We start from the raw sequence: 332,594 nt of genomic DNA, 5'->3' as shown, positions 1-332,594 counted from the left end.
GAGGTAAGCGGCGTACAGGTCGAAGAACCGGCGGGGCGCGGCCACCGCGAATTGCGCTCGCTGCTTTGACAGCGCCCCGTTGGCGTTGTCCTCCCGGCGGCACACCTGCACTCGCTTGCGCATCGGGTCCAGGTCGGCGTGCCGTAGGCCTAACGCCTGCCCGACCCGCAGGCCCAGGTCATAGAGCGCGGAGAGCAGCAGCCGGTCGCGGTGGGTCGACGCCGCCGCCAGCAACGTCGCGAAGTCGGCCTCGAAGTCGATCAGCTGCACGGTCTCTGCCGGCTGCTTGCCCGGCCGGGTCAACCGGGAGACCGCGCTGGGGTGGCGTTGCTCGATGTGGGCCAGGAAGCTGTGTGCCCGGCGCGGGAGCCGCGACGGGTTGCGGGTCAACACCAGATCCTGCGGTCCGCGGCCTTCGACGCGGTGGAACTCGTAGAACTCGCGCACGGCCGCGCTCACCGCTTTGACCGTTCCCGGCGCCCGGCTACCGGACCGGGTCGGCAGCGGGGGCAAACCGGCCGACAGCGCCCCCACGAAATCACACAGTGCGTCGAATACTACGGCGTCCCAGTCGATTCCGCGTGCGCCCAGCCACCGGTAGAACAAGCTCAGGTGGCGCGCATACGAGCGGACGGTGTTCTGCGACCGGCCGATCGCACGCAGCCAGTGCAGGAACTGCTCGACCTCCCCGACCGGTAGGCCTGAAGCGTCTACGACCGTCCACGACGCCCGTCCGTGGATGGTCACCGGTGCCGCCTTCACTCGGCATCCCGGGTTTCCTCGGGGCGCCGGGGCCGCACCTGGATGTCGGGCCGCAGGTCTTCCTGCGGTTGGCGGGCCGGCATCGGCGCGGCTGCGGCGGTGTCGGCAGGAAGTGCCCCGGGCAGCCACTTCATGTCGCGCTTGCGCCACGTCGCGTATTGGGCCTGCACCTTGGCCATCGGAACCTCGAAGCGGTCCCAGTCGACGCCCGGCGCGCTGACCCAGATCCGGCGGATATGGGTGTCGGTGACGATGTCGTAGTCCCAGGTCAGCTCGCAATGGGTGGGATCGCCGATCAGGCCCAGGGTCGCCGAATCCTGGGTGAAGAACGCGGTCCGCCGCGGGGTGGTCGGTTCCATCTCGTTGTGGTGGATCATCATGTGCGTCTTGCCGCGGCTGTTGATCTCGGGCCAGCGGTAGGGCTTGACGACCGTGTGTCCGGGTGGATGCATGCCGCGGGTGCTCAGCCACACATCGGTGCCCGCCGCGACGGCGGCCGCAACATATGTGCCGCGCCCGAGCCCTTGCATCACGGTTCGCAGATGTGCGGAGTGCCGGGCCGACAAGGCGTTCCAGTCATCGACGGCGGCCAGCAGCATCGCCCCCACCCCGACCGCCACCTGGTTGAGCAGCCGTCGGGCCTCCTTGCGGGAGACCGGACGGTCGGGTGTGTTGGGTTGATCCATCGGAGCTGTCACGACCCCGCCTTTCAGCCGAAAACCTTGCATAGAATCGTGCGGACCGGGGTAAAGTTTGAGGCCGGAAGACACGCCGATCGCATACGGAGCAGCCGGTCTGCAGGCGTCACGGGCTGGAGTTGCGCTATCGTCACACCAGCCACACACGCCCCACGTCCGTTAGTGGGCGTGAACTGGGAAAACGCAGATCAAACGGTGTTTCTGCGCGAATTCGCGGCGGCGGCGGGCTAGTGTCGAAAGACAGCACCGAGACGGTTGGGGAGGCGATCTGTGACGGCACCGGACCCGTACGACGACGCGGCGAACAGCGTGATGGTGCAGTTGACCCGGTTGTCGCGTGGGTGGTCGAAAAAGCGCCTGGCCGACGAGGCCGGGGTGTCGGCCTCGCACGTCAGCAGGGTCGAGGCGGGGCTGCTGCCCCTGGCAGGGAAGGCCTTGCTCGACTACGCGCAGGCCATGGAATGCCGCCCGGAAGCGCTGTGCGTGCCCTTCACCCGGTCCCCGGCCCAGGGCAGCCACTTCCGGGCCAACCTGAGTGCGGCCGAGTGGAAGCGTGACCGCGTGTGGGCGCGCGCGAATCTTGTCGCGATGCGGATCGGCCGCCTGGTGTCCCGCGCCGACATCAACCCCAAGCTTGCGCTTCCCGATCTCGACCCGGCCGACTACGCCTCCGAGCTCGGAGAGATCACCGTCGCCCAGGTTCTGCGCCGCCTGTGGCGCGTCGCCGGCCCGATCCGCTCGATGACCGAATTGCTCGAAGCCGCAGGGGTGTTCGTTGTGGTCGATGGTTTCCTCGACGACGAGATCGACGCGGTGACCCTGCGAGCAAGCGAGTATCACCCGCACCTGGTGTACGTCAACGCGGCCCGGCCGCCCGACCGCATGCGGATGACGCTGGCCCACGAACTCGGCCACCTGGTCATGGATGCGATGACGCTGGTCAGCCCCGCCGAGGCCGAGCGGCGGGCCAACAGTTTCGCCGCCGAGTTCCTCGCCCCCATCGCCGACATCGGCTTTGACTTGGACCGCGTGTCAGTGCGGGCCGTGCATGAACTCGATGAGCTGCGCCTCACCTGGGGTGTGAGCGCGTCGTCGCTGGTCGTGCGGGCCCGCGAGCGAGGTGTGCTCTCCGACTACCAGTACCGCTCGATGTTCCGGCTGCTCAACGAGACCGGCCGCATGTATGGCCCCCGCCCCGGCGTGGCCGAGGAGATGCCCCGTCTCGTCGGCGACGTACTCGGCCAACTCGCGGCCGGCGGCTACACCGCCAGTGAACTCGACGACATTACGCTGCTCACCGGCGCGCAACGCGGCGCGCTCTTCGGCGTAAGCGACAGGCCCGGCGCCCGGCACCTCACGATGGTCTAAACACCGGGCGCGATCGTGGGCTGGAATCGCACCCCGGTCCGCGACGAGCAGTGGAAAGCGCCGGTCCACTGGACCAAGCAGGGGCAAGCCCTTGAGCAGGACCACGCCGCAGGCGGCCGCCGATGCCGTGTGGTGAACGACAGTGGTGGTGCGCTCGGACGGGTCGTCCTGCGGCGCAGATACCTGCGTATCTACGCCGAACTGCGGTGGCAGACCAACAACAAAGAATGCAGCACGTACCTCTGCCAGGTATCAGGCAAGAGCCGAAGCGCAAACCTGGCGGCCGCCTGGCGGCGAGCGCACAGTCTCGGCCTGACCGCTGCCGGCCGTGACGCAAAGGCGTGATAAGTCATCGGCAAACACCACACCTTGCTGACCTCCTCGCCTGGCTGGTTACGCGATGGATGATGCCGGTGGTCAACGCGATATCGCGGAGGCGGCTACTTCGGCCACCGGATCATGGTCCCGGCCTGGCTGTGCCAGTGGTTTGGTGCGCCCGGCCCGGACACCGTTGGCGATGACGACGATTTCGGCGAGTTCGTGCACCGCGACGACCGCGGCCAGGCCGAGCACACCGGTGAGGGCGAGCGGGATGAGCACTGCGATCAATCCCAGTGAGAGGCCGACGTTTTGGAGCATGATGCGCCGGGCTCGCCGCGCGTGGGCCAGGGCCTGGGTGAGGTGGCGCAGGTCTTCACCCATGAGGGCGACGTCGGCGGTTTCGATGGCCACGTCGGTGCCCATCGCACCCATCGCGATCCCCAAATCGGCGGTGGCCAGAGCGGGGGCGTCATTGACGCCATCACCGACCATGGCCGTCGAGGAGCGTTGGCGCAGTTGACCGATCAGCGCCGCCTTGTCTTCGGGCCGCAGATCGGCATGCACCGTATCGATCCCCACCTGGCGGGCCAGGGCTTGGGCGGTCGCTTGGTTGTCGCCGGTGAGCATGGCGACCTGATAGCCGCCGCGGCGCAGGTGTTCGACGACCTGGGCGGCTTCGGGCCGCAGTTCGTCGCGCACCGCGACCGCCCCAATGACCTGACCGTTGTCTTCGACCAGCACGGCGGTGGCGCCGGCGGCCTGCATGGCCGCGACGTGTTCGGACAAGGGTCCGGGGTCGAGCCAGCCGGGGCGCCCGAGCCGTAGCCGGTGGCCGTCACGGTGGCCGAGCAGTCCGGCCCCGGTCACCGCCTCCACATCCTCAGCTGGTTGGACCGGCCCCTCGGTGGCGGCGAGAATCGCTGCAGCCAGCGGGTGTTCGCTGCGGGCCTCCAACGCCGCCGCCACATCTAACACGTGGTCGCGGCTGTTGCCGTTGGTGGTGGCGACGTCGATGACGGTGGGCTGGTTGGCGGTCAGGGTGCCGGTCTTGTCTAGCGCGACGGTGCGCACCGCGCCGAGGGCTTCCAGCGCGGCGCCGCCTTTGACGAGGACGCCGAGCTTGGAGGCGGCGCCGATCGCGGCGACGACGGTGACCGGCACCGAGATGGCCAGCGCGCACGGGGAGGCGGCCACCAGCACGACCAGGGCACGTTCAATCCACACCAGCGGATCACCCAACACGGAACCGATGGCGGCGATCAGCGCGGCCGCGACCATGATCGCCGGAACAAGCGGTTTGGCGATGCGGTCGGCCAGGCGCTGGCTGGCGCCCTTGCGGGACTGCTCAGCCTCCACGATCGCCACGATGCGGGCCAACGAGTTATCAGCAGCGCTGGAGGTGACCTCGACTTCGAGCACCCCGGTGCCGTTGATCGATCCGGCGAACACATCACTGCCGGGTCCGGCCTCCACCGGAACGGATTCGCCGGTGATGGCCGAGACATCCAGTGCGGTGCGCCCCGAGGTGATGGTGCCGTCGGTCGCGACCCGTTCGCCGGGCTTGACCAGCATCCGGTCACCGACCCGCAACTCCGCTGGCGGGATGGTGATTTCGGCGCCGTCGCGCAGGACGGTGGCCTCGTCGGGCACCAGCGCCAACAACGCGCGCAGTCCCCGGCGGGTCCGGGCCAGTGAGTATTCTTCGAGGCCCTCGCTGATGGAGAACAGGAACGCCAGCATGGCGGCTTCGCCGACCTCGCCGAGGATCACCGCGCCGATGGCAGCGATCGTCATCAGCGTGCCGACCCCGATCTTGCCTTGCGCTAACCGGCGCAGCGTCGAGGGTACGAACGTGTAGGCCCCGATCGCCAACGCCAGCGCATACAGGCCGATTTCGACCACATGGGGGCCGCCGGACCAGCCGACCGCATAGCCGGCCAGCAGCACCACCCCCGCGGCTGCGGCCGCGCGTAGTTCGGTGATCTCCCAGAGCCGTTCGGGTTCCTGCTCGCCTTCGTTGCGGTCGTCGCTGCCGCAGCCGCACGCCTCGCTCATCGCGCTACCTTCCGTTCAGTCGGGTGGCCGTAGTTGGGGCACAAGGCGACGGCGTTGCCGGTCGCCTCCAACACCGCCTCGGCCTCGCGAAACATGTCCAGCAGTTCCGGCCGGGCCAGCCGATACACCGAGGCGCGGCCCTGGGGCCGGAAATCCACCAGCCCACAGTCGCGCAGGCACGCCAGATGCGACGACACCGTCGATTGCGCCAATCCCAACTCACCGGTCAGATCCACCACCCGAGCCTCACCACCAGCTAGGCGGCGGGCGATCGCCAACCGGGTGGGATCGGACAGACTGTGAAACAACGCCACCGCCCCCGCCAACTCGTCGCGCGATGCACTCGGCGGCGCAGCACCCATACTTTTCATCGACATATCGCGATGATAGCCTACAACCTAGATTGATCGGAATTAGTCGATGACAGCGCTTGCGATTGATGAAGGCTGAGGTGGCGCGGTGAAGCTCAACACCATCGAACGGGCAGCGATGAACAACCCGATTCGGGCTGCCCATCAACACCATCGGGAAGCCGCATGGTTTCGCCGCCTCGCCGGTGGCGACCTCACCGGCCAGGACGTACTCGAGACCGGCTGCGGACGAGGTGTCGGCTCCGAAGTCATCCTCGACCGGCTCCAGGCCCGCCACGTCACCGCATTCGACCTCGACGACACCATGGTCGAGCTCGCCCGCAAACGCCTCCATCACAGGCCCGTATCCCTGTCAGTCGGCGATGTCTGCGACATCCATCAGCCGACCGCCAGCCACGACACCGTCGTTGACTTCGGCATCATCCACCACGTCCCGCACTGGCAGCTGGCCGTCGCCGAGATCGCCCGAGTGTTGCGCCCCGGTGGGCTGCTGTTGTTCGAGGAAGTTCCACGCCGCATGCTCGACACCTGGGCGTTCCGCACATTCACCGTGCACCCACGCGAAAACCGCTTCGAGTCAGACGAATTCGCCGCTGAACTGGCCCGCCACGGCCTGCACGGCACCGCCCGCATCGAACACCACCTTCGCGGGCTCCTCTTCATCGGGGCCGCCCGAAAGATCTGACCTGCCACCCCCGCGACCACGAAAGCCGACCACGATGTCCGCGATGTACGCCATCATCGCCTTGCTCCTCGTCGCGGCTTTCTGGCTGCTCGACGGCTACGTGCGAGCCCGTATTCAACGCCATCGCACCGGCGACAGCGGCATCCGCATCCCTCGCACACCCAAACAGTGGTGGGCCCGAGGAACCCTGGCCTCCGGCATGCTGCTGCCCGGCATCGCCGCCCCCATCGCCGAACTGCTGGGCCTGCAGCCAGTGCCACTGTTGGACCACGGGCCCAGCCGCGTCGCCGGCATCATGCTCGCCGCACTGGGCGTGTTCGCCGCGTTCGGCGCCCAACGCGCAATGGGATCTTCGTGGCGCACCACTGTCGACCCCACCGAACGCCCGCCACTGGTCACCACCGGCATTTTCGCGATCGTGCGCAACCCCATCTACACGTCGATCAACGTCATGGTTATCGGACTAACCTTTGCGGTTCCCAACGGTATTGCACTCGCCGGCGTCGTGATGATCATCATCGGTAGTCAACTGCAGGTCCGCCTGATCGAAGAGCCCTACCTCACCGCCACCCACGGCCAGGCCTACCGCGACTACTGTGAGGCTGTCGACCGGTTCCTGCCCGGCATCGGGCGGATCAGACGGGCGTAGTGTCACCGCCGGCCGTACCGACCAAAGGTGGAGCCACGGGGAATCGAACCCCGATTTGAGCCTTGCAAAGGCCCCGTTCTACCGTTGAACTATGGCCCCGTCATGGATATGACCGTGGCGGTATCACCGCTGGTCACACCCACTTTCATCTACCTCTCCTAGAGATAAGCTACGAACCCCTGACACCCGCCTTGCAAAGGCGGTGCTCTACCAACTGAGCTAAGGCCCCTCTGGTTTGTCAGGCACGTCGCCAGGGGTGACATCGGGCGCCACGTGCCAGACCTCGACGTCGCGGCGCGATCGAACCACCGCCGCCGCGCCGAGGGCGGCGGCCGCTGCCAGGGGCAGCGTGAACTTCACACGACGTTTTGACGGGCACATGATCGTGGGCCTAGGAGGACTCGAACCTCCGACCTCTTCGTTATCAGCGAAGCGCTCTAACCGCCTGAGCTATAGGCCCGTACTGCCAGTACGGCCGAGCGACGAGATTACCGCACGGGCCGCCTGACTCCCAAAACGTCCCAATTAATCCCGGTCGGCCAGCGTCACTTCGATCCCGCCGATCAGGTCGGTCGTCAGGTTGTAGACAAAGGCGGCGATGGTGGCCATCGCCGTCATCAGCACGATGTTGACCAGACCGATCAGCACGGCCCCGCCGAAAATCGTTCCGCTCGAGACGAGTTCGCCGCTGCTGCCGCTGGTGTTGTTCAGCAGATCGCCGACGTTGCTGTTCAGCTTCGCCCACACGCCCATGCCGCCGAGCACCAGGTAGAGGAACGCCACCGCGATCATCCACACGAAGAACAGGGCCACCGACAGCAGCAGCGATACCTTCAGCGTGCTCCACGGGTCGATGCGCCGGATCTGCATGCTGGCCCGCACCGGCCCGCGGCCACGCCGCGAGCCCACCGCGACCGCCCGCGACTCCCGCGCCTCGCCACTGGCCGGGCGCGCGGTGGACGTCGAGGGCGTCTCAGCGGGCCGTTCCGGTTTGCGTGGCGTGGCCCGCGGGATCGGACCGGAGAGATCCGGCAGTTCGCTGGCATACGCCTCGGCCGGTGAGTTTTCGCTGCGCACGGCTGGGACCTCCGCCTGTGGGCCGGGCGTCGGCGACGACGTCCCGGAGATGAAACGGTTCAGCCGAGCTTCCGAGCTGGTCTGCGTCCGCACGTCGGTGGGCGGGTCGGCCGCCGGGCGGGACCCGGTCTGCGCCCCGGCGCGGGTGGCGCCGCGCTGCCAGGGCGGCGAGTCTGCGCCCTCCGGAAGGCGGCCGGGACCGGTCGCCGCCCGGTGCGCACCGGCACGTTCGCCCAGCCCGTCCCCGTTCGGGTTGTCACCCTGACTGGGGCCGCCCGGCTCGTTCGGTGAACTCACCCCGACTCCTTACATGTCTGCTCAGGTAGCTGAGTCTATGCCGGGATCGCCACGTGCCGACCCCCCGCCCGGTCAGGCGCCCGACTCCTCGCCCTCCACCTCGGCGTCGGCGCTCTCCTCGGCGTTGCGCGCGATGGCCAGCAAGGTGTCACCCTCGCCGAGATTCATCAGCCGACCACCCTTGGTCTGCCGCCCGGCCTTGCGGACCTGCTTGGCCGTGGTCCGGATGACTCCGCCGACGGAGGTGATCGCGTAGAGCTCGCTCTCGTCGTCGACGATCAGCGCCCCGACCAGCCGGCCACGCCGCCGGTCGTACATGATCGTCAGCACGCCCTTGCCGCCACGGCCCTGCACGGGATACTCCTCGATGCCGGTGCGCTTGGCGTAGCCGCCGGCGGTGGCGACCAGCAGGTAGGTCCCCTCCCGCACCACGTTCAAAGACAGCAGCCGGTCGTCGGCGTTGAACCGCATGCCCTGCACGCCGGAGGTGGCGCGGCCCATCGGCCGCAGCGCCTCGTCGGTCGCCGAGAACCGGATGGACTGGCCGTTGGCAGACACCAGCAGCAGGTCGTCGTCGGCCGAGCACAGCACCGCACCCACCAGTTCGTCGCCATCGCGCAGGTTGACGGCCACGATGCCGCCGGAACGGTTGGAGTCGAAGTCGGTCAGCTTCGACTTCTTCACCAGTCCGTTGCGGGTGGCCAGCACCAGATACGGCGCATCCTCGTAACTCTTGATCTGGATGACCTGGGCGATGCGCTCCTCGGGCTGGAAGGCCAGCAGGTTCGCGACGTGCTGACCGCGGGCGGTACGCAAGGCCTCCGGCAGTTCGTACGCCTTGGCCCGGTAGACCCGGCCCTGGGTGGTGAAGAACAGGATCCAGTCGTGGGTGGAGCACACGAAGAAGTGCCGCACGATGTCGTCCTGCTTGAGTCCGGCGCCCTGCACGCCCTTGCCGCCGCGCTTCTGGCTGCGGTACAGGTCGGTCTTGGTGCGCTTGGCATAGCCGGTCTCGGTGATGGTGACGACGACGTCCTCGCGGGCGATCAGGTCCTCGTCGCTGACATCCCCGTCGGCCGCGATGATTCGGGTACGACGGTCGTCGCCGTGCTTCTCCACGATCTCGCCGAGTTCGTCGCGCACGATGCCGCGCTGACGTTCCGGTTTGGCGAGAATGTCTTCCAGGTCCGCGATTTCGGCTTCGATCTTGGCCAGGTCATCAACGATGCGCTGACGCTCCAGAGCCGCCAACCGCCGCAATTGCATGTCCAGGATCGCCTGGGCCTGGATCTCGTCGATGTCGAGCAACTCGATCAGGCCCTGGCGGGCGATATCGACGGTTTGCGACGCGCGGATCAACGCGATCACCTCGTCGAGCGCGTCGAGTGCCTTGACCAGACCACGCAGAATGTGGGCCCGCTCGTTGGCTTTTCGCAGCCGGTAGGTGGTGCGCCGGACGATCACGTCGAGTTGGTGCTCGACGTAGTAACGAATCATCTGGTCCAGCCGCAGGGTGCGTGGCACCCCGTCGACGATGGACAGCATGTTGGCACCGAAGCTGGTCTGCAGCTGGGTGTGCTTGTAGAGGTTGTTCAGCACCACTTTGGCCACGGCGTCGCGCTTGATCTCGACGACGATGCGCAACCCGACCCGGTCGCTGGACTGGTCTTCGATGTTGGAGATTCCGGCCAGCCGGCCGTCGCGGACCTGTTCGGCGATCGAGGTGATGAAGTTGTCGTGGTTGACCTGATACGGCAACTCGGTGATCACCAGCGAGGTGCGGCCGCGCGAATCCTCTTCCACCTCAACGACTCCGCGCATCCGGATGGACCCGCGGCCGGTCTTATAGGCATCGGAGATGCCTTGTGATCCGACGATCAGACCGGAGGTGGGGAAGTCGGGACCCTTGACCCGCTCCATCACTGCGGCGAGCGTCGCCTCTTCGTCGGCGTCGTAGTTTTCCAGACACCAGAAAACCGCCTCGGCCAGCTCGCGCAGGTTGTGCGGCGGGATGTTGGTGGCCATGCCGACGGCGATGCCGCCGGACCCGTTGGCCAGCAGGTTGGGGAACCGGCTGGGCAGAACGGTCGGCTCCTGCACCCGGCCGTCGTAGTTGGGGATGAAATCGACTGTCTCCTCGTCGATTTCGCGCAGCATCTCCATGGCCAACGGGGTGAGCCGCGCTTCGGTGTTGTGGCTCACGAATCCATTGGTCAGGAACGCGTGATCATCGGTGACCACCCGCAGGCTGTACACCGACTGCACGCCCGCCTCCGTGACGGAGGTGACTCTTGCGTAGTAGAAGCGGCCGTCGGTGAGATCGGTCGCGATGGCTCGCACGTCAGGATCGGCGATATGCGAGAGGATCTCGTTGCCACGGGTGCGCCAACGCTGGAGCCGATCGACGTTGTGTCGATTCAACCAGTCCCGGTCAGCCCACGTGCCACCCGCGTGCTGGCGAATGAACACGGCCAGGCCTGGAACATGGTCGTTGTCCCTGCCCGCACATGTAGGTATCGACTCAAGGATTGCCGCCAGCTTGCTCTGCTTGGCGCCACCGAAACCTACTTCGGTCGCGAACATCTCGGCTTGGGCGCGGTTGGTGATGACGACCTTGTACTCACCGGTCGCATGGAGGTACCTGCGCGACACGATGCCGAATTCAAGCAGCATCTGCTGCACGTCCCTTGCCAGCTGCATGCTGCGCGTCGAATAGGAGATTTCAATCGTGTTGCGTGGCAGGGCAGAGCAGGATCCATCGCCTTCGAACAACGCCTGCAGGAATGCCCGTTTGACCGCGGCGGCGGAGTGCCACAGCCACTGTGGCACGCACTTGTCGGCCGAGCGCTGCCCACAGAGCTGACCCAACCGTGATTCTTTCAGCGCCGAAACATTATGGATGTCAAGCTCATTGAGCATGGAGCCCGACGCAATCGTGCGTTGAGATAGGTACCGCTTACCGCCGACGACCGCATCGTAGGCCGCAACCACCATATTGAAGTAGTCACGGTCGACGTTGTTGAATCCCGCTCGGGATTCGGACACGAACCCTTCACTGATGAAGGCTCCCAGTAGGAGAGCTTCCATCGTGTCGTGCCACTCCGCCGGGCCGAACTCCATCGGCGGCGTGCGCTGCAAGACGACGTGGTCATCCGGGCCGATTTCCTGGATCAACTTCCACAGCAGCGTCGGAACGCCACCGACGTTAACCAGACACAGCAGCGGGTGATTGGCGGTGCCGGTTACTTCGTAGCCCTCCGCGGTGCACACCTTGTATGTCTGGTGGGAGCCCGAGTGGAACAAACGATCGACCGCGACCGGATTCCCGTGCCTATCGAGGACCTTGAGCCCGACCGGGTTGTCGGAGTTCGGTTCAGCTCCCGGGACTAGGTCCGCAATCCGAGCTGACTGCCCAAACGGCAGCCGAACCAACGCATCACCGGTGACGCAGTACCTCATCGCGGCTGGTGGGTCATTACCCGGCGAACCGAAGTTCCCCTGTCCGTCCACCAGCGGGTAGCGCAGCGACCACGGCTGCGCCATGCGCACCAGGGTGTCGTAGATCGACGCGTCGCCGTGCGGGTGGTAGTTACCCATCGTCTCGGCGACCGAACGCGCCGACTTGGCGTGGCTGCGATCCGGCCGGAAACCGCTGTCGTACATGGCATACAGCACGCGGCGGTGCACCGGCTTGAGCCCGTCGCGGACTTCCGGCAGGGCGCGGCCCACGATCACGCTCATCGCGTAGTCGATGTAGCTGCGCTGCATCTCCTGCTGAATGTCGACCGGCTCGATCCGGTCTACCCCACCGTCACCTGGAGGCAGCGTTGTGTCAGTCATAGATTCCTCGCCTGCTGGTTGAAACGCGGACCGGGGTCAAACTTCGTCAGACATCTAGGAAGCGAACGTCTTTGGCATTACGCGTGATGAAGCTGCGGCGCGCCTCGACGTCCTCACCCATCAGGATGGAGAACAGTTCGTCGGCCGCGGCGGCGTCATCGAGCGTCACCTGCCGCAGCACCCGGACCGTCGGGTCCATGGTGGTTTCCCACAGTTCCTTGGCATCCATCTCGCCCAGACCTTTGTAGCGCTGGATGCCATCTTCTTTGTTGATCTTCTTACCGGACTTCAAACCCGCTTCCAGCAGACCGTCGCGTTCCCGGTCGGAGTAGGCGAATTCGGGCTCGATGCGCTGCCACTTCAGCTTGTACAGCGGCGGTTGCGCCAGGAACACGTGGCCGTGCTCGAGCAGTGGGCGCATGAACCGGAACAACAACGTGAGCAGCAGCGTCGAAATGTGTTGTCCGTCAACGTCGGCGTCGGCCATCAGGACGATCTTGTGATAGCGCAGTTTGGTGATGTCGAACTCGTCGTGAATGCCGGTGCCCAGTGCGGTGATGATGGCCTGGACTTCGGTGTTCTTCAGCACCCGGTCGATGCGGGCCTTCTCGACGTTGATGATCTTGCCGCGCAAGGGCAGAATCGCCTGGAACATCGAGTCGCGGCCGCTCTTGGCCGAGCCGCCGGCCGAGTCACCTTCCACCACATACAGTTCGGACTTGCGGGGGTCGGTCGAGCGGCAGTCGGCGAGCTTGCCGGGCAGACCACCGAGATCGGTGGCGCTCTTGCGCCGCACCAGTTCGCGCGCCTTGCGTGCGGCAATCCGCGCCTGGGCCGACGATACCGCTTTGTTCACAACGGTTTTGGCTTCGGAGGGGTTGGCTTCGAACCAATGCGTGAGCTGCTCGTTGCACACCTTCTGCACGAACGACTTGACCTCGGTGTTGCCCAGCTTGGTCTTGGTCTGACCCTCGAACTGCGGTTCGGCGACCTTCACGGAGATCACCGCGGCCAGCCCCTCGCGGATGTCGTCACCGGTGAGGTTCGGGTCCTTCTCCTTGAGCAGCTTCTTGTCTTTGGCGTACTTGTTCACCACCGAGGTCAGAGCGCTGCGGAAGCCTTCTTCGTGCGTGCCGCCCTCGTGGGTGTTGATCGTGTTGGCGAAGGTGTGCACCGACTCGGAGTAGCCGCCGTTCCACTGCATCGCAATCTCGACCTCGTGGCCGGTGCCCTTGCCTTCGAAGTCGATCACGCTCTGCTGGATCGGGCTCTTGGTCCGGTTGATGTGCTTGACGAAGTCCACCAGGCCACCGGGGTAGTGGAACGTGCGCTGCTTGACCTTGTGCGGAGCCTTGGATTCGGCCGCCTTCTCTTCGGCGGACTTTGGTGCCTCGGCGGTGTCGCTGACGACCTCGTCGACGACCTCGTCCTGCTCTACCCGCTCGTCGGTGAGATTGATGGTCAGGCCCTTGTTCAGGAATGCCATCTCCTGCAGCCGGCGCGCCACCGTCTCGAAGTCGTATTCGGTGGTTTCGAAGATCTCCGGGTCCGCCCAGAACCGGATCGTAGTTCCGGTCTTCCTGGTCGCCTCGCCCTGCTTGAGAGTGCCGGGCACGGCGCGTTCGTAATACTGCGACCATTCGTGGCCGTCGCGTTTGATGTCGACTTCCAGGCGCGTGGACAGCGCGTTGACGACGGAGACACCCACGCCGTGCAGACCACCACTGACCGTGTAGCCACTGTTCTCGCCGCCGAATTTTCCGCCGGCGTGCAGTTGGGTCATGACCACGTCGACGGTGGGTGCGCCGGTGGCGTGCATGGCCACCGGGATGCCACGGCCGTCGTCGGCGACCTCGACACTGCCGTCGTCGAGCAACCGCACGTCCACCTTGGTGGCGTAGCCGGCCATCGCCTCGTCGACTGAGTTATCGACCACCTCCCAGATGAGGTGGTGTAAACCACGCTCCCCGGTGGAGCCGATATACATGCCCGGACGTTTGCGGACAGCCTCCAGTCCTTCCAGGACGGTGATGGCTGAAGCGCCGTATTCGTTCTGTGCCTTCTTCTTCGGGGCAGCCACGGTCGGAATGCTCTCCTTGGGGTTGCATGCGAGCGGTCTAGTCACCGCAGCGGTCGCATGGGCCTACTCTACCGTGAAGCACCGTCAGCACCGATTTTGTGGGCGCGTTTCCGCCCATCTGATTGCGCCGTGCGCTCAATTTCTTCGCTGTGGCCGCGTCCCGACGTTCCAGATAAGCGTTCGTCAATTTCTGGCGGCTCTGAGACGGCTGTGGTTTGTGTCCCGTTCACCCGGCCCAACCACCCTAGCCGTAGGTGTCGCGCGGGCCACGCCCGGCGATGTGACGGGGGCCTTTCCGCCACGACGGCGCGGTCGGCCCGGTGATTTTCAGCGAGGTCACCACACCGTTGCCGACGGCGGCGGCAATCTTGGCCAACAGTTGCGCCTGCATGAGGCGCAACTGCGTGGCCCAGGCCGTGGATTCGGCCGTGACGCTGAGCACCCCGTCGTTGAGTGCGGCCGGAGTAGCGTGCTCGGCGATCTGCGCGCCGACCACCGAAGTCCAATGACCGAACACGGTGCCCTCGGCGACCTGCGTGGTCCAGCCCTGCTGCTTGGCGAGGTCACGGGCGAGCCTGCCCAACGGCTGCGGGTCCCGCGGGTCAGGTCCCGGTCCCGACCAGCTGCGCCGGCCGCCGGCCCCGCGCCGGCGGGGCAGGGGAGCGGCACGTCCCCTCCCGGCGTCCTGGCCACGTTCGCGGGCCGCCGCGCGAGCCTCCTCCAGGGTCCGCCGCACCAGATCGAGCCCGCGCTGGTTGACCTCGTCCTGCTGGTCCTCGGTCATTCCCGCACCTCCGACACCGGCCCGGTCTCACGCTCGCGCAATTCCACGTGGACCCGCCGCGCCTCCCACCCGTCGGGAATGTCTTCCGGGACCGCGGCGGTCACCAGGACCTGCTCGGCAGATTCGGCGACCGAGGCCAGCGCGCGGCGCCGTTTGACGTCCAGTTCCGCGAATACGTCGTCCAGCAACAACACCGGGTCGCTTCCCTCGGCGCGCAGTAGTTCGTATGCCGCCAGCCGCAGCGCCACCGCGAATGACCACGATTCACCATGGCTGGCAAAGCCTTTGGCGGGCTGGTCACCCAGGCGCAGTTCCACGTCATCACGGTGTGGACCGACCAGGCAGACACCGCGCTCCAATTCCGCGGTGCGGCGAGCAGCTAAGGCACTGAGCAGAACTGCCTCCAACGACTGCGGATCGGCCGCCGCCACCGGCACCACCGCGTCCGTGCTGGCGCGGTACCCAATCGCCGCCGGACGTGATTCGGGTGCCAACAGCTGGTACGCCTTTTCCACCTCCGGCGCCAGCTGGTTCACCAGGTCGATACGGGCTGCCATCAGCGCCGCACCGTGCTCGGCCAGCCTGCTGTCCCACACCTCGAGGGTGTCCAGTGCGCCCTGGTCACCGCGGAAGCGGGCCCCCGACAGGGATTTCAGCAGCGCGGTGCGCTGCCGCAGCACCTTGTCATAGTCCGCGCGCACCCCGGCCAGCACGGGCCGGCGTACCGTCGCCAGATCATCCAGATAGCGGCGCCGCTCCGCCGGGTCGCCGCGCACCAGCGCCAGGTCCTCCGGGGCGAACAACACCGCCCGAAGCACACCGACTATCTCCCGGGTACTGCGCACCGGCGACCGGTTCAACCGGGCCTTGTTCGCCCGGCCGGCGGCGATCTCGAGGTCGACCGCACACTCGCGACCCTCGTTGACCACGATCGTCGACACCACCGCACGATCCGCGCCGGCGCGGATCAACGGTGCGTCGGTACCTACCCGGTGTGAGCCGAGCGTCGTCGAATACCAGAGCGCCTCAACAAGATTCGTCTTCCCGAAGCCGTTTCGGCCGACGAATACGGTGCGGCCGGGCTCCAGGTCGAGGTCGGCACGGGCCCACGACCGGAAATCCCGCAACGCCAAATGCCGGACGTACACGGCCCTACCGATCAGCCGGGCAGCCGCACCGGCATCAGCAGGTACACGTAATCCGTGGGCACCGCCGCGAACGGGCCGCTACCGCTGGGCACCGGGTCGTCGGCCGACGCGGGGCGCAGCAACGCGGGCTTGCCCGGCGTGGTGAATCCGAACGACACCCGCTCAGAGTGCAGCGATCCGAGTCCGTCGGTGAGATAAGTCGGGTTGAAGGCGATGGTCAACGGTTCACCCGCGTAGTCCACCGCGAGGTCTTCCTCGGCCCGCCCCACATCGTCGGCACCGGCGGACAGTCGCAGCATCCCGTCGGCGAATTCCATCCGGATCTGTGCTCCGCGGTCGGCCACCAACGCCACCAGCTTGATCGCCTCGGTCAACTCGGCCACGTTGATGGTGGCGACCGCGGTGTGTTCGGCGGGCAGCAGCTGACGGAACTTCGGAAATTCCGCGTCGAGCAACCGGGTGGTGCTGCGCTTGCCGTTCCCGGTGATACCCAGCAGCCCGTCCTTGCCTACACCCGCTCCGGCGCCCAGCGACAGCCGGACCTCCGAACCGTCGGCACCGGCCTTGGCCGCCTCGGCCAAGGTCTTGGCGGGCACCAGTACCGACGCCTCGATGTCCGGCGACAGCGCTGACCAGGTCAGCTCGCGCACCGCCAGGCGGAACCTGTCAGTTGCCGCCAAAACCACCGTCTCGCCGGAGATCTCGACCCGGATACCGGTCAGCATGGGCAGCGTGTCGTCGCGACCGGCGGCGATCGCGACCTGCCCGATCGCCTCGGCGAACAGCTCGGCGGGCAATGACCCGGTTTCGTCGGGCAGCGTGGGCAGCGTCGGGTAATCCTCGACGGCCATCGTCGGCAGCGAGAACCGGGCGCTTCCGCAGGTCAATGCGACACGGTTGCCGTCGACGTAGAAATCCACCGGCTTGTTGGGCAGCGCCCTGGTGATGTCGGACAACAGCCGCCCGGATACCAAAACGCTTCCCGGTGAGGCGATTTCGGCGGCAACCTGCACCTCGGCGGAAACTTCGTAGTCGAATCCAGAAATCGTCAGGCCGTCGTCGGTCCCGGTGAGCAACACCCCGGAGAGCACCGGGACGGTCGGCCGGGACGGGAGGTTCTTGGCTACCCACGACACCGCTTCGGCGAAGGACTCCCGGACCAAACGAAACTTCAAATCGGTGACAGCCCGTGTTGTAGCCGCGTCCATTGCGTCCCTTCACCTAACGTGACGTCCAAATCCGTGCCCAGCTCCCCCGCCGGCGTTGGGGACCCTCCGTGACGAACGCCGCTGACGAAGTGATTCGCCAGGACGGCCGCAACAGCAGTCGAACAACAACCGTAGAGCTTATGAGTCCAACTTGAAAGCTAATCATCGGCAGGGACAAGGCGCTTGCGGGGATGCTCTGCGCATCCGTCCGTACGGATGTCCCCAGGCGTGTTCTTCAAAGAAGAAATGACGAAGAGATCTCAATATCAGTATTAAGGGCTGTGCAATCTGGGGACAGGACGGCCTTGCCCCAGCTTGGGGCCGGATGGGGCTGTGGATTGCTGGGGACGGGCCTGTGTGATCCGCGGTGCACGGTTGGGGACGAATCACCGATGTGCACCAAAAGGCCGGTGCTGCACTCCAGTTTGACCGGGTTGTGCACAGGGCTACCCACACCGCGGAGCTGATGCGGGTGTGACTCGAGGTAGAGAAGTTTTTTGCAGAAAATGTGGCGAGGACCGCAATTTCAGCGCTTGGAGCGCTGCCGGATGCGGGTGGTGAGCTCTTTGACGTTGTCGAAGATCTCGCGGCGCTCGGCCATCTCGTTGCGGATCTTGCGTTCGGCGTACATCACGGTGGTGTGATCGCGGCCGAAGGCCTGCCCGATCTTGGGCAGGGAGAGGTCGGTGAGTTCCCGGCACAGATACATGGCGATCTGGCGCGACTGGGCGAGCGGGCGGGCCTTGCCCGGGCCGCGCAACTCTTCGACGGTGGTGTCGAAGTACTCGGCGGTGGCCGCCATGATGGTGGCCGCGCTGATCTGCATGCCGCTGGCGTCGGCGATCAGGTCGCGCAACACGATCTCGGCCAGCGACTTGTCGATCGCGGTCTTGTTGAGCGATGCGAATGCGGTGACCCGGATCAGCGCGCCCTCGAGTTCGCGAATGTTGCGTTCGATGCTGCTGGCGATGAGTTCCAGCACATCATCGGGCACGGCCAGGCGTTCGACTTGTGCTTTCTTGCGCAAGATGGCGATGCGCGTCTCGAGGTCCGGCGGCTGCACGTCGGTGATCAGTCCCCACTCGAAACGGGTACGCAACCGGTCTTCCAGGGTGGCAAGTTGCTTGGGCGGCCGGTCGGAGGAGATGACGATCTGCTTGTTGGCGTTGTGCAGGGTGTTGAAGGTATGGAAGAACTCTTCCTGAATACCGTCCTTGCCCTCGATGAACTGGATGTCATCGACCAGCAGCACGTCGACGTCGCGGTAGCTGCGCTTGAACGACACCTTGCGGTCGTCGCGCAGCGAGTTGATGAAGTCGTTGGTGAACTCTTCGGTGGAGACGTACTTGACGCGCATCCCGGGAAACAGCCGCTGGGCGTAATTGCCGGCGGCATGCAGCAGGTGGGTTTTGCCCAGGCCGGACTCTCCCCAGATGAACAGGGGGTTGTACGCACGGGCGGGTGCCTCGGCAATCGCGAGGGTGGCGGCGTGGGCGAACCGGTTGGAGGAACCGATGACAAAGGTGTCGAAGGTGTAGCGACGGTTGAGGCTGGTGCCTGACGCGGCCGCGGTGTCGGTGGCCGTCGGGCGCTCGGCAAAGTAGTTCGGCCAGTTGTGCCCAGGTCCCACGACGGTGTCGCCTTGGTCGTCTTCGGTGCCGGGGCGGTCGGGCCGTTCGGAATCCTCGATCGGGGCCGGCATGTCGGGAGAGGAGGGGGCCTCGTCGTCGGCGGGCGGAGGAGCGATGCGGACGCCGAGCTGGATCTGCTGTCCGAGGCGACGGCTGAGCGCGTCGGTGATCGGGGTGCGCAGGTGACGTTCGATCTCGTTCTGCACGAAGACGCTGGGCACCGAGAGCAGAGCAAACCCCTCGACGATGGTGAGCGGCCGCACGAGTTTGAGCCACGCCCTTTGCTGCGCGGTCAGCGGGGCGGCGAGAGTGGACCCGTTGCCGGCCTCACCGTTGAGCTCGGAGACGACCGCGTTCCACACCGTGGCGAATCCGGAACCGGGGTCATCGGTCAACGACGCATCTCCCTGGTCCGACGGTCGGAGTACAACGTTTCGGTAGCAACAACGCACCTGTCCACATGGTTATCCACAAATGTGGAAAGGAAGGTCAGTAGCAAGCCGCAGCCTACCGGCAACGGCTCGCGATCTTCGCGCTGTAGACAACCACGTGATTGCCCGATCAGCTAGTCGATCCGCCATCCTCGCTTCAGTGTCATTGTCAACCAAGTCCCAAGTCCGTACCGGCTTGGAAACTACCCCGCCCGAAGCTAACAGTTTTCGCTCCGGCTGCCAACAGTTCTTTGTATTCTGCTGGCGTTCTTCATGATCCTGCTATCAGCGATGATGCGCGGCACCGGTGTTTGCCGCGCACGAGGCGAGGGTCCTGGGTCTGCTGGGGCGGGCGAGGTTTGACCAGGAGAAGCCTCGTCAGTACCCTCAAACAGTCGCCCGAAAGTCGGCGATACGGCTGCGACCCGGATAAGCACCTCGGGGACCGCGCCGGCCAGCAAGCGAGAACACCTTCGCCCACGAGTTGCCGAGCATCAGCGGGCGGACTGTTATGCCATACACAGCGAGGAGAACGCGGTGGCCAAGGGCAAGAGGACGTTCCAGCCGAACAACCGGCGTCGAGCCCGCGTTCACGGATTCCGGCTGCGCATGCGCACCCGCGCAGGACGGGCGATCGTTGCCAACCGGCGCGCTAAGGGTCGCCGCTCTCTAACTGCCTGATCGCCATTCAGGTTTCCCAGCGGTGCTTTCCGCACGGAACCGCATGAGGCGGTCGGCCGAGTTTGACGCGACGGTGAAGTACGGGATGCGCACTGTGCAGCCCGATGTCATCGTGCATGTCCGACGGGCCAGCCAGCGTGAGGACGACGAGGGGCCACGAGTCGGTCTGATCATCGCCAAGCGGGTGGGGACTGCGGTCGAACGCCACCGGGTCGCCCGCCGCCTGCGGCATGTCGCGCGTCCGTTGTTGGCCGGCCTGCATCCGCGCGACCGGGTGGTGATCCGCGCGCTGCCCAGCAGCCGGCATGTGTCCTCCGCCTGGCTCGATCAACAGCTTCGCAGTGGACTGAAGCGGGCGTTCGACACGGCCGGCTCCGAGCGGTGAGTACATCGGTGGGCGCCCCCGTGCGCGCGGTCCGGGCGGGCGCCCCGGTGGTGCGGGCGCTGATCTACCTCATCCAGCTTTACCGGCACATGGTGTCGCCGCTGCGCCCGGCGACGTGTCGGTTCATTCCTACTTGCAGTCAGTACGCCGTCGAGGCACTCACCGAATATGGACTGATTCGGGGAACCTGGCTCGCGGCGGTCAGGCTCGGCAAGTGTGGTCCCTGGCATCGGGGAGGATGGGATCCAATTCCGGAGCGCTGCGAGTGCCCGGTCGACGAGGACGTCTCGCCGGAAGCGGTCGACGGCCGCCCGGCGAAGCAAGGGGAGAGTGAATCTGTTGTTTGATTTCTTCAGCTTGGACTTCATCTACTACCCGGTCTCATGGATCATGTGGCTCTGGTACAAGGCGTTCGCGTTCCTGCTGGGCCCGGATAACTTCTTCGCCTGGGCGCTGTCGGTGATGTTCTTGGTCTTCACCCTGCGCGCACTGCTGTACAAGCCGTTCGTCCGGCAGATTCGCACGACGCGGCAGATGCAGGAACTGCAACCACAGATCAAGGCCCTGCAGAAGAAGTACGGCAAAGACCGCCAGCGGATGGCCCTCGAGATGCAGAAGCTGCAACGCGAGCACGGTTTCAATCCCATCCTCGGCTGTCTGCCGATGCTGGCCCAGATCCCGGTGTTCCTGGGGCTCTACCACGTGCTGCGCTCGTTCAACCGGACCACCGGTGGTATCGGATTGCAGTCGATGTCGGTCGAGCAGAACAAGATGATCGGCAACTATGTCTTCACGGCCCTCGACGTGCAGAACTTCCTGAAGGCCAATCTGTTCGGCGCACCGATCGGCGCCTCGATGACTCAGAAGGGCGGGCTGGACGCCTTCGAGCATTTCAGCCGTCCCGCGGTGATCGCGGTCGGCGTGCCGGTGATGATCCTGGCCGGTGTCGCGACGTACTTCAACAGCCGCGCCTCGGTGGCCAGGCAGAGTCCCGAGGCCGCGGCCAACCCGCAGACCGCGATGATGAACAAGCTCGCGCTGTATGTGTTCCCACTGGGCGTTGTGGTCGGCGGCCCGTTCCTGCCGCTGGCGATCATCCTGTACTGGTTCGCCAACAACATCTGGACGTTCGGTCAGCAGCACTACGTGTTCGGGATGATCGAGAAAGAGGACGAGGCCAAGAAGCAGGAGGCGCTGGAACGGCGGGCGGCCAATGCGCCTGCGCCGGGAGTCAAACCCAAGCGCACCAAGTCCGCCGCCGCGACCACGACGGGATCGGTGGTCGACACGGAGTCGGGGGAGTCCGGCTCGACGGATGCCGACGGGCTGGAGCCGAACGGGCAAGCTGCCAAACCGCCGGCCGGGAAGAGCCCGCAGAGTCCGTCGCCCAAACCGGCCAACCGAAGTAGCGGCCCGGGCCGTACCCCGCGGCCGGGGGCACGGCCGAAGAAGCGCAAACGCTAGTAGGCGCCTGACTTGCCGGGGCTGGCCTACCGGGCCGCAACCCCAGAACACCAAGCAAGACATCGCGGCGCAACGCCGTGAACACCAACCCGTGGATGAGGGGAGAGAGAGCCATGACGGAAGCCGACACCACCGAACTCGACGCAGTGGAAGGCACGACCGACGCGGAGAACGGCGAAGCCGCGGACGAATCCGACGACCTGGAAGAGCGATTGGTCGCCGAGGGCGAGATCGCCGGTGACTATCTGGAAGAACTGTTGGACCTGCTGGACTTCGACGGGGACATCGATCTCGACGTCGAGGGCAACCGCGCAGTCGTCAGCATCGACGGAAGTGACGACCTGAACAAGTTGGTCGGTCGTGGTGGCGAAGTTCTGGATGCGCTGCAGGAGTTGACGCGTCTGGCGGTGCACCAGAAGACAGGGGTGCGCAGCCGACTGATGCTCGACATCGCCAGCTGGCGTCGTCGCCGCCGGGAGGAGTTGGCGTCGCTGGGCGACAAGGTGGCGCGGCGCGTGGCGGAGAGCGGCGAACGCGAAGCGTTGTCACCCATGACACCGTTCGAGCGCAAGATCGTGCATGACGCGGTGGCGGCCGTCCCCGGCGTTCACAGCGAGAGCGAGGGTGTCGAGCCGTCGCGCCGCGTTGTCGTGCTGCGTGACTGAGTCGTGATCAACCGTGACCTCGCCGTGACTCTGGGACTTACAGCGATGTAGTTTCCCGCGGCGCCGGCACGGCAGGGATTATGGGGTCGGGCGGGGAAGAGCGGAGGGAATGTTTCACGTGAAACATGTCGATTCGCACGACCCCGCAGAACCGCAGTCGCCGGCAGATGCCCCGGCAGAGGCCGGAGCCCCCACCGCATCCGGACCGCCGCCCGCGGCCAGAGAAGTATTCGGTCCCCGCCTTGAGATCGCCGAGCGCTACGCCGCGGTCCTGGCAACCGCCGGTGTGGAACGAGGCCTGCTGGGACCCCGTGAAGTAGACCGGCTCTGGGACCGTCATCTCCTGAACTCCGCGGTGGTCGGGGAGTTGCTGGGCCCCGGCACGCGAATTGTCGACGTGGGTAGTGGGGCAGGACTGCCCGGCATACCGTTGGCGATCGCCCGTCCCGACCTCGAGGTGGTGTTGCTCGAACCGCTGCTGCGGCGCAGCGACTTCCTGCTCGAGGTGGTGGGCGATCTCGGAATCACCGCCGAGGTCGTGCGGGGCCGCGCGGAAGAGCGGGCCGTCCGGAACATCGTGGGCGGTGCGGACGCCGTGGTGTCCCGTGCCGTGGCGGCGCTGGACAAGTTGACGAAGTGGAGTATGCCGTTGCTGAAGGAAGACGGGCTGATGATCGCGATCAAAGGGGAGCGCGCTCCCGACGAAGTGCAGGAGCACCGGCGTGTGATGGAGTCGATGGGTGCCGCAGATGTCAGGGTGGTGAGGTGTGGCGTGAACATTCTGGAACAACCGACTACCGCAGTGGTAGCGCGTCGCGGACGCCCGGTGCGGCGGCGGAACAGGTGAGCGCCATGAATACTCACGGAGTAGCGGCCACGGCGGCAGGGGCGCACAATTCCACCGTGAATGTTTCACGTGAAACATCGACCGACTTTGACACCCCGATCGGCGCCGCGGCCGAGCGCGCAGTGCGGGTGCTGCACTCCACGCACGATCCGCTGCCTCGCCCACGCCAGCGCCGCCTGTTCACCATCGCGAACCAGAAGGGCGGGGTGGGCAAGACAACCACCGCGGTTAACCTGGCGGCGGCGCTGGCGGTGCAGGGACTGAAGACGCTCGTCATCGATCTCGACCCGCAGGGCAACGCAAGCACCGCGCTAGGCATCGCCGATCGCCAGTCCGGTACTCCGTCCTCATACGAGGTACTGATCGGAGAGGTCTCGTTGCGCGAGGCGCTGCGCCGTAGCCCGCACAGCGAGCGGCTGTTTTGTCTGCCGGCCACCATCGACCTGGCGGGCGCAGAGATCGAACTCGTCAGCATGGTGGCGCGGGAGAATCGCTTGCGCAACGCACTGGCCGAGCTGGACGACTTCGACTTCGATTACGTCTTCATCGACTGCCCGCCCTCGCTGGGCCTGCTCACCATCAATGCGTTGGTAGCCGCCCCGGAGGTGCTCATCCCGATCCAGTGTGAGTACTACGCCCTCGAGGGTGTGTCGCAGCTGATGCGCAACATCGAGATGGTGAAGGCACACCTCAACCCACAGCTGGACGTCACCACCGTCATCCTCACGATGTACGACGGCCGGACGAAACTGGCCGACCAGGTTGCCGAGGAAGTACGCCGCTACTTCGGGGACAAGGTGCTGAGGACTGTGATTCCTCGCAGCGTCAAGGTCTCCGAGGCGCCGGGCTACAGCATGACGATCATCGATTACGATCCCGGTTCGCGCGGCGCGATGAGCTACCTCGACGCCAGTCGTGAACTTGCCCAACGCGATCGACCATCTGCCGGGAGGGGATGAGTGATGACCAATCCGTCACGCAGGAAGGGCGGCCTCGGCCGCGGACTGGCGTCGCTGATTCCCACCGGACCGGTCGAGGGCTCAGAAGGCGCGAACTCCGCGTTCGGGACCCGGTTGGGTTCGGCGGCAGCCGATGTCGTCATCGGTGGCCCACTGCCCGACGCTGCCGCGATGGGCGCGGTGTACCGGGAGATCGCGCCGTCGGACATCGAGCCCAACCCGCGGCAGCCCCGCCAGGTGTTCGACGACGAGGCGCTCTCGGAACTGGTCCATTCGATCCGCGAATTCGGGCTGTTGCAGCCGATCGTGGTCCGCGCGGTGCCGGGATCCCAGAGCGGCGCCCACTACCAGATCGTGATGGGGGAGCGGCGCTGGCGGGCCGCCCAGGAGGCCGGCCTGTCGACCATCCCGGCGATCGTCCGCGAGACCGGCGACGACAATCTGCTACGCGACGCGCTGCTGGAGAACATCCACCGGGTGCAGCTGAATCCGTTGGAAGAGGCGGCGGCATACCAGCAGCTGCTCGACGAGTTCGGCGTCACCCACGATGAACTGGCCGCGCGAATCGGCCGCTCGCGTCCGCTGATCACGAACATGATCCGGTTGCTCAAACTGCCGATCCCGGTGCAGCGTCGGGTAGCTGCCGGCGTCCTGTCGGCCGGCCATGCCCGCGCCCTGCTGTCGCTGGATGCGGGCCCGGAGGCGCAGGAGGAGCTGGCAAGCCGCATCGTCGCGGAAGGACTGTCGGTGCGAGCCACCGAGGAAGCGGTCACCCTGGCAAACCGCGGTGGCGGGGCGGCACCCACGCCGCCACGACGGAAGCCGATCCAGATGCCGGGTCTGCAGGACGTTGCTGAGCGACTCTCGAACGCGTTCGACACAAGGGTCACGGTGGCGCTCGGCAAACGCAAGGGCAAGATTGTGGTGGAGTTCGGGTCGGTCGACGATCTGCAGCGGATCATCGATCTGATGACCGAAAAGAAGCCGTGACAGGGCATGACCGGACATATTCTGTAATTACGTCACTGTGACACTCAGCCGGTCCGGCGCCTCGAGCCGACTGCCGTGGGCACTCCCGTTCAACGGAGATGTGGTGTGCATCAAGCGAATTCACGTTCCTGCGGGTTGCCGCAGCGGTCCCGGGTCTCGGGTCGGGTGTCAGCCGCGGCGCGAGGAGCGGACCGGGCGCGGAATGGCGATTCACACCGCGAATACTGGCCGGACATCGACCGACTCTCCTATCCTGGAAGGGTTGCCGGTGCGCGTCCGCCTCACGAGAGTCGGGCAGACCGCACTGCGGGCCGCCGCCCGCGCAGGAGTGAAGCCATGGGCTCGGGTACCGCACGGAGGCTAGGAGACTAGTGTCAGCTCGGATTACAGCGCTGCGGCTCGAAGCCTTCGAGCAGCTTCCCAAGCACGCGCGCCGATGCGTCTTCTGGGAGGTCGACCCGGGCACCCTGGGCAAGGACGAGCACCTCGCCGACCCGGAGTTCGAAAAAGAAGCATGGCTGTCCATGGTGATGCTGGAGTGGGGCTCCTGCGGCCAGGTCGCGACGGCGATACCCGACGAACGCAGCCAGGCCGATCCGCCGTGCCTGGGTTACGTTCTGTATGCCCCGCCGCGCGCCGTGCCGCGCGCCGGCCGTTTTCCCACCGCGCCCGTCTCCGCGGATGCGGTATTGCTGACGTCGATGGGCATCGAACGCGGCCAAGCCGATGACGATCTTCCACACCAGCTGATCACCCGGGTCATCGAGGAACTGGTGCGCCGCGGTGTGCGCGCTCTGGAAGCCTTCGGGCGCACCGAGGCCGCGACCGAGTTACCGGAGCCGGTGGATCCCGACATACAACCGGTGCTCGATGCTCTCGGCGACTGCTCGGTCGAGCACTGCATCATCGACGCCGACTTTCTGATCGACGCCGGCTTCGTCGTGGTCGCCCCGCACCCGTACTTTCCGCGGCTGCGCCTCGAACTGGACAAGGGGCTGGGCTGGAAGGCCGAAGTGGAGGCCGCCCTGGAGCGGCTGCTGGAGAACGCTCAGTTGCAGCAACCGGTGGGGGCGGCGTCTGCGGCGTCCGTAGGGAGCGGGACTCCCGCCGGCAAGGTGGAGAACAGCAAGGCCGCGTTGGGAACGCAGCCGGCGGAAGACTGCGAGACCAGGAACCGCTGAGCGAAACCAGAACTTTGCGAGACCAGAACTGAGCGAGACTAGGAACCGCTAAGCCTGCTGGCGCGCTCGCGCTCCACGGACAATTCGTGGGCCAGCAGTTCGGCGAAGGTGAAAGTCCCAGTGGGCCGGTCGTTTTTGCCCAACAGGTACAGCCGCTTCACGGCAGCGAGGATACCCTCGGCGATCGCGTCACGGCTCTGCGTCGAGATCAGCATTTCCCGGTCGCCCGGATTGGTGATGTAACCGACATCGACCTGCACGGTGGGCATCCTGGTCAGCCGCAGCAGATCCCACGTCCGGCCATGGACTCGGCAGTCACGTAACCCAGTGCGGGCCACCACTTCCCGCTGAATGAAGTCGGCGAGGTTGCGCCCGATGGTAGAGACCGAACCGTGCGAATTCCCGAAGTGGAACGACGCAACGCCGTTGGCCGACGGACTGGTCTGTGTTTCACACCGCAGGCTGATCATCAGGTCTGCGCCAACGGAATTGGCGGTGGCGGCGCGCTCGGCATCCGACGGACTGCGGTTGGTGGGCCGGGAGAGAAATGTTTCCATGCCGATGGCCGTCATCCGGCCTTCCAGGCGACTTGCCAAGTCCCACAACACGTCTGCTTCGCTGATCGGACCGGCCGGGCCCTGTGTGATCAGGCCGTGGTCGCTACCGCCGCGGCCCGGGTCGATGATGATCCGCTTGCCCGACAACTTGGGACCGGAGCTGCGCACCAGCTCTTCCTCGCGAATCGCGTGCGGCGAACCGCCGCTGACACGGGAGCTGAGAAAGTACAAGGACCGCAACGTTTCCGGGCCGCAGATACCGTCTGCGGACAGCCCGTACTCGCGCTGGTAGGACATCAGCGCGTTGTGCGTCTGCAAACCGAAATGCCCGTCCACCAAACCGGTGTAGAAACCGAGGTCCTGCAACCGGGCCTGCAATGTCGCGACGTCGTCGCCGTACAGCGGAGCCCCGAACTGGTGATACAGCGTGCGGGCACCCAGGCGGTAGGAGGCCTCTTTCAGCGCCCGGTAGGTCGCCTCGCCGACGATGCCGTCGACCAGCAGCCCCCGATGCTGCTGGAAAGCACGCACCGCGTGGTCGAGCTCACCGTCGAACACGTCGGCGGCGACGTGCCGACCGGTGGTCAGATCGTCGTCGGAGCCTTCCAGCATCCCCAGCGCGGCCAGCGCAGCGCGGATTTCGGTGACAGCGGCACCGCGGTCGCCACAGCGCAGCGCGTCGCCGTCTTCGCGGCGCGGACTCGGCATACCAAGGGCCCTCCGGGACTAATTGACATCGCCGCGAAAAGCGGCGCAGTTAATCGCTATTGTCGCAGATCCTCGCCGATATCGAGAAAACCCCAGGCCAATCCGGGGGTCGTTTCTGCAAGAGAAACGCACGAAACCGGGCGTCAGGACAGGTTGGGAACCGCGTCGGCGAGTTCGCGCAGCAACGCCGCCTTGCCCTTGGCGCCGACGATGCGCTTCACCGGTTCGCCGTCCTTGAACAGGATCATGGTGGGAATCGAGACGACCTGGAAATCACGCGCCGTCTCGGGGTTGGCGTCCACGTCGATCTTGGCGACGGTGAGGTCGGCCGAGCGTTCGGCGGCGATCTCTTCCAGCACCGGGGCGACCATCTTGCACGGACCGCACCAGGTGGCCCAAAAGTCCACCAGCACAGGCTTATTGCTGGACAACACGTCGCTATCGAAGGAGGCGTCGGAAACCTCGATGGTGGCGGATTTGCCGGAATCGCTCATCGTTGTGCTCCAATCAGTTCGGTGCTGTCGGCGGGTCCCGTCGCTTCGTGGTCGGCCAGCCAGCGTTCGGCGTCGATCGCCGCCGCACAGCCGCTGCCGGCGGCGGTGATCGCCTGCCGGTAGGTGCGGTCGACCAGGTCGCCCGCGGCGAACACGCCGTCCAGGGAGGTACTGGTGGTGCGTCCCTGGACCAGGACGTAGCCGTCCGGGTCCAGCTCGACCGCGTCACGGACCAGCGCCGAGCGCGGTTCGTGGCCGATCGCGACGAACACCCCGGTGACCGGCAGCGTGGTCTCCTCCCCGGTGACCGTGTCCCGCAGGCGCAGCCCGGTGACCGACGTGTCGCCGTCGACGCCGAGGACCGCCTTGTTGGTCAGGATGGTGATCTTTTCGTTGGCCTGGGCCCGGTTGAGCATGATCTTGGAGGCGCGGAACTCCTCGCGGCGGTGTACCAACGTGACGCTGCGGGCGAACCGGGTCAGGAAGGTGGCTTCCTCCATCGCGGAGTCGCCGCCGCCGATGACGGCGATGTCCTGGTCGCGGAAGAAGAAGCCGTCACAGGTGGCACACGAGCTGACGCCGCGGCCCAGTAGTTCCTGTTCACCGGGCACCTGCAGGTACCGGGCCGCCGCGCCCATGGCCAGGATGACGGCTCGGGCGCGGAACGTCTCGCCGTCGGCGGTCACCACGGACTTGACCGGCCCGTCCAGCGACACCGACTCGACGTCTTCCATGCGCAGGTCGGCGCCGAATCGCAGCGCCTGCTCGCGCATCTGGTCCATCAGTTCCGGGCCGGTGATGCCGTCGCGGAATCCGGGGTAGTTCTCCACCTCGGTCGTCGTCATCAGCGCGCCGCCGAACGAGGTCCCCTCGAAGACCAGCGGCTTGAGCTGCGCGCGGGCGGTATAGAGGGCCGCTGTGTAGCCGGCTGGGCCCGAACCGATGACGATGACGTCGTGGATGGTGTCTGAGGAAGCGGTCATGCGTGCCTTTCGGAACGAAAGCTGATCGAAGCGTGATCTGCAATCCTACGAACGCCAGCGTAGGCGTGGGTGTTCCCGCCTGCGACGCACGACACCGACCACGTCACCGATGCGCCGGCTACGCGCGCGGGATGGCGGTGGTGGCCAGCAACCCGGTGTCGGCGGCGCTGCAGTTCAGGGCCACCGCGTAGGCCAACAGGGTGTCGGGGGTGTCGCCACGCAGCACCAGCAGCACACCGGGGCGGGCGTTGACCTCGACCGGCTGGGCGCCGAGCACCGGCTCGGTGGCGGGGTAGCCCAGGCCGCCCAGACACGACGCCCGCTGCGAGGGGTTGGCGAGCCCCCCGAAATCGGGCGGGCGGCGCGTCAGGTCGCGGATTTCGGCGTCTGACAGCGGGATCACCGGGACAGGCGTGGACACGGTGATGTGATCGGCGGTGACCGGCGCGCCGGGCGTGGAATCCGGTTCGTTGAGCAGCGACACCGTTCCGATACCGATCGCCGCCAGCACCGCGCCCACCCCGGCGACGCCGGCGATGACTCGGGCCGGACGCAGCGGTGGCCGGGCGGCGTGCGCGGCGCGCGATGTCTTCAGGGATGCGGCGACGCCAGTAACGACTTCGGGGGGCGCCTCGGGAGCCGGGGATTCGCCGGCGGCGGCGACGTCGCGGCGCACCCGGTGCAGCGCCTGCAGCGTCGCTGCCGCCTGCGGATCGGTGCGGACGCGCCGCCGCACACTGGTGGCGGTCTCGTCGTCGAGCAGGCCCGCCTGCAAATCAGCCAGCAGTTCGACGGTCAGGGGCGGATCCCGGAGGGAGTCGTCGTCGGCGGCACTCATCCGCCCCAGTGTCCGGTATGGGTGGCTCGGCCGCTAATTCGCCCCGATGGCGCTGGCATCCGCGTCCAGGTAACCCAGCAGGTGGGCGAGGCGGGCCCGGCCGCGGGCGCAGCGGCTCTTGACGGTGCCCTCGGGCACGCCGAGCAGCCGTGCCGTCTCGGCGATGGAGTAGCCCTGCATGTCGACCGCGACCACCGCGGCGCGTTGCTGGACCGGCAGTTGCAGCAATGCCCGGTGCACGACGACGGCCGTCTCCACCTGCGACGTGCGGTCGGCGACCGGGTACACGTCCTGGAACGGAACCGCGGTGCGGGCCTGGGCGCGACGAAGACGGTCGAGGCAGGCGTTGAGCACGATGCGATGCAACCAGGTGCTCACCGTCGCGTCGTGCCGGAACGAGCGTGCGGTGCGGTGTGCGGACAGCATGGCGTCCTGGAACGCGTCGTCGGCGTCTTCGCGGCTCAGGCTGGACAGCCGCGCCAACCGGTAGAGCCGGCGGTGGTGGCGGCGGAACAGCTCGGCGAAGGCGCGGCGGTCGCCGGCGACGTGTGCGGCCAGTAATTCTGCGTCACTGCGCTGCCGTCCTGCTCCCCAGAATCCCACCGCCGGACGGTAACCAATCGGCGTCCGCCGGGCACTTCACCCGGATCAGGAAGCGGCCTGGATGGTGATCTCGGAGAGGTCGGCGCGGCTCTTGCCGTCGGTGGTGCCCAACGTGGAGATCCACACCAGCAGGTTCGACGTCGGCGAGGACGCGTTGACCTGGATGGTGTTGTGGCCCGGCTTGAGCGCGGTGGCCGGGGTCAGCACCGTGGTGTCTTCCAGCTTCGACGGACTCGGCGAGGAGGACGACCGGATCTCGACCTTGGTCCCGGTACTGGAGATGTCCAGCGACACCACACCGACCGTTGTCGGCTTGGGCAGCTGCAGCATCAGCCCGACCCCGTTCTTGAATCCGGGGAAGGGGACGGAGTCGGAATAGGTGTCGGTCTGCCACACCGAGCCCGGGTTGCCGTCGATGGCGTTGCCCGCGTCGCCGGGGTTGTCCGCGTCGCCGCCGGGGGAGAAGACCGTGGCCTTGGTGGGCTTGACGAAGCTTCCGGACGGGGTCGAGCTGCCGGGTGACTCGGAGGCGGCCGAGGAGCTGGGGTTGTTCAGGCCGAGCTGGTCACCCTTGAGGCCGCTGCCGACGTCACCGAAGATCTTGCTCACCACCGAGGCCAGCACCAGCAGCGCCACCAGCAGCACGGCCGCGCCCGCGCCGAGCCCGATGAGCAGGTTGCGACGGCGCCGCGAGTAGATTTCGCCGCCGCGTTCGGCCGCGCGCCGGGGCGACGCCGGGGCGGGGGGTTCGGCGATCGGACCGAGCACCTCGGTGCGGTCGGCCACCGCGGTGGCCTGCTGCAGCAGATTCAAAAGCGTTGACGCACTGCGTATTCCGCCGTCCTCCTGGACGGAGCGGACGGCGACCGCGGAGATCTGGAACGGAATGTCCCGATCGACGACGGTCGGTTCGACCGGCTGGCCGTTGGCGTCGCGGTCGGCCGGGGCCAGCCCGCTGCGCGCGCCGGATTCGGGCAGCGGCCAGCGGTTGACCAGCAGCGCGTACAGCGAGGCGCCGATGCCGCGGATGTCGTCTTGCGGGTTGGCGTCGGGCATCGTGGCCGGGTAGGCCAGCACCACGTCGCCGTCGATGCTGACCCGCACCCGGCTGGGGTGGTCGATGGACAGTGCGACACCGGCGCGGTGGGCGGCGTCGGCGGCCGCGGCCAGTGACTGCATTGCACGGATGGCCCCGACCGGAGACGGCGAGGTGTCGGCCACCTCCTGCAGCGATCCGCCGCGGATCCACTCCGAGACCACCAGGCCGCCGGAGCCGGTGTGCACGACGTCGAGGATGCGTGCGATGCCCGGCTTGTCGATCCGGCTGAGCCGCAGGGTGCGCGACAGGATCTCCTGCAGTACGTCCTCGGGCAGGGATCCTTCCGGATCGACGAAGGTCAGGGCGACCTGGCGGTCCAGCGCGGTGTCCAGGGCCTGCCAGAAGTGCAGCGGCGGGGTGCCGCCGTGGGAGATCAGCAGCCGGTAGCGGCCGTTGGCGATGCGCGCCCCCGGCACGAGGTTGAGATCGTCCTGGGGCGGCTCGGCGTCGCGTTCGCGGGGCGCGTCGAACGGAAGCGGGCCGCGGGGGTCCGCGTCGCCCCGCAGCGAGTCCCGCGAGACCGGTTCGCCGCCGCCGCGCTGGACCGGAATGTCGGGCTGGAAGTCGTCGCCCGCCATCGAACTCGGTGCGGCGTTATCCGAAGTGCGGTCGGTCACCTCCGGTCCTTTCGCTAGCCCGGCCCTGGCTACCGGAGGTCTGCGCCGGATCGGCTCCTGGACCGCATGTCCCCCCGGCAGGGACGATTTTCTTTGCTCAGGGTACGTGACGGAGCGACCCGCGGACGACACCGTTGTCGTGGCCGGGGCCCGCCGTGCGCGCCCTATTTTGCGCTGGACGGCCGCGGCGGCCGCCTGCGCCTCGGGGACACGCGCGCCGAGCATCACCCCGCCCAGGATCGGCAGCATGATCACCCCGAGCACGAACAGGCGCAGCAGCGAGCCGATGCCGCCATGCTCGGTCAATCGGTGCAACCCGAGCAGCCGGTCGGCGACGTGGGCGATCAGCCCGGCCAGCAGCGACGCCGAGATCGCGACCAGGATGGTGCGCAGAGTGCCGAGGTCGATCAGCGCTCCGCCCTTCGGGCGCAGGCTGCGGCGCAGCAGGAAATGGCCGACGACGGCGCCCGCCAGGAAGCCCAGGCCGTTGGCCGTCCCGAGGTAGCCGGCGACCAGATCCTTATTGCTGGTGACGTGCGGGGCCAGCAGCGAGCCGGCGATCTTGACCGACGTGATCACCATGATGATCACGATCGGGGTCCACGGCTGTTCGCGGGCGTAGAAGACCCGCAGTTGCAGCAGCACCAGGGCGTAGGGAATGAGGGTGAACGCCGACAGTGCGATCGCCGCACCCAGGTATCCGGCGTCGACCTGGCCGAAGTTTCCGTAGGCGAACAGCGCGCTGCCCATCGCCGGGCCGCCGACGGTCATGAACGCCACCGCCGGGATGAGCGTGATCATGGTCAGCCGGGTGGCCAGCGACAGGTCGGCCAGCACGCCGGGGATGTCGTCGGCGGCGGCGTTGCGGCTCAGCCGCGGCATGACCACGGTCAGGATCGTCACGCCGATCATGCCGAACGGCAGCATCAGCACCAGCCAGGTGTAGTTGTAGATCGCCGGTCCGGAGGCCGCGGCCGCGCTGGCGATCTGGTTGCCGATCACCAGGCCGAGCTGGCTGATCAGCACGTAGAGCACCATCGCGGCGGCCATGGTGCCGAAGCGTTTGAGCCGGTCGTCGAGTCCCCACAGGGGGCGCAGGCTGATGTGCTGGCGGCCGATGGCCACCAGCAGGACCGCGGTCTGGGCGAACACGCCCAGGGTGGTGCCGACGCCGAGCACCAGCAGCTTGGCGTTGCCCATCTCGACCGGATCGACGGACAGTTTGCCCGGGACGGCCAGGTAGACCCCGAGTGTGGCGATGGCGACGACGTTGTTGACGACGGGCGCCCAGGCCGGCGGCCCGAAGACGTTACGGGTGTTCAAGATCGCCATGAACACCGAGGACAGGCCGTAGACCAGCACCTGGGGCAGCAGCAGGTAAGCGAACGCGGTGGTGAGCGGTTCGTTGACCTCGGGGTTGCGGCCCAGCATCAGCCGCACCAGCAGCGGCGCCGCGACCACCGACAACACGGTGGCCACGATCAGCAGCGTGGTGGCCAGGGTGACCAGCCGCCGCACGAAGGCCGCCCCGCCGTCGGGGTCGTCCTGCTCGGCGCGCGCCAGCACCGGCACGAAAATGGCGGTGAACGTCGCCTCCAGTACCAGGGCGGCGACCAGGTTGGGCAGCTGGTTGGCCACCGAGAACGAGCTCGACAGCGCCGCGCCCAATATCGCGGCCAGCAGCACGATCCGGGCGAAACCGGTGAGCCTGCTGATCAGGGTGGCGAACGCCATGCCCCAGGACCGCGACACCACCGCGGCGTCGGAGAGCTCCTCCTGGCGGGGGCGCGCGGGCGCCGCCGGCCGTTGCTGCTGCGGAGTCCAGCCCGGCCGCGGCGGCAGCCCCGGCGGTGGGACGGTGCTGCGCGGCTGAGACAGCTGATGTTTGGGTGGCGGCGGCGCCGACTGCGGCGCCGGTTGCACCCCTCGGGGTGCGGGGTTCATACGCGGTGCTCTTCGTGAACCCGTTGCTCGATCGCCCGCTCACTCGGCGGCCGCGTACGTCCGGGCGCAGGGGGGTCGGGGCGGTCGAGGTCGGCGGGGTCGGGTTGGCCGCGGAAGCGGTGCCACAGGCGGCGGCCGGCCAGCGTGACCAGCACCGCCGCCGCGGTGAGGGTGATCGCGAACAGCACCTTGCCGTAGGCGTTGGAATGCACCGACAACCGCACCGGTTCGCCCAGGGTGGTGCCGTCCGGGGTGCGCAGGCCGACGTCAATGGCGACCCGCTGGGTGAAGTTGACCTCGATGGGGACCCGCAGCGGCAGGTATCCCGGCGGCAGCTCGATCTCGCCCATATCGGTCACCGTCATCCCCGGCGGGGCGTTGACCTGCAGCCGCACCCGGATCGGCACGGCCAGGCCGTTGTGCAGCGCCAGCGGCAGCGGGCTGTGCTCGGTGGCCAGCGTGTAGGAGCCGCCCGGGTTGACGATCGTCACCGACCCGAAGAAGTCGTTGACCGTGGTGCCCACCACGTCCAGGCGCTGCTGGGCCAGGCCGTTGCGGGTGTCCGGCGGCACCGACTCGCTCAGCGCCCGCAGCATGTCCTCGCGCAGCGGCGCGGTGTACTGGGGCCCGGTCAGGCCGGTGCGCTCGTCGGTCATCAGGGCCGAGGTCAGCTTGAACAGCCGGCCCACCTGGCCGCTGATCTCACCGGTGATCTCGTCGCTGAACCGGCCCCGCTCCGACGGGTAGGCGCCGGGTGGCACGGGGGGTTCGATGCGGGCGGCGGCGTCGGCGACCAGGGCGGGCAGCGGTCGCGGCACGGCCAGACCGGAGTGGATGGAGGTGGCCAAGGCGGTCAGGATGAACTGCGCGTCATCGCCCTGCAGCGACCACACCGCCGGCGGCACCAGGATCTGGGTGCGCGGGGCGGCTTCGGGGGTGAGGCTGCGCCACAGCATGGCGCCCAGCGCATCCTGGCGACGCGCGGTGGGCGAGTCGTGGTTGACCCGGATCGCCAGCGACGGGTCCAGATAGGTCGGGACGGTCGGGTTGGTGCCGGCCCCGGCCAGCGCGGCCCCGACTGCCGGGTCGAACGGCGCGGCCACCACCTGGGGCGAGAGCCGGTGCGGCGTGACGTTGGCGCTGCCGGCGTCGGCCGCGTCCTGGGCGGTCAGGTCGGCCGCGGCGACAGCGACGGTGTTGTCGTTGGCGCTGAGCAGGCTGACCGCGCGGCTGGTCAGCGGGCCGTCGGGCAGCAGGGCGGTGCCGCGTACCGAGGTGACGTCCAGGATGCGGTCGATGATCTCGCCGTTGCTGACGGTGGCGGTGGAGCTGAGGCCGGGGTCGTTGACGCGCTGCAGGGCGTCCAGGTCGGCCTGGGCGTAGGGCAGCGGCGCCACGCAGGTGCGGTGGGCCAGCGCGCGCAGCCGGTTGAGCCAGGTGGTCGCGGCGGCCTGGCCGGTGCCCGGGTGGGTGGGGGTGCCGGGCAGTTGCGCGGGACCGTCGGCGCCGTTGGACACGACGTAGCCGGCGGTCATGGCGTTGACGGTGACGATCAGGTCCGGGTCGACGGCCAGACACAGCGCGCGCCCGACGGCGCCGTCGGGGTCGACGTCGCGGCTGGTGGCAAGTTCGGCGGCGGCCAGCAGGGTGTCCAGGCGGCCGCCGTTGGCCAGGGAGTTGGCCAGGTCGTCGTCGACCAGCCGGACCGGGATGGTGCCGCCGGGAACCCCCGGTGCCAGCCGGGGCCGGTCGGCCAGCGGCCACAGCATGGTGATCCACACCGGCTTGGTGGTTTCGGGCGCGACGGCGGGGACGGCTTCGGTGCCCCGGTCGCCCTTGTCCGGCGGGACGCCCACCACCGGCAGCAGGAATCGCGCGTTGTCCAGCCGGGCGGGCGCGCCGTAGTCGGGGGTGCCGTTGACGTTGACCAGGACCGGGAAGATGCCCGGCTTGTCTACGGCCAGCGACGGCTTGGTGAGCGAGCGCAGCGGCGCGGACAGGGTGAAGCCGGCCTGCTGGCCCCGCTGCAGTTCCGGGGACACGGTGAGGAAGTCCGCGGCGGCCTCGTACTGGTCGGTGCTGCCGTCCAGCGAGGTGCGCAGGCCGGTGGTGGCCTCGACCGCCGACGCGTGTTCGAGGCGGACCATCACGTCGCGCACCGGGCGGTCGCCGATGTTGGTGACCATGCCGCTGACGGTGACGACGGGGTCGCTGGTGGTGGTGACGACATCCGGTGACACCTGGTCGATGCGGACCTGGACGAACGGCGTCGCGGTGGGCTCGCCGGCACCGGCGCGCGGGAGGGCACCGGGCGCGGTGAGCAACATCCCGAAACCGGCCAGGATGCCGATCACTACGGCGAGCCGCACCAACCTGGCCCCGCTATCGCGCGACGCCGTCACGGCCCCCGCCCGTGACCGTTCTTGCCCGGCTCCGGGTCGTTGGCGTGACGGGTGCGGGAGTGGGTCTGCGGCCGGCGTCGCGGCGCGCTCGGCGGGAGCGGCGGCAGCGCGTGCTCGCCGTCGTTCTGCAGCTTGTCGATCAGCTCGTCGGCCCGTTCGGCCAGACGGCGTTCGTCGGCGTAGGCCAGCCGGGACGGCAGTTCCCGGATCGGCACCCACGCCACCTCGGCGACCTCCAGGTCTTCGTCGCACAGCTCCCCACCCAAGAACCGCATCAGATAGTGGTGCACGGTCTTGTGCACCCGTCGTCCGTCGGTGACGAACCAGTAGTCGATGCGCCCCAGCGCGGCAAGCACGCCGCCGCGGATCCCGGTCTCCTCGGCGACCTCACGGATGGCGGTCTGCTCGGCAGTCTCACCCATCTCGATGTGGCCCTTGGGCAGCGACCAGAGCATCCTGCCACGCCGGTCGATGCGTCCGATCAGGGCCGCCACCTGTGTTTCGCGGGGGCCGTCGATCCCGTCGATGACCAGGCCGCCGGCAGAGGTTTCGTGCACGGTGCGCATCCGGTCGGGGGCCCGCCGCGGCCGGGGCCGGCGCTTGGCAGCGGCAGCCGGGGTGGGTACCGTGTCGGCGGCCGGCTGGCTTTCCGTATTGTTCTCAGCCGGACGTGCGCCGCCACGACCACGACGCCGACCGCGGCGTCGACGTGGTTTGGCTTGTTCGCCCTCCGACACCCAAGCGATATTAGCTGGCACGGGCCCGTCTTCCTGATGCACTCGCCGTCGACGGGCACCTTTGGTCACGTGAGTCGCGTGCGACACATTCGTCACAGCAGTCTCTGGATCGGGCGGCTGGGTGTTTGCCCGCCTCCACGCGACAAAGCGCGGGTGTGGCATCGGGTGTGCGGTGGCCGCGCGATATTCGCCGTAGGGCCGTGGTGGGCGCACACCGGAGTCGGCGGACGCACACTCGATGGCGCGGGGCGGTGCCCGGACGTGCGCTGAGTCACCACGGCATTCCTATTAGGCTCACCGAACGTGGCCCAACCCGTCCCGGATGCCGAACTGCTGACCGCCGCCGCGGTCGCACTGCATCAGTACGCGCCCCAGTTGCGCGAGCTCGGCGCGGCGTTCGCCGCGGCCGGCTACGAGTTGTACCTGGTGGGCGGGTCGGTGCGGGACGCCGTGCTGGGCCGGCTGAGCCCGGATCTGGACTTCACCACCAACGCCCGGCCGGAGGAGATTCAGCAGATCGCGCGGCCGTTCGCCGACGCGCTGTGGGACACCGGCATCGAGTTCGGCACGGTCGGAGTCGGTAAGGACGGACACCGGCTGGAGATCACCACGTTCCGCGCCGACACCTATGACCAGGTGTCGCGCCATCCGGAGGTGCGGTTCGGCGATCGCCTGGAAGACGACCTGGTGCGCCGCGACTTCACCGTCAATGCGATGGCCGTGCGCATCACCGCCGAGGGGCTGGGGGAGTTCCTCGACCCGCTGGGCGGGCTGGTGGCGCTGCGCGCCAAGGTGCTCGACACCCCGATGCCCCCGGAGGTGTCGTTCGGCGACGACCCGCTGCGGATGCTGCGCGCGGCACGGTTCGTCTCCCAACTCGGCTTCACGGTGACCCCGCGGGTGCTGACGGCGATCGAGCAGATGGCACCGCAGCTGGCCCGGATCAGCGTCGAGCGGGTGGCCGTCGAGCTGGACAAGATGCTGCTGGGGGCTCACCCGGTGGCCGGCATCGACCTGCTGGTGCAGACCGGGATGGGCGAGGTGGTGCTGCCCGAGATCGGCGGCATGCAGATGGCCATCGACGAACACCACCAGCACAAGGACGTCTACCAGCATTCGCTGACCGTGCTGCGCCAGGCCATCGAACTCGAGGACGAGGGTCCGGATCTGGTGCTGCGCTGGGCCGCGCTGCTGCACGACATCGGCAAGCCCGACACCCGCCGCCACGAACCCAACGGCGGGGTGAGCTTCCACCACCACGAGGTGGTCGGCGCCAAGATGGTCCGCAAGCGGATGCGGGCGCTGAAGTACTCCAAGCAGATGGTCGACGACGTGTCCCAGCTGGTGTACCTGCACCTGCGGTTTCACGGCTACGGCGAGGGCAAGTGGACCGACTCCGCGGTGCGCCGGTATGTCACCGATGCGGGGCCGCTGCTTCCGCAGTTGCACAAGCTGGTGCGGGCGGACTGCACGACGCGCAACAAGCGCCGGGCCGCGCGGCTGCGCGCGTCCTATGACCGGCTGGAGGAGCGGATCGCCGAACTGGCCGCCCAGGAGGACCTGGACCGGGTGCGCCCGGACCTGGACGGCAACGAGATCATGCGGCTACTCGACATCCCGGCCGGCCCGCAGGTGGGGGAGGCGTGGCGGTTCCTCAAGGAGCTGCGGCTGGACCGCGGGCCGCTGTCGAACGAGGAGGCGACGGCGGAGCTGCTGGCGTGGTGGAACACGCGGAAGTCCGGCCAAACGGATTAGTTGACCGAAGTCGGTCTGCTGCACCGGGGCCAGAGTCCGGATCAATGCCCTGCCGGGCTGATGTGCAGCGAACGCGCGCTTCTGTCACGATCAGGGAACCGACAGCACCGCCGTGACGTCGAAACCCGTATGGACTACTGCCTGGGCGCAGACGACGGCACCGCCGCCATCTGGACTCGCCCGCCCGATCTGGACCTCGACGGCGACGGCACGCTGGACGCGATCGGTCTGGATCTGGATGGTGACGGGCTGCGAGACGACGCGCTGGCCGATCTCGACGGCGACGGTTGGGCCGACCACGCGGTGCTCGATCTCGACAACGACGGCAACCCGGACACCTACTTCGTGGACGACGGGTCCGGGGCGTGGGCGGTCGCGGTCGACCGTGATGGGCACGTCCGGTGGTTCGGCCGAGACGGCGTGCAACACACCGGAGGTCCGCTGGTCGATTTCGACGGGCAGGGCCGGCTCGACGACCGGTTGTTCGACTCGGACGGTGACGGGGTGGCCGACCGGGTCGTCTGCGCCGGTCCCGACGGAGTCACCGGATACGTCGACACCAACGGTGACGGGCTGTGGGACCTTCGCCTGACGGATACGAATGGAGACGGCGCAGCCGACGGCGCGACCGAGTTATGAATTCATTCTCAAATACCCGCAGCTAACAGTTTCGACCATTACTTCGGCGTCCACCGTTTGACACGCCATGATTTCTCGTGTCCACTAAACAACCTGCTTAATGCCTGTGTAGCAACGGCATCGGGTGAAGTGACAGCCCGCGGAAGCTGGTCTAGTTTTACGCAGACCCCAGCTCGGGAAGCTCAATTAATTGAGGGAGACGTAAATAATGGCAAATGCCACCGTTGTCACTCCAGAACTTCTGCGCAGTACTCAGCAGCGAATTGAAACAAGGCTGCAAGAAGCTCTGACGATCGCGAACCAATATTTGAGCGGCCACGAAAACATCATCAGCGCGACCGGCTGGGCAGGCGACGCCGGCTCGACATCGCTGAACACTGCGGGCCACATTCACCACGATCTGCAGCAGATCATGACCGGCGGCCAGCGGTTGGCACACGGCCTGGGCCGGGCGGCGGTCCTGATGGAGAACCACGAAGCCGACGCCGCACACGATCTCAATGGCGTGTTCGGCGGGGGAGCCCAAGCGGTCTAGCCCACAGCGCTGTCCACACCCGAATTCGCCCCACCATTTACAAAGGAACCAACTCTCATGACAGATCAGATCGTCTACAACCATGGCGCCGTCATCGGCTTCGCCGGTGAGGTCGGTTCGCAGGCCGCGCAACTGATGGAGATCCACGCCGATGTCCTGCACATGACCCAGGCCCTCGGGGACTTCTTCCAGGGCCACGGCGCAACGGCATTCTTCGACGCCCAGCAGCAGATGTTGCGCGGCCTGGAAGACCTGATCCAGACCGTCAGCCGCCATGCCCACACCGTTCACAACGTGGACGAGATGGCGCAAGCGACCGACGCCCAGATGGGCACCTTGTTCACCTAGCCACTTCGAGTGGGCCGGCGGGGCGCATGCACAGCGTGCGCCCTTGGCCTGCATTGAGAGACAACGTGTTAACCACCACCGTCGACGGCCTCTGGGCCCTGCAAATACTCACGGGAATCGAGACTGTCGCTCCCGAGCTGAGTCTGCGGCCGCATCTGCCCAGCGTGGAGTCCAAGTGGCTGGCGTGGCAGCATCCGGTGACCGCTGAGTTGCGTGCGGCCGGAGTCGTCGATGGGACCGACTCCGTCGATCCCACCGTCGTGGAGTGGCTGACCGTACTGTCGCGCCGCGACGTCGCGTTGATCCTGCACATCCGTGCGCCCGGTGACGACGAACCGGCCCGGGTCCTGCTCGCCAGGTTCGCCCAGTGGTGGGTCGCTCTGGAGCGCTCGGCGGACGTGATTCGCATCAGCGGCGCGGGCACGGCCACCGCCGAGGGAACGGCGAACACGGTGCTCGACAGGCAGATCGAGCGGTTGTGCGGCCACCTCGCGCCGGCACCGTTACGGCCGGTCACCCTGGATGCCGGTGCGCTGCGGACCGCGGCGGCCGGCCACGAGGAACTGCGCACCTTTCTGGCCGGACAGGGTGTGGACGCTGATCAGATGCGGCTGCTGATCCTGGCCGCGGATCCGGCCCGGTCAGCACAGGCCTCGATCGTCGCGACGCAGTCGGGGGTGGAGACGGGACGGTTCCAGCGCACTCACGTCGGCCCCAGTGCGGTGACGATCATCGACACCCTCGAGGGGCGATTGGTTGCCGAGGATGTCGAATCCGGCGGGCGAACCTGGATGATCGTCGCGCCTGGGACGAGCGGCAACGTCGCCGCGGCCGTACACCGCATGATGCGGCGCCTGCCGGCAGAGCAGGACTGGCATTCGTACCGCAAAGTTGTGTAGTCGAGAGGTAGCAGCCAAGTGTTAGTGATCGCGCCGTGACGAATACGTGGAATGCAGGCCCGAACGCCGCCGAACAGACCGGGCGTTACCAGCACCAGGAATCCGTCTCCGGCACCCTGCGCATTTCCGACATGGTGGCTCCGCGGAAAGTGCCACCCGGATCGGGCTGGCGAAAGTTCCTCTACGCGTTGTCTTTTCAGACGATCAATCTCGGGGAGTCGCCGGCCGAACGGCACTACCGCGAATTGCAGACGCGGATCCGCCGCCACATCCGCAAGCAGTACGTGATCGGGGTGATCTCGGGCAAGGGCGGGGTCGGCAAGACCACGATGACCGCGTGCATCGGCGGCGTGTTCCGGGAATGCCGGCCCGACAACGTGGTCGCCATCGACGCCGCCCCGGGGTTCGGGACGCTGGCCGGCCGGATCGATGAATCCCCGCCCGGGGACTACTCGGCCGTTCTGAACGACACCGACGTCCAGGGCTACGCCGACATTCGAGAGCATTTGGGCCAGAACAGCATTGGCCTGGACGTACTGGCCGGCAACCGCGCCTCGGACCAACCACGGCCACTGGTGCCGTCGATGTTCGCCGGGGTGCTCTCGCGGTTGCGCCGCACCCACACCGTCATCGTGGTCGACACGTCGGACGACCTGGAACACCCGGTGATGAAGGCGGTGCTCGACGCGTGTGATGCCCTCGTCTTCGTCTCAGGTCTGACCGCGGACACCTCCCTGCCAGTGACACGTTCGATCGACCTGCTGCGGTCGATGGGTTATCACGAGTTGGTGTCCCGAAGCACCGTCATCCTCAACGACAGCCGCGACAAATACGACCCGGACGCACGTAAATATCTCACCGAACGCTTCCGGCAATCCGGGGCCACCGTCGAATTCATGCCGTACGACCCGTATTTGGCCAAGGGCGGCATCATCGATACTCGCCACGAATTGAGAAAGCAATCTCGTTTGCGGTTGTTCGAGATCACTGCGGGGCTCGCGGACAAGTACATTCCGGATGCCGACAGGCCACGGTAATGGCGAAGGTGTCGTTTCCCGCCCGGTGTGCGGTGGCCGTCGTCTGCGGTAAACACCTTCTTTCGCAGGTTTACCCCGCATCGGTTCCGATCGAGGTCTTCATCGACAACGCCGTCGAGCTGCTCAACGACGAACTCAAGCGTCGCGGTCTGAGCGGCCTGGACGCCGGCGCCGGATACGAATTGCACAAAGCCAACGGCGTGCGCCTGGATGTGACGAAGACCCTTGACGAACTGGGTGTCGAGGACGGCGCCACACTCGCGCTCGTTCCCGCGGTCGATGGTGAATCTTTCGAGCCGCAGTACGAATCGCTGTCCACCGGCCTGGCCCGGGTGGGCAAAAAGCTTTTCGAACCGGTCACCGTGCACACCGCGGCCTGCACCGCGTTGGCCATCACCGCAGCCGTCGCCGCAACGATATTGGGACTTGCTGTGCGGCAGCGTATTTCGTCTGACGCGCTGGCGGCCAGCGTGGTCACCGGCAGCGTCGGGCTACTGTCCGTAGCCGGGGCCGTTGCGGTGTGGAGGTGGTGGCCGCATCGCACCGACATGTTCGACGGGTTCGGGTGGCTGGCGGTGCCACTCCTCGCGGTGGCGCTGGGTGCGGGTGCGCCGGGTCATCTCGGTGCGGCCCATGTTTTCATCGCAACGCTGACGGCGGGCGTCTTGACCTGGGGGATGAGTGCAGCGACGGGACGCTACGTCAGCGCGGCAGCGACGGTGGTGACGCTGTGCGCGCTGGGCGGAACTGTCGCAGCGGTGCGGATGTGGTGGCCCGTACCCGCCCAGTGGCTGGGGATGTGCACATTGATCACCCTGCTGATTGTCCTGACCCTGGCCCCGACGATCGCGCTGTGGGTCGCGCGGATCCGGCCGCCGTACTTCGGTTCGATCACCGGGCGCGATTTGTTCCGGCGCAGCGCCGGACTGCCCACAGACGCCGTCGCACCCGTCGACGACGGTGCGGACGAGGAGGCCAATACCGATACCACCCCGCGCGGCACACAAATCGCTGCGGCGGCCAGGCGCGCCAACAACGTGCTGACGGGAATCTGCGTCGGCGCCGCGGCAGCGTTGCCCGCCGCGGTGTGGTCGTCGCTGATGCCGGGCCGCGACCGGGCGTCGGCGGCCGCGGTACTCGCCGCGCTGTTCGTGGTGATCTTCATCAGCCGCGGCAGGGCCTTCGCCGACCGACGGCAGGCCGTTGCGTTGGTGTCGGGGGCGGCCGTCGCGACCTGTGCGGGAATTGTCAAACACGTTGTGCATGAGCCGGCCTCGTCGGCCCAGGCACTCGTGGTTGCGACAGTGCTGCTGGTGGCGTTCGCCGCGGCCGGACTGCTGGCGGCCTTGCTCGTGCCGGTCACCAGGTTCACCCCGCTGGTCCGGATGGCCGCGGAGTGGGTCGAGATCGTTGCCATCATCGCCGCGCTGCCCATGGCCGCCTGGATCGGCGGGTTGTTCACGTGGGTGCGCATGCGATGAGCCGGACAGCGACGACCGGCAGGAGGCTGAGCGCCGCTGCGCTGGCCGGCATCGTGCTGGGCCTGTCGACGTGTTATCCGGTGGCACAGGCTATTCCGCCACCGACAATCGACCCGTCCCGGGTGCCCGCGGACGGTAGGCCGGCCGCGGAGCAACCGATGCGGCAGAGCAACATGTGTGCGCGGACCATCACCGTGGCCGATCCCAATGTGGGGGTCACCGCGCCCGGTTTCACCATGCTGAACATCAGCAAGGCCTGGCAGTACTCGACCGGCAACGGGGTGCCGGTCGCGATCATCGACACCGGCATCAACCCCAGCCCGCGATTGCGGGTGGTCGCCGGCGGCGACTACATCATGGGCGGCGACGGCCTGATGGACTGCGATGCCCACGGCACCATCGTGGCGTCGGTGATCGGCGCCGCGCCGCAGGGCAGCCCGATGCCCGCCCCGATGCCCGCCACGGCGGCGTTCCCGCCGCCCGCCGGACCACCTCCGGTCGAGGGCGCGCCGCCGCCACCCGGGGGGCCGCCGCCTCCTCCCGCGGCCCCGCCGCCGCCCACCCCGGTCACCGTCACCGAGACCAGACCGGCGCCACCGCCACCGCCACCCGGCGACGAACCGTCTAACGGGCCGGGGGATCCCGGCCCCGGCGGAGCCGACATACCAGAGGTACCCGCCCCACCGCCGGGGGCACCCGACGGCGTCATGGGTGTGGCCCCGCACGCGGTGATCATCTCCATCCGCCAGTCGTCGCGCGCCTACGAGCCGGCCAATCCCGGACCCGGCGACATGGAGGTCCGCAAGAAGGCGGGCTCCATCGCGACCTTGGCGAGTGCGATCGTGCACGCCGCCAACATGGGCGCCAAAGTGATCAACATCAGCGTGACATCGTGCGTACCTGCCGCTGACCCGCTGGATCAGGCGGCCATCGGCGCGGCGGTGTGGTACGCGGCGACGGTCAAGGATGCGGTCATCGTCGCCGCCGCGGGCAATGACAGCGAAGACGGCTGTGCCCAGAACCCCTCCTTCGACCCGCTGGACGCCGCCGACCCGCGGGACTGGCATCAGGTCAAGACCGTCTCGTCGCCGTCATGGTTCTCCGATTACGTGTTGTCGGTGGGCGCGGTCGACAACACCGGCGCCGTCATCAGCAAGAGCCTGGCCGGGCCCTGGGTGGCGGCGGCGGCGCCCGGCGTCGGCATCATGGGGCTGTCGCCGCAGTCCGGTGGGCCTGTCAACGCCTACCCCCCAATCCGGCCCGGCGAGAAGAACATGCCGATCTGGGGGACCAGCTTCTCCGCCGCTTATGTCAGCGGCGTCGCGGCTCTGGTGCGCGCCAAGTATCCAGGGCTGTCCGCTCACCAGATCATCAACCGCATCATCCAGACAGCACACAGTCCACCGCGCGGAGTGGACAACCAGGTCGGCTACGGGGTGGTGGACCCGGTGGCTGCCTTGACCTTCGATGTGCCTGCGGGGGAGCGGCTTCCACCCGCAGCGCACAGCCGGATCATCACTCCGGCCGCGCCGCCGCCACCACCGGATCACCGCGCCCGCACCGTTGCGGTGATCTTCGCCGGACTCGTCATGGCAGCAGTGGCAGCCGCCGCCCTGATCACCCGGGTCCGGCGGGAACGATGACACGCGACATCCGGCCGATCGTCATCGGCGGCATCTTCCTGGCCACCCTGACCGGGTGGGCGATCACCGGCTATGCCGGGGCGGCAACGGGTTTGGTCCTGGGGCTGGCGGTCACCGTCGTTCGCTGGCGGGGACAGACGGCGTGCTCGTGGTTCAGCTTGTGGTGGCGGCGCGGACGTCCCATGCGGTGGTCCGAGCCGCATACCGTGGCCAACGACCGCGCCGGCGGCGGAGTGCGTTTCCAAGATGGGACCGCGGTGGCCGCCGTCCAGTTACTGGGCAAGTCGCACACGGCGACCCTCTTCACCGGCTCGACCTCGACCCACACCGAGAATGCCTTTGACATCGGCGATCTCGTGCCGTTGCTACGGCAGACTCTGGGGCTGCGGCTGGCATCGCTCAGCGTGGTCAGCACCGGTGCCCGGCGGCGGCACACCGGCGACTACCCTCGGGTCTACGACACACTGATCGGCACGCCGCCCTATGCCGGGCAGCGCGAAACCTGGCTCGTCGTGCGCATTCCCGCGATGGCCAACGCCGAAGCGCTGCGGTCCAGGACTTCCGTGGGCACGGCAACCCTGGCCGCCGCGCAACGGATCAGCGCGGCGATGCGCCAGCGCGGAATCCGCGCCAAGGTCGCAACGGCTACCGACATCGTCGAGCTGGAACGACGGCTGGGGTCCTCCGCGCTGGAGGTGTTGAACCGCCGCTGGGGTTCGGTGCGCGGCGAGCGGGGCTGGCTGACCACGTATTGGTACCGGCCCGCCGATATCACCACCGACAATCTGGCGCACGCGTGGACGATGCGCGCTGACGGCATCACCCAGAACATCACGCTTTTCGGCGACGGCAGCATCACGGCCACGGTCACCGTCCGCACTGCGCAACCGCCGACGGCTCCACCGGGCATGTTGTTGCAGACATTGCCGGGTGAACAGGCCGCGGCACTCGCAGCCAGTCTCTGCGGCCCGTTGCCCCGGTTGCGTGGAATCCGGCGCGGACCCTTGACCGATCCGCTGGTGATCCCGATCGGCCCCTCGGGAGTTCTGCTCGGCAAAGTCGACGACGGAAACAGAATGATGTTGCCTCTCGACGACCCGGGTGAATTCAGCCGGGTGCACATCGCCGCAGAAGACGCGCTCGCCAAACGCATCGTGGTCAGGCTGGCCGGGGCGGGCGAGCGGATCACCGTGCACACACGAAACCTCAAGCGCTGGAGCACTGTTCGAACTCCCGATGTCGCCGTCACCGACCTGGCCAAGCCGATGGCCGGTACCACGGTCAGCGTGGTGGACGGCACCGTCACTCCCGCACCCCGCCCGAACACCATTGTCTCCGTGGGCGAGCCGGACACTGAACACCGCGGCTCGGCGACGGTGCTCATCACGCAGACCGGTCCCGCCACCATTTCGGTTGCGGCTGCCGGCCAGGTTCATACCGTGGAGGTCGAGCTGTTCCGGGCCGAGAATCGTTACGTATCAACTGAACCCACGCGCAGTGGCGACCTGGCAACGGCGGATTCACCATGACGAGCGGCACCATGACGACCGCCGCACGCAAGCGGTTCGACCAGGGCATGTCGCTGTTGGACCGGGACCCTGCCGGGGCGGGGGCGCGATTCCGAGAGGCAACCGAGATCGACCCGTCGATGGCCGATGCCTGGCTGGGCCGGATCGCCGCGGGTGACGAGTCGCTGACAACGGTGCGGCAGCTGTATGTGTACGGGTCGCGATTGCACCGCGAGACGAACCGGCTTGGCGTGCGATTGTCGGCGCCCGTCAAAGCGGGCCCGTACCTGTCGATTTCGGTGACCGAGGCCTCGCACGCCGGATTGGCTCTGGCCAGCGCGCTGGTCGATGCGGCCCAGTACGCCGAGGCCGACGCCCTGCTGCGTGACCCCGCCCTGCTGGACACCTGGGAGAACCACCAGTGGCAGCAGTACATCGAGGCGTACCTGATGTTCGCCACGCAGCGGTGGCCGGACGCTGTCTCCGTGGCGGCGACGGTGCTACCTCCGCAGGCCATCATCATGTCGGCGGTCACGGCGGCGACCTGCGCGTTGGCGGCGCACGCCGCTGCCCACCTGGGGCAGGCGCGGGTTGCGCTCAGCTGGACCGACCGGGTGGAGGTGCACCCGGCGGGCGCCGGGCCGCGCCGCGCCCGCAACGAGAACGCCATCACGGCAATCGATTCCGCGGACTACCCGTTGATCGCGGCTGACCTCGCTTATGTGCGTGGGATGGCGCACCGCCAGCTCGGCGACGAAGCGCAGGCGCAAGAGTGGCTGTCCCGCGCAACGATCAACGGTGCGCTGCTGGTGACCGCCAAACAGGCGCTGGCCGACTCCAGCCTGCAACTCCTGGTCACCGATGAGGAGACCATCGGCACTCGTACGGACAAATGGGATGTCAAGACTCAGCGTTCCGTGCAGCAGCGCACCGATGCCCAACACGAGGAGCGCCGCGGGCAACTGTTGCAGGAGGGTCGCGCGCTGCTCGACAATCAGGTCGGACTGGCCGAGGTCAAGCGCGCGGTCGCCGAATTGGAGGACCAGATCGAGGTCCGTGCGCTACGGCTGGCGGCGGGGCTGCCGGTGGCCAATCAGACGAATCACATGTTGTTGGTCGGTCCGCCGGGGACGGGAAAGACCACCACCGCCGAAGCACTCGGCAAGATCTATGCCGGCTTGGGTATCGTCCGGCATCCCGAGATCGTCGAAGTGAAGCGGGCCGACTTCTGCGGCGAGCACATCGGTGCGTCCGGTCCGAAAACCAATGAGCTGATTGACCGTTCGCTGGGCCGTGTGCTGTTCATGGACGAGTTCTATTCACTGGTGGAACGACACCAGGACGGGCGGCCGGACATGATCGGCATGGAGGCGGTCAACCAGTTGTTGGTCGCACTCGAGGTGCACCGGTTCGACTTCTGCTTCATCGGCGCCGGTTACGAAAAGGAAGTCGACGAATTCCTCACGGTGAACCCCGGTTTGGCCGGACGGTTCAACCGCAAGCTGCGATTCGAGTCGTACACGCCCGACGAGCTGGTGGAAATTGCCGTGCGTTACGGCGATCCGAGAGCCACGGTCATCGAGCCGAGCGCCGCCGAGGCGCTGACGGCGGCCTGTGCGACATTGCGCTCGTATCGTGCACCGGACGGCACCCACGGCGTCGACCTCATGCAGAACGGACGCTTCGCCCGCAACATCGTGGAACGTGCTGAACGACTCAGGGATTCACGGGTGGCCGCCCAGCACCGCAGTGCCAAGGGGTCGGTGACCGTCGAGGAGCTGCAGACGCTGCGCACCCAGGATGTGATCACCGCGGTGCGCGAGGCGTGCGCCGAGAAGCATGTGCCGATCGAGCTGTGACGGCCGGCTAGACCTCGACGACGACCGCCCCGCCCTGACCGCCGCCCGCGCACATCGCGGCCACACCGATGCCGCCGCCGCGGCGCATCAGCTCATAGGTCAGCGTCGTGACCATCCGCGCTCCGGACGCCGCGATCGGGTGGCCCAGGCTGCAGCCGCTGCCGAAGAAGTTCACCTTATCCTCGTCGATGCCGTACCCCCGGCACGCGGCGATCGGCACCGAGGCGAACGCCTCGTTGATCTCCCACAGCGCCACGTCGTCGACCGACAGGCCGGCGCGCTGCAGTACCTTGCCGATCACCTTCACCGCGCCCAGCCCGCAGTCGCGCGGCGCGACCCCGGCGGCGGCCCAGGCCCGGACCTTGCCCATCACGGTCAGCCCTTCGGCGGCGGCGTAGTCGGCGTCCACCAGAGCCACGGCCGCGGCGGCGTCGTTGGTGCCGCTGCTGTTGCCGGCCGTGATCGAGAAGCCCTCGATCTCCGGGTGCAGCACCTTCAGCCCGGCCAGCTTCTCGACTGTGGTGTCGCGGCGCGGGTGCTCGTCCACGGCGAACTCGGTGACCGACCCGTCGAACTGGGTGACCTTCAGCGGCAGGATCTCGTCGGCGAACTTGCCGGCGTCCTGCGCGGCGACAGCCCGCTGGTGGGAGCGGGCCGCCCAGGCGTCCATCTCCTCGCGGGTGATGCCGACCGACTGCGCGGTGTTCCACCCGACGGTGATCGACATGTCCTTGGCAGGGGCGTCCGGCGTCTCGACGTGGGTGGGCGGCATCCACCGCTCCTCGAACTTCAGCTCCGGGCCGGGGATGCGCCAGTTGGTCAGCGGCGTCATCGACAGCGACTGCACGCCCCCGGCGATCAGTACCCGCTCCATCCCCGAGCCGATCTGGGCGGCGGAGTTGCCGATCGCGGTGAGACTGCCCGCGCAGTGCCGGTTCACCGACTGGCCCGGCACGTGTTCCAGCCCGGTGGCCGTCGCCGCGTAGCGCGCCAGATCGCCGCCGCCGTAATGAGATTCGGCGAAGATGATGTCGTCGATGGCCGACGGGTCCACCCCGGAACGGCGCACCACCTCGGGCAGCACCGCGGTGATCAGCGTCTCGGGCGGGGTGTTGACCAGCGTGCCCTTGAAGGACCGGCCGATCGCCGTCCGGACCGCGCCAACGATTACGGGTGTGGCCATCTTCTAACCTCGCACTCTCTGCCGGGGGAATCAGGCCCTATCGTAGCAAGTACCGTATTTACAATAGTAACTGCAGGTGTAACGTCACCGGCGGTGCGCGAGGGCACTATCGCTGCGGCCACGGGGGACTTTGTGGCGGATACTGCGGGGGAGGGTAGTAAAGCTGGCCGCCGGGTGGCGGCGGATACCACGGCGCCGCGCCGCGCGGCGGGTGACTCCCCGGACCGCCGGGAGGCATGAATCCCGGTGAAGCGGGACGACGCACCGCAGCGCTGATCCCCAGCCCGATGCCGGCGATCGCCATGGCGGAACCGACACCGAGTACCACCCACCCGATCGTGTGATCAGAGTCGCGCTTCTCCTCGTAGGTCTTGGTCGGCTGCCTGCGCTGTCTGCAGCTGTCTCCGCTGTGCATGACCTTGTTGTCGCATTCCACAACGGTCCGAAATGCGTAGTAAGAACCGAAGGCCATCAGTCCCAGCCCGATGAGGAGGATCATCAGGGGTCCCAGGATCCTGTTACTCATGGGCACCTCTCCGCACAATCATCGAGCCCGGTCATGGTCGGCCCCTAGATACTGCGCGCGAAGTTCAGGCCTGTCCATCTTTGCCTTGCCCGCCGGTACCACGTACCCGCCGGAACCACGAATAACTCTGCGATACAAAACCTTTCGCTCCTGGCTGGCGCCGGCCGCAGATGTAGCGTCCTGAAGGCTGCCCGGCTGACCCCGCGACGTCTCTTGCGCACCCGCCCTTCGACGTCCATGCGACATAACAACCCGGCCTGAATAGCGCCGTTTACGCACCCGTTACGTCTAAACTGCTGCCAGGATTGACACGCCGCACGAACTCAATGAACGGAGTGATTCGGGGGTGCACCGGATCTTGCTGATGGCGGTGGCGCTGGCCGTCGCAACGGCACCGTTCGCGGCGCCGCCGGCACTGGCAATCACTCCGCCCCCGATCGATCCCGGGGCCCTCCCACCGGATGTGACCGGCCCCGATCAGCCCACCGAACAACGCGTCCAGTGCTCGGCACCCACCGTGCTGCCGGATTCCACCTTCCACGATCCGCCGTGGAGCAACGCCTACATCGGCGTCGCCGAAGCCCACAAGTTCGCCACCGGCGCCGGGGTGACGGTCGCGGTGATCGACACCGGCGTCAACGCCTCGCCCCGCGTTCCGGCAGAGCCCGGCGGCGACTTCGTCGACCAGGCCGGCAACGGGCTGTCCGACTGCGATGCCCACGGCACGCTGACCGCGGCGATCATCGGCGGCCGTCCCGCCCCCACCGACGGCTACGTCGGGGTGGCACCCGATGCCCGGCTGCTCTCGCTTCGCCAGACCTCAGAAGCGTTCGAACCCGTTGGCACCCAACCGAACCCGAACGATCCCAATGCCACCCCGGCCGCCGGTTCGATCCGCAGCCTGGCGCGCGCGGTGGTGCACGCCGCCAACCTCGGCGCCAACGTCATCAACATCAGCGAAGCGGCCTGCTACAAGGTGACCAAACCGATCGACGAGGCGAGCCTGGGCGCGGCCATCGATTACGCCGTCAACGTCAAGAACGCCGTGATCGTCGTCGCGGCGGGTAACACCGGTGGTGACTGCGCGCAGAATCCGCTGCCCGACGCGGCCAACCCCGGCGACCCCCGCGGCTGGAACAAGGTGCAGACCGTGGTCACGCCGGCCTGGTACGCCGGATCGGTGATCGCTGTGGGTGGCATCGGTCAAAGCGGTGTCCCGAGCACCTTCTCGATGCATGGGCCGTGGCTGGACGTGGCGGCTCCGGCGGAGAACATCGAATCACTCGGCGACGCCGGGGAACCGGTGAACGCCCTGCAGGGCAAGGAGGGACCGGTGCCCATCGCCGGCACCTCGTTCGCCGCGGCCTACGTCTCCGGCATCGCGGCGCTGGTGCGTCAGCGGTTCCCCGAACTGACCGCGCGACAGGTCATGCAGCGCATCGAGGCCACCGCGCGACACCCGGGGGGTGGAATCGACGATCTGGTAGGAAACGGAGTGGTCAACGCGCTCGCCGCGTTGACGTGGGACATCACGCCCGGCGGCGCCACCATCCCGTACAACGTCCGGCGCATGCCCCCACCAGTGATGACGCCCGCCCCCGACCGGCTGCCGATCACGGTGGTCACCCTGTCGATCGTCGGCCTGCTGGTGGCGCTCGGGTTCGGCTCGCTGGCCGCCCGGGCGCTGAGGCGCCGGCGATGACCAACCCGCTGCGGCTGAAGTTCAGCACCGGTCACACCCTGGTGCTGGCGGTGCTGGCACCGGCCGCCATCCTGCTGTTCCTGCCCACGCGCTACTGGTGGGCCGGCATCGCGCTGTCGGCGGCGGGCGCCGTCGTCGCCTTCGTCAGCTTCTTCGGACGCCGCCTCACCGGCTGGGTGGTAACGGTTTTCCGGTGGCTGCGGCGGCGCCGCAAACCACCGGACATTCCGTCTGAGCCCGTGGTGGGGGCGACGGTGAAGCCCGGCGACCACGTCGCGGTCCGCTGGCGGCGCAGCCACCTGATCGCCGTCATCGAACTCAAGCCGCGGCCGTTCACCCCGACGGTGATCGTCGAGGGGAAGGCGCACACCGACGACGCGCTGGACACCCGGCTGCTGGAACACCTGCTGGAAGTGCACTGCCCCGACCTCGAGGCCGACATCGTCTCGGCCGGCTTCCGGGTGGGCACCACCGCCGCCCCGGACGTAGTGAACCTGTACCAGCAGGTGCTCGGCGCAGATCCGGCTCCGGCCCACCGCCGCACCTGGATCATGCTGCGCGCCGATCCGGAACTGACCCGCAAATCCGCCCAGCGCCGTGACGAGGGCGTCGCCGGACTGGCCCGCTACCTGGTCGCCTCGGCCACCCGCATCGCCGACAACCTCGCCAGCCACGGCGTGGACGCGGTATGCGGGCGCAGCTTCGACGACTACGACCACGCCATCGACATCGGCTTCGAGGGCTTCGAGCGGGAGAAGTGGTCGATGATCAAGGGACGCGACTGCTACACCGCGGCCTACACCGCCCCGGGCGGTCCCGACCTGTGGTGGTCGGCGCGCGCCGACCGCACCGTCACCCGGGTGCGCATCAGGCCCGGGATGCTGCCGCAGGCCACGGTGCTGCTGACCACGATGGGCAAGCCGAAGACGCCGCGCGGGTTCACCCGGCTCTACGGCGGACAACGCCCTGCGCTCACCGGACAGAACCTCATCGCCGACCGGCACTGCCAGATCCCGATCGGCTCGGCCGGTGTGCTGATCGGCGAGACCGTGAACCGGTGCCCGGTGTACCTGCCGTTCGACGACGTCGACGCCAGCCTCAACCTGGGTGACGCGCAGACGTTCACCCAGTTCGTGGTCCGCGCGGCGGCGGCGGGTGCGCACGTGACGCTGGGCCCGCATTTCGAGGAATTCGCCCGGCTCATCGGCGCACAGATCGGCCAGGTGGCCAAGGTGACGTGGCAGAACGCGACGACGTATCTCGGCCCGCACCCCGGGGTGGACAAAGTCGTGCTGCGCCACAACATGGTCAGCACTCCGCGCCACCGGCAGTTGCCGATCCGCCGTGTCTCCCCACCGGAGGAAAGCCGTTACCAACTGGCCTTACCGAAGTAGCCGGCGTTCGCGAATTTGGTGCAGAGACCTCGAAATTTAGCGACGATAATGGTTAGAGCATTAAGGAGGACGATCCGATATGACTCAGCCGCAGACCGTCACGGTAGACCAGCAGGAAATTCTTTCGCGGGCCGATGAGGTCGAGGCGCCGATGGCGACGCCGCCCAACGACGCGCCCGCCGCGCCATGCGGTCTCACCGCTGCCAAGAACGCCGCCCAGCAGCTCGCCTTGTCCGCCGAGAACATGAGGGACTTCCTGACCGCCGGTAACCGGGAGCGGTCCCGCCTGGCGACGTCGCTGCGGAACGCGGCCAAGGCTTACGGGGACGTCGACGAAGAAGGCGGGCAGGCGCTCAACAGCGACGGCGGCGAGGTGGCCGGCGAGACCGCCGGCGGCGAGGGCGGTGACAGCGCCGCCGGTCTGCAGGACACGGCGCAGGTGTCGGGCGCCGGGGACGGCGGTTTCACCGACCTCAAAGCCGCGGCGACCAAGCTCGAGTCGGGCGATCAGGGGGCGTCGCTGGCCGCCTTCGCCGACGGCTGGAACCAGCTCAGCTTCGCCCTGCAGGGCGACATGAAGCGATTCCGCGTCTTCGAGAACTGGACCGGCGACGCGGCCACGGCGTGCGAGGCATCCCTGGATCAGCAGCGCGAGTGGGTCACCCACATGGCCAAGCTGGCGACATCGCTGGCCAAGCAGGGGCAGTACATCGCGCAGCTGCAGGTGTGGGCCCGCCGTTCGCACCCGACGTTGGCCGACATCACGAAACTTGAAGAGCTGTCTAAAGATCCGGCCTACAAGGACCAGGCCATCAAGCTCTACGCGGAGTACCAGTCGAAGTCCGAAGAGGTGCTCAACGAGTACAACACCAAGGCGCAACTGGAAGCGGTGAACCCGCCGAAGCCCCCTGCTGCCGTCAAGATCGACCCGCCCCCGCCGGCGCAGACGCCGGGCCTGATCCCCACGCAGGTGATGCAGGCGGCGGCCATGGCCGGTGGCGGCTCGGGCACCGGTATGCAGGCCCCGATGATCCCGTCCACCGGCGGCGCCGGTGCTGGCGGCGGCATGCCGTCCGGCGCGGGTGCCGATCTGGCCTCGGTCCGTGAAGCCGCCGCCAGTTTGGGCAAAGAGCCTGGCATGAAACCGATGTCGCTCGGCGGCGGGGGCGGTGGCGGCGGCATGCCCGCGATGCCGTTGGCGCCGGCGACCGGTGGAATGGAGGCCGGCGAATCGATGCGGCCCGCGGGTGCGGGTGACCTCGGGGGCGTCGGCCAGGGTGCGGCCACGGGGCGCGGCGCCGCCTCGGGCGGTGGCATGGGTATGCCGATGGGTGGCCACGGCCAGGGCGGCGGGGGCTCGAAATCCAAAGGCGCACAACAGGATGACGAAGCTCTCTACACCGAGGACAGGGCGTGGACCGAGGCCGTTATCGGTCAGCGTCGCCGGCAGGACATGAAGGAGTCGAAGTAATGGACATGGACATGGACCCGCATGTCGCGGCGGCCCTGGCCCTGGCGGCGCGATTTCAGCAGGCCCTGGAAGGCACGCTGAATCAGATGAACACCGGCAACTTCCGCGGCGAGGACGAAGCCGGAACCGTGGAGGTCAACATCAACGGCCACCAGTGGCTGACCGGGGTGCGGATCAACGAGGGCCTGATCAAGGAACTGGGCGCCGAGGCCGTCGGCGCGCGGATCAACGAGGCCCTGCAGAACGCCCAACAGGCGGCGACCCAGTACAACTCGGCTGCCGGTGAGCAGCTGACCGCGGCTCTCGAGGCGATGACCAAAGCCGCCGGCAATAACCACGGCTGAAAAGGCGCTACCCACCGCTTAATCCGCGCGCCCCGCTGCGTGTTTCGCTCGCGTATTCGTCAATTTGTGCTGCCGTGCAACGGCTTTCCGTGCGCACTTCGATCGCGAAATTGCCGCAGCTGGCAGGCATTCACCTCGGTTAGGCTTGGTAATCAGATAGTTGACCGGCAGATGCGACCCGGCTGCCGTTGGAGGAGAGTAGGCGATGGGCATTCCACGACCGACAGGCGAATATGCCGGTCAGATGCTGGAGGGCGGCTGGCCCGAGGCCGATGAGGACGCCTTCTACGACCGTGCCCAGGCCTTCAACGGAATGCTGCACAAGGTCACCGACGTCATCGACGCCGCCCGGCACCAGCAGGTCGAGGTCTTTCATGGGGGCGTCTGGTCCGGCGGCGCCGCGAGTGCGGCCAACGGCGCGCTCGGCACCAATCTCACCGAAATGAGCACACTGCAGGACTATCTGGCGACCGTCATCACCTGGCACCAGCACATCGCCAATTTGATAGCGCAGGCGAAATCCGAAATTGGCAACAATGTCGACGGCGCGCATCGGGAAATCACCATCCTGGAAAATGACACCGAGCTGGAGCCAGAAGAGCGGCAGAACGCAATCAATTCGCTGGTGCGGTCGGCCCAACAGGCCAATGCCAGTTTGATCGCCGAAGCCGCCGAACAGGTGCTGGAATCCAAGAATTGGAAACCCCCGCACAATGCGCTCCAAGACCTGCTGAACCGGGTGACGCCGCCCACTCCGGAGGTGCCGACCCTGGTGGTGCCGACGCCGGGCACGCCGACTCCCGGCGGCCCGGCTCCCACGCCGTTCCAGCCGGTGCCGGCCAACCCGTACAACCCGCTCAACCCCGGTACACCCGTCACCCCGGTGACACCCAGACCGTTCGAGCCGGTGCCGGCCAACCCGTACGACCCGCTGAACCCGAGCACGCCGGTGAACCCGGCGAACCCGACGACCCCCGTCACGCCCGTTCCGCCGCTCAACCCGTCCATACCGGTGACGCCGGTCAACCCGTCCACGCCGGTCACCCCGGTCACCCCGGTCACCCCGGTCAAGCCCAATCCCGACGACAAGCCGGCCAAGCCCGTCACCCCGGGACCTGCCCCGGCGCCCGCTCCCGCGCCATCCCCGTCGAACCCGACTCCGGGCGTCACCCCGGCGCCGGGGCCCGCCCCGGCTCCCACGCCCGGCGGACCTCCGTCGCCCGACCAGCCAATGTTGCCGACCGATCCGGGCACGCCCTCGACGCCGTCCACCCCGGGGACCGACAGCCCCCACGTCGCTCCGGCGGCGGCGGTCGACGCCCCGGCACAACCCGGGCAGGCGGCCGGGTCCGGACCGTCGCACCGCGGTGACGACTCATCGCCGGCCATGGCGCCGGCGGCGGCCACCGGTATCCCCGCCGCCGCCGGGCGCGGTTCGTCCACCGGCATGGGAATGGGCACCGCCTCCTCGGGGGCCGCTCCCTCGGCCGGTTCGGCGGCCGCTTCCGGCGCCGGCACACGTGCTGCCGGCGGGCGGGCGCCGCTGGGCGCCGCCGGCCGGGCCCCGACCGGGCCCACACCCCGCGCGGCTTCGGCCCGTACCTCGGCTCCGGCGCGGCCGGCTCCGCCCCAGCGCCACGACGACAAAGAGAAGGACAAGACGCCGCCGGCCGACGACGTGACGGCCCTGCCGTCCGTCCCGGTGTCGGCGGCCCGGGCCGCAAAGGACGCGGTCGCCGCCGCCTCGGCGCGCGGTGCCAAGAAGGACCCGCTGCGGCTGGCCCGGCGCGTCGCCGCCGCGCTCAATGCCCGCGACAGCGGTGGCGACGACGACTACGGATTCTTCTGGGTCACCGCGGTGACCACCGACGGCGAGATCGTGGTGGCCAACAGCTACGGCCTGGCCTACATCCCGGAGGGCGTCGAGCTGCCCGCCAAGGTGCACCTGGCCAGCGCCGACCGTAACGTCCCGATCGACGAAAAAGCCCGCAGCGCAACGTATCCGGCGATGGCGATTCAGGGCTGGGCGGCGTTTCACGACCTCAAGCTGCGTGCGGTGATCGGCACCGCAGAGCAGCTGGCGAACACCGACGTGGGTGCGGCCAAGGTCATCCTCGAGGAGGACGACATCCCGGAGAGTGGCAAGATGGTCGGCCGGCCGCGACTGGAGGTGGTCGACCCCTCGGCCGCGGCCCAGCTGCAGGAGACCGATGACCTGCATCTGCTGGACCTGCTGCCGCCCGCGCCGGCGGACGCCAAGACACCCGACGACGAGCGACACATGCTCTGGTTCGACCTGATGAAGCCGATGACCAGCACGGCCACCGGCCGCGAGGTGGCGCACCTGCGGGCCTTCCATGCCTACGCCGCCCACTGCCGGGACCTGGCGCTGCACCAGGCTTACGCGGCGGCGGATCCCGAGGCGCAACGTCCGGCCGTCATCGAGTTCCTGTACTGGCGCTACGTGGCCGCGCTGCTCGACAGTGCGCTGACCGAGACACCCTGACGGGCCCCGGCCGGCGATGAGATTTCCGATTCAAGAGAAGGGACGCTGCGATGGCTGAACCGCTGGCCGTTGATCCCGCCCGCCTGATCGCTGCCGCGAGCAAACTCGGCGAACTCGTCTTTCCCGCGCCGCCGGCACCCATGACCGTGCCGGGATCCGACGCGATGTCGGCCGCGATCGGCCAGACCATGCCCGGCATCGAATCGCTGGTCAGCGAGGGACTGCCCGGCGTCACCGCCTCCCTGAAGCGCACCGCGTCCAGCATGAGCACCGCGGCCGACATCTACACCCGGGCCGATCAGTCGTTGGGCCAGGCACTGGCGCAGTACGGTTTCGCCTCCGACGGCCAGTCGCTGAGCGACAGCGTGATGGGAGCCATGACCAGCCAGTCCAGCGGACTGCTCGGCGCGGGCGCCGGCGCGGGTGCGGCCGCCGCGATGGCCGGCGGTCCGGCGGCCGCGGCGCAGCAACTGATGGGTGCCGCGTCCGGCGGTGCGGTGTCGCAGGTCGGCGCGACGATCGGGGCGCAGGCCGAAGCGCTGTCCCCGCAGGTCGCCGCGACCATTCCGCAGTTGGTGCAGCTGGCGCCGATGGCGCAGCAGATGGCCCCGATGGGGCAGCAGGTCGGTCAGAGCATCCAGCAAGCGGTCTCGCAGGCGGGCCAGAGCGGCGGCAGTTCGGCTCAGCTCGCCAGTGACACCAAGCCCGCCGACGACGAGAACAAAGACGACGCCAAGGACGACGGGGCCAAGGACGGCGCGGACGCGCAATCGGCGGACGGCGCCGCAGCGGGCAAGACCACGTTGGTGAGCGCTCCGGTCGCGAGCGCGGGTGGCGGCACGCCGCCGGCCGGCTCGGTCGCGGCGCCGATCTAGAACCGCAGGTTGCGCACCATGTCGTAGACACCGGTGATCCACAGCAGCAAGGGGATGATCGAGGCGACCACTGCCCCGTCGATCAGCTCCGAGATGCGCTTCATCACCGGTGACAGCCGGCGGATCGGTGCCATGGCGCTGGCGATGGTCAGCGCGATGACGGCCAGGACGAGGTAGCCGGCCACGATGAGCCACGCCCAATTCGGGTACCACAGGCTGAGCCGGACGGTCAGACCGGTCGGGATCGCGACGGTCGCCGCCAGCAACGCCCAGGCACACCAACGGTCGACGTAAAGGCGCGACCGGAAGCCGCAGAGCACGGTCAGCAGACCCGCCACCACCAGGCTGTGCACGAAGAAGTGTCCGTGCACGACGACCGCGATCGCTCCGGTGGCCAGGATCACCGCGCCCGCCGTCACATAGCCGATCAGGAGTTGCTTGGCCAGCTTGCTGCGCTCGGTCAGCCGCGCCGCCGATGCCGGCACCGACGCGATGATGGCCTGCCAGGTCGGGGTCTCGTCGTTGGTGGCCTCGTCGGCGGTCACCGGGTCGAGCAGTTCCTCGTTGTCGACGGTCTCGCCGGGCACCGGAATCGGGGGCAGCGCGATGCGGGCGACAGCGACGGTCAGTTTGGCCGCGGTGGTGATGACGAACAGGCCCAACGCGATGGCCCCCGCCGGCACCCATTCCCGGTAGCCGTAGCCGGTGGCCACCGCAGCGCCGATCACCGCGATCATCGCGATGACGACGAACGACGCGACCTCGTGGCGTTGGCGCGGACCGCCGCGGATGGCGAGCGTCAGGAACAGCACCGCCGTCGCTGCCGCGGCAAGCTGCGCAGCCCCGAGCGACGTGGTCCCCCGCGGCAACGGCACCGCGATGGCCGCCGCGGCGGCCAGCACGGGATACGCCGCGATCAGCAGGCATTCGGAGAGTTCGGGTCGCTGGTAGAACCGCTTCGCCACGAACGAGGCGATCAGGATGCAGACCGCGACTACCGCCATGGCCACCGGCCAGTACCAGTGACGCCCGGTGATCCACCAGGCCCGCATCGCGATGGCGGTGAGGGGCAGCGCCAGCACCGGGATCGCGACGGCGATGAAGCGATCGACCGCCGACCGGTCGAATTCCGGGGATTCGTCGAGTACCGCGATCGCGTCGATGACGTCCTCGACCAGCGGCCGGTACCGCTCGGTGCGGCTCGTCGACACCAGCGTCAGCAACGATCCGTCGACCACGCCGGCCTCGTCGAGGGACTGGTCGAGCTTGAGCGGCGGCGAGCCGGGCCGAGCGAAGGTCCAGACCCCCTGCGCGTTGAAGTCGAATCCGGCCAGCACGTCGGCCGGCGTGTCCTCGAGCAGGTCGGCCAGCACGGACACGGTCTCGTCGATGTAGATGCCCATCGGCGTCGCCGCCGGAAGCACCAGGTCGGTCATCCGCTTACCGGTGAGAATCGTGACCCGTGTGGTGGCGGGCCGGGCGGGGGCAGCCCCCGTGGCGGTAGAGCCGGCAGCAACGGCAGGTGCGCTCAACGTCGTCCAGCCCTTTCAAAATCGTCGGACAAAGCCGCGGCCAACTCGAGCACCCGCCGCTGATAGACGGGGTCGAGCCGGTCGAGCTGAATCTCGGTACCCTCCGCGATGTGCTTGTCCCAGGGCAGCAGCACAACCCGGTTCGGTTGGACCAGCTGTTGGAACTGTCTCACCAACTGCTTCTCCGCGACGTTGGTTTCACCAACCGCGACGTGATTGATCACCACCGCGACCCGGCTCAGCAGGTCCTGGTAGCCGTTGTGCCGCAGCCATTCCAGGGCGCTCTCGGCTTGGCGCGCACTGTCGAGCGACACGTTGGTGACGATGACGATCGCCGACGCGGTCTCCAGCACGCCCCGCGTCACCGGGTCGAACAGACCGGGCCCGCAGTCGGCCAGCACCAGGTTGTAGAACTTTGACACCGTGTCGACCGCGAACCGCAGGTCGTCGCCGCTGAGACCACGCTGGGCGGTGGTGTACTCGGCGGTCGGCAGGATCTCCAGATTGTGCGCGTTGACGCTGGTGTGTGCCCGGACGTCGTTGTAGTGCGACAGATTTTCGTCGGCCACCAGGTCCGCAATGGACGACGGTGACGTGCGACCCGCGCGCTCGGCGAGGTTGCCGCAACCGGGATCGGCGTCGAGGACGAGGATTCGGTCGCCGCGCACCTGCGCCAGCATGGTGCCCAGGGTCACCGTCGTCGTGGTCTTGCCGACGCCGCCTTTGAGCCCGAGCATGCCGATCTGGTAGGAGCCGCGCGCCTTCCGCATGACGCGGGCACGCAGCTCTTGCTCGTACTTCTCGTCGCGGGACAAGCCGGCGTTGATCCTGGTCAGTTTGTAGAGGGCGCCGCGCCAACCCCGCTGCGGCACGCGTTTGGCGGCCTTCGGCGGCACCGGCACCGGTTGGGGTGCGGCGGCCGGTGCAGGCGGTGGCTGCTCTGGAGCCGGGGCCGGGGGTCGCACAGAGGCCGGGGCCGGCCGCGGGGCGGGGGTCGCTCGCGGCGCGGGGCCGGGCCGCGGCCCGGGGGCAGGCGGGCCGGGGGCAGGCGGGGCCGACGGTGATTCCGCCGCCGATGCCGGCCGGGGCCGCACGGGAATCGGGCCGGACGGGGCTCGTCGCCTGCCGCCCTGCGAGCGTGGTGGTTGTCCCGTCGGTGCCTGCCCGGGCGCCGGTTGGGCTGTGGGCGGCATTGGGACCCGGAAGTAGGTGCCCGCTTGGGGATCGGCTTCTCCCGAGTCCGGGTCGGGCAGATAGCGGTGGCGCCGGCGGGGGGAAGGCGGAGCCGGCTCGGACTGCGGATCGACCGGCGCGGGCGGCGGTGGTTGCGGTGGCGGTGCCGACAACCGAACCCGGCGGCCGGTGTCGGGCGGTGCGGCTTCGCGGGGCGGGGCTTCGCGGGGCGGGGGCGATCCGTTGACCGGCATCGGGCCGGAAGAACGGTCGCGCGGCAGTGGTGGGGCCGCTGCATGAGGTGCGTGCGGCGGCGCCGGCTCGGGCGGCGGCGGCTTCGGCGGCGCCGGAGGGGCTTCGGGCGGTTCTGGTGGGGCGGGTGGTGGTCCGCCGATGGGCATCGGGGGCCGGGGTGGCGCGGGTTCGGTTGGCGCCGTTGGGGGTTGCGGTGGGGCGGGTGGTGGTCCGCCGACAGGCATCGGGGGCCGGGCCTGTTCGGGTTCAGGTGGTGCGGGCGGTTCTGGTGACGCCGGCGGTGGTCCGCCGATGGGCATCGGGGGCCGGGGTGGCGCGGGTTCGGTTGGTGCCGTTGGGGGTTCGGGCGGTTGCGGTGGGGCGGGTGGTGGTCCGCCCACAGGCATCGGAGGCCGGGCCGGCTCGGGTGCCGGCTCGGGCAGCGGTTCCGGTTCGGGCTCGGCTGCGACCGGGGGCGCGACCGGCGTTGGCTCCGGGGTGAACTCGGGCAGTGCGGGCGGTGGCGGCGGCGGTGGTCCGCCGATGGGCATCGGTGGCAGTGGGGATTTGGGGCCCGCGCCAGCCGGTCCGGCTGACGCGGCCGCCGCCGCCTGCGGAGGTTCGGCCTCGACCCGTGGGGGCTCGGGTGGCGGAGGGGGCGGCGCAGGGGGCGGCGCAGGGGGCGGCGCGCCGATCGGCATCGGAGGCAGGTTGGGGGGTGGGGGAGCGTCTACCGCGGCCGCGGGCGGGGGGATCGGCGGCGACCAAGCGGCCGGAGCCCCGGTGTCGCCATTGCCGGCAGGCGGTGCGGCAAATGCCGCATTCGGGTCGAAGAAACTTTGCCCGGCGTCGTCGTCCGGCGAGTCGAAATCCTCAGCGGGCCGAAAGAGCTTGTCATAGTCGGCTGGCATGAGAACCTCTCAGAAGCTCGCCAAATGAGGGAAGCACGAGAAGGGGCGAGATCCCCCGAATGGGTTGAACTCGCCCAATCTCGTGCTTCGAGATTCTACGCGTATAGAGCGGCTTCTTATGCGAACAATCCGGTCACGCTGCCCTCGGTCGACTGCATGGCCTGGCTGGCTTCGCTGATCGTCCGGGCCAGGTTCTGCAGGGAGTTGTTGAGCTCCTGAGCGGTGCCATCCCACTTCTGCTGAACGGCCTGGTAGGACTCCGAACCGCTACCGCCCCACGCCGCGGCGAGCTTGGTCAGCGACTGCTTACCCTCGTCGAGCAGGGAGTGGATGCTGGAGACGTTTCCCTGGATGGTGCTGGCCGCGGCCTCGATGCCCGCGAAATTCCACTGCTGTTCTGTCATGTCTTTGCTCCGTTTTTCTGGTGGTCGGTGGGGGGATTTATTGTCAGAAGCCCATTTGCGAGGACAGCGCCTGCTGCTGCTCCTCGTCGGCACGCTGGTACTGAACGCCGGCCTGACGGATGTTGGTGGAAATCTCGTCGAGCTCAGCCTTCTGCTTGTTGGCGGCTTCCTGGAAGCGCACGACGGCGGCCTGGGCGGCCTGACCGGCGACACCGCGCCACTGACCCTGCAGCGAACCCGCGGTCGACTCGATCTGGTCGATCTGAGTCTTCAGATCACTCGAGATTCGCTCGAAGTTACCTGCCTCTTGCGCGAGGGCAGCGGCATCAGTCTTCATCTCTGCCATGCTGGACTACTTTCTCTCTTTCCATTCCTCGCCGTGGTTGGCAAGTCTTCCGGCCCGGTTGGCCGGGAAGTCTGTTGTGGCCGTGGGACTCTCACCATTCGTCCTCGTCGTCCCACAGGTCTTCTTCTGGTTCGTCGCGTTCCTGGGAGACCGGCGCCGGGGCCGCCAGGCCCGGTCGGGAGCTGCCACCGCCGGAGGCACCCTGGCCCATGGCGCCCGCGCCCACCGGGGCAGCGCCACCGGTCGCCGACTCGCCGGCGGCTGCCGCCGGCATCATCGCGGGGCCGACGGGCTTGTCGATCAGGCCGGTCATCAGCGGAGTGCGGGCCAATGTGCCGCCCGCACCCGGCAGCGCCTCGCCGCGCAGCAGTCCTGCGCCCACGCTCGCACCGGAACCGCCCGCCAGCGGGTGGTTGGACAGCGGGCTGGCGCCGACCAGGCCGAGTTGAGCCTCGTCCTCGCCGAGTCCGGCGCTGGGGCCACCCGAGCTGCCGCCCATCTGGCTGAACATCGAGGTCATCTGCTGCGCCGGCTGGGCGAGTTGTTGCATAGGGCCGCTGAGTTCGGCGACCTGCCCTGCCGTCGCCTGCAGCTGGCTCGACGTGAGGCTGCTCGGCATCGCCAGCATCTGGGTCGACGACATGCCCTGGCTCATCCCCGGATCGAGGATGGACGCCATCGGCTCGATCTTGTCGAACATCGTGTTGGCCAGCGTCTCGGCCTGGTAGATGTCCATCGCGACGGCGGCCTGTGTCCACATGCGGACGAAGTAGTCGATCTCGTTCATCGCGATCGGGATCGTGTTGATGCCGAAGAAGTTGGTGGCCGTGAGCACCGCGGTGGTGACGTGGTTCATCGCGATCTCGGGCAGCGACGGCGTGGTCGCCATGGCCTGGGTGTAGGCGGCGGCTTGCGCCGCGGCCTGCAGGCCCCGGGTCTTGGCCTGGGTCGAGGTCGTCTGCAGCCAGGTCACCATCGGCAGGGCGTTGGAGATCGCCTTGTCGCTGCTGCCACCGGTCCAGGCTTCGCCCAGCGAATTCAGGCGTGCGGTCAGCTCGACCGCCTGGGCGTCCAGAGCCGCCGCGAGCGCCTGCCAACCCATGGCAGCGGCCAGCATGGGAGCGGGACCAGCTCCGGCCATCAGCCGCGCGGTATTCAGCTCCGGTGGCATGGCGTGCCAAAACATGATCAACTCCCCTCTGGTTCCTGTTCGGTGTTTACTCCGGGACGGGAAACGCCGAAATTCCATTTGTTCTGTTATGCCCGATGCATTTGTCTTCCGGGCCTAAACTTCGCCGTTTATAGCCGGGATAAAGCCGGTGGCTAGCGTCCCCCTGGGGCTTGATTCCTCAGCTCCCGAACTGGCTCCCGAACTTGCGTTGAAATAATCCTAACCGGGGGTTGGGGGTGGTCCGTGCACTTATTCTGGGAGCTCGTCAGGGGGCTCGATGTACGGCGCCTGGATGACCTCCTTCCCATCGGGGGACACGAGAAATGCCTGGCCAGGGGGCCGGCGCTTTACCTTGAACTCACTGGACGGGAACTCCTGCTTCTCTCCGGAGAGGAACAGCGTCGGTGCGCCGGACCCGAAGGCGGCGCCGACGAACTTGTCCATCGTCGCCTTGTACGCCTGGCTCATCTGACAGGTGACAATGATGTGCAATCCGATATCCGCCGCGGCCGGCAATAGCGGCGCAAGTGCCGCCATTGGTGGCATGCCGCTCGCGGCGCCGACAATCATGTGCCAGTCGTCGACCAGAAGCACGACGTCAAATCCGCTCCACCACGAACGCGAGCGCAATTGTGCGGTCGTCAGATCAGGGGGCGGCAGCCGCTTTTTCAGATTGACGGCCAGCGCCTGCACGGCCTCGTCCAGGCTCTGACTGTTGCGGTTGATCGCACCGGCCTGCAGCAGGTGGCTTTGCGGGACGGCGTCCAGCAAGCCGGAGCGGTAGTCGGCCAGCATGAACCGCACCTGGTCGGGACTGTTGCGGGCGCAGATGGCGCGCGCGACGGCGTGCGCGATGGTGGTCTTGCCGGATTTGGCCGCCCCGAAGATCAGCAGGTGCGGGTTGGAGTGCATGTGGGCGTGGGCCGGCGTCAGATCCGTCTCGCGCAGCCCGATCGGGATCTCCCAGCGCGTGCGGTAGTCCGCGTCGGGGCCGGGCGGGTTCGGGTCGAGTTCGTACAGATGAATGCGCTCGGGCAGCACCCGCACCGGCGGAGCCTTCTCCGTGGTCTGAGATGCGATGTGGTTGACCCCGGCCGTGATCGCTTCCACCAGATTGTCGGTGCTGTGCACGCCGTCGAACCTTGGCACGCCGATCATCAGGTGGTGCTTCTCCATCGAGACCGCCCGGCCGGGACGGTTCGCCGGGATCTCCCGGGTGATCCGGTCGATCTGGGTTTCGTTCACGTCGCCGAGTCGGAACTCGATCTTGGTGCCCAGATAGTCCCTGATGCGTGACTTCAGTTCCGTCCATCGCGGCGTGGCGATGATGACGTGCACTCCGAAGGCCAGACCCTGGGCGGCGAGGTCCTGCACCGCGCCCTCGAGGTCACTGAACTCGCTGACGAAGCCGGGCCACCCGTCGATGATCAGGAAGACGTCGCCATAGGGATCGGCCGCCACGGGTTGGTTGGGATCGTCGCGCAGCTGGCGGTACATCGCCATCGAGCCCACCCGGTGCTCTTTGAACATCTGCTCCCGCTGCCGCATCACCGTCTGCATTTCGGCGACTACCCGCTGGACCTTGTCGGGCTCGGAGCGGTTGGCGATGCCGCCGACGTGCGGCAGGTTCTCCAGATAGATCAGGCCGCCGCCGCCGAGGTCGATGCAGTAAAACTGCACGTTGCGCGGCGAGTGGGTGGCCGCCGCCGACATGATCAGTGTCTGCAGCAGCGTCGACTTCCCGGTCTGGGGGGCACCGCCGATGGCGATGTTGCCGCCCGCTCCGGATACGTCGACGCCCCACACGTCCTGGAGGTGCCGGCGCGGCTCGTCCATGATTCCGAGCGGAAACCGCAGTGGCTGGCGCCGGTCGCGCGCGACGAGCTCGTTGAGCGGCGTCGGGTCGGATAGCGGGGGTAGCCACATCTTGTAGGCCCGCGATTCGCCGGTGCCCAGCTGGTCGAGCACCACCTCGCGCAGGGCGCGAACCTCAGTGTCGGTCATGTCGTCACGACCTCCTCACCGACGGGGGGCGTCACCGGCTCGATCACCGGAGCTGCGGTGAATTGATGAATCTTGACGGACTGCTTGACGGCCTGGGCGCTGCGCTTGCTGCCGTCGCCGTTGGTCTCGGCGCTGGCCGGCGGGATGTACGGGCCACCGATGTAGAAGGTGCTGAACTTGACCGGGTCCTCCATGCCGACCCGCAGGAACCCGACACCGCTCTCCTTGTTGGTGATGTACTGCGCCTCGGGCGTTCCGATCACCGCCTTGGACTCGTGAGAGCTGGTGGTGCGCAGCGCGATTCGATAGGTGAGGTTGGGTTCGAGCTTGTCGATGCGGGCGCCGCCGGTTTGCAGCGACTGGGTGGCCAGCAGCAGGTGCACCCGCAGCGACCGGCCCACCCGGCAGATCCGGTCGAACAGCCCGATGAAGTCCGGGTGGCTCTGCAACAACTCGGCGAACTCGTCGACCACCACGAAAAGTGTTGGTAATGGCGCCAAGTCGGCACCACGCTCGCGGTACTTCTCGTACTCGGCGACGCCGGAGAGGGCACCGGCAGCGCCGACCTGCATGCCCGCCTGGCGCAAGATGTTCTGACGCCGGTCGAGCTCTCCGGTGAGCACCTCACCCATCCGGCTGACCAGCTCGGCCTCCTCGGCCATGTTGGTGACCACGGCCGCGGTATGCGGCAGCTTCTCCATGCCCAGGAACGTCGACCCGCCCTTGAAGTCGGTGAGCAGAAGGTTGACCTGATCCGGGTGCGTCATCGCGACCAGGGACAGGATCAGCGTGCGCAGGAACTCCGACTTGCCCGACCCCGTGGTGCCGATCAGCATGCCGTGCGGCCCGGCGCCGAACTCCGCACCCTCCTTGATGTCGAGGTACATGACGTTGCCGGTCTTGAGTTCGTGGCCGAACGGGATCCGGAGCCGGTCCCGGTCGGTGTCGGTGTACATCCGCCAGCGGCTGGGGACGATCTCCTCGACGCTCTTGGCACCGACCATCTGGTGCCACTCGGTGACGACCTTCTTCTGCACCCGCTGGGTCTTGTCCAGGATCGTGCCGGTGATCGACCAGCCGGCCAGTTTGCGGGCGACGCGGGTGGCTTCCAGCGGCGTCATGCTGTCGGCGGTCGAGGTCACGAGCCGGAACTGCTGACCGGGCAGCCGGTCTTCGGCGGACCCGTCCTCGTTGGCGCGGATGCGGTAGGCCGAACCGCGGTGGTTGCCCAGGGTGATCACCGTGACGCCCGCGCGGCCGTCGGGCGGGAATCCCGCCTTGCCCCCGGTGAGGTCGACCACGACGACGTAGGGGCCGGTGGGCAGGGTGTCGGGCGCGTGCGGTCCGCGGGCGGCCAGGTCGGCCAGACCGTCCGGCCGGGTGTAGATCATCCGCACCGGTCCCGCGGCGTCGGTCTCGGTCTGATGCTGAACGTGCGGAAGCCATTTGAGCCAGGACCACTCGGGGTCGTCCGGGTCCTCGGTGAGCACCCGGATCTGCAGCAGGTCCGGCGGATGGAAGACCGCGAGATGACAGATCATCGCCGCCAGCATCCGATCGGCGTTCGGCCGGTGCCCGCCGAGCGCGATCGTCGGAAAGGTACGCAGCTGAAGCAGTTTCGGGCAGTCATGGATGAGGCCGTGGGTGCGCAGGAACTTGACCACCCACATGTGGCTGACCGGTTCCAGGTACGGCTGCGGTGCCGCGGTCGAAGCCGCCAGTTCGCCACCGACGGCGGGTTTGAGCAATCGGTCGACGGCCGGCTGATCGCCGATCCCGATGCGGGTGGCCGCGTAGAAGTCGCTGTTGGCCGGACGCGACCACTGCCGCTGCGTGCCGACGATCGACAGCAGATCGTCCGGATGCGGTGCGTGGTAACTGAAGAACGCCACCTGCGAGGTGGCCGACGATGTCACCCGCCCGCGCAACCCGGCCAGGTAGCGCAGGTACTCCTTACGGTCGGCGTTGATCTCGGGGACCTTCTTGCCGCCACCACCGGTGCCGCCGGCCATACCGCCGACCATCATCACGACCATCATCAGCGGCATCATCAGCATGTAGGGCGACAGCTGCTTGGTGCCGCCGGCGAGCATGATCGCGATCATGCCGACCATCGCACCGCCCATCACATAGGGCAGTGCTTTCTGCACGCCCGACGGCGGGATGTCGATGCCGAGGTCATCGGGTGGCGTCAGGCTGATCTCGCCCGGGGTGAGCCGAGGACCGCGCGTGATCGTCGGGGTGAACTTCTTGGTCGTCATGATCTTTCCGCCATCACTGGGGTGCCCCCGGGGTGCCGCCCGGAACTTTCCGGGGAGTCGGATCCGCGGGCAACGTCTCGTGCTCGAGCATCGCCGCCTCCTTCGAGAGCACCGGCCCGTCCACGAGCAGCCGGATGATCTCCCAGGGCGCGGTTTTCGGTGAACCCAGACCGAGGGCCTTGGCCGCCTCGGCATTCGGTACCCCGTAGCGCACGCCCTCGGGGTCGATGTAGTACATCGACTCGCCATACCGCGGATCCGGGGACTGCAGCTGCACGAACTTGCCGCCGTCGATGTAGATCGTTGCGGTGCCCTGAATCTGCTTGATTCCGTTGCTCATCTGTGTCGCCGGGATCGGAAGATGCCGCCCGGACAACACGGTGGTCTTGGGTGCCTGGTCACCGGCCGCGCGATCCCAGCTCCAGCACAGTGTGGGTTCGTCCGGCCGGGCCAGGATCTTCAACTGATCGTTCGGAAGCGGCGAGGGGTACACCCGTTCCGGTATCCGCACCACCACGCTCGGTACTACCGCCGGCGGCGCGACCAGACCGTGAGATTGGGTGGCGCGCAGCGCCGCCGCGGTGGTCGAGTTCACCATGGCGATCCCGTCGGGCAACACCACGTAATACTGCGGACCCTTCTCGGTGTGGATCTGGAACACCGAGCCGATCACCAGATCGTCGGACAAACCGAGGTTGTTGGGCGCGCCGGCGAACGGTATCGGTGGCAGCTGCCAGTTCCCTTGGCTGGGCAGTGCGTTGAACATGCCCTCGGAGATGGGCACCGGCTTGGCGGTGACGGGAATACCCATCGCCGAGGTGAGCGCGCGATCGGTGAGATCGATTGAGTGGCGGCCCTTTTCGGTGACTATCCAGTCCTGGCCCTGATAGGTCGCCAGCATCGCCTCATTCGAATCGACCGGGTCGATCGAGGAGTCGATCTGCAGCGGCATGGCGATCACCGAGGTCTGTATCGCCGGCGATGCGGTGTCGGCCCGGGAGACGGTGTCGCACAACGTCCAGACCGAGGTACTGCCACCGGACACCGGAGTCGCGTAGGGCGCACCGGGAATGCCGAGAGTCTGGCCCAGCGGCAGCTTGCTCAGCTCGGAGGACTTGACGGTCGCCGGGCTCGACGGGCTGCCCAGCACCAGCCGTGCGGATGTCAGGTTGTAGACGGGGTGCAGTTGCCCGGAGATGATGACGTAGAGCTCGTTGGTCGCGCGATCGGTCAGCAGGGTGGTGCCACCGAGTTTGCCTTGCGGCTTGAAGAACGCGAGCAGCCCCGCACCGGCCAGGATGATCACGGCGATGACCACACCCAGCCACACCGAGCGGCTGTAGAACTGCAGGGGATCGTCGAACATGCGGGTGTCGCGCCGCACGATGGCATGTTCGACTCGGCGAAGCAGGAAGCGCCAGCCGCTAACCTGAACCTTGGTGGTCAGGCGAAGCCCCATGTGTCACTCTCTCATGTTGAGGTGTGCATGGACCGCGGCGATCGCCTCGGCCATGTCCGTGCCGTTGATCTCCTGTAGACGGTCCACGTCGAGAGCCTCGATGTCGAGACCCTGAGCCAAACGCATATCGCGGCACTGCTCGGCGGCCTCCACCAATTGCCGCGCGTAGCGGCCGTTTCCGGCGATGTCGAGGGCCGGCCGGCCGCGCAGCGTCCGGTCGTGCAGCACCTTGGCGGCTTCCAGCACCTCGTCGGCGGCCTGCGGGCTCAGCGTCGAATCATTGGCAGCCGCAATGACTTTAGCGATTTCGAGGATTTCCTCGGGGCTGTAGGTGTCGAACTCGATGCGGGTGGCGAAGCGCGAACGCAGGCCCTCGTTGGTCTCCAGCAGCCGGTCGATGTCGTTGCTGTAGCCGGCGATGATCACCACCAGCCGGTCGCGGTCGTTCTCCATCCGGGCCAGCAGCGTGTCCATCGCCTCCTGGCCGAACGGGTCGGTGCGGCCGTCCCGCTCCTGCACCAGCGCGTACGCCTCGTCGATGAACAGCACTCCGCCGAGGGCCTGGTCGATGGTCTTGGCGGTCTTGACCGCCGACTGACCCTCGTACTCGGCGACGAAATCCTTCCGCGAGGTCTCGACCAGTTTCGGCTCGGAGATGACGCCGAGCCCGGCCAGGATGTTGGCCACCACGCGGGCGATTGTGGTCTTGCCGGTCCCGGGCGGCCCGGTGAAGATCATGTGCTTGCTGGGCTGGGCGACCTTCATGCCCTTGGCGGCGCGAACGCGTGCCATCAGCGTGGCCGCCCGGTAACGCTCGATCTGCGTCTTGACCCGGCTGAGCCCGATCTGGCGCTCCAGTTCGGCTTGAGCCTCCTCGAGCAACCGGTCGCGCGCGGAGTTGTCGGTCACCACGCTGCCCGGATCCCACGGGTCCGACCGGGAGGCGATCTGCTCGGCCGTCGTCGTCTTCAGCCGGTACGACGGATCCTTCAGCGCGGCAGACACTTTCGGTTCCGGGTGGGTGGTCTGCAACCACTCCAGCAGCGCGACGGCGGCATCCTCGTTGCCCTGGCTGCGCCGAGCCATCGCCAGGAACCAGGCGATCGCCCGGGCGCACGCTTCACCGGCCGGTGAGTCGTTGGCTTCGGTGAGCCGGCGTTCCGCTTCGGTGAACAGGCCGAGGTTGGCGGCGGCGACGCCGTGCGCAACGCCGGCGGCACCGGTGAGGAACTTGTCCGGCCACTTCGAGGCCCCCTTGACCTCATCGATCACGTCGGTCCAGCGCTCGGCGGCGCCGTAGATCACCGCCCGCATCCACGACACCAGATGCTCGGAGCCCGACACCGCACTCGCGTCGATCGCTTCCAGCGCGTCGGAGTAATTGCCCTGAGCCGCTTCCGATGACGCGAAGCCCATGGTCACCGCCAGGGGCGAGGTGATCGGGTAAGTGATGTCGCCGTAGATTCCGCCGATGGGAACCCGCGCGTTGAGCGTGCTCATCGATATCTGGGCGGCGCCGGAGAGTTGTCCGAAATTGCGCCGTGAATACCAGGCGCGGAAGAGTGTCACCCGGTCGGTGTCGCCACAGCGGATCCGGCCGACCCAGGCGTCGCACGCCGCTTCGTCGTAATTCGTGATCTCGGTGAACAGGTCGAGCGACCGTGCCTCGGACAACGGCAGCATGCCGACGGCACTGTCGAACAGACCGGCCAGGCGATCAGTCATTTATCACCGTTGTAGCGGGCGGTGTAGTCCACTTCGTACCGGGTGGCGAACACCTCGGCCTCCCGTGCCGCCGCCTCTTCCGGGGTGGGCAGGTGCAGCGTGCTTTCGACGAACTCGTGCAGCAGCGCACTCTGCTGGTTGTTGTCGCCGGTGATCTCGCTCATGGTCTCGACCATCAGGGTGTGCTGAGCGGCCCGCGCCTTCTGCCGGGCCAGGTCGGCGATGATGAAAATCTCCTCGGCGAGCGCAGTTTCGGACATGCTGGAAGCCTTGTCGGTCACGGTGATGTTCTGCACCCGGCCGTCCATGAGCGCGGTTACCGACACCGACCCCTGCGGGTTGGTCACGGTGAACAGCGCCAGTTCTTCGTCTTCGTCCTGCTCCGTCAGTCCGTCGAGCGCGTCGAGCCCCGTTCCGGCGTCATCCGATTGGGCCGGGGGCGCATAGTCACCCAGCGCATCAAGAGCCGACTCCTCGACGTCGGTGCCGCCGCCGGAGAAATCCAGCGCAGCGAGATCGTCGCTGTCATAGTCGTTCCCGGGCAGTTCCACTGTCGGGTCCCTTTCTCGTTTCGGAAGTCTGTCGGTCGTTTCGGAATTCTGACGCCGTCAGGCCGAGGCCTGGGCGTGATCCAGCCAGGAGCCGGCGGGCAGCAGCTCCAGCAAGGCGTCGAGAGCGCGCTGCAGATTCTGTTGCGTGCCCGGAAGGAAGCTGCCGTACAGCTCACCGCCGACCCGACGCGGCAGCGAGACCAGCCGACCGTGCTTGGAGTCCAGAACGCCTGCGGCGGCCGAGGTGTGCGTGGTGGTCCCGCCGGGATGGCGCTGGGTCGCAATGATCTCCACCCAGCCCGTCGGGTCGCTGACGATCTCGGTGTAGATGCGCGCCTGGGTGGGCGAGACCCCGTGCCGGGCGAGCTGCGCGGCCGTCGTGCATTCGGCCAATTCGCTCGCGACACCGGTGAGCGGTTCGACGCCGGCCGGTTCGGCCGAACCCAGCACGGTGGTCACCATTCCGGCCAGCCCGATCTGCGGCGCCACCAGTTGCAGCACCAGCATGTCGTCGTCGCGTGCTGCGACCACATGCGTATCGTCCTTGCGGCACACCACAAATCGCACCATCAGGCCACCGGCGTCGCCGCCCCGGTCACGGCGCCACCACCGGCATTCCAAGGTCCGGTCCGCCCGGCTGATCGTCTCGACCATCTTCGCGACCCCGGGGTGCGGTTGCCCGTTGTGGTCGAGAACGCCCTGTGCGGTGAGGTCGCGCTGAACCTGTTCCCACACGATGTCGCGCAGGTCCTCCTGCGGAATGTTGGGGCGGATCCCAAGGGCGACCGGGAAATCCACCAGGTGCAACCGGTCGGCGATCACCAGCATGCCGTCGATGGTGACCTCGACGCCTACGACGTCGTCGGCCGGGCCCGCGAAGCCCGCGCGACCGGAAGCCAGCGGACCGGACACGATCAGCCGAAGATCTTGTCGATGATGCCGCCAAGCCCCTGGTCGGAGTTGAGGTATGCAGTGGCGGCCTGGACGAGGTTGGTTGCCAGGCCGTTGCTCACTCCTTGCACACCCTTGCCGGTGTTGCTGCGGCTGGTCTCTACGTCGCGGAGCGCATTGTTGAATTTGGACGTGAACGAGCCATGGGTCATCGAGACCTTGCCGCTGATCCCGTTGACGGTATTGGTCGCGGTTCCGAACTGGCCGGCTATCTCGGTTTGCATGCCTGACAGCACCTTCAGGAATGAAGGAACGACTTCCAGAATTCCGGACATGGGGTAGACCCTCCTCTACGCTTAACTTTTTACTCGCTATGGCTTTGGCTTGCTATGGGTTTGGCCGTTTAGTGGCCGACTGTTTGCAATTACAGGACGGTGCCCTGCTGGCCCTGTTGGCCACCGGCTCCCGCCTGGACCGGTGCGCGCTCGCCATCGGAGCCGGCTGCCGCACCGTCATCGTCCTTCTGACCGCCCTGTTGGACCTGCGACGAGATCATCTGGGCCTGTTGGCCAGCCATGCTGCCCATTTGTCCTGGTCCGCCCCCGACCGCCATGAGCTGCTGCAATTGGCCCATCGTCGAGGTGATCTGGCCGACGCCGGGCAGCTGCGCGAAGTTGAGCAGGTTGCTGAAGCTCAGTGCCGGCACGCCGGCGAACCCACCCAAAAAGTCCGGCAGAGCGGCCAATTCGGTCCAGGTGGGTAGCTTGCCCAGGTTGCCGACACCGGGGAACAGATCGCCGAGACTGGGGAGTCCGGGGAACAGGTTCGGGACGCTGGGCATCCCGGGCAGCGTGGGGAAGCCGGGTATGAGGCCGCCGCCCCCGCCGAACCCGGGGATGCTGGGGAAGCCGGGAAGTCCGGGGAAGCCCGGGAGGAGGCCGCCGCCGAAGTCGGGGAACGAAGGAAGGATCCCGCCGAAGTCCGGCAGCCCGGGGATCGACGGCCACTGGAAGTCGGGGAGGCCGGGGATCGGCAGGTTGAAGTCCGGCAGGCCCGGGGTCGGGGGCCAGGTGAATTCGGGCAGGCCCGGAATGCTGGGGAAGCCGGGGATCGGGATGTCGGGCAGCTTCGGCGGCCAGATGGTGTCGATGATGCCGTCGATGATCCCGGGGATCAGGCCCGCGAGAGCCGGCAGGTTTGTGAGGATGTCGAGCAGGCGTCCGCCCAATCCGATCATGCTGGCCGCGTTCATCGCGGTCATGATCGTCAGGTACAGCAGCGCGCCGCCGGTGACGGCCATCGCGAGCGCGCAGCAGGGGATGGCGATGGCCACCGAGAGGGCATCGCCGATCAGCCACACCTTCTCCAGCTTCTTGCAGGCCTTGTAGCAGCCGTCGACCATGTTCTTCATCGCGCGCAACACGTCGCGGGTGTCCGACACGTGCTCGGCCTGGTTGGAGATCAGGTTGCCGGTCAGGTCGTCGATGTCGCCCATCAACTTCGCGCGCAGTTGCTGCGCGGCATTCTGATTCAAATAGGCGTCCGCTGCCTGGCCGATCCAGTTGGTGCCCGGAATTGCGAGGCCGATCTTGTCGGCGACACCTTTGAACAATGAGGAGCCGGCATTGAAAATGTCGCCTGGGTCGGGAATGCCTTCACCCAGCAAAAACAACTGGGCGTAGATGAAGTTGCTGGTGGTCTTGCACATCGCGCTACCCGACATTTGAGTGGTTCCTTACGTTGGCTTGTTGGTGTGCACGGTCATTTCTTTATGCACCTTCGCACCGTATGTTGAGCTTAGCAGCGCTCTGACAGGGCTCGATGCACGAATTTTCGAGTGCGCGTGGCCTTTTCGAGCGCACGGCACAGTCAACTTCACAGCGGAATTACGGGGTGGCGCGAGCCTTCCCCGGACGATCAGCCCCGGCGTGTGATTGCGCCCGGGTTCCATGTCAATTGATCTGACTTATCAGCGCTTCGATCGCTTCGGCGATTTCGGCCGGCAAGACTTCTTCGGCTTCCGCTTTGACGATCATTTCCTCGGTGACGCCGGCCGCCTGTGCAGTTTCCAGCGTGGAGAGATTGGCACGCCGGCGCGCGGCATATAACCGTTGCGCCAGCGTCGCGCCCGGGGCCGTGGCCCCCAGCGTCATCAATTTGTCGTGGTACCGCCGCACCGAGCCCATCGCCTTGATCAGTTCCGGGGTGATCCGGCTGATCCGCGTCGCCTGAACGGCGATCGCCTCGAGCTGGCGCAGGTCGGCCAGGATCGGTGCCGCCCGTTCGGTGAACTCCGGATCCTCGGGGGAGGGCAGGGCCGCGATGGCCAGACTGCAGGTGTCGACGGCGGCGGCCACGGCCTGGGCGATCAGCGACGCCGGGCCGTCGGTGGCCGAGGGAGCCTCGGTGATCGGGTCGGCGGCCGGCGCGGGAGCCGGCTGGCTGGCGACGGTGTCACCTTCGCGGATCCGGGCGATCGTGCCGGCCGGCCACTGCAGTACTTCCTCGAGCTTGGCGCGGGTCCGCTCCCGGGGCCAGCTGCGGCCCTTCTCGAAAGAGATGAGCGCGCCCGCGTTGATGATGCCGTCGGCGGCAAGGCTGCGCTGGCTGATGTCGAGTTCGCGACGGCGTGCCGCGGCGGCGGCGCCGGCCCGGATCACTCCTGGGTCGGCGTCACCGGTCTGGTCGTCCTGACGGGGCTCTTCAGGCGGATTCGTCGGCCTGACGACTTCGAACGTCAACGCCTTGCCTCCAGTGGGATCGCCGAACGGGACGTTTTTCTTGTCGCTGACGGACGGGCTCTCGCGCAGTCCGACGACGAACATACCGCTCTCGCAGTCGTCGACGCGCTCATCGGGAAAGCGCCACATTCCGTCCTTCGTCACAGCTCGCAGGTCTACCCCGGTGGCCTGCTGGTCATTGGCCGGCCACGTGGATCGCCTGCGGCGGCCCATGTCCGTGATGCTGCACCCGGGTGCGGTCGCACCGCCGCTGAATGCGGCCAGCGCAGCCGGCCCCACAGTCGATTCGGCGTTGGGCATCTGGGTGCAATCCTCGCTCGCGGTTGTCGGGGCGGGCAGCGCGGCGGGCCGTGCAGCACACCTTTCGCTGACCAACATCGTAACCGTTGCACCCTTCCATTGCTATACCTTCGCTACGTTTTCGCGCCGAGCTGCCCGGACGGGGTCTGGGCCATCAAACCGTCTTACCGCTACGGTTAACCATCGCGCCAGTGGGTGCCGCTGAGAACATTTTGTTGAAATGCTGTGAACGGAACCAGCTGATCAGCAGGCTACGCACAGCTGATTGACAGGGTATAACCCCTGGTAATCGCAGGTTCGATCAGTAAGCTCGCCTGTTCCGCTCCAAAGCCGTAGCACCGTGGCGGAAATGCTGCAGAATGAACTGTTGCACTGCGATGGTTGGTGCGCTAGCCTTCTGCAACAGAGGGGCAGAACGCGCAACGCTTTATGGAGGAATGCAAAGACATGACCGCAACAACTCTTTACGAGGTCCCGCAGTTGGGCGTGTGCACCCAAGACCCCGACCGTTGGACGACGACCCCCGACGACGAGGCCAAGACGTTGTGCCGGGCCTGCCCGCGCCGTTGGCTGTGCGCCAAAGAGGCCGTGGAATCGCCTGGCGCCGAGGGACTTTGGGCCGGTGTGGTCATCCCCGATTCCGGCCGCCCGCGCGCCTTCGCGCTGGCGCAACTGCGGTCGCTGGCCGAGCGCAACGGTTTCGCAGTGCGCGAGCGGGTGACTGCTCAGTCGGCGTGACCGCCATCCGACGACCGCATATAAGGCAGATACGGCGCGAGAAATCCGGGCGATTTCTCGCGCCGTATGCGTTGAGGGCCTACGTCTGCTCCACGGGGTCGAACCGGAACACGGCCAGCCGGCCGGCCAGGGCTTCGAACTCCGCGGCAGTGCCGTTGCGTACCAGCCCGGACCGCTTCGCGAACGCCACGCCGACGGGAACCTTGGCGGGGAACTCGCGGAGGACCGGACGGGCGTCGTCTGAGTTCAGCTCCACGATCCGGACCTGTCGACGGCGGCGTCCGCGTGCCAGCGTGCCGGTTCCGGCCGCCCGGGCGTTGGCCGCCCAGTCCGCGCCGGGATACCCGGCGACCACGTAGAGAGCGCCGCGGACGTGGAACGGCGTCATCGGGGTACTGCGCGGCTGCCCCGATCGGCGGCCCGGCACGGTCAACACCATCGCGGGCCCGGTCGGTATGCCGAGCTTCTGTACGGCCTTCATCAACGCGTTCATCGGCTTGAGATACCGGGGCGGGCGCGGATCGTTCATGGGGACTCCTCTGAGCAATGACGTGCGTGCGCAACCAAGGACGGGATGGCAGGTGGAAAAGTTACGTCCCGGCACCCGTAACTTTTCTGCTCGCGAAATCGTCGAAGTCCTATGAACCCAGCTGCTCTCGCCGAGGCCTGGCGCAGGCACCGTCCGTATCTGGTCAATCTCGGCTACCAGATCCTCGGCGACGTCGGTGAAGCCGAAGACGTTGTGCAAGAGGCATTTCTGCGGCTCTCTCGCACCGGTGTGAAGGAGGTGGACGATGTCCGGGGCTGGCTCACCGTCGTGACCAGCCGGCTGTGCCTCGACCAGATCCGTTCGGCGCGAGCCCGATACGAGCGGCCGCAGTCCGACGATTTGCTGCCCGCCGACGCGCGTCTGGTCGACCCGGCTGACCGGATCACCCTGGACGACGAAATCCGCAGCGCCCTGCTGGAAGTCCTGCGCAGGCTCAGTCCCGGCGAGCGAGTCGCTTTCGTTTTGCACGACGTCTTCGGCGTCCCCTTCGACGCCATCGCCGAGACCGTCGGCCGTCCGGCCGGCACCTGCCGGCAGCTGGCCCGGCGCGCTCGGGCGAAGTTCAAAGATGCGAGTGTGCATCGTCTTCCGGCGACGGATGTCACCCCGACCGAGCACCACGTCGTGACCGAGAAATTCATCACCGCCTGTGCCAACGGCGACATCGCCGGATTGACGGCCGTGCTGGATCCGACGGTATGGGGAGTGGGTACGGTGCTGGCCGACCCGATGCCGCCGCCGCAGGTCAATCACGGGCCCGCGGCGGTCGCCACCAATCTGCTGCGCTACCTGGGTGCCGGAGCGACCCTGGTCGGTGGTCCGGCCGGCCAACCGGTGCTGCTTGCCTTCGCCGAACGCCGGCTGTTCGCCGTGGTGGTGCTGACCGTCCGCGGCGGGCTGATCACCAAACTCGAGGCGACGGCCGACCCGGCGGCGCGCTGGGCCTGACTGGTTCAGGCGGGCGTGCGGTTGCGCGGCCCCTGCGCGCGGGACGCGAAATATCCGGTGATCGTGGCCGCCACCTGCAGGAACTTCAGCCGGGTCGCGGCAGCCATCTCCCCGGTGACGTCGATGACGCCGCCGGGTCGCAAGTGGGGATCGAACGGCACCTCGACCACCGGTTGCCCGTGGTCGACGAACTCGCGGGCCAACAGCGAGCGGGTGCGCTTGTCGGCATGGCCGTCCGAGTCATTCAGTACCACGACACTGCGTTGCAGCAGATCGCCGAGGTCGTGGTCCGACAGCCACTCGACCGTCTTGGCCGCGGCCGCGGCGCCGTCCGCCCATGGCGAGGACACCACGATCAGAGCGTCCAGATCGCGCAGCACCTCGCGCGTCACCGCGGCATCCATCGTCGACCCGCAGTCGATAACCGAGATCGCGAAATGCCGATCCAGCCGCAACGCCGCTTCCCGGTAGATCGCGGGGTCCAGGACCCGGCGCGGACCGGTCAGCGGTTCGCCGCCCAGCACGTAGAGCCCGGTTGCATTCCTGCCCACCCGCGACGTCACGTCGGCGAACGACTGCAGGTTCTTGTCGGCGGTCAGCTCCCAGAACGAACCGGTGGTGCGCGGGTCGATCCTGCTGCTGAGCCGGCCGAAGGCGGTGTCGGCGTCGATCGCGACGATGCGGTCCTGCTGGCGCAGCTCGGCCAGGATCGAGCCGACGCTGGCGGCCACCGACGTCTTGCCGACGCCGCCCTTGCCGAGCACACCCACCTTGTGGTTGCCGTGCAGGGCGGTCCGGACGGTCGCCTCGAATTGCGCGGCGTCGCGCTGCGCCGCCGAGGGGCCGGGGTTGACCAGTCCGAACGTTGCCGCACGGACCATGCGCCGCCAGCCCCGCTCGGCGGGCCGGGCCGGGGTGCGGGTGGCCGGGCCGGTCGCCGCGCCCGGCCAGGGACCCGGTGGTGGCGGACCCTCGGGACGCCGGGGTGGCGCGATCGGTGGGAAGGGCGGTAGCGGTTGCCGCGGCACGTCACGGTGCGGTGCCGGCGGCGGTGCGGGCCGCACCGGTTGCTGGGGCGGCACGGGTTTGTGCGATGGCGGAGGCGGCTTGTCTGAACTAGGAGGTGGTGGTGCCGGGCTGCCCGCGGTCGGAAGTGGTGTCGACGGCGGCTGGTCCGCAGTCGGGGGTGGTGGTGGCGGTTTGTTCGGAGTCGGAGGTTGTGCTGGCGGCGGCTTATCCGCACTCGGGGGTGGCGGCGGCGGTTTGTTCGGAGTCGGAGGTTGTGCTGGCGGCGGTTTGACCGGCGGCGGGGACGGTGGGGGAGGCTGCGACGGCTGCGGTGCCCGCTCGGCGGGAGCGGCGGGCGGTCTGGGACGCGAGACCTGCTGCTCGGACCGCATTCGGTTCCGCAGAAACTCTTGGGGCTCGTTCATGGGCTCCTCGGGTGCACAGGCTGGTCAGCCAACGCCGGATGCTGACGTCTAGTATCGGTCACCGACCGGTCCGCGCCAGCCGCGTTCCAACCGCGCAAACTCTGCCGAGAAGCCGACCCAGCACCGGCACCGTTCCGCCCGAGGGTCCCCCTGCCGATTGCGCGGACATTGCTGCCACGCCTTATCGCGCGTCATGTTGCCGGTGTGACGGGCTCCCCAGACCCGCAACACCGAGGCGCGGCCACCCCATCGGCCCTCGTAGCAAACTTTACGGCGTAGGGCGCAGACACCGGCATCACAATGCGATTCTCACCACAGTGCTGCCCCATCGCCCGTGGTCGCAGGCCAGGCCGCAATCCTGTCGATCGCTGGTAACAGCGAATTTACGGAGCTGCCAGCAGAAAGGTTAGTATTGGTAAGTTGGCATGTCAGGCGGGTTTTGTCATATCGTTTTACGACTTGTCGAAATAGGTACGGGGCTACCGTTCAACGCTGCACGGACGAATCCCTGACCTGATTATCTCCGCTTGGCGGACAGCCTGTCGATGAGACCGAGGGGGTTCAGCCCGCAACCTCCGGATGCGGTCCCTTCGATCCGGAAAGTCGATTCGCAAAGCGGCCGTGCAGAAAGTCTGCTGAAGGGTTAGGTGGGAATGACGCCCAAGCGCGTCGGGCTGTATAACCCCGCATACGAACACGATTCATGCGGTGTGGCCATGGTCGTCGACATGCACGGCCGGCGGAGCCGCGACATCGTGGACAAGGCCATCACCGCACTGCTCAACCTCGAGCACCGCGGTGCCGCCGGCGCCGAACCGCGCAGTGGTGACGGTGCCGGGATCCTGATTCAGGTCCCGGATGCCTTCCTGCGCGAGGTCGTGGAGTTCGAGCTGCCCGAAGCGGGCAGCTACGCCACCGGCATCGCCTTCCTGCCGCAGTCGGCCAAGGACGCCGCCGCGGCGTGCGCCGCGGTGGAGAAGATCGCGGAATCCGAGGGTTTACAGGTGCTCGGCTGGCGCAACGTGCCCACCGACGATTCCTCGCTCGGCGCGCTGTCGCGTGACGCCATGCCCACCTTCCGGCAGGTCTTCATGGCCGGTGCCTCCGGGATGGCGCTGGAACGCCGCGCGTACATCGTCCGCAAGCGGGCCGAGCACGAACTCGGTACCAAGGGCCCGGGCCAGGACGGTCCGGGTCGCGAGACGGTGTACTTCCCGAGCTTGTCCGGCCAGACGTTCGTCTACAAGGGGATGCTGACCACCCCGCAGCTCAAGGCCTTCTACCTGGATCTGCAGGACAGCCGGATCACCAGCGCACTGGGCATCGTGCACTCCCGGTTCTCGACGAACACTTTCCCGTCCTGGCCGCTGGCGCACCCCTTCCGGCGCGTCGCGCACAACGGTGAGATCAACACCGTCACCGGCAACGAGAACTGGATGCGCGCCCGGGAGGCGCTGATCGAGACCGACATCTTCGGGTCGCAGGACGACGTGCAGAAGTTGTTCCCGATCTGTACGCCGGGGGCATCGGACACCGCGCGGTTCGACGAGGTGGTCGAGTTGCTGCACCTGGGCGGACGCAGTCTGGCCCACGCGGTGCTGATGATGATCCCCGAGGCGTGGGAACGCCACGAGTCGATGGACCCGGCGCGCCGGGCGTTTTACCAGTACCACGCGGCATTGATGGAGCCGTGGGACGGACCTGCGTCCATCACGTTCACCGACGGCACCATCGTGGGCGCGGTGCTGGACCGCAACGGACTGCGGCCCTCCCGGATCTGGGTGACCGAAGACGGCCTGGTGGTGATGGCGTCGGAGGCCGGCGTACTCGACCTCGACCCCTCCACCGTGGTCCAGCGGATGCGGCTGCAGCCGGGCCGGATGTTCCTGGTGGACACCACCCAGGGCCGCATCGTCTCCGACGAGGAGATCAAAGCGGAGCTGGCCGCCGAGCACCCGTACCAGGAGTGGCTCGACAACGGCCTGGTTCCGCTGGAGAAGCTGCCGGCCAACAAGTACGTGCGCATGCCGCACCACCGGCTGGTCGTGCGGCAACAGACGTTCGGCTACACCTACGAAGAACTCAACCTGCTGGTGGCCCCGATGGCCCGTACCGGTGCCGAGCCGCTCGGGTCGATGGGCACCGACACCCCGATCGCGGTGCTGTCGAAGCGTCCGAGGATGCTGTTCGACTACTTCCACCAGCTGTTCGCTCAGGTGACCAACCCGCCGCTGGACGCTATCCGCGAAGAGGTGGTGACCAGCCTGCAAGGCACGACGGGTGGGGAGCGCGACCTGCTCAACCCGGACGAGACGTCCTGCCACCAGATCTCGCTGCCGTCGCCGATCCTGCGCAACTACGAGCTGGCCAAGCTGATCAACCTCAACCCCGAGGACGAGGTCAACGGGCGGCCGCATGGCTTGCGTTCCAAGGTGATTCACTGCCTGTACCCGGTTGCCGAGGGGGGCGCCGGGCTGGCCGCCGCGCTGGACGACGTGCGGGCACAGGCATCGGCGGCGATCGCCGACGGTGCCCGGCTGATCATCCTGTCCGACCGCAACTCCGACGAGACGATGGCGCCTATCCCGTCGCTGCTGGCGGTCGGGGGAGTGCACCACCACCTGGTGCGCGACCGCACCCGCACGCACGTGGGCCTGGTCGTCGAGGCAGGCGACGCCCGCGAGGTGCACCACATGGCCATGCTGGTCGGGTGCGGCGCGGCCGCGATCAACCCGTACCTGGTGTTCGAGTCGATCGAAGACATGCTCGACCGCGGCGTCATCGACGGCATCGAACGCAGTAAAGCGCTCAACAACTACGTCAAGGCCGCGGGCAAGGGCGTGCTGAAGGTGATGTCCAAGATGGGCATCTCGACGCTGGCCTCCTACACCGGCGCGCAGCTCTTCCAGGCCGTGGGCGTCTCCGAGGACGTGCTCGACGAGTACTTCACCGGATTGGCCTGTCCTACCGGCGGTATCACGCTGGATGACATCGCCGCCGACGTCGCGGCCCGGCACTCGCTGGCCTACCTGGACCGGCCGGACGAGCGGGCGCACCGCGAACTCGAGGTGGGCGGGGAGTACCAGTGGCGCCGCGAGGGCGAGTACCACCTGTTCAACCCGCAGACCGTCTTCAAGCTGCAGCACTCCACCCGCACGGGTCAGTACAAGATCTTCAAGGAGTACACCCGGCTGGTCGACGACCAGAGCGAGCGGATGGCGTCGCTGCGCGGCCTGCTCAAATTCCGTGCCGACCTGCGTCCGCCGGTGCCGATCGAAGAGGTCGAGCCGGCCAGTGAGATCGTCAAGCGTTTTTCCACGGGCGCGATGAGCTACGGCTCCATCTCGGCGGAAGCTCACGAGACGCTGGCCATCGCGATGAACCGGCTGGGCGCCCGGTCGAACAGCGGCGAGGGCGGCGAGGACGTCAAGCGTTTCGACGCCGACCCCAATGGGGACTGGCGGCGCAGCGCGATCAAGCAGGTGGCCTCCGGCCGGTTCGGGGTCACCTCGCACTACCTGACCAACTGCACCGACATCCAGATCAAGATGGCGCAGGGCGCCAAACCTGGTGAGGGCGGCCAGCTTCCGGGTCACAAGGTGTATCCGTGGGTGGCGTCGGTGCGGCACTCCACGCCCGGCGTCGGGCTCATCTCCCCGCCGCCCCACCACGACATCTACTCGATCGAGGATCTCGCGCAGCTGATCCACGACCTGAAGAACGCGAACCCGTCCGCGCGGGTGCACGTGAAGCTGGTGTCGGAGAACGGGGTGGGGACGGTTGCGGCCGGCGTTTCGAAGGCGCACGCCGACGTGGTGCTGATCTCCGGACACGACGGCGGCACCGGAGCGACGCCGCTGACGTCGATGAAGCACGCGGGCGCGCCGTGGGAGCTGGGGCTGGCGGAAACGCAGCAGACCCTGTTGCTCAACGGGTTACGCGACCGGATCGTGGTGCAGGTCGACGGCCAGCTCAAGACCGGCCGTGACGTGATGATCGCGACGCTGCTCGGCGCCGAGGAATTCGGTTTCGCCACTGCACCTCTGGTGGTCGCCGGCTGCATCATGATGCGGGTCTGCCACCTGGACACCTGCCCCGTCGGGGTGGCCACCCAGAACCCGTTGCTGCGCGAACGCTTCACCGGCAAGCCGGAATTCGTCGAGAACTTCTTCATGTTCATCGCCGAAGAAATGCGGGAGTATATGGCGCAGTTGGGCTTCCGGACCGTCAACGAGGCGGTGGGCCAGGCAGGAGCGCTGGACACCACCCTGGCCCGTGCGCACTGGAAGGCGCACCGCCTGGACCTGGCGCCGGTGCTGCACGAACCGGAGTCGGCGTTCATGAACCAGGACCTGTACTGCAGTTCGCGGCAGGACCACGGCCTGGACAAGGCGCTCGATCAGCAGTTGATCGTGATGAGCCGCGAGGCGCTGGACTCCCAAAAGCCGGTGCGGTTCTCGACCACGATCAGCAACGTCAACCGCACCGTCGGCACCATGCTCGGTCACGAGGTCACCAAAGCCTATGGCGGACAAGGGTTGCCGGACGGAACCATCGACATCACCTTCGAGGGGTCGGCGGGCAACAGCTTCGGGGCCTTCGTCCCCAAGGGCATCACCCTGCGTATCTACGGGGACGCCAACGACTACGTCGGCAAGGGCCTATCCGGCGGCCGGATCGTGGTACGGCCTGCGGACAATGCGCCGGAAGGCTATGTCGCCGAGGACAACATCATCGGCGGCAACGTGATCCTGTTCGGCGCCACCAGCGGTGAGGTGTATCTGCGTGGCGTGGTCGGCGAGCGGTTCGCGGTGCGCAACTCCGGAGCACACGCCGTCGTCGAGGGAGTCGGCGACCACGGTTGCGAGTACATGACCGGTGGCCGGGTCGTCATCCTGGGCAGTACCGGGCGCAACTTCGCCGCCGGTATGTCCGGTGGGGTGGCCTACGTCTACGACCCCGACGAACAACTGCCGAACAACCTCAACATCGAAATGGTCGACGCTGAGGCTCTGGACTCCGACGACGCGGAGTTCCTGCACGGCATCATTACGGCGCACGTCGACGCCACCGATTCTGCTGTCGGCCAACGTATTCTGGGCGACTGGCGTAACCAGCAGCGGCACTTCGTGAAGGTGATGCCGCGTGACTACAAGAAGGTGCTGCAAGCGATCGCTGATGCCGAACGCGATGGCACCGATGTCGACAAGGCGATTATGGCGGCGGCACATGGCTGATCCAACTGGCTTTCTCAAGTACACCCACCGGGAGCTGCCCCAGCGGCGGCCGGTTCCGTTGCGACTCAAGGACTGGAAAGAGGTCTACGAGGAGTTCGAGACCGAGAGCCTGCGCGAGCAGGCGACCCGCTGCATGGACTGCGGAATCCCGTTCTGCCACAACGGGTGTCCGCTGGGCAACTTGATCCCGGAGTGGAACGACCTGGTGCGCCGGGGCCGCTTCCGCGACGCGATCGAGCGGCTGCACGCGACGAACAACTTCCCCGATTTCACCGGTCGGCTGTGTCCGGCGCCGTGCGAGCCGGCGTGTGTGCTGGGCATCAACCAGGATCCGGTGACGATCAAGCAGATCGAACTCGAGATCATCGACAAGGCCTTCGACGAAGGCTGGGTGGAGCCGGTACTTCCGCACTGCGACACCGGAAAGACGGTGGCCGTGGTGGGCTCCGGACCGGCCGGATTGGCCGCCGCGCAGCAGCTCACCCGCGCCGGACACAAGGTCACCGTCTTCGAGCGCGAGGACCGGATCGGCGGACTGCTGCGGTACGGCATTCCCGAGTTCAAGATGGAGAAGCGGGTGCTGGACCGCCGGCTGGCGCAGATGTCTGCCGAAGGCACCCAGTTCCGGGCCGGCGTCAACGTCGGTGAGGACATCACCGCCGAGCAGCTGCTGGCCGATTTCGATGCCATCGTGCTCGCCGGTGGGGCCACCGCGTGGCGCGACCTGCCGATCCCGGGCCGCGACCTCGACGGCATCCACCAGGCGATGGAGTACCTGCCGTGGGGCAACCGCGTCCAGGAGGGTGACGACGTGCTGGGGCCGGACGGCGAGCCTCCAATCACCGCCAAGGGCAAGAAGGTGGTGATCATCGGCGGCGGCGACACCGGAGCGGACTGCCTGGGCACCGCGCACCGACAGGGTGCGGCCCGGATCCACCAGTTCGAGATCATGCCGCGCCCGCCGGAGACCCGCGCCGCGTCCACACCGTGGCCGACCTACCCCCTCATGTACCGGATCGCCTCGGCCCACGAGGAGGGTGGCGAGCGGGTGTTCTCGGTGAACACCGAGGAGTTCCTCGGCGAGGACGGGCATGTCACCGCGCTCAAGGTGCACGAAGTGGCGATGCAGGACGGGAAGTTCGTCAAGGTCGAAGGCACGGACTTCGAGCTGGACGCCGACCTGGTGTTGTTGGCCATGGGGTTTGTCGGTCCGGAGAAGCCCGGTCTGCTGACCGAGCTCGGGGTGAAGTTCACCGAGCGGGGCAACGTCGCGCGTGGGGATGACTACGAGACGTCGGTCCCCGGTGTGTTCGTCGCCGGCGACATGGGCCGAGGCCAGTCGCTGATCGTCTGGGCGATTGCTGAAGGCCGGTCGGCGGCCGCGGCGGTGGACCGCCATCTGATGGGTGCCAGCGCACTTCCGGCGCCGATCAAGCCCACCGCAGCGCCGTTGACGTAATCACATCAGTCACACCTGAAACATTTGATAAATGTTCGGCGTGCCGTCGAACGTTTGCCAGCGCACGGGTGTCTAATAACTGTTTGTGCGCTCCATCACATAAAGGCAAGCTCGGGCCGCCCAGGAGCCACGGTCGCGTCAATCGATCGCAGGAGTTACCACCGTGCACATGAACCCAGTTCCACGGACAAAAATGGGTCGAATCGCCTGGTCACTGGTTCGCCACCCGGTTAAGAGCCGTGAGTTTCCGGCGAAGCACGAGCGTCTGGTAACGGCCGAAGAGCTTCTGCGCTTCGCCATGTAACCCCCTGGGTCAGCTGGCGGGGGCGCGAGGCCGGTCCTGGGTGGGTTTGCTCGCGCTAGCTCAGCAAACCTGAATCCCGGATCGCCTCGGCCAGCGGCTGCAGAACGGCGGGCTCGTGTGGCGGGGCGATGTAGACGATGCCGAGGTCCAGTCCTTCGGCACCCAGTGCGGCCGCAGTTTCCAGGACTTGCCCGTAGTTGCGGTCGGGGCCCAGGCCGAGATGGGCGGACAGCGTGATTTCCTTCGGGTCCCGCCCGATGTCTTGGCAGCGCGCTGCCAGCACGTCGCGCTTGCGCGCAAACTCCTCGGGCGTCCCGCCGGCGAAATTCCAGTGCTGGGCGTACCGCGCGGTGATCGGCAGGGTCCGCTTTTCTCCGCTGCCCCCGATGGCGATCGGCGGATGCGGACGTTGCGGCCCCTTCGGCTCGTTGCGGGCGTCTTTGAGTTGGTAGTAAGTGCCGTCGAACGTGGTGGTCTCGTCGCTGAGCAATCCGATCAGCACCTGGCAGGCCTCCTCGAACCGATCGAAGCGCTCCTTGACGCTGCCGAGTTCGATGCCGTACGCGCCGGATTCCTCCTCGTTCCAGCCTGCGCCGATGCCCAGCTCGAGGCGGCCGCCCGAGATGATGTCCAGCGTGGCGGCCATGTTGGCCAGCACCGCCGGGTGGCGGTAGTGGATGCCGGTGACCAGGGTGCCCAGCCGCAGCCGTTTGGTGGCCTGGGCCAGCGCGGTCAGGGTCGTCCACCCTTCCAGGCAGGGGCCGGTGGAGTCGGAGAAGATCGGGTAGAAGTGGTCGAAAGTCCAGCCCGATTCGAATACGTCGATGTCGTCGGCGGCCTGCCAGACAGCCAACATATCGGGCCAGGTGGTGTTCTGTGGTGAGGTCTTGAATGCAAATCGCATGATCTCGACACTAGACTCGGTCAGACGATGGTTCTCGGACTCGACACCAAACTCACCCTGCTCGCAACGGGATTGATCTTTCTGCTCGCGCTGGCCCTCGGCGTATGGAAGTACCGCCAGATCATGGTCGCCGAAGATCACCGTGCCCACGTCTATGTCGACATCGCCCACCGGGCGGCGCTGTTGTATGCGTTCGCCACCTTGTTGTTCGCGCCGTTCGTCGAACTCAGTGCGTGGCCGGCGTGGGTGAATCTGACGGCGACGGGCGTGGCGGTGTTGTTCTTCGTCGGCGCGATCGTGAGTTACATCGTGCACGGCGCGCGGCGTGACACCGAGAACCAATTCGACCCGCCGGTGCGGGGGACCGGCGTCATGATGGCCCTGCTGATCGTCGGTGAAATGGGCGGTTTCGGGGTGGTATTCGCCGGGTTCATCGCCGGGCAGCTGCTCTGATGGATCCGGTTCTCGCGCTGCGCCAGATCGCGTACTACAAGGATCGCGACCGCCAGGATTCCCGGCGGGTCATGGCCTATCGCAATGCCGCCGACATCCTCGAGCGTCTGGACGAAGCCGCCCTGGAGCGGCACGGCCAGGCCAACAGCTGGCAGTCGATCCCCGGCATCGGGCCCAAGACCGCGAAGGTCATCGCGCAAGCCTGGGCCGGCCAGGAACCCGACCAGTTGGTCGAATTACGTTCGACGGCAAAGGATCTTGGTGGCGCCGAGGTTCGCACGGCGCTGCGCGGAGATCTGCACCTGCACTCCAACTGGTCCGATGGTTCGGCGCCGATCGAGGAGATGATGGCGACCGCAGCCGCCCTCGGGCATGAGTACTGCGCGCTGACCGACCACTCGCCGCGGCTGACGATCGCCAACGGGCTGTCACCGGAGCGGTTGCGCAAGCAGCTCGACGTGATCGACGAGTTGCGGGAGAAGTTCGGGCCGCTACGCATTCTCACCGGGATCGAGGTCGACATCCTCGAGGACGGCACTCTGGATCAGGAACCCGAGCTCCTCGACCGCCTGGACATCGTGGTGGCCAGCGTGCACTCGAAGCTGTCGATGGAGCCCGCGGCAATGACGCGGCGGATGGTGCGCGCCGTCTCCGACGGTCACGCCGATGTGCTGGGACACTGCACGGGCCGCCTGGTTTCCGGCGGCCGGGGTATCCGGGCGGAGTCGAAGTTCGACGCCGAGAAGGTTTTCACCGCCTGCCGCGACCACGGCACCGCGGTCGAGATCAATTCCCGTCCCGAGCGCCGGGACCCGCCGACGCGATTGCTCAATCTGGCGCGCGACATCGGTTGCGTCTTCAGCATCGACACCGACGCCCACGCGCCGGGGCAGCTGGATTTCCTCGGCTACGGCGCGCAGCGGGCGCTGGATGCGGAGGTTCCTATCGATCGCATCATCAAAACGTGGTCCGTCGACAAGCTGCTGGACTGGTCAGTCCGGTAGGTGCGGCACCTCCAGCCCCGGGTCGCGTCCGACCAGCACGGCGCGCGTCAGCGCGGATTTGCCGTAGCGCCGATGGACCTCGTCGATCGCTTGATCGACCGCCGGCGAATCCCCGCCGAACGGCAGCATCAGCTGCTGGGTACCGCTGCGGTCGATCCCGGTGACCGCGAATCCGACCAGCGTCAGGCCGCGTTCGGCGATGAGCGGCGACGCCGAGGCCACCAGCCGCCGGGCCGCGGCGAGGATGGGTGGGGTTGAGGAGGTGGCCCACGGCATCGTCTGCGACCGGGTTGCCCGGCTGAAGTCTTCGAATCGCAACCGCAACACCACCGTGCGTCCGGTGCGGCCGGCGGCGCGCATCCGCCCGGTGATCCGATCGATCAGGTTGACCACCACCGCGTCGACCTCGGCGGGTGACATGGTGGTGCCGGCGCGGCCCAGTGCGCGCTGCGCCCCCACCGAGCGGCGCCGCACACCGGTGGTCACCCGGCGGCGGTCGATGTTGCGCGACAACGCATATAGCTGGCGACCCATCGCCGGGCCGACCATGGAGGCCAGCATCGATTCACCGAGTTCGGCGACCTGGGCGACCGTGGTGATGCCGTGGGTGTGCAGCTTCTCGGCGGTCACCGCACCCACCCCCCACAACCGGCGCACCGGCAGCGGGTGCAGAAATTCCAGCTCCCGATCTGGCGGGACCAGTAGCAGACCGTCGGGCTTGGCCTCCTGGCTGGCGACCTTGGCGAGGAACTTGGTGCGGGCGATGCCGACGGTGATGGGCAGCCCGACCCGCGACCGCACATCCTGGCGCAGCCGCGCGCCGATCTCGAGCGGCGTGCCCGACACCCGGCGCAAACCGGCGACGTCGAGAAACGCCTCGTCCACCGACAGCGGCTCGACCTGCGGTGTGCAGTCGCGAAACACCTCGAAGACGGCGTCGCTGGCTTTCGAGTAGGCGCTCATCCGGGGCGGCACCACCACGGCATGCGGACACAGCCGGCGCGCCTGCGCCCCGCCCATCGCGGTGCGCACCCCGTAGGCCTTGGCCTCGTAGCTGGCCGCCAGCACGACGCCGCCGCCGACGATTACCGGGCGGCCCCGTAAACCGGGGTCGTCCCGCTGTTCGACGGAGGCATAGAACGAGTCCAGGTCCGCATGCAGAATGGACGCCTCACAGCGCACGAACATATGTTCGCATGCGGGTCCGACAGGTCAGCGCTTGTCGCCGTAGATGGCGCTGACCCAGATGTGCACCAGGGTGTCCAGCACGGTGGTCTCCGGCACCGACGGCTCCTCGGCGAGAAACGACGCCGACAACGCACGCTCGTTCATCAGGTTCAGCGCCGTAGCCAGCTCCAGCGCCGGCAGGGTCACCGGCGCGGCACCGCGCTCGCGTTCGGCCTCGATGACGGATGCGGTGTAGGCGATCCATTTCTGCATGAACACCGACCACAAGTCCCGCGCCTCGGCATTGATGGCCCGGACGCCCTGACCGCCCCGGATCACCGCGCGGTGTGCGCCGAAGGTCTCGACGAACACATTGATCCCGGTGCGCCACATGTCGTCGCGGCCGGATTCGGGACGGTCGGCAAGCGCCTGCAGTGCCGTGTCGGCCTCGTTGACCACCCGGTCCAGCAGCGTCAGCAGCACCGCTTCCTTGGACGGGAAATAGAAGTAGAAGGTGGGCCGGGAGATGCCGGCGCCCTTGGCCAGGTCGTCGACGGAGATGTCGGCCAATGGGCGATCTTCCAGCAGCCGTTCGGCGGTCGCCAGGATGGCCAGCTCGCGTTCGTCGCCGGACGGCCGCGCGCTGCGGCGGCCCCGCGGAAGCGGCGCTTTGCTCGCGCGGGAGGTGGGCACGCAGGCAGCGTACACCGTGTCGAGAGTCTCGACACCATGTCGACGCCGGTCACGGCAACCCGTCGTGGCCGTCCTCGCCCAGCACCGAGCCACCCGTGCCGCCCGGGCCGGGGGTGCCCGGAGCATTGCCGGCGCCGGAGTTGCCCCCGTTGCCGCCGTCTCCGACGACGACGGCGTTGCCCCCGTCGCCGCCGCTGCCGCCGGTGCCGGTCGCCGGATCGGATTGGCCCCCGTTGCCGCCGTTGCCGCCGCGCAATATAACCCTGCCACTCCGCTTGGAGCTGCATATTCGCAGCTCTCTGGCGGTTTTCATGCAGTCGATCGACATATCGTTGACCGACTCGACACCGCGTTGATAGCGTGGCCGACATGACTGAGCACCTTGACGCTGTCATCGTGGGCGCCGGCATTTCGGGGGTCAGCGCGGCCTGGCATCTGCAGGACCGGTGCCCGACGAAGAGCTACGCCATCCTGGAGAAGCGGGCAGACATGGGTGGCACCTGGGATCTGTTCCGCTACCCCGGGATCCGCTCCGACTCGGACATGTACACGCTGGGCTTCCGCTTTCGCCCGTGGACCGAGCGGCAGGCCATCGCCGACGGCAAGCCGATCTTGGACTACGTCAAGAGCACCGCGGCCATGTACGGCATCGACAAGCACATCCGCTTCCAGCAACGGGTGATCGCCGCCGACTGGTCCAGCGCCGAGAACCAGTGGACCCTGCAGATCGACAGCAACGGCACCCACAGCGAACTCACCTGCTCGTTCCTCTTTCTGTGCAGCGGCTACTACAACTACGAGGAGGGTTACGCTCCCACGTTCGCCGGTGCCGAGGACTTCACCGGCCCGATCATCCATCCGCAGCATTGGCCCGAGGACCTCGATTACCAGGGCAAGAACGTCATCGTGATCGGCAGCGGCGCCACGGCCGTGACTCTGGTTCCAGCACTTGCCAATTCGGGCGCCAAGCACGTCACGATGCTGCAGCGCTCGCCGACCTACATCGTGTCGCAGCCGGAGTCGGACAGCATCGCCGACAAGCTGAACCGCTACCTGCCCGAGAAGGCGGCTTACACCGCGGTCCGGTGGAAGAACGTGGTGCAGCAGGCGGCACTTTACGGTGCCTGCCAGAAGTGGCCGCGGCGGATGCGCAAGATGCTGATGGGGTTGGCGCAGCGCCAGCTGCCCGAGGGTTACGACGTGCGAAAGCATTTCGGGCCGCATTACAGCCCGTGGGACCAGCGGCTGTGCCTGGTGCCCAACGGAGACCTGTTCCGCGCGATCCGCCACGGGAAGGCCGAGGTGGTGACCGACACCATCGAACGGTTCACCCCCAACGGAATCCGGTTGAACTCCGGCACCGAGTTGCAGGCCGACATCATCGTTACCGCAACGGGTTTGAACCTGCAGCTGTTCGGTGGCGCGACCACCAGCATCGACGGCCAGCCGCTGGACCTGACCAAGACCATGGCCTACAAGGGGATGATGCTGTCGGGCATCCCGAACATGGTCTACACCATCGGTTACACCAACGCGTCGTGGACGTTGAAGGCCGACCTGGTTTCCGAATTCGCCTGTCGTCTATTGAATTACATGGATGACAACGGCTACGACACGGTGGTGGTCGACGAGCCGGCCCCCGACGTCGAGGACCGGCCGTTCATGGAGTTCACCCCCGGCTACGTGCTGCGCTCGCTCGACGAGTTGCCGAAGCAGGGTTCGCGTACCCCGTGGCGGCTGAATCAGAACTATCTGCGCGACATCCACCTGATCCGGCGCGGGAAGATCGCCGACGAAGGCTTGCGGTTCGCGAAAAAGCCTGCCCCGGTAGCCGTCTAGTCGCGGACTAATCTCCTGCAGCGACGACGACAACGCCGTCGTCGTCGCTGTAGGCCACCTCGCCCGGCACGAAAGTCACGCCGCCCAAGGTGATTTCGACGTCGCGTTCGCCTGCGCCGGTCTTGGTGCTCTTGCGCGGGTTGGTGCCCAGCGCTTTGATGCCGATGTCGATGCCCCGTAGGGCGGCGGCGTCGCGTACCGCGCCGTTGACGATCAGGCCGGCCCAGCCGTTCGAGCGGGCCAGTTCGGCGATCAGATCCCCGACCAGTGCGGTGTGCAGCGAGCCACCGCCGTCGATCACCAGAACCCCGCCGGAACTGTGCTCCGACAGGATCGATTTGAGCAGCGCGTTGTCCTGGAAGCACCGGACGGTCGATATCGGACCCGCGAATTCCGTGCGGGCGCCAAACTGGCGGAACTGCAAATCGCAGCTGCGCACGTCGGGTCCGATGTCGTCGACCAGGTCAGCCGTCGGGCGGAAAGTCTCTGCCACGATCAGCGGCGGCGCAGCTGCCGGACCAACAGCAGGGCCAGCAGGCTCAGCGTGATCGCAACCAGCCACGGGCCGGGGGATTGCAGCGGAGACGACTCGGGTGTCTCCCGCGGCAGGGGGTTGGCCGCACTCTCCACCGTCGACTTCGCTTGAGCCGCGGCATCTTTGGCGGCAGCGAGCTGACCGTTGGTTTCTGCGCGCTGCTGGAGGTCGGCGGGCGCCTCGGCGGGCTGCTCCGCCAACTTCGGTGGCTCAGCCTTCTTGGCGGGTATCTTCTTGGCCGTCGCCTTCTTCGCGGGGGCCTTCTTGGCCGGTGCTTTGGCCGCGGCGGCCTTCTTCGCCGGAGCCTTCTTGGCGGGCGCCTTCGCGGCGCTTGCCTTCTTGGCGGGGGCCTTCTTGGCCGGCGGATTCGGTTGCGGCTCGCCGTCCGGTCGATCCTGCGGGTCTGCCATGCGGCCGCTCCTTTGCAGCTTGGTCGTCGCTAAGTGGTCGTGGGACGCTCGGGTCCCATCATGCCAGCACGCGCGCGAGAACTACGGCCTGCGCCGTACGGACCAGATCGCGACGGCGGCGACCGCGGCGATGGCTCCTACCGCGAACGGCCACGTGGGCAGCTCGCCGTTGGGGTCCGCCGGTTTCGCCGAAGGGGCCGATGTGGCGGTGCTGGCCGTCGTCAGCCGCAAGGAGGCGGACCGCGCCAGCACGTGCCCGTCGGCTGACGTCATCTGACAAGTCACCGGGTAAGACTCAGCCGCCATCGGTGGCCGCGTGGCCACCGGGGCGGCGCCGGCCGTCGCGGCGGCGGTGATGGCCGCGGCGGCCCACAGCACAGCCGGACGTGCCCGGCGCCGATGCGCTGTCATCACACTCCCAGGCGGGCCAGCAGGTCGCCTTCTATCCCGTCCAGTTGGCTCGAGATGGCGGCGTGCGCTGCCCGGCGCCGCTGGGTCGGCATGTTCTCCGCGGCGGTGATGGCCGCGGACAGATCGGCGAGCCGCTCACTGATAGCCCCGACGAACTGCTTGGTTTCCGGATCCTTCGGCTTCTTCTCTTGAACCGCACGCAGCGATTGCTCGGCGCCGGCGACCCGCGCCGACAACCGGGCGCCGTGGCCGGAGAACTGGCCGATCTGCGCAAGCGGAATGCCAAGTTGATCGGCCCGGCGCTGGTCGATGTAGCCGCGGGCGGCGATGGCCGCCCGATAGATCAGCGGCGTCAGCACCGGGGCCAGCAGGCGGGACACAGTCAGCGTGCGACGGATGCGGGTGGGCGATAGCAGCTTGCCTTCGCGCGCCGCTTTGAGCTCGGTCTCGGCGACCTTCAGCGCGACCCGGTCGCTATCCTTCTGCGCCCTGAGTTGCGCGGCGAGCGCCCTGTCGGCCGCCTTTTGGGCGGACTTGATGCGGCGCCGCTCGTTCTTCGCCGACAGGCGGGCCTCCAACTTGGCGCGGGCCTTGATCGCGCGGGCTTCGGCGCGACGGGTCGCACGGCTCTTTCGCTTGCGGAACAGGCCCATTCCCGGCCGCCCTCCCGGTATCTCGTAGCTGACGCGGTGCGTGTGCGAGCGCTGGGCCAACCCTAATCCGAGCAGCGCGCGGCCAGCTCGCCAGGTCAGGTATGAACTGACCGGCCGGTATCAGGCGTCGAGTCCCTCGGCGCGGCGCAGCTCGTCGATCCGGTCCAGCACCTTCTGCTGCGCCTCCGGGGGCAGGCCGTGCGCCCGCGCTGCGATACGGCGCACGCCGTCGTCACGCACGGTCGCGTAAAACTGCAACTCCTTGTCGAGCTTCTCGTAGTAGTCATCGTCGGTGAAGTAGGCGGACTTGATCCGGAAGAAGTTGGCAAGGGCGGCCATGGTTGCTGACGACGGGTTCGTGCGATTGCCGGAACGTAGCTGCGACAGGTAGGGAGCCGACATCGTGACGCCTTCCGCCTTGAGCGCGGCGATCACCTCCGCGGAGGTATGCGGGCCTCGTCCGGGCGGATACACCGTGTCAAACAGTCGGTTCAGGCGGGCAGCGAACGTCGTGCTCATCGATATGACCTCCACCGGGGCTATAAGAGCAAGCGGTATCAATAGGTATTTGCTGATCATGGTAGCGACTGATTTTGTCGACCACCAAGTGCAAACCTGATCGTAACCGGTTGCAGCACGCAGGGCGACCGGGACCGGCACCCCCGATGAGCATCCAAACGAATGCATCTGGTGTCCACCAATTGACCGGATTTCACAGGTTATCCGCAGAATACACCGCGCGCGCCCGCGCCGTGATTCACCGCAGGAGGCGCTGAACGCCGCAGCCGCCGGCGTTCGGGAGGCCTTGGCGGGAACCTCTCGGCAACCAGCAGAAAGCCAAAAAGCGACCACCGGTCACTTTGCTGCTCGGCGCGAATGAGGCATCGTCCACCGGCTATCGGTCCATCTGCAGGCCCGTGTCGGCGGTTTGGCTGAGCAGTCCCGGCGGACCCGCGGCCGGACGGGCCGCGTCGGCTCTCTTCGGGTGACGGCCGATGTCGGGCTGCTGGTTTCCGGGGCGCGGACACCTCGCCGCGGATGCGCTGGGGAGTTTGCGCCCGGGCCGCCGTGGGCGCCGTCGCGGCGTCCGCCGACGTTACCCGGGAAGCGGCGGCAAGCAGAGGTGACTGCCCGGCGCAGGGTGACCGGTGGGGGCTACGGGGGACCGATGGTGGGGACCCGCGGCGCGCGGCTGTGCCGCGCTTGCGATCGCCACGGGTTGGATGGTGGCGACCCGCGGCGCGCGGCTGTGCCGCGCTTGCGATCGCCACGGGTTGGATGGTGGCGACCCGCGGCGCGCGGCTGTGCCGCGCTTGCGATCGCCACGGGTTGGATGGTGGCGACCCGCGGCGCGCGGCTGTGCCGCGCTTGCGATCGCCACGGGGTCGGGCCGCCGGGTGGCGAGCCGCCGCTACGCGGCGAGCAGCATCGCCAGAATTGCAGTGTCCGGGTGGCTGATCGGGTCCACGCCGACGCGGCTCACCATCGACGTGATGGTGCCGTCGGCCTCCGCTTCCACCCAGGCCGCCCGGTGCTCAAGACCCAAATAGGGCAGGCCGGGCAGCAGCACACAGCCAGAGGCGGCGCCGGTGCACTCCGGCAACGACGGCGTCGTCTCCGACGGCGGATGCAGCATCAGCAACGCAGGAGGCTGATGGTCGGCGAAATATCCTGGCTGGATGGCCGTTTCGCCGAATACGGTGCCCTCGGCGAGGACCAGGCCGACGGTTCCGGGTTCGGGCTCATCCGGAAGTTCCTCGCGCGCGCCGAACACCGTTGTGGTGGACAGCAATCCGGGCAGTGAGGCGACACGCACGGCCACCATCAACAGTTGCGCCCATTCTTTGGTGGAATCGGGCCAACGCCCGGATATCACAAACCCTTTCAGGGCACCGCGAGCATGAAAGGGGGACACCCCTATAGGCCGGCCAGACCCAGCATCCATATTGCCTCCGTGACGCCTTCATTCGAAGTAACCACGCTGGTAGCTCGAACAAATGGTAGCTCGAATGATCAAGCATGCGCGGGGTTTTGGCGCCGTGCAACTCGACACGGCAGGTCGGCGGCGGTGTTACCGATCAGCAACATGCGAAGCGGTCGTTGTGGCGCCAAAAGACAAGGGCGCCGCGCGATGTCGCGCGACGCCCCGGCCCTGAAGTCAGACGATCAGGGGAAGATCAACCCCGATGTCTTCGACGTGGCGGCCTCGTAGCGGGACTGCACGTCGGCCCAGTTGACCACGTTCCAGAACGCTTTGACGTAGTCCGCCTTGACGTTCTTGTACTGCAGGTAGAAAGCGTGCTCCCACATGTCGACCTGCAGCAGCGGGATCACCCCGAGCGGCACATTGGCCTGCTGGTCGTAGAGCTGGAAGGTCAGCAGCCGGCCACCCAGGGTGTCGTAACCGAGCACGGCCCAGCCCGAGCCCTGCAGGCCGTTGGCAGCCGCACTGAACTGCGCCTGGAACTTGTCGAACGAGCCGAACTGGTCGTCGATCGCGGCGGCCAGGTCGCCCGTGGGCTTGTCGCCGCCGTCCGGCGAGAGGTTCTTCCACCAGATGGAGTGGTTGACGTGACCGCCGAGGTGGAAGGCCAGGTTCTTCTCGTTCAAGAAGATGGCCGAGTGGTCACCCTTGGCGCGCGCCTCTTCGAGCTTGGCGACCGCGTCGTTGACGCCTTTGACGTAGGTGGCGTGGTGCTTGCTGTGGTGGATCTCGTTGATCTGACCAGAGATGTGCGGCTCTAGTGCTGCGTAGTCCCAGTCCAAGTCGGGCAGGGTGTATTCAGCCACGGCTTTCCTTCCTTCGATGAGCGGATCGTCTGACGTGTCATTCGCGGGGTCCCGCCACGCGGCAACCTGGCATCTTCAACCCTGCTCCATGACCGCGCGTGCCGCAAGGACGACCCCCGGGAACCCGCCCCGAATACCCGGTATACGCGGCGATCAAGCTGGAATCAGGACAACGCGATCAGGGCGAGCACAGCCAGCAGCGCGAGCGCGATCAGACCGGCGCGCAGTGCGGCGACTCGGTACGCCTGGTTCCAGGCAGGCGACCCCGAGTACGAGTTCGACTGTGTCGAACCCGGACCGAACGAATGTGTGGCCATTAACTGCCTTCCAACTGCACGTCCACCTCGCCGCGCCCAAAGAGTCGAGTGAGGTGAGTCACAATGAAGCCCCGCGTCCGCGATCATAACGCTTGATCCGCGGCTTGGAAAACCGGACGCCCGCGCGTCTTGTAGCAATCCTCCGTTGCGGCCCCAACCGCACGTTTGCGGTGGTGGAGTGGCGATCTCGCAGACATATCGCCGAAGCCGGTTCGCACGTTTGGCGGTCCAGGGAGCCGGGTATCCGCGCGGCATCGAAACGGCGATCTATTCGCTCGGAGCGTTGTCGAGGCTGTCGATCGACACTCGTTGTTATCGCTGTGTTATCCACAGATCCACCGAAAGCTGGCCGATAGAGGCTGTGTCCGCCACCCATCCCAATTGTGGATAAACCTGTGGAAATTGTGGATAGGTCCATTTAGCTGTGTCCTACGTCACGCCTATGCCCGGTGTGGCGCCTGTTGGGCACGTCGGTGGCTGTGCTATGGCCCCGCCGCTCCGCCGCCTGTCGCCCAGCACCTATTAGGCTGGTCCGGTGATTCAGGTGTGCTCCCAGTGCGGCACGCGGTGGAATGTGCGCGAACGACAGCGCACCTGGTGCCCACGCTGCCGGGGCGCCCTGATGGCGCCGCTGGCCGACGCGCCCCCGGGTGACCCTCGGTGGAGCGCGCAAGCCGGGCCCCAGCCCTCGCCCGCGCCGCGCACGCCGCCCCGGCTTCCGCCGGGTTTCCGCTGGATAGCGGTGCGGCCGGGGGCCGCACCACCGATACGGCGGATGCGCCGGCCGTTGGGCCCCACACCGCGTTACACGGTGATTCCCCGCTGGGGTCTGGTCGACCGCGTCAGTCCGGTTGCGCCGACGTCACCGGACGCCACGGTCAAGGCGGGGCCGAGTCCCGAAGTCGTGCGGGTGATGCTGTTCGCAACCCAGTTGGTGCTGGCCGGCGCTGCGCTGGTGTACGCGGCGCGCTATGGACTGCTGATCTATAACCGCGATTCGCTGCTGAACTCGCTGGTCGCCCTGGCGGCGGACTGGATCGGGATTGCCGCGAGCGTGGCAGCGATGGCAGTGATGCTGGGATCCTTCGTCGTGCTGGTGAAGTGGTTGATCGCCCGTCGTGCTGCGGCCTTCAGCTACCACGGGCTGCCCGAGCACCGCTCGCCCCGTCGAATGTGGGCCGGCTGCCTGCTGCCCTTCGCGAACCTGGTGATGGCGCCCGTCTACGTCATCGAACTCGCACTTGTGGAGGACCACTACGAACGGGTGCGCAAGCCGATCTACCTGTGGTGGCTCGCCTGGACCGTCAGCTACGTGGTGTCGCTGTTCGCCATCGCCACCAGCTTGTCCAGCGATGCGCAGGGCATCGCCAACAACACCGTGATGGTGGTGTTCGGTTATCTGGCCGCCGCGGTCACGGTCGCCGGAGTGGGACGCGTCTTCGAAGGATTCGAGCGCAAGCCCGTCGAACGCCCGGCGCACCGCTGGCTCGTCGTCGAAGCCGATCGGCCCGCGCCTTCAGCAGCAGCAGCCGCTCCGGTTGAGCTGGAGGGACAGGAACCGGCAGCATAGGCGTATGACGCGGGCGGATGAGGTCCTCGCCGGGCACCCTTTCGTGGTCGCCCACCGGGGGGCGTCGTCGTCCCGCCCCGAGCACACTCTGGCCGCCTATGACCTTGCGCTCAAAGAAGGCGCCGACGGTGTGGAGTGCGACGTCCGGCTGTCCCGCGACGGTCACCTGGTCTGCGTGCACGACCGCCGCCTGGACCGAACCTCGACGGGTGAGGGATTGGTCAGCACCGCGACGCTGGCCGAGTTGCGCGAACTGGAATACGGCGTGTGGCACGACAGCTGGCGACCAGATGGCGCGCACGGTGACACCGGCCTGCTGACGCTCGACGCACTCGTGGCGATGGTGCTCGACTGGCACCGTCCGGTGAAGATCTTCGTCGAGACCAAGCATCCGGTCAGGTACGGCTCACTGGTGGAAAGCAAACTGCTGGCGCTGCTGCACCGCTTCGGCATCGCCGCACCGCCGTCCGCGGACCGATCGCGTGCGGTGGTGATGTCGTTCTCCGCCGCCGCCGTGTGGCGGGTGCGCAGGGCGGCGCCGATGTTGCCCACGGTGTTACTGGGCAAGACCGGTCGATATCTCACCAGCAGCGCCGCGACGGCGGTCGGAGCCACCGCAGTGGGGCCGTCGCTGGCCGCGCTGCGCGATTACCCGCAGTTGGTGGATCGCTCCGCCGCCCAGGGCAGGTCGGTCTACTGCTGGACGGTCGATGAGTACGACGACATCGATTTCTGCCGTGAGGTGGGGGTGGCGTGGATCGCCACGAATCACCCCGGCCGCACCAAGGCGTGGCTGGAGAAGCGGAAGGCGAGCGAGAGCAGCGGTTGATCGGCGTCGTGCCCGGCTTACGGCTGGTCCTGCAAAGCCGTCGCCGGCACCGGCGCATCGGCGGCCAGCGCGTCGAACAGGTCGCGAGCGGCGTCGTGATTCCAGACCACCACTGAGCCCACGCCGGTGTCGGTGAACTCTCCGATCGGGACCGTCATCGGGGTGGTGGGGCCGTGCAGCGCCCAGCCGAGCCGGGCCAGGTCCCACGCGTGGTCATCGCGGTCGAGCGTCAGCGCGCCGGCCGCCGCGTGCGGCACCGAATACCAGCGCCAGGGGTTGAGCCACACCGTCGGGCTGGTCGCGCGGTGCAGCAGCGCCGACATGAACTCCCGTTGATGGATCATCCGGTCCAGATCCGCCCGCGGGGTGGCGCGCGTCCGGACGTAACCCAGGGCGCTGCGGCCGTCCAACTGCTGGCACCCGGCAGGCAGGTCCAGACCCGCCAATGGATCGCGTATCGGCTCGGCGGGGCACACGCTCACCCCGCCCAGTGCGTCGACCAGCACGGCGAATCCGCCGAATCCGACCTCGGCGTAGTGGTCCAGACGTAAGCCGGTGGCCTGCTCGACGGTCTGCGCCAGCAACGGCGCACCGCCTTGCGAGAAGGCGGCGTTGATCTTGTCGCGGCCGTGCCCCGGGATCGGCACGTACGAGTCGCGGGGGATCGATACCAGGGTGGTCCGCGCGTTGGACCCGAGCCCCGGCACGTGCACCACCATGATCGTGTCGGTCCGTCCCGTCCCGACGTCGCCGCCGGTGGCCAGTTGCTCCTGCTGTTCGGGGGACAGGTCCTGGCGACTGTCGGATCCGACGAGCAGCCAGTTGGTGCCGCGTCCGGGAGCAGGACGGTCCGCGTAGTTGGTCAGCACCGACTGGCGGTGCACGGCGGAGTCGAACCAGAGCATGCCGCCCAGCACGCCCGCGGTCGCCAGCAGTAGCAGGACCATCAGCGTCAAGGCCGCGGTGCGCAGCCACCGGCGTTTGCCGCGCTTCTTCCGGCGGGGTTTGGGCGGAGGCGGTGCCGGTGGCGCGGCGGCGGCGCGTCCCGGCGGCGGTGGCGGTGGCGCGGCGACTCGTCCCGCGGGCGGCGGTGGTGTGGACGCCCGTCCCGGCGGCGGCGGTGCCCCGGCTCGTCCCGCGGGTGGTGGGGGCGTTAAGGCGGCCCGTCCCGGCGCACGCGGTGGCCGCGCGTCCCGGCGGATCACCGGGGCGGGCTCCGGACCGACTGGCTGGCCCGGCGGAGTCGGGTCGGGTCTGCGCAATCGGGCCGGTGGTCGATCACCGTTCACCCGGTTAACTTACGTCGCCAAGCCCGTTATCGGCGTGCGCGCAGCCCATTGACGAACGGGCATCCCATCAGAACGCGGATGGCCTGACGCAGACCGTTCATGTCGTCGACCGGCTTGTGGAACGGCAGCCGGACGTCACGGTCACCGTCGTTGCCTTCCACGCGGAACCGCACGCCGTAGCGGTCCAGGCCCAGAGGGCTTACCTGACCACGGCGCAGCGGCGCCGGCAGCCGGGAGACCAGCCGGGCGACGACGTCGTTGTGCGCGGTGGCGAGGTGCCACAGCAACGTCGACTCGATCTCGCAGAAGGGGTCGGGCCGGGCGGCGAGCAGGTCGCGGACGGAGACCGGCTCGGCACCGGTGGCATCGGTCACCACGACGGAGTCGATCACCAGGCGGAGCAGGGTGTACCGCGGTTCATCGTCGTCCGACGCCGTCGACCTCGGTGTATCTACCTGCAGCAGCACCGGGTTCGGGTCCTCGGTGGCGATCAGGTCCAGCATCTTGGCCACCGCACCAGGTGGAATCCGGTGCAGCTGACCCCGCACCCATACCAGCGAACGCACGGGTTCGCGGACCGGAAGCGGCGCATAGTCGGTGAGTTCCAGCAACGCCTGTGTGCCGCATTGCAGGTCGGTGGCACCCGCGCGGGGAACGGCCACGGCGAAGGAGCCGTCGTGCAGCAGGTGGTGGACGGGCGCAGTCACCGGCTCCTGGCCCTCGACTGCCAGCAGGGCACCATCGGCCCGTGAACAGGCGCTGCGAATGCGTTCGGCGGTGGTGGGTGTCGGATATGCGACCGGTAGCACCGTAACCTCCTGTTTGTTAGGTAAGCCTAAGGTAACTTAGCCGGGCGGGCGGAGCAAGGCCCGGCGCGACGGACCCGCGCCGTTAGGGTTGTGTCGTGGCCCGCATCGCTTACCTCGGTCCGGAGGGGACGTTCACCGAGGCCGCTCTGCTGAAAATGGCCGCTAACGGGCTGGTTCCTGGCCATGACCCGCAGGCGCTGCAGCCGTTGCCTGTCGACAGCACGCCCGCCGCCCTGGACGCGGTGCGCGACGGCGCCGCGGACTACGCTTGCGCGCCCATCGAGAACTCGATCGACGGGTCGCTGGCGCCCACTCTGGACAGCCTGGCCATCGGTTCACCGCTGCAGATTTACGCCGAGACCACGCTGGATGTGTCGTTCAGCATCGTGGTCCGGCCCGGCCGCACCGCCGCGGACGTGCGCACGCTGGCCGCTTTCCCGGTGGCCGCGGCGCAGGTGCGGCGCTGGGTCCGCACCCATCTGCCCGCCGCCGAGCTCAAACCGGCCTACTCCAACGCCGACGCCGCGCAGCAGGTGTCCGACGGCGGGGTCGATGCCGCAGTCACCACACCGCTGGCCGGGACGCACCGCGGCCTGGAGGTGATCGCCGAGGGCGTGGTCGACGAGTCCAACGCGCGCACCCGCTTCGTGCTGATCGGACAACCCGGTCCGCCGCCGGCCCGCACCGGCGCCGATCGCACCGCGGCGGTGTTGCGGATCGAGAACGTCCCGGGGGCGTTGTTGCAGGCGCTGACCGAGTTCGCGATGCGCGGCATCGACCTCACCCGGATCGAGTCGCGTCCCACCCGTACCGGGCTGGGCACGTACATGTTCTTCGTGGATTGCGTCGGCCACATCGATGACGATGCGGTCGCTCAGGCACTCATGGCGTTGCACCGTCGTTGTGCCGATGTGCGTTATTTGGGTTCCTGGCCGACGGGTCAGGCTGCGGGGGTGCTCCCGCCGGCTTCGGAAGAGGCTTCGAGCTGGCTGGCGGGGCTGCGACATGGGGAGATACAACGATGAGCGGCCGGTTGGTGTTGGTGCGCCACGGGCAATCGTTCGGCAACGTCGAACGACGGCTGGACACCCTGCCGCCGGGAGCGGCACTGACCCCGCTGGGGCGTGATCAGGCGCGGGCGTTCGCGCGCGGCGGGCACAGTCGCCCGGCCATCCTGGCGCATTCCGTGGCTGTCCGGGCCTCGCAAACCGCGGCGGTCATTGCCACTGAACTCGACCTACCGGCTCAGGAGGTGGCCGGCATCCACGAGGTGCAGGTCGGTGACCTGGAAAACCGCAACGACGACGAGGCGGTCGCCGAGTTCCAGGCCATCTACAAGCGCTGGCATCTCGGCGAATTGGACGTGGCGCTGCCTGGCGGCGAAACCGCCAACGACGTCCTGGCGCGGTACGTGCCGGTGCTCACCGAGCTGCGCATGCGCTATCTGGACGACGAACGCTTCGACGGCGACATCGTGGTGGTCAGCCACGGCGCGGCGATCCGGCTGGCGGCGGCGGTGCTGGCGGGCGTGGACGGCACCTTTGTCCTTGACAATCCGCTGGACAACGCCGAATCGGTGGCGCTGGCTCCCATCACCGATGGGCGATGGAGTTGCGTGCGCTGGGGTGGCCTGACGCCGCCGTTCTATCCCGAACCCGGCATCGCGGACCGGTCGAAGGACGCCGGGAAAGACCCCGTGGCGTCAAGCACCGATCCCATGCGCTGATCTGATCGGTTCCGCGAACGACTCGGCGCAGGCGCAACCGACGACGTCGCAGTCGACGACGAATGCGTGAGTGAACAACTCCGGGGCGACGCAGTCCGGCTCGGTGCATTCCGGCCGGCCCGACCAGTGAATGATGACGGTGCCGTGGCAGTGATCTAAGCCTGCCCGGCAATCGCGGCAGCCTGTGCTCATATGCCGTTCATAGCACCGTGGGCCGACAGAACTTGGTTGCCGCGCCTACTCGGAGCCCGGCAATCAGGCCCAACCCAGCTCATCGAGCCTGTCGTCGTCGATGCCGAAGTGGTGGGCGATCTCGTGAATCACCGTGATCGCGACCTGCTCGACTACGTCGGTGTCGGATTCGCAGACGTCCAGCAGCGCGTCGCGATAGATGGTGATGGTGTCCGGCAGCGCTCCGGCGTAGTCGGAGTCGCGCTGGGTCAACGCCACCCCCTCGTACAGTCCGAGCAGGTCATCCTCCTCGGGATGCCGGTCAGCGACCAGCACCACGACGTTGTCCATCGCGGCGGTCAGCTCGGTCGGGATCAAGTCGAGTGCATCGGAGACCAACTCGTCGAACCGCTGCGGGTCCATCCCCACGGCCACCGGCTAATTGGGAGGCGGTTCGTTGGCCGGCGCGCCGTCGGGCGCCTGGGCCGGCGCACCTCCGTCGGCCGGCGGTGGTGCCTGGGTGGGGGAGGGTGCCTGGCTCGCCGGAGACGAGGGCGCCCGGGTGGGCGTCACCACCGGCTGCTGGTTGGGCAGATGCTGGTCACCCTGCGGGGTGGGCGGTGTCTGCTGCTGAGGCTGCGGCGCCGACGGCTGCTGAGTCGGCAGCTGCGCCGGGATCTGCGGAAGGGTCAGCCGCTCCTGAGGAATGTCCGGCGGCGGCACCGGCGCCTGACCGTTGATCAGCAGCGGCCCCTTGGCGCTGTTGAGCAGTGTGGACCAGCCCCCGTTGCCCAGGGTCGCGCCGATGCTGCACGCGACCTCGCGGCTGCCCGCCGACCAGCTGGGCAGTGAAATCGTCGGGTAGATCAACGTCAACGTCGTGGTGCGCAACTTGATGGGCGCCAGGTAGGCGTCCGTCATCTTGGTGCACGCGTCCTTGATGAAACCGTCCTGCTCGGCTTCCGGTGGCATCGCGTTGGGGAACTTCTCGGCGAGGTTGACCGTGCCGGTGACCTCCATGGCGTGCGGAGCCGAGCAGTCCACCGGCACATCGACAGGCTGGTTGGTCGCCGGGTCGATACCCAAGCAGGTGCCCGCCGGCCAGACTTTCGACTGGTCGATATCGGCGACCTTGCCCTTGAAGGCGACCTGTTCGTTGTTGGGGCCGGGCAGCTGCAGCCCGCACAGCATGCGGCGCTCGCCGTTCTGGCGCCAGGCCCGGTCGCCCGACCACAGCATGCTGACCGTGAATTTGCTGTTGGGGTCGAACTTCGGGCCCAGGTAGCGGCGAACCGCCGGATCACACTGCTCGGCGTTGATCTGCTGGATGCGGGCCGGCGAGGGGGGCGCGGCGCTGGGGCCGTACTCCGTGCCGGGGAAGGTGCGCATATCGACGGACTCGGCGACCTCAAACCGGTGGTCGTCGGCGCAGTTGACGATGCTTGCCGACTCCGGCGTGCCGTCCGGCCAGTTCAGACAGTCGCCGCTGTTGGCACGCGCGAACGCGGCGTTGCCCTTGGACCCGGTGCTGGGCACCGGGTTGCTGTCGATGAAACCGGCCAGCCGTCCGGGGCCGGTGCCCACGGTGGGCAGCGCGGTTACCAGACCGGCGATGAGCAGGCCGCCCAGCGCGGTGAGGAGCAACCCTCGTCGGGTCGAGGATGCCTGCAGCGAGCGCGGCCAGCGGGACCGCTGCGCGGGCTGCTGGGGTTCGAGGGTGTCGGCCGCCTGGGATTCCTCGACAACCGACGGCTCTGGCGCCTCGTCGGCGGCAGGGTCGGGTACCGGTTCTTTCTCGGGCGCGTCCAACATCGGCTCCATTCTGACAGGACCGGTGCAGAGGCGTGAAAATCGTTGCGCATGTGAGATCCGGCAGAGACCCGGGAAGTAGTCTTGCGGCCGTGATCGACCTCAAGCTCCTCCGGGAGGAGCCCGACGCCGTACGACGCTCGCAACTCAGCCGCGGTGAGGACCCGGCCCTGGTAGACGCCCTGTTGAGCGCCGACACCGCGCGCCGCGCGGCGATCTCGGCCGCCGACTCGCTGCGTGCCGAACAGAAGGCCGCCAGCAAGAGCGTCGGCAAGGCGTCCCCCGAGGAGCGCCCGGCGCTGTTGCAGCGCGCCAAGGACCTCGCCGAGCAGGTCAAGGCCGCCGAGGCCGATCAGACTGCGGCCGAGGCGGCGTTCACCGCCGCCCACATGGCCATCTCCAACGTCATCATCGACGGGGTCCCGGCCGGGGGAGAGGACGATTACGCCGTCGTGGAGGTGGTCGGTGAGCCGCCCCCGTTGACCGACCCGAAGGACCACCTCGAGCTCGGCGAATCGCTGGGGCTGATCGATATGCAACGCGGCGCCAAGGTGTCGGGCTCCCGGTTCTACTTTCTGACCGGACGCGGCGCGCTGCTGCAGCTCGGTCTGCTGCAACTGGCACTGCGGGTGGCCGTCGAGAACGGTTTCATCCCGATGATCCCGCCGGTGCTGGTTCGTCCGGAGGTGATGTCAGGCACCGGCTTCCTGGGCGCGCACGCCGACGAGATTTACCGGCTCGAGGCCGACGACCTCTACCTGGTGGGCACCTCGGAGGTGCCGTTGGCCGGTTACCACTCCGGGGAGATCCTGGACCTGACCAACGGGCCGCTGCGGTATGCCGGCTGGTCGTCGTGTTTCCGGCGCGAGGCCGGCAGCTACGGCAAGGACACCCGCGGCATCATCCGGGTACACCAATTCGACAAGGTGGAGGGCTTCGTCTACTGCCGGCCGGAGGAGGCCGAGGCCGAGCATCAACGGCTGCTGGGCTGGCAGCGCGAAATGCTGGCGCATATCGAAGTGCCCTACCGGGTGATCGATGTGGCGGCGGGCGACCTCGGCTCGTCGGCGGCGCGCAAGTACGACTGCGAAGCCTGGGTGCCCACCCAGGCGACCTACCGGGAGCTGACCTCGACGTCGAACTGCACCACCTTCCAGGCCCGCCGGCTGGCCACGCGCTACCGCGACGCCAACGGCAAGCCGCAGACCGCGGCCACGCTCAACGGGACGCTGGGCACCACCCGCTGGCTGGTGTCGATCCTGGAGAACCACCAGCAGCCCGACGGCAGCGTGCGCGTGCCGGCGGCGTTGGTGCCCTTCGTGGGCACCGAAATTCTCGAACCTGCCGGCTGAGCATTAGCCGACGGCAAATGTGGGCATTCTGTGTGAACATTTGCTGAAGTGGACCGGCGGCCGCGCTGCGATTCTTCCGGGCCTGTGGTGGGGGGAAGCGTCATGGGGCTGCTTGGCGTGTGGTGGAGACGCGCGGACCACTACGACCAGTTGAGTTCGCTGCTGGAAGCGCGACGAATGTGCATCTTGGCCCGGTCCATCATCTCGGTCATTGCCGGCGGGCTGGTCCTCGACGCCCTCGCAACCATCTGGACGCCGACCGGGCCGCAGACAGGGATCCAGATCGCCTGTGCCGTCGCCGCCAGCGTCGGCGCCGCGGCGGGCTCGCTGTTGTGGGCCGTGTGCTGGCCGACCCGCGTGCAGGCGATCACGTTCGCGGTGGTCTCAAACGCCAGCATCGCGTTGATCGCCCTGGCGCAGAGCGATCCCATCGTCGAAATGTTCACGTGCACGACTTTTGCGGCAATGGCGTTCTACATCGCGCTCTTCCACACCCCGCGGCTGATGGCCTACAACTTTGCGGTCGCGATTGTGGTCGCCGCCTCTGCCGGACTCCGGATTGCCGCCGTGTACCACGTCGTCGGCGCAGCGTGCGGACTGTCGCTCGTGCTGCTGCTCAACCTTGCGGTCCCCTTCGGCATTCAGGCGGTCGTCTATGTGCTTGGCGCCGATGCGATGCGTGCGGAACGCGATCAACTGACCGGGTTGCTCAACCGGCGCGCGTTCGACCGCTATGTCAAAGCCCGCATTGCGCAGGACCGCGAGCTCTCCGCACGCCTCGTCGTGACGATGATCGACCTGGACCGCTTCAAGTTCCTCAACGATCAACACGGACACAGCGCGGGCGACGCCGCGCTGGTCGCGGTTGCGCGTGCCTTGCGGGAGTGCACCGACGACACCGCGCTGCTGGCCCGGGTGGGTGGTGAGGAGTTCGTCATCGCCGACTTCTGCGACCCCGATGAGGTCCAGCGCCGGGCGCAGCGGCTGTGTGACGCCATCGCCGCGCTGCCGTTCGGCCTCACCGCCAGCGTTGGCACCGCGGGCGCCGATCGGCAGCCGGTCGCCGCACTCGACGCGCGCGCCGCATTCGATGACCGCACCTCGCTCGACGAGTTGATCTGCGCTGCCGACGCGGCGATGTACGTCGCGAAACGCCGCGGCGGGAACCAGACCTGGCACCACCAGGGCGACTACCGCAACGACGGGATCAGTGCCTAGGCGTTGACCTTGGGCACCCGGACGCTCGCGGCCCGCTCGTGCCGGTGCTGGCGCTCGATGGTGGCGAAGTAGAAGGCGAACGCGAACGCGAAACTGGTGAACAGGCTGCTCACGAAGAACAGCCAGGGCCGCTTGTATCCGCGGCGGTAGCCGTCGGTGATCGAGAACAGCGGCAGCAGAATCACATTCGCGATCGTGTAGTCCTGGCCGGCCGAGCCGGCGGCCGGGTTGGTGAACATCAGCTGGATGTACTGCGTCCAGCTGCCCGGACCCCAGAGTGGGTTGTGTACGCCCATGTGGGCGTACTCCTGCACGAAACGAATGTTGAAGTACCAGCCCAGCGCGACAGAGGCGATGCCGACGACGTAGTACGTGATTTCCAGTGGCGAGAACAGCGGACCGACGGCCGGCCGCGCATACACCTGGCGGTTGGAGGAGACGATCCAGAAGATGACGGCGATACCCAGGACGGCGTGGGCGATGAGAGACACCATGGCCGCAGTCTCACCCGGCCCGCGAAGTTTTGTCAATATTGTCATAACGTATTCCTGACCGGCTGGGGTACCTTACTGCCATGGTCAGGCCGGCTCAGACGGCGCGGAGCGAGCGCACCCGGGAGGCGCTGCGCCAGGCGGCCGTGGTGCGATTCCTGGCCCAGGGCGTGGAAGATACGTCGGCCGAGCAGATCGCGGCCGACGCCGGAGTCTCGTTGCGGACCTTCTACCGGCACTTCAGCTCCAAGCACGATCTGCTGTTCGCCGACTACACCGGCTTGAACTGGTTTCGGGCTGTGCTGGATGCCCGCCCGGTCGACGAGGCGGTCATCGACTCGGTGCAGGCGGCTGTCTTCGCGTTTCCCTATGACGTGGAGGCCGTGACCAAGATTGCGACCTTGCGCGGCGGCGAAATCGATCCCGGCCGGATCGTCCGGCACATCCGGGACGTGCAGGCCGATCTGGCCGACGCCATCCAGGCGCAGCTGCTCGGTCGTAGCTGCACCAACGGTCAGCCCGGTGACGCGCGGCTGCGCAGCACGGTGATCGCACGGTGCATCGCGGCGGCCATCTTCGGGGCGATGGAGGCCTGGATGCTGGGCGGTGACCGCTCGCTCAGCGAGCTGGCCCGGATGAGTCACGTGGCGCTGGAATCCCTGCGGACGGGCATCAGCGACTCCTGGGCCACCTGGGCGACCGCCTAAGTTTCGTCATAATTGACAAAACTTCGCCTGCGTGCCAGCCTCCCATCCAGGAGGTCGGCATGTCTGAAACTGGGAACGAGTACGACGCGATTGTCATCGGCGCGGGCCACAACGGGTTGACCGCGGCGGTGATGCTGCAGCGGGCGGGTCTGCGCACCGTCTGCCTGGACGGCAAGCTCTACGCGGGCGGCATGGCCTCCACCGTGGAGCTGTTCGACGGGTATCACTTCGAAATCGCCGGCTCGGTGCAGTTCCCGACCTCGGCGGAGGTGATCAGCGAACTCGGGCTCGACGCGCTGCCGACGGTGGACCTGGAGGTGATGTCGGTAGCACTGCGCGGGGTCGGCGACGATCCTCTCGTTCAGTACAGCGATCCGATGAAGATGTTCGCCCACCTCAACGAGGTGCACGGCGCGGATGCGGTGGCCGGGATGGGCGGTCTGCTGATGTGGGCGCAGGCGCCGACCCGGGCGCTGGGCCGCTTCGAGGCGGGCACGCTGCCCAAGACCTTCGACGAGATGTATGCCTGCGCCACCAACGAATTCGAGCGCTCCGCGATCGACGACATGCTGTTCGGCTCCGTCACCGACGTGCTGGACCGGTACTTCCCGGACCGGGAGAAGCACGGCGCGATCCGGGGGTCGATGACGGTGCTGGCCGTCAACACCCTCTACCGCGGTCCTTCCACGCCGGGCAGCGCCGCCGCCCTGGCTTTCGGGCTGGGAATTCCCGAGGGCGACTTCGTCCAGATGAAGAAGCTGCGCGGGGGGATCGGGGCGCTGACCGCGCACCTGGCGCAGGTCTTGGAGGACAACGGCGGCGAAGTGCGGTTGCGGTCCAAGGTGACCGAGATCCTGGTGGCGGACGGCCGGGTGGCCGGCGTGCGGACGGAGGCCGGGGACACGCTGAGCGCCCCGATCGTCGTCTCCTCGGTGGCGCCCGACGTCACGGTCAACGACCTGATCGACCCGTCGCTGCTGCCCGCCGAGATCCGGGAACGCTACGGGCGCATCGACCACCGCGGCAGCTACCTGCAGATGCACTTCGCACTGGACGAGGCGCCGGAGTTCGTCGCTCCCTACGAGGCGCTCAACGACCCGACCATGCAGGCGTCGATCGGCATCTTCTGCACACCGGAGGAGGTCCAGCAGCAGTGGGAGGACTGCCGCCGCGGCATCGTACCGGCGGATCCGACGCTGGTGCTGCAGATCCCTTCGGTGCACGATCCGGATCTCGCCCCGCAGGGCAAGCACGCCGCGTCAGCCTTCGCGCTGTGGTTCCCCATCGAAGGGGGCGCCGACTACGGCCAGGCCAAGGTCGAGATGGGGCAGCGGGTCATCGACAAGATCACCCGGCTGGCGCCGAATTTCGAGCGCAGCATCACCCGCCACACCACCTTCACGCCCAAGCACATGGGGGTGATGTTCGGTGCGCCCGGCGGGGACTACTGCCACGGCCTGCTGAGCTCCGATCAGATCGGGCAGAATCGACCGGGCCCGAGAGGCTATATCGGACAACCCATTCCGGTGCGGGGCCTGTATCTGGGCAGCGCCGGGTGTCACGGGGGTCCGGGCATCACGTTCACACCGGGCTACAACGCGGGCAAGGCGGCGCTCGAAGACCGCTAGCTCGTTCTGCGCCCGGCGTGCGGCCAGCCGCACCCTCGACGCCGAGCGTGCGGCCCGCCGCACAGTCGGCGAGGGAATCAGCCGCGTTGCGCGAGCAGCTCGTCGAGGCAGGCGAGGAACTCGTCGGGACGCGCCGGCGTGAAGGCCGGCTGCGACCCCGGTATGTCCAGGGTGATCAGCGTCGACTTGAGCGGGCGGTAGAGGTCCAACGGCAACCAGCGCCGCAGGTCCGGGCTGCCCCAGATGTTGAATCGAACCGTGAGCAGCCCCAGTGGCTCGGCCTTGTATCCCCGAACCTGGTCCAGGCCGATGACTTTCGCGGTGCCCGAGGGAAAGTGATAGCGGCGCAACGTGATCGCCAGCTGGTCCAGTTGCACGGCGCCGTCGTCGTAGCACAGGTCGGCCGCGGTGCTCATGTCCGCCGGCTCCGCAACTCGTGACCCCGGGTGGTCAGGCAGCGGCCGTCGTCCAATCGCCATTGCCAGCCGTGCAGGTTGCAGGTCAGCGTATTGCCCTCGACGATGCCGAATTTCGACAGGTCGGCCTTCAGGTGCGGGCAGCGCCGCTGAATCTCCCAGCCGTCCAACGTGATTGATGCCGAATCGTCGTGGCTCTCGGCGAACCAGCCGTCGGCGTAGGCGATCCGCTCATCGGTCAGGCACTTGAAGAACGTGTACAGGTATTCGTTGTAACCACCCACGCGCCAGGCCCGGAACCGGGTCGACAAGAAGATGGTGTTGACCCAGTCCGGCTCGTTGTCGCGCAGCACGGTGCGGACCAACTCCGGTGCGATCTCGAACCCGTAGCGGAACTTCTCGTCGGGAATGGCTTCGCGCACGGCGCGTTTCGGGAAGTCCAGGATCACCGTCTCGGGGCCGATCACCAGCTCCACCGGGTAACCGATGCCGTCGCAGATCTCGTTGCTCTGCAACATGATCGGCTCGAACAGCGCCCGCAACGGTTCGAGCAACGGCTCGCCGGTGGCGGGAGCCCAGCCGGCCTTCTCGGCGGCCAGCACCGGCGCCATGCGCTCGGCGTAATCGGCGATGTAGTCGGCCTTGCCGGTAGTGAAGATCGCCTCCACTTCCTCGATGGGCAGCGGGTGCTGCAGTGAGTTCAGCTGCGGGCCGGTGAAGTCGGCGACCGAGCCGGGCATCATCAGCAGCCCGCGGTCGTGGCCGTGGCGGCGCATCTGGTCCAGGAACACCATCTGGTCCGGGAAGATGTTGCCCGGATCGTCGTGGTCGTCATTGAGCGCGCGCAGTTCGGGATCCAGGAACGCCGGGGGGCCGGCCGACGGCACCACCCAGGTGGCTCCGACCTGGGCGATGTACTGCCGGGCCCGGTCCATGCCGCGCTGCCGCTTCTGGGTGGCGAACGCCTCCTTGGCGCGGGCCGGCATGTCGTAGACCATCGGGTACCAGATCGCCCCCGAGTACTGCAGCAGGTGCACGTCGATGTGCCCGAAGTCGGCGGCCAGCACGTCCAGGTCGACCGGACGCGCGTCGTTCATGTTGAACACCGTGGTCTCCCCGTCGGACACCACCAGCGCCGAGTCGCCGATCGGACCGTCCGCCGGTGCCCGCAGGGCGATGATCATGATGTCGAGGTCGCCCTTGGGGCCGGACAACTGGTGGCTCACCGAGTCCGTGGTCTCGAAGAATCGGTGGAACCCCAACTTCTCGAACTCGTGTCGCAGATCGGGCACCGGGAAATCCGGCAGCAGCACCACCGCGTCCTTGTTGACGTGAGCCGTCAGCAGCGCGGCGTCGAAATGGTCCTTGTGCAGATGAGAGACGTACAGGTAGTCGCAGTCGCCCAGGGCGTCCCAGTCCAGGCCTGAAAAAGCCGGCGAATTGTCGGGAAACGGGAACCACGAGCCGAAGTAGGCGGGGTTCACCCAGGGGTCGCACAGGATGCTGCCCGCCCGGGTCTGGATCAGAAAGCCGGCATGGCCGACGCTTGTTACCTGCACAAATACCTCTCGGGACCTCTGCTGAGACGCCCCGAGTTTAGCCTGCGTCAGAGGTCCGGGTCTTCCCACAAGCGTCGGTAGTAGTCGATGCGCAGGGGGTCGGGCTCGATGCCGTAGGCGGCGAAGAACTCCGCCTCCCAGTTCCGGCCGGGGTAGTTCCAGCGCAGCGACAGCGTTGCCACGGCCAGGTCGGCCCAGCGGTCGGCGACACCGAGTTCGCCGAAGTCGACATGACCGCAGTAGCGGCCCGCGCCGTCGATCAGCGTGTTCGGCGCGCAGGCGTCGCCGTGGCAGACCACCAGCCGATCGATCGGCGGGGGATCCGGGAGGTTCGCGCGGTGTGCAGGGTGCAGCAGCGGCAGCCGGCTGGCGACCGACCAGTCGAACGGGCACGACGCCACCGGCAGGCTGTCGTGCAGTGTGCGCAACCCCACAGCGATCGCGGCAACCGCGACAGCGGGCGTCGCCTGCCAGCGTGGGTGCACCGCGGACACACCGGGCAGTCCGCCGGTGCGCAGCCAGGCGCCGCTGTCGTCGATGCCGCAGTCGATGACGGGGGGCACCGGGATGTAGGGCGCGGCCCAGCGCAACCGCTGGGCTTCGCGTGCGAAATCGGGGGAGTGGACCCCGCCGACTTTGATGAACTCGGTGCCTGTTGCAGAGGTTTCGCCCACCCGGAAGGTGACGTCGCCGAGCTCGTTGCGCCAGACCGCGCGCAGCGGGCGCCCGGCGGCCAGCCGGCGCACCACGGCCGGCACCGGCGGTGGCGTCAGGGGGAAGGACAAAGCGCACCTCTCTGGGCGGGTCTGGCTGCGCATTTTGCCCACTTGGGGTATCCGGCAGCCCGGAGCATTAGGCTGAATTGCTGTGGAACCTGCATACGGCACCGCCATCACCCTCGCCCGAATGATCTTCCGCCTGCAGGGTCTCAAGATCACCGTCACCGGCGTGGAGAACCTGCCGACCAGTGGTGGCGCCGTGGTCGCAATCAACCACACCGGCTATCTGGACTTCACGTTGGCCGGTTTGCCGGCCTACAAGCAGGGGCTGGGCCGCAAAGTGCGGTTCATGGCCAAGCAGGAGGTGTTCGACCACAAGATCTCCGGCCCGCTGATGCGATCCTTCCGGCACATCCCGGTGGACCGGGAAAGTGGTGCTGCGTCGTACGCCGCGGCCGTCGAGAACCTTCGGGCCGGTGAGTTGGTGGGCGTGTACCCGGAGGCGACGATCAGCCGTAGCTTCGAGATCAAAGAGTTCAAGACCGGCGCTGCCCGGATGGCGATCGAAGCCGGCGTGCCGATCGTTCCGCACATCGTGTGGGGCGCACAGCGGATCTGGACGAAGGGCCACCCCAAGAAGATCTTCCGGCCCAAGGTGCCGATTCAGGTGATCGTCGGTGAACCGATCGAGCCGACGCTGTCGACCAATGAACTGACCACACTGCTGCACTCCCGGATGCAGCACCTGCTGATCCGCGCCCAGGAGCAGTACGGCCCCCACCCCGCCGGCGAGTTCTGGGTGCCGCGGCGACTGGGCGGCGGGGCCCCGTCGCTGGCCGAGGCGGCCCGTATGGATGCGGAAGAGGCGGCGGCCAAGGCGGCGCGTCGTGCCGAGCGGGCGCACCCCACTGGAGCCGCGGAGCAGTGACCGATGGCGGAGCCCATTTACCGTGCCTGCGAGATTTTGGCCCAGCTGCTGGTCGGGGCCACCGGAACGCGGATCACGTACGTGGGCGAGCAGAACATTCCCGCGCGGGGCGGTGCCGTGGTCGCCATCAACCACACCAGTTACGTCGACTTTCTGCCGGCCGGCCTGGCGATGCGCCGGCGGCACCGCCGGTTGCGGTTCATGATCAAGGCCGAGATGCAGCGGGTGAAGGTCGTGAACTTCCTGATCAGGCAGAACGGGGCGATTCCGGTGGACCGGAGCGCCGGTCACGATGCGTACGACGCGGCGGTGCAGGCGCTCCGGGACGGCGAGCTGGTCGCGGTCTATCCGGAGGCCACGATCAGCCGCAGCTTCGAGCTCAAGGACTTCAAGACGGGCGCCGCCCGGATGGCGATCGAGGCCGGCGTACCGATTGTCCCGCTCATCGTCTGGGGCGCTCAGCGCATCTGGACCAAGGGCCTGCCCAGGCAGTTGGGGCGCAAGAAGGTGCCGGTGACCGTCGCGGTGGGGCCTCCGCTGCCCGTTGCGCGCGACGTCTCACTGGCCAACAAAGAGCTTTACGAGTCGATGACTTCGCTGTTGCATCGGGTGCAGCAGGATTATCCTCATCCAGCCGGCGAGCATTGGGTGCCGCGCCGGCTTGGCGGCGGGGCGCCAACAGTGGATGAGGCCGCGCGAATGGACGCTGAGGAAACGGCGGCGAGGGGCTTACGCCGGACACCGCGTCAGTCACGGTAGGGAAAAAGGAGACCTAAGAGATGGCCGAGCCAGTCTTCCGGATGCTGGAGTATCTCGTCCCGACAGCTATGGCGCTGAATGGAAACAAGATCACGTACTACGGCCTGGAGAACATTCCTGCCCAGGGCGGCGCCATCATCGCACTGAATCACACCAGCTACGTGGACTGGATTCCCGCGTCGCTTGCCGCCAAGGAGCGCAAGCGCCGGTTGCGGTTCATGATCAAGGCCGAAATGCAGGAGGTGAAGGCGGTCAACTACGTGATCAAGCACATCCAGCTGATCCCGGTCGACCGCAGCATGGGTGCCGACGCCTACGCGGTGGCCGTACAGCGGCTACGGGAGGGCGAGCTTGTCGGGGTGCATCCGGAGGCGACGATCAGCCGGAGCTTCGAACTCCGGGAATTCAAGACCGGGGCAGCGCGGATGGCGGTCGAGGCGCAGGTGCCGATCGTTCCGATGATCGTCTGGGGTGCACACCGGATCTGGCCCAAAGATCATCCCAAGAAGCTGGTGCGCAGCAAGATTCCCATCACCGCGGCGATCGGGCCGCCCTTGTCTCCGGGAGGCGACCACGAAGCGCTCAACGCCACTCTGCGTCAGGCGATGCAGGCGATGCTGTACTGGGCGCAGGAGAACTATCCGCATCCCGAGGGCGAGCCCTGGGTGCCGCGCCGGTTGGGCGGCAGTGCGCCGACCCCGGACGAGTCCAAAGAATTCCGTATCGCCGAACTGGCCGAACGAGCCCGCAAGCGCGAGATGTACAACGATGCGGCGAAGAAGCGACAGAAGGCGGGCCCCTCTGACAAACCCGGCCGCTCCTGACCACACGTCGGCTCTGGGATCCGATGCCTGAGCCGACCGCCGAGCGAACTCCGTCGTCGAAGCAGCCTGCGCTCATCGGGTGCGACGTCGACGGCACCCTGCTCAATGAGGAAGAAAGGCTCAGCGCGCGCACGCGCGCGGCGGTTCAGGCCGCGGTAGCCGGTGGTGCTCACTTCGTGCTGGCCACCGGTCGCCCGCCACGCTGGATCAAGCCGGTTGTCGAGGCCCTCGGTTTCGCGCCGATGGCCGTCTGCGCGAACGGTGCGGTCATCTACGACCCCGAACACGACCGGGTGTTGTCGGCGCAGACGCTGTCGGTCGAGACCCTGGCGACCCTCGCGGACGTCGCACGCCGGATCATCCCGGGTGCCGGGCTGGCCGTCGAGCGCATCGGCGAGCGCGCCCACGACACCGCCACACCGCAGTTCATCAGCTCGCCCGGCTACGAGCACGCGTGGCTGAACCCGGACAACACCGAAGTGTCGTTCGACGACTTGCTGAGTGCACCGGCGATCAAGTTGCTGATCCGCAAGGCCGGCGCGGTCAGTGCGGACATGGCTGCGGCGCTGGCCGGGCACATCGGTGACGACAGCGATCTGACGTACTCGACGAACAACGGCCTGCTGGAGATCCTGCCGCGGGGAATCAGTAAGGCCAGTGGCCTGCGCGAGGTCGCCGAACCGCTGGGCATTCTCGAGTCTGAGGTGATCGCCTTCGGCGACATGCCCAACGATGTGCCGATGTTGCTGCAGGCGGGGCTGGGCGTGGCGATGGGCAATGCGCACCCCGACGCACTGGCGGCCGCCGACGAGGTCACCGCGCCCAACAGTCAGGACGGTGTGGCGCGCGTGCTGGAGCGCTGGTGGTCTTAGCCACGCAGGCGGCGACGATGTGGGAGACTGCCCGCGTGATCAGGAATGCGGGCCACGGTGAGCGGGGACCGGAGGGGACCTAGTGGATTCCGAATCAGATCCGCCTGAAGAGGGTAAGACAGAGGACGGCCCGGCCGAGGGCCGCGGGACCGAGGAGAGCAAGCCCGCGGAGACCAAGCCCGAGCCGGGCAAACCGGCCGCGGATCGTCCGCGCCGCAGTTCGCTGGGCGCGAACCGTCCGTTCAAGGACGCGCCTGACAAGCCGGACACACCCCTGCTGAAACCCCTGGGCAGCATTCAGTTCCAGGACGCCGCCACGACGAAGCCGAGGCCGCCGACGCCGGCCGAGCTGCGCGCGCGCCGCAAGCACGAAGACAAGCAGCGCGAGCTCGAAGAGGCGCGCCAGGCCGCCGAGGCCAAGCGGCAGAAGCAGAAGCGCATCCTGATGGGGTCCGCGGCGGCCGTCGGCGTGGTCGGACTGGTGGCGGGTGTCGGGTACTGGTTGCTGCGGCCGGACAACGTCACCGCGCAGTGCGTCCAGGACGACCCCAGCGGTCAGCCGGTGATCGTGCCCGACAGCTACTGCACCGGCCACACCCCGGGCATGAACGGCTTCTTCTTCTGGGGCGGACACTCCTACCGCTACTACTACGGCAGCAGCGGTTCGGTCGGGCAACGGCCGATCGGCGGATCGACCAGCATCCCCAAGGGAGCGAACGTCACCACCAAGTCAGGCACGACGATCCAGCGCGGCGGCATCGGAGGCAGTGGTGGCAAGGGCGGCGGCGGCTCGTGAAACGTGCCCGATCTCAGCCGCGGCCGAACTGGCAGTCGATCGTCGAATCACAGGGACTCGTCTACGGCACACCGGCGCGTGACGCACGTGGAGCCGACCGGCCGTACTGGGACGAGTCGGTCTATTACGAATTCGAGATGGACGAGATCCTCGCCCTGGAAGCCGACGTCGAGCTGCTGCACTCGATGTGCCTGAACGCCGTCGAGCAAGTGGTGCTGATGGAGCGCTACGCGGATTTCGGCTTGCCGGAATGGAGTTGGCCGCACGTCGCCGAGTCTTGGCGCCGCTCGGATCCGCACGTGTACGGCCGCTTCGACCTGCGGTATGACGGCCGGCGTCCCGCGGTGCTGCTGGAATACAACGCCGATACGCCCACCACGCTGCTGGAAGCCGCGATCTTGCAATGGTATTGGCTGAAGGACAAGTTCCCCGACGACGACCAGTGGAACTCGCTGCACGAGCAGTTGGTGGAGCGCTGGGGCGTGGTCCGTGATCTGTTGCCCAGCAACGAATTACACTTCGCCTGGTCCGGCGTGGAGGCCACCGGCGAGGATCAGATCACGACCACCTATATGCAGGAGACCGCAGCCGAGGCCGGTTTTCACACGGTCGGGCTGTTGATCGAGGACGTCGGCTGGGACTCCGCGCTGGAGCGCTTCGTCGACCTCGAAGAGGATCCGATCCAGGCGATCTTCAAGCTGCATCCGTGGGAATGGGTGCTCGACGATCAGTTCGGCAAGTACGTGGCGCAGACGCTGCCGCAGACCATGTGGATCGAACCGCTGTGGAAGACGCTGCTGTCCAACAAGGCGATCCTGGCGGTGCTGTGGGAGATGTATCCGGGGCACCCGAACCTGTTGCCGGCCTACCTCGACGACCCGCACGAGCTCACCGAGTACGTGCGCAAGCCCAAGCTCGGACGTGAAGGGGCGAACGTCACCGTCGTCGGCGCCGGCATGGAGACCGCCACCGGAGGCTTCTACGGCGAAGAGGGATTCGTCTATCAGTTGCTCGACCCGCTGCCCGAGTTCGACGACATGCGACCGGCTTTGGGGGCCTGGGTGGTCGGCGACACCGCCGCGGGTCTGGGCATCCGCGAGACTGCCGGACTCATCACCGACGATGGCGCGGCATTCGTTCCACACCGAATTCCACTGAGATGAACCCTTGAGATGAACGGAGTTGATCTTCGATGACGACGACGATTGTTGCGCTGCCGCATTCGGACTACTGGAGCTGGCTGGGACGGGGCGCCGGAGCCATCGTGCTCTACTCGATCCTCGGCCTGGTGCTGATGATCGTCGGCTTTTATGCCATCGACCTGACCACGCCGGGCCCGCTTCGCAAGATGGTCAACGCGGGCAAGCCGAACGCCATTCTGGTGGCCGCGGCCGGAATGGTCAGCATGGCTTTCATTGTGGTCATTGCGATTTACTCGTCGTCGGGCAACCTGCGGGAGGGGCTGCTGGCGTCGGCGGTGTTCGGTTTGGTCGGTATCGCCTCGCAGGTGGTGATGATGCGGATCGCGACCGTGGTGATCGGCATCGACATGGACACGTTGTTCCACTCCGACGAATTCAGCTACGACGCCTTGATGGTGGCCGCGGCGCAGTTCGCGCTCGGGATTGTGGTGTCGGTCGCGATTCTCTGAATCTCGGTTGCTACGCGGGCCTGATCGCCAGGGCGAGCTGCTGCGGCGTGTAGTTGACCAGCAGGGGGAGTAGTCCCGAGAACGGTGTGCCGAAGATCGTCACCGGTAGTGAAAGACCGCCCGGTGTCAGCAGAGACGGGGGCACATTGACTGTCGCGGTGGCCGGATGGGGTGGAACCAGGAGCCCGTCGGAGGGCAGGTGCAGGACGATTGCGACATTGGTGGGGAACAGATTCGGATCCACGGATCCGGTCGGCACATTGATCGTCGTGTCGATCGGGAGATTGCCGTTGAGGAAGCCGTTCAGCGCCACCGCCGGCGCATCGAAGAGTGTGCTCGTCGCTCCCAGATAGTTTCCGGCCGCGATCTGCTGCCCGAAGGTTTCGGCGCTCGTCGCGATTGCATTCAGCGTCGCGAGTGGGGCGCCGGCGGCGGCATAGGTGGCCACCAGCGGCAGCCCGAAGAAAGCTTCGAGTGTTCCGGTGCCCGCGAGAATATTGAGGTCAGCCTCCGCACTGATACTCGGAACCGTAAGCGTGTTAAGCACATTCGTGAAGTTCTGGGAAATCTGCCGGGGGAGGGACGGCGGCATCAGATTGGTGAGGTACTGCGCCTCCTGTCCCGGCAGATTCATGATGGTGAAGAAGTCACCCAGCGGGCCGAGGATGGTGGGATTCACGGTGGCGGTGAAGGTGAGATTCAGGAGATCCACGGTGGTCGTCACCGGCCCGGTCTCGACCCCGGTGACCAGCAGGCCCAGAGTGGCCCTGCCGAAGTCGGACACCGCACCGGTGAAGTTACCGGTCAACAGGGTTTGAGCGGCCACCTGGAGTCCCGATACGTAGGTCGGCAGCCCCGCGGCCAGACCGCTGAACCCGTTGATCGCCGACGTCACGAACGTCTGCGCGAAGCCGATCTGGGTGGTGATGAACTGCTGTGCGTAATACGCCGCGTTGAAGGACAGCGCCTGCTGGATGGCGGCTTCAATCGCCGCAGGAAGATTGGGCAAGTTGGCGGGGATGTTCGCGATAGCAGTAGCGATCTGCTGTGCGTAGCCCGCCTGGTTGGCCAGGAACTGCCGGAAGAAGGGGAACGGGTTCGCGGCCCAGGCGCCGCCCAGTGCTTGCAGATTGGTCGCCGTGTTGGTGACGAGTTGCCCGTACGCGCCTCCCGGAACGATCGTCGCGGCACTCGCGAGAACCGTTCCGGCATTGGCGATTTCCGCGCTCGCGTAACCCGCTGCGCTGCTGTTCAGCAGTCGTGCGAAGTCGGCATGGTACGCGGACACCTGCGCGCTGACGGCCTGAAACTCCTCGCCGAAGCCGCCGAACAGTTGCGCGACGGCGGCCGACACCTCGTCTGCGGCGGCGGTCGCGATACCGGTGGTGGGCGCCGAGGCCGCCGTCGCCACCTCCTGCAGCGACGAACCGAGCCCCGCCAGATCCTCGGCGGCAGCAGTGACCCAATCTGGCGTTGTGACCAAGTACGACATGGCCGAATCCCCTCGAATGACTTCCCCGCCGAATCGAGGGTAATCCCGGGCGCGGCCCCAGCGCCGGAGATTCGCCGAAGTCAGCGGCGAGTCAGCCGCACCGGCAACGAAACCGGTCCGCGCAGCGACGGCGTGATGCTCCACCGGACCGGCCCGGCCAGCTCCAACCCGTCCACCTCGTCCAGCAGACAATCGATGGCCGTGGCCGCTTCGAGACGGGCCAGATGAGCTCCGAGGCAGAAATGCAGGCCGTGTCCGAAGGCGAGATGCCCGGTGGTGTTGCGCCGGATGTCGAAGCGGTCCGGCTCGGCGAACTTGCCGGGATCACGGTTGGCGGCCCCGTAGAACAGCAATGCCCTTGAGCCCTTGGGAATTACCGTGTCGCCGATCTCGTAGTCGGCGGTAGCCGTCCGGGTTACCCACTGCACCGGCGAACCCCAGCGCGCCGTCTCTTCGACCGCGGCGTAGAGGCGGCTACGGTCCGCCTTCAGTTCGGCGAACAACTCGGGGTCCTCGGCGAGCCTGATGAGCAGCATCCCCAGCAGGTTCGTGGTCGTCTCGTTGCCGGCCACCAACAGCACGAGCACATACAGAAACGCCTCGCTGTCCGACAGCTCCCCGGCGGCGAGGGCGGCCTGCAGGCGGGTCAGCAGATCGTCGGCGGGTTGGGTTGCGCGCATGCGTATTTCGGCGTCAGAGAAGCTACGCAACCGCAGATAGGCCTGCATCGCCGAGCCCATCATGCGCACGATCTGCGATAGTGACCGCGGCGCGAAAATCTGCGCGAACTTCTCCGACACCGCCCGGAACGCCGGCCACTGTTGCCGTGGAATACCCAGGATGTTGGCGATCACATTGATGGGCATCGGGATGGTCAGTGCCGGAACGAGATCCACCACCTCGCCGCGCTTGAGCCCGGTGATCGCCTCGCCGGCCAGCGCGCGGATGTCGGTCGTCCACGCCTGGACGGCCCGCTTGGTGAACAGTGGTGCCACGATGTGGCGCAGCCGGGTGTGATCCGGTGGGTCGGTGAAGACCACCATGTTCGCCGCGAACGACCGCAGTGTGATGCCATCGCGCGAGGTGAACGTGGTGTTGTCGCGGATGGCGGAGTGGACGTCGTCGTACCGCCCCACCATCCAGACGCCGAGACGTTCGTTGATCACCACGGGGTGTTCCCGAATCCGTTCATAGTCGGGATAGGGGTTGGCGATGTTGCGGACGAGCGTGGGGTCGAATGTCGTGCGCGGCACCGATGCCGGTGCGGAGTTCGGATGCGGCCGGCGCAGGTCGCGGTAACCGCCGACGGCGACGGGTCGCCAGAGATCGGTGACCGAGCTCCGTGCCGCCGAGGCAAGCGCCCGGGGCGCAGGCCTGAGCAGATCAGTCGTCACTCCGATGACGCTAGGCCGGGTCGGACGTCGTGAGAATGGTCGTTCCAGACACAGATTTGATATTTTCAGACAATGGTTGGTGCTGCATCTCCTGTCTGGGAAGTGGCGCTGTCGTCTGCGACCGGCCGGCACCTGCTGGAGACCGGCCGCCGGCACGGGCTTGACCCGGCGACGTGCCTCGCCGGAACGGGGCTGACATCCGACGACTTGGCCGATCCGGCGACGGAGGTCTATGCCAGTCAAGAGCTGACCATGATCCGCAATGTGATCGGCCGGCTCGGCGACAAGCCAGGGCTCGGCATGGAAACCGGGATGCAGTACAACCTCGCCGATACCGGCATCTTCGGCTATGCGCTGATGGCCAGTCCCACGTTCGGCGACGCCATCGACGTCGCCTGTCGCTATGCCGCTCTGGCCGACACCTATCTGAGCCTGGTCGCGGAGGTGACCAGCAGCGAAGCGGTCATCGAATTCCGCGACAACACAATTCCGCACGATGTCCGGCGCTTTGTCATGGAACGCGATTTTGCGATCATGTTGCGGTTGCTGCCGTTGCTGCTGGGTGCCAACCACCCGTCCGTCACCCTGCGGATGGAGCTTGCGGATATGCAATTACCAACGCAGACAGTCGAATTGGATGGCGTGGCCGTCCATGTCGAGCACACCACGCGCAATGCGCTGATCATCCCGGCCGACCTGATCGGCCGGCCGATGCCCGCGGCCGACCCGCAGACGGCGGCGATCTGCATCCGTCAGTGCGAGGAGCTGTTGAATCGGCGACGCACCCGGCGGGGGTTCTCGGCGACCGTCCGGACCAGGCTGATCCAGGATTCGGCGGAGATCCCGTCGATGGCGACGGTCGCGAAGGAACTGTGCATCACCGAGCGCACCCTGCACCGCCGGCTGGCCGCCGAGGGCACCAGCTATCGGGCGCTGCTCGACGAGGTGCGGGCCACCTTGGCGGGCGAACTGCTGAAATCGGGACTGACCGTCGAGGAGACCGCACAGCGCCTAGGGTATTCGGAGACGGCCGCGTTCACCCGCGCCCACATCCGGTGGAACGGCCATCCGCCCAGCCGGCGCCGGTGACTTAAGCCTCTGCCCGGCTGCCGGGGCCACCGTTAACGTCAGCAACCATGGCTAACCAACGGCCGCTGCTGGGAGCGCTGATGACGGCGGGCGGCATCGTCGGCCTGTACAACTGGGTCGGACGGCCGGTGATGTACAACTGGGGCGCCACCGACGAGGAGATCAACGCCGAGCTGCCCGGCGACGAGCTGGTCCAGCCGGGGGCGGTGCGTACCACCCGCGCCATCACCGTGGCCGCGACGCCGGCGGCGATCTGGCCGTGGCTGGCCCAGATCGGGGAGGACCGCGGCGGCTTCTACAGCTACGACTGGCTGGAACGCCTGGCAGGCACCCGCATTCACAACGCCGACACCATCCACCCCGAATGGCAGCAGTTGAACGTCGGCGACATCGTCTGGCTGGCTCGCCGGTACGGCCGCAACGCGAGCCAAGTGGTCGCCGCGGTCGAACCCGGATCGCACCTGGTGTTGATGTCGCCGGCGGACTTCGAGCGGGTGCAGCGCGGCGAGAAGGCCACCGCGTCGTGGGGGTTCTACCTGCGCCCGCAGGACGGCGGGACCCGCTTGCTAGCGCGGGGTACCGGTGGCGTTGCCGGCATGGCCTTCTTCGACATTCCGCACTTCGTCATGGAACGCGGAATGCTGCGCGGCATCCGCAGGCGCGCCACGGTTCTGCGCTGACCCGGCGTCGCGCAGGCTTTTCGGTGGCACCGTAGCGGCGATCAGCGACACGGCGTCGATGGTCTGCGGCCGGTACGCCAGGGTGGGCAGCCGTTCGGACATCAGGGCCACCGGGTCGGCGACAAACTCGGCAAGGCCGGACAGGAACGCCCACTCGTGCTCGTCGCTACCGAAATACACTGTGGTGGAGAATGTTTCGTGATATCGCCGCCACGACCGGTGCAGCGTCTCGTTGCGCCACAGGGTAGGGCAGCCCGCCTGGCCGACGACGACCCGGCCGATCCGGCGGCACCGGTCCAGAAAGCCGTTGTCGTACAGTCGATTGTGCTGAGCGGGCTCCGGGCGCTCGTCGGGCAGATCCACCACCACGATGTCATAGGGTGAGGTGCATTGCTGCACGAAGTCCCAACCGTCGCGGTAGTGCATCGTGACCGGACCGAATCCCTGTTCAGCCCTGCGTAATTCGTCGATCGAGTAGCCGTAGGGCAGGTGTTCGGCGCACAGCCGCACCGCATCGCGGTCGATGTCGACGTGGTCGACGTGGGCGGCTCCCGCCGCGATCGCCATCTGGCTGGCCACGCCTTCCCCGGAGCCGATGATCAGCACCCGCTCCAAACGCCCGGCCAGCAGCAGCGCGGGCACCAGCAGCGCCTCGTGATAGACCAGCTGACTGAATGCGGTGCTCTGGCGTTCACCGTCGCTGAACAACGCCACGCCCTGATCGGTGCGAGCGATGACCAGTTCCTGGTAGTCGGTGCGCACGTCGCGGATCACCTCGGACAGCGTCCAGCTTCGGGTGAGCCCCGATGTCAGTGGCTCGACGATGGTCCGGCCGGCACTTTCCGTCGTGCCGAAAAGCGTTGGCAGCGGCTCGAATCCGTTGAATCGCACGGATGCGTAACTCGCGGTGTAGGCACCGCTGTCGCAGATCTGCACCCCGTCGCCCGGTCGCAGCGTGACCGGCAGCGGGTAGCACTGGTACAGCACGTCGTCACCGTCACACGTCGGCCCCGCCAACACCGCGTCGGCAATGGCATCACCGTCGCGCTGCGTCCGCAGTCGGTAGCGGATGTACTCGTTCTCGGTTTCGGCGAGACCGCTGTAACGGCCGACATCGAGATAGACCCAGCGCCGGCCGTCGGTTCCGGTCCGCACCGACACCACCTCGGCGGCGATGGTGCCGGCGGAGCCGACGATCGCCCGTCCCGGCTCCAGCGCCAATCGTGGTGGTTGCGAACCGAAATGCCGCCGCATTGCCGATGCGATGACCTCAGCGATCGTCGCCAGTTCGGGTGCGGTGCCGGCATACGGCAGCGGGAATCCGCCGCCGGCGTTGATCGTCGTCAGCCCCTCGACTTCATCGAATATCCCAGCAGCGCAGGCGATGCCCAGGTCCCACGCGGAAACGTCGAGTTGCTGCGAGCCCACGTGGAAGCTGACGCCCCCGGTGACCAGCCCCCGTGCCCGGGCCAGGTTGAGCAGTTCAGCGGCGTGCGCTGGGGCGCAACCGAACTTGTGACCGAACGGGGTCACCGAGGACGGAAACGGAGGGGCGATACGGCATTCCACCGTGGACCCAGGCGCGTACTCGGCCAGCACGGCGAGGTCGTGCTCGGTGTCGAAGGCGAACAGTCGGACCCCCCGGCCGTAGGCCGCCGCCACTGCCGCCGGTTTCTTGATGGTGTTGCCGAACGCCAGCCGGTCCCCGCCGATCTGCGCGGCGATGCAGGCGTCGGCCTCGCCCGCCGACGCGACGTCGAACGCCGATCCCTCGGCGGCGAGCAGTCGCAGGATGGGTTCGGCCGGGTTGGCTTTGACGGCGTAGCGAATGTCCGCGTCGGGCAATGCCGCCCGCACCGCCCGAAAGTTGTCGCGGACCCGGTCGAGATCGATCCGCAGATAGGGCGTGTCGGGCACCCCAGCAGACTAATTGGGCGGGTGCGACGGCAGCGAGAAGTGTTCGGGCGGCACGTTCGGGCCACTCGGTGGCTGGGTGGACAGCGGTGTGGTGATCCCGTCGAGAACCTGGGTCATGTTGCCGGTCAGCCGCTCGAAGTTCAGCGTCCCGTGCACGAAGTTCTGCGTGATTCGCAGCGGCTCCTGGATCTCCCCGCTGGTCGGCAACCCCAGCGGGCCGTGCTCGTAGCTCTGCGCCGCCCAGGCGTCGTAGATGGCGCCGGTGACCGGCTGCACCCCGGTGGTCGGCGACCAGTACATGGCGCCCTTGGCGAAGGTGACGAACCTCGATCCGTCCGCGCCGTCGGCCTCCGGCGAGGTGGGAGCACCCAGCGGGCTGGTCATCCCTCCCATCGCCTGCCAGTGCTCGTAGATGGCGCCGCCTTCCAGCGCCTTGATCAGTTCCTCCGGCGGGTCGTTGAAATGCGCGGCGATGTCCCTGATCTCGTCCATCAGCGCGTAGGCGGCGTTGCCGGGGCAATCGGTGTTGCCGACGTCGCGGTGGGTGAAGATCGTCGGCAACTTGGCTATCGCGCCGGCGGGATAGGTGGTGTAGGAGCTGCCCGCGGACTCCAGTTCCACGGTGGCCTTCGGGTCGACCTCGGCCATCCCCAGCCGCCAGCCCAGCAGGCGTCCGACGGTGCGGATCTGGATGGGGGTGGGCGCGACGTCGTCGAAGTTGCCGATCATCGCCACACCCCAGGTGTCGCGGTTGAAGCCGCCGGTGTGGAACGCCTCGACCGGCTTGGTGAGCCCGCCGGCGCTGCCCTCGAAGACCTGGCCGTACTTGTCGACCAGGGCGTTGTACGCGATGTCGCACCAGCCCAGGGTCTTGCTGTGGTAGGTGTAGATCGCCTTGACGATGCCGGCCGATTCCAGCGGCGAGTAGTCGTTGCTGCCGGCGGTGTGGTGGACCACCGCCGCGCGCACGCCGCGGTCGTATTCCGGGCTGCCGCAGCGCAGCGACTCGTCGGCGCCCCACTCGGCCCGGCTGATGATCTGCGGCGCCTGACCCGGCATGGTGACTCCGGTCGGCGGAGTCCAGTGTGTTTCCGCGGGCGCCTGCGGCGGCGAGATGAGGATTGCATTGATGTTCTGGGCGAACGGCTGTTCCTTGGTGGCCGGCCGGTAGCCCAGATCATCCTGGTGCGACGGCGCAGGTGGGGGCTGCGTCACCGGGGCGTCCACCGGGCGGGTGACGGCGATCTCCACGGCCGTGGTGGTGCCGACGAACACCGGGTCGGTACTGCGCGGCTCCGCCGTCGCGCCGTTGGGCGCCGAAGTCTGGTATTCGGTCTGATACCAGGGACCCCATGAGCCGTCGGGCTTCCTGGCGCGCACCCTGGCGGAGGTGCCGGCCAGGTCGCCGGTGAGCGCGACCAGGGAGAACGGTGTGTCCTGGGTCAGTTCGCGGACGGTCACGCCACCGCCGAGGCCGACCAGTGGCCGCTCGGCGAGTTGGGTGTCGCGTGCGGGGGCCGGCGGGTGGCTGCCGGCCGGCGGGCGCATGAGCACCCACGACACGATGACGACCGTCGCCAGGGCGGCGGTGAGCAACATCGTGGGTGTGCGACCGCGGGACACCAGGCGATGTTACTTGTGTGACTGCTGTTTCTTCTGGGGCGACACGGCAATTCTCGCGAGCAGACGCGAAATCGCACCGGAACGTGTGCTCCAACGGGACTTTGCGTCTGCTCGCGAGGGGGAGGTGCCCCCGCTCGCGAGGGGAGACGCGAGGGAAAGCTGTCGACGACACCGCAGAGGATTTATGGCTGGGCGGGTTGCCGGGAGCCCAGCGCCGACTCTGCGGTGCCGTCACGTGACAGGCTTAGACCGGTGGCGCCCCCGCCACCGCTGCCGCCGGCACCGCCGGGATTGCGGCTGCCGGTGCTCCCGCCGCCGGAATGGCGGGCACAGCGGGTACGCCGGGCGCGCCCGCGGTGGGCAGGACCGGTGTCAGACCGGCCACGCCGGGCAGCGCGGGTGCGGCACCCGCCGCTGCCGGAGCTCCGGCGGCACCGCCCTGCACCTGCTGCATGATTGCCGGCATGATCAGGCCCTTGAGCAGGTCGATCGCCTGGCTGGCGCCCAGCTGGTTGGCCGCCTGCATCAGGTCGCTGACCAGACCGCCGCCGCCGCCGCTGCCGCTGCCGGCCGGACTGACCGGCGACAGGCCGGTACCGCCGCCGCCGAGCCCGGAGGTGTCACCCAGGATCGGGTAGGTGCCGTCGGCGCCCGGGTCCAATCCGACCGGGGTGCTGATCGGGACCTCACCGGTTGCGGTGGCCGGGCTCAGCGCCGACGGGCTCGTCAGGCCGGGGGCCACCCCGGTCGGGCTGGTCAGGGCCGGGTTGACGCCCGCACCCGTGGCCGCCGTCGGCGGCATCAGCGAGGTGCCGGGCAACGCGCCGGGCGTAGTGGGAGTCAGGCCCGGGCTGGCCAGGCCGGGAGTGGTTCCCAGGCCGGCGGTGCCGAGGCCAGGGCTGGCCAGGCCAGGTGTGGTTCCCAGACCCGTGGTGCCCAGACCCGTGCTGGCTCCGCTGGCGCCGCCGAGTGCGGGCACCGGCGGCAGGTTGACCCCGAACTGGGACAGGCCCTGGGACAGCGCGGAGATCAGCTCGTTGGGCAGGTCGGCGACACTGGCCGCCCGCTTGAACTCGTGGTGCTCCACCGGCTTGGTGTCGGCGGTCGATTCGTAGACAAGAAAATAAGCACACGGACTTGCGACGGCCAGGGCGGCGACCGCGCTCATAGTCTTCGAGAGCTTGCGTCGGCGTCGGTTCGGCACGGAAGTCTCCTCAATCTGGATTATGTGGAGGCGGGGTCGGAGACCCACATGACCGATGGTACGAGTGAGAATCTTGTGACTAGTGTGGCGAGACCGAATCGTGAGGGGAGTGGTTCGAAGGTGTGACGTTCGCCAGACGGCACGCCGCACATGAGGCCGGAACCTGGGAAAACCGCGGGCGGGCCGACCCGCCAAGTCGGGTTTTGGCAGCAAGGTCGGATACCCTAGGCAACCGATGACTGCTCCTCTTGGTCGCTACGACCTCATCGTCGTCGGCTCCGGATTCTTCGGCCTGACGATCGCCGAGCGCGTGGCCACTCAACTCGACAAGCGGGTCCTCGTTGTCGAGCGGCGCCCGCACCTCGGCGGTAACGCCTATTCCGAACCGGAGCCGCAGACCGGGATCGAAGTCCACAAGTACGGCGCGCACCTGTTCCACACCTCCAATAAGAAGGTGTGGGACTACGTGCGGCAGTTCACCGACTTCACCGGCTACCAGCACCGGGTGTTCGCCATGCACAACGGGCAGGCCTACCAGTTCCCGATGGGGCTGGGCCTGGTGTCGCAGTTCTTCGGCCGCTACTTCAGCCCGGAGGAAGCCCGCAAGCTCATCGCCGAGCAGGCGGCGGAGATCGACACCGCCGACGCGCAGAACCTCGAAGAGAAGGCCATCTCGCTGATCGGCCGGCCGCTGTACGAGGCGTTCGTCAAGGGCTACACCGCCAAGCAGTGGCAGACCGACCCGAAAGAACTGCCGGCGGCCAACATCACCCGTCTGCCGGTGCGCTACACCTTCGACAACCGCTACTTCAGTGACACCTACGAGGGCCTGCCGGTCGACGGCTACACCGCCTGGCTGCAGAACATGGCCGCCGACGACCGCATCGAGGTGCGCCTGGACACCGATTGGTTCGACGTGCGCGACGAGCTGCGCGCGGCCAACCCGGACGCTCCCGTGGTGTACACCGGACCGCTGGACCGCTACTTCGACTATGCGGAAGGCCGGCTGGGCTGGCGCACGCTGGACTTCGAGTTGGAAGTGCTTCCGATCGGCGACTTTCAAGGCACCCCGGTGATGAATTACAACGATCCAGATGTCGCGCACACGCGTATTCATGAGTTCCGGCACTTCCATCCCGAGCGCGATTACCCGACCGATAAGACGGTGATCATGCGCGAGTACTCCCGGTTCGCCGAAGACGACGACGAGCCCTACTATCCGATCAATACCGAGGCCGACCGCGCCCTGTTGGCCGCCTACCGGGCCAGGGCGAAGTCCGAGACCGCGGCAGCGAAAGTTCTGTTCGGCGGACGCTTGGGCACCTACCAATATCTGGATATGCATATGGCTATTGCCAGCGCTTTGAGCATGTACGACAACGTCCTTGCGCCACACCTGCGCGACGGCGCACCCCTGACGGCCGAGGCCGCCTCATGACCGCCGTCAGTCTGCTGTCGCGGATCATCCTGCCGCGTCCCGGCGAGCCCCTCGACGTACGCAAGCTGTACCTGGAGGAGTCGACCACCAACGCCCGCCGGGCGCACGCGACCAGCCGCACCTCGCTGCAGATCGGCGGCGAGTCCGAGGTGTCGTTCGCGACCTACTTCAACGCGTTCCCGGCCAGCTACTGGCGGCGCTGGTCGATCTGCTCCTCGGTGGTGCTGCGCGTCGAGTTGACCGGCACCGGGCGCATCGACCTCTACCGGACCAAGGCCACCGGTGCCCGGATCTTCATCGAGGGCCGCGGATTCAGCGGCACCGACGAAAACCCGGCGGTGCTGGAGATCGAGGTCAGCCTGCAGCCGTTCGAGGACGGCGGCTGGATCTGGTTCGACATCACCACCGACACCAAGGTCGCCCTGCTGGGCGGCGGCTGGTACGCCCCCACGCCGGCTCCGGGAAGGGCCAACATCGCCGTCGGCATCCCGACCTTCAACCGCCCTGCGGACTGCGTCAACGCGCTGCGCGAACTCACCGCCGATCCGCTGGTGGACGAGGTGATCGGCGCGGTGATCGTGCCCGATCAGGGCGCCCGCAAGGTGCGTGACCACCCCGACTTCCCGGCGGCCGCCGAGCGGCTGGGCGCCCGTCTGTCCATCCATAACCAGCCCAACCTGGGCGGGTCCGGCGGCTACAGCCGGGTGATGTACGAGGCGCTGAAAAATACCGACTGCCAACAGATCCTGTTCATGGACGACGACATCCGCATCGAGCCGGACTCGATCCTGCGGGTGCTGGCGATGAGCCGGTTCGCCAAGACCCCGATGCTGGTCGGCGGGCAGATGCTCAACCTGCAGGAGCCGTCGCACCTGCACATCATGGGTGAGGTGGTGGACCGCTCGAACTTCATGTGGACCGCCGCTCCGCACGCCGAGTACGACCACGACTTCGCCGAGTACCCCCTCAACGACAACGAGGACAAGAGCAAGCTGCTACACCGGCGCATCGACGTCGACTACAACGGCTGGTGGACGTGCATGATCCCGCGCCAGGTCGCCGAGGAGCTGGGTCAGCCGCTGCCGCTGTTCATCAAGTGGGACGACGCCGACTACGGCCTGCGTGCCGCCGAGCACGGGTACCCGACCGTCACCTTGCCCGGCGCCGCCATCTGGCACATGGCCTGGAGCGACAAGGACGACGCCATCGACTGGCAGGCCTACTTCCATCTGCGCAACCGGCTGGTGGTGGCCGCGATGCACTGGGACGGCGACGTGTCCGGCCTGGTCCGCAGCCACCTCAAGGCGACGCTGAAACACCTTGCCTGCCTTGAGTATTCGACGGTCGAGATTCAGAACAGGGCCATCGACGACTTCCTGGCCGGCCCGGAGCACATCTTCTCCATCCTGGAGTCGGCGCTGCCGGAGGTGCGCCGGATGCGCGAGGCGTACCCGGACGCGGTGGTGCTCCCCGCGGCCAGCGAGCTGCCCGCGCCGCTGCACAAGAACAAGGTGATGAAGCCGCCGGTGAACCCGGTGGTGATCAGCTACCGGCTGGCCCGCGGAATCCTGCACAACCTCAAGGCCGCCGACCCGGCTCACCACCAGCGTCCGGAGTTCAACGTCCCCACCCAGGACGCGCGCTGGTTCCGGCTCTGCACGGTGGACGGCGTCACCGTCACCACCGCCGACGGCTGCGGCGTGGTCTACCGGCAGCGCGACCGGGCCAAGATGTTCTCGCTGCTGCTGGCGTCGTTGCGCAGGCAGCGCCAGCTGGCGCGCCGTTTCGACGAGATGCGCCGGGTGTACCGCGACGCGCTGCCCGTGCTGTCGAGCAAGCAGAAGTGGGAGATGGTGCTGCCCGTGAATGGCTCGGCCGACGCTGCCGGTGCGGCCCGCCATGGTTGAACCGGCTGAGCCGCCGAGCGGTGAAGTCGCCGCGATGGTGGCTGTCCAGTCGGCATTGACGCAGCGGCCGGGTGTTCTGCCGGCGACCCGTGCCATGTCGTACTTCGGTGAGCACAGCATCGGCTGGCTGCTCATCGCCCTGCTGGGGGCCGCTGTGGATCCGCGCCGGCGCCGGGACTGGGCGCTGGCCGGTGCCGGCACCTTCGCCGCACATGCCGCAGCCGTGGTGGTCAAGCGGGTCGTCCGGCGCAAACGGCCACATCATCCTGCGGTGATGGTCAACGTTGGCACCCCCAGTCAGCTCAGCTTCCCGTCGGCGCACGCCACGTCGACGACGGCCGCTGCGATCCTGCTCGGCCGGGTTACCGGCCTGCCGCTACCGGTGGTGTTGGTACCACCCATGGCGCTGTCACGAATACTGCTGGGTGTGCACTATCCCAGCGACGTCGCCGCCGGCGTTGCTCTCGGTGCCGGGGTTGCCGCAGCAGCCGTCCGGGTGGACAGCGCGGCCCGACAAAGGTGGGTGCGATGAGCGACGATCTGATGGAAGTGAGCGGTCCTCCGAAGAACCTGGTGACCGGGGTGATCAAGGCGGTCCGCCCCCGGCAGTGGGTGAAGAACGTGCTGGTCCTGGCCGCGCCGTTGGCCGCGGCCGGCAGCGGCGACCACACCCGCCCGCGCGATGCCGCCGGCCACGTCGTGCCGTACGACTGGGGCGCCATGGGCGTCAAGGTGGCGATCGCGTTCGTGGTGTTCAGCCTGGCGGCCTCGGCCATCTACCTGATCAACGACGTGCGCGACGTCGAAGCCGACCGCGAGCACCCCACCAAGCGGTTCCGGCCGATCGCCGCCGGCGTGGTGCCCCCGTGGCTGGCCTACACGCTGGCCGTGGTGCTGGGTGCCGCGTCGCTCGGGCTGTCCTGGTGGCTGACGCCCAACCTGGCGGTGGTCATGGCGGTCTACCTGGTGATGCAGCTGGGGTACTGCTACGGGCTCAAACACCAAGCCGTGATCGACATCTGCATCGTGTCCTCGGCGTACCTGATCCGTGCCATCGCCGGCGGCGCGGCCACCGGCATCCCGTTGTCCCAGTGGTTCCTGTTGACCGCGGCGTTCGGGTCGCTGTTCATGGTGGCCGGCAAGCGGTACGCCGAGCTGCAACTGTCCGAACGCACCGGCGCCCAGATCCGCAAGTCGCTGGAGAGCTACACCAGCACGTATCTGCGGTTCGTCTGGACGCTGTCAGCGACGGCGGTGGTGATGTCCTACGGCTTGTGGGCATTCGAGCGTGACCGCTATTCGGGTTCCTGGTTCGCGGTGTCGATGATTCCGTTCACTATCGCGATCCTGCGCTACGCGGTGGACGTCGACGGCGGGCTGGCCGGGGAACCCGAGGACATCGCGCTGCGCGACCGCGTGCTGCAGCTGTTGGCCCTGGCGTGGATCGCAACAGTTGGTGCTGCTGTTGCTTTCGGCTAGCGAAAGATTCAAGGCCCTCCAGGCGGCCGCCCTGGCGCGGCGTCCCGCCGTCCGGCGGGTCAAGTGGCCGGTCTTCCCGTACACCACCACGGTGCGGGTCAGTCTGTGGGTGAGCGTGGCGCTGGTTGCCGTGCTGTTCGGCTGGGGTGCCTGGCAACGCCGCTGGATCGCCGACGACGGGCTGATCGTGCTGCGCACGGTGCGAAACCTGTTGGCCGGCAACGGGCCGGTGTTCAACGCGGGCGAGCGGGTGGAGGCCAACACCTCCACCGTCTGGACCTACCTGCTTTACGTGTGCAGCTGGGTGGGCGGGCCGGTGCGGCTCGAGTACGTGGCGCTGGCCGTGGCCCTGACGCTGTCGGTGCTGGGCGTGGTGTTGTTGATGTTGGGGACGGGCCGGTTGTACGCGCCCAGCCTGCGCTCCCGCCGGGCGATCATGCTGCCGGCCGGTGCACTCGTCTACATCGCGGTACCCCCGGCGCGCGACTTCGCGACGTCAGGCCTGGAGAGCGGTCTGGTGATGGCCTATGTCGGCCTGCTGTGGTGGATGATGGTTTGCTGGGCGCAGCCGTTGCGGGTGCGCCCGGAAAGTTCGTGGTTTATCGGTGTGCTCGCCTTCGTCGCGGGTTGCAGCGTGCTGGTGCGCCCCGAACTGGCGCTGATCGGCGGCGCTGCGCTGATCATGATGATGATCGCCGCCCGCAGCTGGGGACGCCGGGGACTGATCGTGCTGTGCGGCGGATTGCTTCCGGTGGGGTATCAGATCTTCCGGATGGGCTACTACGGTCTGCTGGTCCCCGGTACCGCGCTGGCCAAGGATGCGGCCGGAGACAAGTGGTCACAGGGTTTGACCTATCTCGCGAACTTCAACGCGCCGTACTCCCTCTGGGTGCCGGTCGTGCTGCTGGTGCCGCTGGGGGTCGTGTTGATGCTGGCCCGGCGCCGGCCTTCGTTCATGCGCCCGACGCTGGCGCCCGGCTACGGGCGGGTGGCCCGCGCGGTCCAGAGTCCCACCGCCGTGGTGACGTGGATGGTGGTCAGCGGCCTGCTGCAGGCCCTGTACTGGATCCGGCAGGGCGGTGACTTCATGCACGGACGGGTGCTGCTGACTCCGCTGTTGTGTTTGCTGGCGCCAGTGGCCGTCATTCCGGTGGTGATTCCCGACGGGAAAGACTTCTCCAAGGGAGCCGGCTACTGGCTGGCCGGGGGGGTGAGCGCGCTCTGGCTGGCGGTGGCCGGGTGGTCGCTGTGGGCGGCGAATTCGCCCGGAATGGGCGACGACGCCACCCACGTCAGTTACTCCGGCATCGTCGACGAGCGCCGGTTCTACGCCCAGGCCACCGGCCGCGCGCATCCGCTCACCGCCGCGGACTACCTCGACTACCCGAGGATGGCGGCCGTGCTGGTGGCGCTCGACAACACTCCCAATGGCGCGCTGCTGCTGCCGTCGGGCAACTACACGCAGTGGGACCTGGTGCCGATGATCCCGCCCGGTAGCGCCCCGGGCATTCCTGCCGACCAGAAGCCGCAGCACACGGTCTTCTTCACCAACCTGGGCATGGTGGGCATGAACGTCGGGCTCGACGTCCGCGTGATCGACCAGATCGGGCTGGCGAACCCGCTGGCCGCCCACACCGAGCGGCTCAAGCACGGACGTATCGGCCACGACAAGAACCTGTTCCCGGACTGGGTGGTGGCGGACGGGCCGTGGGTGAAGTGGCCGCCGGGCATCCCCGGCTACCTCGATCAGCAGTGGGTCGCCGAGGCCGAGGCGGCGCTGAAGTGCCCTGCGACCCAGGCGGTGCTCAACTCGGTGCGCGCCCCGATGACCCTGCGCCGGTTCTTCTCCAATGTGCTGCACGCCTATGAATTCACGCAGTACCGCATCGACCGGGTACCGCTGTATGAACTGGTCAAGTGTGGCCTCGAGGTGCCGAAGGTGCCACCCACACCACCGCGTGAGTGACGGCGCTCTTGGAAGCGAAATCGGCAGCCGCGGGCGGCGAAGCTCAGAATTTTTTTAAGAATCGCGGCGCGGGGTGTCGGCGCTGTGGATCGAGTGTCGGCCGGAGACCGACAGCAACATCACAAGTGAGCCGTCACCAGCGTGCACCCGTCACCGGGCACATGCGGAAACGACATTTTCGACGGCCGATCGGCGGGCTGAAACAGCGCGGAAACGTCGCCGGATGGCGCCGCGGGAGGCGTCCCGGAGGAGAGCTGGAGCCTCAAGGTGTGGTTGACTACGGGTGCACTGCAGCGCCGCGTGCGTGCAGTCTGACCCAATTCGGGACACGCCCCCAAGCACAGCGATGCGTAAGGATGTGCCCAACAAGGATGAGGATGAGGAAGCAAGGATGAAGCTTGTTGACAGGTTTCGTGGCGCCGTGACGGGTATGCCGCGCCGCCTGATGGTGGGTGCCGTTGGTGCGGCGCTGCTGTCTGGGCTGGTCGGCTTCGTCGGTGGCTCCGCGACCGCGAGTGCGTTCTCGCGTCCGGGGTTGCCGGTGGAATACCTGCAGGTGCCCTCGGCGGCGATGGGCCGCAACATCAAGATCCAGTTCCAGAGTGGTGGAGCCAACTCGCCGGCGCTGTACCTGCTCGACGGCATGCGCGCCCAGGACGACTACAACGGCTGGGACATCAACACCCCGGCGTTCGAGTGGTACAACCAGTCCGGCATCTCCGTGGTCATGCCGGTCGGCGGCCAGTCCAGCTTCTACAGCGACTGGTACAACCCGGCCTGCGGTAAGGCCGGCTGCACCACCTACAAGTGGGAGACCTTCCTGACCAGCGAGCTGCCCGCCTACCTGGCCAGCAACAAGCAGGTCAAGCCGAACGGCAGCGCTGCCGTGGGTCTGTCGATGGCCGGTTCGTCCGCCCTGATCCTGGCGGCCTACCACCCCGACCAGTTCATCTACGCCGGTTCGCTCTCGGCGCTGCTGGACCCGTCGCAGGCGATGGGCCCGTCGCTGATCGGCCTGGCCATGGGTGACGCCGGCGGTTACAAGGCGTCCGACATGTGGGGTCCCAAGGAGGACCCGGCGTGGCAGCGCAACGACCCGTCGCTGCAGGTCGGCAAGCTGGTCGCCAACAACACGCGTCTGTGGATCTACTGCGGCGACGGTAAGCCGTCGGACCTCGGTGGCAACAACCTGCCCGCCAAGTTCCTCGAGGGCTTCGTGCGTACCAGCAACCTGAAGTTCCAGGAGGCCTACAACGGCGCTGGTGGCCACAACGCGGTGTTCAACTTCGACGCCAACGGCACGCACGACTGGCCGTACTGGGGTGCGCAGCTCAACGCCATGAAGGGTGACCTGCAGAGCACGCTGGGCGCGACGCCCGGCGCCGGCCCTGCCACCGCCGCTGCGGTGGGCGTGAACCAGGGCGCCGGCAACTAGTTGCCACTGCGCTGAACAACCGTCTGACGGCGGCGACCCATTCGGGTCGCCGCCGTTGGCGTTAGCTGCCCTTTATCCGGCTACCCTTTATCCCGCGGAGCGGGGTGTGGTTAGCTACCTGCGGGCTAGGTCTTGTCGTGCGCAGCGTCACACCATGGAGGGTGGACATGAGGGGTCTCTCGGTAGTGCTACGGCTGTTGTGCGTTGCCGTGCTGTCAGTGGCGTTCGGGGGCGTGTCGACGTCGCTGGGATCGGCGGGCACCGCGAAGGCGGCCGGGTTCGAGACCCTAATGGTGCCCTCGGGCGCAATGGGCCGCGACATCCCGGTGGCTTTCCTGGCGGGTGGGCCGCACGCGGTCTACCTGCTCGACGCCGCCGACGCCAACCCGGACGTCAGCAACTGGGTGACCGCGGGTAACGCGATGAACACCCTTGCCGGCAAGGGCATCTCGGTCGCTGCGCCGGCCGGTGGGGCCTTCAGCATGTACACCAACTGGGAGCAGGACGGCAGCAAGCAGTGGGACACCTTCCTGTCCAGCGAGCTGCCGGACTGGCTGGCCGCCAACAAGGGCCTGGCGCCGGGAGGGCACGGCGTGGTCGGTGCCTCCCAGGGCGGGTATGCCGCGCTGGCCCTGGCCGCCTTCCACCCCGACCGCTTCGGGTTCGCCGGTTCGCTGTCCGGCTTCCTGTACCCGTCGAACACCTTCACCAACGGCGCGATCCTGGCCGGTCTGCAGCAGTTCGGCGGAGTGGACGGCAACGGCATGTGGGGAGCCCCGCAGCTGGGCCGCTGGAAGTGGCACGACCCGTACGTGCACGCCGCGCTGCTCGCCCAGAACAACACCCGTGTCTGGGTCTGGGCTCCGACCAACCCGGGTGCCAGCAACCCCGCGGCCATGCTCGGTGCCGCCGGTGAGGCGATGGGCAACAGCAAGGCCTTCTACCAGCAGTACCGCGACGTGGGTGGGCACAACGGCCACTTCGACTTCCCGGGCGGCGGCGACAACGGCTGGGGCTCGTGGGCCGGACAACTCGGCGCCATGTCGGGCGACATCGTCGGCGCCATTCGCTAGCGTCGATCGCAAGCGCGCGTACGCGGGCGCCGCGGGTCGGCGCCATTCGCTAGCGTCGATCGCAAGCGCGCGTACGCGGGCGCCGCGGGTCGGCGCCATTCGCTAGCGTCGATCGCAAGCGCGCGTACGCGGGCGCCGCGGGTCGGCGCCATTCACTGAACCGGACCGGTTCCGCGGGCCGGTACCGTGTAGGGAGTGCAGCAGAGGGCGGTACGTCCGCATCACCACGCTGCGCGGGTGAGTAGGGCGCGAAGGTGCGTTACCTGTTAAGGCACTTGCCCAACCCATTCGCCTGGACCCGAGAGGGTCCTACCGGACTCTGTTAGCGGGAGAAGATGGCCAAGAACAGCGCGCAGCGCAAACGCCGCCGACGGCTCGCCTGGGCGGCCGCCGGCTCGATGGCCCTGGTGGTGGCCCTCGTCATCATCGGCGGGGTGATGCTGTTGCGTCAGCCCAACGTGCCACCCAGCGCGGTGCCACCGGGTGTGCTGCCCTCGGGTCCCACCACCTCCCACCCCAAGAAGCCGCGTCCGGCATCGCAGGACGCGTCCTGCCCCGACGTGCAACTGATCTCGGTGCCGGGGACCTGGGAGTCGTGGCCCACCGACGACCCGCTGAACCCCACCCAGTTCCCGAAGGCGCTGCTGCTCAATGTGACCGGGCCGATCAGCCAGCAGTTCGCTCCCGGCCGGGTGCAGACGTACACAGTCCCGTACACGGCCCAGTTCCGTAACCCGCTGAGCGCCGACGGTCAGATGTCCTATAACGACAGCCGCGCGGAAGGCACCCGGGCCACCGTCAAGGCGATGACCGACATGAACAACCGGTGCCCGCTCACCAGCTACGTGATCATCGGGTTCTCCCAGGGCGCCGTCATCGGCGGCGACGTCGCCAGTGACATCGGCAACGGCCTGGGCCCCGTCGATGAAGACCTGGTCCTCGGTGTGACGTTGATCGCCGACGGCCGGCGCCAGGAGAGCGTCGGTAACAACGTCCCGCCGACCCCGCCGGGCGTCGGTGCCGAGATCACGCTGCACGAGGTGCCGGTGCTGTCCGGGCTGGGCCTCACGATGACCGGTGCGCGTCCCGGCGGCTTCGGCGACCTGGACAACCGGACCAATGAGATCTGCGCCGAGGGCGACCTGATCTGTGCCGCACCCAAAGAGGCATTCAGTCCTGCCAACCTGCCGACCACGTTGAACACGCTGGCCGGAGGCGCCGGGCAACCCATCCACGCGATGTATGCCACCACCGATTTCTGGAACTCCAACGGCCAATCCGCGACCCAATGGACGCTGAATTGGGCCCAGGGCGTGCTGGACAAGGCGCCGCACCCCAAGCACGGCTGACCCCTCGCGGCCGGATTCGATAGGTCGGCTATCAGACACGGCCTCGGTGTGATGGTGGTGGCCGCGATCAGGCGTACCTTGTGATTTGGTCTGCCGCCCCCGGCCCCTTAACATTAAGAGAAAATTAAGAGCATGTGGTTGACCCGGCTGGGTCAAAGTTGGCTGCGACAGGCGCCGGTGCGAAGCGGTTGCTGGTCGCAGCTGGGCCGCGCGCAGATTTTTCAGTCGGCTTGGCCGGCGACCAGAGGACTACCGCCGGCGCACGCCGGCACATGGAGAACTACCGCCGGCGCAAGCCGGCACCTAGAAAGTTTGTGACAGGAGAGGGCGTCATGGCGTACCACAACCCGTTCATCGTGAACGGCAAGATCAGGTTCCCGTCCAACACCAACCTGGTTCGTCACGTTGAGAAGTGGGCGAAGGTGCGTGGGGACAAGCTGGCGTACCGCTTCCTGGACTACTCCACCGAGCGCGACGGTATCGAACGCGACATCCTGTGGTCGGAGTTCAGCGCCCGCAACCGGGCCGTGGGTGCCCGGCTGCAGCAGGTCACCCAGCCGGGTGACCGTATCGCGATCCTTTGCCCGCAGAACCTGGACTACATGGTGTCCTTCTTTGGTGCCCTGTACTCCGGCCGGATCGCGGTTCCGCTGTTCGATCCCTCCGAGCCCGGCCACGTCGGCCGTCTGCACGCGGTCCTCGACGACTGCACCCCGTCGACCATTCTGACCACCACCGAATCCGCCGAGGGTGTCCGCAAGTTCATCCGCGCCCGTTCGGCCAAGGAGCGTCCGCGCGTCATCGCCGTCGACGCCGTGCCCACCGAGGTGGCCTCCACGTGGCAGGAGCCCGACGCCGACGAGACGACCACCGCATACCTGCAGTACACCTCCGGCTCCACCCGCACCCCCACCGGTGTGCAGATCACCCACCTGAACCTGCCCACCAACGTGGTGCAGGTGCTCAACGCCCTGGAAGGTCAGGAAGGCGACCGCGGCGTGAGCTGGCTGCCGTTCTTCCATGACATGGGATTGATCACGGTGCTGCTCACGTCGGTGCTCGGCCAGAGCTTCACGTTCATGACGCCCGCCGCGTTCGTGCGTCGCCCCGGGCGCTGGATCCGCGAACTGGCGCGCAAGCCCGGCGAAACCGGCGGCACTTTCTCCGCCGCGCCGAACTTCGCCTTCGAGCACGCCGCGGTGCGCGGTCTGCCGCGCGACGACGAGCCGCCCCTGGATCTGAGCAACGTCAAGGGCATCCTCAACGGCAGCGAACCGGTGTCGCCGTCGTCGCTGCGCAAGTTCTTCAAAGCCTTCGAGCCCTACGGCCTGAAGCCCGAATCGGTCAAACCGTCCTACGGTCTGGCGGAGGCGACGCTGTTCGTCTCGACCACCCCGATGGACGAGACACCCACCGTCATCCACGTCGACCGCGACGAGCTGAACAAGCAGCACTTCGTCGAGGTGGCCGCCGACTCACCGAAGGCCGTCGCGCAGGTATCCGCGGGCAAGATCGGTGTCGACGAGTGGGCCGTCATCGTGGATCCCGAGACCGCCAGCGAGCTGCCGGACGGCCAGATCGGCGAGATCTGGCTGCACGGCAACAACCTGGGCATCGGCTACTGGGGCAAGGAAGAAGAGACCGCCAACATCTTCAAGAACATCCTCAAGTCCCGAGTCAGCGAGTCGCACGCCGTAGGCGCTCCCGACGACGGCCTCTGGGTGCGCACCGGTGACTATGGCACCTACCACAAGGGTCACCTCTACATCGCGGGCCGCATCAAGGACCTGGTCATCATCGACGGCCGTAACCACTACCCGCAGGACCTGGAGTTCACGGCTCAGGAATCCACCAAGGCGCTGCGGGTGGGCTACGTCGCCGCGTTCTCGGTGCCGGCCAACGAGTTGCCGCAGAAGGTGTACGACGACCCGCACGCCGGGCTGAAGTTCGACGCCGAAGACACCTCCGAGCAGCTGGTGATCGTCGGCGAGCGTGCCGCCGGCACCCACAAGCTCGAGTACCAGCCGATCGCCGACGACATCCGTGCGGCCATCGCCGTCGGTCACGGGGTGACCGTGCGCGACGTGCTGCTGGTGCAGGCCGGCTCGATTCCCCGAACCTCCAGTGGCAAGATCGGCCGCCGCGCCTGCCGGGCGGCCTACCTGGACGGGAGTTTGCGCAGCGGCGTCAACTCCGCGACCAGCTTCGCCACCTCTGAGTGATCGACTGAACAAGGTAGCTGATGTCTGACATAAGCCAGGAGAACTCGCCCGCACCCGAGAACCAGGCCGGTATGACGGTCCCCGAGATGCGCAAATGGTTGCGCGAATGGGTTGGCAAGGCGGTGGGCAAGTCACCGGACTCCATCGACGAGTCGGTGCCGATGGTGGAGCTGGGTCTGGCCTCGCGCGACGCGGTCGCCATGGCCGCCGACATCGAGGACCTGACCGGAGTCACGCTGTCGGTCGCGGTGGCGTTCCAGCACCCGACCATCGAGTCGCTGGCCACCCGGATCATCGAGGGCGAGCCGGAATCGGCCGACGATGACGGCGCCGATGCGGCCGACTGGACCCGCAACGGCCCGGCCGAGCGCGTCGACATCGCGATCGTCGGCCTGTCCACCCGCCTGCCCGGGGACATGAACACCCCCGACGAGACGTGGGCGGCGCTGATGGAGGGCCGCGACGCCATCACCGACCTGCCCGAGGGGCGCTGGTCGGAATTCCTGGAAGAGCCGCGGCTGGCCGAGCGGGTCGCCAAGGCCCGCACCCGCGGCGGCTACCTCAAAGACATCAAGGGCTTCGACTCCGAGTTCTTCGCGGTGGCCAAGACCGAGGCCGACAACATCGACCCCCAGCAGCGGATGGCGCTGGAGCTCACCTGGGAGGCGCTCGAGAACGCGCGCATCCCGGCATCCAGCCTGCGCGGCGAAGCCGTCGGCGTGTACGTCGGCGTCACCAACAACGACTACGGCTTCCTGGCTATCTCCGACCCGACCGTGGCGCACCCCTACGCGATCACCGGCAACTCGGGTGCGGTGATCGCCAACCGGGTCTCCTACTTCTTCGACTTCCGCGGACCGTCGGTCATGATCGACACCGCGTGCTCGAGTTCTCTGGTGGCGATGCACCAGGCCGTGCAGGCGCTGCGCAACGGTGAGGCTGACGTAGCGGTCGCGGGCGGCGTCAATGCGCTGGTCACCCCGGCGGTCACCCTCGGTTTCGACGAGATCGGCGCCGTGCTGGCACCGGACGGCCGGATCAAGTCGTTCTCCGCCGACGCCGACGGCTACACCCGCTCCGAGGGCGGCGGCATGCTGGTGCTCAAGCGGGTCGACGATGCCCGCCGCGACGGCGACCAGATCCTGGCCGTCATCGCCGGTAGCGCGGTCAACCACGACGGTCGTTCCAACGGACTGATCGCGCCGAACCAGGACGCACAGGCCGAGGTGCTGCGCCGGGCCTACAAGGACGCCGGGATCGACCCGCGCAACGTCGACTACATCGAGGCGCACGGCACTGGCACCATCCTGGGCGACCCGATCGAGGCCGAGGCGCTGGGGCGGGTCGTGGGCAAGGGCCGTCCGGCCGACCGGCCGGCGCTGCTGGGCGCGATCAAGACCAACGTCGGCCACCTGGAATCGGCGGCCGGCGCGGCGAGCATGGCCAAGGTGGTCCTGGCGCTACAGCACGACAAGCTGCCGCCGTCGATCAACTTCGCCGGCCCCAGCCCGTACATCGACTTCGACGCGATGCGGCTGAAGGTGGTCGACCAGGCCACCGACTGGCCACGCTACGGCGGCTACGCGCTGGCCGGGGTGTCAAGCTTCGGCTTCGGCGGCGCCAACGCGCACCTGGTGGTGCGCGAGGTCTTGCCGCGTGACGTGATCGAGCGTGAACCCGAGGAGCGGGCGGCCGCGCCGCAGGCCGCGGTGGTGTCCGCGGGCGGCGAGCTCACCGAAGGGGTCGGCCATTCGCTGCGCTTCGACGAGTACGGCGAGATCATCGACGACGACGCCCCAGCCGCCAGCGCCGACGACGAGTACGAGCTGCCCGGCGTCACCGACGAAGCGTTGGCGCTCAAGGAAGCGGCGCTGGAAGAGCTTGCCACACAAGAACTTCCGGCCCCGACCATCCCCTTGGTGATCTCGGCCTTCCTCACCTCGCGTAAGAAGGCGGCCGCCGCCGAACTCGCTGACTGGATGGAAAGCCCCGAGGGACAGGCGTCGTCGCTGGAGTCCATCGGCCGCTCGCTGTCGCGGCGCAACCACGGCCGCTCGCGTGCGGTGGTGCTGGCCAAAGACCACGAAGAGGCCATCAAGGGCCTGCGCGCGATCGCCGAGGGCAAGCAGCGGCCGAACGTGTTCAGCACCGACGGCCCGGTGACCAACGGCCCGGTCTGGGTGCTCGCCGGTTTCGGTGCGCAGCACCGCAAGATGGGCAAGAGCCTGTATCTGCGCAATCCCGTCTTTGCCGAGTGGATCGAGAAGGTCGACGCGCTGGTCCAGGACGAGCTGGGTTACTCGGTGCTCGAGCTGATCCTCGACGACTCGCAGGACTACGGCATCGAGACCACCCAGGTCACCATCTTCGCGATCCAGATCGCCCTCGGTGAGTTGCTCAAGCACCACGGCGCCAAGCCCGGCGCGGTGGTCGGGCAGTCCCTCGGTGAGGCGGCGTCCGCGTACTTCGCCGGTGGTTTGTCGCTGCGCGACGCCACCCGGACCATCTGCTCGCGCTCGCACCTGATGGGTGAGGGCGAGGCGATGCTGTTCGGCGAGTACATCCGGTTGATGGCACTGGTGGAGTACTCCGCCGACGAGATCAAGACGGTGTTCTCCGACTTCCCCGACCTGGAGGTGTGCGTCTACGCCGCACCCACCCAGACCGTCATCGGCGGGCCGCCCGAGCAAGTGGACGCGATCATCGCCCGGGCGGAATCCGAGGGCAAGTTCGCTCGCAAGTTCCAGACCAAGGGCGCCAGCCACACCCAGCAGATGGACCCGCTGCTCGGTGAACTGGCCGCCGAGTTGCAGGGCATCAAGGCGATGAGCCCGACCTGCGGGATCTACTCGACGGTGCACGAGGGCCGCTACATCAAGCCTGGCAGCGAGCCGATCCACGACGTCGACTACTGGAAGAAGGGGCTGCGGCACAGCGTCTACTTCACCCACGGCATCCGCAACGCCGTCGACAGTGGGCACACCACCTTCCTGGAGCTGGCGCCCAACCCGGTGGCGCTGATGCAGGTCGGTCTGACGACAGCTTCGGCGGGTCTGCATGACGCCCAGCTGATCCCGACGCTGGCCCGCAAGCAGGACGAGGTCGAGTCGATGATCTCGACCATGGCGCAGCTGTTCGTGCACGGCCACGAACTGGACGTGCGGACTCTGTTCACCCGGGCTGCCGGCCCCGAAGATTACGCGAACATTCCGCCGACCCGGTTCAAGCGCAAAGAGCACTGGCTGGACGCGCATTTCGCCGGGGATGGCTCGATCTTGATGCCGGGCTCCCACGTAGCCCTGCCCGACGGCCGCCACGTGTGGGAGTACAAGCCGCGGGAAAAGACGCCCGATCTCGCGGCGCTGGTCAAAGCCGCCGCTGCGGCGGTGCTGCCGGACGCTGTGCTGACCGCATCCGAGCAGCGCGCGGTGCCCGGCGAGGGCGCCCGGCTCGTGACGACGCTGACCCGTCACCCGGGCGGCGCGTCGGTGCAGGTGCATGCCCGCATCGACGAGTCATTCACCCTCGTCTATGACGCGCTGGTCGCTCGCGGCGGCACCGAGGCCGTATTGCCGGTGGCTGTGGGCGCCGGCACGGCGATTGCGGCGGGGGAGTCCGCCTCTCCCGCGGTGGCCGCCGTCGAAGAGGACGACGCCGAGACGCTGTCGGACAGCCTGACCAACCGCTACTTGCCGTCGGACGTCGGCCGGTGGTCTGCGGACTCCGGCGAGACCATCGCCGAGCGGCTGGGCACCATCGTGGCGGCGGCCATGGGTTACGAGCCCGAGGACCTGCCGTGGGAGGTGCCGCTGATCGAGCTGGGGCTGGACTCACTGATGGCGGTGCGGATCAAGAACCGCGTCGAGTACGACTTCGACCTGCCGCCGATCCAGCTGACCGCGGTGCGCGACGCCAACCTGTATGCCGTGGAGAAGCTGATCGAGTACGCGATCGAGCACCGCGACGAGGTCGAACAGCTGCACGAGTACCAGAAGACCCAGACCGCCGAGGAGATCGCGCGGGCGCAGGCCGAGTTGCTCAGCGGTGCGTCACCGGCGAGCCTGGGGGCGCCGGCGCCCGATCCGCAAGCGGAGCCGCAAACTCAGGCGGAGCCGCAGACGCTGGCGGAGCCGTCGGACGCAGCGCCCGCGGAGGCGGCGATGCCGCCGTCGGACGTGCCGATTCCGCCGCCGCCGACCAACCCGGCCGGCCCGGGCACCAACGGCGCCGCCGGCAACGGGGAGAAGCCGACCGCTGGTGCGCTCAGCCAGGAGGCCGTCGCCAAGGCGCTCAACTCCGACGTCCCGCCCCGCGACGCAGCCGAACGAGTCGTCTTTGCGACCTGGGCGATCGTCACCGGCAAGTCGGCGGGCGGCATCTTCAACCCGCTGCCCAAGCTGGACGACGAGAAGGCCGCCAAGATGGCCGAGCGGCTTTCCGAACGCGCCGAAGGGCCGATCACCGTCGAGGATGTGCAGAGCTCGCAGACCATCGAGGAGTTGGCCGAGAAGGTGCGCAACTACCTCGAGGCCGGTGTGATCGACGGCTTCGTGCGCACGCTGCGGCCCCGCCAGGAAGGCAGTTCACGGACACCGGTGTTCGTGTTCCACCCGGCCGGTGGCTCCACCGTGGTCTACGAGCCGCTGCTCAACCGGTTGCCGGCGGACGTGCCGATGTACGGCTTCGAACGGGTCGAGGGGACGATCGAGGAGCGCGCCGCGCAGTACGTCCCGAAGCTCATCGAGATGCAGGGCGACGGGCCCTACATCCTGGCCGGATGGTCGCTGGGCGGGGTGTTGGCCTACGCCTGCGCGATCGGATTGAAGCGGCAGGGCAAGGACGTGCGCTGGGTGGGTCTGATCGACGCGGTGCGCGCCGGTGAGGAGATCCCGCAGACCAAAGAAGAGGTCCGCAAGCGCTGGGACCGGTACGCCAAGTTCGCCGAGAAGACCTTCAATGTCACCATCCCGGCGATCCCGTACGAACAGCTCGAGGAACTCGACGACGACGGTCAGGTGCGATTCGTGCTGGATGCCGTCAGCCAGAGCGGCGTGCAGATCCCGGCCGGGATCATCGAGCACCAGCGGACGTCTTACCTGGACAACCGCGCGATCGACACCGCCGAGATCCAGCCCTTCGATGGGCATGTCACGCTCTACATGGCCGATCGCTACCATGACGACGCGATCATGTTCGAGCCGCGGTACGGCATCCGCAAGCCGGATGGCGGCTGGGGTGAGTACGTCGCCGACCTCGAGGTCGTGCCGATCGGTGGTGAGCACATCCAGGCCATCGACGAGCCGATCATCGCCAAGGTAGGCGAACACATGAGCCGCGCGCTGGACGACATCGAAGCTGAACGCGCTAGTGAGGTGGGGTAGTAAGTGACTGAAGTGGCTCCGGAGCCGGCTCCGATCGTCGTGCATTCCACCGCCGAGAAGCTGGCCGAGCTTCGTGCTCGTCTGGAGCTGGCCAAGGAGCCGGGTGGCGAGAAGGCCGCCGCCAAGCGCGAGAAGAAGGGCATCCCGAGTGCGCGGGCCCGCGTGCACGCACTGGTGGACCCCGGCACCTTCTTCGAGATCGGTGCGCTGTGCAAGACCCCGGGTGACCCGAACGCGCTGTACGGCGACGGTGTGGTCACCGGGCATGCGCTGATCGACGGCCGCCCCGTCGGCGTGTTCTCACACGACCAGACGGTCTTCCAGGGCACCGTCGGCGAGATGTTCGGCCGCAAGGTGGCCCGGCTGATGGAGTGGTGTGCGATGGTCGGCTGCCCGATCATCGGCATCCAGGACTCCGGCGGAGCCCGCATCCAGGACGCCGTCACCTCGCTGGCGTGGTACGCCGAGCTGGGTCAGCGTCACGAGGCGCTGTCGGGTGTGGTGCCGCAGATCTCGCTCATCTTCGGCAAGTGCGCCGGGGGAGCGGTGTATTCGCCGATCCAGGACGACCTGCTGGTCTCGGTGCGCGACCAGGGCTACTTCTTCGTCACCGGCCCCGACGTGATACGGGAGGTGACCGGCGAGGAGGTCACCCTCGACGAGCTCGGCGGCTCCGACGCGCAGGCCCGCTACGGCAACATCCACCAGGTGGTGAACTCCGAAGCCGAGGCGTTCCAGTATGTGCGGGAGTTCCTGTCGTTCCTGCCGTCCAACTGCTTCACGAAGCCGCCGGTGATCAATCCCGGATTGGAGCCGGAGGTCACGCCGACCGACCTGGAGCTGGACACGATCATCCCGGACTCCGACAACGCGGCCTACGACATGCACGAGATCCTGCTGCGCATCTTCGACGACGGCGACTTCCTGGAGGTCGCCGCGCAGCACGGGCCGGCGATCATCACCGGGTACGCCCGGGTCGACGGGCGTCCGGTGGGCGTGATCGCCAACCAGCCCATGCACCTGTCGGGCGCCATCGACAACGAGGCCTCTGACAAGGCGGCACGGTTCATCCGGTTCTGCGACTCGTTCCAGATCCCGCTCGTGTTCGTGGTGGACACCCCCGGGTTCCTGCCGGGCGCCGAGGAGGAGAAGCGGGGCATCATCAAGCGCGGCGGCCGGTTCCTGTACTCGGTGGTCGAGGCCGACGTGCCGAAGGTGACCATCACCATCCGCAAGTCCTACGGCGGTGCCTACGCGGTGATGGGCTCCCGGCAGCTGACTGCCGACTTCAACTTCGCCTGGCCCACCGCGCGCATCGCGGTGATCGGTGCCGAAGGGGCCGCGCAGTTGTTGATGAAGCGCTTCCCGGACCCGACCACGCCCGAGGCGCAGAAGATCAAGAAGGACTTCATCGAGGGCTACAACCTCAACATGGCGATCCCGTGGACCGCCGCCGAGCGTGGGTTCATCGACGCGGTGATCGACCCGCACCAGACGCGGCTGCTGCTGCGCAGGTCGATGCACCTGCTGCGGGACAAGCAGAACTGGTCCCGGTTGGCGCGCAAGCACGGGTTGATCCCGGTCTAGTTAGGCTGCCGAGCAGACGCAAAATCGCCCTATTTCGGCCGAAATAGGGCGATTTTGCGCCTGCTCGCGGGGTCAGCCGGTAATGAACATCAGGCGGAATTTGCCGATCTGAAGTTCGTCGCCGTTGGCCAGCACGGCGGACTCCACCGGCTCGCCGTTGACGTACGTATTGTTGAAGCTGCCGCAGTCTACGATGCTGAATGTGCCTTTCTCGCAACGTATTTCGGCATGCCGACGGCTGACCGTGATGTCGTCGAGGTAGAGGTCGCTGAGCTGATGCCGGCCGGCGGAGGTGACGGGCTTATCCAGGCGGAACTGTGCTCCGGTGTTGGGCCCGCGCGTCACGATGAGCATGCCCGAGCCCGACTGCAATGACTCGAGGTCCTTGACGGTTATCAGATCCTCAATGGCGGCAGACGCGCCGTTGAAGTCGGCGCGCCAGGAGGCGGTGATTGCCCCAGGGTGCGTGCTGCGCGGTGATGACTGAATCGTCGTGTTCATCGCCGTACCTCCATGTACGTAAACTCCGATCCATCGGACCATTTGCGCGACGTGCCGCAATAGGGACGGAAGTCCCACGTCCGGGAGTAATTCGGCAACGACCCGTCCGGGCCGGCTGTGAGTCCAAGCCGCCGACGCGTCGGGTGTTTTACGCTCGGCGGCTCAGTTAGCCGGCTCGACCAGGGTGAGCCGCGGCCCGTACACGTCGTAGGCGAACCGCACCGGGGTGCCCGCGTCGTGGGCGTGCTGCAGCACCGCCAGCCACCCAGCGAAGTTCGGGTCGCCGCGGTCCAGCAGATAGATGGCGGCGTGCCGGCCGAACACCACCCGCACCGGCGCGTCGGGCGCACCCACCATGAGTTGCTGCACGGTGTCCTGCTCGACCATCGGCGAAGAAGTGGTGCTCGGGGTGGGCCCGGACGCGTGCCCGGTCGCCCCACCCGAGCACCCGGTGATAACCAACGCGAGCGCGACGATCGCCATGCACCGCCTCACAGCCGCAGCGCACCTTCGGCCAGTTCGTCGAAGCGGTCCAGCGCTTCGTCCCCCTCGGCGTCGATGCCGCGCAACGGCCCGCGGTCGGCCAGGTAGCGCTGCGCGTACAGCCGCGCGACCAGCGCCTTGCGTTCACCACCACCCGTCTGCCGCTCCCAGGCCGCCTGTTCGGTGAGCAGCGCACCGGCGTAGACGTCGCCCATGAACTGGGCGAGCGGGAACAGCCGCGCCTCGGCCACCGCGCCGTTCAGCTTCTCCCACGCTGTCACCGCCGCGTCCAGATCCTCGATCCGTTCGGCCACCAGCGCAGTGGTCGCGTCGTCGTCGGAGACGGACACCGCGTCACGCAACCGCGTCAGCAACGCCTCGTGGGCGCGGGTCTGCACGATGCCGCGGCGCACGTCCAGGCACAGGATGTTGTCCGGACCCTCCCAGATGGTGTTCACTTGGCCGTCGCGCAAAAGCCTTGCTACCGGCCAAGTTTCGATGTAGCCGTTGCCGCCGTGAATCTCGATCGCGTCGGAGGCGGCGGTGATTCCGAGCCGGGCGACCTTGAGCTTGGTGACCGGCACCGCGATCCGCTGACGGGTGCTCCGCGGCTGCTGGTGATTGGTCGCTCCGGTGCCGTCGAACACCAGCGCCTGGGCGGCTTCGACATCGACGATCAGCTCGGCGAGCTTGCGCCGCATCAGCGGCTTGTCGATCAGTGCTGCACCGAAAGCCTGCCGCTGCCGGGCGTAACACAGCGATTCGACCAGCGCGCGACGCGCATTGGCCAGGCCGAACAGCGCGATGCCCAGGCGGGCTGCGTTGGTGAGCTCCATCATCCGGCCCAGCCCCTTGCCGTCGGACGGGCCGGACTCCGCCGACGGCTCACCCGAGAGCAGAAAAGCTTCCGCGTCGACGAATTCGACTTCCCCGGAGGCCACCGAGCGGGTGCCGAGCTTGTCTTTGAGGCGCCGCACCCGAACCCCGTTGCGGGAGCCGTCCCGACGGGTGCGCAGCACCAGGAAGTTGGCGACGCCGCGACTCGAGTCTGGGGCGCCTTCAGGTTTGGCGAGGACGACGAACGCCTCCCCGGCACAGTTGGACGCGAACCACTTGAATCCGTTCAGCAACCATGCGTCGCCGGACCGCCGCGCCGTGGCCTCCAGCGCACCCAGGTCTGAGCCGCCGGTGCGTTCGGTGAGTAATTGCGCCGTCTCGCCGGCCCATTCGCCGGAGTCGAATTTGGCCAGCACGTGATCGCGTACGTCGGCCGGTGCATACGCGGCCACCAGCGACTGGACCATGCCGCCGCCGGTCCCCAGCGCACAGCCCATCCCGATGTCGGCCTGGTTCAGCAGATAGTTCGACGCGAACATCGACAACGAGGACCGGAAGCCAGCAGCGCGGCACGCGTCGCGCAGCGAACCCTGGGCGTCGAGCACCGCACGCTTGGCCGCGGTGAACGACGGTGGCATCACCACCCGGCTGATGTCATGGCCCCACCGGTCGTAGCGCTCCAGCCGCGGCGGATTGCGGTCGGTCTCCTCGGCCCAGCGGGCCACGGGGCCGCCCATCAGATCGCCGATCCGGATCAGCTGCGGTTCGACGACCGCCATTTCGTCCGGCTCGAGGTAGTACGCCATGGTGAATTGCAGCGTGGGATCCGTGCGGTACCAATTGAGTCCGACGGCACCCGCGTAATCGTCAGTGCGGTAGCGCTGCGACTTTTCCGGCGTCGAGAATGGCAGCCGATCAACGGCCTCGAGCTCGTAATCGCTCATTCCGCGACGGTATTACAGATTCGGGCTTTCTAGACGGGAGCCACGAACTCCGAGGTGTAATACTCGCCCGGCGCCTGATTGTGCTCATTCGGCGAGGTAACCATGACCCAGACTCCGGTGGTGCCCTGCTGGATTGGAGCGGTGATGGTCACGGCCGCCTGACCGGAGGGGTCGGTGTCGACCCCGGTGAACGTGGTTCCCGGATCCCCGGGCCCGCAGGTCGCCGACGTCGGGCGCGGCACCTGGATGAGACCGACGTCGTAGTGCATGCCGGGCTGATTGGATATCACCAGGTTGATGTCCGCACTCACCGACGAACCCGACGAGCGGAACAGGACGACGCCGCGCCCCAGCGACGTGCGCGGCGCCTGTACCGCGGTCTTCACGGCGCTGCCATCGCAATTTCGCAAGGTTGAACTGATGGGCACCGGCCCCGTTGCGGCCGCCATACCCGTGCCCAGCGTCAGCGTCGCAGCGCCGAGCACCGTGAAAGTTGAAACAGCAGTCCCGAACCCGGTGATTACCCGCATTTGACCCGTCCATTCCCCTATGAATGCCGTTGCACGGGGTGGATATTGACGATCGTTTACGCAGCTAAACCTGCATTAGCGTCAATTTGCTGGGCGCGGGCGCGGGCGCGGGCGCGGTGCGGCTGTTCAGCCGGGCGTCGGAACGGCCCCAGGGCCCGGAGTGCCGCCCGTGCCCCCGGTCCCTCCCGTCGTGGTTCTGCCCCCCGTGCCCAGTTCGCCGAGACCCCCGGTGCCGCCCGGCCCTGCCGTGCCCCTGCCTCCGTTACCGCCGTTGCCGCCCGTTCCTCCGGCCACGAAGGAATCTCGGGCAGTAGGTCCGCCGAGGCCGCCGGTCCCACCGTCGCCGCCAACGCCGCCGGGCCCGTTGGTGCCCACTCCGCCGTTACCCCCGGTCCCGCCGTTGCCACCGCTGGCGCCGCTGCCGGAGTTGTAGCCGCCGTTGCCGCCATCGCCGCCGTCGCCGCCGGCTCCGCCGAGCACACCGGTACCTCCGACTCCACCGCCTCCGCCGGCTCCGCCGCTGCCGACGAAGTTGACGCCGCCGTGTCCGCCGTCCCCGCCCGCGCCGCCGCGAGCACCCCCGCTGCCGCCGTTGCCGCCGGTTCCGCCGGCTGCCCCGGGCCCGGCGGCACTGAGACCGCCGTCCCCGCCCTGCCCCCCGTCGCCGGCGGTGCCGCTGGCGATCCTCCGGACCAGGTCTCCGCCGACTCCGCCGTCGCCGCCGCGGCCGCCGCCGCTGCTGCCGTCGCCGCCCACGCCGCCGATCCCACCGGTTCCGCCGGCTCCGTCCTGCAGACCGCCGAAACCGCCGTTGCCTCCCGTTCCGCCGGCGCCACCGAAGCCACTGAGCCGTCCGCTGCCGTTCCCGGTGAGGATGCCGGCGCGCCACCTGATCCGCCGGCACCGCCGTCGCCGCCGTCGCCGGACAACGAACCGGCGGTCCCGCCGGCACCGCCGTTGCCGCCGCGGGCTCCGTAGTAGCCGTCGGAGTTGCCACCTGCGCCACCGTCACCGCCGGCGCCGCCGTTGCCGGCGATTGTGCCCGCCGCGCCGCCGGCACCACCTTGTCCGCCCACGCCGCTGACGATGTCCTGCGGGAAGGTGCCACTGTTGATGCCGCTGTTGCCGCCGACGCCGCCGTTGCCGCCCGCGCCGCCATTGCCGACGGTGCCGCCCGCGGCTCCACCGTCACCGCCGGCTCCGCCCGTGCCTCCTGCTCGTACCGTGGCGCTGCCGGCCGCGCCGTTACCGCCGTTACCGCCGGCGCCGCCGTTTCCGACCGATCCGCCGTTGCCGCCGCGACCCCCGGCCGCGCCGGCCTGCCCGGCCACTGCGCCGTTGGCGCCCGTCCCGCCGTGACCCCCGTCGCCGCCGCTGAGCGGGCTGTGTCCGGCCAGCCCGTCGCCGCCGGCCGTGGATCCCGCGCCGCCGATGCCGCCGGCGCCGCCGGCTCCCGGGTTTCCTCCGATACCGCCGGCGCCGCCGACACCGTTGTTGATCGCCCAGTTGCCCGAGGCCCCCGCACCGCCGGTACCCGGGGCTCCGCCGTCCCCACCGGAACCCCCGGCGCCCCCGGCGCCCTGAGCGCCTGCCGATCCGAACAAGCCGCTGCTGCCGCCGGCGCCACCGGTACCACCGGCGCCGCCGACGCCGCCATTACCGCCGTTGCCGCCGGCGGCTCCTGAGTAGAGCGGGTTCGTCGAGGCCGCACCGTCTTGGCCTGCCCCGCCGGCACCGCCTGACCCGCCGCTGCCGCCGGCACCTCCCATTCCGCCGTCGCCGCTCAGCAGACCACCCGCGCCACCGCTGCCACCGGCGCCACCGCCACCGCCGTTGAATCCGTTGCCGCCGGCGGTGCCGACCGAGCCGACCGCGCCGGCGCCGCCGGCACCACCCGCGCCGCCGGTGCCGATCAACCCGGCATGCCCGCCATTGCCGCCTATCCCGCCGGGCGTGCCCAGGCTGGATGCCACCCCGCCCGCACCACCCGCTCCGCCGGACCCGGACAACCACCCACCGGCACCGCCGGCGCCACCGGCCGCACCCGATCCGCCGACGCCACCGGTGCCGCCGGCACCGAACAGGCCCGCGTCGCCGCCGCGGCCGCCGATCTGCCCAGCGCCACCGGAACCGCCGGCACCTCCGTTGCCCCAGAGGATTCCGCCGGCGCCGCCCGCCTGTCCGGTGCCGGCGGCACCGTCCGCGCCGTTGCCGATCAGCGGCCGTCCCAGCACCGCATTCGCAGGCGCGTTGATGACGCCCAGCACGTTCTGCTCAATTCCCTGCAAGAGATCGTTATTCGCCGCCTCGGCGAGCCCGTAATTGGCTCCGGAGGTCAGCAAAGACTGCACGAATTGCTCGTGAAACAGGGCCGCCTGCTTGCTCAGCGCCTGAAACGACTGGCCATGACCCGAAAAAAGCGCCGCGATCGCCGCCGAGACTTCGTCGCCGGCTGCGGCGGCTACCTGACCGGTGGTTGCCGCTGCGGTGCGGTTGGCCGATCCCAGCGCGGACCCGATGGCCGAGACCCGTTCGGCCGTAGCGGCCAACTCTTGCGGCGCGGCAATGAGAAATGACACAGAAGATCCCTTCGGTTCATCGAAACCGCTGGGCGGCAGGCTATCTCGGGCGCACGAAGGTATCCGAAGAGAGCTGCGCTGCGCAGAATTTCGTCGTCGACTTGGTGGAGGATTGCCCTAGGCGAATGGCTCTTCACGCCTTGATAAGCGTGCTGGTGCCCGACCCGCCCGCAGGGCTTCGACACGATGCGCTCGATGGTGAGATTAGCAGCGGCGCGCTGCGGCATGCGGACGAATTGGAATACCGAGGGCAGATTTCTGCCCAATCGATCACGAATGTCCGTTGTCCGCAGGACGAACGCGCAATTTAGAATGCAATTCGGGAAACTATTGCCGCCCCAGACCCGGAGCAGCTGGCGCTCAACGGTTTTCCGAGAGCACCAGATAGTCGGTCAACGCATTTCCCAGTGCCACTGCGCCCAGCGCGGTGGGATGCAGCGGAACGCCACCGTCCTTGGCGACGTAGCCCTCCACGTAGCGTTCGCCGGCCGACGCGCACATGTCGTGTCCCTCGGACAGCGACCGCACATCGAAGAACTCCACGCCCTTGTCCGCGGCGAGTTGTCGCTGCCGGTCGTCGAGCTCGTCGACTTTGGCCTGCAGGTAGTTGGCGTCGTTCGGCAGCAGGGGTTGCGTAGGGAAGCAACCGCCGGGCCGGACGAAGGTTCCGTAGCCCACCAGGATGATCCGCGCCCGGGGCGCGTCGGCACGCAGCTGGTCGATCATGCTGGCCCATACCGGGACCTGCTCGTTGATCATGCGGGAAACCCTGTCGACGTTGTCGACGACGAAGCCCGCGGCGCACGGCTTGGGGTCGGTGGCTTTCACTTCGCAGGACTCTGCGTCCCCCGCCAGCCCGACGTCGTTGGCGCCGATGGTGATCGTGATCAGATCCGTAGGTGGCCCGACCATGTCGATTTGGCGCGGAATCAACCCGTGATCGGTCCGCTGTTCCCGGTTCACGACGTCGTCGGTGGTCGCTCCACTGCAGGTGACGTCGTGGAAGGCAATGGCAGCGAGGCGGCGCGCCAGCACGGCTGGGTAGTTGTTGGTCGACTTGTGGCAGCCGCGCGGCGCCGCCGGCTCGGGCACACCGGGAGCGGCGGCGAAGGAATCACCCATCGCGACGTAGTTGGACCGGGCGGCCGAGCCCGGGCCGGCCGTCGGTGCGGCGGCGCAACCGGCGGACGCAAGGCTCACCACCACGGTGATGCCAAAGCCCCTCGCCCACATGCCTTCCAGTGTTTCATCCCGCGTCACGGCCGGCCCTGGTGTAATAGCCGCAGCAGCAGGCCGCAGCAGTGAAATCCTCGAGGGAGACCAATGGCCGGCGGGATATCGCGGCGTCAGTTCGGTGCCGCCGCGGGAGCCGCGCTGACCGCCGCGGTAGCGGCGTGCGGTTCGCACGACAGTCGTGGCAGCCGGGACAGCAAACCCGCCACGCCCCCGATTCCGGCGGCCTCATCGCTCGGCTACACCGTCAACGTCGACGCCCCCGGCGGGGGGCGCGGATACGTCTTCTACGTCTCCGGTACCACGGCGGCCAATCCGGGTGGCACCGGCTCGAAGGCCGCGGTGCTGGTGATCGCCGACAAATCCGGACGGGTGGTGTGGCAGCGCGAGCTACCGGCCGGGCAGACCGCGGGCAACCTGCGCGTCCAGACCTATCAGGGCAGGCCGGTTCTCACCTGGTGGCAGGGGCTCAAGCAGGGCGGCCACGGACTCGGTCAGAGCTACATCGCCGACGAGCGGTACAACGTCATCGACACCGTCACCCCGGGCGGGGAACTGTCGTCGGACATCCACGAGTTCCGGCTCACGCCCGACGGGCACGCGCTGATCACCTCGTACCAGGAAGTCGTCACCGACCTCAGCGCCGTCGGCGGCCCGAAGGACGGCAGGATCTACAACTGCATCGCCTCGGTGGTCGACGTCGCGCGGCACCAGACGCTGTTCCAGTGGGATGCGCTGGCCCACGTGCCGGTCAGCGAGTCACCGGCAAAGTACACCGCCGGACAGGTTTTCGACCCGTACCACATGAATTCGATCGCGCTCGATCCCGCCGGCAACCTGCTGATCAGCATGCGCGCGCTGTCCACGGTGTTCAATGTGGACCCGCGCAGCGGCGCGATCAACTGGCGCCTGGGCGGTAAGCAGTCGACATTCGCCTTGGGCGAGGGGGTCGAGTTCGCCTACCAGCATGACGTCGAGATGCCCGACGAGAACACGATCACGTTGTTCGACAACCATTTCGAGGGCAATGCCGGCCAGACCAGTGGCGGGTCGGTGCCGAGCAGCCTCAAGTGGATCCGCCTGGATCGAGCCGCGCGCACGACCTCGCTGCTGCGCGCGCAGCCCCATCCCGACAAACTCAGCAGCGGTGCCATGGGCAACCTGCAGCAACTCCCCGGCGGCGGCACCTTCTCGGGCTGGGGAACGGCCGGTCGGATCGCCGAATTCGCGGCCGACGGCACGATGCTCTACGACGTCGCGCTCGCCGGCGGCACCTACCGCGCCTACCTCAACGAGTGGACCGGCAACCCCGTCGAGCCCCCCAGGATGATCTTCGCCGGCGACACCGTGCACGCAGTGTGGAACGGCGCCACGGCGGTGCGCAGCTGGCGGCTGCGGCACGGTCCGCAAAGCACCGCGATGACGGCGTTGGCCGGCGCCGACTGGGCCGGATACGACACCGCTTTACCGCTGAACGGCAGCACTGCCGGCTACTACCAACTGCAGGCCCTGGACGCCGCCGGCAAAGTCATAGGCGAGACGCCGCCACTGCCCCACACAGGCTGAATCTGGGCTTATGGTGATCCGGTGCAGGGGACCCCCTTCGGGCGCTACCGGTTGCAGAACATGATGGGCCAGGGCGGCATGGGCGAGGTCTGGCGTGCCTACGACACGGCCACCAACCGGACGGTGGCCATCAAACTCCTGCCGCCGCAGCTGGCCACCGACCAGACGTTCGTGCAGCGGTTCCGCCGCGAAGCCGAGGCGGCCGCCCAGCTCAACAATCCGCACATCATTCCGATTCACAACTACGGCGAGATCGATGGCCGGCTCTATGTGGACATGCGGCTGGTCGAGGGCCGCGACCTGGAAGAGAAACTGGCCGGCGGGCCGCTGCCCCCGCAGCGCGCGGTGCACATCATCGAGCAGGTGGCCCAGGCACTGCGAGCCGCGCACAAGGTGGGTCTGGTGCACCGCGACGTCAAGCCGTCCAACATTCTGTTGGACGAGGACGACTTCGCCTACCTGATCGACTTCGGCATCGCCCGCGGCGCCGACGACGCCGGTCTGACCGGTTCCCGGGAGATGATCGGCAGCTGGCACTACATGGCTCCGGAGCGGCTGATGGCCCAGGACGCCGACGCGCGCGCCGACGTTTACGCACTGACGTGTGTGCTGTACGAGTGTCTGACCGGCAACCGGCCCTATCCCGGCGACTCGCTGGAAAGCCAGGTGACCGCGCACCTGACGTTGCCGCCGCCCCGGCCGTCGAGCACCCGGCCCGACCTGCCGGCGGATTTCGATGCGGTGATCGCCAAGGGCATGGCCAAAGAACCCGCCGAGCGGTACCAGACCGTCACCGAATTGGCTGCTGCCCTGGGGTCGCCTGCTGACGCCGACGCCGTTGCCGGCAGCGCCGAAACGATGGCGGCGGACGCCGCCGCTGTCACCGTGCTCAGCGAGGGGGCGGGCAAACCGCCGCTTCTCGCGAGGATGAGCCCCCGGGCCCGGGTCGCGCTCGGCGCTGTCCTGGTCACCCTGGTCGCGGCCGTCGTCGTCACCACCACCGTCTTCGTGCACCGCGCCGGGACCATGTCCGGTCAGTCGTCCGGTCAGTCGTCCGTGGTGAAGCCATCCCCGCCGCCGTCGCCGGCGCCGACCGAGATCGTGCTGCCGTTCGCCGGTCTCAACGGCCCGCTCGGGATTGCGGTGGATGGCGGCGGCAACGTGTACGTCGTCGACAACGGCAATAACCGGGTGGTGAAGCTGGATGCGGCGACGCTGGAGCAGAGTGTGCTGCCGTTCACCGACCTTCGGTACGCCGTCGGGGTCGCGGTCGACAGCCGCGGCACCGTGTACGTCAGCGACTCCTACAACGAGCGGGTGACGAAGCTGGCCGCCGGCGCCGCAAGCCAGACCGTGCTGAAACTGGAGCGCAACGGCCCGCACGGGATTGCCGTCGACGGCGCCGACAATCTGTACCTGGCCGACTGGATCAAAGACCGGGTGCTCAAGGTGGTGCCGGGGACCGGCGCTCAGACCGCGTTGCCGATGACCGGCCTGGACGGGCCCGAAGGGGTGACGGTGGACGGGGCCGGCAACGTCTACGTCGCCGACCTCGGCGACGGCCAGGTGACGAAGCTGACCGTCGAGACCGGTGCGCAGAGCACGGTGCCGTTCTTCGGGCTGGTCAAGCCGTGGGGCGTGGCGGTGGACGGCGCCGGCAACGTCTACGTCAGCGATGCCGGCACCGGCCGGGTGGTGCGACTCGCCGCGACGACCGGTTCGCAGTCCGTGCTGCCGTTTCCCGGGCTCGACGGCCCGCACGGGGTGGCAGTCGACGGTGCGGGGAATCTGTATGTGGCCGAGAGCGGTAAGAATCGGGTGCTGAAGCTGCCGAAAGCGTGACTCGGCGTCGTGGGTGCGTCGAGCCTGTAAATCTGCAGGGGAAGTGCGGGTGGGGGTGTGCGTTATTGCAGGCTCGGTGGGGGTGTGGTGGTGGGTGCGTCGAGCCCGTAGATCGGCAGGGGATCTGCCCCGATTAACGGCCTGCGTATTTACAGGCTCGACGACGGCACTACGCGGACCGCATCGGCGCCGCGTTAGGGCTTGATCCGGATCTGCCCCGGCGACCACAACCCACTGCGTGTCGCCTCACCCAGGTCCAGCCGCGCCGGCGGCGCGTCGACGAGCGTGTCGAACTTGCGTAGCGAACCCCAGTCGCGGGCCCAGTCGCGCGACAGGTAGGTCGCCATGACGTGGGCGCGCAGCAGCAGGTCGGTGATGCCGAGCAGGCCGCCGTTGACCCCGTCCTCCCAGGTGTCGGTGTCCAGCTTCTTCGCGTTGTAGTCCGGGGTGATGCGGAACCGCGGGATCTCGGTGACGCCGTTGGTGTGCAGCATCGGTTGCTGGCACGGGAACGCCAGGCCCACCGCCCAGTCCAGCAGCACCGGCTGCGTCGAGCCGACATACTCCTGCAGCGACCGCAGCTCGGGCACCCGCGGCGGGGTCACCGCGATCCAATCCTCCGGCGTCAGCGACAGGTCCTCGGCCACCACCCGCACCGCGACGGCGTCGGCGGGCATCTTGTCCCGGGCGAAGCGCAGGTTGCGCCAGGCTTTGGGCTGCTCGCCATACAGGTCGTCGGGCACCATCCGCCCGGCCGGTACCAGGGCCCCCGGCCCGGGCCGGGCGTATTCCAGCACCACCGTCTGGCCGGACGTGTAGTGGTGCAGCACGCTGTTGCCGGCGATCTTGCCGGCCGCGGTGATGACGACCAGCGGGTGCCCGTCATCGGGCTTGGGCAGCTGATACCAGGCCGACGCGAGCCGGCTCTGCTGCTGCGCGCCGGTCGTGTAAGTGCCGGCCAGCGGCACGCGCGCCGGGTCGAGCTGGTAGGGCAGCGGCACCGTCGAGCCGTTGATGCCGGGTGTCTTGAGCTTGGTCGGGGCGTCCCAGTCGTAGTCGGTGCCGGGCTGGTTCGGCTTCATCACCACGGCCTCGGCCACGGTGTGCTCGGGCACGCCGTTGGGTGAGAAGCCGACGGGGTCGCTGCCGCCCAGCGGACCCAGCGGTCCGTAGTTGCCGGGCAGCGGCGTCATGAAGCCGGAATTGGTGTCCGGTTCGACGAGCACGTCGTCGGCCAGTCCGCAGCCGCCGGCGAACGCCCGCAGGTTCGACCAGCCGTTGGAGTAGGTGGGGTACTGCCGCACGATGCCGATCCCCATCGACGCGACGAACACCAGCACCATGAAGCCGGCCGCCAGCGCAATCGGCGCAGTCGTCAAAAAGCGCGCCACCCGCCCCTCGCCGCTGCCGCGCGGCGCGAAGTGCAGCCACGCCGCATACACCGCGGCGATCACGAAGAGCGCGAAAAAGACTGTGCTGACCGTGATTCCGCCGAGTTTGGGCATGGTGGAGTTGAACGGCACGCCGTAGCTGGATACGTACCACCAGCCATTAGTGGTGGCGAAACACAGCGCCACCACGAAGAACACCGCCGCCAGGAACGCCATCCGGTTGCGCGACCAGCGCAACACCGCTGGCGACACCAGCACCGTCGTCAACGCCGCCATCGCCGCACCCACCGCGGCGAATAACCCGAAGTGGTGCACCCATTTGGTGGGGGCGAACATCAGGAAGAACATGGTGCCGAAGATGACGCCCATCAGCCGCCACGCAGGACCGCGCGCCACACCGGGCACCCGCTTGCGCCGCAGCATGATGAACACCGCGGTGAACAGGCACAGCGCGGCGATCAGGAAGCCGAACCGGCGCGACAGCGAACCGTCGACGGTCGGCAGGAACAGGTAGTAGTAGCGCAGGTTCTCGGTGTACCAGGCCTGGCTGGGCCCGATCTTGCTGCGCACACGGGTGGCTTCCAGCACCGTCGACAAGGTCTGGTCGGCGAACACGACGGTCAGGATCACGGTGCCGGCGGCCAGCATCGGCGACAACAGCGGCAACGTGCCGACCATGCGGCGGCGCTTCACCAGGATCCGCAGGATCGGGCGGCCACCGGCCACCAGCGCGGCAACCGCGATCAGGCCGGTGGGCTGCACGCCGAGGGTGAATGCCGCGGTGATGATGGCCAGCGCGGCCGGCGTCAGGCGGCTGTAGCGCATCGAGCGCTCGATCAGCACATAGGTCACCAGCGATCCGAGCGCGATGATGCCTTCGGGGCGCAGGCCGTTATTGAACGGCATCCACGCGGTGAGCAGCACCATGGCCGCCGCCCAGTTGGCGGGTTTGCTGGCCGCGACCGCCGGGCCGAGTCGGGGCAGCACTTCGCGCGACAGCAGCAGCCAGCAGATCAGCCCGGCGACCAGGTCCGGCAGCCGCATCCAGATGCTGGCGTCGCTGACATGGGTCATCAGGGCCAGCAGGTTGTAGTACCAGCCGAACGGGTCTTCGGGGCTGCCGAACCAGCGGAAGTAGTTGGACATGTAGCCCGCGCGGTCGGCGACGCGCGCCATGCCCAGGATGTAGCCGTCGTCGGAGGAGTTGGCGCCCATCACGTGCCAGAGCAGGAACGCGACGATCACCACGCCGTCAAGCAGGGTGAAGGTGCGCCAGTTGGCCGGGATCCACCGCCGCATCCGGTGGCCGTCCAGCTGGTCGAGTCGCCACAGCGCAAGAAGCGCGACGATGGTGGCGACGATCGCGCCGACCATGGCGAGCAGCTTCAGCGTGGTCGGGGTGCTGGAGAACCGGGTGTCGATGGTCGCCGACAGGCTCAGCTGGGGTGGTGCGGGGCCGGTCAGGTCGGTGAACACCCCGACGATCTGTGGGCGCAGGTTCGGGTCGGGGAAGCCGCTGCGCAGCGGGGCGCCGCGCGGGTCTTTCAGCCCGATGAACTCGGCGAACGTCCCGGCGTGGGTCGAGCTGATGTCGATGCGCTCGCACTGCGGGGACCGCATCAGATCGCGCGGCACCGACAGGATCACCACGTTGCGGTCGGTGACGTCCACCCGTTGTGCGCTCACCACAACGAACAGCGCGTTGAGGTTGGCGTCCTTACCCTGCTTGGGTGCGGTGCCCAGGATGACGCCGCCGGTGGGCGGCATGTCGCGCTCGATGCTGCACGGCACCGACGCCTTGAAGTCGACCGGTGTCAGCGAGATCAGTGGCGAGGTCACGCTGTTGAGTTGGCCGTTCTGCGGCCAGTTGAGCATCGCGGTGGTCTGCACAACCGGCAGCAGCGGTGTGGCGACCGACAGCACGAAGCCGATCAGCCCGGCGATCGTTGCCACCCACCGGGTCACCTTCGTCTCGCGAGCTGGGGGTACCTCCCGCTTGCGGGGGAACGCCAAATCGCCTGAATTCGCCCGATTTTGTGCGATTTCGCGTCTGCTCGGGGGGAGGGGGCTCGCGGAAGGGCTGGCGGGACTGGTCATGGGAGGGCCCTAATCGGTCCTTGCCGGCTCCAGCCGGGCACTGTGGTCACACCTTGCTGGACGGTGGCTTCGGGGGCCTGGTCGGCGGGAACCAGCCGGTGATACTGCTCCACCGAACCCCAGTCGCGATACCAGTCGCCGCTCAGATAGGTCGAGATGGTCGACGTCCACAACAGACCCTGAGTGAACATGAACGGGCCGCCGGTCGAGGCGGACTGCCACAGGTTCGACGAGACGGCGGTCTGCTTGTGGTCGGGCAGGATGCGGTATTCCGGCAGCTCCGCAATACCGAGGTGCTCGGAGAACGGCCGCTGACACGGGAAGTTGGCCGCCGTCGCGATGTCCATCAGCACCGGGGTCTGCGACCCGATGAGGCGCTGCAGCGATTCCAGCTCCGGCACCCGCGGCGGCGTGAACGCGAACCACTGCTCGGAGCTGAGGTTCGGGTCGTAGGCGACGATGCGGGCCACATTGGCTTCCGGCGGCGCCCAGGCGAACGGGAACCGCAGGTTGCGCCAGGCCGGCTGCGGGCCCAGGTCGATCGGGAACACCTCGCCCAGCGGCAGGGTGCTGCCGTCGGGTTTGGCCACCCCCCATTGCAGCTTCAGCGACTGCCCGTACATGAAGTCGCCGTCCTCTTTGTAGGACCAGATGGCCCCGGCGGCCGAGACCACCACCAGGGGCCGGTCCGGCCGGCGCGCGGGCAGCTGATACCACGCCGAGGTGGCGCGGGCCGCCAGGTTGTTCTCCCCGTAGCTGCCCATCACCGGCGTGCGGGCGGGGTCCAGACCGAACGGCAGCGCCGCGTGCGAGCCGTTGACCCCGACCGGGCCCTTGCCGCCGGCGGTGCCGGCCGAGTCGGTGATGGCGGCGTTGGGCTTGTTCGGGGACGCGTCGGAGTTGACGACGCCGGGCTTGCTCACCACCGGGTCGGATTTCAGGTCCTCACCGACGCCCTCGGGCTTGAAGCCCACCGGATTGACCCCGCCGAGCGGGCCGTCGGGGCCGAATTCCTGCCCCGGCACGGGTTGCAGCATTCCGGCGTTGGAGTCGGGTTCGGCGAGCACGTCGTCGGCCATCGCGCAGCTGGTCGGTGACAGCCCGGATTGCACGGCGGCCAGGTTGGCCTTGGCGGTGGTGTACAGCGGATAGCGGAACACCGCGCCCTTGGCCAGCGAACCGACCTCGCCCGCCACCATGATCACCGCCACCACCAGCAGCGGAGTCGATGCCAGCACCCGGTTACGCCGGTTGTTCTTGACCTCGGTGTGTCCGGCGTAGTCCATCCGGAAGTGGTACCAGGCGGCCAGCAGGCCGGTGAGGATCGACAGCATCAGGAACATCGTCGTCACCGGGTGGCTGGCGATGACGGGCTGGATGTCGTACCACGGCACGCCGTAGTTGCCGACGTAGAACCAGCCGTTGATGCCGGACGTCGCCCAGGCCAGCACGAACAGCAGCGCGGTGACATACAGCGCCAAATTGCGCCGGCTGTGCAGGCCGATCCGTGCCACGGTGAAGGCGGTGAGACCGCCCAGCGCACCCGTCAGCCCGGCGAAGGCGCCGAACTGGATGGCCCACTTGGTAGGCGTGAACGTCAGCAAGAGCAGGCCGATCGCGGTGGTGCCGATCAGCCGCCAGGCCGGTCCGCTGGCCAGCCCCGCCACCCGGCCGCGCCGCAGCAGCACGAACAGCATCCCGAACATGCACAGCAGCAGCACCAGGACGGAGAACCGCCGCGCCATCGACCCGTCGGCGTTGCTCTCGACGGTGAGGAAGTAGTAGCGCAGGAAGTCCTGGTACCACGCGATCGTCGGGCCGACCGTGTACTTGATCCGCGCCGACTCGGCCGCCGTGGCCAGCGTCTGGCTGTGGAACACCACCACCGTGATCAGCGACAACGACGCCGCCAGGGTGATCATCGGCGCCAGCCGGCCGTCGGTGGCCCGGCGGCGGCGGATCGTCTGGGCGATGGCGCGGGCACCCGTCAACAGCGGCGCCAGCGCGATCAGCCCCTGCGGAGCCAGCGTCACGGTGAGCATCGCGACGATGATCGCGACGGCCGCCGGAGCCAGCCGTCCCAGCGCAATGGACCGCTCCACCAGGATCCAGGTGACCATGACGCCCAGCGCGATCAGCGGCTCGGGGCGCAGGCCGTTGTTGAACGGTATCCACGCGGCCACGAACACCGCCCCGGCCGTCCACACCGCCACCCGGTTCGCGCCGAGACCACCCCGCGCCGGGCCCAGCCGACGCAGCACGTAGTGGCTGATGAGCAGCCAGCAGACGATGGCGGCCAGCGTCGCGGGAAGCCGCATCCACACGCTCGCGCTGCTGACCGACGCCATCCGGGACAGCACCCCGAAGTACCAGTCGAACGGTGCGTCGGTGGTGCCGAAGTAGCGGTAGTAGTCGACGTTGTAGCCGGCCTTCGGAGCCACCCGGGCGATGGTCAGGTTGTAGCCGTCATCGGAGGAGGTGGCGCCGATGATGTGCCAGAGCAGCAGGGTTCCGATCACCACGAGGTCGGCGAGCCAGGTGGCGATGCCCGCCCTGATCTTCGGCAACCGCGGGCGCCAGCCACGCAGTGTCTCGCCCCGGCTCAGCCCGTCCAGCACCGCCAGCGCGGCGATGGCGCCGAGCACCGCGAGCGCGCCCAGCACCATCGCGAGCGTCTTGAGGGCGGTGGGCCGCAGGATGAACCGGGTGTCGACGTCGACTTTCGCGGAGAGCCCTGGCTGTGCGGGCACCTTGAGGTCGGTGAAAATCCCGCCGACCTGCGGCTTCTTCTCCGGGTCGAGCCGCCCGGCGGCGCCCGGGATACCGACGAAGTCCGCTCCCGCGCCGCCCGCGTCGGCCCAGACGTGCAGCACGCTGCATCCGCCGGCCGCGATCTTGGCGCGGGGCGCCACCGCGGCGACGGTGTCGCGGAACGCGACGACGACGGAGTCTTTGTTCGCGCGGACGAACAGACCGTGCTTGCCGGTCTGGAAGCCGTCGGAGGGGAGCGTGGAGACCACCAGACCGCCGCTGGCCGGCAGCGTCGCGATGGCCGAGCAGGGAATCGAGATGTCCAGGTCGCGCGGCGCTCCCGACACCAACGGCGCCGTGATCTGACTGATGTTGCCGTCCGGGGCGTTGCCCTGCGGCCACAGGATGGCCGCCGTGGTCTGCCGCACCGGAAGCAGCGGAACCAGCAGGCACAACAGCAGACCGGCGATGCCGGAGACGACGGCTGCTAACCGGGCGATCCGGTGGGACCGCTGATTACCGTCGGGGGACACGAGGCTCGATCGTAGGCGACGCGACTGAGTGGTCTTCGGATGCGGGGCCGGGGTTCAGCCTCCGGAGTTGCCTTTCGGGGCTGGGGCGCCGGCCGGTCCGTCGATCCGCAGGCGACGCTGCCGAAGCCGCGGATTCCGCGCACTTGCCGCCGCCGCCACACCGAAATGGTGGGGCTTTGCCAAACGGGACGCCCCCAGAGGTCACAATATTGCCGGAGAACTAGCCAGGACTCTTGATCTCCCGGAAGGCTGGCAGCGCGATGACGAACTCGGGTCTCGGGTTTGGTGTGCTCGGGCCGCTGCAACTGTCGGTGGACGGCGTACCGGTATCGGTCGGCCCCGCCAAGCAGCGGGCGGTGCTCGCGATGCTGTTGATCAATCGCAACCGGCCGGTCTCGGTCGATTCGCTGATCGACGCGGTGTGGGACGGATCCCCGGTGCCGGCGGCCCGGACCAGCATCCAATCCCACATCTCCAACCTGCGGCGGCTGTTGCGTGACGGGGGCGTTGACCCGGTCCGCGTACTGGCGAGCGCCCCGCCGGGCTACCAGTTGAATGTGGCGGACTCCGATTACGACCTGGGCCGGTTTGCCGCCGCCAAGGCCGCTGGAGTCGAGGCCGCCGCCGCCGGCCGGTTCGAGGAGGCGAGCAGTCACCTGTCCGCGGCGCTGGCCGAATGGCGCGGCCCGGTCCTCGATGACCTGCGTGACTTCGACTTCGTGGCTCCCTTCGCCACCAAATGCCTCGAAGACAAGGTCGCCGCGCACAGTGCTCGCGCCGAGGCCGAGATCGCGTGCGGGCGTGCCGATGCCGTGATCGGTGAGCTGGAGGCGCTGGCTGCCGAACATCCCTACCGCGAGCCGCTGTGGGCGCAGCTCATCACGGCCTACTACGTCACCGAGCGCCAGTCCGATGCCCTCGGCGCCTATCGGCAGTTGAAGACGGCGCTGGCCGAGGGGCTGGGTATCGATCCCGGGCCGACGGTCAGCGACCTGCACGAACGGATCCTGCGCCAGGAGCCCATCGTCACCAAACAGGCGGTCAAGAGCACCCGCAAGCGCAGCCGGATCGACACTAGGACCACGCTGTCGACGTCGGTGGCCGCGGGGTTGCGGGACCGCTTCGGACGCACCTACCAGCTCAAGGGCGCGACCACCCGTATCGGGCGGTTGAACGACAACGACATCGTGCTCGACGACAACGACGTCAGCCGCCACCACGCCGTCATCGCGGACACCGGATCAGGCTTCGTGATCACCGACCTGCGCTCGACCAACGGTGTCGAGGTACGGGGTGAACTGATCCGGGGGAGCACCACGCTGTCCCACGGCGACAGCGTCTGCATCGGCGGATGCGAGTTCGTCTTCGAGATCCGGCCTGTCTGAGATCACGGGAAGGTCCGGGGCGTGGGCAGGCGGGAATATCGTTTTGCGACGGAGGCGCTGCGCGAGGGTCGGATGACGCGGGCGTTCACCACGGTGGTCGCCGGGGCCTGCTTCGTCGCGGCCGGTCTGCTGGTGGCCGTCCAGTTTCATCCGGCCCGTCCCGTGGGCGTGGTCGCCAAGTCGGTGCACATCGTCGCGATGGTCACCGCCGTTGGTTACGGGATGCGCTGGTTGTTCGGCCGGTTCCCCGGTTACCGGCAAGCCGTGGTGTTCGTCGTGTGGGCGGACTGCGCGGCCGCGTTCGGCGCGGCGGCTCTGTCCGAAACTGACGCGCGGCTCTGCGCGACGTTGTATCTGGGCATCGTCGGCATCTTCGCCGCTTTCCTGCTGGGGGCACGAATCCTCTACGCGCACTGTGTCTTCGGTGCCCTGGTGATCGGTTCCATCACGGCCTGGGCGGTGGCCGAGCAGCATGCGGGGTTGTTCGACCTGTTCGTCTTCTACATGCCCGCCCTGGCCTGGGTGGTGGCGGTGCCGCTGGGAGGTCTGGCGCTCATCGAAGGCGGGCGGCGCGCGATCGGGAGAACCGCGCGCTCGGCGCGGTACGACCCGCTGACCGGACTGCGCAACCGGCGCGGGCTGTACGCCGCGATCGAAGTCGCCGTGCGGCGGCTCGCCCCGTCGGCGACGGTGGTCGTGGCGGTATGCGACATCGACCGCTTCAAGGCTCTCAACGATGCGCACGGCCACGTGGTCGGTGACACCGCCCTGATCGAGATGGCGAAGGAACTGCGGGCCCTGGCGCGACCGGACGAGATCACCGCCCGGATCGGGGGCGACGAACTGGTGCTCGTAGTGTTCGGCAGCGCGGGCGATGTGTCAGAAGTCGTCGACCGCCTGATGCCGTTGGCCCGAGTGGACATCGGCGCGCTCGCGCTCACCGCGAGCATCGGGGTCGCAACGCAGGTCGCCGGTGATCGCTATTTCTCGATCGACGACGTGCTGCGGCATGCCGACGCTGCGATGTACGAGGCGAAGCGGTCCGGCGGCGCGACGTGTGTCATCCACCAGCCGATGGACCGGATTTAGCTCTTGCGCAGCGGCGCCGGATCCCACAACCCGCTGCGCGTGACGGTGCCCAGTTCCAGCCGGGCGGGCGCGGCATCGGGGTAGAAGGGCGTCAGCCGCTGCAGCGCACCCCAGTCCCGGAACCAGTCGTCCTTGAGGTAGCTGGCCACTGTGGTCGCGTGTGCCAGCAGTTCGGTGATGCCCAGCGGGCCGCCGCCCAGATTGTCCATCACCGGCGAATTGGCCTCGGCGCCGAAGCGGTCGGGCAGGATGCGCCATTTGGGTGTCTCGTCGACCCCGTTCTGATGGCCGAACGGCCGCTGACACGGGAACGCCAGCCCCACCAGCCAGTCCAGGAATACCGGGTCCTTCGAGCCCACCACGTCCTGCAGCGTGCGCAGCTGCGGCACCCGTGGCGGGGTGAGGCCGATCCAGTGCTGCGGGGCCAGATCGTCGTCGTCGGCCACCAAACGGATCTGGGTCGCGGAGTCGGGGATGGCCGACAGCGGCGCGCGCAGGTTGCGCCAGGCCGGAGAAGCCCCGACGTCAGCGAATCCCATTGAACCGCTGTGCTTTCCGGCCGCGGCCTCCTCGTCCGTGGCCCACTGCACCTGAACCTCGCGGGCGTCGAACCGGCCCGCCGCCGTCACCACCAGCAGTGGTGTCTTATGCCGTTCATCTTTGGCCGGCAGCCGGTACCAGCCCGACCGCAACATCGCCGGCACCTGGATACCGGCCCGCCAGCTGCCCAGCACCGGGGTGCGGGCCGGATCGAGGTTGAACGGCAATCGCGCCCGGGAGCCGTTGATGCCCGGTGCGGCGGTGGTGCCGCCCTCGGTGCCGGCCTCGGTGCCGGTGATCACCCCGTCCTCGTTGGCGAAGTTGCGGTCACCCGGACGCTCCATCACCGGGTCGGCCGAAACGTCGGCCGGAATTCCGTTGGGAGTGAACGCTTCCGAGAGGCCCGCGCCCAGTGCGTCACCCACCGGGGCGGACACCGGCGCCAACATCCCGGCTTCGGGATCCAGTTCGACCAGGACGTCCTCGGCCAGCCCACAGGTCTTACCGGTCTTGAAACCAACCGCAGCCTGCAGGTTCGACCGTCCCACCGACCACGCCGGATACTGAAAGATCATCGCCTGGGTCAGCGACACGACCTCCATCAGAACCAGCAACCAGGTGGCAATAGCCAACGGGGACTGCAGAATTCGTGACAGGCGGGCGCCGAACCGGGTCCGGGGTGGTCCGTCGTCGTTGCTGGCGACGAAGTGCAACCACGCCGCGATCAACAGCACGATCACCGTCAGCTCGAGCAGCGCGGTGGTGAGCGACCAGCGCCACTTGGGGAACGAATTAGACCACGGCACACCGAAATTGGACACATACCACCAGCCGTTGACGCTGGCGAACGACATGGCCATCACGAACAGGACGGCGGCGGCGAACACGGTGCGGTTTCGCCGCGACCGCATCGCCGCGCCGGTCACCGCCACCGCGGCCAACGCCCCCAATGACCCCGCGAGGCCGGCGAACACGCCGAAGTGGTGGGTCCATTTCGTCGGGGTGAACATCATCGCCAGAAACGAGATGATGGTGATGCCGATGATGCGGCGGCTCGGCCCGGCCGCGGTACCCGGAATTCGCCCCTTGCGCAACGAGATTGCCACCGCGATCGCCAGTGCGAGGATCAGCGCCAGCACCGCGAACCGGCGCGCCACCGACCCGTCGGGGCTGGGCATGAACAGCCGCTCGTAACGGATGTGTTCGTCGAACCACTTCAGGCTGGGGCCGACGGCTTGCTTGAGGAAGGTGGCCTGGGCTTCGCCGGCCAACGTCTGATCCCGGAAGATCAGGATCGCGGTCACGGTGGTGGCCGCCAGGATCGGCGCTATCAGCGGCAGCAGTCCGAACTGTTTGGAGCGACGATGCAGGATGGTCCGCAACGGGCCGATCGCCACCAGCAGGGCACCGATGGACGCGATGCCCGTGGGGCCGGAGAACAGGGTCAGCGCGCCGAGGATGCACGCCGCGGCCACCGGCAGCAGCCGGCTGGTGGCCACCGCCCGCTCCACCGAGCACCAGGTGAGCAGGATGCCCAGGGCGATGATCGGCTCGGGCCGCAGGCCGTTGTTCAGGGGCAGCCAGACCGCCAGGAACATCCCGGCCGCCGTCCATGCCGCGGCCCGGCTCTTCTTGACGGAGTGACCCAGCCGGGGGATGACCTCGCGGCTGATCACCCACCAGCACGTCAGCGCCATCAGCAGGGTCGGCAGCCGCATCCAGACGCTGGCCGTGGTGACATGCGCCCACATCGCCAGCAGGTCGTAGTACCAGCCGAACGGTGCCTCGGGCGTGCCGAACCAGCGGTAGTAGTTCGCCATGTAGCCGGCGTGTTCGGACACCCGGGCCATGGTCAGGATGTAGCCGTCGTCGGAGGTGTTGGCGCCGACGAAGTGCCACCAGACCAGCACCGCGATCACCAGCGCGTCCAGCCCGCCGACCGACCACCAGCGCGACGGCAGGAAGCGGCGGTGCCGGGTGCCGTCGGCGGTGTCCAGCACGTGCAGCGCGATCAGGGAGGCCGCGGTCAGCAGCACCCCGAGGATCATCGCGGCCATCTTCAGCGTCGTCGGGCTGCTGCTGTAGCGGGTGTCGACGGTCGCGGTGAAGCTCAGGCCGGGCGGCGTCGGACCGGCCAGGTCGGTGAACACCCCGACGATCTGCGGCCGGAAGTCATAGCCGCTCTTTTCCCCGCGCAGCGGCGCGCCGGGATGCTCGGTGGTCGGGCCCTGTTTGAGGCCGACGAACTCACCGATGACGCGGTCGGCGTGGGCGGTGAAGGTCAGTCGCTGACAGTCCGGGCCCAGCACTTGACTCAGCGGCGCCGCCACCACGGGGACGTTGCGCACGATCAGCACCAGGTCGTCGTTCACGCGCTGCAGCAGCAGCCCGCGATCGACCGCTTTGGGTGCCTGTTTGGGCACCGTTGACAGCAGCACGGTCTTGCCGGCGTTCTGCGGCCCGGCCAATCCCGCGGCGGCCTGGCACGGGACGCTGACGTTCAGGTCGGTGGCCACGTAGCTGATCAGCGGCGCTTCGACGCTGCCGTAGGTGCCGTTCTGCGGCCAGTTGAGTTGGGCGGTGGTCTGGTTGACCGGCAGCAGCGGGGTCGCCAGCGCCAGCGCTGCCCCCAGCAGTCCGGCGATGACGGCAACGAGTCGAGCGATCCGGTAGTTTGCTCCCGCATCGTCCACGGAGGTAGATGGTAATTGTTCGGTCGCCATCAAGCGCTCGGCACCGGCTTGCGGATCGCCACCACGAACGGTCCGATGGTCTCGACGGCGAAACGCGGGTCGTTGAACAGGGCGGCTTTGAGGTCCACTGTGTAGCGGCGGACGTTGGGCTGATTGGGGTAGACATCCTCGGCCAGCCGCAGCGTGTAGGTGTTGCCGGCGCCGCGGCGCATGACGAAGACGGTGGGCGGCGGCCACGGCAGCTTGTCCAGCGCCCCGATGAACTCGTCGGCGTTCTTGAGCTTCGACCAGCTCTCGATCTGGGCGGCGCGCTTGTCGAATTGGGCCAGCGGATTGGCGTAGTGCGACGTCAGGCCCTGAAAGCCCCAGTAGGGGTAGAACGACAGGAAGCTGTAGTCGGCCGTCATCACCACGGTCTGATCACGCGGCCGGCCGGTGACCTTCCGGATGGCGGCGTCGACGGCCGGGTAGTACTTCTCCGAACTGGGCGGGCGCCGGTCGCCGCGCTGGCCGTCGCCGTCGGTGTCGGTGTAGGCGATCGTCAGGTCGGGGCGCAGCACGTCGGGAATGTCCTGGCTGAACGCGATCGCCGCGGTCAGCCCGAGCGCCGTGGCGACTGGCAGCGCCGCCCGGCTGCGTGCGGCCAGCGCCGTCGCGAACTCGACGAATCCGAATACCCCGGCCGCCACCAGCAGCACGCTCAGCGTCGGCTGCAGCCGGAAGGACAGCAGGGTGGTGCGCGCCAGGGTGGTCAACATCGACAGCACGGACCACGCGTAGACCGCGAGCACACCAATCGCCAGGCCGCCGGCGCGCACCGACGACCGTGCCCGCACCACCAGCCACAGCGTGCCCAGCATGCAGCCGGCGCCCAGGAGCGAGAACTGCAGCATCGGGAAGGTCAGCTCGGCGCCGTCAGCGGGCAGGTAGTGGAAAGCGCTGCCGCTGTTGCTGGTCGGTGAGCTCAACGTTCGCAGCAGGTAGGGCAGCCAGGTGGTGGACGCGATCGCCGCCGCGATCAGGCCGATGACGACCAATCGGCGCAGCGGGTCCAGCGCGGCCCGGCCGCCGCCGGAGCGCCACCGGAATACCGCCAGACCGAGTGCCATCAGCGTCACCGTGAAGGCGCTGTAGGCGACCAGCAGCGTGTACCAGGTGGCGGCGAAGCCCAGGAAGATACCGGCGCCGACGACGGCCGCCCAGCCGCCCTGGGTGCCGAGTGTGCGGCCAGCCGCACCGTCGGCTTCGAGTGTGCGGCTGGCCGCACCGTCGGCGGAAGGGTCGGCATCAGAAGACCGCCCGGCGGCGCGCAGGCCCGACCACGTCAGCACGAACATCGGCGGCAACAGCACGGTGATCATCGCCGCGTAGGGCTCCGGCGAGCTGTAGGCCAGCGTCACCGCGGCGGTCGCGATGGTCACCAGCAGGGCGTATTCGAACCGCACCATTCGCGACCACAACACCAGCGCGACCGCGACCGCGATGGTGATCGACGTGATCGCCCACGGCTTGAACATCTCCCACGCCGGCGTCCCGGTGAGCGCCGCCGCGCGGCCGCCGATCCAGAACCAGCCCGGCGGGTAGAGCGGCGGCAACCCGATGTAGGTCATGTCGTGCAGCGCCGGGCTGTCGGTGAGCCGGGTCAGGTATTCGGTGCGGAACTGCTGGTCGACGGAGATGCCGAACAGATACAGCTTGGTGGCGCCCAGCGGCATGCCCAGCGTCACCACGGTGAAGGCGGAGACGAACACCAGCCCGCCGAGCTGGGCCAGCCGCCGCAGCCGGCCTGAGCGCCACAGCCAACCGACGCCGACCAGTCCGACCAGGCACCCCACCTGTCCGACCGTGGTCAGTGCGTGCAACTGGTTCGACGACGGGAAGGCGGGCCATTGCACCCGGGAGATCGCGGCCAGCGAGACCACCGACACCACGACGGCCACCACAGCCGCCAGCGCCATCTGGCCCAGGGTGGCCAGCGCGTTGCGCATGCTCAGATGGGCAGCTTGCGGAAGACGCTCCGCGGGATGTGGCGCAACACCATCATCACGTAACGGAATGCTGTTGGCGCCCAAACCAATTCCTTACCTTTTGCCGACGCGTTCACCGCGAGGTTGGCGACGTACTCCTTGTCGACGGTCAGTGGTGCTTCCTTGACGTGGGCGCTCATCCTGGTCCGCACCTGACCTGGCCGGATCACCAGTACCCGAACCCCGTACTCCCGCAGCGCCTCTGACAGGCCCAGGTAGAAGCCGTCGAGACCGGCCTTGGTGGACCCGTAGACGAAGTTGGATCGGCGCACCCGCTCGCCGGCCACCGTGCTCATTGCGATGATCTGCCCGAACCCCTGCGCGCGCATCTTCTCGGCCAGCAGCACACCCACCGAAACCGCCGCGGTGTAGTTGATTTCGGCGATCTGCACGGCTTTGCGCTGGTTCTGCCACAGCTCCTCGGCGTCACCCAGCAACCCGAACGCGACGATCGCCACGTCGATATCACCGTTGCTGAAGCACTCGTCGATCACCTTGGGATGGGTGTCGGGTTCCAGGGCGTCGAAGTCGACCAGCTCGACCGAGCGTGCGCCGGCCGCCTTCATCTGCGCCACCGCGGCGTCGCGGCCCGGGTCTTCGGGCATGGCGGCCAACACGATTCGCGCCTTGGCGTTCTGCAGGTACCGCTCGCAGATGGCCAGCCCGATCTCGGAGGTGCCTCCGAGCAGCAGGATGGACTGGGGGTTACCCACGGCATCTAGAACCATTGGCACACCATCTACAGCAACTCCAAACGTCGGGCCATGTCCGAGACGAACACCCCGGACGGATCGACCTTGCGGCGCACGGCGATCCATTCGTCGATCCGGGGATACATGGCGTGGAAATTCTCGGCACTCACCCGGGAGTCCTTGGCGGTGTAGAGCCGGCCGCCGAACTGCAGGACCCGGCGGTCGAGTTCGCTGACGAACTCGTTGAGGCCGGCCTTGATCGGGAAGTCGACGCAGATGTTCCAGCCCGGAATGGGGAAGCTCAGCGGGGCCTGATTGCCCGGCCCGAACAGCTTGAACACGTTGAGGAACGAATAATGGCCGCTGGCCTGAATGTCGCGGATGATGCGCTTGAACTCGTCGACGGCTTCAGTGGGAACCACGAACTGGTACTGCAGAAAGCCGGCCTGGCCGTAGCCACGGTTCCATTCCCCGAACATGTCCAGCGGGTGATAGAACTGCGTCAGATTCTGGATCTTGTTCCGGTAGGTGCCGGATTTGCGGTACCACAGTTCGCCGATCGGCCCGAACGTGTACTTGTTGGCCAGCCCGTTGGGAAAGATGTCGGGGAACGTGAACAGTTGCGGCGCATCGAATTTCAGCGGATTACGGGCCAGCTTGTCGGGCAGCTGGTCGAGGGTGGCCAGCGACCCGCGGGACACCGCGGCGCGGCCCAGTTTCGGCGGCGCGCTGATCGCGTCGAACCAGGCGCTGGAGTAGGTGTAGTTGGCCTCGCTGCCGTCGCTGTGCAGGGCGATCGTTTCGTCGAGGGTGGCGGTGACGTCGCCGTCGGCGATGAAGTAGGCCGTCTCGGTGGGTGTCATCTCGATGGTGGCGCGCAGGATGATCCCGGTCAGCCCGTTGCCGCCGACGGTGGCCCAGAACAACTCGGCTTCGTCGCCGTCCGGCGTCACCCGCCGGATCTCGCCGCTGGCCAGCAGCAGGTCCATGGACCGGACGTGGTTGCCGAAGCTGCCGGCGCTGTGGTGGTTCTTGCCGTGGATGTCGCACCCGATGGCACCGCCAATGGTCACCTGGCGGGTGCCCGGCAGCACCGGCACCCACAGCCCCAGCGGCAGCGCCGCCTTCATCAGCTGGTCGAGGTTGACCCCGCCGTCGACGTCGGCGAGCTTGGTTTCGGCGTTCAGCGAGTGGATCTTGTCCAGTGCGGACATGTCGATCACCAGGCCGCCGCCGTTTTGCGCGTTGTCGCCGTAGGACCGGCCCAGCCCGCGGGCTATCACGCCCCGACCATCAGATTCGGCCGCCCGGATCACTGCCTTGGCGATCACCTCGACGTCGGGGGTGCGCAGCACCTCCGCGACCGACGGCGCCGTTCGTCCCCACCCGGTCAGCCGGGTCGGGGTCGTGGTCATTTCGCTGCTCGACATCGTCAAAGAGGGTACCGCGCCCACTGACCAGGTCAGCGGATGCGGAAGATCACGGTGCGCTGCACGATGAAATTGATAACCGTCGCGGTGCCCTGCGCGACCACGAATGCGACGGGCACGGCCCATCCCCGGTAGTGCAGCAGTTCCAGGCACAGATGGTTCAGCCCGACCTGCACCGCAAAGGTGAGCGCGTACAGCGCCATGACGCCGATGAACCGGGCGGTGCTCGGTGACGCCTGGAAGGTCCAGCGCCGGTTGATCAGGTAGGCGGTGATGGTGCCGACGATGAAGCTGGTGGCCTTGGCCAGGTCGACCTGAACACCGACGAGCTTGTACAGGATCAGGTACAGCCCGAAGTCGACGACGGCCGAGAAAGAGCCGGTGATGATGAAGCGCATCGCCTGGGTCGTCAGATGCAGATGCTGGTGCGGCTCTGCCGGCTCAGCACCTGGCTCTGGCGGGATCATCGAGTAGAAGTTTAGGTGGGCAGCTTCACCGAGAGCAGCTCGACCTGGCTGGGGCCCTGCGGCGTGGAGTATGTCACCGTGTCACCCGCCTGATGGCCGGCCAGCGCCTGCGCCAGCGGGCTGCGTGCGGTGAGCGTCTCTCCTTCATGGCCGACCGGGGTTTCCTCCACGATCGAGATCACGTACATGGTGACCACCTCACCGTCGGCGAAGCGCAGGGTGACCTCGGTGCCGCCGGGCAGCGTGTCAGAGGCTTCCGAGCTGGACGGTCCGGACTTCAGCCGCCGGTCCAGCTCGTTGATCCGTTCGGCCAGCACCGCCAGCTCGTCGGCGCGCTGGATGGCCTCCGCGGCGTCGCCGTGGTCGCCGACCATGCCGCGGTCGTTCTTTACCTCGATCTCCAGGCGGTCGTGCCGCTGCTTGAGCCGGGCCAGTTCGGCGGCGAGGTTCTCGCGCAATGCTGCCGCCGCATCCCTTGACTGGGCTTCCTCGCTCACGTCCGCCGACCTTTCACCGAACACCAGGGCGTTTCAGTGTTACACCACAACAGGCCGGCCGTCACTCTTATCTCTCATGCGTTTACCGGCGTGTATCACGCCGGGCCTGCCTCCTCGTCGTCGTATTGCGACAACCCGTTTCGCACGGCGTCGAAAATAGCCAGACCCTGCGACACCAGCCCACTGGTCACCTGGCTGATTCCTTCGGCGCCGTTGAGCACGGTCAGATTCGATCCGGCCAGCCCGCGCGCCGCCTTGTCCACGATCTCGGGGAGTTGATCGATGATCATCCGGTCCAGGGCCACCCGGTTGTGCGATGCGGCAGCCTCGGCCTGAATCTTCATCTTCTCGGCGTCGGCCACGGCGAGAATCCGGACCCGTTCGGCTTCCGCCTCGGCGGGCTTGACCACCTCGGCGACCAGTTCCTGCTGGCGCAGTTCCGCCGCCCGCTGGGCCAGTTCGGTGCGCATGGCCAGCACCTCACGCTGGGCCTCCGCTTCGGCCAGCGGCCCCGCCTGTGCCGCTTCGGCCTGCGCCTTGTCCACCTCGGCCTTGTACTGGGCCTTCACGATGGCGGTCTCCCGGGCGAACTCGGCCTGCTTGCGCTGGGACTCCTGTTCGGCCTCGGCGGCCTTCTGGTTGGCCTGAGCCTGGGCGATCTGGGCCTGCTGCTGCACGGCGGCGTTGTGCGGGGCCGACATCGCCTTGATGTAGCCCAGCCCGTCGTCGTCGATGGACTGGATCTGCAGCGCGTCGACGTTCAGGCCGATGCGCGCCATCTCCTCCTTGGAGCCGTCGAGCACCTCGGTGGCCAGCTTCTGGCGTTCCCGGATGATCTGCTCGACGGTCATCGAGCCGATGATCGAGCGCAGGTGCCCGGCGAAGATCCGCCCCGTCAGAACCGACATCTGGTCCTGTTCGGACAGGAATCGTTGCGCGGCGGCGATGATGCTCTCCGTGTCGTTGCCCACCTTGAACGCGATGACGGCCCGGACGTTGAGGGTGATGCCCTGCTGCGTGACGCACTTCTCGGCGACCTCCGCCTCGCACATCGCCAGGGTCAGGAAGGCAGCCTTGCGAAAGAACGGGATGACGAAGGCGCCGTGCCCGGTCACGACGCGAAATGGTGCATTGCCTTTGGCTTTACCGCCCGAAATCAGCATCGCCTCATCAGGCGCGGGCACCCGGTATCCGAGCATCGTTGCACTCCTTGTGTTTTCGATCTTCAGGTGAAAGTGGGGTCGTGCCAGGGCTCGACGACGACGGTTCGTGGCCCGTGCGTCTGTACGACGAGCACCTGGGTGCCCTTGGGTAGAGGTTCGTCGGAGCGGGCCAGGAACGTCTCCTTGGAGCCGCGCACCGTCAGCAGCACCTCACCGGCGCCCTCGGCGCCACGCGTCGGCACGATCAGGGTTCCGACGCAGCCGACCACAGAGGCGCTCACGGGTCGCATTCTCCACCCCGGGCTGCATGCGATTACATGTCGAGGTCGATTCCGACGACCTGCGCGGCATACGTGGCGACGTCGTAGGCCGGAGACGCCCCGGCGACCACGCTCGGCAGCGGGCCGTCCGGGCGCCCGGCGAGCTGCGGGCGGACGGTCCAGGAGCCGAATGTGATCGGGACGACCGCGATGCGGGTGCCGTTCTGGTCGGGCACATCCTGCCCGTACCGCATCAACTGCCAGCTCTGCTGATGCGGATCGGAGGCAACCGCATAGACGCGGTCGAGGTGCCAGGCCGCGGTCAACCAGTGCGCGTCCCGCGCGGGAAAGTGCAAGGTGTCACCGGGTCCCCGCGACACCTCGGGCGGGGCGGAACCGAGCGCGGCGCGCAGCTGCTCCGCCGAACCGGCCGCCGCCAGGGTCGACGGCAGGTTGGTCAGGAACGAATCGAGATCGGGTGCGGCATAGGCCGTTCCGTGGCCGGCGCAAACCAGTCCGGTTCCGACGATGAGCAGGGCGGCAATCGCCCTCACGTCCAGTCCTTTACCGGCAACGCGGTCAGCGTGAGCACCCGGCTGCCGCTCTCCTGGGCGTCGATCCGCGACACCCAGACCCGACCCTCGGTCGCCCGTGCGACGATCTTCTCGACGGTCTCGAACACCCAGGCGGCGGAGGCTTCCAGGCCGGCGCTGTCCACGATCCGCATGTCCACCAGGTCACGTTCGGCCAGCAGCTCGAACAGGTCGCGCTGTGGGTCGTTGGCGGTGATCAAGGTGGTGTGTGCGTACTGGGCCTGCAGGGCGGCACGAATGTCCGCCAAGCATTCGGCACCGAGCACCTGATCGCCGGATTCGGTTTCGGCGCAGGCGAACTCGATCTCGAAGCTGAGTGCGTAGCCGTGCAGGAAAAGGCGCTTGCCGTTGTCGGACCAGGAGCGGCGGCAGCAGTTCAGCCCGCCGAACCGCTTGCGCAGGTGGAACTGAGCCGTACGTCCCACGGGTGCGTCGTCACGGTGCATGGTCGCGGTCTGGGCGGGGCCGGCGAAGGCGATCTCAGGCATGGTTACTGATCTTCTTTCTTGTTGCGAGAGTGATGAATTCGCGCTGTTGGTTGGCGTTGTCGCGCATCGTTCCGTAGAAGGCCATGGTGGTGGTGGGCCCGGCCAGGGCGGCGCCCTCGCGGACCGGGGTGCAGGCGTAACCGCCTTCCACCAGCACGCCCAACCCGCGCGGGGCGAGCTGGTGGTGCAACCACAGGCCGATCCGGGTCGTCATCTTGTCCTGCACCTGGACGCCGATCGCGCACGCCTCGACGACTCGGGTGAGTTCAGCCTGGCTCAATCGCTGGTCGCCGCGCAGGTAGCCGATGTGCACGACGCCGTAGAACGGCAGCAGGTGCTGTTCGCAGATCGCGTGGAACGGGATCGGACGCAGCAGTACGGGCCGGTCGAGCCGCAGCTGCAGGATCCCGCTGTCGGGGCGGACGAGTGTGTGAGGCACCGCGATAGCTTCCGGGCGGGGCCTTGGAGGATTCTAAAAGGATTCTTGTGGGGTTCTTGCGGCAGAAATCGCTGCCAGCTTCCGTTACCCGTTACCGCCCGGTGTGCCGGATCCGCCCTGGGATCCGGTGCCGCCGACGGCGCCGCCCGCACCCGCAACGCTCAGAAGCACGCCGCCGGTACCCCCGCCACCACCGCTACCGGCCGTGCCGCCGGCCCCGCCGGTGCCCGCGACGCCACCGTCACCCCGGGAACCGGCAAGACCGCCGGTGCCGCCGGACGAGCCGGCATGGCCGCCGGTGCCGCCTGTCCCACCAGAACCCCCGGTCCCGCCGGCCCCGCCCGCGCCCCCGGTGCCGCCGTTGCCCGCCAGGAGACCACCCGCGGCGCCCTGGCCGCCCGTGCCGCCCGCTCCACCGGTGCCGCCGGTTCCGCCGGCCCCTCCGTCGCCCCCGTCACCCCCGTCGCCGGCGTTCTGCGTGTTGCTGGTACCCCCGACGCCGCCGTTGCCCCCCGTGCCGCCGTGGGCGCCGGTACCGCCGGCGCCACCCATCCCGCCCGCACCGCCGGCGCCGCCGTCGCCGATGAACAGGCCGCCTCGACCACCGTTGCCTCCGGCGGCGCCACTCCCGCCGGCCCCGCCGGTGGCCCCGGCGGCTCCCGTGCCGCCGTCGCCCCCGTTGCCGCCGTTGGCCTGGTTGAAGTCGAAGGACCGGGTGGTTGTCACCGCGTTGCCACCGGCTCCGCCGGCGCCGCCTGCTCCGCCAGGGGCACCGCCCGCGGCGCCACGGCCACCGTTGCCTCCGTCCGCGGTGACGCTGGTGGGCAACGTGCTGGTGTTGCTGCTGGTCGCCGACGCATTGCCGCCGGCGCCGCCGGCCCCGCCCGCGCCGCCGGACCCGGCTGCTCCGCCGGCACCACCCTGACCGCCGGTGGCGGTGATGGAGTTCTGTCCCATCGGGTCGGTGCTGACGGCCGTTGCGTTGCCACCCAGACCGCCGGTGCCGCCGGCCCACCCCGCGCCGCCTGTCCCGCCGGTGTCACCCGCGGTGCCCGTGGCGTGTGCATCGTTGTTGGTCGTCACGCTGTTGGCTGCGCCCGGCGTTCCGTTCGGCGCCGTGGCTCCCGTGGTGGCGGGATTGGCTCCGGCCGCACCGGCCGTACCGGCGCCGCCGGATCCGCCGTTGCCACCGTCGCCCCACAACCCGGCGTAACCGCCGTCTCCACCTCGCCCGGCAATGCCGCCATTGATGCCGGCTGCGGCGTTACCGCCTGCCCCGCCGTCGCCGCCGCTACCGAACAACAGGGCATTTCCGCCGGCACCGCCGGCAGCACCGAGTCCGCCCGCACCGCCGGTTCCGCCGTTGCCGATCAGGGGGGCGATGCCGCCGACGCCTCCGCCGCCACCCGTTCCGCCTACCCCACCCGCGCCGCCGCCGCCGTACAGCAGACCGCCGTTTCCGCCGTTGCCGCCGACCGCCCCTGCGCCGCCCGTGCCGCCGGCCCCGCCCTGGCCCCACAAGCCTGCCGAGCCGCCGGTCCCGCCGGGTTGACCAGCGGCCCCCCCGGCACCGGCACCGCCGTTGCCGTACAGCAGCCCGCCAGCGCCGCCGGCCTGGCCAGGTGCGGTGCCGTCGGCGCCGTTGCCGATCAGCGGGCGTCCCAAGAGGGCTTGGGTGGGGGCATTCATCACGCTGAACGCCGCCTGCGCGGCAGGTTGCAGGGGCGAGGCATTTGCGGCCTCCGCGCTGGTGTACGAAACCCCACCCCCGGCCAAGGCCTGGACGAAGTGGCGGTGAAAGCGTGAGACCTGTTCGCTGAGCGCCTGATACGCCTGGCCGTGACCGCTGAAGATCGCGGCGATGTGCTGCGAGACCTCATCGGAGGCGGCCGCCAGCACCGCCGTAGTCGGCGCCGCCGCCGCTGCGCTCGCCGAATCGACCGACGCACCGACGCCTGCCACGTCCGCTGCTGCGGTCGCTAGTGCTTCCGGGCCAACCAACATGAACGACATGGCGTGGTTCCCCTCGACGTGAGTGTGGTGAGCCGAGCCGATTGCTCCGGCTCCCACCATCGGTCACTGGGCACCGCAAGTTCTTCGGCCAGTAGGCCGGTTCGGGGGATGAAATTCCGTCCACCAATTAGAGGAGACCCGCCGCCCGTAGTGCCGGGTGGAGCGAGCCCCAAGAATCTGCAGAGCTTCCCGAGAGAACGACAACCGAGCCTTCTCCCATGCGCTCTATCGAGAATGTCCGTAGTTCCGTCGTCAAGGTGACGCTGGCCATCGCCGCCGTCGCGGTCACGCTGGGCCTGGCGACCGGCCTGGCCCACGCCGCTTCCTCGACGCCGCACACCGAGGCGCCCCGCATGTACGGCAACCCGGCCGCGGCCGCTCAGTACTGGCGCAAACAATCCGTCGACGACTGCGCCCTGATGGCCGCGGCCGACGTGATCGGGGAGTTGACTGGGCGCCAGCCGTCCGAAAGCGAGATCCTCGCGGTGGCACAGCAGATGCGCAGTCGCGTCCACCCCGGACCGATGTACCGCGCGGGGTACGGCACCGACCCCGGCGACATTCCCGCCTTGTTAGGGCAGTACGGCATCTACGGCGTGGCCACCAGCCTGGACGAGGCCGCCGCCACCGGGCTGGACTCCGGACTGGAAGCACTGGGGCGCTACCTGGCCGACGGCCACAAGGTGATTGCCGGGGTGAACGCCGAGATGATCTGGGGCCTGCCGGTTCAGACCAAGGACGGCCGCGGCAACCCGATGAGCGACCACGCCGTCGTCGTCACCGGCGTCGACCTGGTCAACGGCACCGTGCACCTCAACGACAGCGGAACCCGAGCCGACGAGGTCGTGTCACTTGACGTCTTCCAGCGCGCCTGGGCCACCGGCGGCGACGAGCTGGTGGTGACCCGCGAAACCCGCTGATAATCAGCCGAATTCGAGCAAGGTGTAGGCACCGCGGAACTCCCTGAGTGGCGGAAACTGCCACAGCGCCGGGTAGAAACGCCCGAAGAACCAGCCGCGCCCGGCGGGTATCGGCACATCGTGGACCGCGCGGATGCCGGGCACGGTGTTCGCCAGAGCTGCCAGCTGGCGCGGCGACAGGCTGAACGGCATGGGCGGCACCCGATAGTGCTTGGACGAACGCAGGCCCTTGCGTGCGACTTTCTTGACGATGGTCGGGGGCACGTCGAAGAACATCTGACCGCCGCGGAATCGCTTGGCGCACGCGGTGATCAGGCCCAGCGCCTCGTCCGGCTGCAGATACATCAGCAGCCCCTCGGCGGTGATGAACACGCCGTCGGAGTCGTCGATCTGGTCCATCCACGAGTAGTCCAGGGCTGACTGCGCGATCTCGGTGATACGTGGTGAGCGCGGCAGCAGCCGCCGCCGCAACTCGATCACCGGCGGCAGATCAATTGATACCCAACGGAATTGAGCCTCCGGCAGTGCGCTGTCCAGTCGCCAGAAGCTGGTCTGGAAACCTTCGGCAAGGGCGACGACGGTGGCGCGGGGATGCTCGGCCAGATACGCGAGGGCGCATTTGTCGACGGCCAGTGAGCGCAGCGCCATCTCCTGGCCCTTGCGGCGTCCGAACTTGTCGAAATCGAAGTCGATCGCGTCGACGAGCGTGATGGCCATCGGGTCGTCGATGATCGCGTCCGGGTGCGCGGCCTGGAAGGCCCGGCCGCTCAGAGTGAGCAGGGCCGTCTCGGAGACTCCGGTCAGCAGACTGGCATCGACGCGGTCAGGTGCAGGATGACTCATCTGCCCAATCTATCGGCGGCAGCCTAGCCGGGTGTGCCTCCAGGTTCCGGGACAGCAGGCGCGAAGGGGAGTCACCGCAGCATGTCCCTCGGCCAGATAGCCGAATCAGAGGATGAAATCTGCTCTTCCTACGGGAGCAGGCGCAGACAAGTCCGGGTCACGCCGTCAGACGCGCGACATCTCAAACCCAGTACGGCACCCGCGCCCGGTACTGCCGCATCGCGAACGCCGCCATCACCCAGCCCACGATCGTCAGCACCACCACCACAGCCCAGTGCCGCAATTCCTGGGGTGCGCCCAGCAGCGGCGCCCGCACGATGTCGAGGTAGTGCAGCAGCGGGTTGAGTTCGACGATCTTCGACCAGCGGCCCGCGCCCTGCTGTCGGAGGGTGCTGTCGTTCCAGATGATCGGCGTCATGAAGAACAGCAGCTGCACCACCGAGTTGAGCAGCGGCCCGATGTCGCGGTAGCGGGTGGCCAGGATGCCGAAACACAGCGACACCCAGATGCAGTTGAGCATGATCAGCGCCAGGGCGGGCAGCACCGACAGGTCAGCCCATGACCACGGCTTGGGGTAGATGATCGCGATGACGACGTAGATCACGATGTTGTGCGCGAACAGGATCATCTGCCGCCACACCAGCCGGTAGACGTGCACGCTCAGCGGAGTCGGCAGTTGCTTGATCAGGCCCTCGTTGTGCACGAAGACGTCGGCGCCTTCCAGGATGGCCGCGTTGATCAGGTTCCAGACGATCAGCCCGAGCGTGACGTAGGGCAGGTGCTCGGACAGGTTGAGATGGAACAGTTTGGAGTACAGCCCGCCCATCGCGACGGCCGTCGTACCGGTCGCGATCGTGATCCAGAACGGACCCAGCACCGAACGGCGGTAGCGCTGCTTGATGTCCTGCCAGCCCAGGTGCAGCCACAGTTCGTGACGCCGGAACCCGTCGGCCAGATCACGGCGGGCGCGGCCGAAGGTCTTGGACTGAGCCGCCGCGTCGATGAACGTCATGCCGAACCTCCTGGCCGCCCGAATCTTTCCTGCCGTCCCAGCCGGCGCAGCCGGACCCACTCCCGCAGCCCCTGGGGATCGCGACGGGTCACCAGGAAGAACCAGCCGAACCGGACCCACTCCTGGAAAAGCAGCTTGCGCAGTCCTGGCTGGGACAGCACATAACCGCGGTTGCGATAAGTGAAGTAACGCTTGTTGGTGTCATCCGGGTACTGGGTGTGCATGCGGCCACCGAGGATCGGCTTGAACTCCTCGGACCCGCACGGGTGCAGATACACCGTGTCCAGGCAGGTGCCGAACGGCAGGCCGGAGCGCACCAGCCTGCGGTGCATCTCCACCTCGTCGCCGCGGATGAAAAGCCGCAGATCCGGTACCCCGATCGCCTCCAGCGTCGACGCGCGGAACAGCGCGCCGTTGAACAGTGACGCGATGCCGGGCAGCAGATCCTGGCCGGTTTCGGTGCGCAGTTCGCCGGCCCGTCGGCGCCACACCAGTCCGCGGCGCAACGGGAACGCCAGTGCCTCGGGGTCGTCGATGTTGCAGACCATCGGAGACACCTCGGCAAGACTGTGCTTCTCGGCACAGGCCAGCAACGTCGCCAGCACCTCGGTGTCCGCGGCGCGCCCGTCGTCGTCGGCCAGCCAGATCCAATCCGCCCCGTGCGCCAGCGCCAGCAGCATGCCCAGCGCGAAACCGCCGGCACCGCCCAGGTTCCGCTGGGAATTGAGGTAGGTCGACGGAATCGCTTGTGCCGCAACGAGATCGCTAACACGCGCGTCGCCGGAAGCGTCGTTGTCGATGACGATGATCCGGTCCGGCGGCCGGGTCTGGGTGGACAGCATCTCCAGTGAGCGGGCGAGTTCCTCGGGCCGCCGGTGGGTCACCACGACGGCGAAGACGCGCTCACTCACGCGCGGTCTCGGCGAGCACTTCGCGCACGTGCCGTGCCGCGTCGTCACCCTCGTAGGCGCGCACCACCTCTTCGATGCCGCCGCTCTGCCGGATCACCCCGTGGTCGATCCACATGGCGGTCTTGCACAGGCGGGCCAGGAATTCGTTGGAATGGCTTGCGAACACCAGGATTCCGGAACGCTCCACCAAACTCTGCAGCCGCGACTGCGCCTTTTTCAGGAAGTCGGCGTCCACCGCGCCGATGCCCTCGTCGAGCAACAGGATCTCCGGGTCGATGCTGGTGACCACGCCCATCGCCAACCGCACCCGCATGCCCGTGGAGTAGGTGCGCAGCGGCATCGACAGGTAATCGCCCAACTCGGTAAATTCGGCGATCTCGTCGACCTTCGCCAGCATCTGCTTGCGGGTCTGTCCCAGGAACAGGCCCCGGATGATGATGTTCTCGTAGCCCGAGATCTCGGGGTCCATGCCGATACCGAGATCGAACACCGGCGCCACCCGGCCGGTCACCTTCGCCCAGCCGCGCGTGGGTTCGTAAATGCCCGAAAGCAGGCGCAGCAGAGTCGATTTGCCCGCACCGTTGTGGCCTACCAAGCCGACGCGGTCGCCCAGTTCCAGCGACATGGTGATGTCGCGCAACGCCTCGATCACCACCACGTTGGAAGCGTTGCGGCCGATCGCGCCGCCGGCCTTGCCTAGGAACGCCTTCTTCAGCGAACGCGACTTGGCGTCGAAGATCGGGAATTCGACCCACGCGTCGCGGGTTTCGATGTGTGGACCGCTCGGCACGGCTTACAGGTACTGTCCGGTGCCGTGCCCGTGCGGGCCCGGCTTGCTGATCCCCGGGGGCAGCGCGCCCTGTCGCATCTGCTCGAGTTGCGCCCGGGCCGCCATCTGCTGGGCGAACAGCGCGGTCTGAATGCCGTGGAAGAGCCCTTCCAGCCAGCCGACCAACTGCGCCTGCGCGATCCGTATCTCGGCGTCCGAGGGCGCGGAGTCCTCGTTGAACGGCAAGGTGAGTCGTTCCAGCTCCTCGCGCAGTTCCGGCGCCAAGCCGTCCTCGAGTTCGCGGATGCTGGTGGCGTGGATGTCGCGCAGCCGCGTGCGGCTGGCTTCGTCGAGCGGTGCGGCCCGGACCTCCTCGAGCAGTTGCTTGATCATGGTGCCGATCCGCATCACCTTGGCGGGCTGCTCGACCAGGTCGGTCAGCGAGCGCTCGTCGGAATCATCCGCGTCCTCATGCAACGCCATCAACCGCGGATCGACGCCGCCGATGACCTCGATGCCGTCACTGTCTTCGGCATGGTCGTCGTTGCCGTTACCCACGCAATCACCGTCCTCGTGTGTCGTCTAGGGGTGCACCGGAGTGTCGCCGTGCCATTCGTAGATCTGGGCGCCGCCGTTGTCGTAGATCATGGTCCAGTACGGCGACTTGTCCAGAAAATATAGTCCGTCGGGAACTTTGAACCCTCGGATCGTCGGGCCGCTGGCCAGGACGTAGCGGATGTTGAGGGCCTTGATCGCCTCCACCACCCGAGGATCGGAGTCGCCCTTCTTGGCGTACGCCCAGAAGATGTAGCGGTGGTAGCCGGGGCCCATCTGCACGGGATAGTCGTAGTGGGTCCACAGCGGATGCAGACCGGCCACCGCGTACATCCACGAGGTGCCGTCGACGTTGGAATTGCCGATCATCGTGTCGCGGGCACCCGGCAGTTTCGCCAGGTAAGCCATGGCTTCGAGGTCGCGTTGGTCGACGATGATCGAGTCGTACTTGTCACCGAACAGGAACCGGTGCCGGGGGAAGTAGTGCCACGCACTGGCCAGGCTGATGCCGATCAGCAGCACCGCGGTGGCCGCCGCCCAGAAGCGCGACGGCATCGGCTTTCGCGGCTGCACGAACCGCTTCACCAGGGCCACCGCCGCCGCTACCAGCGTCACCAGCGCGACGGCCGCCATCAGGTTGAACAGCGGGGTCGTGGCCGCGGCGATGCGGCGCGGGTCCTTGTAAAAGAACTCGCCGACCGCCCCGGCCACCCGGCCCAACGGACCCCACAGGGGAGTGCCCGCATCGACGTTGATCACGATGAACAGCAGCCACACGGCCAGCGGCCACCACATCTTCTTGGCCAGCATGACGAACCCGCCGACGGCGCACAGGAAGCTCAGCCCCCATTGGTAGGGGAAGTCGTTGAGATGCCGTGAGTGCATGAACACGGCGTCGAACAGGCCGTGTCGCTTGCTGAGATACGTCAGGAAGGAGTGCCCGGCGATGATGTCTTCTTGCTGCGTGACGCTCAGGAACTGCGGCAGCATGATCAGCCCGGAGGCCAGCCCGACGCCGGCCAGCACCGCGAAGTCGCGGACTCGGCCACGCACCGGGTGCCACAGTGCCTCGAAGAGCCACCAGGCGCCCACCAGGATGACCGTGATGATGCCGCCGGTGATGTGCACGGAGAAGACGCCGACGAGCCCCAGGATGGCCACTGGGATGCGGTCCCGGTGTTGCAGCGTCGACGTGATCAGGGCCATGGCCGGGATGGCGACGCCGTAGGCCGCCAGGTTGGGCATCGCCGCGGTGTCGAACTCGACGTAGGGCACCGCCGTGAACGACGCCGAGAGCGCTGCGGCGGTGGCGGCGGTGACCGCGGTGCGCCATTCGGTGGTGTGGGTGCGCAGGGCGCGCCAGGTGAGGACGGCCGCGCTGACCGGGAACAGCCAGATCGCCGCCGCCAGCGAGTTCAGCGTGTAGCCGGTGGCCGCGGCCGCACCGGTCAGCTGGCAGAACACGGCGGTCAGGGCGTGGAAGACCGAGGGGTAATAGAGCACCGCATGGGTCTCGACGTTGCGCAGCTCGCCCATGTGGGTGGACGACGCCTGGCCGACGTCGAGGATCCAGCGCACTTCGTTGGCATGCCACACCGCGTCCCACGTGCTCGGGATGGATTGCCAGTGCGGGATGCCGGTGAAGGCCGCCCAGCCGATCAGCACGACGCCCAACAGCACACCGGCCGCGACGACGATCGCCGGGCCGGGGTTGATCGCGCGTGCTTCAGCCTGTTTGTCCCGGAACCGGGCCAGCAGCAGCTGCAGCACGGTGGCCAGCACGCAGACGACGGCCAGCGCCGCCAGCGCCGTCCACCCGTTCCACGGGATGCCGAGCGCTCCGTAAGGGATGATCGCCAGCGCCACGACGCCGTACGTCAGCGCTGGTCCGGCCGCAATGGCGATCGGCCAGTTCAACTGCGCGATACGTGCGACGATGGCACCCGGTGCGATCAGCAGTACCAATGCGATCAGCGTTCCGAAGCACAAGCTCACTCGACTAGTATGGCTGCCCGGGTGAGTTGACTCGGGAGGCCGGTAACGGCTGGAACGTCTATGGCGCACCCGCTACCGACACCCATTTGTGGAATTTGCGTTAGCTCTAAGGTGGCTGGCATGGCCTACGACGTCGCCCGGGTGCGCGGACTGCACCCGTCGCTCGGTGACGGATGGGTGCACTTCGATGCGCCGACAGGCATGCTCATTCCGGATTCCGTGGCAACCACGGTGTCCACGGCGTTCCGTCGGTCCGGCGCCAGCACCGCTGGGGCGCACCCGTCGGCGCGGCGCAGCGCCGCGGTCCTGGAAGCGGCCCGCGAGGCGGTCGCCGATCTGGTCAACGCCGACCCCAGCGGTGTCGTATTGGGTGCCGATCGTGCCGTGCTGCTTGCCTCGCTCGCCGAGGCTTCGTCCGCCCGCGCCGGCCTGGGGTACGAGGTCGTCGTCAGCCGGCTGGACGACGAGGCGAACATCGCCCCGTGGCTGCGCGCCTCCCATCGCTACGGCGCCAAGGTCAAGTGGGCCGAGGTCGACATCGAGACCGGCGAGCTGCCGACCTGGCAGTGGGAAAGCCTGATCAACAAGTCCACCCGGCTGGTCGCCGTCACGTCGGCGTCCGGCACGCTGGGCGCCGTCACCGACCTGCGGGCGATGACGAAGCTCGCGCACGATGTGGGTGCCCTGGTGGTGGTCGACCATTCCGCCGCCGCGCCCTACCGGCTGATCGACATCAAAGAGACCGAAGCCGACGTGGTGGCGGTGAACGCCGTGAATTGGGGCGGGCCGCCGATCGGAGCGATGGTGTTCCGCGAGCCGGCGCTGATCAACACCTTCAGCTCGGTCTCCACCAACCCGTACGCCACCGGACCCGAGCGGCTGGAGGTGGGCGGACACCAGTTCGGTTTGCTGGCCGGCGTTGTCGCCAGCATCGAGTACCTCGCCTCGCTCGACGAGTCGGCCCGCGGCAACCGGCGGGAGCGCCTGTCGGTGTCGACGCAGTCCGCGTCGGCATACCTGAACCGGATCTACGACTACCTGATGGTGTCGCTGCGGTCACTTCCGCTGGTGATCCTGCTGGGCCGCCCGGAATCGCGGATACCGGTGATCAGCTTCGCCGTCAACGAGGTTCCCGCCGACCGGGTGGTGCAGCGGCTGGCGGACAACGGGATTCTGGCCATCGCGAACGCGAGTTCCCGAGTGCTGGACGTGCTGGGCGTCAACGACATTGGCGGCGCGGTGACCGTCGGCTTGGCGCACTATTCGACGATGGCCGAAGTCGACCAACTGGTGCGCGCGCTGGCGTCGCTGGGCTGAATTTCGACCAGCGCTACACCGTCAGCAGGATTTTCCCGAACGTCTCGCCCGACTGCAGCAGGCGGTGAGCTTCGGCCGCTTCCTGGATCGGCAGGCGCCTGCCGATGATCGGCCGCACTGGCTGGCTGGCGAACATCGGCCACACCGACGTCGTGACCGCGTCGACGATGGCGCTCTTGCTGTTGGGCCCGCTGACCGGACGGGCGCGCAGCGTGGTGCCGATGACGCGGGCGCGTTTGGCCATGAGTTTGCCGATGTTCAGTTCGGCCTTCACTCCGCCCTGCATGCCGATGATCACTAGCTGCCCGTCGGTGGCCAGGGCGTCGATGTTGCGGTCCAGATAGGCCGCACCCATGATGTCGAGGATCACGTCCGCGCCCCTTGTCTCCTGCATCAGCCGGGCGACGAAGTCCTCGTCCCGGTAGGAGATGGCGATCTCGGCCCCCAGGTCCCGGCACATGGCCAGCTTCTCCGCGGAGCCGGCGGTGGCCGCCACCCGGGCGCCCAGCGCGCGCGCCACCTGGATCGCGTGGCTGCCGATGCCGCTGGCTCCGCCGTGCAGCAGCACCACCTGGCCGGGGCCCAGGTGCGCCGTCATCACCAGGTTGGACCAGACCGTGCAGGCCACTTCCGGGACGCCCGCGGCGTCGATGACGTCCAGCGGCGCCGGTATTGGCATCACCTGTCCGGCCGGGGCGGCGACGTACTCCGCATATCCGCCACCGGCCAACAGCGCGCAAACCTCTTGTCCAACAGACCATTTCGTCACATCGGCGCCCACGTCGGCGATGGTCCCGCTGACTTCCATGCCGATGGTCTCGCTCGCCCCCGGGGGCGGCGGGTACTTGCCCGCGGCCTGCAGCACGTCGGCTCGATTGACGCCGGCGGCCGCGACCTTGATCAGTACCTCACCCGGCCCGGCGGATACGTCGGGAACGTCTTGCCAGAGCAGCCGCTCAGCGGTTTCGGCGACGATGGCGCGCATGCTGGCCACGCTACAAGCACCGCTACCCTTATCTGCGGTGGCGTGGCAGAGCGGCCTAATGCACTCGCCTTGAAAGCGAGAGACGGCTAAAACCGTCCGGGGGTTCAAATCCCTCCGCCACCGCTCACCTGATTGCGTTGACCCTGCGCAGAGGGCGAAGTATCATGAGTACCGGCCGCCTTGGGCGCAGACTCAAGCCCCAGGACTCAAAGCCTCCTCAGTGCAGCGTCGGCGCGTACCGCAGCACCGCCGCGACACCGTCGTCCGGCGCGATCCGCTCGTCGGTGCGCACCAGCGCCGCCCCGACCGCCACCGCGAACATCGGCAGCGCCTCATCGGCGCGCAGCGTCTTGGTGGGTGCGGCGCCTTGCTCAGACAGCACGTCCGCATTGGGCGCCACGGTCGTGAGCCCTTCGTCGGCGACCACCGTGGCGTCCCCGATCTCGCCGACGATCAGCGTTTCCACCGCGCCCTGGCGCAGTGCAGAGCACACGGCGTCCAGGCCCTGCGCGGCACGTCCGGACTGCCGGCCCAGCTCTGCATCGAAACGCTGTGCGGCGTAATCAATTTCGCGGAGACGTCGCTTGCTGAACCAGGCGTCGATGTGGCTCTGCACTTCGGCGGGCTCGTATCCGCTGTTTCGGGCGCCCACCTCCAGCGGCACCGCGCGGTCGCGCACCCGCTCGGCGAATGCCTTCATCAAGTCGGAGCGTGAGCGCACCTCGCCGACCACGAACACCGCGTCGGCCGTCATCGCATCCACCAACTCGGCGGCGCGATCGGCCACCGCGCGGATGTTTTTGCGGGCGGCCTCGTCCGTGCGTCGTTGAGCGTCGCCGTATCCGGCGGATTCGGCGCCCGAGGCCTTGTGCACTTGATAGCCGCCCCCGTCGACCGCCTCCGCCTCCAACACGCCGTCGACGTGGGTGGTGATGTCGGCGCCCGCGTGATCGACCTCAACCAGCAGGTAGGCGGGCGTCAGGAAGCCGTGCTCGACGATCGGGACGATGTACGGCAGCTCCGAGACCCGGACCACCGTCGTCGAGGTCGGACGCAGCAGGTGCTCGTTGACGACGACGCCGTCGGCGCCGGCGACGACGCCGCGGCCGCTCCAGCCGACGGGAGGCCGCAGGTCCAGCACCGCGTGCTCGATCTCGGCGGTCAGCGCTTCGGTGACGCCCTGTCTGTCGAGCTGCTCACGCAATGCCTGCCACTTGAGCTCGAGTTGTTGGTCGGCGTCGGGTGTGTTGTGTGTGTCTTCGAAGTACACCGATACGAATGGGCCGGGCGTGTCCAGGAGCTGACGAAAACGTTCCGATTCCATCCATAGGTGTTGCCCGCCGAACTACCCGGCAAAACGCCTTCAGCGCGACGGGATGGTCGCCGCGATTGTGTCCATCAACGCCTTGTAACGCTTGAGTTCGGGGTCCTTCCCGGGCTTTCCGCTGCTGATCAGGCCGGCGGCCATGTCACGCGCCGGGTCCGCCCAGATCGCGATGTTGGCCAGTCCGAGGTTGCCGAACGCCTGTGGTGCGTGCCGGCCGAACGGGCCGAACCGGTCGGTGCCCAGCATGTACCCGGTGCCCCAGCGGGCCGGCATCAGCCCGACCGCGACGTCGGGCCGCAGCCTGCGGCATTCCTGCACCGCGCCGTACATCCGTTCCTGGCTCATGATGCGCACCCCGTCCAGTTCGCCTCCGCGACGCCAGATTTCGGCGAACCGGGACAGCTCGTCCGCGGTGGAGATGGTGTTGGACGAGGGCACCACGGTGGAGAGGAAGGCCGGGGTGTTCGTGTACGGGATGATCTCGTGCACGGTGCCGCCGATCGCCTTGCGGAAGATCGCTGCGATGGCCGGCGGGAGCGGCTTGCCGGTCGGCTGGCTGGGCGCGACCAGCGGGATGTCCTGGGGCGCGACGCCGAAGTTGGTCCACCGGAAGCCGAGCGGGTCCAGGATTTCGGTGGCCAGGATTTCCCGGATGTCTTTGCCGGCGGCCGCGTAGACGATTTCCCGCAGGAGCGGCCCCCAGGTCAGCGCGTGATACATGTGCATGCGGCCGGGCGGGTACAGCGGCCGCAGCTTGCCGAGTTGCTCCTGCGCGTACTCGTGGTCGTCGGCGCGGCGCAAGTCAGGCTTGGGGCCGGTGGGGAACGGGACTCCCGCGCTGTGGGTGAGCACGTGCCGGATCGTCGTCCGGTCCTTGCCGTGGCTGGTGTAGCTGGGGATGTATTCGCAGACACGGTCGTCGAGCGCGAAGACGCCCTGCTCGACCAGCATGTGCACCACGGTCGCGGTAATCCCCTTAGCCGCCGAGTACACGCAGAACGGAGTGCCGGTGGTGACAGGGATCTTCTCGGCGTCAGGCTCGTCGGTGGGCGCATTGCCCCAGCCGTGGCCGATCGCCCGGTTCAGCACGACCGTCCCGTTGCGCCGGATGCAGAGCTGGATAGCGGGATGCAGTCCGGCCTGGTACCAGTGCCGTACGGCCTGCCAGATGCGTTCGACGGCGTCCCGGCCGATTTCGGAGTGGTCTTCTTCGCCGATCGCCGTCACGGCGTCCAGGTCGGCCGGCACACGAATCCGGCCATCGGGTGTAGAGGTCATTGTCGACAGCCTAACTTTGAGGGCATGGCCGGCCGCTCACGCTATGTCGAGGTGAAGCTGCTCGTCTTCGGTGCCTACTCGGTGGCGCTGGGCCTGTTCATGATCCTGGGATCAATGATCTCGACCGGGTGGCTGGCCGGTGCCCTGTGGCGCAGCGCTACTCGCCGGTGAACTGTGGCGGCCGCTTGGCGAATGTCGCCGAAATGCCTTCGGTCAGGTCCTTCGACGGCAGGAACGCGGCGTTCCAGGCGGCGACGTAGCGCAAGCTTTCCGACACCGCCGAGGTGCGCTGCTGGTCGAGTACATCCTTGATGCCGTGCACGGTCAGCGGCGGGTTGGCGGCGATCTCGGCGGCGGTGGCGTGGGCCGCCGCGAGCGTGGCCTCGGCGTCGTCGTAGACGTCGTTGACCAGACCGATCTTCTCGGCGCGGGCCGCGTCGATGTCCTTGCCGGTCAGCGCGAGTTCACGCAGGTGCCCGTCGTTGAGGATGAGCGGCAGGCGGGCGAGGCTGCCGACGTCGGCGACGATGGCCAGTTTGACCTCACGAACCGAGAACTTCGCGTCGGCGCTGGCATAGCGGATGTCGACCGCCGAGATCAGGTCGACACCGCCGCCGATGCACCACCCGTGCACCGAGGCGATCGTCGGGGTGCGGCAGTCGGCGATAGCGGTGATGGCGCCCTGCATGCGCTTGACCTCGCGATGGAAGACGGCACGCGGGCCGGCCAGCGCTTCACCGGACAGCAACGGGGTGAACGACCCGCCCATGGCCGGCACGTCCAGGCCGTAGCTGAAGTTCCGCCCGGACCCGGTGATGACGATGGCGCGCACGTCGGGATCGGCGTCCAGGGTCGCGAAGACATCCGGCATCTCCGACCAGAAGGCGGGCCCCATGGCGTTGCCCTTGCCCGGGCCGATCAGGGTCACCTGCGCAATGTGGTCCTTGATCTCGACGGTGACTGATTCGTATGTTTCGCCCATATCGAGACCGTAGCGTGGCTGGTATGCCCGACGACTTGGTGCCCGGCCCCGAATCCCCGCCTACCGACGAGCTGCGCAGCGCCGAATTGACCCTGGGCGTGCTGCAGCAGGTGCTGCATACCGTCGCCGGTTCGGACAAGTCCAAGCAGACGCCGTGCTCGGAGTACAACGTCAAGGATCTCACCGCGCACCTGATCAGATCGATCACCAGCCTGGGCGGCATGGTCGGCGCGCAGTTCACGGTGCCACAGGACACCGAGTCGGTGGAGCAGCTGGTCGTCAGCACCGCACGTCCGGCATTGGACGCCTGGCACAGGCACGGCCTGGATGGTGAGGTCGCGTTCGGGGGCGGGTCGATGCCCGCGCGGGTTGCCGTCGCCGTCTTCTCCCTCGAATTCCTGGTGCACGCCTGGGATTACGCCCGCGCCGTCGGGCATGACGTCGAGGCCCCGGACTCACTGGCGGAGTATGTGCTCGGGTTGGCGCACGCCGTGATCAGGCCGGAACAACGCGGCGCGGCCGGATTCGACGACCCGGTCGAGGTGCCCGAGGATGCGGACCCACTGACGCGGCTGATCGCTTTCACCGGCCGCAATCCCGCTTAGCCCGGCCGCCCTCTTCGCCGAGTGTGCGGCCAGCTTCACGTTCGGCGCCCAGCGTGCGGCCAGCTTCACGCTCGCGCCAAGGTGAGGTCAGATCCAGCCGCGGGCGAACCGCAGCAGGGCGTCGTTCTCCTCCGCCGCGCCGATCGTGACGCGCACGCCGTCGGTGCCGTACTGCCGGAGGACGATCAGCGCGTCGGCGGCCCGCTGCACGAAGTCCGCGGTGCGATCGCCCAGCGGCAGCCAGACGAAGTTGGCCTGGGAGACCGGCAGCTCGAAGCCGGCATCACGCAGGGCCGCGCTGACCCGCCGGCGTTCGGCGACCACCGCGTTGGTGCGTTCGAGTAGTTCATCGGCGGCCTGCAGTGACGCGATGGCGGCGGCCTGCGAGACGCTGGTCGCGGTGAACGGGACGTAGACCTTGTCCAGCGCGGTGATCACCTCGGGGTGGCCGACGGCATAGCCGATCCGCAGGCCTGCCAGGCCGTACGCCTTGGAGAACGTGCGCAGGACCACCACGTTGTCGTGGGTGCTGACCAGGCCCAGGCTGTCGGGTGCCATGCCGTCGCGGATGTACTCGACGTAGGCCTCGTCGATGACGATCAGGATGTCCGGCGGTACGGCTTCGACGAAGCGGGTCAGCGCATCGGGTTCGACGACGGTGGAGGTCGGGTTGTTCGGGTTGCAGACGAAAATCAGCCGGGTGCGATCGGTGACCGCGGCCAGCATCGCATCGAGGTCGAAGGTGTGCTCGCGCAGCGGTATGGGGACCGGGGTGGCGCCGGCGACCTGCACCTGCGGCGGGTACAGCTCGAAGCTGCGCCAGCCGAACACCACCTCGTCGCCGGCCGCCGCGGTGATCTGGACGAGTTGCTGGCACAGGCTCACCGAGCCACAGCCGATGGCGACGTGCGCGGGCGTGAACTCGCGGCCCGCGGTCGACAGGTGCTCCGCCAGCACCCCTTTGAGCTGCACACAGCCGTTGTCGGGGTAACGGTTGATCAGGTCGGTCGCGTTCTGGATGGCCGCCTTGACGCTGGGCAGCGGGCCAAACACAGTTTCGTTGCTGGCCAACTTGATGGCGCCGGGCACGGTCTTGCCGGGAACGTAAACAGGCAGCCCGGCCAGCGCGGGCCGCAGGCGGGCGGTCACTTCGACAGCATATGTCGCGGCTGTGTACGCTATGCCTCCGGCGGCTTCGGTATCCGGGGTCGGGTACCCTTTGGAAGGCCATGGAGGCGTGCCAGAGCGGCCGAATGGGGCTCACTGCTAATGAGTTGTTCCCCTCAAAGGGAACCGGAGGTTCAAATCCTCTCGCCTCCGCCACGCACCACCAGCTAGACCACAACTGAACACAGGCGCCCGTAGCTCAACGGATAGAGCATCTGACTACGGATCAGAAGGTTAGGGGTTCGAATCCCTTCGGGCGCGCTTCGTGTGAACGCCCCGGCGCTTGGCCGGGGTTTTTCGTCGGCTCGGGCCCAGACGCCTGTCCAGGCTTTTTACAGCGCCGCCGTCAGATATAACGGTCATATAACGATTCGGCAGCCAGCAGATCTCAATGCTTGGTCTACCTGCGCATTTTCAATAGCATTCTCGGCATTCCAGACGTCGAAAAGCACGAAGGATGCCGTCTTGTCGTTCTTATTTGCACAGCCCCAGTTGCTGACAGAGGCGGCGTCGAATCTGGCCAGCCTCGGCTCGACGCTCGACGCGGCCAACGCCGCAGCGGCGATCCCCACCACGAGTGTGATGGCGGCCGGGGCCGACGAGGTATCGGCGGCGATGGCCAACGTGTTCGGCGCGCACGCCCAGCAGTATCAGGCGATGGGGGCGCAGGCCGCCAAGCTGCATGACCAGTTCGTCCAGGCGATGAACGCCTCGTCGAACGCCTACGCCACCGCCGAGGGCGCGAACGCCAAGCCGCTGCAGCCCGTCACCCAGTCGACGCCCGGCGCCACCACGCCGGTGCAGTCCCTGATCGGACCCGCCGGTGGCGCCGGCCTCGGGCCGGCGTCGGCGCGGGGCGGCAGGTCCATCGGATTGCTGCCCGGCAACCGCGGCGGGGTCGCGCCGGGCCGGGGTGCCGGTGCCGGCGCGGGCACGGTCCGGCCGGTCGCGGCGGCGCCGGTGGCCGGCACCGCGCCGATGGCCGGCAGACGAAACGGCTCGGGCGGCGCCTCCGGCGCCATCACTGCCGGTCGCCCGCGCAACGGCAGGTCGTTCGGCGAGGGTGGGCCCGGCGGTAGCGGCACCGAGCGCGACCTCGGTGCACGCCGGCAGGAGACCCTCGCGCGCTAGTCCCGCGTCTCGATCATCGTCAGTGCCCGCTCGAACAGGTGCACCGTTGCGGCGTGCAGTTGATCGCCCACTTCCTTCTCGGCCTTGCCGGCGCAGGCGCGCGCCAGGGTGCCTTCGATGACGATGCCGAGCTTGAAGCAGGCCAGCACGGTGTACCAGGTGATGTGCGACAGATCGCGACTCGTGTTGGTGGCATAACGTTCCAGTAGCTCGCCGGTGCCGGCCAAGCCGTCGGTGCCGCCCAGGGCGTGGCTGAACACGCTCGACCCGTCGGACTGCCGCCAGGTGGCCAGCAGCCAGCCCAGGTCCAGCAGTGGGTCACCGATGGTGCTCATCTCCCAGTCGACGATCGCCACCACGTCCGGCCCGGTGCGGGAGAACATCACGTTGGCCGCGTGGTAGTCGCCGTGCATGATGCCGGGTGTCCACTGCGCCGGACGGTGGGTTTCCAGCCATCGGGACACGTCGTCGATGCCGGGGATGTCGGGACCGGGGTAGCCGTCGTACTCCTGGTAGGACTCCAGTTCCGAAAGCCAGCGCGGCACCTGGCGTTCCAGGAATCCGTCCGGCTTGCCGTAGTCGCCCAACCCGACGGCGACATGGTCGACGGCGCCGAGCTTGGCCAGCGCGTCGGCCATCGACAGCCCCATGCCGTAACGCACCTCGGGATTGGTGGTGTGCAACTCGGGCAGTCCTTCACCGGCGTTGAAACCCTCGATCGGCTCCATCAGGTAGAAGACCGCATCTCCGAGGACGTCGACGTCCTCGCAGGTGGCGATCAGCTGAGGGTGCGGCACGTCCGAGCCGGCCAGTGCGGCCAGCACCTTCGTCTCGCGCAGGATGACGGAATTGCTGCGAGGTCGTAGGTGCCGCGGCCCGCGGCGCAGCACGTAGGTCCGTCCGGACCGGGTGAAGCGCAGCATGACGTTCTGCGTCCCGCCGGTCACCGCGGTTACGTCCTGCAGCGGGCCCTCGCCAAGCCCCTGCCCGGACATCCACCGGGCGACGGCGTCCAGATCCACCCCGTTCATGCGGTCGCGCGCAGGGTGTAGCGGACGGTCTGTGCCCCGATCATGCCGTCGCGGAACACGAATGTGTCAACGCCGTCGTCGGCGCGCTGTTCGGCGACGATCTCGTCGAGGTCACCCGTGACGAGTGCCTTGCGGTGATGGGCGAAGACTTCTTGCGGCGTGCGTGCCATGCTGCTCCCTTGCAACCTGTAGACCCTCTGGGAAAAAGGGTAGGGGAGCGGCGTGCGGCCCCCGCGGCGGGAAGAATAGTTTGCGAAACTCACTACTTCTGGCGAGGGGACCGGCATGCCGCGCACTGACAACGACTCGTGGGAGATCACCCAAAGCGTCGGATCGACTGCGCTCGGCGTGGCCGCCGCCCGCGCCGCCGAAACCGAGAGCGAAAACCCGCTGATCCGGGACCCCTTCGCGCGGGTTTTCCTGGATGCCGTCGGCGACGGCATGTGGAGCCTCTACGCCGACCCGCGGTTGCTGGCGCAGGCATCCGAGATCGACCCGCAGGTGCAGGCGCGGGCACAGATGCTGGTCGACTTCATGGCGACGAGGACGGCGTTCTTCGACGAGTACTTCCTGTCGGCCGCGGACTCCGGGGTTCGCCAGGTGGTGATCCTGGCCGCCGGACTCGACGCCCGGGCGTGGCGGCTGCCCTGGCCAGCCGGCACTGTGGTCTACGAACTGGACCAGCCCAAGGTGCTGGAGTTCAAGACCGCCACTCTGGAACGGCACGGTGCCACCCCGACGGCGCAATTGGTCAATGTCCCGATCGACCTGCGTCAGGACTGGCCGCAGGCGTTGCAGGAAGCAGGGTTCGACCCGCAGCAACCGTCGGCCTGGTCCGCCGAGGGGTTAGTGCGCTACCTGCCCGCCCAAGCCCAGGATCTGCTCTTCGAGCGGATTGATGCACTCAGCGCACCGGGCAGCTGGTTGGCGTCCAACGTCCCCGGGGAGGGATTCATCGACCCGGATCTGGTGCAGCGCCAGCGGGAAGAGATGCAGCGCATGCGCGAGGTGGCGGCGCAAGTCACCGACGCCGACATGCCGGCCGTGGAAGACCTCTGGTACGCCGAGGAACGGACGGCGCTGCCCGAGTGGTTGCGTGATCGCGGCTGGCAGGCCTCGTCCGTCGACTTCGCCGGATTGATGGCGCGCTACGGCCGCAATGTCGCCGACGGTGCTGACGTCGCCATGCCGCCGACCCTGTTCGTTTCCGCGCAGCGGCCGAAATAGGAGTTCGCCGGGATTTACCCCCCACCTGGGGTGCCGCAGTTATCGTGCGCCCATGGTGTATCTCGCTGTGGTGCCGGACTTCATCAGTTCGGCGGTGACGGACCTGCAAGGAATCGGATCGGCGCTGTTTGCGGCAAACAATGCCGCCTCGGGGCCGACGACCGCGGTGCTGGCTGCCGGCGCGGACGAAGTCTCGGCTGCGATCGCCGGTGTGTTCGCCGCCCACGCCCGGCACTACCAGGCAATAAGCATCGACGTCGGGGAATTCCATCAGCAGTTCGTGCGCTTGCTGGGCTCGGCGTCGTCGTCGTACGCGGCCGCCGAAGCGGCCAACGCCGGGCCATTGCAGCAAGCGCTCAACCTGATCAACCAACCAACCCAGGCGCTGTTCGGCCGTCCCCTGATCGGTGATGGCGTCGACGGCACGGCGGCCACACCGAACGGCAGCCCCGGCGGGTTGTTGTACGGCAACGGCGGCGATGGCTATTCGCAGACCGCGACCGGGGTCGCGGGCGGGGCGGGTGGTCCGGCCGGGTTGATCGGCAACGGTGGTCGGGGCGGCGCCGGCGGCAGCAACGCGGCCGGCGGCGAGGGCGGCCACGGCGGGTGGCTGTTCGGCAATGGCGGCGCCGGCGGCCAGGGCGGAGCGGGTGCGGCCGGGACCGGCATCAGTGCGCCCGGCAGCGGCGGCGCCGGAGGCGCCGGCGGCGCGGCCGGGCTGCTCGGTAGTGGTGGCGCCGGCGGCGCGGGCGGACTCGGTGGCAGTTCCGGCGTCGGTATCGCCGGAGCGCAAGAAGCGGGCAGCGGGGGCAACGGAGGCGCCGGCGGGCACGGCGGGTGGTTGTACGGAAACGGCGGAACCGGCGGTCTCGGTGGCAACGCCGGCAATCCTTACCTGGACGACGGCACCACCATCACAGTTGCTGCGGCGACTGCGGGTGTCGGAGGGCAGGGGGGTGCGGGTGGCGCCGCCGGCTTGTTCGGTGCGGGCGGAGCCGGTGGTGCTGGTGGCGCCGGCGGATTCCCCGGCCCGGACAACATCTTTGTTGTTCCGGGCACGCCCGCAATTGAAATCACCAACGGGCCGATGCCCGCGACCGTCGTCTACCAAGGCGTCGCCGGAGTCGGCGGCAATGGCGGAGCCGGGGGCGGCGGCGGCTGGTTGTACGGCCATGGTGGGGCCGGTGGCGCCGGCGGTGCCGGCGGACCTGGCACCTACATTCGCACGCCAATCACCCTGCAGGGGTCCACAGGTGGGACGGGCGGCATAGGCGGTGCGGGCGGTGCGGCCGGATTGCTCGGCGCCGGCGGACCTGGCGGGTCGGGGGGAACCGGCGGGCTCAGTGGAAATGTCAGTGGCGGGCCCGGAGGTGCCGGCGGCTCAGGCGGGCGCGGCGGAACCGTCTTCGGGGAGCGCGGCGCGGACGGAACGGCCGGCGTCGCCGGGACGTGAGCGGTCTCAGTAACGCGCGCGTCAAAATTCGCGAACAACGATGAAACCGAGTCACAGGGGGGTGCGCGTTGCCGGATCTAGTGGCAGCTCCCGGGGATGCCGGCGGCGGCATGGGATGTCCGGTGGGGCGTCCGGAGGCGCAGGCAGTGGCGGCGCGGCGGGAGTGTGCGGTGGCGGGCGGAGTGGGTGGCGTCGGCGGCACCGGCGGCTTGTGCGGGATTCTCAACCTCCCCGGCCGCCTCGGTGACGAGATACGTCGCCGCGGCATCCCAGAACTGCCTTCTAGTAACGCTTTTCACGTTGTCGGACAGTGATTGCGGACTGCTTCAAAAGGCTTTGACGTAGCGCGCCTCATCGGTATCGTCACCACGACAGAACGTAAACGTCTCGAAGCGCCGGCGACAAAGGGGCGAATATGTCGTATCTGTCTGCTGCTCCGGACATTATGGCCAACGCGGCGACCGATCTCGCGGCTGTAGCGGCAACCCTCGACGCGGCGAATCTCAAGGCGGCGCTGCCGACGACCGCAATCTTTGCCGCGGGCGCCGACGAGGTGTCGGCGGCTATCGCCACGCTCTTCTCCGGGCACGCCCAGCGGTATCAGGCGCTGAGCAGTCAGGCGGCGACTTTTCACCAGAACTTCGCGCAGACATTGAGCGGAGCCGCGGGAAGCTATGCGTCCGCCGAAGCGGCCGCAGTCCAAACGTTGCAGCAGGCCCTTCTCGGCGTCATCAATGCACCCACCCAGGCTTTGCTCGGCAGACCGTTGATCGGCAACGGTGCGGACGGTACGGCAGCTAATCCCCACGGCGGCGCCGGAGGACTGCTGTATGGCAATGGCGGAAAAGGCTTTTCGCAAACCGCGGCCAACTCGGCAGGGGGTGCCGGCGGTGCGGCAGGGCTGATCGGAAACGGTGGCGCCGGCGGCGCCGGGGGAGCCAACGCGTCCGGCGGCGCGGGAGGGCACGGCGGCTGGCTGTACGGCAACGGTGGATCCGGCGGCAGCGGCGGGGGCGGAGCGGCCGGGGCCTTGAAGGCCAATGGTTTCAATGGTGGTGCCGGTGGTGCTGGTGGCGCGGCCGGGCTGTGGGGCGCCGGTGGTGCCGGTGGTTCGGGTGGAGTCGGCGGGGCCGCGGGAGGCATCAGTCCATTTCCCAGCCCGGGCTTCGGCCTTAACGGGGGTAGCGGTGGCGACGGCGGCGCCGGTGGTGCCGGAGGCTTGCTGTTTGGCAACGCCGGGGCCGGCGGACACGGCGGACTGGGTGGCGACGGAAACCTGGCCGCGTTGGGTGGTCGGGGCGGCGTCGGCGGGAACGGCGGTGCCGGCGGAGCGGCGGGACTGTTCGGTGAGGGGGGCGTCGGCGGTAACGGTGGGGCCGGGGGGCCGGTCGGCATTGCAGACGGCGGTGCCGGCGGCACCGGCGGCGCCGGAGGGCGCGGCGGCTGGGTCGCGGGCGATGGTGGAGCGGGCGGGCACGGCGGAGCCGGCGCGGATGCCGCGTTCATCACGAGCGGGCAGCCCGGTGGATTCTCCGGCGGAGTCGGCGGCGTCGGAGGTGCCGGCGGCGACGCCGGGTTGCTGGGTGACGGCGGAGCCGGCGGGACGGGCGGCACTGGCGGTCGAGCCGGTCTGTTCAGCCCCAACTTCAATGACAACCCCACCGCGCCCGGCATCGGTACGGCCGGCGCCGGTGGCGCCGGCGGTAACGGCGGTAACGGCGGATGGCTCTATGGCAGAGCCGGTACCGGCGCGGCGGGTGGTGACGGCGGAGTCGGCCGTTACGTCGACGGCGCTGGAAACGTGTTTGTGGGTTTGACGGGTGGCGCCGGGGGCTCGGGGGGCACCGGTGGTGACAGCGGATTGTTCGGTATCGGCGCAGCGGGCGGGGCGGGCGGCAACGGCGGCAACGCCGGCGACCTCGGAGCCGGTGTCGGAGGCGCCGGAGGCAACGGCGGTAGCGGTGGTCGGCTGATCGGCGATGGCGGACCCGGCGGCCAGGGTGGACTCGGCGGGCGGGCCGTCGCGAATCCGAACGGCGACTACGGGCTGGGTGCCGGGGGCGGCGCCGGCGGTGACGGCGGCGCAAGCGGGTGGCTTTACGGCAGTGGCGGCGTCGGAGGCGCCGGCGGTGCGGGTGGCTCGTCGGCTACCGAAGACGGAGGTGGCGAGAGCGGCGGCGCAGGTGGTGCCGGCGGCAATGGTGGGGCTGGTGGCCCCGCGCGGCTGATCGGCAACGGAGGCGCCGGCGGTGCGGGGGCACTCGGCGGCGCTGCGGCGCCGTCCCAGGGTGTGATCGGACCAAACGGCCAGAACGGCGCCGGGGGAACCGGCGGGCTCTTCTTCGGCGACGCCGGAGCTACCGGATAGACCGTATTCTTACGCCTCAGGTAGCTGTCGCCGACTGACCCGACCGCGGGCCCTCGACGTACGTCTTGATCGCCGCGATCGCGTCCACCGGAGTCAGATTCTGTCCCTGACCGTTCTGCCCGAGCTGCGGCCAGCCCGCGCCGTCGGGTCCGCGCAACTGATCCCAGATGTCGCGCACCTTGTTCAGCAGTTCGGTCTGTTCGTCGTCGGAAAGAGCCATCAACCATCCTTCGCTCGTTGCGATGCCGCACGCGGCGGCGAATTGTTGCGGGGTGAGCCCGTCGGCGGAGTTCATGTCACAGCGGCCGAACGGTGGCGCGCCCTGCGGAAGATTCGGGCTGTAGCCGTTGCCGTCGGTGTACTGGTGGGCGACCTGGCCGGGCAGATTCGGATTCGACCCGTATCCCGCCGCGACCACGCGCAGGCCGGCCGGGCGCACCCGCCACATGTTGTAGAAGTCATAGGCGTTGGCGTACCCGATGATTCGGGCCGCCGAGCCTGCGTAGTCAGCCAGATTCCAGTACAGCGCATTGATCCAGGCCGACCCGTCACCCGGCGGATTACCCCCGGATTCGACGTCGAGCATCAGCGCGACCCGCGGGTGCAGGCCGCCTTCGGCATCGATCATCGCGCGCACGGTGTCGGCATTGGACTGCCAATTGGGGCGGACGTAGGTATAGACGATGCCGAACGTCATTCGGCGACTGTCTATTGCGGCACGCATCCACGCATAGTTACGCGCGAAGTTGTGATCCCGATAGGTGCCGTCGCTGACGCGAATCGATAACACCTGGTACGGATATGAGTCATTAACCGGCACTTGGTATTCCGAGACATCGGCGAACAAGGTATCAGTCACCGTGCCGTTATCCCCCTCTACTGCAACCTTTTAACCGGCTGCCCATGCTACAGCTGCGGACCGTCAAGTATTGGCCGGTATCGTCGCCGGTATGGCTGATCGGCCCGCGAAGGTCGGCGACGTGCGTCGGATTGCCGCGTCGATGCCACACGTCAAGCGGCTGGAGGGGCCGAAGGGCAACCCGATCTATCAGGTGGGCGGGAAGTCGTTCGTCTTCTTCCGTACCCCGCAGCCGGATTGCACCGATCCCGACACCGGAGAGCGCTGGGCTGACGTGATCATGCTGTGGGTGGAGTCGGAGAGCGACAAGCTCGCCCTGATCCAGGACCCTGACTCGCCGTTTTTCAGCTCTTCCCATTTCGACGGGCACCCCTCGGTGCTGGTGCGCGCCAGCCGGCTGGCCGAGATCGGCCTGACCGAGTTGACAGAGCTGATTCAGGACGCGTGGCTGTCCCGCGCCTCGAATAGGCGCGCCGCTTCCTGGCTGGCGGCGCAAGGCGGCTGATAGCGGCCGAATGGGGGCTGATTCTCCCGCCATTTTCATGTTTAGGCACGAGTACAACGGGCAAAGCTCTGGGGACGCCAAATTTGTTTCGGGAACAACGGAGGTCTCTATGTATCGCGGTCGCGGGATTCTCGGGGTTATTGTCCTGGTGTGGCTGCTCATAGGGGTCCTCGCGGCCTGGCAGCGTGACTATTTCAAGGGTGAGGAAACCAGTTGTGCCTCACTGGGAACCGTCGCAGTCACGGTGATAGCGGGGCCATTGAATTACATGGGCGTAAATCCGAAAGTGAAAGATTGCCACGCCCCCCGTTTGCCGCAGCCCAGTGCAATGCACTCGGTCAGTTATGTCCCTGCTAAGTAAAGGAAAGTTGTCATGATTGTCGTCGGCGCCCTCTTGCTGATCCTCGGTTTCGTCTTCGGAGTGCATTTGTTGACAGTGCTTGGAGTGGTCCTGCTCGTTGTCGGTGCGGTCATGTGGGCCATGGGCTCCGTTGGCCGCCCCGTCGCCGGCAGGCGAAACTGGTACTGATCACGGCACACCGGGAAGATCCCGTGACCGCAACTGCGGTCACGGGATTCTTTCGTTTCACAGCTGGGGCATAGGGATGCCATAGCCTCGGCCTAGTCGGGTGCGGATACTGGAACTCGTGGCGGCTCCCCGAACTGAACGCGTGGTCATGTGCCGCGCCGACGGCCAACCGGTCACCGTGCTGGTGGTGGACGACGAACCTGTGCTGGCCGAGATGGTGTCGATGGCCCTGCGCTACGAAGGCTGGAACATCGCCACGGCGGGCGACGGCTCATCGGCCATCGCCGCCGCCCGTGCCGAACGCCCCGACGTCGTCGTCCTCGACGTAATGCTGCCCGACATGAGCGGTTTGGACGTCCTGCACCGGTTGCGTCAGGAGAATCCCGGTCTGCCGGTGCTGCTGCTGACGGCCAAGGACGCCGTGGAAGACCGTATCGCCGGATTGACCGCCGGCGGAGACGATTACGTCACCAAGCCGTTCAGCATCGAAGAGGTGGTGCTGCGGTTGCGCGCCCTGCTGCGGCGCACCGGCGTGACCACCGTGGACAGCGGAGCCCAACTCGTCGTCGGCGATCTCGTCCTCGACGAAGACAGCCACGAGGTGACCCGGGCAGGTGAACCGATTTCGTTGACGTCCACCGAGTTTGAACTCCTGCGGTTCATGATGCGCAACGCCAAGCGGGTGCTGAGCAAGGCGCAGATTCTGGACCGCGTATGGAGTTACGACTTTGGTGGCCGGTCCAACATCGTCGAGCTGTACATCTCCTACCTGCGCAAGAAGATCGACAACGGTCGCGAACCCATGATCCACACGCTGCGCGGCGCAGGGTATGTCCTCAAGCCGGCGCGCTAGGAGCCCGCGGGTCTGGTCGCTTCGGCTGCGCCTCATCGTCGGGCAGGTCGTGGTCCTCGCCCTCGTGTGTGTCGGCATCACTGCCGCAACCGAACTCGCGCTGCGCCACCACCTGCTGGCGCAGTTGGACAGTCAACTCAGCGGCACCTCCTACCGCTCGTCGCTGCTATACCCCGAACCGCCCCGCCGGCACGAACCGCGCGTCGTCAAGACCGGACCCGGCCCCAGGTTTCTGGACGCGCCGGGCCAGCCGGCCGGCATGGTCGCGGCGGTGGTCAGTGACGGCAGGACCGTCGACGCCGGGTACCTGACCAGTAGCGGTGCGCGCGACGCTCTGACGCCGGCAGCCCAGCATCAACTTGAGCAGATCGCCGGGAGCCGCTCACCGGTGACCCTGAACCTCGACGGCCTGGGCCGGTACCGGGTCGTCGCCGCCCCCAGCCGAAACCGTGCCGATGTGATCGTGACCGGCTTGTCGATGTCCAACATCGATGCCACCGAATTCCGGATGCTGGTCATTTTCGGCATCGTCACGCTGATCGCGATGGCCGCCGCGACCGCCGCCGGGGTGGTCATCATCCGGCGGGCGCTCGCGCCGTTGCGGCGGGTTTCCCAAACCGCCACCAAGGTGGCCGATCTGCCGCTGGACCGTGGTGAGGTGGAGTTGCCGGTCCGGGTGCCTGAAGCCGACGCCAACCCGTATACCGAAGTCGGGCAACTGGGTTCGGCGCTCAACCGGATGCTCGATCACATCTCCGCCGCACTGTCGACCCGGCAGGCGAGCGAGACCCGGGTCCGCCAGTTCGTCGCCGACGCCAGCCACGAGCTACGTACACCGCTGGCCGCGATCCGCGGGTATACCGAACTCGCCCAACGCATGGGTGACGACCGCGAAGCGGTGGCACATGCCATGAGCCGGGTCGCCTCGGAGACCGAGCGGATCACCCGGTTGGTCGAGGACCTGCTGCTGCTGGCCCGGCTGGACTCCGGCCGGCCGCTCGAGCGCGAAGCGGTCGACTTGTCCCGCCTGGCGGTCGATGCCGTCAGCGACGCCCACATCGCCGGACCGGATCACCAGTGGGAGCTCGATCTGCCGCCGGAACCGGTGACGGTGATCGGGGACGAGGCACGCCTGCATCAGGTGATGGCCAATCTGTTGGCCAACGCTCGCATTCACACCGCACCGGGCACCGTCGTCACCACCCGGCTGAGCACCGGGCCGACACACACGCTGCTGCAGGTCACCGACAACGGTGCCGGAATCCCGGTGGCGCAACAGTCGGAGGTGTTCGAGCGATTCGCGCGTGGCGATAGTTCACGCTCACGCAAAGGCGGCAGCACTGGATTGGGTTTGGCGATCGTCTCCGCCGTCGTCAAAGCGCATAACGGGACCATTACCGTGAACAGCCGACCCGGCTGCACGGAATTCGCGGTGCGGTTGCCGGTCAATGGTCGGCAACCGCCCGCATCGTCGCATTAAGTCAGGAGCAGGTGACGTCGATTTCGAAGGGCTTGTTCACCGGTGACATCGGGTTGGCCATGTCCACCCCGGTGGCGGTGCCGGTGATCTTGTAGGCGTTTCCGTTCTTGGTCGCCTCGGCCTTGCCCTGGCCGGTGCCGGAGGTGTACGCGAGGGTCACGCCGTTGACGTTGCCGAGGCCCACCGACTTGACCTCAGGCGGATTGGCGTCGGTCAGCACGGCGGCGATGCCGGTCGCCGACCCACCGATCGCGATGTTGACGTTGCCGGCCGCGGTGGTGCACACGGTCGTGCCTGTCACGTGCTGGTCCTGACCGTCGATGATGACCTTCGTGCCGGAGGCGCCGCCGCCTCCGCTTGAACTCGCGCTCGAGGAACCGCTACTCGTGTTCGACTTGTTGTCCGAACATCCGGAAAGACCCGCGACCAGAATGGCCGCTCCGGCCACAGCGACCGTCAGTCCACGCTTCACCTGTGCTCCTTTGCCGTTGTAGCGGTCCATCGTCATTGCGAACCGCCCCGGCAGTATGCGACTTCTCCGGACGGAATGGCTAGGGTCCAACGAAAACAATTTGCAGGCGAGTCTCACTCCGAATGGCTGCTTTGATGGAAAGGTGGTGCCGGTGGATCACAAGCCTCCTACCGCGACAATCGAGTCGGCACATGGCCGGCATGCGTTACCGTTCGATGACACAAGGGATTTCGACGACGCCGATCGTGGTTTCATCGCCGCGCTGACGCCGTGCGTCATCAAAGCCGCCGACGGTCGCGTGGTGTGGGACAACGACGTGTACTCGTTCCTCGGCGGGCCCGCACCCACGTCGGTACATCCCAGCCTCTGGCGGCAGTCGACGCTGGCCGCCAAACAGGGCCTCTACGAGGTGGTGCCGGGGATCTATCAGGTTCGGGGACTCGACCTCTCCAACATCAGTTTCATCGAAGGCGACACCGGAGTCATCGTCATCGATCCGCTGGTGTCCACGGAAGTGGCCGCGGCAGCGCTGGAGTTGTATCGCGCGCACCGGGGCGGCGACCGGCCGGTGGTGGCGGTCATCTACACCCACAGCCACGTCGACCATTTCGGGGGTGTGCTCGGAGTTGCGTCGCAGGCCGACGTGGATGCCGGGAAGGTGGCGGTGCTGGCGCCGGAGGGCTTCACCACACACGCCGTACAGGAGAACGTCTATGCCGGACCGGCGATGACGCGCCGCGCCACGTATATGTACGGCACGGTGCTGGATCGCGGGCCGTCCGGGCAGGTGGGCTGCGGGCTCGGTCAGACACCGTCGACCGGCGAGGTCGGCCTGATCGTTCCGACCATCGATATCAAGAAGACGGGGGAGACGCACACCATCGACGGTGTGCAGATCGAGTTTCAGATGGCGCCGGGCACCGAGGCTCCCGCCGAGATGCACTTCTACTTCCCGCAATTCCGGGCGTTGTGCATGGCCGAGAACGCCACGCACAACCTGCACAACCTGTTGACGCTGCGCGGGGCCCTGGTGCGCGACCCGCATGCCTGGTCGGGTTACCTGACCGAGGCGATCGACGCCTTCGCCGATCGCACCGACGTGGTATTCGCCTCACATCACTGGCCGACCTGGGGACGCGAGCACATCGTCGAGTTCCTTTCGCTGCAGCGCGACCTGTACGCCTACCTGCACGACCAGACTCTGCGGTTGCTCAACCAGGGGTACACCGGCGTGGAGATCGCCGAAATGTTCCAGATGCCACCGGCCTTGGACCAGGCCTGGCATGCCCGCGGCTACTACGGGTCGGTCAGCCACAACGTCAAGGCCGTCTACCAGCGCTACATGGGATGGTTCGACGGCAACCCGGGCCGGTTATGGCCGCACCCGCCTGAAGCGCTGGGGCCCCGTTATGTCGAGGCCCTCGGCGGCCTGGACCGGGTGGTCGAATTGGCCCGCGCCGCTTTTGATTCAGGCGATTTCCGCTGGGCGGCAACGCTTTTGGATCACGCGATGTTCACCGACGAGCATCACGCCGCGGCGCGTGAGCTGTATGCGGACACTTTGGAGCAGTTGGGCTACGGCGCCGAGAACGCGACGTGGCGCAACTTCTTCATGAGCGGGGCCACTGAACTGCGCGTGGGCAACTTCGGGACCGCGACCCAAGCGACGTCGCTGAGCCTGCTGTCCCAGCTGACGCCGGAGCAGATCTTCGACGGCTTGGCCATCCGGGTGAACGGGCCGGGCAGCTGGGATCTGGACATCGCGATCGACATCACGTTCGCCGATCTGGACGCCAATTACCGGCTGGCGCTGCGCAATGGTGTGCTGGTGCAGCGGCGGGTGCCCGCCGACCCGGCGTCCGCGACCGTTACGGTCAAGCTGGACACCAAGTTCCGGCTTCTCGGCGTGGCGATGGGTGACTTCACGTCGCCGGGGCTCGAGGTGTCGGGCGACCAGGGCGCGCTGCAATCGTTGCTGGCGGTGCTCGACAACCCCGACCCCAACTTCAACATCGTGGTCCCGTGACTGGGCCGAGCAGACGCATAATCGCCATGGAGCGGACGCTCCTGGGCGATTTTGCGTCTGCTCGCGATGGAGGGGTAACCCTCAAGCGACGTCGATGATCACCTTGCCCAGCACCTTGCGGTCGGCCACGAAGCGCAGTGCCGCAGCGGTTTCCGCCAGCGGGAACCGCGCACCGATGTAGGGCCGGATCTTTCCGTCGGCGAACAACTGCGACAGTTCGGCGAGGTCGCGGGCGCACTCGTCGGGATAGTCGCCCATAAAGGTGCGGATCTCCATGCCGCGCACGGTGATGTCCTTGAGCATCACCAGATTCAGCGGAATGGCCGGGATGGATCCGGCCGCGTAGCCGAGCGTGACGAACATGCCGCCGCGGGCCAGCCCCCGCAACGCGGGCTCCGCGTAGGAGCCGCCCACCGGGTCCAGGACGACGCGCGCGCTGTCGCCGGTCAGCTCCCGGATGCGTAGCTTCAGGTCCTCATTGTCGTAATCGACGGTGGCCTCGGCGCCGCGCTCGCGGCACAGGTCCAGTTTCTTCGGAGTGGATGCCGCCGCCAGCACCCGGGCGCCCATCGCGACTGCCAGATCTACCGCGGCCAGGCCGACTCCTCCCGCCGCCCCCAGCACCACCACCCAATCACCCGGGGCGACCTGGGCGACCGAACGCAGCGCGTGGTACGCCGTCCGGTAGGTCACCCCGAAAGCCGCGGCAGAGCCGAAATCGACGCCGTCGGGCACCGCTTCGGCCGTCGTGGCATCCAGCACCGCCAACTCGGCGAACGCTCCGAAGGTGGTGCCGAATACCCGCTGGCCCGGGTGCAACGATGCGCCGGTCCCGACGGCCACCACCTCGCCGGCGATCTCGTTGCCGGGGATGAACGGCGGCGGAATCTTGACCTGGTACTTGCCCGCGATGAACAGCACATCGGGAAAATTCACCGCCGCCGCGTGCACCCGCACCAGCACCTGACCCGGGGCGGGCACCGGGTCGGCAACCTCGGCGAGCACCAGGTCCTCCGGTGGGCCGTAGGCATTGCAGAGAATGGCGCGCATCAACGGACTCCCAGCCCGAGCAGGCAGAACTTCACCAGGTGCTCGATGTCTTCCCGGCCCGGCCGGTCGGCCGACCCGACGTACCGTCGCATCACCGCGACCGTGCCACCGTAAACCGCCTCGACGTCACGCTCGACGTCGGTGCTGCCGAGCGCGGTCACCGGCTCGACCAGCAGCTCACGCAGCGGCCGCATCATCTCCCGGTCGGCGGCCAGCCAGTTCGACACCTGCCCGGCCGCCGCGCGGCTCATGCTGATCAGATGCGGATCGGCGACCTGCGCCAGTGTGCCTTCGATCCAGCGGGCCACCCGGTCCTGCGGCCGGGTCTCCTTGGCCATCTGGTGCTGCAGATAGGACACCACGATTCCCACCCCGCGTTCCATCACCGCCAGGATGAGCTCGTCCTTGCCGGCGAAGTACCGGTAGAACGCTTTGTTCGACGACCCGGCCTCGGCGACGATGTCGCTGACGCGGGGCGGTTCGGGCGCCACCCGCTGCATCACCCGTACCGCGGCGGCCAGGATCCGTTCCACCTCCTCGGCAGCGGCACGCTGCCGGTCGTCGAGGGCACGCTCGACGGCCGCGGTCACCCGGTCGCTCACGGCGAATCAGGCAGTGCCGGAACACGATCGATCACGCCGGCGTACTTCTTGCGGGCCGCCTCACGCCGGACGTCGAGCATCTCGCTGGGCCACTCGCCTTCTTCGGCTTCGTAACCCTTCAACAGCATCCGGGCCAGGTTGACCTTGTGCGCCTCGGTCGGTCCATCGGCCAGACCGAGCGCGATGCCGCCCAGCAGCACGTTGACCAGCGGCAGCTGATCGCTGAGCCCGAGCGCGCCGTGGACCTGAATAGCCCGCAGCGCAATGGATTTCAGCACCTGGGAGGCCAGGATCTTGCAGACCCCGATCTCGGCGCGGGCCGCGCGTTCGTCGCCGTTGTCGATCAGCCAGGCGGCGTGCAGTACCGTCAGCCGGAACGGAATCAACTCGGTGTGCGAGTCGGCGATGAACTCCTGCACCAGTTGCTTGTCCGCCAGCGAACTACCCTGTGTGAAACGGCTTTTCGCCCGGCGCGACATCATCTCGATGGCCCGCTGCGCCATCCCGATGGAGCGCATGGCGTGGTGCAAACGTCCGCCGGCCAAGCGCGTCTGCAGAATCAGAAAGCCCTGGCCCGGTTCACCCAACAGCGCGTCGGGGCCGACCCGCACGTCGTTGTAGCGCACCAGCGCATGGCCCGGTTCGTGCGGGTCGGACCCGACGAGGTGGTGGTTGGCTTCGATGGTCAGGCCCGGTGTCCCCGCCGGGATCAGAAACGTGGACGCGCCGTGGTGCACCGGCACATCCGGGTCGCTGATGGCGACGACGATGAAGAACGATGCGACAGAAGCGTTGGAGGAGAAGAACTTCTGGCCGGTGATCACCCAGTCGTCACCGTCGCGCACCGCCCGGGTGGTGAAGACCCGCGGATCGGCGCCGCCCTGCGGTTCGGTCATCGAGAAGCAGGAGAAGATCTCTCCGGACAACAGGCCGGCCAGGTACCGGTCCTTCTGTTCCTGGGTGCCGAAGCGGGCCAGGATCTCCGCGTTGCCCGTGTCGGGGGCCTGCGTTCCGAAGATGATGGGCGCCCACGGGCTGCGGCCCAGGATCTCGTTGATGAGGGTCAGCTTGACCGCGCCGAAGCCCTGCCCCCCGAGTTCGGGACCCAGATGCGGTGCCCACAAACCCTGATCGCGGACCTGCTGCTTGAGTGGATCGACGATGCGGCGGCGTTCCTCATTCAGCGGCAGGAATTCACAGCCGGGAAAGAGCACTTCGAGCGGTTCCACTTCGTCGCGCACAAACGCGCGGACCCACTCGAGCTTCTTTTCGAACTCCGGCTCAGTGGAGAAGTCCCATGCCATCGAAGTGCTCCTCTCGTCAGGGAATGCCGCCGTCGGCCCGCACGATGGAGCCGGTGGTGAAACTGGACGCGTCCGACGCCAGAAACAGAGCGGCGCCGACGATTTCGGGGGGATTGCCGGCGCGTCGCAGCGACAGGTGCCCGAACATGTTGGTGTCACGCTCCTCGAGGTTCCAGGCCTTGCTGACGTCGGTCAGGAACGGCCCGGCCATGAGTGTGTTCACCCGCACCGTTGGGCCGAATGCGCGCGCGAAGCCCTCCGTCATCGCGTTGAGTCCGGCCTTGGCCGAGGCGTAGGGAATGATGTCCGGGCTCGGTCGCAGCGAGCCGGCCGAACTCACATTGATGATCGAGCCGCCTCCGGCGGCCACCATCCGTTCCCCCACCAACGCCGAAAGGCGAAATGGCCCTTTGAGATTCAGGTTGAACACCGAATCGTAGAGCTTCTCGCTGACCTCGGACAGCTTGCCGTACAGCGGCGACATGCCGGCGTTGTTGACCAGGGTGTCGACCTTGCCGAAGGCGTCGTAGGTGGCCTCCACCAGCCCGTCGAGTTGGTCCCACCGGCCGACGTGCACCTGGTACGGCATGGCGGTGCGGCCCGTCTGGGCCTCGATCTCCTTGGCCACGGCCACGCAGTTGTCCATGTTGCGGCTGGCGATCACCACGTCGGCACCGCAGCGCGCCATGCCGAAGGCCATCTCCCGGCCCAGGCCCCTGCTACCGCCAGTGATCAGCACCACCCTGTCAGTGAGGTCGAAAAGCTGGTCAGCGTAACCCATTTCAGGACCGTGCCAATTCTGCGGCGGTGGCGATGAGCTGCGGGATCATCGACCCGAATGCGTCTTTGATCTTGGGGTCCACCTTCCCGGTCCGAACGCCCGCGGCGTATGTCTTCTCCAGCACGATGCCGAGCTTCCAGTTTGCCAGCACCAGGTAGTAGTCGATGTTCTCGGTAGACAGTCCGCTGATCGACTCGTAGTGCGACAGCAATTCGCTGCGCCGCGGCATGCCGGCCATGTCGAGGTAGAACCCGCCGGCGCGCGGCTCCTCCCCGTCGTAGCCGAGCAGCGCCCACGCCAGGTCCAGCAGCGGGTCGCCGACGGTTGTCATCTCCCAGTCCACGATCGCGGCCAGCCGGGCCGGTGCCCCGTGCGCGAACATCACGTTCGCGAACTGGTAGTCGCCGTGCATGATGCCGGGCGTGTAGTGCGCGGGCCGGTTGCGCCGTAGCCACTCCGCGGCCTCGTCCAGTCCCGGCAGCTCCCGCACCTTGTACGAGTCGAGGAAGGCCAGCCAGCGGTCGACCTGTCGTTCGTGGAAGCCGTCCGGGCGGCCGAAACCTTCCAGGCCCTGGGCGCGCCAGTCCACCCGGCCCAGCTTGGCGGCGCCTTCGACGAGCTGGAACGCCAGCTCGCGACGAGCCGCGAGGTCGGTGTCGAACGGCGCCCGCCAGCCGCCGTCCATTGGACTCCAGCCGTCGATCGCGCTCATCACGTAGAACGGCATACCCAGCACCGAGCCGGTGTCGTCGGCGGCGATCAACTCCGCATGCGGCACGTCGGTGCCCGACAGGGCCCGCACCAGCCGGATCTCGCGGAGCAGGCCGTCAAGGCGCGCGGCGTCTGCGCGCGGGCCGGGCATCCGTAGCACCATCCGCTCCGGGCCGCGCTCAACCAGATACAGCGTGTTCTGCGAGCCGCCGCTGAGCTGGTTGAGGACGGTCTGTTCGCCGTGCCCCGCCGCGTCCTTGGAGTCGAGCCAGCGTCCCAGAACGCCGGCATCCAGTTCGGTCCTACTCGCAGCCACCATGCTCCGCACACCCCGCTCTCCTTATGGAGAATAGCATTCTCCAGAAGGCCGGCAAGACCCCGAACGCCCGCGTGCGAGGCTGGGCAGATGCAACTCCTTCTGGTCCGCCACGCATTGCCGCTGCGCAGCGAACACGGCGAGGGTGCCGATCCCGACCTGTCCGAGACCGGATTGCAGCAGGTGGCGCGGCTGCCTGAGGCGCTGGCCCGGTTTCCCATCTCTCGTGTCGTCAGCAGCCCGCAACGCCGCGCGATCCAGACCGCCGAGCCGCTGGCGAAGGCTCGCGACCTGAGCATCGATATCGAGGACCGGCTGGCTGAATACGACCGGGACCTGACGTCCTACATTCCGATCGAACAGATCCGAACCGAGTTCCCGCAGGAATGGGCTCGCATGGCGCAGGGGCATCTGCCGTCTGCCGTCGACGAGGACGCGTTCCGTGCCCGGGTTCGCGGCGCGATCGACGACCTGGTGGCTGCCGCCGACCCCGACGAGACCATCGCCGCGTTCAGCCACGGCGGTGTGATCAATGTGGTGCTGCACGAGATTCTGGGGACCGCGCGGTTGCTGTCGTTTCCCATCGACTACGCCTCGGTGACCCGGCTGCTGTTCTCCCGGACCGGGCAGGCGACGGTGGCGACGGTCAACGCGACGGAGCATGTGTGGGATCTGCTGCCCCGAAACCTGCGCGGGTGAGTCGACGATGCGCGGCGCGTAGCGGCGTGCGGAGGAGCGAACCGATCCAGCAGGGGTGAGTCGACGATGCGCGCCGTGTAGCGGCGTGCGGAGGAGCGAACGATTTGATCCTGAGGAGTGAATGGTAAACAAGTGCGGTGACTTCGGTGGACCGACTTGACGGCCTCGAGCTGGCGGCGTTGGACGGGTATCTGCGTTCACTGGACGTCCCGCGCACCGGCGAGCTGCGCGGTGAGTTCATCTCCGGCGGCCGCTCCAATCTGACCTTCCGCGTCTATGACGATGCGACGAGCTGGCTGGTGCGGCGTCCGCCACTGCACGGCCTGACGCCCTCGGCGCACGACATGGCCCGTGAGTTCAAGGTGGTGGCCGCGCTGCAGGACACCGCGGTGCCGGTGGCGCGTGCGATCGCCCTGTGTGAGGACGACACGGTGCTGGGTGCGCCATTCCAGATCGTCGAATTCGTCGACGGGCAGGTGGTGCGCCGGCGCTCACAGCTGGAATCGCTGGGGCGCCGCGCCATCGACGGCTGCGTGGATTCGCTGATCCGGGTGCTCGTCGACCTGCACAGCATCGACCCGGCCTCCGTCGGGCTCAGCGACTTCGGCAGGCCCGACGGCTACCTGGAACGCCAGGTACGCCGGTGGGGCTCGCAATGGGAGCTGGTGCGGTTACCAGAAGACCGCCGCGACGACGACGTCGAACGGTTGCATTCGGCGCTGCAGCAAGCCATTCCGCAGCAGAGCCGGACGTCGATCGTGCACGGCGACTACCGGATCGACAACACCATCCTCGATTCGGAGGACCCGACCATCGTGCGTGCGGTCGTCGACTGGGAGCTTTCGACTCTGGGGGATCCGATCAGCGACGCGGCCCTGATGTGCGTCTACCGGGACCCGGCACTGGACCTGATCATCGACACTCCGGCCGCTTGGACGTCTCCGCTGCTGCCGTCGGCCGATGAGCTGGCCGACCGGTATTCACTGGTGTCCGGGCAGCCGCTGGGCCAGTGGGAGTTCTACATGGCCCTGGCGTACTTCAAGCTCGCCATCATCGCCGCGGGCATCGACTTTCGTCGGCGCATGTCCGAGGAAGCCGACGGGCAGGAGGCGTCCGCCGACGCTCCCGAGGTGGTGGCGCCGCTGATCTCGCGCGGACTCGCCGAGATCGCCAGGCTCACCTAGCGGTGCGCGGCGGTCAGGTTCTTCTTGGCCGCGCGGCGCAGCTGAACGATCCGGGCCGTACCCACGGCAACGGTGATCAGCCCGCCCACGACGGCGGCCAGCAGGATCGCCACTCCCAGCGGCAGCGTCCAGTGCCAGCCGAGGAAGGTGAACGCGGTGGACGCCGTGTTCTGCGCGATGAAGACCAGCAGCAGGATCAGGATCAGGAACCCGACGATCAGCGACGACCACAGCGCACCGGCGCGGGTGAAGGCGGAGGCCTTGTCCTTGGGCAGTGGACGGGACTGCGGCGGCGGCGTCTTGCGGGACGGCGAGTGGTCGGGCCGAGGTGCATCCGGCGGAAGCGAGCCAGGAGAGGTGCTGGTCATGAGTCCATCTTTGACCCATACGGCACGGAATGAAACCAAACCACAGGAAAACTCCTCGCATGCTCGGCTGCGGCGGCATCGCGGCAACGTAGTCTCGTCAGGGTGGAAATGCTGCGGCGGGCAACACTCGCCGCGATTGTGTTGCTGCTCGGATACCCGATTGCGGCGTGCGGCAATCCCGATCCGTTCGGATCCGGCGCGGGTGGCCCCAGGTCCATCGTGGTGGGATCCGGCGACTTCCCGGAATCGCAGATCGTCGCCGAAATCTACGCGCAGGCACTGCATGCCAACGGCTTCGACGTCGGACGGAGAATGGGCATCGGCAGCCGGGAGACGTATATCCCGGCGCTCAAAGACCATTCCATCGACCTGGTTCCGGAGTACATCGGCAATCTGCTGCTCTACTTCGAGCCGGACTCAAAGGCCACCGTTCTCGACGCGGTCGAGTTGCAGCTCTATCAGCGGCTGCCCGGTGACCTCTCCATTCTCACTCCGTCGCCTGCTTCGGATACCGACACCGTCACAGTCACCGCCGCCACCGCCGCCAAGTGGAGCCTCAAGACGATCGGGGACCTCGCTGCGCATTCCGCCGAGGTGCGTTTCGCCGCGCCGTCAGCCTTCGCGACCCGTCCGTCCGGGCTGATCGGGCTCAAGCAGAAGTACGGACTCGATATCAGTTCCGGCAACTTCATGACGATCAACGACGGCGGCGGCCCGGTGACGGTGCGGGCGTTGGTGGACGGATCGGCGACCGCCGCCAACATTTTCAGTACCTCGCCGGCCGTGGTGCAGGATCACCTGGTGGCGCTGGAGGATCCTGAGCACAACTTTCTGGCCGGAAACATTGTGCCGCTGGTTAATTCGCAGAAGAAGTCGGACCGCCTCAAGGAGGTGCTCGATGCGGTCTCGGCGAAGCTGACCACCGGCGGTATCGCCAAACTCAACGCGGCGGTCTTCGGCAACGGTGGCGTCGATCCCGACGAAGCGGCCCGGAAATGGGTGCACGACAACGGTTTCGATCGGCCGATCGAGCGCTGATGTGATCACCTTCGACAACGTCAGCAAGGTTTTCGCCGGCGGCGCAACGGCGGTAGACCGGTTGAGTCTGCATGTGCCGGAAGGCAAGCTGACGGTCTTCGTCGGCTCGTCCGGCTGCGGGAAGACCACCGCGCTACGCATGATCAACCGGATGGTTGATCCCACGTCGGGCACCGTGACCGTCGACGGCAAGGACGTCTCGTCGGTCAGCCCGGTGCGACTGCGCCGCGGCATCGGCTACGTCATCCAGAGCGCGGGTTTGATGCCCCACCAACGGGTTATCGACAACGTGGCCACGGTGCCGGTGCTCTGCGGTCAGTCCCGGCGCGCGGCCCGCGCCGCTGCCTACCAGGTACTCGAACGTGTCGGGCTGAATCCGAAGCTCGCGTCGCGGTATCCCGCGCAACTTTCCGGCGGCGAACAACAGCGGGTAGGAGTGGCACGGGCACTGGCCGCCGACCCGCCGATTCTGTTGATGGACGAGGCATTCTCCGCCGTCGACCCGGTGGTCCGCCACACTTTGCAGAACGAAATTCTGCGGCTGCAAAGCGAATTGCGCAAAACCATCGTTTTCGTCACCCACGACATCGACGAGGCGCTCCGGCTCGCCGACCGCGTCGCCGTGTTCGGATCAGGTGGTGTTCTACAGCAATACGACGAGCCGGCACGGTTGCTCGCCCGGCCGGCCAACGACTTCGTCGCCAGGTTCATCGGCCTCGGGCGCGGCTACCGGTGGCTGCAACTCCTCGACGCGACCGGACTGCCGCTGCATGAGATCCAGCGGATCCCGGCTGCCGGACTGGCGAGTGCCGCACTCCCGGATGGGTGGGCGCTGGTCGTCGACGACGGCGGCGCGGCGCAAGGCTGGATCGATGCCGACGGACTGCGCCGGCACCGCGGCGGCCAACCTTTGACCGAGGCGATGACATCGGTGGGTTCGGTGTTTCACGTCGACGGCAACCTCAGCCAGGCCCTCGATGCGGCGCTGTCGTCGCCGTCGTCGGTCGGTGTCGCCGTCGACCGCGCGGAGAAGGTCGTCGGAGGCGTCCTGGCCACTGACGTGCTGGCCGCGGCCCAGGCGCGCAGACGGGTGCAGGGCTAACCCGATGAACTACCTGCTGACGCATCTGGGCACCGCGTGGGCGCTGACCGTCGTCCATCTGCGGCTGTCGCTGCTGCCTGTGTTGATCGGGCTGGCAATTGCGGTGCCGATCGGTCTGCTGGTGCAGCGCGCGCCGGTGCCGCGCCGGTTGACGACGCTGACCGCGAGCGTCGTTTTCACCATTCCGTCCCTGGCACTGTTCGTCGTGCTGCCGCTGATCATCGGAACACGGATCCTCGACGAAGTGAATGTGATCGTCGCGCTGAGTGCCTACACCACCGCCCTGATGGTCAGGGCGGTTCTCGAGGCGCTGGACGCGGTACCGGCGCAGTTGCGCGAGGCGGCCGTCGCGGTCGGCTACGGGCCGGTGGCCCGGATGCTGAAAGTTGAACTGCCGCTGTCTGTTCCGGTACTGGTGGCCGGCCTTCGGGTGGTGGTGGTGACCAACATCGCGATGGTGTCGGTCGGCTCGGTGATCGGCATCGGCGGGCTCGGCACCTGGTTCACCGCGGGATTCCAGATGAACAAGAGCGAGCAGATCGTCGCCGGCATCATCGCGATGTTCACGCTCGCGGTGGTTGTCGACACGACGATCAGCATCCTCGGCCGTCTGGCGACGCCGTGGGAGCACGGCCGCCGCCTCCGGTCCCCGATCGTCGGTGGCGCCCGATGAACTTCGTCGCACAGGCGGTGTCCTTCCTCACCACCGCGAGCAACTGGACCGGCCCGGCCGGCTTGGCCGCCCGCATCGGCGAACACCTGGAATACACGGCACTGGCCGTGGTCGCCTCGGCCGTCATCGCCCTCCCGGTGGGGTTGGTCATCGGGCACACCGGGCGCGGGCAGTTACTCGTGGTGGGCGCGGTCAACGGACTGCGCGCGTTGCCGACGCTGGGCGTGCTGCTGCTCGGGGTGCTGGTGTACGGGCTGGGACTGGGGCCCCCGATTGTGGCGCTGATGCTGCTGGGCATCCCGTCAGTGCTGGCCGGCGCGTACGCCGGCGTCGCCGGTGTCGATCGGCTGGTAGTCGACGCCGCACGCGCCATTGGCATGGCCGAACACCAGGTGCTGCTGCGGGTCGAGGTGCCCAACGCGTTGCCGTTGATCCTGGGCGGCCTGCGCAACGCGACCCTGCAGGTGGTGGCCACCGCCACAGTCGCCGCCTACGCGAGCCTCGGTGGACTGGGCCGCTACCTGATCGACGGCATCAAAGAGCGCCAGTTTCACATCGCACTCGTCGGTGCGCTGATGGTGGCCGCGTTGGCGCTGATCCTGGACGGGCTGATGGCGGTGGCGGTGTGGGCTTCGGCGCCGGGCAGCGGGCGGCTGAGCTGTAGCAATCGGTGCTGTGATGTCTCAGTTGGGGACAAACCTGCCGCCGTGGACCAACAGGTCCTACGGTAGAGGCGTGACCGCAGCCCCCTCTGAACCGACTCCTAGCGCCTGGCCGCAGATGCTGACCTGGCGTGCGCAGGACATTTCGCGCATGGAATCTGTGCGAATCCAGTTGTCAGGCAAGAGAATCAAGGCCAACGGCCGTATCGTGGCCGCGGCCACCGCAACCAATCCCGCCTTCGGGGCCTTCTACGAACTGCAGACCGACGAGAAGGGCGCGACCAAGCGGTTCGGCCTGACGGTGACGCTCGCCGAGCGGGAACGCCAGCTCGCCATCGCGCGTGACGAAGAGAACATGTGGTTGATCACCGATCATCAGGGGGAGCGACGCTCCGGGTACAACGGCGCCCTGGACGTCGACCTGGTGTTCAGTCCGTTCTTCAACGCACTGCCTATCCGGCGGCTCGGTATTCACGAGCGGGCGGACTCCGTAGTCCTGCCGATGGTCTACGTGAATGTGCCGGAGATGACCGTCGACGCGGCGACCGTCAGCTACACCAGTGAGGGCCGGCTGGATGCGATCAAACTGCGGTCGCCGGTGGCTGACACCACCGTGGTCGTGGACGCCGACGGGTTCATCGTCGACTATCCAGGGTTGGCAGAGCGGATCTGATCACCCCGCCGGCCCGGCCGGCCGCGGCTAGCTGCTGGCGCCATCCGTCGGCGCCCACGACGACGGTGACGATGTCGGAGCGCGGGAAGCTCTCGTAGCGCGTGCGCGCGGCGTGACCCTCATCGACCAGGTCGGCTACCGAGCCGTTGTGCGCCAGTGACTCGCGGGCGCGTCCGAGTAGTTCGATGATCCGGTCGGTGGCTGGCGTCAGCTGGCTGGTGTTGGCCTCACACATCGCCCGCACCAGGTCCGGCGCCGTGCCCGCCACCCGGGTCGCGTCCCGGAACGAGCCCGCGGCCAGTGCGAACGCCAGCGGAACCTCGGCGGCGGTGATCGCCAGCGCCTCGGCGAGTAGGTGCGGCAGATGCGAGATGGCGGCCGCCGCGGCGTCGTGCTCGTCGGATTTCGCGGGCACCACCACCGCCCCGCAGTCCAGGGCCAGCTCCGTCACCATCGTCCAGACGTGTGGGTCGACGTGGTCGTCCACACTGACCACCCAGGGCGCCCGGTTGAACAAGCCGCCGTGGCCGGCCGTCCAGCCCGAGTGCGCGGTGCCGGTCATCGGGTGGCCCCCGACGAAGCGCGTTAGCAGGCCGGCGGCAATAACCTCGTCGAGTACCGCCTTCTTGACGCTGGTGACATCGGTCAGGGGGCAGTCCGGGGCCAGGTCGCCGATGTGGGCCAGCATGCCGGGCAGCGCCGGCATGGGCACGGCCAGCACGATCAGGGCGTCCTTGGCGGCGGCACGGGCCAGGGTGGCGCTGAGGTCGGTGGAGGCGTCGAACCCGTCGGCCTGGGCGCCGTGCGCGCCTTCCACCGAACGGTTGTAGCCGAATACTTCACGGCCCGCCCCGGCAGCGGCCCGCATAATCGAACCGCCGATCAGACCCAGCCCCAGAATGCACACCGGTGTCTTCCCCACAGTGCAAGGTTGGCACAGGTCGACCGGCGACGGATCGCTTGGGACCGCTTCATCTGGCCACCGGCCAGGTCAGGGACTAGCGTAGGCGGCCATGGGAGCACAACGGGCTTCAGCAGCAGGCCCGTCCACGGACACCCCCGACGGCTTCGGCGTCGCGGTCGTACGCGAAGAGGGCAAGTGGCGCTGTGCGCCACTGGGCCCTAGAGCGCTGACCAGTTTGTCGGCCGCCGAGACCGAACTGCGGGAGCTGCGAAGTTCGGGCGCCGTCTTCGGCTTGTTGGACGTCGACGATGAATTCTTTGTCATCGTGCGTCCGGCGCCATCCGGGACCCGGTTGCTGCTCTCTGATGCCACCGCCGCGCTGGATTACGACATCGCCGCCGAGGTGCTGGACAGCCTGGATGCCGAGATCGATCCCGAAGATCTCGAGGAGGCCGAACCGTTCGAGGAGGGCGACCTGGGGTTGCTGTCCGATATCGGGCTGCCCGAGGCGGTGCTGGGGGTCATCCTCGACGAGACCGACCTCTATGCCGACGAGCAACTCGGCCGCATCGCTCGCGAGATGGGGTTCGCCGAGCAGCTGTCGGCGGTGATCGACCGTCTCGGTCGGTGATTCGCCGGTCGGTGATGGCTTCCGACGAGGAGCTGATCCGCGCCGCGTTGGCGGTCGCTAGGACCGCCGGACCTCGTGACGTGCCGATCGGCGCCGTCGTCGTCGGACCCGACGGGGCCTTGTTGGCTCAGGCGGTCAATGCCCGCGAAGCCGACGGCGATCCCACCGCCCACGCGGAGATCCTGGCGTTGCGGCAGGCCGCGCGCGAGCTGGGCGACGGGTGGCGGCTGGAAGGCGCGACGCTGGCGGTCACCGTCGAACCGTGCACCATGTGCGCTGGGGCGTTGGTGCTGGCCAGGGTGGCTCGGCTGGTATTCGGCGCCTGGGAGCCCAAGACCGGCGCGGTCGGCTCGCTGTGGGATGTGGTGCGCGATCGCCGGCTCAATCATCGGCCCGAAGTTCGTGGTGGGGTGCTGGCCTCGGAGTGCGCCGCGCCGCTCGAGGAGTTCTTCGCCCGGCAGCGATTGGGGTGAGCGGCGGGTGGTTCGGTAAGCTGCTCGGCGGTGGCGTGTCCGAGCGGCCTAAGGAGCACGCCTCGAAAGCGTGTGACGGCTAAAACCGTCCGAGGGTTCAAATCCCTCCGCCACCGCCATGTGATGAGTCGCGTCATCGGTTACAGATTCCCCGGCCATCGGCCGGGGTTTTTCTGTTGGTGAGGCCCGTCCCTGTGGCCGGGTCGATGGGCTGGCTGCTCAGGGTGATGGGTTTTCACCGAGCAGGGCTCGGAGCCGGTGAGGTGGCGGCCAGAAGTCCGAATTCGGCGGTGGTGCTAGGAGCTGCGGACGCGGCTCATCCGTCGTCTGCCCAGGTGTCACCAATGACCTCGTCTATCACTGTGTCGTGAACACTTACCCTTCGCTTGATCCGGGACTCGGCTGGTGTCGACGGTCGTAGCTACGTCAGCTCGACGGCTTGCTGACACGCCATCACTGTCCCCCCCATGCCGGCCACCGCGTCGACCAGTCCTCCCGAGCAGGGTGAGGTTCCTGGACCCGACGCAGCGTCTCTGCGTGCGCACCTCATATAAACGGGGCGCCCGCGAGGCTTGAGACGGAAATGTCGTATCCGCGACATTTCCGAAGTATTTGATAAAAATTACTCTCACGGGCGACAAACAAGGCTCAATGAATACGGCAAATCGCCAATCTTGGTGGCGCCGAAATCGGTCACAAAAGACCCACCCAAGACATCCGCGGCTCATCTGAGACGCTCGAAAAGATAGTGCATAACATGGCTATCTAGCAGCACAGATGAAAATCTTGTGATCTATATCGCAACTAAAAAATCATGAGTAGGGTGCGCTCTGAGTGCCATTTCTCCTGGCCTCGTCTCTTCATATTCTGGCCGCGACTAAGGGGTTGTCTGATGTCTTTCGTTTTCGCTTCTACGGATTCCCTGAGTGCGGCTGCTGGAAATCTAGCCACGATGGGTGCGGGCCTGAGGCAAGCCAACCTGGCGGCTTGGGGGGCGACGGCGGAGGTGCTGCCGGCGGCGGGTGATGAGGTGTCGGCGGCGATCGCGGAGCTCTTCGGTTCGCTTGGTCGGGAGTATCAGGTGGCGGGCGCGCGGGTGGCCGTGTTCCATGACGACTTCATCCGGATGCTGACTGCGAGCGCGGGTACATACGGGTTGGCTGAGGCGGCTAATGCGGGGCCGCTGCAGGCCGTAGAGCAGCAGATCTTGGGGGTAATCAACGCTCCTACTCAGGCGCTACTCGGTCGTCCACTGATCGGTAATGGTGTTGATGGAGCGCCGGGAACAGGGCAGGCCGGCGGTGCCGGCGGTCTCCTGTGGGGCAACGGCGGCAATGGTGGGTCCGGATCAACAGGACTCAATGGCGGAGCTGGTGGTGCTGCCGGCCTCGTCGGTACCGGCGGTGTCGGTGGCGCCGGTGGCGCCGGTGCGGTCGGCATGGCGGGCGGAGTTGGTGGCGCCGGTGGCAGCGGCGGCTGGTTGTGGGGTGCAGGCGGCGCCGGCGGTGTCGGTGGCGCCGGGGGTATCGGTGGTGGCTCGGGCGGCATCGCCGGTAACGGCGGGGCCGGTGGCGTCGGTGGTGTGGCGCGCTCGTTGTTCTTCGGGGCCGGTGGGGCCGGCGGCGCCGGCGGAGTCGGCGGCCACGGTGGGGCTGGCATGGATAGCGCAGCACCAGGCGCCGTGGGCGGTACGGGTGGCGTGGCTGGCAGTGGTGGCGCCGGCGGTGTCGGCGGTGGCAGCGGATCGCTGTTGTTCGGCGCGGGTGGCACGGGTGGGGCCGGCGGGGCTGGCGGCGCAGGTGGTGGCGGCGGTGCTGGCGGCGGTGGCGTTGGGCTTGGTATTGCCGGGGGCACTGGCGGGGACGGCGGCGCGGGAGGCGCTGCGGGGGCGGGGGGCGCAGGTGGCTCGGGTGGCCTGCTGCTGGGTAACGCCGGCGGACAGGGAGTCGGCGGGGCTGGTGGTGATGGTGGCGTGGGTGGCACCGGTGGCGTCGGTGGCGCGGGTGTGGACAACAGTGCGTTGGCCGGGGTGGCTGGTGGTGTCGGCGGAACCGGTGGTGCCGGCGGTGTCGGCGGCAGCGCCGGTGCCGGTGGCGCCGGGTCGGTGACCGGAGCGGCGGGTAAGTCGGGCTCGGGCGGCACGGGTGGCGCTGGCGGTGGCGGCGGTGCGGGCGGCTTCGGGGCGAATGCGGCCACGGCCGGAGGCACCGGCGATGCGGGTGCCGCCGGTGGCCACGGCGGTGCTGGTGGTGCCGGTGGCGCCGCGGGTGCTGGTGCTGGCGGGGTGCAGGGCGCGGGTGGTGCCGGTGGCGGCGGTGGTGTGGGTGGTCATGGCGGTGCCGGTGCCGCGGGGGTGGACAACAGCGCGCTGGCCGGTGTGGCCGGCGGGACCGGCGGGACCGGTGGTGCCGGCGGCCAGGGTGGCGATGCCGGTGCTGGTGGCGCCGGGTCGGTGACCGGTGCAGCGGGTAAGTCGGGTTCGGGTGGTACGGGTGGCGCTGGTGGTGGCGGCGGTGCGGGTGGCTTCGGGGCGAATGCGGTCACGGCCGGAGGCACCGGCGATGCGGGTGCCGCCGGTGGCCACGGCGGTGCCGGTGGTGCCGGTGGCGCCGCGGGTGCCGGTGCTGGCGGGTCTCAAGGCGCGGGTGGTGCCGGTGGCGGCGGTGGTGTGGGTGGCACCGGTGGTGTCGGTGGTGTGGGTGTGGATAACACTGCGGTGCAAGGGGCCGCTGGTGGTGTCGGCGGCACTGGTGGTGCCGGTGGTGTCGGCGGCGACGCGGGTGCTGGCGGCGCCGGGTCGACCGTGGGTGCGGCGGGTAAGTCGGGCGCCGGTGGCACCGGTGGCGCCGGTGGTGGCGGCGGTGCGGGCGGCTTCGGGGCGAATGCGGCCACGGCCGGAGGCACCGGCGATGCGGGTGCCTCCGGTGGCCACGGCGGTGCTGGTGGTGCCGGTGGCGCTGCAGGTGCTGGTGTGGGCGGGGTCCAGGGCGCGGGCGGGGCCGGCGGCGGCGGCGGTGTGGGCGGCACCGGTGGTGCCGGTGGCGTGGGTGTGGATAACAGTGCGGTGCAAGGCGCCGCCGGTGGGGTCGGCGGCACGGGTGGTGCTGGCGGCCAGGGTGGTGACGCCGGTGCTGGTGGCGCCGGCTCGGTGAGCGGTGCGGCCGGTAAGTCCGGCTCGGGCGGTGTCGGTGGTGGTGGTGGCGGCGGCGGTGCCGGCGGTTTCGGGGCGAATGCGGCCACGGCTGGAGGCACCGGTGAGGTGGGTGCTGCGGGTGGTCAGGGCGGTGCCGGTGGTGCCGGCGGCGCTGCCGGTGCCGGGACCGGCGGGGTCCAGGGCGTCGGCGGTCTCGGTGGTGATGGCGGTGTGGGCGGTAAGGGCGGGACCGGCGGGGCCGGTGTCGATAGTGCGGTGCAGGGGGCTACTGGAGGGGTCGGCGGCACCGGTGGTGCTGGTGGTGTCGGCGGTAACGCCGGGGTGGGTGGTGCCGGCTCGACGGTCGGTGCCGCGGGTAAGTCGGGCTCCGGCGGCACCGGTGGCACCGGTGGTGTCGGTGGTGGCGGTGGCTTCGGTATTGGTGGGGCCCCGGAGGGCGGGGCCGGGTTTACCGGCGGCGCCGGCGGGGCGGGTGGCACGGGTGGTGCCGGTGGGGCTGCGGGTGCCGGGACCGGCGGGGTCCAGGGCGCTGGTGGTCTCGGTGGTGATGGCGGTGTGGGCGGCAAGGGCGGCACCGGTGGGGCCGGTGTCGATAGCGCGGTGCAAGGCGCTGCGGGTGGGGTCGGCGGCACCGGCGGTGCGGGTGGGGTCGGCGGTAACGCCGGGGTCGGTGGCGCCGGCTCGAGCGTGGGTGCGGCCGGCAAGTCCGGCTCCGGTGGCACCGGTGGCACTGGCGGTGTCGGCGGGGCCGGTGGCTTCGGTATCGGTGGCGCCCCCGAAGGCGGGTCCGGGTTCACCGGTGGCGCTGGCGGGGCGGGTGGCACCGGGGGTGTGGGTGGCGCCGCCGGTGGCGGGACCGGTGGGGTGCAGGGCGCCGGCGGTGCCGGTGGTGATGGTGGTGTGGGTGGCACCGGTGGCTTCGGTGGCGCCGGGCGGGATAACAGTGGGTTGGCCGGGGTGGCCGGTGGCATCGGCGGCACCGGTGGTGCCGGCGGTGTCGGTGGTGACGCCGGTGCTGGTGGCGCCGGCTCGACCGCGGGTGCGGCGGGTAAGTCGGGTTCCGGTGGCACCGGTGGCACCGGTGGTGTCGGCGGTGCCGGTGGCTTCGGTATCGGTGGGGCCCCCGAGGGCGGGGCCGGGTTTGCTGGTGCCGCGGGCGGGGCCGGTGGCACCGGGGGTGTCGGTGGCGCTGCGGGTGCCGGGACCGGCGGGGTGCAGGGTGCTGGTGGTGTCGGTGGTGACGGTGGTGTCGGTGGCGGCGGGGGCGCCGGGGGCGCCGGGGCGGATAACAGTGCGTTCGCCGGGGTGGCCGGTGGCATCGGCGGGGCCGGTGGGGCCGGTGGCGCGGGTGGTGACGCCGGTGCTGGTGGCGCCGGCTCGGTGAGCGGTGCGGCGGGCAAGTCCGGTGACGGTGGTGCCGGCGGTGGTGGTGGTGGCGGCGGTGCCGGCGGTTTCGGGGCGAATGCGGCCACGCCCGGAGGCACCGGAGAGGTGGGTGCCGCCGGTGGCCAAGGCGGTGCCGGTGGTGCTGGTGGCGCTGCCGGTGCCGGGACCGGCGGGGTCCAGGGTGCTGGTGGTGCCGGGGGCGGCGGCGGTGTGGGCGGCACCGGTGGTGCCGGTGGCGTGGGTGTGGATAACAGTGCGGTGCACGGTGTCGCTGGTGGGGTCGGCGGCACCGGTGGTGCCGGCGGTGTCGGTGGTGACGCCGGGGCTGGTGGTGCCGGCTCGACCGTGGGTGCAGCCGGTCAGTCTGGTGATGGCGGTGTCGGTGGCGCTGGTGGTGTTGGTGGTGGCGGTGGTTTCGGGGCGGTTGGGGCCACGCCCGGGGCCACTGGTGAGGTGGGTGCCGCGGGTGGCCAGGGCGGTGCTGGTGGTGCTGGTGGCGCTGCGGGTGCCGGGACCGGCGGGGTCCAGGGTGCTGGTGGTGCCGGGGGCGGCGGTGGTGTGGGCGGTCACGGCGGTGCGGGTGCGGCCGGGCTCGATAACAGCGCCTATCAGGGTCTTTACGGCGGTCAGGGTGGTGACGGTGGTGCCGGCGGTGTCGGTGGCGCCGCCGGTGCCGGCGGCGCCGGCTCGACCGTGGGTGCAGCGGGTCAGTCTGGTGATGGCGGTGTCGGTGGCAGCGGTGGTGTCGGCGGGACGGGTGGCTTCGGCGCGGCCGGGGCGGCTGGCGGCGGCACCGGTGGTGAGGGCGCTGCGGGTGGCCAGGGCGGCTTTGGTGGTGCCGGTGGGGCTGCGGGTGCCGGGACCGGCGGGGTCCAGGGCGCTGGTGGTCTCGGTGGTGATGGCGGTGTGGGCGGCAAGGGCGGCACCGGTGGGGCCGGTGTCGATAGCGCGGTGCAAGGCGCTGCGGGTGGGGTCGGCGGCACCGGCGGTGCGGGTGGGGTCGGCGGTAACGCCGGGGTCGGTGGCGCCGGCTCGAGCGTGGGTGCGGCCGGCAAGTCCGGCTCCGGTGGCACCGGTGGCACTGGCGGTGTCGGCGGGGCCGGTGGCTTCGGTATCGGTGGCGCCCCCGAAGGCGGGTCCGGGTTCACCGGTGGCGCTGGCGGGGCGGGTGGCACCGGGGGTGTGGGTGGCGCCGCCGGTGGCGGGACCGGTGGGGTGCAGGGCGCCGGCGGTGCCGGTGGTGATGGTGGTGTGGGTGGCACCGGTGGGTTCGGTGGCGCCGGGCGGGATAACAGTGGGTTGGCCGGGGTGGCCGGTGGCATCGGCGGCACCGGTGGTGCCGGCGGTGTCGGTGGTGACGCCGGTGCTGGTGGCGCCGGCTCGACCGCGGGTGCGGCGGGTAAGTCGGGTTCCGGTGGCACCGGTGGCACCGGTGGTGTCGGCGGTGCCGGTGGCTTCGGTATCGGTGGGGCCCCCGAGGGCGGGGCCGGGTTTGCTGGTGCCGCGGGCGGGGCCGGTGGCACCGGGGGTGTCGGTGGCGCTGCGGGTGCCGGGACCGGCGGGGTGCAGGGTGCTGGTGGTGTCGGTGGTGACGGTGGTGTCGGTGGCGGCGGGGGCGCTGGGGGCGCCGGGGCGGATAACAGTGCGCTGGCCGGGGTGGCCGGTGGCATCGGCGGGGCCGGTGGGGCCGGTGGCGCGGGTGGTGACGCCGGTGCTGGTGGCGCCGGCTCGGTGAGCGGTGCGGCGGGCAAGTCCGGTGACGGTGGTACCGGCGGCACCGGTGGTTTCGGTGGTGCGGGTGGCTTCGGGGCGGCCGGGTCCGGGGCCGGAGTCATCGGTGATGCCGGTGCCGCGGGCGGGGCCGGTGGCACCGGTGGTGTCGGTGGCGCTGCCGGTGCCGGGACTGGCGGGGTCCAGGGTGCTGGTGGTGTCGGTGGTGACGGTGGTGTCGGTGGCGGCGGGGGCGCCGGGGGCGCCGGGGCGGATAACAGTGCGTTGGCCGGGGTGGCCGGTGGCATCGGCGGGGCCGGTGGTGTGGGTGGCGCGGGTGGTGACGCCGGTGCTGGTGGCGCCGGGTCGGTGACCGGTGCGGCGGGTCAGTCGGGCTCTGGTGGTGCCGGTGGCGCTGGTGGTGTTGGTGGTGGCGGTGGTTTCGGGGCGGTTGGGGCCACGCCCGGGGCCACTGGTGAGGTGGGTGCCGCGGGTGGCCAGGGCGGTGCCGGTGGTGCTGGTGGCGCTGCGGGTGCCGGGACCGGCGGGGTCCAGGGTGCTGGTGGTGCCGGGGGCGGCGGTGGTGTGGGCGGTCACGGCGGTGCGGGTGCGGCCGGGCTCGATAACAGCGCCTATCAGGGTCTTTACGGCGGTCAGGGTGGTGACGGTGGTGCCGGCGGTGTCGGTGGCGCCGCCGGTGCCGGCGGCGCCGGCTCGGTGACCGGTGCGGCCGGCAAGTCCGGTGATGGCGGTGTCGGTGGCACCGGTGGTGTCGGCGGGACGGGTGGCTTCGGCGCGGCCGGGGCGGCTGGCGGCGGCACCGGTGGTGAGGGCGCTGCGGGTGGCCAGGGCGGCTTTGGTGGTGCCGGTGGGGCTGCGGGTGCCGGGACCGGCGGGGTCCAGGGCGCTGGTGGTCTCGGTGGTGATGGCGGTGTGGGCGGCAAGGGCGGCACCGGTGGGGCCGGTGTCGATAGCGCGGTGCAAGGCGCTGCGGGTGGGGTCGGCGGCACCGGCGGTGCGGGTGGGGTCGGCGGTAACGCCGGGGTCGGTGGCGCCGGCTCGAGCGTGGGTGCGGCCGGCAAGTCCGGTTCCGGTGGCACCGGTGGCACTGGCGGTGTCGGCGGGGCCGGTGGCTTCGGTATCGGTGGGGCCCCCGAAGGCGGGTCCGGGTTCACCGGTGGCGCTGGCGGGGCGGGTGGCACCGGGGGTGTGGGTGGCGCCGCCGGTGGCGGGACCGGTGGGGTGCAGGGCGCCGGCGGTGCCGGTGGTGATGGTGGTGTGGGTGGCACCGGTGGGTTCGGTGGCGCCGGGCGGGATAACAGTGGGTTGGCCGGGGTGGCCGGTGGCATCGGCGGCACCGGTGGTGCCGGCGGTGTCGGTGGTGACGCCGGTGCTGGTGGCGCTGGCTCGACCGCGGGTGCGGCGGGTAAGTCGGGTTCCGGTGGCACCGGTGGCACCGGTGGTGTCGGCGGTGCCGGTGGCTTCGGTATCGGTGGGGCCCCCGAGGGCGGGGCCGGGTTTGCTGGTGCCGCGGGCGGGGCCGGTGGCACCGGTGGTGTCGGTGGCGCTGCGGGTGCCGGGACCGGCGGGGTCCAGGGTGCTGGTGGTGTCGGTGGTGACGGTGGTGTCGGTGGCGGCGGGGGCGCTGGGGGCGCCGGGGCGGATAACAGTGCGTTGGCCGGGGTGGCCGGTGGCATCGGCGGGGCCGGTGGGGCCGGTGGCCAGGGTGGTGACGCCGGTGCTGGTGGCGCCGGCTCGGTGAGCGGTGCGGCGGGCAAGTCCGGTGACGGTGGTACCGGCGGCACCGGTGGTTTCGGTGGTGCGGGTGGCTTCGGGGCGGCCGGGTCCGGGGCCGGAGTCATCGGTGATGCCGGTGCCGCGGGCGGGGCTGGTGGCACCGGTGGTGCTGGTGGCGCTGCCGGTGCCGGGACTGGCGGGGTCCAGGGTGCTGGTGGTGTCGGTGGTGACGGTGGTGTCGGTGGCGGCGGGGGCGCCGGGGGCGCCGGGGCGGATAACAGTGCGTTGGCCGGGGTGGCCGGTGGCATCGGCGGGGCCGGTGGTGTGGGTGGCGCGGGTGGTGACGCTGGTGCTGGTGGCGCCGGGTCGGTGACCGGTGCGGCGGGTCAGTCGGGCTCTGGTGGTGCCGGTGGCGCTGGTGGTGTTGGTGGTGGCGGTGGTTTCGGGGCGGTTGGGGCCACGCCCGGGGCCACTGGTGAGGTGGGTGCCGCGGGTGGCCAGGGCGGTGCTGGTGGTGCTGGTGGCGCTGCGGGTGCCGGGACCGGCGGGGTCCAGGGTGCTGGTGGTGCCGGGGGCGGCGGTGGTGTGGGCGGTCACGGCGGTGCGGGTGCGGCCGGGCTCGATAACAGCGCCTATCAGGGTCTTTACGGCGGTCAGGGTGGTGACGGTGGTGCCGGCGGTGTCGGTGGCGCCGCCGGTGCCGGCGGCGCCGGCTCGACCGTGGGTGCAGCGGGTCAGTCCGGTGATGGCGGTGTCGGTGGCACCGGTGGTGTCGGCGGGACGGGTGGCTTCGGCGCGGCCGGGGCGGCTGGCGGCGGCACCGGTGGTGAGGGCGCTGCGGGTGGCCAGGGCGGCTTTGGTGGTGCCGGTGGCGCTGCGGGTGCCGGGACCGGCGGGGTCCAGGGCGCTGGTGGTCTCGGTGGTGATGGCGGTGTGGGCGGCAAGGGCGGCACCGGTGGGGCCGGTGTCGATAGCGCGGTGCAAGGCGCTGCGGGTGGGGTCGGCGGCACCGGCGGTGCGGGTGGGGTCGGCGGTAACGCCGGGGTCGGTGGCGCCGGCTCGAGCGTGGGTGCGGCCGGCAAGTCCGGTGACGGTGGCACCGGTGGCACTGGCGGTGTCGGCGGGGCCGGTGGCTTCGGTATCGGTGGCGCCCCCGAAGGCGGGTCCGGGTTCACCGGTGGCGCCGGCGGGGCGGGTGGCACCGGGGGTGTGGGTGGCGCCGCCGGTGGCGGGACCGGCGGGGTCCAGGGCGCCGGCGGCGCTGGTGGTGATGGTGGTGTGGGTGGCACCGGTGGGTTCGGTGGCGCCGGGCGGGATAACAGTGGGTTGGCCGGGGTGGCCGGTGGCATCGGCGGCACCGGTGGTGCCGGCGGTGTCGGTGGTGACGCCGGTGCTGGTGGCGCCGGCTCGGTGACCGGTGCGGCGGGTAAGTCCGGTTCCGGTGGCACCGGTGGCACCGGTGGTGTCGGCGGGGCCGGTGGCTTCGGTATCGGTGGGGCCCCCGAGGGCGGGGCCGGGTTTGCTGGTGCCGCGGGCGGGGCCGGTGGCACCGGTGGTGTCGGTGGCGCCGCGGGTGCCGGGACCGGCGGGGTCCAGGGTGCTGGTGGTGTCGGTGGTGACGGTGGTGTCGGTGGCGGCGGTGGCGCCGGGGGCGCCGGGGCGGATAACAGTGCGCTGGCCGGGGTGGCCGGTGGCATCGGCGGGGCCGGTGGGGCCGGTGGCCAGGGTGGTGACGCCGGTGCTGGTGGCGCCGGCTCGGTGACCGGTGCGGCGGGTCAGTCGGGCTCTGGGGGTGTCGGTGGCGCTGGTGGTGTTGGTGGTGGCGGTGGTTTCGGGGCGAATGCGGCCACGCCCGGGGCCACTGGTGAGGTGGGTGCCGCGGGTGGCCAAGGCGGTGCCGGTGGTGCTGGTGGCGCTGCGGGTGCCGGGACCGGCGGGGTCCAGGGTGCTGGTGGTGCCGGGGGCGGCGGTGGTGTGGGCGGTCACGGCGGTGCGGGTGCGGCCGGGCTCGATAACAGCGCCTATCAGGGTCTTTACGGCGGTCAGGGTGGTGACGGTGGTGCCGGCGGTGTCGGTGGCGCCGCCGGTGCTGGTGGCGCCGGCTCGACCGTGGGGGCGGCCGGCAAGTCCGGTGATGGCGGTGTCGGTGGCACTGGTGGTGTCGGCGGGACCGGTGGCTTCGGCGCGGCCGGGGCGGCTGGCGGCGGCACCGGTGGTCAGGGCGCTGCGGGTGGCCAGGGCGGCTTTGGTGGTGCCGGTGGGGCTGCGGGTGCCGGGACCGGCGGGGTCCAGGGCGCCGGCGGTCTCGGTGGTGATGGCGGTGTGGGCGGCAAGGGCGGCACCGGTGGGGCTGGTGTCGATAGTGCGGTGCAAGGCGCCGCGGGTGGGGTCGGCGGCACCGGTGGCGCTGGTGGGGTCGGCGGTAACGCCGGGGTCGGTGGCGCCGGCTCGACCGTGGGTGCCGCCGGCAAGTCCGGTGACGGTGGCACCGGTGGCACTGGCGGTGTCGGCGGGGCCGGTGGTTTCGGTATCGGTGGGGCTCCTGAGGGCGGGTCCGGGTTTGCTGGTGGCGCTGGCGGGGCGGGTGGCACTGGTGGTGTCGGTGGCGCCGCCGGTGGCGGGACCGGCGGGGTCCAGGGCGCCGGCGGTGCCGGTGGTGACGGTGGTGTCGGTGGCACCGGCGGCACCGGTGGGGCCGGGATCGATAACAGCGCCTACCAGGGTCTTTACGGCGGTCAGGGTGGTGACGGTGGTGCCGGCGGTGTCGGTGGCGCCGCGGGTGCCGGTGGCGCCGGCTCGACCGTGGGGGCGGCCGGCAAGTCCGGTGATGGTGGTGTCGGTGGCACTGGTGGTGTCGGCGGGACGGGTGGCTACGGGTCGGCCGGGTTGGCCGGCGGCGGCACCGGCGGTGAGGGTGCTGCGGGTGGCCAGGGCGGCTTTGGTGGTGCGGGTGGCGCTGCCGGTGCCGGGACCGGCGGGGTCCAGGGCGCTGGTGGTCTCGGTGGTGATGGCGGTGTGGGCGGTAAGGGCGGCACCGGCGGGGCCGGTATCGATAGCGCGGTGCAAGGCGCCACTGGTGGGGTCGGCGGCACCGGCGGCACTGGTGGTGTCGGCGGTAACGCCGGGGGTGGTGGCGCCGGGTCGGTGACCGGTGCGGCGGGTAAGTCGGGCTCTGGTGGCGCCGGTGGCACTGGTGGTGTCGGCGGGGCCGGTGGTTTCGGTATTGGTGGGGCCCCTGAGGGCGGGTCCGGGTTTGCTGGTGGCGCCGGCGGGGCGGGTGGCACCGGTGGTGTGGGTGGCGCTGCGGGTGCCGGGACCGGCGGGGTGCAGGGCGCCGGCGGGGCCGGTGGTGACGGTGGTGTCGGTGGCACCGGCGGGTTCGGCGGCGGCGGCCGGGATAACAGTGGGTTGGCTGGGGTGGTCGGTGGGGCCGGCGGCACCGGTGGCGCCGGCGGAGTCGGCGGTGACGCCGGAGCTGGTGGCGCCGGGTCGGTGACCGGTGCGGCCGGTAAGTCCGGCTCGGGTGGCACCGGCGGCACCGGTGGTTTCGGCGGTGCGGGCGGTTTCGGGGCGGCCGGGTCCGGGGCCGGAGTCATCGGCGATGCGGGTGCCGCGGGTGGTCAGGGCGGTGCCGGTGGTGTCGGTGGCGCTGCCGGTGCTGGGACCGGCGGGGTCCAGGGCGCCGGCGGTATTGGTGGCACCGGCGGTGTGGGTGGTCACGGCGGCGCGGGTGCGGCCGGGATTGATAACAGTGCCAACCAGGGCCTCTATGGCGGTCAGGGTGGCGACGGTGGCGCCGGTGGCCAGGGCGGTGCAGCGGGTGCCGGTGGTGCCGGTTCGGTGACCGGTGCGGCCGGCAAGTCCGGTGACGGCGGCACTGGTGGCACTGGTGGTGTCGGCGGTGCGGGTGGTTTCGGGGCGGCCGGATCCGGGGCCGGAGTCATCGGCGATGCGGGTGCCGCGGGTGGCCAGGGCGGTGCTGGTGGGGCCGGTGGCAACGCCGGTGCCGGTACCGGCGGCACTAACGGCAGTGGCGGCATCGGTGGCAACGGCGGCATCGGCGGCAAGGGCGGCAACGGCGGCAGCGGAGTCGGTTCATTCGTCGCCGGTGGTAACGGCGGCGTGGGTGGCGCGGGCGGTAATGCGGGTGCAGGGGGCGCCGCGGGTAGCGGCGGCACCGGCGGCATTGCGGGCAACGCGGGTACCGGCGGCACTGGCGGCGGGGGCGGTGCTGGTGGTGCGGGCGATAACGGCGCTGGCGTGGGCGGCCAGGCCGGGTTTGCCGGTGGGTTTGGTGGTGCCGGCGGCGCTGGTGGCAGCGCCGGTGCCGGGGGTGTCAACGGCAACGGCGGCGATGGCGGGGTCGGCGGTGCGGGCGGCATGGGTGGCGTGAGCCTGACCACGGCCGGTGCTGGTGGCGCCGGCGGCAACGGTGGTGCCGGGGGCGCGGCTGGCGGCGGTGTTGGTGCGGCGGGTCTCGGCGGTGATGGCGGTAATGCCGGAACGGGCGGCAAGGGCGGCGACGGCCTCAGCGGCGGGTTCAATTCCGGTGTAGCGGGTGGCAAGGGCGGCACCGGTGGCGCAGGTGGCACCGGCGGCAACGCCGGCGGCCCTGGCGGCGTCAACGGTGACGGCGGCGCAGGTGGTGCCGGCGGGCTGGGCGGGGCTGGTGGCTCAAGCAACGGCGTGGCCGGGGTCGGTGGTGCCGGAGGTACCGGCGGCGCCGGTGGCGCTGCAGGCACGAACTTGTCGGGCGGCGCAGGTAACGGCGGTGACGGCGGCGCAGGTGGTGCCGGCGGGTTCGGCGGCGCGGGTATCGACGGCAGTGGGACGCTGGGCGCCAGTGGCGGTGCCGGTGGGAGCGGCGGCACCGGCGGGCAAGCGACCAGTGCTGCCGGCATCGCCGGTGACGGTGGGGCCGGCGGCGGCGGCGGCATCGGCGGAGCTGCCGCCAATGGCAGCAACGGCGGTTTTGGTGTCCCAGGTGGCAGCACCGGCGGCGTCGGCGGCGCCGGCGGTAACGGTGGTGCCGGAGGGGGTATCGGCGGACGTAACGGTGACGGTGGCTACGGCGGCGCAGGGGGCCGCGGTGGTGACTCCGTGCTGCCCCCAAGCGGCATCCGTCAGAATGGCGGCGACGGCGGCGCTGGCGGTGCGGCCGGGTCGGCCGGTTCCAACGGTGCCAGCGCCGCGGGCATCGACGGCCACGGCGGTACCGGCGGCGACGGCGGCAACGGAAGCACGGGCGGCGCGGGTGCCAATGGTGGAAGCCCAGGAGCTAACGGCGGCTTTGGCTCCCAAGGCGGCAACGGCGGAAAGGGTGGCGCCGGCGGCGCCGGCGTGAACGGGGTCGGCGGCGGCAATGGTGGCAAGGGCGGCGCGGGCGGCACCGGTGGTACCGGTGGTGCCGGTGCGGCGGGCAGTGATGCAATCAACCCCCAGGCTGGCGGTGCCGGTGGCACCGGCGGCTCGGGTGGTTTCGCCGGGGCAGGTGGTACCGGCACCGATGGCGGGGCCACGGGAGCAACCGGGACATACGGCAACGGCGGCGTCGGAGGGGCAGGTGGTAACGCGGGTCACCCGACGACGGCTGGCGGCCAGACCGGCGTTGTCGGCGGCCGGGGCGGCAACGGTGGCTTCGCATTCGGGAACGGAGTCGGCGGCGCCGGAGGTAAGGGCGGCACCGGCGGCAACGGCGGCAGCGGAGCGATCTTCATCAACGGCGGGACCGCTGGCGCTGGTGGAGCTGGCGGTACCGGTGGCGGAACAGAGTGGGGCGTCGGCGGTGTCGGTGGCACCGGCGGCACCGGCGGCATCGGCGGCAACGGTGACAATCTCTTCACGGTCGGTGGCCCCGGTGGAGCCGGCGGTCGAGCCGGTGATGGTGGTGCCGCCACCGCAGGGGGCACCGGAGGTGGCGGTGGTACGGGCGGAGTCGGTGGCCTGGGCGGCAACGGCAAGTTGGGCGGATCAGGCGGCGACGGCGGAAATGGCGGCAACGGCGGCACGGGAGTCATCGGTGGCTTTGGCGGCGCCGGCGGGGCCGGTGGCCCCGGTGGGAAGGGCGCGGGCGGAAGTCCTTCCGATTCCGGCAACCCCGGCCAACCAGGTCTGAATGGCTGAGGCAGTTCCCATCGACCGGCGAAAGTGAAAGGAGGCTGACGCTCTTCCCGATCCGTCAAACGCGAGAACTCCGCAAACCACCGAGGCTCATCTCAGTCCGACAGAGAAAGGAACCATCCATGAGCACTCCTCGGCGGAATGGGCAATGTGTCCAACGCGATCTGGGACGGAGATAACCCGCCACCGAAGCCGCCGCCCCCGGTCGGCCTTCGCTGCGACGCCAATCTCACCAATTGCCGAATCGGAGACCATCCGTAATTCAGCTGTGCGGAACCCCGCCACCGGCCGGGGTTTCTCACGAATGCTTATCGATGTATTCGGTCGCGTCCTTGTCGCGGTTGTCGATGCCGGTGATGGCTTCGCGTTCGGCGTAGAACCGCATCCATTGCAGAGCCAGCTCGTTCCTGAGTTCGAGCGACGCGCTCTTAATGAAGTCCGGCATTGCCTCCCGCTCTTCCTCGTCGAGGTGTTTACCGTTCTGCTCGCGGGCCTCGTGAACGGCCTCGAACCACTCGGAGCTGCCCGGCTCGAGCCGGCGTGACCGACGGACGGCATCACGAATCGCGTTGTGATCGGTAATGGCGTCCTCGGTCTCGTCCTCCGGGTCGCCTTCGGGATTGCTGGGATGGTCATGGCCACCGTGTTTGAGCAGCGCCGGGTAGAACACCGCTTCCTCTGCCTCGGCATGAACGTCGAGGCGGGCACCGAGAATGGCCCAGATTGCGGCAAGGTCGTCGTCGCTTCTCGCGTTGTCGAGCCGGAAGAACTGACGCCGAATCCAGTCGTGATCGGCGTAGATGAGGTCGATGATGTCGGCCATGGTTCAGCGCCGCCTTCTGCACACGGTGGGGACCCCTCTCGCTCGGAATTGCGACAAGGGGATTCACGCGCGCCGGGCCGCCTAAACCGCGACCCCTGATCACACCGAAATGCGCAGCATCGATACTCGCGCGAGATCGCGGCCCGGCGTCATTCCCGTCACGATTCACCAGTCGCCCCAAAGATTTTGACGCCCGCGATGATATATATGCCCGCATGGGGTGGCGCCGGTGAGACGCTTGATAACGTCTATCGCGTTGGCGGCAATAGTCGTTGCCGCCGCAATGACGCCGGTAAAAGCCAGGGCTGCAGACGAATCCGTCGCTGCGACAGTATTGACGATCAACCCCGCCTTTTTCCCGTTACCGTCGAACTGGTTGCGTGGCGAGCTTTTCGCCGCACCCAATGTGAAAGTCAAAGTCCCTTATACGAATCTGCCCAATGCTTACTTCGTCCATCAGGGCGCCGATATCCTCAATCAGCTCCTGCATTCCACGGCGGGCCGCAAGATCGTCCTCGGTCACAGCGAAGGCGCTCAGGTGGAGGACGATTGGTTGCGCCGGTACGGCCCCGGTAGTGATATCGATCCCGCAAGCGTCACGTTCATTCTCACCGGTGACCCGGAGAACAAATACGGCGGTTGCACTTTCATCTCCAACAGCGGATGCAACGCGGCGTATGGCGGCAGGGGATTCCCGGCCGACACCCGTTACACGGTGAAAGTCTTGATCCGGCAATACGATTTCTGGGCGGACTGCCCGGGTGACCTGGCGAATTCGGTGGCGCGTTTCAACAGAGTGGCCTCCAACTTCGTCGGCGGTACCGGTGAACTGCGGGGCCCGCATCTGGACTACAGCAAGCTCAGCCTGACCGACCCGGGGAACAAGTCATACGTCGAGGGCAACGCCACCTACATTCTGGGCGCACCGGCCACGTACTACCTGCCGATGGTCACCTGGCGGTTGGAATCGGCCGAGAACAAGCGAATCCACGAACTGCAGTGGCGCCCGATGGTTGAATCCGCCTACAACCGGCCGATGGGGACGCTCGATCTGCCGGGCTGATCACTCGCGTTCCCGCCCGGTGATCAGCTTGCGGATCGTCTGTACCTCGCTGTCGGCGAACGGCCGCCCGTCGGGCTGCAGGAGGTCGGCGAACCACTGTTTGGGTACCGCCGTCGCCGGATGGTCCCACGAACTCCACGGAAAATAGGTCTGGGTCTTGCCGGCGACCAGTCCCCAGTTGAGCGCACCGACGTTGTGCCGCTTGGCAATCGGCAGCACGCCTTCGACCGTGCTGCCCAGTGAGCGAGCCAGGTACTCGGTGCAGATGATCGGGCGCCCCAGCGGCTCGAGTTCGTTGATGCGGCCCTCGAATTCCCCCGGCGGGGCGTAACTGTGGAATGTGATCACGTCGGCGTTGTCGAGCTGAATGCCGGCGATGGCGCTGCGCGCACCGGGATCGCCCCAATTGCCCTGCCAGACCCCACTTGTCAGCGGCTGCACCGGATCGACCGCGCGCGCCCAGCGAAACACCTGGGGGAGCAGGGCCGCGACCCGGTCCAGCTTGTCCTTGCGCTCCACCTTGCGGTACTCGCGCGCGGGATTGTCCGGTTCGTTCCACAGGTCCCAACCCAGTACCCGGTTGTCGTTGCGGAACTGGCTCAACACACCGGTGACGTAATCCTGCATGACAGCCGCGTAGCGCGGGTCGTCGATGTGCTCGGCGCCCGGCCCCTGCACCCACCCGGAGTTGTGCACGCCCGGTGTGGGCGCGCGCTGCCGACCCACCCGCGGAAACGGATCCCAGCAGGAGTCGAACAGCACGAACAGCGGCTTGATGCCGTGCCGCGCCGCGATGCCGACGAACTGGGCCAGCCGACCCTGGAAGCCCGCCCGGTCCTGCGCCCAAAGCTGGTCATGCAGGAAGACCCGCACCGTGTTGAACCCGTGAAACCGCGCCGCTCCCAGTTCGTTGTCGATGCGCCGGGGATCGTAGGTGCCGGCCTGAAACATCTCGAGCTGGTTGATCGCGGTCGAGGTGACGTAGTTGACGCCGACCAGCCACCCCTGCGCCTGATACCAGTTGTGCGCACGGTCGGCCGGCCAGCGGCCCGCCTCGGCGGACGCCCGCGGCGTCCGGGTCAGTGCCGTGGCGGCCGCTAACGCCAGTGGCAGCTTCAGAGCGGTTCGGCGTTGCACCCAGCGACGGTAAGTTCGGAACGCAGCACACGTCCCGCGGCATACCGGGCCGCGACAATTTGAGGGTGGAAATTGTTATCCCGCCGTCACTTTCGACATCAGCGAGCTAGCGCAGTTTGCGGCCGTAGCTGTCGGTGACGCTGCCGGTGAAGATCATGATCGCGTCGACGAAGCCCCAGATTCCGACGCCGGCCAAGATGAAGATGCCGATGCCGCAGAGGACGGTGAGGACAAGGCCGGCCAAGCCGAGGCACAACTGAATGACCGCGATCTGGGTGGACTCCAGATAGAAGCGGCCGACCCCGAACGCACCGAAGAACAGCTGAAGCAGTCCGGCGGTGGTGGCGGACTTGTCCGACAGCGGCATCCCGGTGGCCGGATCCCGCCCGAACGGCGCCTGCGGATCGACGCCGTAGCCCCCATAGCCGGGATATTGGGGGACGGACGGATACTGCGGGGGCGGCGGTGGCTGGCCAGGCTGGTATGGCGGCTGGGGTGGCTGGTAGCCGTAGGGCTGCTGTCCCCAGGGCGGCTGCTGCTCGGGGTTGCCGGGGTAATTCGGTGTTCCCATCGGCTCTACCTAACCACTGACGATCAGCGGAAGCGAGATCATGCCCGCTCCGCCGGTCACCACCAGAACCCAGCGGCCGTCGACCGGCAGAGTGACTTCAATCGGAAAGATCGCGAACCCGAGCTCGGCGATGGTGGCTGCCTCGGGTAGTTCGAATTCGATGTTCAGCGGCTCGTCATCGGTCGGTGGGCGGATCTCGACGTCGACGCGCCGCTCCGGGCTGTCGGTCTCCGCCTGCGTCAGCACCACGAGCAGGAATTGGGCCAGCCGATCGGCCTCGACGGCGAATCGCAGCAGCACACCGCCCGAAACGTTGAGTTTGTTGTCCGTCGCCGAAGCAGCTTCGGCCAGAAAGGCCCCGACTATCACTGGGTGAAACTACCGCTCCCGCCCGAGATAAGCACCGCCGACGTCCGGGCCGGCTACTGCTGAGGCTGCGGGGCGCCGCCGCCGTACCCCAGCTGTGAGGCGGTGTAGCGGGCGCCATCGGTGACCGGCACGGCCTGTACCGCCGTCCCGTAGGCACAGATCTCGGTCCACACGTCACCGAGCTCCGTCGTGTCAAAGCGCATCGCGACGATGACGTTGCCGCCCTTGGCGCGCGCTTCGTTGATCAGCCGGGACATCGCTTCATTGCGGCTCTCGGCCAGGTTCTTGGTCATGCCCTGCAGCTCGCCGCCGAACATCGACTTGAAGCCGGCACCGAACTGCGCGAAGGCATTTCGGGACCGCACGGTGAGACCGAAGACTTCGCCGCAGACGCGCTGGATTTCCCAACCGGGGATGTCATTGGTAGTGACGACGAGCACCGGAGCTGCCTTTCTTGTTGAACGGGGCGACGCGATTCCCGCTGCAGGGTACCGCTCACCGCGTCTGTGTGAAGTGTTGCCCGATGTTTTCGGCCGCAGCGCGGACCAGCTCGCCGAGGCGACGGACTTCGGCGCCGGTGAGTTCGGCGAATGGTGCGACAGTGACCGACATGGCGACGAGACCGTCGGCGTCGAAGACCGGGGCCGAGATGGTGGCGATATTGTGCGTCGCGTTGCCGGTCAATTCGGAGGACAGCACATCGATGACCGTCAGGTCGGCGAATGCCCGCGCAAGTCGCGCGGTGATGGCGTCGGGTTCACTGTCAGCGCCCAGCGCCCGGAGCGCCGTATAGACGCGGACGTACTCGCGGCTGAGTCGTTCGATGACATAACCGCGTTCCCGGATCTCGTTGAGCACCGTGGACATTCGGCGTGACAACGCCGTCGAGGGCTTGCCCACGCCTTGCAGCCACGCGCGCTGCGCACCGGCGGAGCCCCAGGCGACGTAGTCGCGGCCGAACGGTGCGACCAAGGGCATGCGCAGTTGCCGATCGATCCGCATGCCCGACGGTGATTCGCCCGCGCTGTCTATCACGACCAGGCTGTTCTGCTCGCGCCGAGCCAAAAACGTTTGCGTGCAACTAGATTCGGCGAGCTTATGCAGAATCCCGTGGTAGATGCGCTCGTCGGCGGCCTCGGTCAGCGACGCGATGCCCGGGCCGCGCGAGTAGGCGCCGGCAGCGTCGCGCACCAACCAGTCGTGGCTGGCCAAGGTAGTGACGATCGCATGTCCGGTGGCGCGGCTGATCCCCAGTTCGCGGGAGATCTCGGCCAGGGAGAAACTGCGCCCGGGCTGGGATCCCACCAGTTCCATGATGGCGACCACGCGTTCTGTCGGGGGAGACGCGGGTTGACGGCGCGACGTGTCTGCATCTACCGTGATTGTCATATTTTCGAATGCTATATCGAATATTCGACAACGCAAGGGCGGGAGGTGATCGGTGGAGGCCGGCGCTGGATCGACGAACGCTGATGTCATCGACTTCGACGACCTGACGTCGCCCCGCCTGACCGACGTCCAGCGCCAGATCCTGGAATTCACCGAGAGCCGCCACGTCGAGTTCGACATCGACACGATGCTCGCCGAGGCCCGCGGCCAGGCCGGGGCGGACGACCTCGACGACACCGACGGCATCACCGACCGGCTGCGAGTGCACGTCGCGGCCATCGAGGGAGACGACGGGTTGCGTCAACTCTCCCGCTCCACGCTGCGGCAACGAGTGGTGCGGCTGCTGCGCAACCGGTTGTCGCTGACCGACCTCATCAAGCGCTACCCCGAGATCGAGTCGATCCCGATCGAGAAACCGATCATCGTCGTCGGAATGCCACGCTCGGGCACCACCCACCTGGTGAACCTCATCGCCGCCGACCCCCGCCGGCGCGCGCTGCCGTACTGGGAGAGCCAGGAGCCGATCCCGGCCGTCGGCGAGGGGCCCGACATCTTCGGCGTCGATCCGCGATACACCCGGTGCAAGCAGGAACACGACGCGCTGATGGTCAGCGCGCCCGTCGTGGCGGCCATGCACGACCGTTTCCCGGAGGCCATCGAGGAGGAGGTCGAGATCCTGGATCTGGACCTGGCCGCCTACGTCCTGGAATGGCATGCGCGAGTGCCCCATTGGCGTGACTACTACCTGACTCTGGACCAGCACCGGCATTACCGGTACCTGCGAAAAGTGCTGCAGGCACTGACGTTTCTGCGTGGTCCGCGGACCTGGGTGCTCAAGAGCCCGCAGCATTGCGAGCAACTCGGCCCGCTGATGGCGACCTTTCCTGACGCCACGGTGGCTTTCACCCACCGCGATCCCGTCGCGGTGATCCAATCGGCGATCACCATGATGGCCTACTCCGACCGGCTGCGCCGGACCAGCATCGACCCCGCCTGGCTGTTGGACTACTGGAGCGACCGCGTGCACCGCTTACTCAGTGCGTGCGTGCGCGACCGCGAGCTGGTTGCGGCCGAACGCAGCATCGACATCAGCTTCCATCAGCTCAACGGCAACGAAATGCCGTTGCTGACCGAGCTCTACCGGCGTGCCGGCGCGGAACTGACCGACAAGGTGCAGCGACACTTCCAGAAGTACCTGGACGGCAACCCGCGCGGCAAGCACGGCCGGATCCAATACGACCTGCAGCGACACTTCGGCATCTCCCCCGACGAACTGCGTCAGCGATTCGACTTCTACTTCGACAGGTTCGACGTCCGCGCCGAATGAAGGAGATCCTGTGACAACCGAACCGGTGTACCGCAGCCGCCCGGGCGCCGATGCCATGCGTCCGGCATCCGCCGACCGCGCCGAGCCGATCGCCCCCGGAATCTGGTGCTCGCCGGGCCTGTCGAACGCCTACCTGCTCACCACCGACGAGGGCCGGGTCATCGTCAACACCGGGATGGGCTTCGAGGGCCCGGTACACCGGGCCAATTTCGATGCTGTCGACGCCTCGCCGGTGCGCTACATCATCTTCACCCAGGGGCACGTCGACCACGTCGGCGGCCTGGATAGCGTCCGCGATCCTGACACCGTCGTTGTCGCACAGGCGAACTGGAAGCTGTGGCGCGACGACAACGAACGGCTCATCCCCTATCGCGCCAGCCGCAGTGCGTTCGCGTTCCAGGACACACTGGCCACCGGCATCCGGGCCATTCAACAGCGGCTGGGCACCAGGAAGCTGCCCGGGCAGAGTGTTCCCACCGTCGACCTCGACTTCGACGACACGCTCACCCTTCAGGTCGGCGGCCGCCGCCTGGAACTGATCTCGGTGCCCGGCGGCGAGACCACCGACTCGCTGGTGGTGTGGCTCCCGGAGGAACGGATCTGTCTGTGCGGGAACACTTTCGGACCCATCTTCGGACACATTCCCAACCTGGTCACCATCCGCGGCGACCGGTACCGCGACGCACTGACGGCGATCTCCTCGGTGGAACGGGTGCGTGAGCTGCGGCCCGAGTTACTGGTCACCGGCCACTTCGACCCGATCGCCGGCGCGGAGCGTATCGACGCGGAGCTGACGCGGCTGCGCGACGCCATCAGGCACATTCATGATGAAACGGTGGCCGGCATGAACGCCGGAAAGGACGTGGGCCAGCTGATGCGCGAGATCACGCTGCCCGCGGACGCCGAAGTGGGCCAGGGGTACGGCAAGGTCGCCTGGGACGTGCGGGCTATCTGGGAGAACTATTCCGGTTGGTTCCATCACCGCTCGACCACCGAGCTCTACCCGGTCGGGTTTGACGAAGTGTCGGCCGACATCGTCGAACTCGCCGGTGCCGACGCACTGGTCGACCGCGCGCGGAGTCACCTGTGCGCCGGGCGGCCGCTGCACGCGGTCCACCTCGCCGAGCTGGTCTCCCGCGATCACCCCGGTGCGCGCGAGGTGCTCAGGCAGGCGCATGAAGACCTACTGGCGGCCAGTGAAAACTTCTGGGAAACAAGCTGGCTCAAGAAACAGATAGCGAGAAACTCATGACCGCACGGGTCAGCTTCGACTTCACCGGCACCACGGCGCTCATCACCGGAGGTACCAGCGGCATCGGTCACGCGATCGCCACCCTGTTCCGGAACGCCGGAGCCGGGGTGAGCATCACCGGAACCAGGGGCAGCGCGGGCGAGTACGACGCCGACCTGTCCGGCATGACCTATCACCAATTGCAGATCACCGACCCGGACTCCGTTGACGCGCTGGCCCAGCGATTCAGCGCACTCGACGTCTTGGTGAACAACGCGGGAGCGAACTTCCCGGGAGGACTCGACGAATCCAAGCCGGACGGATTCGAAGCGTCGGTGGCGCTCAATCTGACCGGACCGTACCGGCTTACGGTCGGGCTGCGCCGCGCGTTGAAAGCATCGACGGCAACGGGTGGGGCCAGCGTGGTCAACCTGGCCTCGATGTCGGCACTGCGCGCCGTCCCATTGGTGCCCGGCTACGGTGCCGCCAAGGCCGGAATCATCTGCGTCACAAGGAACCTCGCGGTGAAGTGGGCGCCCCAGGGTATCCGGGTGAACGCGGTGGCGCCGGGCGCTGTCGACACCCCGATGACCGCACCCATGCATTCGGTCACCGAACTGGTGGAGGCCGAATTGGCGCATGTCCCCCTGCGACGCTTCGGGGCGGTCTCCGAGATCGCGCCCACGGTAGCCTTTTTGTGCACCGAACACAGCAGTTACACCACCGGTGCGGTGTTCGTCGTGGACGGCGCATCGGACTGCATCTGAGGACGGAATATGGCGCACGCACTTCGGCCTGAGGACCTCTACCACACCGCAATCGTGGTACCCGACCTCGACGCCGCGATGACGCGGTTCACCGCGCTGGCCGGTTACCGGTGGATCAAGCCCATGCGCTACACGCTGCCCTTCCGCACCGGGACCGGCACCCGCGAACTGACGTCCAACTTCACCTACTCGCTGCAGGCCCCGTACTTGGAACTGATCCAGGAGGTTCCCGGTACCCCCTGGGTGGCGGCCCCCGGCAACGCCGTTCATCATCTCGGTTATTTCTCCGACAACCTCACCGAGACCGCTAAAGCGTTGGAGGGCAATGGGTTCTCCTTCGAGATGACCGCCGATGTGCCGGGCTCGACGCTCGCGATGTTCGCCTACTACGTCGACGCCGGCGGCACGCGCATCGAGATCGTCGACCGAGCGCTGTTCCCGGACTTCGCCGCCTTCCTGCAGTCCCAGGCTCTGTGACCGGCATGATCCTGACCGTGCTGCGGTTCAATTTCGCCTCGCCGCAGGGAAATCCGCGCAGACAGAGCGAATTGCTGAACGCCGCACTGGAACTGGCCCAGTGGGGTGAGTCGCACGGGATCACCACGGTCAGCGTCGACGAACACCATGCGACCGGGCACGGCTGGAGCTGCAACCCGATCATGGCCGCGTCATTGTTCCTGGCCCGGACCACGACCATGATCGCCAGCGTGGACTGCGCGCTGGGTCCGCTCTGGAATCCGGTCCGCCTCGCCGAAGACATCGCGCTCGTCGACAACATGAGTCGCGGCAGGCTGCACACCACGGTGGGCCTGGGCTACCGCACCGTCGAATACGAGGCACTCGGTGTGGATTTCACCCGGCGCGGCAAGCTGATGGACGCCCTGGTCGAACAAATGCTGGCCCGGTGGGCCGGCACCGAAGACGGTGTCTGCACCGGAACCTGGACCAGGCCGCACCCGCCGTTGTACGTGGGCGGAGGCTCGCTCGCCACGGCGCGGCGCGCGGCCCGATTCGGGCTGCCGCTGAGCCTGGCCGATCACCTGCCCGACGTGGCGGACCACTATCGCGAACTGTGCTCCCGAGCCGGTGTCAAACCGTTCGTCATCATGCCGGGTCCGGTCAACAGGGGAATGATCTACCTGCACGAGGACCCGGACCGGGCCTGGGCCGAACTGGGCGGGCACATCCTCTGGGAGGCAGTGACATATGGCGGGTGGTCGGCCGACGAACGATCGCTGATGCACCTGCCCGGAGTTCAGACGCTCGAGGAGGTCAAAGCTTCCGGGCGCTACCGGTTCCTCACGCCGGAGCAGCTGATCGCCGAAGTGCGGGCCGTGGACTACTACGGCCCGATCGTGCTGCACCCACTGGTGGGCGGAATGCCCGTCGAGGAGGCGTGGAAGTCGGTGCAGCTACTCACCGACCGGGTGCTGCCCGCGTTGACCTGAGGTCTGGCCTAATCGCCCGGGACAAGCGAGCGCCCGAACGTCAGAGCCCGAACGCCGGACCCTGCGGCGGCGGCGTGAATTCGGTGACCAGCACCGGAAGCGAAATGGCCCCGGTGCCCCCGGTTACCACCAGAACCCACCGGCCGTCACTGGGCAAGGTCAGCTGGAGCTCGAAGAACGCGAACCCGGGGAACTCGGCCACCGAGGCTTCGGGCACCTCGAACTCCAACCGGATCGGGTCGTCGTCCGTCGGCGGGCGCATCTCGATCTTCAGCGTCCGATCGGTGTTGCCGGGCTCCGCCTGGGTCAGCACCACCAGGACGAAGCGGGCTGAGCGGTCGGGGCCGAGCGCGAATCGAGACAGCACCCCACCCGACACATTGAGTTTGTTGTCGACGACGGCGGCCGCGTCGGCCAGGAAAGCGCCCGTAAGTATCACGCCGCTGAACCTACCGCAGCGCTTCGCGCCGCCGAAATTCGTCGACGCGCGCAGTGTCGCGATGTGCGCTGGGGTTTAACGGCGCAACGCGCGATACTGAGGCCATGCCTGATCGCAACGTCCTGGGTGGCCCATTGGAACCCTGCGGCACCGATCCGGTCACCGGCTTCTATCGGGACGGGTGCTGTTCCACCGGCGATGAAGACCGCGGACTGCACACCATCTGCGCCGTCGTGACCGCCGAGTTTCTCGAGCACCAGCGATCGATCGGTAACGACCTGTCAACGCCGGTGCCGGAGTACCGATTTCCCGGGCTGTTGCCCGGCGACCGTTGGTGCGTCACGGCCCGTAACTGGCTACGGGCCCACAACGACGGCTGCGCCGCGCCGGTGGTTTTGGCCTCCACCCACGAGCGCACGCTGGACGTGGTACCGCTCGAGGTGCTGCAGGAGCACGCGGTGGACGTGCCCGACGACCTGGCTAACCTGTGATCACGGGACCTCGGTCGAATACAGCCACGCATCCCACAGCGGCCGCAGTGACTCGTCGCTGTAGTTGGCCGCCAGCCCGGTGAAGTCCTCGGTGCTCGCCGTGCCGTGCCGGTAGCGGGTCGTCCAATCCTTGAGCAGCGCAAAGAACTTGTCGTCGCCCAGCTGTCCGCGCAGCGCGTGCAGGGTCAGTGCGCCGCGCTTGTAGACCCGATCGTCGAACATGTCCCGCGGCCCGGGATCGGCGAGCAGCAGATCCTGCGGCTTCTGCCGCAACTGGCCGAGGTGATACCGGGCCAGGGCCACGGTGCTGGACCCGCCGCTGCGCTCCGACCACAGCCACTCCGCATAGGACGCGAACCCTTCATGCAGCCAGATGTCGCGCCACCGGCGCGCGGTCACCGAATTGCCGAACCACTGGTGCGCCAGCTCGTGGGCGATCAGTCTCTCGCTGCCCCGGTTGCCGGTGCAGTGATTGGCGCCGAAGATCGAAATGCCCTGTGCCTCTAGCGGAATCTCCAGGGCATCGTCGGTCACCACGACCGTGTACCCGTCGGCGAGCGGATAGGGCCCGAACAAGTCGATGAACACCGCCATCATGTCGGGCTGACGGGCGAAGTCGTGGTCGAAGTTGTCCTTGAGGCGTTCGGGCAACGCCGCGCGGATCGCGACCGGAGTCCTGGCCAGCCGAACCGACTCGTACACACCGATCTGCAGGGTGATGAGGTAGGTCGACGTCGGCTCCGGCTGTTCATAGGTCCACACGGTCTGCGACGCCCGCGCCCGCGACGACACCAGCTTGCCGTTGGCGATGGCGCGGTATCCGCTCTCGGTGCTGATCTGGATCCGGAAGGCGGCCTTGGCGCTGGGGTGGTCGTTGCAGGGGAACCAGGACGCGGCTCCGTTGGGCTGCCCGGCGACCAGGGCGCCGTCGGTCAACTCCTCGAATCCCACGTCGCCCCAAAGGGTTCGGAGCGGCTTGGGGTTGCCCCCGTAACGCACCACCACCGACATCGCGGCGCCGGTCGGCAACTTCGACTCCAGTGCGATGCGCAACTTGCCGCTGCGGCAACTGAAGCGGGCGGCGCGCTTGCCGTTGACCGAAACCCGGGACACCGACAGCGCGCTGGACAGATCGAGGGTGAATTCCCCCAACTCGGCCGAGGTCACCGCGGTGATGGTGGCAGTTCCGGACAACCGATTGATCGAGACCTTGTACTCGAGGTCGAGTTCGTAACGTGACACCGTGTAACCGAAGTTGCCGTTCTGCGGCAGGTAGGGGTCCATCGCCTGGCTTTGCGTGGTCTTCTTCGCCGGGGACTTCACGCCGCGTTGTCCTTGACGTCCGCCGCATTCTTGCGGCCCTTCTTCCGGCTCACCCACGGCCGGACCGGATTGCCCTGCCAGCGAGTCGATCCCGGCACCTCGTCGCCGCGCACCACCAGCGACGCGGGCCCGACGGAGGCCCCGGCGCCCACCCGCGCGGCGGGCAGCGCGACGCAGTGCGGTCCCAGGGTGGCGCCCGGTTCCAGCACGACGCTGTCCATTCGCATGATCCGGTCGTGGAACAGGTGGGTCTGCACCACGCACCCGCGGTTGACGGTGCTGCCTTCCCCGAGCACCACCAGATCGGCCTCGGGCAACCAGTAGGTCTCACACCACGAACCACGCCCGACCGCGGCGCCCAAGCCACGCAGCCACAGATTCATCACCGGCGTACCGCCGGCGGCACGCGCGAACCACGGCGCCGCAACGGTTTCGACGAACGTGTCGGCCAGTTCGTTGCGCCACACGAACGACGACCACAGCGGGAACTCGCTCGCCCGGATCCGGCCGACCAGCGCCCACTTCGCCGCCACCGTCACCAGGCCGGCGACCGCACCCGCGGCCAGCAGCACCACTCCACCCGCCAGCGCCGCCCAGCCGATCCCGAACGTGATCGACAGCGCCTGCAATGCGCCCAGCACCGTCACCCCGATCGCCACCGTCACCACTACCGGCAGCAGCCGGCAGATCTCCACCGCGGCCCGCATCACCTTCAAGCGCCGGGGCGGGTGAAACGTCGTCTCCTCGTCTGCTTCGGCGGGCCGTCGGCGCAGCCGCATCGGCGGACTGCCCAGCCACGAGGAGCCGCGCTTGGCCTTCGGGGGCGTCGCCGACAGCACGGCGACCAAACCGTCGTCGGGAACCCGGCGCCCCGGCTGCGTGATGCCCGAATTGCCCAGGAATGCCCGCCGGCCGACCGTGGTCTCGGCGGCGTAGATCCAGCCGCCGCCAAGCTCATAGGAGGCGACCATGGTGTCGTCGGCCAGGAATGCGCCGTCCTCGATGACGGCGAACTTGGGGGTGAGCAAGACCGTGGAGATCTCGGTGCCCCGTCCCACCCGGGTGCCCAGGATGCGCAGCCAGATCGGGGTGAACAGGCTGGCGTATACCGGGAACAGGTAGGTGCGCGCCGCGTCCATCAGCCGTTCGGTGGTCCACAGCTGCCATCCGATGCGGCTGCGCACCGGGTGATAGCCCTCGCGCAGCCCGATGGACAGCAGCCGAACGGCGACGACGGTCACCAGCGCGTACGCGACGAAGCCGGCCAGCGCCGCCAACGGTGTCCACACCAGGGCCGGCAGCACCGCCTCCGACAGGGTGCGGGTGTGCCGGACGGCGAACGCGATGATGGCCAGCCCTCCCACCAGGGCAAGCAGCGGCAACCCGGCCAGCGCCAGCGAGGTCAACCCGTAACCGGCCACCCAATAGGACTTTCGCGCCGGCCGCTCGTCTGGCCACGGGTGATTCACCCGCCCGGACTTGGCCGCCGGCGAGCCCTTCCAGTATTGGCCGTTCTTGATCTTGTCGGTGACCCCCGATCCCGGTGCCACATCGGCGTTCTTGCCGACGACCGCACCGGGCAGCAGGGTGGTGCGGGCCCCGATCGTCGCGTCGTTACCGATCGTGATGGTGCCGAGGTGGAACACGTCCCCGTCCACCCAGTGTCCGCGCAGGTCGACCTCGGGTTCGATGGCGCTGCGCTCGCCGACGGTCAGCAGGCCCGTCACCGGCGGCACCGAATGCAGGTCCACGCCCTTGCCGATCTCGGCGCCCAGGGCGCGGGCGTAGTAGACGAGCCACGGTGCGCCGGCCAGGTTTTCAGCACCACTGGCTTCGGCGAGCCGTTCGGCCAACCACACCCGCAGGTGCACCGACCCGCCCCGGGGATAGCTGCCCGGTGCGACGTTGAACAACAACAGCCGCGCGAACAGCACCGCGATGCCCATCCGGCCCAGCGGCGTCACGAACAACACGAACGCGATCGCCACCCACCACCAGCTCACCGCCACGGTCCAGGGCACCAGATGCAGAGCACGAGCAATGTTGTTCCCCAACGCCAGCCAGGTAACCCACTGCAGTCCCGCGACGGTCGCCAGCGGCACCGTCAACGCGACCTGGATCAGCTGGGTCAGGCGCGGAGTCGGCTTCACCACGCGCTCATGGACCTGCGGCGGCGGGCCGAACTCGTCGAGAAACCCGGCGAGTGAACCGAGCCGGGGATGGTCGTAGAGGTCGGCGACGGTGATCTGTGGGTATTGCTGCCGCAGGGTGGAGACCAGCTGCGCGGCGGCCAGTGACCCGCCGCCCAGGGCGAAGAAGTCGGCCTCCTGCCCGGTTACGGTGGCGCCCAGCAGATCCCGCCACATCTCGGCCAGCCGCCCCGCCGTGCCCGCCAGATCAGGCGTCTCCTCGGCGTCGGTGCTGCCCGGCGGTGGCCACGGCAACGCATCGCGATCCACCTTGCCCGACGTGCGGGTGGGCAGCTCCTCGATGAGCACCAGCCGCGGCACCAGCGCCGCGGGCAGATGCTGGGCAAGTTCGTCGCGCGCCTTGGCGATATCGAAGGACGGGTCGGCGCTGACTACGTAACCGACCAGCACGGCGGTGCCGCCGCCGGTCCGGCGTACCGCGGCCGCGCCACCGCTGACCCCGGTCAGGTTGACCAGGGCGGAGTCCACCTCGCCGAGTTCGATGCGCCTGCCTCCGACTTTGACCTGGTCGTCGGCGCGCCCGCAGAAATACAGCCCGTCCGTTTCCAGCCGCACCAGATCGCCGCTGCGGTATGCCCGCTTCCAGCCGAGTGTCGGCATTGCCGCGTACTTTTCGGCGTCCTTGTCGGCGTCGAGGTAGCGGGCCAGTCCCACGCCGCCGATCACCAGCTCGCCCGTCTGGCCATAGTCGACCTGCCGGCCCTCGGCGTCGACCACGGCCAGGTCCCACCCCCGCAGTGGCAACCCGATGCTGATCGGGCCGGCGCCGTCGAGGCGGGCGGCGCACGCGACCACGGTGGCTTCGGTGGGGCCGTAAGTGTTCCACACCTCGCGGCCCTCGACCGCCAGCCGCTCGGCGAGGTCCGGCGGGCAGGCCTCGCCGCCGAAGATCAACAGCCGCACCGCTTCCAAAGCTTCGGCGGGCCACAGCGCCGCCAGCGACGGGACCGTCGAGACCACCGTCACGTCCCGGGTGACCAGCCAGGGTCCCAGGTCCATCCCGCTGCGCACCAGCGATCGCGGCGCCGGAACCAGGCACGCGCCGTGCCGCCACGCCAGCCACATCTCCTCGCACGACGCGTCGAATGCCACCGAGAGCCCGGCCAGCACCCGGTCGCCCGGCCCGATCGGGCTGTCCCGCACGAACATCTGCGCTTCGGCGTCGACGAACGCGGCCGCGCTGCGGTGGCTGACTGCGACTCCCTTCGGGGTGCCGGTGGAGCCGGAGGTGAAGATGATCCACGCGTCGTCGCGCGGCAGCGGCGCCTCGGCGCGCCAGCCCCGGGACGCGCCCTGGGTGCGCTCGATGCCCTTGTCGGTGATGACGGCCACGACGTTGGCCTCCCGGAAGACCAGTTCGGCCCGTTCGTCGGGATCGTCGGCGTCGACGGGCACATAGGCGGCGCCGGCGGCCAGCACGGAGAGGATCGCGGTGTACAGCGAGTAGCTGCCCGAGGGCATCCGGATACCGATCCGGTCGCCGCGTCCGATACCCCGCGCGGCCAGCCAGGCGACGCTGTCGCTCATGTCCTCGATCAGCTCGCTGTAGGTGAGCTGCACCTCGCCGTCGTCGATCGCCGCGGCGTCGGGGTAACGCGCGGCGGTGGCCCGGATGATGTCGATCAGCGTGCGCGGACTCGGTGCGTCAGCCGACAGCAGGTACTGCGCGGGGATCTCGGGCACTCATGGAACCCTACCCAGAGCGCGAGCGTGAATCGCGCGACGTGACCCGCCGCCGGGTCGTCGCCTGAGTCACAGTCGTGCGCCGCGGGTGGCCGCCCTTACGCGCGCTGCTCGAGCCAGTCGGCCAGCGAACGTCCGGCATCCAGGACGTGCCGTTCGGCGATCTCCCGCGCCCGCGCGGCGTCCCGGTCGGCGAACGCGTCGAGCAACTCCCGGTGATCGTCCAGCGAATGCTTTTCGTGCTCGGGGAACAGCGTGAGGAAGTTGGTCGGGACCACCCGGGCCGCCTGCCTGATCTGGGCCATCAGCCGGGGCGAGTGTGCGGCGCGGTGGATCTTCTGGTGGAAGTGCCAGTTGGCTTCGCCGATGCTGTCGTCACCGGAACGGGCTGCCACGTCGTCGGCCAGCGCGCGCAACGCGGTGAGTTCGTCCGGCTCAATGCGCTGCGCCGCCCACGCCGCCGCCTGCCCGGTCAGCACGCCGAGGATGGTGAAGCTGTCCAGCACGTCCTCGGGGCTGATACCGATCACCGTGACACCGCTCCGTGGGGCGACCCGGACCAGTCCCTCGAAGGACAGTTCCAGCAGCGCCTCGCGGACCGGGGTGCGGCTGGTGGCGAACTCTTCGGTGATGGCGTCGAGGTCCAGGCGGGAACCGGCCGGCAGGGCGCCGGTGAGGATGCGGTCCCGCAGTTCACGGGCGGCGCGCTCGCGGACCGTGCCGGCGATGTCGACGGTGGAAGCCACGGGCAGAGCATATCAAACGGTGCATTTGATATCTGAAATATCAGATGTTAGGTTTCCAAACCATGCGGAGCGACAAGATGGCGTTGGTGGCCTTTATGCAAGCGGGCAGCACCTCGGTCTATGCGGGGTCCTGGCGGCACCCCGCGACCGAGCACCGCTATCTCGATGCGTCCTACTACGCGAAAATCGGTCGGCAGCTCGAAGAGGGCTGCTTCGACCTGATGTTCTTCGACGACCGGCTGGCGATGCCGGGGGTGTACGGCGGCTCGGTCGCCGAGGCCGTCAGCCACGGTGCGCGCCCGGTCAAGCTCGACCTCGGGGTGATCCTGGGTGTGCTGGCCCAGGCCACGTCCCATATCGGCCTGGGTGCGACCTACTCCACCACCTACTACGCGCCGTTTCACGTCGCACGGACCTTCGCGTCACTGGACCACCTGTCCGGGGGGCGGTCCGCCTGGAACGTCGTCACCTCGGTCAACGACAGCGAGGCGCAGAACTTCGGCGTCGATGCCCACCTGGGGCACGACGAGCGCTACGACCGCGCCGACGAGTTCATGGACGTGGTGACCGGTCTCTGGGACACCTGGGAGGACGACGCCGTGCTGCACGACCGCTCGTCCGGTCGCTATGCCGACCCGGCCAAGGTGCACGAGCTGGGACACGTCGGCCGCTACTTCGCCGCGCGCGGGCCGCTGACCGTGCCGCGCCCGCCGCAGGGCCGCCCGGTCATCATCCAGGCCGGCTCGTCGGGACGCGGACGCGAATTCGCCTCGCGCTGGGCCGAATTGATCTTCACCGGCGACCCGGGCATCGACGTCGCCCGCGGCCACTATGCCGACCAGAAGGCCCGCATCGCCGACGCCGGCCGCGATCCGGGCTCGGTGCGGATCTGCCCGATGGCTTACGCCGTGGTGGGCGAGTCGGAGTCGCACGCCAAGGAGCGCGAGGCGATGTTCCTGGACGACCTGGTGCATCCGATGGCGTCGCTGACCCTGCTGTCGGAGCTGATGAATTACGACTTCGCGCAACATGATCTGGACGACGCGGTCACCGACGAACTCATCGCTGCGTCCTCGGGCATCCGTGGCCTGGTGCAGAACCTGCGCACGCACATCGGGGGCGATACGGTGACGGTGCGCGACCTGGCGGGACATCGGGCCACCCTGTTGCAGGGACCGCGGTTCGTCGGCACCGGTGAGCAGGTCGCCGATCAGATGGCCGAGTGGTTCCACACCGGCGCGTGCGACGGATTCGTGCTGGCTGCAACACATCTGCCGGGCGCGTTCGAGGACGTGGTGCGCATGGTGGTGCCGGAGCTGCAACGCCGCGGCCTGTTCCGCACTGCGTACGAGTCGTCGACGTTGCGGGGCCATCTCGGGCTGCAGCGCCCGGCGGTCGCCCATGCTTGACGGCCTGCGGGTACTCGACCTGGCCACCCTGGCCGCAGCCCCGCTGGTGGCCACCTATCTGGGTGAGTTCGGCGCCGAGGTGATCAAGGTCGAGCAGCCGGTGCACGGCGACCCGATCCGGTCCTGGGGCAATCAGCGGGACGGCGTCGGCTTGATGTGGAAATCGCTGTCCCGCAACAAGCTTGCGATCACACTCGACCTGCGCTGTGCCGAAGGTCAGGATTTGGTGCGCCGGCTTGTTCAGCGCGCCGATGTGGTGATCGTCAACACCCGGCCGCAGACGTTACGCACCTGGGGACTGGACTACGACGCGCTCCGTGCGGTCAACGACCGGATCGTGATGCTGCACATCACGGGGTACGGGTTGGCCGGGCCCAAGAGCGAACGGCCGGGCTTCGGCACGCTCGGCGAGGCGATGAGCGGTTTCGCGCACATCACCGGGCAGGGCGGCGGCCCTCCGACGCTGCCGCCGTTCATGCTGGCCGACGGTGTCGCGTCGCTGAACGCCGCGTACGCGGTGATGATGGCGCTCTACCACCGTGACGTGCACGGCGGCCCCGGTCAGCTCGTCGACGTCAATCTCATTGACCCGCTTGCCCGTCTGCTCGAGCAGACGCTCCTCGGCTACGACCAGCTGGGCCTGGTACCGCAGCGCTCGGGTAACCGGTGGGACATCTCGGCGCCGCGCAACACCTATCAAACGGCGGACGGCCGGTGGCTGGCCATGTCAGGGAGCTCACCGGCGCTGGCGCTGAGGGTCTTTCAGGCGATCGGGCGCGACGACCTGGTGCGCGATGCCGACTTCTCCGACCCGCAGCGGCGGCTGGCCCGCGCCGGTGAGGTCGACGAGGTAGTAGCGAATTGGGTTGCCGCCCGGACGCTTTCCGAGGCGATGGACATCTTCGAGTCCTACGAGGTGGCCGCGGCGCCGGTCTACGACATCACCGACCTTGTCGCCGACGAGCAACTGGCGCATCGAGAGGTGTTCGTCGGCGTTGCGGACGCCGAACTCGGTGCGATGACGGTGCAGGCCCCGGTGCCCAGGTTCTCGTCGGCACCAGGGGTGATCAGCCATCTCGGCCCGCGTCTGGGCGAGCACAACGGCCAGGTGTACGGCGAGTTGCTCGGGTTGAGCTGCAACGACATTGACGACCTGCGCCGGCGCGGCGTGATATGAGGGAGGACACCATGATTCTGCGCCGTTCCGAGCTGGCCGTACCGGCCGGCAGCGAGCACATGTTCGAGAAGGCCGCGAAGTGCGGCGCCGACCTGGTTTTCCTGGATCTCGAGGACGCGGTGCCCGCCGCTTTCAAAGAGGCGGCACGCACCAAAGCCATTGCTGCGCTGAATGATATCGACTGGGGATCTACCGCACGCGCAATCCGGATCAACGGACTGGATACCCGGTGGTGCCATGACGACCTGATCGAGGTGCTCAGCAAGGCGGGTGCGAACCTCGACACCGTCATCATCCCCAAGGCCCGCACGGCCCGTGACGTCTGGTGGGTGGACGTCCTGCTGTCCCAACTCGAGGCGAAACAGGGGCTCGACAGGCAGATCCGCCTGGAGGTGCTCATCGAGGAAGTGGAGGGGCTCGCCAACGCCGAGGCGATCGCGGCGGCCAGCCCCCGACTGGACGCACTGATCTTCGGGGTCGGGGACTTCTCGCTGTCGCAGGGTGCCCGGGTGGACACCAACTTCGTTCCGGTAGGCGAATATCCGGGCGATTTCTGGCATTACGCGCGCAGCAAGGTGATCGTCGCCGCCCGTATCGCCGGCATCGACGCCATTGACGCACCCTATCCCGACTACGGCGATCTCAGCGGCTACCAGCGCGACGCACGTCGGGCGTCGTTGCTCGGCTACACCGGCAAGTGGGCGATTCATCCGACGCAGGTGCCGGTCGCGAACGAGGTTTATGCGCCCAGCGCCGACGAGATCGCCCGCGCCCAGCGCAATGTCGCGGCGTACCGGGAAGCCGAGGCCGGTGGCCGTGGTGCCGTCGGGGTGAACGGCGTCCTCGTCGATGCCGCACACGTGAAGATGGCGCAGCAGACCCTCGCGCGCGCCGCGTTGATTGGCCAGCACCCCGCCGCTGGATAGCCGCGCCCGCATGCGGCACACTCCACGGCAGGGAGGTGCGCCGATGGACCTGGAAGTCGCCGTCGAGTCCGGCACGGTGCGCGGCCGTCGTTTCCGCGACGTCGACCTGTGGCGCACGATCCCTTATGCGGCGCCCCCGGTGGGGCCGTTGCGCTTCAGGGCACCAGAGCCTGTCGCGGCCTGGCCGGACGTCCTCGACGCGACCCGGTTCGGCTACGCCGCGCACTCCCACCGCCTGAGCTCACCGTTGGGCCTGCTGAAGCGGCAGCTGCAGGACGAGGACTGTCTGACCCTCAACGTCTGCGCTCCGGTCGATCGGGGTATTACGCCCCGCCCGGTGCTGGTGTTCATCCACGGCGGCGGCTATTTCGAGGGCACCTCCGCCCTGCCCGTGCACGACCCCAAGCCGCTGGTGGCCAAGTTCGGGATCGTGCTGGTGACGATCAACTACCGGCTGGGCGGCCTGGGTTTCGTCGATTTCTCTCAGTACGCAAAGGAATTTCAGTCGAACCTCGGGCTGCGTGACCAGGTGGCCGCCCTGGGGTGGGTGCGCCGCAACATCGCCGCGTTCGGCGGCGATCCGGACAACGTCACGCTGTGGGGCCAGTCCGCCGGCGCGAGTGCCGTTCTCGCCCACCTCACCATGCCGGCCTCCCGGGGCCTGTTCCACCGGGCCATCGCGCAGAGTCCGGTACCCGATGCGGTCCGGACGCCGCAGCAGGCGGCCGACACCGCGCGCCGGTGTGTCGCGGCGCTCGGTGCCGACCCGGATGGGGCCGCGCAAGTCCTGCGTACGGCGCCGGCGCCGGCGATCACCCAGGCGGCGATCCGGGTGATGCTGACGGCGGCGCGTGAGGTTCCGTGCCGGATGTCGCTGGCGCCGGTCATCGACGGCGACTTCCTGCCCGAGGATCCGACATCGGCGATCGCCGCCGGACGGGCTGAGCGGCTGCCCCTGCTGATCGGGTCGATGCGCGACGAGTTGGGTCACGCCGGCTGGGGTCCGGTGCGGCGGTTCGTCGATATCGTCCCCACCACACCGGCGCGGGTGGACCGCATGTTCGCCGCGACCGACCCCGCCGCCAAAGCCCGGGTGCTGGCTCACTACCCGGACTATCCGAGCCGGGGGGCCGTGACCCGGCTCGCCACCGACTGCTTCTTCGTGCGACCGATGATCGCGGTCGCAGAGGGACACGCCCAATTCGCGCCGACCTACCTTTACCGCATCGACTTCGCCCCCGCCGTCATGCACGTGATCGGGATGGGCGCCATCCATGCCATGGATGTGCCGTTGGTCTTCGGCTGCGACATGCCGGCTCTTCAGCTGCTCACCCTGATCGGGCGCGGTCGGTATCAGGCGATGAGCGATTGCGTGCAACGGCGCTGGATCGAGTTCGTCCGGACCGGTACGCCGGGCTGGCCGTCCTACTCCGATGACCAGGTCGCCCAGGTGTTCGACGGGCCCGTGCCGCGCCTCGTGCCCGGTTTGCACCGCAGCATGTGGGAGGCATGGCGACACTACCCGGGGCCACAGCGCGGACCGCAATTGCCCGCCGCGCATCAGGACCGGCGCTGATGGCGCAGCCGCGGGTGGCGATCCTCGACGACTACGCGAGCGTCGCGTTGCAGCTGGCGGACTGGTCGCCGGTGCAAAACCGTTCGGCTGTCACCGTTTTCGACCGGCACCTGAGCGAGGAGGAGGCGGCCGAGCAGCTGCGGCCCTTCGAGGTGCTCTGCACGCTGCGCGAGCGGATGGCGTTTCCGCGCACGCTGATCGAGCGGCTGCCGAACCTCAAGCTCATCACCATCGTCGGCCGCAGCCTGCCGAACCTGGACATGGCCGCGGCGACCGAACACGGCGTCCTCGTCGCGCAGTCGAACTTCGCCCACCCCCGATTCGCCGCCGTCCGAGATGCGACACCGGAACTGGCCTGGGGCTTGATGATTGCGACGGTCCGCCATCTGGCCGAAGAACACCGGCGCATGCGCGAGGGAGCATGGCAGACGACGACCGGGATGACCCTCAACGGCAAGACGCTGGGGCTGCTCGGTCTCGGTCGTGTCGGTCGGCGAATGGCCAAGTACGCCAGAGCCTTCGACATGAACGTGATCGCGTGGAGCCAGAACCTCACCGAGGAGGCGGCGGCAGCGGCCGGGGCGCGCCTGGTCGACAAGGCGGCCTTGTTCGCCGACTCCGATGTGGTGTCGATCCACCTGGTGCTCTCCGAACGCACGCGCGGCCTGGTCGGTGCGCCCGAACTGGACCTGATGAAGCCGAACGCCTACCTGGTCAACACCTCCCGCGGGCCGATCGTGGACGAGCAGGCGCTGATCGGGGCTCTGCAGGCCGGCGGCATCGCCGGAGCCGGACTCGACGTCTTCGACACCGAGCCGCTTCCTGCCGAACACCCGCTGCGGCGACTGCCGAATGTCACCTTGTCGCCCCACCTCGGCTATGTGACCCGCGAAATGCTGGCCGCCTTCTACGCCGACACCGTCGAGGCGGTCGTCGCGTGGCTGGACGGCGCGCCGGTCAGGATCGCGAACCCCAGTACGGACTCTTGATGGCCTGAAGCGCTTCGGTGACGTACCGGTCCAGCGAGTTCCCCGATTGACGTATCCACCGCTGGAAGGCGAAATCGCCTGCGGCGAAACCGAGTTGCACCAACAGGCCGGGACGGATGTCGGTGTCGGGGTCGGTGCCCATCCGCTCGGCGATCAGCTTGACCGCCCGCTCCCGGTCGGCCGGGGTGTAGAGGGTGACCTTGCTCAGCAATCCGGGCGCCACGAGCAGCGCCTCGCGCCACTCTTCGCTCTCCACGTCACCGAATGACCTCGTACGGGCGATGATGGCGTTGACCAGTGCGACGTCCGGCGACTCGCTGTCCGGCCGCTGTTCGAGCAGGTTCACCACCTCGGCACCGCCATGACGGATGGGACCCAACAGCAACTCTTCCTTGGTCGGTACGTGCCGGAAGAAGGTGCGCGGCGAAACGCCTGCAGCAGTGGCGATCTCCTCCGTGGTCACCGTGTCATAGCCGCGCTCGACGAACAGCCGGAACGCTGCCCGCCTGATGTCGGCGCGGACCTGCGCGCGCTGGCGGTCGCGCAGGTTCATCGGAAGCAGCCGATTCCGCCGTCGACGTGGATGGTCTGTCCGGTGATGAACGTCGCATCGGCGCCGAGCAGGAACGCGACCAGTGCGCCCACGTCGGTGCGGACGTCGCCGATGCGCTTCATCGGGACCCGCCGCACCGCCTTGGCGTAATCGTCGGGCGCGAACTGCTTCCACAGCTTGACGCCGTCGGATTCGGCGAACGGGCAGATGACGTTGACCCGGATGTTGTCGCGTCCCCACTCCAGCGCCGCGACCTTGGACAGCCCGCGGATGCCTTCTTTGGCCGCCGCGTACCCACCCCACTTGGGTTCACCGCCGGTGCCGGTGCCCGAACCCAGGTTCACGATCGAACCACCGCCGGCGGCGGCCATCAGCGGATGCACGGCCTGCATGAGCAGGAAGCTGGCCCGCGGTCCGACCTCGTAGCCCAGAGCCAGGTCGTCGACGGTGATGTCGACGAACCTTTTGGGCTCATTGGTGGCAATCGCATTGTTGACCAATCCGTGCACGGTGCCGAACGCGTCCACCGCGGCCGCCACGATGCGCTGCGCACTGTCCGGGTCGCGCAGATCGGCGACCACCATCTCGACCGGACCCATCTCACCGAGTTCAGCGGCCGTCGCGTCCAGTTTGTCGGCGAGAATATCCGCCACCAGCACGGAAGCGCCGCGCTCGAGCAACGCGGCGGCCACACCCTTGCCGACGCCCTGGGCAGCGCCGGTCACGATCGCGACGTGCCCACGCAGCGATTCCGGATGCGAGTAGCTCGTGGTCATTGCGCCGGCCCCAGTCGCAGCGGCACCCCGCGATGCATCTCGTAGGTGCTGCGCACCCCACCCGGAAGTTCGATGAACTCCACCGTGGTCCCATCCGGATCCTTGACGAAAAACATTCGCACTCCGCCGATTTCGAACGGCTTCTGCTCGGGTGGGTAGCTGGCCTCGCTGACCCGGCGGTGCGTGTCGTCGAGATCGGTGACCGACAGCGCGAAATTGTGAATCCCGGTGACTCCCCGAGGGGCCGGCGTGGGCGACGACTTCCCCAGCGACAGCAGTTCGAGCATCAACCCGCCCAGCAGGCCACCGACGACGCGGCCCTCCTGCTTGCGCGTCGCGTGCAGCACGGCGTCGAAAGGCTCGCCGGAGATCAGGGATTCGAAGACGACCTCCATGCCCAGCACGTCACGGTAGAAGGCCAGGGCGCGATCCATGTCGGTGACGCCGACGACGAGGTGGCAGAACGAGACGTCACCCACGACAGCTGTCATGCGCGGCCGGCGATCAACGGCAGGTCGAGGTAGGTCTTGATGCCGGGATCGGCGGGGACGACGTAGGGGATGGCGTTGACGCAGTGGTTGGCGGTAGCGACCACGCCCGGATTGCGTTGCAGCCCTTCGGCGATCGTCTGCGGCTGCAGGCCCTTGAAAGTCAGGCTCACACTGGGATCGCCGGTGATCTCCACCTCGAACCGTTCCCCCTGATCGCCGAACTCCCACGCCGGCTCCAGGTTGTCCTCACCCATCAGCCAGTTCACGGCGGCGGTGATCACCGGCTCTCCGTCGGACAGCGCCTGCCAGCGGAACCGTCGTGCCGCCACCGTCCCGGGCGCGATGGTCATCGGCTCGTAGTCGATGTCGCCGGTCGCGACCGCAATCTCCTGGATCGTCCTGATATTGGGATCGATACGAAAACCCATGGTGTCGGCGATCATTCGCACCGACTGCTTGAAGCCCGCTTCGAGTAGTCCGGCCATCGGGCCCTGCATCGCCTCTTCGGGGGTGCCGCCGAAACCCATGATGTGGCGCACCACGTCGGGCGCGTTGTAGGTGCGGATGTCAGAGAACTCTTCGGCGCGCACGTGCGTGACCGCCGAGGACAGCGACGACACCATGAGCGGGAAACGTTCGGTGATGCCGCCCGGGTGAATGCCCGAGCCGTGCAGCGTGACCCCGGCTTCGGTCGCCGCGTCGGCGATCGCCCGGACGCGCGGGTTCGCCATGTCGGGGTAAACCCATCCGACTGGGGTGACGACGTTCTTGCCGGACCGCAGGATCGCGATGACCTCTTCGTCGTTGGGAACCAGGGGGCTGTACATCACGCAGTCGGCATCGATCGCCAGTATCTCGTCGAGACTGGTGCTGGCGGTGACGCCCAGCGGGTCGGTGCCGAGGATGCGTCCGACGTCGACCCCGTTCTTGTCGGCGCTGTGGACCCAGCACCCGGCCAGCTCCAGCTGGGGATGGTTGAGCACGCATTCGATGGCGGCCTTGCCGACACCACCGGTGGCCCACTGAATGACACGGAATTTGGTCGCGCTCCCCATCGGCACCTCCGGTTAGCAGAGTGGCAGATCATGACTTCTTGACAGTAACTGCCACCTCCTATCCCGCGAAAGCCGCCACTCGTGCACCGTGGATCTGTTAGCTTGCGTAAGCACTAGCCGTTGGGGTCGGGGGGCCACCATGTATCGAGCCTTGAATCGGGCCACAGTCACCACGCTCGGAATCATCGTCGTCGGCGCGTGCCTCGGCATGCCTGCGGCCGCGGCCGACAACCCGGTCTGCACGTCGACGTGGTGTTCGTTTTTGCTGCCGTCGCGCAACATCGGCTGCGAGTTGAACTATCAACGCGGCAGTGGCATCACCGACGAGGCGTACTGCCAGTCCGATGCGCCGCCCCGGTCCGTGCGCATGACTCCCACCGGGGCATTCAAGACCTGCGACGGCGAGTCCTGCCTGGGCAATGCGGGACAGGGCACCCCGGTGCTCGGTTATGGGCAGAGTGCCGGCGTCGGCCCCTTCACCTGCCGCTCGGATACGAACGGTGTCACGTGCACGGTCGGGTCGGGCCGGGGTTTCACCCTGTCCAACGCGGGCGTCACGCCAGTGGGATAACCGGCCGTTGCGGCCAGCCCTTGTCTTGAACTGTCAAGAAGTTGTCTTCTGCTGTCAAGACTTCCCGCGGCCGTGTGACGCACAGTGTGTTCCGTGGGACGGAGGAGCACACCATGGAATTGATGTCACCGATCGACGCGCTGTTCTTGTCGGCCGAATCGCGCGAACACCCGTTGCACGTCGGTGCTCTGCAGCTGTTCGAGCCACCCAAGGGGGCGGGCCGCGCCTTCGCGCGGGAAACCCACCGGGCGATGCTCGAGTCCCAGGAGATCGCGCCGCTGTTCCGCAAGCGCCCCAGCTCGTGGCACGGGGCGCTGACCAATCTCGGGTGGTCGACCGACGACGACGTCGACCTCAGCTACCACGTGCGCCGTTCCGCCCTGCCCGCCCCGGGCCGCGTCCGGGACCTGCTCGACCTCACCTCTCGGCTGCACGCCAATCTGCTTGATCGTCACCGCCCGCTGTGGGAGACGCACGTGATCGAGGGGCTGCGCGACGGACGGTTCGCGGTCTACTCCAAGATGCATCACGCACTGGTGGACGGCGTATCCGGAGTGACGCTGATGCGGCAGTCGCTCAACACCGATGCCGACGACACAGCCTTTCGCACCGCGTGGTCCCCGGCGCCGCGGCGCGCGCCCCGCGACCGGAAATCACCCGGGCTGCTGCGACAGGCCGGCTCTGCGCTGGGTTCGGTTGCGGGACTGGGCCCGTCGACTCTGCGGCTGGCGCGCGCGGCTCTGCTCGAGCAGCAACTCACGTTGCCGTTCGGGGCGCCGCGCAGCATGCTCAATGTCGCTGTCGGGGGAGCCCGCCGGTGCGCCGCGCAGTCGTGGGAGTTGGATCGGGTCAGGGAGATCAAAGACGTTGCGGGAGTCAGCCTGAACGACGTCGTGCTGGCCATGTGCGCCGGTGCGCTGCGCGGCTACCTCGACGAGTACGACGCGCTGCCGGACACGCCGTTGGTGGCGATGGTGCCGGTCAGCCTGCGAAACGAGCGAGACGCTCTGGGCGGCAACATGGTTGGCGCAGTGCTGTGCAACCTGGCCACCCACCTCGATGACCCGGCCGAGCGCCTGCAGGCGATCCACACCTCGATGCGCGACAACAAGAAGGTGCTGGCGCAGCTCCCGCGGGCCCAGGCGATGGCGCTGTCGCTGCTGCTGCTGAGCCCGGCCGCACTCAACACGCTGCCCGGCCTGGCCAAGGCCACGCCGCCGCCGTTCAACGTCTGCATCTCCAACGTGCCCGGGGTGCGTGAGCCGCGGTACCTCAACGGCGCCCGGCTGGTCGGCAACTACCCGATGTCGCTGACGCTCAACGGCCAGGCCCTCAACATCACGCTGACCAGCACGGCGGACAGCCTCGACTTCGGGCTGGTGGGTTGCCGCCGCAGCGTTCCGCACCTGCAGCGGCTGCTCAGTCACCTCGAGACGTCACTGAAGGAACTGCAGCGGGCGGTCGGCCTCTGAGCTGGCTGCGGTAGGACGCCGGGGCGGTGCCGAACCACCGCCTCGATGAGCGTGACAGCACGCTCTGCTCCGCATAGCCCAATTCCCGGGCGAGGTGCGACAGGCTGATGCCGGTGGTGCGCAGATAGCGGTCGGCGGTCTCTTTGCGCACCTCGTCGAGGAGTGCCGCGAAGGTGGTGCCGTGGTCGGTGAGCCTGCGCTGCAACGTCTTCGGGTGCAAGTGAAACTGGGCGGCCACCACTTCCAGGCTCGCCGCCCCGGTGGGCAACAGTTGCCGGACGATGGTGCGCACCGATTCCTCGATGCCGGCGCCCAGGGGCGTGATGCTGCTCAGGTAGTCGACGACGGCGCGGTGGGCGAGGTCGTCACGGTTCAGCGGCCGGGCCAGATCGGCGGTGCGCACCGTGAAGCCGCCACGGCGTTCGGCGAAGTGGGGCGTGGTACCGAAATATCGGGCATAGCCCGATCTCGGCGTCAGCGGGTCATGCGGCAGATGTACCGAGACGGCGGCGAACTCCGCTCCCATCAGGAGGCGGAACACCCCTAGTGAGACGCCCAGAGCGAGTTCCATCGTCTGCGGGCAGTCGATCGCCTCGTCGAGCCGGAACTCGAGCGCGATGAAGGACAGTTTCGGGTCCGTCAGCGGCGCGATGGAGAGGACGATCGCGGGACTGTAGGCCGCCATGAATGTGCTGAAGATGGCCAGTGCGTCAGCCACCGTTGCCGCCGTGCGCGCCGCCACCCCCACCGGACCGAGGATCTCAATGCCCTGGCCGTGAGCCAGCCGCCGGCCGAAATCGGGTGTGGCGGTGGCTTCAGCGGCCGTTTCGAGCGCCCTGATGACGGCCCGGATCGGGATGAACGCGTCGTAGTTGCCGACATCCTGTTCCCGGATGCCCGTCGATCGCAGCAGCGCGGCCGGGTCGCCACCCAGCTCCGCGACCAGCCGCGGGTAGTTCGAGAGCGCGGTCCCGCGCACCACCGACATGTCCCGGATTGTCAAAAAGATGTCCTGGTATGTCAAGACAAGGAAATGCCGACCGGCGCATGGTGGAGCCAGAATTCGTTACACGACAGGGGATTTGAGATGACAGCTACCGCCGAGACTTCGGTCGAGCAGATCGCGGCGCTGGCGGCGCGGCCGGCCGACGCCCCGGTGCTGATGGTCAATCTGCTGAAGTTCAAGGCCACGGGTGGGCTGGAGTCCTATCAGCGATACACCCGAGAGGTCGCGCCCTTGCTGGCGCGGGTCGGTGGCGTCGTGCGCTACGGCGGGAACTCGCCGACCAACGTCATCGGCGTCGGCGAAAAGCCATGGTGGGATGCCATTCTCATCGTGGAGTACCCGACTCCGCAAGCGTTCATGGACATGGTGTCGACGCCGGAGTATGCCCTCGTGCACGAACACCGCGCTGCCGGGCTGGAACGGGGCGAGCTGATAGCCACCTCCTCGTGGTCCGTGTCCACCGGGGACTAACGTCCCCGATTTTCAGAACACCTTCGCTTTGCACCGGAATCTCGGGGTGTAATAGCGGGCATGGAACTGATGATGCCCACCGACTCGATGTTTCTGTTCACCGAATCTCGGGAGCATCCGCTGCATGTAGGTGGTTTGTCGCTGTTCCAGCCGCCGGAGGGGGCGGGTCCGGAATTCGTCCGGGAGTTCTACGAGAAGTTGATCGCCAACGACGAATTTCAGCCGACGTTCCGTAAGCACCCCGCGACGATCGGCGGCGGTATCGCGCGGGTCGCCTGGGCCTATGACGACGAGGTCGACGTCGACTACCACGTCCGGCGCTCGGCCCTGCCGTCGCCGGGGCGCGTGCGTGACCTGCTCGAACTGACCTCGCGGTTGCACACCAGCCTGCTGGACCGGCACCGCCCGCTGTGGGAACTGCATGTCGTCGAGGGACTCAACGACGGGCGCTTCGCCATGTACACGAAGATGCACCACGCGCTGATCGACGGGGTCTCGGCGGTGAAGCTGATGCAGCGCACCATGTCGACCGACCCGGACGACACCGAGGTGAAGGCGATGTGGAACCTCCCGCGACCGCCCCGGCCGCCGAAGCCCCCGACCGACGGCGGCGGGTCAAACCCGCTGAGCGCCTTGGTCAAGATGGCGGGATCGGTTGTGGGAGTAGCGCCTTCGACGCTGAGGCTGGCGCGCGCCGCGCTGCTCGAGCAGCAGCTGACGCTGCCGTTCGCCGCGCCGCACACCATGTTGAACGTGAAGGTCGGCGGGGCCCGGCGGTGCGCCGCCCAGTCCTATTCGCTGGACCGCATCAAGGGCGTCAAGCAGGCCGCGGGCGTGACCGTCAACGACGCCGTGCTGGCGATGTGCGCGGGCGCCCTGCGCTACTACCTGATGGACCAGGACGCGCTGCCGGACACGCCGCTGGTGGCGATGGTGCCGGTCAGCCTGCGGTCGGAAGCCGACGCCGACAGCGGTGGCAACAAGGTGGGCAGCATCCTGTGCAATCTCGCGACCAACGTCGAGGACCCGGCCGATCGGCTGGAGGTCATCGCCGAGTCGATGCGCCGCAACAAGAAGGTGCTTGCCGACTTGCCGTCGTACCAGGTGATGGCGTTGTCGGCGCTGAATATGGCGCCGCTGACGCTGGCTGGGGTGCCGGGATTCCTCTCCGCGGTGCCGCCACCGTTCAACATCGTCATCTCCAACGTGCCCGGGGTGGGCGACCCGCTGTACTACGGCGGCGCCAAGCTCGACGGAAGTTACCCGCTGTCGAACATCCCGGACGGTCAGGCGCTGAACATCACCCTGGTCAACAACGGCGGCAACCTCGACTTCGGTCTGGTCGGCTGCCGTCGCAGCGTGCCGCACCTGCAGCGGTTGCTCGCGCACCTGGAGACCTCACTGAAGGATCTGGAGCAGGCCGTAGGGGTCTAACCGGTGCCCAAGCTGAGTGCCGGACTGTTGCTGTACCGGGAGCGAGCCGGTGTGGTCGAGGTGCTGATCGCGCATCCGGGCGGGCCGTTCTGGGCGCGCAAGGACGACGGCGCCTGGTCGATCCCGAAAGGCGAGTACGGCGAGGGCGACGATCCGTGGGTGGCGGCGCAACGTGAGTTCGCCGAGGAATTGGGTTTGCCGGTGCCCGCCGGGCCGCGCCTGGACTTCGGACCGGTCAAGCAACCCAGCGGCAAGGTGGTGACGGCCTTCGCGGTCCGGGCCGATCTCGACGTCACCGATGCGCGCAGCAACACCTTCGAGATGGAGTGGCCACGCGGCTCGGGCAGGATGCGAGAGTTTCCCGAGGTGGACCGCGTCGGCTGGTTTTCGGTGGCGCAGGCGCGCGACAAATTGCTCAAGGGCCAGCGGGTCGTCCTGGATCGGCTGATGTCACACCCGAGCCTGGAGGGCTTGTCGGAGGGGTGCTGACCACCACCGACCGCTGTGCCATTTCTGGATGAAGGTATGGCATTGAGGTGCGGCAGTCGAGAAAATTTGCGGCACCGTCACTGCCGGGACTTACGGTGCGGATGGACCACGGAGAATTCGCGATTTCCGAGGGCAATCGGATGGCATCGCCTTGCCGGCGCCCGAACTTCGAATTCGCTGCGGCTTTCCGCCGGTGGGGAAATGCCGATGTCGGTGCGTGGTGGGACGGAGCCCGGGGTTTTCCACGACATAATTCACCGGTAAGTACGTGCTGGTTCCGTTGCCGTGCCCATAAGCCTTGTCGCCGCGGTTATTTTTCGAAATTCTGATATTGCTCAGGTCAATTTCAGCGAACTCACTAGTGGTCATTTCGGAGCGGATTTCTCGCGGCCGAAATAGGAACGCCGATGGCAGCCGACGCGTCGGTGGTTGCTGCCCCGCTGCGGACAAACGCAGGCCGGACAACGGATTCCGCCGCGGCAGCCGAATCCGAGAAACACAACTCGCGATTTCTGGGCACACTGCACACCCGCACTGTGCAGATTGCCCAGTGCGACATGAGTTCACGGAGTTTTTCGCACATCGCTGCGCAAGAGGGTTCGTATGCCTGTATAAAAGTGCCCGGTGGCGTGATGAATGTTTGAGCCGCGACAGAATGCAGCTGTCTTTCAGGGGACAACTGCCGATTCTGCATAGCTGCTGGGATTCGTTACCCATGCAATGCCGCAACACCCGTCCGCCCCGACTTGAATACATAATTTTTGGAGTTCACGTGTCTTCCTACCTCGTCACAGTTCCCGGAGCTCTTGCCGCAGCATCGACGGATTTATCTGCCATAGGCCTGGCGATCAGATCGGCCACCGCGTGGGCGGCCCCGTCGACGACCGGGATAGCCGCGGCGGCCCAGGACGAGGTGTCGGCGGCGATCGCGCGCCTGTTCGGCGGTTTCGGCGAGGAGTTCCAGTCCATCACCGCACAGACGGCGAAGGTTCACGAGCGCATGGTGTGGGCGCTCGCCGAGGGGGAGGCGGCCTACGCGCGCGCTGAGGCAACCAACGCATCGCCGTTGCAACCCTTCTTGAACGACGTGATGGGTGTGGTGAACGCGCCGACGCAGTTCCTGCTCGGGCGGCCGATATCCGGCGATGGCGCGAACGGGGTGGACGGGACGGGGCAGAACGGTGGTGATGGCGGGATCCTGTTCGGTAACGGCGGCCGAGGTGGTTCGGGTGCGCCTGGGCAGGCGGGCGGCAACGGGGGAGCGGCCGGCAGTCTGACGGGTAACGGCGGCAATGGTGGTGCCGGCGGTGATGCGATAACCCCGGGTGGGCGCGGCGGCAACGGCGGCAACGGCGGTGCGGGCTCGGAGCAGGGGGTCGCGGGCAATGGTGGAGCCGGTGGGGCCGGTGCTGCAGGCGCGCCTGGCCAGGCCGGGGGCGCCGGTGGCAACGGCGGCGCCGGTGGCATCGACAACGACATCATCAATGGGCAGGGCGGAGTTGGCGGCGCGGGTGGCAAGGGTGGCGCAGGCGGAGTGGGCACATCCGGCGGCGCGGGTGTGGTCGGCGGGCCAGGTGCGGCCGGCGGGGCCGGTGGGCTCGGCGGCGCCGGAGGCAGTGGTGCGAGCACCTTCGGTGGGATCAACGGCAACGGTGGCGTAGGTGGTGACGGCGGTACCGGCGGTGCTGGCGGCAGCGGCGGCGCCGGGGTCAATGCGGTTGGTGCGGCCGGCGGCACCGGAGGTGTCGGGGGTAACGCCGGAGCCGGCGGCGCCGCGGGTGCAGGCGGTAGCGGGGGTGTCGCGGGCGGCTATGGCCACGGCGGTACCGGCGGTGTCGGAGGTGACGGCGGAGCCGGTGCTGCCGGGGCTGCCGGAGTGGCCGGCTTTGCCGGCGGCAGTGGCGGTGACGGCGGGGCCGGTGGCGGCTCTGGCGCCGGCGGGGTTGCGGGTCATGGTGGCGCCGGTGGCACCGGCGGCGCGGGCGGTAACGCCGGCGCCGACACCGGTGTGGGCGGTGTCGCGGCGCCCTTCGGTGGCGCCGGCGGTGCCGGGGGTAACGGCGGGCACACCGGCAGCGGTGGTGCCGCGGGCAACGGTGGTGCCGGTGGACAAGGTGGTGCCGGCGGTAACGGCGCCAACGGGGCCAACGGCACCGGCAGTCTGGCCGGGGACAGCGGTGGCGGCGGTGGGGCCGGCGGGGTCGGCGGTCGAGGTGGCGATTCCGGGCCCGGCGGGGTCAACGGTGCTGCCGGCGGTGGCGGTAAAGGCGGTGACGCGGGCAACGGCGGCAATGGCACCAGCGGTGGCGGTGGCGGGGCCGGCGGTAAGGGTGGCGACGGCGGGGCGGCCGGCACCTCCGGCAGCGGCGGGGTGGCGAGCGCCGGCGGCGGGGCGGGCGGCAACGGTGGGGCGGGCGGCAACGGCGGCGCGGCTGCGGCTAGTTCGAGCTACGCCGGCGGCGCGGGTGGTAACGGCGGGGTTGGCGGCGCCGGTGGATTCGGCGACAACGCCGCAACCGCCGGCTCGGGTGGGCGGGGCGGTAATGGTGGTGCCGGCGGCACGTGGACGCAGAGCGCGTCGCCGCAAGCCGCCGCTAACGGCGGCGCCGGCGGGGCCGCCGGTAGTGGCGGGGCCGGCGGTGCCAGCACCGGAGGAATTTCGAAGAACAATGCTGGGGCCGGCGGCGCCGGCGGCACGGGTGGCGCTGGCGGCGCCGGCACTCCCTTCTCTACCGCCAAGCTCCCAGATTTGATTCCGGCGGGTAATGGTGGCGCTGGTGGTGCGGGTGGCAACGGTGGCACGGGCGGGACGGCCGGCACCGGTGGCACGGCCGGCGCCGGCGGCAATGCCGGGGCCGGCGGCACTGGTGGTGCCGGGGGCGACTCCACCTTCGGCGGCCAGGGCTTTGCCGGTGGCACCGGCGGCCAGGGCGGCCAGGGCGGCACCGGCGGCAGCGGCGGCGCGGCCTTCAGCCAACCAGGCAATGTCGGCGGTAACGCGGGCAACGGAGGTGCGGGCGGCCGGGCAGGCGACGGCGGCGCCAATGGCGGCAGCGGAGGCAACGGCGGCGGCGGAGGCGACGCAGGTAAGGCCGGCGCCGGGGGGACCATCGGCAAGGCCGGAATCGGCGGCGACGGAGGTGCCGGTGGGGACGGCAGCGACGGCATCAAGGGCGCCGAGGCGAATCCGGGCATCGCCGGCGGCAAGGGCGGGACGGGTGGCGCCGGAGGTAACGCGCCCGGCACTGGTGGCGTCGGTGGCAGCGGCGGCGCGGGTGGCAGCGGAGGCAATGGCGGCGACGGCGGCAAGGATGCCATTGCCGCCTCGGGCTACGCACCGGCCGGTGGCGCGGGCGGCAACGGAGGCAACGGCGGCAATGCCGGTACCGGCACCACCGCCGGCAACGGGGGCGTCGGCGGGTCGGGCGGTAGCGGCGGCCATGGCACCGACGGGCTTGTTTATGGAGGATCAGGTTCCCAGACCTTCGTCAACAGCGGCGGTGACGGCGGTGCGGGCGGCACCGGTGGCAACGGTGGAAACTCCGGTGCCGGCGGCACCAACGGCGCCAGCGGGGCCGGCGGGAACGGCGGTGACGCGGGGAATGGGGGCGACGGCGGCAAGGCTCCCTTCCGTGGCCCCGGTGACGGAGGCAACGGCGGCGCCGGCGGCGCCGCGGGCAAAGCCGGGACCGGCGGAGCGATCAGTGTCGCCGGTGGCGCCGGCGGTAACGGTGGTGCCGGCGGTAACGGTGGTGCCGGCGGTGTGTTCGGAGCCCAGCGCAACGGTGGCGCGGGCGGTAACGGTGGTGCCGGGGGGAACGCGGGCGTCGGAGACGGAGCCGAGACAGCCGGCTCCGGCGGCAACGGCGGCAACGGCGGCAACGGTGCCAACGAGGACGGCGGACGGGCCGGCGCCGCCGGTGGTGCCGGAGGGGTCGGTGGCGCGGGCGGAAACAGCACCGGCGGCCTCACCACGAACACCGCCGGGTCCGGCGGTGATGGTGGCCTCGGCGGAAACGGCGGAAACAGCGATGGCGGGACCGGCGGCGCTGGGGCTGCCGGTGGCGCCGGTGGCGCCGGGGGCGATGCCTCAGGTCCCGGCGGTATCGGTGGCAACGCGGGAGACGGCGGCGCCGGCGGCAATGGCGGCAACGGCCTGAGCGGTGGGGGCGGCGGTAACGGCGGCAATGGCGGCGATGCCGGCAAGGTCGGTACCGGCACCACCACTAACGGCAATGGCGCCTACGGCGGCAATGGCGGCAATGGCGGTGATGGCTCCAACGGGCCCGACGGCGACATCGGCGTCAACGGTGCGAACGGCGGCTCCGGTGGCAATGGCGGCAACGGCGGCAACGCGACCGGCAAGGGCAGCGTCGGCGGCGACGCCGGTAATGGCGGTAACGCCGGTAACGGTGGCAATGGGGGCGCCAGCAACGGTGCGGCGAACGCACCTGACGGTGGCAGAGGCGGCAACGGTGGCAACGCCGGCAGCGCCGGTACCGGCGCCACCGCGGGTTACGGCGGTACCGGTGGTAACGGCGGTAACGGTGGTAACGGCGCCAACGGCATCGATGGCACCATCGGCAACGCGGGCGTCAACGGCGGCAACGGCGGAACCGGCGGTGATGGCGGGACCGCGAGCGGAAACTTCGCCGCCGGCGGTAACGCCGGCAACGGCGGCAACGGTGGCAACGCCGGTGCCGGCGGCGCGGGCGCAGTTGGTGGCGGCGGTGGTGACGGCGGGCGTGGTGGCTCCGGCGGCTTCACCTACGGCGCCGACAGTCAGGCCGGCAACGCCGGCAACGGTGGCAACGGCGGCAACGGCGGTCAAGCGGGACCCAGCACCACCACCGACGTGCCGAATGGCGGCCAAGGCGGCGCCGGCGGTCAAACCGGCGCGGCGGGGTCCGGCAATGGCATAGGTGCCAAAGACGGCAAAGCCGCTATCGGAGGTAACGGCGGCAGCGGCGGCGACGGCGCCGACGCCCAGGCGGCACCATCCGACACCAGAGGGTTGAACGGTGGTCGCGGCGGCACCGGTGGCAGCGGCGGCGCAGCCCTGGGCAAGGGCGGTGTCGGGGGTAACGCAGGCGACGGCGGGAACGGTGGTCGCGGCGGGGATGGCGGGGCGAGCACCCCGGCCGGCTCGTCCACCGCCGCCGCTGCGGGCGGTGACGGTGGTCGGGGCGGGGATGCCGGCCAGGCGGGCAGCGGTGACACCGCAGGTAGTGGGGGCGCAGGCGGCGACGGCGGTGCCGGCGGCACCGGCGCGTCCGGCCGCACCGGCGGTATTGGAGCCAACGGCGTGAAAGGCGGTGCCGGCGGCGTCGGCGGGAACGGTGGCAACGCCACCGGCGCCAACAGCGTGGGCGGCACCGCAGGCGCCGGCGGCGACGGCGGCGACGGCGGCCGCGGTGGGGCCCCCGGTGTTTCCGCCACTGAGGCACCCAACGGCGGCAATGGGGGCGTCGGCGGCAACGCCGGGAAGGCCGGCACCGGGTCGAAGGCGGGCAGCGGCTCGATCGGCGGCGACGGCGGTAACGGCGGCGACGGCACCAACGGCAGCGACGGCGGCGCCGGCAAGGCGGGTATGGCCGGTGGCACCGGCGGTGACGGCGGCGACGGCGGTGGCTCCACCGACAACGACGGCAAGGGCGGCAACGCCGGCAACGGCGGCAACGGCGGCAGGGGCGGGAACGGCGGCACCGACACCGGGACGGGTGGCAGCAACGCACCCAACGGTGGCCGGGGTGGTAACGGTGGTGACGCCGGCTATTACGGGACCGGTTTTGGTGGAAGCGGGAACGGCGGCACCGCCGGGAACGGCGGCGCCGGCGGTAACGGCTCGAACGGCAACGCTGGCAACCCCGGCAACGCCGGCGACAACGGCGGCAACGGCGGGGCCGGGGGCAACGGCGGGGTCAGCTTCGGCAAACTCGGTGTCGCCGGGGCCGGCGGGGCCGGCGGCAACGCCGGCAATGGTGGTGACGGTGGCACCGACGTTGGGATCGGCAACGTCACTGCACCTAATGGCGGCAACGGCGGCGTCGGCGGCAACGGCGGTAGGGGCGGCACGGGCAGTAACCAAGCCGCCAGTGGCGCCGGTGGCGCCGGTGGTGCCGGTGGTGCCGGTGGCAACGGTGCCGACGGCAATGACGCCACCTTCAGTGCAGCCGGTGACGCAGGGGGTCGCGGGGGAGCCGGAGGGGCCGGCGGCAATGGCGGCAACGCCGTCGGTAAGGCCACCGCCGGGGCAAGCGGGGCCGGCGGCGCCGGCGGTAACGGCGGCGACGGCGGCAACGGCTTCGGCACCGCAGGCTACGGCGGGGCGGGCGGCAACGCCGGTAACGGTGGCAACGCCGGGAACGCCGGCACCGGAGGCCTGATCAGCCCTGTCGGCGGCGCGGGCGGCGCGGGTGGCAGCGGCGGCAACGGCGGCAACGCTGCCGACAACAACATCAGCGGTGCCGGGCTGACCGGCGGTGTCGGCGGCAACGGCGGCAACGGCGGCAGCGGCGGAGTCGGTGATGAGGTGGAGATCGGCGGCGCCGGCGGTGACGGCGGAAAGGGCGGCAACGGCGGCAACCTGAACACCCCGTTCAGCACCTCTCCCGCCGGCGGCAAAGGCGGGGGCGGCGGTAACGGCGGCGCCGGTGGCAGCAGCACCGGCGGCACGGTGAGCAACACGGGCGGCGCAGGTGGCCGCGGCGGTGAAGGCGGTATCGGCGGCACCGGTGCCCCGGGTTCAACCGGCGGCTTCGTGCCTGGCGTAGGCGGTGCCGGCGGCGGCGGCGGCAATGGCGGTGTGGGTGGTGCGGCCGCCAACGCCGGAGCCGTCGGGGGCATCGGCGGCAACGCCGGTGACGGCGGTGACGGGGGCGACGGCGGCAACGCCGCACTCGGTTCCGGCACCGCTGGCGCGGCGGGAGGCAAGGGTGGCGCCGGCGGCCAAGGCGGTGACGGCGGCGACGCGACCGGAGGCACCGGAGGCTCCGGCGGCAGCGGTGGTGGCAGTGGCGATGGTGGACACGGCGGCAGCGGTGCCGACGGTGGCGCTGGTGGCACCGGGCAACCCTCGAACCCCGGCACCAACGGCACCGCACCCGTCGGTGCTACCGGTGGCAGCGGTGGCGCAGGTGGCGCAGGTGCTGACGGAGGTAAGGGCGGAAACTAGGCTTCACCGCCCGAATTGCCCTGGAGCACAACAGGATTGGGGACCCTGCGGTCAAGTGATGACCGACCGCGGGGCGGCCGGTAGGCGATGCGGCCGGGAGGCATTGCGGCACTTGGGGTTCGGGCGCTTCTTGAGTACTGCGCTGCCCGGGTGTGCGTCGCCGGCCGGTCTGGAAGCCACAGCGGCCGCCCGCTTGCCGCACGCGCGGTCAGCGGGCGAACCGCGGCAGCAGCCGATCGTCACCCCGCGGGGGTGACGATCGCGGCTCAGCTGCCGTTGCGTCCCGGACGTCCCCCGGCCATGTTGATCATCAGCGGTATCGGGGTGGCGATCGGCCGCAGCGCCTCGGCGTCGTCGTAGACGCCGATGGTGTATTCACCCGTGGTCTCAATCGCGAACGACAGCTGCGGCGTGAAACACCGGTACTTGGAAGGCTTGTCCTCGTCCGGCCATTGCCAGGCCGAGCGGACCGTGCCCCGGATGGTCCCGGCCGGGTCTTTGCAGACGATGAACAACTCCGGATCGAAATCCCCACCGGACGGCGCGTGAACGACGAGCACCAGCGGGACGGTCAGCCACACCGGGGTCTGGTTGACCTCATAGCTGGTGATCGGCACCCGGGTTGCGTCGATCGCGGAATCATCGATGTTGGCGGAGCCCGCCACGAGCAAAGCGGCTACATGCATCACGACATCTTAAGGGCGATCCGCCCGCGCGCCAGCCTATTCGGCAGGCTCGCCGAAATTTTCGGCGCTCGGTTCGCCCGTCTGCCCCGTCTCGGCCAACAGGATCGACATCGGGACCGGTGTGGACAGCTCGAATTTGCCCTCGGCGTCGTAGTAGACGCCGAGGGTGTACTCGCCCTCAGTCTCCACCGGGAAGGAGAGTTCCTGCGTGAAGCAGCGGTATTTGGAGGCGCGATTGCCGTCGTCCGGCCAGTGCCACGCCGCCCGCAGCGATCCTCGGGGAGTTCCGGCCGGGTCCTTGCAGACGACGTGGATCTCCGGGTCGTAGTCGCCGCCCGCCGGGGCGTGAACCACCAGGACGACCGGGACCGTTGCCCACAAAGGCATTTGATCGACCTGGAACCACGCCATGGGTATCGACGTGGCATTGATGGCGCCCTGTTCGTCGAACGCGGCGGTGCGCGGAACGAACAGCGCAGAGACGTGCAGCATTTCGTCATCTTAAGGGCCGCGGGTGCCCAGAACGGTTATTCCCGGCGCAGCGCATGCCACGCCAGGTCGGCGATGGCCACGCAGTAACCGTCGTCGACGGGATCCTCCATATAGAGGCTGCGTACGTAGATGGGTGCCGTCACGATCTGGATCGCCGCCACGGTGTGCACGCCGTCGCGCAGCTCGCCACGCTCCCGGGCCCGATCGAAAACGGAGCGAAGGACACTGAAACGCTTCTGCCAGAACATCATTCGAGTTTCGCCGTCGTGGTGGCCGCCCCGGCTGTCCATCACCATCACTCGATGGAAGGTGCGGCCGATAGGGGTGTTGACATCCGCGGCGAGCGTGCGGGCGAGGGCAAGCAGGTCACCGCGCAGTGACCCGGTGTCCAACGTCGAGCGGAAGACTTCGGCATCGCGGACCGCGGCATCGACGATCAGTTGCTGACGGTTCCCCCAGTAGTGATAGATCGTCGCGACATCCAGCCGATGCCGCTCCGCCATCGCTTCCACGCTGAATCGTTCGACACCCCAACGTGCCAGCTCGTCGAGCACTGCCGGCATCACCCGCGCGCGGAGCTCCGCGGGTATGGCAACCGGAGATACGTCCGGTCTTTGCGACGGCCGCATGTGCTCTACCGTACGACTCGAACACCGTGCTGGAGTACTACTTTGCGCCGAGGCCGGGAACGATGTCGCCCAGGCTGAACGTCAGCGGCTGTTCCAGCTGCTCGTAGGTGCAGGAGCGCGGGTCACGGTCCGGACGCCACCGGTTGAACTGGGCGGTGTGGCGGAACCGCGCGCCTTCCATATGGTCGTAGCGCACCTCGACCACCCGCTCGGGTCGCAGCGGCACGAACGACAGATCCTTGCCCGCGTTCCACCGCGACCCTTCGTTCTTGCGGGGCGTGCGTTCGCCGGCCTCGTGCGCAGCCCAGTTCCAGGGATGCTCGTCGAAGGCGGTGACCAGGGACTGCAACTCGGTGAACAACCGCCGGCGCTCGGCCATCGGGAAGGCCCCGATCACGCCGACCGAGGCCAGTTGCCCGTCGTCCTGGTACAACCCGAGCAGCAGCGAGCCGATCGCATCGTCGCCGGACTTGTGCACCCGGTACCCGGCGACCACACAGTCCGCGGTGCGTTCGTGCTTGATCTTGAACATGACCCGCTTGTCCGGCTGATAGGTGACGGTCAGCGGCTTGGCGATCACGCCGTCCAGGCCGGCGCCTTCGAACTCCTCGAACCAGCGCTGCGCGACGGTCCGGTCGGTGGTGGCGGGGGTGACGTGGATCGACGGCCCGGAGCCGTCCAGCGCGTCGACCAGCGCGGCGCGCCGTTCGTCGAACGGGCGCTTGGTGTAGTCGTCGTCGCCCAGCGCCAGCAGGTCGAACGCGATGAAGGAGGCCGGTGTCTGCTGGGCGAGCATCCGCACCCGCGAATCGGCGGGATGGATACGTTGTTGCAGCGCCTCGAAATCCAGCCCCCGGTCGGTGGCGATCACGATCTCGCCGTCGAGCACGCAGCGTTGCGGCAGCTCGGCCCGGACCGCCGCGACCAACTCGGGAAAGTAGCGCGTCATCGGCCGCTCGTTGCGGCTGCCCAGCTCCACATCGTCACCGTCGCGAAAGCAGATGGAGCGGAAGCCATCCCACTTGGGCTCATAGGACGCATCCGGCGGGATCGTCTTGACTGACTTGGCCAGCATCGGCGAAACCGGTGGCATGACGGGTAAGTCCATTGCTTCATTCTGGCCTGCGGCATGCTGGACTGTGGATATGGCCGCTGCAGCAGAAGAACTCGACGTCGACGGTATCGCCGTGCGGGTGACCAATCGCGACAAGGTCTATTTCCCCAAGCTCGGCTCGAACGGCACCAAGGGCCGGTTGATCGACTACTACGTGTCGGTGTCCCAGGGCCCGATGCTTGCGCCGCTGCGCGACCGTCCCACCCATCTGCAGCGGTTCCCCGACGGGATTGACGGCGAGGAGATTTACCAGAAGCGGGTGCCGCAGCACCATCCCGCCTACCTGGAGACGTGCCGGGTCACCTTCCCGTCCGGCCGGACCGCGGACGCACTGAGGGTCACCCACCCCGCCGCGATCGTGTGGGCGGCACAGATGGGCACCGTCACCCTGCATCCCTGGCAGGTGCGGTGCCCGGATACCGAACATCCCGACGAGTTGCGGATCGATCTGGACCCACAGCCGGGCACCGGGTTCGAGCAGGCCCGGACGGTCGCGGTGGACGTGTTGCGGCCGCTGCTCGACGAACTCGGGTTGACGGGTTACGCGAAGACCTCCGGGGGACGCGGCGTCCACGTGTTCCTGCGGATCGCCACCGAGTGGGATTTCATCGCGGTACGCCGGGCGGGCATCGCGCTGGCCCGCGAGGTCGAGCGCCGTGCCCCGGAGCAGGTGACCACGTCGTGGTGGAAGGAAGAACGGGGCGAGCGCATTTTCATCGACTTCAACCAGAACGCGCGGGACCGCACCATGGCCTCGCCGTATTCGGTGCGGCGCACCCCGATCGCGACCGTGTCGATGCCGCTGTCCTGGGACGAGCTGGCCGGCGCCGACCCGGACGACTACACGATGGCAACCGTCCCCGACATCGTCGCGCGCCGCGACGATCCGTGGGCCGGAATGGACGATGACGCCCAGTCCATCGCCGCGCTGCTGGACATGGTGGACGCCGACGAGGAGCGCGGCCTGGGCGACATGCCGTACCCGCCGAACTACCCGAAGATGCCGGGCGAACCGAAGCGCGTTCAGCCGTCGCGGGACACCGATCGCAAGAAGTGAAGAACCCACCCGGGTATGCCCGATCGCACATATTCTGTGACGCGGGGCTATCCGAAGCAGGTGACATGGACCTTCATCTGACGGACAAGATCGCCGTCGTTACGGGCGCCAGCCGGGGGATCGGCCTGGCAGTCACCAAGGCATTCGTGGACGCGGGCGCACACGTGGTGGCCGGGTCACGGACCCCCGGTAAGGACCTGCTCGCCCTGGAAGAGGCCGGTCACGTGACGTACGTATCGGTCGACCTGGCCCGCCCCCGGGGCGGCGAGGAGTTGATCGCCGCCGCCGCCCGTCGCGGCGGGGTCGACATCCTGGTCAACAACGTCGGCGGCGCCACTCCCCGCCCGGCGGGTTTCGTCGGCATCACCGACGACGAGTGGCAGGCGTCCTGGGAGCTGAACATGATGGGCATCGTGCGGCCCACCCGCGCCGCAGTGCCGGAGATCCAACGTCGCGGTGGCGGTTCCATCGTGATCATCGGGTCGATCAACGCCTATTACCCCGGCGCGGTGACCTACGACTATTGCGCCACCAAGGCCGCCGTCACCAATCTCGCCAAGGCGTTGTCAAATGAGTTGGGGCCGTTGAATATTAGGGTCAATTCGATCAGCCCGGGACTGGTGATGACCGAGAAGTGGATCGAGGGGGGCCTGGCCGACGGATTGGCCGCCGCCAACGGCGAACCCGCAGACGACGTGCTGGCCAACATTATGGAAGACACCCCGACGGGCCGCTTCACCACCCGGGAACAGGTGGCCGACCTCGTGCTCTTTCTCGCCAGCGAGCGTGCCGGCAACATCAACGGGTCCGACTACCGCATCGACGGCGGGTTCGTTCCAACGCTGTGAGCGGACGTCGTCAAGCCCTGAGCATCCGCACCCGCGAGGCGGTTCCGGTGCACAAGCTCCCTGAAACCCGACCCTCATGACATCGGCAGTCGCAAATCGGTAATTAGCTGGCGGCACGCAGATAAGTGCTCTCGGCCGTTTTCAATGCATGCGCCGGACCGTCAGAAATTTCATCTCAAGGTAAGACAAAAACGCCGTCCTGGCGGTTAATAACCGCAGGTCAAAGCATATATGTGAGACGTCACCCAGGACGCTACGTCAGGTATTCGTCGCAATTCTCTGGAACCTGTTGACCTGCAGGAAAGCACCGGCCATCCTCGTTCGAAGATTTTGCGGCATGGTTGCTCGGAGGTGCGGAATGACGTTTGTCAGCGTGATGCCGGAGACGGTTCTGGCGGCGGCTTCGGACGTGGTGCTTATCGGTTCGTCGGTCACCAACGCCAACGCGGCGGCGGCGGGTTCGACCACGACGTTGCTGGCCGCCGGCGCGGATGAGGTGTCGGCGGCCATTGCGGCGCTGCTAGGTGAGCACGGGCAGGCCTATCAGTCGATCAGCGCGCAAGTCGCTTCGTTCCAGCAGCGGTTTGTGCAGGCCCTCAACGCGGGGGCGGGCGCTTACGCGACCGCCGAGGCGGCCAATGTCGCGTCGTTGCAGTCCCTCGAGCAGGGCGTCCTGAGTGCGATCAATGCGCCCTTCAACGCGTTGTTGGGGCGCCCGCTGATCGGCAACGGCAGAAATGGAACCCCGGGGACCGGCCAGGCCGGAGGGCCGGGCGGGATCTTGTGGGGTAACGGGGGTGATGGCGGGTCCGGGGCGGCGGGGCAAAACGGCGGTGCCGGCGGATCGGCGGGATTGTTCGGTGCTGGCGGAACAGGTGGGGCCGGCGGAGTCGGACTGGTCGGCAAGACCGGTGCGGTGGGTCAGACGGGCGGTCTCGGCGGTACGGGTGGAACCGGCGGGATCGGCGGCCAGGGCGGGCTGCTGTTCGGAAACGGCGGCCATGGTGGTGCCGGTGGCAGTGGGGGGACCGGTGGCGTCGGGGGTCCGCCCACTAGTTCAGGCGTGTTCGGTGCCGGTGGGAAGGGCGGAACCGGCGGGCTAGGGGGCGGGGGTGGCGCGCCCGGATTGTTTGGCAGCGCCGGTCAGGCGGGCGTCGTCGGTGCAACCGGGGCTGACGGCGCTACCGGCGGCTCCACCGGATTCGCGGTCGGGCCCTTCGTCAACAACACCGGTCTGCCCAATAGCCAGATCTACCTCACCGCACTCGGGCAGACGTCACCCGGCCAGTGGTCATGGATCGACCAGAACGGCGTGGCCCACGCGATCGACCACAACGCCGCCAACGCCCCCGACCACCTCACGCACAACGGGGTGAATTACGCCAATATGTCGTTCACTCTCGACCAGACGGGCAACTTCTCGATTCCGTCCGAGTTTCAGGGCGGCCGGATATTTCTGTCGATGAAGCAGCCGCTGTACATCGGCATCAGCCCCGACAACATGGGCTGGGCGGGCCTTGACCCCGCGAATCCTGCCGATCCCAATTACAACACGGTTTACGACTGGTATGAGCTGACTTACAAATATGGCGCAATTCCCTTTGGCGGCAACACAACCCAGGTGGACCAATTCGGGTTGCCGTTCTCGTTCACGCTGACGCAGGATTCCACCGGGTTCTCGGACACCCGTGGCATCACGCTGTCACGGGCTCAGCTGTTCCAGCAGTACACGAGCACCCTCCCGGCCGAGTTCCAGTCACTGATCATCAACGACGGCACCGGCAACCCGCTGCGAATTCTCGCCCCGCGCACCGCCCAGCCCGGCGCCTTGGCCTCCTGGCTCGACCCTGCCATCAACAACTTCTGGTCGACGTATCAAACCCATCCATTCCTGTACGACGGCCCCGGCTACACGGTGACCGGCAACGTCGACGCCGGAAACCTGTTTGTCTACAACCTGACCCCCGACGGGGGCAGCGCCACGAGCTACACGATGGTCATGCCGACGACGGCGCAGACCTTTGCCGCCAATGGCCCGTTCGTCGGCGTCGGCCAACAGGGGGCGTTCCTCGCAGAACTCAACGCCGCGTTCAACCGCGGTGTGGCGAATTCTCCGGACCAATGGGCCAATGTCGATGCCTACTATCCGACGGGCGGGCGATGGAACAACTGGTCAGAGTTCTTCCACGCCAACAGCATTGACGGCCTCGCCTACGGCTTCCCCTTCGACGACGTGAACTCCCAGAGTTCAGTGCTGATCCTTGGCAACTCGCTGCCGCCGACCCGGCTGTCGTTCGACCTTCCCTAGAGAGGAATCTGCTGATGGTGTACATGCTTGTGGTGCCAGAGGTATTAGCCTCGGCGGCAACGGATTTGGCGGGCATTGGCGCGGCGCTGAAGTCGACGAATGTCGCGGCGGCGCTTCCGACGACCCAGCTGCTGGCCGCCGGGGCGGATGAGGTGTCGGCGGCGGTTGCCGCGGCCTGGGGCGAGTACGGGCAGGCCTATCAGGCAATCAGTGCGCAGGTCGTGAGATACCACCGGCAGCTTGTGCAGGCTCTGGGTGCGGGGGCGAGGGCTTATGCGGTCGCGGAGGCCGGCAATGGCTCGTTGTTGCAGACCCTCGAGCAGGACGTGATGGGCGTGATCAATGCGCCTTTCATTGCGTTGTTGGGACGCCCGTTGATCGGTAAGGGCAGCAACGGAGCCGCGGGGACCGGGCAGGCCGGCGGGCCGGGCGGGATCCTGTGGGGCAACGGTGGTGACGGCGGGTCCGGGGCGCCGGGACAAACCGGGGGCGCCGGCGGCGCGGCGGGATTGTTCGGCACTGGCGGGACGGGTGGGGCGGGGGGAGCTGGGCTGATCGGCCCCACCGGCCTCGCGGGTCAGGGCGGCGGTATCGGCGGCACCGGCGGGGCGGGTGGGGTCGGCGGTCACGGTGGGTTGCTGTTCGGCAACGGTGGGACAGGCGGCGCCGGCGGGGTCGGCGGCACCGGCGGGCTGGGTGGCCCAGCCGACGGTTCAGGTGCGGTCGGTGCCGGCGGTACGGGTGGCACCGGCGGCGTCGGGGCTGCGGGTGGCGCGGCCGGCCTGCTCGGCAGGGCCGGCCAGGCGGGCGTCAGCGGCAACACTGGTGCCACCGGTGGCGGCACGGTCGGCGGTGGCGGCACGGGCGGTGGTGGCGGTATCGACGGCTTCACGGAAATTTTCCGCGACGATTTCACCGGCGCCGCGGGTTCGACCGTCAACCGGTCGAATTGGATTTACGACCTCGGCACGCAGTATGGATTCGGCAACTCAGCACCCCAGTGGGGCACCTGGGAGATCGAGACGATGACTGACAGCACCCAGAACGTCTATCTCGACGGCAACGGCCACCTCGCGATCAGCCCGGTCAGGGACCCCGCCGGCCATTGGACGTCGGGCCGGATCGAGACGGTGCGCACCGACTTCGCGGCGCCGCCGGGCGGGGTGATGCGCATCGAGGCGTCGATTCAGCAGCCCAACGTCAACACCACGAACGGTCAGGGCTACTGGCCGGCGTTCTGGGCGCTCGGCGAGGCGGCGCGGCCCGTCGGTGCCACGAACTGGCCATGGATCGGCGAACTGGACATCATGGAGTCCATCAACGGCCGCGGCTCGGTGTGGTCGACGCTGCACGGCAATGTTTGGGGAGGCGGGCCGCCGTTCAACGAGCCCACCGGAATCAGCTCCGGCGAACACCCCGTCCCGAACGCGGGAACGAGTTACCACACCTACGCCGTCGAATTGGATCGCAGCACGAGCGTCGAGCAGCTGCGCTACTACCTGGACGGCAACAACTACTTCACCATCAACTCCAACCAGGTCTCCGCAACCGACTGGAACAACGCCACCCACCACGGGTTCTTCCTCATATTGGACGTGGCGATGGGCGGGTCCTTCCCGAACGCGTTCGGCGGAGGTCCTACCGGCGCAACGGTTTCCGGCCAGCCCATGCTCGTCGACTACGTCTCGGTGTCCACCAAAGGCTGATCCTGCCGAGGGCTCGTCATCAGCGCCTTCTTGAGCTCTTCGTAGGCCTGCTGCGTGTAGTGGGCCAGCCTGGACATGTCGTCGATCGCCGCGGCGTTGCCGACGAAGCCGAAATCCATGCTGTCGTGGTAGGACGCCAGCGTGGCGTTGAGCCCGATCGACGCGGCCAGCGCGGAGACCGGGTAGATGCCGAGCAGGCGCGCGCCGTTGAGGTAGCGGACCTCCTTCGCGCCTGCCACGTTCGAGATCACCAGGTTGCACGCCGGATGGGCGACCCGGTCCAGATGGGTGGAGGAGCCCAGGCCCGCCAGCGCGACCAGTCCCACGGCGTAGGTCATCGCCGCTTCTTTGGACATGGCGGCCAGCTCCCTCTTGGCGGCGGCCACCGACTCCGTCACCTGATGAATCCGCTCGGTCATCTCGGCGGCCGGCTCGCCGAGCCGCACGAACAGCGCCGAGACCCGGGTGCCGATCGTCGCGTCGTCGCCGTCGCGCAGCGAGACCGGGCACATCGCGATGAACGGGTGTCCGAAGGCGCGCCCCGTCTCGCGCAGATACGCGTGCAGTCCCGCGTCGACGATGCTGGCGGCGACGTCGTTGAGGGTGGCTCCGAAATGGCGGCCGACGTCGTGCATCTCGTCCAGCGGCAGCGTCAGCGTGGCGAAGCTGCGCCCGATCTTGAGCGGTTCGTTGGTGGGCGCGTGGTGGGCCGCGAACGGCAGGCTGCCCTCGAGGTGGGATGTGAACAGACCGGCGAACACCTTGCGCAGCGCGGTGACCGAAACCTGATTGAGCGCACCCACCTGGGTGATGGCGCCGCGGATCGAGTCGGTGATACGCCCGATCAGCGGTGTCGGCGGGTGCGGCGTCGGCGCGGGCGCGTCGAGCGCAAACGCGGGTTTGGGGATGGTCGGCTCGTCGGAGAGGTTGAGACCGTCGTACAACCGCTTCAGGCCCGACTCGCCGTCGATGATGCAGTGATGCGTCTTGGTGTAGATCGCGAACATCCGGTCCGGCAGGCCGTCGATGATCCAGCAGCGGAACAGCGGCCGGCTGCGATCGAGTTGCGCCTCGTGCAGGTCGGCGACCAATCGCAGCAGGTCGTCATAGCTGGATCCGTCGGGCAACGCGAGGTGCTCGACGTGATAGTGCGGGTCCCACGTGTCCACCTCGCGGAAGTGGGGCCCGCCGCGGTTCAGTAGCTCCGGCACGTAATTGAACGGCGGTGCCGGCGAGCAGGCCCGGTAGGAATCCACAATCTCGCGCACCAGCGACTCGCGGCCGGGCGGCTTCTGGAACAGCAGCATCGCACCGACGTGGGTGGTGCTGCCCGGTGACTCGATCAGCAGCCATGAAAGGTCGAGCGGCGGAATCGGTTTGGTCATCACGCATCTCCTGTCCAGGGGAGATGGTCCGCTCGGCGCGTGATCGCCGCGAGGGCATTAGGGCCCTGTTCGGGCACCCTTTGGTCACTTGCCGCCGTTCAGGCTTGTATTCGCGCCCACTTATATACAGTGGAGACTCGTGCGCCAGTCCGAGAACGTCAGCTCCGCTCGTAGCTTGCTGCCGTCGCCGGACGCGCAGGCGAAGCACACACCGCAGAGCGGATTCCGCGACGACATCGAAGGCTTGCGCGGTTTCACGTTGCTGGCCATCGTCGGCTGGCACATCTCCATGCCCGGTGTCAGCGGCGGCTTCGTCGGCCCGGACATCTTCTTCGAGATCTCCGGCTTCGTGATCACCGGGCAGTTGTGGAAACAGGTGAGCACCACCGGCACCGTCGGGCTGAAGAAGTTCTACGGGGCACGGTCGCGGCGACTGCTGCCGGTGTCGGCGACGATCGGCGTCATCACCGCCATCGCCGCGGCCTTCCTGCTGCCCGTGGTGCAGGCCCAGAGCGCTTTGAAGGACGCCATCGCCTGCGCGCTGTACGTCCCCAACTTCTGGTTCATCGTCCAACAAGGTCGACTATTTCGCCGGTGGCGCGCCCTCGCCGTTCCAGCATTACTGGACCCTGGGCGTGGAGGAACAGTTCTATCTGCTCTGGCCACCCATGATCGTCGGTACGGCGTGGCTGATCCGGCGGTTGCGCCGGCGCAAGAAATCCGCCGACGCGCCGCCGGCGCCGCCCTCGAAGACTCCCTATCTGGTGCTGGTCACGACGATCGCGTTGTCGTCGTTCCTGCTGTCGCTGCTGGTCACCTACGTGATGCCGCTCGCGGCGTACTTCTCGTTGTTCACTCGGGCCTGGCAGCTGGCGCTGGGTGCCCTGGTTGCCCTGACCGCCAACCAGTGGAGCCGGCTCCCGGAGCGCGCCGCGATCACCATCGGCTGGATCGGTACCGCGATGGTCTTGGTGGCCTGCGTCTTCTACACCCCGGACATCCCGTATCCGGGCACTGCCGCGTTGCTGCCCGTGCTGGGCACGGCGCTGGTGCTCGGCGCCGGCTGCTCCACCCCGTCGCAGGGCGCCGGGCGCCTGCTCGGGTGGTCGCCGATGCGGGCGATCGGACGGCTGTCGTATTCGTGGTACCTGTGGCACTGGCCGGTGCTGGTGTTCGCCCCGATCGTGGTGGGTCACCCGCTGGGGCTGTTCGGCAAGTTCATGGCCGCGGTCGTGGTCTCCGGCGGGCTGGGCTGGCTGACGCTGCGCTACATCGAGAACCCGCTGCGCTACGCGGCTGTTCTGCACAAGTCGCCGATGAAGAGCCTGGCGGTCGGTGGCTTCGCCACCTCGCTCGCCGCGTGCGTGGGTGTGGCGCTGCTGATGTACGTGTCCTCGATCCCGATGCCCATCCCGGTCGGGCGTGGTGCCGCGGCGGCACCGCTGACGATCAAGCCTCCGCCGGCGCCCACCGGTGACGACATCGCGGCCTACGACGCGGCGGTGCAGAACGTCTTCGGACAGGTGCAAGCGGCCGTCGCGGCATCGGCCGAGATGAAGGACGTTCCGTCGAACCTCGACCCGTCACTTGCCGACGCGGCGGGCGAGGTCGGGCAGATGATGTTCGACGGCTGCCTGCGCCTGCCGATTCAAGCCGGACAGCCCGAGTGCGCGATGGGAGACAAGGCGTCCAAGACGACGGTGGCCGTCATCGGTGACTCACATTCCTCAATGTGGATCCCGGCGCTTCGGGAAATCGGCAAACAGCGGCCCTGGCGGATCGAAGCGATGGCCAAGGCGGCCTGCCCGATGATGGATCTGCCCATCGCCAACCGCTTTGTCGCCCCGATTGTCGAATATCTCCAGCACTGCGAGCAGTGGCGCGGGGAGATCATGTCCCGGCTACGCGCCGAGCACCCCAAGCTGGTCGTGGTCAGCGTGTTCCGCGGGTACACCGCTACCCACAGCAACGGGTTCCTTTCGGGTTTCTCGTCGTACGACGCGGCGTGGGTCGAGGGTCTCAAGGGCCTGGTGCAGCAACTGCGCGGCATCGGCGCCAAGGTGATGGTGCTGGGGCCGCTTCCGCATCTGAACGCGGCGGTGCCCGGCTGTCTGTCCGAGCACCTCACCGACGCGATGGCGTGCGCGCCGCCGATGTCGACCGCCTTCGACCGGGCCGGCATGGCAGCCGAGGCCGCCGCGGTCCAGGCCGGTGGCGGGCAGTACGTCGACCTCACCGATCTGTTCTGCACCAAGCAGCACTGCCCGGTCATCATCGGCAACACCCTGGTGTATGTCGACGCGGGTCACCTGACACTCGAATACTCCAAGCTGCTGGCGCCGGCGCTGGCAGCGCTGTCCGACCGGGCGCTCGCCGCCAACGGGTGATCACGTTCGTCCATCAGCACAACGCGGGAATCACTTCGTTCTCGAACAGTTCGATGCCGGATCGGTCGTAGGCGGCTTCGGGGAAGTAGATGATTGCGTACTCGCAGCCGAGCGCACAAATCTTCGAGATGCGCTCGGCCACTTTCTCGGGGGTGCCCACGGCTGTGTCCGGCAGGCCCGCGATCATCGAATCGGCAAAGTCTGCGGGCATGTACCCGGCCAGTCGATTGCGGATCCGCTGTAGCCGCTGCTCGACATCAGCGTCCGAAGTGCCGATGACGGCGGTCAAGTCAACGGATCGGATGATGGCGTCGAAGTCGGTGCCCAGTTTGTGACAGTGCTGTGCCAGGATCTGCGATTTACGGGCAAAGGCGTCGAGTTCACCGGTGAAGTTCGTGTACTGGGCGTACTGGGCGGCGATGCGCAGCGTCACCTTTTCCCCACCCCCGGAGATCCAGAGCGGAATCCCATTGGGCTGCAGCGGCTTGGGTGCCACGATTGCGTCATGGGCCTGGTAGTGATCGCCATTGAAGGTTACCCGGCCATCCCGCCAGGCACTCAGCAGGATTTGCACGCCCTCTTCGAGGCGGGCCAGTCGCACGCCCGCCGAGGGAAATCCGTAACCGTATGCCCGCCATTCGTGTTCAACCCATCCAGCGCCGGCACCCACTTGGATGCGGCCGCCAGAGATGATGTCGGCGGTAGCGGCGACCTTGGCGAGATATACGGGGTTGCGGTAGCTCATGACGGTGCACATCTGGCCCAGCTTGATCCGCTCGGTAATTGCGGCGTAGGCAGCCATCAACGACCAAGCCTCGTGGCTGCCTTCGTCGTTGGACTTGAGAACCGTGTGGAAATGGTCGTAGACCCAGAGCGAATCCCAGGCCGCGCTGCGGTCCGCGTGAACCGCGATGTCGCGCATCACCCCCCAGTGTCGTGCAGGGTCGATGCCGACGAGATCCATCGGGAAGCCCTGTGGGATGAATATGCCGAAACGCATTGAGAAACTGACCCTCTCAGTAGGAAACCTAGGACAACAAGCAACCACACAATCACCACCGCAGCGGCAGTGACATCAGACCGCAATCGACCATGCCGCTGCGCACTTCTCTCGTCGAATTGCATCGGCGCTGATAACGCATCCGGACGGTCAAGGGGGTACCCCATCGCGGTGACAATTCCGCAATCGAACATGATCCTCCCGGGAAGAAGGTCGGGCTCTATGCGTCCGCCGCGGCTGGAAGGTCGATCACGTTGCCGCAGTGTTCTTCTGCGCTGTCGTCGAGGCGTGGCGCCAGCGTAATGATGTCTCCATCGGCCAGTGCCGTCGAGCAGGGCAAGACGGTGTCATTGACCGATGCCTGGACGCGTTTGCGAAATGGGGCTATACGCGGATGAAGGTAGATCAGGCCGGTGGCGAGCATTTCAATGGTGGTTCCCGCGGGGATCTCGACTTTGTCCTCCTGCGTATCACCACAGCATTCGCGCAGCAATCCGGAGTAGCGGACTGTTACCGAGATAAGTTCCATCCGAACACCTTTCGTGTCTCCGCGACTATGTCGCGCCGGTATGTCCAGACTTGCCGTGTTCGGCCGCAATCGGATCGTCGCATTCGAAGATGAAGTGCCACAAGGGACTTCTGCACACTCGGATCGCCCCGATATAGGCATTGTGCACATCACTTTCGCGGACCTCGACCATTCAGCTAAGTGCGGGGATCACTTCTCGGGCGAACAGTTCGATGCCTGATCTGTCATAGGCGGCTTCCGGAAAGCACACGATGGCGTATTCACAGCCGAGCTCACGAAGTGTGGAGATCCGCTCGATCACCTGCGCGGGTGTACCCAGCGCCGTGTCCGGCACACCTGCGACCATCGAATCAGCAAGGGCTGCAGGCAGGCCCTCTGCCCATCGATCACGCATCCGCTGCAGCCGCGATTGGACATCGGTGTCGCACGTTCCCAGGACGGCGGTCAGCTCGACCGACCGTACGATGGCGTCGAAGTCGGTGCCCAGGTTATGGCAGTGCTCTGCCAGGATCTGGGACTTGCGGGCGAACGCGTCGGGTTCCCCGGTGAAGTTCGTGTAGTGCCCGTACCGGGCGGCAATGCGCAGCGTCACCTTTTCGCCGCCGCCGGAGATCCACAGCGGTATACCGTTGGGCTGCAATGGTTTGGGCGCCACGATCGCATCCTGTGCCTGGTAGTGATCGCCGTTGAAGGTGACATGGCCGTCGCGCCAGGCGCTCAGCAGTATCTGCACGCCTTCTTCGAGCCGGGCCAGCCGCACACCCGCTGAGGGGAATCCGTAACCGTAGGCGCGCCACTCGTCTTCGAATGAACCGGCACCGATGCCCATTTGGATCCGCCCACCGGAGATGATGTCTGCGGTGGAGGCGACCTTGGCCAGATACACGGGGTTGCGGTAGCCCATCGCGGTGCACATCTGACCGAGCTTGATCCGCTCGGTGATCGCGGCATAGGCAGACATCAGCGACCACGCTTCGTGGGTGCCTTGACCAGCGGTCTGCAGCACCGCGTGGAAATGGTCGAAGACCCACAGCGAATCCCACGCGCTGTCGCCGTCAGCGTAGCGGGCCAGGTCGCGCATGATGGCCCAGTGTCGTTCAGGTTCGATCCCGACCAGGTCCATGCGCCAGCCCTGCGGGATGAAGAGACCGAAACGCATTACGCCACAACCCCTTCGGTAGATCGTCAGCTCGCGAACAGCAGCAGCGTCAGCGCCGTGGCGGCTACCCATAACGCGATTGGCGGTGCGAGTCGGCCGGGCGGGCTGCCGGCCCGCACATGGACGGTGATCAGCACCATCATCAGCAAGGTCAAGAAGAGCGCGGCTGCCCGGGCCACTGCCGGCAGGCCGAGCCCGATAATCAGCGCGACTCCCGTCGGCACCTCGGCCACACCGAACAGGCAATACTGTTCGAACGACAGGTTCAGGGCCGCGGCCCGCTCCCGCACCGGCTCAATTCCGGCGATCTTCAACGTGCCCGCGACAAGAAAAAAGACCGCCATGGCTCCGGTCAGTGTCGTGGCTGCTGTAGGCATCAAAAGGGCTTCCTTGCTCGGGGTGAATCCAGATCACCACTTCACCGGCAACGACAGCAGGCCGTCGTTCATCATCCCGGTGCGGGCCTCCAGCTCTTGCACGTCGACGGCCAGTTGTAGTGTCGGCACCCGGGTGACCAGGCCTTTCAGCAACGACTGCATTTCGTAGCGCGCCAACCACGCGCCGGGGCACAGGAATGGGCCGTAACCGAAGGTGATGTGCCGGTTGTGCGGCCGGTCGATAAGAAAGTCGTCGGAGTTGTCGAAGAATCGGGAGTCGCGGTTCGCCGAGGTTGTACTGATCGCAATGGTGGTCCCTTTCGGGATCACCGTATCGTCGAGTTCGATGTCCTCGGTTGCGTACCGAAGTGCTCCCAGGCTCGACGGCGGCAGATAGCGCAGCACCTCCTCGACCGTCGATTCAATAAGGCCCGGATCGGCCACCACCCTGCCGTAGCAATTCTTGTAAAGCAGGAGGCCGATCATCTGGGACAGCATCACCCAGGTCGAATCGATTCCCGCGGCGAACAGAGTCTGTGCGAGAAATATGAGTTCGATGTGGCTGAGGCGCCCATCGTCGACGTCCGACACCGCGACCAGCTCGCTGAAGAAGTCGTTCGTCGGTTCAGCGCGTCGCTTCTCCACCAAATCCCAGATGTACATTGCAAATTCTTGCTGGCCTTCGGCCATTTCCTTATCAGTATGGCGAGACAGGCTGAACATGCGATCGGCCCAGAACTGGCAGCGGTCCCAATCCTCGCGCGGGAAACCGAACATCTCACCAATGATCTGCCTGGGCAGTGGGCGGGCGAGGGCCTCGACAGCGTCGGCGGGCATCGGTCCGGCCAGCAGCTCATCGATCAGCTCGTCGACGACCTCGTCGATCCTAGGGCGCAGCAGCTCGATGCGGGCTCGGCGCAGCGCCATCATGAACAATCTTCGGATGCGCGTATGTTCCGGCGGGTCAACTAATTTGGCGACTTCCTCGAGTTCCATAACGTTGCGTCTGGTGGTGGAAAGCTGGGCGGCATCCGCACGATAGATATTGCGGCTGATACGAGGGTCATCCAGCAAGTGCTTGGCATCGTCGTAGCGCATGATGACCACCGCTGCGTCACCGCCCGGAAAGCGCACGTCGGCAACCGGGCAGCGCCGCCGGAGATCGGCAAACTCACACGGCGCCGACAAAGCGTCCGGTCGCGTGAACGGGTACTGCTGAGTCGTGTTCGTGGCGGTGTCGGCCACCATTGCATCCCTTCATCAGAGTGGAAAACCGAAAACAACTGCTGCCGAACGCATTTGGCGCGTATGCCATAGTGTGGATATGTATTCGAATCCGATGCGGTTTCAGTTGCGATACATCAGTAGATCGTGATTCGGGATCGTATCCTGTGTCACGCGGAGTGGGCAAGGGCAAAATTTCTCCGCTTCGGTATCAGATGCACACTGCACTTGATTACTCGCCACGAAGATCGGATCTGTTGCGTTGCAGCCGCATACAGATCACCTAAAGTTCGCGTCCGGGCATCGGTCCACCGCACTGACTGGCGTAGGCGCGTGAATTCCCGTTGGCGCGGTCGGCTGGGGTTGAGTCCACTGGCGCGGGTGAACTCGATGCCCTCAATGACCTGAGAACGAGGCATCCTTGCGGTTGGTCGCGTCTGTGTGTTGTCGTTCCCCAACATCGGCGCAGATTGCATTAACCTGACAAGCCGTGGCGGCTTGTAGCAAGTGCGGCACCGAACCGCCGGCAAACGCCCGGTTCTGCCACGGCTGCGGCGCCCCGATCGCACGGGCCGACGCCCAGGCGGAGTACAAGCAGGTGACGGTGCTGTTCGCCGACGTGGTGCATTCGATGGACATCGCGGCGGCCGTCGGTCCGGAACGGTTGCGCGAGATCATGACTCAGCTGGTCACTCGCACCTCCGCGGTGGTGCAGCGCTACGGCGGCACGGTGGACAAGTTCACCGGGGACGGCATCATGGCGCTGTTCGGCGCCCCCGTCGCGCTGGAGGATCATGCGCTGCGGGCCTGTTTGACCGCGCTCGGGATCCAGGACGCCACCCAGCGGTTGGCCGCCGAACTCGGCGGTGACGTTGCCCTCTCGTTGCGCATCGGCCTGAACTCCGGCGAGGTGATCGCCGGCGAGATCGGTTCGGGCGCTTTGGGTTACACCGCCATCGGGGAACAGGTGGGAATCGCGCAACGGATGGAGTCGGTGGCTCCCCCGGGCGGGGTTATGGTCAGCGAATCGACGGCGCGACTGGTCGAGGGTGTGACGGTGCTGGGGCAGCCGCAACAGGTCTACGTCAAAGGCGCGGTGGACGCCCTGGTCGGCCGCCAGTTGCTCAGCGTTGCCACCGATGACGAACGCACCGAAGTCCCGGTGTCGACGTTGGTGGGGCGCGGCTGGGAAGTGACGGCGCTGGCGGCCATGCTGGATCGTTCGGCGGCCGGGCGCGGGTCGGTCGTCGGCATCAGCGGCCCCGCCGGAATAGGGAAGACCCGGCTGGTGCGCGAGACCGTCGAGCTGGCGCGCACCCGCGGCCTGGAGGTGTTCAGCAGTTTCTGTGAATCGCACGCCACCGACGTCCCGTTCCGGGTGATGGAACGCCTGCTGCGGTCGGTCACCCGAACCAGCGGTCTGGCCGACGAGGCGGCCCGCCTGCGAGTTCAGGAGGGCATGCCCGAGGCCGACCCGCAGGACGTGTGGCTGCTGTGCGATCTGCTCGGTGTTGCCGACCCCGAGGTGAAGCTGCCCAAGATCGACCCGGACGCGCGGCGGCGCAGGCTCACCGCGTTGTTCAACGCCTACCTGCTCGCACGAACAGATCCCGCCATCTTCCTGGTCGAGGATGTGCACTGGATCGACGAGGCCAGCGAGTCGATGCTCGCGGATCTGCTGACCGTGGTGACCCAGACCCCCTCGATCGTGCTCTTCACCTACCGCCCGGAATATCAGGGAGCCCTCCAGCTCGTCACCGGCGCGCAAACTTTCGCACTGGCCCCGCTCACCGATTCCGAAGCCTCGGTACTGGTCTGCGAGCTGCTGGGCCGGGACCCGTCGGTCGCGGCGATCGCCGACGTCATCGCCGCGCGCGCGGCCGGCAATCCGCTGTTCGCCGAGGAGATCACCCGCGAACTCGCCGAACGGGGCGTGCTCGGCGGCGAGCGCGGTGACTACATCTGCCACGCCGACGTCGCCGACATCCGCGTGCCGCCCACGCTGCAGGCCACCATCGCAGCCCGCATCGACCGGTTGAGCCCCGCGGCCAAACACACCCTCAGCGCCGCCGCCATCGTCGGGTCGCGGTTCACCCAAGACCTGCTCGTCAGCCTCGGTATCGATCCGAGCGTCGACGAACTCCTGGCCGCCGAGTTGGTGCACCAGGTGCGGTTCACCGCTAATGCGGCCTACGCGTTCCGGCATCCGCTCATTCGAACCGTGGCGTACGAAGCTCAGCTCAAGGCCGACCGGGCCCGGCTGCACCGGCGCCTGGCCGAGGCCATCGAGGCGCGGGAGCCCCATGCGGTCGATCAGCATGCGGCGCTGATCGCCGAACACCTCGAAGCCGCCGGCGATGGAGTCGCCGCCTACGGCTGGCACATGCGCGCGGCGAACTGGGCGACCAATCGCGACATCGCGTCGGCGCTGCTCAGCTGGGAGCGCGCGCAGAAGATCGCCGATGCGTTGCCCGCCGATGTGCCGCACCGGATGGCGCTGCGCATTGCGCCGCGCACCATGCTGTGCGGCGTCGCGTGGCGGGTCCATGCCGATGCCGGCGCCAGGTTCGAGGAGCTGCGGGAGTTGTGCAGCGCGGCGGGCGACAAGGCGTCGCTGGCGATCGCCATGGCCGGGATGGTGATCGGGCTGGCGTATCAGGCGCGTATCCGCGAGGCGTCGCAGCTGGCGTCCGAAGCCGTGGCACTGATCGAGGCGGTCGACGATCCGACCCTGACGGTGGGGTTGTCGTTCGCGTCGATCTACGCCAAGGGCGAGAGCGCCGAGTGGTCCCAGGTACTGCAATGGTCACAGCGGGTCATCGACCTGGCTGACGGCGATCCGGCCCGGGGCAACTTCATCGTCGGATCGCCCTTGGCCATCGCCCACACGACCCGGGCGATCGCCTGTTACTGCCTCGGTCGCGCCGGGTGGCGTGCGGACCTGCGACAGGGACTGGACATGGCCCGCCGGGCCGACCCGTTGTCCTACGCCAGAGCCGTTGCCTACGGCTACTTTCCGGCGATACCGGCCGGCGTGCTGAGACCCGACGTGCGGGCGGTACGCGAAATCGAGGGTGCGCTGCGCATCGCCGAACGGTCCGGTGACGATTTCGCGCTGGCCTTCGCGCGGATGACGCTGGGGGTAGCCCTGGTGCATCGGGAAACGGCCACCGAGTACGAGCGGGGCGAGTTGCTGCTCACCGAGGTCACCGAGCTGTTCCAGCGGCAGAGTCACAACTTGTCGGAACTGCCGATCGTCAACGTGTACTCCGCCCGGGACCGGGCCCGGCGGGGAGAGCGCGACGACGCGATCGCCGAGTTGCGCGCGGTGGTGGAGCACCTGGTGCGGGAAGGGCAACTGCTGACCTGGGGTATCCCCGCCACGGCAGTGCTGGTCGAGACATTGCTCGATCGCGGCGCCGCCGGCGACGTCGCCGAAGCCGCGGCGGCGCTCGACCGGGTGGTCGAGCACCGTCCCGACCAGCAACTTCCGGTCCGCGACATCTGGCTGCTCCGCATGCGGGCGTTGCTGGCACGCAGCACGGGCCGTGCCGACGAATACGCGCGCCTTGCGGACCGCTACCTGGAGATGGCGGTCGCGCTGGGCTTCGAGGGCCACATCGTGTGGGCGGAGCAGATGCCGTGACGGAGGTCCTGTGGGAATCGGAGGGCCTTCTGGAGGCGCCCCGGCCGCTGCCCGACGGTTCGGTGCTGTTCGCCAACACCACGGCCGGTGGGGTCTACCGGTGGTCGGACGGCGGCGTGTCCACGGTGCTGGAGAAGCGTCGCGGTATCGGCGGGATCGCGGTGCATGCCGACGGCGGACTGCTGGTCAGCGGACGGGATCTGGCATATACCGGTCCGGCGGGTCCGCGAACGGTATGGGCGGCCGACGGTGCGACCGGTCTCAACGATCTGACCGTGGCTCCGGACGGCTCGGTGGTCGTCGGTGTCCTGCGTCATCAGCGGGGTGAGACGGCCGGGCCCACCGAACTGGTGCAGCTCTCACCTGACGGCACCGCCACAGTTCTTGTGTCAGATCTGTTGTGGCCCAACGGTGTCGGGTACGCGCCGGACGGCACCCGGTTGTACGTGTGCGAATACGCGGCCGCGCGGGTGCGTGGCATCGGCCCCCAGGGTGCGGCGGTATTCGCGGCGGCGCCCCGCGGCGAATGCGACGGGCTGGCGGTCGACGTCGAGGGCGGCGTGTGGGTGGCGCTCGGAAGTGGTTGCGGCATTGCGCGTTTCGATGCAACGGGAGGTCTGGACCACATCGTCGACATGCCCGGCCGATTCGTGTCCTCGCTCGCGTTCGCGGGCACCGAGATCTACGTCACCACGATCGGCGCGTTGCTCAGGATCGACGTCGGCGTGCGGGGCTCACCGACCCCCGTTGCCGCGATCCCACTCGGCTAGCTTGCGGAATCATCCAGCGCGGCAACCGTATCCGCAAGCGTGGTGCGGGCATCGCGGAAGTGGACGCCGAGTTCACGCTCGGCCGGCGAGTCGTCGGACTCGGGCATCTGCGTGTAGTACTGCATGCCCGCCGCGGTAATCGGGTTGTCGAAGGGGAGATAGGGCCCCACGAAATCGAAGATCGATCCGGCGGCCCGCAACGCGGTGTCGGGGATCGGAACCGAGACCATCGTGGTGCCGCTGACCTCGCCGAGTGTCTTGGCCAGATCGGCCACCGCGAGCCGGTGGCCGCCGGCCATATAGCGGCGGGGCCCACGTCCGGGTTCGAGCAGCGCCGCGTGCAGTGCAGCCACATCGCGCACATCGACCACCATCCAGGCCGCGCCGCGTCCCGGGATCGCATGCATCTGCAACGCGGCCTTGACTCCCTCGCCGGCCTCACCGAACTGGTCACCGACCGGGGGGCCCAGAACCATTCCGGGGTAGGTGATGTTCACCGGTGCGCCGGCGTCCTGCAAGCCGCGGGCGTAGATCTCCACCTGCGCCTTGGATGTGCCATAGCCGTCCGTCCCGCCCACCACGGGCAGGTCGGCGGTCAGCGTCCCGAGATTCGGGTGGAACAGGGCCGTGAAACTCGAGACATGCACGATCGGGTCGAGTCCGAGTTGGACGGCCTGGCCCAGCACGTTGCGGGCGCCCTCCATGTTGGTGGCGAGCATCTGCGCGGTCTGGCGCGGATCGGTCGCGACAAGTGCGGCGCTGTGCACCACGGCGTCGCAGCCTTGCAGCGCCTCGCGAACCGAGTCGCGGTCCTTGATGTCGCCGACCGCGAAGTCCGACGTGTCCACACCCAGCGCGGCCACCGACGTCTGCAGACGTTCCGGCTTTCGCACCAGGAACCGGACATCGTGACCCGCGTCAGCGATGGCCTTGGCGGTCCAGCCGCCGACGAAACCCGTACCTCCGGTTACCAAAACGTGCATGGTGGCATTCTGCAACCGCCGACCGGTTGCCCGACCGGTGGGGTAGGTGCGACGCATCACAATCCGCGGCGGTTTCCGCCTCGCTCGCATCGGGTATCTTCCCCGCACATTTCGAGGCACATTCTTGAGCCACGAGGAACCAGGAGGAACACGTGGCCGTCGGATTCCAAGATGTCATCAAGTCGAAGTACTTGCTGCTGACCACCTTCACCAAGGATGGCCGGCCCAAGCCGACCGCGATCTGGGGCGTGCCGGATGGCGACCGGTTGCTGATCATCACCGACGACGACTCGTGGAAGGTCAAGCGAATCCGCAACACCCCGCGGGTGACGCTGGCCAAGAGCGGTTCGCTGGGCAAGCCCAAGAGCGAGGACGTGGAGGGGATCGCACGCGTGCTGCCGAAGTCGGAGACGCGGCAGGTCTACAACGCGGTGCTGCGGCGGTACTGGTACCACGCCTGGTGGTTCCTGCCGCACTCGATCGTGCGCGGCGGCATCGACAAGGTGCATGTCGGACTCGAGGTCAAGCCCGCCGCCTGACACCATGGTGTGGTGACCACCGCAATCATCGTGGTGGCGCTGGTCCTGCTGGGTCTCGCCATCGTCATCAACGGGCTGCTCCGGCTGCGCGATTGGCTCAAGACGTCGCCGCCGCTGCCGACGCCGGAGCCCGACGACGACGAGGAGCGGGACTAGTTATAGCCGTCCCGCCGCGAAATCGGCTGCCTGGCCGGTCATCCCGTTGACCGGATAGGTGGTGTGGGCGAAGTTGGGTGTGGTGCCGCCCCCGTTGCAGATCGTGTCGCCGTCGGCACACAGCTCGATCGTCTTGGGCTGATACAGCGGCCCAATTGCGATCTGCGGCGCGTTGTACTGACTCAGGAACTGCGGTGAGGGCGTTCCGAACAGAGCCACCGCCGCAACGTGATTTGCGATGTCCGGTGCCAGCGGCTGGGGAACGGCCGCGGCGGGCACTCCCGGTGGCACGGCGGCCGAGGTGACGTAGCCCGCCACCGCCGCCCCTTGGGAGTAACCGCCCAGCACCTCTCGGGTGTTGGGGCATGCCGACGACATCGACTGAATGTGCGAGCCCGCGTCGCGAATGCCGTCGATGACCGTCAGCGGGAAGTCGCTGCTGCCGAAGTCGGTGCTGGCCGGATAGTTGACGGCATAGACGCCAAGGGATTTCGGTCCGATGTCCGAGCGCAGCGAGTCGACGAACGACTGCCCGACGCCGCCCACTCCGGCGGGCTCGCCACTGCCCCGGGCGAATACAACCTCGACGTCGGGACACGGGGCGGCCTTTGCCGCGGGAACCGGGCCGCCGGCCAGTTGGGACACGGTGAGCACCGCTACCGCGCCGGCGCCGGCCAGCAGGCGTTGTGAACTGATCATGGCTAGGGGGTAGCCCAAACACCGGGGTATCAACCACAAAGCTGTCCCGCGCGGACGGTTCCGGACCGCGCGGGACAGCTTCGGGTGGCTATCGGCGTCGCGCCCAGGTGCATGAAATCTCATGCCGCTGAGCGCATTTCGCAGAAGTTGTTACTTCTTGAAGGCGTCCTTCACCTTCTCGCCGGCGTCCTTCAGGCTGGACTTGGCCTGGTCGAAGCGTCCTTCGTTCTCGGTGCTGCGGTCGCCCGTAGCTTTACCGACGGTCTCCTTCGCCTTACCACCCAGGTCCTCGATCTTGTTCTTGATCTTGTCTTCGGCGCTCATGCCCGGCTCCTTCTTCGCTTTTCGGCTGACTGGTGGGAAGTACCCGAATGCGGCGGGTGCTGAAACCCCGGCGGGCGCTGAAACCCCGGCGGGTGCTGAAACCCTCAGTACCGTGCCCGCCGGCGCCGAAATGCGTTCCGGACATCGAGCCCGGCGTCCTTCACGTTCGCCTTCGCCTGGTCCAGCTTGCCTTCGTACCGGGTGCGCCGGTTGCCGGAGAGCCGGCCGAGCGTCTCTTTGGCCCTGCCGCCCCAGTACTGCGCTGTGTTGCTCAATCGGTTGTTGGTAGCCATGCGCAGGGGATACCCGCTGACCGGCGGCTTCATGCTCAGCCGGCCGGCACGGTCCCGCGCGGCAGGGTCAGCGGAAGGTCCGCGTATGTGACGATGCCGGGTGCCGCGGCGACCACGGCCGGGATGGCGTTGATGGCGGGCATCGCCGTCATGATGTGACCCAGGGCCATGAACTCGGCGAGCGTCGTGGCCTGGAAGTACGGGGGTGGCAGGAAGCCGACCCGGGTGGTCACCGTGGGCTGCCCGTCGATCTGAATCACCCAGCCGTCCTGGTCGATCTTCCAGTCCGGCTCGAGCGTCTGGCCCTTGCGCCACCGGACATTGAGGTCGATGACGGTGCGGTCGCCGACGAAGCCTTGCCAGCTGATGTAGACGCCCGCGACGCATCCCGCCGCAATGGTCCAGGATGCCATCTCGAGATCGGCTGTGGTCTGCGCGAATTCGGGCACGCAGCGGATTCCGTCGAGTTCGACGCCGAGCGCGTCGGCAACCAGCCGGACCGCTTCGCCGAAGATCGCGGTGCCCTTCTCGGCCATCTGCGCCAGGTCGGGGTGGCCGATCGGCTGTCCGAAGCCGACCGGCTTCTCGGTGTCGGGGGAGTCGTAGAACGTGGTGTCGGCGGCCTCGTTGACGGTGACCTTGTCGACGCGGTTGCACACCATCGCCGACACGATGGCCAGCAACTCGGCGAAGCCGGGGCTGACACCGGAGCCGAACATCGTCGAGCCGCCCTCCAGGCAGGCACGCTGGATGCGGTCGCGTCCCTCACCCAGGTTGTGTCCGGTGATGAACGACGCCGTCGTCACCACGTTGACCCCCGCGGACAGGATGCGGACCAGCTCGTCAACGTCGATCCACATCGGGTTGTAGACCACGCAGTCCGGCTTCAGGGCCAGCAACGCCTCGACATCGTTGGTGGCGACCACGCCGGTGGGATCGATCCCGGCCAGCTCACCGGCATCACGGCCGGCCTTGTCCGGGGACCACGCGTAGCACCCGACCAGGTCGAATTGATGGTTGGCGACGATCGACTGCAACGAGCTCTTACCGACGTTTCCTGTCGTCCACTGCACGACGCGATATGTGTTGGGCACTCGCTCAGCATAAAGCGGGCCCGACGCTCAGTAGGAAGACTCACTCGCCAGAATCTCGGCCAGGTAGGCATCCTGCGGGGGCTGCTCGAGTCGTGCCCGCACCCACCTGCGGACCCGCTCCCGCACTTCCCGGGGCTCGCCCGTCTGTGCGAGCGGTGCCCCGATGACCACCGAGGTCGCGGGCCAGTCGTGGTTCCAGGCCGCCGATTCCGTCAGGTACCGACGTTGGGCATCGACCAGGGGAACGGTGGCCCGGCCACCGGCGTCCAGCGCCGCCGCGCCGGTGACGTCTCCGGACTGCACGCGGACAGCGATGTCGGTGGCCGGTTCGGGGCCGATGACGGCCGCCCGTACCACCGCGACGACGGCCGGTCCGGCTGCCTCGACACTCCAGTCCACGGTGTCCTCGGCGGCGTCGAAGATGCCCGGTGGCACCGCGCCCCAGTTGATCGAGGCAACGCCCTGCCCGATGGCCGCGGACGAACGCGGGCCCGCCCCGGCGCCTGCGGCCAGCGCGTAGTCGTCGCGGTAACCCGTCGGCATGGACAGCGCTGATTCCGGATCATCGAGCGCGACCGACAGATCCGCCCAGTCGTCGCCGTCCAGGCCCACCTCGTCGGCCAACTCGGCACCGGCCCGCACCAGGTCACGCACTCGCGAATCACTCGTTCGCGCGTGGCCGGTCAGGGCCGCGGCGTGCGGCGCGAGCAGGCCGGTCACATCGGAATCGAGGGTGTCGTCGCTGAAGAAATCCTGGGCGCCGACCGTCAGCAGGGCCACCTCGGTGTCGAGCAGAGCGCGGTCGAGGGTGGGGATGTCGTCGCGCTGGCTGGCCGGCCACCACCGCCGCAGCCAATGCCCGAGTGCCAGTCGGTGCAGCGGGTTCATCGACCCGGGGGCGACGCGCAGGCCGGTCAATTCCCGCGGTTCCTCGACGGACGACAGCAGCGCGACGTGGCCGGACTCGCCGAAAACGCGCCACAGCCAGTCGGCCCGGGCGGGGTCGACGATGGTCACTTCCACCGCGTCGGCCGGGTCGGCGGCGCTGTCTATGATCCAGGACAGCACCGCGCCGCTGACTTCCAGCACCGCCACCAGGGGCAGGGGCTGCTGCGCGGCTTCGACCGGCCTCATCCGGCCACCTGCAATTCCAGCATCGACTTGATCCGCTGCCGGTGGTCCAGGCTGACCGACCTGGCCACCCCCTCGAGCAATGAGCGCACGTCGTCGACGTCTTCGCAGGGCTCCTGCCACACATCGCGTCCGTGCAGCCGCGCCCACAGCCGGCTCAGATACGGCTGCCGATACCGCGCCAGGTCGTCGACCACCTGCTGTTGGCGCGGATGGATCGGACCACCCTCGGCCAGATACCGCCGCGCGTGCAGCACGTAGGCCTCCTTGCGCAGCCGCGACTGGATCTGCGCGGCCAGCGCATAACGACCGGCCACCGACCGGTCCAACGGCGCGAGCTCGCCCGCCACCTCGATGCCGGTCACCAACGTCGCCTGCTTGTCTTCCGCGAGCAAACCCCATGGCGCGCAGGCCCGGTCGACCTCCTCCTCGCAGAGCAGGGGAATGTCGGGCAGCGCGTCACGGTCCAGCGCGCGCCGCAAGGTGGAACGGACCCGGTCCACCACGGTCCGATCCAGCGGACGGTCGCCGTCGGAACCGCCCGATACCTGCGGAGGGCGTTGCGGCACAACCGAACTCAAACCAAGCTCGGCGATCGACCACGGCAGCTCGGCACCCTCGGCCCGGGCGAGGGCACCCAGGTTGTACGGCGTCGCGTCAGCGATCACCGAAGACCACACGCGCTGACGTGCGGTGGCCGCGGTGTGGCTGCGGGCGGGACCGAGGACCGTGGTCAACGCCGCCAGGAACGGCTCCAGCACGGCGGTGCCGGGCCGGACGTCACGCCAGCTCGCCTCGAGCTGAGCCGCCAGGGCTGCGACCACTTTCGGATCGGCGACATAGTCGTTGAGCACCTCGATCGCGGTGCGGTCGCGCCCTTGGTGCACCTCGTGCAGCACCGCGGCGGCGGCCTCGCGATCTTGGGGTGTGGGCGCACCTTTGGTCACCGCCAGCTCGAAGCACACCGGGAAGTACAGCTCCTGGGCATTGCCGCTGCGAATACGCAGTCTGCGGCGCTCGAGTTTGAGCACCTCGAACCAGGCTGCGGCGAAACGCAATTGGCTGGCATTGTCGAGGATCAGGTCGTACATCTCGGCGGCCGTCTCGCTGCCGACGACGGGTGCGGAGAACTGCGGGTTGGACCTCAACCGCAGGACCAGGGGGTCGATGATGCGTTTGACCGTGCGGGTCAGCGGGCCGCCGTCGTCACTGCTGAGCACCTCGACGCCGGGACCGATTGCGCGCCAGGCATGGTCGATCACCGCCCGGCGGGGTTGACCCGCCGCACGACTGTCGGCGGCAGGCGATGCCTGCGGATCGGCGCTCATGACCACAGAATAGGGGCACCGGCAAAAATTGCGGTACCCGAAAAGTTGGGTTCGGTAGCCGTCGGGCGCCTCGAAGCTGGTCGCATGAACCAATCATGGATAGCCGTAGCGGGTGTTCTGATAGCCGGGATCGCCGTGCTCGTGATCGGCCGGATTGCCGGCGCGATGCGGCGCGGCTCAGACGGCCTCGCCGTCGGGGTGGGCACGGTGCGTGACGTCGTCGACGACCTGCCGGAAGCCGTTGGTGGAGAACGCCAGGTGTGGATCGAGGTATCCAGCGTGGATGGCGACACCTTCGTCGGGCGGCTGGTGGACCATGAATCCGAAGCGGACCTGTCCACCCTACGGCCCGGGCTCGTGATGCTGGTCGCCTTCGATCCTGCTGCACCTGAGGAACTTTCGCTGCCCGACGACGTACTGGCCGTGCGCGCTTCGGGTCTGGTGCTGGCCTGAGCTCACCGCGCGCCGTCCACGGCGAAAGTGACCAGTGCACCCCAGAACAACGGGTTGGCCGTCACATCCCCGTCACGCCAGCGGCGCATTTGCGCCCGCTGCCAACGATTCACGGCGCAACCGGCGTCTGCTTCTTCGTGCGCGGTGTCGACGGCGATCACCACGTCGGCCATCGGATCCGGATCGTCGGCGGGCGTGGCGAACTGCCGGTAGGCCGCGGTTGTCGGCAGCGACCACAGGGTGGCGGTCACCAGCTCGGCTCCGCCCAGAATCATGGCGGCGACCAGACCGGTCGCCTCGTCGAACTGGTAATCACCGCCGGAGGCACAGGCAATCAGCCCCACTCGCGGTGGAATCGGCAACCGTAGCGCGATCAGGTCCGACGCGGTCAACGGGCGGTGGTTGCCGATGGCCACCGCGTCGCCCGGTGCGGCCGCGGCACAGGCCAGATGGAGCGCAGCCCGATCCGCCTGGCCGGAAGCGCCATCGGCGGAGCTGGCGTGCCCGACGTAGACCAGCCGGCTCGGATGCCGAACGAGCAAGTCGGCCAGCCACTTCCGGTCCGCGTCTGAGCGGCGGAACAGCTCGACCGCGTTGTCGACGCCCGGCAGCAGACCGCGCCGCTGCATCAACCCGGCGAAGTGCCGCGCCAGCCGCGTGTGCTCCGAAGGCCTGCCCAGCACCGACCCGAGTGCGGAATCCGGCCGTTGCCCCGGCACCCGGGGGTCCAGGATCAGAAGCGGTGGGCCGTCCCGTCGCACATCCCACCGGGCCGGCGTGCGCGGCGCGTGAACAATGTTCTGCGGCACCGCCAGCAGCACGTCGGCCAGCTCCATCAACCGGTGCCCGTCGGTGTGGTCTCTGACGTCGGCGAGTTGCCAGGGAATCCGGGCGGCGACCCGGCCGCTGGCGGTGATGGCATCCTGGCGGGCCCGCACCAGTTCTTCTTTGCTCGGACCGGATTTAGGCAGCGCCAGCAGCCCCCACGGAACCCGGGCCAGCCGGGCGCTGGGGGAGATGAACAACGTGGGCCGCGGCGATGCCACGCACTCGGACAGGAGTTGCCAGCCCGCGGCACCGATCAACAGCACCCCGAGGATGTAGGCGGCCGTCAGCTCGGTCTCCGGCGTGGCGAACGCTCCCCGGCGCAGCGCTCTCTCGATGGCGTCGCGGCGGCTCTCGTCTCCGTAGGGCTCGGGTAGCGCACCGGTCAGTTCCGCCAGCGCCGCGAGCAGAATCGGCTCCTCCACCACCCAGTTGACGGTTCGTGACGGGTCACCGACCACCCGCAGACTCCCGTAGGTGGCGATTCCGACGTCGGCGTACCGCAGGACGAGCGTCTGCGGGCCCGGAGTGGTCACGGCCAGGTCGTCCACGCGGGCTCGGGGGCGGTGACCGCGCGACCGTACCGCTGCAACGCCAGGTCGCGATAATGGCTCATGATCGGTGTGGACACGGGATCCATCTGCAAAGGCGGCAGGGGTCCCAGCCGCGTCAGCGAATTCCCTTCCGCGCCTTCCGCGCCTTCCGCGCCTGACGGACCGGCTGCGGCGAGGGCCGTCGCGAGTTCGTCAGCGGCGTCGACGAACGCAGGCGCGGCGGCGGTCGACTCCCACTCGCCGACCCGGCGCTGCTGCTGCTCGGTGTTGAAAGTGCCTCGAGCGCTATGATATTCGACGAGCTCGCTGACCAGTTGGGTGTTCTCCCACTCCCAGGCGACCGCGAACGCACTCGCCAGGACGGAGGCCGAAACCCGCGCCGCCCAGCGTGATCGCGCATCGGCGTCGGCGATGGAATACCGCACCGAGTCGACGGCCAGGGCCGCGGGCACCTTGAGTTCGGCGGCCTGTTCCAACTTGGTCATGGCACGCCAATACTCCGGGGTGCCCACCTCGCCGTGCAGAATTCCCAGCGACTCGGCCTGCCGTGCCTCGGTTTCCTGCAACGACTCCTCTGGGTCGCCGGAACCGTCGAATCCCATGTCCGACAACGCATCGGCGCGCCATACCGTTCCCAGGTGATTGTCCAGCAGGGCGTACTGCAGCCAGCTGCTGCGCGGGGAGGAATCAAGCAACTCGCGAGCCTGGGCGATCAGCTCGACGGCCTCGGCGAACCGTCCCCAGAATATCGCGATCCAGCTGCGCTGCAACAGAATACGATGCAGATGCAGCGGCTTGCCCAGGTCGCGCCAATGCTGCTCGGCCTGTTCCCAGCACCGGTCGGCTTCTTCCAGTGCGCCGCTGCCCAGCCGGGTGAGTCCCATGTACAGCCAGCAGCGGGCGACGTCGTGTGCCCGCGCGTAGCGGTTGATCACCTGGTAGGCCTCCGATGCCAGTTGGTCGGTCGTGACGTGGTCGCCGACCGACCAGCATGCGGCCGCGCGCTCCAATTGGGTTCGGGCGCGGGCCAATTCCCATCCTCTGGCCTCAGCCCGCGCCCCGGCGCGACGCAGCCAGGGCTCGGCCTCGGCCAGGCGACCGGTCTCGACACAGAACCGCCCGTACCCGGTGGCCGCCAAAACCCAGACGTGCTCTGCATATTCGGTAGCAGCCGCAGGCCGTTGCAAGACCTCGAGCACCGGTTCCCACAGCGGCACGGACTGCACATGCAGGTCGTCGTCGCACAACGCCGTCGCGCACAGCACCCGGGCGTGCGTGAGCAGGTCCGCCTGCTCGTCGGCGAGATCGGCGGGACCTGGTTCGGCCAGCTCAGCAAGGGCGGCGTGTGCCTCTTCGTGCCGGCCCTCTGCCGCGGCCAGGCCGGTCTGCAGGAACTGTGCCCGCAGCGAGTAGCGGCAGATCATCCGGGTGACCTCGGCTGGCGACATGCGCACCTGTCCGGCGGCCTCGGGCCGCCTGCCGGCCAGGATGTCCCGGTAGATCTCCAGCGGTTCACCGATACGCCGAATGCATTCGCGCACCCCGTCATTGGCGCCCCGAACCAGGTAGATCGCGCCGAGCTGAGCGAAGACTTCCAGCAGGAGATCGTCGCGATCCACCTGCTCGATCCGCGGCATCAGCGACAGCAGCAGATCCCGGGCCGCGGCCTCGTCGGCCGCGAACGCCAGGCGGTGGGCCTGTTCGAGGGCGCGCTCGAGGTCGTCGGAGATCGACACGGCTGCATCATAAATCTCCGCTCGAATCCGGAACGGCGGACATGCATTGCATGCCCGCCGCGCCGGACCGCCCACCGTCAGCCGCACGACACCTTGATGTTGAACTCCTTGGTGATCATTCCGGCCATCGGGTTCTTCAGGTCGGCACCCTCGGCCTGACCGCTGATGGTGTACGTCTTGCCGTCCACCGAGACCTTGGCCGAACCGACCTTGGATCCCATGTTGTCGGCGACCGACAAGGCGTTGCCGTCGACGACCATGGCCAGCGACTCGACGGTGGGGGGGTTACCGTCGGCCATCACCACGGCCAGCGCCTGCTGACCGCCGGTGGAGCCGCTGCCGATGTTGATCTTGCCGCCCTGCTTGACGCAGGTCACCGAGGAGGGGTTCAGACCGGGCAGGTCGGCGCCGCCCACCTTGACCTCGGTTCCCGCCCCGTTGTTGGTCGCCACGCTCGCCGGGCCGCCCGAAGCCGGGCTGGCGCTGTGCCCGCCACTGGAGCACCCGACCAACGCCGACGCGCAGCCAAGGGTTCCGATCGCCACCGCGATAACACGCTTCACTGGACTTCCTTCCGTCATGCGCCGCCCCGATGGCGTCGTCATGGCAGAAGTACAGATCGCCGCTTGCGCTACCGATCCCAATAAGTGACCGCGGAGGACTACTCCTCGACGGCGACACCGCCCCTGGTGCGGCGACGGCGGTGCGACGTCTTGCCGCTGGGACGGCGGTTGCGCAGCCGCGCGGACGATTCGGAAGTCTTCTCGGACGTGCTCTCGGACGACTTCGCGGATGCCGGTACCGGCGCTTCGACCGTTTCCGCGTCGTCCGAAGCCGCTGCGGGCTCCTCCTCGCTCAGCGCCGGGGCAGCGGCTTCGACCGTCTCGGCCGCGGCCTCTTCGTCGGATTCGGTGCTCTCAGACTCGGCGTCCCCGGCGACCTCCGTGGCCTCTGCCTCGTCGGTGTCCTCGGCGTCTTCGTCTTCGTCTTCTTCGTCTTCTTCGTCGTCGTCCGTGGCGACAGCGCCGGTCTTGCCGCGCTTCTTCCCGCGGACGCGGCGTTCTTTGACCTTCTTCGGCTTGATCGGTTTCGGCGGCGGTGGCGGCAGCTCCGCGACGAACGACAGGTAGAACGCGAAGAACCCGAGCACGCCGATCGCCGCGGCGGCCCCGTAGATCGCGAACAACCACTGACCGGCGGTGTCCAGGCTGAACCAGTGCTCGCTGATTGCGGTGCCGATGATCAGCGCTCCGGCCAGTACATGCGCCACCACCGAGCAGGTTCTGATGGTCAGCGCCATCTGCGGTGTAGCCAGTTCCGGCTTGCGGGTGCGCAGCAGGGTGAACACCACGGGCAAGGCGGCCAGGCCGAGCAGGGCGCCGGTCACGATGCGCAGCGTCATTCCCGCCCCGCTACCGACTTCGCCCATCAGCTCGGGCCACCGCGGCAGGACGTAATAGAAGAAGAGGAAGCCGGCGCCGATCGTGAACGATGCGTGCCACAAGATGGCGACCTTGCGCCCCATACCACTCCCTCAGCTGGTGAACTCAAGCCCCCGAAGGTGACCGGGCCGACCGTCGGTACCGGTATCGGCCCTGGTCAAACGGCAGACCGTGCAGCGGAGGATGCGGGATTTGAACCCGCGAGGGCTGTTAACCCAACCCGCGTTCCAGGCGAGCGCCATAGGCCACTAGGCGAATCCTCCGTGGTCATGGTAGCTGCTGACGGGAGCCGAGTGTCTCGGGTACCTGCCACTGCCGCCGCCGCGTCGGGAAAACCCAGGTACTACACTCGCCGTTGGACCCCGCGCGGCGTCTATCCTGTGAACTCCCCCAGGGCCGGAAGGCAGCAAGGGTCAATGGGCTCTGTCGGGTGCGCGGGGTCCCCTTATGCCCGCGCTCGATATGCGTTCTCGATGGGAAGGGTCCCTGGTGTCCTTCGACTCCCTCAGCCCCGCGGAGCTTTCGGCTCTGCACACGCGTCACCAGCAGGAATATGCGGATCTGCAGGCCAAGAAGCTGTCTTTGGACCTGACGCGCGGAAAGCCGTCACCCGAGCAGCTCGACCTGTCCAACCAGTTGCTGACGCTGCCCGGTGATGACTTCCGCGACCCGGAAGGCACCGACACCCGCAACTACGGCGGCCTGCACGGGCTGCCCGGACTGCGGGAGATCTTCGCCGAACTGCTCGGCCTGCCCGTGCAGAACCTGATCGCGGGCAACAACGCCAGCCTGGAATTCATGCACGACGTCGTCGTCTTCTCCATGCTGCACGGTGGCGTCGACTCGCCGCGGCCCTGGAAAGAGGAGCCGGCGGTCAAATTCCTATGCCCCGTCCCGGGCTACGACCGGCACTTCTCCATCACCGAGACGATGGGCATCGAGATGATCCCGGTGCCGATGGTCGAGGACGGCCCGGACGTCGACCTGATCGAAGAACTGGTCGCGGCGGACCCCGCGATCAAGGGGATGTGGACGGTTCCGGTGTTCGGCAACCCCACCGGGATCACGTACTCGTGGGAGACGGTGCGCCGCCTCGTGCAGATGCGGACCGCGGCACCGGACTTCCGGCTGTTCTGGGACAACGCCTACGCCGTGCACACGCTGACGCACGACTTCGTCCGGCAGGTGGATGTGCTGGGTCTGGCCACCAAGGCCGGTAACCCCAATCGGCCGTACATTTTCGCCTCGACGTCGAAGATCACCTTCGCCGGCGCCGGTGTGTCTTTCTTCGGCGGATCGCTGGGCAACATCGCCTGGTACCTGCAGTACGCCGCCAAGAGGTCGATCGGCCCCGACAAGGTGAACCAGTTGCGGCATCTGCGTTTCTTCGGCGACGCCGACGGGGTACGCCTGCACATGCAGCGCCACCAGCAGATACTGGCGCCGAAGTTCGCCCTGGTGGCCGAGATCCTGTCCCAGCGGCTCGGCGACTCCAAGATCGCCTCGTGGACCGACCCCAAGGGCGGCTACTTCGTCAGCCTCGACGTTCTGCCCGGCACGGCGCGTCGCACCGTCGCCCTGGCCAAGGACGCCGGCATCGCCGTGACCGAAGCGGGCGCGTCGTTCCCGTACCGCAAGGATCCCGAGGACAAGAACATCCGTATCGCGCCGTCCTTCCCGTCGCTGCCGGATCTGCGCGACGCGGTCGACGGGCTCTCGACGTGCGCCTTACTGGCGGCGACGGAGTCGCTGCTTTAGCGGTTGACTCTGCGCTCATGGCGCAGCAGTGCGAGTGCCTCCGCCCTGAGCGCAGCACCAACACCTTGCTTGCGCGAAAGATCCTTGCGCAGTCTTGTGGGGGCGTAAATTGTCGACACATCTTGCTGCCGCGGCAGGCGGGTGCTGCGCGGTCTGATGGTTTGGAGGCGTCGTGCTGTCCTTTTTCGTGGTTGAGCCAGAAGTGGTCGCGGCGCTCTCGGCCCAGGCAGCCGGAATAGGTGCGGCGACGACATCGGCTTCGGCGGCGGCGGCGCCGGCGACGGTGGGATTGCTTCCGGCAGCGGCCGACGAGGTGTCGGTGGCGGTGGCGCGCCTGTTCGGTGGCTTCGGGCAGGAGTTCCAGGAACTCGGCGCGCAGGCGGGGCTGGTTCACGAACGCTTCGTGCAGGCGTTGAAGGCGAGTTCGGTGGCGTATGCCGCTGCCGAGGCGGCGAATCTATCGTCGCTGCAGGGTGTGGAGCAGTCGGTGGTGGGTGTGATCAATGCCCCCACGCTGGCGCTGTTGGGGCGTCCGCTGATCGGGGATGGTGTGAGCGGGGCGGCGGGGAGCGGGCAGGCCGGCGGGGATGGCGGGTTGTTGTGGGGTAACGGCGGCGCGGGGGGCTCAGGAGCGGCCGGGCAAGCGGGCGGCAGCGGTGGGGCCGCTGGGCTGTTCGGAAGTGGCGGTGCCGGCGGTGCGGGTGGTCCTGGTGTCGGAGGCGGTGCTGGGGGTGCGGGCGGTGCGGGTGGGGCCGGAGGGTGGTTAGCGGGATCCGGCGGGACAGGCGGGGCTGGAGGCGGCGGTGCTCTCAGCACGACTGGCGTCGGCGGTGCGGGTGGTGCTGGCGGTGCCGGCGGCGTGGCACGTGCGCTGGTGTTCGGGCTCGGCGGTGCCGGCGGGTCCGGCGGTGCCGGTGGGCTGACGTTGGCGGTAGGTTCCGCCGGTGCTCTGGGTGGCGGTGCGGGTGATGTGGGGTTTGCCGGGGGTGCAGGCGGTCACGGTGGAGCCGGGGGCGCAAGTTCTGGATTGTTCGGGGTCGGCGGCACCGGTGGCGCCGGCGGATATGGCGGCGCCGGGGGCGCCGGCGGGACCGGTGGATTGAGTGCGACCTGGGCTGTGGCGGGTGGAACCGGCGGGGTCGGCGGTGCGGGTGGCGACGGCGGGCTCGCTGGGTCGGGGGGAGCCGCCGGACTCTTCGGGTCGGGGTTGCTGGGGGCGCCGGGATCTGCGGGGACGCCCGGTCTAGGTGGCACCGGCGGGGTCGGCGGAGGCGGTGGTCAAGGCGGTGCCGCCGCTGCCGGATTCAGTGCTGCGGGTAAGGCGGGTGGCATCGGCACTGCCAGCGGTGGGCAGATCGGCGGGCTCGGCGGGGTAGGCGGTGACGGTGGCTCCGGGGGCAAGGTGGCCACCATCACCGGATTTCATGTGCCGGTGGGAATCGCAGTCAATCCCGGCGACGGCGTCTATGTCACCAACAGCGGGAATGACACGGTGTCGGTGATCGATCCGACCACCAATACCGTGACCTGGTCAGGAATCGCTGTCGGCAATCAACCAAGAGCGGTGGCGGTCAGTCCGAACCCAGGTCACTACGTCTATGTGGCCAACAACGGCGGCAACAGCGTGTCGGTCATCGATCCGTCATCGCATTCCGTGATCGGGTCAGCGATCCCCGTCGGCGCCGACCCTATCGCGGTGGCAGTCAAGCCAGACCCGGGCGGATACGTCTATGTGACCAACTCCACCGGCAACACCGTCCGGGTCATCGATCCGCAATTGAACACCGTTACGTCCATAGGCGTCGGCTCGGGCCCGGACGGGGTGGCGATCAACCCCGGAGGCGATGTCTACGTCACCAACGCCGCAAGCAACACAGTGTCGGTGATCGATCCGAACGGCAATACCGTGATCGGGTCGATCAGTGTCGGCCCCTATCCGAGGGGGGTTGCCGTCGACTCAGTCGGCCACGTCTTCGTTGCGAACACTCTCGGCAACACCGTGTCCATGATCAACTCGTTCAGCAATACCGTCATGGGATCAGCGATCGGAGTGGGTCAGTCACCGTTCGGGGTGGCGGTCAGCCCGGTCAGCGACTATGTCTTCGTCACCAACTACGACAGCAACACCGTGTCGGTGATCAATCCGATCACCCACACCGTCTCCGCCACCATCGGCGTCGGCTCTAATCCATGGGGTGTTGCGGTCGACCCTGGCACCGGCGCGGTGTATGTCGCCAACATGTTCAGCAACACGGTTTCGGTGATCAGCGCATAACGTCCGCCTCGCGACCTCCGGGGCGCGCATCGTCACCGGGCGTGGGTAGCCTGCTCCCGTGGCCCTCTACCGCAAGTACCGACCGGCAACCTTCGCCGAGGTGGTGGGGCAGGAGCACGTCACCGAGCCGCTGTCCGTCGCGCTGCAGGCGGGCCGGATCAACCACGCTTACCTGTTCTCCGGACCGCGCGGCTGCGGCAAGACATCCTCGGCGCGCATCCTGGCGCGATCGCTGAACTGTGAGCAGGGCCCGACGCCCACTCCGTGTGGCGTCTGCGACTCCTGCCAGGCGCTGGCCCCCAACGCGCCCGGCAGCATCGACGTCGTCGAACTCGACGCGGCCAGCCACGGCGGCGTCGACGACACCCGCGAACTGCGCGACCGCGCGTTCTACGCGCCGGCCCAGTCCCGCTACCGGGTGTTCATCGTCGACGAAGCCCACATGGTGACCACCGCGGGCTTCAACGCGCTGCTCAAGATCGTCGAGGAGCCGCCCGAGCATCTCATCTTCATCTTCGCCACCACCGAGCCGGAGAAGGTGTTGCCCACCATCCGGTCGCGCACCCACCACTACCCCTTCCGGCTGCTGCCGCCGCGCACCATGCGGGCGCTCATCGGCCGCATCTGCGAGCAGGAAGGCGTCGTCGTCGACGAGGCGGTGTACCCGCTCGTCATCCGTGCCGGAGGGGGTTCGCCGCGGGACACGCTGTCGGTGCTGGACCAGCTGGTCGCCGGATCGGACGGCGGCCGGGTGCACTACCAGCGCGCCCTGGGCCTGCTCGGTGCGACCGACGTGGCCCTGATCGACGACGCCGTCGACGCCCTGGGCGCGGGCGACGCCGCGGCCTTGTTCGGCGCCGTCGAGTCGGTGATCGACGCCGGCCACGATCCGCGGCGCTTCGCCACGGATCTGCTGGAGCGCTTCCGCGACCTGATCGTGCTGCAGGCGGTGCCCGACGCGGTGTCCCGCGGCGTGGTCGATGCGCCGGAGGACATCCTGGACCGGATGCGCGAGCAGGCTGCCCGCATCGGCCCGGCCACCCTGACTCGCTACGCCGAGGTGGTGCAGGCCGGGTTGGGTGAGATGCGCGGCGCGACGGCCCCGCGCCTGCTGCTCGAAGTGGTGTGCGCGCGGCTGCTGCTGCCCTCGGCCAGTGACGCCGAATCGGCCCTGCTGCAACGCGTCGAGCGCATCGAGACCCGGCTGGCCATGTCCATCCCGGCCGCCGAGGCAGAGCCGCCCGCGGCTCCGGCCCGCCCCGTGCCGGTTCGCCGCTCGGTCCAGCGGGCCGCCGCCCAGGAGCGCGCGCCCGAACCCGCGCCGGAGCGCAAGCCGGAGCCCCCGCCGCCGGCGCCCACACCGGCACCGCCGCCCGCGCCGGCACCTGCCCCCGAAGCGGCCCCTCCGCCGGCCGCAGCGGCCCCGGGTGAACTCAACGCGGCGGCGGTGCGCAGCATGTGGCCGACGGTGCGCGACAAGGTCCGCGAACGTAGCCGTACCACTGCGGTGATGCTCTCTGGCGCAACGGTTCTGGCGGTCGAGGACAACACGCTGGTGCTGGCGCACGAGGCGGCTCCGCTGGCCAGGCGGCTGTCCGAACAGCGCAACGCCGACGTCATCGTCGAGGCGCTCAAGGACGCCCTGGGGGTGAACTGGCGGGTGCGCTGCGAGACCGGCTCGCCCGCCGCAGCCGACATCAGCGCGGCGCCGGCCAAGGTGGAACAGCCCGCGCCCGAGCCCCATTCTGTCCAGCGCGACGAAGAGGAGAGCATGCTCGCCGAAGCGGGCCGTGACGACCCCTCGGCACCGCGCCGCGACCCGGAGGAAGTCGCCCTCGAGTTGCTGCAAAGCGAACTGGGTGCGCGCCGGATCGAAGGCTGAGGGTGAATTTGGGCAGCTGCCCCACCTATATCGTGGTTCTCGACAACGGCTACTAAAAGAGGAGTTGCACCTGATGGGACAGGTGAAAGCAGCCAGCACCGTGTTGATCGACGCGGAGCCCGCGAAGGTGCTCGACGCCGTCGCCGACTACCAGAATGTCCGCCCGAAGATCCTCTCCCCGCAGTACAGCGAGTACGAGGTGCTCGAGGGTGGCCAGGGCCAGGGCACCGTGGCCAAGTGGCGCCTGCAGGCGACCGAGTCGCGGGTGCGCGACGTCAAGGTGAACGTGGACGTCGCGGGCCACACCGTCATCGAGAAAGACGCCAATTCCTCGATGGTGATCAATTGGACGGTGGCTCCCGCCGGACCGGGATCCAGCGTCACCGTAACGACCACCTGGACCGGCGCCGGCGGCGTCAAGGGCTTCTTCGAGAAGACGTTCGCGCCCCTGGGACTGAAGAAGATCCAGGGCCAGGTGCTGGAAAACCTGAAGAAGGAAATCGAGGGCTGACCCGGCTAGCGGGCCTGGCCCTGGGTGGCCAGGAAACCCGCCACGCCGCGCACCAGTGCGTCGGCGTACTTCTGCCGGCCCTCCGCTGACTCCATCAGCGCCGAGTCCGCCGGATTCTTCATGTTGCCCAGCTCCACCAGCACCGAGGGGTACTGGGCGAGGTTCAGTCCAGCCAGATCAGCCCGCCCGTAGAGACCGCCCTGGCCGATGTAGTTGGCCGGCGGGATGCCCGACGCCTGCAACTGGTCCCGCATGACGCGGGCGAACTGCACCGACGGCCCCGCCTGGGCGGCGTTCAACGGCGGCGATGAGTAGTTGACGTGGAAGCCGCGGCCGGACGCCGGCCCGCCGTCGCCGTGCAGGCTGACGATGGCGTTCGGGTGCAGCGCGTTGGCCATGTTGGCGCGTTCGTCGACGCACGGTCCCAGGGCGTTGTCATTGCCGCGCGACATCGCTGTGCGCACGCCCAGTGCGTTCAGCGCGGCGCGCAGCCGCAGCGCGGTGTCCCAGGTGAAAGTGTGCTCCGGATATCCGCTGTTGGTCGACGTGCCGCTGGCCTGGCAGTCCTTGGTGCCGCCCCGACCGGTGGGTACCTGACGTCCGATGGACGCGTCGTTGGCGCCGTTGTGGCCGGGATCGATGAAGACGACCATGCCGGCGAGATTGGCCGGCGCCGCGGCGGCGGTAGGCATCAGCGGCTGGGCAGCAGCGACGAGCATCCCGATGAGCATGGCTAACCCGACACGCAGGCCTACACGTACGTCCACTGCGCCAAGGTAACGCGGCGCGGACTACGCTGAAGTCTTCAAATCGCCCGACAACCGCAGGCGAAACCAACTCGAGACCAAGATGCGAGGGGACTGTCATGCAACCCGGAGGCGATATGTCGCAGCTGCTGGCGCAGGCACAGCAGATGCAGCAGAAATTACTCGAAGCCCAACAGCAGTTGGCGAACTCCGAGGTGCATGGTCAGGCCGGTGGGGGACTGGTCAAGGTCGTCGTCAAGGGCAGCGGTGAGGTCATCGGCGTGACGATCGACCCCAAGGTCGTCAACCCCGATGACATCGAGACTCTGCAGGACCTGATCGTCGGCGCCATGGGCGACGCGTCCAGGCAGGTCACCACGATGGCACAGGAGCGCCTGGGTGCGCTGGCCGGCGGCATGCGTCCGCCCGCGCCTCCCGGACCGCCGCCCGGTGTCCCGGGGGTCTGAACGGCGGAATGTTTGAGGGACCGGTTCAGGATCTGATCGACGAACTCGGCAAGCTGCCGGGGATCGGACCCAAGAGCGCGCAACGCATCGCTTTCCATCTGTTGTCGGTGGAACCGCCGGACATCGACCGGCTGACGGCCGTGCTCGGCAAGGTGCGCGACGGTGTCCGGTTCTGCGCGGTCTGCGGCAACGTGTCCGACGACGAACGGTGCCGCATCTGTGCCGATCCACGCCGCGACGGGTCGCTGGTGTGCGTGGTCGAGGAGCCGAAGGATATCCAGGCCGTCGAGCGCACCCGCGAATTCCGCGGCCGCTATCACGTCCTCGGGGGTGCGCTCGATCCCTTGTCGGGAATCGGACCCGAGCAACTGCGGATCCGGGAGCTGTTGACCCGGATCGGCGAGCGCGTGGACGACGTCGACATCGCCGAAGTGATCATCGCCACCGACCCCAACACCGAGGGGGAGGCGACCGCCACCTATCTGGTCCGGATGTTGCGCGACATCCCCGGTTTGACCGTGACGCGCATTGCGTCCGGCCTTCCGATGGGTGGCGACCTGGAGTTTGCCGACGAGCTGACGCTGGGCCGTGCGCTCACCGGGCGCCGGGCGATGGTCTAGGGCCGGATCACCTGGTCACCACGGCGAAATTGTCGCTGGTGGCCCACGCCGCCTCGAAGGTGGCGAGCGAAACCTGCTCGTCGCGGCCGGCCTTGATGCCGCTGTCATTGAGATGCACCACATTGGCCCGGGTGTCGATGCCGGTGACGACGACGAAGTGGTTCTCCCGGCTGCGGTCACCGCCCTCGTTCCACAGGATCCGGTTGTTGACCCCCGCGATCACCTTGCGGCCCTGATCCAGGGCCCGCTCCAGCGCGGGTGTGTCGGTCTTGATCCCGTCGGACGCGATGCCGTAGTGCGTCAGCAGCACCGGCAGGTCGCGGTTGCTGGTCCTGTTGCCCGGCGTGTAGATCGGTCCGGAGTGGGTGGTGCTGGGGACGGTCCCGGCCGCATTGTCGATCTCCTCCTCGGAGATCTCGTTGCCGGTGAGCTGGCCGATGACATCGGCCACGGCCATCTCCCCGCAGTCGCGTTCCTGCATCTGATAACGCCAGTAGGCGGCGGCCGCGCCCGGGTCGCCGTGCATCCCGGCGGTGTTGGGATCGGCCGCGGCGGTTCCGGGGCATCCGAGCAGCGAGCAGGCCACGGCCACCAGTGCGACAGCTGTGGCGACATTCGTCCGGATATCAGGGGCCATGGCGATCCCTTTCTCGCGCCCCCGCGAGAGGATTCTAATTCGGCCCGGTCTGCTGATAACGTTTCGGTCTCAACAGACGAAATGCTTCCTGAGCGACGGTGCTCGGACCCGTGGCAGAAGGGATGGCGATGTCGTTCGTAAGCGCACGACCGGAATTGCTCGAGGCGGCATCGGCGGACCTGGCGGATATCGGAGCCACCCTGTCCGCGACCAACGCCTTCGTGGCGGCGCCGACGACGGCAGTGCCGCCGCCCGGCTCCGACGGCGTATCGGCGGCCATCTCGGCGATGTTCGGCTGGCACGGCCAGGCTTACCAGCAACTGAGCGCCCAGGCCGGCGCCTTCCACGATCAGTTCGTGCAGCTGCTGCGCGCGGGCGCGCAGTCCTATTCGACCGTGGACGCCGCCAACCAGGCGGCATTGCAGGCCGAAACCGTGGCGAGCGCAGGAGCGACGGGGCCGGTGGCGGCCGAAGCGCAGATCACCCCGGTGGTGGCCCGCACCGCGGCAACGGAGACGCCCCTGTACGCCGCACTGGCGAACAGCCCCGCCTTCGAGGGCCTGGGCGACTGGCTGCAGGCGTTCTAGCCGCCCAGCCGCTCACGGCGCAGGAGGTCCACCTCGGGGAGCTCCAGCGGCGCCAACTCTCCCACCACCTGGCTCAGCAGGTGGTCGGCCAGTTCCGGATTGCGCGCCAGACACGGCCCGTGCATGTAGGTTGCCACCACACTGCCCTGCACGACCCCGTCGAATCCGTCGCCGGCCCGATTGCCCGCGCCCTTGGTGACCGCGGCCAGCGGCGACGCGGCCGGTCCCAACACGGTGCCGCCGCGGTGGTTTTCGAATCCGGTCAGCCGCTGCGTCAAACCGGGCAGCAGCGGCCGGGACACCAGCTCGCCGATGGTTCGCGTGTCTTGCGGCGAGGTCGTCGCATCCAGCATGCCGACGCCGTCCACCCGTTCTCCCGACGACGTCTCGTACCAGTGGCCGAGCACCTGGACCGCGGCGCAGATGGCCAGCACCGGGGCCCCGCGCTCCGCCGCCCGCTGCAGGCCCGGGTACTGCAACAGATGCCGGGTGGCCAGTCGCTGGGCGTAGTCTTCCGCGCCTCCGAGTGTGTACAGGTCCAGCGCCTCGGGCACCGGATCGGCCAGGGTGATCTCGACGATCTCGGCGGGAATGCCGCGCAGCAGCAACCGCTGCCGCAGCACCACCGCGTTGCCGCCGTCGCCGTAGGTGCCCATCACGTCGGGCAGGACGAGGCCGATCCGCACAGTTTCAGCCACGTCGCGCCAGCCTCCGGTTGAGTTGCAGGAAGGCGGTGTAGTTGGCGACGACCTCGACCCGCCCGGGCGGGCAGGATTCGATCGCCGCCACCGTGTCGTGCACCAGGGTGTGTTCGACGCCGGCGTACCCGAGGCGCACCGCGAGATCGGTACCGCGTTCGCCGGCGGCCACCACCCGGGTCTGTTCGAAGTGCTCGAAGCGCACGTCCCACAGCCACGACAGGTCCTCGCCGTCGGGAACCTGGCCGTTGACCGCGATCACCACGCCGTCGGCATGCTTGTCGACCATCGACAACGCCTCCTGCCAGCCGGCCGGGTTCTTGGCCAGCAGGATCCGTGCCTCATGCGTTCCGATCCGGACCGTCCGGTAACGCCCGGCGACTTCGTCGACCATGCACACGGCCGCCACCGCCTTGGCCGGGTCGGCGCCCAGCGCGACGGCTGCCGCGACGGCCTGTGCGGCATTGCCGCGGTTCACCGCGCCGGGCAGGGCCAGGCGCATCGGCACCGCCAGACCGTCCGGTCCATAGAGGGTTTTCTCGTCGAACCACCATTGCGGGGTGGGGCGCTTGAAGTCCGCGCCGGTGGAATACCAGTGGCCCTCTTCGCGGACGATCACCTCGCCGCTGCGCGGGCAACTCACCGAGTCGTTCGACCACGAGCCGCCCGCGGCCACCCAGACCACGTTCGGACAGTCATAGGCGGCCGAGGTCATCAGTACGTCGTCGCAGTTGGCCACCACGACCGCATGGGGATGCCGGGCCAGACCGGCCCGCAGGGTGCGCTCGATGACGTTGATCTCGCCGACGCGGTCCAGCTGGTCGCGCGACAGGTTGAGCAGCACGACGGCGGTCGGCTCCACCGCATCGGACACGTGCGGCACGTGCATCTCGTCGACTTCCAGGGCCGCCAGTTCGGCCCGCCGATCCGCCGCCAGCGCCGCCACCAGGCCGGCGTCCATGTTGGCGCCCTCGGCGTTGGTGGCCACGGCGCCCAGGGTGCTCAGGGCCGCCGCGGTCATCCGGGTGGTCGTCGACTTGCCGTTGGTGCCGGTGACGATGACCGTGCGCCGGCCCGCTCCCAGCTGTCGCAGAATCGACCGGTCCAGGGTCATCGCGACCAGTCCGCCGATCATGGCCCCGGCGCCGCGGCCGGTGACCCGCGACGCCCAGCGCGCGCTTGCCCCGGCGGCAAGAGCCAGACGTGCGCGCGTGGTGATCACCCGTGCAGGTTAACCGCCGACACGACGCGGCAGCGACTCAGCGATGTCGGTCAGACGTGCCATTCTCAAAGCATGAACCGGATGTCCTGGGGTCGGCCGGCGCGGGAGCCGGACGCGGGATGGGCCGTCATCGACGTCGAGACCACGGGCTTTCGCCCGGGTCAGGCCCGGATCATCAGCGTCGCGGCGCTGGGTCTGGACGTCGACGGCCGGGTCGAACAGTCGGTTGTGAGCTTGCTCAACCCGGGGGTGGATCCCGGGCCGACCCACGTGCACGGTCTCACCGCGGCAATGCTGGAAGACCAGCCCCAGTTCGGCGACATCGTCGACGACCTGGTCGAGGTGCTGCGCGGCCGCACGCTGGTGGCGCACAACGTCGCCTTCGACTACTCCTTCCTGGCCGCGGAGGCCGAGATCGCCGAGGCCGAACTGCCGGTCGACTCCGTGATGTGCACGGTCGAGCTGGCCCGGCGGCTGGAGCTCGGCGTCGACAATCTGCGGCTGGAGACCCTGGCCGCGCACTGGGGCGTCACCCAGGAGCGGCCGCACGATGCTTTCGACGACGCGATGGTGCTGACCGGGATCCTGGCTCCCGCACTCGAGCGGGCGCGCGACCGCGACATCTGGCTGCCGGTGCGTCCGGTGACCCGGCAGCGCTGGCCCAACGGGCGGGTGACGCATGAAGAGCTGCGGCCACTGAAGGCGCTCGCCGCCCGGATGCCCTGCCCGTTTCTCAACCCCGGCCGGTACGTCCGCGGCAGGCCCCTGGTGCAGGGCATGCGGGTGGCGCTGGCGGCCGAGGTGCGGCGCACGCATGAGGAACTCGTCGAGCGGATGCTGCACGCCGGGCTGGCCTACAGCGACGACGTCGATCGGGAGACCTCCCTGGTGGTGTGCAACGAAACCGCTCCCGAGCAGGGCAAGGGCTATCACGCCCTGCAGTTGGGGGTGCCGGTGGTCTCCGACGCGCAGTTCATGGACGGCGTCGGGGCGGTGGTGGGCGGCCGCAGCATGGAGGAGTTCGCCGACACCGTCATGGTCGACGAGCAGTTCGCGCTGTTCTGAAGACGGCGGTCAGGGACCGCCGCGCCAGTGCTCGATGCGGTGATGGTCGGGGGTGAAGCCGTGGTCGACTCCCCACAACACGGCCTGCGTTCGGCTTCCGACGCCGATTTTCCGGTAGATCGTGCGGATGTAGGACTTGACCGTGTTGGGGCTGAGGTAGGTCAAGCGCGCCACATCGGCGTTGCTCTTGCCCTGGGTGATCAGCGCCAGAATCTCCGCTTCGCGGTCGCTGAGCCCCTCGCCGCGTCCGGGCCAGTCCAGTCCGGGTGCACTGCGGGCGCGCATGGCCACTTCGCTGACGACCACCTCCCCGGCGTGCACGGCCTCGAGCGCGGCGACCAGTTCGCGGGCGGGCAACGTCTTCGACAGATATCCATGGGCGCCGTGACGCCGCGCGCTCTCGATGAGATCTGGGTGAAAGTTCCACGTATACACCACAACTCGGCGTGAACGCGGGTTGGCGACCAGGTGCCCGATCTCCTCGTGATCGGACTCGGGTTGGGCGAACGAGTCGTAGAGGACGATGTCCACCGCGTCCTTGACGGGCAGGGTGGAGTCCAGTTCGGCGATCACGATGCGGTCGCGGTACTGGTCGAGCATGTTGGCGACACCCTTCACGACGACGTCGTAGTCGTCGACGAGCGCGATCGTGATCGGTGCGCCGGATGCGGGCGGCATGTCGGAGTGATTACCCCCTTAGGGGTGTATCGATGCACCCTTTAGGGGTGGTCGACTGAATTGGTCTCTGCCGCAACGGGAAAACTCGATTTCAACAATTCCACGCGCGGGGTTTAGCCGCTGTCGGGCCGGTTATTCAACATGTGTATGAGAGGAGCGCGAAATGCCCACTTGGGAAACGATTTTGATTGCGGTTTTCGCTGTACTCGCGGTCGCGCTGCTGATCGGCGCGGTCGGCTACGCCATGAATCGCCGCAGGACACAGCGACTGAGACAGCACTACGGCTCTGAGTACGAGCGCCTGGTATCGCAGACCGGAGGTCAGAAGGAGGCGGAAAAGGAGCTGATCGCGCGCGAACGCCAGCGGGAGAAGCTGGACATTGTTCCGTTGGCGCCTGCCGCCCGGTCGGATTTCACCACCCGCTGGAATCAGGTGCAGACGGCGTTCGTCGACAACCCCACTACTGCCGTCGGCGTCGCCGATCGTCTGGTGACAGATGTGATGCGCGAAAGAGGCTATCCCGTAGACAACTTCGATCAGCGGGCGGCCGACATCTCGGTCGACCATCCCCAGATCGTCGACAACTACCGCGCCGCACATGCGGTTCACCTGTCACAACAGCACGGCGAAGTCAGCACTGAACAGCAGCGAGAAGCGTTCGTCCACTACCGGGCGCTGTTCGAAAAGCTTTTGGAGACAACACCACAGGAGGCGAAGAAATGACGACACACGAAGAGCGAACCGACGTGAGCGGCGCATCCGACGAATCCCAGCGAACGATGCAGCCGACGCCTCCGGCCGAGGACCGCGTGCCACCACAGCAGCAGGCACCCGCGTTCTCCGAGACCCGGGCCGAGAGCCCGGACGGCAGACTGGATCCCCGCAGCGAAGTTGCGGCGCCGGTGCAACATTCGCGCGAGGCTAATCAACAGTCCAGCCAATCCTCAACGGAAGAAACACTTTTCGGTGACGCGGACCTCGCGGATCTGCGGTCGCGCTGGGCTGGCGTGCAGGCGGCCTTCGTCGACGATCCCAAAGACTGCGTCCAGAAGGCCGATGTGCTGGTCTCCGACCTGGTCGACCAGCTCACGACCGGATTCGCCCACGCGCGTTCACGTCTGGAAGAACAGTGGTCACGCGGCGAGGAGGCATCCACCGAAGACCTGCGCCTGGCGCTGATGCACTACCGCGAGTTCTTCGAGCGACTGCTCGCGGTGTAACCAACCGAGCACGGGCCCGGCCTTCCTGCCCCGGCGAGGCCGGGCCCGCCCCTGCCTGTCAGCGGGAAGCCCGGTTGACCGCCGACACCACCGCCCGCAGCGACGCGGTGGTGATCGACGGGGCAATGCCCACGCCCCACACGGTCCTGCCCGATACCGGGCCTGATTGGTGCCGACCCGCTTCGCCCGGCTGCGCCGCGCTCGCGATCGACACCGAAGCTTCTACATAGGCAGCGGCCTGCGCGTCGTCGCCGGCGCTCATCGCGTGCTCGGAGTAGTCCAGCACCGCCACGTCGAACCCGACCGTGCCCAGCGCGTCGACGAATGCGGCCAGCGGGCCGTTGCCGGTACCGCTGATCTCCGTCTCCGTCCCGTCGATCTTGACGGTGGCGGTGATGCTGGTGGTACCGGTGTCTTCTTCCGACGCGTCGACCCGTTGTTTGATGCGTTCCAGCGGCAGGATCGGCGCCAAGTACTCCTCGGAGAACGCCTCCCACATCTCCTTGGGCGAGACCTCACCGCCCTCGCCGTCGGCCATCTTTTGAATGACCTGCGAGAACTCGATCTGCAGTCGCCGGGGCAGCGCCAGGCCGTGGTCGGCCTTCATGATGTACGCCACCCCGCCCTTGCCGGACTGCGAGTTGACCCGGATCACCGCCTCATAGGTGCGGCCGACGTCCTTGGGGTCGATCGGCAGGTACGGCACCTGCCAGAGCATGTCTTCAACATCGGAGCCGTCGCTGTCAGCATCTATCTTCATCTGGTCCAGGCCCTTGTTGATCGCGTCCTGGTGACTGCCGGAGAAGGCGGTATAGACCAGGTCGCCGCCGTAGGGGTGACGCTCGTGCACCGGCAGCTGGTTGCAGTACTCGACCGTGCGCCGGATCTCGTCGATGTTGGAGAAGTCGATCTGCGGATCAACGCCGCGGGAGAACAGGTTCAGGCCCAGGGTGACCAGGCAGACGTTCCCGGTGCGCTCACCGTTGCCGAACAGGCAGCCCTCGATCCGGTCGGCGCCGGCCTGATAGCCCAATTCGGCTGCGGCGACGGCGGTTCCGCGGTCGTTGTGCGGGTGCAGGCTCAGAATGACCGAGTCGCGACGCGCCAGGTTACGGCTCATCCACTCGATCGAGTCGGCATAGACGTTGGGCGTGGCCATCTCCACGGTGGCCGGCAGGTTGAAGATGATCGGGTTGTCCGGCGTCGGCTGGATGATGTCGCCGACGGCGTCGCACACCTGCCTGGCGTATTCCAACTCGGTCCCGGTGTAGGACTCCGGCGAGTACTCGAACCGCCAGCGGGTGCCCGGGTACTTCGCCGCCTCCTCGACGCACTTGCGTGCGCCCGCGGTGGCGATCTCCTGCACCGCGGCGCGGTCGGCGCGGAAGACGACACGGCGCTGCAGGATCGAGGTGGAGTTGTAGAAGTGCACGATGACGTTCGCGGCGCCCTCGCAGGCCAGGAAGGTGCGCTCGATCAGCTCGTCCCGGCACTGGGTCAGCACCTGGATGGTGACGTCGTCGGGAATCGCGCCGTCGGTGATGATGTCGCGGACGAAGTCGAAGTCGGTCTGGCTGGCCGAGGGGAAGCCGACCTCGATCTCCTTATAACCCATGCGCACCAGCAGGTCGAACATGCGCCGCTTGCGGGCCGGGCTCATCGGGTCGATCAGCGCCTGGTTGCCGTCGCGCAGGTCCACCGCGCACCACAGCGGCGCGTGCTCGATGACGCGGTCCGGCCAGGTGCGGTCGGGTACGCGGATGGACTCCACTTCGTCGGCGAACGGACGGTACCGGTTGACCGGCATGGACGTGCCGCGTTGCGGGTTCCACGCGGGCTGGCCGGGCCGGGGCGGGCCGGCGGGCTTGTGAATGGTGCGCGCTGAGACGTAAGCGTCGGGTGAATCGGGATTAGTCACGGTAGTTGCTCCGGGTTTTTCGAGAGGGAACCTCAGACCGGCGCATCGCGAACACCCGCGACGGGAAGCCGGTCTGGATCAGACCCCGTCGCGGCGTCCGAGAAGGAGCACCCGCTGCACGCTGTGAACTCTACCGCGCCCCACCGCCTGGCCAAAACCGCTCCCAAGCACGCCGAGCCCCTTGGGCAGGCAGCATCGGAGATAAACCGAGATGCGGCGCCACGTATTCTGTTGTGGACTTAATCCAGGCCCGTCCAGACAGGAATTGATCAGTGGCGCTCGTCGTGCAGAAGTACGGCGGATCCTCGGTGTCCGACGCCGACCGGATTCGCCGCGTTGCCGAGCGGATCGTGGAGACCAAGAAGCAAGGAAACGACGTGGTGGTCGTTGTTTCTGCGATGGGCGACACCACCGACGACCTGCTGGACCTGGCTCAGCAGGTCTGCCCGGTTCCGCCGCCGCGGGAACTCGACATGCTGCTGACCGCCGGTGAGCGCATCTCGAACGCGTTGGTGGCCATGGCGATCGAGTCCCTGGGAGCCCACGCCCGTTCGTTCACCGGCTCGCAGGCCGGAGTCATCACCACCGGCACGCACGGCAACGCGAAGATCATCGAGGTGACGCCGGGCCGGCTGCAGGCCGCGCTGGACGAGGGACGGATCGTGCTGGTCGCCGGATTCCAGGGCGTCAGCCAGGACACCCGCGACGTCACCACGCTGGGCCGCGGCGGCTCGGACACCACCGCCGTCGCGCTGGCCTCGGCGCTGGGCGCCGATGTGTGCGAGATCTACACCGACGTCGACGGCATCTTCAGTGCCGACCCGCGCATCGTGCCCAATGCCCGCAAGCTGGACAAGGTCACCTTCGAGGAGATGCTCGAGATGGCCGCCTGCGGCGCCAAGGTGCTGATGCTGCGCTGCGTCGAATATGCCCGCCGCTACAACCTTCCGGTGCACGTCCGGTCGTCGTATTCGGACAAGCCAGGCACCATCGTCGTCGGATCTATCAAGGACACACCTATGGAAGACCCCATCCTCACCGGCGTCGCCCACGATCGCAGCGAGGCCAAGGTGACCATCGTCGGGATCCCCGACATCCCCGGCTACGCCGCCAAGGTGTTCCGCGCCGTCGCCGACGCCGACGTGAACATCGACATGGTGTTGCAGAACGTCTCCAAGGTCGAGGACGGCAAGACCGACATCACGTTCACCTGCTCCCGGGACAGCGGCCCGGTCGCGGTGGCCAAGCTCGACTCGCTCAAGGAAGAAATCGGCTTCACGCAGCTGCTGTATGACGACCACATCGGCAAGGTCTCGCTGATCGGCGCCGGGATGCGCAGCCACCCCGGCGTCACCGCCACGTTCTGTGAGGCGCTGGCGGCCGTCGGGGTCAACATCGAGCTGATCTCCACCTCCGAGATCCGCATCTCGGTACTCTGCCGCGACACGGAACTGGACAAGGCCGTCGTGGCGTTGCACGAGGCGTTCGGGCTCGGCGGCGAGGAGGAGGCGACGGTGTACGCAGGGACGGGTCGATAACGATGGTTGCCGTTGGAGTTGTAGGTGCCACCGGCCAGGTGGGCCAGGTGATGCGCACGCTGCTCGACGAGCGTGACTTCCCGGCGACCTCCGTTCGGTTCTTCGCTTCGGCCCGATCGCAGGGCCGCAAGCTGCCGTTCCGCGGTCAGGAGATCGAGGTCGAGGACGCCGAGACGGCCGATCCCAGCGGGCTGGACATCGCGCTGTTCTCCGCCGGCGGAGCGATGTCGAAGGTGCAGGCGCCGCGGTTCGCGGCCGCCGGCGTCACGGTGATCGACAACTCCTCGGCGTGGCGCAAGGACCCGGACGTGCCGCTGGTCGTGTCCGAGGTCAATTTCCAGCGGGACGCGCACCGTAGGCCGAAGGGCATCATCGCCAACCCGAACTGCACCACGATGGCGGCAATGCCGGTGCTGAAGGTGCTGCACGACGAGGCTGGGCTGACCCGCTTCATCGCGTCGTCCTACCAGGCGGTCTCCGGCAGCGGCCTGGCCGGCGTCGAGGAGTTGGCGACGCAGGCGCGCGCGGTCATCAACGACGTCGAACAGCTGGTGCACGACGGCGGCGCCATCGATTTCCCACCGCCCAGCAAGTACGTCGCCCCGATCGCATTCAACGTGGTGCCGTTGGCCGGGTCGTTGGTGGACGACGGATCCGGTGAGACCGACGAGGACCAGAAGTTGCGCTCGGAGAGCCGCAAAATCCTCGGGATCCCGGACCTGCTGGTCAGCGGGACGTGTGTGCGGGTTCCGGTGTTCACCGGCCACTCGCTGTCCATCAATGCCGAATTCGCCCGCCCCCTCTCACCCGAGCGGGCTCGCGAATTGCTCGACGGCGCACCCGGGGTGAAGTTGGTCGATGTGCCGACGCCGTTGGCCGCCGCGGGTGTCGACGAATCGCTGGTCGGTCGCATCCGGCAGGACCCCGGGGTGCCGGACGGGCGCGGTCTGGCGCTGTTCGTATCGGGGGACAACCTGCGCAAGGGGGCGGCGCTGAACACGATCCAGATCGCCGAGCTGCTGGCCGCCGAGCTCTGATCGAAGCGAGTTGAGTACCGCCCCGGTAGCGCGGTGCTTGGCGGTGCTGTCTCTGTTTGTCTTGCACGGCGTTTGGCCTGCCCGCGCCGACCCGCCGGCGCCCGTTCCGCAGCCGGTTTTGCAGCCGCTGGCGCCGGGTCAGGTGCTGCGGATGGGCCCGGCGGCCGGAACCGGGACGCCCACCGCGGATTACGGCATCGGCGCCACCGACCTGTGTGAGTTCGTCGAATTCCCCAGTCAACTGCTGCAGGTCTGCGGCGACAGCTTCGCGGGCCAGGGTGTCGGGTACGGGGGGTGGTACGCACCCGTCGCGTTGCGCGTCGACACCGCGTCGGTCGACGACCCCGACGGCGTTCGGTACACCGGAGTCACCGGCATCAGCCGGCCGCTGTTGGCCGACCCCACGCCGCCCGGCGCGTCGCAGTTGCCGGCGGGGGTGGTGCAGATCAACCGCCGCAATTACCTGATGGTGGCCACCACCAAGAATCTGGACCCACAGAACTCCCGGCTGGTGCGTGTCGACCCGGCCCGCGGCGGGTGGGAGACGGTCGCCGGGTCGGTGCGCGCGGCGTCCTTCCAGGGCGGCCGACAGACCCAGATCAGCGGTTACTACGACCCGATTCCCCGGCCGGACTCGCCGACCGGGTGGGTGTACATCGTGGCCAACAGCTTCACCCGTCGCCAACCGGTGGTGCTGTACCGGTCTACGCCCGAGACGTTCACCGACCGGTCCCGCTGGCAGGGCTGGGCGGCAGGCGCGGGGTGGAACAAGACGCCGACGCCGCTGTGGCCGGACCTGATCGGCGAGATGAGCATCAAGCAGATCGACGGCATGACGGTGCTGTCGTACTTCAACGCCACCACCGGCGACATGGAGGTCCGGGTGGCCGCGGACCCGACGTCGCTGGGGTCGGCGCCGGTGACCACCGTGGTGCGACACGACGACGAATGGCCCGATCCGCCGGAGAGCCTGCCGCCCCCGTATGACAACCGGCTCTCCCAGCCGTACGGCGGCTACATCTCACCCGGGTCAACCCTCGATGAACTGCGGATATTCGTCAGCCAGTGGGACACCGACGCGCGCCGTGAGGCGCCGTACCGGGTGATTCAGTACGCGGTGAATCCGTTCAGGCCCTGAGTTACCGCCAGCCGGGCGGCAGGTCGGCGGCATGGTTGGGGCAGCGGTTCTGTGTGGCGGTGTACAGGACGTGCGCGGCGGCATCCGCGGGCATCTTGGTGGAGAGCACCGCGTAGGCGTATTGCAGGACCGACTCGCCATATCCGAAATGGACGGCACTGGCGCTGTCGTCCATCAGTGCGCACGCTTCCTGCTCGTGGTTGTCGTCGGCGTGGGCGATGCCGGCACCGCACCAACACGCTGTCAAGCCCAATCCGGCGATCAGCATGCGAGCCCGGCCGAAGACGTGCATAGCGGGGCTATACCCACGTGGGCCTGCAGATTAATCCTGGACCAGCGAGGACTTCGGGCCCTAGCGGCTCACCGCACGGCCTGTTCGAATGGACGGTGCAACGAACTGCTGCGCGCAGGTGAAGGGATCGAATCCATGGCGTTAGCTCAGGAGACCAACGTCATTGCCCTGCAGGCTCATCACAAGTGGAATGCGGTCAGACTGCGGGAACGCGAACTCGGTGAGGCGATGCGCCGGCATCCGTCGTCATGGCCGAACGCCGTCGTCCTCGCTAAGGATCCGGCCAGGTGAGAGGCACTTTCCGCGAATTTGTCGGCTAGGCTGACGAGCTACCGGGGGGGTGACCGGAGGTCACATGCTTACCCGAAGGCGCGGCCGCACCACTTTCCCAGCTGTCGTATCTGTGGCGGCTGTCGTGGCCGTGCTGGCCGCAGCGTGCGCTCCCCGGCCTGGTGGCGACCGTGTTCATCACCGTCGACTCGGCCGGCGACCTCTGGGTCGTCAGTTCCGGCAAAAATCTGGTGGAGAAACTGCCCGCGGGCGCCTCGGCTCCGCAGGTGCTGCCGTTCACCGGCCTGGTGACACCGTGCGGTGTCGCGGTGGACTCGACGGGAAGCGTCTACGTCACCGACACCATGGGGTTACACGGCGGCCAGGTGTTCAAGCTCCCGAAAACGTGAGGTCCTTCTCCGGGCACCGGATCGACGAGAATGCCTGGTCAGCGGCGGGCTCACGCTCACAGCTGCTACATAACCAGCGCATAGCGGTCCCTACTGTTGGGCCCCGATCATTCGTGGCATGAGCGAAATTTCTGACACCTCGCGGACTTCGACCGCAGTAGCCCCACCACCCGCGCCGGTTGAGCGGGTCGAACACCGGACCCCCAAGGTCTTCAAGGCCGCGGCCTGGGTGGCCATCGTCGCCGGCATCGTTTTCATCGTCTCGGTCATCTTCTTCACCGGCTTCCGGTTGGGAATGGCCGCCGGACACGGTGGCGGCCACCGGCACCACAAGCACCATCCGGCGATGATGCACCGTTCGGGGTTCCCCGCCAACGGGGGAGCCCAGCAGGTCGGCCCGGGCTACGGACCCGGCGGACCCGGCGGACCTGGCGGTCCCGCCCAGGTGCCGTCCTCGGTCACCCCGACCCTGACACCTTCGCCCACACCCGGGCGCTGAACGCACTCAACCCGACAGCCCGGCGCTCGGCCACGAGCGCCGGGCTTCATCAATTCACGACAACTTTGTGAGCGCTCCCCTTTACGCTGCTGCGGGCCTGGACCATATTCGAAGGTATGAGTGATACACCCGAACCCACCGCTGCAACGCCCCCGGTTGCCACCGCGCCGCCGCCCAGGACGGAGTACCGGGAAAAGCCGCCGCGTCTGTACGTGGTCGCCGCCTGGGTGGTGATCGTCGCCGGGATCGTGTTCATTGCTTCCACCGTGCTGTTCACCGCTGCCATGATCTTCGGAGGCGGACACTGCTACCACCATCGCCACCACCACGGCATGTTCCGGCCCGACGGTCCCGGCGGCTACGGCGGTCCCGGCTGGCAGTTCCGCTACCCGGGCGGCCCGCCTCCTGGCATGGGTCCCGGCTTCCCCGGTGGTCCGGGGGGTCTCGGTGCACCCGGCGCTGTCCCGCCTGGTGCCAGCCCCGGTCAGACGCCGACCTCCGCCCCGGCCGCGCCTAGCGCTCCGCCCACGCGCCCCTAGTTTCGGGGCGGTGG

289 protein-coding genes, 7 tRNA genes, 1 other RNA gene and 2 pseudogenes are annotated in these 332,594 nt (G+C 68.2%); 147 read left to right on the top strand and 152 right to left on the bottom strand.

The window, feature by feature from the left end:
- Together QXH22_RS28070 and QXH22_RS28065 are read right to left on the bottom strand one after the other, a co-directional pair.
- The coding region (locus QXH22_RS28070; RefSeq protein WP_306277604.1) for a site-specific integrase at positions 1-747 on the bottom strand (747 nt) is incomplete at its 3' end.
- Between the two features lie 11 nt (positions 748-758).
- On the bottom strand, positions 759-1,460 hold the full coding sequence (locus tag QXH22_RS28065; RefSeq protein ID WP_231752585.1) for a hypothetical protein: 702 nt from the start codon (positions 1,458-1,460) through the stop codon (positions 759-761).
- A gap of 270 nt (positions 1,461-1,730) precedes the next feature.
- Between QXH22_RS28065 and QXH22_RS28060 the strand changes: the two genes are divergently transcribed.
- Together QXH22_RS28060 and QXH22_RS28055 are read left to right on the top strand one after the other, a co-directional pair.
- The gene (locus tag QXH22_RS28060; protein WP_016895225.1) at positions 1,731-2,828 is read left to right on the top strand and encodes an XRE family transcriptional regulator; all 1,098 of its coding nucleotides are present in this window, start codon (positions 1,731-1,733) and stop codon (positions 2,826-2,828) included.
- 15 nt (positions 2,829-2,843) lie between these two features.
- On the top strand, positions 2,844-3,173 hold the full coding sequence (locus QXH22_RS28055) for a hypothetical protein (protein WP_016895224.1): 330 nt from the start codon (positions 2,844-2,846) through the stop codon (positions 3,171-3,173).
- Positions 3,174-3,245: 72 nt separating this feature from the next.
- Here QXH22_RS28055 and QXH22_RS28050 read toward each other — a convergent pair whose 3' ends face one another.
- The gene (locus QXH22_RS28050) at positions 3,246-5,204 is read right to left on the bottom strand and encodes a cation-translocating P-type ATPase (RefSeq protein WP_016895223.1); all 1,959 of its coding nucleotides are present in this window, start codon (positions 5,202-5,204) and stop codon (positions 3,246-3,248) included.
- A complete protein-coding gene (locus tag QXH22_RS28045) occupies positions 5,201-5,581 on the bottom strand; it encodes a metalloregulator ArsR/SmtB family transcription factor (protein ID WP_082658790.1) in 381 nt (126 codons plus the stop codon). Before QXH22_RS28045 ends, QXH22_RS28050 begins: the two co-directional genes overlap by 4 nt.
- A gap of 82 nt (positions 5,582-5,663) precedes the next feature.
- Here QXH22_RS28045 and QXH22_RS28040 point away from each other — a divergent pair, with 82 nt between their 5' ends.
- Complete coding sequence (locus QXH22_RS28040) at positions 5,664-6,260, top strand: bifunctional 2-polyprenyl-6-hydroxyphenol methylase/3-demethylubiquinol 3-O-methyltransferase UbiG (RefSeq protein ID WP_016895220.1); 597 nt, start codon at positions 5,664-5,666, stop codon at positions 6,258-6,260.
- 34 nt (positions 6,261-6,294) lie between these two features.
- Entirely contained in the window at positions 6,295-6,909 is a 615-nt protein-coding gene (locus QXH22_RS28035; RefSeq protein ID WP_016895219.1) for an isoprenylcysteine carboxylmethyltransferase family protein, read from the top strand.
- A gap of 28 nt (positions 6,910-6,937) precedes the next feature.
- Here the strand turns inward: QXH22_RS28035 and QXH22_RS28030 are convergent.
- The 9 genes from QXH22_RS28030 to dnaA all read right to left on the bottom strand — a co-directional run bounded on the left by QXH22_RS28030 (position 6,938) and on the right by dnaA (position 19,369).
- Positions 6,938-7,008: transfer RNA gene (locus QXH22_RS28030), tRNA-Ala, on the bottom strand.
- Positions 7,009-7,295: 287 nt separating this feature from the next.
- Positions 7,296-7,369 (bottom strand) — tRNA-Ile (locus QXH22_RS28025).
- Between the two features lie 65 nt (positions 7,370-7,434).
- Positions 7,435-8,283: a DUF3566 domain-containing protein gene (locus tag QXH22_RS28020; RefSeq protein WP_306277603.1), complete on the bottom strand. Its 849-nt coding sequence runs from the start codon at positions 8,281-8,283 to the stop codon at positions 7,435-7,437.
- Positions 8,284-8,355: 72 nt separating this feature from the next.
- Complete coding sequence (gyrA, locus tag QXH22_RS28015; protein WP_306277602.1) at positions 8,356-12,123, bottom strand: intein-containing DNA gyrase subunit A; 3,768 nt, start codon at positions 12,121-12,123, stop codon at positions 8,356-8,358.
- 46 nt (positions 12,124-12,169) lie between these two features.
- On the bottom strand, positions 12,170-14,203 hold the full coding sequence (gene gyrB, locus QXH22_RS28010; RefSeq protein ID WP_306246526.1) for a DNA topoisomerase (ATP-hydrolyzing) subunit B: 2,034 nt from the start codon (positions 14,201-14,203) through the stop codon (positions 12,170-12,172).
- A gap of 244 nt (positions 14,204-14,447) precedes the next feature.
- Positions 14,448-14,987 carry a DUF721 family protein gene (locus QXH22_RS28005; RefSeq protein ID WP_306277601.1) on the bottom strand — a complete coding sequence of 180 codons (540 nt, stop codon included), beginning with the start codon at positions 14,985-14,987 and terminating at the stop codon, positions 14,448-14,450.
- Positions 14,984-16,135 carry a DNA replication/repair protein RecF gene (gene recF, locus QXH22_RS28000; protein WP_306277600.1) on the bottom strand — a complete coding sequence of 384 codons (1,152 nt, stop codon included), beginning with the start codon at positions 16,133-16,135 and terminating at the stop codon, positions 14,984-14,986. The genes QXH22_RS28005 and recF overlap by 4 nt, the downstream gene beginning before the upstream one ends.
- A gap of 11 nt (positions 16,136-16,146) precedes the next feature.
- Positions 16,147-17,343, bottom strand: coding sequence for a DNA polymerase III subunit beta (gene dnaN / locus QXH22_RS27995; RefSeq protein WP_306277599.1), 1,197 nt, complete (start codon positions 17,341-17,343; stop codon positions 16,147-16,149).
- Positions 17,344-17,869: 526 nt separating this feature from the next.
- The gene (dnaA, locus tag QXH22_RS27990; RefSeq protein ID WP_306277598.1) at positions 17,870-19,369 is read right to left on the bottom strand and encodes a chromosomal replication initiator protein DnaA; all 1,500 of its coding nucleotides are present in this window, start codon (positions 19,367-19,369) and stop codon (positions 17,870-17,872) included.
- 573 nt (positions 19,370-19,942) lie between these two features.
- Between dnaA and rpmH the strand changes: the two genes are divergently transcribed.
- The 9 genes and pseudogenes from rpmH to QXH22_RS27945 form a co-directional block, all read left to right on the top strand.
- Positions 19,943-20,086, top strand: coding sequence for a 50S ribosomal protein L34 (gene rpmH, locus QXH22_RS27985; protein ID WP_306246536.1), 144 nt, complete (start codon positions 19,943-19,945; stop codon positions 20,084-20,086).
- A gap of 22 nt (positions 20,087-20,108) precedes the next feature.
- Positions 20,109-20,471: a ribonuclease P protein component gene (rnpA, locus tag QXH22_RS27980; RefSeq protein ID WP_306246538.1), complete on the top strand. Its 363-nt coding sequence runs from the start codon at positions 20,109-20,111 to the stop codon at positions 20,469-20,471.
- Between the two features lie 89 nt (positions 20,472-20,560).
- Entirely contained in the window at positions 20,561-20,818 is a 258-nt protein-coding gene (yidD, locus tag QXH22_RS27975; protein WP_306247919.1) for a membrane protein insertion efficiency factor YidD, read from the top strand.
- Positions 20,802-21,935 carry a membrane protein insertase YidC gene (yidC, locus tag QXH22_RS27970; RefSeq protein ID WP_306246540.1) on the top strand — a complete coding sequence of 378 codons (1,134 nt, stop codon included), beginning with the start codon at positions 20,802-20,804 and terminating at the stop codon, positions 21,933-21,935. The genes yidD and yidC overlap by 17 nt, the downstream gene beginning before the upstream one ends.
- Before the next feature lie 113 nt (positions 21,936-22,048).
- Positions 22,049-22,600, top strand: coding sequence for a R3H domain-containing nucleic acid-binding protein (locus QXH22_RS27965; protein WP_306246542.1), 552 nt, complete (start codon positions 22,049-22,051; stop codon positions 22,598-22,600).
- 109 nt (positions 22,601-22,709) lie between these two features.
- Positions 22,710-23,447 (top strand): 16S rRNA (guanine(527)-N(7))-methyltransferase RsmG, encoded by a 738-nt coding sequence (gene rsmG, locus QXH22_RS27960; protein ID WP_306277597.1) that lies wholly within the window; start codon positions 22,710-22,712, stop codon positions 23,445-23,447.
- 5 nt (positions 23,448-23,452) lie between these two features.
- On the top strand, positions 23,453-24,406 hold the full coding sequence (locus QXH22_RS27955) for a ParA family protein (protein ID WP_306277596.1): 954 nt from the start codon (positions 23,453-23,455) through the stop codon (positions 24,404-24,406).
- Between the two features lie 3 nt (positions 24,407-24,409).
- Positions 24,410-25,396, top strand: a complete 987-nt coding sequence (locus QXH22_RS27950) for a ParB/RepB/Spo0J family partition protein (protein WP_306277595.1) — start codon at positions 24,410-24,412, stop codon at positions 25,394-25,396.
- Positions 25,397-25,767: 371 nt separating this feature from the next.
- Positions 25,768-26,481: pseudogene (locus tag QXH22_RS27945) on the top strand (acetyltransferase); the annotation flags it as partial.
- A gap of 134 nt (positions 26,482-26,615) precedes the next feature.
- Here the strand turns inward: QXH22_RS27945 and QXH22_RS27940 are convergent.
- The 8 genes from QXH22_RS27940 to QXH22_RS27905 all read right to left on the bottom strand — a co-directional run bounded on the left by QXH22_RS27940 (position 26,616) and on the right by QXH22_RS27905 (position 37,559).
- Complete coding sequence (locus tag QXH22_RS27940; protein WP_306246552.1) at positions 26,616-27,842, bottom strand: N-acetylmuramoyl-L-alanine amidase; 1,227 nt, start codon at positions 27,840-27,842, stop codon at positions 26,616-26,618.
- 143 nt (positions 27,843-27,985) lie between these two features.
- Positions 27,986-28,336, bottom strand: coding sequence for a thioredoxin (trxA, locus tag QXH22_RS27935; protein ID WP_306246554.1), 351 nt, complete (start codon positions 28,334-28,336; stop codon positions 27,986-27,988).
- A complete protein-coding gene (gene trxB, locus QXH22_RS27930) occupies positions 28,333-29,319 on the bottom strand; it encodes a thioredoxin-disulfide reductase (protein WP_306246556.1) in 987 nt (328 codons plus the stop codon). Before trxB ends, trxA begins: the two co-directional genes overlap by 4 nt.
- Positions 29,320-29,437: 118 nt before the next feature.
- Positions 29,438-30,157 (bottom strand): hypothetical protein, encoded by a 720-nt coding sequence (locus tag QXH22_RS27925; protein ID WP_306277594.1) that lies wholly within the window; start codon positions 30,155-30,157, stop codon positions 29,438-29,440.
- 33 nt (positions 30,158-30,190) lie between these two features.
- Positions 30,191-30,760, bottom strand: a complete 570-nt coding sequence (gene sigM, locus QXH22_RS27920; RefSeq protein WP_306246560.1) for an RNA polymerase sigma factor SigM — start codon at positions 30,758-30,760, stop codon at positions 30,191-30,193.
- A 45-nt stretch (positions 30,761-30,805) separates the two neighbouring features.
- Positions 30,806-34,318, bottom strand: a complete 3,513-nt coding sequence (gene murJ / locus QXH22_RS27915; RefSeq protein WP_371934338.1) for a murein biosynthesis integral membrane protein MurJ — start codon at positions 34,316-34,318, stop codon at positions 30,806-30,808.
- 98 nt (positions 34,319-34,416) lie between these two features.
- Positions 34,417-36,822 carry a hypothetical protein gene (locus QXH22_RS27910; protein ID WP_371934331.1) on the bottom strand — a complete coding sequence of 802 codons (2,406 nt, stop codon included), beginning with the start codon at positions 36,820-36,822 and terminating at the stop codon, positions 34,417-34,419.
- Positions 36,819-37,559, bottom strand: a complete 741-nt coding sequence (locus QXH22_RS27905) for an NUDIX hydrolase (protein ID WP_306246564.1) — start codon at positions 37,557-37,559, stop codon at positions 36,819-36,821. Before QXH22_RS27905 ends, QXH22_RS27910 begins: the two co-directional genes overlap by 4 nt.
- 303 nt (positions 37,560-37,862) lie before the next feature.
- Here QXH22_RS27905 and QXH22_RS27900 point away from each other — a divergent pair, with 303 nt between their 5' ends.
- The 10 genes from QXH22_RS27900 (at position 37,863) to eccA (QXH22_RS27855) (ending at position 49,263) form a co-directional block, all read left to right on the top strand.
- Complete coding sequence (locus tag QXH22_RS27900) at positions 37,863-39,314, top strand: CCA tRNA nucleotidyltransferase (RefSeq protein WP_306246566.1); 1,452 nt, start codon at positions 37,863-37,865, stop codon at positions 39,312-39,314.
- A gap of 129 nt (positions 39,315-39,443) precedes the next feature.
- Positions 39,444-39,953: a pullulanase gene (locus QXH22_RS27895; protein ID WP_306246568.1), complete on the top strand. Its 510-nt coding sequence runs from the start codon at positions 39,444-39,446 to the stop codon at positions 39,951-39,953.
- Positions 39,954-40,161: 208 nt separating this feature from the next.
- Positions 40,162-40,488 carry a WXG100 family type VII secretion target gene (locus QXH22_RS27890; protein ID WP_306246570.1) on the top strand — a complete coding sequence of 109 codons (327 nt, stop codon included), beginning with the start codon at positions 40,162-40,164 and terminating at the stop codon, positions 40,486-40,488.
- Positions 40,489-40,545: 57 nt separating this feature from the next.
- Positions 40,546-40,836: a WXG100 family type VII secretion target gene (locus QXH22_RS27885; protein ID WP_306246572.1), complete on the top strand. Its 291-nt coding sequence runs from the start codon at positions 40,546-40,548 to the stop codon at positions 40,834-40,836.
- Between the two features lie 65 nt (positions 40,837-40,901).
- Complete coding sequence (locus QXH22_RS27880) at positions 40,902-41,735, top strand: ESX secretion-associated protein EspG (protein WP_306277592.1); 834 nt, start codon at positions 40,902-40,904, stop codon at positions 41,733-41,735.
- 35 nt (positions 41,736-41,770) lie between these two features.
- Positions 41,771-42,772, top strand: coding sequence for a MinD/ParA family protein (locus QXH22_RS27875; RefSeq protein ID WP_306277591.1), 1,002 nt, complete (start codon positions 41,771-41,773; stop codon positions 42,770-42,772).
- Positions 42,772-44,253 (top strand): type VII secretion integral membrane protein EccD, encoded by a 1,482-nt coding sequence (gene eccD, locus QXH22_RS27870; protein WP_306277590.1) that lies wholly within the window; start codon positions 42,772-42,774, stop codon positions 44,251-44,253. The genes QXH22_RS27875 and eccD (QXH22_RS27870) overlap by 1 nt, the downstream gene beginning before the upstream one ends.
- Entirely contained in the window at positions 44,250-45,896 is a 1,647-nt protein-coding gene (gene mycP, locus QXH22_RS27865; RefSeq protein WP_306246580.1) for a type VII secretion-associated serine protease mycosin, read from the top strand. The genes eccD (QXH22_RS27870) and mycP (QXH22_RS27865) overlap by 4 nt, the downstream gene beginning before the upstream one ends.
- Positions 45,893-47,425 carry a type VII secretion protein EccE gene (eccE, locus tag QXH22_RS27860; RefSeq protein WP_306277589.1) on the top strand — a complete coding sequence of 511 codons (1,533 nt, stop codon included), beginning with the start codon at positions 45,893-45,895 and terminating at the stop codon, positions 47,423-47,425. Before mycP (QXH22_RS27865) ends, eccE (QXH22_RS27860) begins: the two co-directional genes overlap by 4 nt.
- Positions 47,422-49,263 carry a type VII secretion AAA-ATPase EccA gene (gene eccA / locus QXH22_RS27855; protein ID WP_306277588.1) on the top strand — a complete coding sequence of 614 codons (1,842 nt, stop codon included), beginning with the start codon at positions 47,422-47,424 and terminating at the stop codon, positions 49,261-49,263. The genes eccE (QXH22_RS27860) and eccA (QXH22_RS27855) overlap by 4 nt, the downstream gene beginning before the upstream one ends.
- Before the next feature lie 7 nt (positions 49,264-49,270).
- On the opposite strand, the gene QXH22_RS27850 is transcribed toward eccA (QXH22_RS27855), so the two are convergent.
- On the bottom strand, positions 49,271-50,446 hold the full coding sequence (locus tag QXH22_RS27850) for a thiolase family protein (protein ID WP_306277587.1): 1,176 nt from the start codon (positions 50,444-50,446) through the stop codon (positions 49,271-49,273).
- Between the two features lie 106 nt (positions 50,447-50,552).
- Positions 50,553-50,972 carry a hypothetical protein gene (locus QXH22_RS27845; protein WP_306246588.1) on the bottom strand — a complete coding sequence of 140 codons (420 nt, stop codon included), beginning with the start codon at positions 50,970-50,972 and terminating at the stop codon, positions 50,553-50,555.
- 346 nt (positions 50,973-51,318) lie between these two features.
- Between QXH22_RS27845 and mycP (QXH22_RS27840) the strand changes: the two genes are divergently transcribed.
- The 6 genes from mycP (QXH22_RS27840) to QXH22_RS27815 all read left to right on the top strand — a co-directional run bounded on the left by mycP (QXH22_RS27840) (position 51,319) and on the right by QXH22_RS27815 (position 59,264).
- Entirely contained in the window at positions 51,319-52,674 is a 1,356-nt protein-coding gene (gene mycP, locus QXH22_RS27840) for a type VII secretion-associated serine protease mycosin (protein WP_306246590.1), read from the top strand.
- Complete coding sequence (gene eccE / locus QXH22_RS27835) at positions 52,671-54,068, top strand: type VII secretion protein EccE (protein ID WP_306246592.1); 1,398 nt, start codon at positions 52,671-52,673, stop codon at positions 54,066-54,068. The genes mycP (QXH22_RS27840) and eccE (QXH22_RS27835) overlap by 4 nt, the downstream gene beginning before the upstream one ends.
- A 79-nt stretch (positions 54,069-54,147) precedes the next feature.
- A complete protein-coding gene (locus tag QXH22_RS27830) occupies positions 54,148-55,539 on the top strand; it encodes a secretion protein EspB (protein ID WP_306246594.1) in 1,392 nt (463 codons plus the stop codon).
- Positions 55,539-55,883 (top strand): YbaB/EbfC family nucleoid-associated protein, encoded by a 345-nt coding sequence (locus QXH22_RS27825; RefSeq protein ID WP_306246595.1) that lies wholly within the window; start codon positions 55,539-55,541, stop codon positions 55,881-55,883. Before QXH22_RS27830 ends, QXH22_RS27825 begins: the two co-directional genes overlap by 1 nt.
- A gap of 205 nt (positions 55,884-56,088) precedes the next feature.
- Complete coding sequence (locus QXH22_RS27820) at positions 56,089-58,389, top strand: secretion protein EspK (RefSeq protein WP_306246597.1); 2,301 nt, start codon at positions 56,089-56,091, stop codon at positions 58,387-58,389.
- Between the two features lie 50 nt (positions 58,390-58,439).
- Positions 58,440-59,264 (top strand): hypothetical protein, encoded by an 825-nt coding sequence (locus tag QXH22_RS27815; protein WP_306246599.1) that lies wholly within the window; start codon positions 58,440-58,442, stop codon positions 59,262-59,264.
- Here QXH22_RS27815 and eccD (QXH22_RS27810) read toward each other — a convergent pair.
- Together eccD (QXH22_RS27810) and QXH22_RS30600 are read right to left on the bottom strand one after the other, a co-directional pair.
- Positions 59,261-60,796 (bottom strand): type VII secretion integral membrane protein EccD, encoded by a 1,536-nt coding sequence (gene eccD / locus QXH22_RS27810; protein WP_306246601.1) that lies wholly within the window; start codon positions 60,794-60,796, stop codon positions 59,261-59,263. The genes QXH22_RS27815 and eccD (QXH22_RS27810) overlap by 4 nt on opposite strands.
- The gene (locus tag QXH22_RS30600) at positions 60,793-62,370 is read right to left on the bottom strand and encodes an AAA family ATPase (protein WP_371934330.1); all 1,578 of its coding nucleotides are present in this window, start codon (positions 62,368-62,370) and stop codon (positions 60,793-60,795) included. The genes eccD (QXH22_RS27810) and QXH22_RS30600 overlap by 4 nt, the downstream gene beginning before the upstream one ends.
- Here QXH22_RS30600 and QXH22_RS27800 point away from each other — a divergent pair.
- The gene (locus QXH22_RS27800; RefSeq protein WP_306277586.1) at positions 62,363-63,103 is read left to right on the top strand and encodes a hypothetical protein; all 741 of its coding nucleotides are present in this window, start codon (positions 62,363-62,365) and stop codon (positions 63,101-63,103) included. The two genes, QXH22_RS30600 and QXH22_RS27800, sit on opposite strands and share 8 nt — an antisense overlap.
- Before the next feature lie 127 nt (positions 63,104-63,230).
- Here the strand turns inward: QXH22_RS27800 and QXH22_RS27795 are convergent, their stop codons facing one another.
- The 12 genes from QXH22_RS27795 to QXH22_RS27740 all read right to left on the bottom strand — a co-directional run bounded on the left by QXH22_RS27795 (position 63,231) and on the right by QXH22_RS27740 (position 76,967).
- Positions 63,231-63,518 (bottom strand): WXG100 family type VII secretion target, encoded by a 288-nt coding sequence (locus tag QXH22_RS27795; RefSeq protein WP_055581191.1) that lies wholly within the window; start codon positions 63,516-63,518, stop codon positions 63,231-63,233.
- Positions 63,519-63,561: 43 nt separating this feature from the next.
- The gene (locus QXH22_RS27790; protein WP_055581190.1) at positions 63,562-63,864 is read right to left on the bottom strand and encodes a WXG100 family type VII secretion target; all 303 of its coding nucleotides are present in this window, start codon (positions 63,862-63,864) and stop codon (positions 63,562-63,564) included.
- Between the two features lie 91 nt (positions 63,865-63,955).
- A complete protein-coding gene (locus tag QXH22_RS27785; protein ID WP_306246607.1) occupies positions 63,956-65,050 on the bottom strand; it encodes a PPE family protein in 1,095 nt (364 codons plus the stop codon).
- 234 nt (positions 65,051-65,284) lie between these two features.
- Entirely contained in the window at positions 65,285-67,039 is a 1,755-nt protein-coding gene (eccCb, locus tag QXH22_RS27780) for a type VII secretion protein EccCb (RefSeq protein ID WP_306246609.1), read from the bottom strand.
- The gene (gene eccCa, locus QXH22_RS27775; RefSeq protein WP_306246610.1) at positions 67,036-69,300 is read right to left on the bottom strand and encodes a type VII secretion protein EccCa; all 2,265 of its coding nucleotides are present in this window, start codon (positions 69,298-69,300) and stop codon (positions 67,036-67,038) included. Before eccCa ends, eccCb begins: the two co-directional genes overlap by 4 nt.
- 13 nt (positions 69,301-69,313) lie before the next feature.
- The gene (gene eccB, locus QXH22_RS27770) at positions 69,314-70,759 is read right to left on the bottom strand and encodes a type VII secretion protein EccB (RefSeq protein WP_306246612.1); all 1,446 of its coding nucleotides are present in this window, start codon (positions 70,757-70,759) and stop codon (positions 69,314-69,316) included.
- Between the two features lie 3 nt (positions 70,760-70,762).
- The gene (gene eccA / locus QXH22_RS27765; RefSeq protein ID WP_306246614.1) at positions 70,763-72,484 is read right to left on the bottom strand and encodes a type VII secretion AAA-ATPase EccA; all 1,722 of its coding nucleotides are present in this window, start codon (positions 72,482-72,484) and stop codon (positions 70,763-70,765) included.
- Positions 72,481-73,035, bottom strand: a complete 555-nt coding sequence (locus tag QXH22_RS27760; protein WP_306246616.1) for a DUF2694 domain-containing protein — start codon at positions 73,033-73,035, stop codon at positions 72,481-72,483. The genes eccA (QXH22_RS27765) and QXH22_RS27760 overlap by 4 nt, the downstream gene beginning before the upstream one ends.
- 57 nt (positions 73,036-73,092) lie before the next feature.
- The gene (locus tag QXH22_RS27755) at positions 73,093-73,947 is read right to left on the bottom strand and encodes an ESX secretion-associated protein EspG (protein ID WP_306246618.1); all 855 of its coding nucleotides are present in this window, start codon (positions 73,945-73,947) and stop codon (positions 73,093-73,095) included.
- A gap of 2 nt (positions 73,948-73,949) precedes the next feature.
- Complete coding sequence (locus tag QXH22_RS27750; protein ID WP_306277585.1) at positions 73,950-74,261, bottom strand: ESX-1 secretion-associated protein; 312 nt, start codon at positions 74,259-74,261, stop codon at positions 73,950-73,952.
- A gap of 89 nt (positions 74,262-74,350) precedes the next feature.
- Positions 74,351-75,649, bottom strand: a complete 1,299-nt coding sequence (locus QXH22_RS27745) for an EspA/EspE family type VII secretion system effector (protein WP_306246622.1) — start codon at positions 75,647-75,649, stop codon at positions 74,351-74,353.
- A gap of 229 nt (positions 75,650-75,878) precedes the next feature.
- A complete protein-coding gene (locus QXH22_RS27740; RefSeq protein WP_306246625.1) occupies positions 75,879-76,967 on the bottom strand; it encodes an FHA domain-containing protein in 1,089 nt (362 codons plus the stop codon).
- Positions 76,968-77,414: 447 nt separating this feature from the next.
- Between QXH22_RS27740 and QXH22_RS27735 the strand changes: the two genes are divergently transcribed.
- Positions 77,415-77,705 (top strand): WhiB family transcriptional regulator, encoded by a 291-nt coding sequence (locus tag QXH22_RS27735; protein WP_306246627.1) that lies wholly within the window; start codon positions 77,415-77,417, stop codon positions 77,703-77,705.
- A 79-nt stretch (positions 77,706-77,784) separates the two neighbouring features.
- On the opposite strand, the gene QXH22_RS27730 is transcribed toward QXH22_RS27735, so the two are convergent.
- Positions 77,785-78,234: a nitroreductase family deazaflavin-dependent oxidoreductase gene (locus QXH22_RS27730; protein ID WP_306246629.1), complete on the bottom strand. Its 450-nt coding sequence runs from the start codon at positions 78,232-78,234 to the stop codon at positions 77,785-77,787.
- A gap of 111 nt (positions 78,235-78,345) precedes the next feature.
- Between QXH22_RS27730 and sigI the strand changes: the two genes are divergently transcribed.
- Positions 78,346-79,203, top strand: coding sequence for an RNA polymerase sigma factor SigI (sigI, locus tag QXH22_RS27725; RefSeq protein WP_306277584.1), 858 nt, complete (start codon positions 78,346-78,348; stop codon positions 79,201-79,203).
- 5 nt (positions 79,204-79,208) lie between these two features.
- Here the strand turns inward: sigI and QXH22_RS27720 are convergent, their stop codons facing one another.
- The gene (locus tag QXH22_RS27720) at positions 79,209-80,285 is read right to left on the bottom strand and encodes a MinD/ParA family protein (protein WP_306277583.1); all 1,077 of its coding nucleotides are present in this window, start codon (positions 80,283-80,285) and stop codon (positions 79,209-79,211) included.
- Positions 80,286-80,310: 25 nt separating this feature from the next.
- Between QXH22_RS27720 and QXH22_RS27715 the strand changes: the two genes are divergently transcribed.
- The 3 genes from QXH22_RS27715 to QXH22_RS27705 all read left to right on the top strand — a co-directional run bounded on the left by QXH22_RS27715 (position 80,311) and on the right by QXH22_RS27705 (position 87,332).
- On the top strand, positions 80,311-80,688 hold the full coding sequence (locus tag QXH22_RS27715) for a hypothetical protein (RefSeq protein ID WP_306277582.1): 378 nt from the start codon (positions 80,311-80,313) through the stop codon (positions 80,686-80,688).
- Positions 80,689-81,289: 601 nt separating this feature from the next.
- Entirely contained in the window at positions 81,290-85,873 is a 4,584-nt protein-coding gene (gltB, locus tag QXH22_RS27710) for a glutamate synthase large subunit (RefSeq protein WP_306246632.1), read from the top strand.
- Positions 85,866-87,332, top strand: coding sequence for a glutamate synthase subunit beta (locus QXH22_RS27705; RefSeq protein WP_306246634.1), 1,467 nt, complete (start codon positions 85,866-85,868; stop codon positions 87,330-87,332). Before gltB ends, QXH22_RS27705 begins: the two co-directional genes overlap by 8 nt.
- Positions 87,333-87,691: 359 nt before the next feature.
- On the opposite strand, the gene QXH22_RS27700 is transcribed toward QXH22_RS27705, so the two are convergent.
- Positions 87,692-88,540 carry an LLM class F420-dependent oxidoreductase gene (locus QXH22_RS27700; RefSeq protein ID WP_306246635.1) on the bottom strand — a complete coding sequence of 283 codons (849 nt, stop codon included), beginning with the start codon at positions 88,538-88,540 and terminating at the stop codon, positions 87,692-87,694.
- A gap of 27 nt (positions 88,541-88,567) precedes the next feature.
- On the opposite strand from QXH22_RS27700, the gene QXH22_RS27695 reads away from it, so the two are divergent.
- Together QXH22_RS27695 and QXH22_RS27690 are read left to right on the top strand one after the other, a co-directional pair.
- Complete coding sequence (locus QXH22_RS27695) at positions 88,568-88,993, top strand: hypothetical protein (RefSeq protein WP_306277581.1); 426 nt, start codon at positions 88,568-88,570, stop codon at positions 88,991-88,993.
- Complete coding sequence (locus QXH22_RS27690; protein WP_306277580.1) at positions 88,993-89,997, top strand: PHP domain-containing protein; 1,005 nt, start codon at positions 88,993-88,995, stop codon at positions 89,995-89,997. Before QXH22_RS27695 ends, QXH22_RS27690 begins: the two co-directional genes overlap by 1 nt.
- On the opposite strand, the gene dinB is transcribed toward QXH22_RS27690, so the two are convergent.
- Genes dinB through QXH22_RS27675 form a run of 3 tightly spaced genes read right to left on the bottom strand, consistent with a single transcriptional unit; the run spans position 89,986 to position 92,170 of the window.
- On the bottom strand, positions 89,986-91,185 hold the full coding sequence (gene dinB, locus QXH22_RS27685) for a DNA polymerase IV (RefSeq protein WP_306277579.1): 1,200 nt from the start codon (positions 91,183-91,185) through the stop codon (positions 89,986-89,988). The two genes, QXH22_RS27690 and dinB, sit on opposite strands and share 12 nt — an antisense overlap.
- 24 nt (positions 91,186-91,209) lie before the next feature.
- The gene (locus QXH22_RS27680; RefSeq protein WP_306277578.1) at positions 91,210-91,857 is read right to left on the bottom strand and encodes a TetR/AcrR family transcriptional regulator; all 648 of its coding nucleotides are present in this window, start codon (positions 91,855-91,857) and stop codon (positions 91,210-91,212) included.
- Between the two features lie 49 nt (positions 91,858-91,906).
- Complete coding sequence (locus QXH22_RS27675) at positions 91,907-92,170, bottom strand: PE-PGRS family protein (RefSeq protein ID WP_306277577.1); 264 nt, start codon at positions 92,168-92,170, stop codon at positions 91,907-91,909.
- A gap of 56 nt (positions 92,171-92,226) precedes the next feature.
- Here QXH22_RS27675 and QXH22_RS27670 point away from each other — a divergent pair, with 56 nt between their 5' ends.
- Positions 92,227-93,696 (top strand): NAD(P)/FAD-dependent oxidoreductase, encoded by a 1,470-nt coding sequence (locus QXH22_RS27670; RefSeq protein WP_306246648.1) that lies wholly within the window; start codon positions 92,227-92,229, stop codon positions 93,694-93,696.
- A gap of 7 nt (positions 93,697-93,703) precedes the next feature.
- Here QXH22_RS27670 and rraA read toward each other — a convergent pair whose 3' ends face one another.
- The 8 genes from rraA to QXH22_RS27630 all read right to left on the bottom strand — a co-directional run bounded on the left by rraA (position 93,704) and on the right by QXH22_RS27630 (position 98,812).
- Positions 93,704-94,189, bottom strand: coding sequence for a ribonuclease E activity regulator RraA (gene rraA / locus QXH22_RS27665; RefSeq protein ID WP_306277576.1), 486 nt, complete (start codon positions 94,187-94,189; stop codon positions 93,704-93,706).
- Positions 94,190-94,191: 2 nt separating this feature from the next.
- The gene (locus tag QXH22_RS30595) at positions 94,192-94,641 is read right to left on the bottom strand and encodes a nucleoid-structuring protein H-NS (protein WP_371934329.1); all 450 of its coding nucleotides are present in this window, start codon (positions 94,639-94,641) and stop codon (positions 94,192-94,194) included.
- Between the two features lie 81 nt (positions 94,642-94,722).
- Positions 94,723-95,052, bottom strand: coding sequence for a hypothetical protein (locus QXH22_RS27655; protein WP_306277575.1), 330 nt, complete (start codon positions 95,050-95,052; stop codon positions 94,723-94,725).
- The gene (locus tag QXH22_RS27650) at positions 95,052-95,705 is read right to left on the bottom strand and encodes a DUF6474 family protein (RefSeq protein ID WP_306246654.1); all 654 of its coding nucleotides are present in this window, start codon (positions 95,703-95,705) and stop codon (positions 95,052-95,054) included. Before QXH22_RS27650 ends, QXH22_RS27655 begins: the two co-directional genes overlap by 1 nt.
- A 120-nt stretch (positions 95,706-95,825) precedes the next feature.
- Positions 95,826-96,224, bottom strand: coding sequence for a transcriptional regulator (locus tag QXH22_RS27645; protein ID WP_306246656.1), 399 nt, complete (start codon positions 96,222-96,224; stop codon positions 95,826-95,828).
- An 892-nt stretch (positions 96,225-97,116) separates the two neighbouring features.
- Positions 97,117-97,650 (bottom strand): hypothetical protein, encoded by a 534-nt coding sequence (locus QXH22_RS27640; RefSeq protein WP_055576933.1) that lies wholly within the window; start codon positions 97,648-97,650, stop codon positions 97,117-97,119.
- A 221-nt stretch (positions 97,651-97,871) separates the two neighbouring features.
- Positions 97,872-98,495, bottom strand: coding sequence for a superoxide dismutase (locus QXH22_RS27635; protein WP_055576932.1), 624 nt, complete (start codon positions 98,493-98,495; stop codon positions 97,872-97,874).
- A 164-nt stretch (positions 98,496-98,659) separates the two neighbouring features.
- On the bottom strand, positions 98,660-98,812 hold the full coding sequence (locus tag QXH22_RS27630) for a hypothetical protein (RefSeq protein ID WP_306246658.1): 153 nt from the start codon (positions 98,810-98,812) through the stop codon (positions 98,660-98,662).
- A gap of 535 nt (positions 98,813-99,347) precedes the next feature.
- On the opposite strand from QXH22_RS27630, the gene QXH22_RS27625 reads away from it, so the two are divergent.
- Entirely contained in the window at positions 99,348-100,382 is a 1,035-nt protein-coding gene (locus QXH22_RS27625; protein ID WP_306277574.1) for a DUF4328 domain-containing protein, read from the top strand.
- Between the two features lie 4 nt (positions 100,383-100,386).
- Entirely contained in the window at positions 100,387-101,211 is an 825-nt protein-coding gene (locus QXH22_RS27620; protein WP_306246662.1) for a glycerophosphodiester phosphodiesterase, read from the top strand.
- A 17-nt stretch (positions 101,212-101,228) separates the two neighbouring features.
- Here the strand turns inward: QXH22_RS27620 and QXH22_RS27615 are convergent, their stop codons facing one another.
- Positions 101,229-102,500, bottom strand: a complete 1,272-nt coding sequence (locus QXH22_RS27615) for an LCP family protein (RefSeq protein WP_306277573.1) — start codon at positions 102,498-102,500, stop codon at positions 101,229-101,231.
- A 26-nt stretch (positions 102,501-102,526) separates the two neighbouring features.
- A complete protein-coding gene (locus QXH22_RS27610; protein WP_306277572.1) occupies positions 102,527-103,309 on the bottom strand; it encodes a DUF2470 domain-containing protein in 783 nt (260 codons plus the stop codon).
- A gap of 95 nt (positions 103,310-103,404) precedes the next feature.
- Here QXH22_RS27610 and pheA point away from each other — a divergent pair, with 95 nt between their 5' ends.
- Entirely contained in the window at positions 103,405-104,334 is a 930-nt protein-coding gene (pheA, locus tag QXH22_RS27605) for a prephenate dehydratase (RefSeq protein WP_306246669.1), read from the top strand.
- Positions 104,331-105,035, top strand: coding sequence for a histidine phosphatase family protein (locus QXH22_RS27600; protein ID WP_306277571.1), 705 nt, complete (start codon positions 104,331-104,333; stop codon positions 105,033-105,035). Before pheA ends, QXH22_RS27600 begins: the two co-directional genes overlap by 4 nt.
- Here QXH22_RS27600 and QXH22_RS27595 read toward each other — a convergent pair.
- The 3 genes from QXH22_RS27595 to QXH22_RS27585 all read right to left on the bottom strand — a co-directional run bounded on the left by QXH22_RS27595 (position 105,012) and on the right by QXH22_RS27585 (position 107,027).
- Positions 105,012-105,227, bottom strand: a complete 216-nt coding sequence (locus QXH22_RS27595) for a hypothetical protein (protein ID WP_306246673.1) — start codon at positions 105,225-105,227, stop codon at positions 105,012-105,014. The genes QXH22_RS27600 and QXH22_RS27595 overlap by 24 nt on opposite strands.
- A gap of 63 nt (positions 105,228-105,290) precedes the next feature.
- Entirely contained in the window at positions 105,291-105,641 is a 351-nt protein-coding gene (locus QXH22_RS27590; RefSeq protein WP_306277570.1) for a metallopeptidase family protein, read from the bottom strand.
- A gap of 3 nt (positions 105,642-105,644) precedes the next feature.
- Positions 105,645-107,027 (bottom strand): septum formation family protein, encoded by a 1,383-nt coding sequence (locus tag QXH22_RS27585; protein WP_371934328.1) that lies wholly within the window; start codon positions 107,025-107,027, stop codon positions 105,645-105,647.
- Positions 107,028-107,107: 80 nt separating this feature from the next.
- Between QXH22_RS27585 and serS the strand changes: the two genes are divergently transcribed.
- Positions 107,108-108,367, top strand: coding sequence for a serine--tRNA ligase (serS, locus tag QXH22_RS27580; RefSeq protein ID WP_306277568.1), 1,260 nt, complete (start codon positions 107,108-107,110; stop codon positions 108,365-108,367).
- A 102-nt stretch (positions 108,368-108,469) separates the two neighbouring features.
- Complete coding sequence (locus tag QXH22_RS27575; protein WP_306277567.1) at positions 108,470-109,585, top strand: diguanylate cyclase; 1,116 nt, start codon at positions 108,470-108,472, stop codon at positions 109,583-109,585.
- On the opposite strand, the gene QXH22_RS27570 is transcribed toward QXH22_RS27575, so the two are convergent.
- On the bottom strand, positions 109,582-110,079 hold the full coding sequence (locus QXH22_RS27570) for a DUF2834 domain-containing protein (protein WP_306246681.1): 498 nt from the start codon (positions 110,077-110,079) through the stop codon (positions 109,582-109,584). The two genes, QXH22_RS27575 and QXH22_RS27570, sit on opposite strands and share 4 nt — an antisense overlap.
- An 80-nt stretch (positions 110,080-110,159) precedes the next feature.
- Here QXH22_RS27570 and QXH22_RS27565 point away from each other — a divergent pair, with 80 nt between their 5' ends.
- Together QXH22_RS27565 and QXH22_RS27560 are read left to right on the top strand one after the other, a co-directional pair.
- Positions 110,160-110,783, top strand: a complete 624-nt coding sequence (locus QXH22_RS27565) for a TetR/AcrR family transcriptional regulator (protein ID WP_306277566.1) — start codon at positions 110,160-110,162, stop codon at positions 110,781-110,783.
- Between the two features lie 59 nt (positions 110,784-110,842).
- Complete coding sequence (locus QXH22_RS27560) at positions 110,843-112,411, top strand: NAD(P)/FAD-dependent oxidoreductase (protein ID WP_306246686.1); 1,569 nt, start codon at positions 110,843-110,845, stop codon at positions 112,409-112,411.
- A gap of 77 nt (positions 112,412-112,488) precedes the next feature.
- Here the strand turns inward: QXH22_RS27560 and QXH22_RS27555 are convergent, their stop codons facing one another.
- Genes QXH22_RS27555 through QXH22_RS27545 form a run of 3 tightly spaced genes read right to left on the bottom strand, consistent with a single transcriptional unit; the run spans position 112,489 to position 115,171 of the window.
- Positions 112,489-112,827 (bottom strand): hypothetical protein, encoded by a 339-nt coding sequence (locus tag QXH22_RS27555; protein ID WP_306246688.1) that lies wholly within the window; start codon positions 112,825-112,827, stop codon positions 112,489-112,491.
- On the bottom strand, positions 112,824-114,386 hold the full coding sequence (locus tag QXH22_RS27550; protein ID WP_306277565.1) for an MBL fold metallo-hydrolase: 1,563 nt from the start codon (positions 114,384-114,386) through the stop codon (positions 112,824-112,826). Before QXH22_RS27550 ends, QXH22_RS27555 begins: the two co-directional genes overlap by 4 nt.
- A 47-nt stretch (positions 114,387-114,433) precedes the next feature.
- Positions 114,434-115,171: a phosphotransferase gene (locus tag QXH22_RS27545; protein ID WP_306277564.1), complete on the bottom strand. Its 738-nt coding sequence runs from the start codon at positions 115,169-115,171 to the stop codon at positions 114,434-114,436.
- Positions 115,172-115,253: 82 nt separating this feature from the next.
- Here QXH22_RS27545 and QXH22_RS27540 point away from each other — a divergent pair, with 82 nt between their 5' ends.
- The 7 genes from QXH22_RS27540 to QXH22_RS27510 all read left to right on the top strand — a co-directional run bounded on the left by QXH22_RS27540 (position 115,254) and on the right by QXH22_RS27510 (position 120,935).
- A complete protein-coding gene (locus QXH22_RS27540; RefSeq protein WP_306246694.1) occupies positions 115,254-116,033 on the top strand; it encodes a 1-acyl-sn-glycerol-3-phosphate acyltransferase in 780 nt (259 codons plus the stop codon).
- 3 nt (positions 116,034-116,036) lie between these two features.
- Complete coding sequence (locus QXH22_RS27535) at positions 116,037-116,792, top strand: 1-acyl-sn-glycerol-3-phosphate acyltransferase (protein ID WP_306246696.1); 756 nt, start codon at positions 116,037-116,039, stop codon at positions 116,790-116,792.
- A gap of 20 nt (positions 116,793-116,812) precedes the next feature.
- Positions 116,813-117,616, top strand: a complete 804-nt coding sequence (locus QXH22_RS27530) for a 1-acyl-sn-glycerol-3-phosphate acyltransferase (protein WP_306246698.1) — start codon at positions 116,813-116,815, stop codon at positions 117,614-117,616.
- A 23-nt stretch (positions 117,617-117,639) separates the two neighbouring features.
- Positions 117,640-118,488, top strand: a complete 849-nt coding sequence (locus tag QXH22_RS27525) for an HAD family hydrolase (RefSeq protein WP_306246700.1) — start codon at positions 117,640-117,642, stop codon at positions 118,486-118,488.
- A gap of 82 nt (positions 118,489-118,570) precedes the next feature.
- Positions 118,571-119,284 (top strand): hypothetical protein, encoded by a 714-nt coding sequence (locus QXH22_RS27520; RefSeq protein WP_306246703.1) that lies wholly within the window; start codon positions 118,571-118,573, stop codon positions 119,282-119,284.
- Complete coding sequence (locus QXH22_RS27515; RefSeq protein ID WP_306246705.1) at positions 119,281-120,447, top strand: glutathionylspermidine synthase family protein; 1,167 nt, start codon at positions 119,281-119,283, stop codon at positions 120,445-120,447. The genes QXH22_RS27520 and QXH22_RS27515 overlap by 4 nt, the downstream gene beginning before the upstream one ends.
- Positions 120,448-120,476: 29 nt before the next feature.
- Positions 120,477-120,935: a DUF350 domain-containing protein gene (locus QXH22_RS27510; protein WP_065049165.1), complete on the top strand. Its 459-nt coding sequence runs from the start codon at positions 120,477-120,479 to the stop codon at positions 120,933-120,935.
- A 10-nt stretch (positions 120,936-120,945) separates the two neighbouring features.
- Here QXH22_RS27510 and QXH22_RS27505 read toward each other — a convergent pair whose 3' ends face one another.
- Together QXH22_RS27505 and QXH22_RS27500 are read right to left on the bottom strand one after the other, a co-directional pair.
- Entirely contained in the window at positions 120,946-122,427 is a 1,482-nt protein-coding gene (locus QXH22_RS27505) for a PE family protein (protein WP_306277563.1), read from the bottom strand.
- Between the two features lie 80 nt (positions 122,428-122,507).
- The gene (locus tag QXH22_RS27500) at positions 122,508-123,821 is read right to left on the bottom strand and encodes a cytochrome P450 (RefSeq protein ID WP_306277562.1); all 1,314 of its coding nucleotides are present in this window, start codon (positions 123,819-123,821) and stop codon (positions 122,508-122,510) included.
- Between the two features lie 72 nt (positions 123,822-123,893).
- Here QXH22_RS27500 and QXH22_RS27495 point away from each other — a divergent pair, with 72 nt between their 5' ends.
- Both QXH22_RS27495 and QXH22_RS27490 read left to right on the top strand, forming a co-directional pair.
- Positions 123,894-124,910 carry an AraC family transcriptional regulator gene (locus tag QXH22_RS27495; protein WP_306277561.1) on the top strand — a complete coding sequence of 339 codons (1,017 nt, stop codon included), beginning with the start codon at positions 123,894-123,896 and terminating at the stop codon, positions 124,908-124,910.
- A 47-nt stretch (positions 124,911-124,957) separates the two neighbouring features.
- The gene (locus tag QXH22_RS27490; protein ID WP_306277560.1) at positions 124,958-125,590 is read left to right on the top strand and encodes a hypothetical protein; all 633 of its coding nucleotides are present in this window, start codon (positions 124,958-124,960) and stop codon (positions 125,588-125,590) included.
- Here the strand turns inward: QXH22_RS27490 and QXH22_RS27485 are convergent.
- From QXH22_RS27485 to QXH22_RS27475, 3 genes are all read right to left on the bottom strand, one after another.
- Complete coding sequence (locus QXH22_RS27485) at positions 125,477-127,507, bottom strand: alanine racemase (RefSeq protein ID WP_306277559.1); 2,031 nt, start codon at positions 127,505-127,507, stop codon at positions 125,477-125,479. The two genes, QXH22_RS27490 and QXH22_RS27485, sit on opposite strands and share 114 nt — an antisense overlap.
- Positions 127,508-127,516: 9 nt before the next feature.
- Entirely contained in the window at positions 127,517-129,133 is a 1,617-nt protein-coding gene (locus QXH22_RS27480; protein ID WP_306247928.1) for an LGFP repeat-containing protein, read from the bottom strand.
- Between the two features lie 241 nt (positions 129,134-129,374).
- Positions 129,375-130,334 carry a hypothetical protein gene (locus QXH22_RS27475; RefSeq protein WP_306246718.1) on the bottom strand — a complete coding sequence of 320 codons (960 nt, stop codon included), beginning with the start codon at positions 130,332-130,334 and terminating at the stop codon, positions 129,375-129,377.
- A 235-nt stretch (positions 130,335-130,569) separates the two neighbouring features.
- Between QXH22_RS27475 and glf the strand changes: the two genes are divergently transcribed.
- From glf to QXH22_RS27420, 11 genes are all read left to right on the top strand, one after another.
- Positions 130,570-131,772, top strand: coding sequence for a UDP-galactopyranose mutase (glf, locus tag QXH22_RS27470; RefSeq protein WP_306246720.1), 1,203 nt, complete (start codon positions 130,570-130,572; stop codon positions 131,770-131,772).
- Positions 131,769-133,679 carry a glycosyltransferase gene (locus QXH22_RS27465; protein ID WP_306246722.1) on the top strand — a complete coding sequence of 637 codons (1,911 nt, stop codon included), beginning with the start codon at positions 131,769-131,771 and terminating at the stop codon, positions 133,677-133,679. The genes glf and QXH22_RS27465 overlap by 4 nt, the downstream gene beginning before the upstream one ends.
- Positions 133,672-134,211: a phosphatase PAP2 family protein gene (locus QXH22_RS27460; protein WP_306246723.1), complete on the top strand. Its 540-nt coding sequence runs from the start codon at positions 133,672-133,674 to the stop codon at positions 134,209-134,211. Before QXH22_RS27465 ends, QXH22_RS27460 begins: the two co-directional genes overlap by 8 nt.
- On the top strand, positions 134,208-135,158 hold the full coding sequence (locus QXH22_RS27455; protein ID WP_306246725.1) for a decaprenyl-phosphate phosphoribosyltransferase: 951 nt from the start codon (positions 134,208-134,210) through the stop codon (positions 135,156-135,158). The genes QXH22_RS27460 and QXH22_RS27455 overlap by 4 nt, the downstream gene beginning before the upstream one ends.
- Complete coding sequence (gene aftB, locus QXH22_RS27450; RefSeq protein ID WP_371934337.1) at positions 135,145-137,124, top strand: terminal beta-(1->2)-arabinofuranosyltransferase; 1,980 nt, start codon at positions 135,145-135,147, stop codon at positions 137,122-137,124. Before QXH22_RS27455 ends, aftB begins: the two co-directional genes overlap by 14 nt.
- 391 nt (positions 137,125-137,515) lie before the next feature.
- Positions 137,516-138,559 carry a diacylglycerol acyltransferase/mycolyltransferase Ag85A gene (gene ag85A / locus QXH22_RS27445; protein WP_306246729.1) on the top strand — a complete coding sequence of 348 codons (1,044 nt, stop codon included), beginning with the start codon at positions 137,516-137,518 and terminating at the stop codon, positions 138,557-138,559.
- 167 nt (positions 138,560-138,726) lie between these two features.
- On the top strand, positions 138,727-139,632 hold the full coding sequence (locus QXH22_RS27440) for an alpha/beta hydrolase family protein (RefSeq protein WP_306246731.1): 906 nt from the start codon (positions 138,727-138,729) through the stop codon (positions 139,630-139,632).
- 335 nt (positions 139,633-139,967) lie between these two features.
- Entirely contained in the window at positions 139,968-140,981 is a 1,014-nt protein-coding gene (locus QXH22_RS27435; RefSeq protein WP_306277557.1) for a cutinase family protein, read from the top strand.
- A gap of 332 nt (positions 140,982-141,313) precedes the next feature.
- Entirely contained in the window at positions 141,314-143,203 is a 1,890-nt protein-coding gene (gene fadD32, locus QXH22_RS27430; protein ID WP_306277556.1) for a long-chain-fatty-acid--AMP ligase FadD32, read from the top strand.
- Between the two features lie 20 nt (positions 143,204-143,223).
- On the top strand, positions 143,224-148,584 hold the full coding sequence (gene pks13 / locus QXH22_RS27425) for a polyketide synthase Pks13 (protein WP_306277555.1): 5,361 nt from the start codon (positions 143,224-143,226) through the stop codon (positions 148,582-148,584).
- Positions 148,585-148,587: 3 nt separating this feature from the next.
- Positions 148,588-150,171, top strand: coding sequence for an acyl-CoA carboxylase subunit beta (locus QXH22_RS27420; RefSeq protein ID WP_306246739.1), 1,584 nt, complete (start codon positions 148,588-148,590; stop codon positions 150,169-150,171).
- 72 nt (positions 150,172-150,243) lie between these two features.
- On the opposite strand, the gene QXH22_RS27415 is transcribed toward QXH22_RS27420, so the two are convergent.
- The 4 genes from QXH22_RS27415 to QXH22_RS27400 all read right to left on the bottom strand — a co-directional run bounded on the left by QXH22_RS27415 (position 150,244) and on the right by QXH22_RS27400 (position 153,247).
- Entirely contained in the window at positions 150,244-150,672 is a 429-nt protein-coding gene (locus tag QXH22_RS27415) for an FHA domain-containing protein (protein WP_306246741.1), read from the bottom strand.
- Positions 150,673-150,834: 162 nt separating this feature from the next.
- Positions 150,835-151,155 (bottom strand): hypothetical protein, encoded by a 321-nt coding sequence (locus tag QXH22_RS27410; protein WP_306277554.1) that lies wholly within the window; start codon positions 151,153-151,155, stop codon positions 150,835-150,837.
- Positions 151,156-151,163: 8 nt separating this feature from the next.
- Positions 151,164-152,936: an acyl-CoA dehydrogenase family protein gene (locus tag QXH22_RS27405; protein WP_306277553.1), complete on the bottom strand. Its 1,773-nt coding sequence runs from the start codon at positions 152,934-152,936 to the stop codon at positions 151,164-151,166.
- A gap of 29 nt (positions 152,937-152,965) precedes the next feature.
- Complete coding sequence (locus tag QXH22_RS27400; protein ID WP_306246748.1) at positions 152,966-153,247, bottom strand: hypothetical protein; 282 nt, start codon at positions 153,245-153,247, stop codon at positions 152,966-152,968.
- Between QXH22_RS27400 and QXH22_RS27395 the strand changes: the two genes are divergently transcribed.
- Positions 153,234-153,470 carry a hypothetical protein gene (locus tag QXH22_RS27395; RefSeq protein WP_306246751.1) on the top strand — a complete coding sequence of 79 codons (237 nt, stop codon included), beginning with the start codon at positions 153,234-153,236 and terminating at the stop codon, positions 153,468-153,470. The genes QXH22_RS27400 and QXH22_RS27395 overlap by 14 nt on opposite strands.
- Positions 153,471-153,522: 52 nt before the next feature.
- On the opposite strand, the gene QXH22_RS27390 is transcribed toward QXH22_RS27395, so the two are convergent.
- Entirely contained in the window at positions 153,523-156,045 is a 2,523-nt protein-coding gene (locus QXH22_RS27390; protein WP_306277552.1) for a PE family protein, read from the bottom strand.
- Between QXH22_RS27390 and QXH22_RS27385 the strand changes: the two genes are divergently transcribed.
- Positions 156,039-156,356, top strand: a complete 318-nt coding sequence (locus QXH22_RS27385) for a hypothetical protein (RefSeq protein WP_306277551.1) — start codon at positions 156,039-156,041, stop codon at positions 156,354-156,356. The genes QXH22_RS27390 and QXH22_RS27385 overlap by 7 nt on opposite strands.
- Positions 156,357-156,405: 49 nt before the next feature.
- Here the strand turns inward: QXH22_RS27385 and QXH22_RS27380 are convergent, their stop codons facing one another.
- Positions 156,406-157,278, bottom strand: coding sequence for an SGNH/GDSL hydrolase family protein (locus QXH22_RS27380; protein ID WP_306277550.1), 873 nt, complete (start codon positions 157,276-157,278; stop codon positions 156,406-156,408).
- A gap of 90 nt (positions 157,279-157,368) precedes the next feature.
- Here QXH22_RS27380 and QXH22_RS27375 point away from each other — a divergent pair, with 90 nt between their 5' ends.
- Both QXH22_RS27375 and QXH22_RS27370 read left to right on the top strand, forming a co-directional pair.
- Positions 157,369-158,844: an arylsulfotransferase family protein gene (locus QXH22_RS27375; RefSeq protein WP_306277549.1), complete on the top strand. Its 1,476-nt coding sequence runs from the start codon at positions 157,369-157,371 to the stop codon at positions 158,842-158,844.
- Positions 158,845-158,865: 21 nt separating this feature from the next.
- Positions 158,866-160,686: a serine/threonine-protein kinase PknD gene (locus tag QXH22_RS27370; RefSeq protein WP_306277548.1), complete on the top strand. Its 1,821-nt coding sequence runs from the start codon at positions 158,866-158,868 to the stop codon at positions 160,684-160,686.
- Between the two features lie 194 nt (positions 160,687-160,880).
- On the opposite strand, the gene embB is transcribed toward QXH22_RS27370, so the two are convergent.
- Positions 160,881-164,174, bottom strand: coding sequence for an arabinosyltransferase EmbB (gene embB, locus QXH22_RS27365; RefSeq protein ID WP_371934327.1), 3,294 nt, complete (start codon positions 164,172-164,174; stop codon positions 160,881-160,883).
- Positions 164,171-167,458, bottom strand: coding sequence for an arabinosyltransferase domain-containing protein (locus QXH22_RS27360; RefSeq protein ID WP_306277546.1), 3,288 nt, complete (start codon positions 167,456-167,458; stop codon positions 164,171-164,173). The genes embB and QXH22_RS27360 overlap by 4 nt, the downstream gene beginning before the upstream one ends.
- Before the next feature lie 260 nt (positions 167,459-167,718).
- Between QXH22_RS27360 and QXH22_RS27355 the strand changes: the two genes are divergently transcribed.
- Positions 167,719-168,843, top strand: coding sequence for a BTAD domain-containing putative transcriptional regulator (locus QXH22_RS27355; protein ID WP_306277545.1), 1,125 nt, complete (start codon positions 167,719-167,721; stop codon positions 168,841-168,843).
- 21 nt (positions 168,844-168,864) lie between these two features.
- Positions 168,865-169,932, top strand: coding sequence for a diguanylate cyclase (locus QXH22_RS27350; protein ID WP_306246769.1), 1,068 nt, complete (start codon positions 168,865-168,867; stop codon positions 169,930-169,932).
- On the opposite strand, the gene QXH22_RS27345 is transcribed toward QXH22_RS27350, so the two are convergent.
- The 12 genes from QXH22_RS27345 to QXH22_RS27290 form a co-directional block, all read right to left on the bottom strand.
- Entirely contained in the window at positions 169,929-173,195 is a 3,267-nt protein-coding gene (locus QXH22_RS27345) for an arabinosyltransferase domain-containing protein (RefSeq protein ID WP_306277544.1), read from the bottom strand. The two genes, QXH22_RS27350 and QXH22_RS27345, sit on opposite strands and share 4 nt — an antisense overlap.
- Positions 173,195-175,153: a galactan 5-O-arabinofuranosyltransferase gene (locus tag QXH22_RS27340; RefSeq protein WP_306277543.1), complete on the bottom strand. Its 1,959-nt coding sequence runs from the start codon at positions 175,151-175,153 to the stop codon at positions 173,195-173,197. The genes QXH22_RS27345 and QXH22_RS27340 overlap by 1 nt, the downstream gene beginning before the upstream one ends.
- Positions 175,154-175,155: 2 nt before the next feature.
- Complete coding sequence (locus QXH22_RS27335) at positions 175,156-175,920, bottom strand: decaprenylphospho-beta-D-erythro-pentofuranosid-2-ulose 2-reductase (protein WP_306277542.1); 765 nt, start codon at positions 175,918-175,920, stop codon at positions 175,156-175,158.
- 11 nt (positions 175,921-175,931) lie between these two features.
- Positions 175,932-177,314 carry an FAD-binding oxidoreductase gene (locus tag QXH22_RS27330; protein ID WP_306246779.1) on the bottom strand — a complete coding sequence of 461 codons (1,383 nt, stop codon included), beginning with the start codon at positions 177,312-177,314 and terminating at the stop codon, positions 175,932-175,934.
- Between the two features lie 32 nt (positions 177,315-177,346).
- Complete coding sequence (locus QXH22_RS27325; protein WP_306277620.1) at positions 177,347-177,712, bottom strand: GtrA family protein; 366 nt, start codon at positions 177,710-177,712, stop codon at positions 177,347-177,349.
- Positions 177,713-177,792: 80 nt separating this feature from the next.
- On the bottom strand, positions 177,793-178,278 hold the full coding sequence (locus tag QXH22_RS27320; protein ID WP_306246781.1) for a GreA/GreB family elongation factor: 486 nt from the start codon (positions 178,276-178,278) through the stop codon (positions 177,793-177,795).
- A 95-nt stretch (positions 178,279-178,373) separates the two neighbouring features.
- Complete coding sequence (locus QXH22_RS27315; protein WP_306246784.1) at positions 178,374-179,477, bottom strand: flotillin family protein; 1,104 nt, start codon at positions 179,475-179,477, stop codon at positions 178,374-178,376.
- Positions 179,478-179,503: 26 nt separating this feature from the next.
- On the bottom strand, positions 179,504-179,722 hold the full coding sequence (locus QXH22_RS27310; protein ID WP_306246787.1) for an NfeD family protein: 219 nt from the start codon (positions 179,720-179,722) through the stop codon (positions 179,504-179,506).
- 32 nt (positions 179,723-179,754) lie between these two features.
- Positions 179,755-180,255, bottom strand: coding sequence for a hypothetical protein (locus tag QXH22_RS27305; RefSeq protein WP_306277541.1), 501 nt, complete (start codon positions 180,253-180,255; stop codon positions 179,755-179,757).
- Positions 180,252-180,782: a 6-carboxytetrahydropterin synthase gene (locus QXH22_RS27300; protein WP_306277540.1), complete on the bottom strand. Its 531-nt coding sequence runs from the start codon at positions 180,780-180,782 to the stop codon at positions 180,252-180,254. The genes QXH22_RS27305 and QXH22_RS27300 overlap by 4 nt, the downstream gene beginning before the upstream one ends.
- On the bottom strand, positions 180,775-181,221 hold the full coding sequence (locus QXH22_RS27295) for a GTP cyclohydrolase I (protein ID WP_306246792.1): 447 nt from the start codon (positions 181,219-181,221) through the stop codon (positions 180,775-180,777). Before QXH22_RS27295 ends, QXH22_RS27300 begins: the two co-directional genes overlap by 8 nt.
- A gap of 84 nt (positions 181,222-181,305) precedes the next feature.
- Positions 181,306-183,234 carry a PE family protein gene (locus tag QXH22_RS27290; protein ID WP_306277539.1) on the bottom strand — a complete coding sequence of 643 codons (1,929 nt, stop codon included), beginning with the start codon at positions 183,232-183,234 and terminating at the stop codon, positions 181,306-181,308.
- Between the two features lie 218 nt (positions 183,235-183,452).
- Between QXH22_RS27290 and QXH22_RS27285 the strand changes: the two genes are divergently transcribed.
- The gene (locus tag QXH22_RS27285) at positions 183,453-184,154 is read left to right on the top strand and encodes a hypothetical protein (RefSeq protein ID WP_306246796.1); all 702 of its coding nucleotides are present in this window, start codon (positions 183,453-183,455) and stop codon (positions 184,152-184,154) included.
- A gap of 3 nt (positions 184,155-184,157) precedes the next feature.
- Here QXH22_RS27285 and QXH22_RS27280 read toward each other — a convergent pair whose 3' ends face one another.
- The 6 genes from QXH22_RS27280 to QXH22_RS27255 form a co-directional block, all read right to left on the bottom strand.
- Entirely contained in the window at positions 184,158-184,997 is an 840-nt protein-coding gene (locus QXH22_RS27280; protein ID WP_306246798.1) for a class I SAM-dependent methyltransferase, read from the bottom strand.
- Positions 184,998-185,178: 181 nt separating this feature from the next.
- Positions 185,179-186,009: an ABC transporter permease gene (locus QXH22_RS27275; RefSeq protein WP_306277538.1), complete on the bottom strand. Its 831-nt coding sequence runs from the start codon at positions 186,007-186,009 to the stop codon at positions 185,179-185,181.
- Entirely contained in the window at positions 186,006-186,920 is a 915-nt protein-coding gene (locus tag QXH22_RS27270; protein WP_306277537.1) for a glycosyltransferase, read from the bottom strand. Before QXH22_RS27270 ends, QXH22_RS27275 begins: the two co-directional genes overlap by 4 nt.
- Entirely contained in the window at positions 186,913-187,710 is a 798-nt protein-coding gene (locus QXH22_RS27265; protein WP_306246803.1) for an ABC transporter ATP-binding protein, read from the bottom strand. The genes QXH22_RS27270 and QXH22_RS27265 overlap by 8 nt, the downstream gene beginning before the upstream one ends.
- 3 nt (positions 187,711-187,713) lie before the next feature.
- Entirely contained in the window at positions 187,714-188,172 is a 459-nt protein-coding gene (locus QXH22_RS27260; RefSeq protein WP_306247933.1) for a bacterial proteasome activator family protein, read from the bottom strand.
- A 99-nt stretch (positions 188,173-188,271) separates the two neighbouring features.
- Positions 188,272-190,239 (bottom strand): DUF6541 family protein, encoded by a 1,968-nt coding sequence (locus QXH22_RS27255; RefSeq protein ID WP_306246806.1) that lies wholly within the window; start codon positions 190,237-190,239, stop codon positions 188,272-188,274.
- A gap of 120 nt (positions 190,240-190,359) precedes the next feature.
- Here QXH22_RS27255 and QXH22_RS27250 point away from each other — a divergent pair, with 120 nt between their 5' ends.
- The gene (locus QXH22_RS27250) at positions 190,360-191,556 is read left to right on the top strand and encodes a cysteine desulfurase-like protein (RefSeq protein WP_306246808.1); all 1,197 of its coding nucleotides are present in this window, start codon (positions 190,360-190,362) and stop codon (positions 191,554-191,556) included.
- 13 nt (positions 191,557-191,569) lie between these two features.
- Here the strand turns inward: QXH22_RS27250 and QXH22_RS27245 are convergent, their stop codons facing one another.
- Positions 191,570-192,541 carry an NAD(P)H-quinone oxidoreductase gene (locus tag QXH22_RS27245; protein ID WP_306277536.1) on the bottom strand — a complete coding sequence of 324 codons (972 nt, stop codon included), beginning with the start codon at positions 192,539-192,541 and terminating at the stop codon, positions 191,570-191,572.
- Positions 192,542-192,577: 36 nt separating this feature from the next.
- On the opposite strand from QXH22_RS27245, the gene QXH22_RS27240 reads away from it, so the two are divergent.
- A tRNA-Ser gene (locus QXH22_RS27240) sits at positions 192,578-192,664 on the top strand.
- Positions 192,665-192,758: 94 nt separating this feature from the next.
- Here QXH22_RS27240 and QXH22_RS27235 read toward each other — a convergent pair.
- Together QXH22_RS27235 and lipE are read right to left on the bottom strand one after the other, a co-directional pair.
- Entirely contained in the window at positions 192,759-193,865 is a 1,107-nt protein-coding gene (locus QXH22_RS27235) for a hypothetical protein (protein WP_306277535.1), read from the bottom strand.
- Positions 193,866-193,904: 39 nt separating this feature from the next.
- Positions 193,905-195,146 (bottom strand): lipase LipE, encoded by a 1,242-nt coding sequence (gene lipE, locus QXH22_RS27230; protein ID WP_306277534.1) that lies wholly within the window; start codon positions 195,144-195,146, stop codon positions 193,905-193,907.
- Between the two features lie 24 nt (positions 195,147-195,170).
- Between lipE and QXH22_RS27225 the strand changes: the two genes are divergently transcribed.
- Positions 195,171-195,317, top strand: coding sequence for a hypothetical protein (locus QXH22_RS27225; protein ID WP_306246815.1), 147 nt, complete (start codon positions 195,171-195,173; stop codon positions 195,315-195,317).
- On the opposite strand, the gene QXH22_RS27220 is transcribed toward QXH22_RS27225, so the two are convergent.
- On the bottom strand, positions 195,304-196,128 hold the full coding sequence (locus QXH22_RS27220) for a crotonase/enoyl-CoA hydratase family protein (protein ID WP_306246816.1): 825 nt from the start codon (positions 196,126-196,128) through the stop codon (positions 195,304-195,306). The genes QXH22_RS27225 and QXH22_RS27220 overlap by 14 nt on opposite strands.
- A gap of 14 nt (positions 196,129-196,142) precedes the next feature.
- Here QXH22_RS27220 and QXH22_RS27215 point away from each other — a divergent pair, with 14 nt between their 5' ends.
- Positions 196,143-196,733: a TIGR03086 family metal-binding protein gene (locus tag QXH22_RS27215; protein ID WP_306246817.1), complete on the top strand. Its 591-nt coding sequence runs from the start codon at positions 196,143-196,145 to the stop codon at positions 196,731-196,733.
- 87 nt (positions 196,734-196,820) lie between these two features.
- Here QXH22_RS27215 and QXH22_RS27210 read toward each other — a convergent pair whose 3' ends face one another.
- Positions 196,821-197,882: a pyridoxal phosphate-dependent aminotransferase gene (locus QXH22_RS27210; protein WP_306246819.1), complete on the bottom strand. Its 1,062-nt coding sequence runs from the start codon at positions 197,880-197,882 to the stop codon at positions 196,821-196,823.
- Positions 197,883-197,964: 82 nt separating this feature from the next.
- Between QXH22_RS27210 and QXH22_RS27205 the strand changes: the two genes are divergently transcribed.
- The 3 genes from QXH22_RS27205 (at position 197,965) to QXH22_RS27195 (ending at position 199,031) form a co-directional block, all read left to right on the top strand.
- Positions 197,965-198,056: transfer RNA gene (locus tag QXH22_RS27205), tRNA-Ser, on the top strand.
- Between the two features lie 32 nt (positions 198,057-198,088).
- A tRNA-Arg gene (locus tag QXH22_RS27200) sits at positions 198,089-198,161 on the top strand.
- Positions 198,162-198,365: 204 nt separating this feature from the next.
- The gene (locus tag QXH22_RS27195; RefSeq protein WP_306246822.1) at positions 198,366-199,031 is read left to right on the top strand and encodes a PE family protein; all 666 of its coding nucleotides are present in this window, start codon (positions 198,366-198,368) and stop codon (positions 199,029-199,031) included.
- On the opposite strand, the gene QXH22_RS27190 is transcribed toward QXH22_RS27195, so the two are convergent.
- Entirely contained in the window at positions 199,028-200,062 is a 1,035-nt protein-coding gene (locus tag QXH22_RS27190) for a phosphotransferase family protein (protein ID WP_306246824.1), read from the bottom strand. The genes QXH22_RS27195 and QXH22_RS27190 overlap by 4 nt on opposite strands.
- Positions 200,059-200,232: a hypothetical protein gene (locus QXH22_RS27185; protein ID WP_306246826.1), complete on the bottom strand. Its 174-nt coding sequence runs from the start codon at positions 200,230-200,232 to the stop codon at positions 200,059-200,061. The genes QXH22_RS27190 and QXH22_RS27185 overlap by 4 nt, the downstream gene beginning before the upstream one ends.
- Before the next feature lie 115 nt (positions 200,233-200,347).
- Here QXH22_RS27185 and QXH22_RS27180 point away from each other — a divergent pair, with 115 nt between their 5' ends.
- The 4 genes from QXH22_RS27180 to QXH22_RS27160 all read left to right on the top strand — a co-directional run bounded on the left by QXH22_RS27180 (position 200,348) and on the right by QXH22_RS27160 (position 205,110).
- Positions 200,348-201,289 (top strand): class I SAM-dependent methyltransferase, encoded by a 942-nt coding sequence (locus tag QXH22_RS27180; RefSeq protein ID WP_306277533.1) that lies wholly within the window; start codon positions 200,348-200,350, stop codon positions 201,287-201,289.
- A 52-nt stretch (positions 201,290-201,341) separates the two neighbouring features.
- Positions 201,342-202,742, top strand: a complete 1,401-nt coding sequence (locus tag QXH22_RS30590; protein ID WP_371934326.1) for a PE family protein — start codon at positions 201,342-201,344, stop codon at positions 202,740-202,742.
- A 68-nt stretch (positions 202,743-202,810) separates the two neighbouring features.
- The gene (locus QXH22_RS27165) at positions 202,811-203,056 is read left to right on the top strand and encodes a hypothetical protein (RefSeq protein WP_306246830.1); all 246 of its coding nucleotides are present in this window, start codon (positions 202,811-202,813) and stop codon (positions 203,054-203,056) included.
- Positions 203,057-203,157: 101 nt separating this feature from the next.
- Entirely contained in the window at positions 203,158-205,110 is a 1,953-nt protein-coding gene (locus tag QXH22_RS27160; RefSeq protein WP_306246831.1) for a PE family protein, read from the top strand.
- Positions 205,111-205,126: 16 nt separating this feature from the next.
- Here the strand turns inward: QXH22_RS27160 and QXH22_RS27155 are convergent, their stop codons facing one another.
- On the bottom strand, positions 205,127-205,969 hold the full coding sequence (locus QXH22_RS27155; protein WP_306246833.1) for a hypothetical protein: 843 nt from the start codon (positions 205,967-205,969) through the stop codon (positions 205,127-205,129).
- A gap of 91 nt (positions 205,970-206,060) precedes the next feature.
- Between QXH22_RS27155 and QXH22_RS27150 the strand changes: the two genes are divergently transcribed.
- The 5 genes from QXH22_RS27150 to QXH22_RS27130 all read left to right on the top strand — a co-directional run bounded on the left by QXH22_RS27150 (position 206,061) and on the right by QXH22_RS27130 (position 209,336).
- Positions 206,061-206,474 carry an MmcQ/YjbR family DNA-binding protein gene (locus QXH22_RS27150; protein ID WP_306247936.1) on the top strand — a complete coding sequence of 138 codons (414 nt, stop codon included), beginning with the start codon at positions 206,061-206,063 and terminating at the stop codon, positions 206,472-206,474.
- 109 nt (positions 206,475-206,583) lie between these two features.
- Complete coding sequence (locus tag QXH22_RS27145) at positions 206,584-206,835, top strand: hypothetical protein (RefSeq protein ID WP_306246835.1); 252 nt, start codon at positions 206,584-206,586, stop codon at positions 206,833-206,835.
- Positions 206,836-206,847: 12 nt separating this feature from the next.
- Positions 206,848-207,003, top strand: a complete 156-nt coding sequence (locus QXH22_RS27140) for a DUF6131 family protein (protein ID WP_167544975.1) — start codon at positions 206,848-206,850, stop codon at positions 207,001-207,003.
- A gap of 148 nt (positions 207,004-207,151) precedes the next feature.
- A complete protein-coding gene (gene tcrX / locus QXH22_RS27135; protein WP_306247938.1) occupies positions 207,152-207,856 on the top strand; it encodes a two-component system response regulator TcrX in 705 nt (234 codons plus the stop codon).
- A complete protein-coding gene (locus QXH22_RS27130) occupies positions 207,834-209,336 on the top strand; it encodes a cell wall metabolism sensor histidine kinase WalK (RefSeq protein ID WP_306246837.1) in 1,503 nt (500 codons plus the stop codon). The genes tcrX and QXH22_RS27130 overlap by 23 nt, the downstream gene beginning before the upstream one ends.
- 1 nt (position 209,337) lies before the next feature.
- Here QXH22_RS27130 and QXH22_RS27125 read toward each other — a convergent pair whose 3' ends face one another.
- Positions 209,338-209,808, bottom strand: a complete 471-nt coding sequence (locus tag QXH22_RS27125; RefSeq protein ID WP_306246839.1) for a lipoprotein LpqH — start codon at positions 209,806-209,808, stop codon at positions 209,338-209,340.
- 145 nt (positions 209,809-209,953) lie between these two features.
- On the opposite strand from QXH22_RS27125, the gene QXH22_RS27120 reads away from it, so the two are divergent.
- Positions 209,954-211,834, top strand: a complete 1,881-nt coding sequence (locus QXH22_RS27120) for an alkyl/aryl-sulfatase (RefSeq protein ID WP_306246841.1) — start codon at positions 209,954-209,956, stop codon at positions 211,832-211,834.
- An 81-nt stretch (positions 211,835-211,915) separates the two neighbouring features.
- On the opposite strand, the gene QXH22_RS27115 is transcribed toward QXH22_RS27120, so the two are convergent.
- Genes QXH22_RS27115 through QXH22_RS27095 form a run of 5 tightly spaced genes read right to left on the bottom strand, consistent with a single transcriptional unit; the run spans position 211,916 to position 216,601 of the window.
- Complete coding sequence (locus QXH22_RS27115; RefSeq protein WP_306246843.1) at positions 211,916-212,884, bottom strand: NADPH:quinone oxidoreductase family protein; 969 nt, start codon at positions 212,882-212,884, stop codon at positions 211,916-211,918.
- Positions 212,884-213,486 (bottom strand): TetR/AcrR family transcriptional regulator, encoded by a 603-nt coding sequence (locus QXH22_RS27110; protein ID WP_306246845.1) that lies wholly within the window; start codon positions 213,484-213,486, stop codon positions 212,884-212,886. The genes QXH22_RS27115 and QXH22_RS27110 overlap by 1 nt, the downstream gene beginning before the upstream one ends.
- Positions 213,483-214,790 carry an acyl-CoA dehydrogenase family protein gene (locus QXH22_RS27105; RefSeq protein WP_306246847.1) on the bottom strand — a complete coding sequence of 436 codons (1,308 nt, stop codon included), beginning with the start codon at positions 214,788-214,790 and terminating at the stop codon, positions 213,483-213,485. The genes QXH22_RS27110 and QXH22_RS27105 overlap by 4 nt, the downstream gene beginning before the upstream one ends.
- A 16-nt stretch (positions 214,791-214,806) precedes the next feature.
- Positions 214,807-215,571: an SDR family NAD(P)-dependent oxidoreductase gene (locus QXH22_RS27100; protein WP_306277532.1), complete on the bottom strand. Its 765-nt coding sequence runs from the start codon at positions 215,569-215,571 to the stop codon at positions 214,807-214,809.
- A 1-nt stretch (position 215,572) separates the two neighbouring features.
- On the bottom strand, positions 215,573-216,601 hold the full coding sequence (locus tag QXH22_RS27095; protein WP_306246851.1) for a phosphotransferase family protein: 1,029 nt from the start codon (positions 216,599-216,601) through the stop codon (positions 215,573-215,575).
- Between the two features lie 87 nt (positions 216,602-216,688).
- On the opposite strand from QXH22_RS27095, the gene QXH22_RS27090 reads away from it, so the two are divergent.
- Positions 216,689-217,297, top strand: coding sequence for a histidine phosphatase family protein (locus QXH22_RS27090; protein ID WP_306246854.1), 609 nt, complete (start codon positions 216,689-216,691; stop codon positions 217,295-217,297).
- Between the two features lie 137 nt (positions 217,298-217,434).
- Positions 217,435-218,481, top strand: a complete 1,047-nt coding sequence (locus QXH22_RS27085; RefSeq protein ID WP_306246856.1) for a phosphotransferase family protein — start codon at positions 217,435-217,437, stop codon at positions 218,479-218,481.
- Here QXH22_RS27085 and QXH22_RS27080 read toward each other — a convergent pair.
- Positions 218,478-218,849, bottom strand: coding sequence for a lipopolysaccharide assembly LapA domain-containing protein (locus QXH22_RS27080; RefSeq protein WP_306246858.1), 372 nt, complete (start codon positions 218,847-218,849; stop codon positions 218,478-218,480). The genes QXH22_RS27085 and QXH22_RS27080 overlap by 4 nt on opposite strands.
- A gap of 108 nt (positions 218,850-218,957) precedes the next feature.
- Here QXH22_RS27080 and QXH22_RS27075 point away from each other — a divergent pair, with 108 nt between their 5' ends.
- From QXH22_RS27075 to QXH22_RS27055, 5 genes are read left to right on the top strand one after another with little or no spacing between them, the layout of a single operon-like run.
- A complete protein-coding gene (locus tag QXH22_RS27075; RefSeq protein WP_306247939.1) occupies positions 218,958-219,887 on the top strand; it encodes an ABC transporter substrate-binding protein in 930 nt (309 codons plus the stop codon).
- A 1-nt stretch (position 219,888) separates the two neighbouring features.
- Entirely contained in the window at positions 219,889-220,989 is a 1,101-nt protein-coding gene (locus tag QXH22_RS27070; protein ID WP_306246860.1) for an ABC transporter ATP-binding protein, read from the top strand.
- A 4-nt stretch (positions 220,990-220,993) separates the two neighbouring features.
- The gene (locus QXH22_RS27065) at positions 220,994-221,662 is read left to right on the top strand and encodes an ABC transporter permease (protein WP_306246862.1); all 669 of its coding nucleotides are present in this window, start codon (positions 220,994-220,996) and stop codon (positions 221,660-221,662) included.
- Entirely contained in the window at positions 221,659-222,393 is a 735-nt protein-coding gene (locus QXH22_RS27060) for an ABC transporter permease (protein WP_306246864.1), read from the top strand. The genes QXH22_RS27065 and QXH22_RS27060 overlap by 4 nt, the downstream gene beginning before the upstream one ends.
- Positions 222,394-222,397: 4 nt before the next feature.
- Complete coding sequence (locus QXH22_RS27055) at positions 222,398-222,997, top strand: putative glycolipid-binding domain-containing protein (protein ID WP_306246866.1); 600 nt, start codon at positions 222,398-222,400, stop codon at positions 222,995-222,997.
- Here QXH22_RS27055 and QXH22_RS27050 read toward each other — a convergent pair.
- Positions 222,960-223,904 carry a prephenate dehydrogenase gene (locus QXH22_RS27050; RefSeq protein ID WP_306247941.1) on the bottom strand — a complete coding sequence of 315 codons (945 nt, stop codon included), beginning with the start codon at positions 223,902-223,904 and terminating at the stop codon, positions 222,960-222,962. The two genes, QXH22_RS27055 and QXH22_RS27050, sit on opposite strands and share 38 nt — an antisense overlap.
- Before the next feature lie 106 nt (positions 223,905-224,010).
- Between QXH22_RS27050 and QXH22_RS27045 the strand changes: the two genes are divergently transcribed.
- From QXH22_RS27045 to QXH22_RS27030, 4 genes are all read left to right on the top strand, one after another.
- Positions 224,011-224,532, top strand: coding sequence for a tRNA adenosine deaminase-associated protein (locus tag QXH22_RS27045; RefSeq protein WP_306246868.1), 522 nt, complete (start codon positions 224,011-224,013; stop codon positions 224,530-224,532).
- 14 nt (positions 224,533-224,546) lie between these two features.
- Positions 224,547-225,005 (top strand): nucleoside deaminase, encoded by a 459-nt coding sequence (locus QXH22_RS27040; protein ID WP_306247943.1) that lies wholly within the window; start codon positions 224,547-224,549, stop codon positions 225,003-225,005.
- Between the two features lie 29 nt (positions 225,006-225,034).
- A tRNA-Ser gene (locus QXH22_RS27035) sits at positions 225,035-225,124 on the top strand.
- Between the two features lie 833 nt (positions 225,125-225,957).
- Complete coding sequence (locus QXH22_RS27030) at positions 225,958-239,115, top strand: PE family protein (RefSeq protein ID WP_371934325.1); 13,158 nt, start codon at positions 225,958-225,960, stop codon at positions 239,113-239,115.
- A gap of 295 nt (positions 239,116-239,410) precedes the next feature.
- On the opposite strand, the gene QXH22_RS27025 is transcribed toward QXH22_RS27030, so the two are convergent.
- Entirely contained in the window at positions 239,411-239,935 is a 525-nt protein-coding gene (locus tag QXH22_RS27025; protein ID WP_306277530.1) for a hemerythrin domain-containing protein, read from the bottom strand.
- 165 nt (positions 239,936-240,100) lie between these two features.
- Positions 240,101-240,352, bottom strand: coding sequence for a hypothetical protein (locus tag QXH22_RS27020; RefSeq protein WP_306277529.1), 252 nt, complete (start codon positions 240,350-240,352; stop codon positions 240,101-240,103).
- Here QXH22_RS27020 and QXH22_RS27015 point away from each other — a divergent pair.
- On the top strand, positions 240,342-240,998 hold the full coding sequence (locus tag QXH22_RS27015; protein WP_306277528.1) for a PE-PPE domain-containing protein: 657 nt from the start codon (positions 240,342-240,344) through the stop codon (positions 240,996-240,998). The two genes, QXH22_RS27020 and QXH22_RS27015, sit on opposite strands and share 11 nt — an antisense overlap.
- On the opposite strand, the gene QXH22_RS27010 is transcribed toward QXH22_RS27015, so the two are convergent.
- The 5 genes from QXH22_RS27010 to QXH22_RS26990 all read right to left on the bottom strand — a co-directional run bounded on the left by QXH22_RS27010 (position 240,999) and on the right by QXH22_RS26990 (position 244,464).
- Complete coding sequence (locus QXH22_RS27010) at positions 240,999-242,135, bottom strand: cellulase family glycosylhydrolase (protein ID WP_306277527.1); 1,137 nt, start codon at positions 242,133-242,135, stop codon at positions 240,999-241,001.
- 106 nt (positions 242,136-242,241) lie between these two features.
- Positions 242,242-242,706, bottom strand: coding sequence for a TM2 domain-containing protein (locus QXH22_RS27005; protein ID WP_306246879.1), 465 nt, complete (start codon positions 242,704-242,706; stop codon positions 242,242-242,244).
- A 9-nt stretch (positions 242,707-242,715) separates the two neighbouring features.
- Complete coding sequence (locus QXH22_RS27000) at positions 242,716-243,075, bottom strand: hypothetical protein (protein ID WP_306246880.1); 360 nt, start codon at positions 243,073-243,075, stop codon at positions 242,716-242,718.
- Between the two features lie 53 nt (positions 243,076-243,128).
- The gene (locus QXH22_RS26995) at positions 243,129-243,515 is read right to left on the bottom strand and encodes a YbjQ family protein (protein ID WP_306246882.1); all 387 of its coding nucleotides are present in this window, start codon (positions 243,513-243,515) and stop codon (positions 243,129-243,131) included.
- 55 nt (positions 243,516-243,570) lie between these two features.
- Positions 243,571-244,464: a helix-turn-helix domain-containing protein gene (locus QXH22_RS26990; RefSeq protein ID WP_306246884.1), complete on the bottom strand. Its 894-nt coding sequence runs from the start codon at positions 244,462-244,464 to the stop codon at positions 243,571-243,573.
- A gap of 52 nt (positions 244,465-244,516) precedes the next feature.
- Between QXH22_RS26990 and QXH22_RS26985 the strand changes: the two genes are divergently transcribed.
- From QXH22_RS26985 to QXH22_RS26965, 5 genes are read left to right on the top strand one after another with little or no spacing between them, the layout of a single operon-like run.
- On the top strand, positions 244,517-245,791 hold the full coding sequence (locus QXH22_RS26985) for a sulfotransferase (protein ID WP_306277526.1): 1,275 nt from the start codon (positions 244,517-244,519) through the stop codon (positions 245,789-245,791).
- Between the two features lie 55 nt (positions 245,792-245,846).
- Positions 245,847-247,043, top strand: coding sequence for an MBL fold metallo-hydrolase (locus QXH22_RS26980; RefSeq protein WP_306277619.1), 1,197 nt, complete (start codon positions 245,847-245,849; stop codon positions 247,041-247,043).
- Positions 247,040-247,789, top strand: coding sequence for an SDR family NAD(P)-dependent oxidoreductase (locus QXH22_RS26975; protein WP_306277525.1), 750 nt, complete (start codon positions 247,040-247,042; stop codon positions 247,787-247,789). Before QXH22_RS26980 ends, QXH22_RS26975 begins: the two co-directional genes overlap by 4 nt.
- Before the next feature lie 9 nt (positions 247,790-247,798).
- Entirely contained in the window at positions 247,799-248,266 is a 468-nt protein-coding gene (locus QXH22_RS26970; protein WP_306277524.1) for a VOC family protein, read from the top strand.
- A 5-nt stretch (positions 248,267-248,271) separates the two neighbouring features.
- Positions 248,272-249,237, top strand: a complete 966-nt coding sequence (locus tag QXH22_RS26965; protein WP_306277618.1) for an LLM class flavin-dependent oxidoreductase — start codon at positions 248,272-248,274, stop codon at positions 249,235-249,237.
- A gap of 40 nt (positions 249,238-249,277) precedes the next feature.
- Here the strand turns inward: QXH22_RS26965 and QXH22_RS26960 are convergent, their stop codons facing one another.
- Complete coding sequence (locus QXH22_RS26960; protein ID WP_306246892.1) at positions 249,278-249,676, bottom strand: hypothetical protein; 399 nt, start codon at positions 249,674-249,676, stop codon at positions 249,278-249,280.
- A 104-nt stretch (positions 249,677-249,780) separates the two neighbouring features.
- Here QXH22_RS26960 and QXH22_RS26955 point away from each other — a divergent pair, with 104 nt between their 5' ends.
- Entirely contained in the window at positions 249,781-250,167 is a 387-nt protein-coding gene (locus QXH22_RS26955) for a DUF2237 family protein (RefSeq protein WP_306246894.1), read from the top strand.
- On the opposite strand, the gene QXH22_RS26950 is transcribed toward QXH22_RS26955, so the two are convergent.
- The 3 genes from QXH22_RS26950 to QXH22_RS26940 form a co-directional block, all read right to left on the bottom strand.
- Positions 250,168-251,451 carry a M1 family metallopeptidase gene (locus QXH22_RS26950; RefSeq protein WP_306247948.1) on the bottom strand — a complete coding sequence of 428 codons (1,284 nt, stop codon included), beginning with the start codon at positions 251,449-251,451 and terminating at the stop codon, positions 250,168-250,170.
- A 35-nt stretch (positions 251,452-251,486) separates the two neighbouring features.
- Positions 251,487-255,383 (bottom strand): Pls/PosA family non-ribosomal peptide synthetase, encoded by a 3,897-nt coding sequence (locus QXH22_RS26945; RefSeq protein ID WP_306277523.1) that lies wholly within the window; start codon positions 255,381-255,383, stop codon positions 251,487-251,489.
- A gap of 98 nt (positions 255,384-255,481) precedes the next feature.
- The gene (locus QXH22_RS26940) at positions 255,482-256,129 is read right to left on the bottom strand and encodes a GntR family transcriptional regulator (RefSeq protein ID WP_306246898.1); all 648 of its coding nucleotides are present in this window, start codon (positions 256,127-256,129) and stop codon (positions 255,482-255,484) included.
- Between the two features lie 62 nt (positions 256,130-256,191).
- Between QXH22_RS26940 and QXH22_RS26935 the strand changes: the two genes are divergently transcribed.
- The 5 genes from QXH22_RS26935 to QXH22_RS26915 are packed head-to-tail and all read left to right on the top strand — an operon-like array spanning position 256,192 to position 262,206.
- Positions 256,192-257,538 (top strand): LLM class flavin-dependent oxidoreductase, encoded by a 1,347-nt coding sequence (locus QXH22_RS26935; RefSeq protein ID WP_306277522.1) that lies wholly within the window; start codon positions 256,192-256,194, stop codon positions 257,536-257,538.
- Positions 257,531-258,715, top strand: coding sequence for a CaiB/BaiF CoA-transferase family protein (locus tag QXH22_RS26930; protein WP_306277521.1), 1,185 nt, complete (start codon positions 257,531-257,533; stop codon positions 258,713-258,715). The genes QXH22_RS26935 and QXH22_RS26930 overlap by 8 nt, the downstream gene beginning before the upstream one ends.
- Entirely contained in the window at positions 258,712-259,641 is a 930-nt protein-coding gene (locus tag QXH22_RS26925) for a CoA ester lyase (protein WP_371934324.1), read from the top strand. The genes QXH22_RS26930 and QXH22_RS26925 overlap by 4 nt, the downstream gene beginning before the upstream one ends.
- Before the next feature lie 43 nt (positions 259,642-259,684).
- The gene (locus QXH22_RS26920) at positions 259,685-261,217 is read left to right on the top strand and encodes a carboxylesterase/lipase family protein (protein ID WP_306277519.1); all 1,533 of its coding nucleotides are present in this window, start codon (positions 259,685-259,687) and stop codon (positions 261,215-261,217) included.
- On the top strand, positions 261,217-262,206 hold the full coding sequence (locus tag QXH22_RS26915) for a D-2-hydroxyacid dehydrogenase family protein (protein WP_306246908.1): 990 nt from the start codon (positions 261,217-261,219) through the stop codon (positions 262,204-262,206). The genes QXH22_RS26920 and QXH22_RS26915 overlap by 1 nt, the downstream gene beginning before the upstream one ends.
- Here the strand turns inward: QXH22_RS26915 and QXH22_RS26910 are convergent.
- From QXH22_RS26910 to QXH22_RS26895, 4 genes are read right to left on the bottom strand one after another with little or no spacing between them, the layout of a single operon-like run.
- Positions 262,175-262,768 (bottom strand): TetR/AcrR family transcriptional regulator, encoded by a 594-nt coding sequence (locus QXH22_RS26910; protein ID WP_306277617.1) that lies wholly within the window; start codon positions 262,766-262,768, stop codon positions 262,175-262,177. The genes QXH22_RS26915 and QXH22_RS26910 overlap by 32 nt on opposite strands.
- Positions 262,756-263,535, bottom strand: coding sequence for an SDR family NAD(P)-dependent oxidoreductase (locus QXH22_RS26905; protein WP_306246909.1), 780 nt, complete (start codon positions 263,533-263,535; stop codon positions 262,756-262,758). Before QXH22_RS26905 ends, QXH22_RS26910 begins: the two co-directional genes overlap by 13 nt.
- Positions 263,532-264,026 carry a VOC family protein gene (locus tag QXH22_RS26900; protein WP_306277518.1) on the bottom strand — a complete coding sequence of 165 codons (495 nt, stop codon included), beginning with the start codon at positions 264,024-264,026 and terminating at the stop codon, positions 263,532-263,534. Before QXH22_RS26900 ends, QXH22_RS26905 begins: the two co-directional genes overlap by 4 nt.
- Complete coding sequence (locus QXH22_RS26895; RefSeq protein ID WP_306277517.1) at positions 264,023-265,081, bottom strand: dihydrodipicolinate reductase; 1,059 nt, start codon at positions 265,079-265,081, stop codon at positions 264,023-264,025. Before QXH22_RS26895 ends, QXH22_RS26900 begins: the two co-directional genes overlap by 4 nt.
- Positions 265,082-265,232: 151 nt before the next feature.
- Here QXH22_RS26895 and QXH22_RS26890 point away from each other — a divergent pair, with 151 nt between their 5' ends.
- Together QXH22_RS26890 and QXH22_RS26885 are read left to right on the top strand one after the other, a co-directional pair.
- On the top strand, positions 265,233-265,652 hold the full coding sequence (locus QXH22_RS26890) for a hypothetical protein (protein ID WP_306277516.1): 420 nt from the start codon (positions 265,233-265,235) through the stop codon (positions 265,650-265,652).
- Positions 265,653-265,774: 122 nt separating this feature from the next.
- The gene (locus QXH22_RS26885) at positions 265,775-267,124 is read left to right on the top strand and encodes a wax ester/triacylglycerol synthase family O-acyltransferase (protein ID WP_306277616.1); all 1,350 of its coding nucleotides are present in this window, start codon (positions 265,775-265,777) and stop codon (positions 267,122-267,124) included.
- On the opposite strand, the gene QXH22_RS26880 is transcribed toward QXH22_RS26885, so the two are convergent.
- Positions 267,072-268,112, bottom strand: coding sequence for an AraC family transcriptional regulator (locus QXH22_RS26880; protein ID WP_306277515.1), 1,041 nt, complete (start codon positions 268,110-268,112; stop codon positions 267,072-267,074). The genes QXH22_RS26885 and QXH22_RS26880 overlap by 53 nt on opposite strands.
- 99 nt (positions 268,113-268,211) lie before the next feature.
- On the opposite strand from QXH22_RS26880, the gene QXH22_RS26875 reads away from it, so the two are divergent.
- From QXH22_RS26875 to QXH22_RS26860, 4 genes are all read left to right on the top strand, one after another.
- A complete protein-coding gene (locus tag QXH22_RS26875; RefSeq protein WP_306277514.1) occupies positions 268,212-268,601 on the top strand; it encodes a DUF1330 domain-containing protein in 390 nt (129 codons plus the stop codon).
- 60 nt (positions 268,602-268,661) lie between these two features.
- Positions 268,662-270,035, top strand: a complete 1,374-nt coding sequence (locus tag QXH22_RS26870) for a wax ester/triacylglycerol synthase family O-acyltransferase (protein ID WP_306277513.1) — start codon at positions 268,662-268,664, stop codon at positions 270,033-270,035.
- Between the two features lie 3 nt (positions 270,036-270,038).
- Positions 270,039-270,524, top strand: coding sequence for an NUDIX domain-containing protein (locus QXH22_RS26865; RefSeq protein ID WP_306277512.1), 486 nt, complete (start codon positions 270,039-270,041; stop codon positions 270,522-270,524).
- Between the two features lie 772 nt (positions 270,525-271,296).
- Positions 271,297-277,698, top strand: a complete 6,402-nt coding sequence (locus tag QXH22_RS26860) for a PE family protein (RefSeq protein WP_306277511.1) — start codon at positions 271,297-271,299, stop codon at positions 277,696-277,698.
- A gap of 266 nt (positions 277,699-277,964) precedes the next feature.
- On the opposite strand, the gene QXH22_RS26855 is transcribed toward QXH22_RS26860, so the two are convergent.
- Genes QXH22_RS26855 through QXH22_RS26840 form a run of 4 tightly spaced genes read right to left on the bottom strand, consistent with a single transcriptional unit; the run spans position 277,965 to position 280,613 of the window.
- Positions 277,965-278,384 (bottom strand): hypothetical protein, encoded by a 420-nt coding sequence (locus QXH22_RS26855; RefSeq protein ID WP_306246926.1) that lies wholly within the window; start codon positions 278,382-278,384, stop codon positions 277,965-277,967.
- A 36-nt stretch (positions 278,385-278,420) separates the two neighbouring features.
- Positions 278,421-278,876, bottom strand: coding sequence for a hypothetical protein (locus tag QXH22_RS26850; RefSeq protein WP_306246928.1), 456 nt, complete (start codon positions 278,874-278,876; stop codon positions 278,421-278,423).
- Positions 278,877-278,911: 35 nt separating this feature from the next.
- Positions 278,912-279,505 carry a TetR/AcrR family transcriptional regulator gene (locus QXH22_RS26845; RefSeq protein WP_306277510.1) on the bottom strand — a complete coding sequence of 198 codons (594 nt, stop codon included), beginning with the start codon at positions 279,503-279,505 and terminating at the stop codon, positions 278,912-278,914.
- A 37-nt stretch (positions 279,506-279,542) separates the two neighbouring features.
- Complete coding sequence (locus QXH22_RS26840) at positions 279,543-280,613, bottom strand: ATP-dependent DNA ligase (RefSeq protein ID WP_306277509.1); 1,071 nt, start codon at positions 280,611-280,613, stop codon at positions 279,543-279,545.
- A gap of 37 nt (positions 280,614-280,650) precedes the next feature.
- Between QXH22_RS26840 and ligD the strand changes: the two genes are divergently transcribed.
- The 4 genes from ligD (at position 280,651) to QXH22_RS26820 (ending at position 286,538) form a co-directional block, all read left to right on the top strand.
- The gene (gene ligD / locus QXH22_RS26835; protein ID WP_306277508.1) at positions 280,651-281,676 is read left to right on the top strand and encodes a non-homologous end-joining DNA ligase; all 1,026 of its coding nucleotides are present in this window, start codon (positions 280,651-280,653) and stop codon (positions 281,674-281,676) included.
- A 65-nt stretch (positions 281,677-281,741) separates the two neighbouring features.
- Positions 281,742-282,524, top strand: coding sequence for an SDR family oxidoreductase (locus QXH22_RS26830; protein ID WP_306277507.1), 783 nt, complete (start codon positions 281,742-281,744; stop codon positions 282,522-282,524).
- A 358-nt stretch (positions 282,525-282,882) separates the two neighbouring features.
- Positions 282,883-284,832, top strand: coding sequence for a beta-1,3-glucanase family protein (locus QXH22_RS26825; protein WP_306277506.1), 1,950 nt, complete (start codon positions 282,883-282,885; stop codon positions 284,830-284,832).
- 14 nt (positions 284,833-284,846) lie between these two features.
- Positions 284,847-286,538 carry a PE domain-containing protein gene (locus QXH22_RS26820; protein ID WP_306277505.1) on the top strand — a complete coding sequence of 564 codons (1,692 nt, stop codon included), beginning with the start codon at positions 284,847-284,849 and terminating at the stop codon, positions 286,536-286,538.
- On the opposite strand, the gene QXH22_RS26815 is transcribed toward QXH22_RS26820, so the two are convergent.
- A complete protein-coding gene (locus QXH22_RS26815) occupies positions 286,511-287,923 on the bottom strand; it encodes a wax ester/triacylglycerol synthase family O-acyltransferase (RefSeq protein ID WP_306277504.1) in 1,413 nt (470 codons plus the stop codon). The genes QXH22_RS26820 and QXH22_RS26815 overlap by 28 nt on opposite strands.
- A gap of 268 nt (positions 287,924-288,191) precedes the next feature.
- On the opposite strand from QXH22_RS26815, the pseudogene QXH22_RS26800 reads away from it, so the two are divergent.
- A pseudogene (locus QXH22_RS26800) lies at positions 288,192-290,310 on the top strand (acyltransferase family protein).
- 13 nt (positions 290,311-290,323) lie between these two features.
- Here QXH22_RS26800 and QXH22_RS26795 read toward each other — a convergent pair.
- The 5 genes from QXH22_RS26795 to QXH22_RS26775 all read right to left on the bottom strand — a co-directional run bounded on the left by QXH22_RS26795 (position 290,324) and on the right by QXH22_RS26775 (position 294,623).
- On the bottom strand, positions 290,324-291,310 hold the full coding sequence (locus QXH22_RS26795; protein WP_306277500.1) for an LLM class F420-dependent oxidoreductase: 987 nt from the start codon (positions 291,308-291,310) through the stop codon (positions 290,324-290,326).
- Between the two features lie 220 nt (positions 291,311-291,530).
- Positions 291,531-291,839, bottom strand: a complete 309-nt coding sequence (locus tag QXH22_RS26790; RefSeq protein ID WP_306246943.1) for a MoaD/ThiS family protein — start codon at positions 291,837-291,839, stop codon at positions 291,531-291,533.
- A 172-nt stretch (positions 291,840-292,011) separates the two neighbouring features.
- Positions 292,012-292,998, bottom strand: coding sequence for an LLM class F420-dependent oxidoreductase (locus tag QXH22_RS26785; protein WP_306246945.1), 987 nt, complete (start codon positions 292,996-292,998; stop codon positions 292,012-292,014).
- A 26-nt stretch (positions 292,999-293,024) separates the two neighbouring features.
- The gene (locus tag QXH22_RS26780) at positions 293,025-293,375 is read right to left on the bottom strand and encodes a DoxX family protein (RefSeq protein WP_306246948.1); all 351 of its coding nucleotides are present in this window, start codon (positions 293,373-293,375) and stop codon (positions 293,025-293,027) included.
- 33 nt (positions 293,376-293,408) lie between these two features.
- The gene (locus QXH22_RS26775; RefSeq protein WP_306277499.1) at positions 293,409-294,623 is read right to left on the bottom strand and encodes a cytochrome P450; all 1,215 of its coding nucleotides are present in this window, start codon (positions 294,621-294,623) and stop codon (positions 293,409-293,411) included.
- 466 nt (positions 294,624-295,089) lie between these two features.
- Here QXH22_RS26775 and QXH22_RS26770 point away from each other — a divergent pair, with 466 nt between their 5' ends.
- On the top strand, positions 295,090-298,245 hold the full coding sequence (locus tag QXH22_RS26770) for an adenylate/guanylate cyclase domain-containing protein (RefSeq protein ID WP_306277498.1): 3,156 nt from the start codon (positions 295,090-295,092) through the stop codon (positions 298,243-298,245).
- Positions 298,242-299,015 carry an SMP-30/gluconolactonase/LRE family protein gene (locus QXH22_RS26765; RefSeq protein ID WP_306277497.1) on the top strand — a complete coding sequence of 258 codons (774 nt, stop codon included), beginning with the start codon at positions 298,242-298,244 and terminating at the stop codon, positions 299,013-299,015. The genes QXH22_RS26770 and QXH22_RS26765 overlap by 4 nt, the downstream gene beginning before the upstream one ends.
- Here QXH22_RS26765 and QXH22_RS26760 read toward each other — a convergent pair.
- On the bottom strand, positions 299,012-299,998 hold the full coding sequence (locus tag QXH22_RS26760) for an SDR family NAD(P)-dependent oxidoreductase (RefSeq protein WP_306246955.1): 987 nt from the start codon (positions 299,996-299,998) through the stop codon (positions 299,012-299,014). The two genes, QXH22_RS26765 and QXH22_RS26760, sit on opposite strands and share 4 nt — an antisense overlap.
- Before the next feature lie 152 nt (positions 299,999-300,150).
- Here QXH22_RS26760 and QXH22_RS26755 point away from each other — a divergent pair, with 152 nt between their 5' ends.
- Both QXH22_RS26755 and QXH22_RS26750 read left to right on the top strand, forming a co-directional pair.
- Positions 300,151-300,537: a PPOX class F420-dependent oxidoreductase gene (locus tag QXH22_RS26755; RefSeq protein WP_306246957.1), complete on the top strand. Its 387-nt coding sequence runs from the start codon at positions 300,151-300,153 to the stop codon at positions 300,535-300,537.
- A gap of 12 nt (positions 300,538-300,549) precedes the next feature.
- Positions 300,550-300,693 (top strand): hypothetical protein, encoded by a 144-nt coding sequence (locus QXH22_RS26750; RefSeq protein WP_306246959.1) that lies wholly within the window; start codon positions 300,550-300,552, stop codon positions 300,691-300,693.
- Here QXH22_RS26750 and QXH22_RS26745 read toward each other — a convergent pair whose 3' ends face one another.
- From QXH22_RS26745 to QXH22_RS26720, 6 genes are all read right to left on the bottom strand, one after another.
- A complete protein-coding gene (locus QXH22_RS26745) occupies positions 300,694-301,392 on the bottom strand; it encodes a cutinase family protein (RefSeq protein WP_306277496.1) in 699 nt (232 codons plus the stop codon).
- Positions 301,393-301,542: 150 nt separating this feature from the next.
- On the bottom strand, positions 301,543-301,716 hold the full coding sequence (locus tag QXH22_RS26740) for a CsbD family protein (protein ID WP_306246961.1): 174 nt from the start codon (positions 301,714-301,716) through the stop codon (positions 301,543-301,545).
- A gap of 104 nt (positions 301,717-301,820) precedes the next feature.
- Positions 301,821-302,009, bottom strand: coding sequence for a CsbD family protein (locus tag QXH22_RS26735; protein ID WP_306246963.1), 189 nt, complete (start codon positions 302,007-302,009; stop codon positions 301,821-301,823).
- Positions 302,010-302,044: 35 nt separating this feature from the next.
- On the bottom strand, positions 302,045-303,103 hold the full coding sequence (locus tag QXH22_RS26730) for a dihydrodipicolinate reductase (protein WP_306246965.1): 1,059 nt from the start codon (positions 303,101-303,103) through the stop codon (positions 302,045-302,047).
- A gap of 27 nt (positions 303,104-303,130) precedes the next feature.
- A complete protein-coding gene (locus QXH22_RS26725) occupies positions 303,131-304,237 on the bottom strand; it encodes a hypothetical protein (RefSeq protein ID WP_306277494.1) in 1,107 nt (368 codons plus the stop codon).
- On the bottom strand, positions 304,234-305,562 hold the full coding sequence (locus QXH22_RS26720; protein ID WP_306277493.1) for a hypothetical protein: 1,329 nt from the start codon (positions 305,560-305,562) through the stop codon (positions 304,234-304,236). Before QXH22_RS26720 ends, QXH22_RS26725 begins: the two co-directional genes overlap by 4 nt.
- A 165-nt stretch (positions 305,563-305,727) precedes the next feature.
- On the opposite strand from QXH22_RS26720, the gene QXH22_RS26715 reads away from it, so the two are divergent.
- Positions 305,728-306,015 (top strand): hypothetical protein, encoded by a 288-nt coding sequence (locus tag QXH22_RS26715; RefSeq protein WP_371934336.1) that lies wholly within the window; start codon positions 305,728-305,730, stop codon positions 306,013-306,015.
- 2 nt (positions 306,016-306,017) lie between these two features.
- On the opposite strand, the gene QXH22_RS26710 is transcribed toward QXH22_RS26715, so the two are convergent.
- From QXH22_RS26710 to QXH22_RS26690, 5 genes are all read right to left on the bottom strand, one after another.
- The gene (locus QXH22_RS26710) at positions 306,018-307,382 is read right to left on the bottom strand and encodes a CHAT domain-containing protein (RefSeq protein ID WP_306277615.1); all 1,365 of its coding nucleotides are present in this window, start codon (positions 307,380-307,382) and stop codon (positions 306,018-306,020) included.
- Positions 307,373-309,130, bottom strand: a complete 1,758-nt coding sequence (locus tag QXH22_RS26705) for a hypothetical protein (RefSeq protein ID WP_306277492.1) — start codon at positions 309,128-309,130, stop codon at positions 307,373-307,375. The genes QXH22_RS26710 and QXH22_RS26705 overlap by 10 nt, the downstream gene beginning before the upstream one ends.
- A gap of 77 nt (positions 309,131-309,207) precedes the next feature.
- The gene (locus QXH22_RS26700; RefSeq protein ID WP_306247957.1) at positions 309,208-309,711 is read right to left on the bottom strand and encodes a lipoprotein LpqH; all 504 of its coding nucleotides are present in this window, start codon (positions 309,709-309,711) and stop codon (positions 309,208-309,210) included.
- An 80-nt stretch (positions 309,712-309,791) separates the two neighbouring features.
- Positions 309,792-310,655, bottom strand: coding sequence for a hypothetical protein (locus QXH22_RS26695; RefSeq protein ID WP_306277491.1), 864 nt, complete (start codon positions 310,653-310,655; stop codon positions 309,792-309,794).
- Between the two features lie 94 nt (positions 310,656-310,749).
- A tRNA-Ser gene (locus tag QXH22_RS26690) sits at positions 310,750-310,835 on the bottom strand.
- A gap of 90 nt (positions 310,836-310,925) precedes the next feature.
- Between QXH22_RS26690 and ffs the strand changes: the two genes are divergently transcribed.
- From ffs to QXH22_RS26665, 5 genes are all read left to right on the top strand, one after another.
- Positions 310,926-311,022: signal recognition particle sRNA small type (gene ffs / locus QXH22_RS26685), an RNA gene on the top strand.
- A 39-nt stretch (positions 311,023-311,061) separates the two neighbouring features.
- Positions 311,062-312,330, top strand: coding sequence for an aminotransferase class I/II-fold pyridoxal phosphate-dependent enzyme (locus QXH22_RS26680; protein ID WP_306246976.1), 1,269 nt, complete (start codon positions 311,062-311,064; stop codon positions 312,328-312,330).
- Between the two features lie 187 nt (positions 312,331-312,517).
- Positions 312,518-314,605, top strand: a complete 2,088-nt coding sequence (locus QXH22_RS26675; RefSeq protein ID WP_371934323.1) for a PE domain-containing protein — start codon at positions 312,518-312,520, stop codon at positions 314,603-314,605.
- A gap of 58 nt (positions 314,606-314,663) precedes the next feature.
- Positions 314,664-316,487: a DNA polymerase III subunits gamma/tau gene (locus tag QXH22_RS26670; protein WP_306277489.1), complete on the top strand. Its 1,824-nt coding sequence runs from the start codon at positions 314,664-314,666 to the stop codon at positions 316,485-316,487.
- A gap of 73 nt (positions 316,488-316,560) precedes the next feature.
- Positions 316,561-316,998, top strand: a complete 438-nt coding sequence (locus QXH22_RS26665; RefSeq protein ID WP_306246980.1) for an SRPBCC family protein — start codon at positions 316,561-316,563, stop codon at positions 316,996-316,998.
- A gap of 5 nt (positions 316,999-317,003) precedes the next feature.
- Here the strand turns inward: QXH22_RS26665 and QXH22_RS26660 are convergent, their stop codons facing one another.
- Positions 317,004-317,765 carry an Rv3717 family N-acetylmuramoyl-L-alanine amidase gene (locus QXH22_RS26660; RefSeq protein ID WP_306246982.1) on the bottom strand — a complete coding sequence of 254 codons (762 nt, stop codon included), beginning with the start codon at positions 317,763-317,765 and terminating at the stop codon, positions 317,004-317,006.
- Positions 317,766-317,863: 98 nt separating this feature from the next.
- On the opposite strand from QXH22_RS26660, the gene QXH22_RS26655 reads away from it, so the two are divergent.
- Both QXH22_RS26655 and recR read left to right on the top strand, forming a co-directional pair.
- Positions 317,864-318,211, top strand: coding sequence for a YbaB/EbfC family nucleoid-associated protein (locus QXH22_RS26655; protein WP_082978111.1), 348 nt, complete (start codon positions 317,864-317,866; stop codon positions 318,209-318,211).
- Between the two features lie 8 nt (positions 318,212-318,219).
- Entirely contained in the window at positions 318,220-318,831 is a 612-nt protein-coding gene (recR, locus tag QXH22_RS26650; protein WP_065136323.1) for a recombination mediator RecR, read from the top strand.
- A 7-nt stretch (positions 318,832-318,838) separates the two neighbouring features.
- Here the strand turns inward: recR and QXH22_RS26645 are convergent, their stop codons facing one another.
- Complete coding sequence (locus tag QXH22_RS26645) at positions 318,839-319,468, bottom strand: C39 family peptidase (RefSeq protein WP_306277488.1); 630 nt, start codon at positions 319,466-319,468, stop codon at positions 318,839-318,841.
- Positions 319,469-319,596: 128 nt separating this feature from the next.
- On the opposite strand from QXH22_RS26645, the gene QXH22_RS26640 reads away from it, so the two are divergent.
- Positions 319,597-320,055 carry a PE family protein gene (locus QXH22_RS26640; RefSeq protein WP_306277487.1) on the top strand — a complete coding sequence of 153 codons (459 nt, stop codon included), beginning with the start codon at positions 319,597-319,599 and terminating at the stop codon, positions 320,053-320,055.
- Here the strand turns inward: QXH22_RS26640 and QXH22_RS26635 are convergent.
- Both QXH22_RS26635 and QXH22_RS26630 read right to left on the bottom strand, forming a co-directional pair.
- The gene (locus tag QXH22_RS26635; protein ID WP_306277486.1) at positions 320,052-320,753 is read right to left on the bottom strand and encodes a type 1 glutamine amidotransferase; all 702 of its coding nucleotides are present in this window, start codon (positions 320,751-320,753) and stop codon (positions 320,052-320,054) included. The two genes, QXH22_RS26640 and QXH22_RS26635, sit on opposite strands and share 4 nt — an antisense overlap.
- Complete coding sequence (locus QXH22_RS26630; RefSeq protein WP_306246991.1) at positions 320,746-321,975, bottom strand: Mur ligase family protein; 1,230 nt, start codon at positions 321,973-321,975, stop codon at positions 320,746-320,748. Before QXH22_RS26630 ends, QXH22_RS26635 begins: the two co-directional genes overlap by 8 nt.
- A 72-nt stretch (positions 321,976-322,047) precedes the next feature.
- Here QXH22_RS26630 and QXH22_RS26625 point away from each other — a divergent pair, with 72 nt between their 5' ends.
- Positions 322,048-323,040, top strand: a complete 993-nt coding sequence (locus QXH22_RS26625) for a DEDDh family exonuclease (RefSeq protein ID WP_371934322.1) — start codon at positions 322,048-322,050, stop codon at positions 323,038-323,040.
- Between the two features lie 9 nt (positions 323,041-323,049).
- On the opposite strand, the gene QXH22_RS26620 is transcribed toward QXH22_RS26625, so the two are convergent.
- A complete protein-coding gene (locus tag QXH22_RS26620; RefSeq protein ID WP_306246995.1) occupies positions 323,050-323,718 on the bottom strand; it encodes a response regulator transcription factor in 669 nt (222 codons plus the stop codon).
- Between the two features lie 163 nt (positions 323,719-323,881).
- Here QXH22_RS26620 and QXH22_RS26615 point away from each other — a divergent pair, with 163 nt between their 5' ends.
- Both QXH22_RS26615 and QXH22_RS26610 read left to right on the top strand, forming a co-directional pair.
- Positions 323,882-324,442 (top strand): hypothetical protein, encoded by a 561-nt coding sequence (locus QXH22_RS26615; RefSeq protein WP_306246997.1) that lies wholly within the window; start codon positions 323,882-323,884, stop codon positions 324,440-324,442.
- The gene (locus tag QXH22_RS26610; protein ID WP_306277485.1) at positions 324,439-324,939 is read left to right on the top strand and encodes a hypothetical protein; all 501 of its coding nucleotides are present in this window, start codon (positions 324,439-324,441) and stop codon (positions 324,937-324,939) included. The genes QXH22_RS26615 and QXH22_RS26610 overlap by 4 nt, the downstream gene beginning before the upstream one ends.
- A gap of 58 nt (positions 324,940-324,997) precedes the next feature.
- On the opposite strand, the gene leuA is transcribed toward QXH22_RS26610, so the two are convergent.
- Positions 324,998-326,857 (bottom strand): 2-isopropylmalate synthase, encoded by a 1,860-nt coding sequence (gene leuA, locus QXH22_RS26605; protein WP_306277484.1) that lies wholly within the window; start codon positions 326,855-326,857, stop codon positions 324,998-325,000.
- Between the two features lie 272 nt (positions 326,858-327,129).
- Between leuA and QXH22_RS26600 the strand changes: the two genes are divergently transcribed.
- The 3 genes from QXH22_RS26600 to QXH22_RS26590 are packed head-to-tail and all read left to right on the top strand — an operon-like array spanning position 327,130 to position 330,570.
- A complete protein-coding gene (locus tag QXH22_RS26600) occupies positions 327,130-328,395 on the top strand; it encodes an aspartate kinase (RefSeq protein ID WP_306247003.1) in 1,266 nt (421 codons plus the stop codon).
- 2 nt (positions 328,396-328,397) lie between these two features.
- Positions 328,398-329,432, top strand: a complete 1,035-nt coding sequence (locus tag QXH22_RS26595) for an aspartate-semialdehyde dehydrogenase (protein ID WP_306247005.1) — start codon at positions 328,398-328,400, stop codon at positions 329,430-329,432.
- A gap of 10 nt (positions 329,433-329,442) precedes the next feature.
- Entirely contained in the window at positions 329,443-330,570 is a 1,128-nt protein-coding gene (locus QXH22_RS26590; RefSeq protein WP_371934321.1) for a DUF4185 domain-containing protein, read from the top strand.
- Between the two features lies 1 nt (position 330,571).
- On the opposite strand, the gene QXH22_RS26585 is transcribed toward QXH22_RS26590, so the two are convergent.
- A complete protein-coding gene (locus QXH22_RS26585; protein WP_306277482.1) occupies positions 330,572-330,862 on the bottom strand; it encodes a hypothetical protein in 291 nt (96 codons plus the stop codon).
- 135 nt (positions 330,863-330,997) lie between these two features.
- Here QXH22_RS26585 and QXH22_RS26580 point away from each other — a divergent pair, with 135 nt between their 5' ends.
- The 4 genes from QXH22_RS26580 to QXH22_RS26565 all read left to right on the top strand — a co-directional run bounded on the left by QXH22_RS26580 (position 330,998) and on the right by QXH22_RS26565 (position 332,580).
- Positions 330,998-331,153, top strand: coding sequence for a hypothetical protein (locus tag QXH22_RS26580; RefSeq protein ID WP_306247009.1), 156 nt, complete (start codon positions 330,998-331,000; stop codon positions 331,151-331,153).
- Positions 331,154-331,314: 161 nt separating this feature from the next.
- Entirely contained in the window at positions 331,315-331,542 is a 228-nt protein-coding gene (locus QXH22_RS26575; RefSeq protein WP_306247011.1) for a hypothetical protein, read from the top strand.
- A 118-nt stretch (positions 331,543-331,660) separates the two neighbouring features.
- Positions 331,661-332,041: a hypothetical protein gene (locus tag QXH22_RS26570; RefSeq protein ID WP_306277481.1), complete on the top strand. Its 381-nt coding sequence runs from the start codon at positions 331,661-331,663 to the stop codon at positions 332,039-332,041.
- A gap of 116 nt (positions 332,042-332,157) precedes the next feature.
- The gene (locus tag QXH22_RS26565; protein ID WP_306277480.1) at positions 332,158-332,580 is read left to right on the top strand and encodes a hypothetical protein; all 423 of its coding nucleotides are present in this window, start codon (positions 332,158-332,160) and stop codon (positions 332,578-332,580) included.
- Positions 332,581-332,594: the final 14 nt, after the last annotated feature.

The sequence above is a fragment of the Mycobacterium sp. TY814 genome, assembly GCF_030755175.1.
Lineage (GTDB): Bacteria > Actinomycetota > Actinomycetes > Mycobacteriales > Mycobacteriaceae > Mycobacterium.
Note: the sequence above shows the minus strand (reverse complement) of the source record. Positions and strands in the feature narration are given on the sequence as shown.

Coding starts and splice junctions, on each gene's coding strand:
- QXH22_RS28050 (WP_016895223.1), bottom strand. CDS start 5,204: ATGAGCGAGGCGTGCGGCTGCGGCAGCGACGACCGCAACGAAGGCGAG.
- QXH22_RS28045 (WP_082658790.1), bottom strand. CDS start 5,581: ATGTCGATGAAAAGTATGGGTGCTGCGCCGCCGAGTGCATCGCGCGAC.
- QXH22_RS28035 (WP_016895219.1), top strand. CDS start 6,295: ATGTCCGCGATGTACGCCATCATCGCCTTGCTCCTCGTCGCGGCTTTC.
- gyrA (WP_306277602.1), bottom strand. CDS start 12,123: ATGACTGACACAACGCTGCCTCCAGGTGACGGTGGGGTAGACCGGATC.
- QXH22_RS28005 (WP_306277601.1), bottom strand. CDS start 14,987: ATGACCGAGGACCAGCAGGACGAGGTCAACCAGCGCGGGCTCGATCTG.
- dnaN (WP_306277599.1), bottom strand. CDS start 17,343: ATGGACGCGGCTACAACACGGGCTGTCACCGATTTGAAGTTTCGTTTG.
- yidD (WP_306247919.1), top strand. CDS start 20,561: ATGGTGTCGCCGCTGCGCCCGGCGACGTGTCGGTTCATTCCTACTTGC.
- QXH22_RS27965 (WP_306246542.1), top strand. CDS start 22,049: ATGACGGAAGCCGACACCACCGAACTCGACGCAGTGGAAGGCACGACC.
- rsmG (WP_306277597.1), top strand. CDS start 22,710: ATGTTTCACGTGAAACATGTCGATTCGCACGACCCCGCAGAACCGCAG.
- QXH22_RS27955 (WP_306277596.1), top strand. CDS start 23,453: ATGAATACTCACGGAGTAGCGGCCACGGCGGCAGGGGCGCACAATTCC.
- QXH22_RS27950 (WP_306277595.1), top strand. CDS start 24,410: ATGACCAATCCGTCACGCAGGAAGGGCGGCCTCGGCCGCGGACTGGCG.
- QXH22_RS27940 (WP_306246552.1), bottom strand. CDS start 27,842: ATGCCGAGTCCGCGCCGCGAAGACGGCGACGCGCTGCGCTGTGGCGAC.
- trxA (WP_306246554.1), bottom strand. CDS start 28,336: ATGAGCGATTCCGGCAAATCCGCCACCATCGAGGTTTCCGACGCCTCC.
- trxB (WP_306246556.1), bottom strand. CDS start 29,319: ATGACCGCTTCCTCAGACACCATCCACGACGTCATCGTCATCGGTTCG.
- QXH22_RS27925 (WP_306277594.1), bottom strand. CDS start 30,157: ATGAGTGCCGCCGACGACGACTCCCTCCGGGATCCGCCCCTGACCGTC.
- QXH22_RS27895 (WP_306246568.1), top strand. CDS start 39,444: ATGGACTACTGCCTGGGCGCAGACGACGGCACCGCCGCCATCTGGACT.
- QXH22_RS27890 (WP_306246570.1), top strand. CDS start 40,162: ATGGCAAATGCCACCGTTGTCACTCCAGAACTTCTGCGCAGTACTCAG.
- QXH22_RS27885 (WP_306246572.1), top strand. CDS start 40,546: ATGACAGATCAGATCGTCTACAACCATGGCGCCGTCATCGGCTTCGCC.
- eccD (WP_306277590.1), top strand. CDS start 42,772: ATGGCGAAGGTGTCGTTTCCCGCCCGGTGTGCGGTGGCCGTCGTCTGC.
- mycP (WP_306246580.1), top strand. CDS start 44,250: ATGAGCCGGACAGCGACGACCGGCAGGAGGCTGAGCGCCGCTGCGCTG.
- eccE (WP_306277589.1), top strand. CDS start 45,893: ATGACACGCGACATCCGGCCGATCGTCATCGGCGGCATCTTCCTGGCC.
- eccA (WP_306277588.1), top strand. CDS start 47,422: ATGACGAGCGGCACCATGACGACCGCCGCACGCAAGCGGTTCGACCAG.
- QXH22_RS27850 (WP_306277587.1), bottom strand. CDS start 50,446: ATGGCCACACCCGTAATCGTTGGCGCGGTCCGGACGGCGATCGGCCGG.
- QXH22_RS27845 (WP_306246588.1), bottom strand. CDS start 50,972: ATGAGTAACAGGATCCTGGGACCCCTGATGATCCTCCTCATCGGGCTG.
- eccE (WP_306246592.1), top strand. CDS start 52,671: ATGACCAACCCGCTGCGGCTGAAGTTCAGCACCGGTCACACCCTGGTG.
- QXH22_RS27830 (WP_306246594.1), top strand. CDS start 54,148: ATGACTCAGCCGCAGACCGTCACGGTAGACCAGCAGGAAATTCTTTCG.
- QXH22_RS27825 (WP_306246595.1), top strand. CDS start 55,539: ATGGACATGGACATGGACCCGCATGTCGCGGCGGCCCTGGCCCTGGCG.
- QXH22_RS27820 (WP_306246597.1), top strand. CDS start 56,089: ATGGGCATTCCACGACCGACAGGCGAATATGCCGGTCAGATGCTGGAG.
- QXH22_RS27815 (WP_306246599.1), top strand. CDS start 58,440: ATGGCTGAACCGCTGGCCGTTGATCCCGCCCGCCTGATCGCTGCCGCG.
- QXH22_RS27800 (WP_306277586.1), top strand. CDS start 62,363: ATGGGCATCGGGGGCCGGGGTGGCGCGGGTTCGGTTGGCGCCGTTGGG.
- QXH22_RS30600 (WP_371934330.1), bottom strand. CDS start 62,370: ATGCCCATCGGCGGACCACCACCCGCCCCACCAGAACCGCCCGAAGCC.
- QXH22_RS27795 (WP_055581191.1), bottom strand. CDS start 63,518: ATGACAGAACAGCAGTGGAATTTCGCGGGCATCGAGGCCGCGGCCAGC.
- QXH22_RS27790 (WP_055581190.1), bottom strand. CDS start 63,864: ATGGCAGAGATGAAGACTGATGCCGCTGCCCTCGCGCAAGAGGCAGGT.
- QXH22_RS27785 (WP_306246607.1), bottom strand. CDS start 65,050: ATGTTTTGGCACGCCATGCCACCGGAGCTGAATACCGCGCGGCTGATG.
- eccCb (WP_306246609.1), bottom strand. CDS start 67,039: ATGACCGACACTGAGGTTCGCGCCCTGCGCGAGGTGGTGCTCGACCAG.
- eccCa (WP_306246610.1), bottom strand. CDS start 69,300: ATGACGACCAAGAAGTTCACCCCGACGATCACGCGCGGTCCTCGGCTC.
- eccB (WP_306246612.1), bottom strand. CDS start 70,759: ATGGGGCTTCGCCTGACCACCAAGGTTCAGGTTAGCGGCTGGCGCTTC.
- eccA (WP_306246614.1), bottom strand. CDS start 72,484: ATGACTGATCGCCTGGCCGGTCTGTTCGACAGTGCCGTCGGCATGCTG.
- QXH22_RS27750 (WP_306277585.1), bottom strand. CDS start 74,261: ATGTCCGGAATTCTGGAAGTCGTTCCTTCATTCCTGAAGGTGCTGTCA.
- QXH22_RS27745 (WP_306246622.1), bottom strand. CDS start 75,649: ATGTCGGGTAGCGCGATGTGCAAGACCACCAGCAACTTCATCTACGCC.
- QXH22_RS27740 (WP_306246625.1), bottom strand. CDS start 76,967: ATGCCCAACGCCGAATCGACTGTGGGGCCGGCTGCGCTGGCCGCATTC.
- QXH22_RS27735 (WP_306246627.1), top strand. CDS start 77,415: ATGACCGCAACAACTCTTTACGAGGTCCCGCAGTTGGGCGTGTGCACC.
- QXH22_RS27730 (WP_306246629.1), bottom strand. CDS start 78,234: ATGAACGATCCGCGCCCGCCCCGGTATCTCAAGCCGATGAACGCGTTG.
- sigI (WP_306277584.1), top strand. CDS start 78,346: ATGAACCCAGCTGCTCTCGCCGAGGCCTGGCGCAGGCACCGTCCGTAT.
- gltB (WP_306246632.1), top strand. CDS start 81,290: ATGACGCCCAAGCGCGTCGGGCTGTATAACCCCGCATACGAACACGAT.
- QXH22_RS27705 (WP_306246634.1), top strand. CDS start 85,866: ATGGCTGATCCAACTGGCTTTCTCAAGTACACCCACCGGGAGCTGCCC.
- QXH22_RS27700 (WP_306246635.1), bottom strand. CDS start 88,540: ATGCGATTTGCATTCAAGACCTCACCACAGAACACCACCTGGCCCGAT.
- QXH22_RS27695 (WP_306277581.1), top strand. CDS start 88,568: ATGGTTCTCGGACTCGACACCAAACTCACCCTGCTCGCAACGGGATTG.
- QXH22_RS27690 (WP_306277580.1), top strand. CDS start 88,993: ATGGATCCGGTTCTCGCGCTGCGCCAGATCGCGTACTACAAGGATCGC.
- dinB (WP_306277579.1), bottom strand. CDS start 91,185: ATGTTCGTGCGCTGTGAGGCGTCCATTCTGCATGCGGACCTGGACTCG.
- QXH22_RS27675 (WP_306277577.1), bottom strand. CDS start 92,170: ATGAAAACCGCCAGAGAGCTGCGAATATGCAGCTCCAAGCGGAGTGGC.
- QXH22_RS27670 (WP_306246648.1), top strand. CDS start 92,227: ATGACTGAGCACCTTGACGCTGTCATCGTGGGCGCCGGCATTTCGGGG.
- QXH22_RS30595 (WP_371934329.1), bottom strand. CDS start 94,641: ATGGCAGACCCGCAGGATCGACCGGACGGCGAGCCGCAACCGAATCCG.
- QXH22_RS27655 (WP_306277575.1), bottom strand. CDS start 95,052: ATGACAGCGCATCGGCGCCGGGCACGTCCGGCTGTGCTGTGGGCCGCC.
- QXH22_RS27650 (WP_306246654.1), bottom strand. CDS start 95,705: ATGGGCCTGTTCCGCAAGCGAAAGAGCCGTGCGACCCGTCGCGCCGAA.
- QXH22_RS27645 (WP_306246656.1), bottom strand. CDS start 96,224: ATGAGCACGACGTTCGCTGCCCGCCTGAACCGACTGTTTGACACGGTG.
- QXH22_RS27640 (WP_055576933.1), bottom strand. CDS start 97,650: ATGGATGCTGGGTCTGGCCGGCCTATAGGGGTGTCCCCCTTTCATGCT.
- QXH22_RS27630 (WP_306246658.1), bottom strand. CDS start 98,812: ATGGCCACACATTCGTTCGGTCCGGGTTCGACACAGTCGAACTCGTAC.
- QXH22_RS27620 (WP_306246662.1), top strand. CDS start 100,387: ATGACGCGGGCGGATGAGGTCCTCGCCGGGCACCCTTTCGTGGTCGCC.
- QXH22_RS27600 (WP_306277571.1), top strand. CDS start 104,331: ATGAGCGGCCGGTTGGTGTTGGTGCGCCACGGGCAATCGTTCGGCAAC.
- QXH22_RS27595 (WP_306246673.1), bottom strand. CDS start 105,227: ATGAGCACAGGCTGCCGCGATTGCCGGGCAGGCTTAGATCACTGCCAC.
- QXH22_RS27585 (WP_371934328.1), bottom strand. CDS start 107,027: ATGGAGCCGATGTTGGACGCGCCCGAGAAAGAACCGGTACCCGACCCT.
- QXH22_RS27575 (WP_306277567.1), top strand. CDS start 108,470: ATGGGGCTGCTTGGCGTGTGGTGGAGACGCGCGGACCACTACGACCAG.
- QXH22_RS27570 (WP_306246681.1), bottom strand. CDS start 110,079: ATGGTGTCTCTCATCGCCCACGCCGTCCTGGGTATCGCCGTCATCTTC.
- QXH22_RS27565 (WP_306277566.1), top strand. CDS start 110,160: ATGGTCAGGCCGGCTCAGACGGCGCGGAGCGAGCGCACCCGGGAGGCG.
- QXH22_RS27560 (WP_306246686.1), top strand. CDS start 110,843: ATGTCTGAAACTGGGAACGAGTACGACGCGATTGTCATCGGCGCGGGC.
- QXH22_RS27555 (WP_306246688.1), bottom strand. CDS start 112,827: ATGAGCACCGCGGCCGACCTGTGCTACGACGACGGCGCCGTGCAACTG.
- QXH22_RS27535 (WP_306246696.1), top strand. CDS start 116,037: ATGGCGGAGCCCATTTACCGTGCCTGCGAGATTTTGGCCCAGCTGCTG.
- QXH22_RS27530 (WP_306246698.1), top strand. CDS start 116,813: ATGGCCGAGCCAGTCTTCCGGATGCTGGAGTATCTCGTCCCGACAGCT.
- QXH22_RS27525 (WP_306246700.1), top strand. CDS start 117,640: ATGCCTGAGCCGACCGCCGAGCGAACTCCGTCGTCGAAGCAGCCTGCG.
- QXH22_RS27510 (WP_065049165.1), top strand. CDS start 120,477: ATGACGACGACGATTGTTGCGCTGCCGCATTCGGACTACTGGAGCTGG.
- QXH22_RS27505 (WP_306277563.1), bottom strand. CDS start 122,427: ATGTCGTACTTGGTCACAACGCCAGATTGGGTCACTGCTGCCGCCGAG.
- QXH22_RS27495 (WP_306277561.1), top strand. CDS start 123,894: ATGGTTGGTGCTGCATCTCCTGTCTGGGAAGTGGCGCTGTCGTCTGCG.
- QXH22_RS27490 (WP_306277560.1), top strand. CDS start 124,958: ATGGCTAACCAACGGCCGCTGCTGGGAGCGCTGATGACGGCGGGCGGC.
- glf (WP_306246720.1), top strand. CDS start 130,570: ATGACTGCTCCTCTTGGTCGCTACGACCTCATCGTCGTCGGCTCCGGA.
- QXH22_RS27465 (WP_306246722.1), top strand. CDS start 131,769: ATGACCGCCGTCAGTCTGCTGTCGCGGATCATCCTGCCGCGTCCCGGC.
- QXH22_RS27460 (WP_306246723.1), top strand. CDS start 133,672: ATGGTTGAACCGGCTGAGCCGCCGAGCGGTGAAGTCGCCGCGATGGTG.
- QXH22_RS27455 (WP_306246725.1), top strand. CDS start 134,208: ATGAGCGACGATCTGATGGAAGTGAGCGGTCCTCCGAAGAACCTGGTG.
- ag85A (WP_306246729.1), top strand. CDS start 137,516: ATGAAGCTTGTTGACAGGTTTCGTGGCGCCGTGACGGGTATGCCGCGC.
- QXH22_RS27440 (WP_306246731.1), top strand. CDS start 138,727: ATGAGGGGTCTCTCGGTAGTGCTACGGCTGTTGTGCGTTGCCGTGCTG.
- QXH22_RS27435 (WP_306277557.1), top strand. CDS start 139,968: ATGGCCAAGAACAGCGCGCAGCGCAAACGCCGCCGACGGCTCGCCTGG.
- fadD32 (WP_306277556.1), top strand. CDS start 141,314: ATGGCGTACCACAACCCGTTCATCGTGAACGGCAAGATCAGGTTCCCG.
- pks13 (WP_306277555.1), top strand. CDS start 143,224: ATGTCTGACATAAGCCAGGAGAACTCGCCCGCACCCGAGAACCAGGCC.
- QXH22_RS27415 (WP_306246741.1), bottom strand. CDS start 150,672: ATGAACACGACGATTCAGTCATCACCGCGCAGCACGCACCCTGGGGCA.
- QXH22_RS27410 (WP_306277554.1), bottom strand. CDS start 151,155: ATGGCGATCGTCGCGCTCGCGTTGGTTATCACCGGGTGCTCGGGTGGG.
- QXH22_RS27405 (WP_306277553.1), bottom strand. CDS start 152,936: ATGAGCGATTACGAGCTCGAGGCCGTTGATCGGCTGCCATTCTCGACG.
- QXH22_RS27395 (WP_306246751.1), top strand. CDS start 153,234: ATGTCCGCACTCACCGACGAACCCGACGAGCGGAACAGGACGACGCCG.
- QXH22_RS27385 (WP_306277551.1), top strand. CDS start 156,039: ATGACACAGAAGATCCCTTCGGTTCATCGAAACCGCTGGGCGGCAGGC.
- QXH22_RS27380 (WP_306277550.1), bottom strand. CDS start 157,278: ATGTGGGCGAGGGGCTTTGGCATCACCGTGGTGGTGAGCCTTGCGTCC.
- QXH22_RS27375 (WP_306277549.1), top strand. CDS start 157,369: ATGGCCGGCGGGATATCGCGGCGTCAGTTCGGTGCCGCCGCGGGAGCC.
- embB (WP_371934327.1), bottom strand. CDS start 164,174: ATGACCAGTCCCGCCAGCCCTTCCGCGAGCCCCCTCCCCCCGAGCAGA.
- QXH22_RS27355 (WP_306277545.1), top strand. CDS start 167,719: ATGACGAACTCGGGTCTCGGGTTTGGTGTGCTCGGGCCGCTGCAACTG.
- QXH22_RS27345 (WP_306277544.1), bottom strand. CDS start 173,195: ATGGCGACCGAACAATTACCATCTACCTCCGTGGACGATGCGGGAGCA.
- QXH22_RS27340 (WP_306277543.1), bottom strand. CDS start 175,153: ATGCGCAACGCGCTGGCCACCCTGGGCCAGATGGCGCTGGCGGCTGTG.
- QXH22_RS27335 (WP_306277542.1), bottom strand. CDS start 175,920: ATGGTTCTAGATGCCGTGGGTAACCCCCAGTCCATCCTGCTGCTCGGA.
- QXH22_RS27330 (WP_306246779.1), bottom strand. CDS start 177,314: ATGTCGAGCAGCGAAATGACCACGACCCCGACCCGGCTGACCGGGTGG.
- QXH22_RS27325 (WP_306277620.1), bottom strand. CDS start 177,712: ATGCGCTTCATCATCACCGGCTCTTTCTCGGCCGTCGTCGACTTCGGG.
- QXH22_RS27315 (WP_306246784.1), bottom strand. CDS start 179,477: ATGCTCGGATACCGGGTGCCCGCGCCTGATGAGGCGATGCTGATTTCG.
- QXH22_RS27300 (WP_306277540.1), bottom strand. CDS start 180,782: ATGCCTGAGATCGCCTTCGCCGGCCCCGCCCAGACCGCGACCATGCAC.
- QXH22_RS27290 (WP_306277539.1), bottom strand. CDS start 183,234: ATGTCGTTCATGTTGGTTGGCCCGGAAGCACTAGCGACCGCAGCAGCG.
- QXH22_RS27285 (WP_306246796.1), top strand. CDS start 183,453: ATGCGCTCTATCGAGAATGTCCGTAGTTCCGTCGTCAAGGTGACGCTG.
- QXH22_RS27280 (WP_306246798.1), bottom strand. CDS start 184,997: ATGAGTCATCCTGCACCTGACCGCGTCGATGCCAGTCTGCTGACCGGA.
- QXH22_RS27275 (WP_306277538.1), bottom strand. CDS start 186,009: ATGACGTTCATCGACGCGGCGGCTCAGTCCAAGACCTTCGGCCGCGCC.
- QXH22_RS27260 (WP_306247933.1), bottom strand. CDS start 188,172: ATGGCGTTGCATGAGGACGCGGATGATTCCGACGAGCGCTCGCTGACC.
- QXH22_RS27250 (WP_306246808.1), top strand. CDS start 190,360: ATGGCCTACGACGTCGCCCGGGTGCGCGGACTGCACCCGTCGCTCGGT.
- QXH22_RS27245 (WP_306277536.1), bottom strand. CDS start 192,541: ATGCGCGCCATCGTCGCCGAAACCGCTGAGCGGCTGCTCTGGCAAGAC.
- QXH22_RS27235 (WP_306277535.1), bottom strand. CDS start 193,865: ATGGAATCGGAACGTTTTCGTCAGCTCCTGGACACGCCCGGCCCATTC.
- lipE (WP_306277534.1), bottom strand. CDS start 195,146: ATGACCTCTACACCCGATGGCCGGATTCGTGTGCCGGCCGACCTGGAC.
- QXH22_RS27225 (WP_306246815.1), top strand. CDS start 195,171: ATGGCCGGCCGCTCACGCTATGTCGAGGTGAAGCTGCTCGTCTTCGGT.
- QXH22_RS27220 (WP_306246816.1), bottom strand. CDS start 196,128: ATGGGCGAAACATACGAATCAGTCACCGTCGAGATCAAGGACCACATT.
- QXH22_RS27190 (WP_306246824.1), bottom strand. CDS start 200,062: ATGAACGGGGTGGATCTGGACGCCGTCGCCCGGTGGATGTCCGGGCAG.
- QXH22_RS27185 (WP_306246826.1), bottom strand. CDS start 200,232: ATGGCACGCACGCCGCAAGAAGTCTTCGCCCATCACCGCAAGGCACTC.
- QXH22_RS27180 (WP_306277533.1), top strand. CDS start 200,348: ATGCCGCGCACTGACAACGACTCGTGGGAGATCACCCAAAGCGTCGGA.
- QXH22_RS30590 (WP_371934326.1), top strand. CDS start 201,342: ATGGTGTATCTCGCTGTGGTGCCGGACTTCATCAGTTCGGCGGTGACG.
- QXH22_RS27160 (WP_306246831.1), top strand. CDS start 203,158: ATGTCGTATCTGTCTGCTGCTCCGGACATTATGGCCAACGCGGCGACC.
- QXH22_RS27150 (WP_306247936.1), top strand. CDS start 206,061: ATGGCTGATCGGCCCGCGAAGGTCGGCGACGTGCGTCGGATTGCCGCG.
- QXH22_RS27145 (WP_306246835.1), top strand. CDS start 206,584: ATGTATCGCGGTCGCGGGATTCTCGGGGTTATTGTCCTGGTGTGGCTG.
- QXH22_RS27140 (WP_167544975.1), top strand. CDS start 206,848: ATGATTGTCGTCGGCGCCCTCTTGCTGATCCTCGGTTTCGTCTTCGGA.
- tcrX (WP_306247938.1), top strand. CDS start 207,152: ATGTGCCGCGCCGACGGCCAACCGGTCACCGTGCTGGTGGTGGACGAC.
- QXH22_RS27130 (WP_306246837.1), top strand. CDS start 207,834: ATGTCCTCAAGCCGGCGCGCTAGGAGCCCGCGGGTCTGGTCGCTTCGG.
- QXH22_RS27115 (WP_306246843.1), bottom strand. CDS start 212,884: ATGCGCGCCATTCTCTGCAATGCCTACGGCCCACCGGAGGACCTGGTG.
- QXH22_RS27105 (WP_306246847.1), bottom strand. CDS start 214,790: ATGGCATGGGACTTCTCCACTGAGCCGGAGTTCGAAAAGAAGCTCGAG.
- QXH22_RS27100 (WP_306277532.1), bottom strand. CDS start 215,571: ATGGGTTACGCTGACCAGCTTTTCGACCTCACTGACAGGGTGGTGCTG.
- QXH22_RS27095 (WP_306246851.1), bottom strand. CDS start 216,601: ATGGTGGCTGCGAGTAGGACCGAACTGGATGCCGGCGTTCTGGGACGC.
- QXH22_RS27090 (WP_306246854.1), top strand. CDS start 216,689: ATGCAACTCCTTCTGGTCCGCCACGCATTGCCGCTGCGCAGCGAACAC.
- QXH22_RS27080 (WP_306246858.1), bottom strand. CDS start 218,849: ATGACCAGCACCTCTCCTGGCTCGCTTCCGCCGGATGCACCTCGGCCC.
- QXH22_RS27075 (WP_306247939.1), top strand. CDS start 218,958: ATGCTGCGGCGGGCAACACTCGCCGCGATTGTGTTGCTGCTCGGATAC.
- QXH22_RS27065 (WP_306246862.1), top strand. CDS start 220,994: ATGAACTACCTGCTGACGCATCTGGGCACCGCGTGGGCGCTGACCGTC.
- QXH22_RS27060 (WP_306246864.1), top strand. CDS start 221,659: ATGAACTTCGTCGCACAGGCGGTGTCCTTCCTCACCACCGCGAGCAAC.
- QXH22_RS27045 (WP_306246868.1), top strand. CDS start 224,011: ATGGGAGCACAACGGGCTTCAGCAGCAGGCCCGTCCACGGACACCCCC.
- QXH22_RS27040 (WP_306247943.1), top strand. CDS start 224,547: ATGGCTTCCGACGAGGAGCTGATCCGCGCCGCGTTGGCGGTCGCTAGG.
- QXH22_RS27030 (WP_371934325.1), top strand. CDS start 225,958: ATGGGTGCGGGCCTGAGGCAAGCCAACCTGGCGGCTTGGGGGGCGACG.
- QXH22_RS27025 (WP_306277530.1), bottom strand. CDS start 239,935: ATGGCCGACATCATCGACCTCATCTACGCCGATCACGACTGGATTCGG.
- QXH22_RS27005 (WP_306246879.1), bottom strand. CDS start 242,706: ATGGGAACACCGAATTACCCCGGCAACCCCGAGCAGCAGCCGCCCTGG.
- QXH22_RS26990 (WP_306246884.1), bottom strand. CDS start 244,464: ATGACAATCACGGTAGATGCAGACACGTCGCGCCGTCAACCCGCGTCT.
- QXH22_RS26980 (WP_306277619.1), top strand. CDS start 245,847: ATGCGTCCGGCATCCGCCGACCGCGCCGAGCCGATCGCCCCCGGAATC.
- QXH22_RS26975 (WP_306277525.1), top strand. CDS start 247,040: ATGACCGCACGGGTCAGCTTCGACTTCACCGGCACCACGGCGCTCATC.
- QXH22_RS26970 (WP_306277524.1), top strand. CDS start 247,799: ATGGCGCACGCACTTCGGCCTGAGGACCTCTACCACACCGCAATCGTG.
- QXH22_RS26965 (WP_306277618.1), top strand. CDS start 248,272: ATGATCCTGACCGTGCTGCGGTTCAATTTCGCCTCGCCGCAGGGAAAT.
- QXH22_RS26955 (WP_306246894.1), top strand. CDS start 249,781: ATGCCTGATCGCAACGTCCTGGGTGGCCCATTGGAACCCTGCGGCACC.
- QXH22_RS26950 (WP_306247948.1), bottom strand. CDS start 251,451: ATGGACCCCTACCTGCCGCAGAACGGCAACTTCGGTTACACGGTGTCA.
- QXH22_RS26935 (WP_306277522.1), top strand. CDS start 256,192: ATGCGGAGCGACAAGATGGCGTTGGTGGCCTTTATGCAAGCGGGCAGC.
- QXH22_RS26930 (WP_306277521.1), top strand. CDS start 257,531: ATGCTTGACGGCCTGCGGGTACTCGACCTGGCCACCCTGGCCGCAGCC.
- QXH22_RS26925 (WP_371934324.1), top strand. CDS start 258,712: ATGAGGGAGGACACCATGATTCTGCGCCGTTCCGAGCTGGCCGTACCG.
- QXH22_RS26920 (WP_306277519.1), top strand. CDS start 259,685: ATGGACCTGGAAGTCGCCGTCGAGTCCGGCACGGTGCGCGGCCGTCGT.
- QXH22_RS26915 (WP_306246908.1), top strand. CDS start 261,217: ATGGCGCAGCCGCGGGTGGCGATCCTCGACGACTACGCGAGCGTCGCG.
- QXH22_RS26905 (WP_306246909.1), bottom strand. CDS start 263,535: ATGACCACGAGCTACTCGCATCCGGAATCGCTGCGTGGGCACGTCGCG.
- QXH22_RS26900 (WP_306277518.1), bottom strand. CDS start 264,026: ATGACAGCTGTCGTGGGTGACGTCTCGTTCTGCCACCTCGTCGTCGGC.
- QXH22_RS26895 (WP_306277517.1), bottom strand. CDS start 265,081: ATGGGGAGCGCGACCAAATTCCGTGTCATTCAGTGGGCCACCGGTGGT.
- QXH22_RS26885 (WP_306277616.1), top strand. CDS start 265,775: ATGTCACCGATCGACGCGCTGTTCTTGTCGGCCGAATCGCGCGAACAC.
- QXH22_RS26880 (WP_306277515.1), bottom strand. CDS start 268,112: ATGTCGGTGGTGCGCGGGACCGCGCTCTCGAACTACCCGCGGCTGGTC.
- QXH22_RS26875 (WP_306277514.1), top strand. CDS start 268,212: ATGACAGCTACCGCCGAGACTTCGGTCGAGCAGATCGCGGCGCTGGCG.
- QXH22_RS26870 (WP_306277513.1), top strand. CDS start 268,662: ATGGAACTGATGATGCCCACCGACTCGATGTTTCTGTTCACCGAATCT.
- QXH22_RS26855 (WP_306246926.1), bottom strand. CDS start 278,384: ATGCATGTAGCCGCTTTGCTCGTGGCGGGCTCCGCCAACATCGATGAT.
- QXH22_RS26850 (WP_306246928.1), bottom strand. CDS start 278,876: ATGCTGCACGTCTCTGCGCTGTTCGTTCCGCGCACCGCCGCGTTCGAC.
- QXH22_RS26845 (WP_306277510.1), bottom strand. CDS start 279,505: ATGCGGCCGTCGCAAAGACCGGACGTATCTCCGGTTGCCATACCCGCG.
- QXH22_RS26840 (WP_306277509.1), bottom strand. CDS start 280,613: ATGGACTTACCCGTCATGCCACCGGTTTCGCCGATGCTGGCCAAGTCA.
- ligD (WP_306277508.1), top strand. CDS start 280,651: ATGGCCGCTGCAGCAGAAGAACTCGACGTCGACGGTATCGCCGTGCGG.
- QXH22_RS26830 (WP_306277507.1), top strand. CDS start 281,742: ATGGACCTTCATCTGACGGACAAGATCGCCGTCGTTACGGGCGCCAGC.
- QXH22_RS26825 (WP_306277506.1), top strand. CDS start 282,883: ATGACGTTTGTCAGCGTGATGCCGGAGACGGTTCTGGCGGCGGCTTCG.
- QXH22_RS26820 (WP_306277505.1), top strand. CDS start 284,847: ATGGTGTACATGCTTGTGGTGCCAGAGGTATTAGCCTCGGCGGCAACG.
- QXH22_RS26815 (WP_306277504.1), bottom strand. CDS start 287,923: ATGACCAAACCGATTCCGCCGCTCGACCTTTCATGGCTGCTGATCGAG.
- QXH22_RS26795 (WP_306277500.1), bottom strand. CDS start 291,310: ATGCGTTTCGGCATATTCATCCCACAGGGCTTCCCGATGGATCTCGTC.
- QXH22_RS26790 (WP_306246943.1), bottom strand. CDS start 291,839: ATGGAACTTATCTCGGTAACAGTCCGCTACTCCGGATTGCTGCGCGAA.
- QXH22_RS26785 (WP_306246945.1), bottom strand. CDS start 292,998: ATGCGTTTCGGTCTCTTCATCCCGCAGGGCTGGCGCATGGACCTGGTC.
- QXH22_RS26780 (WP_306246948.1), bottom strand. CDS start 293,375: ATGCCTACAGCAGCCACGACACTGACCGGAGCCATGGCGGTCTTTTTT.
- QXH22_RS26775 (WP_306277499.1), bottom strand. CDS start 294,623: ATGGTGGCCGACACCGCCACGAACACGACTCAGCAGTACCCGTTCACG.
- QXH22_RS26760 (WP_306246955.1), bottom strand. CDS start 299,998: ATGCACGTTTTGGTAACCGGAGGTACGGGTTTCGTCGGCGGCTGGACC.
- QXH22_RS26745 (WP_306277496.1), bottom strand. CDS start 301,392: ATGATCAGTTCACAACGCCTGCTGGCCGGCGCCGGCGCGGTAGCGGTG.
- QXH22_RS26740 (WP_306246961.1), bottom strand. CDS start 301,716: ATGAGCGCCGAAGACAAGATCAAGAACAAGATCGAGGACCTGGGTGGT.
- QXH22_RS26735 (WP_306246963.1), bottom strand. CDS start 302,009: ATGGCTACCAACAACCGATTGAGCAACACAGCGCAGTACTGGGGCGGC.
- QXH22_RS26725 (WP_306277494.1), bottom strand. CDS start 304,237: ATGAGGCCGGTCGAAGCCGCGCAGCAGCCCCTGCCCCTGGTGGCGGTG.
- QXH22_RS26720 (WP_306277493.1), bottom strand. CDS start 305,562: ATGAGCGCCGATCCGCAGGCATCGCCTGCCGCCGACAGTCGTGCGGCG.
- QXH22_RS26715 (WP_371934336.1), top strand. CDS start 305,728: ATGCGGCGCGGCTCAGACGGCCTCGCCGTCGGGGTGGGCACGGTGCGT.
- QXH22_RS26700 (WP_306247957.1), bottom strand. CDS start 309,711: ATGACGGAAGGAAGTCCAGTGAAGCGTGTTATCGCGGTGGCGATCGGA.
- QXH22_RS26695 (WP_306277491.1), bottom strand. CDS start 310,655: ATGGGGCGCAAGGTCGCCATCTTGTGGCACGCATCGTTCACGATCGGC.
- QXH22_RS26665 (WP_306246980.1), top strand. CDS start 316,561: ATGGGACAGGTGAAAGCAGCCAGCACCGTGTTGATCGACGCGGAGCCC.
- QXH22_RS26655 (WP_082978111.1), top strand. CDS start 317,864: ATGCAACCCGGAGGCGATATGTCGCAGCTGCTGGCGCAGGCACAGCAG.
- recR (WP_065136323.1), top strand. CDS start 318,220: ATGTTTGAGGGACCGGTTCAGGATCTGATCGACGAACTCGGCAAGCTG.
- QXH22_RS26645 (WP_306277488.1), bottom strand. CDS start 319,468: ATGGCCCCTGATATCCGGACGAATGTCGCCACAGCTGTCGCACTGGTG.
- QXH22_RS26640 (WP_306277487.1), top strand. CDS start 319,597: ATGTCGTTCGTAAGCGCACGACCGGAATTGCTCGAGGCGGCATCGGCG.
- QXH22_RS26625 (WP_371934322.1), top strand. CDS start 322,048: ATGAACCGGATGTCCTGGGGTCGGCCGGCGCGGGAGCCGGACGCGGGA.
- QXH22_RS26620 (WP_306246995.1), bottom strand. CDS start 323,718: ATGCCGCCCGCATCCGGCGCACCGATCACGATCGCGCTCGTCGACGAC.
- QXH22_RS26615 (WP_306246997.1), top strand. CDS start 323,882: ATGCCCACTTGGGAAACGATTTTGATTGCGGTTTTCGCTGTACTCGCG.
- QXH22_RS26610 (WP_306277485.1), top strand. CDS start 324,439: ATGACGACACACGAAGAGCGAACCGACGTGAGCGGCGCATCCGACGAA.
- QXH22_RS26595 (WP_306247005.1), top strand. CDS start 328,398: ATGGTTGCCGTTGGAGTTGTAGGTGCCACCGGCCAGGTGGGCCAGGTG.
- QXH22_RS26585 (WP_306277482.1), bottom strand. CDS start 330,862: ATGCACGTCTTCGGCCGGGCTCGCATGCTGATCGCCGGATTGGGCTTG.
- QXH22_RS26580 (WP_306247009.1), top strand. CDS start 330,998: ATGGCGTTAGCTCAGGAGACCAACGTCATTGCCCTGCAGGCTCATCAC.
- QXH22_RS26570 (WP_306277481.1), top strand. CDS start 331,661: ATGAGCGAAATTTCTGACACCTCGCGGACTTCGACCGCAGTAGCCCCA.
- QXH22_RS26565 (WP_306277480.1), top strand. CDS start 332,158: ATGAGTGATACACCCGAACCCACCGCTGCAACGCCCCCGGTTGCCACC.